The 366470-nt window shown below is 60.2% G+C and carries 325 protein-coding genes, 2 tRNA genes, 2 rRNA genes, 9 pseudogenes and 1 riboswitch; of the genes and pseudogenes, 167 read left to right on the top strand and 171 right to left on the bottom strand.

Features of this window, described 5'->3' with window-relative positions:
• Together rrf (EC919_RS17710) and rrf (EC919_RS17705) are read left to right on the top strand one after the other, a co-directional pair.
• Nucleotides 1-86, top strand: a 5S ribosomal RNA gene (rrf, locus tag EC919_RS17710); the annotation flags it as partial.
• Between the two features lie 107 nt (nt 87-193).
• A 5S ribosomal RNA gene (rrf, locus tag EC919_RS17705) occupies nt 194-309 on the top strand.
• 82 nt (nt 310-391) lie between these two features.
• Here rrf (EC919_RS17705) and EC919_RS17700 read toward each other — a convergent pair.
• From EC919_RS17700 to EC919_RS17650, 11 genes are all read right to left on the bottom strand, one after another.
• Nucleotides 392-895, bottom strand: coding sequence for an SRPBCC family protein (locus tag EC919_RS17700; protein WP_243842279.1), 504 nt, complete (start codon nt 893-895; stop codon nt 392-394).
• Nucleotides 896-936: 41 nt separating this feature from the next.
• Entirely contained in the window at nt 937-4389 is a 3453-nt protein-coding gene (locus tag EC919_RS17695; protein WP_133775703.1) for a non-ribosomal peptide synthetase, read from the bottom strand.
• Nucleotides 4386-5330: a diiron oxygenase gene (locus EC919_RS17690; protein WP_133775702.1), complete on the bottom strand. Its 945-nt coding sequence runs from the start codon at nt 5328-5330 to the stop codon at nt 4386-4388. Before EC919_RS17690 ends, EC919_RS17695 begins: the two co-directional genes overlap by 4 nt.
• Before the next feature lie 49 nt (nt 5331-5379).
• The gene (locus EC919_RS17685) at nt 5380-6159 is read right to left on the bottom strand and encodes a DUF3050 domain-containing protein (protein WP_133775701.1); all 780 of its coding nucleotides are present in this window, start codon (nt 6157-6159) and stop codon (nt 5380-5382) included.
• A 738-nt stretch (nt 6160-6897) separates the two neighbouring features.
• Nucleotides 6898-7653, bottom strand: coding sequence for a thioesterase II family protein (locus EC919_RS17680; RefSeq protein ID WP_133775700.1), 756 nt, complete (start codon nt 7651-7653; stop codon nt 6898-6900).
• A gap of 151 nt (nt 7654-7804) precedes the next feature.
• A complete protein-coding gene (locus EC919_RS17675) occupies nt 7805-8548 on the bottom strand; it encodes a GntR family transcriptional regulator (protein ID WP_133775699.1) in 744 nt (247 codons plus the stop codon).
• Nucleotides 8549-8775: 227 nt separating this feature from the next.
• Nucleotides 8776-9780, bottom strand: coding sequence for an aldo/keto reductase (locus tag EC919_RS17670; protein WP_133775698.1), 1005 nt, complete (start codon nt 9778-9780; stop codon nt 8776-8778).
• A 172-nt stretch (nt 9781-9952) separates the two neighbouring features.
• A complete protein-coding gene (locus tag EC919_RS17665) occupies nt 9953-11137 on the bottom strand; it encodes an MFS transporter (protein ID WP_133775697.1) in 1185 nt (394 codons plus the stop codon).
• Between the two features lie 164 nt (nt 11138-11301).
• A complete protein-coding gene (locus EC919_RS17660; RefSeq protein WP_133775696.1) occupies nt 11302-12123 on the bottom strand; it encodes an ABC transporter substrate-binding protein in 822 nt (273 codons plus the stop codon).
• A 22-nt stretch (nt 12124-12145) separates the two neighbouring features.
• Complete coding sequence (locus tag EC919_RS17655) at nt 12146-12910, bottom strand: amino acid ABC transporter ATP-binding protein (protein WP_133775695.1); 765 nt, start codon at nt 12908-12910, stop codon at nt 12146-12148.
• Between the two features lie 21 nt (nt 12911-12931).
• Nucleotides 12932-13810 (bottom strand): amino acid ABC transporter permease, encoded by an 879-nt coding sequence (locus EC919_RS17650; protein WP_133775694.1) that lies wholly within the window; start codon nt 13808-13810, stop codon nt 12932-12934.
• A gap of 304 nt (nt 13811-14114) precedes the next feature.
• Between EC919_RS17650 and EC919_RS17645 the strand changes: the two genes are divergently transcribed.
• On the top strand, nt 14115-15080 hold the full coding sequence (locus EC919_RS17645) for a LysR family transcriptional regulator (protein ID WP_133775693.1): 966 nt from the start codon (nt 14115-14117) through the stop codon (nt 15078-15080).
• Nucleotides 15081-15088: 8 nt separating this feature from the next.
• Here EC919_RS17645 and EC919_RS17640 read toward each other — a convergent pair whose 3' ends face one another.
• From EC919_RS17640 to EC919_RS17630, 3 genes are all read right to left on the bottom strand, one after another.
• The gene (locus EC919_RS17640) at nt 15089-15391 is read right to left on the bottom strand and encodes a DNA-binding protein (RefSeq protein ID WP_065990926.1); all 303 of its coding nucleotides are present in this window, start codon (nt 15389-15391) and stop codon (nt 15089-15091) included.
• Nucleotides 15388-15711: a type II toxin-antitoxin system RelE/ParE family toxin gene (locus EC919_RS17635; protein ID WP_133775692.1), complete on the bottom strand. Its 324-nt coding sequence runs from the start codon at nt 15709-15711 to the stop codon at nt 15388-15390. The genes EC919_RS17640 and EC919_RS17635 overlap by 4 nt, the downstream gene beginning before the upstream one ends.
• Before the next feature lie 143 nt (nt 15712-15854).
• Nucleotides 15855-16547, bottom strand: coding sequence for an HAD-IA family hydrolase (locus tag EC919_RS17630; RefSeq protein ID WP_133775691.1), 693 nt, complete (start codon nt 16545-16547; stop codon nt 15855-15857).
• 215 nt (nt 16548-16762) lie between these two features.
• Here EC919_RS17630 and EC919_RS17625 point away from each other — a divergent pair, with 215 nt between their 5' ends.
• The gene (locus tag EC919_RS17625; protein WP_133775690.1) at nt 16763-18250 is read left to right on the top strand and encodes a YdgA family protein; all 1488 of its coding nucleotides are present in this window, start codon (nt 16763-16765) and stop codon (nt 18248-18250) included.
• Nucleotides 18251-18300: 50 nt separating this feature from the next.
• Here EC919_RS17625 and EC919_RS17620 read toward each other — a convergent pair whose 3' ends face one another.
• The 4 genes from EC919_RS17620 to EC919_RS17605 form a co-directional block, all read right to left on the bottom strand.
• Nucleotides 18301-19431: a mechanosensitive ion channel family protein gene (locus tag EC919_RS17620; RefSeq protein ID WP_133775689.1), complete on the bottom strand. Its 1131-nt coding sequence runs from the start codon at nt 19429-19431 to the stop codon at nt 18301-18303.
• Nucleotides 19432-19737: 306 nt separating this feature from the next.
• Nucleotides 19738-20157: a DUF2628 domain-containing protein gene (locus tag EC919_RS17615; RefSeq protein ID WP_133775688.1), complete on the bottom strand. Its 420-nt coding sequence runs from the start codon at nt 20155-20157 to the stop codon at nt 19738-19740.
• 253 nt (nt 20158-20410) lie between these two features.
• Nucleotides 20411-21565: an epoxide hydrolase family protein gene (locus tag EC919_RS17610; protein WP_133775687.1), complete on the bottom strand. Its 1155-nt coding sequence runs from the start codon at nt 21563-21565 to the stop codon at nt 20411-20413.
• Nucleotides 21562-22482 carry an NmrA family NAD(P)-binding protein gene (locus EC919_RS17605; RefSeq protein WP_133775686.1) on the bottom strand — a complete coding sequence of 307 codons (921 nt, stop codon included), beginning with the start codon at nt 22480-22482 and terminating at the stop codon, nt 21562-21564. The genes EC919_RS17610 and EC919_RS17605 overlap by 4 nt, the downstream gene beginning before the upstream one ends.
• A 763-nt stretch (nt 22483-23245) precedes the next feature.
• Here EC919_RS17605 and EC919_RS27910 point away from each other — a divergent pair.
• Both EC919_RS27910 and EC919_RS27905 read left to right on the top strand, forming a co-directional pair.
• Nucleotides 23246-24295: pseudogene (locus EC919_RS27910) on the top strand (methyl-accepting chemotaxis protein); the annotation flags it as partial.
• Entirely contained in the window at nt 24278-25150 is an 873-nt protein-coding gene (locus EC919_RS27905; RefSeq protein ID WP_432213831.1) for a methyl-accepting chemotaxis protein, read from the top strand. The pseudogene EC919_RS27910 and the gene EC919_RS27905, both read left to right, overlap by 18 nt.
• A gap of 104 nt (nt 25151-25254) precedes the next feature.
• On the opposite strand, the gene EC919_RS17595 is transcribed toward EC919_RS27905, so the two are convergent.
• From EC919_RS17595 to EC919_RS17565, 7 genes are all read right to left on the bottom strand, one after another.
• Entirely contained in the window at nt 25255-25947 is a 693-nt protein-coding gene (locus tag EC919_RS17595; RefSeq protein ID WP_133775684.1) for a response regulator, read from the bottom strand.
• Nucleotides 25944-28595, bottom strand: a complete 2652-nt coding sequence (locus EC919_RS17590; RefSeq protein ID WP_133775683.1) for a sensor histidine kinase — start codon at nt 28593-28595, stop codon at nt 25944-25946. The genes EC919_RS17595 and EC919_RS17590 overlap by 4 nt, the downstream gene beginning before the upstream one ends.
• 75 nt (nt 28596-28670) lie before the next feature.
• Nucleotides 28671-30743, bottom strand: a complete 2073-nt coding sequence (kdpB, locus tag EC919_RS17585; protein WP_133775682.1) for a potassium-transporting ATPase subunit KdpB — start codon at nt 30741-30743, stop codon at nt 28671-28673.
• A gap of 10 nt (nt 30744-30753) precedes the next feature.
• The gene (kdpC, locus tag EC919_RS17580) at nt 30754-31413 is read right to left on the bottom strand and encodes a potassium-transporting ATPase subunit KdpC (protein WP_133775681.1); all 660 of its coding nucleotides are present in this window, start codon (nt 31411-31413) and stop codon (nt 30754-30756) included.
• A 10-nt stretch (nt 31414-31423) separates the two neighbouring features.
• Nucleotides 31424-33130, bottom strand: a complete 1707-nt coding sequence (gene kdpA, locus EC919_RS17575; RefSeq protein WP_133775680.1) for a potassium-transporting ATPase subunit KdpA — start codon at nt 33128-33130, stop codon at nt 31424-31426.
• A 107-nt stretch (nt 33131-33237) separates the two neighbouring features.
• The gene (kdpF, locus tag EC919_RS27590; RefSeq protein ID WP_076964610.1) at nt 33238-33336 is read right to left on the bottom strand and encodes a K(+)-transporting ATPase subunit F; all 99 of its coding nucleotides are present in this window, start codon (nt 33334-33336) and stop codon (nt 33238-33240) included.
• Nucleotides 33337-34262: 926 nt separating this feature from the next.
• A tRNA-Arg gene (locus EC919_RS17565) sits at nt 34263-34339 on the bottom strand.
• A 366-nt stretch (nt 34340-34705) separates the two neighbouring features.
• Here EC919_RS17565 and gabD point away from each other — a divergent pair.
• The 3 genes from gabD (at nt 34706) to EC919_RS17550 (ending at nt 39012) form a co-directional block, all read left to right on the top strand.
• Nucleotides 34706-36148: an NADP-dependent succinate-semialdehyde dehydrogenase gene (gabD, locus tag EC919_RS17560; protein ID WP_133775679.1), complete on the top strand. Its 1443-nt coding sequence runs from the start codon at nt 34706-34708 to the stop codon at nt 36146-36148.
• A 194-nt stretch (nt 36149-36342) separates the two neighbouring features.
• Entirely contained in the window at nt 36343-37623 is a 1281-nt protein-coding gene (gene gabT, locus EC919_RS17555) for a 4-aminobutyrate--2-oxoglutarate transaminase (protein ID WP_133775678.1), read from the top strand.
• A 165-nt stretch (nt 37624-37788) separates the two neighbouring features.
• Nucleotides 37789-39012, top strand: a complete 1224-nt coding sequence (locus EC919_RS17550; protein WP_133775677.1) for an HDOD domain-containing protein — start codon at nt 37789-37791, stop codon at nt 39010-39012.
• A 28-nt stretch (nt 39013-39040) separates the two neighbouring features.
• Here the strand turns inward: EC919_RS17550 and EC919_RS17545 are convergent, their stop codons facing one another.
• Both EC919_RS17545 and desA read right to left on the bottom strand, forming a co-directional pair.
• Complete coding sequence (locus EC919_RS17545; protein ID WP_133775676.1) at nt 39041-40018, bottom strand: GGDEF domain-containing protein; 978 nt, start codon at nt 40016-40018, stop codon at nt 39041-39043.
• A gap of 139 nt (nt 40019-40157) precedes the next feature.
• Nucleotides 40158-41342, bottom strand: coding sequence for a delta-9 fatty acid desaturase DesA (gene desA, locus EC919_RS17540; protein WP_133775675.1), 1185 nt, complete (start codon nt 41340-41342; stop codon nt 40158-40160).
• A 176-nt stretch (nt 41343-41518) separates the two neighbouring features.
• Between desA and dibA the strand changes: the two genes are divergently transcribed.
• From dibA to EC919_RS17510, 6 genes are all read left to right on the top strand, one after another.
• A complete protein-coding gene (dibA, locus tag EC919_RS17535; RefSeq protein WP_133775674.1) occupies nt 41519-43441 on the top strand; it encodes a phosphodiesterase DibA in 1923 nt (640 codons plus the stop codon).
• Nucleotides 43442-43761: 320 nt separating this feature from the next.
• On the top strand, nt 43762-43944 hold the full coding sequence (gene oscA / locus EC919_RS17530; protein WP_065990977.1) for a sulfur starvation response protein OscA: 183 nt from the start codon (nt 43762-43764) through the stop codon (nt 43942-43944).
• An 82-nt stretch (nt 43945-44026) separates the two neighbouring features.
• Complete coding sequence (locus EC919_RS17525; RefSeq protein ID WP_133775673.1) at nt 44027-45037, top strand: sulfate ABC transporter substrate-binding protein; 1011 nt, start codon at nt 44027-44029, stop codon at nt 45035-45037.
• A 210-nt stretch (nt 45038-45247) separates the two neighbouring features.
• Nucleotides 45248-46069 carry a sulfate ABC transporter permease subunit CysT gene (cysT, locus tag EC919_RS17520; protein WP_133775672.1) on the top strand — a complete coding sequence of 274 codons (822 nt, stop codon included), beginning with the start codon at nt 45248-45250 and terminating at the stop codon, nt 46067-46069.
• Between the two features lie 12 nt (nt 46070-46081).
• The gene (cysW, locus tag EC919_RS17515; protein WP_133775671.1) at nt 46082-46954 is read left to right on the top strand and encodes a sulfate ABC transporter permease subunit CysW; all 873 of its coding nucleotides are present in this window, start codon (nt 46082-46084) and stop codon (nt 46952-46954) included.
• A 3-nt stretch (nt 46955-46957) separates the two neighbouring features.
• The gene (locus tag EC919_RS17510; RefSeq protein WP_133775670.1) at nt 46958-47947 is read left to right on the top strand and encodes a sulfate/molybdate ABC transporter ATP-binding protein; all 990 of its coding nucleotides are present in this window, start codon (nt 46958-46960) and stop codon (nt 47945-47947) included.
• A 307-nt stretch (nt 47948-48254) separates the two neighbouring features.
• On the opposite strand, the gene EC919_RS17505 is transcribed toward EC919_RS17510, so the two are convergent.
• Nucleotides 48255-48791 carry a DUF962 domain-containing protein gene (locus tag EC919_RS17505; protein ID WP_133775669.1) on the bottom strand — a complete coding sequence of 179 codons (537 nt, stop codon included), beginning with the start codon at nt 48789-48791 and terminating at the stop codon, nt 48255-48257.
• Between the two features lie 106 nt (nt 48792-48897).
• Between EC919_RS17505 and EC919_RS17500 the strand changes: the two genes are divergently transcribed.
• Nucleotides 48898-49608 carry a Crp/Fnr family transcriptional regulator gene (locus EC919_RS17500; RefSeq protein ID WP_133775668.1) on the top strand — a complete coding sequence of 237 codons (711 nt, stop codon included), beginning with the start codon at nt 48898-48900 and terminating at the stop codon, nt 49606-49608.
• 12 nt (nt 49609-49620) lie between these two features.
• On the opposite strand, the gene EC919_RS17495 is transcribed toward EC919_RS17500, so the two are convergent.
• Nucleotides 49621-50628 carry an AraC family transcriptional regulator gene (locus EC919_RS17495; RefSeq protein ID WP_133775667.1) on the bottom strand — a complete coding sequence of 336 codons (1008 nt, stop codon included), beginning with the start codon at nt 50626-50628 and terminating at the stop codon, nt 49621-49623.
• Nucleotides 50629-50738: 110 nt separating this feature from the next.
• Here EC919_RS17495 and EC919_RS17490 point away from each other — a divergent pair, with 110 nt between their 5' ends.
• From EC919_RS17490 to EC919_RS17440, 11 genes and pseudogenes are all read left to right on the top strand, one after another.
• Nucleotides 50739-51809: a fatty acid desaturase gene (locus EC919_RS17490; protein WP_133775666.1), complete on the top strand. Its 1071-nt coding sequence runs from the start codon at nt 50739-50741 to the stop codon at nt 51807-51809.
• 292 nt (nt 51810-52101) lie between these two features.
• On the top strand, nt 52102-52683 hold the full coding sequence (locus tag EC919_RS17485) for an alpha/beta hydrolase (RefSeq protein ID WP_133775665.1): 582 nt from the start codon (nt 52102-52104) through the stop codon (nt 52681-52683).
• 132 nt (nt 52684-52815) lie between these two features.
• Nucleotides 52816-53631: pseudogene (locus EC919_RS17480) on the top strand (sigma 54-interacting transcriptional regulator); the annotation flags it as partial.
• A 217-nt stretch (nt 53632-53848) separates the two neighbouring features.
• On the top strand, nt 53849-54637 hold the full coding sequence (locus tag EC919_RS17475; RefSeq protein WP_133775663.1) for a MetQ/NlpA family ABC transporter substrate-binding protein: 789 nt from the start codon (nt 53849-53851) through the stop codon (nt 54635-54637).
• Between the two features lie 307 nt (nt 54638-54944).
• Nucleotides 54945-55838, top strand: coding sequence for a TauD/TfdA dioxygenase family protein (locus EC919_RS17470; protein ID WP_133775662.1), 894 nt, complete (start codon nt 54945-54947; stop codon nt 55836-55838).
• 14 nt (nt 55839-55852) lie between these two features.
• Nucleotides 55853-56734 carry an ABC transporter ATP-binding protein gene (locus EC919_RS17465; RefSeq protein ID WP_133775661.1) on the top strand — a complete coding sequence of 294 codons (882 nt, stop codon included), beginning with the start codon at nt 55853-55855 and terminating at the stop codon, nt 56732-56734.
• A gap of 165 nt (nt 56735-56899) precedes the next feature.
• Nucleotides 56900-57766 carry an ABC transporter permease gene (locus EC919_RS17460; RefSeq protein ID WP_122536747.1) on the top strand — a complete coding sequence of 289 codons (867 nt, stop codon included), beginning with the start codon at nt 56900-56902 and terminating at the stop codon, nt 57764-57766.
• 86 nt (nt 57767-57852) lie between these two features.
• Entirely contained in the window at nt 57853-58887 is a 1035-nt protein-coding gene (locus EC919_RS17455) for an ABC transporter substrate-binding protein (protein WP_133775660.1), read from the top strand.
• A gap of 775 nt (nt 58888-59662) precedes the next feature.
• Nucleotides 59663-60742, top strand: a complete 1080-nt coding sequence (locus tag EC919_RS17450) for an efflux RND transporter periplasmic adaptor subunit (protein WP_133775717.1) — start codon at nt 59663-59665, stop codon at nt 60740-60742.
• The gene (locus tag EC919_RS17445) at nt 60739-61809 is read left to right on the top strand and encodes an efflux RND transporter periplasmic adaptor subunit (RefSeq protein WP_133775659.1); all 1071 of its coding nucleotides are present in this window, start codon (nt 60739-60741) and stop codon (nt 61807-61809) included. The genes EC919_RS17450 and EC919_RS17445 overlap by 4 nt, the downstream gene beginning before the upstream one ends.
• The gene (locus EC919_RS17440) at nt 61806-64946 is read left to right on the top strand and encodes an efflux RND transporter permease subunit (protein ID WP_133775658.1); all 3141 of its coding nucleotides are present in this window, start codon (nt 61806-61808) and stop codon (nt 64944-64946) included. Before EC919_RS17445 ends, EC919_RS17440 begins: the two co-directional genes overlap by 4 nt.
• Nucleotides 64947-65085: 139 nt before the next feature.
• Here EC919_RS17440 and EC919_RS17435 read toward each other — a convergent pair whose 3' ends face one another.
• The 13 genes from EC919_RS17435 to EC919_RS17375 all read right to left on the bottom strand — a co-directional run bounded on the left by EC919_RS17435 (nt 65086) and on the right by EC919_RS17375 (nt 78388).
• Nucleotides 65086-65535 (bottom strand): hypothetical protein, encoded by a 450-nt coding sequence (locus EC919_RS17435; RefSeq protein WP_133775657.1) that lies wholly within the window; start codon nt 65533-65535, stop codon nt 65086-65088.
• Between the two features lie 164 nt (nt 65536-65699).
• Nucleotides 65700-66326 carry a class I SAM-dependent methyltransferase gene (locus EC919_RS17430; RefSeq protein WP_133775656.1) on the bottom strand — a complete coding sequence of 209 codons (627 nt, stop codon included), beginning with the start codon at nt 66324-66326 and terminating at the stop codon, nt 65700-65702.
• Between the two features lie 268 nt (nt 66327-66594).
• Nucleotides 66595-67239 (bottom strand): methionine ABC transporter permease, encoded by a 645-nt coding sequence (locus EC919_RS17425; protein WP_133775655.1) that lies wholly within the window; start codon nt 67237-67239, stop codon nt 66595-66597.
• Nucleotides 67229-68356 carry a methionine ABC transporter ATP-binding protein gene (locus tag EC919_RS17420; RefSeq protein ID WP_133775654.1) on the bottom strand — a complete coding sequence of 376 codons (1128 nt, stop codon included), beginning with the start codon at nt 68354-68356 and terminating at the stop codon, nt 67229-67231. The genes EC919_RS17425 and EC919_RS17420 overlap by 11 nt, the downstream gene beginning before the upstream one ends.
• A 2-nt stretch (nt 68357-68358) precedes the next feature.
• Nucleotides 68359-69153 carry a MetQ/NlpA family ABC transporter substrate-binding protein gene (locus EC919_RS17415; protein WP_133775653.1) on the bottom strand — a complete coding sequence of 265 codons (795 nt, stop codon included), beginning with the start codon at nt 69151-69153 and terminating at the stop codon, nt 68359-68361.
• Nucleotides 69154-69293: 140 nt separating this feature from the next.
• Nucleotides 69294-70658: an LLM class flavin-dependent oxidoreductase gene (locus EC919_RS17410; protein ID WP_133775652.1), complete on the bottom strand. Its 1365-nt coding sequence runs from the start codon at nt 70656-70658 to the stop codon at nt 69294-69296.
• Nucleotides 70658-71863: an SfnB family sulfur acquisition oxidoreductase gene (locus EC919_RS17405; protein WP_432213830.1), complete on the bottom strand. Its 1206-nt coding sequence runs from the start codon at nt 71861-71863 to the stop codon at nt 70658-70660. Before EC919_RS17405 ends, EC919_RS17410 begins: the two co-directional genes overlap by 1 nt.
• 37 nt (nt 71864-71900) lie before the next feature.
• Nucleotides 71901-73142 carry an SfnB family sulfur acquisition oxidoreductase gene (locus EC919_RS17400; protein WP_133775650.1) on the bottom strand — a complete coding sequence of 414 codons (1242 nt, stop codon included), beginning with the start codon at nt 73140-73142 and terminating at the stop codon, nt 71901-71903.
• Between the two features lie 496 nt (nt 73143-73638).
• A complete protein-coding gene (locus EC919_RS17395) occupies nt 73639-74373 on the bottom strand; it encodes a hypothetical protein (RefSeq protein WP_133775649.1) in 735 nt (244 codons plus the stop codon).
• Nucleotides 74374-74946: 573 nt separating this feature from the next.
• Nucleotides 74947-75690: an L-cystine ABC transporter ATP-binding protein TcyN gene (gene tcyN / locus EC919_RS17390; protein ID WP_133775648.1), complete on the bottom strand. Its 744-nt coding sequence runs from the start codon at nt 75688-75690 to the stop codon at nt 74947-74949.
• Nucleotides 75691-75693: 3 nt separating this feature from the next.
• The gene (gene tcyL / locus EC919_RS17385) at nt 75694-76362 is read right to left on the bottom strand and encodes a cystine ABC transporter permease (protein ID WP_133775647.1); all 669 of its coding nucleotides are present in this window, start codon (nt 76360-76362) and stop codon (nt 75694-75696) included.
• The gene (gene tcyJ / locus EC919_RS17380; protein WP_133775646.1) at nt 76359-77156 is read right to left on the bottom strand and encodes a cystine ABC transporter substrate-binding protein; all 798 of its coding nucleotides are present in this window, start codon (nt 77154-77156) and stop codon (nt 76359-76361) included. The genes tcyL and tcyJ overlap by 4 nt, the downstream gene beginning before the upstream one ends.
• A 230-nt stretch (nt 77157-77386) precedes the next feature.
• Complete coding sequence (locus EC919_RS17375) at nt 77387-78388, bottom strand: D-cysteine desulfhydrase (RefSeq protein WP_133775645.1); 1002 nt, start codon at nt 78386-78388, stop codon at nt 77387-77389.
• Nucleotides 78389-78603: 215 nt separating this feature from the next.
• Between EC919_RS17375 and epsC the strand changes: the two genes are divergently transcribed.
• Both epsC and betT read left to right on the top strand, forming a co-directional pair.
• Nucleotides 78604-79548, top strand: a complete 945-nt coding sequence (gene epsC, locus EC919_RS17370) for a serine O-acetyltransferase EpsC (protein ID WP_432213829.1) — start codon at nt 78604-78606, stop codon at nt 79546-79548.
• Between the two features lie 411 nt (nt 79549-79959).
• Entirely contained in the window at nt 79960-81915 is a 1956-nt protein-coding gene (gene betT, locus EC919_RS17365; protein ID WP_208294992.1) for a choline transporter BetT, read from the top strand.
• 109 nt (nt 81916-82024) lie between these two features.
• Here betT and EC919_RS17360 read toward each other — a convergent pair whose 3' ends face one another.
• Complete coding sequence (locus EC919_RS17360) at nt 82025-82774, bottom strand: SDR family oxidoreductase (protein WP_133775715.1); 750 nt, start codon at nt 82772-82774, stop codon at nt 82025-82027.
• A 242-nt stretch (nt 82775-83016) separates the two neighbouring features.
• Here EC919_RS17360 and mgrA point away from each other — a divergent pair, with 242 nt between their 5' ends.
• Entirely contained in the window at nt 83017-84054 is a 1038-nt protein-coding gene (mgrA, locus tag EC919_RS17355) for an L-glyceraldehyde 3-phosphate reductase (RefSeq protein WP_133775643.1), read from the top strand.
• 140 nt (nt 84055-84194) lie between these two features.
• Here the strand turns inward: mgrA and ntrC are convergent, their stop codons facing one another.
• The 7 genes from ntrC to glnA form a co-directional block, all read right to left on the bottom strand.
• The gene (gene ntrC, locus EC919_RS17350) at nt 84195-85631 is read right to left on the bottom strand and encodes a nitrogen regulation protein NR(I) (RefSeq protein WP_133775642.1); all 1437 of its coding nucleotides are present in this window, start codon (nt 85629-85631) and stop codon (nt 84195-84197) included.
• On the bottom strand, nt 85628-86713 hold the full coding sequence (gene glnL / locus EC919_RS17345) for a nitrogen regulation protein NR(II) (protein ID WP_074890143.1): 1086 nt from the start codon (nt 86711-86713) through the stop codon (nt 85628-85630). Before glnL ends, ntrC begins: the two co-directional genes overlap by 4 nt.
• Nucleotides 86714-87015: 302 nt before the next feature.
• Nucleotides 87016-87660, bottom strand: a complete 645-nt coding sequence (locus EC919_RS17340) for a DUF4124 domain-containing protein (protein ID WP_133775641.1) — start codon at nt 87658-87660, stop codon at nt 87016-87018.
• Nucleotides 87644-88180, bottom strand: a complete 537-nt coding sequence (locus EC919_RS17335; RefSeq protein ID WP_133775640.1) for a DUF4124 domain-containing protein — start codon at nt 88178-88180, stop codon at nt 87644-87646. Before EC919_RS17335 ends, EC919_RS17340 begins: the two co-directional genes overlap by 17 nt.
• A gap of 128 nt (nt 88181-88308) precedes the next feature.
• On the bottom strand, nt 88309-88875 hold the full coding sequence (locus tag EC919_RS17330; RefSeq protein WP_133775639.1) for a chorismate mutase: 567 nt from the start codon (nt 88873-88875) through the stop codon (nt 88309-88311).
• A 28-nt stretch (nt 88876-88903) separates the two neighbouring features.
• Nucleotides 88904-89353 carry a cupin domain-containing protein gene (locus EC919_RS17325; RefSeq protein ID WP_133775638.1) on the bottom strand — a complete coding sequence of 150 codons (450 nt, stop codon included), beginning with the start codon at nt 89351-89353 and terminating at the stop codon, nt 88904-88906.
• Nucleotides 89354-89520: 167 nt separating this feature from the next.
• Nucleotides 89521-90927, bottom strand: coding sequence for a glutamate--ammonia ligase (gene glnA, locus EC919_RS17320; RefSeq protein WP_037018763.1), 1407 nt, complete (start codon nt 90925-90927; stop codon nt 89521-89523).
• Between the two features lie 332 nt (nt 90928-91259).
• Between glnA and thiI the strand changes: the two genes are divergently transcribed.
• A complete protein-coding gene (gene thiI / locus EC919_RS17310) occupies nt 91260-92714 on the top strand; it encodes a tRNA uracil 4-sulfurtransferase ThiI (RefSeq protein ID WP_133775637.1) in 1455 nt (484 codons plus the stop codon).
• A 140-nt stretch (nt 92715-92854) separates the two neighbouring features.
• Nucleotides 92855-94675, top strand: a complete 1821-nt coding sequence (gene typA, locus EC919_RS17305) for a translational GTPase TypA (protein WP_133775636.1) — start codon at nt 92855-92857, stop codon at nt 94673-94675.
• A gap of 210 nt (nt 94676-94885) precedes the next feature.
• Here typA and EC919_RS17300 read toward each other — a convergent pair whose 3' ends face one another.
• The 3 genes from EC919_RS17300 to EC919_RS17290 form a co-directional block, all read right to left on the bottom strand.
• Nucleotides 94886-95341 carry a YkgJ family cysteine cluster protein gene (locus EC919_RS17300; protein ID WP_074890161.1) on the bottom strand — a complete coding sequence of 152 codons (456 nt, stop codon included), beginning with the start codon at nt 95339-95341 and terminating at the stop codon, nt 94886-94888.
• A gap of 121 nt (nt 95342-95462) precedes the next feature.
• On the bottom strand, nt 95463-96848 hold the full coding sequence (locus tag EC919_RS17295) for a GTPase/DUF3482 domain-containing protein (RefSeq protein WP_133775635.1): 1386 nt from the start codon (nt 96846-96848) through the stop codon (nt 95463-95465).
• Nucleotides 96841-98220, bottom strand: a complete 1380-nt coding sequence (locus EC919_RS17290) for a DUF2868 domain-containing protein (RefSeq protein ID WP_133775634.1) — start codon at nt 98218-98220, stop codon at nt 96841-96843. The genes EC919_RS17295 and EC919_RS17290 overlap by 8 nt, the downstream gene beginning before the upstream one ends.
• 132 nt (nt 98221-98352) lie before the next feature.
• Between EC919_RS17290 and EC919_RS17285 the strand changes: the two genes are divergently transcribed.
• Nucleotides 98353-98865 carry a dihydrofolate reductase gene (locus EC919_RS17285; protein ID WP_133775633.1) on the top strand — a complete coding sequence of 171 codons (513 nt, stop codon included), beginning with the start codon at nt 98353-98355 and terminating at the stop codon, nt 98863-98865.
• Between the two features lie 300 nt (nt 98866-99165).
• Nucleotides 99166-100221, top strand: coding sequence for a haloacid dehalogenase-like hydrolase (locus EC919_RS17280; protein WP_133775632.1), 1056 nt, complete (start codon nt 99166-99168; stop codon nt 100219-100221).
• A gap of 44 nt (nt 100222-100265) precedes the next feature.
• On the opposite strand, the gene EC919_RS27440 is transcribed toward EC919_RS17280, so the two are convergent.
• Nucleotides 100266-101003 (bottom strand): FAD-binding domain-containing protein, encoded by a 738-nt coding sequence (locus tag EC919_RS27440; protein ID WP_243842278.1) that lies wholly within the window; start codon nt 101001-101003, stop codon nt 100266-100268.
• 103 nt (nt 101004-101106) lie between these two features.
• Nucleotides 101107-101535: pseudogene (locus tag EC919_RS27900) on the bottom strand (deoxyribodipyrimidine photo-lyase); the annotation flags it as partial.
• Nucleotides 101536-101677: 142 nt separating this feature from the next.
• On the opposite strand from EC919_RS27900, the gene EC919_RS17270 reads away from it, so the two are divergent.
• Nucleotides 101678-102142 carry a DUF3429 domain-containing protein gene (locus EC919_RS17270; protein ID WP_133775631.1) on the top strand — a complete coding sequence of 155 codons (465 nt, stop codon included), beginning with the start codon at nt 101678-101680 and terminating at the stop codon, nt 102140-102142.
• A 145-nt stretch (nt 102143-102287) separates the two neighbouring features.
• On the opposite strand, the gene ilvD is transcribed toward EC919_RS17270, so the two are convergent.
• Nucleotides 102288-104135: a dihydroxy-acid dehydratase gene (ilvD, locus tag EC919_RS17265; RefSeq protein ID WP_133775630.1), complete on the bottom strand. Its 1848-nt coding sequence runs from the start codon at nt 104133-104135 to the stop codon at nt 102288-102290.
• 454 nt (nt 104136-104589) lie between these two features.
• Complete coding sequence (locus EC919_RS17260; RefSeq protein ID WP_074890181.1) at nt 104590-105786, bottom strand: class I SAM-dependent rRNA methyltransferase; 1197 nt, start codon at nt 105784-105786, stop codon at nt 104590-104592.
• 167 nt (nt 105787-105953) lie between these two features.
• Between EC919_RS17260 and EC919_RS17255 the strand changes: the two genes are divergently transcribed.
• The 3 genes from EC919_RS17255 to EC919_RS17245 all read left to right on the top strand — a co-directional run bounded on the left by EC919_RS17255 (nt 105954) and on the right by EC919_RS17245 (nt 108184).
• Nucleotides 105954-106820, top strand: coding sequence for an HDOD domain-containing protein (locus EC919_RS17255; RefSeq protein WP_133775629.1), 867 nt, complete (start codon nt 105954-105956; stop codon nt 106818-106820).
• A 38-nt stretch (nt 106821-106858) separates the two neighbouring features.
• The gene (gene mutM, locus EC919_RS17250; RefSeq protein WP_133775628.1) at nt 106859-107671 is read left to right on the top strand and encodes a bifunctional DNA-formamidopyrimidine glycosylase/DNA-(apurinic or apyrimidinic site) lyase; all 813 of its coding nucleotides are present in this window, start codon (nt 106859-106861) and stop codon (nt 107669-107671) included.
• Nucleotides 107672-107848: 177 nt separating this feature from the next.
• Nucleotides 107849-108184, top strand: a complete 336-nt coding sequence (locus tag EC919_RS17245) for a multidrug transporter (protein WP_065991088.1) — start codon at nt 107849-107851, stop codon at nt 108182-108184.
• Here the strand turns inward: EC919_RS17245 and ggt are convergent.
• The 4 genes from ggt to EC919_RS17225 form a co-directional block, all read right to left on the bottom strand.
• The gene (gene ggt, locus EC919_RS17240; protein ID WP_133775627.1) at nt 108166-109908 is read right to left on the bottom strand and encodes a gamma-glutamyltransferase; all 1743 of its coding nucleotides are present in this window, start codon (nt 109906-109908) and stop codon (nt 108166-108168) included. The genes EC919_RS17245 and ggt overlap by 19 nt on opposite strands.
• An 80-nt stretch (nt 109909-109988) precedes the next feature.
• Nucleotides 109989-110240, bottom strand: a complete 252-nt coding sequence (locus EC919_RS17235; RefSeq protein ID WP_133775626.1) for a YfhL family 4Fe-4S dicluster ferredoxin — start codon at nt 110238-110240, stop codon at nt 109989-109991.
• Nucleotides 110241-110339: 99 nt separating this feature from the next.
• Nucleotides 110340-110819, bottom strand: coding sequence for a pantetheine-phosphate adenylyltransferase (gene coaD, locus EC919_RS17230; RefSeq protein ID WP_065991094.1), 480 nt, complete (start codon nt 110817-110819; stop codon nt 110340-110342).
• 306 nt (nt 110820-111125) lie between these two features.
• On the bottom strand, nt 111126-112565 hold the full coding sequence (locus EC919_RS17225; protein WP_133775625.1) for a coniferyl aldehyde dehydrogenase: 1440 nt from the start codon (nt 112563-112565) through the stop codon (nt 111126-111128).
• 146 nt (nt 112566-112711) lie between these two features.
• Here EC919_RS17225 and EC919_RS17220 point away from each other — a divergent pair, with 146 nt between their 5' ends.
• The 3 genes from EC919_RS17220 (at nt 112712) to EC919_RS17210 (ending at nt 115583) form a co-directional block, all read left to right on the top strand.
• Nucleotides 112712-113905, top strand: coding sequence for an MFS transporter (locus EC919_RS17220; RefSeq protein WP_133775624.1), 1194 nt, complete (start codon nt 112712-112714; stop codon nt 113903-113905).
• Between the two features lie 75 nt (nt 113906-113980).
• Nucleotides 113981-114667 carry a TetR/AcrR family transcriptional regulator gene (locus EC919_RS17215; RefSeq protein ID WP_133775623.1) on the top strand — a complete coding sequence of 229 codons (687 nt, stop codon included), beginning with the start codon at nt 113981-113983 and terminating at the stop codon, nt 114665-114667.
• 61 nt (nt 114668-114728) lie between these two features.
• Nucleotides 114729-115583, top strand: a complete 855-nt coding sequence (locus tag EC919_RS17210) for a sulfurtransferase (protein ID WP_133775622.1) — start codon at nt 114729-114731, stop codon at nt 115581-115583.
• 18 nt (nt 115584-115601) lie between these two features.
• Here EC919_RS17210 and EC919_RS17205 read toward each other — a convergent pair whose 3' ends face one another.
• From EC919_RS17205 to EC919_RS17180, 6 genes and pseudogenes are all read right to left on the bottom strand, one after another.
• On the bottom strand, nt 115602-115925 hold the full coding sequence (locus EC919_RS17205; protein ID WP_133775621.1) for an AzlD domain-containing protein: 324 nt from the start codon (nt 115923-115925) through the stop codon (nt 115602-115604).
• Nucleotides 115922-116649: pseudogene (locus EC919_RS17200) on the bottom strand (AzlC family ABC transporter permease). Before EC919_RS17200 ends, EC919_RS17205 begins: the two are co-directional and overlap by 4 nt.
• A 67-nt stretch (nt 116650-116716) precedes the next feature.
• A complete protein-coding gene (locus EC919_RS17195) occupies nt 116717-117733 on the bottom strand; it encodes a hydrolase (protein ID WP_133775620.1) in 1017 nt (338 codons plus the stop codon).
• On the bottom strand, nt 117717-118337 hold the full coding sequence (rsmD, locus tag EC919_RS17190) for a 16S rRNA (guanine(966)-N(2))-methyltransferase RsmD (protein WP_065991110.1): 621 nt from the start codon (nt 118335-118337) through the stop codon (nt 117717-117719). Before rsmD ends, EC919_RS17195 begins: the two co-directional genes overlap by 17 nt.
• Nucleotides 118337-119713 (bottom strand): annotated as a pseudogene (locus EC919_RS17185) (M16 family metallopeptidase); the annotation flags it as partial. The pseudogene EC919_RS17185 and the gene rsmD, both read right to left, overlap by 1 nt.
• Nucleotides 119714-119829: 116 nt before the next feature.
• The gene (locus EC919_RS17180) at nt 119830-121182 is read right to left on the bottom strand and encodes a M16 family metallopeptidase (RefSeq protein WP_133775618.1); all 1353 of its coding nucleotides are present in this window, start codon (nt 121180-121182) and stop codon (nt 119830-119832) included.
• A 271-nt stretch (nt 121183-121453) separates the two neighbouring features.
• Here EC919_RS17180 and ftsY point away from each other — a divergent pair, with 271 nt between their 5' ends.
• From ftsY to rpoH, 4 genes are all read left to right on the top strand, one after another.
• Complete coding sequence (gene ftsY / locus EC919_RS17175) at nt 121454-123007, top strand: signal recognition particle-docking protein FtsY (protein ID WP_133775617.1); 1554 nt, start codon at nt 121454-121456, stop codon at nt 123005-123007.
• The gene (gene ftsE, locus EC919_RS17170; protein WP_037018829.1) at nt 123004-123675 is read left to right on the top strand and encodes a cell division ATP-binding protein FtsE; all 672 of its coding nucleotides are present in this window, start codon (nt 123004-123006) and stop codon (nt 123673-123675) included. Before ftsY ends, ftsE begins: the two co-directional genes overlap by 4 nt.
• Nucleotides 123672-124697 (top strand): permease-like cell division protein FtsX, encoded by a 1026-nt coding sequence (ftsX, locus tag EC919_RS17165; protein ID WP_133775616.1) that lies wholly within the window; start codon nt 123672-123674, stop codon nt 124695-124697. The genes ftsE and ftsX overlap by 4 nt, the downstream gene beginning before the upstream one ends.
• A 131-nt stretch (nt 124698-124828) precedes the next feature.
• The gene (gene rpoH, locus EC919_RS17160; protein WP_037018833.1) at nt 124829-125683 is read left to right on the top strand and encodes an RNA polymerase sigma factor RpoH; all 855 of its coding nucleotides are present in this window, start codon (nt 124829-124831) and stop codon (nt 125681-125683) included.
• 187 nt (nt 125684-125870) lie between these two features.
• On the opposite strand, the gene mtgA is transcribed toward rpoH, so the two are convergent.
• Nucleotides 125871-126581 (bottom strand): monofunctional biosynthetic peptidoglycan transglycosylase, encoded by a 711-nt coding sequence (gene mtgA, locus EC919_RS17155; protein WP_133775615.1) that lies wholly within the window; start codon nt 126579-126581, stop codon nt 125871-125873.
• Between the two features lie 75 nt (nt 126582-126656).
• Between mtgA and EC919_RS17150 the strand changes: the two genes are divergently transcribed.
• The 5 genes from EC919_RS17150 to EC919_RS17130 all read left to right on the top strand — a co-directional run bounded on the left by EC919_RS17150 (nt 126657) and on the right by EC919_RS17130 (nt 129671).
• Nucleotides 126657-127040, top strand: coding sequence for a DUF423 domain-containing protein (locus EC919_RS17150; protein ID WP_065991125.1), 384 nt, complete (start codon nt 126657-126659; stop codon nt 127038-127040).
• Nucleotides 127041-127189: 149 nt separating this feature from the next.
• Complete coding sequence (gene thiS / locus EC919_RS17145) at nt 127190-127390, top strand: sulfur carrier protein ThiS (protein ID WP_133775614.1); 201 nt, start codon at nt 127190-127192, stop codon at nt 127388-127390.
• A 67-nt stretch (nt 127391-127457) separates the two neighbouring features.
• Nucleotides 127458-128252, top strand: a complete 795-nt coding sequence (locus tag EC919_RS17140; RefSeq protein ID WP_074892362.1) for a thiazole synthase — start codon at nt 127458-127460, stop codon at nt 128250-128252.
• 55 nt (nt 128253-128307) lie between these two features.
• Complete coding sequence (gene trmB / locus EC919_RS17135) at nt 128308-129021, top strand: tRNA (guanosine(46)-N7)-methyltransferase TrmB (RefSeq protein WP_133775714.1); 714 nt, start codon at nt 128308-128310, stop codon at nt 129019-129021.
• A 206-nt stretch (nt 129022-129227) separates the two neighbouring features.
• Complete coding sequence (locus EC919_RS17130) at nt 129228-129671, top strand: hypothetical protein (protein ID WP_074892395.1); 444 nt, start codon at nt 129228-129230, stop codon at nt 129669-129671.
• Between the two features lie 93 nt (nt 129672-129764).
• On the opposite strand, the gene EC919_RS17125 is transcribed toward EC919_RS17130, so the two are convergent.
• The 8 genes from EC919_RS17125 to EC919_RS17090 form a co-directional block, all read right to left on the bottom strand.
• A complete protein-coding gene (locus EC919_RS17125) occupies nt 129765-130088 on the bottom strand; it encodes a DUF3392 domain-containing protein (RefSeq protein WP_133775613.1) in 324 nt (107 codons plus the stop codon).
• 22 nt (nt 130089-130110) lie between these two features.
• The gene (hemW, locus tag EC919_RS17120) at nt 130111-131325 is read right to left on the bottom strand and encodes a radical SAM family heme chaperone HemW (RefSeq protein ID WP_133775612.1); all 1215 of its coding nucleotides are present in this window, start codon (nt 131323-131325) and stop codon (nt 130111-130113) included.
• Nucleotides 131322-131930 (bottom strand): RdgB/HAM1 family non-canonical purine NTP pyrophosphatase, encoded by a 609-nt coding sequence (gene rdgB, locus EC919_RS17115; RefSeq protein WP_166650577.1) that lies wholly within the window; start codon nt 131928-131930, stop codon nt 131322-131324. Before rdgB ends, hemW begins: the two co-directional genes overlap by 4 nt.
• A 118-nt stretch (nt 131931-132048) precedes the next feature.
• Nucleotides 132049-132669 carry a methionine biosynthesis protein MetW gene (gene metW / locus EC919_RS17110; protein ID WP_133775610.1) on the bottom strand — a complete coding sequence of 207 codons (621 nt, stop codon included), beginning with the start codon at nt 132667-132669 and terminating at the stop codon, nt 132049-132051.
• Nucleotides 132670-132676: 7 nt separating this feature from the next.
• A complete protein-coding gene (gene metX, locus EC919_RS17105) occupies nt 132677-133816 on the bottom strand; it encodes a homoserine O-succinyltransferase MetX (RefSeq protein WP_133775609.1) in 1140 nt (379 codons plus the stop codon).
• Nucleotides 133817-134066: 250 nt separating this feature from the next.
• Nucleotides 134067-134657, bottom strand: a complete 591-nt coding sequence (locus EC919_RS17100) for a YggT family protein (RefSeq protein ID WP_133775608.1) — start codon at nt 134655-134657, stop codon at nt 134067-134069.
• A 10-nt stretch (nt 134658-134667) separates the two neighbouring features.
• Nucleotides 134668-135486 (bottom strand): pyrroline-5-carboxylate reductase, encoded by an 819-nt coding sequence (gene proC, locus EC919_RS17095; protein WP_133775607.1) that lies wholly within the window; start codon nt 135484-135486, stop codon nt 134668-134670.
• A gap of 24 nt (nt 135487-135510) precedes the next feature.
• Nucleotides 135511-136197, bottom strand: coding sequence for a YggS family pyridoxal phosphate-dependent enzyme (locus EC919_RS17090; protein WP_133775606.1), 687 nt, complete (start codon nt 136195-136197; stop codon nt 135511-135513).
• Between the two features lie 54 nt (nt 136198-136251).
• Between EC919_RS17090 and EC919_RS17085 the strand changes: the two genes are divergently transcribed.
• On the top strand, nt 136252-137286 hold the full coding sequence (locus EC919_RS17085) for a type IV pilus twitching motility protein PilT (RefSeq protein WP_074892369.1): 1035 nt from the start codon (nt 136252-136254) through the stop codon (nt 137284-137286).
• A 147-nt stretch (nt 137287-137433) separates the two neighbouring features.
• On the opposite strand, the gene EC919_RS17080 is transcribed toward EC919_RS17085, so the two are convergent.
• Entirely contained in the window at nt 137434-138165 is a 732-nt protein-coding gene (locus EC919_RS17080; protein WP_133775605.1) for a C40 family peptidase, read from the bottom strand.
• Between the two features lie 250 nt (nt 138166-138415).
• Here EC919_RS17080 and EC919_RS17075 point away from each other — a divergent pair, with 250 nt between their 5' ends.
• Nucleotides 138416-138832, top strand: a complete 417-nt coding sequence (locus EC919_RS17075; RefSeq protein WP_133775604.1) for an NINE protein — start codon at nt 138416-138418, stop codon at nt 138830-138832.
• Nucleotides 138833-139142: 310 nt separating this feature from the next.
• Here EC919_RS17075 and EC919_RS17070 read toward each other — a convergent pair whose 3' ends face one another.
• The 7 genes from EC919_RS17070 to gshB all read right to left on the bottom strand — a co-directional run bounded on the left by EC919_RS17070 (nt 139143) and on the right by gshB (nt 145274).
• Nucleotides 139143-140414 (bottom strand): dihydroorotase, encoded by a 1272-nt coding sequence (locus tag EC919_RS17070; RefSeq protein ID WP_133775603.1) that lies wholly within the window; start codon nt 140412-140414, stop codon nt 139143-139145.
• Complete coding sequence (locus EC919_RS17065; RefSeq protein ID WP_065991159.1) at nt 140411-141415, bottom strand: aspartate carbamoyltransferase catalytic subunit; 1005 nt, start codon at nt 141413-141415, stop codon at nt 140411-140413. Before EC919_RS17065 ends, EC919_RS17070 begins: the two co-directional genes overlap by 4 nt.
• Before the next feature lie 12 nt (nt 141416-141427).
• Nucleotides 141428-141949 carry a bifunctional pyr operon transcriptional regulator/uracil phosphoribosyltransferase PyrR gene (gene pyrR, locus EC919_RS17060; protein WP_133775602.1) on the bottom strand — a complete coding sequence of 174 codons (522 nt, stop codon included), beginning with the start codon at nt 141947-141949 and terminating at the stop codon, nt 141428-141430.
• Nucleotides 141950-142025: 76 nt separating this feature from the next.
• On the bottom strand, nt 142026-142463 hold the full coding sequence (gene ruvX, locus EC919_RS17055) for a Holliday junction resolvase RuvX (protein ID WP_133775601.1): 438 nt from the start codon (nt 142461-142463) through the stop codon (nt 142026-142028).
• Nucleotides 142463-143032 carry a YqgE/AlgH family protein gene (locus tag EC919_RS17050; protein ID WP_133775600.1) on the bottom strand — a complete coding sequence of 190 codons (570 nt, stop codon included), beginning with the start codon at nt 143030-143032 and terminating at the stop codon, nt 142463-142465. The genes ruvX and EC919_RS17050 overlap by 1 nt, the downstream gene beginning before the upstream one ends.
• Nucleotides 143033-143139: 107 nt before the next feature.
• Entirely contained in the window at nt 143140-144042 is a 903-nt protein-coding gene (locus EC919_RS17045; RefSeq protein ID WP_133775599.1) for an energy transducer TonB, read from the bottom strand.
• A 278-nt stretch (nt 144043-144320) separates the two neighbouring features.
• Nucleotides 144321-145274: a glutathione synthase gene (gene gshB, locus EC919_RS17040; protein WP_133775598.1), complete on the bottom strand. Its 954-nt coding sequence runs from the start codon at nt 145272-145274 to the stop codon at nt 144321-144323.
• 241 nt (nt 145275-145515) lie between these two features.
• Here gshB and pilG point away from each other — a divergent pair, with 241 nt between their 5' ends.
• The 16 genes from pilG (at nt 145516) to madM (ending at nt 164616) form a co-directional block, all read left to right on the top strand.
• Nucleotides 145516-145926, top strand: coding sequence for a twitching motility response regulator PilG (gene pilG, locus EC919_RS17035; RefSeq protein WP_065991170.1), 411 nt, complete (start codon nt 145516-145518; stop codon nt 145924-145926).
• A gap of 45 nt (nt 145927-145971) precedes the next feature.
• On the top strand, nt 145972-146337 hold the full coding sequence (gene pilH / locus EC919_RS17030; protein WP_133775597.1) for a twitching motility response regulator PilH: 366 nt from the start codon (nt 145972-145974) through the stop codon (nt 146335-146337).
• Between the two features lie 16 nt (nt 146338-146353).
• Entirely contained in the window at nt 146354-146893 is a 540-nt protein-coding gene (locus EC919_RS17025; protein ID WP_133775596.1) for a chemotaxis protein CheW, read from the top strand.
• A 174-nt stretch (nt 146894-147067) separates the two neighbouring features.
• Nucleotides 147068-149104: a methyl-accepting chemotaxis protein gene (locus EC919_RS17020; RefSeq protein ID WP_133775595.1), complete on the top strand. Its 2037-nt coding sequence runs from the start codon at nt 147068-147070 to the stop codon at nt 149102-149104.
• Nucleotides 149105-149206: 102 nt separating this feature from the next.
• Complete coding sequence (locus EC919_RS17015) at nt 149207-155188, top strand: Hpt domain-containing protein (protein ID WP_133775594.1); 5982 nt, start codon at nt 149207-149209, stop codon at nt 155186-155188.
• The gene (locus EC919_RS17010; RefSeq protein ID WP_133775593.1) at nt 155181-155672 is read left to right on the top strand and encodes a chemotaxis protein CheW; all 492 of its coding nucleotides are present in this window, start codon (nt 155181-155183) and stop codon (nt 155670-155672) included. The genes EC919_RS17015 and EC919_RS17010 overlap by 8 nt, the downstream gene beginning before the upstream one ends.
• Nucleotides 155673-156013: 341 nt before the next feature.
• Nucleotides 156014-157162, top strand: a complete 1149-nt coding sequence (locus tag EC919_RS17005; protein WP_133775592.1) for a Fic family protein — start codon at nt 156014-156016, stop codon at nt 157160-157162.
• A gap of 98 nt (nt 157163-157260) precedes the next feature.
• Complete coding sequence (gene mdcA / locus EC919_RS17000; RefSeq protein WP_133775591.1) at nt 157261-158937, top strand: malonate decarboxylase subunit alpha; 1677 nt, start codon at nt 157261-157263, stop codon at nt 158935-158937.
• A complete protein-coding gene (locus EC919_RS16995) occupies nt 158937-159845 on the top strand; it encodes a triphosphoribosyl-dephospho-CoA synthase (protein ID WP_133775590.1) in 909 nt (302 codons plus the stop codon). Before mdcA ends, EC919_RS16995 begins: the two co-directional genes overlap by 1 nt.
• A gap of 2 nt (nt 159846-159847) precedes the next feature.
• A complete protein-coding gene (locus tag EC919_RS16990; RefSeq protein ID WP_133775589.1) occupies nt 159848-160147 on the top strand; it encodes a malonate decarboxylase subunit delta in 300 nt (99 codons plus the stop codon).
• Nucleotides 160140-160991 (top strand): biotin-independent malonate decarboxylase subunit beta, encoded by an 852-nt coding sequence (locus EC919_RS16985; RefSeq protein ID WP_133775588.1) that lies wholly within the window; start codon nt 160140-160142, stop codon nt 160989-160991. Before EC919_RS16990 ends, EC919_RS16985 begins: the two co-directional genes overlap by 8 nt.
• Nucleotides 160988-161791 carry a biotin-independent malonate decarboxylase subunit gamma gene (mdcE, locus tag EC919_RS16980; protein ID WP_133775587.1) on the top strand — a complete coding sequence of 268 codons (804 nt, stop codon included), beginning with the start codon at nt 160988-160990 and terminating at the stop codon, nt 161789-161791. The genes EC919_RS16985 and mdcE overlap by 4 nt, the downstream gene beginning before the upstream one ends.
• On the top strand, nt 161785-162417 hold the full coding sequence (locus tag EC919_RS16975) for a malonate decarboxylase holo-ACP synthase (protein WP_133775586.1): 633 nt from the start codon (nt 161785-161787) through the stop codon (nt 162415-162417). The genes mdcE and EC919_RS16975 overlap by 7 nt, the downstream gene beginning before the upstream one ends.
• On the top strand, nt 162414-163349 hold the full coding sequence (gene mdcH, locus EC919_RS16970; protein ID WP_133775585.1) for a malonate decarboxylase subunit epsilon: 936 nt from the start codon (nt 162414-162416) through the stop codon (nt 163347-163349). The genes EC919_RS16975 and mdcH overlap by 4 nt, the downstream gene beginning before the upstream one ends.
• 66 nt (nt 163350-163415) lie before the next feature.
• Nucleotides 163416-163850 (top strand): malonate transporter subunit MadL, encoded by a 435-nt coding sequence (gene madL / locus EC919_RS16965; protein WP_133775584.1) that lies wholly within the window; start codon nt 163416-163418, stop codon nt 163848-163850.
• Between the two features lies 1 nt (nt 163851).
• Nucleotides 163852-164616 carry a malonate transporter subunit MadM gene (madM, locus tag EC919_RS16960; RefSeq protein ID WP_133775583.1) on the top strand — a complete coding sequence of 255 codons (765 nt, stop codon included), beginning with the start codon at nt 163852-163854 and terminating at the stop codon, nt 164614-164616.
• A 280-nt stretch (nt 164617-164896) separates the two neighbouring features.
• On the opposite strand, the gene EC919_RS16955 is transcribed toward madM, so the two are convergent.
• Nucleotides 164897-165355 (bottom strand): REP-associated tyrosine transposase, encoded by a 459-nt coding sequence (locus EC919_RS16955; RefSeq protein WP_208294987.1) that lies wholly within the window; start codon nt 165353-165355, stop codon nt 164897-164899.
• A gap of 316 nt (nt 165356-165671) precedes the next feature.
• Nucleotides 165672-166592, bottom strand: coding sequence for a LysR family transcriptional regulator (locus EC919_RS16950; RefSeq protein ID WP_133775713.1), 921 nt, complete (start codon nt 166590-166592; stop codon nt 165672-165674).
• 166 nt (nt 166593-166758) lie between these two features.
• Here EC919_RS16950 and trhA point away from each other — a divergent pair, with 166 nt between their 5' ends.
• From trhA to hydA, 8 genes are all read left to right on the top strand, one after another.
• On the top strand, nt 166759-167376 hold the full coding sequence (gene trhA / locus EC919_RS16945) for a PAQR family membrane homeostasis protein TrhA (RefSeq protein ID WP_133775581.1): 618 nt from the start codon (nt 166759-166761) through the stop codon (nt 167374-167376).
• Nucleotides 167377-167799: 423 nt separating this feature from the next.
• Nucleotides 167800-168576 carry a transporter substrate-binding domain-containing protein gene (locus EC919_RS16940; protein ID WP_133775580.1) on the top strand — a complete coding sequence of 259 codons (777 nt, stop codon included), beginning with the start codon at nt 167800-167802 and terminating at the stop codon, nt 168574-168576.
• Between the two features lie 52 nt (nt 168577-168628).
• Entirely contained in the window at nt 168629-169306 is a 678-nt protein-coding gene (locus EC919_RS16935) for an amino acid ABC transporter permease (protein ID WP_065991207.1), read from the top strand.
• Nucleotides 169303-170037, top strand: coding sequence for an amino acid ABC transporter ATP-binding protein (locus EC919_RS16930; protein WP_133775579.1), 735 nt, complete (start codon nt 169303-169305; stop codon nt 170035-170037). The genes EC919_RS16935 and EC919_RS16930 overlap by 4 nt, the downstream gene beginning before the upstream one ends.
• Before the next feature lie 21 nt (nt 170038-170058).
• Complete coding sequence (locus EC919_RS16925) at nt 170059-171306, top strand: cysteine desulfurase-like protein (RefSeq protein ID WP_133775578.1); 1248 nt, start codon at nt 170059-170061, stop codon at nt 171304-171306.
• Nucleotides 171307-171324: 18 nt separating this feature from the next.
• Nucleotides 171325-172197, top strand: coding sequence for a MurR/RpiR family transcriptional regulator (locus EC919_RS16920; RefSeq protein WP_133775577.1), 873 nt, complete (start codon nt 171325-171327; stop codon nt 172195-172197).
• A 52-nt stretch (nt 172198-172249) separates the two neighbouring features.
• Nucleotides 172250-173146: an allantoinase PuuE gene (locus tag EC919_RS16915; RefSeq protein ID WP_133775576.1), complete on the top strand. Its 897-nt coding sequence runs from the start codon at nt 172250-172252 to the stop codon at nt 173144-173146.
• A gap of 13 nt (nt 173147-173159) precedes the next feature.
• Nucleotides 173160-174596 carry a dihydropyrimidinase gene (hydA, locus tag EC919_RS16910; RefSeq protein ID WP_133775575.1) on the top strand — a complete coding sequence of 479 codons (1437 nt, stop codon included), beginning with the start codon at nt 173160-173162 and terminating at the stop codon, nt 174594-174596.
• Nucleotides 174597-174774: 178 nt separating this feature from the next.
• Here the strand turns inward: hydA and EC919_RS16905 are convergent, their stop codons facing one another.
• Nucleotides 174775-175494, bottom strand: a complete 720-nt coding sequence (locus EC919_RS16905; protein WP_133775574.1) for a 16S rRNA (uracil(1498)-N(3))-methyltransferase — start codon at nt 175492-175494, stop codon at nt 174775-174777.
• A 172-nt stretch (nt 175495-175666) separates the two neighbouring features.
• Nucleotides 175667-177073 (bottom strand): adenosylmethionine--8-amino-7-oxononanoate transaminase, encoded by a 1407-nt coding sequence (locus tag EC919_RS16900; RefSeq protein WP_133775573.1) that lies wholly within the window; start codon nt 177071-177073, stop codon nt 175667-175669.
• A gap of 235 nt (nt 177074-177308) precedes the next feature.
• Between EC919_RS16900 and EC919_RS16895 the strand changes: the two genes are divergently transcribed.
• The 3 genes from EC919_RS16895 to EC919_RS16885 all read left to right on the top strand — a co-directional run bounded on the left by EC919_RS16895 (nt 177309) and on the right by EC919_RS16885 (nt 180499).
• On the top strand, nt 177309-179114 hold the full coding sequence (locus EC919_RS16895) for a flavin monoamine oxidase family protein (RefSeq protein WP_133775572.1): 1806 nt from the start codon (nt 177309-177311) through the stop codon (nt 179112-179114).
• 205 nt (nt 179115-179319) lie between these two features.
• Complete coding sequence (locus EC919_RS16890; RefSeq protein WP_074893498.1) at nt 179320-179871, top strand: cytochrome b; 552 nt, start codon at nt 179320-179322, stop codon at nt 179869-179871.
• 31 nt (nt 179872-179902) lie between these two features.
• Nucleotides 179903-180499: a YceI family protein gene (locus tag EC919_RS16885; protein ID WP_133775571.1), complete on the top strand. Its 597-nt coding sequence runs from the start codon at nt 179903-179905 to the stop codon at nt 180497-180499.
• A gap of 225 nt (nt 180500-180724) precedes the next feature.
• Here EC919_RS16885 and EC919_RS16880 read toward each other — a convergent pair whose 3' ends face one another.
• The 4 genes from EC919_RS16880 to ahcY form a co-directional block, all read right to left on the bottom strand.
• On the bottom strand, nt 180725-182662 hold the full coding sequence (locus EC919_RS16880) for a DEAD/DEAH box helicase (protein ID WP_133775570.1): 1938 nt from the start codon (nt 182660-182662) through the stop codon (nt 180725-180727).
• A gap of 278 nt (nt 182663-182940) precedes the next feature.
• Entirely contained in the window at nt 182941-183750 is an 810-nt protein-coding gene (locus EC919_RS16875; protein WP_133775569.1) for a substrate-binding periplasmic protein, read from the bottom strand.
• 153 nt (nt 183751-183903) lie between these two features.
• Nucleotides 183904-184752 (bottom strand): methylenetetrahydrofolate reductase [NAD(P)H], encoded by an 849-nt coding sequence (metF, locus tag EC919_RS16870; RefSeq protein WP_133775568.1) that lies wholly within the window; start codon nt 184750-184752, stop codon nt 183904-183906.
• A 189-nt stretch (nt 184753-184941) separates the two neighbouring features.
• The gene (ahcY, locus tag EC919_RS16865) at nt 184942-186351 is read right to left on the bottom strand and encodes an adenosylhomocysteinase (RefSeq protein WP_133775567.1); all 1410 of its coding nucleotides are present in this window, start codon (nt 186349-186351) and stop codon (nt 184942-184944) included.
• Between the two features lie 21 nt (nt 186352-186372).
• Nucleotides 186373-186481, bottom strand: a riboswitch (S-adenosyl-L-homocysteine riboswitch).
• Between the two features lie 196 nt (nt 186482-186677).
• Here ahcY and EC919_RS16860 point away from each other — a divergent pair.
• Nucleotides 186678-187082 carry an acyl-CoA thioesterase gene (locus tag EC919_RS16860; RefSeq protein WP_133775566.1) on the top strand — a complete coding sequence of 135 codons (405 nt, stop codon included), beginning with the start codon at nt 186678-186680 and terminating at the stop codon, nt 187080-187082.
• A 78-nt stretch (nt 187083-187160) separates the two neighbouring features.
• Here the strand turns inward: EC919_RS16860 and otnI are convergent, their stop codons facing one another.
• From otnI to EC919_RS16830, 6 genes are all read right to left on the bottom strand, one after another.
• Nucleotides 187161-187952 (bottom strand): 2-oxo-tetronate isomerase, encoded by a 792-nt coding sequence (gene otnI, locus EC919_RS16855; RefSeq protein ID WP_133775565.1) that lies wholly within the window; start codon nt 187950-187952, stop codon nt 187161-187163.
• 21 nt (nt 187953-187973) lie between these two features.
• Nucleotides 187974-189431: an SLC13 family permease gene (locus EC919_RS16850; protein WP_133775564.1), complete on the bottom strand. Its 1458-nt coding sequence runs from the start codon at nt 189429-189431 to the stop codon at nt 187974-187976.
• 84 nt (nt 189432-189515) lie between these two features.
• Complete coding sequence (locus EC919_RS16845; RefSeq protein WP_133775563.1) at nt 189516-190178, bottom strand: aldolase; 663 nt, start codon at nt 190176-190178, stop codon at nt 189516-189518.
• Nucleotides 190175-191467 (bottom strand): 3-oxo-tetronate kinase, encoded by a 1293-nt coding sequence (gene otnK / locus EC919_RS16840; protein WP_133775562.1) that lies wholly within the window; start codon nt 191465-191467, stop codon nt 190175-190177. The genes EC919_RS16845 and otnK overlap by 4 nt, the downstream gene beginning before the upstream one ends.
• A gap of 10 nt (nt 191468-191477) precedes the next feature.
• Nucleotides 191478-192500, bottom strand: coding sequence for an L-threonate dehydrogenase (gene ltnD / locus EC919_RS16835; RefSeq protein ID WP_279587549.1), 1023 nt, complete (start codon nt 192498-192500; stop codon nt 191478-191480).
• Between the two features lie 202 nt (nt 192501-192702).
• The gene (locus tag EC919_RS16830; RefSeq protein ID WP_133775560.1) at nt 192703-193524 is read right to left on the bottom strand and encodes a DeoR/GlpR family DNA-binding transcription regulator; all 822 of its coding nucleotides are present in this window, start codon (nt 193522-193524) and stop codon (nt 192703-192705) included.
• Nucleotides 193525-193778: 254 nt separating this feature from the next.
• On the opposite strand from EC919_RS16830, the gene EC919_RS16825 reads away from it, so the two are divergent.
• On the top strand, nt 193779-194165 hold the full coding sequence (locus tag EC919_RS16825; protein ID WP_074886691.1) for an MAPEG family protein: 387 nt from the start codon (nt 193779-193781) through the stop codon (nt 194163-194165).
• 186 nt (nt 194166-194351) lie between these two features.
• Here the strand turns inward: EC919_RS16825 and EC919_RS16820 are convergent, their stop codons facing one another.
• The 3 genes from EC919_RS16820 to EC919_RS16810 form a co-directional block, all read right to left on the bottom strand.
• A complete protein-coding gene (locus EC919_RS16820; RefSeq protein ID WP_133775559.1) occupies nt 194352-194771 on the bottom strand; it encodes a DUF1090 domain-containing protein in 420 nt (139 codons plus the stop codon).
• A 57-nt stretch (nt 194772-194828) separates the two neighbouring features.
• A complete protein-coding gene (gene ligB / locus EC919_RS16815; protein WP_133775558.1) occupies nt 194829-196511 on the bottom strand; it encodes an NAD-dependent DNA ligase LigB in 1683 nt (560 codons plus the stop codon).
• Between the two features lie 454 nt (nt 196512-196965).
• Nucleotides 196966-199449: a DUF2599 domain-containing protein gene (locus EC919_RS16810; protein WP_166650572.1), complete on the bottom strand. Its 2484-nt coding sequence runs from the start codon at nt 199447-199449 to the stop codon at nt 196966-196968.
• A gap of 389 nt (nt 199450-199838) precedes the next feature.
• Here EC919_RS16810 and EC919_RS16805 point away from each other — a divergent pair, with 389 nt between their 5' ends.
• Nucleotides 199839-200249, top strand: a complete 411-nt coding sequence (locus EC919_RS16805; protein ID WP_133775556.1) for a hypothetical protein — start codon at nt 199839-199841, stop codon at nt 200247-200249.
• Nucleotides 200250-200670: 421 nt separating this feature from the next.
• A complete protein-coding gene (locus EC919_RS16800) occupies nt 200671-201291 on the top strand; it encodes a LysE family translocator (protein ID WP_133775555.1) in 621 nt (206 codons plus the stop codon).
• A 98-nt stretch (nt 201292-201389) separates the two neighbouring features.
• Here the strand turns inward: EC919_RS16800 and metK are convergent, their stop codons facing one another.
• Nucleotides 201390-202580 carry a methionine adenosyltransferase gene (gene metK, locus EC919_RS16795; protein WP_133775554.1) on the bottom strand — a complete coding sequence of 397 codons (1191 nt, stop codon included), beginning with the start codon at nt 202578-202580 and terminating at the stop codon, nt 201390-201392.
• Between the two features lie 17 nt (nt 202581-202597).
• Nucleotides 202598-203596: an ArsR/SmtB family transcription factor gene (locus tag EC919_RS16790; protein ID WP_133775553.1), complete on the bottom strand. Its 999-nt coding sequence runs from the start codon at nt 203594-203596 to the stop codon at nt 202598-202600.
• A gap of 258 nt (nt 203597-203854) precedes the next feature.
• Between EC919_RS16790 and tkt the strand changes: the two genes are divergently transcribed.
• The 6 genes from tkt to fba all read left to right on the top strand — a co-directional run bounded on the left by tkt (nt 203855) and on the right by fba (nt 210088).
• Nucleotides 203855-205852, top strand: coding sequence for a transketolase (tkt, locus tag EC919_RS16785; RefSeq protein ID WP_133775552.1), 1998 nt, complete (start codon nt 203855-203857; stop codon nt 205850-205852).
• Between the two features lie 135 nt (nt 205853-205987).
• Nucleotides 205988-207034 (top strand): erythrose-4-phosphate dehydrogenase, encoded by a 1047-nt coding sequence (gene epd / locus EC919_RS16780; RefSeq protein ID WP_133775551.1) that lies wholly within the window; start codon nt 205988-205990, stop codon nt 207032-207034.
• Between the two features lie 19 nt (nt 207035-207053).
• Nucleotides 207054-208217, top strand: a complete 1164-nt coding sequence (locus EC919_RS16775; protein WP_133775550.1) for a phosphoglycerate kinase — start codon at nt 207054-207056, stop codon at nt 208215-208217.
• Between the two features lie 24 nt (nt 208218-208241).
• The gene (locus tag EC919_RS16770; RefSeq protein ID WP_133775549.1) at nt 208242-208469 is read left to right on the top strand and encodes a hypothetical protein; all 228 of its coding nucleotides are present in this window, start codon (nt 208242-208244) and stop codon (nt 208467-208469) included.
• A gap of 110 nt (nt 208470-208579) precedes the next feature.
• Nucleotides 208580-208903 (top strand): MliC family protein, encoded by a 324-nt coding sequence (locus EC919_RS16765; protein WP_065991241.1) that lies wholly within the window; start codon nt 208580-208582, stop codon nt 208901-208903.
• 120 nt (nt 208904-209023) lie between these two features.
• Nucleotides 209024-210088 (top strand): class II fructose-bisphosphate aldolase, encoded by a 1065-nt coding sequence (fba, locus tag EC919_RS16760; protein ID WP_065991242.1) that lies wholly within the window; start codon nt 209024-209026, stop codon nt 210086-210088.
• A gap of 75 nt (nt 210089-210163) precedes the next feature.
• On the opposite strand, the gene EC919_RS16755 is transcribed toward fba, so the two are convergent.
• The 3 genes from EC919_RS16755 to EC919_RS16745 all read right to left on the bottom strand — a co-directional run bounded on the left by EC919_RS16755 (nt 210164) and on the right by EC919_RS16745 (nt 212789).
• The gene (locus EC919_RS16755) at nt 210164-210652 is read right to left on the bottom strand and encodes a thioesterase family protein (RefSeq protein ID WP_133775548.1); all 489 of its coding nucleotides are present in this window, start codon (nt 210650-210652) and stop codon (nt 210164-210166) included.
• Between the two features lie 135 nt (nt 210653-210787).
• On the bottom strand, nt 210788-211753 hold the full coding sequence (locus EC919_RS16750; RefSeq protein ID WP_133775547.1) for an L-carnitine dehydrogenase: 966 nt from the start codon (nt 211751-211753) through the stop codon (nt 210788-210790).
• 148 nt (nt 211754-211901) lie between these two features.
• A complete protein-coding gene (locus EC919_RS16745; RefSeq protein WP_133775546.1) occupies nt 211902-212789 on the bottom strand; it encodes a 3-keto-5-aminohexanoate cleavage protein in 888 nt (295 codons plus the stop codon).
• A 260-nt stretch (nt 212790-213049) separates the two neighbouring features.
• Between EC919_RS16745 and EC919_RS16740 the strand changes: the two genes are divergently transcribed.
• Entirely contained in the window at nt 213050-214006 is a 957-nt protein-coding gene (locus EC919_RS16740; protein ID WP_133775545.1) for a GlxA family transcriptional regulator, read from the top strand.
• Between the two features lie 67 nt (nt 214007-214073).
• Nucleotides 214074-215249: a hypothetical protein gene (locus EC919_RS16735; RefSeq protein WP_133775544.1), complete on the top strand. Its 1176-nt coding sequence runs from the start codon at nt 214074-214076 to the stop codon at nt 215247-215249.
• A 10-nt stretch (nt 215250-215259) separates the two neighbouring features.
• On the opposite strand, the gene EC919_RS16730 is transcribed toward EC919_RS16735, so the two are convergent.
• Together EC919_RS16730 and EC919_RS16725 are read right to left on the bottom strand one after the other, a co-directional pair.
• Nucleotides 215260-215679: a DUF3010 family protein gene (locus EC919_RS16730; RefSeq protein WP_133775543.1), complete on the bottom strand. Its 420-nt coding sequence runs from the start codon at nt 215677-215679 to the stop codon at nt 215260-215262.
• Nucleotides 215680-215727: 48 nt separating this feature from the next.
• On the bottom strand, nt 215728-216132 hold the full coding sequence (locus EC919_RS16725) for a lysozyme inhibitor LprI family protein (RefSeq protein ID WP_133775712.1): 405 nt from the start codon (nt 216130-216132) through the stop codon (nt 215728-215730).
• Nucleotides 216133-216460: 328 nt separating this feature from the next.
• On the opposite strand from EC919_RS16725, the gene EC919_RS16720 reads away from it, so the two are divergent.
• The 10 genes from EC919_RS16720 to EC919_RS16675 all read left to right on the top strand — a co-directional run bounded on the left by EC919_RS16720 (nt 216461) and on the right by EC919_RS16675 (nt 226901).
• Nucleotides 216461-216949 (top strand): Hcp family type VI secretion system effector, encoded by a 489-nt coding sequence (locus tag EC919_RS16720; protein ID WP_074886727.1) that lies wholly within the window; start codon nt 216461-216463, stop codon nt 216947-216949.
• A gap of 9 nt (nt 216950-216958) precedes the next feature.
• Nucleotides 216959-217918 (top strand): hypothetical protein, encoded by a 960-nt coding sequence (locus EC919_RS16715; RefSeq protein WP_074886729.1) that lies wholly within the window; start codon nt 216959-216961, stop codon nt 217916-217918.
• Nucleotides 217915-218292, top strand: a complete 378-nt coding sequence (locus tag EC919_RS16710) for a hypothetical protein (RefSeq protein ID WP_108121072.1) — start codon at nt 217915-217917, stop codon at nt 218290-218292. Before EC919_RS16715 ends, EC919_RS16710 begins: the two co-directional genes overlap by 4 nt.
• Nucleotides 218293-218471: 179 nt before the next feature.
• Nucleotides 218472-218888: a hypothetical protein gene (locus tag EC919_RS16705; protein ID WP_133775542.1), complete on the top strand. Its 417-nt coding sequence runs from the start codon at nt 218472-218474 to the stop codon at nt 218886-218888.
• A 210-nt stretch (nt 218889-219098) separates the two neighbouring features.
• Nucleotides 219099-220076: a dipeptidase gene (locus EC919_RS16700; protein ID WP_133775541.1), complete on the top strand. Its 978-nt coding sequence runs from the start codon at nt 219099-219101 to the stop codon at nt 220074-220076.
• A gap of 87 nt (nt 220077-220163) precedes the next feature.
• Complete coding sequence (locus tag EC919_RS16695; RefSeq protein ID WP_133775540.1) at nt 220164-220694, top strand: 4-vinyl reductase; 531 nt, start codon at nt 220164-220166, stop codon at nt 220692-220694.
• Nucleotides 220695-220709: 15 nt separating this feature from the next.
• Entirely contained in the window at nt 220710-222770 is a 2061-nt protein-coding gene (gene dgcA / locus EC919_RS16690) for a dimethylglycine demethylation protein DgcA (protein ID WP_133775539.1), read from the top strand.
• 156 nt (nt 222771-222926) lie between these two features.
• Entirely contained in the window at nt 222927-224888 is a 1962-nt protein-coding gene (dgcB, locus tag EC919_RS16685) for a dimethylglycine demethylation protein DgcB (protein WP_133775538.1), read from the top strand.
• Entirely contained in the window at nt 224888-226108 is a 1221-nt protein-coding gene (locus tag EC919_RS16680; RefSeq protein ID WP_133775537.1) for an electron transfer flavoprotein subunit alpha/FixB family protein, read from the top strand. The genes dgcB and EC919_RS16680 overlap by 1 nt, the downstream gene beginning before the upstream one ends.
• Entirely contained in the window at nt 226098-226901 is an 804-nt protein-coding gene (locus EC919_RS16675) for an electron transfer flavoprotein subunit beta (RefSeq protein ID WP_133775536.1), read from the top strand. Before EC919_RS16680 ends, EC919_RS16675 begins: the two co-directional genes overlap by 11 nt.
• Nucleotides 226902-226936: 35 nt before the next feature.
• Here EC919_RS16675 and EC919_RS16670 read toward each other — a convergent pair whose 3' ends face one another.
• Together EC919_RS16670 and gbcA are read right to left on the bottom strand one after the other, a co-directional pair.
• Nucleotides 226937-227455 carry a hypothetical protein gene (locus EC919_RS16670; RefSeq protein WP_133775535.1) on the bottom strand — a complete coding sequence of 173 codons (519 nt, stop codon included), beginning with the start codon at nt 227453-227455 and terminating at the stop codon, nt 226937-226939.
• A gap of 923 nt (nt 227456-228378) precedes the next feature.
• Nucleotides 228379-229677, bottom strand: coding sequence for a glycine-betaine demethylase subunit GbcA (gbcA, locus tag EC919_RS16665; protein WP_133775534.1), 1299 nt, complete (start codon nt 229675-229677; stop codon nt 228379-228381).
• A gap of 329 nt (nt 229678-230006) precedes the next feature.
• On the opposite strand from gbcA, the gene gbcB reads away from it, so the two are divergent.
• Nucleotides 230007-231107: a glycine-betaine demethylase subunit GbcB gene (gene gbcB / locus EC919_RS16655; RefSeq protein ID WP_133775533.1), complete on the top strand. Its 1101-nt coding sequence runs from the start codon at nt 230007-230009 to the stop codon at nt 231105-231107.
• 113 nt (nt 231108-231220) lie between these two features.
• On the opposite strand, the gene EC919_RS27895 is transcribed toward gbcB, so the two are convergent.
• Together EC919_RS27895 and EC919_RS27890 are read right to left on the bottom strand one after the other, a co-directional pair.
• Nucleotides 231221-232084 carry a methyl-accepting chemotaxis protein gene (locus EC919_RS27895; protein ID WP_432213828.1) on the bottom strand — a complete coding sequence of 288 codons (864 nt, stop codon included), beginning with the start codon at nt 232082-232084 and terminating at the stop codon, nt 231221-231223.
• A pseudogene (locus EC919_RS27890) lies at nt 232076-232846 on the bottom strand (MCP four helix bundle domain-containing protein); the annotation flags it as partial. The pseudogene EC919_RS27890 and the gene EC919_RS27895, both read right to left, overlap by 9 nt.
• A gap of 316 nt (nt 232847-233162) precedes the next feature.
• On the opposite strand from EC919_RS27890, the gene EC919_RS16645 reads away from it, so the two are divergent.
• The gene (locus EC919_RS16645; protein ID WP_065991261.1) at nt 233163-233396 is read left to right on the top strand and encodes a hypothetical protein; all 234 of its coding nucleotides are present in this window, start codon (nt 233163-233165) and stop codon (nt 233394-233396) included.
• Nucleotides 233393-233695: a cell division protein ZapA gene (locus tag EC919_RS16640; protein WP_133775531.1), complete on the top strand. Its 303-nt coding sequence runs from the start codon at nt 233393-233395 to the stop codon at nt 233693-233695. The genes EC919_RS16645 and EC919_RS16640 overlap by 4 nt, the downstream gene beginning before the upstream one ends.
• A 104-nt stretch (nt 233696-233799) precedes the next feature.
• Here the strand turns inward: EC919_RS16640 and EC919_RS16635 are convergent, their stop codons facing one another.
• On the bottom strand, nt 233800-234840 hold the full coding sequence (locus tag EC919_RS16635) for a low specificity L-threonine aldolase (protein WP_133775530.1): 1041 nt from the start codon (nt 234838-234840) through the stop codon (nt 233800-233802).
• A gap of 99 nt (nt 234841-234939) precedes the next feature.
• Between EC919_RS16635 and EC919_RS16630 the strand changes: the two genes are divergently transcribed.
• On the top strand, nt 234940-235683 hold the full coding sequence (locus EC919_RS16630) for a TraX family protein (protein WP_133775529.1): 744 nt from the start codon (nt 234940-234942) through the stop codon (nt 235681-235683).
• A 244-nt stretch (nt 235684-235927) separates the two neighbouring features.
• Entirely contained in the window at nt 235928-237142 is a 1215-nt protein-coding gene (alaC, locus tag EC919_RS16625; RefSeq protein ID WP_074886776.1) for an alanine transaminase, read from the top strand.
• Between the two features lie 10 nt (nt 237143-237152).
• On the opposite strand, the gene EC919_RS16620 is transcribed toward alaC, so the two are convergent.
• The gene (locus EC919_RS16620) at nt 237153-237890 is read right to left on the bottom strand and encodes a hypothetical protein (protein ID WP_133775528.1); all 738 of its coding nucleotides are present in this window, start codon (nt 237888-237890) and stop codon (nt 237153-237155) included.
• A gap of 334 nt (nt 237891-238224) precedes the next feature.
• On the opposite strand from EC919_RS16620, the gene glyA reads away from it, so the two are divergent.
• The 9 genes from glyA (at nt 238225) to EC919_RS16575 (ending at nt 248635) form a co-directional block, all read left to right on the top strand.
• Complete coding sequence (gene glyA, locus EC919_RS16615; protein ID WP_133775527.1) at nt 238225-239478, top strand: serine hydroxymethyltransferase; 1254 nt, start codon at nt 238225-238227, stop codon at nt 239476-239478.
• Between the two features lie 15 nt (nt 239479-239493).
• Nucleotides 239494-240744, top strand: a complete 1251-nt coding sequence (locus tag EC919_RS16610; protein WP_065991270.1) for a sarcosine oxidase subunit beta family protein — start codon at nt 239494-239496, stop codon at nt 240742-240744.
• 21 nt (nt 240745-240765) lie between these two features.
• Nucleotides 240766-241080, top strand: coding sequence for a sarcosine oxidase subunit delta (locus EC919_RS16605; protein ID WP_074886785.1), 315 nt, complete (start codon nt 240766-240768; stop codon nt 241078-241080).
• Complete coding sequence (locus EC919_RS16600; RefSeq protein WP_133775526.1) at nt 241077-244097, top strand: sarcosine oxidase subunit alpha; 3021 nt, start codon at nt 241077-241079, stop codon at nt 244095-244097. The genes EC919_RS16605 and EC919_RS16600 overlap by 4 nt, the downstream gene beginning before the upstream one ends.
• A 220-nt stretch (nt 244098-244317) precedes the next feature.
• Entirely contained in the window at nt 244318-244950 is a 633-nt protein-coding gene (locus EC919_RS16595; RefSeq protein WP_133775525.1) for a sarcosine oxidase subunit gamma, read from the top strand.
• Nucleotides 244951-244982: 32 nt separating this feature from the next.
• Nucleotides 244983-245840, top strand: a complete 858-nt coding sequence (purU, locus tag EC919_RS16590; RefSeq protein WP_133775524.1) for a formyltetrahydrofolate deformylase — start codon at nt 244983-244985, stop codon at nt 245838-245840.
• A 167-nt stretch (nt 245841-246007) separates the two neighbouring features.
• On the top strand, nt 246008-247207 hold the full coding sequence (gene fdhA, locus EC919_RS16585) for a formaldehyde dehydrogenase, glutathione-independent (protein ID WP_133775523.1): 1200 nt from the start codon (nt 246008-246010) through the stop codon (nt 247205-247207).
• A gap of 186 nt (nt 247208-247393) precedes the next feature.
• Nucleotides 247394-247984: a DUF1190 domain-containing protein gene (locus EC919_RS16580; RefSeq protein ID WP_133775522.1), complete on the top strand. Its 591-nt coding sequence runs from the start codon at nt 247394-247396 to the stop codon at nt 247982-247984.
• An 87-nt stretch (nt 247985-248071) separates the two neighbouring features.
• Nucleotides 248072-248635: a DUF2780 domain-containing protein gene (locus EC919_RS16575; protein ID WP_133775521.1), complete on the top strand. Its 564-nt coding sequence runs from the start codon at nt 248072-248074 to the stop codon at nt 248633-248635.
• Between the two features lie 104 nt (nt 248636-248739).
• Here the strand turns inward: EC919_RS16575 and EC919_RS16570 are convergent, their stop codons facing one another.
• The gene (locus tag EC919_RS16570) at nt 248740-249627 is read right to left on the bottom strand and encodes an acyltransferase (protein WP_133775520.1); all 888 of its coding nucleotides are present in this window, start codon (nt 249625-249627) and stop codon (nt 248740-248742) included.
• A gap of 219 nt (nt 249628-249846) precedes the next feature.
• Between EC919_RS16570 and EC919_RS16565 the strand changes: the two genes are divergently transcribed.
• Complete coding sequence (locus EC919_RS16565; protein ID WP_133775519.1) at nt 249847-250347, top strand: ATP-dependent zinc protease family protein; 501 nt, start codon at nt 249847-249849, stop codon at nt 250345-250347.
• 228 nt (nt 250348-250575) lie between these two features.
• Here EC919_RS16565 and EC919_RS16560 read toward each other — a convergent pair whose 3' ends face one another.
• The 11 genes from EC919_RS16560 to EC919_RS16510 all read right to left on the bottom strand — a co-directional run bounded on the left by EC919_RS16560 (nt 250576) and on the right by EC919_RS16510 (nt 263038).
• Nucleotides 250576-251205 carry a glutathione S-transferase family protein gene (locus EC919_RS16560; RefSeq protein WP_133775518.1) on the bottom strand — a complete coding sequence of 210 codons (630 nt, stop codon included), beginning with the start codon at nt 251203-251205 and terminating at the stop codon, nt 250576-250578.
• Between the two features lie 106 nt (nt 251206-251311).
• Nucleotides 251312-252625: an MFS transporter gene (locus tag EC919_RS16555; RefSeq protein WP_133775517.1), complete on the bottom strand. Its 1314-nt coding sequence runs from the start codon at nt 252623-252625 to the stop codon at nt 251312-251314.
• Between the two features lie 586 nt (nt 252626-253211).
• Nucleotides 253212-253697 carry a hypothetical protein gene (locus EC919_RS16550; RefSeq protein WP_133775516.1) on the bottom strand — a complete coding sequence of 162 codons (486 nt, stop codon included), beginning with the start codon at nt 253695-253697 and terminating at the stop codon, nt 253212-253214.
• Between the two features lie 14 nt (nt 253698-253711).
• The gene (locus EC919_RS16545; protein ID WP_133775515.1) at nt 253712-254200 is read right to left on the bottom strand and encodes an Hcp family type VI secretion system effector; all 489 of its coding nucleotides are present in this window, start codon (nt 254198-254200) and stop codon (nt 253712-253714) included.
• 281 nt (nt 254201-254481) lie between these two features.
• A complete protein-coding gene (locus EC919_RS16540) occupies nt 254482-254673 on the bottom strand; it encodes a hypothetical protein (RefSeq protein WP_074886829.1) in 192 nt (63 codons plus the stop codon).
• Complete coding sequence (locus EC919_RS16535; RefSeq protein WP_133775514.1) at nt 254670-255809, bottom strand: PepSY-associated TM helix domain-containing protein; 1140 nt, start codon at nt 255807-255809, stop codon at nt 254670-254672. Before EC919_RS16535 ends, EC919_RS16540 begins: the two co-directional genes overlap by 4 nt.
• 81 nt (nt 255810-255890) lie before the next feature.
• Nucleotides 255891-258326 carry a TonB-dependent siderophore receptor gene (locus tag EC919_RS16530; protein WP_133775513.1) on the bottom strand — a complete coding sequence of 812 codons (2436 nt, stop codon included), beginning with the start codon at nt 258324-258326 and terminating at the stop codon, nt 255891-255893.
• A gap of 368 nt (nt 258327-258694) precedes the next feature.
• Entirely contained in the window at nt 258695-259678 is a 984-nt protein-coding gene (locus EC919_RS16525; RefSeq protein WP_208294991.1) for a FecR family protein, read from the bottom strand.
• A gap of 5 nt (nt 259679-259683) precedes the next feature.
• On the bottom strand, nt 259684-260163 hold the full coding sequence (locus tag EC919_RS16520; RefSeq protein WP_243842280.1) for an RNA polymerase sigma factor: 480 nt from the start codon (nt 260161-260163) through the stop codon (nt 259684-259686).
• 210 nt (nt 260164-260373) lie between these two features.
• Nucleotides 260374-261093: a 3'-5' exonuclease gene (locus EC919_RS16515; protein WP_133775510.1), complete on the bottom strand. Its 720-nt coding sequence runs from the start codon at nt 261091-261093 to the stop codon at nt 260374-260376.
• A gap of 10 nt (nt 261094-261103) precedes the next feature.
• A complete protein-coding gene (locus tag EC919_RS16510) occupies nt 261104-263038 on the bottom strand; it encodes a putative nucleotidyltransferase substrate binding domain-containing protein (RefSeq protein WP_133775509.1) in 1935 nt (644 codons plus the stop codon).
• A gap of 233 nt (nt 263039-263271) precedes the next feature.
• Here EC919_RS16510 and EC919_RS16505 point away from each other — a divergent pair, with 233 nt between their 5' ends.
• Nucleotides 263272-263718: a response regulator gene (locus EC919_RS16505; protein WP_163022123.1), complete on the top strand. Its 447-nt coding sequence runs from the start codon at nt 263272-263274 to the stop codon at nt 263716-263718.
• A gap of 225 nt (nt 263719-263943) precedes the next feature.
• On the opposite strand, the gene EC919_RS16500 is transcribed toward EC919_RS16505, so the two are convergent.
• On the bottom strand, nt 263944-266121 hold the full coding sequence (locus EC919_RS16500; protein WP_133775508.1) for a malate synthase G: 2178 nt from the start codon (nt 266119-266121) through the stop codon (nt 263944-263946).
• A gap of 50 nt (nt 266122-266171) precedes the next feature.
• On the opposite strand from EC919_RS16500, the gene EC919_RS16495 reads away from it, so the two are divergent.
• Both EC919_RS16495 and EC919_RS16490 read left to right on the top strand, forming a co-directional pair.
• Nucleotides 266172-266384 (top strand): hypothetical protein, encoded by a 213-nt coding sequence (locus tag EC919_RS16495; protein WP_133775507.1) that lies wholly within the window; start codon nt 266172-266174, stop codon nt 266382-266384.
• Between the two features lie 218 nt (nt 266385-266602).
• Nucleotides 266603-267121: a glycine cleavage system protein R gene (locus EC919_RS16490; protein ID WP_133775506.1), complete on the top strand. Its 519-nt coding sequence runs from the start codon at nt 266603-266605 to the stop codon at nt 267119-267121.
• A 60-nt stretch (nt 267122-267181) separates the two neighbouring features.
• Here EC919_RS16490 and rarD read toward each other — a convergent pair whose 3' ends face one another.
• From rarD to EC919_RS16465, 5 genes are all read right to left on the bottom strand, one after another.
• A complete protein-coding gene (rarD, locus tag EC919_RS16485; RefSeq protein ID WP_133775505.1) occupies nt 267182-268075 on the bottom strand; it encodes an EamA family transporter RarD in 894 nt (297 codons plus the stop codon).
• 152 nt (nt 268076-268227) lie between these two features.
• A complete protein-coding gene (locus EC919_RS16480; RefSeq protein ID WP_133775504.1) occupies nt 268228-269202 on the bottom strand; it encodes a serine/threonine protein kinase in 975 nt (324 codons plus the stop codon).
• A 154-nt stretch (nt 269203-269356) separates the two neighbouring features.
• A complete protein-coding gene (locus tag EC919_RS16475) occupies nt 269357-271270 on the bottom strand; it encodes a PhoX family protein (protein WP_133775503.1) in 1914 nt (637 codons plus the stop codon).
• 103 nt (nt 271271-271373) lie between these two features.
• A complete protein-coding gene (locus EC919_RS16470; RefSeq protein WP_133775502.1) occupies nt 271374-272138 on the bottom strand; it encodes a TOBE domain-containing protein in 765 nt (254 codons plus the stop codon).
• 91 nt (nt 272139-272229) lie between these two features.
• Nucleotides 272230-272964 carry a ComF family protein gene (locus EC919_RS16465; RefSeq protein WP_133775501.1) on the bottom strand — a complete coding sequence of 245 codons (735 nt, stop codon included), beginning with the start codon at nt 272962-272964 and terminating at the stop codon, nt 272230-272232.
• A 110-nt stretch (nt 272965-273074) separates the two neighbouring features.
• On the opposite strand from EC919_RS16465, the gene bioB reads away from it, so the two are divergent.
• From bioB to EC919_RS16410, 11 genes are all read left to right on the top strand, one after another.
• Complete coding sequence (gene bioB, locus EC919_RS16460; RefSeq protein WP_133775500.1) at nt 273075-274130, top strand: biotin synthase BioB; 1056 nt, start codon at nt 273075-273077, stop codon at nt 274128-274130.
• A gap of 31 nt (nt 274131-274161) precedes the next feature.
• Nucleotides 274162-275352: an 8-amino-7-oxononanoate synthase gene (gene bioF / locus EC919_RS16455; RefSeq protein WP_133775499.1), complete on the top strand. Its 1191-nt coding sequence runs from the start codon at nt 274162-274164 to the stop codon at nt 275350-275352.
• On the top strand, nt 275345-276076 hold the full coding sequence (locus EC919_RS16450; RefSeq protein WP_133775498.1) for an alpha/beta fold hydrolase: 732 nt from the start codon (nt 275345-275347) through the stop codon (nt 276074-276076). The genes bioF and EC919_RS16450 overlap by 8 nt, the downstream gene beginning before the upstream one ends.
• On the top strand, nt 276069-276929 hold the full coding sequence (gene bioC, locus EC919_RS16445; RefSeq protein ID WP_208294986.1) for a malonyl-ACP O-methyltransferase BioC: 861 nt from the start codon (nt 276069-276071) through the stop codon (nt 276927-276929). Before EC919_RS16450 ends, bioC begins: the two co-directional genes overlap by 8 nt.
• Nucleotides 276930-277014: 85 nt before the next feature.
• A complete protein-coding gene (gene bioD, locus EC919_RS16440; protein ID WP_133775497.1) occupies nt 277015-277695 on the top strand; it encodes a dethiobiotin synthase in 681 nt (226 codons plus the stop codon).
• A 124-nt stretch (nt 277696-277819) separates the two neighbouring features.
• Nucleotides 277820-278116 (top strand): pyrroloquinoline quinone biosynthesis protein PqqE, encoded by a 297-nt coding sequence (locus EC919_RS16435; RefSeq protein WP_133775496.1) that lies wholly within the window; start codon nt 277820-277822, stop codon nt 278114-278116.
• Nucleotides 278117-278466: 350 nt separating this feature from the next.
• Nucleotides 278467-280272 (top strand): phenylacyl-CoA dehydrogenase, encoded by a 1806-nt coding sequence (locus EC919_RS16430; protein ID WP_133775495.1) that lies wholly within the window; start codon nt 278467-278469, stop codon nt 280270-280272.
• Between the two features lie 178 nt (nt 280273-280450).
• Nucleotides 280451-281746: a GGDEF domain-containing protein gene (locus tag EC919_RS16425; protein WP_133775494.1), complete on the top strand. Its 1296-nt coding sequence runs from the start codon at nt 280451-280453 to the stop codon at nt 281744-281746.
• Between the two features lie 224 nt (nt 281747-281970).
• Nucleotides 281971-283749, top strand: coding sequence for an acyl-CoA dehydrogenase C-terminal domain-containing protein (locus tag EC919_RS16420; protein WP_133775493.1), 1779 nt, complete (start codon nt 281971-281973; stop codon nt 283747-283749).
• Between the two features lie 372 nt (nt 283750-284121).
• Nucleotides 284122-284283, top strand: a complete 162-nt coding sequence (locus EC919_RS16415; RefSeq protein ID WP_037019089.1) for a YqaE/Pmp3 family membrane protein — start codon at nt 284122-284124, stop codon at nt 284281-284283.
• An 85-nt stretch (nt 284284-284368) separates the two neighbouring features.
• Entirely contained in the window at nt 284369-285235 is an 867-nt protein-coding gene (locus EC919_RS16410) for a DMT family transporter (RefSeq protein ID WP_208294985.1), read from the top strand.
• 226 nt (nt 285236-285461) lie between these two features.
• Here the strand turns inward: EC919_RS16410 and EC919_RS16405 are convergent, their stop codons facing one another.
• The 10 genes from EC919_RS16405 to EC919_RS16360 all read right to left on the bottom strand — a co-directional run bounded on the left by EC919_RS16405 (nt 285462) and on the right by EC919_RS16360 (nt 296328).
• The gene (locus tag EC919_RS16405) at nt 285462-287288 is read right to left on the bottom strand and encodes a S9 family peptidase (protein ID WP_133775492.1); all 1827 of its coding nucleotides are present in this window, start codon (nt 287286-287288) and stop codon (nt 285462-285464) included.
• Nucleotides 287254-288441, bottom strand: a complete 1188-nt coding sequence (pqqE, locus tag EC919_RS16400; RefSeq protein WP_166650571.1) for a pyrroloquinoline quinone biosynthesis protein PqqE — start codon at nt 288439-288441, stop codon at nt 287254-287256. The genes EC919_RS16405 and pqqE overlap by 35 nt, the downstream gene beginning before the upstream one ends.
• Nucleotides 288413-288688 carry a pyrroloquinoline quinone biosynthesis peptide chaperone PqqD gene (gene pqqD / locus EC919_RS16395; RefSeq protein ID WP_133775490.1) on the bottom strand — a complete coding sequence of 92 codons (276 nt, stop codon included), beginning with the start codon at nt 288686-288688 and terminating at the stop codon, nt 288413-288415. Before pqqD ends, pqqE begins: the two co-directional genes overlap by 29 nt.
• Nucleotides 288685-289440, bottom strand: a complete 756-nt coding sequence (gene pqqC, locus EC919_RS16390; RefSeq protein WP_133775489.1) for a pyrroloquinoline-quinone synthase PqqC — start codon at nt 289438-289440, stop codon at nt 288685-288687. The genes pqqD and pqqC overlap by 4 nt, the downstream gene beginning before the upstream one ends.
• Nucleotides 289441-289491: 51 nt before the next feature.
• Complete coding sequence (pqqB, locus tag EC919_RS16385) at nt 289492-290403, bottom strand: pyrroloquinoline quinone biosynthesis protein PqqB (RefSeq protein ID WP_133775488.1); 912 nt, start codon at nt 290401-290403, stop codon at nt 289492-289494.
• Between the two features lie 95 nt (nt 290404-290498).
• A complete protein-coding gene (gene pqqA, locus EC919_RS16380; RefSeq protein ID WP_008365141.1) occupies nt 290499-290570 on the bottom strand; it encodes a pyrroloquinoline quinone precursor peptide PqqA in 72 nt (23 codons plus the stop codon).
• A 188-nt stretch (nt 290571-290758) separates the two neighbouring features.
• Complete coding sequence (gene pqqF, locus EC919_RS16375) at nt 290759-293122, bottom strand: pyrroloquinoline quinone biosynthesis protein PqqF (RefSeq protein WP_133775487.1); 2364 nt, start codon at nt 293120-293122, stop codon at nt 290759-290761.
• A 94-nt stretch (nt 293123-293216) separates the two neighbouring features.
• Nucleotides 293217-294017, bottom strand: a complete 801-nt coding sequence (locus EC919_RS16370; protein ID WP_133775486.1) for a carbon-nitrogen hydrolase family protein — start codon at nt 294015-294017, stop codon at nt 293217-293219.
• Between the two features lie 11 nt (nt 294018-294028).
• Nucleotides 294029-295723 (bottom strand): flavin monoamine oxidase family protein, encoded by a 1695-nt coding sequence (locus EC919_RS16365; RefSeq protein ID WP_133775485.1) that lies wholly within the window; start codon nt 295721-295723, stop codon nt 294029-294031.
• A gap of 143 nt (nt 295724-295866) precedes the next feature.
• A complete protein-coding gene (locus EC919_RS16360; RefSeq protein WP_133775484.1) occupies nt 295867-296328 on the bottom strand; it encodes an Lrp/AsnC family transcriptional regulator in 462 nt (153 codons plus the stop codon).
• A 272-nt stretch (nt 296329-296600) separates the two neighbouring features.
• On the opposite strand from EC919_RS16360, the gene EC919_RS16355 reads away from it, so the two are divergent.
• The 5 genes from EC919_RS16355 to ppk2 all read left to right on the top strand — a co-directional run bounded on the left by EC919_RS16355 (nt 296601) and on the right by ppk2 (nt 301826).
• On the top strand, nt 296601-297605 hold the full coding sequence (locus EC919_RS16355) for a 2-keto-3-deoxygluconate permease (protein ID WP_133775483.1): 1005 nt from the start codon (nt 296601-296603) through the stop codon (nt 297603-297605).
• Nucleotides 297602-298894, top strand: a complete 1293-nt coding sequence (locus EC919_RS16350) for a four-carbon acid sugar kinase family protein (protein ID WP_133775482.1) — start codon at nt 297602-297604, stop codon at nt 298892-298894. Before EC919_RS16355 ends, EC919_RS16350 begins: the two co-directional genes overlap by 4 nt.
• Nucleotides 298891-299892, top strand: a complete 1002-nt coding sequence (gene pdxA, locus EC919_RS16345) for a 4-hydroxythreonine-4-phosphate dehydrogenase PdxA (protein ID WP_133775481.1) — start codon at nt 298891-298893, stop codon at nt 299890-299892. The genes EC919_RS16350 and pdxA (EC919_RS16345) overlap by 4 nt, the downstream gene beginning before the upstream one ends.
• Nucleotides 299893-299946: 54 nt before the next feature.
• Nucleotides 299947-300717 carry a DeoR/GlpR family DNA-binding transcription regulator gene (locus EC919_RS16340; protein ID WP_133775480.1) on the top strand — a complete coding sequence of 257 codons (771 nt, stop codon included), beginning with the start codon at nt 299947-299949 and terminating at the stop codon, nt 300715-300717.
• A gap of 197 nt (nt 300718-300914) precedes the next feature.
• The gene (ppk2, locus tag EC919_RS16335; RefSeq protein ID WP_122536527.1) at nt 300915-301826 is read left to right on the top strand and encodes a polyphosphate kinase 2; all 912 of its coding nucleotides are present in this window, start codon (nt 300915-300917) and stop codon (nt 301824-301826) included.
• 35 nt (nt 301827-301861) lie between these two features.
• On the opposite strand, the gene EC919_RS16330 is transcribed toward ppk2, so the two are convergent.
• Nucleotides 301862-302908, bottom strand: a complete 1047-nt coding sequence (locus tag EC919_RS16330) for an FUSC family protein (protein WP_133775479.1) — start codon at nt 302906-302908, stop codon at nt 301862-301864.
• A 168-nt stretch (nt 302909-303076) separates the two neighbouring features.
• Here EC919_RS16330 and EC919_RS16325 point away from each other — a divergent pair, with 168 nt between their 5' ends.
• From EC919_RS16325 to EC919_RS16295, 7 genes are all read left to right on the top strand, one after another.
• A complete protein-coding gene (locus EC919_RS16325; RefSeq protein ID WP_133775478.1) occupies nt 303077-303697 on the top strand; it encodes a YjfI family protein in 621 nt (206 codons plus the stop codon).
• A gap of 15 nt (nt 303698-303712) precedes the next feature.
• Nucleotides 303713-304420, top strand: coding sequence for a PspA/IM30 family protein (locus EC919_RS16320; RefSeq protein ID WP_133775477.1), 708 nt, complete (start codon nt 303713-303715; stop codon nt 304418-304420).
• A 77-nt stretch (nt 304421-304497) separates the two neighbouring features.
• Complete coding sequence (locus EC919_RS16315) at nt 304498-305061, top strand: rhomboid family intramembrane serine protease (protein WP_133775709.1); 564 nt, start codon at nt 304498-304500, stop codon at nt 305059-305061.
• 49 nt (nt 305062-305110) lie between these two features.
• Complete coding sequence (locus EC919_RS16310) at nt 305111-305770, top strand: DUF2491 family protein (protein WP_133775476.1); 660 nt, start codon at nt 305111-305113, stop codon at nt 305768-305770.
• A 13-nt stretch (nt 305771-305783) separates the two neighbouring features.
• Nucleotides 305784-306209, top strand: a complete 426-nt coding sequence (locus EC919_RS16305; RefSeq protein WP_074886933.1) for a DUF350 domain-containing protein — start codon at nt 305784-305786, stop codon at nt 306207-306209.
• Nucleotides 306210-306235: 26 nt separating this feature from the next.
• Nucleotides 306236-306961 carry a DUF1190 domain-containing protein gene (locus EC919_RS16300; protein WP_133775475.1) on the top strand — a complete coding sequence of 242 codons (726 nt, stop codon included), beginning with the start codon at nt 306236-306238 and terminating at the stop codon, nt 306959-306961.
• Between the two features lie 14 nt (nt 306962-306975).
• A complete protein-coding gene (locus EC919_RS16295) occupies nt 306976-308133 on the top strand; it encodes a glutathionylspermidine synthase family protein (RefSeq protein WP_133775474.1) in 1158 nt (385 codons plus the stop codon).
• Nucleotides 308134-308204: 71 nt separating this feature from the next.
• Here the strand turns inward: EC919_RS16295 and EC919_RS16290 are convergent.
• The 5 genes and pseudogenes from EC919_RS16290 to rpsU form a co-directional block, all read right to left on the bottom strand.
• A tRNA-Ile gene (locus tag EC919_RS16290) sits at nt 308205-308281 on the bottom strand.
• Nucleotides 308282-308296: 15 nt separating this feature from the next.
• Nucleotides 308297-311233 (bottom strand): annotated as a pseudogene (locus tag EC919_RS16285) (sensor domain-containing protein); the annotation flags it as partial.
• Between the two features lie 445 nt (nt 311234-311678).
• A complete protein-coding gene (rpoD, locus tag EC919_RS16280; protein WP_133775473.1) occupies nt 311679-313523 on the bottom strand; it encodes an RNA polymerase sigma factor RpoD in 1845 nt (614 codons plus the stop codon).
• A 67-nt stretch (nt 313524-313590) separates the two neighbouring features.
• On the bottom strand, nt 313591-315558 hold the full coding sequence (gene dnaG, locus EC919_RS16275) for a DNA primase (RefSeq protein ID WP_133775472.1): 1968 nt from the start codon (nt 315556-315558) through the stop codon (nt 313591-313593).
• 262 nt (nt 315559-315820) lie between these two features.
• Nucleotides 315821-316036 (bottom strand): 30S ribosomal protein S21, encoded by a 216-nt coding sequence (gene rpsU / locus EC919_RS16270; RefSeq protein WP_002551877.1) that lies wholly within the window; start codon nt 316034-316036, stop codon nt 315821-315823.
• A 196-nt stretch (nt 316037-316232) separates the two neighbouring features.
• Here rpsU and tsaD point away from each other — a divergent pair, with 196 nt between their 5' ends.
• Nucleotides 316233-317258 carry a tRNA (adenosine(37)-N6)-threonylcarbamoyltransferase complex transferase subunit TsaD gene (gene tsaD / locus EC919_RS16265; protein ID WP_108121150.1) on the top strand — a complete coding sequence of 342 codons (1026 nt, stop codon included), beginning with the start codon at nt 316233-316235 and terminating at the stop codon, nt 317256-317258.
• A 48-nt stretch (nt 317259-317306) separates the two neighbouring features.
• Here the strand turns inward: tsaD and plsY are convergent, their stop codons facing one another.
• Complete coding sequence (gene plsY, locus EC919_RS16260) at nt 317307-317876, bottom strand: glycerol-3-phosphate 1-O-acyltransferase PlsY (protein WP_074886952.1); 570 nt, start codon at nt 317874-317876, stop codon at nt 317307-317309.
• A gap of 74 nt (nt 317877-317950) precedes the next feature.
• On the opposite strand from plsY, the gene folB reads away from it, so the two are divergent.
• On the top strand, nt 317951-318304 hold the full coding sequence (gene folB / locus EC919_RS16255; RefSeq protein ID WP_133775471.1) for a dihydroneopterin aldolase: 354 nt from the start codon (nt 317951-317953) through the stop codon (nt 318302-318304).
• Nucleotides 318295-318822 (top strand): 2-amino-4-hydroxy-6-hydroxymethyldihydropteridine diphosphokinase, encoded by a 528-nt coding sequence (gene folK, locus EC919_RS16250; RefSeq protein ID WP_133775470.1) that lies wholly within the window; start codon nt 318295-318297, stop codon nt 318820-318822. The genes folB and folK overlap by 10 nt, the downstream gene beginning before the upstream one ends.
• Before the next feature lie 47 nt (nt 318823-318869).
• Here the strand turns inward: folK and EC919_RS16245 are convergent, their stop codons facing one another.
• The 11 genes from EC919_RS16245 to EC919_RS16195 form a co-directional block, all read right to left on the bottom strand.
• Entirely contained in the window at nt 318870-320099 is a 1230-nt protein-coding gene (locus EC919_RS16245; protein WP_133775469.1) for a multifunctional CCA addition/repair protein, read from the bottom strand.
• 70 nt (nt 320100-320169) lie between these two features.
• Nucleotides 320170-321732 (bottom strand): SpoVR family protein, encoded by a 1563-nt coding sequence (locus tag EC919_RS16240; RefSeq protein ID WP_133775468.1) that lies wholly within the window; start codon nt 321730-321732, stop codon nt 320170-320172.
• Nucleotides 321729-323000 carry a YeaH/YhbH family protein gene (locus EC919_RS16235; RefSeq protein WP_133775467.1) on the bottom strand — a complete coding sequence of 424 codons (1272 nt, stop codon included), beginning with the start codon at nt 322998-323000 and terminating at the stop codon, nt 321729-321731. Before EC919_RS16235 ends, EC919_RS16240 begins: the two co-directional genes overlap by 4 nt.
• 118 nt (nt 323001-323118) lie before the next feature.
• Nucleotides 323119-325041: a PrkA family serine protein kinase gene (locus tag EC919_RS16230; protein WP_133775466.1), complete on the bottom strand. Its 1923-nt coding sequence runs from the start codon at nt 325039-325041 to the stop codon at nt 323119-323121.
• A 287-nt stretch (nt 325042-325328) separates the two neighbouring features.
• Nucleotides 325329-325649 carry a thiosulfate sulfurtransferase GlpE gene (gene glpE, locus EC919_RS16225; RefSeq protein WP_133775465.1) on the bottom strand — a complete coding sequence of 107 codons (321 nt, stop codon included), beginning with the start codon at nt 325647-325649 and terminating at the stop codon, nt 325329-325331.
• Nucleotides 325650-325703: 54 nt separating this feature from the next.
• On the bottom strand, nt 325704-326585 hold the full coding sequence (locus EC919_RS16220) for a symmetrical bis(5'-nucleosyl)-tetraphosphatase (protein ID WP_133775464.1): 882 nt from the start codon (nt 326583-326585) through the stop codon (nt 325704-325706).
• Nucleotides 326585-326965 (bottom strand): Co2+/Mg2+ efflux protein ApaG, encoded by a 381-nt coding sequence (gene apaG / locus EC919_RS16215; protein WP_133775463.1) that lies wholly within the window; start codon nt 326963-326965, stop codon nt 326585-326587. The genes EC919_RS16220 and apaG overlap by 1 nt, the downstream gene beginning before the upstream one ends.
• Nucleotides 326966-327083: 118 nt before the next feature.
• On the bottom strand, nt 327084-327890 hold the full coding sequence (gene rsmA / locus EC919_RS16210; protein ID WP_133775462.1) for a 16S rRNA (adenine(1518)-N(6)/adenine(1519)-N(6))-dimethyltransferase RsmA: 807 nt from the start codon (nt 327888-327890) through the stop codon (nt 327084-327086).
• Nucleotides 327887-328876, bottom strand: coding sequence for a 4-hydroxythreonine-4-phosphate dehydrogenase PdxA (pdxA, locus tag EC919_RS16205; protein ID WP_133775461.1), 990 nt, complete (start codon nt 328874-328876; stop codon nt 327887-327889). Before pdxA (EC919_RS16205) ends, rsmA begins: the two co-directional genes overlap by 4 nt.
• On the bottom strand, nt 328873-330195 hold the full coding sequence (locus tag EC919_RS16200; RefSeq protein WP_166650570.1) for a peptidylprolyl isomerase: 1323 nt from the start codon (nt 330193-330195) through the stop codon (nt 328873-328875). Before EC919_RS16200 ends, pdxA (EC919_RS16205) begins: the two co-directional genes overlap by 4 nt.
• A complete protein-coding gene (locus EC919_RS16195; RefSeq protein ID WP_133775459.1) occupies nt 330176-332983 on the bottom strand; it encodes an LPS-assembly protein LptD in 2808 nt (935 codons plus the stop codon). The genes EC919_RS16200 and EC919_RS16195 overlap by 20 nt, the downstream gene beginning before the upstream one ends.
• Nucleotides 332984-333112: 129 nt before the next feature.
• Here EC919_RS16195 and EC919_RS16190 point away from each other — a divergent pair, with 129 nt between their 5' ends.
• From EC919_RS16190 to EC919_RS16180, 3 genes are read left to right on the top strand one after another with little or no spacing between them, the layout of a single operon-like run.
• Nucleotides 333113-334156 (top strand): aminoglycoside phosphotransferase family protein, encoded by a 1044-nt coding sequence (locus EC919_RS16190; protein ID WP_133775458.1) that lies wholly within the window; start codon nt 333113-333115, stop codon nt 334154-334156.
• 53 nt (nt 334157-334209) lie between these two features.
• Nucleotides 334210-334878: an N-acetylmuramate alpha-1-phosphate uridylyltransferase MurU gene (gene murU, locus EC919_RS16185; RefSeq protein ID WP_133775457.1), complete on the top strand. Its 669-nt coding sequence runs from the start codon at nt 334210-334212 to the stop codon at nt 334876-334878.
• Nucleotides 334879-335652, top strand: a complete 774-nt coding sequence (locus EC919_RS16180) for a DnaJ domain-containing protein (RefSeq protein WP_133775456.1) — start codon at nt 334879-334881, stop codon at nt 335650-335652.
• A 52-nt stretch (nt 335653-335704) separates the two neighbouring features.
• Here EC919_RS16180 and EC919_RS16175 read toward each other — a convergent pair whose 3' ends face one another.
• Nucleotides 335705-336688: an alpha/beta hydrolase family protein gene (locus EC919_RS16175; protein WP_133775455.1), complete on the bottom strand. Its 984-nt coding sequence runs from the start codon at nt 336686-336688 to the stop codon at nt 335705-335707.
• A gap of 222 nt (nt 336689-336910) precedes the next feature.
• Between EC919_RS16175 and EC919_RS16170 the strand changes: the two genes are divergently transcribed.
• From EC919_RS16170 to trpE, 10 genes are all read left to right on the top strand, one after another.
• Complete coding sequence (locus EC919_RS16170) at nt 336911-338899, top strand: PAS domain-containing sensor histidine kinase (protein ID WP_133775708.1); 1989 nt, start codon at nt 336911-336913, stop codon at nt 338897-338899.
• Nucleotides 338896-339525: a response regulator gene (locus EC919_RS16165; protein WP_133775454.1), complete on the top strand. Its 630-nt coding sequence runs from the start codon at nt 338896-338898 to the stop codon at nt 339523-339525. Before EC919_RS16170 ends, EC919_RS16165 begins: the two co-directional genes overlap by 4 nt.
• Nucleotides 339526-339817: 292 nt before the next feature.
• Entirely contained in the window at nt 339818-340942 is a 1125-nt protein-coding gene (locus EC919_RS16160; protein ID WP_133775453.1) for an ABC transporter ATP-binding protein, read from the top strand.
• Between the two features lie 89 nt (nt 340943-341031).
• Complete coding sequence (locus EC919_RS16155; protein WP_133775452.1) at nt 341032-342063, top strand: polyamine ABC transporter substrate-binding protein; 1032 nt, start codon at nt 341032-341034, stop codon at nt 342061-342063.
• A 110-nt stretch (nt 342064-342173) separates the two neighbouring features.
• A complete protein-coding gene (locus EC919_RS16150) occupies nt 342174-343421 on the top strand; it encodes an ABC transporter permease (RefSeq protein ID WP_133775451.1) in 1248 nt (415 codons plus the stop codon).
• An 11-nt stretch (nt 343422-343432) separates the two neighbouring features.
• The gene (locus EC919_RS16145) at nt 343433-344257 is read left to right on the top strand and encodes an ABC transporter permease (protein ID WP_065991348.1); all 825 of its coding nucleotides are present in this window, start codon (nt 343433-343435) and stop codon (nt 344255-344257) included.
• Nucleotides 344258-344566: 309 nt separating this feature from the next.
• On the top strand, nt 344567-345715 hold the full coding sequence (locus EC919_RS16140) for an iron-containing alcohol dehydrogenase (protein WP_133775450.1): 1149 nt from the start codon (nt 344567-344569) through the stop codon (nt 345713-345715).
• Between the two features lie 152 nt (nt 345716-345867).
• Nucleotides 345868-346539 (top strand): ribulose-phosphate 3-epimerase, encoded by a 672-nt coding sequence (rpe, locus tag EC919_RS16135; protein ID WP_133775449.1) that lies wholly within the window; start codon nt 345868-345870, stop codon nt 346537-346539.
• A 47-nt stretch (nt 346540-346586) separates the two neighbouring features.
• On the top strand, nt 346587-347369 hold the full coding sequence (locus EC919_RS16130) for a phosphoglycolate phosphatase (RefSeq protein ID WP_166650575.1): 783 nt from the start codon (nt 346587-346589) through the stop codon (nt 347367-347369).
• A gap of 68 nt (nt 347370-347437) precedes the next feature.
• Nucleotides 347438-348919 (top strand): anthranilate synthase component I, encoded by a 1482-nt coding sequence (trpE, locus tag EC919_RS16125; protein ID WP_133775448.1) that lies wholly within the window; start codon nt 347438-347440, stop codon nt 348917-348919.
• A 183-nt stretch (nt 348920-349102) separates the two neighbouring features.
• On the opposite strand, the gene estP is transcribed toward trpE, so the two are convergent.
• Nucleotides 349103-351043, bottom strand: coding sequence for an esterase EstP (gene estP, locus EC919_RS16120; RefSeq protein WP_133775447.1), 1941 nt, complete (start codon nt 351041-351043; stop codon nt 349103-349105).
• A gap of 471 nt (nt 351044-351514) precedes the next feature.
• Here estP and EC919_RS16115 point away from each other — a divergent pair, with 471 nt between their 5' ends.
• Genes EC919_RS16115 through EC919_RS16100 form a run of 4 tightly spaced genes read left to right on the top strand, consistent with a single transcriptional unit; the run spans nt 351515 to nt 354760 of the window.
• Complete coding sequence (locus tag EC919_RS16115) at nt 351515-352114, top strand: aminodeoxychorismate/anthranilate synthase component II (protein WP_133775446.1); 600 nt, start codon at nt 351515-351517, stop codon at nt 352112-352114.
• 18 nt (nt 352115-352132) lie between these two features.
• Nucleotides 352133-353182: an anthranilate phosphoribosyltransferase gene (gene trpD, locus EC919_RS16110; RefSeq protein WP_133775706.1), complete on the top strand. Its 1050-nt coding sequence runs from the start codon at nt 352133-352135 to the stop codon at nt 353180-353182.
• The gene (gene trpC, locus EC919_RS16105; protein WP_133775445.1) at nt 353179-354015 is read left to right on the top strand and encodes an indole-3-glycerol phosphate synthase TrpC; all 837 of its coding nucleotides are present in this window, start codon (nt 353179-353181) and stop codon (nt 354013-354015) included. Before trpD ends, trpC begins: the two co-directional genes overlap by 4 nt.
• Before the next feature lie 49 nt (nt 354016-354064).
• Entirely contained in the window at nt 354065-354760 is a 696-nt protein-coding gene (locus EC919_RS16100; RefSeq protein ID WP_133775444.1) for a lipoate--protein ligase family protein, read from the top strand.
• Nucleotides 354761-354785: 25 nt separating this feature from the next.
• Here the strand turns inward: EC919_RS16100 and crp are convergent, their stop codons facing one another.
• Nucleotides 354786-355430: a cAMP-activated global transcriptional regulator CRP gene (gene crp / locus EC919_RS16095; RefSeq protein WP_133775443.1), complete on the bottom strand. Its 645-nt coding sequence runs from the start codon at nt 355428-355430 to the stop codon at nt 354786-354788.
• Between the two features lie 207 nt (nt 355431-355637).
• Between crp and EC919_RS16090 the strand changes: the two genes are divergently transcribed.
• Together EC919_RS16090 and speD are read left to right on the top strand one after the other, a co-directional pair.
• On the top strand, nt 355638-356060 hold the full coding sequence (locus tag EC919_RS16090) for an OsmC family protein (RefSeq protein ID WP_037019202.1): 423 nt from the start codon (nt 355638-355640) through the stop codon (nt 356058-356060).
• 235 nt (nt 356061-356295) lie between these two features.
• The gene (gene speD, locus EC919_RS16085) at nt 356296-357090 is read left to right on the top strand and encodes an adenosylmethionine decarboxylase (RefSeq protein WP_037019204.1); all 795 of its coding nucleotides are present in this window, start codon (nt 356296-356298) and stop codon (nt 357088-357090) included.
• Nucleotides 357091-357194: 104 nt separating this feature from the next.
• On the opposite strand, the gene coq7 is transcribed toward speD, so the two are convergent.
• From coq7 to hemJ, 5 genes are all read right to left on the bottom strand, one after another.
• Nucleotides 357195-357842 (bottom strand): 2-polyprenyl-3-methyl-6-methoxy-1,4-benzoquinone monooxygenase, encoded by a 648-nt coding sequence (gene coq7, locus EC919_RS16080; RefSeq protein ID WP_133775442.1) that lies wholly within the window; start codon nt 357840-357842, stop codon nt 357195-357197.
• A 127-nt stretch (nt 357843-357969) separates the two neighbouring features.
• A complete protein-coding gene (locus tag EC919_RS16075) occupies nt 357970-358308 on the bottom strand; it encodes a histidine triad nucleotide-binding protein (RefSeq protein ID WP_133775441.1) in 339 nt (112 codons plus the stop codon).
• 86 nt (nt 358309-358394) lie between these two features.
• Nucleotides 358395-359180 (bottom strand): SDR family NAD(P)-dependent oxidoreductase, encoded by a 786-nt coding sequence (locus EC919_RS16070; RefSeq protein ID WP_133775440.1) that lies wholly within the window; start codon nt 359178-359180, stop codon nt 358395-358397.
• 55 nt (nt 359181-359235) lie between these two features.
• The gene (locus EC919_RS16065; protein WP_133775439.1) at nt 359236-360159 is read right to left on the bottom strand and encodes a DUF805 domain-containing protein; all 924 of its coding nucleotides are present in this window, start codon (nt 360157-360159) and stop codon (nt 359236-359238) included.
• 44 nt (nt 360160-360203) lie between these two features.
• Nucleotides 360204-360629, bottom strand: coding sequence for a protoporphyrinogen oxidase HemJ (gene hemJ, locus EC919_RS16060; RefSeq protein ID WP_133775438.1), 426 nt, complete (start codon nt 360627-360629; stop codon nt 360204-360206).
• A 133-nt stretch (nt 360630-360762) separates the two neighbouring features.
• Between hemJ and argC the strand changes: the two genes are divergently transcribed.
• Nucleotides 360763-361797 (top strand): N-acetyl-gamma-glutamyl-phosphate reductase, encoded by a 1035-nt coding sequence (argC, locus tag EC919_RS16055; protein WP_133775437.1) that lies wholly within the window; start codon nt 360763-360765, stop codon nt 361795-361797.
• 164 nt (nt 361798-361961) lie between these two features.
• On the top strand, nt 361962-362312 hold the full coding sequence (erpA, locus tag EC919_RS16050; RefSeq protein WP_065991366.1) for an iron-sulfur cluster insertion protein ErpA: 351 nt from the start codon (nt 361962-361964) through the stop codon (nt 362310-362312).
• A 64-nt stretch (nt 362313-362376) separates the two neighbouring features.
• Here erpA and EC919_RS16045 read toward each other — a convergent pair whose 3' ends face one another.
• From EC919_RS16045 to EC919_RS27885, 3 genes and pseudogenes are all read right to left on the bottom strand, one after another.
• A complete protein-coding gene (locus EC919_RS16045) occupies nt 362377-363468 on the bottom strand; it encodes an anhydro-N-acetylmuramic acid kinase (protein WP_133775436.1) in 1092 nt (363 codons plus the stop codon).
• A gap of 3 nt (nt 363469-363471) precedes the next feature.
• A pseudogene (locus EC919_RS16040) lies at nt 363472-364584 on the bottom strand (peptidoglycan DD-metalloendopeptidase family protein); the annotation flags it as partial.
• Nucleotides 364585-364658: 74 nt separating this feature from the next.
• Nucleotides 364659-364905: pseudogene (locus EC919_RS27885) on the bottom strand (peptidase M23); the annotation flags it as partial.
• Nucleotides 364906-365117: 212 nt separating this feature from the next.
• Here EC919_RS27885 and tyrS point away from each other — a divergent pair.
• Nucleotides 365118-366317 carry a tyrosine--tRNA ligase gene (tyrS, locus tag EC919_RS16030; protein ID WP_133775434.1) on the top strand — a complete coding sequence of 400 codons (1200 nt, stop codon included), beginning with the start codon at nt 365118-365120 and terminating at the stop codon, nt 366315-366317.
• Nucleotides 366318-366470 lie beyond the last annotated feature (153 nt).

Below are 366470 nucleotides of genomic sequence, written 5' to 3'. Positions count from 1 at the left end.
GATCCCATCCCGAACTCAGCAGTGAAACGATGCATCGCCGATGGTAGTGTGGGGTTTCCCCATGTGAGAGTAGGTCATCGTCAAGATTAAATTCCGAAACCCCATCTGCGAAAGCAGGTGGGGTTTTGTTTTAAGTGAAGGTTATATATTTTAGCTGCGACGTTACGTCAGTAACGGATCGGCAACAGAATTTCTTGACGACCATAGAGTGCTGGAACCACCTGATCCCATCCCGAACTCAGCAGTGAAACGGTGCATCGCCGATGGTAGTGTGGGGTTTCCCCATGTGAGAGTAGGTCATCGTCAAGATTGAATTCCGAAACCCCAGTCTGCTTACGCAGACTGGGGTTTTGTCGTTTAAGCCACCGGCATTGAAGCGGCGAAGGCTTCCCTATGAGCGCATCACAGCTCCGGGCACGTTCTTCATTGCACCATCAGCAAAGCCCTGTAAGAACTCTCTGAAGCCCTCAGCGGTCATCGCGCTGTCATCTGTAGGTTCGGCAACGATGGTCCAGGTAGCGACGCAGCCGGCATTGTCCTTGGGGACAACTGTCATCGATGCCCAAAGCCTCCTCACACCTAGATTGTTGTAGATGGTTGTCCAGGTCATAGCCATAGCGTCGTCGTCATGTGAGTTGAGTTGCTCGACAACCACAAGACCACCCTCCTTGAATTTCTTGTAACGGACTGAGCCAGGACCGTTACCAATCACATCAATGCTCGCAAGCTCCGGAATGAATTGTGTGAAACCACCGAAATCGCCTACGACCTTCCAGACCTCGCGCGCTGGTGCGTTTATCGAGATCGCAGAAACCACAGGTTCTCCGCCAGGATTGGTAATCAGCGTATCCGGCGAAAGGGAGCCAAGGGTGTTGAGCGGCTGAATAGCGTTCATGTTGTTCTCCATAACTTAAGGGGATGTTGCGTTGGGGTGTATCAGATGAAGGCAATCTCTTTCAGGTACTCGCAGCCTTTGCGCAACAGCGCTGGAGTTTTTGAGGGGTAGCATTCGCCCATCCGTTGAACACCCGCATGGGCGTTCTGGTACCCGATCATTGATATGTCTCCGATGTCTTCCTCGAACCCGTCGAGATAAAAGCCGAGCACGCCGAATAAAGCGTTCTCGCTGTCCACGCGATTCAACTGGGTTTGCCACTCACTGACGCTGACCATCTCGAACTCATTGCCAGCCTCGCGGAACGCGCTGACGTAGTTAGTCCAGCTCAACGGCTCCGGATTGTGGAGGTTGAAGACTGCATGGGCTGGCTGGTAACGACTGGCGTGAAAGCCGATGAATCGGGCGAGGAAGTCGACAGGCATCAAGTCGAAGGTCATGGAGAAGTCTGGGACCTGGCCCAATTGCATCGACCCCTTGAGCATCAGCATCAGGCGGTTTTTGTGCGGCTGGCAGACGCCCGTCGTGCTGTTGAATGCGATATTGCCGGGCCGGTAGATGTTCACCCATGCGCCTCGCTCACAGGCTTGCTGAAGGACGCGCTCGGCGACCCACTTGGAGAGGTTGTAGCCGTTCTTGATGTAGATCGGCGGTGTCTCGGCGGCAGGAGCTTCGAGGACGCGACCGTCAAGCCCGACGGCGCTTGAAGCGGAAAGCGTAGAAACAAAATTGAGCACCTTCTTGCTGCGACCTTCACACAGCTTCAGGCATTCAAAGATCGGCTCGACGTTATCCTTGGCCAGCGTCTCGTAATCCTGGACATGGTTGACGTTGGCGGCGTTGTGCACCAGCGCGCCAAACTCGCGATCAAGCCGCTCATACACCTCGTTGCTCAACCCAAGCTGTGGCCGTGTGACGTCGGCGGCGTAAACCTGCACCCGCGCCAGATCTAAATGCTCAAGCCGGTTTTCGCGCAGTGCCAGGACAAAGCGGTCTTGCGCGGTCATCCCTGCGCTTTCGCGTACCAGGCAGGCAACCTCCGTTGCCCCCCACGCCAATAGCGCTTCGACGATGTGAACACCGAGAAAACCATTGGCACCAGTGACGATGACTTTATGCACGTCGCCCATGCGCTCCACAGGCAGTATCGGCAGCTCGAAGGGCGCCGAAGCATCCATGAATGCTTTCGGGCTGACGGTCCATGAGGTTGTGCCGTCGCTGTCGAGCAGTGACGCCAGATTGATCAGCGTTGGCGCCTCAATGAAGCGATTGATCGGGATGCTACGGCCGAACCGTTCGCGAATCCCCAGCAGCATCTGCGACAACAGAATCGAGTGGCCACCCAAATTGAAGAAGCTCTCGTCGGTTGAGATTTCGCCGGACGGAAGTTCCAGCAGATCGGCCCACAGCGTAAGGAGCCGCCTCTCGTTTTCGGTGTCGGGCAAACGACGTGGGGCGTGCTCCAGAAGGTTCACTGGCAGCTGCAGCAGCGCCTTGCGATCAACCTTGCCGTTGCTGGCAAACGGCATGCTCGCCAACTCCGTGTAGGCGGTCGGCCGCATGTAGTCGGGCAACAAAGCCGCGACATGCTCCTTGAGCAAACGCCGAGCGGCGTCCGGTTCTACGCCGTGCGGTTGCGCGAGGAAAGCCAGGATGCGTCGCTGGTCATCAATTACCACCGCGACTTGCCGGTACAGCTGGCTGTCGCGCAGGCAATGCTCGATCTCCTCAGGCTCGACCCTGAATCCCCGGATCTTCACCTGGTTGTCACGTCGCCCGGACAACTCGATGCCATCGTTCGTCCATTTGCCGATGTCCCCGGTTCGGTAGGCCCGAACGCTTTGGCCGTCACCCAGGGCGACATGCACATAATGCTCTTCGGTGAGGACAGGGTTGTTGATGTAGCCCAGGCACACGCCGGGACCGACGATAAAGAGCTCGCCGGGGGTCAGGTCCGCGACAGGCTGCCTATCCTCGTCGAGAATCAGGACTTGGCTATTAGCGATCGGACGACCCAAGTTGCGGTTGCTGCCACCGGGTTGAAACCGGCCGGCTGTGATCAACACCGTGGCCTCAGTCGGGCCGTACAGGTTATGGAAATGACATTGCGCTGCCAGGCGTTCAATCACGTAGGGCTCGCAGACATCGCCGCCGGTGCACAAGTGCTTGAGCTTCAGTGGTCGGTCAGTCGGCAGGATGCTCAATAGGGCTGGTGGCAGAAAGGCGTGGCTGAGATTCTGATCCAGCAGCTCGAACAGTTGCAGCGGATCACGACGCTGATCGTCGTTCGCCACGATCAGTTCAGCGCCGCTGAGCAGCGTGGGAAATATGTCGATGACCGATGAATCGAAACTCAGCGTCGAGAACTGCAGCACACGGCTGTGTTCGGAGAGCTCGACATGGTGTGCGTACCAGGCCGTGAAGTGGCTCAGGTTGCGCTGACTGAGCATTACGCCTTTCGGGTGTCCGGTCGTACCCGAGGTGTACAGCGCCATGCATGGCGCGTCGACCTCCGGGCAATAGCGCATGAACGACCGCCCCGTCGGCACGATCTCGATGTGACTGATGTCCAGCCCCGGCACAGCCACGCCCGCCAGCGGGTGACTCCCATCGTGCAGCAACATGGTCGCGCGCGCGTTTTCGAGGATGTACTGCTGACGCTGTAGAGGCTGGCTGGGGTCCAATGGCAGATACACTGCTCCGTTGCCCAGGATGGCGAGAATCCCGGCGAACAGCGCCGCAGATTTCGGCATACAAATGCCTATCACGACAGGTCCAGTCGATACGTGCGGCAGCATGGACTGTATCTGCGTCTGGATCGCGACGCTGTGCGCGCGCAGTTGGCCATAGCTGATGCGCTCGCCGTCGATACTCAGCGCGGTGCGCCCGGCGAATTTGCTGAAGCTATGATCAAGGCGTGCGACCAGCGTCTGCTCGGCAACGCGCAGCAACTCCGGCACCGCGGTGAAGTTGAAGCGGTGCTCGAAGGCCAGTCGGTCCAGCCGCAATAGGCTTTCCTGGCGTTCACTGTGAGGCGGATCGACGCGCTCGGCGCGCGCGAAATACTCGGTATCGCGCGAGAACCGGCTGATCAGCATCGCAACGTTGTCGACCAGTGTTGCGACCGCCGCGTCCCGCAACACGCATCCGTTGCCGGAAAGCTTGGCAGCCACGGCATGGCGCGCGATCAGGCGCTGCGCCGTCGCCGTCCCGAGCCAGCACATTATTTCCAGCTCAGGCAGTGTCTGCTCGCTCACTGGCGTAAGTCCTACCCGGAGGCCGAGATGAACGGCTGTCTGGAACACGCCCAACTCTGCGCGCGGCAGGTCCAGCGTGCCGTCCTCGATGAGGATCGATGCGGCTTGTGGCGCGCTTAGCTCCAGCGTTGCCTCGTCGCGCAGGTGGTGAATCAGATGCCCATGTGCGTTCAGTTCTGCACTCAGCTCACTCATCGCCTGGCTATGACCGATGAGCACAATCTCCAAGCGCTTCATTGCAAGCCTCCGGCCGGCAGATAGTCGGCAAGGGCGTGCTGAACGCAGGGTGAGTCCAGCATCGAGCTGGAGGTAAAGAAGCGCATGATGTTGCCCACCAGCGGATGGTGGCGATTGATCGGGAAGCACATCGCCTGCGTCTCTTCCCTGAGCGCCTGCTTAATCGGTTCTGCGACGGGCAAACTGTCGATCAGCACGAAGTCAAAAGACTTCTGAATGTCATTGGTTAAATACTGAGCAATGAACACGGGCAGGATCTGCGCGATGAGTTGCTTGTCCTGTTCGGGCGCTGTGTGCCAGTAGATCCTGACCAAACGTGCCCAGAAACCGGAGTGCCGCCCTTCATCGAGCAGGTGATCCGCCATGAGGCCTTTGACAGACTGCTTCACCGTGTCGTCTTTGGCGAACGCGGCCACGTCGTTGGTCACGGTGTTCTCGGCAATCGCCACGCAGATGAGTTCGACCGCGCTGCACAAGTGGTCCGGCGCCAAGGCAAGAGCAGCGGGGATGGCTCGGCTGAGTTCGATTTCCTGAGGCAACGGGATTGGCTGGACGCCGGTGAGTGCGATGGTTTGCTGCATGAAGTCCATCGCCACCAGTGCGTGGTAATCCTCATCGACGACCACCGTCATGGCGTCGTAGCGGCAAGCGAAGGGAAAGTGGATCGCGAAATTGTCTTTGGCGATGCTTCGCGCGGTCTTGTCGACAATCTCGGTCTCGAAAATCACCACGTCGTTGATGAACTTGTACAGGCTCTGCACCAGCGCCAGGTCGCGTAGATGGGCGCATTCACCGGTGAACGTCTCGCTCAATACAAGTGGCTGACGGCTGAGTGGGTAGATCAGCTTTTCATCGTTTTCGACGATGCGGCGCGGGCGTGTCCGAATGGTCGCGCGACCTTCCCAGGCATCGACGAATGACATGTAGTCTTCGGCTTTCATGATGGCGTCCTTGTGTGGAGGGCTTCTGGATTGCGTAGGCGAAGAGGGCTCATGCGCTGACTTCCCGCGCCGTTTCACGCAGGGTCAGTTGCAGGGCGTCCCACAGCGCGATGCGGCTGTCGACGGCAGCGATGGCGGCGGCGTACACCTCGCGCTGTTGCTGTTCATTGCCCGCGACTAGCCTGGCAAGCAACGACTCCGCAGCCGGGCCGTGATCTTCGGAGTCCACCTCGATGTGTCGTTCCAGGTAATAGCGAAAGGTCGGTGCCTTGTCGGCAGTGATGCCCCAGTCGTCGAGAATCCGCTGGAACATCTGCGGGATAACACTCTCGCGACCGTGCAGGAACGCGGCAGCGACGCAGTGCGCCGGCGCATTCAAAGCAATATCGAGGGTGTCGCGGACGAAGTGTGTGGCCGCTCGACCTGCGCCGACGCTGTCGAGCGCGGTTTTGTAGTGAATGCCTTCACGCAACAGTTCGACGAAATGCTCGATGCGTGCCGTGCTTGCGCCTATCTCCTGCATAGCGTCCAGGTACAGTTCGAAGTGGCTGTAATGATCGTGGCGTCCTGGCCGATCATCTGACTCCTCACCCAACACGATTTCGTTGATGAGCCGAGCTGCCTTCGCGTCTCGCGGCGGCAGCCAGGGGAGTCGGGTGCACGTCAGCTCCTGCTGCAGCCGTTTGGTCAGTGACATAAAGTCCCAGACCGCGAACACATGCACCTCCATGAATCGCTGCAGGACGTGCAGTGAATCGATCTCGGAAAAAACAGGGTGCGCGCTGAGTGCTGATTTCTTTGCGATAAGTTGCTGTTTAAGACTATCCATTTTTACGTCCTTGATGAGATCGAGTGCGTCACGAACTCTTTAATTGCCGCGAATAGCAGTCGTCTTAAGTTGTCGTATCAACAGCGCACAACATGACTTCCGTAAATGTCGGGTAATAAGGAGCTGCGAACGTTACTTCGTTAATGGTCAATAATCGTCAAGCTGGAATCAGGCATGCTCACTTGGCTGATGCCTGTGCTGACCAGCGTCCGTAGGCATGTAGCCGGTAAACGATGGTGGCCAGAAAACGTTAGAACAGTTTCAAATGGTTTCGCAAATACTTTTTAATATAATTAACAGCGTATATAAACCGGGCGCGAGAGAAGGCGATAAAACTTCTGCATAAAGTTTTATTGGGGCGAGCACAACCCTTCCGGTTTATTAGAGCCAGAATTGAAATTAATGAACGAATACCTCGTTCAGCGTTGCGCTTTATCGGGCTAATACAGTTTTTTGAGATTTTTTGGTTTGGGCGACATTCGGGGTTTCACTTCAATGTCTCCGCCCAGGGCAATGCTCCTTTTGCCGCTCCATGAGAACTGCCTTCCCTGAACCGGCTGCAGACCGATTCGTCGGACGAGTTTGCCTGAACACGGTGGTACACCGCGTCAACGACGGCCAAGTTTCACCATAGGTGCATTAGCAGCGGCCCGAGCATGGGAGGGCCGGCTTTTAGTCGCAGGAGTCTTCAGAAGGGAGGGCGTGAGGAATGCAGAAGGAGAGGGCGGCGGTGTTTGTTTAGCCGCCCAGCAAGCCGAGGTGCGTGTTGATGATGTGCAGCAGGCGGTCGCGTTGCGAGCTGAGGAAATCATGAGTGCCGTGAACTTCGATCAGTTCGAACTCGCGACGTGTGAATTCCCGCCATTTCATCATGCTACCGGCCGTAGCCACCGGATCATCGCTGCCGTACAGACCGGTCAACGGGATGTCCAGGCCCTCGTCAGCGCAGTGTGACCAGATCTCTGACAGCTTTACGTCGCTGCGCACGACAGGCTCCAGCAGCTTCAGGCGTTTCTTGTCGTGCGCGAACGTGCTCGGGATCACGCCCAACGTGATCAGCGCTTGAATGAAATCCTCCTGCGGCAGCGTATGCAAATACGGCCAGGGCTGTCGGCTGTCAGGGCTGCGGCAGCCGGAAACGAACAGATGACGCGTCAGATTTGGGTAATGACGCTGCGCCAGCTTGGCCATTTCATAAGCGACACGACCGCCAAAGCTGTGGCCGTAAAACGCATGGGGTTCGCTCAGATAGGGCTGCAACGCGAGGAAGGTGTCTTGCAGCAAGGGCGCCCACTGATCGTAGGGCGTTTCCCTGAGCCGGCTGCCGTGGCCGGGCAGGCGTAGCGTTACCAGCTCGATATGATCGGCAAGGCCTTCGGACCAGTTACGAAAGTGCTCCGGATCGCCTCCTACGTGAGGAAAGCAAATCAAGCGTGTCCTGACGGGCTGTCCGGAATTGACGACCATCAGCCATTTGTTCTTTTCGGCTTGCACTCAGCTTCCCCGTGCCTTGATAGAGGCGTCATAACCGTGGAGCCGGGTCCTTCGGCGCTTACGCCGTCATGAACGGCGTTCGTAGATACCTTGTGCTTATCGGCCGATTAGCCCGTGGCGAGCAAGGTCACGATTGAAACAGCAGCGAATGTCACTGGGTGACTGTACGATTTCGTGAGATCGCCGCAGGTTTTGCCTCTTCCGCCTTACGGGCGCTCAAGTAGGCATTGATAGCTTCAACACCACGATTCAAGTGGTGAGTCAGCGCCTCGACGGTGGCGTCCACATCTCCGGCGCCGGCCATTTCCAGCAATTCGTAGTGGTCGTTTTGGGACACCTTGCCCAGGTTCATTTGCTTGAGATTGAAACGCAAGAAGCGCTCTTCCTCGTTCAAGCCGTCCTCGACCAGTTTGAGCAGGCGCTTGTTGTGCGCCCTGGAATACAGCGCCATGTGGAACTGGCGGTTGAGCGTGCCCATGATGCTGTAGTCGGTTTCGGCCTCGAGCTGTTCGATGTACCCACGCGCTGTGCTGATGTCTTCGGCAGTCAGCAGCGGTATCGACTGTCGAAGCGCCTCGGACTCCAGCAGGATGCGCAACGCGTAGGCATCCGTAGCGTCCTCGTTGATCAACGGGGCAACGACCGCACCTTTGTGGGTCTCGACGCGCAGCAAGGATTGAGCTTCCAGCTGACGCAGCGCCTCGCGCACGGGCATGCGGCTGACACCAAAAAGCGTCGCCAGCTCTTGCTGGCGCAAGGCAATGCCTGCCGGCAGGCGTCCTTCAAGGATGGCACTGCGCAGTTTTTCTTCGATAACGGCACGCGCCATATGCGCAGGCGGCTGCTCATCGCCCAGGGTTTCCCGCAGAAATTGCTCTTTCTCAGTCCTGCGCATGCTTGATCTTCTTCGGTTGACCAGTTATTGGATCCAACGAAACACTAGAGACCGCTGCTAGCCTTGTCAAACTTTGATACAAGTTTAGCGGGCTGTCTCGGCGCGGCATTCTACAAGGGATTGAGCGTGGAGGTGTTGCCATCAATCGGGGACTGGGAACGGGATGCCCGGCCTCGGTCACGCAAGTCGTTTGCGGCAACCGAGGCGGGCTTCACAGTCGATCGGAGTCAGCTATAACGGCCCGTCACGAAATGCTGCACATCGTTGAAGCCTGGCGTGGACGCATGCCCGGGTGTCACGAGAGAGTCGATGAACGCTTCGTCCTCGGCAGTGATGTTCACGCTGAGCGCCTTGGTGTAGCTGTTCCATTGGTCCTCGGTGCGTGGCCCGACAATGGCAGAGGTCACGGCCTTGTTGTTCAACACCCAGGCGATGGCGAATTCCACCAGCCCTACGCCTTTGGCCTGGGTATACGCCTGCAGTTTCTGGGCGATGTGCAAGGACTCGCTGCGCCATTCGGTTTCCAGAATGCGCTTGTCCTGACGGCCGGCGCGGGTGCTGCTGTCCGGCGTTACATCAGGGGCGTACTTGCCACTCAACACGCCGCGCGCCAGCGGGCTATAGGGCACGACGCCCAAACCATAGAACTTCGCCGCAGTGATCTGCTCCAGCTCGGCCTGACGGTTGACGATGTTGTACAGCGGCTGGCTGATCACCGGTTTGTCGACGCCCAGACGCTGGGCGACGTTGACGACCTCGGCGATACGCCAGCCTCGGAAGTTCGACACGCCCCAGTACCGGATCTTGCCCTCGCGAATTAGATCGCCGATGGCCGACACGGTCACCTCGAGTGGCGTGTTGTGGTCTTCCTTGTGCAGGTAATGAATGTCGATGTAGTCGGTGTCGAGACGACGCAGGCTGGATTCGATTTCATTGAAGATATGCTTGCGATTCAGGCCGCTGGAGTTCGGTGCGGTGTTGCCCGAGCTGCTGCCGACTTTGGTGGCCAGGATCCACTCGCTGCGCCGGCTGGCGATGGCCTCGCCAACGATTTCTTCAGATCGGCCGGCGTTGTAGACGTTGGCCGTGTCAATGAAGTTGACGCCTTCATCCCAGGCCTTGTCGATGATGCGCAGGGACTCTTCGGTGCCGGTCTGCACGCCGAACATCATGGAGCCCAGTGTCAGCGTTGAAACCTGGAGGCCGGATTGGCCAAGGGTGCGGTATTTCATTGCTCGATATCCTTTTCGTCAGGGAAGTGGAAATCAGGACAGTCTGGGACAGGCTTGCAAGGCGTCTCGTGAAGGCCGATCAGACCGAAAGCTCTAGGCCGGACATACTCACCTGTTTGAGCAGGTTTTGAAAAGTGACAAATGACGGAACCGCGTGTGGCTGAGCGCGGGCTCAGAGCGAGATGTCAGCGTGAGTCAGCTTCGCCCGTCGCCCGGCCAGAAAGCACAATGTGCCGCCCATGGCGGTCAGGCACGCCAGGACATAAAACATGGTCGGCGCCGGGCAATTGATCAATAAGTAGCCGCAGATCACCGGGCTCAACGCTCCGCCGAAAGCTGCCAGATTCTGCGCACCCAAGTAACTGCCACGAAGGTGATCGGGTGCGATGGTGTCGACGAACAGGTATTCGGCGGGGTAGATGATCATCTCGCCCAGCGTAAAGACGAACATCGCGACGCACCAGGCCAGTGTCGTGTGGGCGAAACTGAAGCCTGTGAGCCCTATCGCGAACAATGCAGTGCCGAGGCAAATCCAGTACGGCAACTGCTCGCGCTTGAGAAAACGGCCGATCTGGTACTGCATCAAAATGACCGTTACCGCATTGCAGGCCAGTACGGCTGACAGGATGTTCAACGCCTGTTCCGCCGAGTGCGTGACCAACAGAAACTGCGACAGGTACAACGTATACCGGCCATGCACGATGGTGCTGAGCAAGCTGCCGCCCGTGAACAGAATCAGCGTGCGGTCATTTTTCAGCGTGACCAGGGTGTCGAGAAAGCTGCGCGGTGGGTGTTCGGTATCTGCGACTGTGCGCGGTATGCCGAGCATCAGAAAAACACTGCAGAACGCGATGCCGCTGGCGATTAAAAACGGCGCCAGTGGCAAGTGCCCGGCAATGACCACGCCCAGCATCGGGCCTGTGGCGTAGCCGATATTGGTGAGGGTGTAGCGCAGCGAGAAGACCTTCGCACGCTGCCCGATGGGCAGGTTTTCGCTGATGATTGCTTTGGAGCCGATCAGAAACAGCGCCGAGGCCGTCTCAGTGATCACCAGCGTGAGGGTCGTCAGATAGATGTTGTGGGCGAAGGTCAGCAGCGCGAAGCCGACGGCGCTGGACAGCATCGCCAGGATCAGCAATTTGCGCTTTTCCAGCCGGTCGATGACGTAGCCACCGTAAAGCCCCAGCAATGTGGCGATGAACACCGCAAGGCCCATCAACAGCCCGACGTCTTGCTGGTTGAGCCCCAATCTTGTGCTCAGGAACAGTGACAGTAACGGGCTGGTCATCGCCCTGCTCATGACGATGGTCAGCGAGCAGATCATCAAGCGGCGGATGACGAGTGAGTAGGCGGGCACTCTGGGTCTCCTTTATGTCAGCGCTTCCTTGTGTAGGAGGGCGCTTGCCCGCGAATGCGTCATGCCTGATATCGAGTCAGGGGCTGACACACTTCAATCGCGGGCAAACGCGCTCCTACAGAAATCCATGCTTATTGTTCGTCCGTGGTACGTCGCGTAGCCGTTTACTTCCCCTGATTCATTCCGACCTTGGCCACCGCACCCTGCTCCAGCTCCCACTTTTTGAGGATCTTGCCATAGGTACCGTCGTCGACCATGGCCTGCATCGCTTCAGCAACGGCCGCCGCCAGTTCAGGGTTGGACTTGCTGACGCCCAGGCCGGTGAACTGTTTGGAGATTGCCAGGCCGAGGGGCTTGTAGGTGTCTTTCTCCTGGGACATCAGGTATGGGATGGTTTCGCTGCCCTGCATCGCGGCGTCGAGCCGGCCCTGACGTAGCTGCGCGCGAGCGTCGGCCGAGCCTTCCGAGCCGCTGACGATGATCGCCGGCTTGCCTTTCGCTTCGCAGTTTTCCTTGCTCCAGCCAGCAATTTCCGCCGGCCAGGTGGTGCGCCGGCTGGTGCCGACTTTCTTGCCGCACAGATCGGCAGGCTCATTCAGATCAGCGTTTTTGGTCAGCGTGTACAGCTGCGGTCCGCTGGCGAAGTAGTCGATGAACGTCACCGACTTCTGCCGCTCGACCGTGTCAGTCATGCCCGACAGAATGATATCGAAGCGTTTGGTCACCAGGCCGCTGACCATTTGCTCGAAGGCGGTCTCCTGCCATTTGATCTTGACGCCCAGACGCTCGGCCAAGGCGTTGCCGAGATCCACGTCCAGCCCCGTCAGTGTGTTGGTGCTCGTGTCTTTGAAATCCATCGGCGGGTAATTCGGCACAATGGCGGCGGTGATCTCGCCCTTTTCCTTGAGGCTGGCGGGCAGCGCGGCGAACACCGACGCGGACGCCATCAGGCCGGCGAGCACACTGGGGATGAGGATCTTTTTCATGGTCGTTCTCGTTTGTTCTGGTTTAAGTGCGAACGGCAGAAATGAAGCTTTGGGTTCTTGGGTTTTGTGGGCTTATTAGAATGTCTTCCGGGGTGCCGGCCTCCACAATCTGGCCGCCGTCCATGAACACCATCCGGTTGGAAACTTCGCGGGCAAAGCCCAGCTCGTGTGTCACAACGATCATGGTCATGCCGCTGTGCGCCAGGTCACGCATGACCGACAACACTTCGCCCACCAACTCCGGATCGAGGGCGGAAGTGGGTTCGTCGAACAGCATCAGTTTGGGCCGCATCGCTAGCGCGCGAGCGATCGCGACACGCTGTTGCTGGCCGCCGGAGAGCTCGACGGGGTAGGAGTGGCGCTTGTCCGCCAGCCCGACGCGGGCCAGTAACTCGGTGGCTTCTTCGGTGGCTTCTTTGGGCGAGCGTTTGAGCACCTGAATCGGGCCTTCGATCACGTTTTGCAAGGCGGTCATGTGCGGGAAGAGATTGAAGCGCTGAAACACCATGCCGGTGCTCAAACGCTGCCGGGCGATCTGAGCGTCCGTCAGTTCGTGCAATTTAGTACCGACGATGCGGTAGCCCACCAGTTCGCCGTCGACCCACAAACCGCCCTTGTCGATTTTTTCGAGCTGATTGACACACCGCAGCAGCGTGCTCTTGCCCGAGCCCGAGGGCCCGATGATGCACAGGACTTCGCCTTGTTCGACTTCAATGCTCACGTCTTTGAGGGCGTGGAACTGGTCGTAGTATTTGTTCAGGCCGACGGCTTTGACGATGTTTCTCATGCTGATTCTCCTGGGCCTGACTTACGAACGCTTGCCGGCGCCGCGGGCAAAACGCAGCTCCAGCCGGCTTTGGCCGAACGACAGGACCGTCACCACCGCCAGGTACCAGATCCCCGCGACGATCAGCAGCTCCATGACCCGGGCATTGGCGTAGTAGATGTTCTGCGCGTTGTGCAGCAATTCGGAATACTGGATGACGCTGGCAAGGCTGGTCATCTTCACCATGCCGATGAATTCGTTACCGACCGGCGGGATGATCACGCGCATGGCCTGGGGCAGAATCACCCGACGCAGTGCCTGCAGGCGCGGCATGCCGATGGACTTGGCGGCTTCGTACTGACCGGTGTCCACGGACAACAAACCCGCGCGCACGACCTCAGCGGTGTACGCGCCCTGATTGATGCTCAGACCCAGCAACGCGGCGACGAAAGGCGTCATCAGGCTGACCGTGTCGATCTCGAACACGCCGGGAATACCGATGGCCGGAAAGATAAGCGCCAGGTTAAACCACAGCAGCAACTGCAGAATCAGCGGAGTGCCACGAAACAGCCAGGTGTAGGTGATCGCGACGTACCGCAAAATCGGATTTGCCGACATGCGCATGATGGCCGTGACCACACCGATGACTACCCCGAGAACCATCGCCAGAATCGACATGATGATGGTGTTCAGCAGCCCCCACAGAATGGCTTCGGAGGTCAGGAACTGGCCGATGTAACTCCACTCGATCTGCCCGTTGGCAAACGCGCGAGCCAGGCTGCCCAAGGCGACGATGATGAGGGTCGCGAAGAAAATGCGCCCGTAGTAGCGGCGTGGGACGTGTTCGTACTGGGTGATATCGAACGCGTTTTCCGTCTTCCTTCGCTCGGCTTGCAGCTGCTCCGCCTGATTCTGATTCATGTGTCTCTCCGAAGCTGTGTGCAGACCGCGCCTGCCTGATCTGGTCAACCCTATCCAGTCTCCGGGCCACGACGTAGGCCCGTCGTTACAACATGGAATCGTCCTGGATAGAAGGCAGTTACGAATTGAAAGTCCTGATCAAAGTGTCAGGTTAATTGAAGTTGGATCCGCTTTTGGCCTATGTAGCGGACTAGGGCGTGCGCGGTTGCCAATCAGGTTTATCTGTGTTCATTATTATCAACCGGGCACGTTTTTGTTGTGAGTCAGAGCCTGTTGAATCCAATAGGCGAGGTCAATAAACATTATGGAAACTCCACTTTCCAATTCTGGAAACGTGCCGCCTAAACCGGGAGTTCGCCCCCCTCTTACTCTCAGCGGAATGGACTTCAAGCTGTTGCGGGTGTTTCAGGCCGTGGTGGAGGCGGGTGGCTTCAGCGCCGCCCAGAACGAGCTGAATGTGGGCCTTGCCGCCATCAGCAAGCAGATTTCGGACCTTGAAATTCGTATCGGCATGCGCCTTTGCACGCGAGGCCGGGAAGGGTTTCATCTGACCGAAGAAGGCAAGCTGGTCTATCAGGCGGCTATCGAATTATTCGCGTCGGTGGACAGTTTTCGCGACCGGATTAGTTCTGCGCAGAATGAGTTGATTGGCGATTTGAGTATCGGCGTAATTGATAACACCCTGACCGATAAAAGTTCGCCGCTCATTGCCGCACTCAGACTAATGCACGATGAAGCGCCCAAAGTCAGACTGCGCCTGCAAGCGTCCCAATTGGATGAAGTCGAGCGTGCAATGGTCGAAGGCCGCGTAAGCCTTGGCATCGTGCCGGTGTATCAGCGGCGGGAAGAGTTCGATTATTTCGAGTTGTACGAAGAGACCTCTCACGCCTATTGCGCAGTGGGGCATCCGCTGTTCGAGGCGGATGACAGTGCCCTGAGCATCGACAGCCTGCGGGCATTCGACATCGTGAATCATCGGTATGCGATCCATCGTGACAAGGCAAGCTTCGTCAATTCCGACAGCCAGTGCGCCTCGGCCTCACAGGTCGAAGCGGTCGCCATGATGATCCTGACCGGCCGCTTCATTGGCTTTCTCCCCGAACACTACACGCGCCATCTGATCCGCGACGGCCAACTGCGCGCCCTGCGCCCCGATCTGATCTTTTTACGAACCCCCGTCAACCTCATCCTGAGACACAGCGCCCCACGGAGCCCGCTGGTCAAGGCATTCGCTCGGGCGTTGGGGGTGGATTTGAGGGTGGGGCTGTAGGGTAAATTTCACGCGATTGCCGCGAACGTGAGCCCGGTGGCGTGTACCACTTGGCGCATGGTTTTCAACGTGGGATTTCCTTTGGGGGATAGCGCTCGACGAAGGCTCTCATGGGGTATTCCGGCTTTCTCTGCTATGAATGCTATCCCGCCTCGAGCTTCGACAACATGTCTCAACGCCGCAAGAAAGCCAGCATCGCCGCCTTCTTCGTCCAATTCTTCAAATGCAATTCGCAAATACTCTGCTGCGAATGCGGGGTCGTCCCGAATCATCGCAATGACTGTTTCGTCGTGATCACGTGAGCTCGTCATGGCCTTCTCCGCTGATAGTCGTGCCAGCAATCAATGGCTTTAACAATGTCAGATCGCTGGTGGCGCTTATCGCCTCCCAGAAGCAGCAAGATTAGCTGCTTACCTGCCTGGGCGTAGTAAACCCTATAACCCGGTCCGGGATCGACCCGCAATTCCCACACGCCACTTCCAACAGGCTTGCAGTCGCCCAATGCGCCTGCAGCTACCCGGTTGATGCGCGTGGTGATTCTGGCTTTCGCGGATCGGTCTTTGAGCTCATCAAACCATTGCAGATAAAGATCGTCGCCGTTTGCGCTGAGGTAATGTCTGACTTGATTCATGGGGCGAACAATAGCGTTGATGCAATCGATCAATATGCCCGTCTGAACGGATGTGCCCGGTAGGAATTTTCAGCGCGAACGCATGGCCTCGATCTTTCCCCTCCAAGAATCTAGGCCAAGCGCGCCTCCGCATGCGCAGATAATCAGCTGCTAAAGCCCGGCAAACCCCAATCCTCCAGCGGAAACTCGGTCAGCGAACCCAATATCAGGTCGGCATGCGCGTACTGCTCGATCGGCATGTGCGAGTCCGGCACGGCCACGGCATACATCCCCGCGGTCTTGGCAGCAGTGATGCCGAAAGGCGAGTCTTCAAACACCAGACAGTCCTTCGGGTCCACGCCCAGGTGGCGCGCTGCAGCCAGGAAGATATCCGGCGCAGGCTTGGCCGCCGTGACCTCAGCGTGATCCGCTGTCACCACGTCTTTGAACAGTTCAAACCAGGCGCGGTGATTGCTCGTCTTCGCGTGGAAATAGTGAAGGGAAGAACTGGTGCCCACCGCAATCGGGATGTTGTGCTCGGCGAGGTGACGCACCAGTGCCTCGGCGCCACGCATCGGCACGGCGTGGGGGAAGCGCTCGTCCAGCATCGGCTGGCGAACGGTCAGGAACTCCTCGGGAGACATCGGCAGCTCGAGCGCGCTGATCACGTACTCGGCGAAATCCTGCGAGCCGCGGCCAATGGAATGCTGCTTCACAGCCCAGTCGAACGTCTTGCCGTGCCACTTGGCGATGGTGTCGGTCACTTCGGTGTAGATGCCTTCGGTGTCCAGCAGCAGGCCGTCCATGTCGAAGATCACCGCTTTGACCGGACCCTTGGGCTTTTGCACTTCGCTCATCTCATCGATCCCGTTAGCAAATTGGCGTCCAGCCTAACGCTTCGGCGAACGTCGTGGCTAGGCGCAACGGCTGCAAAACGTTCTCGCCAAGTGCTAATCTCGCCGGGCTCTCGGCAGCGCAAGGTGCTGCACGGCCGCTCTGTGTGGCGCCGAAACCCTCCGGGGTCAAGGAAGGCAAGACCTCTCTTCAAGAACGGACATCTTCGAGTCGACACATGAAAAAATCAGTCAACATCGCCGTAGGCGTCATTGTAGTTGCGGGCGTCCTCGTCACCGCTGGCGCCTGGTACACCGGTAAAAGGCTGGAAGGCGCACTCAGCGACGCCATCCAGCAAGGCAATCAGCAGCTTCAAGCCGCGTTCGTCGGGCATGAAGGCAAGGCGAGTGTTGAGCTCCTGTCCCTGGACCGCCACTTATTCACCAGCACCGCGCACTACAAGCTGAATATCCAGGACCCTCAATTCAATGAGGGCAAGCCGGTCGAGCTGCTGTTTGTCGACAACATCGAGCACGGCCCGTTGCCGTGGAGCCGCGTAAAATCGCTGCAATTGCTGCCGGTAATGGCCGCCAGCAACGTGCAGATCGAGAAGAACGCCTTCTCCGAAAAATGGTTTGCCATGACCAACGGCCAGCCGCCGCTGACCGGCCACTTCAGCATGGGCTACGACCGCGCGGCATTGGGCCGGGTGGATTTGCTGCCGTTTGAATTCACCGATCAGACCGGCGCGTTCAAGTTTTCCGGCTTCACCCTGAATGCCTCGGGCTCGGGTGATGGTCAGAAGCTTGAGGCCAACGGTGTGCTGGGCAGCGTCGACGTCACCGCCACCTCCGAAGAAGGCCCGGTGCACCTGACGCTCAAGGATTTCACCTTCAACACGGGTGGCACTAAGGGCAAATCGGGTTTCTACCTGGGCCATACCGACGCGAAAATCGCCACGGCCACGTTCCAGGCGGCGGGCCAGCCGGCCATTCAGCTCAAGGACTTCGTCAACACCAGCCTGATGCAGGAAGTGGAAGGCAACCTAAACGCGCAGGTGAGCTACGACATCGGCAACATCAGCTTCAACGGCAGCGACATTGGCGCCATGCAGATGCTCTGGAAGTTCGGCAATTTCGATATTGCTTCGACCCAGGCGCTGATGAAGATCTATCAGGAGAAAGTGCAGCCTCAAGCCCAGGCCGCCGCCGCGATGGGTGAATCCTACACGCCACATTTGAGCCCGGCTGATCAGGCGCTGGTCCAGGCCGAAGTCAGCAAGCTGCTGAGCGCCAAGCCGCACATCGAGCTGGAAAAGCTTTCGCTCAAAACAGCCAGCGGCGAGAGCCAGTTCAACCTGTCGATGGACTTGGGCAACCCTTCGGCGCTCGATCAGCCGGGCGCGGAATTGCTTAAACAGTTGCTGACTCAGCTGGACGCCAAGCTGGTGCTCTCCAAGCCGATGATCAAGGATCTGGCCGCACTGCGCGCCAAGTCTGCCGGTCTGACTGACCCCGCCGCCATCGCGCAGCAGGCGCAGGGCGCAGCGGATTCGGTGGGCGGCATGGCGGTCATGTTGCAAATGGGCAAGGTCGATGGCGACAACATCGTGTCCAGCCTGCATTACGCCAATGACGTGGTGGACTTCAACGGCGTGAAAATGTCGGGGCAACAATTTGCCGCAGCGATGATGGGCAAGTTTGTGATGCTGAACGGCGGTCAATAAGTCTTGCCGGCCACCCTTTGGGTGGCCAGGCAACTTACTTTTACCTGTCTTCAGACTGGCGGCTGGCGCGCGATTTCCGTGGGTGCTTCATGGCCTTCGCGCTCCGGCTGCACGGTGCGCGAAGACATCTCCGCTCGCAGCTGAGGCAGGCACTGCGGATACTGCCGGGCAACGAAACTGATCAGCCGCTCGCGCATGTGGCATCGCGCGTCCCAACTGCGCGATGAATCCGCCGAGCTCAACAACACCCGCAACTGCATCGCTTTGTCGGTGGTGTCCGTGACCTGCAACACGCAGACGCGGCCATCCCACAGGTGCGGGATTTCCTGGCAGATACGCTCTGCTTCCTCGCGCAGCTCCTCCAGTGGCAACGCGTAATCCACCCAGAGAAACACTGAGCCAATCAGGCTCGACGTGCTGCGCGTCCAGTTCTGGAAGGGCTTCTCGATGAAGTACTGCAACGGAATCACCATCCGCCGCTCATCCCAGATCTTTAGCACCACGTACGTGCCACTGATCTCCTCAATGCGACCCCACTCGCCCTCAACAATTACCACGTCGTCCAGGCGAATCGGCTGAGATATCGCGATTTGCAGGCCTGCAATCAAGTTGCCCAGCACCGGCTTGGCCGCGAAACCGGCGGCCAGTCCTGCGAGCCCTGCCGATGCCAGCAGGCTCGTGCCGATCTGTCGCACTGGCGGGAAGCTCATCAGAATCAGCCCGGTACCGAACAACAGCACCAGCACATTCAGGCAGCGCACCAGCACCCTCACTTGCGTCTGGATGCGGCGGGCTTGCAGGTTGTCTTCGATGTCCAGCGGGTTGCGGATCGCGACCGCTTCGCCAATGGCCTTCACGCAGCTCAGCGCCAGCCAGGTGAACCCGGCCACCACCAGCATGCCGTTCAGATGCCGCACGCCGTTGATCAACATCAGATCATCGGGGGCAGAGGTCCAGACGGTTTGCAGGGCCAGCAGCGGGATCAGCCACAAGGTCGGCGGTTCGGCGCGATGGAGGAGCTGCTGGGCGAAGACGAAGGATTTCGAGACGCGTCGGAGCAAGACCAGCGCAATCCAGCGTCCCAACAGCGCGATGCCAATCGCGACGGCGGCGGCCACGAGGGTATTGAGCCAGGGCAACGGCAGCGCGTTCAGCCAGGCTTGCGGGAGTACGTGTTCCATAGAGGGGGTCACCAACAGGACGGTTCAAAGGCAAGAGGTGTGAGCTCCCTCGGTGCTCAATGTTCCCTGATCAACCCGCCGCCGCTGAAATCGTGACGGGCTGGAATCAGCGAGCCAGAGCATCCGACACGTTTACTACAAGTCGAATGCGCTGACCAGATCAGGCTAGTGGCCGGGCGACGCCTGACTGTCTGGCTCTTGCTGAAGCGGCCATGGCATCGCGTGCGCGCAACACCATGGTAACGGCTTGTCTTTCACACACGCTGAGGCAGTGAAAGTTACCACGCTCTGTGGTCCGTCTTGGCATTAGCAGCCTTTGAACGGATTCCAGCCTTGTTCGCCTTTAATTTCCTTGAGGTAGTAGGCGTAGTTTGTGGTCCTTGCATAAAAGGCGTTTATAGCGATACCTACAGCAAGATCCAACTGTTTGGCGTAGGCAAAGTCGGTCGCGGAATAGAAGATTTCCGACACGACACTAACGGCCAGCAAAATACCGATCATCGTCAGGTTTTTCTTCCACAAGCCCAGGACGAACAGGTAAATCGGGCCAAAGAAAAACGCGATGATGTTCGCGTTGATCTTGATTCTCTGCCGGAGAGGCAGCTTCAGCCACGCGGGCTTGAACGTCGGTGAATTCGGCGCGCCGTGCTCGTCAAAAAATGCGAAACGTTGCTGCCATTTCTCGCTGTAGCCGTTACGGCTTTGTACTTGATCTGTCGTGTTCATTTTGGCTTTCCTTAAGGTCCTTGAGTGGTGTTTTCTTCCCGGATGTCCTGGGTGTTGCTTGTTGTTATGCGTTGCTGACTCCTCGAAGTTCTTGAAGGGCGGCGAAACGCTCCATCGCGCGTCGCTGCAGCCTCATGAGTAGGAATGTTCCTACAGGTGGGAAATTGTTTCTCATTTTTTTTACAGGTTGCAAGAGCGTCCAGATGCCGTCCAGGCGTGACCCCCGCTGAAGCACGCCAAGCCCGCGAAGCCGTTAACGCAGCAGGCGGAATGTCTCACGCACATGCTCGGTGAGCGTTGCCGGGTTTTCCATCGCAGCGAAGTGCCCCCCGTGCTCGGCCTCAGCGAAGAACCGCACGTCCTCGAAACGCGCCTCTGCCCAGCGCCGTGAGAGGCGAAGCAGCTCGCCTGGGAACATACTCACCCCCGTAGGGATGGGGAGAGCGGGAGCAGGGCCTTGATGTTGCATTTCGCGCATCCCTTCCCAGTAGAAACGGACCGAGCTTGGTCCCGCATTAGGCAGCCAGTACAGCATGATGTCGTCGATCAGCGCATCGAGCTCGATGACCCGCTCCGGCTCTCCGCCGCTGTCGGAGGCATCCTGGAACAGCGCGTAAACCCACGCCGCCAGGCCTACGGGCGAATCGGCCAAGGCGAAGCCTATCGACTGCGGCCGGGTGCTTTGCACCTTCATGTAACCGGACAGCTCTCGCTCATAGCGTTGCGCATCAGCCAGCATGCGTTGCTCTTCAGGGGTGGCCTGCGCGATCTCCGCTTCAGTGGGTTGGTACATCACCATATTCAGGTGAATGCCGATCAGGCCAGGCGGGCGCATGTGCCCAAGTGCGGTGGTTACGGCCGCGCCCCAGTCCCCACCTTGGGCGGCCCAGCGCTGGCCATATCCCAAGCGGTCCATCAATTGCGCCCATGCCGCAGCGGTTTTACCCACGCCCCAGCCCGGCGAACGTGGCTTATCACTGAAACCAAAACCCGGAAGCGCCGGGATCACCAAATGAAACGCATCGCTGGCCTCGCCGCCATGGGCGGTCGGGTCGGTGAGGGGGCCAATCATCGCCCTGAACTCCAGAATGGAGCCTGGCCAGCCGTGGGTCATCAGCAAGGGCAGGGCGTCGGGGTGAGGCGAGCGTATGTGAAGAAAGTGAATGCCAAGGCCATCGATCTCGGTCCGGCTACTGTTCCACTGGTTCAGTTGGGTCTCGGTGGCCCGCCAGTCGTAGCCATTACGCCAGCGCTCGACCAGCGCACGTAGACGCTCAAGCCTGGGCCCCTGGCTGTTGTCGGATACCGTCTCGGGGTCAGGCCAGCGGGTTTGCGCCAGGCGCTGTGCCAGGTCGTCGAGTTGCGTCTGTGGGATATGAAGGGGGAAGGACTCGATAGGTTGGCTCATGGGTTGATCCCTTGCACATGGGTACGGGCCAATGTGTCACGGACGGATGCCCACTCACGTTGGCCATAGCGGTCGTTGTCCAGGTTGAGCAGCTTGCCGCGCCCACTCATCATGTCTCGCAGGTATTGCATCCCTTGCCAGGCGGGGAAGGGCTTTTCACTGGCAGGCGTCAGCGCGCGCACCACGGCGATAAGGGCGGACAGCGTGCCGATATTCCCGGGGCGCAGGGTGCGGTATTGCTGCCCGCTCAGCTCGGTCAGGATGTTGGCAATCTGCGCAGGCGACACACTGTTGCCGGCAATGCGCAGAAAACGCGGCGTGTGGGGATCCAGCGCGGCGTCGGCGGTGAAGGCGGCTACGTCGTCCTTGGCAGTGAAGTCCAGTGGTTGTTGTGCGTCGCCGAAATGCAGCACCCGGCGGCCGGGTAGAACAATAGGCGCGTCGCCTTCGAGCAGCTCCAGAAAGCCGCCGTTCAGGACAGAGGTGACGGCGATGTCGGCTGTATCGAGTCGGGTGGCGAAGCGCCGGCGAAGGTCCAGGTTGCGGTTATCGCCAGGACGGGTACGGGTGTAGTCGAGCGAATAATCCGAGGGGATGAACCGGGGCACACCAGCCGCTACCGCGGCCTCCAACAGTCTCCCTTGCTGCTTGATGATTACCTCTTCCAGGCCGTTGAGCGTGGACACCACGCACCCCGCGCCGGCGATGGCACGGCGCAAGCCCTGAGCGTCATCCAATGAAACGGGCGTGATCGCAATACTGCTATCGCGTAGGCCCGCCAGACGGGTTTGTTCAGTGCCTGGCCGAACCAGCGCAATGACATGGGCGCCGCGCTCAACCAGCGCCCGGACTACGCGGTGGCCCAAGTCTCCCGAGGCGCCAGCAACCACAATGGGTGAAGCAGTCGTGTGATCCACAAAGCGCCTTCCTGGTCAGTTTGAAAAGGGTGAAAAGGGTGAAAACGATAACGGCCTGCGTCGATTTAACTGAACCTTACCGTTTAGTTGACGCGCAGCACCACCTCAGAGCGGCGCCGGTAGGAGACCGAGAGCAATTGATCCAAGCCATTCCCGAGCGAGTGGAATGAGGGTCTGAAGCTGGTTCAGGTCGCCGGTTTGTTGAAGTGAGCATTTTGGATTCCAACGGCTTGCCACGTAATGGGTCTGAAGTTTGGAAGCTTTGCGGGCGTTACGGGGTGATCAACTAAAAGCGACACGTGTGAGGACTGATTTGTTCAATGCTGTGGGCGCTGAATATTCAAATTCGAAGTTGCAATGTGCGAGGGTGTGCCCACACTTACGGGAAAGAGTAAGTGTCTTTCGTGTTTGGCTTAAACGCTACCCTCCAGCGACGGGAAAGTTCCCTGAGTGACCAGCTCTGAAAAGCCCAATTCGTCCCCTCTCGAGTTGCGCCAAGGATCTGTGCAAACCGGCAAAGCCCAGTGGATCCAAAGCCTCCGGGCACAGCCGCCGCCCATCGGGCTCACAAAAAATTGACAGAAAAAACTGAACTTTTCATCTGTGATAGTTACGCCGATAAAAATAGATTATTAAGTCGATAGTGCAGGGAAAAAGTGATTTTTCACTAAAGTTTATTTGCGTCGAGCCGACGTTTAAGTCGTTAGGAATGGCATGGAGTGGCCCTCTCCTATGTGAATACCTATAACCTGCTGAGGGCGCCATGCTAAAGAACATATTAATCAACATGACTGTCAGGTCGAAGCTGGTACTCGGCTTCACCTTGGTGATCATTTTTACCGTACTGATCGCTTTCACGGGTTGGACAGGTATCTCCTCACTGAGCGAGCGAAGTGAGCGCGTGTCTGACATCGCGAAGCTCACAACGCTGACGCGAGACATGCGCATAGCCCGGCTGGTCTACGGCCAGAATTCTGACGACGCCAACGCTGCCACCTGGCTAAAAGCCTATGACAACCTGGACGCTCATCTGGCTTATTTGCGGCAGATACTGGACTCCGAGCTCAACATTCCCCATGTAAAAACCGCAACAGCCGCAATGACGGTCTACAAAGGTTTTTACAACGACATCATCAATGCGACCCATACTCGCGAAGCGAGTCGAGCCGTGTCTGGCAGCGCCGCCGATGAGGCATTGGAGGTGCTGCTACGCTTAGACACGCTCTCCAATTCGCCAGAGGGCACGGCCGCACAGCGAGATGCCATCGGACAAGCGCTGACGCTTTTTCAGAAAATGCGTTTTGATGTGCGTGGGTACACGTTCACGCTAAAGCCTGACGCGCAGCAACTGGCGATCGCTTCAATCGCTGCGGCCGTAAACAACGCCCAATCTCTGCAATCCGCTGGATTTCAACCTGATGCCATCAAAGGCTTTCAGGCTTCACTGAATAAATACCAGGCTGCCATTGCTCAGTTTTCGGAAGCGCAGGTCGCCATTAACCAAGGCCAGGCAGGTATCACGAAAAACATCGAAGTCCTGCTGGCTTCCGCCGATCAGTTGGCGCAGAACCAGGTTTCGCTGCGTATTGAGGACGTTGATCAAGCCAACAAGATGTTGATCATATGGCTCAGTATCGCGCTCATCATCAGCGCATTGGCTGCATGGGTCATCACTCGCCTCATCGTCGGGCCGCTTCGCGAGGCGCTGCAATTGGCTGATCGAGTCGCCAACGGCGATCTCACCTACAGCGAAGTGACGGCAAGGCGAGACGAACTGGGCCTGCTGCAAACCAGCATGCAAAAAATGACCACCAACCTGAGGCAGTTGATGGGTGGCCTGCGCGATAGCGTCACTCAGATCGCGAGCGCTGCCGAACAGCTGTCGGCGGTGACCGAGCAGACCAGCGCGGGTGTTAACAGCCAGCGAACCGAAACCGATCAAGTCGCAACGGCCATGAATGAAATGGCCGCCACTGTTCAGGAAGTGGCGAGAAACGCAGAGCAGGCGTCAGATGCGGCGGTCAGCGCCTCGAAAGAAGCTCGCGATGGCGACGCAGTTGTTGCCAAGGCAGTGCTTCAGATTGAAAAACTCGCCACCGAAGTCGGCCATTCGAAAACCGCGATGGATGAGCTCAAACAAGAAAGCAACAAGATCGGTGGCGTGCTTGATGTGATCAAGGCCGTTGCCGAGCAAACCAACTTGCTGGCTCTCAATGCCGCTATCGAAGCTGCGCGCGCTGGCGAAGCCGGACGAGGTTTTGCGGTTGTTGCAGATGAGGTGAGAAGTCTTGCGCAGCGCACCCAGGCTTCGACCGAAGAAATTGCGACATTGATTGGTGGTCTGCACAGCCGGACCGCACAGGTTGCGACCACGCTGGAAAACAGTCGCGTCCTGACTGACAGCAGCGTGGAGCTGGCGCGGGATGCGGGAGCTTCGATCGGCAACATCAGTCGATCCATTTCAACCATCGAATCGATGAACCAGCAAATCGCCGCCTCTGCCGAAGAGCAAAGTGCAGTGGCTGAAGAGATCAATCGCAGTGTTCTCAGCGTAAGGGACATCTCCGAACAGACCGCTTCCGCCAGTGAACAAACAGCAGCGTCAAGCGTTGAGCTGGCGCGTTTGGGTGTGCATTTGCAGGGGTTGGTGAGCAAGTTCGTGGTGTAAACGGCCGGGAAGATGATCTCTCGGTAGGTGGACGGTCCGATGCTTAATCGCTTTCTGAAGCATCGAGCTGTCCAGCCATCCTGCGTCTGGTAGATACCTACGATTTAGAGCCCCACCAGTCGGTATCCGACCTGCAGCTCGGTTATGAAGTATTGCGGTTGCGCAGGGTCCACCTCCAGTTTCTGCCGCAAGTGCGCCATGTGTACCCGCAAATAGTGGGCACGATCCACGTAATCCAGACCCCATACCTCCAGCAACAGCTGCCGATGGGTGAGGACCCGGCTCTGCCCACGAATCATTGCGCACAGCAGGCGGTACTCGATGGGCGTCAGGTGCAATGGCAACCCCTGGCGCCACACCTCGTGGGTCGCCAGGTCCACCTTAATCTCGCCAAACACAACTGTGCTGGTGGCCGGCACGGTGCCGGCGTGCCCGTGCCGACGCAGTTGAGCGCGAATGCGCGCGAGCAGTTCGGGCACGCCAAAGGGTTTAGTCAGGTAGTCATCGGCGCCGGCGTCGAGGGCTGCGACCTTTTCCTCCTCGCGATCCCGAGCCGACAACACCAGGATCGGCACCGTCAGCCAACTCCGCAGTTCGCTGATCAAGTGTTTGCCGTCTCCATCCGGCAAGCCAAGATCGACGATCACCAGGTCCGGCTGGCGGCTGGCGGCGTGGATCAACGCACGTTTGACGCTGTCGGCGTCAAACACCTGGAAGCCCTCATCCTGCAAGGCGATGCCGACAAAACGGCGGATATTGGCCTCGTCTTCAACAATCAGAATGCGTGCAGTGCTCATACGGCGTCCATTGAGGGCGGGGTGCCCGCCGGTAACGTGATGGTGAAGTGCATGCCGCGCTCGCAGCCGGTCTCGACTTCGATACGCCCGCCGTGGGCTTCGACGATGCGTTTGGCCAGGGCCAGCCCAAGGCCGATCCCGGTGACGGAGGATTCCTGCTGGCCTCGGGCGAAGGGCTCGAACAGGTTGGCAGGTGCTTGTCCGGGACCGTTGTCACTGACTTCCAGCAGGATAGTGTCCGGGGCCTTGCGCGCACCGACGGTGATAACGGTGCCCGGCGGCGTGTACTTGGCGGCGTTGTCCAGCAGATTGACCAGCACCCTTTCGATCAACAATGCATCGATATCCACCAGCGGTAGCTGCGGGTCCAGTGCTGTGTGCACGACATGCGTGCCAAGGGGCTCGCGCAATTGGCGCAGGGCGCTGCCGACGATTTCTTCCAGGGAATGCCATTGCCGGTTGAGCCGCACGCCGCGCTCCTGCATGCGCGCCATATCCAGCAGATTCTCGATCAGGCGCTGCATTGACGTCGCCTGTTCATGAATGCCGTGGAGCAACTCGGTCAGCGGCCCCGGTGGCGCGTGAGGGAGAGCGGTATCGGCAGCGCCGATCAGGGTGGTCAAGGGTGTGCGCAAGTCATGGGAAATGGCCGCGAGCAACGTGTTGCGCATCTTCTCGCCTTCCATCTGCACCATCGTGCTCTGGGCCACTTCGACAAAGTGCACGCGCTCCAGGGCAATCGCCAACTGACTCATACAGGCTTCCAGCAGGCGGCGCTCTTCGGGCTCGTTGAGGCGCTCGCTTTGCGCCAGCTCCAGCACCAGCACCCCGCGCACGCGCATCGGTGCCTTGAGTGGCAGGTAGCAACCCTTGGCCGCCGACAGTGTGTCGGTGCCCTGGCCGGCGGACTGGCCGTGGTCGTAGGTCCATTGGGCGATGCTGTCGTCGATCGGCAGCCCGCCTGTGCCGACGCCGTGCACACCATCGGCGGCGTCTGGCAGGGCCAGACCGACCCGCGCCTCGAACACGCCGCTGAATGTACGCAGCGCCACTTCGCTGATTTGCTCCACGGTCAACGCCGCCGACAAGTCGCGGGCCAGACGTGCCAGCGAGGTGGCACGGCGCTCCCGGGCGGCAGCCGTGCGCGCTTCGTGGCGCAGGCGAGCGGTGAGTTGCCCGGTGATCAGGGCGATGCCGAGCATTAGCGCAAAGGTGAAGAAATATTGGGTGTCGTTGACGGTAAATGAGTAGCGCGGTTGTACGAAGAAAAAATCGAAACACAGCACCGCAAGCATCGCGGCCCACACCCCGGGGCCGCGTCCAAAACGCAGAGCCACCAGCACCACCGTGAGCAGAAACAGCATCACCACGTTGGCCAGCTCAAATACCTGCAGCAGCAGCGAGGCGATGCCGCTGGCGGCAAAACAGGCGAGGGTTGCCCAGAGGTAAGCCAGGCTTTTGTCCGGGGCCGGCGTCGGCTTTTCAATGACCGGCGGTGTCCAGGGTGACAGGCCGTGGGCGATCACGATCTGGTCGATCTGCGGATGGTGGCGGCTGATCCGGTCGCCTACCGATTGATGCCAAAACCGCCACATCCGACGCGGATGATGGCCGAGCACCAGTCGGTTGGCATTGTGTTCCCGGGCGCATGCGGCAAGCGCTTCGGCAACGTCCAGGCCTGGCAGTGTTGCAGTGTCGGCACCGAATTCGCTGGCCAGCGCCAGGCTTTTCATCGCGGTCAGGTAGCGTCTGGCGGCGCGACCCTGAGCGGAGGCGACGTGCACCACGATCCAGTCCGCCTCCAGCTTTTGCGCCAGGCGCGCCGCTTCCCGGACAAGGCGTTCATCCCCGGCGTCACCGGCCACGCCCACCAGCAGTCGTTCCCGCGCGGGCCAGAGGGTCTTGATCGACTGCTCGCGACGGTACACTCGCATTTGTGTGTCGACCCGGTCGGCGGTACGCCGCAGTGCCAGTTCCCGCAGGGCTAGCAGGTTGCCCTTGCGGAAAAAGTGCCGCGACGCACGCTCGGCCTGTGGGCCCAGGTAGACCTTGCCGTCCTTCAAGCGTTGCAGCAGATCATCCGGGGGCAGGTCGACCACCACCACTTCGTGGGCGTTATCGAACACATGATCCGGTACGGTTTCCCGCACGCGTATGCCAATGATCCCACTCACCAGATCGTTAAGGCTTTCCAGGTGTTGCACATTGAGGGTGGTCCACACGTCGATACCGGCGCCGAGCAGTTCCTCTACGTCTTGCCAGCGTTTCGGGTGGCGTGAGCCCGGCACGTTGCTATGGGCCAGCTCGTCCACCAGCAGCACGGCGGGCTGGCGCTGCAGGGCGGCGTCGAGGTCGAATTCGGTGAGGGCGAAGTCACGGTGCAGGCGTTGGGCGCGGGGCAGTTGTTCGAAGCCGTCGAGCCGGTGCGCGGTTTCCTGGCGGCCATGGGTTTCCACCACGCCGGCCAGTATGTCGCGGCCCAGGCTGATTTCACGTTGTGCCGCGTCGAGCATTGCGCAGGTCTTGCCCACGCCTGCGTTTGAGCCGAAGTAGATACGCAGTTTGCCGCGCAAGGCGGCCTGTTCCTCCTGCTGGAGCCGGGCGAGCAGGGCGTCGGGGTCGGGGCGTTCTTCGGCAGTTGCTGGCATATAAATCCTGATGAGTGCCGCTGTTTCAAGTGAGGGAGTGGCGTTACATCGCCGCTCCCTCATGGGTGGACGGTGCTACACGAGACCCAACCCGCTCAGCACCATGTCGATCAGCTTGATCCCGGCAAACGGTACGAGCACCCCGCCCAGACCATAGATCAGCAGGTTGCGATTCAGCAGTGCGGCAGCACCAATGGCACGGTAAGTCACACCGCGCAAAGCCAAAGGAATCAACGCAACAATGATCAATGCGTTGAAAATCACCGCACTGAGAATCGCCGAGTTAGGGCTGGCCAAATGCATCACGTTCAACGCGCCGAGCTGTGGATAGGTCGCGACAAACGCCGCCGGGATAATCGCGAAATACTTCGCCACATCGTTCGCCACGCTGAAGGTCGTGAGCGCGCCACGGGTCATCAGCATTTGTTTACCCACCTCGACCACTTCGATCAACTTGGTCGGGTTGCTGTCCAGGTCCACCATGTTGCCGGCCTCTTTCGCCGCCTGAGTGCCGCTGTTCATTGCCACTGCCACGTCGGCCTGGGCCAGTGCCGGTGCGTCGTTGGTGCCGTCGCCGGTCATGGCCACGAGTTTGCCCTGTGCCTGGTAGTCGCGGATCAGTTGCAGCTTGTCTTCCGGGCGCGCTTCGGCGAGGAAGTCGTCCACCCCGGCTTCCACCGCAATTGCCGCGGCAGTCAGACGGTTGTCGCCGGTGATCATCACGGTCTTGATGCCCATGCGGCGCAGTTCGGCAAAGCGCTCCTTGATACCGCCCTTGACCACGTCCTTCAGCTCCACAACCCCCAGAGCCCTGGCGCCGTCGGACACCACCAGCGGTGTGCTGCCACGTCGCGAAACCTCGTCGATCCTGGCCTGCAAGGCGGCCGGAAACCGCTCGCCCTGGGCTTCGATGTGACTGCGGATGGCGTCCGCCGCGCCCTTGCGAATACACCGACCCCCAGGCAGGTCGACGCCGCTCATGCGGGTCTGCGCGGTGAAATGCACAAAGCTGGCACCCAGTGCGTTGATGTCTCGCGCGCGGATATCGAATTTCTGCTTGGTCAATACCACAATACTGCGGCCTTCCGGGGTCTCGTCGGCCAGGGACGCCAGTTGCGCGGCATCGGCCAGTTCGGCTTCCTTGACGCCAGGTGCCGGCAGGAAACTGCTCGCCTGTCGGTTGCCCAAGGTGATGGTGCCGGTCTTGTCCAGCAGCAATACGTCGATATCACCGGCCGCCTCCACCGCACGGCCAGACGTGGCGATTACATTGGCCGACATCATGCGGCTCATCCCCGCCACGCCGATGGCCGACAGCAGGCCGCCAATGGTGGTGGGAATCAGGCACACCAGCAACGCCACCAGAACCGTGGCGCTGACCACACTGCCGCTGCCACTCATGGCCACGGCAAAGATCGAGTAAGGGCTCAGCGTCGCGATGACCAGCAGGAACAACAAAGTCAGGCCCACCAGTAAAATGGTCAGCGCGACTTCGTTGGGCGTTTTCTGGCGCTTTGCGGATTCGACCATGGAGATCATGCGGTCGAGGAACGACTCACCGGGGTTGACGCTGATGCGCACGACCAGCCAATCCGACAGCACCCGCGTGCCACCGGTGACCGACGAAAAGTCGCCGCCGGCTTCACGAATCACGGGGGCGGATTCGCCGGTGATTGCACTTTCATCCACCGAGGCCACGCCTTCGATGACCACGCCATCCAGCGGCACAAGGTCGCCGGCTTCGATCAGTACCACATTGTCCTTGCACAGCAAACTGGCTTCCAGCGGCAACCAGGTGCTGCCGTGCCGGGGTTCTTGCAGCAGCTTGGCCAGTGTCTTGCGCTTCATGCCCCGCAGGCTGGCCGCCTGGGCGCGGCTGCGGCCTTCGGCCAGGGCTTCGGCAAAGTTGGCGAACAACACGGTGAACCACAGCCACAGGCAGATACTGAGAATAAAGCCACTGGGGGCTTCTCCCTTTCCACCGAGGGACTGCAGCCACAGGAGCGTGGTGAGGATGCTGCCCAGGTACACCACGAACATCACCGGGTTTTTCCACTGGGCCTGGGGCATCAGTTTCTTCAACGCATCCCCGCAGGCAGTGAGAACGATGGTGCGATCAAACAGAGGTAAACGAGCATTCTTGATCATGGGGAATCTCTTACTCACTGGCTGCAACGGAGGGCTGACGCGACGCAAGGAGTGCGTCCAGCGCGAGGTTGAGTTGCAGCACATTGACCCGCGGTTCGCCGAGCAAATCGAGGGTACGGGCGGCGGTGTGTTCGTTCACCAGCTGTAGCAGTTCGGCTTCAGGCATCTGTCGCAAGCGGGCCACCCGGGCCAACTGAATGCGCGCGTTGGCCACCGAAATATGCGGGTCCAGGCCCGAGGCGGATGCGGTGACCGCGTCCACCGGCACCTGGGCGTTGGCGGCGAGGCCGTTGTCCTGGCGATACGCTTTAACCCTGGCAGCGACCTGGTCCATCAGTTTCTGGCTGGTCGGGCCCAGGTTGCTGGCGCCGCTGGAGCCTGAGTTGTAGGGCTGCGACACGCTTTTGCCCGGATCCTGCGGGTCGGCGCCGAGGGTCATGCTCGGGCGACCGTGGAAGTATTCGGGCTTGGTGAAGTGCTGGCCGATCAACGTCGAGCCGATCACCCGTCCTTCGCGTTCAATCAGCGAGCCCTGGGCCTGGAACGGGAACAGCAACTGCGCTGCAAAGGTGGTGAAGATCGGGTACGCGAGGCCGGTCAGTGCCATGAAAAACACCGCCGAAACCAACACCGGGCGCAACAGCCCTTTGAATATCGATTGAGTCGTCATCAACGTGTCCTTAGTTGTACGTCTGGCCGGACAGCAACTGCAGTTGCTCCACCAGCGGGCCGAGCGCGAGCGCCGGCAGGAAGGTCAGACCGCCGACCACCAACACCACAAACACCACCAGCACCATGAACAGCGGCGTCGCCGTGGGAATGGTGCCGGCACCGGCTGGAACGGTCTTTTTCATCGCCAGGGATCCGGCCACGGCCAGCATCGGCAGCATGGTGAAGAAGCGCCCGACCAGCATCGCGAGACCAATGGTGGTATTGAAAAACGGCGTGTTGGCGTTCAGCCCGGCAAACGCCGAGCCGTTGTTGGCGGTGCCCGAGGTGTAGGCGTACAGGACCTCGCTGAACCCATGGGGGCCGAGGTTGTTGAGGCTCGCCATGGTGTCGGGCCACAGCGCGGCGAGAGCGGTGAAGCCGAGGATGCTGATGGGGTGCGCGAGCACTGAGAGCATCACCAGTTTGATTTCCCCGGCCTCGACTTTCTTGCCGAGGAATTCCGGGCTGCGGCCGATCATCATGCCGACCAGGAACACCGTCAGCAGCGCGTACTGGATCAAGTTGATAAAGCCCACGCCGTCGCCGCCAAACACACAGTTGAGCATCATCTGCGCCAGGGGCACGAAGCCGCCCATGGGGGTCAACGAGTCGTGCATCGCGTTGACCGATCCGGTGGTCGCCGCGGTAGTGGTGGCGATAAACAGGCTGCTGTCGGCGATGCCGAAACGCAGCTCCTTGCCTTCCATGTTGCCGCCGCTTTGCTCGATGGACAGCGCCTGGTTGGCGCCTGCCTGGGTCAGCAGGGGATTACCGTTTTGCTCCGCGCCATACACCAGCGCGAGGAAACCGATGAACATCACCAGAAAGGTGCCGAAAAACACCCAGCCCTGACGGCGTTGCAGCAGCATGCTGCCGAAGGTGTAAGTCAGAGCCGAAGGGATCAGCAGCATGCTGAGGATATGCAGCGCGTTGGTCAGCGGTGTGGGGTTTTCGAACGGGTGAGCGGCGTTCATGCTGAAGAATCCGCCGCCGTTCGTGCCGATATGCTTGATCGACTCAAAGCTCGCCACCGCACCGACAATCAACTGTTGTTGCGCGCCTTCAAGCGTTGTCGCCAGTGCCTGGGACGCAAAAGTCTGCGGCATGCCTTGCCACACGTATACCAGGGCCATAGTCACGCACAGTGGCAGCATCACGCGGTACAAAATGCGTGTGAAGTCGACCCAGAAGTTGCCGATATCCGCGGAGCTTGAGCGGCTCAAGCCTCGGATGAAACCGGCAGCGGCGACCACGCCGGAAGTCGCGCCGACAAACATCAGAAACGTGATCACCGCCATCTGGCTAAAGTTCGACAGGCTGGTTTCGCCCGAGTACGCCTGCCAGTTGGTGTTGGTAATGAAAGAAGCGGCGGTGTTGAACGCCAAATCCGGGGTTTGAGCGACCAACCCCAAGGGGTTGATCGGCATGACGGCCTGCATCCGCAGGATGATGTAGCCAAGCAGCATCATCGCCGCGTTCGATAACAGCAGCGCCGAGCCATAGCGCGCCCAGCCCATGGTTTCCAGCGGGTCGATGCCCAGCAGGCGATAGGTACAACGTTCCGGCAACGCATGGCGCGTCCCGGTGAACACCCGGGTCAGCCATTTGCCCATCAATACGGCGAGCCCCGTCATCAACCCCAGGATCAGCGCAAATTCCAGCACAGTGCTTAACATGTCGTGGCTCCGTTCAAATCTTGCCCATGGCGACAATGGCCATGGCAGTCGCAACAAAAAACACCAGGGAGATGCCAATGAACATCACGTCGTACATGGCGAACTCCCTAGAATTTTTCTGCGCGAATAAGGGCATAGCCCAAATAAACGAACAGCCCCACGGCACATAAGCCGCTGGCGATATAGATGAACGTGAGTGTGAGCACGGTGTAGAACCCCTGAATGAGTACGCCGAAATTGCGGACGCAAAGAGGTTAATCTCAGGGGTATCAAGCTCGGGCACTGATTACGGCGGGCGGTATTAAGACGGTATAAAGATGAGGTTGGGCCGGGCGTAAAAAAGGGATAGCCGGCCGCCCGGCTATCCCTTGAAAAACGGGGGTCCAATTGATGCCGCCTATTTGGACTTCTTTCCCTTCTCGTTGCAGGTAGCGAGATGCTCGAAGCAGAAGGCAGCGGTGCCAAAAAGCGCAGTCATTGACAGGACGATCATGCCTAAAGTTGAACTTTCCACGAGAGCTTCCTACGAATTTGAAGGGCATGACGCCACAGTAGTGCGGGACAGTGAGTTGCTAAATAGCAAAGACGTAATCGTTATGCCCAACAGCCAATTCATACGGAGTCTTTACGGAAAAATGCTAACTGGCCCGATCACTCGTTCGAGTGCCGGACGTGCTTTGTCCGCGGGCGCTGCGGGATTGGGTGTAAGACCGCATCGCACACAACCGCTAACGTTTGTTTGGCAAGCACGAGGTTTGTCTGGTGCAAAGCTCACGGCGCGGGAACGCGCGGCATAGGTCGGAGATGTAGCGATCAATGAGCTGATGAAAGGCGGTACGTTCAGCCTCGAAGCTAATAAATGCCCGGTCGATTTCGCTTTCGATCATGCGTGCCCATTCTAGGACGGCGAATTTGGTTTCGAAGGTTTTTCGTTGGGCTGGATAGCCATTACGGCAGATCTGCGCTTTTCACGGCCTTTTGCCAAAAACTGGTCCATGCTTCCTGATTGGTACCGTTTTGACCAGTCTTAGCACACCTCAGTGTGTAAAACCTCGGGGGAACGACATTCAGGACTGAAACAGGTGTGGGGGGAGTAGCGCTGACCCCTTGCGACGCAATGGGTAGAAGAGGGTGGTGCACCTGACGGGATTCGAACCCATGACCCCTGCCTTCGGAGGGCAGTACTCTATCCAGCTGAGCTACAGGTGCAACGCGGGCGCCATAATACTCATCTGGCCTGCACGCGTCCATGCCGATGACCGGCCGTTAACAATTTAGTGAGACCAGGCCAAGCCGCAAAGGCACCCCCACACGACAACCGCATCCGCACACTCCCCGCTACGCTGATCCGAATTCATCCCCACCCCCAGCCCCAGCCGTTCTTTTTTTCGAACGCACTATTGTCCTTTACCCCTGTTGTCCCTAGGATTCGTTTGAGATTTCAAACGCCCCGCCCGGCCTTTCTTCTATTCTCCAATCAGGGCCGGCGACAGTATTATCCGGCGGCGGCCTCGGTCGAGGCGCCCGCACACAACCATTCGCTCCGCCGCGCGCGGTGCTGTTCAGGAGGCCGCAATGCAGCTCAAAGACTCGAAGTTGTTCCGCCAGCAGGCGTACATCAATGGCGCCTGGGCGGATGCCGACAGTGGCCAGACCATCAAGGTCAACAACCCGTCGACCAACGAGATTCTCGGCACCGTGCCGAAGATGGGCGCTGCTGAAACCCGCCGCGCCATCGAGGCCGCTGACAAGGCGCTGCCGGCCTGGCGTGCGCTGACCGCCAAAGAGCGTGGCGCCAAGCTGCGTCGCTGGTTCGAACTGATGATTGAAAACCAGGACGACCTCGGTCGCCTGATGACCCTGGAGCAGGGCAAGCCGCTGGCCGAGGCCAAAGGTGAGATCACTTACGCTGCTTCCTTTATCGAGTGGTTCTCTGAAGAGGCCAAGCGCGTTTATGGCGACGTGATTCCGGGCCATCAACCGGACAAGCGCCTGATTGTCCTCAAGCAGCCAATCGGCGTCACTGCGGCTATCACGCCGTGGAACTTCCCCGCTGCGATGATCACCCGCAAGGCCGGCCCGGCGCTGGCGGCAGGCTGCACCATGGTGCTCAAGCCCGCGTCGCAAACCCCTTACTCCGCACTGGCACTGGCTGAACTGGCCGAGCGCGCTGGCATCCCGGCTGGCGTGTTCAGCGTGGTGACCGGCAGCGCCGGCGATATCGGCAGCGAGCTGACCAGCAACCCGATCGTGCGCAAGCTGTCGTTCACCGGCTCCACCGAAATCGGTCGCCAGTTGATGGCTGAATGCGCCCACGACATCAAGAAGGTCTCGCTGGAGCTGGGTGGCAACGCGCCGTTCATCGTGTTCGACGACGCTGACCTGGATAAGGCCGTTGAAGGCGCGATCATTTCCAAGTACCGCAACAACGGCCAGACGTGCGTTTGCGCCAACCGCATCTACGTGCAGGACGCTGTCTACGACGCCTTCGCCGAGAAGCTGCAGGTTGCCGTCGCCAAGCTGAAAGTGGGTGATGGCTTGGCCGACGGCGTGACCACGGGTCCGTTGATCGACGAAAAAGCCGTGGCCAAGGTAAAAGAACACATCGCTGACGCCTTGAGCAAAGGCGCGAAAGTGCTGAGCGGCGGCAACAGCCTGGAAGGCAACTTCTTCGAACCGACTATCCTCGTCAACGTGCCGAAAAACGCAGCCGTGGCCAAGGAAGAAACCTTCGGTCCGCTGGCACCGCTGTTCCGCTTCAAAGATGAAGCCGAAGTGATCGCCATGGCCAACGACACCGAGTTCGGGCTGGCGTCGTATTTCTATGCGCAGAACCTGAGCCGCGTGTTCCGTGTGGCTGAAGCGCTGGAGTACGGCATGGTGGGCATCAACACCGGCCTGATCTCCAACGAAGTGGCGCCGTTCGGTGGCGTCAAAGCATCCGGTCTTGGCCGTGAAGGCTCCAAGTACGGCATCGAAGATTATCTGGAAATCAAATACCTCTGCCTCAGCATCTAAACCCGTTGAGTGGCAGAGTGAAGTAACTGTTCGACAACCTGCGGGACGCGAGAGCGCCGTTTCGCAGGTTTCAGTGGCACCAACCTATTGGTGGCCGGGAGGCCGCGACAGTCGATCATCGTATGCTGTCGCTGTTGACCCCCGCTGCTTGATCCTTGAACCGCGCCGCCCGATGAGCGGCGAATGAGGAAATGATGAGCAAAACTAACGCATCCCTGATGAAACGCCGCGAAGCTGCTGTCCCACGCGGCGTTGGTCAAATTCACCCGATCTTTGCTGAATCCGCGAAGAACGCCACCGTCACCGACGTCGAAGGCAACGAGTTCATCGACTTCGCGGGCGGCATTGCGGTACTGAACACCGGTCACCTGCACCCGAAAATCATCGCGGCCGTGCAAGAGCAACTGACCAAGCTGACCCACACTTGCTTCCAGGTGCTGGCGTACGAGCCTTACGTCGAGCTGTGCGAGAAGGTCAACGCCAAGGTGCCGGGCGATTTCGCCAAGAAAACCCTGCTGGTCACCACCGGTTCCGAAGCGGTTGAAAACGCCGTCAAGATCGCCCGCGCCGCGACAGGCCGTGCGGGCGTCATCGCCTTCACCGGTGCTTACCACGGCCGCACCATGATGACCCTGGGTCTGACCGGTAAAGTCGTGCCTTACTCGGCCGGCATGGGCCTGATGCCGGGCGGTATCTTCCGCGCCATCTACCCGAACGAGCTGCACGGTGTCAGCGTTGACGATTCGATCGCCAGCATCGAGCGCATCTTCAAGAACGACGCTGAGCCGAAAGACATCGCCGCGATCATCATCGAGCCGGTGCAGGGCGAGGGCGGTTTCTACGTCGCGCCGAAGGCGTTCATGGCGCGTCTGCGTGAGCTGTGTGACAAGCACGGCATTCTGCTGATCGCTGACGAAGTGCAGACCGGCGCTGGCCGTACTGGCACCTTCTTCGCCATGGAACAGATGGGCGTAAGCGCCGACCTGACCACCTTCGCCAAATCCATCGCCGGTGGTTTCCCGCTGGCCGGTGTGTGCGGCAAGGCTGAATACATGGACGCTATCGCGCCGGGCGGCCTGGGCGGCACGTATGCCGGCAGCCCGATCGCGTGTGCGGCGGCGTTGGCGGTCATGGAAGTGTTCGAAGAAGAGCACCTGCTGGATCGTTGCAAAGCCGTTGGCGAGCGTCTGGTCACTGGCCTGCGCGCCATCCAGGCCAAGTACCCGGTCATCGGCGAAGTCCGCGCGCTGGGCGCCATGATCGCCGTCGAGTGCTTCGAGAATGGCGACACCCACAAGCCGAACGCCGCTGCCGTCGCGCAAGTGATCGCAAAGGCCCGGGACAAGGGGCTGATCCTGCTGTCCTGCGGCACCTACGGCAACGTGTTGCGCGTGCTGGTCCCGCTGACCTCGCCGGACGAGCAGTTGGACAAAGGCCTGAAGATCATCGAAGAATGCTTCGCTGAAATCGCCTGACTTCATGCCGATGAGCCGCGGGCACGCTTGATCAACGTGTGACCGCTTCATCAGAAAAAACCTGCTTCGGCAGGTTTTTTCGTTTATTGGCGTCAGAAAACTCTCTTTCGGCCTGTCTCCCTGACCAGTCTTTGACTAAGGTAAAGGCACTGATGCCGGAGAGTCATGATGACCGATGTAGAGGCGCTAGCCGTTCCCCGCGTGTTGATCGCAGAAGCTGACCCTTGGGCTCGCGAGATGCTCAATGAATTGGTCCTGGATGTCCGTTGCGACGCTCAACTGGACATCTGTTCGAACGGCCGGGAGGCCATCGAACTGATGAGCGGGTTCATCCCGGACCTGGTGATCGCGTCACGCGAGTTACCCGGCGTCGATGGCCTGAGCCTGCTGCGCGGGCTACGGCAGTTGCGTCGCCAGCCACCGGTTCGTTTCATTCTGCTGAGCAGTCGCAGCGACAGCGTCAGTGTCCGCGAGGCTGTGCAACTGGCGCCCACCGCCTACCTCACCAAACCCCTGAACATGGAAGGCCTGCGCCATCGGCTGGAAACGCTGCTGTTGCAGGACGGTGCGCAGGTCGCCTGTGCGGTCCCCGCGTTGGCGCCGGGTGTCGGGCTGGATGCGTTTCTGGAAAATCGTCGCGAAGTGGCCGACGGCGGGCCGCTGTTCGTTGACGTAAGGGCGGCGGTGGCCAGCAGTCGCGGGGCGTCGGGTGTGGATCTGACGTTGCTGGAACAGGCGCTGATCCATGACCCCCATGTCACCGCACTGTTGATTGCCGCCGCTAACAGCGCGTCGAATCATCAGGGCAAGCCCGTGCAGACGCTGAGGCAGGCGCTCGCCATATTGGGCGCCACCCAGAGCGTCAATCTGGTGCAAGGTCTGGCCCTCAAGCGCGGGGCGGTGCTGACGGATGCAACGTTGTTGCTGCACGCCACGGAAATCTGGGAGGTCTCGCAACGCACCGCTGAATGTGCGCGGACGCTAGCGCGCAAGCTGGATCTCGATCACGAGCGCTGTTACTGCGCCGGGTTGCTCAGGGGCCTGGGCGAATTGACGGTGTTACGCTGTTTGCAGGACTGGCTGATCGCCGGCGGCGCGCTGGATGAGGCAACCATCCGCCGCGCGTTGGCGCAGTATTCGGCCTCGTTTGGCTCGGCATTGCGCACACGCTGGCGGCTGCCGCTGGAGCTGCGTGAATTGATTGCAGCGGTGTACCAATACAACACTGGCGTTTTCACGCGTGAGGTATTGGCGATGAATGTGGCAGGACAGATGGGCTCGCTCGGACTTGAAGACCCGCTGGAGGCCCTGGCGAAAAGCAAGTCGGCGCGGCTGTTGAAGGTCAGCGAGTCAGATCTGGAAGGGGTGCGCAGCAAGACGGTGGCTTAGCCAGGATGTTGATCTCAGAACAGCAGGCTCACACCAGCACAATCTGATTCTTGCCCTGGCGCTTGGCCTGATACATCGCGGCATCCGAGCGTGCGTAAAGCGCTTCGAGGCTCTGGTCCTGCTCGCCGAGGTTGGTCAGCCCCTGGCTGGCGGTGATGCCGAAGGTTTTGTCATTGCACTGGAAGCTCAGGCGCTGAATCTCACGCTGCAACCGCTCGGCAATCTGCTGGGCCATTTCCGGCGCACAGCCCGGGAACACCGCGGCAAACTCTTCCCCGCCGATTCGCCCGAACAGATCGCCACGACGCAGCGTCTTGCGCCCGCATTCGGCGATGCGTTGCAGCACCAGATCGCCTTCCTGGTGGCCGTAGGTATCGTTGACCAGCTTGAAATCATCCACGTCCAGCAACAGGAACGCCATCGGCGTGCCCTGCAGACGCGCCTGCTCGAATTCGCGTTGAGCGCATTCGAAGAAGTGCCGGCGGTTGCTGCTCTGGGTGAGCACGTCGGTGGTGGCCAGACGCTGCAATTCGTCTTCGAGGTGCTTCTTCTCGGTGATGTCTTCGGCGATGCCGACCACGATCAGGCGCTGGCTGTGCTCGGCCTGATGACTGACAAAGCATTTATCACTCAGCCAGCGGACCTGGCCGTCAGCACGAATGATGCGGTACTCGCGGTCTTCGATGGAGCCTTTTTCGAGCACTTCGCTGAGGCTGCGCTCGGCGTAGTCCAGATCGTCGGGATAAATGCTGTCGCGCCACTCGCTGTAGTCCGCGAGCAACAATCCGGCAGAACGGCCGAAAATGCGCTCGTAGGCGGGGCTGACATAGATCATGCGTTGCGTCTGCCAGTCGAACGCCCACAACACGGCGTTTACGCTGACCAGCAGAGAACTGAACAGCTGCTCACGCTCGCTGAGGCGCGCCACTTCCGCCTGGGCATGCATCAGCGCCAGAAGGGTTTCTGCGGCGGCGGGGGTCTCAACGTGGGGAGTCTGGTTGTCCATGAGCACTGCATCTCGGAATAAGGTGCGGCGCATGCCACAACATGTCACACAGCATAGTGCGAAGGTGTTAATGAGATAGGAGTAATGGCACTAAGTTCCGATCGGTGCCACCCGGACGAATGGTCACCGATCAACGGCATCAAGCGTGGTGAGGTCGCAACGAGTAGGTTTTCAGCTGATCGGCGAAGTCACGCAGCGACTGAATCCCGCTGGCTTCGGCCTCGTGGACCCAGTCCTTGATGGCCGCGAGCATGTCGTGACCATTGCTGCTGGTCTTCGCCCAGATCTGCTGCAGCGCCAGGCGTTTTTCGTAGATCACTTTCAGTGCCTGACTGTGTTCCAGCATGGTCTGGATGCGCGCTTGATGCTTGTCTTCAAGCAGGCTGGGCTCGCGGGAAAGCAGGCGTTTGGCGCGGCGGAACTGATGGCGTACGGAGGCATCGGCTTTCGCCAGCTCCTGTGCCACCAAAGGCGCGATCACCAGCTTGCGGTACTGAGCCATGATCTGAAAACGGTTGTTGAGGATGGCCATCGCCGTGTCCATGTCCAGGTGGCCCTTGCCCTCAACGCGGTGCGCGATTGGCGCGACACGTTGCACCTTCGCCAGGCGCAACCAGCTGAACACTTTGATCCACGCCCAGCCCATGTCGAATTCCCAGCGCTTGACCGACAGCTTGGCCGAGTTCGGATAAGTATGGTGGTTGTTATGCAGCTCTTCGCCGCCGATCAAAATGCCCCAGGGCACCAGATTGGTGGCAGCGTCACGGCATTCGAAGTTGCGATAGCCGACTGCATGGCCCAGGCCATTGACCACGCCTGCCGCCCACACCGGAATCCACATCATCTGGATCGCCCAGACGGTGATGCCGATAACGCCGAACAGCGCCAGATCAATCACACCCATGAGCGCGACGCCCAGCAGGGGATAGCGCGAATACAGGTTGCGCTCGATCCAGTCTTCGGGGCAGTTTTTGCCGTAGATACGTAGTGTTTCAGGATTTTCCGCTTCGGCGCGGTACAGCTCGGCGCCTTTGCGCAATACCGTCGAAAGGCCTTTGATGACCGGGCTGTGCGGATCATCGACGGTTTCGCATTTGGCATGGTGCTTGCGGTGGATAGCGGTCCACTCGCGGGTGTTCTGCGCCGTGGTGAGCCACAGCCAGAAACGGAAAAAGTGCTTGAGCCCGGCGTTGAGTTCCAGGGAGCGATGCGCTGAATAGCGATGGAGATAGACCGTGACGCCGACGATGGTGACATGCGTCATCGCCAGGGTGACTGCGACCAATTGCCAGACGGAAAGGTCGAGCAGACCGTTGTTCCACATAGGCTGATTTGCCCTCGGTTGTAACGCGTGCGATGTACGGATCCGCCTGAGCAGACCCTGAGACAGAAGCGCGCATTATCACTTAGCTCACAGATAAAACCACCCGCTGTTTTAGATAAGCGTCGCAAGATGTTTCTTGCTCTATAATTTCGACTTTCGCAAGGTTGTTTCTATCTATGTCGAGCATTACCCGGGATGCGCTACGCACCGCAACGTTGTACGGGGTTGTATCGATTGGGTGGTCCGCGGCCATGGACTATGTGCTGCCGCGGCTGATCGAAGACCCGACCCAGCTGGGGCGGGCGCAGCAGGCCGGCGGTTATGTCTGGCTGGCCCTCAGCGCGGTGCTGATCTATCTGGCTCGCTCGCGATTGCTCCGATTCATGGGCGTCACCGAGCTGGCGCGCCGGGATGAGGACATGCAGCGTCTGCGATTGGCAGCGGCCGTGTTCGATACCACGCTGGAAGGCGTGCTGGTCACCGATGCCACGGGCGTGATCGTGCACGTGAACCGCGCCTTCAGCGAGATCACCGGCTATCAGCAGGATGAAGTGCTGGGTCTGCGGCCGAGCAAGTTCAAATCAGGGCGCCATGGCCCCGAGTTCTACGAGCGCATGTTCAAGACCATCCACAGCGCAGGGCAGTGGAGTGGCGAGATCTGGAACCGTCGCAAAAGCGGCGAAATCTACCCGCAGTGGCAAAGCATTCGTCCGATCCGGGACGAGCACGGCGAAATCACCCAATTCGTCGCGGTGTTTTCCGACATCTCATCGATCAAGCATTCCGAGCGCGAGCTGGCGCATCTGGCCCATTACGACCCTTTGACCGGTCTGCCCAATCGCCTGCTGTTCACTGACCGCGCTGAACAGGCCCACACCCACGCCCGTCGCAACAAGCGCAGCCTGGCGCTGTTGCTGGTCGACCTGGACCACTTCAAGCACATTAACGAAAGCCTCGGTCACAGCGCCGGGGACGAGGTGTTGAAAGCGGCCGCCGAGCGCCTTGAAACTCATTTGGAAAAGGGCGTCACGCTGGCGCGGCTGGGCGGCGATGAATTCGCGATTCTGCTCGAAAACGCCCAGCAGATCGCGCAGTCCGCCGAACTGGCGCAAAGCATTCTGGAAGGGCTGCGGGAGCCTTTTCTGGTCAGCGGGCAATCGCTGTTTCTCACCGCCAGCGTCGGCATCAGCATCTTCCCCCACGATGCACTGACCGCCGAGCAGCTGCTGCGCAATGCCGACGCCGCACTGTCACAGGCCAAGTATCAGGGCCGTGAAAGCTACGCGATGTACACCGCCGAACTGACCGCCCACGCCCAGCGTCGTGTCGAGTTGGCGGCCGAGTTGCGACAGGCCGTCGAGGGGAACGAGCTGCGGGTGTTTTATCAGCCGATTCACAACCTTCACAGCCGCGGCATCGAGGGCGTCGAAGCGCTGGTGCGCTGGCAGCATCCGGTGCGGGGCATGGTTTCGCCGGGTGAATTCATCCCCATCGCCGAGCAAAGCGGGCTGATCGCTGACATCGACAACTGGGTGCTGACCCAGGCCTGCCGGCAGATGGGCGAGTGGCTGGCAGAGGGTGTGGATATCGCGTTCGTCGCGGTCAACGTGTCCAGCCGGCTGTTCGGTCGCGGCGATCTGGATCGTCGGGTGGCCAAGGTCCTGGCCGAAACCGGACTGGCGCCCCGGTTTCTGGAGTTGGAGGTCACCGAAAGCGCGATCATGGACGACCCCGATCAAGCCATCGAGCAGATGCACCGGCTGCGTGATCTGGGCTTGAAACTGTCCATCGACGATTTCGGCACAGGGTATTCGTCGCTGCTGCGGCTCAAGCGCATGCCGGTGCAGAAGCTGAAAATCGACCAGGGGTTCGTTGCCGGTCTGCCGGACGACGATGACGACATCGCGATCGTCAATGCCATCATCGCCCTGGCACGGGCCATGGGCATGCGCGTGTTGGCAGAAGGCATCGAGCAGGCCAATCAGGCCGGTTTTCTGCTGAAGCACAACTGCGAACTGGGCCAGGGCTACTGGTTCGCGCGGCCCATGCCGGCGGAGCAGATCAACTGGCAGCATGCGCCGGTGTTTGTTTCTGCGTGAGACGCCGGTGGTGCAAGTGATGCTTTTGTAGGCGCGGCGTCACACCTAAAATCCGGGTTGGACACCCATCCGTAGGAGCCGGCTTGCTGGCGAACGCGATGGGTCAGGCACATCATTGGCGGCTGACACACCTGGTTCGCCAGCAAGCCGGCTCCTACAGATGCCTAACTGCATGCGAACCCATTTCCCAAATGCCTTTTGGTTATATCTGCATTCTTAAATAGTATTTTTAAGAATATCTCTGCATCTCTACTATCGCGCTCACGCCACAAGCAGCGGCCGCCCCCCACGCTGCGGCAAATCTTTCAAGGAGCACGAACATGAGCGCATCTCTACGTAGCGTTGACGGTCAGGACGAAGCAAGCATTTTGCGTGAAATTCAAAGCGCGCTGCGGGACCTGCGCTTTGGCGCGGTTGAAATCACGGTGCACAACGCGCAGGTGGTGCAGATCGAGCGCAAGGAAAAATTCCGTCTGCAGAACCCGAGCAACAAGCAGGGCTGAGCCACGCTCCCGCATAACGAACACTGCATGACCTAAAACTAGAAAAAGCCAACAACACAGAATTTGTCCAGGAGCTTGATTCATGTCCATTCGTCGTTATGCGCTGGCCGCGCTCGCCAGTGCGGTGTTTGCCGGCTCTGCTGTCGCCAAGGATTTCACCCTGCTGAACGTGTCGTATGACCCTACGCGCGAGCTGTATCAGGACTACAACGCCGAATTCATCAACTACTGGAAAAAATCCCACCCGGGCGACACCGTGAAGATCAACCAGTCCCATGGTGGCTCGGGCAAGCAGGGCCGCTCGGTGATCGACGGCTCGCCTGCCGACGTGGTGACCCTGGCCCTGGCCGGCGACATCGACGAAATCGCCAAACTGGGCAAGACCATTCCTGCGGATTGGCAGACCAAGCTGCCGGACGCCAGCACCCCGTACACCTCGACCATCGTGTTCCTGGTGCGCAAGGGCAATCCGAAAGGCATCCATGACTGGGCCGACCTGATCAAGGACGGTGTATCGGTGATCACGCCCAACCCGAAAACCTCGGGCGGCGCGCGCTGGAATTTCCTGGCGGCTTACGGCTACGGTCTTAAGTCCAATGGCGGCGATGAGGCCAAGGCCAAGGATTACATCGGCAAGCTGTTCAAGCATGTGCCTGTGCTGGACACCGGTGCCCGGGGTTCGACCATTACTTTCGTCAACAATGGTCAGGGTGATGTGCTGCTGGCGTGGGAAAACGAAGCGTTCCTGGCGCTGAAAGAAGACGGCGGCGCCGACAAGTTCGACATCGTCGTCCCTTCACTGTCGATTCTGGCCGAGCCTCCCGTGGCCGTTGTCGAGAAGAACGCCGAGAAGCACGGCACCACCGAAATCGCCACTGAATACCTCAAGCACCTGTACAGCAAGGAAGGTCAGGAAATCGCGGCGAAAAACTTCTATCGTCCCCGTGACGCTGAAGTGGCCGCTAAGTATGAGAAGCAGTTTCCTAAACTGAATCTGCTGACCATCGACAAAGACTTCGGCGGCTGGAAATCGGCGCAGCCCAAGTTCTTCGATGACGGCGGTGTGTTCGATCAGATCTACATCCCGCAGTAGTCGCTGAACTGTGTAGGAGCGCGCTTGCCCGCGAATGCGTTGTGTCAGTCAATGCATTTGGCACAGGCAGATGGCTATCGCGGGCAAGCGCGCTCCTACAGGTGGATCACTGGTATCGGGTGCGGTTTCTGATAGATATTTCCGCGCAGCGCCAGCGGAATAAATGGACCCGGACTCGTTCCGGGTAACGTGTGTAAACCAAGGACTTTTATGTCTCGACGCATATCCCCCGTCATACCCGGCTTCGGGCTGACGCTGGGTTACACATTGGTGTACCTCAGCCTGATTGTGCTGATACCGCTTGCGGTCATGTTCATCCACGCTTCCCAACTGAGCGCCGTTCAGTTCTGGAACGTCGTCACGGCGCCTCGCGTGCTTGCAGCACTCAAGCTCAGTTTCGGCACAGCGTTCTTCGCGGCGATCATCAACGGCATCATCGGCACGCTGCTGGCCTGGGTGCTGGTGCGTTACACCTTCCCCGGTCGCAAGATCATCGACGCGATGATCGATCTGCCCTTCGCACTGCCCACCGCCGTTGCCGGTATCGCGCTGACCGCGCTGTACACGCCAACGGGCTTCATCGGCCAGTTCGCCGCCGAAATGGGCATCAAGATCGCCTACACCCCGTTCGGCATCACCCTGGCGTTAACCTTCGTCACCATGCCCTTTGTGGTGCGCACGGTTCAGCCGGTGCTGGCGGACATCCCCCGTGAAGTCGAAGAAGCCGCGGCGTGCCTTGGCGCCAAACCGCTGCAAGTGTTCCGTCACATCCTCGTGCCGGCGTTGTTGCCTGCCTGGCTGACCGGCTTCGCGCTGGCATTCGCCCGAGGCGTGGGTGAGTACGGCTCGGTGATTTTCATCGCCGGCAATATGCCGATGAAGACCGAGATTCTGCCGCTGCTGATCATGGTCAAGCTCGACCAGTACGACTACACCGGCGCCACGGCGATTGGCGTGATGATGCTGCTGGTGTCGTTCGTGCTGTTGCTGCTGATCAATCTGTTGCAGCGACGCATCGAGACCCCTAACTGAGGAGGCGCACGTATGTCTGGTTCATCGCTCATTGCTGCGTCCTCCGCCAATGCTGCCCGTCGTGGCAGCGCGGTGTCGCGGCGCATTCTGATCGGCCTTGGCTGGCTGGTCTTCGCGTTCTTCCTGTTGCTGCCGTTGGTGGTGGTGATCGGCCAGGGCCTGAGTAACGGCCTCGGCGGTTTCTTCGCGGCCATCCTGGAGCCCGATGCGCTGTCGGCGCTGAAGCTCACCGTGTTCGCGGTGCTGATTTCGGTGCCGCTCAACGTCGTCTTCGGCGTCGCGGCGGCCTGGTGCGTGAGTAAATACTCCTTCCGTGGCAAGGCGATTCTGGTCACCCTGATCGACCTGCCGTTCTCGGTCTCGCCGGTCATCGCCGGTCTGATTTACGTGCTGATGTTCGGCGCCCGTGGCGTGTTCGGTCCCTGGCTGCAGGACCACGACATCCAGATCGTCTTCGCCCTGCCGGGCATCGTATTGGCGACCATCTTCGTGACGGTGCCCTTCGTGGCCCGCGAGCTGATCCCGCTCATGCAGGAGCAGGGCACGCAGGAAGAAGAAGCCGCGCGCCTGCTCGGTGCCAATGGCTGGCAGATGTTCTGGCACGTGACCGTCCCCAACATCAAATGGGGCCTGATCTACGGCGTGGTGCTGTGTACCGCGCGGGCCATGGGCGAGTTCGGCGCGGTGTCGGTGGTGTCCGGCCACATTCGCGGCGTAACCAACACCCTGCCGCTGCATGTCGAGATTCTCTACAACGAGTACAACCACGTGGCTGCATTTGCCGTGGCGAGCCTGTTATTGATCCTTGCGCTGTTCATCCTGCTGCTCAAGCAGTGGAGCGAAGCGCGCATTAGCCGTCTGCGCAAAAACGCGGCGGAGGAATAATTCATGTCGATCGAAGTCCGTAACGTCAGCAAGAATTTCAACGCCTTCAAGGCCCTCGACGGCATCAGTCTGGATATCCAGAGTGGCGAGCTCGTGGCGCTGTTGGGCCCGTCCGGCTGTGGCAAGACCACGCTGCTGCGCATCATTGCCGGGCTGGAAACGCCGGATAAAGGCAGCATTGTGTTCCACGGCGAGGATGTCTCCGGCCACGATGTACGCGATCGCAACGTAGGGTTCGTGTTCCAGCATTACGCGCTGTTTCGCCACATGACCGTGTTCGACAACGTCGCCTTCGGCCTGCGCATGAAGCCGAAAAACCAGCGCCCCAACGAGAGCCAGATTGCCGTCAAAGTGCATGAGCTGCTGAACATGGTGCAGCTGGACTGGCTGTCGGATCGCTATCCGGAACAACTGTCGGGCGGTCAGCGCCAGCGGATCGCCCTGGCCCGCGCCCTGGCGGTAGAGCCTAAAGTTTTGCTGCTGGACGAGCCGTTCGGCGCGCTGGATGCCAAGGTGCGCAAGGAACTGCGGCGCTGGCTGGCGCGGTTGCACGAAGACATCAACCTGACCTCGGTATTCGTGACCCACGACCAGGAAGAGGCGATGGAAGTCGCTGACCGCATCGTGGTGATGAACAAGGGTGTGATCGAGCAGATCGGCTCGCCGGGCGATGTCTATGAGAACCCGGCCAGCGATTTCGTGTATCACTTTCTGGGTGACTCGAACCGCCTGCACTTGGGCGAAGACAACCACGTGCTGTTCCGCCCGCACGAGGTGTCGTTGTCACGGCACGAAGTGGAAGGGCACCACGCGGCGGAAGTGCGGGACATCCGCCCGTTGGGCGCCACAACACGGGTGACGCTGAAGGTCGAAGGGCAACCCGAGCTGATCGAAGCGGAAGTGGTAAAGGACCATGACAGCCTGACCGGACTGGCGCGGGGCGAGACGTTGTTCTTCAAGCCGAAGGTCTGGCAGAAAGTCGACAACCTCTAAGCGTACCCCTGTAGGAGCGTGGCTTGTCCCGCGATCTGCCGGGGACCGGCAGCAATCCTGATAATGCGGTCTGTCTGATGCACCGCATTATCCGGTTTGCGACGGCTGCGTCGCCGATCGCGGGACAAGCCACGCTCCTACAGATTCGTGCGGTGTCTCACAATCCGGGCCGGACGCAAATCCACTGTAGGAGCCATCGGAGGTTACGACGGTAGCGAAGGCGGTGGGTCAGTGACATCCACGTCGGCTGACCCCATGCATTCGCGGGCAAGCGCGCTCCTACAGTTGTGCGAGAGTGAGGCGAGTTCTAAACGGCAGCCTTTTTCAAATCCCGCCGGTGCGTCTTGCCCACTCGCGCCTCGATGGCGTGCTGTAACTTCTTTCTCATTCCCAGCAAAAAAGCCGCTTCGGCCACGACGAGCAGCGGGCCGATGATCAGGCCTGTGAGGTCGTCGACAAACGCCGGCTTGCGGCCTTCGTAATAATGGCCCACAAACTGAATCGCCCAACCGAGCACGAACAACCCGACGCCGGCGCTGAGCCAGACCATGGTGGTCTGTTGCGCCAGGTTCGCGCCGAGCCACAGGCACAGCGCGAGCAGGACACCCATCAGCACGCCGAAAAAGGCATCCAGTCGCAGGTAGAAAAACGTCGCGGCCAGACTCACCAGCAAGGCCGGCGATACCCAGATCCCGCCGAGGGACCAGCTGGTCCAGCCGGGGCGTGACAACAGCACGGCCACCGCGATCACGATCAGGGGAATGCCGACGAAGTGGGTGACGATATTGCGGGTGTCGCGGTGGTAGGCCGCGTATTGGCTAAGGTGATCGACGAGGTTTTTCATTGTTATTCCTCTCTGGATACGTGGATCATGCCGCTGATTTTTTTTGGCTGAACCCGCTGGACGGCTCAGCCTGCAACAAAACGCCGGCTATCAAAAGGAGATTCACATGACGAATGGAACCCAATGGCGCTCATGGTTTATCAACGACCGATGGTTCCGCGATTTGCCTGCGCTGTTGCAGGATAGCTTGCTGATCGGCATGCGGCAGCGCCGGGTGACGCCCGGCAAATCGATCTTCCAGCGCGACGATCCGGCGCCCGGCCTGTACGCGTTGCTCACGGGCTCGTTACGGATCAATCCCCTGAAGCCGCAGCAAGCGGACATGCCTACCGCCGAGGAGTATCGGCCGTTCTGGTTTGGCGAAGCCTCTTTGTTCGACGACCTGCCCGCGACCCACGATGTCTTCGCACAAGGCGCGGTCATTCTCCTGCACATGCCCCACGCGCCACTCAAGCAACTGCTGGCCGAACACCCGGCGTTGTGGCGGCATTTCCGCGAGTTGCTGGGGCGCAAACTTGGGCTCGCCGTGCCTGCCGTTGAAGACATCACCCTGATGCCCACCGAAGAACGGGTGGCGTTTCGGCTGCTGATGCTGGCCGAAGCCTATGGCGAGATGGATCGCTCCGTGCGCAGCGTGCCCCTTGCCGACATGGCGTCGAATCGCTGCCTTGGGCTGAGCGCTGAGGTGGTCGAGCGGGTGTTGGGGCAGTTCGCCGAACGGCAGATCGTGCGCCGCGATCGCGATCTTATCTACGTGCAGGACACCGAATGGTTGCGCGAGGCCGCCCTTCATCGCCTGACCGGCGCCTGCGCGTGATGGCGTCACCCATCAATGATTCATTCCTTCGCGATACTGGCTGGGCGTCATGCCGGTCCAGCGCTTGAACGCCCGGCTGAAGCTGCTGGTGTCGGCGAAACCGAGCAGGTAGGCGACTTCGCTGAGCGAGCAAGCCGGGTCGCGCATGTGTTGCAGCGCCAGATTCTGTCGGCACTGATTGAGCAGCAAGTCGTAGCGGCAGCCCTCGTCGGCCAGATGGCGCTGAAGGCTGCGCAGACTCAGGTGCAGCGTGTGGGCGATGTGCTCGGCGGACGGCTCGCCTTCCGGCAATTGAGCTTCGATGGCGCCACGCACTTTGCGCTCCCAGGTCAGCGCACTGAGCTGCTCAAGGGTGCGGTTGAGCACAGCCTCGTTGTGCACGGCCAACTCCGGATTGCCATCTTCCAGATGCCTGTCGAAATCCTCGCAGGCAAAACTCAGCAGATTCTCCGCCGCGCCGAAGAACAGCGGCGCGCGGAAGACGTCATGCCACGGCTGCGGGTCTGCCGGTTGCGGGCGCATCAGGTGCACGGCCAGCGGCGCGTAATGACGGCCCAAGCGGTTGCGGCAGGTGCGCACATAGATTGCGGCGAAGGCGTCCATCGCCTCATTGGCCGGCATCGGACTGCCGTCGGGCACGCGGAAACGAAACTCGTAACGCTCGTCCACACGTTCGAAGCTCATGACCAGCGCGTCGCTCACCACCGGGTGATAACGCACGATGCGCTCGAACACCTCACGCAACGAGCCGCTGGCGACCAGCGCATAACCGAGCGCATGAAAGGTCGTCGGGCTGACGAACCGCGACACCCGCAAGCCCAGCGCCGGATCGCCGCTGGCCTGCACGGCCAGCTCCCAGAAACGGGTGGTCACCGCCACCGGATATCGAGCGTTGGGGTCATCCATCAGCTGCGGATCCAGGCCCGCAGCCTGGCTCAGCGCGAGGCTGTCGAGGCCGAGGGCATCGAGTTGCTTGCGCAGGGCGCGGGTCCAGCTGGCGAGGATGCTCGGCTCAGGCATACAGGTTGGCGCTTCCGGTCTACAGATTGGCGTTCACGGTCAGGCAGCATCCCGGCTTAAGCGGCACAGTGGTGCCACGTTTTTTCATCCTGAAACCGGAGAATGGAATCATGCACGACACTTCTGCAAGTGCTGCCGGACTGAATGCACAACAACGATCAGCGCATATTCGTGCGGTGGTTTCCGCCCACGGCGCCGCGCTGCGTGAGCGCTACCCGCTGCTGCGGCATCAGGACGCCATTGGTGCCGGCATCCTGTTCTTCGCACTGGCCGGCATGATCGGCAGCGCGGCGCTCTATATGGGGGGTTACCTGGCGTGGTGGGCGTGCCTGCTGCTGAATGCGTTCTTTGCGTCGCTGACCCACGAGCTTGAGCACGACCTGATCCACAGCATGTATTTCCGCAAGCAGCGCGTGCCCCATAACTTGATGCTGGCATTGGTCTGGCTGGCGCGGCCGAGCACGATCAATCCGTGGATTCGTCGGCACTTGCACCTTAATCATCACAAGGTCTCCGGCACCGAGGCGGATATGGAGGAGCGTGCCATCACCAATGGCGAACCATGGGGCGTGGCGCGGTTACTGATGGTGGGCGATAACGTCATGTCGTCGCTGATCCGCATGCTGCGGGCGAAAACCCGGGCGCATAAATTCAGCATTCTCAAGCGCACCCTTCGCGTTTACGCGCCGCTGGCGCTGCTCAACTGGGGCGCGTGGTACGTGTTCCTCGGTTTCCACGCCGCCAACGGCATTGCCGGTCTGATGGGCAGCCCGATTGACTGGTCGGCGAACACGCTGGCGGTCATGCACGTCATCGACATCGCTGTTGTGGTATTGGTCGGTCCGAACGTGCTGCGTACCTTCTGCCTGCATTTCGTCAGTTCGAACATGCATTACTACGGCGACGTCGAGATGGGCAATGTCATGCAGCAGACCCAAGTGCTCAATCCGTGGTGGATGTGGCCGCTGCAGGCGTTCTGTTTCAACTTCGGCAGTACCCACGGCATACATCACTTCGTGGTGAAGGAGCCGTTTTACATACGCCAGATGACGGCGCCCGTTGCGCACAAGGTGATGGCCGAGATGGGGGTGCGGTTCAATGATTTCGGTACTTTCGGGCGGGCTAACCGGTTTGACCGGGTGACTGAAAACGAAACGGTGCTCAAGCCTGCGCGCGGTTGACACCTACCTGCCTGTTGCGCCAATGACGCCGCCTTTCAGAAATTTCTCTGGATAAAGATTTCTGTAACAACCGCCCCTTAATCTCTGCTCATCCCCGGCGAGCTGGGGGCAGACAGCGTGATTCTCAGGGTCACCCCTTTAAGGCAGGGGGTGGCCCTCTTTTTTTGCGCCATCCCCTGAAGTTGCGGCATATATTTTCGAGCTATTAATAAATAGCTTCTTATTCTTTTTCGAATATATGCCCGATCCCTATACTCGCCCCCATGAACGCACCATGCAGGAGGCGAAGGCCATGCATAACGAATCGATCCGTTATTTGATCGTGCCAGGCTGGCAAGGATCTGCCGACGACCATTGGCAAACTCACTGGCAGAACAGCCTGCCCAACAGCGTGCGTGTTGAGCAGGCCGACTGGCTCAAGCCGCGCCGGGAAGATTGGGTGGGTGAGCTGCAACGCGCCATCGCCTCTGACAGCACACCGGTGATTCTCATCGCCCACAGCCTGGGTTGCGTCACTGTCGCCCATTGGGCGCAGCTGGCGCCACTGGCGAGTCTGCGTCAGGTGCGAGGGGCATTGCTGGTCGCTCCCGCCGACGTCGAGCGTCCCAATTGCCCGCCGGCGATCCGCAATTTCGCGCCCATTCCCGAGCACCTGCTGCCGTTCCCGACCCAAGTGGTCAGCTCGGACAACGATTCCGCCGTCAGCGCGTTGCGCGCGATGGAAATGGCCCGCAATTGGGGCGCCGAGATCGGCATCCTCAGCGGCGCTGGGCATATCAACGTGAAGTCCGGGCATCAGCGTTGGGAACAGGGTTTCGCTTATCTGTACCGGCTGCAAGGGCGCATCGAGCATTTCAACCGCCGTCGCGCATGACCAGAGCATTCGCAACGGTCGTTGCGCTTGAGCCCACTTTTCTCACGACCATTTTCGCCGCAGTGAACCGACAGGTGCTGCGGCTTTTTTTTCAACGCCCGGGTCCATGAATGGCCGGGGCGGGAGCCTGCCATGAGCCTTTCCGACATTTCGAGCCACCCGCTGTTGACCTTCCCTGATGCTGAAAAAAGCCCGCTGAGCATTCGCGCCAAGGCGTTGGTATTCATCGATCCGCGATCGCGGCAGTTGCGCGAAGAAATGGAGCTGCTGGCGCCGCTGGACCTGCCAGTGCTGATCCGCGGCGAGTCCGGTACGGGCAAGGAATTGCTGGCGCGTCATATTCACCGTGGCAGCGACCGGGCCGGGTTGTTCGTATCGGTCAACTGCGGCGCCATCAGCTCGACCTACGCCGACGCCGAGCTGTTCGGTTACGCCGCCGGCGCCCATAGCGGTTCTGTCAGCAGTCGGGCGGGCTGGTTCGGCTCGGCAACGGGCGGCACGTTGTACCTGGATGAGATCGCCGACCTGCCGATGGCGATCCAGATCAAATTGCTGGCGGCGCTGGAAAACCACGAAGTCACCCGCGTCGGTGCCACGCAGCCCAGCCAGGTCGACGTCAGGCTGGTCGCAGCGACCAGCATCGATCTGCGCCTGTCAGTCGCCGCCGGCAAATTCCACGAGCGGCTTTATCGCTACTTGAACGAAGGACGCCTCGACCTGCCGGCGTTGCGCGAGCAGCCCGGCAACATCCTGCCGTTGGCGGAATATTTCCTGGGGATTTACAGCCAGCGCTTCGATTTCGAGATGCCGCTGATCAGCGAGGACGCGCAGCGTGTACTCGAAGCCCATTACTGGCCGGGCAATACGCGGGAGCTGGAGAACGTCATTCACTTCGCTTTGCTGGTCAGCAGTGGCGCGGAGATCCTGCCCGAGCATCTGAACCTGCCGGTTCGCTGACAGCTCTGGGGCTCGTGCATCGAACAGACGGGTGGCGAAATGCCCATTGAGAACCAAAAAGCATAACCATCCGACTAAAAAGTATTGTCTCGGAATAAAAAATCTCGGTACTGTCCGCATCAGCCGCCACCCCGCCAAGGGTCGATCCCGCGGCAGACCGAAGGCAAAGTCGCCCACGAGGCGACCCGATTTCTATTAAGGACATCGCATGAAGAAGACGTTTTTGTTCACCGCACTGGCGGCTGCTCTCTCCCTGGGCATCAGCGCTGCACAAGCTGCCGAGAAGCTCGTCGTGGGCGCCACCGCTGTTCCGCACGCCGAGATCCTTGAGCTGATCAAGCCTGAACTGGCCAAAGAAGGCGTGGACCTGCAGATCAAGGTCTTCACTGACTACGTGCAGCCCAACGTGCAACTGAACGAGAAGCGTCTGGACGCCAACTACTTCCAGACCAAGCCTTACCTGGACGGCTTCAACAAAGGCAAGGGCGCTACCCTGGTGACCGGCGTCGGCGTACACGTCGAACCGTTCGGCGGCTACTCGAAGAAGTGGAAGTCCATCGACCAGTTGCCTGAAGGCGCAACCGTTGCCATTCCGAACGAAGGCAGCAACGCCGGTCGCGCCCTGCTGCTGTTGCAGAAGAACGGCCTGATCACCCTGAAAGACCCGACCAACGCCTTGTCGACGCCGAAAGACATCGCCACCAACCCGAAGAAACTGAAATTCCGCGAGCTGGAATCGGCGCTGTTGCCGCGCGCGCTGGATCAGGTTGACCTGGATCTGATCAACACCAACTACGCGCTGGATGCCAAGCTCAACCCTAAAAAGGATGCGCTGATTCTGGAAGGTGCCGACTCGCCGTACGTGAACTACCTGGTGACCCGTACCGACAACGCTCACACCGACGCGATCGAGAAGCTGTCCAAAGCGCTGACCAGCCAGCAAGTCAAAGACTTCATCAACAAGAAGTACGACGGCGCGGTATTGCCGGCGTTCTGATGAAGGCCTGAATGCGCGATTGCAGCGCATTCATCTGTACAAAACGCGCTTGCCCGCCGTTGCTCCCTGTCCGCTGACGCACTGTCGTCGGGTGCAGGGAAGTGGCGGCGGGCAAGCGCGTTTTGCGTTTTAAGCTCAGCGCCTGTGCATAAGTCTGCTTTCAACCGACCTACACATAACCGTGATTGCCGAAGGCCGTCGCTAGGTCGTTCAGCGCTATGCATATGCTCTTTCGATATTTAAACTTCGCTTCTTATAGCTTTAAAGTCCTCCCTCCTCAGCCACACCTTTTGGAGTCGGAGTTCTCATGCCAGCAGCCTCCCACGCTTCGTCCGCGCAAGCGCCCGGTCAGCAGTTCGATGTGCGTCCATTCGCCGAAAAGGTGGGCGCGGAAATCGTCGGTCTGGATCTGTCCCGTCCGCTCAACGACACCGATTTTGCCCGCGTGCATCAAGCGCATCTCGACTATCACGTTGTCGTTTTCCGCGATCAGCACATTACCCCGCAACAGCAGATCGATTTCAGCCGCCGTTTTGGCGTCCTGCAGATTCACGTGCTCAAGCAGTTCCTGCTCGCCAATCATCCCGAGATTTTGATCGTCTCCAATATCGTCGAGGACGGCCAGCCGGTCGGGCTGGGCGATGCTGGCAAATACTGGCACTCGGACCTTTCCTACAAAGAACTGCCGAGCCTGGGCTCAATGCTCTATGCCCAAGAGCTGCCGAGCGAAGGCGGCGACACCCTGTTCGCTGACATGCACCTGGCCTGGGACACGCTCCCCGAGCATTTGCGCAAGGTCGTTGAAGGGCGCCATGCCGTGCACAGCTACACCTCACGCTACAGCCATGGCCGGAATGCCGATAACTGGCGCCCGACCCTCAGTGCTGAACAGCTGGCGCAGGTCGCGGTGGTCAGCCACCCGATCGTGCGTACCCACCCGGAAAACGGGCGCAAGGCGCTGTTCGTCAGCGAAGGCTTCACCACCCACATCGTCGGCCTGCCGGAAGACGAGAGTCAGGCAATTCTGACCGAGCTGTACGCCCACAGCGTTCGTCCGGAAGGCGTTTACCGCCACAAGTGGCAGGAGAACGACATGGTGTTCTGGGACAACCGCTCGCTGATTCACCTGGCCGGCGGCACGCCCGATCACCTGCGCCGTCGCTTGCACCGCACCACCATTCAGGGCGATGCGCCGTTCTGATTCAGGAGAGCTCCATGAATGCTGTTCTGCAAAGCCACACGGCTAGCGATCGCTTGAACGCGCACCAGGCCAATCAGCCCACCGCTGAGGCGCTGCTGCAAGTACAAGGCGTCAGCCTTGAATACCGCACGCCGGAGCGCGTGGTGCGGGCCACCAATCAAGTCAGTTTTGAAATCGACCCTGCCGACCGTTTTGTCCTGCTCGGCCCGTCGGGCTGCGGCAAGTCCACGCTCCTTAAAGCCGTGGCCGGATTCATCCAGCCCAGCGAAGGGCAGATTCGTCTGGCCGGCCAGGAAGTAAAGGAGCCGGGGCCGGACCGGATTGTGGTGTTTCAGGAATTCGACCAGTTGCCGCCGTGGAAGACGGTGATTCAGAACGTCATGTTTCCGCTGCTGGCCTCGCGCACCCTCAAGCGTCGCGAAGCCGAGGAGCGTGCGCGGTATTACCTGGAGAAAGTCGGCTTGAGCGCCTTCGCCGATGCCTATCCGCACACTTTGTCCGGTGGCATGAAGGCGCGTGTGGCGATTGCCCGGGCGCTGGCGATGCAGCCCAAGATCCTGCTGATGGACGAACCCTTCGCCGCGCTCGACGCGTTGACCCGCCGCAAGATGCAGGAAGAGCTGCTGGAGCTGTGGGAAGAGGTGCGCTTCACGCTGCTGTTCGTCACCCACTCCATCGAGGAAGCGCTGGTGGTGGGCAACCGGATTCTGCTGCTGTCGCCCCATCCGGGCCGCGTGCGTGCCGAGATCAACAGCCATCAGTACACCCTGAAAAGCCTCGGCGGCATTGAGTTTCAGGCGTCTGCGCAGCGCATTCACCGGCTGCTGTTCGACGAGGGCGAAGCGCCTGCGGTCGAGCCGGATCTGCGGTTTCAGGATGTTCGTATTGCCTATTAACAGCGATCCCGGCGGCACCCACCACCGGCGGCCTGAATTGAATGTATCTCTGTAGGAGCCGGCTTGCTGGCGAACGCGTTGGGTCTGACACCGTTTTGGTGAATGACGGATGGGTTCGCCAGCAAGCCGGCTCCTACAGGGTGCGTCGACTTGAGAGATATACTCATGAGCCTTTCACCCCCTCTGCGGGAAGAATACGAAGTCGTGCTGGAGCCTTTCACTCAGGAAGACCTGGCCCGCGACATTCCCCTTGCGCAACGCATCTGGCAGGTCAGCTGGGTGCGTAAAGCCGTCATCCTCGTGGCGCTGGCGATCATCTGGGAAATTGCCGCGCGCATTCAGGGCAACGACCTGCTGCTGCCGAGCTTCCTGCAAACCGCTTCGGCGTTCATTGACGGCATCGCCAGCGGCGAATTGCTGACCAAGGTCTGGATTTCCCTGACGGTCCTGGTCAAGGGCTACCTGATCGGCATCGTCCTGGCGTTCGGCCTGACGACGCTGGCGGTGTCGACCCAACTGGGTCGCGACCTGCTGGGTACGCTGACGGCGATGTTCAACCCGTTGCCGGCCATCGCGCTGTTGCCGCTGTCGCTGCTGTGGTTCGGCCTGGGTGAAAACAGCCTGATCTTCGTGCTGGTGCACTCGGTGCTCTGGGCATTGGCCTTGAACACGTACGCAGGATTTCTCGGCGTCTCTGAAACCCAGCGCATGGCCGGGCGCAATTACGGCCTTAAAGGGCTGCGGTTCGTCTGGTACATCCTGATTCCTGCCGCGCTGCCGTCGATTCTCGCGGGCCTGAAGATCGGCTGGGCATTTGCCTGGCGAACCCTCATCGCCGCTGAACTGGTGTTTGGCGCGTCTTCGGGCAAGGGCGGCCTGGGTTGGTACATCTTCCAGAATCGCAACGAGCTGTACACCGACAAAGTGTTCGCGGGTCTGGCGGCGGTGATCATCATCGGTCTGCTGGTAGAAAACCTGCTGTTCAGCAACGTCGAGCGCCTGACCGTGAAGCGGTGGGGTATGCAGCGCTGATCTGTTTTATCAATGAACGCTCTGCTTCGTGGCCGCTGGATGGGCAACGAGGCTGCAATCCCTTTCGCCTTCATCGTGAGAAATGTATGGATTTTTCAAAGACAGCTGCACCGTTCAAGCGCCCGACACTGACCGCGCTCGCCGCCGCACTGGGCCTGGCTGGGGCGTTGTTGAGCAGCAGCGCCCAAGCGGAAGGCAAGATCAGCATCGCCCAGCAGTTCGGCATCGGTTATCTAATTCTGGACGTCGTTCAGCAGCAGAAGCTGATCGAGAAGCACGGCAAGGAGCAGGGCCTGGACATCAAGGTCGACTGGAACAGCATCTCCGGCGCCACCGCGATGAACGAGGCCCTACTGGCTGGCGCGCTGGATGTGGTGTCGGCGGGCGTACCGCCGATGCTGACCATCTGGGATCGGACCAAGGGCAAGCAGAACGTCAAGGCGATCGCCTCGCTGGGCTCGATGCCCAATTACCTGCTCAGCAACAATCCAAACGTGAAAACACTCAACGACTTCACCGACAAGGACCGCATCGCAGTGCCGGCGGCGGGCGTGGGCTTCCAGTCGCGCACCTTGCAGATCGAAACCGCCAAGCTGTTCGGGAACGACAATTTCAAGAAATTCGACAACATCTCGGTCAGCCTGCCGCACCCGGACGCCACGTCGGCGCTGATTGCCGGCGGATCGGAGATCAGCGCGCACTTCTCCAGTCCGCCATTTCAGTACCAGGAGCTGGAAAATCCCAACGTGCATAAAGTGCTGAGTTCGTACGACGTGCTGGGCGGCCAGGCGACGTTCAACGTCCTCTACACCACTCAGAAATTCCACGATGAAAACCCGAAGACCTACAAGGCGTTCTACGACGCCCTGGCCGAGGCTGAGAAGATCATCAAGGCCGACAAACCTGCGGCGGCCAAGACCTACATCGACGTCGAGAAATCGAAACTGCCGTTGCCGCTGGTGGAGAAGATCGTCTCCGACCCTGAAATCGATTTCACCGTCGTACCTCAACTCACGTTTATCTATGCCGAGAAACTGCACGAGCTGGGTGTGCTGAAAAACAAGGCCGACAGCTGGAAGGACTTCTTTTTCGAAGAAGCCCACGGCGGCGCGGGGAGTTGATCCTCGATGTTTGATCGGGCTGCTGAAAGCGGTGTGTCAGTCACGCCGCCTTCGCGACCGTCGTAACCTCCGATTGCTCCTACAGGAGATTAGCGTCCGTCGAAGATATTCGCCGCGGGCACCAAACCGATCTTCGTCAGACGCAGATGCTGGACCCGGCGCATGACTGTAGGAGCGCGCTTGCCCGCGAACGCGTTGTGTCCGCCAACATCAATGTCACAGACCCACCGCCATCGTCCGGATGCGGCTCAGACCATGCGTGCTCCTACACCGATCTATGTCCGGCGCTGGACGTCCGGCGTATGAAATATCGGTAGGAGCGTGGCTTGTCCCGCGATCTGGCGCGCAGCGGCAGCAGGTCTGCCACCGGTTTCTGCCTGATTCACCGCGTGAACCGATTCACGACCGGTTCCCGGCCGATCGCGGGACAAGCCACGCGCCTACGGGGGGATTTGTGTCAGACGCACACATCGGGCACGGCACGAAACCTGTAGGAGCGCGCTTGCCCGCGAACGCGGTGTGTCCGCCAACATCGATGTCGCAGACCCAACTCCATCGCGAACAGGCGCGCTCTAGCGTAGATTAGCCTGCGCTGTAGATTCCGGCAGAGTTCAGTACCGCCAAGGAACCCTGATCTACGCTCACAGTCGCATTAGCACATCGCAACGGCGTCCGGCAGCGCGGTGTCGCAACGGCATTGGCACAAGGAGCTTGCATGCCCGCCCAACCCCTCTTTTTTCGTGGTCGTCTGACCGTTCTCTCCATCGGTCTGTGCATGGCTGTTCTTGCTGGCTGTGAGAAAGAAGAACCTCAGGAACCGTTGCGCCCGCGCGTACAGGCGCAGCAGGTCAAGACGGCTGATTACGCCGCAGACGTGGCGCTGACCGGGGACGTGCAGGCGCGCGTGCAGACGCAGCTTTCGTTTCGCGTGGGCGGCAAGATCATTCAGCGGACGGTCGATGTCGGCGATCGGGTGTCCGCCAAGCAAGTGCTCGCCAAGCTCGACCCCAAAGACCTGCAGACCAACGTCGATTCTGCCCTCGCTGCCGTTGCCGCCGAGCAGGCGCGGGTGAAACAGACCTCCGCTGCCTTCGTGCGCCAGGAAAAGCTCCTGCCAAAGGGCTACACCAGCCGCAGTGAATATGACTCGGCGCAGGCGCAGTTGCGCGGCAGTCAGAGCGCGCTCAAAGCCGCGCAGGCGCAACTGGCCAACGCCCGTGAGCAACTGAGTTACACCGCATTGATCGCCGATGCGCCCGGCATCATTACCGCTCGGCAGGCTGAAGTAGGCCAGGTCGTGCAGCCAACAGCGCCGATCTTCAGCCTGGCCCGCGATGGCGAGCGCGATGCCGTGTTCAACGTTTACGAGTCGCTGTTCGTTAACCCGCCTACCGACCAGCCGGTCGAAGTCACGCTGCTGGACAACCCGACGGTCAAAGCGACGGGCAAGGTGCGCGAAGTCACGCCAGCCGTGTCCGCGCAGACCGGCACGCTGCAAGTGAAAATCGCACTCACCTCGCTGCCGTCGGGCATGGATCTGGGTTCGGTGGTCAGTGCCGCCCTGAGCGTACCGGCCAGGACCAGCGTCGAAGTGCCATGGTCTGCACTGACGAAAGGCTTGGGCGATCAGCTCGGCAAGCCGGCGGTGTGGGTGGTCGACGGCGACAACAAGGTCAGCCTGCGCGGCGTGACGGTCGGGCGCTACCTGACGGGCAAAGTAATCATTGTCGACGGTCTAAAGAATGGTGAAAAAGTGGTCGTTGCCGGTAACCAGTTATTGCACCCCGATATGCAGGTCGAACTCGCCGACGTGCACCCCGAGACTGCGAAGCAACCGACAGGAGCCCAGCAATGAAGCGCCTGTCGGGAATCGTGTTGGCCGGTCTGCTGTTGAGCGCCTGCAGCAAGGAAGAGCCGCCGCCGGAGCCGGTTCGGCCGGTGCTGTTCATCGAGGTGAAGCCCCAGGCGCAAGAAAGCCTGGGTCGTTTCGCCGGCAACATTGCCGCGCGCTATGAAAGCACCCTGGGCTTTCGCGTCTCGGGCCGCATCGCCCAGCGCAGTGTCGATGTGGGCGCACAGGTGAAGAAGGGCGACATGCTCGCCGTGCTCGACCCGACGGACCAACAGAACCAGGTGCGCTCGACCCAAGGCGATCTGGCCCGGGTCGAAGCGCAGTTGATCAACGCCCAGGCAAACGCCCGTCGGCAGCAAGAGCTGTTTGATCGCGGCGTTGGCGCCCAGGCCGCGCTGGATGTCGCGGTCACCGACCTGAAAACCACCCAGTCTTCCTACGATCAGGCCAAGGCCGCGATGCAACAGGCCAAGGATCAGCTGAGCTACAGCGAGCTGCGTGCCGATCACGATGCCGTCGTCACAGAATGGAAAGTCGAAGCCGGCCAGGTGGTCAGCGCAGGTGAGCAGGTGGTGACGCTGGCGCGCCCGGACATCAAAGAGGCGGTCATCGATTTGCCGGCGCAACTGAGTGATCAACTGCCCAGCGACGTGGTGTTCAAAGTTGCCAGCCAGCTGGAGCCGGAGATCAACACCACCGCGACCGTGCGAGAGCTCGAGCCCCAGGCTGAAAGCTCCACGCGCACCCGTCGCGCACGGTTGACCCTGGCGGATACGCCGGCGGCCTTCCGTTTGGGCACGGCGATCAGCGTGACCCTCAGCTCGGCGATCAAACCGCGCATCGAGCTGCCCGCCACCTCCCTGCAAGACGTCGATGGCAAGACCCAGATCTGGGTCATCGACATGCAGAACCAGACGGTTTCCCCACGCGTCGTCACGGTCGTCAGCCGCAGTGATGATTCAGTGGTACTGGCCGGTGGCGTCAGCAACGGCGATCGTGTTGTGACAGCCGGGGTCAACAGCCTCAAACCGGGGCAGAAAATCAAAGTCGATAAGGAAAGCCCGCGATGAAAGGGACGTTCAACCTCTCCGATTGGGCGATCAAGCATCAGTCTTTCGTTTGGTACCTGATGTTCGTCGGCCTGCTGATGGGCGTGTTTTCCTACATGAACCTGGGCCGCGAAGAAGACCCTTCGTTCACCATCAAGACCATGGTCATACAAACCCGCTGGCCGGGCGCGACCGTGGATGAAACCCTGGAGCAGGTCACCGACCGCATCGAGAAAAAGCTCGAAGAACTCGACTCCCTCGACTATGTGAAGAGCTACACCCGGCCGGGCGAGTCCACTGTTATGGTTTACCTGCGGGATACCACTAGCGCTGAGGCCATTCCTGAGATCTGGTACCAGGTGCGCAAGAAGATCGACGACATTCGCGGGCAGTTCCCCCAAGGTATTCAAGGCCCGGCATTCAATGACGAGTTCGGCGACGTTTACGGTTCGATCTACGCGTTCACCTCCGACGGCCTGACCCTGCGTCAGTTGCGCGACTACGTGGAGCAAGTGCGCGTCCAGATCCGCGACGTGCCAGGTCTGGGCAAAGTCGAAATGATCGGCGAGCAGGACGAAGTGCTGTACCTGAACTTCTCCACCCGCAAGCTGGCGGCCCTGGGGCTGGATCAGCGTCAAGTCGTGCAGAGTCTTCAATCGCAAAATACCGTCACGCCCGCCGGGGTCATCGAGGCCGGTCCGGAGCGCATTTCCGTGCGCACTTCCGGCCAGTTCGCGTCGGAGAAAGACCTCGAAAACGTCAACCTGCGCCTCAACGATCGCTTCTATCGCTTGAGCGACATCGCCGAAATCACCCGCGGCTACGTCGATCCGCCCAAACCTCTGTTCCGCTTCGACGGCAAGCCTGCCATCGGCCTGGCCATCGCCATGAAGAAAGGCGGTAACGTTCAGGCGTTCGGCAAGCAGTTGCACGAGCGTATGACCGCCGCGACCGCCGAGCTACCGATCGGCGTCGGCGTGAATGTGGTTTCCGATCAGGCGCAGGTGGTCGAGAAAGCCGTCGGTGGCTTCACCAGCGCGCTGTTCGAGGCGGTGGTGATCGTGTTGATCGTCAGCTTTATCAGCCTCGGCATGCGTGCAGGTCTTGTGGTCGCCTGCTCGATCCCGCTGGTGCTGGCGATGGTCTTTGTGTTCATGGAATACAGCGGCATCACCATGCAGCGTATTTCCCTGGGCGCCCTGATCATCGCCCTCGGCTTACTGGTGGACGACGCAATGATTACGGTGGAGATGATGGTGTCTCGCCTCGAAAAAGGCGATACCAAAGCCCAGGCCGCGACCTACGCCTACACCTCGACGGCCTTCCCGATGCTCACCGGTACGCTGGTGACCGTCGCGGGTTTCGTGCCGATCGGCCTTAACGCCAGCTCGGCAGGGGAATACACTTTTACGCTGTTTGCGGTGATTGCCGTCGCCATGCTGGTGTCGTGGGTTGTTGCCGTGCTGTTCGCGCCGGTGATCGGCGTGCACATCCTCAGCGAAAACGTGAAAAAGCACGACGAGAACGCCAAGCCCGGACGCATCGCGCGGGCTTTCAACGGCTCGATGTTCTGGGCCATGCGTCATCGCTGGCTGACCATCATCATCACGATCCTGCTGTTCGCCACTTCGCTGTTCTGCATGCGTTTCGTGCAGAACCAGTTCTTCCCGTCATCGGACCGTCCCGAGATTCTGGTCGACCTCAACCTGCCGCAGAACGCGTCGATCAACGAGACCCGCCGCGCGGTGGACAAGCTCGAGGCGACCCTCAAGGACGATCCGGATATCGTCAGCTGGAGCACCTACATCGGCGAAGGTGCGGTGCGGTTCTATCTGCCGCTGGATCAGCAGCTGGAGAACCCGTACTACGCGCAGTTGGTGATCGTCAGCAAAGGGCTGGAAGAGCGCGGCGCGTTGACCGAGCGCTTGCAAAAACGCCTGCGTGATGACTTCGTCGGCATCGGCACCTACGTTCAGGCGCTGGAAATGGGGCCACCGGTGGGGCGTCCGATTCAGTACAGGGTCAGTGGCGAGAACATTGACGAAGTACGCCAGCACGCCATCGAGCTCGCCACGCTGCTCGACAAGAATCAGCACATTGGCGAGATGATTTACGACTGGAACGAGCCCGGCAAAGTCCTGCGCATCGACATCAATCAGGACAAGGCGCGGCAATTAGGGCTGTCGTCCGAGGACGTTGCACAGCTGATGAACAGCATCGTCACGGGCTCTGCGGTGACCCAGGTGCGTGATGACATCTACCTGATCAACGTCGTCGGTCGCGCAGTGGATTCCGAACGCGGATCGCCGGAAACCCTGCAGAACCTGCAGATCGTCACGCCGCAAGGTACGTCGATTCCGCTGCTGGCATTCGCCAACGTGCGCTATGAACTGGAACAGCCGCTGGTGTGGCGTCGCGATCGTAAACCGACGATCACGCTCAAGGCCGCCGTCAGCGATGACATGCAGCCGACTGACCTGGTCAAGGAGCTCAAGCCCGAAATCGACAAGTTCGCCGCCGGTTTGCCGGTGGGTTACAAGGTCGCCACGGGCGGTACGGTGGAAGAGAGCGGCAAGGCCCAAGGGCCTATCGCCAAGGTCGTGCCGTTGATGATCTTCCTCATGGCGACCTTCCTGATGATCCAGCTGCACAGCGTGCAGAAGATGTTCATCGTCGCCAGTGTCGCGCCGTTGGGATTGATCGGCGTGGTCCTGGCGCTGGTGCCGACCGGAACGCCGATGGGCTTTGTGGCGATCCTCGGCATTCTGGCGCTGATCGGCATTATCATCCGCAACTCGGTGATTCTGGTGACGCAGATTCATGAGTATGAAGTGGCCGGCTATCTGCCGTGGGACGCAGTGGCGGAAGCGACCGAGCACCGTCGTCGTCCTATCCTGCTGACGGCTGCGGCGGCGAGCCTGGGCATGATTCCCATTGCGCGCGAAGTGTTCTGGGGGCCGATGGCTTACGCGATGATCGGCGGGATTATTATCGCGACCTTGCTGACGTTGCTGTTTCTGCCGGCGCTGTACGTGGCTTGGTACAAGATCAAGGAGCCAAGCGACGAGGAGCGGCGCAACCATCAGGAACGCCAACAGCAAGAGCAACATCGCCGTGATGACGAGACGGATGACGGAGCGCCCTCTTCCGCGCATTGATGCATTGACTTAAAGCGCAAGCGACCTGGTCCCATTGAGGCAATGCACGCACCAGATGGGACCGCCTTTAGCCGGGAGGGCGTTAAACGTCACACCTCAACACTTCGGGCTTTTATGGATGTTGATGCCAGCACGCGTGCTACTCGATGAGTTGGAAATTCCTGAAATGCACTGTCCCTGCCTGAACTTTTAATCTTTCCGGGTCGGAGGCGGTAAAGAACTGAACGGTCACCATAGTGGCAGGGGTCGGTTTGCGGTTGATCGGGAACGTGACTGTCCGCCACTCATTGGTCGCTCCCCAAATGTCGCCGAACCCTTGGGCTTCTCCGGCCGCATAGACCACTATTCCAAAACCGAATACCACGAGATCGTCGGGTTTTACGACTTCGCCAGCCCGGACCTCGAACGTCAGCGTTGTGGGTTTATAAGTGCCTTGCGGGGTGGTCTGGGACAGGTCTGCTGCCTTGATCAGCTGGATGTAGGGTCCCTCGTCGTCTGTCTTGATCGTCCAGCTTGCCTCGCCGGTCGTACTGGTCCAGGGCGCAAGTTCGCCGGTCTGGAAGTCGCCATTTTCCAAAATGTTTTTCATCGTCATTCCCTTGCTTGCTTGAGGTTAGCGGCAGGTGCTGACGCAGCACTTGAACCGTCATTCACGCCGATGGCGCGGGCTCAGTGTGGGCTTGAGGAATGGGGCGGGCTACTGTCAGAAGTGACAGTCCAGTCAGCCATTCGAACGTGGACGATGGCGAGTCGTCAGATTTTGCGCCAGACACTCGCCAGCCAGGGTTGCTGGTCCCTCGGCAATCCCGGCGGCCGGTAGTAATGCTCGACTTCGCTGAACCCGGCTTCGGTCAGCAGTACGGCCCATGACGCCAGGTCATGAAAGGCGCCGTAGCGCTCGCCCTTCCAACCTTCCTGATTGTCGCCTCGGGGATTGGAACTGAACAACACGCCGCCGAGCTTCAACGCGGCGTGCAGTTCACGCAGCACCCTCGGCAATTCCTGACGCGGCACGTGAAACAGCGAGGCATTGGCGAAGATGCCGTCGAAACGTTCTGCGGGCAGATCAAGTTCAAGGAAATTCTGATGAAGCACGACGCAGCCGCTGTCGGCACGGGCCATCTCGGCGAAGCGTTCGGAGCCATCCAGGCCGGTGGCAATGTGACCCATGGCGGTGAACGTCTGCAGGTCACGGCCTGGCCCGCAGCCGAAATCGAGAATCTGAAACGGCGCCGGGCCAGCGATATTGCGCAGCAGCGCATCAATGTTCTGGCTCACATCATGGTCGCGGGTCCCTTCGCGAAAGCCCTCGGCGACCTCGTTGTAATTGCCGAGGGTAGTGGCCGTGATCTGGGCGAGGTCTTCTGAGTCGAGTTTCATGGGGCGAGTGTCTGGTCGAATAAGGCCGCCAATATACCCCGCTCACGAGTTGGGATCTCCTGGCGGGACTGCATGCGGTTGGTAGGACCGGCTTCAGCCGGGAAGAGGCCTGTGTAGATACCCTCAATTCGGCGGCATGATGCCTGACGCGATCGGTCAGTAGGACCGGCTTCAGCCGGGAAAAGGCCCGTGTCAGCACCATCAATTTTGCAGTGTGACACCTGACGCCTTCCCGGCTAAAGCCAGTCCTATGGGTGGCTTCCTCTGATCACCGCTTGTTCAGCCGCAACGCCAATCGGTCACCGCCCAGCTGAATCGCCGCCACCAATATCACCAGCAACACGATCACGGTGAGCATCACTTGCGTGTCAAACCGCTGATAGCCATACCGGTAAGCAATGTCTCCCAACCCGCCAGCACCAATCGCGCCGGCCATGGCCGATGAATTGATCATCGTCACGATGGTGATGGTAAATCCGCCGACGATGCCCGGCAGCGCTTCGGGCAACAGCACGTGCCAGACGATGTGCCAGCGTCGGCAACCCATCGCTTGTGCTGCTTCAATCAAGCCATGGTCGACTTCACGCAGGCTCACTTCCGCAATGCGCGCGAAGAATGGCGTCGACGCAATGGTCAGCGGCACCACCGCCGCCCACACGCCATAGGTCGTGCCGACGATCAGCCGCGTGAACGGGATCAGCGCGACCATCAGAATCAGGAACGGCACCGAACGGAAAATATTCACGAACGCGCCCAGCACCCGGTTCACGTTGGGTGCTTCAAAGATGCCGCCCTTTCCGCTGGTGACCAGAATCACCGCCAGCGGGATGCCCAGTATCAATGCGATCAGCGACGACACGCCCACCATCAGAAAGGTGTCGATGACGCCCTGCCAGAGACGATCAAGCCACATAACCCAGTACCTCCGCTTGCTGCGCGTGTTTGCGGGCGCGATTGAGCAGTTCTTCCGCCGACAACGGCGAATGACTCACCGCCAGCAGCAGGTGTCCGAGCGCATGCCCTTGAATGCGTTCGACGCCGCCATGCAGCAGGCTCACTCGCCCGCCAAAGGCATTGAACAACGCTGAAAGGTCAGGCTCTTTGCCGTCGCTACCGGTGAATTGCAGATCCAGCACCACGCTGGCGTGAAGCTCGGAAGCGTGCGGCTGTAGACGCGCCTGCACATCCTCCGGCAGGGCATGTTGCAGCGGCGCCAGCAGCGTCTTGCTCACCTCATGCTGTGGGTTGCCGAACACCTGCCAGACCGGGCCTTGCTCGACGACTTCACCTTTTTCCAACACCACCACGCGGTCACAGATTTCCCGGATCACGGCCATCTCGTGGGTGATCAAAATGATCGTCAGGCCCAGACGCTGGTTGATCTCGCGCAGCAGGCCGAGAATCGATTGCGTGGTCTCCGGATCGAGGGCGGAAGTCGCCTCATCGCACAGCAGAATCGCCGGATCATGCACCAACGCCCGGGCAATGCCGACACGCTGCTTCTGCCCGCCCGATAACTGCGCCGGATACGCCTCGTGCTTGCCTTCCAGCCCCACCAACGCCAGCAACTCGGCGACTTTGCGCTGACGCTGCGCCTTCGGCACGCCCGCGACCTTGAGCGGCAACTCGACGTTCTGCCACACGGTTTTGGCCGACATCAGATTGAAGTGCTGGAAGATCATGCCGATGCGTCGACGCAGCGCCACCAGCGTGTCTTCGTTGAAGTCGCCGATGTCCACCTGATCGATCAGCACGCGCCCGCTGCTGGGTTTTTCCAGACGATTGATGGTGCGGATCAGCGACGACTTGCCGGCGCCGCTGCGGCCGATGATGCCGAACACCTCACCGCGCTGGATATCCAGATCGATGCCCTGAAGTGCCGGCACCGGCCCTTGCGGACCTTCATAGACCTTACCCAGGTTGAGGAAGCGCACATGGGCGCGCTGCTTTTCCGGGTGCAGTTCTGCTTGTTCGGCGGCATCTGGGGCAGCAGCCTCAAGTCCTAAAGCGCGTTGCGCGGATGCAGTCATGATCAGTTCTTCCAGCCGACCTGATACAGCGAGCCGTTGACCTTATCCAGCGAGGCGCGCACGACCGGCGAGTGTTGGTAGATGTCGATGAACCTGGCCAGACGCGGGTCATCCTTGTGATCCGGTTTGATGACGAACTGAATGACGTATTCCGGATGGTCGAGCCCGTCGAACAGGATCGCCGAGCTGGCATCGAAGGTCTTCGACAAACGAATGTAGGCCGGGTAGCCCTGCACCAGATCGGCATCGTCATAGGCGCGCACCAGTTGCACGGCTTCGACCTGGATCAATTTGATCTTCTTCGGGTTGGCGGTGATGTCGTCTTCGGTAGCCTTGTAACCCACGCCCGGTTTCAACGTAATCAGGCCGGCCTTGGCCAACAGTTGCAGGCCGCGACCGCTGTTGATCGGGTCGTTGGCGATTGCGACGGTGGCGCCGGTTGGCAGCTCATCGAAGCTTTTGTACTTCTTCGAATACAACCCGACGTTGTTGATGATGCCCGGCGCGTAGGGCTCCAGATCAAAGCCCGACGCGGCTTTGGCGTTTTCCAGAAACGGGATGTGCTGGAAATAATTCACGTCGATATCGCCAGCGTTGAGGCTGACGTTGGGCGCGATCCAGTCGGTGAATTCCACCAGCTCGACCTTCAGGCCTTGTTTCTCGGCTTCGGCGACGGCGGCTTCCAGCGGGATGGCGAAGGCGGCGGTGGTGCCGACTTTGAGCGGTTGATCAGCGGCGTGGGTGACGCCGGCAAACAGACCCAGGGACAGCGCGAGGGTGAGGAGGGTTTTGGTCATGGCGGGTAATCCGGGTCAGTGGTCTGGTTTGAATGGGTGAGCGATGGGGAAATCTTTGTAGGAGCGCGCTTGCCCGCGATTGCAGTGTGTCAGTGGCTGCATTCGGTTCTGGCCCACCGCGTTCGCGGGCAAGCGCGCTCCTACAGGTTGGTCTGTGTTCTATAGCTCGCCCCCGCGTGCCGTTCCGGCAATCGCGCGTCACCTTCAAACAGCTTCTCGCGCAAGGTGCCGTGCTCGTAGGCGGTTTTGTATGAGCCGCGCCGTTGCAGTTCCGGGATGACCAGATCGATGAAATCCTCGTAGCTTTCCGGAGTCACGATGCGAGTGAGGTTGAAGCCGTCCAGACCGGTTTCGGCGATCCACGATTCCAGCGCGTCGGCGACCTGCTCGGGCGAGCCGATCAGCGTGATGTAACGGCCACCCAGGGCGTGTTGATCGAGCAGCCTTTGGCGGGTCCAGTCGTTGTTCTTGAGGATCTTCGTCGCTGACTGAATGGCGTTGCCTTTCACATGCTGGATGGGCTCGTCGAGCGCGTAGTCGGCGAAGTCAATGCCGGTGGACGCGGCAAAATGTGCAAGCCCTGCCTCGGCGCTGGCATAGTTGAGGTACTCCGCATGCTTGGCCCGCGCCGCTTCTTCGGTGGCGCCGACGATGACGTTGAGGCCCATGAACACCTTGATGTCATCGAGGTTGCGCCCGGCGGCCACGGCACTGGCGCGAACCTTGTCGACCTGCTCGCGGGTCGCGGGCTTGTTCTGCGCGCTGATGAACACGCACTCGGCGTTGCTGCCGGCAAACTGCAAACCGCGCTCGGAACTGCCCGCCTGAAACAACACCGGCGTGCGCTGCGGCGACGGCTCGCACAGGTGATAACCCTCCACCTGATAGAACTCGCCGCTGTGTCGTACGTAGTGGACTTTTTCCGGCTGGGCATAGATGCGCGCCTGACGGTCCTCGATCACTGCGTCGTCCTCCCAGCTGCCTTCCCACAGCTTGTACAAAACCTCCAGGTACTCATCGGCCTGGTCGTAGCGGCGGTCGTGTTCGATCTGCTCGGTCAGGCCCATCGCCCGCGCGGCGCTGTCCAGATACCCGGTGACGATGTTCCAGCCCACGCGTCCGCGGGTCAGGTGATCCAGCGTCGACATGCGCCGGGCGAACAGATAAGGCGCCTCGTACGTGAGGTTGGCAGTCAGGCCGAAGCCGAGGTTTTTGGTGACGGCGGCCATGGCCGATACCAGCAGCAACGGATCATTCACCGGCAACTGGATCGATTCCTTCAACGTGACGTCCACCGACTTCTGATAGACGTCATAGACCCCGACGATGTCCGCGATGAACAAGCCGTCGAACAGCCCGCGCTCCAGCAACTGCGCCAGATCGGTCCAGTATTCGAGGGTCTTGTACTGGGTGGACGTGTCCCGGGGGTGCGTCCAGAAACCGTGATTGATGTGGCCGATGCAGTTCATGTTGAACGCATTGAGCAGGATCTTTTTCTTGCTCATCAGATCGTCCCCCGGCGTGGCGGGTTGACGTCATTGAGGTAGTAATTGCCGATGGCGTGGTATTTCCAGCGCACCGGGTCGTGCAGCGTGTGCACCCGTGCGTTGCGCCAGTGGCGGTCAAGGCCGTGCTCCGCCAGCGTGGCTTGGGAACCGGCGAGCTCGAACAAGGTGCTGCCGGCTTCCAATGAAATTTCTGTGCTGATCGCCCGCGCTTCCGCGACCGCAATCGATGCCTGGGCCAGACTTTCGGGCGTGATCTCGGCCTGCGCCCGATCAAGGAACTCGCCCGAACGTTCGAGCAATGCTTCGGCGGCGTGCAGACGAATGCCGAGTTTGCCAAAGCTGTGCAGTGTCAGCGGGTCATCGACAGCTTTTTCGATGCCGGAGTCGATCCACGGCCGCGTCCGGGTGCGCACGAAATGCAGCGCGTCTTCAAAGGCCGCGCGGGCGATCCCGGTGTCGATGGCCGCATGGAGGATCTGCGCCAGCGGGCCGACGGTGGTCGGCCGCTCGAACGCCGTCTGGAACGGCACCACGTCATCGGCCTCGACATACACGTTATCGAACACCACCGAGCCGCTGCCGGTGGTGCGCTGACCGAAGCCGCTCCAGTCGTCGATTACGCTCAGCCCCGCTGCGTTGGCTGGTACAAACGCCAGCTGCTGCACGCCGTTGTCATCAACCACCGAGGTCGGTATGCGTTGGGCGTAAAGGGCGCCGGTGGCGTAGAACTTGCGGCCGTTGATGCGCCAGCCTTTGCCGTCGCGGCTCAGGCGGCTGGTGCGGTCGTGGGCGGTTTTGGTGCCCAGTTCGGCCAGCGCGTTACCGAAGCGCTGGCCGGCGAGGACCTCGGCGTACAGTCGTGCCTGCTGCGCCGGGCTGCCGTTTACCCGCAGGACCTCCAGGGCGTAAAAGTGGTTTTGCGGAATCTGCCCCAACGAGGCGTCGGCGGCAGAGATGATCCGAATGACGTCGGCCAGGGTGACGTTGGACACGCCAGCGCCGCCAAAGGCCTTGGGTATGCTGATGCCCCACAGTCCCGAGCGGGAAAACGTTTCCAGTTCCTGATGCGGCAGGCGCCGTTCGCGATCACGTGTGGCGCTCTGTTGTTTGAAATCTTCCGCCAGCGTGCGGGCGATGCGCAGCGCTTCGGCGTCGTCACGAATGATCGCGGTCACGGCGGTCGCCTGCGTGCCACGCGGCAAGGTTTGAAGGCTCATAGGTGTGCTTCCAGTGGTCTGGTTATATCCAGGAATGACGGGCAGGCAGGGCGCCGTTCAGGTGCCAGGCGCCGACGGCGTGGACCTTCCAGCGCACCGGATCGTGGAGGGTGTGAACCCGCGCGTTGCGCCAGTGACGATCCAGATTGAATTCGGCCAGCGTCGCGCGACTGCCCGAGAGCTCGAACAGTTTTTCACTGGCGAGGAGGGCGATCTGTGTGGTCAGCACCTTGGCTTCGGCGACCACGATGGACGCCCGCGCCGCTGATTGTTCGTCGACGGGCACGGCGGCAATTTCATCCAGCACGCGCCCGGCCTTTCGCAACAGCGCTTCGGCGGCGTGCAGCTCGAGTTTCAGCTTGCCGATGTCGGCTATCACATACGGATCGTCACCTGCACGCTCGACATTGGCGTCGATCCACGGCCGTGAACGTTCGCGCACGAAGCGAATGCTTTCGTCGATGGCTTCCCGTGCAATGCCCGCATCGATGGCCGCCTGAATCAGCTGCGACACCGCGCCCTGAATGTTTGGCGCCAGGCCCAGCTTCCAGTTATCGACGACGAGTTCGCCACTCATACGCACGTTTTCCAGCAGCACGCTGCCGCTGGCGGTGGTGCGCTGACCGAAGCCGGACCAATCGTCGATGATGTGCAGCCCCGGCGTCCCGCGTGGCACGAACACCAGCACCTGTTTGCCGTCGTCATTGATGGCCTTGACCGCCACCCAGTGGGCAAACAACGCGCCTGTCGAGTAGAACTTGCGGCCGTTGAGCAAAAACTGATCACCGTCTGCGGTTATCCGCGTTCTCACGTCGAGGGTGTTTTTGGTCCCGCGCTCGGGGCCGCCGTTGCCGATGCGTGCGCCGCCGAGAACGCTGGCGAACAGGGTTTCTTTCTGCGCCTCGGTGGCGCTGCCGATCAGCGAATTGAGAATCCCGAAGTGGTTTTGCGGAATCTGGCCCACGGCAGGATCAGCTGCCGACAGGATGGCGAAAACCTCTGCCACGGTGACGAATGACACCTGCGGTCCGCCGTATGCGCGCGGTACCGAGATGCTGCCCAGGCCGCTGCGGCTAAACAGCTCGATTTCCGACCAGGGCAGTTGCCGCTCGCGGTCTCGCGTGGCGGCATGGGTGCGTACGACGGCGGCCAGCTCATGGGCCGCTGCAATGGCTTCGGCGTCATTGCGCAATATGGCTGCACGGAGCAGGGGAGGAGCCACGTCCAGGGTGTGCTGGACAGAAGGGGCGCTCAGATCAGTCATGGTGGTGACCTTCACGAGCGCGAGCACTGGGATCATTGTGCTGAACCATTCGAACCTCGAATCAATACCGCGGTGGCGGCGAGCAAATTGACGGTGGTCCGGTGGTCCGGTGCATATACCCTAAGCGTGTATAAAAATTAAATAAACTCACATTTAGGAATAAGCATAGAAGGCGAAATGGCGGCTGCTGTCGCCAGCGCCGTGGCTTGCGTGTAGGTCAGGCATGAACCGAAGGCCAGCGCCAGAATCATGTACTTGACGATATGTCTGCAGGGCATGGCGAACACCTCGTGAAGGCTTTCACCGCAGGCTAGCAGCCTGTTTCCGCGCGGGTAGGGGGAAAGCTGTAGGACGCAGTTGCAGATGATGTGGGAGGTTTCTTCTCCGTTGCCGATCTGTGGAATTGTTCACGTTTGCAGGATGCCAGATGGCGAGGCGTAGACGTGTCGCAGCGCGAAGGGGGTACGCCGCGACAGCATCCTGGACAGGTCCGATATCAAGCTTCGGTTCCATCGGTCATGTCGGCCGATACCTTGATCAGCCGCGCCGGAGCCCAGCGGGAGTTGTTGCCGACCCGGTCAATGATGCAGTAGCTCACCTCCAGATGGGGATCATCGCCGGCCTCGCGCACCAACTCCGCCGGTACGTCGACAACGATGGGCTGGCCGACGTCGTCCTGGGTCAGCGCTGGCAAATCCAGACGCATGTCGCCCCAGCGCAAGGTGATTTCATCGTAGGCATCCATGTTGGGATAAGCGTCGAGGGTGAGTTGAACGCCCTCTTCGAAGTGGCGCTCGGTCAAACCGTCCTGCATGACCGACTCGGCGAACGTCACCGGCGCCAGTCCCTGATTCTCATCACCGTCGCCGCTGACCAATTGACCGCCTGGAGTCTCCAGTTTGACCCACAGCTTGGCGCCAGGAGACTTGACGGGTTCGCTGCCAATTTTCGTGACGCGATAGTAGGTTTTAACTTTTCCGCTACGAAGAAAACTTTCGGGTACGTGTAGGACGGATGTATGCCCGATGTCGGACTCCGATAAAAGTTTTGACGCGGCATAACAGCCTCCCCAAAACAATTCGATCAAGTCACCGCAATCCATCTCTGGCCAGGGATCAATGTGGACCTGCAGATCAGCCGCCGCCAGGGCGCCAATCCCGTGCTTGTTGGACTGCGGAATATACGGGGCCATCAACTTGAAAGACTGAGTCATTACAGGGGTATGGATCATCTTTTAATACTCTTCGAATGTGTGCCTGGGTCAAGGCAAGTCAGGTGGTTGATTCATCGCGACTGCAACGTGGAAACGACTGGCACTAGTACACGTCGAGATGCGCAGGCATGGCAAACATTACAAATGGTGGCAATTAGTGAATTGCTGTTTTGGAAAGGAAGTAAACAGCTGAGCGATTTCAGCTAATTGTGTTGCGGTGTTTGTGTCAACGGCATTTAAGTGTTTAAAGTCTGTGTGAAGCAAATGCAGAACATTCCTACACTCGGGCGTTGCTTATGAGGAGGGGGTTGCGACTGTGGTCCTACTTGGGCCGGCGGGCGCACCACCTTCCACGGTCAGCACGCGGATGAAAAGTGTCAACGGCAGTTATTTACGGGCGCAGAAATGGTCAATCAACGTTGCGGGGAAGCGGGGAGAGTGAGCGTTGTTCGTATAGAAAAAATAGATAGATGGATGACGGTTAGCCGGCGTCGAAACAGTGGGACTTTTAGTGGATCAACACTTATCTAAATATGAACGACAAAGAAAACGGCGCCTGTTGGCGCCGTTTTGAACACATATCGTGTCGGACTAATTTCTGCTGCGCTCAAGAAACTGTCTTGTGCGCTCTTCTTTGGGGTGGGCAAACAGCTCTTTCGCTTCACCCTGCTCAACGATGACGCCCTTGTCGATGAAGATCACCCGGTTGGCGACGTCCCGCGCGAAGCTCATCTCGTGGGTCACGATCACCATCGTGCGTTTCTCCAGCGCCAGAGCGTGGATCGTATTGAGCACCTCGCCCACCAGCTCGGGATCGAGCGCCGACGTCGGTTCATCGAACAGAATGACTTCAGGTTCCATGGCCAGGGCACGGGCAATCGCCACGCGCTGTTGTTGGCCGCCGGACAGACGACGCGGATAAGCGTCCTCTTTACCCGCAAGGCCGACTTTCGCCAACAGCGCACGGCCCAGCTCGATGGCCTGCTCGCGGGGCATCTTCTTGACCACGGTCGGGCCTTCGATGACGTTTTCCAGCGCGGTGCGATGGGGGAACAGATTGAAGTTCTGGAAGACAAACCCGACATGCTGGCGCAGCTGCCGGATCAGACCCTGCTGCTGGCTCAGCGGACGGCTCAAATCGACTTTGATGTCGCCCACGACAATGCTGCCGCTCGTAGGCACTTCCAGCAGGTTCAGGCAGCGCAACAGCGTGGTTTTACCCGATCCGCTGGGGCCAATGATTGCCACCACTTCGCCAGGCTCGACCTTAAGGTCAATGCCTTTGAGTACTTCGTTGCCTTTGAATTGCTTGGTCAGTTTTTCAACCGTGATCATGCCTCAGGACTCCACATCGTGGCGGTTGGCCCGTGCTTCCAGGCGATTCTGAAAATGCGCCAGAATGCTGCACAGCACCCAGTAGATCACCGCAACGGTGAAATACATGGTGAAAATCTCCAGCGTCCGCGAGGAGATCAGCTGCGCCTGGCGGAACACTTCCGGTACCTGAATGGTGGCCGCCATCGCCGTGTCCTTGACCAGCGAAATAAAGCTGTTGCCCAAGGGCGGCAACGCGGTGCGTGCAGCTTGCGGGAGAATGGCGCGGCGCATGGTCTGAGCGCGCGTCATGCCAATGCTCGCAGCGGCTTCCCATTGCCCTCGGTCCACCGAACCGATCGCGGCCCGAAGGATTTCGCAGGCATATGCGGCCATGTTCAGCGACAGGCCGATCAGTGCTGCGGTGATCGCATCCAGTTCAATCCCCAGGTCCGGCAGCCCGTAATAGATCATGAACAGCTGGACGAGAAGCGGCGTGCCACGGAAAAACGACACGTAAACCCTGGCGACGGCACTGATGACCCAGATCTTCGACAGACGCATCAGTGCCAGGCCGAAGCCCAGCACCAACCCGAAAAACATCGACCCCAGGCTCAAGCCCACCGTGTAATACGCGCCCTTGAGCAGAAAGGGCGCGGAGTCCAGCGCGAGCTGAAGGCTCTCCGGGATCATTTGGTCACGTCAGCCTTGAAGTACTTGTCCGACAGCTTGGCGAGGGTGCCGTCGGCGCGCAGCTTGTCGATGGCCTTGTTGATCGCGTCCAGCAACTCAGGCTCGCCCTTGCGCAGTGCGACACCGGATTCCTGACGGGAGAACGGTTCGCCGGAAACGGCCAGTTTGTCCTTGGTCTTGGCAACCAGCTCCAGTGCAGCAAGGCGGTCGACGAGGATGGCGTCGATACGGCCGACACGCAGGTCCTGATATTTGGTCGGATCATCGTCGTAGGTTTTGACGATCGCATCAGGCACGTTGGCTTTCAGCCACTCTTCGTAGTTGGTGCCCAGGCCGACACCGACTTTCTTGCCTTTCAGATCGGCAGCCGTTTTGATCACGCCCACGTCTTTGGTCTGCACCAGCGCTTGAATGCCCGACACGGTGTAGGGTTCGGAGAAGTCGTACTTTTTCTTGCGCTCGTCAGAGATGGTCACCTGGTTGATCACGACATCCAGACGCTTGGACTCCAGCGCTGCAAGAATGCCAGCCCACGGCGTGGCTTGCAGTTTGACCTTGACGCCCAGTTCCTTGGCCAGCGCCTCGGAGAATTCCACTTCAAAGCCAGTCAATTTGCCGTCTTCACCCACGAAGCTGAACGGGGGATAAGTGCCTTCCAGGCCGACATTAAGGGTTCCGTTCTTTTTGATCGTTGCCAGTTGTTCGCCAGCGACAGCCTGGCTGACCAGACCGGTGCCCAGCACCAGGCTGAAGGCCGACAACAGAAAGGTGCGGCGGATTGCAGACATGTTCATGAAAGTCCCCTGTTTTAATTGGAATGTCAGGCAAGTATCAGACCCGACGAAGCTACGTTGGCATCACGCGTTTATCCAGCTTTTTCAGTTGCCTGCGAAGCGCTGCGCGCCGGCTGGCGGCGATCATAGAACCCGAATCGCGAGATGAAAAATAATAAAAAGCGGATTGCTTATCAGTTTTTAGAATATGGCGTCCGCGCATACCTGTGAGCGGGAGCGTGACGAAGGTCCTACCCCGCCGAAAAGACGCCCTGATACGCAAACAAGGCAGGCGCGCCGCCGGTGTGGAGAAAGACGATCGGGCCGTCTTCGAAGCGCTGCCGGCCAATACCGTCGAGCAGTCCGGCCATGGCTTTGCCTGTGTACACCGGGTCCAGCAACAGCCCTTCGTGACTGGCCACCAGCCGAATCGCCGCCAACGTGCCGGCATTCGGCTCGCCGTAGCGTGGGCCGAAGTATTCATCCCACAGCTGCACCTTGAACGCGGCGGGCAGTGATTCGCCCAGCAGCTCGACAGTTTGCTCGGCCAGGCGCTGAACCTTGGGCGCCTGGGTTTCTTCCGGTCGCGACACGGTTACGCCAATCACCGGCAACTCGGGCAGTTCTTCAGCGAGCGCAACTGCGAGGCCACTGTGAGTGCCGGCACTGCCCGACGCGAGCACGACGGCTGCGAATGACAGGCCGCTTTGCTTGATCTGCTCGGCCAATTCAAAACCGGCCTGCACATAACCCAGTGCGCCGAGGGCGTTCGATCCGCCGATCGGGACCAGGTAGGGCTTCTTGCCGCTGAGGCGCAGTCGGCTGGCCAGGGCTTGCAGTTGCTCATCGGCATTGTCGAGGTTCTCGACCAGCTCGACCTTGGCATCGAACAAGTCCAGCAGCAGGCGATTGCCGTTGCCCAGGTAATTGCTGTCGTCAGTGGCAATCGGGTTTTCCAGCAGGGCGACACAGCCCAGGCCGAGGCGGGCGGCGAGGGCAGCGGTTTGGCGCACATGGTTGGACTGAATGGCGCCCGCGGTGATCAGCGTGTCGCACCCTTGAGCCAGGGCGTCAGCCGCGAGGTATTCCAGCTTGCGCAGCTTGTTGCCGCCCATCGCCAGCGGCGTGATGTCGTCGCGCTTCACGTAAATGTCCCGGCCGGCCCAGGCTGATAGGCGTTCGAGCTTTTCAAAGGGCGTTGGACCGCCGAGCAATTCCAGACGATTAAAACGGGCGAGCTGTTGTTTGATCATGGTGGCGTCGACAGGTCTGCAATTGAGTCGCAGGACTATAGGCAGACGTTTCCCACAGGGCAACCGCCCGCTATCCTTCATCCCCTGCGCAGAAGCCCCACAAAAATAGTTATTTTTTTGCCGCGAATGGATGTCGTAGAGTGATTCCACTTCGGCCTTCATAGCCTGACTCGCCGTCGAATTGAGGAGAAATCTGCGTGAGCACTATTCCCGACCTGTCCCCGGAATCCTGCGCCGAAGGCGTGACCGGCCATTGGCAATTGCAGAGGATTGTGGGCGAACTACGCGCCGCGCGTGATGACTGGCGTACCAGCAACGGCCGAATCAGCGGCGAGAAGGGCGGCCGCGAGCTGCCTTCCCGCGAGGCCATGCGCGACATTCTCGATGCGCTCTGCGGCGCGCTGTTTCCGATGCGGCTGGGGCCGGTGGACCTGCGCGAAGAGAGCGAGGACTTCTACGTCGGCTACACCCTCGACGTGGCGCTGAACTCGCTGCTCGATCAGGCGCGGCTTGAACTGCGCTACGCCGCCCGGCAGAAAGGCCAGGATGCCAGCTGCGCGGATGTGCATGCGGAACGGCTGATTCAGGATTTCGTCAGCGCGCTGCCGACGATTCGCCGCATGCTCGACACCGACGTGCTGGCTGCGTATCACGGCGACCCCGCCGCGCGCAGTGTTGATGAGGTGTTGCTGTGCTACCCGGGCATTCTAGCGGTGATTCACCACCGTCTGGCTCATCACCTGTATCACAACGGTTTGCCCTTGCTGGCGCGCATCAGCGCCGAACTTGCCCATTCCGCGACCGGCATCGATATCCACCCCGGTGCGCAGATCGGCCCGAGCTTCTTCATCGATCACGGGACAGGTGTGGTGATTGGCGAGACGGCGATCATCGGCGAGCGCGTGCGCATTTATCAGGCCGTCACGCTGGGCGCCAAACGCTTCCCTTCCGATGAAGATGGTCAGTTGCTGAAAGGCCATGCGCGCCACCCGATCGTCGAAGACGACGTGGTGATCTATGCCGGTGCAACGATTCTGGGGCGCATCACCATCGGCAAGGGCTCGACCATCGGCGGCAACGTGTGGCTGACGCGCGGCGTCCCGGCGGGCAGCAACGTCAATCAGGCGAGTCTGCAGCACGAGGATGGTTGTCCGAAGTAGACAGTGAGTCGCTAGCACTGACTCTTACGGGTTTTCAATCCGTAGGAGCCGGCTTGCTGGCGAATGTGGTGCGTCATTTATGAAGAATTTGCCTGGCCCGATGGGTTCGCCAGCAAGCCGGCTCCTACAATTTGTTCCAGTGCTTTGAAAACCCTCCCGAGCCCACGGAACGAAAGGCTTTCCTCGTCCGTCCTACCCTCGCCTGAGAGAGCGTCACGCCACTGTGCATTAGTCTCTGGCGGTCTTTTCGTGCTTTAATTGAACGTTCAATCAAGTTAAACCGGTGGTTCGCTGCCCGCTGATCTCAGGAGGCCTACCTTTGCCGCATACACGTTGCATGATCGATCCCCTCGCCCGCGCGGCGGTATTCATATGAATAATTCAAGCGCTCCAGGCAGCTCGCCCGTTCGCATGAACGGCCCTGTTTTCTACTTTGCCGCCAGCTTCATTCTGATCTTCGGACTGGTGGTCGTCGCCTTCCCGGAAGCATCGGGCGCCTGGTTGCTCGCCGCGCAGAACTGGGCCGCCAACACCGTTGGCTGGTACTACATGCTGGCCATGACCCTGTATCTGCTGTTCGTGGTGGTCACTGCGATTTCAGGCTACGGCAAGATCAAGCTTGGCGCTGACCACGACGAACCCGAGTTCAGCTACCTGTCCTGGGCCGGCATGCTGTTCGCAGCCGGGATCAGCATCACGCTGTTCTTCTTCTGTGTGTCCGAACCGTTGACCCACATGTTGGCGCCGCCGCAAGGCGAAGGCGGGACCACCCAATCGGCGCGTCAGGCCATGCAGCTGCTGTTTCTGCACTGGGGCCTGCACGGCTGGGGCGTGTTCGCCTTCGTCGGCATGGCACTGGCCTACTTCGCGTATCGCCATAACTTGCCGCTGGCATTGCGTTCAGCGCTGTATCCGCTGATTGGCAAGCGCATCAACGGCCCGATCGGCTATGCGGTCGACGGCTTCGGCATCATCGCCACCATCTTCGGCCTCGGCGCTGACATGGGCTTTGGCGTACTGCACCTGAACTCCGGGCTGGACTACCTGTTCAACGTGCCGCACACCCAATGGATTCAGGTGGGTTTGATCACCCTGATGATGGGCGCGGCAATCCTTGTAGCGATTGCGGGTGTCGACAAAGGCGTGCGCGTCATGTCCGACATCAACATGCTGCTGGCCTGCGCGCTGCTGCTGTTCGTGTTATTTGCCGGACCCACGCAGCACCTGCTCAATACGCTGGTGCAGAACATCGGCGATTACCTCGGCGCGTTGCCGGTCAAGAGCTTCGACGTCTATGCGTACGACGGCCCAAGTGACTGGCTGGGCGGCTGGACCGTGTTCTATTGGGCGTGGTGGATTGCCTGGTCGCCGTTCGTGGGCCTGTTCATTGCGCGTATCTCCCGTGGCCGCACCATTCGCGAATTCGTCTGTGGCGTGCTGCTGATCCCGCTGGGTTTCACCCTGGCCTGGATGTCGATCTTCGGTAACAGCGCAATCGACCTGGTGCTGAACCACGGCATGGCGGCGTTGGGCCAGTCGGCTATCGAAGATCCTTCGATGACCCTGTACCTGATGCTGCAGACATACCCGTGGAGCCGGACGGTCATTGCCGTGACGGTGTTCATCAGCTTCGTGTTTTTCGTGACCTCGGCCGACTCCGGTACCGTGGTGCTGTCGACGCTGTCCGCCAAAGGCGGCAGCCCGGACGAAGACGGCCCGAAATGGCTGCGCGTGTTCTGGGGCGTGATGACCGCGCTCATCACCAGCGGCCTGTTGTTCTCGGGCAGCATCGATGCGCTGAAGTCTGCGGTGGTACTGACCTCGTTGCCGTTCTCACTGATTCTGCTGCTGATGATGTGGGGGCTGCATAAGGCCTTCTACATGGAATCCCAGCGCAAGATCGCGCAGCTGTATTCGCTGGCACCGGTCTCCGGCGCCAGGCGCGGCGGGTGGCGTCAGCGTCTGACCCAGGCTGTGGCATTCCCGTCCCGTGATGAGGTTTACCGCTTCCTTGATCAGACCGTGCGCCCGGCCATTGAAGAAGTGACGGCCGTGTTCGTCGAGAAGGGCCTGACCGTCGTGACTCAGCCGGATCCGGCCAATGACACGGTGGGCCTGGAGATCGGCCACGGTGAAGAGCGTCCGTTCGTGTACCAGGTGACCATGCGTGGCTACTTCACGCCTTCATTCGCACGGGGCGGCATGGGCTCCAAACAGCTGAACAACCGCCGCTATTACCGCGCTGAAGTGCACTTGAGCGAGGGCAGTCAGGACTACGACCTGGTGGGCTACACCAAGGAGCAGGTCATCAACGACATCCTCGACCAGTACGAGCGCCACATGCAGTTCCTGCACCTGGTGCGTTGAGGCTGATTGTTTTGCAGGAACACGCGTGCCCGCGACGGCGTCGTGTCGGTCCCCTAACCGGGGCTCACACGAAATCTTCGCGGGCACGCGCGCTTTTAGAGCCTGGTTTTTAGGCCAAGCCACCATTGGCCCGCAGCACCTGACCGTTCACCCAGCCTGAATCCGGGCCGGCAAGGAAGGACACGACGCTGGCGATATCTTGCGGCTGCCCAAGGCGTTGCAGCGGCGGCATGTTGGCGAAGTGCTGGATTTGCTCCTCGCTCTTGCCATGCAGGAACAGCTCGGTGGCCACCGGTCCCGGCGCAACCGCATTCACGGTAATATTCCGCCCGCGCAGCTCCTTGGCGAATACATGGGTGAAGGCCTCGACCGCCGCCTTGGTCGCGTTATAAATCGCGTAGCCCGGCAGGTTCAACGCCAGCGCAGTGGTGGAGAAGTTGATGATGCGGCCGCCGTCGTTCATCCGCGCGCCGGCTTCGCGCAACGTGTTGAAGGTGCCTCGGGTATTGATGTTGAACGCCTGATCGAACTGCTCATCGCTGGTGTCTGCCAACGGCAACGCCTTCATGACGCCGGCGTTGTTAACCAACACGTTGATCCTGCCCAACTGCGTTTCCGTTTGCTCGAACAGCGCACGGACTTCATCGGCCTTGGCAATGTCGGCTTTGATCGCGATGGCCTGGCCGCCATCGGCATTGAGCTGCGCAACCAGGGCGTCCGCCTCTGCCGCGCTGCTGGCGTAGTTCACGACCACTGCGAAACCGTCACGGCTCAGTCGCCTGGCGATTTCCGCGCCGATACCACGGGAGGCGCCGGTGACGATGGCGACAGGGCGGGAGATGTGTGGAGTTGACTGCATCATGGTGAGTCTCCGATTCATGTGAAAGTGAATGCAGCTTCACACGCCTGCGCACGCTGATAAACGCTCCAAAAATGCCTTCGTTGTTCGATCGAAGCGAACAATAGGATGCGTATTGCTGCGTATCAGCGCTGAAGGTCGGTATCCGTCAACTCGTTTGAACCCCCTCGTCACAGGGAAATCCGAGTAATCTCGCAGGTTCGTTTTGTGACCTGACTTCCAAACAAGAAAGAGAGGATCGGATGACTTACATCGCTGCCGAAAACCGTTATGAACGCGTTCCCTATCGTCGCGTAGGTCGCAGCGGCCTCGTGTTGCCAGCGCTCTCCATGGGGCTGTGGCACAACTTCGGCGACAGCACGCCGATCGACACTCAGCGCGCCATGCTGCGCACGGCCTTCGATCTGGGTATCAACCACTTCGACCTTGCCAACAACTATGGCCCGCCCTACGGCAGTGCCGAGATCAACTTCGGCCGCCTGCTCAAAGAAGACTTCAAGCAGTACCGCGACGAGCTGATCATTTCCAGCAAGGCCGGCTGGGACATGTGGCCGGGGCCTTACGGTCAGGGCGGCGGATCACGCAAGTACGTGCTCGCCAGCCTCGATCAGAGCCTGCAGCGCATGGGTCTGGATTACGTCGATATTTTCTATTCGCACCGCTTCGATCCGGACACCCCGCTGGAAGAAACCGCGAGCGCACTGGCCACCGCTGTGCAGCAGGGCAAAGCGCTGTATATCGGGATCTCGTCGTATTCGGGTGCCAAAACCCGGGAAATCGCAGGTCTGCTGAAAGAGTGGAAAGTGCCGCTGCTGATTCATCAACCGGCCTATAACCTGCTCAATCGCTGGGTGGAAAAAGACCTGCTGGACACCACCGAGGAACTCGGCTCGGGCGTCATCGCGTTCACCGCACTGGCCCAGGGGCTGCTCTCGGACAAATACCTGAACGGCATTCCTAAAGACGCACGGGTCAACCGTCCCGGTGGCGGCTCGTTACAGGCGGCGCATTTGTCGGAGCAGAACATCGAGCACGTGCGTGCGCTGAACGAGATCGCCAAGCGACGCGGTCAGAGCCTGGCGCAGATGGCACTGGCCTGGACGCTGCGCGATCCACGCGTCACCTCTGCGCTGATCGGTGCAAGCCGTCCGGAGCAGATCATCGAGAACGTTGGCGCCCTCGACAATCTTGAGTTCAGTCAGGAAGAGCTGGCCGAGATCGACCGCTTTGCGGTGGAAGGCGGGATCAATCTGTGGGAGAAGCCGTCGTCGGCTGAGTGACGCTGGGGCTGTGGGAGCCGGCTTGCTGGCGAACTCAACGTGTCAGGCGACGTTTCTATCGTTGACACCGTTCCGTTCGCCAGCAAGCCGGCGCCTACGATTTTTGGTCTAGCCCATCAACACACGAGGGCTGAATCCGTTCACCCCTCATCACCCTCGTCATCATCCCCGCCATCGATCTTCATGCCCAATTCCTTGATCTTGCGAGTCAAGGTGTTGCGGCCCCAGCCCAGCAGCACGGCGGCGTCGCGACGACGGCCGGCGGTATGCTTGAGCGCGGTCTCGATCATGATGCGTTCGAACGTCGGCACGGCGCTGTCCAGCAGGCTGGATTGGCCGCGTGCCAGCGCCTGATCGGCCCATTGGCGCAGCGCTTGTTCCCAGTTGGTCACCGGGGCAGCGTCCTGCGGCAGGCTCAAAAGCTCTGGCGGGAGATCGCTGACATGCACTTCGCGACCTGAAGCCATCACCGTGATCCAGCGGCAGGTATTTTCCAGCTGACGGACGTTGCCCGGCCACGGCAGGTGCTTGAGGTATTCCTCGGTTTCCGCCTTCAGCAGCTTCGGCTCAACCGCCAGTTCCTGGGCGGCGCGGCTGAGGAAGTGGCGCGCCAGCGTCGGGATGTCTTCGCGACGGTCAGACATGCGCGGGATGTGGATGCGGATCACGTTCAGGCGGTGAAACAAGTCTTCGCGGAACTTGCCGGCCTGGACCAGCGTTTCCAGATTCTGGTGGGTCGCCGCAATGATGCGCACGTCGACTTTGACCGGCACGTGACCGCCCACCCGGTAGAACTCACCGTCGGCCAGTACGCGCAGCAGTCGGGTCTGGGTGTCGGCCGGCATGTCGCCGATTTCATCGAGAAACAGCGTGCCCCCGTCCGCCTGCTCGAAACGCCCGCGCCGCAGGTTTGCCGCGCCGGTGAACGCGCCTTTTTCATGGCCGAACAGCTCGGATTCCATCAAGTCTTTCGGAATCGCCGCCATGTTCAGCGCAATGAACGGCGACGCCGAACGCGGGCTGTGGCGGTGCAGGGCGTGGGCAACCAGCTCTTTACCGGTCCCGGATTCGCCATTGATCAGCACGGTGATATTGGAGTGACTCAAGCGGCCGATGGCGCGAAACACCTCCTGCATCGCCGGCGCTTCGCCGATGATTTCCGGGGTGCGGGTCAGGGCTGGCGGAACGGCCAGGCCTTGTTGTTCCTGAGCGTGCTGATTGGCGCGTTTGACCAGCGAAACGGCTTCGTCAACGTCGAACGGCTTGGGCAGGTACTCGAAGGCACCGCCCTGATAGGAGGCCACGGCGCTGTCGAGGTCCGAATGGGCAGTCATGATGATGACCGGCAGGCGCGGGTGCTGTTCGCGAATGCGCGCCAGCAGGTCCAGGCCGCTCGCGCCGGGCATGCGGATATCGGAAATGATCACGTCCGGTTGCTGGCGGGCCAGTCTGCTCATCACGCCATCGGCGCTGTCGAAACTTTGCGTGGTCATGCCCTCTTGCTGCAGGGCTTTCTCCAGTACCCAGCGGATGGAACGGTCGTCATCGACGATCCAGACAGTTTCACTACGGCTCATGTCGACGCTGCTCCTTGTTCCAGCGGCAGGAAGATCGAGAATGTTGTATGGCCAGGATGGCTATCACACTCGATCAGCCCCTGGTGCTGACTGATGATGTTCTGGGTGATGGCAAGGCCCAGCCCGGTGCCATCCGGGCGGCCGCTGACCATGGGATAAAAAATGGTTTCTTGCAGCTCCGGCGGAATGCCGGGGCCGTTGTCGATGATTTCAATCTTGCTGACCAGACGATGGCGCACGTGGCCGATGGTGAACTGGCGCATGGCGCGAGTGCGCAGGCTGATACGGCCCAGACGCAGCTCGTTCTGGCTGCTGATGGCCTGCATGGCATTGCGCACGATATTGAGCACCGCCTGAATCATCTGCTCGCGGTCGATCAGCACATCGGGAATGCTCGGATCGTAGTCGCGCACGATGGTGATGCATCCCTGGCTTTCGGCTTCGACCAGGCTGCACACACGCTCGAGCACTTCATGCACGTTGGTCATCGCCAGCATCGGCAGCTTGTTCGAGCCCAGCATGCGGTCGACCAGATTACGCAGACGGTCGGCCTCTTCGATGATGACGTTGGTGTAGTCCTTGAGGCTCTCCTCCGGCAGCTCGCGTGCCAGCAACTGTGCGGCGCCGCGAATCCCGCCGAGGGGGTTCTTGATTTCATGGGCCAGGCCACGCACCAGCATCTTGGTGGTTTCCTGCTTGGACAGCTGAGCCTCTTCCTTGGTGATCCGCAGCAAGCGATCACGGGGATGGACCTCCAGCAGCAGCATGGTCTCGGCCTGGGAAAGAATCGGCGTCACCGCGTAATCGACCGTTAGGGTCTGGCCGGTGAGGGCGGTCAACATGGCCTCACGTTTGGTAAACGGATGCGCCTGTTCGACGGCCTGACGAAGCGAGCTGAGCGCTTCGGCAGATTCGGTGAACAGCTCGCTGATGAATTGTCCGTGGCTGCGCTGACCGCTGATAGCCAGCAGCATTTCGGCGGCAGGATTCATGTACTCGAGGCGCAGATCCGAGTTGAGCAGAATCGTGGCAGTGGTCAGGTTGTCGAGTAACAACCGATGCAACGCATCGCTGATAGTCATGAATCCCGGTGACCTCTTTTGGCTCTATGCACAGGGCTGGGCCGTAAGTGCAGGCTCTGATTGGTCTTTGCCAGCGTATGGAACCCGCTGAAACGTGTGATGTGCTCGCGCATTCATTACAAAATGCAAAAACCAAACCAAGGCTCCGAAAAGAAGCGCGGATTGATGAATTGCGAGCGTTTTTTGGACGGCAGGCCCGGCGACAGTGCATGCAATCCTGAATGCCGAACCAAAATGGGCTTTTGGGGCGAAACTTTGTTCAGGTTACGCACCATAATGAAGCATAGCCTTTCAGGCGCGGTTTAGCGGAAAAAGGGAAAGAAGCTGGATTCTTCTTCCGGCTTGTCCTTGATGGGGCATTCGGGGCGCACGCCGTAATCATCGGTTTTGCAGGGCTGAGCGAGCCGCTTCTGGGCCAGAGAGATGCGTATCAGGTGAAAGGGCTGATTGGGGGTTCGCTCCAGCACTCGACCGTATTGATCGATGATCTCCACGGACAGTTGGTGAGTGCCGCGGTCGATGTTCGTCAGCGGAAAAACCGGGCTGCGGGTCGGCTCGCCATAGGGTTTGCTGTCGAGCAGCAACCGGTACAGGTGGTCTGGCTGCAACTCGGGCTCATTGCTGACAGTGACGTTCAGGTTGCCTTCAATGTCGCGGATCGTGCTGTCAGGCTCCGGCGCCAGAATGCGCAGCAACTGATAATGAAAGATGGGGCTGGCCGCTGGCTTTGGTTTGGATGCCCTTGTGGGTGCTTGGGTCGGCTGGTCGACCCGGTTGGTCGGCGCAATGTCGACCTTCTTCGCATTGCGGTGAGGTTGATCGGTAAAGACCCGATTCCCGTTCGCGTCGATGTAGGTATACACCTCGGCCAAAACGGTCTGGCTCACGCTGAGCAGCAGGCACAGAGCAACGGCCAACTGGCAGAAGTATTTAAGGCCGGCCGACATGGACTCGCTGCACTGTCAGGTTGACCGTCTCGCTTTGCTGGATTGAACGCTGGTTTTCCAGCACTTGGACCGAAAAGCTGTGCTCGCCCCGTTCAAGCTCCATGACCTGCAGACGCGGAATGTTGGTGGGCTGCCCGTAGGGCGCGCCGTCCACAATCAACTGCAGCAAATGCGCGGGCTGTAAACGGGGTTCGATGGCAACGCCAACGGTGAACGAGCCGTTATTGGCACGAAGGGCTTCGTCTTGGGGCAGGTCTTTCAGCGAGAGCACCTGATAGGCAGCGGCGCTTTGCTGGTTCTGGTTCTGGTTCTGGTTCTGCGTCGCGGGGAGTGGCGGCGGTGCGGCAGGCACAACGGTCTCGACACTGTTGAGTGGCGGCAGCTCGACGGTTTCGGCTTTGGTGCCGTTCGGCGGCTGGTTGCTGTATGCCGTGTTCCCGGAGGCATCGGTGTATTTGTAGATCTGCGCGGCAGCGGGCAGTGCAAACACCAGCAACAGAAGGGCGAGACATTGACGCATGAACACTCCAGTGCAGCGATCAGGACAACCAGCAATGGTGCCGCGCTCAATGCATGGCGCGGCACAGGGTCAGCATAGAGGAATACTGATCGACGGTGTCAGTTGAGAAACGGATCTGCGGCGCCTGCTCACTGGCCTGCCGTGAGCAGGCAAAGGTCGCCTGCCGCCCGTTGCAGCGCGGTCACGATGACAGGATCACTTGCCTGTCGCTGGATTTCCGATTGCACCCACCCTGGGCATTTGGCATCGCTGCGGTAGGGCTGAAACGCCGAGTAACTTTGCATCAACACCGGCAGCAGCGTATCCAGCCGACTCCGAATGCCGTCAGTGAGGCTGGATTCCGGCTTCTCCGGGGAGTGGCCGGTTTCACGCCACTGCTCGATGCGCGCGTATTGCACCATCTTGTTGGCTTCCATCTGGGCAGTCGTGAACTCGCGAACGTCGTCGGCGGCCAGCTTGAATTCGCCCGCCCGTGATTCGGCGTTCTGGATCACCTGGCGCTCGCGCTCACTGTCCTGCACCGGCTTGCCGCTGTGCCATTTGCTACGGGCCACGTCATTGGCAATTTCCAGCCTTTGCTCCATGGCCGCGATGAGCGGTTGAAGCTGCACAGGAGGCTGCTGAGCAGGAGCCGCCTGAAGGCCGGACGACACCAGTCCGCAGGCCAAGGCAGCGAGTTGGAGCTGTTTGAGCATTGTTATGTCCTCACGTATGACCGAGCGATCACTGTTTAACACTTTGGCTGGTAGAGAGTGGCATTCCCGGGGTCCCCGCGTAAAAAACGACAAGTTCCACTGCGGTGTCCCCCGTCAGGCCTCGATGCTCCCTGTTGACCATTTCAGGCAGTACATCACCTGGCATGAGAAGAATCGATTTGCCGCCTTCGCGGGTTTCCACCGTGAGATTGCCGGACACGACATAGGCCGCATTGGGCATCGGGTGCTCGTGCCATTTGAGAGCGGTGTTGGCGGGGATCTTGATGTTGAGCACAGTCAGCTCAGGCTTGCCGACGGGGTAGGCGTCATAGGCTGTTCCGTCCCAGGAACTTGAGCTTTTAAGCAGAACGGTGGATTCGACCGTTGATACCGGAAGGGAGCTGGGCAGCTGGGCGGTGGCGCATCCGCCAAGGGCAATCGTTGCCAGCAGCAGGCAAGCGGGGGTGATATTGAACATGAACGAAATCCTTGTGCTTTTTGAACAGCAGAAAACACAAGGTTGCCGGAAGCATCATTCCGATCTGCGGTACATATTTATAGCGACCGAGCAATGCTCGCTCAGTAACAAAAAAGGCCTCCCGAAGGAGGCCTCTCGCTCACGCGGCTTTCGCCGGCGCGACTGGATCAGCAGCTGTAGTACAGCTCGTATTCCAGTGGGTGTACGAAGGTGCGCACTTTGATTTCTTCTTCAGATTTCAAAGCGATGTAAGCGTCGATGAAGTCGTCGCTGAACACGCCGCCTTTGGTCAGGAACGCGCGACCCTTATCCAGCTCTTCCAGGGCTTCTTTCAGGCTGCCGCAAACTTGTGGAATCTCTTTCGCCTCTTCAGGCGGCAGGTCATACAGGTTCTTGTCAGCAGCATCGCCAGGGTGGATCTTGTTCTGGATGCCGTCCAGGCCAGCCATCAACAATGCAGCGAACGCCAGGTATGGGTTGGCTGCCGGGTCCGGGAAACGTGCTTCGATACGACGGCCTTTAGGGCTGTTGACGTAAGGAATACGGATCGAAGCCGAACGGTTACGGGCCGAGTAGGCCAGCATGACCGGTGCTTCGAAGCCTGGAACCAGACGCTTGTACGAGTTGGTTGCCGGGTTGGTGAAGCCGTTCAGTGCCTTGCCGTGCTTGATGATGCCGCCGATGAAGTACAGAGCGGTGTCGGACAGGCCGGCATAACCTTCGCCTGCGAAGGTGTTCTTGCCATCTTTGGAGATGGACATGTGAACGTGCATACCCGAACCGTTATCGCCGTACAGAGGCTTGGGCATGAAGGTAGCGGTGCGGCCATAAGCGTCGGCAACGTTGTGCACGACGTATTTCAGGGTCTGAACTTCGTCAGCCTTTTTAACCAGCGTGTTGAATTTCACGCCGATTTCGTTCTGGCCAGCGGTTGCCACTTCGTGGTGGTGAACTTCGACGACCTGGCCCATTTCTTCCAGGGCGTTGCACATTGCGGTGCGGATTTCGTGGTCGTGGTCGAACGGTGGAACCGGGAAGTAGCCGCCTTTAATGCCTGGACGGTGGCCCTTGTTGCCGCCCTCGATGTCAGCGTCGGACATCCACGAACCTTGTTCGGAGTAGATCTTGAACATGGAACCGGAGATGTCGGACTTGAATTTCACTTCGTCGAAGATGAAGAATTCTGGCTCAGGGCCGGCGAATACTGTGTCACCGATGCCGGTCGACTTCAGGTATTCCTCGGCGCGGTGAGCGATGGCACGTGGGTCGCGATCGTAACCTTGCATGGTCGAAGGTTCGATGATGTCGCACACCAGGATCAGGGTAGGCTCCTCGGTGAACGGATCCAGGACGGCGGTTTCGTCGTCCGGCAGCAGGATCATGTCGGAGGCTTCGATGCCTTTCCAGCCCGAGATGGAGGAACCGTCGAACATTTTGCCGACTTCGAAGAAGTCGTCTTCCAGCGCATCGCGGGCCGGCATGGTCACGTGGTGCTGAGTGCCTTTGGTGTCCGTGAAGCGCAGATCAATCCACTTAACGTCATGATCTTTGATGAGTTGAACCGACTTCGACATGTTGTCCTCCGGGGTGGATTAGGGCCTGAGTAGTGGTTGGCCCTTCAATTTGGGTGATGCCGGGCGCGATACTCGACCAAGGCAACCTGCCTCACAAGGGAGCAATTTGCATGCCAGTGCCCTGTGTTGGGTTTCCCAAGGGAATACTTGCCTTTAAGCGCGTTAAACGTCGCATATTTGAAAAACGACGCACACTTATGGTGCTAAGTAATTGTATACAGGGCCGTTTTGGTGCGCAGGCGATTGACCGTACGATAACTGGTTAAACCTTGAGCAATTTCCGCTATAATCCGCGCCCCCCTTTTTCGACCGGGACCTAGCGCGCTGTTTTCATGAAATTAATCGTCAAAGTCTTCCCAGAAATCACTATCAAAAGCCGGCCTGTGCGCAAGCGCTTCATCAAACAGCTGGCCAAGAACATCCGCACGGTGCTCCGCGATCTGGACCCGGCGTTGGTGGTGGATGGCGTGTGGGACAACCTTGAGGTCGAAACCAGGGTCGAGGATGTCAAAGTCTTGCGCGAGATGACCGAGCGTCTGAGCTGCATGCCCGGCATCACGCACTTTCTGCAGGTTGACCAGTACCCGCTGGGCGACATGGAAGATATCTACGAGAAGTGCAAGTTGCACTTCGGCGATGCAATTCCCGGCAAGATATTCGGCGTGCGCTGCAAGCGGGCCGGTCATCATGACTTTAGCTCCATGGACGTCGAGAAGTACGTCGGCAGCAGGTTGCGCCGTGAATGCAACGCCGCCGGCATCTCGCTGAAGGCGCCGGAGGTCGAAGTCAGAATCGAAATTCGGGACCAGCGTCTGTTCGTGATCCACAGCCAGCACGACGGCATGGGCGGTTATCCGCTGGGTTCGCTTGAACAGACCCTGATCCTGATGTCCGGTGGCTTTGACTCCACCGTGGCGGCGTACCAGATCATGCGTCGTGGCCTGATGAGCCACTTCTGCTTCTTCAATCTGGGCGGACGTGCTCACGAGCTGGGCGTGATGGAAGTCGCGCACTTCATCTGGAAGAAGTACGGCAGCTCCCAGCGGGTGCTGTTCGTCAGCGTACCGTTCGAGGAAGTTCTGGGAGAAATTCTCGGAAAAGTCGATAACAGTCATATGGGCGTAGTATTGAAGCGTATGATGTTGCGCGCCGCGACAAACATTGCCGACCGGCTGGAAATCGACGCGCTGGTCACCGGCGAGGCGATTTCCCAGGTGTCCAGTCAGACGCTGCCCAACCTGTCGGTCATCGACTGCGTGACAGAGAAGCTCGTCCTGCGACCGCTGATCGCCAGTCACAAGCAGGACATCATCGACCTGGCCGATCAGATCGGCACCGGCGATTTTGCCCGGCACATGCCCGAATACTGCGGTGTGATTTCGGTAAATCCGAAGACCGCCGCCAAGCGCAACCGGGTCGAGCATGAAGAAAAGTCGTTCGACATGGCCGTGCTCGAGCGTGCGCTTGAAAACGCTCGTCTGGTTCCGATCGATCGCGTGATCGAAGAGTTGGGGCAGGACGTTCAGATTGAAGAAGTCAGTCAGGCACTGGCCGGGCAAGTCGTCATCGACATCCGTCACCCGGATGACGCTGAAGATCGCCCGCTGGACCTTGCTGGCATTGAAGTACAAACGCTGCCGTTCTTTGCATTGAACAGCCGTTTCAAGGAACTGGATGACACGCGCCAGTACCTGCTCTATTGCGACAAAGGCGTCATGAGTCGCCTGCATGCTCATCATTTGCTCAGTGAGGGGCATGCCAATGTGCGCGTTTATCGACCGAGCTAAGTGCCCGGGGCTGTTTGCCTGTGGCTTGCGTCACCGGCCCCCCGACACCAGTCGTCAGCCGTAACGGCTTTCGCCGGCTCTACCGTTCATAGCTGCCTACAATCAGGCAGCTGACCGAATCCTCTGATCGAGATACACAAGTGATCGAAAATCTACGCAACATCGCCATCATTGCTCACGTTGACCACGGTAAAACTACCCTCGTTGACAAGCTCCTGCGTCAATCCGGCACCCTGGAACGCGGCGAGCTCAACGATGAGCGCGTGATGGACTCCAACGACCAGGAAAAAGAGCGTGGTATTACCATTCTCGCGAAGAACACCGCGATCAACTGGAATGGCTACCACATCAACATCGTTGACACCCCGGGCCACGCCGACTTCGGTGGTGAAGTAGAGCGCGTGATGTCGATGGTTGATTCCGTTCTGCTGCTGGTCGACGCTCAAGACGGCCCTATGCCGCAAACCCGTTTCGTGACCAAGAAGGCGTTCGAAGCCGGCCTGCGTCCAATCGTGGTCATCAACAAGGTCGACCGTCCAGGCGCGCGTCCGGACTGGGTTCTGGACCAGATCTTCGATCTGTTCGACAACCTGGGTGCCACCGAAGAACAGCTGGACTTCAAAGTCGTTTACGCCTCTGCGCTGAACGGTATTGCCGGTCTGGAACACACCGCCATGGCCGAAGACATGACCCCGCTGTACCAGTCGATCGTCGACAACGTACCTGCGCCGAAAGTCGATCGTGATGGTCCGTTCCAGATGCAAATCTCGGCACTGGACTACAACAGCTTCCTGGGCATCATCGGCGTTGGCCGTATTGCCCGTGGCAAGGTCAAGCCGAACACTCAGGTTGTGGCAATCGACGCCAACGGCAAGCGCCGTAACGGCCGTATCCTCAAGCTGATGGGTCACCACGGTCTGCACCGTGTAGACGTAGAAGAAGCTGCTGCCGGCGACATCGTCTGCATCAGCGGCTTCGAAGAGCTGTTCATCTCCGACACCCTGTGCGACCCACAGAATGTTGAAGCGATGAAGCCGCTGACCGTCGACGAACCTACCGTATCCATGACCTTCCAGGTCAACGATTCGCCTTTCTGCGGTCGAGAAGGCAAGTTCGTCACCAGCCGTAACATCAAAGAGCGTCTGGACAAAGAGCTGCTGTACAACGTTGCTCTGCGCGTTGAAGAAGGCGACACCGCTGACAAGTTCAAGGTTTCGGGCCGTGGTGAGCTGCACCTTTCGGTACTGATCGAAACCATGCGTCGCGAAGGCTTCGAAATGGGTGTTGGTCGTCCTGAAGTGATCATCCGCATGGTTGATGGCGTCAAGCACGAACCGTTTGAAAACGTCACCATCGACCTGCCGGAAGAATCGCAGGGCTCAATCATGGAACAGATCGGTATCCGTAAGGGCGATCTGACCAACATGGTTCCGGATGGCAAGGGCCGTGTTCGCCTTGAGTACAACATCCCGGCACGTGGCCTGATCGGCTTCCGTAACGAGTTCCTGACCCTCACTTCCGGTGCAGGCATCCTGACCTCGATCTTCGACCGTTACGACGTGATGAAGTCGGGCGACATGTCCGGCCGTCAGAACGGCGTGCTGGTTTCGGTTGCGACCGGTAAGGCTCTGACTTACTCGCTGGAAACCCTGCAAGCTCGCGGCAAACTGTTCCTGGGCCACGGCGAAGACGTGTACGAAGGTCAGATCGTCGGTATCAACAGCCGCGACAACGACCTGGGCGTCAACCCAACCAAAGGTAAGAAGCTCGACAACATGCGTGCTTCCGGTAAAGACGAAACCATCGCTCTGGTTCCGCCTATCCGCTTCACGCTGGAACAAGCGCTTGAGTTCGTTCAAGAAGACGAACTGTGCGAAGTGACGCCGAAGTCGATCCGCCTGCGTAAGAAAATTCTTGGCGAAAGCGAGCGTACCCGCGCTGCCAAGAAAAGCGGCAACTGATTAGCTTTTAGTCAGCCGTAAAAAAACGCCCCCGACCGCAAGGTCGGGGGCGTTTTTGTTTGTGTGGGTTTGGTTTAGCCGATGTCGGTGCCGCAAGCCTAAGGCGCTCAAAACGGCCTCTTCCCGGCTAAAGCCGGTCCCACTGAAGCCCGCGCGCCTTTGGTAGGACCGGCTTTAGCCGGCAAGGCGTACGCGAACCCTATAGAGGCTTTAGAACTTCAACGGCACCCGGCCGGAGTTCGAATTCAGCGTACCGGTGCTTTCGCGCACAACTTCCTTTGGCTTGTAAGCGCAATAACCCGGGCGCGGGCCGATCTTCGGATGGTTGCGGCAGGTGTCGGGGCGCTTGTCGTAGATCGTGCACAGACGGCTCTTGCGATCCAGGTACAGGCAATCGTTGTTGCTCATGCGCTGTAGCGTGAAGATCCCGGACTTTTGATTGAAGCGCTCGACGATCCCGTCCTTCTGCAGCCGCTTGGCGATGTTCTTCGGGTTATCGCCCTGTTCGAACTCGTCAACGATGCCGATACGGATCAGGTCCTTGATCTTCACTTCCACAGGCAGCGTGCAGCAGCTGGAAACGCAGCCTCCGCACATATAGCTGGAGTATTTCTGCCAGGTCTCGATGCGGTCGAGTTCTGCAGCGGCGATCAAGGTGGGTTTCATGCGCGTGTGCTTCCGGGTGTATCGGGCGCGCGATCATACCGGTCCGCGCGCAATTCCCCTACCGCAAAATCATTGAAGCGACTGTCGGCTGCCGCCCGGCAGATCATTCCTGCGGCCCAATTCAGACCAGCACGGTCTTCGCCAGCGCCTCGACTTGCTCCTGGCGCTCGCTCTGATTCAGCTTTGCCCCCGGATTCAGCGACGACCATTGCGGATGCGCTCGCGCCTTATTCAGCGCTTCCGGCAGCTTGCCTTCGCGCCAGGTCTTGTCGAGGGGCGCGGTGAGTTTGATGCTCTCCATTGCGGCATGGCCGCGCACCTCCAGCGCTTGCAGCAGTTGCCTTTGGCGCAGCGCCAGCAGTCGCAGCACGGCATCGTCGACAGTCAGTTCGCGCTGACCCTTGAACTTGTCCATCAGCCGGCCGCCGTAACTGCGCGCGGTTTGCAGAGCGCCGCCGGCAATCGCGCCGACCAGTGCCGCCGCACCCAGTGTGATGCCGCCGACCAGCAAGTCCACCCCGGCACCTGCCGCCGCACCCGCAGCGATACCGCCGCCCACGCGCACGCCAAGCAACTTCAGGGTTTCGGGATTGAACAGATCATCCCCCCAGCGGCCATCCATCAGCGGCAAATCGCTGGCCGAGGCGTCTTCACGACGAAACGCGTAGAGCTTGAGCAGCGACTCGACGCAACGCTGTTCGCGCTGGCGCACGGCTTTGCGCAGATCATCGATGGCGACCTGCACCTGACCGGAATCCGTCGCAACACTTCGGCGGCAGGCCGCGCAGTCCAGCAACAGTTCGGAGATCAGCCTGGCTGCGCTTTGCTTGCGGGCGTCACGCTGGGCCTGTTGATCTGCGATGAGACGCTCAAGTCTTCCCCGTGAGGTTTCCAGCAACAGGGCCAGGCTTTCATAGAGACGGCGTTCGCCATCTTCGGGCGGGGCGACGCTGTCAAAACGCACCAGCGCATGCAGGCCAAGACGCGCCAGCGCTTCACGCCAGTCGGGTTCACGCTGCTGCGCACTGCTGACAAAATTGAGCACGGGCAGCAACGGTTTGCCGCAACTGGCGAGCACGGCAAGCTCGTCGCGGTACTTGGCAAGCACCGGCTCTCGCGCGTCGATTACGTAAAGACCGGCGTCGGAGGCGAGTAGCTGGCGCAGCACTTTGGCCTCCTGCTCGAAACGCTGGCGCGCCTCGCTGCCTTCAAGAAAGCGTCCGAGCCGCGCCGGCCCATCAAGGCGTTCGCCGGGTCGGTCCAGTCGCTCGAGATAATCAAGCAGGGCGATGGCGTCTTCCAGGCCGGGCGTGTCGTACAGCTCCAGGAGTGCCTCGCCGTCCACCGACAATCGCGCGCCTTCGACGTGTCGGGTGGTGCTCGGTCGGTGGGAGACTTCGCCGAAGCCGACATCGCGGGTGAGCGTGCGCAACAGCGACGTTTTACCGACGTTGGTGTGCCCAACCACGGCCAGTTTCAGTGGTCGAATCGCGTCCTTGTCAGTCATGTCCGCTCTCCAGCCAGGTCATTGGCGCACTGTCGGTCCAGTGCAGTTCAAGCTGCTGCAACGCCGTGTGCCAATCTTCCAGTCGGTCGGCGTCCAGCGCCTGTCCGGCGGGGGCAGGCAATAGCCAGATGCGCGTCGCGGTGGCGCACCGCGCGAGTTCGGCAATCAACGCCAGGCTGCCGCGGTCCGGCGAGCGACGTGGGTCACAGGCGATGGCAAGTCGCGCAGGCGGATAGCGGGTCAATTGGTCGAGCAGCGTACGCCGTGATTCCCGGGAGTCGAGAATGCCGGCGTTCACCACGCTGTCGGGAAGCTCGGGCGGCCACGGCTGCTGATTGTCCAACTCGATGGCGACCAGCAGCGCGCCCTGACTTTCGTTCGCCGACGGACCGGAGGTGACCGCGTGAAGCTCAGGGGGCGCTCCATCGTTGATGCCCAGCCGTTCACTGCTGGGCATCAAGCGCTCGCGCAGCTCGACGAAACCGGGATGGCTCAGATCCAGTGCCAACCTTTGTCGACCCACGCGCCATCGCAGGTAACACAGCGCCGTTAGCAACAGGCGCGGGAGAATGCCGAACACCACCAGCACGCCGACCAGCCATCCGGCCCAGGCCTGACGGGCGTTTTCGATGGCGAGCGCAGTGTCTCCGCTGGCGCGGATCATCGATTCGGTCGGCACGCTGAAACCGAGAAGCGAGGGTATCGCTCCCAGGCCTCGGGTCAGGCTGACAAAAGTGTCGCTGCCTAGAATGGTGGTTTCCCAGACGAAGCCGTAGCGCCGCGTCGCCATCAGCAACAGCAGCAGCGTCAAGGCGCTGAGCAGGGTGAGCAGCCACAGGCCATTGACGCAGATTCCCAGCACCCAGCGATTCAGACGTCTGCGTTGCAGGAGCAAAATCAGCGCGGGGGCCAGTTGCGCGGCTTGGGCGTCGCGCGCCAGTTTCTCGCTCAGCCACATCCAGAGGCGACCGAGGCCGGCGGTGCTTTCTCCGGCAAAGAGCAGGCCCATGGCCCAGCTTGCCAGCAGAATCAGGTTAAGCCCGAGCAGGCTGCCCAGCGCCCAGAACACATTTACGGGCGTCTGTCCGTCGCCTAGCGCAGCGAACGCCAGTCCGGCGCCGCTGACCACCGCGAACACCGCCAGCACGATCAGCGCAAGGCGTGCGCCTTGTTTCCAGTGGTGCAGGGCCTTGAGCATGCCGTCACGTTCGGCAAGCCACAGGGCGCGGTGTTTGATCCGGGTTTGCAGGTCGCCCCCGCTGGCGCGTGCGCGGCGGGTGGCTTCCTCATCTTCAAGCGCGCCCGCGTGTTCTTCACGCAGCCGCACGGCTTCGGTCAGCCAGAGTTCATCAAGGGGAGTCAGTGCAGTCACGCGGCGTCTCGTCGGTAAAGTCGTGGGTGAGCATAACCGGTGTGGCTGCGATCGCGCAGCGAACGGGTATCGGTGCTTGGACCGCGTGGCGAGCGAATGTGCTGGGGCAGGGCGCTCTGATATCCTCGCGCCATGAAAAAACATCTCCCCCTGAGCTTGATCGCCGCACTCGCTGAAAACCGGGTCATCGGCGTCGACAATTCCATGCCCTGGCACCTGCCGGGGGATTTCAAATATTTCAAGGCGACCACGCTGGGCAAGCCGATCATCATGGGTCGCAAGACCTGGGATTCGCTGGGCCGTCCGCTGCCAGGCCGGTTGAATCTGGTGGTCACGCGCCAGCAGGATTTGCAGCTTGAGGGCGCCGAGGTTTTCACTTCTCTGGAAGCGGCGGTGGATCGCGCTGAAGAGTGGGCCGCCGAGCAGGGTGTCAGCGAAGTGATGCTGATCGGCGGCGCCCAGCTTTACGGCCAGGCCCTTGAGCACGCTGACCGCCTGTACCTCACTCGCGTGGCGTTGAGTCCTGAAGGTGATGCGTTGTTTCCGGAGTTTGACGAGGGCCAGTGGACGCTGGTTTCGAATACAGAAAACCCGGCGCTGGATGACAAGCCTGCGTACAGTTTCGAGGTTTGGGAGCGGGCCTGATATCGCTATCGCGAGCAAGCTCACTCCTACAGGGCAAACGCGGTCAACTGTAGGAGCGCGCTTGCCCGCGAATGCGTTGTGTCTGCCATCCATCAATCGCCTGACACGGCGCGCTCACCAGCAAGCCGGCTCAGGTTTGAGAAGGGTCAGCCCTGTCACAAATCCGTCGTTTTCATGTCATCTGTCGCGAATGATGACCAAGGTGACGCCATCAGAACAGACGCTGTCGCTGACGCATCCAAACAGTCATGGCTTTTTGTTACGGTCCTCCTCGAACCAAAAAAGGGGGAGGAGATCACCATGAAATTCGTACCAACATTATTGGCCACCGCACTGTGTGTCGGGCTTGCCGGACAGGCATTGGCCACCGAGCTGACCCACTGGCCCGCGCCCGCCGCCAAACAGCTCAACGCCATGATTGCGGCCAATGCCAACAAAGGTAATTTTGCCGTTTTCGACATGGACAACACCAGCTACCGCTACGACCTGGAAGAGTCGTTGCTGCCGTTCATGGAAAACAAGGGGCTGATCACCCGCGACACGCTCGATCCTTCCCTCAAGCTCATCCCGTTCAAGGACACCGCCGACCACAAGGAAAGCCTGTTCAGCTATTACTACCGGCTTTGCGAAATCGACGACATGGTCTGCTACCCGTGGGTCGCGCAGGTGTTTTCCGGCTTCACCCTCAAAGAACTCAAAGGCTATGTCGACGAACTGATGGCCTCGGGCAAACCGGTGCCGAGTACGTATTACGAAGGCGACGTGGTCAAGACCATCGAAGTGCAGCCGCCCAAGGTCTTCACCGGGCAGGCCGAGCTGTACAACAAGCTGATGGAAAACGGCATCGAGGTCTATGTCATGACCGCGGCCTCCGAAGAGCTGGTGCGCATGGTCGCCGCAGATCCCAAGTACGGCTACAACGTAAAGCCGCAGAACGTCATCGGTGTGACCACGCTGCTGAAGAACCGCGAGACAGGCGAACTGACCACTGCGCGCAAGCAGATCACCGCCGGCAAATATGACGAGAAAGCCAACCTCGGCCTGGAGCTGACGCCTTACCTGTGGACCCCGGCGACGTGGATGGCCGGCAAGCAGGCGGCAATTCTGACCTACATCGATCAGTGGAAAAAACCGGTACTGGTGGGCGGCGACACCCCTACCAGCGACGGTTACATGCTGTTCCACAGCGTCGACGTCAGCAAAGGCGGCGTTCATCTGTGGATCAATCGCAAGGACAAATACATGACTCAGCTCAACGGCATGATGAAGACCAACGCCGAGGCTCAGGCCAAAGAGGGCTTGCCCGTCACGGCGGACAAGAACTGGGTGATCGTCAAGCCGGAAGACATTCAGTAAGCCGTCTCATCGCGTGGCACGGTGATTTGCCGTGCCGCGCTCTGTCAGGCCCATAACCTGCGGTACGCGCCGTCGGCATCGTGTTCGTCAGCCTGCTTCGTGGTGTTGAAGCGCCGACCGCCCCTCGGGTCCGTTCCGTAGCCGGCGATATAAAGCCAATTGCCCTGATTGCTGTAGACGTCGTAATCCACCAGCTGCGCCTCGAACCACGCAGCCCCGGCGCGCCAGTCGCCCTTGAGATCGAAGATCAGGTAACTGGCGACGATCTGGCGCATTCGGTTGGACAAATACCCCGTCGCCGCCAATTCCCGCATACCCGCGTCAATCAATGCCTCTCCGGTTTCACCCCGACACCAGCGCGCAAACCCCTGCGGGTTGTGGCCCGGTTCGCTGCCACCTTTCAGGCCGCTGGCGCGGTACAGCAGACGACCATATTTCAGGTGCAGCAAGCGGAAGTAATCGCGCCACAGCAACTCGAAATAAATCCAGTACGTGCTGTCGTTGGCACCGTATTCGGCCTCGAAAGCCTTCAGTGCCTGGTCAATCTGCGGTGCTGACAGCGAACCCCGCGCAAGCCAGGGCGAAAACTTGGTCGAGTCGTCTACTGCGCTCAGGTTGTTGCGCGTGGCTTTGTAGCTGTTCGCCAGACCCCGGCGGAAATACTGCTGCAGATGTTCGATAGCCGTCTGCTCGCCGCCGTGGTAAGCCTGATTTTGATACGGAAATGCCGAGCGGGAATCCAGAAGTGCAGGCGCGTGCAGCGTGACCGGTTCGAGGCTCAAGCCTTGGGGCAGCGCAGGGAATTGTCATTGGCGTCGGTACGACGACACGTGGTGCAGAGTGGGCTTTTTCCACAAGACGCCGAAAGCTGCTGAACACATCAGGCAGTTCCTCGACCGCCATCGGCAACTCATCCGGCGAAAACAGCGTCGACTGCCAGTGATCTTCCACGGTCAATCCTGCGGCTCGAAGGGCGTGAACTTCAGCCTCCTCTTCCGGCGCCGCGATGCGTTCGCAGACGATCGTATCGATACCCAGATCGTGGGCCAAGGCGACAAGTCGCTCAACCGGATCACCTCCAATCTGCATCAACCCACTGCCGCGAACGCGCAACTGCTCGGCCAGTGCGCTGACCGCTGATTGCTCGAAATACTGGTGATGGGCGCCAATGCGCTCGAATCCCCACTGCGTTGGACCCGCTGTCGGCGCGCAATACACCGGCAGCAACAGGCGAGCCTGCTCGCAGGCCTGAGTGAACGCGGGGTTGTCGGCAAGTCGAAGGTCCTGACGAAACCAATAGATCAACGTATTCATGTGAAAGTCTCAGCGTCTATGGATCAAGGCCTTGATCAGTGGGTACAGGACGCGGTCCTTTTTCCGGTCGAGCGAAGAGAAGCTAAACAGGATTGCACTTTTGAGCCATAGTCTTGCAAGTAAAAGACTGGAAGGGACTTAAATGAAAGCGTTGTCGCTGTCTTCGTCGCCAAGGTACGTCGCCCTGCTGGGCTATGGTGGTCTGCTGCCGTTCGTTGGGCTGCTGTTGCTGATCCTGTTTTCAGTCCAGTACCGCCCTTTCCTGACGCAAGCGCTGGTCGCTTACGGAGCCGTGATCCTGAGCTTTGTGGGCGCGCTGCATTGGGGGTTTGCCATGACCCTGCAAGGCTTGGATGCCGATCAGTGTCGCGGGCGGTTCATCTGGAGTGTCATCCCGGCGCTGATCGCCTGGCCTGCTCTGTTATTGCCGGCACCACTGGGGCTTTTGCTGTTGATTTTCGGTTTCGTCGCGCACTACTGGCAGGACCGACGTCTGGTGAAAGCCGCAACACTGCCCGACTGGTATTTGCCGATGCGTCTGCGTTTAACGTTGGTCGCCAGTCTTTGCCTGCTGCTGGGGGCGATCACTGTGGCCATTGGCGCATGAAACCGCCCGTGTCCGGTTCTGTTGGCGGCGAAACTGAAGGCCCGGGTTGGAGGTTGAACGCATGTTCGAGCCTTACCTCCTCTAAGCGGCTGGCAGACAAAAAAACACCCCGACATGCGGGGTGTTTTTCAGTGCGGGGTGATGCTTACGGCACCAGCTTGTCCAGCATCGCCTTGTCACGCACGGCACCTTTGTCGGCGCTGGTTGCCAGCAGGGCGTAGGCCTTGAGGGCGGTGGTCACTTTGCGCGGGCGCGACTCAACAGGTTTCCAGCCTTTCTTGTCCTGCTCGGCGCGACGTTCTGCCATTTCTGCGTCGTCGATCATCAGATTGATCGAGCGATTCGGAATGTCGATCAGTACCTTGTCGCCGTCACGCACCAGACCAATTGCGCCGCCGGCTGCGGCTTCAGGAGAAGCGTGGCCGATGGACAGGCCGGAGGTCCCGCCCGAGAAACGCCCGTCGGTCAGCAGCGCACAGTCTTTGCCCAGGCCTTTGGATTTCAGGTACGACGTCGGGTACAGCATTTCCTGCATGCCCGGGCCGCCTTTCGGGCCTTCGTAACGGATGATCACGATGTCGCCGGCCTTCACCTCGTCGGCCAGAATGCCGCGCACGGCGCTGTCCTGGCTTTCGAAAATCTTGGCGTTGCCTTCGAACACATGAATCGACTCGTCCACACCGGCGGTTTTCACCACGCAGCCGTCCACTGCGATGTTGCCGTACAGCACGGCCAGGCCGCCTTCCTGGGAGTAGGCGTGCTCGACGCTGCGGATGCAGCCGTTCTCGCGGTCGTCGTCCAGGGTTTCCCAACGGGTCGACTGGCTGAAGGCCGTCTGGGTCGGGATACCGGCAGGGCCCGCTTTGAAGAAGTGATGCACCGCTTCGTCGTCAGTCTGGGTGATGTCCCACTTGGCGATGGCTGCTTCCATGGATTTGCTGTGCACGGTCGGCAAGTCGGTGTGCAGCAGGCCGCCACGGGCCAGCGAGCCCAGAATGCTGAAGATGCCGCCGGCGCGGTGGACGTCTTCCATGTGGTACTTCTGGATGTTCGGTGCCACTTTGCACAGCTGAGGCACGCGGCGCGACAGGCGATCGATGTCACGCAGGTCGAATGCAATCTCGGCTTCCTGAGCAGCGGCCAGCAAATGCAGGATGGTGTTGGTCGAACCGCCCATGGCGATGTCCAGAGTCATCGCGTTTTCAAAAGCCTTGAAGTTGGCGATGTTGCGCGGAAGCACCGAGTCGTCGTTATCTTTGTAGTAGGTTTTGCACAGGTCGACGATGGTGCGGCCGGCCTGCAGGAACAGCTCTTCGCGATCGGAGTGAGTCGCCAGCGTCGAGCCGTTGCCCGGCAGCGCAAGGCCAAGGGCTTCAACCAGGCAGTTCATCGAGTTGGCGGTGAACATCCCGGAGCACGAACCACACGTCGGGCAAGCGCTGCGCTCGTACTCGGCGACTTTCTCGTCGGAGGCGGTAGGGTCGGCGGCAATGACCATGGCGTCGACCAAATCCAGGCCGTGGCTCGCGAGCTTGGTCTTGCCGGCTTCCATCGGACCGCCGGATACGAAGATCACCGGAATGTTCAGGCGCAATGCAGCCATGAGCATGCCGGGGGTGATCTTGTCGCAGTTTGAGATGCAGACGATGGCATCGGCGCAGTGGGCGTTGACCATGTACTCGACCGAGTCGGCGATGATCTCGCGGCTTGGCAGCGAATACAGCATGCCGTCATGGCCCATGGCGATGCCGTCATCCACCGCGATGGTGTTGAATTCCTTGGCGACGCCGCCTGCTCTTTCGATCTCGCGCGCCACCAGCTGACCCAGATCCTTCAAGTGGACGTGGCCCGGCACGAACTGGGTGAACGAGTTGGCGATGGCGATGATCGGCTTTTTGAAATCGTCGTCCTTCATGCCCGTGGCACGCCACAAAGCGCGCGCGCCGGCCATATTGCGGCCGTGGGTGGACGTTTTCGAACGGTAATCAGGCATTGGAACACTCCGGCTAATCGGCTGAATGAGGAAGGGAGTGAGCTTCTAGTGACGTCGTGTGCAAAAGGCAGTGACCGGATGCAGCGAAGAAACCGAACGATACGGGATCACCGTACGCCCAGCCTGAGCTCATAAACCCGCCGGGGATGACTGGCGATGAATAGCGGTGATTCTACACCTGTGGGGGCGGGAGGGAATGGTGGGAAGTGGCGGCTGTCAGGTCTCAGGGCTGATTCGGGTGCTCTGGTGACTTTCAGGGCTTTTCGCGGGCAAGCGCGCTCCTACAGTTGACCGCGTCTTCTGCTGGCCACATCGTCTAGCGGACAACGCGGACAACGCGGACAACGCGGACAACGCGGACAACGCGGACAACGCGGACAACGGAAACGTCGCGGGCCTGCGCGGTCGGTGTAGGAGCGCGCTTGCCCGCGAAGGCGTCAGTCCAGGCGCCACATCAGCTGTTGGGTAACAACCGGCAGGTGATGCTTTTGATGTAGCGTGTTTCGGGGATTGCGGGGTGGACCGGGTGGTCCGGGCCCTGGCCGCCGCGCTCGAGCAACTGGATGTTGCGGTCCAGGTGGCGGGCGCTGGTGAGGAGGATGTTTTGCAGGTCGTCCTCCGGCAGGTGCATCGAGCAGGAAGCGCTGACCAGAATGCCGTCCTTGCTGAGCAGACGCATGGCTTGCTCGTTCAGGCGGCGGTAGGCGCCTTCGCCGTTTTTCATATCTTTCTTGCGTTTGATGAACGCGGGCGGATCGGCGATGATCACGTCGAAACGCTCCTCAGCCGCTTTCAGCTCCTTCAGCGCCTCAAACACGTCGCCTTCGATGCAGGTGACCTTCTCTGCGAAACCGTTCAGTGCCGCATTGCGCTCCACACCGTCCAGCGCAAAGGCAGAAGCATCGACGCAGAACACTTCGCTGGCGCCGAACGCACCGGCCTGGATGCCCCAGCCGCCGATGTAGCTGAACAGATCCAGCACGCGCTTGCCCTTGGCGTACGGCGCCAGGCGCGCGCGGTTCATGCGGTGATCGTAGAACCAGCCGGTCTTCTGGCCTTCCATCACCGGCGCTTCGAACTTCACGCCGTTTTCTTCCAGCGCGACCCACTCCGGCACCAGACCGAACGCGGTTTCAACGTAGCGGTTCAGCCCTTCGGCGTCGCGAGCAGCGGAGTCGTTCTTGAGCAGAATGCCACTTGGCTTGATCACTTGAATCAGCGCTGCGAGCACGTCGTCCTTGAGCTGCTCCATGGCCGCTGACGCCAGCTGCACCACCAGAATGTCGCCAAATCGATCCACCACCAGACCCGGCAGCAGGTCCGAGTCGCCGTAGACCAGGCGGTAGAACGGCTTGTCGAACAGACGCTCGCGCAGCGACAGGCAGACATTCAAACGATGAACGAGCAGCGATTTATCGAGGGGCAGCTTGACGTCGCGGGACAGCAAACGTGCGCAGATCAGGTTTTGCGGGCTCATTGCCACGATGCCCAGCGGCTTGCCGCCCGCAGCTTCCAGAATGGCTTGAGCGCCCGGAGCAAAGCCGTTGAGCGGGGTGGCAGCGACGTCGATTTCGTTGCTGTAGACCCACAAATGACCGTTGCGCAAACGGCGATCGGCGTTGGGCTTGAGGCGCAAGCTAGGCAGGGACATGACGTCGCTCCGGAAAAAAGAGCGGGAGTATAGCGCGTCAACCGGCTGGCGGGCGCGCCGTGCTCGATTACCGTCTGGCTGTCCGTCGGATCCGTTGAATCGTCATCCAGTTGTCGACGCATGGCCGCGAGGGGTTAGAATCGTGGCCTGACCCCGAGTGTGAAGTTATGTCCCAAGAGCTTACGTCCGAGCAGATCCAGCAGGCGTTACAAGGCATCAGCGTTCCGCCCCAGCCGCAAATCATGGTTGATTTGCAGATGGAGCAGTACATGCCCGACCCTGACCTGGGTGCCATCGCCCGGTTGATCGCCCAGGATCCGGGGCTCTCCGGCGCGCTGCTGAAAATCGTCAATTCCAGCCATTACGGCCTGAGCAATAAAATCGCCTCGATTCAGCGGGCGGTGAATCTGCTCGGCAGTCGCTCGGTCATCAACCTGATCAACGCGCAGTCGATCAAGGGCGAGATGAGCGACGAAACCATCGTCGTGCTCAACCGTTTCTGGGACACCGCCCAGGACGTGGCGATGACCAGTCTGACGATCGCCAAGCGCATCGGCTCGCAAACAGTCGACGAATCCTACGCGCTGGGTCTGTTTCATGACTGCGGCGTGCCGCTGATGATCAAGCGGTTCCCTGATTACATGAGCGTGCTCGAAGAAGCCTATTCCAACGCCACCGCTGAGTGCCGTGTGGTCGACACCGAGAACAGGCTGCTGAATACCAACCACGCCGTTGTCGGTTATTTCACCGCCAAGTCCTGGCGTTTGCCTGAACATGTCAGCAACGCCATTGCCAATCACCACAATGCGCTGGCGATTTTTCAGGACGACTCGGGTCGCAATGCGCCGCTGAAAAACATGCTGGCCATCTTGAAAATGGCCGAGCATGTCTGCGAATCCCACCGCGTTCTGGGCAACGAGCCTGTCGACCACGAGTGGAACAGCATTGGTCATCTGGTCCTCGACTACGTCGGTTTGTCCGGCTACGACTTCGAAAACCTCAAAGAAAGTATTCGTGAGCTGAGTGCGCACTGACCCTGCGCGCCTGACCTCACCCTTCATCGAGCGGCCCCATGCCTGAATTACCTGAAGTCGAAACCACCCGTCGGGGCATCGCACCGCATTTGGTGGGCCAGCGCGTGAGCCGCGTGATCGTTCGTGATCGGCGCCTGCGCTGGCCGATCCCCGAAGACCTTGACGTGCGCCTGTCGGGGCAGAAAATCGTGGCCGTCGAGCGACGTGCCAAGTATTTGCTGATCCAGGCGGAGGTTGGCACCTTGATCAGCCATCTTGGCATGTCGGGCAATCTGCGCCTGGTGGATGCCGGTCTGCCGCCGCTCAAGCACGAGCACGTCGACATCGAGCTCGAGTCAGGCCTGGCCTTGCGCTACACCGACCCTCGGCGTTTCGGCGCCATGCTCTGGAGCCTCGATCCGCTCAACCACGAATTGCTCGCGCGCCTCGGGCCGGAACCGCTGACGGACGTGTTCGACGGACTGCGGCTGTTCGAGCTGTCCCGCAGCCGGGCGATGGCGGTCAAGCCGTTCATCATGGACAACGCGATCGTCGTGGGCGTCGGCAATATCTATGCGACCGAAGCACTGTTCGCCGCCGGCATTGATCCGCGCCGCGCCGCCGGGAGTGTTTCCAAGGCGCGCTATATAAAGCTGGCGATTGAAATCAAACGCATCCTGGCTGCAGCCATCGAGCGGGGCGGCACGACGCTGCGTGATTTCATCGGCGGGGACGGCCAGCCCGGCTACTTCCAGCAGGAATTGTTTGCATACGGCCGCGGCGAGCAGCCGTGCAAGGTGTGCGGGACCACGTTGCGAGATGTGAAGTTGGGTCAGCGAGCCAGCGCTTACTGCCCCAAGTGCCAGAAGTAGTTGCCGATAGAAGCAGCTTTGTCCGCCGCAATTACACACCGCCCTGCGATCCCCATGGTTTATCCGAACCCTCCTACAGGGCGTGTGTCGTCAGTGAGACACGCCGCCCCTTGCGTAAGCCCTCGCCCTGTTTATAGTGAACAGCTTCATATCTGCCTTAGCCTGAAGGACCATGCCATGAGCCCGTTTCGCATGCTTGCTGCCACCCTGGCCGTGTTCTTCGGCTTGCAATTCACGCCTGCGCTGGCTCAGGACGCGACCGGCAGCGGTGATCCCGTCTACGAAATCGAAAGCCCTCCCGCCTACGCGATGATCGGCGACCTGCTGATTGCGCGGCCGATTCTCATCGCTGCCACCATCATTGGCGCCGGGTTGTTTGTGGTTGCACTGCCGTTCACCGCTGCAGGCGGCGGCATTGGCCGCACCGGCAAGGCGCTGGTGGTAGATCCGGGCAAGGCGGCATTCGTTCGCTGCCTGGGCTGCACCGGCGACGGTTACGGCAAACAGGACTGATCCGCGCAGGTACGCATCAGCTTCAGCGCGCCATCGGGTTTGAAGGTCGTTGAAACACCAATGCCACGCGGGTCACTGGCCGCTTCGACCCGGGCACTGTTCTTGTGCCACAACAGCACCTGCTGATTGCCGAAATCCTTCGCTGTCTCCTTCAGCGCGTAACCGCGCTCGCGCAGGTCGGCCAGTTCCTGCTCCGTGAATGTCCCCGGCTCGTACTCGACCACATCCGGCGTGTACTGGTGGTGATAGCGCGGCGTCGCTGCCCAGCTGGCAACGGGCTGATCGTCCAGGTACTGCAGCATCGACAGCAGCACCATGCTCGGGATGCGGCTGCCGCCCGGCGTGCCGAACGCGGCGAGCGATTGCGGGCCTTCGATGAAACTCGGGCTCATGCTCGACAGGGGCCTCTTGCCCGGCTCGATGGTTTTGGCGTGACCGCCGGCTGAGGCCGAATTGCCCTGACCTTTGGGGTCGATAGCAAAGTCGTCCATCTCATCGTTGAGGAGGATCCCGGTGCCGGGCACGGTAAACGCTGAGCCGAACGGCAGGTTTAGCGACAGTGTCGCCGTCACGGCGTTGCCTTGGTTATCCAGTACGGCGAAATGGCTGGTGTTGTCGCCCTCACGCCAACGCGGCGCGGGGGGCAGGGTGTTATTGGGCGTGGCGCGGTGGGGATCGATGCTGGTGGTCAGCTGCAGCAAGTAGTCAGTGGAAAGCAGTTGAGCCACCGGGTTGGGCACGAAATCCGGATCGCCCAGCAACACGCGATCACGGTAAGCGCGGCGCAGCACCTCGATCACAAAGTGCGCCCGCTGGATTTTCTCTGACTCCCGCCACGGCAGCTGTTGCAACATGAACAGGCTCTGCGCCAGAGCGATGCCGCCTGCCGAGGGCGGCGGTGCGCTGATCAGCTCCCGTTGATCGGCCATCTGGACGCGCAGAGGCGTGCGCGTGATGACCTCATATTCTTCAAAGTCGTGGTAATTCCAGACGCCCCCGGCGCGACGCACGCCACTGACCATCGCCTGCGCCACCAGGCCGCTGTAGAACCCTGAGCGGCCATTGTCGGCAAGGCGTTCGAGCGTCTGCGCCAGCTCCGGCTGGGTAATGACGTCACCCAGGTTCGGCACGTCGTTGTTGCGCAGGAACAGGCGCGCGCTCTCCTTGTTGTTGCGCAACGCGAACAGCCGCCAACTGGCGCGCTCGCGATAAACGCTGTCCACCTTGAAGCCGCGGTAGGCGACCCGGATCGCCGGCGCCAGCGAGATCGAAAGCGGCAATCGGCCATAGCGTTCGGCCAGTTCGACCAACGCAGCAGGAAGCCCCGGAATGGCGGCCGCGAGAGGTCCGTTCAGGGACAGGTCCGGCTGGAGGATGCCGTTGCGGTGGAACATCTTGGGTTTGGATTTGAGTGGCGCTTTTTCGCGTGCGTCCAGAAACTGATACTGAACGGGGTCGCCGGATTGGCGCAGCAGGAAGAACCCGCCGCCGCCGAGGCCCGACCCGTAAGGTTCAACGACGGCGAGGGTTGCGCTGATGGCAATAGCGGCATCGAATGCGTTGCCGCCGTCGACCAGGATTTCCCGGCCGGCGGCGGTGGCAATGGGGTGCGGGCTGGCAATGGCGGCCTGATCAGGGTGATCGGGGCTGGCCTTGGCCGAAAAAGCGCACAGCAGAAATACTGCGCCTGAAAAAACAGGTATCCGTTCCAGCATAGAGATCATGCGTATCTCGCTCAATTCAACAGGCGTTATAAGCCAGTGTCTTCGGCGAAAGCACGTATGCCGACAGGATAGTCGTTTGGTTATGCCCTGCTGGTGATCAAGTTGTACTTTGTCATGAGCTCGTCCTTGCTCTCCACGTGGTTTTCATCCAGCGGGATGCAATCCACGGGGCAGACTTGCTGGCACTGCGGCTCGTCATAGTGGCCGACGCATTCAGTGCACAGGTTGGGATTGATCACGTAGATCTCTTCACCCTGGGAAATGGCTTCGTTCGGGCACTCGGGTTCGCAGACGTCGCAGTTGATGCAATCGTCGGTGATGATCAGGGACATGGATACTCCTGCCACGGTCGACACCGGGGCATATCAAAACGAATGCGGCGAATTGTGCCGCATTAGCGCTCGGTATGCACCTTACCTCGACGCAAGGGCTCAGGCTTTGAAGCGTTCGCTCAGCGCCTGGGCCACGGCGGGGTGTACGAACTTGGTGATATCGCCGCCCAGCGCTGCGATTTCCCTGACCAGCGTAGATGAAATGAACGAATAGCGTTCGGACGGCGTAAGAAAAAGACTTTCTATGTCGGGAGCCAGTTGCTTGTTCATATTGGCGAGTTGAAATTCGTACTCGAAATCCGACACCGCGCGCAGGCCTCGCAGCAGGATGTTGGCGTTCTGCTCTTGGGCGAAGTGCGCCAGCAGCGTCGAAAATCCTACGACTTCCACGTTGTGCAGGTGTTTGGTCGCTTCACGGGCAAGGGCGACACGTTGTTCCAGCGGGAACAGCGGGTTCTTCTTCGGGCTGGCGGCGACAGCGATGACCACTTGATCGAACAGGCGCGAGGCGCGCTCGACCAGATCGCCATGACCCTTGGTGATTGGGTCAAAGGTGCCGGGGTACAACACTCGGTTCATCGCGTCGTCCTGGTCGGAGTTCGTTGGGGACTGGATGTTAGCGCAGCACGCTGACCCGGCCAAGCTGCCGAAGCGTGCAGTGGTGCTTTGCGGTGTGCCGCTCGACGCCTTCCCGGCTAAAGCCAGTCCTACAGGATGACCGCGTTCAGATAGTGGGACCGGCTTCAGCCGGGAAGAGGCCGGTGTGGCCACCCTCAATTCTGCGGTATGACGCTTGACGCCTTCCCGGCTAAAGCCGGTCCCACAACGGTCCACAGACAGCCCCGCAGGCCAAGCGCGTTGTGTCAGTGAGCATTCGCATACGTGTCAGCGCACGAACAGTCTCTGAATCAGCTTTTGGATTACCTTTCCATAGGGCGGGTAGATCAGGCGTGCGGCGTTGAAACGTTGCTTGATCAATACGCCTTTGGCGTGGCTGAACGTCAGAAAACCCTCGTGCCCGTGGTAATGGCCCATGCCCGATGCGCCGATGCCGCCGAAAGGCAAGTCGTCCTGGGCGACATGCATCAGGGTGTCATTCAGGCAGACGCCGCCCGAATGCGTCTGCTCCAGCACGCGGTTCTGTTCATGCCGGTCGTAGCCGAAGTAGTACAGCGCCAGTGGTCTGGGGCGCTGATTGATGTAGGCGAACGCCTGCTCGATCTGTCCGTAAGGCACGACCGGCAGCAGCGGTCCGAAGATCTCGTCCTGCATGATCACCATGTCGTCGCTGACATCAAGGATCAGGCTGAACGGCATCCTGCGGCCGTGCCCCTCGGCGAACAGCTGAATTACCCGGGCACCTTTGGCTTGCGCATCGGCGAGGTATGAATTCAGCCGCGCGACATGCCGCTGATTGATGATCGCGGTGTAATCCGGGTTATCCGTCAGTGTCGGATAAAAGCGTGTAACCGCTTCCTTGTAGGATTCGACGAAATCGTCAACGCGATCCTTGGGCACCAGCACGTAGTCGGGCGCCACGCAGGTTTGTCCGGCGTTGAGGGTTTTGCCGAAAGCGATGCGTTCGGCGGCGTCCTTGATCGGCACGTCGCGGGACACAATGGCGGGGGATTTGCCACCCAGTTCCAGCGTCACCGGCGTCAGGTTTTCCGCCGCCGCGCGCATGACATGCCGCCCGACGCTGGTGGCGCCCGTGAACAATAAATGATCAAACGGCAGCCTGGAGAAGGCCACGCCGACGTCCGCATCACCCAGCACAACGGCGACGTGATCATCCGTGAACACCCGCGCCAGCAGGGTTTTCAACAGAGCACCGGTGGAGGGAGTGGATTCGCTGAGCTTGAGCATCACACGGTTACCCGCCGCCAACGCGCCCACCAGCGGCCCGATGGCCAGGAACAGCGGGTAATTCCACGGCACCACCACGCCAATCACGCCCAGTGGCTGGTAAATGACTTTCGCGCTGGCGGGCTGGAACGCCATGCCTACACTTCGGCGTGAAGGCCGCATCCACTTCCTCAGATGACGCTGGGCGTGGCGGATATTGTGCAGGCAAGGCATCAGTTCGGCGAGGAGGGTTTCATCGGCGCTGCGGTGGCTGAAATCAGCGCTGATCGCGTCGATGATCGCCTGGCGCTCCGTGCTGAGCAGCGCGTGTAAACGGTCAAGCCATTGCTTGCGCTCTAGCAACGCCGGCATCGGATTGGCGGCGAACGCGCGGCGTTGTTCGTCGAATACCCGCTCCAGATGGATGTACAGGGAGGGAGCGTCGTCTGCACAGGGCAGAAGATTGGATTCGACGGGCATCGCAGCGGTCCTTATTGAAGTTATGCAGTGCTTTTAGAGTCATTGCTCTACGAAGTCAACGGGCCTTGCATTTGCTCGCAGGCGCACGCCAGACTGTCCTGGCAAAAACTGAACTGCCGCCCCGCACCACCTGACACGGAGTCTCAATGCGCACGGACTATCTGGCGTTTTTTCTATCCCTTTTTCTCTCGCGGCTCGCCGATCAGGTTCTGCTGTTTCTGGTACCGCTGATTGTTTTCCAGACCACCCATAGTGCGTCCCTCGCGGGGCTGGCGTTCTTTGCCGAAACGTTGCCTCGCTTTCTGGCATTCCCGATTTGCGGCGCGCTCTGCGACAAGTACTCGCCCATCCGGCTGCTGCACATCAGTCAGGTTTACCGCGCTTTGATCTGTCTGGTCGCGATGGGGCTTTACGGGCTGTTTGGCGGCATCGGCTGGCTGATCGGGCTGTCGGCGATCTGCGGCGTCCTGACCACCCAAGGGATCATGGCCCGGGAAGTGGTGATGCCGCATATTTTCCCGGATTACCGCTACGGCAAGACGCTGTCCTACTCTCAGATTGCCGACCAGACCGGCCTGGTGCTCGGCCCTTTGCTGGCCGCGCTGGCGCTGGAAATCTGCCCGTGGTGGGGCGTCGTCGTCGGTGTGGCACTGGTTTTCGTTGCGGCGGATCTCGCCATGGGGGTCTGGCAACGCAGGAGCGATGTCACGCTGGAGCGCTTCGATCAGCACGCAGGCCGCTGGACGCAGCCGTTGAAAATCGCCTTCGGACACATTTTCCGATTGGCCGAGCTGAAAAAGATCATTTTGCTGGCGGTCGGCGTCAACCTGATCGTCGGTGTCACCCTGGCCAGCTCCGCCGCCATGGTGATCGGCTCGTTTGGCGAGAGCAAAGACTTCTACGCCGGGCTGCAGGCCGTGGGTGCCTTGCTGACCATCGCGATTCTGTTTGTTTTGGCCCGGGTCAGCCTGCCGCTGAAACTGCTCGGTGCGATGTCATATACCGCCTTGCTGCTGGGGGCATTCATTACCGCCACGAGTGCGTCATCCGAGGTCTACCTTGTCGGCTTTCTGCTGATCGTCGGCTTCGACAAAATGTTCAACGTCTACATGCGCAGTATTCGTCAGCGGGTCATTCCGGCCCGAGACTTTGGTAAAACCGTGGGCGTTATTACGCTGCTGAACAACCTGTCGCAACCGCTGGCCGGTCTGCTGGTCGGGGTGCTGACGGCGCCGATCGGGCTGCGCGGCGTCATTTTAATCAACGCGCTGGCGGCAGCCGTGCTCGGCGTTGGCGTTGCGGCCGTGGCTCGGCTCCGGGTGGCGACCGCCCTGGAGTGATGAAGTCTGCAACGGGGCCGACGCTTGCGTTAAGATCCGGCACATCCCTGTTACGTTTCGACGTTCGAGTTGAACATGGCGCCGCGCATCAAAACCGTACGCATCAACACCCGTGAACGCATCGTGCACAGCAGCCTGGAGCTGTTCAATCAGCAGGGCGAGCGCAGCGTCAGCACCAACCACATCGCAGCGCACATGGAAATGTCGCCCGGCAATCTGTACTACCACTTCCCCAACAAGCAGGCGATCATCGCCGAGTTGTTCACTGAATACGAAACGCTGGTGGACAGCTTTCTGCACCCGCCCAAGGGCCGTCTGCCGGGGGTTGAAGACAAGCGCCATTACTTGATGGCAATTATCGACGGCATGTGGCGCTACCGTTTTCTGCACCGGGACCTGGAGCATCTGCTTGAAACCGATCCGGAGCTGGCAGTGCGTTACCGACGCTTTTCCCAACACTGCCTGATCAAGGCGATGTCCATTTACAGCGGCTTCGTCGACGCGCAGATTCTGAGCATGGACGACGTCCAGATCGAATCGCTGACGCTCAATGCGTGGATCATCCTCACGTCATGGGTACGTTTTCTGTGCACCACGCGTGAAAACGCCGCCCACCTGAATGAAGACGCGATTCGTCGCGGGGTCTATCAGGTGCTGATGCTGGAACTGGCCTACGTCACGCCACAGGCGCGGGAAGCGGTGAACGCGCTGTGCGCGGAGTTTTATGTGCCATTGGCCAAGGCGCTGGAAGACGCTGGGTGAATCGGCCCGGTTGTCTCAATCGATTGTCTTATCGCCCTTTTACTGCCTGCAGGAGCCTGTCATGTCCATCGCGCAATTGATCAGCCCGCAACAATTGTCAGAACGCCTGACCCGGCCCGGGCTTGTGATACTGGATTGTCGTTCGTCGCTGGACGATTTGGACTACGGCCAGCGCAGCTACGCAGAGGGCCATATCGAAGGCGCTTCCTACGCTGACTTGCTCAATGATCTCAGTGGGGCGATCACCAAAGGTGTCACCGGTCGCCACCCGCTGCCGGACCCGCAGACGCTGATCGAGCGCTTGCGGTTCTGGGGTGTGAATAATCAGAGCGATATCGTGCTGTATGACGATGGCCCGGGTGCTTATGCCGCTCGAGCCTGGTGGTTGCTGGCGTGGCTGGGCAAGCGCGACGGCGTGTATGTCCTCGATGGCGGGCTCAAGGCCTGGCATGCGGCGGGTCTGCCACTGAGCCTTGATCCGTCGCACCGACCTGAGGGTTCGTTCGATGGCGTGCCGGATGACTCAATGGTGATAACGGCCGAGCAACTGCAGGCCCGCATCGGCGATGCCGGCATGACGCTGATCGACGCGCGCGCGCCCGCGCGGTTCCGGGGTGAGGTCGAGCCCATCGACCCTATTGCGGGGCACATCCCCGGCGCGCAGTGCGCGGCGTTCACTGACAACCTCGGGCCGGATGGCCGCTTTCTCCCGGCGGAGCAACTGAAGCAGCGGTTTGCGGAGGCCTTGCAAGGCCGTCCTGCCCATGAGCTCGTCGCCTATTGCGGTTCCGGGGTGACGGCCTGTCACAACCTGTTCGCCTTAGCCCTCGCCGGGTATCCGTTGGGCGCGCTGTACGCGGGGTCGTGGAGCGAGTGGATCAATGATCCGCAGCGGGGCCTCGCGACCGGCGACTGAGGTGGCGGCGTGTGTGCCTCACATCTGGCCCATCGCCCAGCGCAGCAAGAAGAACACCAGCAATCCGCCGCCGATGGTCGCCAGAAGACTTCGGCTGATGGCCGCAATGCCAATTGACATGACCCCGGCCAGCAAATAGACGTTGTCCAGCGACAGCCGCCAGTGCGCGCCGTCGGGCAGCAACATGCCAGGGACGACGATCGCCGTCAGCACGGCGGTGGGTACGTAATGCAGGCCTTGGCGCACCACTGGCGGGAAACGCAGGTTTGGCCAGGCGAACAGGCTGTAGCGCATCAGAAAAGTGATCGCGGCCATGCCCAGAATCAGCCACCAGTAGGTCATGGGCGTACCTCGTTCGGATTCATGTCGTCCTGCTTTTCTGGATGCCGTCTTTCCAGAAACACGCCGGCGGCGATACCACTGAAGGCTGCGGCCATGAGCCCCAGTTTGTAGGGCCACGACCACGTCAGCAGGGCAACCGCGCCCGCGACCAACGCGGCGGCGATCTGCGGCTGGTTGCGCAGCAGGGGCACGACGATACCGATGAAAGTTGCCAGCATCGCGAACTCAAGTCCCCAACTCGCCATGTCGGGAAACGCCTGACCAAACAGCACGCCACCAGTGAGCTGCTCACCCAGCAGGCATACAGGGAACTCGCCACGCCCAGCCAATACCAGTGCGCCAGCGGCGTCCGGCCGTGAACCAGGTAGTGGCGTTGAACGATGGCGAAGGTTTCGTCCGTCAGCCAGAACGCAAGCAACAAACGCCAGCGCTGTGGCATACCCTGAACCTGCGGTTGCAAGGTGGCGCTGTACAGCACGTGGCGCAGATTGACGATGAACGTCGTCAACAGAATCACCAACGCCCCGGCCCCGGCGCTCATCAGGCTGATGACGATAAATTGTGCCGATCCTGCGTAAACAAACATCGACATGCCCACCGCCTGCCAGAGCGTGAGGCCGCCCACACCGGCGAGGGTGCCGAAGATAATGCCGAACGGTGCAATGCCGACCAGCATCGGCACGCTGTCGCGAAGGCCGCGGACGAAGAACTGATTACGGGACATGGTTTTTCTCCTTATGTCCCGATGGTAAGCGGGTGACGCATACGTGTCTTGAACGATCGTGCAGGCGCTAGCGGTTTATCTGCGCACCATGGACGTCCGTCAGCCACGCCGGAATCCGTTGCTCCAGATAATACGTCGGCGTTCTGATGGTCCCGCCGACAAAACCCACATGCCCGCCTTTTTTCTGCAGGTCGAACTCAGTGCTGGACGATAGCTCGGAGGCTTCGGGGAGACTGTGCTTGAACACGAACGGGTCATCAAGGGATTGAATCAACAGGGCTGGCGTGCGAATGGCGCCGAGGAAGTACCGACTGGAGGCGCGCCGGTAGTAATCATGGGCGTCCACGAATCCATTGAGCGGCGCTGTCACGCGCCCGTCGAAATCCCAGAAAGTGCGCATGTCTTTCAGCGAACCCAGCGCCGCCAGTTCTGCCAGTCCATCGCTAAGGCCCTCATGCTGAAAGCGTCTCTGCTTGTCTTTGATATAGCCGACCATCTCGCGCATGAAGTGGCGTTGGTAAAGCTTCGAAAACCCCAGCCCGATCCGGTCGGCGCATTCGTCCAGACGAAACGGCACCGACACCGCCACAGCGCCTTGCAGGTAGCTGTCCAGCCCGGTTTCGCCGAGGTGCTTGAGCAAGATGTTGCCGCCGAGGGAATACCCGACAGCGTAAAGCGGCGCCAACGGTCGGGCCTTGCGCAGGTGATCGATCACCGCGGCAAGGTCTTCGCTGGCGCCGGAGTGATAGCTGCGGGGCAACAGGTTTGGCTCTCCTGAACAACCTCGCCAGTTGAGGGCGACACTCGCCCAGCCGCGTTTTTCCATGGCGTGCTGCAGCCCGGCGACGTAGGGGGAGTTGGACGAGCCGGTCAGACCGTGCAGCACGAGCACGACCGGCACAGTGGCGTCGTGGGGGCCGTGCCAGTCCATGTCGAGGAAATCGCCGTCTTCCAGCCAGATGCGCTCGCGCCGGCGCTCGAGGTGAGTGGTCGGACGCCAGAGCGGTCCCCACAGCGTCTGCAAGTGCGGGTTGCCCAGGCCGAACGCCGGGACGAACCCGGGACGGTCAGCTCGCGACGGCACTGCGTTCCCACACCGCGTAGTGAACCTGACCGGCTTTCTTTTCACGGTGCAGGCGCCAGTTGGCGGGCATGCCCAGCGTCGACGGCGCGGTTTCGCTTTCGGTGTAGATCCACGCGCTATCCGCCAGCCAGTTGCGCTCTTCCAGCAGCGTGCAGGCAGGCATCAGTAAGTCCTGGTGAAACGGCGGGTCGAGGAACACCACGTCGAATTGTTCGGCCGGCTGGGTTTCCAGATGGCGGAGCGCGTCGCCGGTGGCGGTTTTGCCGACGGTGCAGCGCAGTGTGCCGAGGTGTTCGCGCAGGCTGGAGATCGCCATCGAGTTGGTGTCCAGCGCCAGGCCCATACTGGCGCCGCGGGACAGCGCTTCGAGGTACAGCGCGCCACTGCCGGCGAACGGATCGAGGACGCGCGCGCCCTCGATGTACGGGGCCAACCAGTTGAACAGGGTTTCACGCACACGATCCGGCGTTGGGCGCAGACCGGGGGCGTCAGGGAAACTCAGACGCCGACTGCGCCATTCGCCGCCGATGATCCGCAGTTGGCCGAGGCCCGTGTGGATTTTGTGCCCTTTGTGGATACGCGGCGGCTTGGAAGTCGAGGTCATCAGTGCTCCGGAACGCCGAGCGGTTGCTCGGCGGGTTTGTCAGTAGGGGGCGGCAGTGGCTTCTGCGGGACGGTCGGACCTGCAGTCACGATCACCAGCTTGTCAGCGTCCAGATGTTTGTTCATTACGGCCTTGATCTGCTCGACCGTGACGCTCTGGGACTGCGTCATGAAATCTTCAAGGTAGGTCAGCGGCAGATTATAAAAGCCGACCGCGCCCAGTTGGCCAACGATGGCCGCATTGCTGGCAGTCGCCAGAGGAAAGCTGCCGGCCAGTTCGCGCTTGGCATCGTCGAGTTCCTTCTGGGTCGGGCCGTTGGCCAGGAAGTCACGGGTGATGTCCTTGACCAGCTTGAGGGTGTTTTCGCTCAGTTCGGCCCGGGTCTGCAGGCTGATCATGAACGGACCCTGAGCCTGCATCGGCGTGAAGCCTGAAGACACACCGTAGGTCAGGCCGCGCTTTTCCCGCACTTCGGTCATCAGGCGGCTGCCAAATCCGCCGCCACCGAGGATCGAGTTGCCCAGTGACAGGGCTGCATAGTCAGGATCGCCTCGAGTGATGCCCAGTTCAGCCAGCATCAGGTGCGTCTGCTTGGACGGAAACTCGATGTGGGTTTCACTCGGCTTTGGTTCGGTCGGTGCGACGGTTTGTGCCAGCGCCGGGCCTTTAGGCAGCGCGGCTGAAACCTGGGACGCAACCGCTTCGGCTTCAGCGCGTGTCAGGTCGCCAACCAGCGCAATCACCGCGTTGCCGGCGGCGTAGGCCTTGGCATGAAAGGCCTTCAGTTGAGCCAAGGTCAGAGGCGCGATGCTTTTGGCCGTGCCCATGCTCGGGTGCGCGTAGGGATGATCGCCGTACAACCGCTTGAACAGCTCGTCGCCTGCCAGCTTGCCCGGGTTCTGCTTTTGATATTCAAAGCCCGCCAGCAGCTGGTTTTTGATTCGTGCCAGTGAGTCTGTCGGGAACGTCGGTTTGCCCACCACTTCGGCAAACAGTTTCAAGGCCGGCTCACGTTTGTCGGCGGCGCTCAGACTACGCAACGAAGCGATTGCCATGTCGCGATAGGAGCCGTTGCCGAAATCAGCGCCAAGCCCTTCGAAACCTTCGGCGATGGCGCTGACGTTCTTGCCTTTGACGCCCTCGTTGAGCATCGCGTTGGTGACCAGCGCGATGCCGGGGGTGGCGCCATCCTGACTGCTGCCGGCCGCGAACAGCAGGCGCATGTCGAACATCGGCAGCTCATGGGCTTCGACAAACAGCACGCGAGCGCCTTTTGCGGTATTCCACGACTGGATGTTCAGCGAGCGGCGAGCCGGCGCTTTACCGTCCAGCTCCTTCAGGGATTCCAGTGTACTCGCGGCCTTGTCGATGGCTTTCGGGGCATCGGCGGCGGTGTCCGCCATTGCCGATGCTGCACCCAACAGACCAAACGTCACGGCGAGTGCGAAGGAGCAGGCCCGCGTTCGCGCAAAGCGGGATTCGTTGCGCTGGCTCATTGGGCTTTCTCCTCAGGCAAAACATGCGCAACGGCAAGGCGCTCGCGGGTGAAGTACGTGCGTGCAGCTTTCTGGATGTCTTCCGGCGTCACGCTTTGCAGTGCGGCGAGTTCCTGATCAATGAGCTTCCAGGACAGCCCTACCGTTTCCAGTTCGCCAATGGTGCTGGCCTGGCTGGTAATGGAATCGCGCTCGTAGACCAATCCGGCGATCACCTGGGCCCGGACCCGTTCCAGCTCTTCCTTGGCGGGCGGCTTGGTTTTCAGCTCGTCAAGCAGGCGCCAGATGCCGGCTTCCGCGTCGGCGAGGGTTTTCTTCCTTTGCTGATTGGGCGTGGCGCTGATGGTGAACAGGCTGTCGCCGCGGGTATAGGCGTCGTAGTCGGATGAAGCGCCGGTGACCAGCTCTTCGCCGCGCTCAAGACGGGTCGGGATGCGCGCGCTGTAGCCGCCGTCGAGCAAGGCCGAGATCAGGCGCAGTGCGTTGACGGCCTGCGGATCGGTGGCGGTGGCCAGGCTGGGCACGTTGAAGCCATACATCAGGCTCGGCATCTGCGTGGCGACATGCACGGTGATCTGGCGCAGGCCAGGTTCGGCGAGCTCCAGCGGTTTTTTCGACGGCGGTACATCGCGGCGTGGTACCGGGCCGAAGAAGCGCTCAGCCAGGGCTTTCACCTCATCGGGCTTCACGTCACCGACCACCACCAGCGTGGCGTTGTTGGGCACGTACCAGGATTCATACCAGTGGCGCAGCTCCTCAACCGTCATGCGGTCAAGGTCAGCCATCCAGCCAATGGTCGGCGTGTGGTAGCCGCTGGCGGGGTAGGCGATGGCCTTGAAGCGCTCATAGGCCTTGGCGTTCGGCTTGTCATCGGTGCGCAGGCGGCGCTCTTCCTTGATGACTTCGATTTCCCGCGCGAACTCTTCTGGAGGCAGGCGCAGAGTGGCCATGCGGTCGGCTTCCAGTTCGAAGGCAACGGCCAGTCGATCACGGGCCAGCACCTGGTAATAAGCGGTGTAGTCGTCGCTGGTGAAAGCGTTCTCCTCCGCGCCCAGGTCGCGCAGGATCAGCGACGCTTCGCCGGGACCCGCCTTGGAGCTACCCTTGAACATCATGTGTTCCAGGGCATGGGACAGGCCCGTCTGGCCAGGCGTCTCGTAACTGGAACCCACCTTGTACCAGACCTGCGAGACCACGACCGGTGCGCGGTGATCTTCACGCACGACGACCTTCAGGCCGTTGTCCAGCGTGAATTCGGTGGTGGGTTGTGGGTCGGCAGCCGATGCGGCGAAGGGCAAACAGATTGTGCTGAGCAGCAGGCCTGCGGCACAGCGGGCTAGAGCATTCATTCGTGATTTGAACCTTGGAGACGGCCTGCTTAGCGTCAGCGGGCGCGGGGGTGTTAGGATAGCGGCCAGTTTGTTCGGCGACTATGTCTAAGATGTCTGAGTTGTAAACACGCTTCGTAAGAAATGGCCTGAGCGATGTAGTCATTATGGCTGCGCTGCCACTGTGGCGGGCAACCTATGAACAAGCAGACATAAAAGCAGTCTGTTTCCCATACAGAATTTTTCAGAGGCGCCGCTCTGGCGCGTCGTTACCGTGAGATAGCCGTCCTCCATGTTTGGTTCCAACGACGACAAGAAGACCCCAGCCCCGGCTGGCGAGAAGAAAGGCCTGTTCGGATGGCTGCGCAAAAAGCCGCAGGAAGCCACTCCCGAGCCGCCTCAGAATACCCCCGCACCCGCGCCAGAATCCGTGCCCGATCAGGCCCCGGCTGTTGCTGAGCAGCACAACGCCCCTGTTATCCCTGCCCAGCATGCGTCGCAACCCGCGCTGCAGCCCCTGCCACAAACCGCTACGACTGAAGCGCTTTCGGCCCCGGTTGAAGATCCCTGGCTTCACCTGCCCGTCGCTGAAGAGCCCGTCGCTTTCACCGATGAGCGCGAGCCTCACGTCACCCCGTCCATACCGGTTCACACCGAGTCCAACGTGGAGTCCGCAGCCGCTCTATTGGCTGAAGTGCCCGCTCAACCGGCGGTCATCGACACGACGTCGTTCGAAGTGGCTCCGTCCGTCGAGCCGACCCCGGTCGCGCTGCCTGATCCGGTTTCCGGCAATGACCTCCCGTCGCTGACGCCGCCGTTGACGACAGCGCCGATGGTTCCAGCCGCAGCTGCCGTACCCGTTCTTGAAACCAGCGTGCCGCCTGTCCCGTCCGAAGGATCGGCCGCACCCAAGCAGCCTGGTTTCTTCGCCCGCCTGAAGCAGGGCCTGTCGAAAACCAGCGCCAGCCTGGGCGAAGGGATGGCCAGCCTTTTCCTGGGCAAGAAAGCCATCGACGACGAGATGCTCGACGAGCTGGAGACTCGGCTGTTGACCGCAGACGTCGGCGTAGAAGCAACGTCGGCGATTGTGCGCAACTTGACCCAGAAAGTGGCGCGCAAGCAGCTCACCGACAGCGATGCGCTGTACAAGTCGCTCCAGAACGAGCTGACCGAAATGCTCAAACCAGTGGAAGCCCCGCTGGTCATCACTGCACAGCACAAGCCATTCGTGATTCTGGTCGTGGGCGTCAACGGCGCGGGTAAAACCACCACCATCGGCAAGCTTGCCAAGAAGCTTCAGCTGGAAGGCAAAAAGGTCATGCTGGCGGCAGGCGACACTTTCCGCGCTGCAGCGGTTGAGCAGTTGCAGGTATGGGGCGAGCGCAACAAGATCCCGGTGATCGCCCAGCACACTGGGGCTGATTCGGCTTCGGTGATTTTTGATGCCGTTCAGGCTGCAAAAGCGCGCGGCGTCGATGTGCTGATCGCCGACACGGCGGGGCGTCTGCACACCAAAGATAACCTGATGGAAGAGCTGAAGAAGGTTCGCCGCGTAATCGGCAAGCTGGACGCCGACGCTCCCCATGAGGTTCTGCTGGTGCTGGATGCCGGCACGGGCCAGAACGCCATCAATCAGGCCAAGCAGTTCAACCAGACCGTCCAGCTCACCGGCCTTGCGCTGACCAAGCTCGACGGCACGGCCAAGGGCGGCGTGATCTTCGCCCTGGCCAAGCAGTTCGGCTTGCCGATTCGCTACATCGGTGTCGGTGAAGGCATCGACGATCTGCGAACCTTCGAAGCCGAGCCGTTCGTCCAAGCCCTATTCGCCGAGCGGGAGCGCCCATGATTCGTTTCGAACAGGTCGGTAAACGCTATCCGAACGGACACGTCGGCTTGCATGAGCTGAGCTTTCGAGTACGTCGTGGCGAATTTCTGTTTGTGACCGGCCACTCCGGCGCGGGCAAGAGCACCTTGCTGCGCCTGCTGCTGGCGATGGAGCGTCCGACCACCGGCAAGCTTTTGCTGGCAGGTCAGGACCTGGGTCAGATCAGCACCGCGCAGATTCCGTTTTTGCGTCGGCAGATCGGCGTCGTGTTCCAGAACCACCAGCTGCTGTTCGATCGCACGGTGTTCAACAACGTCGCGCTGCCGCTGCAGATCCTCGGCTTGTCCAAGACCGAAGTGGTCAAGCGCGTCGACTCGGCCCTTGAGCGCGTGGCATTGTCGGATAAAGCCGAGCTGTATCCGGGCGACTTGTCCACCGGTCAGCAACAGCGCGTCGGCATTGCCCGCGCCATCGTTCACCGCCCGGCCTTGCTGCTGGCGGACGAACCCACCGGTAACCTCGACCCGCGACTGGCGGCCGAAATCATGGGCGTGTTCGAAGACATCAATCGGCTGGGCACCAGCGTGCTGATTGCCAGCCACGACCTGGCACTGATCGCGCGCATGCGTCATCGCATGCTGACGTTGCAGCGCGGCCGATTGATCGGCGACGGGGAGGCTGGCGTATGAGTGCCACCCGCAGCCCCAAGGTTTCCGAACGCGTAGCTCCCAAGGCTTCAGACCCGGCGCCGCACAAGCAAAAGAAGCGCGATGACGATGACGGCCCGAGTTTCGGCGAGCTGTTCAACGCCTGGATCGAAGCCCACCGTTCAAGCCTGCTGGACAGCCTGCGCCGTCTCGGCAAGCAGCCCATCGGCAGCTTTTTTACCTGTCTGGTGATGGCGATTGCCTTGAGCTTGCCGATGGGCTTGTCGTTGTTGTTAAGCAACGTCGAGCGCTTGGGCGGGTCGTGGCAGCGTGCGGCGCAGATATCCCTGTATCTGCAACTGGAAGCGTCGCCGAGCGAAGGCGAAGGTCTGGTCCGCCAGATCAAGGAAATGCCGGGCGTCGCTGATGCCGAGTACATCAGTCGCGATGAGGCGCTGAACGAATTCCAGAAACAGTCCGGCTTGGGCGAGGCGCTCAAGGAGCTGCCTGAAAACCCACTGCCCGGCGTTGTGCTGGTAACGCCACTGGAAGTTGACAAAGCCGCGCTGGAGGCGTTACGTACGCGTCTGGCCGAGCTGCCTAAAGTGCAGCAGGCCCAACTTGACCTGGTCTGGGTCGAGCGCCTGGCAGCTATCCTCAAGCTGGGAGACCGGTTCGTTTTCGGCCTCACCGTATTGCTGGTTGCGGCGCTGCTGTTGGTCATCGGCAACACCATTCGTCTGCACATCGAGAACCGTCGTACGGAAATCGAGGTCATCAAGTTGGTAGGCGGTACGGACAGCTACGTGCGCCGGCCCTTCCTTTATATGGGGGCGTTGTACGGGTTGGGCGCCGGCGTTCTTTCCTGGGGTGTTCTGGCTTTCGGGCTAGACTGGTTGAACGAAGCGGTGGTCCGGCTGGCCGGGCTCTACGGCAGCAATTTCGCCCTTGCCGGCGTGCCAGTGTCAGACGGCTTGTCGCTCTTGCTTGGAGCGGTGCTGTTGGGGTATATCGGTGCGTGGATTGCGGTAGCGCGCCATTTAAGAGAGTTGGCACCTCGTTAGTGTTGAGTAGCAACGTCGTTAGTAAATTTTGTTTCACCTATTGACTTTTCAGCTCAGGGAACTTGTCTAGCGGTTCCCGGTCAATTTCGCAGTGCTGAACTGCACGAGTTATGTGTCGGAGGTTTTTTCGTATGACCACTTCTTTGCAACCTGCTTATGCCTTGGTTCCGGGTGCAAACCTGGAAGCCTATGTGCATACGGTAAACAGCATTCCACTGCTGACGCCTGAGCAGGAGCGTGAACTGGCCGAGAGTCTCTATTACGAGCAGGATCTAGGGGCGGCTCGGCAGATGGTGCTCGCCCACCTGCGATTTGTCGTGCATATCGCACGCAGTTATTCCGGTTATGGACTGGCTCAGGCTGACCTGATTCAGGAAGGTAACGTTGGCCTGATGAAGGCCGTGAAGCGCTTCAACCCCGAGATGGGCGTGCGTCTGGTGTCCTTTGCAGTGCACTGGATCAAGGCTGAAATTCACGAGTTCATCCTGCGCAACTGGCGCATCGTGAAGGTCGCGACCACCAAGGCTCAGCGCAAACTGTTCTTCAACCTGCGCAGCCAGAAGAAGCGTCTGGCCTGGCTGAACAACGAAGAAGTGCATCGTGTGGCGGAAAGCCTGGGTGTCGAGCCCCGCGAAGTGCGCGAAATGGAAAGCCGTCTGACTGGACATGACATGGCGTTCGACCCGGCGGCAGAAGCCGACGATGACAGCGCGTTCCAGTCGCCGGCCAATTACCTGGAAGACCATCGCTACGATCCGGCGCGTCAGCTGGAAGATTCCGACTGGACTGACAGCTCGACGGCCAATCTGCATGAAGCGCTGAACGTGCTCGATGACCGCAGCCGCGACATTCTGTATCAGCGCTGGCTGGCGGAAGAAAAGGCGACGCTGCACGATCTGGCCGAGAAGTACAACGTCTCTGCCGAGCGGATTCGTCAGCTTGAGAAGAGCGCGATGAACAAGCTGAAGCTGTCGATCGCTGCCTGATCGCCGCGCCGAAACGCAAAACGCCCCGAGATAATCGGGGCGTTTTTGTTTGTGGGGCCGACGCTAGTCGGGTTACACCGAGCGATACTCCGTCGGAGCCGGCTGGCGAACCCGATCTGGCATTCACCAGCGAGGTGTATGAACGGACGTGTTCGCCAGCAAGCCGGCTCCTACAAGGATTGTGGGCTTACCACTTCCGACTGTGATTCAGCCCCATCAGATACTCATCCCCACCCAACTGCCTCATCTGCTGGCGGATCCAGCCTGCGCGGCGTGAAACGTAGCTGCTCGGGTGACTGGCGCTCCATTCCCGCGGGTTGGGGAGGACTGCGGCCAGATAACTCGCCTGTTGCGTGGAAAGCTGGCTCGCATTCACATGAAAGTGATGCTGCGCAGCGGCCTGGGCGCCGAAGACACCGTCGTCCCATTCCACGCTGTTCAGGTAGACCTCGAGAATGCGCTGCTTGGACCAGAACACCTCGATCAGCGCGGTGAACCAGGCTTCAAGGCCTTTGCGAAAGTAACTGCGGCCCGACCAGAGGAACAGGTTCTTCGACACCTGCTGGCTCAGCGTACTGGCCCCGCGCAGGGAGCCGCCGCGTTCGTTGTGAACCAGTGCCGCCTGAATGGCGTCGATATCGAAACCCCAGTGCTCGGCAAACTTCTGGTCCTCGCCAGCGATGACGGCGATTTTCAGGTCATCGGAGATGTTGTCCCATGATTCCCAGTCGCGCTGCAGGTCAATGGGCTGCCCGTCGAACCAGGATTCGATCTTGCGTTCGACCATCAATGCAGTGAAGGGAGGAGGGACCCAGCGAAAAATCAGTACCAGCACGACACTTGTCGCTGCGAACCAGAGCAGGCCTTTTGCGACACGACGGAGAAGTAATTGCAGCATAGAGATGGCTTGGCCGAACCGGTTGAGCGGGCCATTATACAGACCACGCGTCATTGAACTTGCCTGGAGTTGTACATGTTACGAACCTTTCTAATGCTGGCCTCCTTCTTCGGATTCACCGGCGTTGCCCTCGGCGCGTTCGCGGCCCATGGGTTGAAAAACCGCCTGACGCCCGAGTACCTGGCGGTCTTCCACACCGGCGTGCTCTATCAGTTGATTCATGCGCTGGCGATTTTCGGCGTCGCGCTGCTGGCGATGCAGATCCAGGGCCGGCTCGTCACCTATGCAGGGATCTCTTTCACACTGGGCATCATCCTGTTTTCCGGCAGCCTCTACCTGATGACGCTGACCGGCGCGACCAAGCTGGGCATCATCACTCCCTTCGGCGGCCTGTTTTTCCTGATCGGTTGGGCGATTCTTGGCTGGACGGCCTGGCGCCTGGGCCTCGACACACTCTAACCACGCCTGCCAACCCCGACTGCGCGCGCTTATGTCGAGCGCGCAGCAACCCTCGGCCACGCCTGAGACGAATGGCGTGGCTTTGCCTTGGTCATACTGGCCGATCGGGCTAGAATGCTCGCCCCCTAGAATGATGGCTGCCCCCTCGCATGCGCATTCAGTTGAACGGTGAATCCTTTGAGCTGCCCGACGGCGAGACCGTCGCGGGATTGCTGACACGTCTGGATCTGACCGGGCGCCGAGTCGCCGTCGAGCTCAATCTGGACATCGTCCCGCGCAGCCAGCATGCCGCTACGATGCTGACCGAGGGCGATCAGGTCGAAGTGGTGCACGCCATCGGTGGCGGCTAGCACTTCAACGTGCCGCCGGCTTGATCCGCAAGCACTGCAAGAACCTCAACCGTAAAGAGGATTTCAGATGAGCAACGTTCGCAGCGACAAGCCGTTTACCGTGGCCGGTCGTACTTTTCAGTCGCGCCTGCTGGTCGGCACTGGCAAGTACACGGACATGGAACAGACCCGACTGGCCATCGAAGCGTCGGGCGCCGAGATCGTTACCGTTGCGGTGCGCCGGACCAACCTGGGGCAGAACCCGGGCGAACCGAACCTGCTCGACGTGCTGCCGCCGGACCGCTACACCATCCTGCCGAACACCGCCGGTTGCTACGACGCCATCGAAGCAGTGCGCACCTGCCGCCTGGCCCGTGAGCTGCTCGATGGCCACAATCTGGTCAAGCTGGAAGTCCTCGCTGACCAGAAGACCCTGTTCCCTAATGTCATCGAGACCCTCAAGGCGGCCGAAACGCTGGTCCGGGACGGCTTCGACGTCATGGTCTACACCAGCGACGACCCGATCATTGCCCGCCAGCTCGCCGAAATCGGTTGCTGCGCAGTGATGCCCCTCGCGGGCCTGATCGGCACTGGCCTGGGGATCTGCAACCCATACAACCTGCAGATCATCCTCGAAGAATCGAAAGTCCCGGTGCTGGTGGATGCCGGTGTCGGCACTGCGTCCGATGCCACCATCGCCATGGAACTGGGTTGCGAAGCGGTGCTGATGAACTCGGCCATCGCTCACGCGCAGCACCCGGTGCTGATGGCCGAAGCCATGAAACACGCCATTCTGGCGGGCCGCATGGCTTACCTTGCCGGTCGTATGCCCAAGAAACTCTATGCCAGCGCGTCCTCGCCGCTGGATGGTCTGATCAAGTAAGAGCCTGTTGATGATTGATTCGCAAACGCCCGACCCACTTCCGGACGATGAAGTGATGAATGACGAAAATGCCAAAGCGCCAGGCGATGACAGTCATCACCGTCGCATCAAGAGCTTCGTGATGCGCGCCGGTCGCATGACCGAAGGCCAGCAACGCGGTCTGGATCAGGGCAAGGAGCTGTTCGTGCTGCCGCTGGCCGACGCCCCGGTGGATTTCGATCAGGTGTTTGGCCGCTCGGCCCCGCGCACCCTTGAGATCGGTTTTGGCATGGGCCACTCGCTGCTGGAAATGGCCGCCGCCGCACCAGAGCAGGATTTCATCGGCGTGGAAGTCCACCGTCCGGGCGTCGGCGCCTTGCTCAACGGCGTGCTGACCCAGGGGCTTACCAACCTGCGGGTTTACGATTGCGATGCGATCGAAGTGCTGAACCGCTGCGTGGCCGACAACAGCCTGGATCGGCTGATGCTGTTCTTCCCCGATCCTTGGCACAAGTCGCGTCATCACAAGCGCCGTATCGTCCAGGCCGAGTTTGCCGAGTTGGTACGCACCAAGTTGAAGCCGGGCGGCGTGCTGCACATGGCGACCGACTGGGAACCGTATGCCGAATACATGCTGGAAGTGATGAACGTGGCCCCGGGTTACCGCAACCTGGCCGAAGACGGTAAATGCGTTCCGCGCCCTGCGGAACGTCCGATCACCAAGTTCGAGCGCCGTGGCGAACGCCTCGGTCACGGGGTCTGGGATCTGAAGTTCGAGAAGCTGGCCTGATCACTTCTTGACCAGGAGCGGCCCAATAGCGGCCGCTTTTGAGTTTTTACAGACCATTTCAGCCGCTAATTGCCTCGTATGAGGAACCCTTCGATTTCTTCCTAAGAAGGCTACAAGGTCTTCGGAAACGTCCGACATCCATTTTCAGTTCTTATCTTCATAGTCCCCGCCGTTGCATATATCACTATCGATGACGAGGAATGAAGATGAACAAATTTTGGCAAATGGCTGCGATCGCCACGCTGATCGCGACCACCAGCGGCTGTGTCAGCTACAACGTCAGCCAGCCAAGCGCTTCGCTGTCCGGCGATGTGAAGACTGATCTGAAGGCTGACGTCAAAGTCGGTGAAGCCATCAGCGGCGAATCCTCCACCAATGTACTGTTTGGCTGGTTGAACATCGGCGGCGACACTCAGTTCGCTGACGGCGTGACCTACGGCGGCGCGAGCGGTGGCGGCGGTATCGGCCTGCCTCTGCCGGACCCGATTTCCTCCACCAAGGCAGCCGCTGCGTTCAAGGCCGTCAAATCGTCCGGTTCCGACCTGATCGTCGCGCCGCGCTACGAAGTGACCGTCAACGATTACTTCATCTTCAAGCAAGTGAACGTGAAAGTGACCGGCAACAAAGGCAGCATCCAGAGCATTCGCTGATGGGCTGATCGCACTCGGCAGCAGCGGAGTGTGATGTCTTGAGAGCGCCCTTGCCGCATCGCGGGCAAGGGCGTTTTTGCGTTTCTGGAGGGCTTATTTCCGATCGGCCACAACCCCGATCAACACCAGGACCACCACCAACACCGGCGCAAGGCTGTAGTTGTTGAACTGGCTCAGGCCGCGCACGACCCATGGAGTGGCATAAATCAGCGCAGCGCCACTGCCCACGGTGCAGAGCAGCGCCATGATCGGAATGCGCAGGGCGCCGGCAAAGCTGCCGATGCGGCCTTCGATCCAGCCCTTGATGTCAGTCCCGAACAGAATCAGCAGACAGCCCACCAATGCCAGGGCGATTTCCGACAAATTGCTGCGACTCCAGCGCGAGACAGTGGCCAGCAAGTCGAGTACGAATTCCATTCAGTGTCCTTAGTGTTGAGCCTTACAGAAGAAAGTGCTGCAGCAGGTCGTTGAGGAATAACTGGCCGCGAGGGGTCGCCACCAGCCGTGACGGATCGGTCTCCAGCAAGCCGCGTTGTTCCGCCTCAAGACGGGCGCTGGCAAGCGAATCGACGCTTAGACCGGTGCGGCGCTGAAATAATGCAGCGTCCACGCCTTTTGTCAGGCGCAGAGCGTTCATCAGAAATTCAAAGGGCATCTCATCCAGTGGCAGCAGCTTTTCGCCAGCCTGATAGGCCTTGGCCGGGTTAAGGTAATCCTTGGGCAGCCGGGTCTTCCAAGTGCGGATGATGCGCCCGTCCGGATGGCTGAGCTTGCCATGGGCGCCGGCGCCGATCCCGATGAAATCCCCGAAGCTCCAGTAATTCAGGTTATGTCGCGCTTCGCGTCCCGGCTGGGCGTAGGCCGACACTTCGTATTGTGCGTAGCCGTTTTCCCGAAGCAGCGTCTGACCGGCCTCCTGAATGTCCCAGAGGATGTCGTCTTCCGGCAGCGTGGGCGGCTGATTCCAGAAGACTGTGTTCGGCTCAAGGGTCAGCTGATACCACGACAGGTGCGTTGGCGCGAGAGCGATCGCCTGACGCAGATCGCCGAGAGCGTCTTCTTGGGACTGGTCCGGCAGGCCGTGCATCAGGTCCAGATTGAAGTTATCAAAACCCGCCTGTCGGGCCATGTCCGTCGCGCGCACGGCCTCATCGCCGCTGTGGATACGTCCGAGCGCCTTGAGCTTGGCTTCCTGAAAACTCTGGATGCCGATGGACAGCCGATTGATACCCAAGCCCCGATACGCGCTGAATTTTACCTGCTCGAAGGTGCCTGGGTTGGCTTCCAGCGTGATTTCGATGTCGGGCGCGAAGCGGATGCGTTGTTCAACACCGCGCAGTAAACGGCCCAGCGCATCGGCGCTGAACAGGCTGGGTGTGCCGCCGCCGAAGAAGATGGTGCTCAACTCGCGGCCGTAGACGTGGGGCAAGTCCTGATCGAGATCGGTCAGCAGCGCGTCGACGTATTCCTGCTCCGGCAATACCGGGCTCGCGGTGTGTGAGTTGAAATCGCAGTACGGGCATTTGCGCACGCACCACGGGATATGAATGTACAACGACAGCGGCGGCAGCTCGGCAAGGGGCGTCCGTGGCTGCTCAGAGGAGAAGCCGGCCGCGCCCAGTATCAACGGCCGGGTCGTAGAATCCTGAGTCATTGCTGATCAGGGCTCAGCCCCAGACGCTGACGCAGGATGACCATGGCGCGGGCGCGGTGGCTGATCTGGTTCTTGTCGGCCGGGGTGAGTTCGGCGCTTGAACAGTTGCGCTCCGGCACCCAGAACAACGGGTCATAACCGAAGCCGTGCTCGCCGCTGGCAGCCGTGAGGATGCGCCCGTGCCACAGACCTTCGCAGAGGATCGGCAGCGGGTCGTCGGCGTGGCGCACCAGTGCCAGAACGCAGACGAACTGGGCGCCGCGTTGTTCGGCGGAGACGTCCTTGAGGGCGTCCAGCAATTTGGCGTTGTTCGCCGCATCGCCATGGCCGTCGGCGTAACGCGCGGAGTAGATGCCCGGCGCACCGCCCAGGTAATCCACCGCCAGCCCCGAATCATCGGCCAGGGCTGGCAGACCGGAAATACGCGCGGCATTGCGCGCCTTGAGGATCGCGTTCTCGACGAATGACAACCCGGTTTCTTCGGGCTCCACGGTGCTGAACTCGCCGATCGAACGCAGCTGAACGCTGGCGCCGAGCATGGCCTGAAGTTCTTTGAGTTTGCCGGCGTTGTGGCTGGCCAGTACAAGCTGGGAGAGGTTCATGATGAGTCCGTGAAAATCGGCTGACTGAAGCTGAGCGTGAGTGCGTCGCTCTCGCCCCTCAGGTCTGGACCCGAGGCGCTGACGCTGGGCGAGCGATGATCATTCACCTCGCGGCATGGGGTTAGACGGCAATCTGGTGGTCTTGCAAGCCAGGGCTACTGACGCGATAAATGCCGATTTCCCCCAATAGATTAGGCCAACGCTTGCTGGCCCAGCCGTGCCGATGCTGTTGATCGACCGCCAGCCGATCAATGACCTTCGCCGAGCGGCCCCGGCACAGTTCTTCGAAATCCTCGAAGGTGCAGAAGTGGATGTTCGGCGTGTTGTACCACGTGTACGGCAGGAACTCGGAAACCGGCATCCGCCCCTTGCTCGCCAGGTACCAGCGACAACGCCAGTGCCCGAAGTTAGGGAAGGTGATGATGCACTGGCGGCCGACGCGCAGCATTTCGTCGAGAATGCGGTCCGGGTAGTGCACGGCCTGAAGTGCCTGGGTCATGACCACGACATCGAAACTGTTGCTGGCAAAGTTGCCCAGCCCCTTGTCCAGATCCTGCTCGATGACGTTAACCCCACGCGCCACGCAGCGGGCGATGTTATCGGCGTCGTTTTCCAGGCCATAGCCCGTCACTTGCTTGTGCTCCTGCAGCCAGGCCAGCAATTCGCCGTCGCCGCAGCCGAGGTCGAGCACACGGCTGCCAGCCGGTATCCAGTCTTGGATGATGTCCAGGTCGGCTCTCATGGTGTCCTCAGAGTGCAATTCGGTTCATGTAGCTGGAGAAGGCCTGCAAGTAGCGCGGGATCGGGATCAGGAAGGCGTCGTGGCCTTGAGGCGCATCGATCTCCAGATAACAGACGTCCTTTTTCGCCGCCATCAGCGCGTCGACCAGCTCCCGCGAGCGGGCCGGGGAGAAGCGCCAGTCAGTGGTAAACGACATCACACAGAACTTGGCACTGGCGTTGGCGAAGGTGGCGGCGAGGTTGTCGTTGAAGTTGGCCGCAGGATCGAAGTAGTCCAGCGCTTTGGTCATCAGCAGGTAGGTGTTGGCGTCGAAACGCCCGGAAAACTCCTCGCCCTGATACCGCAGGTAGCTTTCGACCTGGAATTCCACGCTGTGGAAGTCGTAGTTGAGGTTTTCGTTCTTCAGGCCGCGGCCGAATTTCTCACCCATCGAGTCATCGGACAGGTACGTGATGTGCCCGACCATACGCGCCAGCATCAGGCCGCGCTTGGGAATCACGCCGTGTTCCTGAAACGAGCCGCCGTGGAATTCCGGGTCGGTCAGGATTGCCTGCCGCGCGACTTCGTTGAACGCGATGTTCTGCGCCGACAGCTTGGGCGCGGAAGCAATCGCCAGACAGTGCCGCACGCGCTCGGGGTAGGTGATCGTCCATTGCAGCGCCTGCATACCGCCCAGGCTGCCGCCGACGATGGCCGCCCATTGATCGACGCCCAGCCGGTCGGCCAGACGCGCCTGGCTATGCACCCAGTCTTCGACCGTCAACACCGGGAAGTCGGCGCCAAAAGGCCTGCCGGTTTCCGGGTTGATGCTGCTGGGGCCGGTGGAGCCGTTGCAGCCGCCGAGGTTGTTCAGGCTGACCACGAAGAACGTGTCGGTATCGATAGGCTTGCCGGGGCCGATGCAGCTGTCCCACCAGCCCGGCTTGCGGTCTTCGGCGCTGTGATAACCCGCTGCGTGATGATGCCCCGACAGCGCGTGGCAAATCAGCACCGCGTTGCTTTTGGCGGCGTTGAGCTGGCCGTAGGTTTCGTAGATGAGGTCGTAGGCAGGCAACGAACGTCCGCAGGCCAATGCCAGCGGCTCATTGAAATGCGCCGTTTGCGGCGTGACTAGACCGACAGAATCTTTGGGAAAGACCGTGGGCATCGACCTGCTCTCGCTGAAATGAGGCGTAAGTCTAAAGATCGCGCCGGGGTGCGGCAACAAAGTCCCGCAACAACCGGCAATCTGACTTCTGCCCAAGGCCCTGTAGGAGCGCGCTTGCCCGCGATTACGGCAGACCGGACACGATCAGGTTGGATGTTCCGACGCCTTCGCGGGCAAGCGCGCTCCTACACCTGGTTCGCGCCAGGCTATTAACCTGGCGGTAACATCAACGAGGGCTAGGGTGCAGCGTTTAAATCAACCGCCACAGCTCTTGGGGCATGCCGGCGTAGGCCGCCAGCGCGGGCATCACGTAGGACTGCAGCACCTGAATCGCCAGGAAGGCGAAGATCGGCGAGATGTCCATGCCGCCCAGGTTAGGGATGATGCGACGGAACGGCGCCAGGATCGGTTCACTGATCTGGTAGGCCAGCTCGGCGGCCGGGTTGTGGCTGCCCGGAGCAATCCACGAAACGATGACCATGATGATCATCGCGACCCAGAAGATTTTCAGCAGCAGCGACGTAATGCCGATGATCGACCACATCAACAAGTGGGGGATATCGCCAATGGTGCCGTAGGTCATCATCAGTACGAAGGCCATCAACAGCGCCTGGATGACAATTGCCAGCAGCAGTGAAGACGTGTCGAGCCCGAAAACGCTCGGCACGATGCGCCGGATAGGCTTCAACAACGGCTGGGTCGCACGGACGGCGAACTGGCAGAGCGGGTTATAGAAATTGGCTTTGACCAGTTGCAGCACGAAGCGCAGCAGAACGATGGTCAGGTACAGGCTGATGAGCGTCTGGATGACGAAAATCGTGGCGCCGGTGAGTGCATTCATGAGTAGTTCCTTATTTGCCCAGCTGTTCGGCGAGTTCGGCGGAGCGATGTGCGGCGGCGCCCAGCGCCTTCTCCACCATTGCTTCGAAGCCATCGGCCTGGAACGATTTGATGGCGGCTTCGGTGGTGCCCGCAGGCGATGTCACACGGCGACGCAGTTCGGCCGCATCGACGTCGCTGCCGGTGGCCATCAATGCGGCACCCAGCGCGGTTTGCAGGGTGAGCTTGCTGGCAACATCAGCCGGCAGGCCGAGCTTGACGCCTGCGGCCGTCATCGCCTCGATCAGCAGGAAGAAATACGCCGGGCCGCTGCCCGACACCGCTGTCACGGCATCGATGTGCGCTTCTTCATCTACCCACAGTGCGATTCCGACCGCCGACAGCAGAGTCTCCGCCTGCTCGCGCTGGGCCGGGGTGACATCCGCAGTAGCGTACAAGCCGCTGACACCCTGGCGCAGCAGAGCAGGCGTATTCGGCATGCAGCGCACGACAGGCTGTTCGCCCAGCCAGGCGCGCATGCTGGCGCAGGTTATCCCGGCGGCAATGGACACGATCAGTTGATGAGGCTTGAGTGCCGGTTTCAGCGCTTCGCACACGGTTTTCATCATTTGCGGCTTGACTGCCAACAGCACCACATCGGCGCCTTCAATCGCTTCGGCGTTGTCGGCGACGACTTTGATGCCGTGTTCTTTTGCCACGCGCTCGCGGGTTTCTGCGCCCGGGTCACTGGCACGAATCAGCTCAGCGTCGACGCCTTGGGCGCGCATGCCGCCAATCAGGCTGGCAGCCATGTTGCCGGCGCCGATGAACGCGATACGGGTTTTGCTCATGAACGGTTTCCTGTGGGGCAAAGGTTAAGGCTGCCCATAATTGCGGGCGCCAAAGAGGGCAGTGCCAATCCGCACCCAGGTCGCACCTTGTGCGATGGCGGCTTCGAGGTCGTGGCTCATGCCCATGGAAAGCGTGTCCAGCGGCAGGCCCAGTTGCGCCTGCAACGTGCTGACGGCGGCGAACGAAGCGTTCTGTTCGTCGGGGTTATCGGTGGGTTCGGGAATGGCCATCAGACCGCGCAGTTTCAGGTGGGGCAGCGCGCAGATGGCCTGGGCCAGTGCGGGCAGGTCTTCAGGGCTGCAGCCTGACTTGCTGGCCTCGCCGCTGACGTTGACCTGAATGCAGATGTTCAGCGGCGGCAGTGCTGGCGGACGCTGTTCGGACAGCCGTTGCGCGATTTTCAGACGATCCACGGAATGCACCCAGGCAAAGTTCTCGGCGATGGCGCGAGTCTTGTTGGACTGGATGGGGCCGATGAAATGCCAGATCAAGGGCAGGTCGCTCAATTCGGCCTGTTTGCCGAGGGCTTCCTGAAGGTAGTTCTCGCCGAAATCGCGAAGACCGGCGTCGTAGGCTTCCCGCAGGTCGCTCGCCGGCTTGGTCTTGCTGACGGCCAGCAGGCCGACAGAGGCCGGGTCGCGCTGCACCGCTTGCGCCGCGCTACGAATTCGCTCGGCGAGCGTTGAAATGTTCTCTGCTATCGTGGACATTGATTTGCGCCAGCAGGGCTAAAGTCTGCGGCATTCTATGTGATGAGGAGCTGTATGGATATTACCGAGCTGCTGGCCTTCAGTGCCAAGCAAGGCGCGTCGGACTTGCATCTCTCTGCCGGCCTGCCACCGATGATTCGCGTCGATGGCGATGTGCGGCGGATCAACCTGCCCGCACTGGACCAGAAAGAGGTTCAGGCGCTGATCTACGACATCATGAACGACAAGCAGCGCAAGGACTTCGAGGAGGATCTGGAGACAGACTTCTCCTTCGAGGTGCCGGGCGTGGCGCGCTTCCGGGTCAACGCTTTCAACCAGAATCGCGGCGCCGGCGCGGTGTTCCGGACCATTCCCTCCAAGGTCCTGAGCATGGAAGAGCTGGGCATGGGCGAAGTGTTTCGCAAGATTACCGACGTGCCGCGCGGCCTGGTTCTGGTCACCGGTCCGACCGGCTCGGGCAAGTCGACCACGCTGGCGGCCATGGTCGATTACCTGAACAGCAACAAACACCACCACATCCTCACCATCGAAGACCCGATCGAATTCGTTCACGAGTCCAAGAAAAGCCTGATCAACCAGCGCGAAGTCCACCGCGACACCCACGGCTTCGCCGAAGCGCTGCGTTCGGCGCTGCGTGAAGACCCTGACGTCATTCTGGTGGGCGAGCTGCGCGACCTGGAGACCATCCGCCTGGCGCTGACGGCAGCCGAAACCGGCCACCTGGTGTTCGGCACGCTGCACACCACGTCCGCGGCCAAGAGCATCGACCGTATCGTCGACGTGTTCCCGGCGCAGGAGAAGTCGATGATCCGCTCGATGCTCTCCGAGTCGCTCCACGCCATCGTGTCTCAGGCGCTGCTGAAGAAAGTCGGCGGAGGCCGTGTCGCGGCCCACGAGATCATGATCGGCACGTCAGCGATTCGTAACCTGATCCGCGAGGACAAGGTGGCGCAGATGTACTCATCGATTCAGACGGGGGGATCGCTGGGGATGCAGACGCTGGATATGTGCCTGAAGGATCTGATCAGCAAGGGGCTGATCACGCGCGAGAGTGCGCGGGAGAAGGCGAAGACGCCGGACAATTTTTAACTGGCGATGAAGTAACGCGCATTACGGCATCCGCAATCCATTGTAGGAGCGCGCGTGCCTGCGATTGCGGTGTATCAGCCAAAGATGTTCAGCTGACAGATTGCAATCGCGGGCAAGCGCGCTCCTACATTGAGTTGCGTGGAGATTTTAACGCTGGGCGATGCGCACGGTGCCCTTCTGGCTCGGCGGCTGCTTTGGCAGCACACGCTTGGCGACGACGTAATGGCTGTCCCAGTACGGCTTCTTCAGCGTGTCTATCGTCACGGACTTGCCACGGCGTGGCGCGTGAACGAATCGGTCGTTGCCGAGGTAGATCGCAACGTGGTTGACCGTGCGGCTCTTGATGTTGAAGAACAGCAAGTCGCCAGGCTTCAAATCCTTGCGGTCTACCTTTTGCCCGTGACCTTCGGCCATGGCGTTGGACGTGCGCGGCAAATCGACTTCGCTCACGTCGTTGAAGGCATATTTAACCAGTCCGCTGCAGTCGAACCCTTTTGTTGGGCTGGTGCCGCCCCAACGATAAGGTGTACCGATGGCGTTAACGGCACGGTTGACCACGGTGCTGCTCTGTTTGGTACCCATCTGCGCCGTGTTGGCCAGGGCGACAGTGTTCTGCGAAATCTTGCGAGTGCTGCGGGACGGTTTGCCTTTAACAGCTTTGGCTCGCTTGCCAGAGGTCTCGAGTGGAGTAGCCGTCTGTTCCAGTGCAGCCATTGCAGCCCGTTGAGCGGCGATGTTGCGTGAAACGGATTCCGGCGACTCGGACCTGGCGGTGAAACCGGTGAAGCTCGGTGGAAGCGTTTGCTCACGATTGGTGGCGTGGGCGGCCAGTGGCATAAATAGACAAATAGTCAGCCATGTCTTGAAAAATGGACGCATTAGGCAGGGCTCTTGTTGGTCAGCGCGCAACTTTATAACAGCTTTTTGCGAAATTCTGAGCCCCCTTGTCGAACAATTTACTGCCCTTAAAGTCAGTTTTGGCTGCAGAATCGTCATCTCAGTGTGCTGATCACGTTGCAGAACAAGGGTTTGCACGATTGAAAAGAGGTTCAAGCCATACGTCGGACGGCGTCACGAAAGTCACAAAACTTACGCATATTTTTTTCTATTGCAGCAGGCGAGGTCAACAATGAACACCTATCAACCCGACGTTCAGCGTCCGGACACCCACAGCAAGGTCATGGGCTATCTGCTCTGGATTGTGGGGTTTACCGGCGCCCACCGGTTTTATTACGGCAAGCCGGTCACCGGTACGATCTGGTTTTTCACGCTGGGTCTGTTCGGCATTGGCTGGCTGATCGACCTGTTCCTGATCCCGGCGATGGACCGGGAAGCGGACCTGCGATTCAACGCAGGCTCGACCGATTACAGTCTCGCCTGGATTCTGCTGACCTTTTTGGGCGTGTTCGGCGTGCACCGGATGTATCAGGGCAAATGGATCACCGGGATCATTTACCTGTTCACGGGAGGTTTGGCGCTGCTGGGCGTGCTGTACGACTTCTGGACGCTGAATGATCAGATCTCGGTGAAGAACGCCCGCCGATAACTGACCGTGCCGACCGCGTAACCCGCGTTGCAGGCAGCACCCTGTGAATCCGTCTGCAGGTGTCAGTTTCGTCTTCGTGGGGGGCGTGAATCCATTCGCGGGCAAGCGCGCTCCTACACGAGAGGTGCGTAGCCTGCGTCGATCGCAACACCCTGTAGGAGCCGGCTTGCTGGCGAACAAGATGGATCAGTCACAGATGATGTGCATGACCGATCGCGTTCGCCAGCAAGCCGGCTCCTACGTATTTGGGTGTGTCAGTTGCAGTTCCGTGAGGCAGGAATCCACTGCGATGTGGATCAGTTGTAATGAATCACCCGTTATAGCTAATCCGCCCATCCACAAACGTGTACCTCACCGCGCTCGGCAGGCAATGGCCGAGGAACGGGCAGTTCTCGCCTTTCGACAGCCACTTCTCGCCTGCCACCGTCGAGGCAGCAGGATCGAACAGCACAAGATCCGCAGGCGAGCCGGCGGTCAGGGTTCCGGCGGGCAGGCGCAGCGCAGCGGCGGGTCCTGAGCTGAGGCGTGCCAGCAGCGTCGGCAGGTCCAGCAGGCCGTCTTCGACCAGCGTCATTGCCAGTGGCAGCAACAACTCCACGCTGCTGATGCCCGGCTCGGTCGCGCCGAACGGGGCCAGCTTCGCATCACGCTCATGGGGCTGGTGATGACTGGAGATCGCCTGCACCACACCTGACTTCACCGCTTCACGCAGCGCGTCGCGGTCGGCACGTGTGCGCAACGGCGGCTGCACGTGATAGAGGCTGGAGAAGCCCGTCAGCGCCTCGTCGGTCAGGATCAACTGATACAGCGCCGCATCCGCCGTCACCGGCAGGCCGCGTGCCTGCGCCTGGGCAATCAACGCCACACCGCGCGCACTGGTCAGCTGCGTGAAGTGCGCGCGCACACCGCTTTGCTCGACCAGCAACAAGTCCCGCGCCAGCGCCACCGTTTCAGCCGTTTCCGGAATGCCCGGCAAGCCAAGGAACGCAGCCGTCGGGCCGTCGTGGGCCAGACCGCCTTCAGCAAGGTCGTGATCCTGGGAGTTGAAAATCACGGTCAGGTCAAACGTCGCCGCGTATTCGAGGGCACGGCACAGCGTGCGATTGCTTCGGAAATTGACCATACCGTTGGTGAACCCAACGCAACCAGCGTCGCGCAGGGCAATCAGCTCCGCCAATTGCTCGCCTTCCAGACCCTTGCTCAGCGCGCCGATCGGGAACACCTTGCTGTGGCCGGCTTCGCGTGCGCGGTCGAGGATAAGCTCGGCGACGGCGGAGGTGTCGAGCACCGGTTTGGTACGCGGCGGACAACACAGGCTGGTGACGCCGCCGGCTGCTGCGGCGCGGGTTTCGCTGGCAATGTTGCCCTTGCGGCTGTAACCCGGCTCGCGCAACGACACGTTCAGGTCGACCAGGCCGGGTGCGGCGATCAGGCCAGCAGCGTCGATGGTTTCCGTCGGGCTGAAGCCGGCAGGGGCCGCGCCGAGGGCGAGAACCTTGCCCGCTTCAAGATGGATGTCGGTGACTTGATCCAGACCGCTGACAGGGTCGATGACGCGAGCGCCGAGGATGCTGAACTTCACTGGGCGATCTCCTGCTCGAACTGACGTTGTGCGGTTTGGCCACTCATGGCCATGGACAACACGGCCATGCGCACCGCAATGCCGTAGGTCACTTGGTTGAGAATCACCGAATGAGGGCCGTCGGCCACCGCCGATTCGATCTCCACGCCCCGATTAATCGGGCCCGGGTGCATCACGATGGCGTCGGGCTTGGCGCCGGCCAGGCGCGCAGTGGTCAGGCCGAACAATCGGTAGAACTCACCCTCGCTCGGCAGCAGGCCGCCCGACATGCGCTCGCGTTGCAGACGCAACATGATCACCACATCGACATCCTTCAGGCCTTCGGTCAGGTCGGTGTACACCTTCACCCCGTACTGCTCGACGCCCACCGGCAGCAGGGTTTTCGGCGCGACCACGCGGATGTCCGGGCAGCCCAGCGCTTTGAGCGCGATCATGTTCGAGCGCGCCACGCGGGAATGCAGGATATCGCCGACGATCGCCACCGAGAGGTTTTCGAAATTGCCCTTGTGACGACGGATGGTCAGCATGTCGAGCATGCCCTGGGTCGGGTGCGCATGACGGCCGTCGCCGCCGTTGATGATTGCCACCTGCGGGCTGACATGTTCAGCGATGAAGTGGGCTGCACCGGAGTCGCCGTGGCGCACGACGAACATATCGGCGGCCATGGCCTCAAGGTTGCGCAGCGTATCGAACAGCGTCTCGCCCTTGCTGGTCGAGGATGTCGATACGTTCAGGGTGATGACGTCCGCCGACAACCTTTGCGCCGCCAGCTCGAACGTGGTGCGGGTGCGGGTCGAGTTTTCGAAGAACACGTTGCACACGGTCTTGCCGCGCAGCAACGGGACCTTCTTCACCGCCCGCGCGCCGACTTCCAGGAAAGAATCGGCGGTGTCGAGGATTTCGGTGAGCAGTTCGCGGGGCAAACCGTCGAGGGAGAGAAAATGTTGCAGCTGGCCCTGATGGTTCAGTTGCAGCGGGCGCTTGGCGTCGAGAGGCGTCATCGCAAAGGACTCTTAGAGGGCGGCGGAATCGGTTGAAAGGTCTTGCAGTTCGAGCGTCAGCGGCGTGGGTCCGGACAGCTTGACCCGCTCGTTCGGCCCCAGTGACAGCGTCGCACCCGTCACATTCGGCCGGATCGGCAGGTCGGCGGCGTCCAGATCCAGCAGCGACACCAGGGTCACGCTGGCCGGGCGACCGTAATCGAACAGTTCGTTGAGCGCCGCACGAATGGTGCGCCCGCTCATGAGCACGTCATCGATCAGCACCAGGTGCTGGCCTTCGATTTCGAACGGAAGCTCCGAAGGGCGCACTTGCGGGTGCAGGCCGTTCTGGCTGAAGTCGTCGCGATAAAAGGAGACGTCCAGCGTGCCGAGCGGCGACTGAATGTTGAGGGCCTCAAGCAGCGCCTGCGCGACCCACACGCCACCGGTGCGAATGCCGATGAAACGAGGCTCCTGGATGCCGCGTTTGTTCAGATGCGCGTCGAGATCAATCGCCATCTGGCTGATCAGTTCGGCGGGATTTGGCAGGCTCATGGTTGCTCCTTCAGGTGCCCCGGCGTGCGCTGCACGAACGTCCGGGGTAAATCGAATTCGGTTCAGCGTAGATGGATCAGGTTTCAAACAGCGCGGTGTTGGCTTCCAGCCAGCTTTGCAGCAGAAGCGCTGCGGCGATGGCGTCCACGGGATTGTCCCGGTAGCTGCCGTGCTGGCCGCGAGAGGCGCGTTCGCCCTTGGCTTCAAAGGTGGTCAGGCGTTCGTCGTGGGTGTAGACCGGCAGGTTGAAGCGGCCATTGAGCTTGCGCGAGAACTTCTCGGCCCGTGCGCTCATCTCGCTCGCCGTGCCGTCCATGTTCAGCGGCAGGCCGACCACAATGGCGTCCGGTTTCCACTCGGTGATCAGCGCCTGCACCTTGTCCCAGTCCGGCACGCCATTCTGCGCTTTCAATGTGCAGAGCTCGCGGGCGTGGCCGGTGATCACTTGGCCGACCGCCACACCGATCTGTTTGGTGCCATAGTCGAACCCCAGCAACAGGCGCAGTCCGGCCATCAGGCGTGGCCCGCCTGGCTGGTCAACAGACTCAGGTTAACGCCCAGTTTGGCGGCAGCGGCGTCGAGGCGGTCTTCGCTTTCCACCTCGAACAGGATCGCCGGGTCAAACGCGCAGTTGAGCCACGCGTTGGCTGCAAACTCGGCGTCAAGCTGGCCGGCGTCCCAACCGGCATAGCCGAGGGTGATCAGATTTTGATCAGGGCCGTAACCGTCTGCGATGGAGAAGAGGACGTCTTGTGAGGTCGAGAGCGAAATGCCGCCCAGGTCCACGGTCGCCTGAAACACCTGGCCGGAAGGGTGCAGGACAAAGCCGCGATCGGTCTGCACCGGGCCGCCGAGATGAATGGGCATGTGCTTGCACCGCTCGGGTGGTGGCAACTCGGGGCGCAGTTGTTCAAGAATGTCTGCCAGCGACAGGCTTTGCGGTCGGTTGATGATCAGGCCCATGGCGCCATTGGCATTGTGCTCGACGATGTAGGTCAAGGTCTGAGCGAAGTTCTCATCGTGCATGTGGGGCATGGCGATCAGAAACTGGTGTTTGAGGTACGACGGAGAGACGTTTTTCATGAGCCCTAGTGTGGCGTCGCGGGGCTGTTGTGACAACTGGCAGAATCAACTCGCGGGCGGATAAATCGCGACGCAGGTCAGGTTTCATATTGCGCGGGATCGGCTGATCAATTACTCGACAGCTTGTCCCCGCGCGCGAATTTCCAGGTGCGGATGATCTCCAGCCGGTCGATATCGGCCAGATCGCCACTGAACGGCGCAAATGGTGCGGCCAGCCGGACAATCTTCTGCGCCGCCTGATCCAGCAGTGGCTGGCCTGATGATTCAAGAATCAGCACTTCGTACAGGGAGCCGTCGCGATTGATCGACACCATCATCCGCAGGCTGCCGTAGATCTGCTTGCGCCGCGCTTCGTCCGGATAGTTCAGGTTGCCGATGCGCTCGATTTTCTTGCGCCAGTCTTCCTTGTACCAGGCGCCCTTGTCGCGCATGGTCGACGCCGCACTGAGGCGGTGGATCTTCGGACGCTTGGCGTAGGCCTGCTGTTCGTCCGCCAGCTCGGCTTCGAGGCTGGCGATTTCGCTGTTCAGCTGTGTGCTGTCGATGGTCGGCGCGACTTTCTTCTGTTCTTCCGGCTTGACCTCGTCGCGCTTGGCGACGGTCTTTTGCGGGGACTGGGCCTTTGTGGCGACGGCAGTCTTCGGCGCGTCCTGCTTGATCACCGGTTTGGCGGCAGGCGGTGGCGTCACCTTGTTGATCTGGTTGTCTTGATACGGAGCGATTTCGGTGGTCTTGGGCACCGCTTTCTTGTCGAGGGTGCCGCTGCCCTGCTGGTTTTCCTGGGCGAGGAAGTCAGCGTCCTTGGGCTTGGTGTCGCTTCTGAAGGGGGCGAGGGTGATCTCGAGGGTCTGGCTGATCTTTTCCGGTTTGACGTAGGTGAAACCGACGCCAAGGATGACCGCCAGATGCACCAGTGCGGCGATCATCAGGGTAAACCCGAGGCGATCGGCAGGGCGCACGCCAGTGCGGGTCAGGGACAGGGGAAGATCATCGTCGACCGCAGCGTTCATCCACGCTCCGGCAGCACATGTGCCAGCATTACTACTCACCTAGCGCAAAAATTCAGGCCGCGCATGATAACGCAATGTCAGGACTTGCCTGGCGTTTGATACAGCTGGGCCGATTAGCGGGAGGTGCCGTCCCCTGTAGGAGCGTGGCTTGTCCCGCGAACGGCGGGGAACCCGTCGCAAAACCGGCAACTGCGGTACACCCGATATGCCGTATTCGCCAGATTTGCTGCCGGTTTCCGGCAGATCGCGGGACAAGCCACGCTCCTACAACGTCGCGGCTAGACCTTCTGCAGCTTCTTCTCGATCACATCCATCAACATGCCACCGATGTCCGTCCCGAACGCGTTGTCGATCTCGCGGATGCAGGTCGGGCTGGTAACGTTGATCTCGGTCAGGTACTCGCCAATCACGTCCAGGCCTACGAACAGCAGGCCTTTTTCCCGCAGTGTCGGGCCGATCTCTGCAGCGATCCAGCGGTCGCGGTCCGTCAGGGGACGGGCTTCGCCACGCCCGCCCGCGGCCAGATTGCCTCGGGTTTCGCCGGCGGCCGGGATGCGCGCCAGGCAATACGGCACAGGTTCGCCGTCAACCATCAGGATGCGCTTGTCACCGTCTTTGATCGCGGGAAGATACGCCTGCGCCATGATCTGCTCATGGCCGTGCTTGGTCAGGGTTTCCAGAATCACCGACAGGTTCGGATCACCGACGCGGTGGCGGAAGATCGACGCGCCGCCCATGCCGTCCAGCGGCTTGAGAATGACGTCACCGTGCTTGGCTGCGAATCCGCGAATGATGTCCGCGCGGCGGCTGACCAGCGTCGGCGGCGTGCACTGCGGAAACAGCGTGGCGAACAACTTCTCGTTGCAGTCACGCAGGCTTTGCGGCTTGTTGACCACCAGTACGCCAGCCCGCTCGGCTTGTTCGAGCAGATAGGTGGAGTAAACGAACTCCATGTCGAACGGCGGATCCTTGCGCATCAGGATCACGTCGAGGTCGTCCAGACCGCTGTCGACTTCGGCGTCCAGCTCGAACCAGTGGGCCGGGTCGGCGAAGACTTTCAGCGGTTTCATGCGGGCGCGGGCCTGACCGGCGTCCTGGTACAGGTCGTGCTGCTCCATGTAGAACAACGACCAGCCGCGGGCTTGCGCTGCCAGGAGCATGGCCAGCGAGCTGTCCTTTTTATAGGAGATGCGCTCGATGGGGTCCATGACGATTCCCAGGCGAATGCTCATGGGTAATATCCTCTGATCGGTAATGGCCAAGACAGGCCGAAAATAGGCGTCAGGGTGGCGCCGCGCCGGCTTTGGGTCAAGGGGCAAGGCTTTATGGATTGACCGTGGAGAGTGTGCTAAAAAGGCTCGGCATCCGGTGTCGCGCCAGCTGTCTCTGGCGCCTCCCGATGACCCCGACCCACAACCAGATGCCCGGCAGAAGGCACCCCATCTGATTCGCCGCGGCGATGGTAGAGCAGATATGGAACAGCATTCAGCCCCATTGAAAGTGATGGTCATCGACGACTCCCGGACGATTCGTCGCACCGCCGAGACGCTGCTGAAAAACGTCGGCTGTGAAGTGATCACCGCCATCGACGGCTTCGACGCACTGGCCAAGATTGCCGACAATCATCCCAGAATCATCTTCGTCGACATCATGATGCCCAGGCTCGACGGGTACCAGACGTGCGCGCTGATCAAGAACAACCGGGCGTTCAAGTCCACGCCGGTGATCATGCTGTCCTCAAGGGACGGGCTGTTCGACAAGGCCAAGGGGCGCATCGTCGGTTCCGATCAGTTTTTGACCAAACCGTTCAGCAAGGAAGAACTGCTCAGTGCGATCAAGGCCCATGTGCCGGGGTTCGTTGCAGTCGAACAACAACTATCTTGATGCCGGCCCCCTCGTGCGGGACGGCTGTTTCTATGGGGAAGCACCATGGCTCGAATTCTGATCGTCGATGACTCGCCGACCGAAATGTACAAGCTGACCGGCATGCTGGAGAAGCACGGCCATCAGGTCCTCAAGGCCGAGAACGGTGCCGACGGCGTGGCCCTGGCCCGTCAGGAAAAGCCCGATGCCGTGTTGATGGATATCGTCATGCCGGGCCTCAACGGTTTTCAGGCGACCCGTCAGCTGACCAAAGACGCTGACACCAGCATGATCCCCGTGATCATGATCACCACCAAGGATCAGGAAACCGACAAGGTCTGGGGCAAACGCCAGGGTGCGCGGGATTACCTGACCAAGCCGGTGGACGAAGAAACCCTCATAAAAACCCTGAACGCGGTGCTCGCGGGCTGACCCCCGGCTGACGCTCATGGCTCAGTCACAAACCGCCTTCCAGCTGCTGCTCGATATCGACCAGCGCTGCCGCTCCCTTGCTGCCGGCCTGCCGCTGCAGGAAACCCGCCAGCAGGGTTGGGGTGGCATTGGCTTTCGCATGGGCGAGCGCCATTACGTGGCACCCATGGGCGAGATCGACGAAATCCTCCACGAGCCGCGCTGCGCGGTGTTGCCGGGCGCCAAGGCGTGGGTCCGGGGCATCGCCAATCTGCGCGGGCGCTTGTTGCCGATCATTGACCTGTGCGCATTCCTCGGCCACGAGCTCTCGCCCTTGCGCAAACAGCGTCGCGTGCTGGTGATCGATTTTCAGGGTGTGTTTGTCGGCTTGCTCATCGACGAGGTGCTCGGCATGCAGCATTTCAGCGAGCGCAGCCTTATGCCGGAACCGGGGCACGACAGCGAACCCCGCGTCGCGCCTTACATACAGGGGCGTTTCGTGCGCGAGCAGGCCTGGCAGGTGTTCAGCCCGCGCGCGCTGGTGCAGTCGCCGGATTTCATGGACATAGCGCTTTGATGCCCACTTCTGTAAGAGCCGGCTTGCTGGCGAATGCGGTGGCTCAATTGCAGATGCGTTGCCTGACACGGCGGGTTCGCCAGCAAGCCGGCTCCCACAGTGGAGGGTGCGTGTTCCAATCATCATGTTCCCGGCGACCCTCCCTCAATCGAACATCAGGCGGAGCCCTGAGCAATGAGTAATACCGGCAAGTCACTGGAAGGCGCACGCAGTCGATCGCAGATCGTCGTGCTGTTCATCTGCCTCATCGTTTTCATCATGCTGCTGTTCGTCAACTTCGCGTACCTCAGCACGCAGTCCAACTACGACAAACAATACATCGGCCACGCCGGCGAGCTGCGCGTGCTGTCCCAGCGCATCGCCAAGAACGCCACGGAAGCAGCGGCGGGCAAGGCGGCGGCGTTCAAGTTGCTGGCCGACGCGCGCAACGACTTCGACACGCGCTGGCAGTATTTGAAGAAAGGCGACAAGAACACCGGCCTGCCTGCTGCGCCCGCCGCAGTGAGCGATGAGCTGAAAGCGGTGCAGAACGACTGGGAAAACCTGCGCAAAAGTACCGACGTGATTCTTGCCCGTGAGCAGACCGTGCTCTCGCTGCACCAGGTCGCGGCGACGCTGGCCGAGACCATTCCGCAATTGCAGATCGAATCGGAGAAGGTCGTCGACATTCTGCTGCAAACCCGGGCGCCGGCGGCTCAGGTGGCGCTCGCGCAACGGCAGTCGCTGCTGGCCGAGCGGATATTGGGCGCAGTCAACACGGTGTTATCGGGTGACGAAACGGCGGTTCAGGCAGCGGATGCTTTCGGTCGCGATGCAAGCCAGTTCGGGCGCGTGCTCAACGGCATGCTGGAAGGCAACGCCACCCTGAAGATCGCCCAGGTCGAAGACCGCGATGCGCGGGCGCGGCTGGCCGAGATTGCCGAGCTGTTCCAGTTCGTCTCCGGGTCGGTCGACGAAATTCTCGAAACCTCGCCGGAACTGCTGGAAGTTCGTGAAGCGGCAGGCAGCATCTTCAACCTGTCGCAGACGCTTCTCGACGAAGCCTCAGTGCTGGCCAACAGTTTCGAGCACATGGCCGGTGGCCGCGCGGTGTACAGCTATGCCGGCTACATGCTGGGCCTGCTGGCCCTGGCGTCGATTATCCTGATTGGCCTGGTGATGGTGCGCGAAACCAATCGGCAACTGCGTGAAACCGCCGAGAAGAACGAGCGTAACCAGAACGCGATCATGCGCCTGCTCGACGAAATCGAAGACCTGGCGGACGGTAATCTGACCGTGGCCGCTTCGGTCACCGAGGATTTCACCGGCGCGATTGCCGATTCGATCAACTACTCCATCGATCAGCTGCGCGAATTGGTGTCGACCATCAACCTCACCGCCGAGCAGGTGTTCGGCGCCGTGAAAGACACGCAGACAACCGCCACGCAACTGGCCGCCGCGTCCGAGCATCAGGCGTTGCAGATCGCCGCGGCGTCCAACGCCATCAATGACATGGCGACCTCCATCGATCAGGTGTCGGCCAATGCGTCCGAGTCTGTCACGGTGGCCGAGCGGTCCGTGACCATTGCCAACAAGGGCAACGAGGTGGTGCACAACACCATCACCGGCATGGACAACATTCGCGAGCAGATTCAGGACACGTCAAAACGCATCAAACGTCTGGGCGAGTCTTCCCAAGAGATTGGCGACATCGTCAGCCTGATTGATGACATCGCCGACCAGACCAACATTCTTGCGCTCAATGCCGCGATCCAGGCCTCTATGGCCGGCGATGCCGGGCGCGGCTTTGCGGTGGTGGCCGATGAAGTTCAGCGGCTTGCGGAGCGCTCCTCGTCGGCGACCAAGCAGATCGAAACTTTGGTGCGTGCCATTCAGAACGACACTAACGAAGCGGTGATCTCCATGGAGCAAACCACAGCCGAAGTGGTGCGCGGTGCACGGCTGGCGCAGGATGCCGGTGTTGCGCTGGAAGAAATCGAAGGCGTATCGAAGATCCTCGCCGCGCTGGTTGAAAGCATCACCAATGCAGCGCAGCAGCAGGCTGCATTGGGTCAGCAGATTTCCTCGACCATGCTGGTCATTCAACAGACCACCACACAGACCACCTCCGGCACGGCGGCCACCGCCCGGAGCATGGGCAATCTGGCGAAGATGGCCAGCGAGATGCGCCGCTCGGTGTCCGGCTTCACGCTGCCGGCCTCGCGGCACTGATGGCCGGTTTGATGGCTGTTTCGAAAGCCCGTTTGATAGCGCCGTTAATGCACCCGTTAATGCAAATAAAGCAGGGTCAAAGCATAGGCAACCGGAGTCACCATGGCTGACCGTCACGATTACGTGGCCCTGGAGTGGGTCAAAGGCGAAATAGCCGAAACCCTTACACACGCCCGCCAGGCACTGGACACCTTTGTCGCCCAGCCCCACGACGCTGCGGCAATGGACGAGTGCCTCGAGCTCATTCATCAGGTTCATGGCAGCCTGCAGATGATCGAGTTCTACGGCGCCGCGCTGTTCGCCGAGGAAATCGAACAGCTCGCTTTGGCGCTCAAAGAGGGCCATGTCGCCCAGGAAAGCGAAGCCATTCAGCTGCTGAATCTGGCGATGACGCAACTGCCGGTCTATCTGGAGCGTGTGCATTCCGCCCGCCGTGATCTGCCGCTGGTGGTGCTGCCGCTGCTCAACGATTTACGCAGCGCCCGGGGCGAAAGTCTGCTGTCCGAGACCAGTCTTTTCTCGCCGCAATTGCTGTCCATCCCCGCCCTTGATCCCGACGCATTGGCCGAGCGGGACAGCTCCGAACTGCCCGCGAAGCTGCGCAAGCTGCGGCAGACGCTGCAAACCGCGCTGGTCGGGCTGCTTCGCGATCAGGACGTGCAGACCCAACTCGGTTACATGGGCAAAGTGTTCGCGCGGCTTGAAGTGTTGTGCGAGGACGCGCCGCTTGAACCGCTTTGGCGCATCGCGTCCGCGCTGGTCGAAACCATGCTCAGCGGCAACTTCACCAACAGCCCGGCGCTGCGCAGCCTGTTCAAGGACGCCGACAAAGAACTCAAACGTCTGCTGGATCAAGGCATCGAAGGCATCAACCAGCCTGCGCCCGACGAACTCCTGAAAAGCCTGTTGTTTTACATCGCCAAGTCCGACAGCGAGGCGCAGAAGATGACGGACTTGAAGGACCAGTACGCGCTGGCTGATGCCCTGCCGCACAGCGCGTTGGTCGCCGAAGAACGCGCGCGCATGGCCGGACCGGATCGCGATGCCATGCGCTCGGTGATCATCGCCCTGTGCGATGAGCTGGTACGGACCAAGGAGCGGCTGGACGTCTTTGTGCGCGGAGACCGTCAGCACGTCAGTGAGCTGAGTGCGCTGCTGCCGCCACTGCGCCAGATTGCCGATACCCTGGCGGTGCTGGGTTTCGGGCAGCCGCGCAAAGTCATCATTGACCAGATGACCGTGGTGCAGGGCATGGCCCAGGGCCAACGCGCGCCCGACGATGCCACGTTGATGGACGTCGCTGGAGCGCTGCTCTACGTCGAATCGACCTTGGCGGGCATGGCCGGAACCGTCAATCAGAGCAGTCCGGAAGAGAGCCGTCTGCCTACAACGGACCTCAGCCAGATCCACCAATTGGTCATCAAGGAAGCGCGCATCGTCCTGCAGCAGGCCAAGGACGTGATCGACGACTACGTCGACGGCGAGCTGGATCGGGCCCGTCTGCTGCCGCTGTCGGAGCAATTGGTTCAGGTGCGCGGCGCACTGGCGATGATTCCGCTGGCGCGGGCATCCGGCCTGCTGGCGGCCTGTAACGACTACATCACCGAGCACTTGCTGGTCGACACCGAAAGCCCGGCGGTTTCGCAACTCGATCATTTGGCCGACGTGATCATCGGCGTCGAGTATTACCTCGAACGCATGGCCGAAGACCCGGAAGCGCCGGGTGAGCATGTGCTGGATCTGGCTCAGGAAAGCCTCGCCCGGCTCGGTTACTCGCCGGTGCCCGACGCGCTGGACGTGCCGGTGCTCGAAGAAGTCATCAGCGAAGAAGAGCTGCAAGACCTGCACGACCGTCAGGCGCTGGTCAGCCCAACTCAGACCATCGCCGAGGTGTTGGCGAGCCCGCTGTCGGCGGTCAACCCGCCGGCGCGCAATATGCCGGCCAGTCTGTTGCCGCCGCCGAAGGGCGAGCAGGGGATAGATGACGAGCTGCGTGAAGTCTTCCTTGAAGAAACCGACGAGATGCTCGAAGCACTGCGCGAGTACGTGCCGCGCTGGCGTGCCGATCCCGGCAATCTCTCAGCGCTGGGCGAGATTCGTCGTGCGTTTCACACGCTCAAGGGCAGCGGCCGGATGGTACGCGCGCTGATTCTGGGCGAGCTGGCGTGGTCGGTGGAAAACCTGCTGAATCGCGTGCTGGAACACAGCGTCGAGCCAGACACGCGGGTGCAACAGTTGCTCTCGGACGTGCAAGCCTTGCTGCCGGAGGTGATTCGCGATTTCGCCGAGGACGTTCAGCGCCAGCGTGACGATGTCGATCAACTGGCGGCCCAGGCCCACGCACTTGCCCAGGGTGAGGCGGGTGACGTCGAGCCAACGCAGCGTCTGGAGGACGAAGAGGGTTTCGATCCGCAGTTGCTGGAGATTTTTCGTCAGGAAGCCCACACCCACTTGAACACGATGGGCCGTTACCTCGATGCTGCTCAGGGTGCCGATGCGCCGGTCTTCAGCAACGATTTGCTGCGCGCGCTGCACACCCTCAAAGGCAGCGCATACATGGCCGGCGTCTTGCCGATCGCCGAGCTGGCGAGCCCGCTGGATCAACTGGTCCGCGAACTCAAGACCAACCTGATCGCGGTCGGCCAGAATGAAATCGACCTGCTGCGTGCGGCCGAGCCCTTGTTTCATCAGGGCCTGGCCCAGCTGAATGCCGACCCGCTGATGCCCATCGAAGGCGCCGCCGCACTGATTCAACAGGCTCAGGAACTGCTCGACGCCCGGCTGGCCGATGCCTTGAGCGACGATAGCAATGGCCTGCGCACGCGGCGCAATCCGCAACTGATCGCCAGCTTTCTGGCTGAAGGCATGGACATCCTGCTCGACGCCGACAACTTGCTCAAAGACTGGCGCCAGCACCCCGGCCACCGCCAGGAATTGAATGCGCTGCTCGACGAACTGACCCAACTCGGCCACGGCGCGCACGTCGCCGACCTGCCTCAGGTCGATGAGCTTTGCGAAGCGCTGCTCGACCTGTACGGCGCGGTGGAGGAAAGCAGCCTCGCCGTCAGCGAACGGTTTTTCGATGAAGCCGAAAAGGCCCACGAAGCGCTGATCAACATGCTCGATCAGGTCGCCGCCGGACAGGAAGTTCAGCCGTGCCCCGAGCGCGTAAGCGCCTTGCGCGATCTGCTGGCCGAAGCGCTGGACCCCGGCGCGATGGGCGTTATCAAACGTGATGGCGATGGGGCGACCAGCATCACGAACATGGAGGAGATTACCGAGCATCTCGCTCAACCCGCCCAGCCTTCGCGCGATGATTTCGATCAGGAAATCGTCGAGATTTTCCTCGAAGAGGCGGTGGATATTCTCGACATCGCCGGCCCTGCATTGCAGCGCTGGCTCGACAACCCTGAAAACCCGCTGCCGCTGTCATCGTTGCAACGTGACCTGCACACCCTCAAAGGGGGCGCGCGCATGGCCGAAATCGGCCCGGTGGGCGACCTGGGTCACGAGCTGGAATCGCTCTACGAAGGCCTGCTCGACCGACGTTGCGGTTACTCGCCACAACTGGCGGAGCTGCTCGTGCACAGCCACGATCACCTCTCGCTGATGCTTGAACAGCTGCAGCACCGTTCGGCGTTGACCAGTCCCGCGCCGCTGATCGAGAAAATTCGCGCGTTTCGCCAACGCAATTGCTACCTGCTGCCCCATGACGGTCAGACGCGCAACGTCAGTTCGATGATTCACTCGCTGGACGAGCGCGACCCGGAACTGCTGGAAATCTTCCTCGAAGAAGCCGACGACATCATCGAGAGCAGCAGCGCGGCATTGGTGCGCTGGCAGGCCGATCCCCACACTATGCTGGAGGTGGAAAACCTCTTGCGCGATCTGCACACGCTCAAGGGCGGCGCGCGCATGGTGGAGATCGCGCCGATTGGCGATCTGGCCCATGAGCTGGAGTCGCTGTACGAAGGGGTGTCGACGGGTGCGCTGAAAAACAGCGCGCTGCTCAACGGCCTGCTGCAGAGCGGTCACGACATGCTCGCTGACATGGTTGATGCTGTTCGGGGTTACGAGCCGTTACCCAACCCGGCGCTGTTGATCGAGAGCATCGGTCACTACACCGCGTCCGGGGCCGCCCGCGAACCTGTCGAAACACCTGAGGAAGTGCCGGCTCCTCTGCCCGCTCCTGTTGTTGATTCGGCCGCCGCTCAGACCGAGGCCGACGGCGAGCGTACCGGCCCGGAGATGATCAAGGTCCCGGCCGAGCAGCTGGAAGACCTGGCGAATCTGGCGGGGGAGACCTCGATATTCCGGGGCCGGGTCGAGCAGCAGGTCAGCGACGCTCAGGTCACCCTGATCGAAATGGAAACCACCATCGAGCGGATGCGCGATCAACTGCGCCGACTCGACATCGAAACCCAGGGCCGCATTCTCAGCCGCGACCATCACGTCGATCGGCGCGGTTATGAAGCATTCGACCCGCTGGAAATGGACCGTCATTCGCAGCTGCAGCAGTTGTCCCGTGCGCTGTTCGAGTCCGCGTCCGACCTGATGGACCTAAAGGAAACCCTCGACACCCGCGCCCACGAGGCCGAAACCCTGCTGCTGCAACAGGCGCGGGTGAACACCGAGCTTCAGGAAAGCCTGATGCGCACGCGTATGGTGCCGTTCGAGCGCATGGTGCCGCGCCTGCGCCGGATCGTCCGTCAGGTGTCGGGCGAGCTGAACAAGAAGGTCAAGTTTGACGTCATCAACGCCGAAGGCGAGATGGACCGCAACGTGCTTGAACGCATGGTTGCGCCGCTGGAGCACATGCTGCGCAATGCCGTCGATCATGGCCTGGAGAGCGTCGAGGAACGTCTGGCCGCCGGCAAATCCGAGTGGGGGCATATCACGCTGAGTCTGGCACACGAAGGCGGCGACATCGTCATCGAGATGCGCGACGACGGCGCCGGTGTCGACTTCGAGGCCGTACGGCGCAAGGCGATCAAGCGCGGGATGATCAGCCCCGACGCCGAGTTGAGCGAACACGACATTCTGCAGTTCATTCTGCGCGCAGGCTTTTCCACCGCCGAGACCATCACTCAGATTTCCGGGCGCGGCGTCGGCATGGACGTGGTGTACGCCGAGGTCAAGGACCTGGGCGGCTCGATGGTCATTGATTCCAAGGCGGGTGAGGGCGCGCGTTTCCGTGTCCGCTTGCCGTTCTCGGTGTCGGTCAACCGCGCGCTGATGGTGCAGTGTGGCGAAGAGCAATACGCCGTGCCGCTGAACAGCATCGAGGGCATCGTGCGCGTGATGCCGAGCGAGCTGGAAACCTGTTATCAGTCCGTGCCGCCGCGCTATGAGTACAGCGGGCGGACGTACGAATTGCGATATCTGGGCGAGCTGCTCAATAACGCTCATCCGCCGAAACTGAGCGGCCAGACACAAACCCAGCCGCTACCCGTGCTTCTCGTGCACGTACACGATCAATGGGTTGCGGTGCAGGTGGATGCGTTGGCCGGCTCGCGGGAGATCGTGGTGAAAAACCTGGGTCCGCAGTTTTCGTCGATACCCGGCATTGCCGGCGCCACCATTCTGGGGGACGGCCGCGTGGTGCTGATTCTCGACCTGTTTGCGCACATCCGGCGCTTTCACGCCAAGTTGCTCGCGTTGCAGGTCGCCGGTCACGCGCCGGTGCGCCATGTCGAACCCGAACAGGCGCGGCCGTTGCTGGTGATGGTGGTGGATGACTCGGTGACCGTGCGCAAGGTCACCGGACGTTTGCTGGAGCGCAACGGTATGAACGTGCTGACGGCCAAAGATGGCGTCGATGCCATGGCGTTGCTGCAGGAGCACACTCCGGACATCATGCTGCTCGACATCGAAATGCCGCGCATGGACGGATTTGAAGTCGTCAGCAAGATTCGCGGAGACGACGCCTTGAAGCACCTGCCGATCATCATGATCACGTCGCGATCAGGGCAGAAGCACCGCGACCACGCCATGGCGCTGGGGGTGAACGAATACATGAGCAAGCCGTATCAGGAAGCCGCATTACTGGAAAGCATCGCCCACTGGAGTCACGTCCATGTCTGACACCACGACCCAAACGGCGCGACTGACCAGCCTGACCGGATTGCTCATCCCCCTGAGTGACCGGCACCTGTTGTTGCCCAACGTCGCCGTCGCCGAGCTGATCGACTATCAGGACAGCGTCGCCGACCCCGCCGCACCGCAGTGGTACCTCGGCCCGATCAACTGGCGCAACCGCAGCCTGCCGCTGCTCAGCTTCGAAGCCGCCTGCGGCAGCCGCGCCCGTGTCGGAGGCCGTGCCCGCATCGTCGTGCTCAACGCCCTCGGCGGCCGGCCTGACCTGAAATTCATCGCCCTGCTGACCCAAGGCATTCCGCGCTCCTGCAAACTCGACAGCCAACTCAGCTACGTCGACGTGCCGCTGGCCGAGCTTGAACTGGCCGCGGTGCAAGTGGGCGAGACCGTGGCGAAGATCCCGGACCTTGTGGCGCTGGAAGAGTGGTTGGTGGAGGCGGGGTTGGTGCAGATAAGCGGCGCGGGGATTTAAAGCTATACCAGAGCATCTTCAGTCATTGTTTAGGTTCACCGCGCAATTACCGCCTACTGGACGATCTGTAGGAGCCGGCTTGCTGGCGAACGCGGAGGATCAGCGCCATCAATATCGACTGATCTGCTGCCTTCGTCCGGATGCGGCCCAGACCAAGCGCGCTCCTACAATTTGATCTACGGCACATGCTCAACTGTGGCAGGCCAAAGAGATGCCGGAGTTGCCGGAATCGCTCTTCTCGCAAATCCCTCCTAGACGATGAGCCGAATAAACCGCATATTCGGCTCACCCCGTGAGCCGAATAATGTTGCTAATCGGCTCACACTCCTCCGAGGCGTCCGGTGAAACAGTCAGCAAAGTGGATTTGGCAACACCCCAAATGGCCTTCCTTTTCCTGGGATGTGGAAACACTAGCGCCGCTGCTGCGCGCGTGCACCCAGGCGCAGGGGCAGTTATTGGGGATGATTGGCGCGTCAGGCACTGGCGCGAATGTCGAGCGCGAACTGGACGCCTTGCTGCAGAACGTCATCACCTCATCGGCCATTGAAGGCGAGCAACTGAATGTGGAGTCGGTGCGTTCTTCTCTGGCAAAGCGGCTCGGGCTCGCCAGCGATGAACGCGTGACGGCACGTAGTGAGGGGCTGGCGGAACTGATGCTGGATGCTACTCAACAACACGCCGCGCCGCTGACTTCTGAACGGCTGATGCACTGGCATCGGTTGTTGTTTCCCGAGCCGAGCGCGCTGACGGCATACCCCATTCAGGTCGGGACGCTCAGAGGGCCTGAGCCCATGCAGGTCGTGTCCGGTCGTATCGACCAACCCGTGGTGCATTTCGAGGCGCCTGGACGCGAAGGCCTGGAGCAAAAGCTCGATGACTTCTTCTACTGGTTCAACAGCAGCTGCGCCGATCCAACCCTCGACCCGCTGATCCGCGCGGGCATCGCGCATTTCTGGTTCGTGACGCTGCACCCGTTCGACGATGGCAACGGACGTTTGACCCGCGCGATCGCTGACCTGGCCATGGCCCAGGGCGAACATCAGGCCATACGCTTTTACGCGATGTCCGCGAGCATCCTCGCCCGCCGTCAGGACTACTGCCGGATTCTGGAAGCGACCCAACGTGGTGGCCTGAACATTACCGAGTGGCTCCTCTGGTTTTTACAGACCTTGCTCCACACGCTTGAGCAGGCCATGCAGCGTATCGAGCGAGTGTTGGCGAAGGCGAGATTCTGGCAAGTCCATCGGGATGACGGCCTCTCTGTGGAGCAGACCAAGGTGCTCAATCGGTTGTTGAATGGCAATCTGCTGTCCGAGAAGCCGGACGCGGGTTTCGCCGCCGGCATCAGCGCGGCTCAATACCAGGCGGTCGCCAAAGTCAGTAAAGCCACCGCAACCCGGCATCTTCAGGACCTGTTGGAAAAAGGCTGCCTGGTAAAGCTGCCTGGCGGCGGGCGCAGTACCCGCTATCAGATCAACTGGGCGGACTGATCATTACTCTCAGCGTAACGATCCCGCCAGTTACTTGATTGATGCCGCACCTGAACCCCTCCTAATCTGCCCCACGACAGCGAACTCGTGGAGTCAGCATGACCACAACAACGAAACTTGACCCGCGCTGGTCGCGTCGCCGCACTGAAAAGCTGCGGCGACTCGACCTGGTGCGTTCCTTCGCCGATGGCGTTGTACTGCCGACCGACAAGATTGTTGCGGCGCTTGAGGCGCTGATTGCGCCGGGCGATCGCGTGGTGCTGGAAGGCAATAACCAGAAGCAGGCGGATTTTCTTTCCCGCTCACTGGTGAAGGCCGATCCCGGAAAGCTTCACGATCTGCACATGATCATGCCCAGCGTTGGGCGGGCCGAGCATCTGGACCTGTTCGAACGCGGCATCGCCCGCAAGCTGGACTTCTCTTTCGCCGGCACCCAGAGCCTGCGCATCAGCCAGTTGCTGGAAGATGGCCTGCTGGAAATCGGCGCCATTCATACGTACATCGAGCTGTATTCCCGCCTGTTGGTCGACCTGATTCCCAACGTCGTGCTCTCGGCCGGTTTCATGGCTGACCGCGCTGGCAACATCTACACCGGCGCCAGCACCGAAGACACCCCCGCCCTGATCGAACCGGCCGCCTTCAGCGATGGCATCGTCATCGTGCAGGTCAACCAGTTGGTGGATGACGTCAGCGACCTGCCGCGCGTGGACATCCCGGCGTCATGGGTCGACTTCGTGGTCGTCGCCGACAAGCCGTTCTACATCGAGCCGCTGTTCACCCGCGACCCGCGCCATATCAAGCCGGTCCATGTGCTGATGGCGATGATGGCGATTCGCGGGATCTACGAGAAACACAACGTCCAGTCTCTTAACCATGGCATCGGTTTCAACACCGCCGCGATCGAACTGATCCTGCCAACCTACGGCGAATCCCTGGGCCTGAAGGGCAAGATCTGCCGCAACTGGACGCTCAATCCGCACCCAACGCTGATCCCCGCCATCGAAAGCGGCTGGGTCGAAAGCGTGCATTGCTTCGGCACCGAGCTGGGCATGGAAAACTACATTGCGGCGCGGCCCGACGTGTTCTTCACCGGCCACGATGGTTCCATGCGCTCCAACCGAATGATGTGCCAACTGGCCGGGCAGTACGCGGTGGATCTGTTCATCGGCGCCACGCTGCAAGTGGACGGCGACGGCCATTCCTCCACCGTCACCCGCGGACGCCTCGCCGGTTTTGGCGGCGCTCCCAACATGGGCCATGACCCGCGCGGCCGGCGTCACGCCACGCCAGCCTGGCTGGACATGCGCCAGCACAGTGGCGACGGCCCCGATGCCTATCTTGAACGCGGCAAAAAGCTCGTCGTGCAAATGGTCGAGACCTTCCAGGAAGGTGGCAAACCGACCTTCGTCGAGACGCTGGACGCCGTGGAAGTCGCGAAGAAAAGCGGTATGCCCCTTGCGCCGATCATGATCTACGGCGACGACGTGACCCATTTGCTGACCGAAGAAGGCATCGCCTATCTGTACAAGGCGCGAACGCTGGAAGAGCGTCAGGCCATGATTGCCGCTGTGGCGGGTGTGACTTCCATCGGCCTGCGTCACAACCCGAAAGATACCGCCCGCATGCGCCGCGAAGGGCTGATCGCGCTGCCTGAAGATTTGGGCATTCGTCGTACCGACGCCAGCCGTGAACTGCTTGCCGCCAAGAGCGTCGCCGAGCTGGTGGAATGGTCCGGCGGTTTGTACAACCCGCCTGCGAAATTCAGGAGCTGGTGATGCGCGCATTCAACGTAGCTTTCGATGCCATCAATGCAACGCCAAACCCTGCATCGCTGGCAGAGCGTCTGGCTGATCTGGCGGTGGATGCGCTGATCGACGAAGCCGACCTGTCGCCAAAGCCGGCGCTGGTCGATCGTCGCAGCAGTGGCGCCCATACGGACCTGCACTTGGGTCTGATGCACGCGTCCGCGCTGTCGCTGTGGCCCGCGTTCAAGCAGATGGCCGACGCCGCCATTGCCATCGGTGAGATCAACCCGGCGCTGCGAGAATCCATAGGCCGCCTCGGTCGTGAGGGCGAAGCCGCGATGATGCGCACCACCAATGGGGTCAACACCCACCGTGGCGCGATTTGGGTACTGGGCTTATTGGTGACCGCTGCAGCGCTGAATCCAATGGATCTTTCCTCAGAAAGGCTGTGCCAACGCGCGGGCCATCTGGCCTCAATCGAGGATCGTCATCAGCCCGCAAACCAGAGCCAGAGCCAGAGCCATGGCCAAGCCGTTGCGCAGAAGTACGGCGCAACGGGCGCCCGGGAACAAGCGCAAGCGGGTTTCCCTGCCGTGACTCAAACCGGCTTGCCGCAACTCATCCGCAGCCGCGCCGCCGGGCATGGCGAGCAGAACGCGCGGCTCGATGCGCTGCTGGCGATCATGACCACGCTGTCCGATACCTGCGTTCTGTATCGCGCGGGTGAAGACGGCTTGCACGCCATGCAACACGGTGCGCAGCGGGTGCTGGACGCCGGTGGCAGCGCGACCCTCAGCGGCCGTCGCGCGCTGAATCAGCTGGATCAACAACTGCTGAGCCTGAACGCCTCTCCCGGCGGCGCTGCCGATCTGCTCGCCGCTTGCTTGTTTATTGATCGCCTGGAGCCTGCGCTCGGCGATGAAATGAGGAACGTCTGATCATGGAAACCCTGTCTTTTGAATTCCCCGCCGGGCAGCCGCCACGGGGTCGCGCGCTGGTGGGATGCGTTGGTTCGGGTGATCTGGAAGTGCTGCTTGAACCGGGCCAGCCGGGCAAGCTGACGATTCAGGTGCTGACGTCGGTCAACGGCAGCTCGGCGCGCTGGGAAAACCTCTTTCAGCGCATGTTCGACGGCCAGACGCCGCCGGCCATGAGCATCGACATTCACGATTTCGGCGCGACACCGGGCGTGGTTCGGCTGCGCCTGGAACAAGGTTTCGAGGAGGTCGGTCATGACTGACAGCACGCGGCTTCTGCGACAGCACAGCTTCGTCGAACTCGGCGCCCGGCAACGCGCCCGCGCACTGCTGGATGACGGCAGTTTTCGTGAGCTGATCGATCCTTTCGAGCGTCTTGTTTCCCCTTGGTTGGCTAAGCAAGGCGTCGTGCCACAAGCCGATGACGGCGTGGTGATCGCCAAGGGCACGATCGAGGGCAAACCGGTGGTGATCTGCGCCATCGAAGGCGGTTTTCAAGGCGGCAGCATGGGCGAAGTCGGCGGCGCCAAAATGGCCGGCGCGCTGGAGCTGGCCGCCGAGGACAATCGCAAGGGCATTCCCACGGCAGCCGTTCTGTTGCTGGAAACCGGGGGCGTGCGCTTGCAGGAAGCCAATCTCGGGCTGGCCGCCATCGCCGACATCCACGCGGCCATCGTTGATCTGCGTCGTTATCAGCCAGTGATTGGTGTGGTGGCGGGCAGCGTCGGCTGCTTCGGCGGCATGTCCATCGCAGCGGCGCTGTGCAGTTATCTGGTCGTCACCCAGGAAGCGCGTCTGGGCCTGAACGGCCCGCAAGTCATCGAGCAGGAGGCCGGCATCGAAGAATACGATTCCCGCGACCGGCCCTTCATCTGGAGCCTGACCGGGGGCGAGCAACGTTTTGCCAGCGGTCTGGTAGACGCCTTTGTCGCCGACGACATCAACGCCATTCAGCAGCAGGTGCACGCGTTGTTGCACAAGGGCAAGCCCGCGCAGGAGCGCAGCAGCCGGTACGCCTGGTTCCTCGAGCGTTTGTCGCAAGTGGACACGGCCCGGCAGATAGAGCCCGCTGCCGTGCGCAGCGCGTATGAAGGAGACCGGACATGAGTGCCTATTCGCTTCGTGGTTTGAACTGGTTCAACGCGCTGGCCGCGAACGCCGCTGAAGTGTCGGGGCTGCCGGCGTCAGTGAAAGCAGCGGACGGCACGCTGGGTGATCGTCCGGCGCGATTCCTGGCGGTGGTTGCCGATCCAGATAACCGCTTTCCCCGCGCACAGAATGGCGAGGTCGGTTTGCTCGAAGGATGGGGACTGGCCCAGGCGGTGGACGGCGCCATCGAGCTGGATCAGGACAGCGACCACAAGCGCGCGCTGATTGCGATCATCGACGTGCCGAGTCAGGCCTATGGCCGCCGGGAAGAAGCGCTGGGCATTCACCAAGCGCTGGCCGGTGCGGTTGACGCTTACGCCCGGGCGCGTCTGGCCGGGCATCCCGTGATCGGGCTGCTGGTGGGCAAGGCAATGTCTGGCGCGTTTCTCGCCCACGGCTATCAGGCCAATCGGCTGATTGCCCTGCGCGACCCGGGTGTGATGGTTCACGCCATGGGCAAGGCCTCTGCGGCGCGGGTCACACTGCGCAGCGTCGAAGAGCTGGAAAAGCTCGCCGCCAGCGTGCCGCCGATGGCCTACGACATCGATAGCTATGCCAGCCTCGGCCTGCTCTGGGAAACCCTGTCGGTCAGTCAGATCGAGCAGCCCACCGCCTCGGATCTCACCTTGGTTCAGGACTGCCTGATTGCCGCGATCAAAGACACCCTCGCCGGCGGCAATGACCTGAGTTCTCGCCTGGGCGCGCCGAACCGTGCGGCGTCGTCGAAAGTTCGCGAGCTGTTGCGGGCGCAGTGGTGATGAGCACTTTTCAGCCGGTGCTGCCCCATGATCTGTTGTGGGGTTTGCCGGCGGCTGCGTTGCCGATCGACGCACCGGCATGGGCGTTTGAAGCCGTCGGCCTCGGTCATCCGGTGGTTGTGCGCCGCGCCGGTGTCCCGGCTGGCCTGGTGGCGGTGGGCGTGAGGGGCCGCTCGCGGGATCAGCGCTACGCCACCCACATGAAGCTCGACGATGTGCAACGGCGCGTGCGGCCCGAAGAGTTGATTGCCATGACGCCTGACGCTGATTGGCCGGCGTTGCGCGCCTTGCAGCAGATCCGTCCCGTGATGAATGCGCTCGGCCTGCCATGGGGCGTGGCGGGTGGCGCCGGTTTCGAGCTGGCCAGTGGCGTGCCGGTGCTGCACGCGGACAGCGACCTCGATCTCATTCTGCGCACCCCGGATTTCTTTGATCGCGAGCACGCCGCTCGTTTGGTCGAGCAGCTTGCCAGCGCCGTGTGCCGCATCGATCTTCAGTTGCAAACACCTTTTGGCGCCGTGGCCCTGCGCGAATGGGCCGGATCGTCACGACAGGTGCTGCTCAAAGCCGAAGACGGCGCGCGGCTTGTGGATAACCCTTGGCTGGCGCAGGCGGTCGCGGCATGAGCAGTTTCTGGGCATTTCCCGGCCAGGGCGCGCAACAGCCGGGCATGCTCCACGGGCTGCCGGAGCATCCCTTGGTTGAACAGACCCTGGCGGAAGCGAGCGCTGCGCTGAACGAGGACGTCCTGACGCTGGACACCGCCGCCGCCCTGCAATCGACGCGAGCCGTTCAGCTGTGTTTGTTGATCGCCGGCGTTGCCTGTGCGCGTGTGTTGATGGCGGATGAAAACATGCCCGACATGGTCGCGGGTTTGTCCATCGGTGCTTATCCCGCAGCGGTCATCGCCAGGGCTCTGGATTTCGCCGATGCCGTGCGGCTGGTGGCGCTGCGGGGCGAGTTGATGCAAAGCGCTTATCCACAGGGCTATGGCATGACTGCGCTGATCGGCCTCGACCAACCCACGGTAGAAAGCCTGATCGCACGCATTCACAGCGTTGAGACGCCGGTCTATCTGGCCAACATCAACGCCGATAACCAGTTCGTCATCGCCGGGCGAGACGAAGCCATGGCGTCCGTCGCGACGCTTGCAAAAGAACAGGGCGCTGCGGCGGCCAAGCGGCTGGCGGTCAGCGTGCCGTCCCATTGTGAATTGCTGGCTGAACCTGCGCGGGCGCTCGCCGACGCGTTTGCCAACGTTTCCTTGAAGGTGCCGACACTGAAATACCTCAGTGGCAGCACCGCGCGGCCGATGCTCAGCGCCGACAAGGTGCGCGACGATCTGGCGCTCAACATGTGCCGGGTCATCGACTGGCGCAGCACGGTGCAAACGGCCTACGAGCGCGGCGCGCGGCTGCACATCGAACTGCCGCCGGGCACGGTGTTGACGGGCCTGGCGCGACGCGTCTTCGATCAAGGATCGGCCGTCGCTTTCCAGGGCGCCCGGCTGGACACGCTCAGCGCGCTGTCGCGAGAGGAGGAACGCCGCCACTCATAAACCGACTGCTGCTTTCGAAGGAACACAAAAACAACAACTTCGACGATGCAATTTGAGGAAAGAACAATGGTGATTTATGGCGTGGCGTTACTCGCAATCTGCACCCTCGCGGGGGTGATTCTCGGTGATCTGCTTGGCGTGCTGCTGGGCGTCAAATCTAACGTGGGCGGCGTCGGGATCGCGATGATCCTGCTGATCTGCGCGCGGCTGTTCATGCAAAAACGCGGCGGCATGAGCGAAGGCTGCGAACTGGGCGTCGGCTTCTGGGGTGCCATGTACATCCCGGTCGTCGTGGCCATGGCCGCTCAGCAAAACGTCGTTACGGCGCTCAAGGGCGGGCCGATCGCGGTCATCGCGGCGGTGGTGTCAGTGGTGGTCTGCGGCTGCACGATTGCGGTGATCAGCCGCATCAACAAGGGCGAGCCACTGCCCAAAGAGGACGAACTCGCGAACCCGCTTCCGGTAATCGCGCCGACTGTTTCCCCAGCAGGAGGCCGCTGAGATGTGGGAGCTCATTCAGAAAGACCTGATCAGTCAGGGCCTGGTCACCGCGTTCGCCGTGGTGGGCGTGGTGATGTGGATTTCGGTGGTGCTGTCCAAGCGCCTCACGTTAGGGCGCATTCATGGCTCGGCCATTGCGATCGTCATCGGCCTGGTGCTGGCGTGGGTGGGCGGCACGATGACCGGCGGGCAGAAAGGCCTGGCGGATCTGGCGTTGTTTTCCGGGATCGGCTTGATGGGCGGGTCGATGCTGCGTGATTTCGCCATCGTCGCCACGGCTTTCGAAGTGCAGGCCACCGAAGCGAAAAAGGCCGGCTGGATTGGCGCGTTCTCGCTGCTGCTGGGCACATTGCTGCCATTCATCGTTGGTTGCTGCGTGGCGTACGCATTCGGTTATCGCGACGCCGTCAGCATCACCACCATTGGCGCGGGCGCAGTGACCTACATCGTCGGGCCGGTGACCGGTGCTGCGTTGGGCGCGACTTCGGATGTGATGGCGCTGTCGATCGCGACCGGTCTGATTAAAGCCATTCTGGTGATGGTCGGCACCCCGATGGCCGCGCGCTGGATGGGTCTGGATAACCCGCGTTCGGCGATGGTGTTCGGCGGTCTGGCCGGCACCGTGAGCGGCGTGACGGCCGGGCTGGCGGCAACGGATCGGCGGCTGGTGCCTTACGGCGCGCTGACGGCAACCTTCCACACCGGCCTCGGCTGTTTGCTGGGCCCGTCGCTGCTGTACTTCATCGTGCGCGGGATTTTGGGCTGAGGGTTCGAGGTGCGCGGTGTGTTTTCGCCGCAATTCCTAAGGCCGAGCCCGGACGATTGTCCGCCGCAAAACCTGTAGGAGCGCGCTTGCCCGCGAAGGCTTAATTTCGAACGATAGAGATGTGTCGGCTGGACCGGCCTCTTCGCGGGCAAGCGCGCTCCTACGCCTTCGGCAGAAGCACGTTCGGCGAGCAGATCTCGTTGCGACGTTATTCTCGCGGGCAGATGTGGATTTGGCGTTTGCCGCGAACCTGTAGGAGCGCGCTTGCCCGCGAAAAATCTCACAGCCACACAGCATCCCACAGCGGATAATCCCCCACGCGTTTCACCAGCCCGGCCCGCAATGGATTGGCAACGATGTAACGCGCGACGGCCTGCAAATCTTCCTCCCGCCGGACCGCCCGGTCGTGATAACCCTTCTGCCATACCCGAAGCGGTGTGTGACCCGCCCGCATGATGGCCAGCGCACTACCGGATTTAACCCGACGCACCAGCATCCCCAAAGTCCCCTCTCTCAACACCACGAGCCAGTGAAAATGGTCCGGCATCACGACCCACGCCAGGGACTCTGCAATCCCGGCCTGCTGGGCTCGTCTAAATTCCTCGACTACCAGCCGACCTGTGCGCCAGTTGGAGAAAAGAGGTTGTCGGCCATTCACCACGGAGGTCAGAAGATAAATCTGTCCTGCTCCCGAATAACGACCCAACCGCAGATCAGCGCTTCTTTGTGACATTCGCATCCCTTTGCGCGATGAAGTGTGCGGAATCAGGCTAGTGCACGGACGATCATCCCTGCGGCAAACAGGTATTCCGGATGTGTCCGTGATGACGCATTCGCGGGCAAGCGCGCTCCTACGCCTTCGGCAGAAGCGGGTTTGGCGCAGCCTTGGCGAGCAAGTCTCGGCGCGGGGTTATTCTCGCGGGCAGATGTGGATTTGGCGTCCGCCGCGAACCTGTAGGAGCGCGCTTGCCCGCGAAGACTCAAGTTCGGACGATAGAGATATTTGGGCTGTACCGGCCTCTTCGCGGGCAAGCGTGCTCCCACAGGGCGTCGGCTCAGGCCTGGGCCAGCCGGTTCGAGTACATCCGGCATTCCGCAAGCAACGCCAGCAGGTTCGGGTCGCGTTCGCGGGATTTGAGGAAGACCAGTCCGATGTGCTGCTGCATGCGATAGCGCTGTTGCAATGGGATCAGCCGCACACGGTTTTCATACACTGCCGCAATCCTCCCCGGCAGCAGCGCGTAACCCACACCCGAGCTGACCATGCTCAGCAGCGTGAAGATGTCGTTCACTTGCATGGCGATCTTCGGTTCAAACCCGGCCTGTTGAAACACCCGCGCGCCGTCGCGGTGGGTGGCAAAGCCCTGGGTTAGCGTAATAAACGTCGCTTCGCGCAGATCGCCCAGGTTCACTTCGCTTTGCTGGGCGAAGGGGGAATCCACCGGGGCCGCGAGGAAGATGTCGTCTGAGAACAGCGGCAAATGCTCGCAATCCGGATCACTCACGGATTCGTTCAGCGACACCAGAATCGCATCCACTTCCATGTTCTTCAGTTTGTAGAAAAGGTCGATGTTCGAGCCCAGAATCAGGTCGATGTTGAGTTCGCTGCGGCGGATCTTCAGGCCCATGATCAGCTGCGGCACGGTTTTGACCGTCAGTGAATACAGCGCCCCCAGCTTGAACCGCGCCGCCGAAAACCCCGCCGCCTGCCGCGTCTGCTCGATAGTGCTGAGCACGTCCTGCACCAGCTTCTGCGCGCGCTCCTCCAGCACATAAGCGCCTTCGAGGGGCGTGAGGTTGCGACCTTCATGCTTGAACAGCGGGCAACGCAAAGCGCTTTCCAGAGAGTGGATCGCCCGGTGCACACTGACCGTGCTGGTCTGCAACTCCGCGGCGGCGCGGGCCAGATTGCCGGTGCGCATGAATGCCAGAAAGATTTCCAGCTTCTTGAGGGTGAGCTCTTCGTCGATCTGCATCGTGTGGGCCCGCGCCGGGTTCTTGTTTTGAGAGCGCCCGATTGTGCCGAAGAGATCGGCGCGTGACTGCATTAAATTCTCGATAACACGACACAATGCGTTGTCATTGCGGTTCAGAAGCAGGACGCTTGGCGCGTGTCATGCAATTCAGAGAGGTAGTGTGCGGATGTATTACGGAGAAAAATTCAACGCCTGGACCCATTTGGTGGGCGCGATTCTGGCGACGATCGGCGCGGTGTGGATGCTGGTTGTCGCGACGATGACCGGTGATATCTGGAAAATCATCAGCGTCGCGGTCTACGGTGTAGCGCTGGTGATGCTGTACAGCGCGTCGACGGTGTATCACAGCGTTCGCGGCCGGGCGAAGGTGATCATGCAAAAGGTCGATCACTTTTCGATCTATCTGCTCATCGCCGGCAGCTACACGCCGTTTTGTCTGGTGACGCTGCACGGGGCGTGGGGCTGGACATTATTCGGCATTGTCTGGGCGCTGGCGATCATCGGCATCCTGCAGGAAATCAAGCCACGCTCCGAGGCGAGGGTGATGTCCATCGTCATCTACGCGGTCATGGGCTGGATTGTGCTGGTAGCGGTCAATCCGCTGATCGCTGCGCTGGGCATGACTGGATTCGTCTGGCTGGCGCTGGGTGGCGTGTTCTACACCGTGGGGATCATTTTCTTCGCGTTCGACACCAAGGTCCGACACTTTCATGGAGTCTGGCACCTGTTCGTCATCGCCGGCAGCCTGCTGCACTTTGTTGCGATTTCGCGTTATGTGCTTTGAATACCGGCACGATCTGACACATACGCACCGTCCGTAGGAGCCGGCTTGCTGGCGAACGCGTTAGGCCAGCCACCCTAATGTTGAATGCCAAAGCCGGTTCGCCAGCAAGCCGGCTCCTACGGATTCAGGTCCGACCCGCATAGCGCATTTGAAGCAAGCCGACTCCTGCAAGCCCAACTTGTCCATGCGCTGCTTCGGTGCATGGCACCTTTCGAATCACTGATCATTTTCTGTACACCCCAGAGCCTTGCGCGCTTTCCCATCTGCACCATTGCGGATAACTTTCGCACCCGATTGAAGCATTTAATTCATTTATTTTATTTGTTGAATTATTTGATTCGTCATCCTAGTCTGATCCTCGAAACGCCCCCTCTTGTGGTAAGGCGGCCTTCTTGAACTGACTGATCAATCGGGGAGCAAGACATGAATGTGAAAGTACTCTTGAGCATGGCCGTGGCGACCGCCTTTTCCGCATCCACCTGGGCCGCTGACTGGACCGTCGGCGCCAACGTGGGCAACGTGCCGTGGGAGTTTCAGGACGCCAAAGGCGAGATCGTCGGCTTCGAGGTCGACGTGGTGAAAGAAGTCGCCAAGCGCGCCGGCAAGACCGTGGAATTCGTCAACGTCCCCTTCAACGGCCTGTTCAGCGCCGTGCAGTCCAAGCGCGCTGACATCGCCATCTCCTCGATCACCATCACGCCCAAACGCCTTGAATCGGTCGGCTTCGCCCAGCCGTATTACGACAGCGACCAATCCCTGTCCGTGCTCGCCAAATCCGGCATCAACGGCCTGAAAGACATGGACGGCAAGGTGGTCGGCGTCGACACCGGCTCCACCGGCGACATGTGGGTCAATGCCCATCAGGCCGAATATAAATTCAAGGAAGTCTCACGCTACGAAGGGCTGTCGCCTGCGATGCTCGATCTCGCGTCCGGCCGTATGGACGGCTACATCAGCGATATCCCGGCGGTCCTGTACTACATCAAGGACAAGCCGCAGTACAAAGTCGTCGCGAAAATTCCCACCGGTGAGAAGTACTCGTTGATGCACGCCAAGGGCTGGGCATCGGCCGGCCAGGTCAACGACATCATCAGCACGATGAAGAAAGAAGGCGTGATTGCCGAGCTGCACAAGAAGTGGTTCGGTGCCGACGCTGATCCGGAGTCCAGCACCGTCAAAGTAGTCGACGTACTCAAGTAATCCCTGACCGCTCACGCTCGCGCCCGTTACTGCTCGCCACCAAGGAATCGCAATGGAGTTGTTAGAAACGTTCTTCAACTGGAGCGTGTTCGTCGATGCGCTGCCACTGATGCTCCGCGGCCTGGGCGTGACGGTTATGCTTGGCGTGGTCAGCATCATTCTCGGCCTGGTGGGCGGGCTGGTGCTGGCGATGCTGCGGTTGTACGGGTACGCGCCGGTGCGGTTTCTGGCGCGGGTGTACATCGACGTGCTGCGCTCGATTCCATTGCTGGTGCTGTTGGTGCTGATCTATTACGCGCTGCCGTTCGTGGGCATTCGCCTGTCGTCGTTCGCGGCGGCCACTGCGGCGCTGTCGCTGGTGTCCTGCGCGTACTCGGCGGAGATTTTCCGCTCCGGCATCGAAGCCATTCCCCGCGGGCAATTCGAAGCCTCTGCGTCCCAGGGCATGAGCTTTTTCAACACCATGCGCGACATCATCCTGCCCCAGGCCATGCGCATCGTCATGCCACCGATGACCAGCAACTGCATCAACGTCATGAAAGACACCGCGCTGGCGTCGGTCGTGGCGATGCCCGATTTGCTCAAGCAAGCCACTCAGGCGCAGGCGCTGTCAGCCAACCCGACACCGTTGGTGGGCGCGGCAGTCATGTACCTGTTGCTGCTTCTGCCGCTGGTACAGCTGGTGAGCTGGATCGAGCGACGTAACGGCGCAGGGAGGAAAAGCGCATGAGCACCGTCATCGAAATGGAAGGCGTGGCCAAATTCTACGGGCCATTCCAGGCCCTGACCGACATCAACCTGACCGTCGATCAAGGCGAAGTGGTGGTCATTCTCGGGCCGTCGGGCTCCGGGAAATCAACGCTGATCCGCTGCATCAATCTGCTGGAGGAATATCAGCAGGGCGACATCCGCGTCGGCAGCCAACGCGTTGAAACGGGCCCGAAACTGGCCGGCATTCGTTGTGAAGTCGGCATGGTCTTTCAGAATTTCAATCTGTACCCGCACCTCACCGTACTTGCCAATGTGGCGCTGGCGCCGGTCCGGGTGCGCGGCATGTCTCGCCGTGACGCCAACGAACGCGCAAGCCTGCTGCTGGAGAAAGTCGGCATGGGCGCCCACGCGGCGAAATACCCCAGCCAGTTGTCCGGCGGCCAGCAGCAGCGCGTAGCCATTGCCCGGACCATGGCGATGGAGCCGCGGGTGATTCTGTTTGACGAGCCCACATCGGCACTCGACCCGGAGATGGTCGGCGAAGTGCTGGACGTCATGCAGAACCTCGCACGCTCCGGCGTGACCATGGTCGTGGTGACCCATGAGATGGGCTTTGCGCGCAAGGTCGCCGACCGGGTGATCTTCATGGAAAACGGCCGAATCATCGAACAGAACAACCCGCACGATTTCTTCACGGCCCCGCAAGAGCCGAGAACCCGTGCGTTTTTGCAGGCCATCCTGCATCACTGATCAGACGCTGGAGCTCATCCCTTGAATGCCTTGGACATCGATTACGTACGCAGCCAGTTTCCCGCGCTCAAAAGCGGCTACGCCTACCTGGACAACGCCGGCGGCTCGGCCGTGCTCAAACCGGTCGCCGAGCGCATCACCGATTACTTGCTCAACAGCGCCGTGCAACTGGGCGCGTCCTACAGCGAGTCGGTGGATGCAGGCGCGCGGGTGATGCAGGCGCGGGAATCGGTCGCGCAACTGATCAACGCGCGCTTCCCGGAAGAGTGCGTGATGGGCGGCTCGACCACCCATTTGCTGCAAATCCTCTGCCGCGCCATCGCGCCGTCGATCAATCCCGGCGACGAAATCATCGTCACCAACTGCGACCACGAAGCCAACATCGGGCCGTGGGTGCGGCTGTGCGAAGACCGCGGCGCGACGTTGCGCGTCTGGGCCGTCAACGCGCAGAGCATGGACCTGGAACTGGCTGATCTGGATGCGCTGCTCAGCGACAAGACCCGCTACGTGGCCATGACCCACGCGTCGAACATCCTCGGCAGCGTCAACCCGGTCGCCGAAGTGGCGCGCCGGGTGCACGCGGTGGGCGGCAAGGTGTGCGTCGATGCCGTGGCCTACGCGCCCCATCGGCTGGTCGATGTGCAGGCCAGCGGCGCCGATTATTACGTGTTCAGTTTCTACAAGACCTTCGGCCCGCACTTCGCCGTGATGTGGGGCAAGCGGGAGGCCTTGCTGGAGCTGCCGAGCCTGAACCACTTTTTCATCGGTCAGGAAGTCATTCCCTACAAGCTGCAGCCTGGCAACTTGAACTACGAACTGTCCTACGGTTGCATCGGTATCAGCGATTACCTGATCGACATGGGGCAGCGCCTCGGTGCCAACGGCAGCGAACGCCAGTTGATGCAGGCTGCGTTCGATGCCTTTGAAGTGCAGGAAGACCTGCTGGCCGAAACGCTGCTGGCGTTTCTGCGGGAGACGCCGGGCGTACGAATCATCGGAAAATCCCGTGTGACTGACGGTGATCGCGTGCCGACCATCAGTTTTGTGGTGGAGGGTATTCACTCGGAAGCCATCGTGCGCCGCGTGGACAATCACCGCATGGGCATCCGTTTTGGTGACTTCTATGCGCGCCGCCTGATCGAACAGTTGGGCCTGACCCCTTACGGCGGCGTGGTCCGTGTGTCGATCGCGCACTACAACAGCGTCGATGAGTTGAATCGTCTGGTGGAGCATCTGGCCCAGGCGATCACAGAACTGCGTCCATCCTGACTTCTATCGAGCCTTTTTATGCCTGTACCCCAAACCCTGGCCGAGCTGCGTGCCGCCATCGTCGAACATCAGGAACGCCTGACCGCGCGGCAGCGTGATGCCGCGCATTACCTGAACGAGCACCCCCACGACGTGGCGCTGAACACGGTCGCGGCGCTGGCGAAGATCTCCGGCATCCCGTCGTCTGCGTTCATTCGACTGGCCCAGGCGCTGGGCTTCGGCGGCTTCAGCGATCTGCAGCGCTTGTTCAAGCAACCGTTGCAGCAGGCCGGACAGGGCAGTTTCAAAGAACGCATTCGGCACTATCGCGGCGAGCAATTGCTCGATGATCCCACCGACGTGGGCGCCATGCTTTCGGCGTTCAGCCGCGCGAATATCGTTTCGCTGGAGCACCTGGCCGAAGGCGAGCAAGTCGAGGCCATCGAACGCGCCATCGAGCTGTTGGAGCAGGCGCGCACCACCTTCGTGGTCGGCATGCGGCGCTCTTTTCCTATGGCGTCCTACCTGAGTTACGCGCTTAGCCGCGTAGGACGTCGTGCGGTACACATCAGCGGTCTGGGCGGAAGCCTGAGGGAACAAGTCGGCGCACTGCACGGCGATGACGTGCTGGTGGCGGTGAGTTTTCCGCCCTACGCGCAGGAAACCATCGACGCCTGTGAGCAAGCCGTCGCGGCTGGGACGCCCATCGTGGCGATCACTGACAGCATTCTCAGCCCCATCGGACAAACCGCGTCGGTGATGATCGAGGTCAACGACGCCGAACTGCTGGGCTTTCGCTCGTTGACCGCTGCGTTCTGCATTGCGCAGACCCTGGCCATGGGCCTGGCGTTTCGCACCGGGCAGAACCTCGATGGTCCTGACTACGATGCACTGAAAACCATCGACTGCTGAGCCCCGGCTTGGCGGTCTGACGACTGTTCGAACGTTGCAGGAGTAGGCATCTATGGCATCACCCATTCGAGATCTGGTCGGCTACGGCCGGCAGCGTCCCCAAGGCACCTGGCCTAACGGCGCGCGTCTGGCCGTCAACTTTGTCATCAATTACGAAGAAGGCTCCGAGCGTTCCCTGGCCATGGGCGATCCCGACCAGGAGAGCATGACCGAGTGGGGCAGCTATCAGTTTCCCGACGGTGTGCGAAATCTGGCGATGGAATCGATGTACGAATACGGCGCCCGCGTCGGCATCTGGCGGATCCTCGACATCCTGCAACAGGCCAACGTCCCGGCGACCTTTCATGCCTGCGCAGTGGCCTTCGAGCAGAACCCGGATGTCGCTAAGGCAGCGGTCGAGCTGGGCCATGAAATCTGCAGCCACGGTTATCGTTGGGAGGAAGTGTTCCGCCTGACCGAGGCCGAGGAGCGCGAGCACATTCGCCTGGCGATCGAGTCGTTCGAGCGCACCTGCGGAAAGCGTCCAGTGGGCTGGTATTGCCGCTACGGCGCCAGCGTCCATACGCGACGGCTGGTGGCGGAAGAGGGCGGGTTTCTCTACGACTCAGATGCCTACAACGACGACGTGCCGTATTTCGTCGACGTCGAGGGCAAGCAGCATCTGGTGGTGCCGTACACCAGCGACGTCAACGACTTCCGCTACTGGAACTCCCCGGGCCTTTCGCAAGCGTCCGATTTCCTCGAGTACATGAAGGAAAGCTTCGATGTGCTGTACGAAGAGTCCGCCGAAGGCCTGCGAATGATGTCCATCGGGCTGCACCCGCGCATGGTCGGGCGTCCTGGGCGGGTCCGCGCGATCAGGCACTTCATCGAGTACGCCCAGGCCCGCGAAGGCGTCTGGTTCACCACCCGCGAAGAGATCGCCAAGGCCTGGCTGACCCGCGCCTGAGGGAGTGAACGACATGCAGGCTTTTGATCTGATCATCCGCAACGCCAATGTGGTGACGGCGGCGGACGGCTTCCTGTGCGACATCGGCGTGCGCGACGGCCGAATTGTCGCGCTGGGGCTTGGTCTGCAAGGTGCCGCGCAGGAAGTCGATGCGCGGGGGCGAACCGTGACGCCCGGCGGGATCGACAGCCATGTGCACCTGGATCAGCCGACCGGCGACGGTTCGGTCATGGCCGATGACTTCGAAAGCGGCACCCGCTCGGCGGCGTGTGGCGGGACGACAACGGTGATTCCCTTTGCCTGCCAGCAGAAGGGCCAGACCCTGCGGGCGGCGGTGGAGGATTACCACCGCCGCGCGGACGGTCGGGCGCTGATCGATTACGCGTTTCACCTCATCGTCACCGACCCCACCGAAGACGTGCTGCGCCGCGAGCTGCCCGAGCTGATTGCCGAGGGCTACACCTCTTTCAAGATCTACATGACCTACGACGCCCTGAAGCTCAACGACCGCGAGATCCTGGAAACCCTGTCGGTGGCCCGGGCAGATGGCGCAATGGTGATGCTCCACGCCGAAAACAGCGACTGCATCGCTTGGTTGACCGAGCGCCTGCTCGCCGCCGGCCACAGCGCGCCGCGTTATCACGCCACGTCCCGGCCGATGCTGGTCGAGCGCGAGGCCACGCACCGGGCCATTGCGCTGGCCGAGCTGGTGGATGTGCCGATTCTCATCGTCCATGTGTCGGGGCGCGAGGCCATCGAGCAGATCCGCTGGGCGCAGAGCCACGGCTTGAAGGTCTACGGTGAAACCTGCCCGCAGTATCTGTTTCTGACCGCGGATTCGCTGGGCTGCGATGACAGCTTCGAAGGCGCCAAATGCATCTGCAGCCCGCCGCCCAGAGACGCCGGCAATCAGCAGGTGGTCTGGGACGGCCTGCAGAATGGCTCGTTTGAAGTGTTCTCATCGGATCACGCGCCGTTTCGCTACGGCGGCCCGGACGGCAAACGTGCCCACGGCGAAACGGCGCCGTTTTCCGAAGTGGCCAATGGCATTCCGGGCGTCGAGACGCGCATGGCGCTGCTCTGGTCGGAAGGCGTGCGCAAGGGGCGAATCACGCCGCAGGCCTTTGTCGCGCTGACCGCCACCAATGCGGCGCGGCTGTACGGTTTGTATCCGCGCAAGGGCAGCATCGCGATTGGGTCGGACGCGGACCTGGTGATCTGGGATGAAGATCTGAACATCGAGCTGACCAACGAAATGCTGCACCACAACGTCGATTACACCCCGTACGAGGGGATGCGTTTGACGGCATGGCCGGCGATCACCTTCGCCAGAGGGGAACGGGTGTGGGATGGCGGCCCGTTGGGTGAACCGGGGCGTGGAGAGTTTTTGCCTTGCGCCCGGCCAGAACCCGCCAAGGCACGGCGACGGGCGTCGGAATTGCCGGAGTGATTTCCCAGTGCGCGTCAATAACACAGACTTGATTGGGCTCCCCGTGGATTACGGGCGAGACAAAAACCGTAGGAGCCGGCTTGCTGGCGAACCCGGCAGGTGGGCGGATCATTTATTGGATGACACCCCGCATTCGCCAGCAAGCCGGCTCCTACAGTGTGATCTGCGCTTTCCCGTACTAAAAATCCCCCCACAACTGTTGCGCGATGCTCAGCGCCACCACTGGCGCGGTTTCGGTGCGCAGCACGCGGGGGCCGAGGCGGGCGGCGTGGAAACCGGCGTCCTGCGCCTGAGCCACTTCGGCGTCATTCAACCCGCCTTCAGGACCGATCAGAAACGCCAGACTGCCGGGCTTTTCATGACTGGTCAGCGGCGCCGCGACCGGGTGCAGCACCAGCTTCAGGTCCGCTTCGGTCTGCTTGAGCCACTCGGCCAGGGTCACCGGCCCATGGATCACCGGCACCACCGATCGCCCGCACTGTTCGCACGCGCTGATCGCGATCTGCTGCCAGTGCGCCTGACGCTTTTCTGCTCGCTCGTCTTTCAAGCGCACTTCGCAGCGCTCGCTGATGATCGGGGTAATCTGCGTCACGCCCAGCTCGGTGGCTTTCTGGATCGCCCAGTCCATCCGTTCGCCCCTTGAGAGGCCCTGGCCGAGATGGATGTGCAGCGGAGACCCCGGCTGGCCGGCGAAGCTTTCGGTCACCTGCACCCGCAGATGCTTTTTGCCGACTTCCGCCAGCGTGGCGCGGAACTCGTTGCCCGAACCATCGAACAGCTGCACCGCGTCGCCTTCGGACATGCGCAACACGCGGCTGATGTAGTGGGCCTGGGCCTCTGGCAGTTCGTGCTCACCGAGGCTCAGGGTGGCATCGACGAAAAAGCGGGACAGTCTCATGGTTGTTTCTCTTTGAAGAGGTATCGCGAACGCACTTTGTAGGAGCCGGCTTGCTGGCGAACGCGTTGGGTCATGTTCATTTGTGTTGAATGACACACCGCATTCGCCAGCAAGCCGGCTCCCACAGTGCGATCGCCATCATCGGGCGGAAGTCACGGCAGCCCGTACAGGGCTACCCCGGATCACGAAAATCCGGATGGAAGTTCTCTCTCACCGCCACACTCACGCTGCTGCGCGTCGCGATGTCGATTCCTTCGGTCGCCACCTCGGCCAGAAAGTCGATCTGCTCTGGCGTGATCACGTAAGGCGGCAGGAAGTACACCACGCTGCCCAGCGGACGCAGCAATGCACCTCGGGTCAGCGCGTGCTCGAACACCTTCAGCCCGCGCCGTTCCTGCCACGGATACGGCGTTTTAGTGGCCTTGTCCTGCACCATCTCGATAGCGATCGCCATCCCGGTCTGCCGAACTTCAGCGACGTTCGGGTGATCGACCAGATGGGCCGTCGCGGTCTTCATGCGCTGGGCCAGCGCCTTGTTGTTTTCGATAACATTGTCTTGCTCGAAAATATCCAGCGTCGCCAACGCCGCCGCGCACGCCAGCGGGTTGCCGGTGTAACTGTGGGAGTGCAGAAAGGCGCGCAGGGTCGGGTAGTCGTCGTAAAAGGCGTCGTACACATCGTCGGTGGTGATGCACGCCGCCAACGGCAGATAGCCGCCGGTCAGCGCCTTGGACAGGCACAGGAAATCCGGACGGATGCCGGCTTGCTCGCAGGCAAACATGGTCCCGGTCCGACCGAAGCCCACGGCGATTTCGTCATGAATCAGGTGCACGCCATACCGGTCGCAGGCCTCGCGCAGCAGCTTGAGGTAGATCGGGTCGTACATGCGCATGCCGCCCGCGCCTTGAATCAGCGGCTCGATGATCACCGCCGCGACGCTGTCGTGATGCTCGGCCAGGGTCTGCTCCATTACCGCGAACATCGTGCGGGTATGATCCTCCCAGCTCACGCCTTCAGGCCGGTGGTAGCAGTCCGGGCTCGGCACCTTGATGGTGTCCATCAGCAGCGCTTTGTAGGTTTCGGTGAACAGCGGCACGTCGCCGACCGCCATCGCCGCCATGGTCTCGCCGTGGTAGCTGTTGGTCAGGGTCACGAAGCGTTTCTTGTCCGGCTTGCCGCGATTGAGCCAGTAATGAAAGCTCATCTTCAGCGCGACTTCGATGCAGGACGAACCGTTGTCGGCGTAGAAGCAGCGCGTCAGGCCTTCGGGCGTCATCGCCACCAGACGCTCGGACAGCTCGATGACCGGCTGATGGCTGAAACCCGCCAGGATCACGTGCTCCAGCTGATCGACCTGATCCTTGATGCGTTGATTGATGCGCGGGTTGGCGTGGCCGAATACGTTGACCCACCACGAGCTGACCGCGTCGAGGTAGCGCTTGCCTTCGAAGTCCTCCAGCCAGACCCCTTCACCGCGCTTGATCGGAATCAGCGGCAATTTTTCGTGGTCTTTCATCTGGGTGCAGGGGTGCCAAAGGACCTTCAGGTCCCGCTGCATCCACTGGTCGTTAAGGCCCATTACTCTTCTCCACATAGCGGCTCGCATGGCGCGAGGGCAAACAATCGCGCAAGCCTATGCAATGCATGCCAGCGGGACAACCTTTAGCGCGTTCTTTCAATCGCCGCGAACGCGGTTTTCAAGCCTGACGGACATTGCTGGCGGGCGTTTCGCGGCTCGCGTATCCTTCGCGCTCTTCGAAAAATCGGACAACAAAATCCGACAATTCCCCCCGTTTTTCTCCGGAGTTCGCTGAATGCTTTCTGGTTGGCTGCGCGCCTGTGCGCTGGTGATGGTTGGGCTGGTCAGCGCTTCAGCGCTTGCCGTGGATAAACCGCATACGGTGATTGTCGTCGGCGGCGGTCTGGCGGGACTCACGACGGCCTACGAGCTGCAGAGCAAAGGCTGGCAAGTGACCTTGCTGGAAGCCAAACCCACCGTCGGCGGCCGCTCCGGTCTGGCCGGCAGCGAGTGGATCGGCAACGCCAAGGCCCAGCCGGTGCTGAATCAATACCTCGATCGCTTCAAGATCAAAGCGGTGCCCGCGCCGGAATTCGTGCGGACCCCGGGCTACCTGATCGAAGGCGAGTACTTCACTGGCGCCGACCTGGCGACTAAACAACCGGCGACCGCCGAAGCCATCAAGCGCTACGAAGCGGCGGTTGATGATCTGGCCCGCTCGATCACCGACCCGGACAACCCGGCTGCCAACAGCACGCTGTTTGCCCTGGACCAGATCACGGTTGCCAACTGGCTAGACCGTCTGAGCCTGCCACCGACTGCGCGCCAACTGATCAATCAGGAGATTCGTACGCGCTACGACGAGCCTTCGCGTCTGTCGCTGCTGTACCTCGCGCAGCAAACGCGGGTTAACCGTAACGTTGACGACCGCGACCGTCGCGCCGCTCGCCTGCCGGGTGGCAGCGCCGTGTTGGCCGAGGAATTCGTCAAACAGCTGAAAGTCATCAAGACCAATTCGCCGGTGTCGGCCATCAATCAGGACAAGGACGGCGTGACCGTCAAGGTCGGTTCGCTGGGCTACGAAGCCGAATATGTCGTGTTGGCCGTGCCGTTGCGCGCGCTGAGCAAGATTCAGATGACCCCGGCCCTGGACGCCCAGCGTCTGGGCGCGATCAAGAGCACCAACTACGGCTGGCACGACCAGATCATGCTCAAGTTCAAGACCCCGGTCTGGGACAGCAAGGCGCGCATGTCTGGCGAGATTTACAGCAACACTGGCCTGGGCATGTTGTGGGTCGAGCCTGCGTTGAAGGGCGGCGCCAACGTCGTGATCAACCTCTCGGGCGACAACGCCCGCATCATGCAAGCGTTCGGCGACAAGCAACTGGTGGATCAAGTGCTGATCCGCATGCAGGCGTTCTATCCACAGGCGCGCGGCGCGTTCACCGGTTATGAACTGCGTCGCTCCAGCATCGACCCGTCCAGCGGCGGCGCCTACCTGGCGTTCGGCCCGGGCCAGATCAGCAAATACTGGCGCTTGTGGGAACGACCGCTGCAGCGCGTAGCGTTTGCCGGCGAACACACCGACACCTTGTACCCGGGCACCCTGGAGGGCGCATTGCGTTCCGGCCAGCGCGCGGCGATCCAGGTGCAGGGTCTGTCTGAAGGCAAATCGTACGAACCGGTCAAAGCGCCGCCACCGAAGGCCCCTGAACCGGCCAAAGAAAGCAGCGGCGGCATTGGCGGTTTCTTCTCGAACATGTTCGGCGGTTCCAAGCCTGAACCGAAACCGGCCGAGAAAGCGCCAGCTCCAGCTCCGGCCCCGGCTCCAGTGCCTGCACCGGTAACGCCGCCGCCAGCACCGGCGGTCGAGCCGGCCAAGCCTGCGGTCGTGGAGCCTGCGAAAAAGGCACCGGCCAAGAAAGAACCGGCGAAAAAGGAGCCCGTCAAAAAGGCACCGGTTAAACCGGCAACCACCCACAAAGCCCCTGCCAAGACCGACGCTGCGAAAAAAGCGCCGGCCAAGGCTAAGGATGACAAGGGGGCACCGGCTACTCCGGCCGCGACTCCGGCAGCCCCCGCGACCGACAGTAAAAACTGATCGGTAACGGCTGAAAACGAAGGCGCGGCTTGATACCGCGCCTTTTTTTCGTCTGGATGAACCGTAACGCTGGCTTAATCTCATCCGGACGAAAATATGTCAGGAGATTTCAATCGGATTTCCTGATTCCTCAGAGCAACATTTTGCGCTTTCTTTCGATAGATAAACCGCTAGTCTCTCCCTCGGCCCTTACAGGATATTCAGCATGCAGCTACGCAACTCTTCTTCTCGCTATGGCTGGGTCAGCATCGTTTTGCATTGGGGTGTCGCGCTGACGGTGTTTGGCATGTTTGCGCTAGGGTTGTGGATGGTAGGCCTGGGCTATTACGACACGTGGCGCAAGGCCGGCCCGGACCTGCACAAGAGCATCGGCATCACGCTGTTCCTGTTCATGCTGATCCGGGTGATCTGGCGCTTCGTCAGTCCGCCGCCACCAGCGCCTGCCACGCACAGCCGGTTTGTGAAAACGGCTGCGAAACTGGGGCACGCGTTTCTGTACCTGGACCTGTTTTTGGTGATGTTCGCCGGCTACCTGATTTCCACCGCAGACGGTGTCGGGATTCCGGTGTTTGGATTGTTCGAAGTGCCTGCACTGATCAGCGGACTGCCAGACCAGGCAGACGTGGCGGGCACCGTGCACTTGTACCTGGCCTGGACCCTGGTGATATTCGCAGGACTCCACGGGCTGGCCGCTTTGAAGCATCACTTCGTTGATCGTGATGCCACGCTTGTACGTATGCTTGGCCGCAAGGCCTGATACTCAATTCAACTGGAAAGGAAGATGACGTATGTTGAAAAAAACACTTGCTGCACTGGCCCTCGGTACCGCTTTGCTGACTGCCGGTCAGGCGATGGCTGCTGACTACACGATCGACAAGGAAGGCCAGCACGCCTTCATCAACTTCAAGATCAGCCACCTGGGCTACAGCTTCATCTACGGCACGTTCAAGGACTGGACCGGCACATTCAGCTTCGACGCCGCCAAGCCTGAAGACAGCAAGATCAGCATCGACCTGAAGACCGCCAGCGTCTTCACCAACCACGCTGAACGTGACAAGCACATCAGCAGCAAGGACTTCCTGGACGTCGCGACCTATCCTGACGCCAAGTTCGTTTCCACCAAGGTCACTAACGTCGGCAAGAATGCTGACGGCAAGACCACGGCTGACGTGATCGGCGACCTGACCCTGCACGGCGTGACCAAGCCGGTCACCGTCAAGACCACCTTCCTGGGTGAAGGCAAGGATCCATGGGGCGGCTACCGCGCTGGCTTCGAGGGCACCACCTCGATCAAGCGTTCTGATTTCGGCAAGATGATGGACCTGGGTCCACAGTCCGACACCATGGACCTGATCATCTCGTTCGAAGGCGTCAAAGCCAAGTAAGACGAGTTGTTGTGGTGATAAAGCGCCGACCTTTGGGTCGGCGTTTTTGTGTCAGTGGGACCGGCTTCAGCCGGGAAGAGGCCGGTGCATCCGGCATGACTTTTACAGTGAGACGATTGACGTCTTCCCGGCTAAAGCCAGTCCTACTGGTGCAGGCGATCCAGGCAAAAAAAAACGCCCCGAACCAGTCGGGGCGTTTTATTGGCTGCGAACAACCGGCGCTGCTTAACCTTCGCGGTTGCGGGTCAGCAGGGCGGGTTTTTCACCGCGTGGGCGGCTTGGCAGTTGATCAAGTTGTTCAGCCGAAGGAAAACGATCGCCCTTGGACTCTTTGTGCATGATCTTCGGCGCGGGCTGACCGTCGCGAGGCCCGCGAACCGCTGGCTCCTGACGCGCTGGCTGGTCTTCGCGTGCCGGACGACGAGCACGAGGCTGGTCATCGCGACGAGCCTGACCGTCACGGCCGGAACCGTTGCGGGGGCCGCTGCGTTTGGCCGGGGCACCGGCGCTGTCGGTGCTGGCGGGAGCGCCAGTGGCCGAGCCGCTGCCTGAACCACCGCGTGGACCGCTACGGCCTGGCGCCTGACCACGCGGTGCCGGTGCGGCACCTGTGGCAGGAGTGCCTGGACGACGGCCGCGGCTCTGGGTCTTGTTCGGATAAGGGCTGACGTAGTCGGCGCGGTTGCCGAAATTGTCCACTTCATCATCCAGGAACTCGTCGGGTGCGCGATTCGCGCCCGCGCCCGCGCCCGCGGCCGCTGGCTGCGACTGGCGTGACTCGCTCGACGCGGTGCCCTGACGCGGCTTTTGCGGGCGTGCCGGACGGGCCGGGCGCTCGCCCGAGGGTGCGGCCGCTGCCGATGCCGGCTTTTCCTTGCCCTTGTCTTTGCCTTTGTCCTTGCGACCGCCACCACCACCGCCGCCATTCGGACCGTCGCCACGCGGGCCACGGGCATTGCGCGGGTTACGCACGTCCGGACGCTCGCGGACTTCCGGCTTCTCGGCTTCAACGGCCGTGATGTCAAAGCCCATCAGATCGCCGTCGGCAATCTTCTGCTTGGTCATGCGCTCGATGCTTTTCAGCAGCTTCTCTTCGTCCGGTGCAACCAGCGAGATCGCCTCGCCGCTACGGCCAGCGCGACCGGTACGACCGATGCGGTGCACGTAGTCTTCGTCGACGTTAGGCAGCTCGAAGTTGACCACGTGGGGCAACTGGTCGATGTCCAGGCCGCGGGCAGCGATGTCGGTGGCGACCATGATGCGAACGGTCCCGGCCTTGAAGTCAGCCAGCGCTTTGGTGCGCGCGTTCTGGCTCTTGTTGCCGTGGATCGCCACAGCGCTCAGGCCGTGCTTATCCAGATACTCGGCCAGGCGGTTGGCGCCATGCTTGGTGCGGGTAAACACCAGCACCTGTTCCCACGCACCTTGAGTGATCAAGTGCGCCAGGAGCGAACGTTTATGGTTGGCCGGCAGGCGGAACACGCGTTGTTCGATGCGCTCGACCGTGGTGTTCGGCGGCGTGACTTCGATGCGTTCCGGGTTGTGCAGCAGTTTGCCAGCCAGCGCGGTGATGTCCTGCGAGAACGTTGCCGAGAACAGCAGGTTCTGACGCTTGGACGGCAGGCGCGCGAGGACTTTCTTCACGTCGTGAACAAAGCCCATGTCGAGCATGCGGTCGGCTTCGTCCAGCACGAGGATTTCAACGTGGGACAGATCGACGCTGCCCTGACCGGCCAGATCGAGCAAACGACCCGGACAGGCGACCAGTACGTCAACGCCGCGCGCCATGGCCTGAACCTGCGGGTTCATGCCGACACCGCCGAAGATGCAGGTACTGACGAACTTGAGGTTCTTGGCGTAGATCTTGAAGCTGTCGTGGACTTGAGCGGCCAGTTCACGAGTCGGAGTCAGGACCAGAACGCGCGGTTGGCGCGGGCCGTGACGCTGGGATTTGTCCGGATGACCGTTGGGAAACAACCGCTCCAGAATAGGGAGGGCGAAACCACCGGTTTTACCAGTACCTGTCTGGGCGGCGACCATCAGATCGCGGCCTTGCAACACGGCGGGAATGGCCCGCTGTTGCACTGGGGTAGGCTGGGTGTAGCCAGCAGCCTCGATGGCGCTGACTAAAGCCTCGGAGAGACCGAGGGAAGCAAAGGACATGAGTAATCCTGTCTTGAGTTGGGGCCATAGAGGCCCAAATAGGGATGATCTTCCAGGCGCAGACTAAAGGTTCTGCACGTAACGTGAATGCGCTCGACCCTGCTGCGGTCATCGCACAGTCCTTGGAAGGTGCAATGGCGTCCGGTCCTGTGGAGGTCTGTAAGTTCAACTCGGGGCAGGGGCGCAAAAAGTGCGCTGCTGACGTGTTCGAGAAGTCTTCTGTGAGACCGTGCACCCGGGCGCAAGCCTGGCGGGGACGCCGGAGTATAACAGAGCAATCACAACGCGCCGCTTTCCTGCTGCTCAACGGTTTTATCGACACTTTCCGCCGATTCTCCAGGAAGTGTCGTCGGCATTTCCCCGGTGTACCGCTCCACCAGTTTCGCGTACGCGGGTTCGCGCTTGAAACGCTTCAGTTCTGCGCTGAACCGCCGGGCCAGCAGGTCCATGCCGGCGTTGCGGCGCAGCGCCAGGTACTGCCCCCGATGATTGAGCACGTTTGGCAACTGACTGACCTGGTCTTCCAGCTTGAGCCGCTCGATCATCTGCCGCCCCAGCAGGCGATCGGTGATCATCAGATCGATGCGGCCGCGAATCAGTTTGCCGAAGTTCGCTTCATGGCTCGGCGCAGGCTCATGGATGAACGCCGTTGAGCTGTCGAACTCCGGGCTGTATCGATAACCCGGAGAGACGCCGACGGTCAGCCCGTGTAGATCTTCCATGCCATTAAAAGCATGGGGCCTGGCATTGGCTTGAAACAGCACCCAGTCGATGCTCGACAACGGTTCGTCCGGATACAACAGCTCCGCGCGCGCCTCGTCCTTGTTTATATCGAGAACGCCGTCTGCCTCGCCTTCACTGAGCATCATCAGGCAGCGTTTCCAGGGGAGAAACTGCCACTCGACGTCGATGCCCAGGCGTTCGAAGACAATCGCCGTGGCGTCGTAATCCAGCCCTGAGGCGTGGTTGTCGTCCACGATGACGTAGGGGGACCAGGGTTCGGTGACGATCCGCAGTTTTTCGCCCAGCGCGCTGAAGCTCAGGCAGGTGAGAAGGGCAGCAGCGGATATGGAGAGGATGGGCGGCATGCGCGCGAGATTACGACGCGAGCTAACTAAATAGAAGCAGTGATTCTCAACAAAAACAGAAGGCAGGGCTCAACGGCGGGCCTGGCAGGCCTCGTTGTGACGAAGCCTGCCGTTGACGCCGTTGCGCGGTTCAATCCGTTCGAATTGAAACCGTTATGACGCAGAGAGATTCAGATTGTTCCAGACCGCCAGGCTCGGTTCAGCCTGATTCAGCGTGTAGAAATGCAGACCGGGGGCGCCGCCGTGCAGCAGTCGCTCGCACATTTCGGTGATGACCTGCTCGCCAAACGCCTGAATGCTTGCCGTGTCATCGCCATACGCTTCCAGCTGCTTGCGAACCCAGCGCGGGATCTCCGCACCGCACGCGTCGGAAAAGCGCGCCAGTTTGCTGTAGTTGGTGATCGGCATGATGCCTGGCACGATCGGGATATCAACGCCCATCCTCTGTACGCGCTCGACGAAGTGGAAGTAGCTGTCGGCGTTGAAGAAGTACTGGGTGATCGCACTGTTGGCGCCGGCGTTGGCCTTGCGCACGAAGTTTTTCAGATCGTCTTCGAAGTTGCGCGCCTGCGGGTGCATCTCGGGGTAGGCGGCGACTTCGATGTGGAAATGATCGCCGGTTTCTTCACGGATGAAGCTCACCAGGTCGTTGGCATAACGCAGCTCACCGCTGGCCATGCCCATGCCGGAGGGCAGGTCACCGCGCAGGGCAACGATACGTTTGATACCGGCTTGCCGGTACTGCGTCAGCAAGCTGCGCAGGTCGGCCTTGCTGTCACCGACACACGACAGGTGCGGTGCAGCGGGGACGTGCACTTCTTTTTCCAGCTGCAGCACGGTATTGATCGTGCGGTCGCGCGTGGAACCTCCGGCACCGTAAGTGCAGGAGAAAAAACCGGGGTTGTAGCTGGCCAGCGTACGCGCCGTGGCAAGCAGTTTTTCATGACCAGCGTCGGTCTTCGTCGGGAAGAATTCGAAACTGTAGCTACGGTCTTGGGACATGGTCATAACCTTGGAAGCTCAAAAGCCTGACGCGAACCCTGTAGGAGCCGGCTTGCTGGCGAAAACGACAGTTGGGTCGACATCGAGGTGTCTGACCTGACGCTTTCGCCAGCAAGCCGGCTCCTACAAGTTGCGGCCGTTCATGCGGGGTCAGCGTGCCCGAAATGACGAGCACGCCCCGCAGACGTATCAGTAGCGGTAAGCGTGCGGCTTGAACGGACCTTCGACGGTCACGCCGATGTAGTCGGCCTGGGTCTTGGTCAGCTTGGTCACGACGCCGCCGAAGCCACGTACCATTTCCAGGGCCACTTCTTCGTCCAGCTTCTTCGGCAATACTTCAACGGTCAGACGCTCGGCTTTCTGGGCAGGGCTCAGGTCAGCGTACTTCTGGTTGAACAGGAAAATCTGCGCCAGCACCTGGTTGGCAAACGAGCCGTCCATGATGCGGCTCGGGTGACCGGTGGCGTTGCCCAGGTTCACCAGACGGCCTTCGGCCAACAGGATCAGGTAGTCGTCGTTCTGAGGATCGAACGCGCCAGCGCCGGTGCGGTGGATCTTGTGCACCTGCGGCTTCACTTCTTCCCATGCCCAGTTCTTGCGCATGAAAGCGGTGTCGATTTCGTTGTCGAAGTGACCGATGTTGCAGACCACTGCGCGCTTTTTCAGCGCTTTGAGCATGTTGGCGTCGCAGACGTTGACGTTACCGGTGGTGGTGACGATCAGGTCGATCTTGCCCAGCAGTGCTTTGTCGATGCTCGCTTCGGTGCCGTCGTTCTCGCCGTCGATGAAAGGCGAAACCAGTTCGAAACCGTCCATGCACGCTTGCATGGCGCAGATCGGGTCGACTTCGGTAACCTTGACGATCATGCCTTCCTGACGCAGCGACTGAGCCGAACCCTTGCCCACGTCACCGTAGCCGATGACCAGCGCTTGCTTGCCGGATAACAGGTGGTCGGTGCCGCGCTTGATGGCGTCGTTCAGGCTGTGACGGCAACCGTACTTGTTGTCGTTCTTGCTCTTGGTGACCGAGTCGTTGACGTTGATCGCAGGGATCTTCAGTTCGCCCTTGGCCAGCATGTCCAGCAGGCGGTGAACGCCCGTGGTGGTCTCTTCGGTCACGCCGTGAACGCGGTCGAGGATGGCCGGGTATTTCTTGTGCAGCAGCTCGGTCAGGTCGCCGCCGTCGTCGAGGATCATGTTGGCGTCCCATGGCTGACCGTCCTTGAGGATGGTCTGCTCCAGGCACCACTCGTACTCGGCTTCTGTTTCGCCTTTCCAGGCGAAAACAGGAATGCCAGCAGCAGCAATGGCAGCAGCGGCCTGATCTTGAGTCGAGAAGATGTTGCAGGAGGACCAGCGTACTTCGGCACCCAGGGCAACCAGGGTTTCGATCAGCACGGCAGTCTGAATGGTCATGTGGATGCAGCCGAGAATCTTCGCGCCCTTGAGCGGTTGTTCGCCAGCGTACTTGCGACGCAGGCCCATCAGGGCTGGCATTTCGGATTCGGCGATGATGGTTTCGCGACGGCCCCAGGCAGCCAGGGACATGTCGGCGACTTTGTAGTCGTTGAAATCGTTGGGCGTCAGTACAGCACTCATAAAGAGTCTCCATTCGTAGGGTGCGAATGGGCGCCGTTGTGCGTTTAAAGCTTGACCGGCGCAAAGCCTGATCAAACAACGCCCTCTCCGAGCCTGACAGGTCTGACCTGCTGCAGCGCCCCTCGGACAGGTGGCGGGAAAACGGTAACAAGGTGTGATGACCGTTTTTTGAAGCGGTGGCGATTATCTTTCTTTGAGCTGCAAGTGGCAAGCTGCAAGCGGCAAGCGGTAAACAACAGCGGACCTGCTTTTAACTTGCAGCTTCAGGCTTGAAGCTTGAAGCTGGGGCACATCCACCACCGCCTCCCAAACACCCCGGAGCCCCCATGAACTTCCACACACGCAAATGGGTAAAACCCGAAGACCTCAACCCCAACGGCACGTTGTTCGGCGGCAGCCTGTTGCGCTGGATCGACGAAGAGGCGGCGATCTACGCCATTGTTCAGTTAGGCAATCAGCGCGTCGTGACCAAGTACATTTCCGAAATCAACTTTGTCAGCGCCTCGCGTCAGGGCGACATCATCGAACTGGGGATTACCGCCACCGAGTTTGGCCGCACGTCCATCACCCTGACCTGCCAGGTGCGCAACAAGATCACCCGCAAAAGCATCCTGACCGTCGAGAAAATGGTCTTCGTGAATCTCGGCGAAGACGGCCTGCCGGCGCCACATGGCAAAACCGAAATCACCTACGTGAAGGATCAATTCAAGGAAGACGTGATCAACGAGTGATGGGGCAGAGGGAAACGCAGCCCGCTCCTACAATGATCTGCGCATGCCGGCCCCCAGGAGACCAGACCCTGCAACACGTTACACGGGATTAAGTACCTGCCAATCCCGCAGCCATTGCAGTCCTTCGCTGGTATCACCTTTCGGGCGGTATTCGCAGCCGACCCAGCCGGTGTAGCCCAGGCGGTCGATCTCTTCGAATAGCCACGGGTAATTCACTTCCCCCACGCTCGGCTCATGCCGGTCCGGCACGCCAGCGATCTGGATGTGGCCGATGCCGGCGAAGTCGCGGCGCAGTTTGCTGGTGACGTCGCCCTCGACGATCTGACAGTGATAGCAGTCGAACTGCACCCGCAGATTGTCGGCGCCGACTTCTTTGAGCACAGCCTGGCCCTGATCCTGACGATTGAGGAAAAAGCCCGGAATGTCGCGGGTGTTGATCGGCTCTATCAACACGGTCAGGCCAACCTTGGCCGCCTGTTGCGCCGCGAAGCTCAGGTTTTCCAGGTACACCGCGTGATGCTTCTGGCGCAGGTCTTCACTGGGCAGCAAACCGGCCATGACGTGAATGCGGTCGTTGCCCAGCACCGCTGCGTAGTCCAGCGCCTTCTGGAAGCCGTCGCGGAATTCACTCTCCCGGCCCGGCAATGAAGCAATGCCGCGCTCGCCCTTGGTGAAGTCGCCGGGCGGTGCGTTGAACAGCGCCTGGGTCAGACCGAAGTCGTCCAGACGCGACTTGATCTCCTCGGCCTTGAAGTCGTACGGAAACAGGTATTCAACGCCCTTGAAGCCGTCACTCGCCGCAGCCGAGAAACGCGCCAGAAAGTCGTGTTGCGGATACATCATGCTGAGGTTGGCAGCGAAGCGAGGCATGGTTATCTCCTATTGAAGCCGTTAGACGAAAGGCCAGAGCAGCAGCGTCATCAAGAACCCGAGCGTGCCCAGAATGGTCACCAGAAAGGTCCAGGTGCGCAGGCCGTCGGCAACATTCAGGCCCGCCAGTTTGGTGAACATCCAGTAACCGGCGTCGTTGATGTGCGACATGGCCAAACCGCCACCACCCATGGCCAGACAGAGCAGGGCCATGTGGTTGGCACTCAGGTTCAGCGTCGCGATCAGCGGGCTGAGAATGCCGGCCGTGGTTACCAGCGCCACTGTGGTCGAGCCCTGCACGGCGCGCAACAACAGCGTCAGCAGAAAGCCCAGGGCGAGAACCGGCAGCCCGGTGTTGCGCAGCGCTTCGGACACGACCGCGCCGATACCGGTATCCACCAGCACCTTGCCGAACACGCCGCCAGCGCCTGCAATCAGGATCACCATCGCCACGCCGGGCAATGCCGAGCCGACGACATCGGACACCTGACTGCGACTCCAGCCACGGCGGGAACCCAGCAGCCAGGCGCACAACAGCGTGTCGATCAGCAGGGCCACCAGCGGTGCGCCGAGAACGGTCAGTACGCTGCGCACCGTTGAGTCGGCAGGCAGCATGGTGGTCGCCAGCGTGCCCAGCAGAATCAGAATGATCGGCAGCAGAATCAGCGCGATGATGATCCCTGCACCCGGCGCCGGAGCCTTCGGCAAACGTGCCGCGAGACTGCTGGTGTTTTCTTCCAGGCCAAGCTCTTTGGTATGGGTCGCTTCAGACACCCGCGAGTAATCGTTGTTGGCCCAGGCCACCAGGTCCTCGTTGGTGACGTGGGAGCCGTACACTTCGCTGCGGATATCGTCGGTCATCGGGTAGGTCTTGCGGGTCATGCGCCCGGCAATCAGGTAACCGATCAGGCACAGAATGCCCACCATCGGCAGCCCGAACATCAACACGCGACCCAGGTCCGCACCCAGTTGACCGGCGGCTGCAACAGCGCCCGGATGCGGCGGCAGGAAGGCGTGCACCGACAGCAGCGCGGCGCACATCGGCAGCGCGAAAATCAGCAGCGGTTTACGTGCGGCACGAGCGACGCCGTAGGCCAGTGGCATAAGAATGATCACGCCCACTTCGAAGAACACCGGAATGCCAACCATGAAACCTGCGACGGTCAGGGCCAGCGGTGTGCGCCGGTTGCCGAAGCGGTTGATCAGCGTCTTGGCCAGCGCCTCGGCGCCACCGGACAGTTCGATGATGCGGCCGATCATGGCGCCAAGGGCAATGATGATCGCGATGTGGCCAAGGGTTTTGCCCATGCCGCCTTCGATGGTCGCCACCAGATCGCTTGGCTTAACCCCGGCCACCAACGCCACGATAATACTGACGAGCATCAGCGCCACGAACGGTTGGAATTTGTATTTCAGGACCAGAAGCAGCAACAGCGCAATGCCGGCTCCGGCGATGATCATGAGCAATAGAGGAGTCATGTTGTGTCCCGTTGTTATTGTTTTCCGGCGAAGCCGGTCCGCCGAAAACCGGAAGGCCGGTTTTCGATCTAAACGCCGTTGGGGTTACCAGTTCACGCCGAACGTCTGGCGCAGTTCTTCCAGCGCCGCTGCGTCCAGCGGTTCAGGTTTGGGGTTGCTCATCAACCAGAGGCGAGCCGTCTCCTCCAGCTCTTCCAGCGCATAAGAAGCCTTGGCGACCGAGCTTTCCCAGATCACCGGGCCGAGACGCTCAAGCATCACGCCGCGCACGCTGTTCGCCAGTTTCGCCACTTGTTCAGCGACGTTCGGCGAGCCGGGGCGCTCGTAGGCAATCAAGGGAATGTGCCCGACCTTCATCACCTGATACGGCGTGATGGGCGGGAGGATGTCGTCCGGTGTCCAGACGCCGGCCAGGGTCAGCGCAACCAGATGCGTCGAGTGGGTGTGCACTACGCCGCCGACGCCGGCATTGCGGTCGTAGACCTGACGATGCAGGGCCAACGTTTTCGAAGGCTTGTCCCCGGAAACCCATTCGCCGGCCAGATTGACCTTGGCGATGGCATCAGGATCGAGACGCCCCAGGCATGCGTCGGTGGGCGTGATCAGCCAGCCATCGTCGAGGCGCGCGCTAATGTTGCCCGCGCTGCCGACGGTATAGCCGCGTCCGAACAGCAGACGGCCGATGGCGCAGATTTCTTCACGCTGCTTGTTTTCAGCGCTCACTGAACTGCTGGTTACGTTGCTCATTGGGCACTCCCTGCCAGCTGCTTGAGGGCTTTATCGAAAAAGTCACGGCCGCCGAAATTCCCCGACTTCAGCGCCAGAGCCAGAGGCATCGCGCCGCTGCTGATGGTCGCCGGAACCCCCGGGTCGATCTGCGCGCCGATCTTCAGCAGGCTTACGCCCAGCGCCTGAACCACGGCGCCGGAGGTTTCGCCGCCAGCGACGACAAAGCGTTTCACGCCCGAGTCCAGCAGGCCTCGGGCGATCTGCCCCAAGGCGCCCTCGACCAGCGCGCCGGCACGTTCAACACCCAGTTTTTGCTGCACGGCTTTGACTTCTTCCGGGCTGCTGGTCGCGTAGATCAACACGGTTTGCCCGGCATCGCGAGCGAACGCCAAGGCGTCTGCCACGACAGGTTTGCCGTCAGCCAACGCCAATGGATCGATGCGCAGGGCCGGTCGGTTAGCCTCAAGCCAGGCGGCAACCTGGCCATTGGTGGCGACCGACGCGCTGCCCGCCAGCACCACTTCGCCGCCGTCGACGTGTTCAAGCTTCGCCGCGTCGATGTCACGCAACTTGCCCGCTTTGCGGAAATTACCCGGCAGACCGACCGCCAGACCCGAGCCACCGGTGAGCAGCGGCAGGTCGGCGCAGGCTTCGCCCAGCGTGTACAAATCAGCGTCCGACAGGGCGTCGGCAATCGCCATTACCACTCCGTCCGCGCGTAGCTCTTCAATGCGCGAACGCACGCCGTCGACGCCCTTGGCGATGCTGTCGTAACGCAGCAAGCCGACTTTCTGCGTGGTCTGTGATTGCAGCACGCGCACCAGATTGGCATCGGTCATCGGCGTCAGCGGGTGGTTTTGCATGCCGCATTCGCTGAGCAGTTGGTCCTGAACGAACAAGTGACCGCGGAAAATCGTGCGACCGTTTTCCGGGAACGCCGGGCAGGCCAGGGTGAAGTCGCTGTTCAGCGCCTTGAGCAGCGCTTCGCTGACTTGGCCGATGTTGCCTTTGGCGGTGGAATCGAACGTCGAGCAGTATTTGAAAAAGATCTGCTCACAGCCGCGATCACGCAGCCATTGCAGCGCGGCGAGGGATTCCTCAACGGCTTCTGCAGCCGGTGTGGTGCGGGATTTCAGCGCGATGACGATGGCGTCGGCGTCCAGTTCAGCCAGGCTGTCGGCGCTCGGGATGCCAATGCTCTGCACGGTGCGCATGCCGCCCCGCACCAGCATGTTGGCCAAATCAGTGGCGCCGGTGAAGTCATCGGCGATGCAGCCCAACAGAGGGCGCGGAGTCGTGGTGCTCATCTGCGTCATCTCAGTTGTTTTCAGGCTTGGCGGTCGGCAGTTCGATGCCCGGGAAAATCTTGATCACGGCAGAGTCATCCTCGCGGCCAAAGCCTGCGGTGGAGGCCTGCATGAACATCTGGTGGGCGGTGGACGACAGCGGCAGCGGGAATTTGCTGGCGCGGGCGGTATCGAGTACCAGGCCCAGGTCTTTGACAAAGATGTCCACGGCCGACAGCGGGGTGTAGTCCGCTTTGAGGATGTGAGGCACGCGGTTCTCGAACATCCACGAGTTGCCGGCGCTGTTGGTGATCACTTCGTACAGCGCATCGGCATCGACGCCTTCGCGCAGGCCCAGCGCCATGGCTTCGGCGCTCGCAGCGATGTGTACGCCGGCCAGCAGCTGATTGATGATTTTGACTTTCGAGCCCAGGCCGTGGACGTCGCCGAGGCGGTACACCTTGCCCGCCATGCCGTTGAGGATCGCGTCGGCCTTGGCGTAGGAATCAGCCGGGCCGGAGGTCATCATCGTCATCTCGCCAGCGGCCGCTTTAGCCGCGCCACCGGAGATCGGCGCATCGAGGTAAAGCAGGCCTTTTTCGGTAAGGCGCTGACCCAGTTCGATGGCGAAGGTCGGTGCGACCGTGGCGCAACCGATGATCAGGCTGCCCGGGCGCAGGGCGGCAACTGCGCCGTTGTCACCGAACAATACGGTTTCGGTCTGCTCGGCGTTGACCACGACGGTGATGATCACGTCACAGGCCGCGGCCATGCTCGCAGGAGATTCACAGGCAACACCGCCTTCGCTGGCGAATTGCTCGGTGACCGCCGCGCGCACGTCACAGGCATGAACGTTGAAGCCGCTGCGCAGCAAGGAGCGCGCAATGCCCAGTCCCATCGCACCCAGACCAATGACGCCGACATTCTTGTTATTCATGAATCTCTCCTCGGGTGAGCGCCGAAGTTCATCAGCACTCGAACGGTGTTTGTTCTGATCTGTTAAAGATAGTGAACCTGTGATCGGATAATGTGAAGTGCTTTTTTGGATTAACAAAAATTAACATTGCCGCGAGCAGGCGAAAAAAAAGCCCCGGTGGGCTGCCGGGGCTTTAATAGGCCTGCTTATCTAGGATGGGTACGATTTGAATCTGTAGGAGCCGGCTTGCTGGCGAACCCAGTTGATCCGTCACCAGTGCATCGCCTGATTCAACACCTTCGCCAGCAAGCCGGCTCCTACGGACTCAGGGCAATTCCAGTCAGCGAGGCATGTCCACTGACGCCAACATCAATTCCACCCCCAGCCCGCGGATGCTGTCCGCAGCCCCATGGGCGAGGCGGTCGTCGCTGATGATCGTGTCGAACTGCTCAAGACCGGCGACCTTGTACATCCCGAACGTGCCGTATTTCGTGCTGGTCGTCAGCAACACCGTGCGCGACGCCGACTGCATCGCCGCTTGCTTGACTTCAACCTTCAGCGCGGAAGGCGTGGTCGTGCCTCGCTGCAGATCCCATGAGCTGGTCGACATGAACGCCACGTCGGTTGCCAGCTGCCGCAACGTCGCCGCTGCCAGACCGCCGACACAGGACCGGTTCGGGTGGTCCAGCAGTCCGCCGGTGTGAATCACATCCACATGGGTCGCATCGGCGAGGGCATTGACCACGCCGAAATCGTTGGTGACCACGGTCATGCCCGCCAGCGCGACGATGTGCGGGACGATTTCCAGTGTGCTGGTGCCGGCGTCCAGGTACACGGTCATCTCGGGGTGCAGCAGGCTGGCGGCCAGTTTCGCCATCGCCTGTTTGTGCGGCAACTCGACCACCGCCTTGGACTGATGGCTCGGCTCGCTGTGAACCTGGCTGGCGATGCGCACCCCGCCAGTCACCGAATAGGCACGGCCACTTTGCTCAAGCAGCGCGATGTCGCGGCGAACGGTCATGTGCGAGCAGTCGAACATTTCCATGAGCTGATGCACGCTGAGCACCTGATGCTTGCGCAACTGACGCAGCATCAACTCCCGACGCTGATCGGGAATCATCGGCGCTGCGCCACTGAGGGTGGCGTCTTCTTCGCTGGACATGCAGGCTCCTGGGCTACGAAATACAGCCGAGGTCGGCCGCGTGGCTGGCATCTTAGCCAATCGAGATGGCGGTGGCAGTAACGACGAGCAATCAGCGCACGGGTTGCCTCCGTGTGATGACGACGCCTTACCGGTCCTACGATTGCATGCGTTACCTGTAAGAACCTTTCAGCGGGCCGTGGCTCTTAGCCTTTAGTTAAGTATTACTCGGGATGCTTCTGATGAAGCTCAAATTCTAAAAAAAGGATGTGGTTATGACCGTTGCTTTTTGGTGCGTGTTGATCGTGATTTTGTTGCCGATAGGGTGCGCTGGCATTGCCAAGTTCAGCAGCGGCAAATTCAGTGCACGGCACAATCATGATCCCCGGGACTTTCTCGACCGCCTCGAAGGTCTCCCGCGGCGCGCCCACAACGCGCAGCTCAATAGTTTTGAAGCGATTCCCGGGTTTGCCGCTGGCGTAATCATCGCCCACGTCGCCGGTGTCGCGCAGTTGGTCACGATCGACGTACTCGCCGTGCTGTTCGTGACCAGTCGCCTGCTCTACATCATCTTTTATCTGGCGGATCTCGCGGCGTTGCGTTCGCTGGCCTGGATCGTCGGGATGGGGCTGGTGATTGCGCTGTTTGGCGTTTCAGTCTGATCGCTCAACGGTCGGTCTGACACCCTGAGATCTTGCCAAGAAAAAGACCGTGTGGGAGTGAGCTTGCTGACGAAGAGGTCGTGACAATCTGCTAAACATTCAGCGGTTGAAACGCCGTCTTCGCGGGCAAGGTCGAGCGCCACCCCGGTCGCTCCTACAGAAAAAAACAGAGGCCCGCAGACGACCTTACTCGTCATCCTCGTCAGGCTGAACCTTCTCCAGCTTTTCCTGCTCGTCCTGCAGCTCTTTGCGGGACTCGGCCAGCTTGTCTTTACGCTTGTCGATTTTCTCCGGATCGCCCTTGCTCATCGCCTTGTTCAGATCTGCCTGGCGACGGCTGACTTCGCGCTTGGCATCCAGCACCTTCTGCTCCTGCTGCTTGACCAGATCGACGTCGTTGCAGTTGGCGTTCAACTCGCTCAAGGCTTTTTGCAACCCGGCCTGTTGATTGGTATTGCCTGCGGCCTTGGCGTTTTCGATCTGAGTGGCGATGTCCTGGCGCTTGGCGGCGCAGCCGGAAGGGTCCGGTGCCTGTTCAGCGGCGAATACCGGCGCGGCCAGAAACCCGCACGCGGTGAATGCAAAAAGGGAAGACAGGAATTTCATGAATACTCCTTGAACACAAATAGCCGCACGCTCGACACAATCATGCGGCCCTAAAAACTAAAAACCGTTGATACCTTCCTCCCGCAACTGCCTGCTCAATGCCTGCACCTGCGGGTCTTTAAAAAATGCCTGTAACTGCTTCGCTCGTCCCGAGCCAATGCCGGGTTCTGCCTGCCATTCCTCAACGCTTCGGGAGGCCAGGGCGGCCCAGGACTCACCCAGATCAATCCCCGTCGCCGGGGGCAAACCGATGGCCTTGAGCCAGGCAACAAACGGCTTTTCGCGTGAGGCGTGGAAACTTGCCAGCAGTTTAGCGCTGCTGCGCTCGCCCAGGCCGGCAATGTTAGCAAGCTGTGCACCATCGAGGGTCATCCAGTCCAGCAAACCGTTCAATTGTCCTGCCTGAATCAACTTGTCCCACGTGCCCGGTCCTACGCCGCTTAGCGCCAATCCCTTCTTCCCGCTCAGCCATTTCAGTCGTTCGCGGAACTGGCTTTCGCAGCCCTCGACCGGCTGCCAGCAACTCAGGGAATGAAAATCCTCCGCTCGCGGCACAGCTAACGGTGCGCGCTCTACGCTGCGAGATACCACCTCATCCAGACGCGGAATCGTCAGCCCGGCCAAGCTGATTGCCACCTGATCCCCAGGCCGAATGTCCATTTCCTGCCAGCGCTTCAACGAGCCCACGCTGATGCGGGCGATCATCCGGTCATCCAGTCGCACCGGTTCTATGTCAAGCACGGGCGTGATCTTGCCGCTGCGCCCGACATTGAAATGAACCTTGCGCACCTCTGCCAACGCCTGCGCAAACGGGTACTTCCAGGCCGCAATCCAGTAAGGCGCTTTCGCCTGCCAGCGCTCGGCCGACGGGCGCTCGCCCTGCCGAATAACCACGCCATCGGTGGCAAATGGCAGCGCTGAGCGATACCAATGCTCTCGCCAGTTCTTTGCCTGGGTGAAGCCCTTCAGCGGCTCACTGAAGCGTGCACTGTCCTCGAAACCCATGGCTCTAAGTCCGGCCAGTCGCTCGGTCATGTCCGATGGACCTTCCGGCCAGTCCCAGACGAACACGCCAACCTGCGCACCTTCCTCTTCACTGATGGCGTGACGCGCCAGCAAGCCCGCCACTTTGCTTCGAGCGTTCAGACTGCCGGCGTCGGCCTGAACATGATCTGTCAGCTTCCAATACAGCTCGCCTTGAAGGATCACCGTCTTTTCCCACGAGAGATGCCGAGGAACCGCCTCGATCTGGTGAGCATGCCCGGTCCAGTCCTGGCCGAAGATCCCGTCGCCCCGGCTGATGACGCTCACCAGTTTGCCGTCGACATACACCAGCGTGACCGCCACGCCATCTACTTTCGGTTGAATCCACAGATCACTTCGACCTTCAAGCCACGCCTGCACGGCGGCCTCGCCCGGCAATTTCGTCAGGCCCGTGTGGGGGATGGGATGCGCGACAGGACCGCGCGCGGTTTTCAGCGGATTGGAGGGCGACGCCGGAGTGGCGGCGAAACAGCTGCGCAGATCGGCAAGTCGCTGAACGGATTGGTCGTAGAGCTCATCGGCGACCAGAGAGACGCCTTGGCGGTGATAACTGCCGTCCCACTCCTCGATTTGCGCTTGTTGGCGGTTGAGTTCGATATGAGCCTTGGCAGGGGGCCAATCAGGGCAGCTCTGGGCAAAAGTAGAACCGGCCACCGCAAGCGCAGCAAAAAAAGTCATTATGAAAGAGGAGGGCATGGGGACGTCCTTGTCTGCGGTATAGCCCCCAAGGCTAGGCGCTGGAAGATTAAGTTTCTTGCCCGCCGTCGTTACCGAATTTTTCGATCATTTGCTAGCTTAGGTGCTCTCTTCGCAATATCCCAGCGTCGCCTAGCGTAAAGCAGGGTAACCGGCACGATCTGCAAAGCCAGTGAATGAGCTTGGCGTTGTTGATGACGTCAAGGGAAGGCCAAACAAGTCCACTGGTGCTACGCGCGAGTAGGACGGGCGTAGAGTTCGAGGATAGTTAATACCGGTTTCGCATCTTCGTGGTCTCGGCTCCTCCAAGGGCTGGGTGTTATAGGGTGCACGAAAAAACCCTTGACGACTTACATCGCCAAGGGCTGAGGCATTTCATATGCCATGGGCTGAGACGCTTGAACAAGCTGCCCCAGCGCATGCACAGCTAAACTAAGTAATGAATACCGAGGTGTCAAAAATCGCAGTTGGCTGAATCCCACCAATTCTTCCCTTTCGCCGGTCTGAGGGGCTCGAGAAGCCAGATAGGTGCTTTGCGCATCATCCACATATTACATTTTGCTTGCACCACCATCCCCTCGTCACTGCCCTGCTTCCACTGTGGATCGCCCTTGCTTAGCCGCAGCAATTCAGCCGGAATCATGTCTAAAAGCTTATTTCCCACAATAGTGTTCATGCTCAAAACCAGCTTCCGCGCGCATACCGTTGGGGTTACATACAGTGCATCCTTCTGCAAGTCATCTGCGTCTGTATACGTGTTCCATTCTGTCTTCTCAATGTATTGGTGGCAGATGTTGGGCGACTGATCGCTTGCGACGTAGCTGAAGCGCTCTGCTGCTGACGCTTTGAAATCCAGCCTTAATATGGGCAGTGTTTTTCCCGACGCGACTTTCATGCGAATTTGCAGCTCGCGGGCAGTGTACAGGCCTGATTCATTAGCGGGCCGGCGGATATCATAGAAAAAAGCGTCAATATGCGGGATAAGTTTACTGCCGTCTCCGGTGCTCGAGAGGTTCTTGAGAAGAAGTTCGTTCCAACTAAAGTATGGCCACGAAGCCCGATTAAATTTGCGTAGTTCAATCATACTGTCCCAGTATTTAGGGTATTCGGGGTCCCACGAACACTGTGCCCCATAGTGCTTGCGGGCCATAAAACCGTTCCAGTCGGCTTCTGTGCGCACATTGATTTCGGCGCAAGATCCATAAACATCCGCACGATTTCGATTGTTGAGGGTGAGCTGCTTCGAAGGGTCTTTTACGTTATCGTATTGAAAGTCGCAACCATGCCCTCCGTGTAAAACGGTGCCAGCGTCGTAAGCGTACAAACACCGCCACCCTACATCCAGAGGCTCTTTGCCGGCTGCAACAGCATCTGATGGGGCGCGGAGAATATACCCAGCAGGACCAGGAAGGCGAGGGTTTTTAACATCATCATTGTCTTGTCTTAGCCAACTGGATGAAGTTGAATCTAACGTTTGGGCGCTTGGGCTAATACTCCAGGGATCATATCGATAATCAACGGTCCTTACTAATACGCCGCTACAGTAGTAATGTCCCCGCGGGTTACCTGTCTTGTCTTCCAGGCACGGGCTGTCGGCGGTACGGATGTTTTCATAATTCGCAATGATCCTGTGCAAGATGTCTTCGGGATTTTCGCTAGCGGCCAATGCAGCGGCACTATCCGGCGCCTGTACGGCCTGCTCAGGTTCCTCATCTGGTACTCCGTAGGGATTGCACCGGACTTTGCTCATTTGTTGCGCATTTACATAGGGGCGGAAGGGTTCAATGTTCCATGAGGAATTATTTGGGTAATTGGCTCTTAGGCATTGGAGCTGAGCTTGCACGCTCTTGTCACGTGAGAGGGGCCAGTCGTCGGTCCTGTAAGCAGTGAGTTCCGCCATAGCTTTGGTTATTTCAGTGTCGCTCATCTGTTTTGCACATTCGGTCTGGGTAATAGAGAGCTGGGGCCTGTTGGCACCTATCTCCTTAACGTAAACATTCTTCACTTCGACTTTTTCAAAGTACTTGTTACAGGCTGACGAGCGTGATGGATCGATCATCTGATCCTGAGGTAGGTATTCGAATTTAGCGTCCGCGGAGCTTTTAGACGGAAGCGTCACCTTGATTACCGGTATCCATCTGTAATTGGTGCTCTTGGTATACATGTCGTTTTGGTCAAGACGAGCGCTGGCTAAGCCAACTGGCTTTGTGTATATGAACGCGAAGATAGGCAGTTTGTCCTGCTGGTTTTGGTCCCATGTGGACACTCTAATCTCGCTTTGTCTGTGAAAACTTATATCGCCGAGGAGTCCCATGGCTTCAAGCGATGTGTTGAAATTCTTGATAGCGACGCTGCCTAGTGTCGTTTTTACATCGTAGCCGCAAGAACGCTCTCGCGCCTTCTTATAGTCTTTACTCAAGGGGAATGCTTTGAATTGATTCACCCACTTCTGAGCAGTATCGACACCCGATAAGTTGCAGAGCTGTTCGGTTTCTGCAGTGTCCTTGTTATCGCCGCAACCGCTCGAATCCCGGTTGTCAGTCCAAGCATCCAGAGGGAACATGCACAGGACTTGAAGTTTTATATCGTTTGCAGCACTGGGCGCATCGCTGGGTTTAACAGCGTAGCCGTTGTACTTCAAGAGCCCTAGCCGGTCATACTTAGCGTCTTTTCGAATGTATGAAAACGACACCCCCTTATTTTTGATTGACGTTGGGCTCGGGTTCCATACATAAAAGTTTGACGAGTGTTCCGTACCTCGGAGCATTAAGCCGCTACATAAATAAGCTGGACGGTTAGGGCCGCAGTCTTGAACGGTAGAAGAATAATACTCAGCCATCTGTCGCGCAGTGTCTTCGCCAATTCCTGCGTGAGCGGTTAATATTGCTCCTACAGAGGAATACGTTACAACTGAAAGAATAGTTAGATATTTAGACATGATCATCCCTATTGCATGAATGGAGCGTCCCTGTTTTGCCTTTTCTGGTCGGCGACGGTAGTTGCAGCTTTAGGCTAGGTGTTGAGTTAGAAGAAATCCAGTGGCTTGTTTTCGATTTCTAGCTAACTTCCTGGATTTCGCGGAGTGTTTAGATTTTTTCGAGATAATTTTTGGCTTCTTACCTCCGTTTGGAATAGCTTACGAGCAATCAAGGCGTTGTAGTTGGGTAGCCGTTGAGTGCCTGACGTTGTTTTCTATGCTTATTTCTATTGGTGATAGCATTTATTTCGAAACGCGCTAATAAAAGCAATATTTTTAGGTTTGCAATAGCGTCTGCCCACCTCTAGTGTCATTGGACTGTACGAAAATTCATTCTAGGGAGAGGACAAATGAAGTTATTTTTAGGAGTGCTGGCGATGTTCCTAACAGGAGCAGGAGTGTGTAGCGCGCAGCAAGGTTTCCCCAATGCCTTGCAAAATAACGGGGCGACAACTGCCCCTGTGCTCAGCCCCGATCCGGGCGGAGCTGACGTTCAGTCAGATCTCAGTGGGGGCACCCCCCCGGAACCAATGGATGTCTGCATGCTCCAGAAAGATGAGTTTTTCAAATACGCTTTTGAAGACCTTGTCGATTTAGAGTCTCCGGGGGCTGGTTTTGATGGCAGTGAAACCATTTATTGCGACGTCGATGACGGGGAATATGACCCCAGCCTAATGTCGGCTTTTCAGGCCGCTGACACCAACGAAGACGGAGACTTGGAATTGGTCGAGTTTGATAGCTGGAAAGAGAATAACGGCTGACCGTTTTTGATGAGTGTTGCAGCGGCGCCATTGATAGAGGTGGTGCAGAAACTAAAAAGCCCCAGCGGTGTAAACCGCCAAGGGCTTTTTAAGGCGCCTGAAACTTAGGGTGGATTAGAAACCGTCAGCAGAATGCAAGCCATCGCTGCGGTCGCTTCGTACTCAGGTGAACCTGTTGAAGGTGTCGTCGCCCACAGTCTTTGTTTGCGGCGTGCGGCCGAAATGCTCGTGGACCAATTGGACGGTCGGGGGAGGGACGGCAAGACTAGGTTTTCCCGATGCGCGTTTCATCGCGCCTTGGTTACCGCGTTTGTCTCGCACCGGTACAGCCGGGCCTTTTTTCCACGCCCGGCTGTGTCTTGAGCTGGCTCATCACGAGTGCAAAATGATATTTCATCCCAGCACCAGGAGAATCGCCGCCATGGACCTGTCGACACTCGCCGTTTTCATCCCCGCCTGTTTCGCTCTGAACATGGCGCCCGGCCCGAACAATCTGCTGTCGATCAGCAATGCCTCGCGTTACGGATTTATCAGTGCCTGCTCGGGCGGCATTGGTCGTTTGCTGGCATTCGCAATCATGATTGCGTTGGCGGCGGTGGGGCTGACAGCGGTGTTGCACACGTCGGAGCTGCTGTTTCATGGGATCAAGCTCGTTGGCGCGGCGTACCTGTTTTATCTGGCGGTGCAGTTGTGGCGGGCAGCAGCTGAGGCTGAAGGCGAGACGGTGGTTGCTTCGAAGGGATTGGGGGCTTTGGCACGACAGGAGTTTCTGGTGGCTATCGGTAATCCCAAGGCGATTTTGCTGTTCACCGCATTTCTGCCGCAGTTCGTTGATCAATCTGGCGTAGTCAGCACCCAATTCGCACAACTGGGCGCGATGTTTCTGGCGCTGGAATGTATCGCCATCGCGCTCTATTGCTGGATGGGCGTGCATGCGCGTCGTCTGTTTGCCAAGCCCAGTGGCAAGCGTCTGTTCAACCGACTGTGTGCGGGGCTATTAGCCAGTGCGGCGTCGTTTTTGCTGGTGGCGCGCCGGGGCTGATCATTCCGTCAGCCGAATGCAAAAAAGCCCCTGACGACTTACATCGCCAGGGGCTTTCTTTTACCGGGAGCTGCTAAGTGCGATGCGCCCAGCGCTTTTTACAAACCTGCCGCGGCGCGCAAGGCGTCGGCGCGGTCGGTTTTTTCCCAGGTGAACGTGGTGAACGTGTCTTCGCCCACGGTCTTGGTTTGCGGCGTGCGGCCGAAGTGGCCGTAGGCTGCGGTTTCCTGGTACATCGGGTGCAGCAGGTCGAGCATGGTGGTGATCGCGTACGGGCGCAGGTCGAAGTGCTCGCGAACCAGCTGGACGATCTTGTCGTCGCTGATCTTGCCGGTGCCGAAGGTGTTCAGCGAGATCGACGTCGGCTGTGCAACGCCGATGGCGTAGGAAACCTGAATCTCGCAGCGCTCGGCCAGGCCGGCGGCGACGATGTTCTTGGCAACGTAACGACCAGCGTACGCAGCCGAGCGGTCAACCTTGGATGGATCTTTACCGGAGAACGCGCCGCCGCCGTGACGGGCCATGCCGCCGTAGCTGTCGACGATGATCTTGCGCCCGGTCAGACCGCAGTCGCCCACCGGGCCGCCGATGATGAACTGGCCCGTCGGGTTGATGTGGAACTGAGTGTCCTTGTGCAGCAGTTCGGCCGGCAACACGTGCTTGACGATCAGCTCCATCACGCCTTCGCGCAGATCTTTGTAGGACACTTCCGGGTTGTGCTGAGTCGATAGAACAACCGCGTCGATGCCGACCACGATGCCGTTTTCATAGCGGCAAGTAACCTGGGATTTCGCGTCCGGGCGCAACCACGGCAGCAGGCCGGATTTACGGGCTTCGGCCTGGCGGTGCACCAACTGGTGCGAGAACGCGATCGGCGCGGGCATCAGTTCGGCGGTTTCGTTGCTGGCGTAGCCGAACATCAGGCCTTGGTCGCCAGCGCCCTGATCTTCAGGTTTTGCGCGGTCGACACCCTGGTTGATGTCAGGGGACTGCTTGCCGATGATGTTCATCACGCTGCAGGTCGCACCGTCGAAACCGACGTCGGAGCTGGTGTAGCCGATCTCGCAGATCACGTCACGAACGATCTGCTCCAGGTCGACCCAAGCGCTGGTGGTGACTTCGCCGGCAACAATGGCCACACCGGTCTTGACCAGGGTTTCCACGGCGACTCGCGCCTGCTTGTCCTGGGCAATGATGGCGTCCAGCACCGCATCGGAGATCTGGTCGGCGATTTTGTCCGGATGTCCTTCAGACACGGACTCGGAGGTGAAAAGGGAGTATTCGCTCATCTCGACGGTTTTCCTGATTAGTACCGATGGTGAGTGTTGCCAGCCGGTCGCTGAAAGTGGCGGACCTGGATCTGGAAACCATTACGTAAGCCTATGTACAGGCTTTCCCCGGGGACCAGCCCCGCAGCGATGGCCCAACGGGCCAGATCTTCCTGTTCGAAGCCTAACCAGAGATCGCCACAGGCCTCCTTGGCCCAGCTCTGGTCATGGTTGCACAACTCTGTCACCAGCAGGCTACCGCCCGGTTGCAACAGGTTGGCCAATTGTTTGAGCGCTTCGGCGGGCGCGGCGAAATGGTGCAACACCATATTCAAGACCACGCAGTTGCCGGAGATATTAGCGTTGGTCAGTGCATCGGCCAGTTTCAGCTCGACGTTAACCAGCGCCTTTTGCGTGCAGATCTTGCGCGCCAGATCGAGCATCTCCGGGCTGTTGTCCAGCCCTGTAACGTGGCGAAAACGCCGCGCCAGATCCGGCAGAAAACCGCCATCCCCGGGCCCGACTTCTATCGCCGTGGCGTTGGCGGGAAAGCTCAGTTTGTCCAGCAACGACAGCAGGCTGTCGCGGTATTGCGGCAGTCCTGCGATCAGGTCCTGCTGGGCCCGAAACTTTTCAGCAGTGCGTGCGAAGAAATCCTGACTGGCGTTGGCCCGCTGGCGATGCACCATCCCGATCCGGGTCTGTACATCATCGGGCAGGCGCAGATTATCGGCTTCTTCCAGCATCGCCGCGTGCAGCTTGCCGCCGGTGTGTTCGGGGTGGGGCAGGGCGCGTCGATAAAAGATCGCGTTGCCTTCACGCCGCGTCGCCACCAGATCGGCCTGGGCCAGGACCTTGAGGTGATGGCTCATGCCGGACTGGCCCATGGCGAAAATCTGCGCCAGCTCCAGCACGCCGAAGGAATCATTCGAAAGCGCGCGCAAGACATTCAGCCGCAGGGGATCGCCGCCGGCTTTGCACAGGGCAGCCAGCTCGTCGCATTCATCATGGCTAATGGCAGGCACGCGAAGATTCATAAGGCAGGCAGTCTAGTTATCGACCGGACGTGTCGCAAGGGCAATATCAAAAAGTTTTGATATTGGTCGATCGGTGGCGGCACCCCGGCGCCGTGATTCTGCCGTTTGCCGTCGCCCGTTGGGTGTGGCGTACGAAAACACGTCAGCGGCAGAGGAAAACAACGATGGTGTGTGATCTGTCATTGCCCCCGGAGGGTGCCTGAGGGAAAATGGCCGCCTTTTTCCGGTCCCACTTTTATCTGCCCCAGGAGATCAGCGATGCCAAGCCGTCGTGAGCGAGCCAATGCCATTCGTGCCCTCAGCATGGATGCCGTGCAAAAGGCCAATAGCGGCCATCCGGGTGCCCCGATGGGCATGGCGGATATCGCTGAAGTCCTTTGGCGCGATTATCTGAAGCACAACCCGGCCAATCCCATGTTTGCTGACCGCGACCGGTTCATCCTGTCCAACGGCCACGGCTCGATGCTGATCTACTCGCTGCTGCACCTGACCGGTTACGACCTGTCCATCGAAGACCTGAAAAACTTCCGTCAGCTGCACAGCCGCACGCCGGGCCACCCGGAATACGGCTACACCCCGGGCGTTGAAACCACCACCGGCCCACTGGGTCAGGGTTTCGCCAATGCCGTCGGTTTCGCGGTTGCCGAGAAGACACTCGCTGCCCAGTTCAACCGCCCAGGCCACAACATCGTCGACCACCACACCTACGTGTTCATGGGTGATGGCTGCATGATGGAAGGCATCTCCCACGAAGTGGCTTCTCTGGCCGGTACCCTGCGCCTGAACAAGCTGGTCGCGTTCTACGATGACAACGGGATTTCCATCGACGGCGAAGTCGAAGGCTGGTTCACCGACGACACCCCGAAACGTTTTGAATCCTACGGCTGGCTGGTCATCCGCAACGTCGACGGCCATGACGCCGACGAGATCAAAACCGCCATCGACACCGCTCACAAGAGCGACATGCCGACGCTGATCTGCTGCAAGACCACCATCGGTTTCGGTTCGCCGAACAAGCAGGGCAAGGAAGACTGCCACGGCGCTCCGCTGGGCACTGATGAAATCGCCCTGACACGCGCCGCGCTGAAGTGGACCCACGGCCCGTTCGAAATCCCGGCCGACATCTACAGCGAGTGGGATGGCAAGGAAAAAGGCCTGGCTGTCGAAGCCGAATGGGATCAGCGTTTTGCTGCCTACTCCGCTGCTTTCCCGACTGAAGCCAACGAGCTGATCCGCCGCATGAGTGGTGAACTGCCTGCTGACTTCGCCGAGAAATCCGCCGCATACGTGGCTGAAGTCAACGCCAAGGGCGAAACCATCGCCAGCCGCAAGGCCAGCCAGAACGCCTTGAGCGCTTTCGGTCCGCTGCTGCCTGAATTCCTCGGCGGTTCCGCTGACCTGGCAGGTTCCAACCTGACCATCTGGAAAGGCTGCCGCAGCATCACCGGCGAAGACGCCACCGGCAATTACCTGCACTACGGTGTTCGTGAGTTCGGTATGGGCGCGATCATGAACGGTATCGCTCTGCACGGCGGTTTCGTGCCCTACGGTGCGACCTTCCTGATCTTCATGGAATACGCCCGCAACGCCGTGCGCATGTCCTCGCTGATGAAGAAACGCATCATCTATGTGTTCACCCACGATTCCATCGGTCTGGGTGAAGACGGACCGACTCACCAGCCGATCGAGCAACTGACCAGTCTGCGCACCACGCCGAACCTGGACTGCTGGCGCCCGGCGGATGCCGTTGAATCCGCCATCGCCTGGAAACACGCCATCGAACGTGATGACGGCCCGTCAGCGCTGATCTTCTCCCGTCAGAACCTGCAACATCAGGCCCGTGATGCCGAGCAGCTGGAGAACATCAACCGCGGCGGTTACGTGCTGCGCGACTGCAGCGGTGAGCCGGACCTGATCCTGATCGCCACCGGGTCCGAAGTCGGCCTGGCGGTTCAGGCATACGACAAGCTGACCGCAGACGGCAAGAATGTGCGTGTGGTTTCCATGCCGTGCACCAGCGTTTTCGAAACTCAGAGCGCCGAGTACAAGCAGTCGGTTCTGCCGCTGGAAGTCAGCGCGCGCATTGCCATCGAAGCGGCTCACGCCGACTACTGGTACAAATACGTGGGCCTGGAAGGTCGCGTGATCGGCATGACCACCTTCGGCGAGTCGGCACCTGCCAACCTGCTGTTCGAAGAGTTCGGCTTCACGCTGGAGAACGTTCTTTCCACGGCTGAAGAGCTGCTGGAAGACTAAGCACCACCGCGTTGCCGTGTAGGAGCGCGCTTGCCCGCGAATGCATTCTGTCAGTTGCCTGAAGTAGGGGCTGACAGGTCGCAATCGCGGGCGAGCGCGCTCCTACAGGTTCTGATGAATGCCTGCGAGAACCCCATGCCTCAGCCACGCCCTTATAAAGTCGCCCTCAATGGTTACGGTCGCATCGGCCGCTGCGTGCTGCGCGCGCTGTGCGAGCGAGGGTCGAAGGCTGGCTTTGACGTAGTGGCAATCAACGATCTGGCCGACATGGCCAGTCTCGAATACCTCACGCGCTTTGACTCCACCCATGGCCGGTTTCCCGGCGACGTGCGGGTCGAAGGCGATTTTCTGCACATCAACGATCACGTCATCAAAGTGTTTCGCAGCGCGACGCCGGAGGGCATCGACTGGGGCTCCCTCGACGTGGATCTGGTGCTCGAATGCTCCGGCGTCTACAACACGCGTGGAGATGGCGAGCGCTTTCTTGCGGCCCGCGCGCCGCGGGTGCTGTTCTCCCAGCCCATGGCCAGCGAAGCCGATGTGGACGCCACCATCGTCTACGGCATCAATCAGGGAACCCTGACGGGCGACGAGCGGCTGCTATCTGCCGCGTCGTGCACCACCAATTGCAGCGTACCGTTGCTCGACCTGCTGAACCGCGAGTTGGGTCTCGAGTACGTGACCATCACCACGATTCACTCGGCGATGAACGATCAACCGGTGATCGACGCCTATCACCATGAAGACCTGCGCCGTACCCGCTCGGCCTTTCAGTCGATCATCCCGGTGTCCACTGGTCTGGCGCGGGGCATCGAACGGCTGCTTCCGGAACTTGCCGGCCGAATTCAGGCCAAAGCAGTTCGTGTGCCGACGGTGAACGTCTCGTGCCTGGACATCACGCTGCAGGTCGCTCGTGATACCGATGCCGTCGAGGTCAACCGTCTCCTGCGCGAGGCCGCTACCTGCGGCCCCCTGAAGGGACTGCTGGCGTATACCGAATTGCCGCATGCCAGTTGCGATTTCAACCACGATCCGCACTCGGCCATCATTGATGCCAGCCAGACGCGGGTCTCGGGCCCTCGGCTGGTGAACATCCTGGCCTGGTTCGACAACGAGTGGGGTTTTGCCAATCGCATGCTGGACGTCGCCGATCACTACCTGCACACCATCCATAAACAATAGTAAAAACAGGGAATGCCTCATGACCGTGTTGAAGATGACCGACCTCGATCTGCAAGGTAAGCGCGTACTGATCCGCGAAGACCTCAACGTTCCGGTCAAAGACGGCGTGGTGACCAGCGATGCACGCATTCTCGCGTCGCTGCCAACCATCAAACTGGCGCTGGAGAAAGGCGCAGCGGTCATGGTCTGCTCGCACCTGGGGCGTCCCACCGAGGGTGAGTTTTCCGCCGAAAACAGCCTCAAGCCAGTCGCTGACTACCTGAGCAAGGCGCTCGGGCGTGAAGTGCCGCTGGTTGCGGAATACCTGGACGGTGTCGACGTGAAAGCCGGCGACATCGTGTTGTTCGAGAACGTGCGCTTCAACAAGGGCGAAAAGAAGAACGCTGACGAGCTGGCGCAAAAGTACGCCGCTTTGTGTGATGTGTTCGTGATGGACGCTTTCGGCACGGCCCACCGTGCCGAAGGCTCGACCCACGGCGTGGCCAAGTTCGCCAAAGTCGCTGCCGCTGGTCCTTTGCTGGCGGCAGAGCTGGACGCGTTGGGCAAGGCCCTCGGCAATCCGGCCCAGCCAATGGCGGCCATTGTTGCCGGCTCCAAGGTTTCCACCAAGCTGGACGTGCTTAACAGCCTCAGCGAGAAGTGCAATCAGCTGATTGTTGGCGGTGGTATTGCCAATACCTTCCTCGCTGCGGCAGGTCATCCGGTAGGCAAATCCTTGTACGAGCCGGACCTGCTTGAGACCGCCAAAGCCATCGCCGCCAAGGTCAGCGTGCCGTTGCCGGTGGACGTGGTGGTTGCCAAGCAATTCGCCGCCGATGCCGAAGCCACCGTCAAGCTGATCGCCGATGTGGCCGAGGACGACATGATCCTCGACATCGGTCCGCAGACCGCTGCGCACTTCGCCGAACTGCTGAAATCTTCCAAGACTATTCTCTGGAACGGCCCGGTCGGCGTATTTGAGTTCGATCAGTTCGGCGAAGGCACCAAGACGCTGGCTCACGCAATCGCGGAGAGTTCTGCGTTTTCCATCGCTGGCGGGGGCGACACCTTGGCCGCCATCGACAAATATGGTGTAGGCGACAAGATCTCCTACATCTCTACAGGCGGTGGTGCGTTCCTCGAGTTTGTCGAGGGCAAGGTTCTGCCTGCCGTGGAAGTTCTGGAACAACGCGCCAAGGCCTGACCGGCCAAGGTGAAGGGGAGTGAAATGGTCAAGCCATTACCGCTGTTGATCATGGCGGGTTTGCTGGTCGGCTGCGCGAGCAAGCCTGAAGCGGAAACGGCGTCCAGCGCGGCGCCGGGATTGCTTCAGGTCAGCTGCTATCAGGCGGGCTGGCAGGCGGAAACCTTACCGATCGTTTACAAGCGTGGCGGGCCTGAAGTCTGGGAAAAATACGAATTCATGCCTGCCGTGGGACCAGTCCCCTGTCACTGATTTTCAGTTGACCACTGAGTTTCAGTTGACGGTGCGCCGGAATACAGGAACAGCATTGCCCCTGCCATGATCGACATCCGTCACGCGATGCAGGGGATTCAGGAGTAGTAATGAAAGGCTTGTTAGCCCTTGCGACACTGATGCTGCTGAGCGGTTGCGCCAGCATGAAGGCTTCGGAACCGGCAGCCCCGTGGACCCACTGGGTCTGTGACAGCAAAGCCGAGATTTTCTGGAAGTACGCCGACGCCGCAAAGAAGGAGGTTGATGTACGCCTCAATCAGAGCGAGCAAGTATTCCGTCTGCAAGCATCGCCCGGAGCTTCCGGCGCGCTCTACAGTAACGGCGTGCTGGCGTTCGACAACAAAGGCAGCGAAGGCCTGGTCTACTGGGACGCTACCAACGATTTGATCGGTCGTGGCTGCAAGGCGCCGTAAAGGGCCGAGCAGTTCGAGCGAGGCAGCACCGGGCGGCGTTCGAGCAATCCGCCCCTATAATTTGAATAGCCGCCAATACGGCACGCACGATTAACGACCCCACCGGGAGAGAGACAGACAATGGCACTTATCAGCATGCGCCAGATGTTGGACCACGCAGCCGAATTCGGTTACGGCGTCCCTGCATTCAACGTGAACAACCTGGAACAAATGCGCGCCATTATGGAAGCGGCCGACAAGACCGATTCTCCGGTGATCGTTCAGGCTTCGGCCGGTGCGCGCAAATACGCGGGCGCCCCGTTCCTGCGCCACCTGATCCTGGCGGCAATCGAAGAATTCCCGCACATCCCGGTGGTCATGCACCAGGACCACGGCACCAGCCCGGCGATCTGCCAACGTTCCATCCAGCTGGGCTTCAGCTCGGTGATGATGGACGGTTCGCTGCGCGAAGACGGCAAAAGCCCTGCGGACTACGACTACAACGTGCGTGTCACTCAGGAAACCGTTGCCATGGCTCACGCCTGCGGCGTTTCGGTTGAAGGTGAGCTGGGTGTTCTGGGCTCGCTGGAAACCGGCATGGCCGGCGAAGAAGACGGCGTCGGCGCAGAAGGCATGCTGGATCACAGTCAGATGCTGACTGATCCGGAAGAAGCCGCCGATTTCGTTAAAAGAACCCAGGTCGACGCACTGGCCATCGCCATCGGCACCAGCCACGGCGCGTACAAGTTCACCAAGCCGCCTACTGGCGACATTCTGGCGATCGAGCGGATCAAAGAGATCCACAAGCGCATCCCGAACACCCACCTGGTGATGCACGGTTCTTCTTCCGTTCCGCAGGAATGGCTGAAAATCATCAACCAGTACGGCGGCGACATCAAAGAAACGTACGGCGTGCCGGTCGAAGAAATCGTTGAAGGCATCAAGCACGGCGTGCGCAAGGTCAACATCGACACCGACCTGCGTCTGGCCTCGACGGGTGCTATCCGCGAGTTCATGGCGAAAAACCCGAGCGAGTTCGACCCGCGTAAATACCTGGCGAAAACCGTATCGGCCATGCGCGACGTGTGTATCGCTCGTTACGAAGCATTCGGCACCGCTGGCAACGCCTCCAAGATCAAGCCGATCTCCCTGGAGAAGATGTTCGAGCGTTATGCCAAAGGCGAGCTGAACGCCAAAGTGAACTGATCGTTTTCTGATCAATTTGCTGAAATGAAGAAGCCCGCAGCGATGCGGGCTTTTTTGTGGCTGTGATTCTCGGTTCTACAGGGGGTTGTGCCGGCGGGGTATGGCGATGATCCGCCCGACATACCCCGGAACAGGCTGGTCATGTTGGGCGTCGCTCAGCAATCGCAACGCCTGCAGTGACGCTTCGCTGAACGGCGCCGACTTCGGCCCGGCGGCCAGATCCACATGCAGCAGCATCTGCTCGCTCGCTGCCAACTCGATATCCCCGTCTGCCTTATACAGCCCGTGATAAAGCTGCACCCGCTTGCCATCGTGTCCGATGATTTGCGTACGCACTTCCACAGGCTCACCGAGCTTTACCTCGTGCAGGAAGTTGATGTGCGCTTCGAGGGTGAACAGTGAATGGCCGCTGGCATCCCGATCGTCACTGGCGAGGCCGATGTGGTTCATGAAGGTGTCTGTGGCGAAGCTGAAAATCAGTAAATAAAAGGCATCGCGCAGGTGGCCGTTGTAATCGACCCAGTCGGCGAGGACCGGGGTTTTGTAAGTAATGAGTGCGGGCATAGGATTCTCAAGGCTGAAATCTTCATGAACTGAACGGCCTCATCGCGGGCGAGCGCGCTCCTACAGGCGATCGCATGCTCCTGTAGGAGCGAGCTTGCCCACGAATAGGCCGGTTTGGGCGATGAAAATTCTGGCTCAATCCTCAAACGCCATTCCATGTTTGGCCTTGGTGGTTTTCACCGCTTCAAGCACCGCCAGCAGGCAGTCGTCACGATATCGCTCCAGCGCCGCAATGCTATGGGTACCCAACTGATCCGACGTGCCATCGACCACATCGTCGATCAGCTTGTCGGTCAGCTCCGGCGCGGGTAGATAAGTCCACGGCAACTGCAGCGCCGGGCCGAATTGCGCCATGAAGTGACGCATGCCCGCATCGCCGCCGGCCAGGGTGTAGGTCAGAAAGGTGCCCATGAACGACCAGCGCAAGCCGGCGCCGAAACGTATGGCATCGTCGATTTCGCCGGTGGTCGCCACCCCGTCGTTCACCAGATGCAGCGCCTCACGCCATAGTGCTTCGAGCAAGCGATCGGCAATAAAACCGGGGACCTCTTTGCGCACATGCAGCGGGCGCATGCCCAGTGATTCGTAGACCTGAATCGCTGCCTGCACCGCTTCCGGCGCGGTGTTTTTGCCGCCGACCACTTCAACCAGCGGCAGCAGATAAACCGGATTGAATGGATGGCCCACCACGCAGCGTTCCGGGTGCGTGGCGCTCTCGTAAAACTCCGACGGCAGCAGGCCGGAGGTGCTGGAACCAATGATCGCGTCAGGCTTGGCCGCCGCGCTGATCTTGCTGTGCAGATCCAGTTTGAGGTCAAGGCGCTCCGGGGCGCTTTCCTGGATGAAGTCGGCGTCGCAAACACACTCTTCAATGGTGTCGACGAAGCGCAGACGTTCCTGAGAGGCGCCCGCCGTCAGCCCTTTTTGCTCAAGCGCTGGCCAGGCGTTGGCGACGCGTTTGCGCAGCGCTGCCTCTGCCGCCGGCGCCGGGTCCCAGGCCACAACATCCAGGCCATGAGCCAGCGCGCGCGCCACCCAGCCGCTGCCGATAACACCGCTGCCCAGGGCTGCGAAGGTTTTGATCTGTGTGATGAAGGTCATGAGAGGTCCTGAAAAACGTGAGTGCCTGTAGGCGCGAGAGGGGTAGCGATTCACCTTGCCCGCGATAGCGTTGTGTCATTGATGAAAAGGTTGACTGAATTGACGTATTCGCGGGCAAGCGCGCTCCTACAAAGGAGATCGGATTGGATCAAAAGCGCTTTTTCAGCCCCATCTTCACGCGGCCCTCGGCCGGGGTCAGAACCCGGGCGCCCAGGCGGCTGAGGATCTCGGTGGCGCGCTCGACCAGCGCGCCGTTGCTGGCGAGCACGCCTTTGTCGAGCCAGATGTTGTCCTCCAGACCGACCCGCACGTTGCCGCCGAGCAATACCGCCTGCGCGGCCATCGGCATCTGCATGCGTCCGATGCCGAAGGCCGCCCAGACCGCGTCGGCGGGCAAGTTGTCGACCATGGCTTTCATCGTGGTGGTGTCCGCCGGCGCTCCCCACGGAATGCCCATGCACAGCTGAAACAGCGGGTTGTCGAGCAGGCCTTCTTTCATCATCTGCTTGGCAAACCACAGGTGGCCGGTGTCAAAAATCTCCAGCTCGGCCTTCACCCCCAGCTCTTGAATTCGCTTGGCCCCGGCCCGCAGTTGCGCGGGCGTGGACACATAAATAGTGTTACCGTCGCCGAAATTGAGGGTGCCGCAATCCAGCGTGCAGATTTCCGGCAGCAGCGCTTCGACGTGTGCGAGCCGGGTCAGCGGACCGACCAGATCGGTACCCGGGCCGAAATCGGTCGGACGCTCGCCCGGACCGATTTCCAGATCGCCGCCCATGCCTGCCGTGAGGTTGACGATGATGTCGATGTCGGCTTCACGGATACGGTCCATGGTTTCGCGGTACAACTCGACGTCACGGCTGAACTTGCCGGTCTCGGGATCGCGCACATGGCAGTGCACGACTGTCGCCCCGGCCCTGGCGGCCTCGACCGCGGCAGCGGCAATCTGCGTGGGCGTGATCGGGACCAAGTGGCTTTTCCCGGTCGTGTCGCCAGCACCGGTCAGTGCGCAGGTGATGATGACGTCGTGATTCATGGGTGAGGTTCCTTGCAGGGCAGACGGAAAAAGCGGACGTTTGCAGCCCGCGTTTGAGGTGCAACGCTACGCAGCGGCGAGCCCGTCAAAACGCACAGCGGCGACAAGGTCTTGCACAGCAGCGACCTGTGCTGTTGCTGCCAATCGGCAAGAGGTGTATTGGATGATCGGGCCCGGGAAGCAGGTTCGTTTCCGATCGCTTCCGATCACGTCCAGCCCAAATCGCCCAAGCCGCTCAAATCCCAAGGAACGCGCCAACGATGTCCCAGGATTTCTACTTTCTGCTCATGCCCGGCTTTTCGATGATGGGCTTCGTGTCGGCGCTGGAGCCGTTGCGCGTCGCCAATCGTTTTGGCGGCGAGTTGTTTCGCTGGCACATCCTGAGCGTCGACGGTGGTCCCGTGATTGCCAGCAACGGGATGTCGGTAAACGCCGACGCCGCGCTGGAGCCGCTTAAAAAAGGCGCGACGTTATGGGTGATGGGAAGCGTCGATCCACTGAAATTTTATACGGGGACGCTGGAGCACTGGCTGCGCCGCCTGGACCTGGAAGGTGTGGTTCTTGGGGCGATCGACACCGGCAGTTTCGTCCTCGCCCAGGCCGGTCTGTTGGAGGGTTATCGCCTGACCCTGCACTGGGAAGCCCTGGCCGCCTTCAAGGAAACCTACCCCAGGCTGCAAGCGACGCAGGAATTGTTCGAGATCGACCGGCGCCGCATCACTTCAGCCGGCGGCACCGCCTCCATTGACATGATGCTCGACCTGATCGGGCAGGCCCACGGAGCTGACATGGCGATCAAGGTCTCCGAGCAGTTCGTCCTCGGGCGCATACGTCAGCGCAAAGACCACCAGCGCATGCAGATCGCCACGCGCTACGGCATCAATAACAAGAAACTGGTGCAGGTCATCGGCGTGATGGAGCAGCACACCGAGCCGCCGCTGAGCACGCTGGAATTGGCGGAAGGGATTCAAGTGACGCGGCGTCAGCTGGAGCGACTCTTTCGTCTGCACCTGAACGACACACCGAGCAACTTCTACCTCGGTCTGCGTTTGGAAAAAGCCAGGCAGTTGCTGCGTCAGAGTGACATGAGCGTGCTGGAGGTCAGTATTGCGTGCGGGTTTGAATCGCCTTCGTATTTCACCCGCAGTTACAGAGCGAGATTTGTGGTGTGTCCGAGGGAGGATCGAGGGCGGGCGCGCGAGGTGAAGGCCGTTTGACTCCTGATTATTGTCAATTATACTCACGACTATAAATTATGGTCCGAGCAATAATTGGGTATAAATCATGACCAAACGCACTGGTTTTGTGTTCAAGCGCACTGGCCTCGCGTCTACCGTCGCCGAAGGTTTGACCGGCGAAGGACTGCACGATTATTCATCAGGTCTGTTCCTCGCGGCGCCACGTCGCACTGGCAAGAGCACCTTCCTGCGCGAGGATCTGGTTCCGCAGTGTCTCGGCCAGGGTTGGCTGCCGGTTTACGTTGACCTGTGGGCTGATCGGGAACAGGACCCCGCCGACCTGATCAGCTCGGCGATCGCGGTCGCCCTTGTGCCGTACGAAAAAGGGATTCGCAAGCTCGCCAAATCAGCCGGGATAGACAAGCTCAATTTCCTGCGCACGCTGTCGTGGGACTTCACCACACCGCAATTGCCAGTGGGCTCGACGTTAACCCAGGCCTTGCAGCTGTTGCACAGTGCGTCGCAAAAGATGATCGTGTTGATCATCGATGAAGCTCAGCACGCCTTGACCAGTGAAGCTGGGGTCAACGCGATGTTTGCGTTGAAGGCCGCACGGGACGAGCTCAATCAAGGTCATGAGCAAGGCAACGGCGCCTTGCGGCTAGTGTTGACGGGCTCGAACCGAGACAAGCTGGCCCATCTGGTATTGAACAAAAATCAACCATTTTATGGCTCAAGCATTACGCCGTTTCCGCTATTAGGCAAAGACTTCACCAAAGCCTACACGGCCCACCTCAACAGCCATCTGGCCCTCACCAACCAGTTTTCCGCAGCCGATATCGATTCAGCGTTCGAGCTCGTGGGGCGCCGTCCCGAAATGCTGCGTGCAATCATCGGCGATGTCGCACTTGAACTGGGAGACGCCGAGAATCTTGGCCAATTGCTGCATGACAGCGCCCGGTTGCTGCGGGCGGGCGTGTGGGAAGAGTTTGAAAGCGCCTACAACGCCCTGACGTTGCCGCAGCGCGCGGTGCTGGAAGTGATGGCTGATCGCGCCCGCGATAACGAGCCGTTCGCACCCTTCGCCGATGCGACCTTACTTGCCGTGAGCAAGGCGTTAGAGGCGCTGAATAGCGAAGTGGTGCCTGGCACTCAGACCATTCAGGCGGCGATCGATGCGCTCCGCGACAAAGAGTTGGTGTGGAAATCCAGTCGCGGCGCGTACGCCCTGGAAGACAAGGCGCTCGGCGAATGGCTGCTGCAACGAAGAGAACCCAAGTAAGCGTAATTGCTTACTTAGTCTTCATCAACGCCGAGCACGCCGCCTTGTAAGCCTCGTGCTGATATTTGTTCAGCGCCGTCGGCAGTTCAAAGCTGTGCTTTTTCATCTGTGCATTGATCGTTTGAGGCGACAGCAGGATGACGTCACAGTCTTCCAGCAGCTGGAAGACTGTTTCGATCTTGAACGTCGTCGGGCCGCCGGCGAACTCGCCTTTCTTGCTGCGTTTTTTGATCGCGATATGGCCGATGCCGTTGTCACGCACGAACGCTTCGATCTGGCGGGCGAACGCCTTCACGTTGACGGCTTCATCGTCGTCTTCGAGTGCGATTTTCTTGATCGGTAACGGAATGTGTTCGAGCGCGCCAGATGCGCGAGTGGCGACAGCGAAGATGGCCTCGCTGCCTTTGATTTCTACGCCGCAGATGTTCATGTGCCTACCTTGAGCTCGGGAAGGGCGTCAGGGTAGCGCATTCAGCTGTCATTCTGGCTGTAGGAGGCTTTCCAGATACTCTGACCGCTCATCGCTGGCACGAGCAAGGCAGTCGTTCTGATCGATATCGAATTGCTGGGAGCCTTTCTTGGCCGGGAAAACCTCAACCTCGCAATCGGCGTCGCGCAGCTTTTTCCAGGCTTCTTCCGCAGTTTTAAGTCTGACGATGAATTCGTTGGCTTCCGACTTGTTGGCCCCATACTGAGCGTTTACGCGCTCCACCAGGTTCTGGAAGTTCTCGCTCATCAGCTTCACCGCTGTATCGCGGCCATATTCCGAGCATTTGAGGGTCTGTTTGTCCTCATCGACACCGTCGCATGGGGTGGCATCGGGATTGGCTGCTGCGTGTGCGCCCGTCGCGAATAAAGCCAAAGCCAGAAACATGGTTTTCATTGGGACTTCCCGAGTCAGAGATGGAATGGATTCTCGCCCAAGCGCGAGGCAAAGAACAGGTATCAAATGCGGGCATCGACGGTACGCCGTGAGCCAGCGTCGCTTGTTGACGGTTTCGACCATTTTGCAGTCGTTTTTGCTCGCGACGCTTGCACTTCTGATGCGTCAGATAGGGAGTTTTCTCGAATATTCGCGAAGTGAAAGAACCGTCCTACGGAAAAGTCTGAAATTTTCCATCAGGGTTTTGTAGCGAGTTTCTTTGGGTAGGATCCAATCCGCGCCGTTAACCGGCACTCGCAAATAACCAAGCAACTCAGGGAGAGAACTCATGGCGCTCGACGCATTTATCCAATTCGACGGCATCCCGGGTGAGAGCCTCGACGACCAGCACAAGAACTGGATCGAAATCCTCGGCTATAACTTCGGTACCCATCAGAGCGCATCGGCGACCGCAACCTCGGCGGGTGGCGCCTCGTCGGGCCGGACCACTGTCACCACATTTAACTTTTCCAAGTTCCTTGATTCGGCAAGCGCCAAACTGATGCAAGCGAGCTGCGCAGGCCAGCATTTCAAAAAAGTAACCATCGCGGTGCACCGCGCTGGCGGCGAAAAGCTCAAGTACTTTGAGATCGTGCTCGAGGAAGTGATCATTTCTGACTACAGCCACAGTGCCACCGACGGCGTGCCCCGCGAAGTGGTGCAGCTCGATTACGGACGTATCAAAACCAACTACGTTCAGCAGCGTCGCAGCGATGGTGGTGGGGGCGGCAACGTGACGGGTGGCTGGGACCGTATCAAAAACACGATTTACGCGTGAGGGTCGTCTATGTCGCGGCCTTACAGCTTCATCAATGATCAGATGCAGACCTATTTTTCTATCAAGGCAAAACTGCCCTTGGGGCGCCGCGCGGCCGATAAATTCGATGTGCTTAATGCCCACATCCGCAATTCCACCGTAGCGGCGGGAGAAATCGTCATCGTCCCCGATGATTCAACCTCCGCGTGCACGTCTGAAGAAGCCGAACTCATGAGGCTTGCTACGATGACCCATCAGGGCCTCATCGATAACGACGCAGGAGGCGACGACTTCATCGTGGCCAACCACGAACTCATCACGCGGCTACTTGGCAATACCTCAATCGGTATCGGAATGGCTGCTGACGCTTGGGAAAAGCATCTGGAGCAGATCAAGACCACGCTCGACAGCATCGATGCCCTGCATAAGCAACACATGGCCTCGGGAACCCTGATCGAACGAAATCTGTTCTATACCAAACGCCGCCAGCTTTTCGACAAACTCGAAAAGCTGCTGAAAGGCTTTCTTAGTCTGGGAGCAGGACTGCGGAACACAGGCTCAATCCGGCGAATGCTGGGGATCTCAACTAAAAGCTACCTGCACACTGGCGAGATCAGACACTACGCCGAAAAAACGAGCGGCGTTGCCAAAGCGGCGAAGCTAATAAAAAGAGGAGCTTATGTGGGGATAGTTCTCGATACAGCTTCGACGGCGGTTGATATCAAGACGGCTTGCTCGACGGGCCGGGAGGATGAGTGTACGAAGGCGAAGTATGTTGAGGGGAGTAAGCTGGTTGGTAATTTGGGGGGCGCTGCGGCCGGCGCGGGAGTGGCTACTGTGATTTGCGTTACCGGGTTGGGGCTTACAACAGGTCCGGGTGCACTCGCCTGCGGTGTCATCACTGCTGGGATATTGGGTTGGTTGGGGGGCGAGATAGGAGGTAAGGGAGGCGAGATGACGGGCGAGTTACTCTATGAGGTCTCTCAATGAAAGATATCGTACCTGGCCTAGTTGCAACTTCGATAATGATCCCTGGAATCCTGAACTTATTGGTGCTGCTATTCATCACCTGGTGGGTAAGGGACGAGGTGGACAGCCGTCTTTCTCGATGTTCCATAATTGTAGATATCAAGGCCACTTTTGGTGGCTTGGGATTTATCGGAGATGTCTATAGGGTAGGCACTGTGGCGTGTATCTTAATTTTCCCTAAGCTGTTCCTCAAGCGAGGAGTCATTGATGTTCGGCAGGTGGTGGACTTTCCAAAAAAATGGAAACTATTGATCGTGGTGCCGTTTTTTCTAAATATCATTTTTTTTACGGCCATGTTGGTGTTTCGTGCCTGGCTCTACTTTTATGATTTCTAATGACTTCATATGCTTTGAAGAATATCTCCATTGGTACCGGGATAGCAGCCGACGCTGATGAGAGCTATTTTCAAAGGGTGGCATCATCAATGTAAGCATGTAAGTATTTTGGTTGTATTTGCAGGGTGCGTGAAGCTATTAGTAGCTGACAGCTTTTTGTGATCGCCCCGGGGTTTATTATGGCAATCAGAAGCGGCCACTATCGTCATGGTGGCGCCATTCATTCTGCGGATCATGGCTTTATCGTTTTGACGATGTGTATCCTTTTCGTAGTCACTCTGTTGTATACGGTGTTGATAACGTTGTATCTGCGAAACAAGATCAATAAATCACTGGATAACTGTTTAGCGGTCACGGACTCTAGTTTGTTCCAGATCGGGACCGGGTTTCTAGGAGATATCAGAAAATTAGCCATCGTAAGCGCGATGTTCCGTCGGCCCCAAATGTTCCTGAAACTGGGCGCCATCGACTTGGAGCAGGTCGATACATTCCCAAAAAAATTCAAATACATGATGTTGGCTCAGGTGGCTCTAGTCACATTGACGACGTTAGTCACCCTCGTTTTTTTTGTTTGGGCGTATCTTCCCGACTTCTGAAGTCCGCCCCAGAGCGCCCCCCCCTGCCTGCATGGCTGCATCATCGTGAGGACCTGCTGCGTCGTCATGCCTATGCCCTTTGTCGTTTCTTGACGCTTTCGGCAATTCCCCTGTCGTTTTTGCACCCGGCTCCTCCGACCCTCAGGCATATGCTGACCCCAAAGCGCCGGCAGACCTTCCGGCCATTAAAGAACCCGAGGGGACCGCCTGATGAGCCCAGCCGAATTACACGCCGACAGCATCGTCATTGACGGGTTGATCATTGCCAAATGGAACCGTGAGCTGTTCGAAGACATGCGCAAGGGCGGTCTGACCATGGCCAATTGCACAGTTTCGGTGTGGGAAGGTTTTCAGCAGACCGTTAACAGCATTGCTTCCAGCCAGAAACTGATCCGTGAAAACAGCGACCTGGTCATCCAGGTGCGCAACACGGCCGACATCCGCAAAGCCAAGGAGCTGGGCAAGACCGGCATCCTGTTCGGCTTCCAGAATGCCCATGCTTACGAGGACCAGATCGGCTACGTCGAGATCTTCAAACAGCTGGGCGTGGGCATCGTGCAGATGTGCTACAACACCCAGAATCTGGTGGGCACCGGCTGCTACGAGCGCGACGGCGGCCTGTCGGGCTTCGGTCGTGAAATCGTCGCGGAAATGAACCGCGTCGGTGTCATGTGCGACCTCTCCCATGTCGGCTCGAAGACCTCCGAGGAAGTGATCCTCGAATCGACGAAGCCAGTGACCTACTCCCACTGCCTGCCGTCGGGCCTCAAAGAACATCCCCGCAACAAATCCGACGCCGAGCTCAAGTTCATTGCCGATCACGGCGGCTTTGTCGGCGTGACCATGTTCGCGCCGTTCTTGGCCAAGGGCATCGACTCGACCATCGACGATTACGCCGAAGCCATCGAGTACGTGATGAACATCGTCGGCGAGGACGCCATCGGCATCGGCACTGACTTCACCCAGGGTCACGGCCAGGAATTTTTCGAATACCTGACCCACGACAAAGGCTACGCCCGCCGCCTGACCAACTTCGGCAAGATCATCAACCCGCTGGGCATCCGCACCGTCGGCGAATTCCCGAACCTCACCGAAACCCTGCTTAAACGCGGCCACTCCGAGCGTGTCGTGCGCAAGATCATGGGCGAAAACTGGGTTCGCATCCTGGGCGACGTCTGGGGCGAATAAGCCTCCGGATTCACTCGCCGAGCACAGAATTTTCCCTCTCCCGTCGCGGAGAGGGCATCCACTCGAATTTTCCGGAGTTAAGTTTCCATGGCCAAGATCGCCCCGCAATTGCCAATCGAAGTCGACAGCGAGACCGGTGTCTGGACCTCCGACGCCCTGCCGATGCTGTACGTGCCGCGCCATTTCTTCGTTAACAACCACATGGGCATCGAAGAAGTGCTGGGCGCCGACGCCTACGCCGAGATCCTCTACAAGGCCGGCTACAAGTCCGCCTGGCACTGGTGCGAGAAAGAAGCCGAATGCCACGGCATCGAAGGCGTCGCGGTGTTCGAACACTACATGAATCGTTTGTCCCAGCGCGGTTGGGGGCTGTTCAAGATTCAGGACATCGATCTGGAAAAAGGCACCGCCAGCGTCAAGCTCGAGCACTCGGCCTTCGTTTACGTCTACGGCAAAGTGGGCCGCAAGGTCGATTACATGTTCACCGGCTGGTTTGCCGGCGCCATGGACCAAGTCCTGGAAGCCAGCGGCAGCAAAATCCGCACCGTGGCCGAGCAGGTTTACGGCGGATCGGAAGAAGGCCACGACGACGGCCTGTTTGTCGTCAAGCCGTTGTAAGTCGAGGTTTCCGTCATGGCTTTCGAAGCGATGTTTCAACCGGTCCAGATCGGTAAATTGACCATACGCAACCGCGTATTGAGTACCGCGCACGCCGAGGTCTACGCCACCGACGGCGGCATGACCACCGACCGTTACGTGAAGTACTACGAGGAGAAAGCCAAGGGCGGCATCGGTCTGGCCATTTGCGGCGGCTCGTCCAGCGTGGCGATCGACAGCCCGCAAGGCTGGTGGAAGTCGGTCAACCTGGCGACTGACAAGATCATTCCGCACTTCCAGAACCTCGCCGACGCCATGCACAAGCACGGCGCCAAGATCATGATCCAGATTACTCACATGGGCCGTCGCTCCCGGTGGGACGGTGACCACTGGCCGACACTGCTGTCGCCTTCGGGCATCCGCGAGCCGGTACACCGCGCGACCTGCAAAACCATCGAGCCGGAAGAAATCTGGCGGGTGATCGGCAACTACGCCAGCGCAGCGGCGCGTGCCAAGGCCGGTGGCCTGGACGGCGTGGAGCTGTCGGCGGTGCACCAGCACATGATCGATCAGTTCTGGAGCCCGCGGGTCAACAAGCGCACCGATGAATGGGGTGGCAGCTTCGAAAACCGCATGCGCTTCGGCCTGGAAGTGATCAAGGCCGTGCGCAAGGAGGTCGGCCCTGACTTCTGTGTCGGCCTTCGTATCTGCGGTGACGAATTTCATCCGGACGGCCTCAGCCACGAGGACATGAAGGAGATCGCCAAGTACTACGACCAGACCGGCATGATCGACTTCCTCGGCGTTGTCGGATCAGGGTGCGACACCCACAACACCCTCGCCAACGTCATCCCGAACATGAGTTATCCACCGGAGCCTTTTCTGCACCTGGCGGCCGGGATCAAGGAAGTGGTCAAGGCGCCTGTGCTGCACGCGCAGAACATCAAAGACCCGAATCAGGCGACGCGCATTCTCGAAGGCGGTTATGTCGACATGGTCGGCATGACCCGCGCGCACATCGCCGACCCCCACCTGATCACCAAGATTAAAATGGGCCAGGTCGATCAGATCCGTCAGTGCGTCGGTGCCAACTACTGCATCGACCGCCAGTACCAGGGCCTGGACGTGCTCTGCATCCAGAACGCCGCGACGTCCCGGGAATACATGGGCGTGCCGCACATCATTGAAAAGACCACCGGCGTGAAACGCAAAGTGGTGATCGTGGGTGCAGGGCCTGCGGGGATGGAAGCCGCGCGCGTCTCGGCTGAGCGTGGTCACGACGTCACGTTGTTCGAGAAAAAAGACGCCATCGGTGGGCAGATCACCACGGCCTCGAAAGCACCGCAGCGCGATCAGATCGCCGGTATCACGCGTTGGTTTCAGCTGGAGCTGGCGCGCTTGAAAGTCGATCTGCGTCTGGGCACGGCGGCAGACATCGCGACCATCATGGACCTGCGCCCTGACGTGGTGGTGCTGGCGGTGGGCGGTCATCCGTTCATTGAGCAGAACGAGCATTGGGGCGCCGCTGAAGGCTTGGTTGTCAGCAGCTGGGACATCCTCGACGGCAAAGTCGCGCCGGGCAAGAACGTGCTGGTCTACGACACCATTTGCGAGTTCACCGGCATGTCCACGGCCGACTTCCTGGCGGACAAAGGCTGCCAGGTCGAGATCGTTACCGACGACATCAAGCCCGGCGTTGCCATCGGTGGTACGTCGTTCCCGACCTACTACCGCAGCATGTACCCCAAAGAAGTGATCATGACCGGCGACATGATGCTGGAGAAGGTCTACCGCGAGGGCGACAAGCTGGTCGCGGTGCTGGAGAACGAATACACCGGCGCCAAAGAGGAGCGGGTGGTCGATCAAGTGGTGGTCGAGAACGGCGTTCGTCCTGACGAAGCGCTTTATTACGGCATGAAGGAAGGTTCGCGCAACAAAGGCCAGATCGACATCGACGCCCTGTTCGCGATTCAGCCGCAGCCGTCGTTGAGTCAGCCGGGTGACGGGTATCTGCTGTTCCGCATCGGTGACTGCGTGGCACAGCGCAATACCCATGCGGCGATCTATGACGCACTCAGGCTCTGCAAGGATTTTTGATGGTGCGCCCCGCAGAGGACGGCGAGCTTCTGTAGGAGCCGGCTTGCTGGCGAAGAACGATGACGCGGAACTTCAGAGACACCGCATCGCCCGGTTCGCCAGCAAGCCGGCTCCTGCAAGGCCCTTGTGACACCCGAGGTTTTTTGGGAGCTCCACATGTTAAACACCCTTCTTCCCATCCTGCTCTTCGCTGCCCTGGGCCTGGCGGTCCTTGGTGCGCTGCGGCGGGTGAGCCTGTGGCGCAACGGGCGTGCCGCCAAGGTCGATCTGCTCGGCGGGTTGCTGGCGATGCCCAAGCGCTACATGGTGGATCTGCACCACGTCGTCGCGCGGGACAAATACATCGCCAACACCCACGTGGCCACGGCGGGCGGTGCGGTCGCGTCGATCATCCTGGCGATTCTGGTGCACGGCTTCGGCTTGCATAACCGGGTCCTCGGCTACGCCCTGCTGCTGATGTCGGCAGTAATGTTCGTCGGTGCAATCTTCATGTACCTGCGTCGTCGTCATCCGCCGAGCCGGTTGTCGAAAGGCCCGTGGATGCGCCTGCCGAAAAGCCTGCTGGCGTTCTCTGGCTCGTTCTTTATCGTCACATTGCCCGTTGCGGGCGTGCTGCCGGCCAACTTCGGTGGCTGGTTGCTGGCGATCATTCTGGGGATTGGCGTGCTGTGGGGCGTCTGTGAATTGTTCCTCGGGATGACCTGGGGCGGCCCGATGAAACACGCCTTCGCCGGCGCGTTGCACCTGGCGTGGCACCGTCGCCCCGAGCGCTTCGGCGGTGGCCGCTCTACAGGGCTGAAACCGCTCGATCTGACAGACAGGACCGCGCCACTGGGTGTAGAGAAGCCCAAGGATTTCACTTGGAATCAACTGCTCGGTTTCGATGCGTGCGTGCAGTGCGGCAAGTGCGAAGCCGCGTGCCCCGCCTTCGCTGCGGGGCAGCCGCTGAACCCGAAGAAGCTGATTCAAGACATGGTCGTCGGGCTGGCGGGCGGCACCGATGCCCACTTTGCCGGCAGCCCCTATCCGTCCCTCGACGGCCAGGGCAAGCCCGTCGGCGAGCATGGCGGCAACCCCCATCAACCCATCGTCAACGGGCTGGTCGATGCCGACACCCTGTGGTCCTGCACGACCTGCCGAGCGTGCGTGGAAGAGTGCCCGATGATGATCGAGCACGTGGACGCAATCGTCGACATGCGCCGGCATCTGACGCTTGAAAAAGGCGCAACACCCAACAAGGGCGCCGAGGTACTGGAAAACCTTATCGCCACGGACAACCCGGGCGGCTTCGCTCCGGGCGGACGCATGAACTGGGCGGCGGACCTGAACCTCGACATCATGAGCCATAAGAAGACTGTGGACGTGCTGTTCTGGGTGGGCGATGGCGCGTTCGACATGCGCAATCAACGCACCTTGCGCGCCTTCGTCAAAGTGCTGAAAGCTGCCAAGGTCGACTTCGCCGTGCTGGGCCTTGAGGAGCGCGACAGCGGGGATGTCGCGAGACGTCTGGGCGATGAAGCGACGTTCCAGATGCTTGCCAGACGCAACATTCAGACGCTGGCGCAGTACGACTTCAAACGCATCGTCACCTGCGACCCGCACAGCTTTCATGTGCTGAAAAACGAATACGGTGCGTTCGAGGGTCGCTATGTCGTACAGCACCACAGCACTTATCTGGCAGAGCTGATAGTCAACGGCGCATTGAACCTGGGCCAGCACAAAGGTGCCAGCGTCACCTATCACGATCCTTGCTACTTGGGGCGTTACAACGGCGAGTACCAGGCGCCGCGGGATGTGCTGCGAGCACTGGGGATCGAGGTCAAGGAAATGGAGCGGTCCGGATTTCGCTCACGTTGCTGCGGTGGCGGTGGCGGCGCGCCGATCACCGACATTCCCGGCAGGCAACGGATTCCGGACATGCGCATGGATGACATCCGTGAGACCGGCGCCGAATTGGTGGCTGTAGGTTGTCCACAGTGCACCGCGATGCTTGAAGGCGTGGTCGAGCCCCGGCCCATGATCAAGGACATCGCCGAACTGGTGGCTGACGCACTGCTTGAAGACACCGCGCCTGCAAAACCGGCAGCGGCCCGACGTGAACCTGCGGAGGCGCATTGATGAGCGACATTATCCGCCGTGACCCACGCACTGAGTGGATCGCCCGAAACCGCCTGCACCCCTTGCACGCCGCGATGCAACCGGCTCAAACCAGCTGGATGGGCCCCAACGGTGTGCTGCGTAAAAACGTGCATGGCATCGGTTTTATCGGACCGAACGGCATCAAACGCATCGATCGAAGCGGGGCGCAGCAGGGCGGCGCGATCAAACGCTCCGTAGCTGTGGACGTGCAATTGCCGTTGCATCGGATTGCAACGCCGGCTTTTTATATCGCTGTGGTTCCCGACATGGTCGGCGGCCGTCTGAGCCGCCATGACCGCGACCTGCTGGGCTTGGCCCATGGGCTGGCTGGCAACGAGGGCGCTGTACTGGCGGTGATTTTTGGCGAGCACAAAGAGACGGCGTTCGATACCGCTGGCGTCGATCGCCTGTTGATACTGGAAGGCAGTGGGTTCAGCGGTTATTCGCCCGAGCAACGTGTGCAGGGTTTGCGGGCTGTGGATAACCAGTTCGACCCCCATCACTGGCTGTTGCCTGACAGCCGAAACGGCGGGGGAGAATTGGGGCGCCGTTTTGCGGCCAGCCTGGGTGAGCGGCCGTCAACACGCGTCTGGCAAGTGGCTGGCGAACAGTGCATCGGTCGTGCAGGTGCTGGCGCGGAGGATCTGTCGCGTCCCGTGTCACGCCTGATTCTCGCTCAAGCGGAATGCGCCGAACCCGTCAGTGAGACGCGCCACGAGGCGCAGGCCGTTGAGTTATCCACAGCTGTCCCGCGCAGCTTGTCGCGCATCGAGGACCTTGGCGCCGTGGCCGTCGATCCTGCACTTATCCCAATGTCCGAAGCGGAATTCATATTTTCAGGCGGCAACGGGGTCAAGGACTGGTCGCTGTTTCACCGTACCGCCGTTGCGCTGGGCGCTACTGAAGGCGCATCCCGTGTGGCCGTCGATGATGGCTTCATGACCCGTGATCGCCAGGTGGGCGCGTCCGGCACCTGGGTCACTGCCCGGGTATACGTCGCGGTCGGAATTTCCGGTGCGATCCAGCATTTACAGGGCATTGGCGCCTGCGACAAGGTGGTGGCCATCAACCTTGACCCGACCTGCGACATGATCAAACGCGCGGACTTGTCGGTGATCGGCGAGAGCTCTGCCATTCTCGAAGCGCTGGTCGAAGCGGTCGAGACTTACCGGAATGGGGCAAAACGCGATGCGGCCTGAACTGGGTGTCTCTGTGGATAAGGGTGCGCTGCACGTGATCAGCCTCGTCTCCGTCGGCGCGCACCCGACGTCAGGACGTCCCCGTCGTGCCGAACAGGATGCCCGGGCGGTGGAACTGGGTTTGCACTTGGCTGGGGATAACTTGCACGTATTGCATGCCGGTGATGCCGAAGAGCCGGCATTACGTGGCTACCTGGGTATGGGCGTGGACGAACTTCACGTGCTGGCTCAACCGCCAGGCGCGGACGCTTTGCCTGGGTTGGCGGACTACATTCGCGAGTCGGGGGTGCAGCTGGTGTTGACCGGCAGTCAGGCCGAGACGGGCGAAGGGTCCGGCATGCTCCCGTATTTACTGGCTGAGAAGCTCGGCTGGCCGCTGGTGGTCGGGCTGGCCGAGGTTGAGTCCATGAGCAATGGCAGCGTTCAGGTGCTGCAGGCGTTGCCCCGAGGGCAGCGCCGCCGACTCAAGGTCCGGTTGCCGTTCCTGGCGACTGTGGATAACGCTGCGCCAAAACCCCGGCAAAGCGCTTACGGTCCGGCGCAACGGGGTCTGCTGGATGTGGAAGAGATCGAGGTGGTCATCGACGACGTGTTCATCGGCGCAGCGCTGACGCCCGCGAAGCCAAGGCCGAAGCGCTTGAAGGTCATCAAAGCCAAGAGCGGCGCTGATCGTATGAAGGCCGCAACGGCGAAAGCGAGCGGAGGCGGTGGGCAGGTGCTCAAGGGCGTAACCCCTGAAGAAGGGGCTGCGGCGATTTTGAAGTTGCTGGTGGAGGAGGGGGTGGTTCGTTGAACACCGAAGGCGCCGCGATGGCGCCTTTTCTCTGTTCACGACTGGGGCGTATCTGGCTGCATTTTTCGACTCCTGGAATCTGCATCAACAATTACAACGTCGAAAACCTGCTCAATGACCTGACGCGGCCCCTGTTTCAAACTCCATGCGAAGAAAACGAGACACCCAACCAGTAAAGTGAACAAGCCCGAACCAACGAGGCTCTGCGCAGCCCCCTTCCAAAACCCTGGCCGCGCCATTCGGATGTCGTTGGCGGCTCTTGAAGAGTAAAACGCTGCCAACTCGTCCGTTTCGGTACTCAGTGAGGACTCCAGAAAGCTTGTCGCCAGCCGCGTCGCCTGGGTTCGATAGGCTTCAAGTTGCGAACTGCTGTTGCTGATGTCGTGAAACGCCACGAGATCGCAATCTAGCGGATCAGTACCGTTTCTCTCTTTGAACGCGTGGATATACTCGATTTTTTGCCGCTTATACACCGAGTAAGCCAGTTGGCCGAGTATGTCGTCCTCATCGTTCACTAACTCGCTGAAGATGTAGTTGTAGCGCACTTCGGTCATGTGCAATCACTCCTGCCGGAGCCTGCGGGAGGCCGATCGGAATGCTTCCCTGATTTCTTCCGTGGTCTTGGGTTTAAAGCTGATAATGCCCAATAATTCGTTGGGCAGAGCAAACGAGGCCCCTTGCTTACGTTTGGATAGCCTGCTGTTAGCCTCAATTACGACTTTGCGTGAGAACGGTGTCCAATGATGCATGAGCGTGCTCCTTGCCGCCGGTTGATTTGCGGTGAGTGTACCGAGCCGTCCGGGGCTTGGATGTCAGACGCTTCCTAAACGTACCGCCCCAACCGTCCGTATGCACATACCCACAATCGCTGTTGATCCGCCTGTGGATAAACTGTTCGGTCATTGCTACAGGCCTTGGCTAGTAAGGCGCTCAGGTGAGTGATCAATTTTTGATCAGTCTATCTCGCGGATTCTTATAGGTTTTTTCCACAGGCGGCATTTTGCAGCGCGCATTCTTACCCACATTCTCTGTGAGCGGGCGTGTGGATAAGATGTTCGTGATCCTCTGTAGCCCTTGTTATCCGTGACTTGTAGGGTGCTGGTCAAAGTTTAACCAATAACAGCTTTCGTGCGCCCATTTGCGTCTCTGCCATCCTGATTGAGCGCATTCCGCTCTTTTCCACGGCGCCGGTCAGACTTACACACATATGCTGTTGGCGGTTCTGTGGATAACATGTTCGCCATCAAGCTTGAGTCCCTGAATCCGGCCGGTTGAGCGAGGTGTTCAAAAAATGATCAGTTATCTTCATTGGTAGTGATCAAAGCGGGACCAGATAGCGTGCAGATTCTGAGAGCCCCACACAGATTTCCCCTCACTCCCCAAAACGCATCGCGGGCAAGCGCGCTCCTACAGCTCCAATGTCTGTAGAAGCGCGGTTGCCCGCGAAGGTGTCAGTTCAAATCCGACAGGTAAAACCCTACTCGTGGTTAACCGCCACCCCTTTCAAATACGAAGCAGGCTCAGCGCCCATGTTTTCCAGCAGTTTGGCGCTGTACCAGTCGATGAAATTCACCACGCCAAACTCGTACGTCTTCGAATACGGTCCCGGCTGGTAAGCGATGGAGTTGATGCCGCGCTGGTTTTCTTCGGCCAGACGACGGTCCTGGTCGTTGGTGGCGTCCCACACTTCACGCAGGCGCGCGACGTCGTAGTCCACGCCCTCGACAGCGTCCTTGTGGACCAGCCATTTGGTAGTCACGAGGGTTTCCTGCGCGCTTACGGGCCACACGGTGAACACGATCACGTGGTCGCCCATGCAGTGGTTCCACGAATGGGGCAGGTGCAGGATGCGCATCGAGCCCAGGTCGGGGTTCTGGATGCGCCCCATCAGTTTCTTGCTGCCTTGCTTGCCATCCATCGTCATCGAGACGGTGCCTTTGAGCAGCGGCATGCGCACGATGCGGTTGCGCAGGCCAAAGCTGGCGTGGGCGAACGGGATTTTTTCGGCTTCCCAGGCGGCAGCGGATGCCGCGACGTGGTCCTTGAAAGCCTGGTCGGCACGCGGGTCGGTGACGTCGTCCCATTCCAGCAAAGTGTTCAGCAGTTCGGGGTGCGACGCGTTGCAGTGGTAGCACTCGCGGTTGTTTTCCAGCACCAGCTTCCAGTTGGCTTTTTCGATCAAGGTGGTTTGCACTGCCACCTTGGTGTTCTCCATGTCGTACGGTTCCATGTAGTGGTTCAGCGTCTGCAGGAACGCGTCGATGGCGGGCGGATTGCTGGCCATGCTGATGAAAATGTACCCACCCGCGACCTTGCAATGCACCGGCTTGAGGCCGAACTGCTTCATGTCGAAGTCCGCACCCATCTCGGTGCCCGCGTACAGCAGGCGACCGTCGAGTTCGTACGTCCACTGGTGGTAAGGGCAGACCAGCTTGGCGACCTTGCCTTTTTCCTTGGTGCACAGGCGAGAACCGCGGTGCCGGCAGACGTTGTGGAACGCATTGATCGAGCCGTCCGGCGCGCGCACCACCAGAATCGGGTTCTTGCCGATCTGAAGGGTGAGGAAATTGCCCTTGGCCGGCACTTCGCAGCTCATGCCCGCGATCAGCCACTCTTTCTGAAAGATTTCCTGCATGTCGATTTCAAACAGCCGCTCATCGCTGTAGAAAGGCTGCGGCAGCGAGTAAGTGCGCTCGCGGGTGTGCAGCATCTCGGCAGTCGCCTTGCGCGCAGGTTCCAGCGGATCGCCCAAGCTCAGAGTTGCGGTGACGTCCATCTTTCAAGTCCTCAGGCCGCGCTTTGCGCAGTCTACGAATGTGGCTGATACGGTGGGTGTGGAGCGAAGCGCGCGAGGCGGCAGTGATTTCTGACGCTCAAGCCAATGGATAAAGAATCTGTAACGAATTGATGGCGAGTGTGGAGCCGGACGCGACCTGAACCTTATCCATGGGCGACATGGCCGAATCCGTTTCCGACGGCCCGGCCCCTATAGACCGGGGCTGGTCGCCATAAGTATGTGAATGTCGCTGATAGGTAAATAGGCGGCTCGCGCGTTACGCAGAATCGCCACCATAAGAGGCCGACCGTCGGCCGTGGAGAGTGAGTATGTCCCAGAGTTTCCTCAGCCCGGTCAACACCCAGACGTGGGCCAACGGCCGTCACCTGGTACGGGTCGTCAAAGTGATCCAGGAAACCTGGGACGTGCGTACGTTCTGCTTCATGGCCGACCAGCCGATTCTGTTCTTCTTCAAGCCCGGGCAGTTTGTCACCCTGGAGCTGGAAATCGACGGTGTATCGATCATGCGCTCGTACACCATCTCCAGCTCGCCTTCGGTCCCTTACAGCTTCTCGATCACCATCAAGCGTGTGCCCGGCGGCAAGGTGTCGAACTGGCTGCACGATACGTTGCACGAAGGTCAGGAGCTGGCGGTGCACGGGCCAGTGGGGCTGTTCAACGCCATCGACTTCCCGAACCCGAAAATTCTCTACCTGAGTGGCGGCGTCGGCATCACCCCGGTCATGTCCATGGCGCGCTGGTATTACGACACCAACGCCAACGTCGACATGGTTTTCGTGCACAGTTCGCGCTCACCCAAAGACATCATCTACCACCGCGAGCTGGAACAGATGGCGTCGCGAATCAACAACTTCGCCTTGCACATCGTGTGTGAAAAGCATGGGTTGGGTGAGCCGTGGGCGGGCTATCGCGGTTATCTGAACCAAAAGATGCTCGAACTGATGGCGCCGGATTTCATGGAGCGGGAAGTGTTCTGCTGCGGACCGACGCCGTACATGAGTGCGGTCAAACGGTTGCTTGAAGCCAACGGTTTCAACATGGCCCAGTACCACGAAGAGTCGTTTGGTGCGACGCCGCCGGAAGCCCGCGCCGACGCAGTGGAGCATGCCGAACAGGCTGCCGATGCGCCGGACCTGGATGTCGCTGAATTGAATCAGGTGGAATTCACCGACACCGGCAAGAGCATCCGCGTCGCGCCTGGGGAAACCGTCCACGCCGCCGCTGCCAAGCTCGGCCTGATGATCCCCAAAGCGTGTGGCATGGGCATCTGCGGCACGTGCAAAGTGATGAAGCTGAGCGGGGAGGTCGAGATGGAGCACAACGGCGGCATCACCGATGACGACGTAGACGAAGGCTACATCCTGGCGTGCTGCAGCGTGCCGAAGGGTGACGTGCGGATCGAATATTGATCGACCTGTGTAGGAGCGCGCTTGCCCGCGATGGGCGATGACGCGGTCTACCTGAGAGACCGCGTTGTCTTTTTCGCGGGCAAGCGCGCTCCTACACTGTGATCGACGGGCGCTTACACCTTGAAGCGTGCAACCATGCCGTTCAGATCCACGGCCAGACGCGACAGCTCGTTGCTCGCGGCGCTGGTCTGATTGGCGCCGGTCGCCGACTGAGTCGACAGGTCGCGGATATTGACCAGATTGCGGTCCACTTCCCGAGCGACTTGGGCCTGCTCTTCCGCTGCGCTGGCGATGACCAGATTGCGTTCGTTGATCTCCACGACTGCGCTGTTAATGGTGTCCAGCGCAAGGCCGGCGCCCTTGGCGATGTTCAGGGTGGATTCGGCGCGTTCGGTGCTGCTGCGCATGGAATTCACCGCCTGCTCGGTGCCGCCCTGGATACTGCCGATCATGCGTTCGATTTCGCTGGTCGACTGCTGGGTGCGGTGGGCGAGGGCGCGTACTTCGTCGGCCACTACAGCAAACCCGCGACCGGCTTCACCCGCACGGGCTGCTTCGATGGCAGCGTTGAGCGCCAGCAGGTTGGTCTGGTCCGCCAGACCGCGGATCACATCCAGCACCTTGCCGATATCACGGGACTCGTCCGCCAGATTGCCGATCAAGGTGGACGTGCTCTGCACATCAGTGCTCATGCGTTCGATGGCGCTGACGGTCTCCTGCACCAGATCACGGCCATCGCTGGCGGACGTGGTGGCGTTCTTCGACGCTTCCGAGGTGCTCACAGCGTTGCGTGCGACTTCTTCCACGGCGCTGGTCATCTGGTTGACCGCGGTGGCGGCCTGTTCGATTTCGTTGTTCTGCTGGGACAGGCCGCGCGCGCTTTCGTCGGTAACAGCGTTCAGCTCTTCGGCTGCCGAAGCGAGCTGGGTCGCCGAACCGGAAATGCGCTGCAAGGTGTCGCGCAGCTTGGCCTGCATCTTCAGCATTGCGGCCAGCAAGCGGCCCGCTTCGTCAGTACCGTCCACCGTGATGGTGCGCGTCAGGTCGCCTTCGGCAATGTCTTCAGCGGCGTTCAGCGCCGAAGCGATAGGCCGGGTGATGCTATTGGTGAGCAACCAGGCGAACAGCAAGGTCAGCACAGTGGCAATGATCAGCAGCGTGACGACCATCGTGAAAGCGCTTGAATACTGTTGAGTGGCCGTCGCGTTGGCTTCATTGAGCTGTTGGGTGTTCATCTCAATCAGCTTGGCGAGCACCACGTTCATCTGGTCCGAGTTGGTCTGCAGATCGGCGCTCAGCAGGCGAGTCAGCTCGTTCATGTCGTTGGCCTGACTCAGCGACTTCATACGGCTTTCCAGCTGGCGATAGTCGTTGAGCAACTTGACGTACTGGTCGTAGGCTGACTGCTCCGCCGGGTCGGAAATCAGCTTGACGTAGATGGCTCGGGCATCGTCGATCTGCTTGTTGCGCATGGCAAACAATTCAGTGGTTTTCTGCAGTGTGTCCGGGTCGCGGTTGAGCATCAGGCGATAGGACAGAACACGCAGACGAATGCTGCCTTCGGTTAATTTATCCAGCGCCTTGATGCTCGGCATGCTGTTGGTGGCCATGGCCACGTTGGCGGTGTTGATCTTTTTCATTTGCGACAGGGCAAAGACGCCCAGAATCAGCATCAGCAAGCCGATGACCGAAAAGCCAAGAAAGGCGCGGGGCGCGATATTCAAATTACGTAGGGACATTACGGTTCCAGGGCGGCCGCGATCCATGCGAGGCGAAAGATAGAAGGGTCAGAGATGCACGGGTTATCGGTCGGCCTCATGGGGACTTGATGCCGCTGGTCCGCGCTGCGCGTTTATGTCGCAGCCGTCTGATCTGACGAACAGCAGGAACAAGATCGCAAAAACGTAGTCAATCAGGGCCGTTATGCGTTTGCGGAATAGAGTGGTAGAGATGCTTGTTGGTCGGTGTAGTGGCGTGAATGCCCTGATTTCACTGGTAGCTAAAGTGACTTTTCTTTATCGTACGCGCCCTTTGAAATTTGCCTGAGATATCAAAATGTTGGAAGCATCCCTAAGCCAGTTGGAAAAGCTCGTCAGTGACCTGGTACAGCACAATCAGGAGCTGCAGAACACGAACGCACAACTCGCCGAAGAGTTGAAACAAGCCAGGGATGACAACGACAGTCTGCAGTTGAGCCTGATGGAGCAGGAAGAAAAACAGGGTGCGACGGCTGCGCGTATTCAGGCGTTGGTCGATCGCGCCACCAGCGTCAGCGCGGTTGACGCATGATCACCGATCAGGACGGCGCCAAGGTTATTTCCATCCTTGGCAACGACTACACGATCAAGGCACCTGCCGGGCAAGAGCAGACCTTGATGGACGCTGTGTCGATGCTGAAATCGGCGCTGTTTGAAACCAAGCGCAGCTACCCGACGCTGATCGGCGACCGCTTGCTGGTGCTGGCGGCACTGAATCTGTGCTCAAAGCAGATCGAACTCAAGCAGCAACACGCCCAAGCGCTGAGCCGTTATGAAGATAAGGTCAGCGCGACGGTCGAGGTGATTGAGAAGGTGATTGCTCAGGGGTGAAGGACTCCTGAGACTGGCGTTAGGTTGCGCGGCTGCCGCCGCATCCGATCGGCGTCATCGGTGATCGCGGGCAAGCGCGCTCCTACACGCCATGCACTGCCTGATCAGGCGCTCATCACCAACCGAATGTCCGCTGCCAGTTCCCGCACGCGGGCTTCTTCGGTGTCCCACGAGCACATGAAGCGCGCGCCGCCGACGCCGATGAAGGTGTAGAAGCGCCAGCCTCGCGCAGTCAGCGCGGCAATGGCCGCTTCCGATAATTGCAGGAAAACGCCGTTGGCCTGCACCGGGAACATCAATTCAACGCCGGGAATATCCTTCACCAGATCCGCCAGCAACTGCGCGCAGCTATTCGCGTGGCGTGCGTGCTTGAGCCAGGCATCGTTTTCCAGCAAACCCACCCACGGCGCTGACAGGAAACGCATCTTCGAGGCAAGTTGACCCGCCTGTTTGCAGCGGTAGTCGAAGTCTTCGGCGAGCTTGTGGTTGAAGAACAGGATCGCCTCGCCCACGGCCATGCCGTTTTTGGTGCCGCCGAAGCACAGCACATCGACGCCTGCTTTCCAGGTCAGCTCGGCAGGCGAGCAACCGAGGAAGGCGCAGGCATTGGCGAAGCGGGCGCCGTCCATGTGCAGGTTGAGCCCTAGTTCTTTGCAGGTTTCGCTGATGGCTTTGAGCTCTTGCGGCTGATAGACACTGCCCACTTCCGTGGCCTGGGTCAGCGTGACGACGCGGGGTTTTGGATAGTGGATATCGGCGCGTTTGAGCGCGACTTCACGGATGGAATCAGGTGTCAGCTTGCCGTTCTCGCTGCGTGCGGTGAGCAGTTTGGAGCCGTTGGAGAAGAATTCCGGCGCGCCGCATTCGTCCGTTTCAACGTGGGCGGTTTCCGAGCAGATGACGCTGTGGTAGCTCTGGCAGAGCGATGACAGCGCCAGAGAGTTGGCCGCGGTGCCGTTGAAGGCGAAGAACACCTCGCAGTCTGTTTCGAACAGCTGACGGAATTGATCGGCCGCGCGCGCTGTCCACTGGTCGTCGCCGTAGGCACGCTGATGCCCGTGGTTGGCTTGCTCCATGGCCGCCCAGGCTTCGGGGCAGATTCCCGAATAGTTGTCGCTGGCAAACTGCTGGCTTTGGTCTGACATGGCCGGTTCCCTGTAATCGAAGGCTGCGACTGTAACCAAAGTTGATCGGTTTGGTCATGCATTCTTGCGTCAGAAAATTCAGCCAGACAGCGAAGCAATATGACCGAAACGAAATCAACGACCACCCCCGTGCGGGATCGCGCGCTGGACCTGCTCAAGTGGCTGGCGATGCTGAGCATGGTGATGGATCACCTGCGCTATGTCGGCTGGCACGCCAATTGGCTGTACGTACCGGGGCGTCTGGCGTTCCCTTGGTTCTGCCTGGCAATCGCGGTGAATCTCGTGCGCAATGGCCGGCGAGATGTTGATTCGTCGATCAAGTGGAAATATCTGGCCTGGCTGGCGGTGTTTTCTGTGATCGCTGAGCTGCCCTACCGGATTTACATGGCCGGGGAGGTCACTACGCTCAACGTGCTACCGACCCTGGCGCTGGGTTTGCTGGTTGCGCAGGGCGGATTGAGTCGCTCATGGCCGGCGAGGCTTCTGGGTATCACCGCCTTGGCTATCGGTGTTCTGTTTGGAACGCAGTTGATGTTCGGGATGTATGGGGTTTTGCTGCCTCTGGCGTTCGTGCTCGTGCTGCGCACCTCGTTATGGCTGGCGATTGTGCCGGGGATCGTCTGTTTATTGAGCAACGAGTGGCCGAAAATCGTCGACGGCATGTTGTGGGGTGATCCTATTTCCATCGGCGCGCTCGTGGCTTGTCTGCTGGCGCCGTTGTTGGGGTTGACGATTCTGCGCGGGCGCCCGGCATTTGCTGTGTGGCCGATGCGGCGGTGGGCGTACCTGATTTATCCGGTGCATTTTTTGGTGCTGTTGGGGCTGCGGCAGGTCTTGACCTGACGCAGTCCACTGTAGGAGCGTGCTTGCCCGCGAAGGCGTCTCGTCAGAAACATCGATGGCGACTGACACACCGCAATCGCGGGCAAGCGCGCTCCTACAGCACTGGTGGGGTATCCGGATTCTTAGCGCACCGCTTGATCCATGTAGACAAACCGCCATCCCCGCCCGTATCTTCCGCCTCAGGCCACCGCAGTGGCCAGCGTCGCTCGGACGGTTCCGGGCGCTTACGTCTTCAGAGGTTTCCATGGCAGACCAAGGTTCGCCGCGCCGTTTTGCGCGCATCGATCGACTCCCCCCTTACGTGTTCAACATCACCGCCGAGCTGAAAATGGCTGCTCGTCGTCGTGGTGAGGACATCATCGACCTGAGCATGGGCAACCCCGACGGGGCAACGCCGCCGCACATCGTCGAGAAACTGGTCACCGTCGCCCAACGTGAAGACACTCACGGCTACTCGACTTCGCGTGGCATCCCGCGTCTGCGTCGGGCGATTTCCAGCTGGTACAAAAAACGCTACGACGTCGACATCGATCCCGAAGACGAAGCCATTGTCACCATCGGCTCCAAGGAAGGCCTGGCGCACCTGATGCTTGCCACGCTGGATCAGGGTGACACCGTGCTGGTGCCGAACCCCAGTTACCCGATTCACATCTACGGCGCGGTGATCGCCGGCGCCCAGGTGCGCTCCGTGCCGCTGGTGCCCGGCGTGGACTTCTTCGCCGAGCTGGAGAAAGCCATTCGTGGCTCGATCCCCAAGCCGAAGATGATGATCCTCGGCTTCCCGTCCAACCCGACCGCCCAGTGTGTGGAACTGGACTTCTTCGAGCGCGTCGTCGCCCTCGCCAAACAGTACGACGTGCTGGTGGTTCACGATCTGGCCTACGCCGACATCGTTTACGACGGCTGGAAAGCCCCGTCGATCATGCAGGTCCCCGGCGCCAAGGACATTGCGGTGGAGTTTTTCACCCTGTCCAAGAGCTACAACATGGCGGGCTGGCGAATCGGCTTCATGGTCGGCAACCCCGAGCTGGTCAACGCCTTGGCGCGGATCAAGAGCTACCACGACTACGGCACGTTCACGCCGCTGCAAGTAGCGGCCATCGCGGCGCTGGAAGGTGATCAACAGTGTGTGCTCGACATCGCCGAGCAGTATCGCCAGCGCCGTAATGTCCTGGTCAAAGGTCTGCATGAACTGGGCTGGATGGTCGAAAACCCGAAAGCCTCGATGTACGTCTGGGCCAAGATTCCCGAGGCTTACGCGCACCTGGGGTCGCTGGAGTTCGCGAAAAAACTGCTGGCCGAAGCCAAGGTCTGCGTCTCCCCTGGTGTCGGTTTTGGCGAGTACGGCGACGACCACGTTCGCTTTGCGCTGATCGAGAATCAGGACCGGATTCGTCAGGCCGTTCGGGGTATCCGCAGCATGTTCCGGGCTGACGGGTTGATTACGCAAAAAACCTGAATGTCGTTACTCATTTGCCGAGGTCATGACGGGACCTCGGCACATCCGGCAGGGGCATATGCTTGAGGATCGGTGATGACGGCAATTCGGGATGAGTGGTGATGCCATATACGACCGACAGCTCGTTGGAACCGCTCGCCACATAGTAATCACCGGGCGCGGCACATCGAATGGCCTCGGCTTCCGTGACCGTTTTTGAGTAGCTGCGCCCTTCAACCGTGCGGATGTTGACCGAGACTTGGCTGTCTTCAGACACTCTGAAAGTCCTGTCCATCACGATGTCTTCCTCAGACGGGCTTACGTAAAAAGTCGAGCCTTTGGGGAGATACAGCGCAAGGTCGGATTCGACGGCCTGCGGTGCCGCGATGGGTGGTATTTCCCACAGATAGATATCGGCCACCACCTCTGCGTCCGGATAGGAAATGATCTTGAGAATGACCGAATAGAAACTGCCGTCCTGGTGAACAATGTCTTGGGGAGTGGCATAAAGCCTTGCATCGCTCACTGCAACGGTGGTCGAAAGAACGGCGTCCGAATCCTCGACGTATACCGCAACCAGCGCCTCAAGCGTGTTCAGCTCTCGAATAATCCTCAGCTTGACCGAGCCTTCAATATCCACCGTGTGAAACACGCCCTGAGTCAGAAAGAGCAGCGGTTCAGTCGCGGGTCCCTGCCGACTGACTGACTTCGCCCTTAGCGATTTCCATAACTGGGGAGTTAGCGTATGCGACCTTGCGATGGTGCCCATGATCATTCCCTTGAGTGAGTGGCTGCCCGCCGTTCCGTTGCCTCAAAAGTAGCCCCGCCATCGCTATTTGAATACTGTCATTGTTGACAGTATTCATGCCCGCTGGTCTGAGGTGTTGTGGAGTGCCGATGATTCGCGGCAGGCTCAGGGCCGACGTTCTGCTGCCCGCAGAATCGCGCAAATCCCGCTCCCCATCACCCCATGTCGTAAACGCGCCTTTGTGTGGCGTGCGTAGGCATCTGGGCTGTCAGCGTCAGCCATACCATCGTGGCCAAAGGGCAGCTCTAGGCCCTGTCGATCATTCAGGCGCCGCGCCGCCGCTGGGAGAACCGCGATGTTCAGCAAGCAAGACCAGATCCAGGGTTATGACGATGCACTGTTGGCGGCGATCGGTGCCGAGGAGCAGCGTCAGGAAGACCACATCGAGCTGATCGCCTCTGAGAACTACACCAGCAAGCGCGTGATGCAGGCCCAGGGCAGCGGCCTGACCAACAAATACGCCGAGGGTTATCCCGGCAAGCGTTATTACGGTGGTTGTGAGCACGTCGACAAGGTTGAACAACTGGCGATCGATCGCGCCAAGCTGCTGTTTGGTGCCGACTACGCCAACGTCCAGCCGCACTCCGGCTCTTCAGCCAACAGCGCGGTTTATCTGGCGCTGCTGCAAGCGGGCGATACGCTTTTGGGCATGAGCCTGGCCCATGGCGGTCACCTGACCCACGGCGCCAAAGTGTCGTCCTCGGGCAAGCTGTACAACGCCGTTCAATACGGCATCGATGTCGCCACCGGCCTGATCGATTACGACGAAGTCGAGCGACTGGCCGTCGAGCACAAACCGAAGATGATCGTGGCCGGTTTCTCGGCCTACTCCAAAACCCTGGATTTCCCGCGCTTTCGCGAAATCGCCGACAAGGTGGGCGCGCTGCTGTTCGTCGACATGGCCCACGTCGCCGGTCTGGTTGCTGCCGGTCTGTACCCGAACCCGCTGCCGTACGCCGATGTGGTCACCACCACTACCCACAAAACCCTGCGCGGCCCCCGAGGCGGCTTGATCCTGGCCAAGGCCAACGAAGAGATCGAGAAAAAGCTCAATTCTGCCGTGTTCCCGGGTGCCCAGGGCGGCCCGTTGATGCACGTGATTGCCGGCAAGGCGGTGTGCTTCAAAGAAGCCATGGAGCCCGGTTTCAAAGCCTATCAACAGCAAGTGATCGATAACGCTCAGGCCATGGCGCAAGTGTTCATCGACCGCGGCTACGACGTAGTGTCGGGCGGCACCGATAACCATCTGTTCCTCGTCAGCCTGATTCGTCAGGGCCTGACCGGGAAGGACGCCGATGCTGCTCTCGGGCGAGCGCACATCACCGTCAACAAGAACGCCGTGCCGAACGATCCGCAGTCGCCGTTCGTGACGTCGGGCCTGCGCATCGGCACCCCCGCCGTGACCACGCGCGGTTTCAAAGTTACCCAGTGCATCACGCTGGCAGGCTGGATCTGCGACATCCTCGACAATCTCGGCGACGCCGACGTCGAAGCCAATGTTGCCGAGCAGGTCTCCGCGCTGTGCGCCGATTTCCCGGTTTACCGCTGAGTCAGGAGTCGCACCATGCAGCATTACTCGGGCTTCGGCCTCTTCAAACACTCCCTCAGCCACCACGAAAACTGGCAGCGCATGTGGCGCACGCCGACCCCGAAAAAGGTCTACGACGTAGTCATCGTCGGCGGCGGCGGCCACGGTCTGGCGACGGCCTATTACCTGGCCAAAGAGCACGGCATCACCAACGTGGCCGTGGTCGAAAAAGGCTGGCTGGGCGGCGGCAATACCGCGCGCAATACCACCATCGTGCGTTCCAACTACCTATGGGACGAATCCGCGCACTTGTACGAACACGCGATGAAGCTGTGGGAAGGTCTGTCTCAGGACATCAACTACAACGTCATGTTTTCCCAGCGTGGCGTTTACAACCTGTGCCACACCCTTCAGGACATGCGTGATTCCGAACGCCGCGTCAGCGCCAACCGCTTGAACGGCGTCGACGGCGAGCTGCTCAACGGCAAGCAAGTGGCTGAAGAAATTCCGTACCTGGACTGCTCGAAAAACACCCGTTACCCGATCATCGGCGCAACGGTACAACGTCGCGGCGGTGTCGCGCGTCACGACGCCGTGGCCTGGGGCTACGCCCGCGCCGCCGATGCGTTGGGCGTGGACCTGATTCAACAGACCGAAGTGACCGGCTTTCGCAAGGAAAACGGCGTGTGCATCGGCGTTGAAACCAACAAGGGCTTCATCGGCGCCAAACGCGTCGGCGTGGTGACGGCCGGCAACTCCGGCCACATGGCCAAGCTCGCCGGGTTCCGTCTGCCGGTCGAGTCCCATCCGCTGCAAGCGCTCGTATCGGAGCCGATCAAGCCCATCATCGACAGCGTGATCATGTCCAACGCGGTGCACGGTTACATCAGCCAGTCCGACAAGGGCGACCTGGTGATTGGTGCCGGTATCGACAGCTGGATCGGCTATGGCCAGCGCGGCTCGTACCCGGTAATCGAGCACACCATTCAGGCCATCGTCGAGATGTTCCCGGTGCTTTCGCGGGTGCGCATGAACCGCCAGTGGGGCGGCATCGTCGACACCACACCGGACGCTTGCCCGATCATCTCCAAAACGCCTGTGCCGAACATGTTCTTCAACTGCGGTTGGGGCACCGGTGGCTTCAAGGCCACGCCGGGCTCGGGCAACGTGTTTGCCGCCAGTTTGGCGAAAGGCGAAATGCACCCGCTGGCCAAGCCCTTCTCAATTGACCGGTTCCACAACGGCGCGCTCATCGACGAGCACGGCGCCGCTGCGGTTGCGCACTGACCCACTCACAGGAGAAATCCCATGCTGCACATCTTCTGTCCTCACTGTGGCGAACTGCGCTCCGAAGAGGAATTCCACGTCTCCGGTCAGGCCCACATCCCGCGTCCGCTGGATCCGGCTGCCTGCACCGACGAGGAGTGGGGCGACTACATGTTCTTCCGCGACAACCCGCGCGGTCTGCATCACGAGTTGTGGATTCACGCAGCGGGTTGCCGTCAGTACTTCAACACCACGCGTGACACCGTGACCTACGAAATTCTCGAAACCTATCCGATCGGCACGCAGCCTCAGTTCGTCAATCCTGCGCCTGCGATCAGAAAGGGAGATCAGGTATGAGCCAGTCCAATCGCCTGCCCAACGGCGGCCGCATCGATCGCAGCAAGGTCCTGAATTTCAACTTCAATGGCCAGACCTATCAGGGTTTTGAAGGCGACACCCTGGCCGCCGCCTTGCTCGCCAATGGCGTCGACATTATTGGCCGCAGCTTCAAGTATTCCCGACCTCGCGGCATCTTTGCGGCAGGTTCCGAAGAGCCGAACGCGGTACTGCAGATCGGCGCGACCGAAGCCACGCAGATCCCCAACGTGCGTGCCACGCAACAGGCGCTCTATTCGGGCCTCGTCGCCACCAGCACCAACGGCTGGCCGAGCGTGAACACCGACATGATGGGCATTCTCGGCAAGGTCGGCGGCAAGCTGATGCCGCCGGGCTTCTACTACAAAACCTTCATGTACCCGCAATCGTTCTGGATGACCTACGAGAAGTACATCCGCAAAGCGGCGGGGCTCGGGCGTTCGCCGACCGAGCTCGATCCGGACACCTACGACAACATGAACCAGCACTGCGACGTGCTGGTCGTCGGCGCCGGGCCTGCAGGTCTGGCCGCTGCACTGGCTGCTGCGCGCAGCGGTGCTCGGGTCATACTCGCGGACGAGCAGGAAGAATTCGGCGGCAGCCTGCTGGACAGCCGCGAAAGTCTGGACGGCAAACCGGCAGCGGACTGGGTGGCGACGGTGGTGGCCGAACTCAAAGGCTTGCCTAACGTCACCCTGCTGCCGCGCGCCACGGTGAACGGCTACCACGACCACAATTTCCTGACCATTCACGAGCGGCTGACCGATCATCTCGGCGACCGCGCACCGATTGGTCAGGTGCGTCAGCGCATGCACCGGGTTCGCGCCAAGCGCGTGGTGTTGGCGAGCGGCACCCATGAGCGTCCGCTGGTTTACGGCAACAATGATGTGCCAGGCAACATGCTGGCGGGCGCCGTTTCCACTTACGTGCGCCGTTATGGCGTGGCGCCGGGCAAGAAACTGGTGCTGTCGACCAATAACGATTACGCCTATCGCGTGGCGCTGGACTGGCTTGATGCTGGCCTGCACGTGGTGGCTGTCGCCGATGCGCGTCACAACCCGCGCGGTGCGTTGGTGGAAGAAGCCCGCGCCAAAGGCATTCGTATCCTGACCGGCAGCGCCGTAGTTGAAGCCCGTGGCAGCAAGCGCGTCAGTGCCGCCCGCGTGGCGGCCATCGACGTCAAGGCCCACAAAGTCGCCAGCCCCGGCGAATGGCTCGACTGCGATCTGGTCGCCAGCTCCGGCGGTTACAGCCCGATCGTTCACCTGGCTTCGCACCTCGGTGGCAAGCCGGTCTGGCGCGAAGACATCCTCGGCTTCGTGCCGGGCGAAGCGCCGCAGAAACGCGTCTGCGTCGGCGGCGTGAACGGCGTTTACGCCCTCGGCGACTCGTTGGCCGACGGTTTTGAAGGTGGTGTTCGTGCTGCCAGCGAAGCCGGGTTTAAACCAGTCGAAGGTGTGCTGCCCAAAGCCCTGAGCCGCGTGGAAGAACCGACCCTGGCGCTGTTTCAGGTGCCGCACGAGAAGGGCACCGCCCGTGCGCCGAAGCAATTCGTTGACCTTCAGAATGACGTCACCGCAGCGGCCATCGAGCTGGCGACCCGTGAGGGTTTCGAGTCCGTCGAGCACGTCAAACGCTACACGGCGCTGGGTTTCGGTACCGACCAGGGCAAGCTCGGCAACGTCAACGGCCTGGCCATTGCGGCCCGCTCGCTGAACGTGTCGATCCCGGAAATGGGCACCACCATGTTCCGCCCGAACTACACGCCGGTGACCTTCGGCGCCATTGCCGGGCGTCACTGCGGTCACGTCTTCGAGCCTGTGCGCTTCACCGCGCTGCACGCCTGGCACGTGAAGAACGGCGCCGAGTTCGAGGACGTAGGGCAGTGGAAACGTCCGTGGTATTTCCCGAAAGCTGGTGAAGACATCCATGCCGCCGTGCGCCGCGAATGCAAGGCCGTGCGCGACAGCGTCGGTCTGCTGGACGCATCGACATTGGGCAAGATCGACATTCAAGGCCCGGATGCCCGTGAGTTTCTGAACCGCATCTACACCAACGCCTGGACCAAGCTCGATGTGGGCAAGGCCCGTTACGGCCTGATGTGCAAGGAAGACGGCATGGTCTTCGACGACGGTGTCACCGCCTGCATCGCCGACAACCACTTCATCATGACCACCACGACCGGTGGCGCTGCCCGCGTGCTGCAGTGGCTGGAAATCTATCAACAGACCGAATGGCCGGACCTGAAGGTGTACTTCACGTCCGTCACCGATCACTACGCGACCCTGACGCTGTCGGGCCCGAACAGCCGCAAGCTGCTCAGCGAAGTGACTGACATCGACCTGGGCCGTGAAGCGTTTCCGTTCATGACCTGGAAAGAAGGTCTGGTCGGCGGTGTGCCGGCGCGGGTGTTCCGGATTTCGTTCACAGGTGAGCTTTCCTACGAAGTGAACATCCAGGCCGACTACGCCATGGGCGTTCTGGAAAAAATCGCCGAAGCCGGCAAGCAGTACAACCTGACCCCGTACGGCACTGAAACCATGCACGTTTTGCGGGCCGAGAAGGGCTTCATCATCGTCGGCCAGGACACCGACGGCTCGATGACCCCGGACGATTTGAACATGGGCTGGTGTGTCGGTCGCACCAAGCCGTTCTCGTGGATCGGCCAGCGCGGCATGAACCGTGAGGATTGCGTGCGGGAAGATCGCAAGCAACTCGTCGGCCTGAAACCGATTGATCCGAACCAGTGGCTGCCGGAGGGCGCGCAACTGGTGTTCGATCCGAAGCAGTCGATCCCGATGAAGATGGTGGGCCACGTGACGTCGAGTTACGCAGCGAACTCGCTGGGCTATTCGTTCGCCATGGGTGTGGTGAAGGGCGGGCTGAAGCGCATGGGTGAGCGGGTGTTTGCGCCATTGGCGGATGGGTCGGTGATCGAGGCGGAAATCGTGTCCTCGGTGTTCTTCGATCCGAAGGGTGATCAGCAGAACGTGGAGTGATCGGGTGGGCGAGCGCGGTGTGTCTTACACGTCGCGTTGCCGGATCGGTTCGCCAGCAAGCCGGCTCCTACAGAGGAACGCGATCAATTGTAGGAGCGCGCTTGCCCGCGAAAATAGGTACATCCGATAAAGCTCTGTCGCCAGCAATACCCTTCGCGGGCAAGCGCGCTCCTACAAGGTCTGCGCTCACTGAAACAATAGAATTCAACACAGGTGCTCTATGACCACAGCCAACGTTTACCAACAGCGGCCAGCGACCGACGCCAAAGCCGAGTCGCCGCTGTTTCATGCTGACCTTCAAAGCCTGATCGGCAAGGGCCGCAGCAATCCGGGCGTCGTGCTGCGGGAGAAAAAACTGCTTGGTCACCTGACCATCCGTGGCAATGGTCACGATCCGGCGTTCACCGCCGGCGTGCACAAGGCGCTGGGTATGGAACTGCCGGGTGCGCTGGCGCTGGTGTCCAGCGGTGACAGTTCGATCCAGTGGCTTGGCCCGGATGAGTGGCTGCTGATCGTGCCGACCGGTGAAGAATTCGCCGTCGAGCAGAAGCTGCGAGAGGCGCTCTCGGGTCTGCACATCGCGATCGTCAACGTCAGCGGCGGGCAATCGCTGCTGGAGCTGACCGGCCCGAAGGTCCGCGAAGTGCTGATGAAATCAACCAGCTACGACGTGCACCCGAGCAGTTTTCCGGTGGGTAAAGCCATCGGTACGGTGTTCGCCAAATCGCAGCTGGTGATCCGCCGTACCGGCGAAGAGACTTGGGAACTGGTCATCCGCCGCAGCTTCGCCGATTACTGGTGGATGTGGCTGCAGGACGCAAGCGCGGAGTATGGCTTGGGCGTTGCTGCCTGATAACGGATTGACCACACGATCAAGGAATACCTATGAGCCGCGCCCCCGATACCTGGATTCTGACCGCCGACTGCCCCAGCGTGCTGGGCACGGTGGATGCGGTGACGCGTTACCTCTTCGAGCAGGGCTGTTACGTCACCGAGCACCATTCGTTCGATGACCGGCTGTCCAGCCGTTTTTTCATTCGTGTCGAGTTTCGCCAGCCGGAGGGGTTTGACGAGTCGTCGTTCCGTGCAGGTCTCGCCCAGCGCGGCGAATCCTTCGGCATGATTTTCGAGCTCACCTCCCCGAACTACCGCCCGAAAGTGGTGATCATGGTGTCCAAGGCCGACCACTGCCTCAACGATCTGCTTTACCGCCAGCGCATCAATCAGCTGTCCATGGACGTGGTCGCCGTCGTCTCCAATCACCCGGACCTCGAACCGCTGGCGCGCTGGCACGATATTCCGTACTACCATTTCCCCCTCGACCCCCACGACAAACCGGCGCAGGAAGCCAGGGTAATGAAGGTGATTGAAGACACCGGCGCCGAGCTGGTGGTGCTTGCCCGCTACATGCAAGTGCTGTCGCCGGAGCTGTGCCGCAAGCTCGATGGCAAGGCGATCAACATTCATCACTCGCTGCTGCCGGGTTTCAAGGGCGCCAAGCCCTATCACCAGGCTTACAACAAAGGCGTGAAACTGGTCGGCGCGACAGCCCATTACATCAACAACGACCTCGACGAAGGGCCGATCATCGCCCAAGGCGTGGAAGTGGTAGACCACAGTCACTACCCTGAAGACCTGATCGCCAAGGGCCGCGACATCGAAGGCCTGACCCTGGCGCGTGCAGTGGGTTATCACATCGAGCGACGGGTTTTTCTCAATGCCAACAGGACGGTGGTGCTGTAGGGGGTAGTTGCAAGCTTCAAGCTTCAAGCCGCAAGAGGAAAAGCGGCGTCACTCGCAACACGTTTCGGGCCCATGTAGTGGCAGCAGCGCTTTTGCTTGCTGCGTGAAGCGTGCGGCTTGAAGCTCACTGACTCACCCAATCAATAACAAATAGAGAGGTGACATGTATGTCCGGTAATCGTGGTGTGGTGTATCTCGGCGCAGGCAAGGTCGACGTACGGAAAATCGACTATCCCAAAATGCAGGACCCGCGCGGCAAGAAGATCGAGCACGGGGTGATCTTGCGCGTGGTTTCCACCAACATTTGTGGTTCCGATCAACACATGGTGCGTGGCCGAACGACGGCTCAGGTCGGCCTCGTACTGGGGCACGAAATCACCGGTGAAGTGATCGAGAAGGGCAGCGACGTCGAAAACCTCAAGATCGGTGATCTGGTGTCCGTGCCGTTCAACGTCGCCTGCGGCCGTTGCCGCTCCTGCAAAGAGCAACACACCGGCGTTTGCCTGACCGTTAACCCGGCCCGCGCCGGCGGTGCCTACGGTTATGTCGACATGGGCGACTGGACCGGCGGCCAGGCCGAATACGTGCTCGTGCCCTACGCCGACTTCAACCTGCTCAAACTTCCTGATCGCGACAAAGCCATGTCGAAGATCCGCGACCTGACCTGCCTTTCCGACATCCTGCCAACCGGTTATCACGGAGCGGTCACTGCCGGTGTCGGCCCGGGCAGCTCGGTGTACATCGCCGGTGCCGGTCCCGTGGGGCTTGCCGCTGCCGCATCAGCGCGCCTGCTCGGCGCGGCAGTCGTCATTGTCGGCGACGTCAACCCGGTTCGTTTGGCGCACGCCAAGGCCCAGGGTTTCGAGATCGCCGACCTGTCCAAGGACACCCCGCTCCACGAGCAAATCGCCGACCTGCTGGGCGAGCCTGAGGTGGACTGCGCCGTCGATGCCGTGGGCTTCGAAGCGCGCGGCCATGGACATGCGGGCGCCAAGGCCGAAGCCCCGGCCACCGTACTCAACTCGCTGATGGGGGTGGTGCGCGTCGCCGGCAAGATCGGCATTCCCGGCCTTTACGTGACGGAAGACCCGGGCGCCGTGGACGCTGCGGCCAAGGTCGGCGCGCTGAGCATTCGTTTCGGCCTGGGCTGGGCGAAATCCCACAGCTTCCACACCGGCCAGACGCCGGTCATGAAGTACAACCGTCAACTGATGCAGGCCATCATGTGGGACCGCATCAACATTGCCGACGTGGTGGGTGTGGAAGTGATCAGCCTCGACGACGCCCCGCGCGGTTACGGCGAATTCGATGCCGGTGTGCCGAAGAAATTCGTCATCGACCCACACAAACTGTTCAGCGCCGCATGATCTTCTGACCCTCACAAAAGGCGACCTTCGGGTCGCTTTTTTTATGCCTGACGTAGGCCTCTAGCCCCGCATTTGTAGGGCGTTTCTGAAAATAGTCGAGGAGCGTTTGAATTCCATTCCCGCTTGTTTCAGCGGCGTTTTCTCCGTGCTATTTGTCCTGCCCGTTTTTCAGCTGGTGAGTCATGCATGTTTGTCTGGTGGGTCAGAACCTCGATTCACTTCCTCGTCGCAACGCCGCTCATTGTCTTGCCTGCCACGCTGACCAGCGCTCACCTGGTGCCTGTTACATCGGGCTGGGTATCGTCGGAAATGTTCTTTGAAAATCCGAACGCGTGTATCTGGGGCGGGGTTGCGCCGCCGCTGTGCGAGGCCGGATACCGCGCGGCTTACCGTCAACATGTGCGCGTCGCACCGACCTACCGCGAGCTGGCGGACTGCGAGGCTGACTTTACCCCCGATGAGTGTTTCGCTGCCGACGTCTCCCGGCTGTGGTCGCCCTGGCTGTCCGGTTTCGCGATCATCACCCAGGTCCAGGTGAAATCCATCGGAGGTAGCGCCGACCCTCAGGTGCGCCTCTTCAGTGAGCCGCTCTATCGCGGTGCCGATCACCAGGGCGGCACGCGCTTGATCAGCCTGCGCGAGAAGCTTCACAACGGTGAGCATTTCGATAAGGCGTTCATTCGCCACCGGCTCCTGCAGGCAGGCTCGACGGCGGCGGATCAACGGCTGGCGCGGACCTTCGAGCCGCAGCGCTTGTTTTATGTCAGCAAACCCTGAGGCCCTGCGTGGAACTTCCCTCCGAGGGGCGGTCCAACGCGTGTTTACCCGGCCACGGCCGGTCTCCCGGAAAACGAGGTTGGTGCGATGAAAGTTCCACTGAAAAACGTACGCGGTGCTGCGCTGGCGAGCCTGATGGCGCTGGCAGCCACGCCGGTCTTCGCTTTCAATCTGAATGACGCGGCCAATGCCGTTTCCAACGCCACCGGCGGTCAGCAGAAGGCAACTGCCGCGCCTGAGGCCGCCGGGCTGTTGAACACGCTGGGTACGCAATTGAACGTCACGCCGGAGCAAGCGGTGGGCGGGACGGGCGCCTTGTTGGGGCTGGCCAAAAACAAGCTCGCCGGCAACGACTATTCGCAACTGAGCAAATCAGTGCCAGGCCTCGATCAACTGGCCGGCAATTCGGCCCTTGGCAGCCTGAGTGGTCTGGGTGGACTGTTGGGTAATTCCGGGAGCAGCAACTCTGCCCTGGATAGCGCGCTGGGTAACGTGCAGAGCATGGGCGACGTGAACAAGGCGTTCAGCGCGCTGGGCATGAACAGCAGCATGGTCAGCCAGTTCGTGCCGGTGATTCTGCAATACCTCGGTCAGCAAGGCGCCGGTAGTTCTGCGTTGCAGGCGTTGAGTGGCGTCTGGGGCGCCAAGTAAGCCTCAGGTATTTGTAGGAGCGCGCTTGCCCGCGAATGCATTCTGCCTATGACGGATCGGCTGCCTGAGACGCCGCCTTCGCGGGCAAGCGCGCTCCTACAGCGCTAATGAATCGCGCCCCGCAACTCGGCAATCCGCGCATCCTTCTCTTCCCACAGCCGGTTGACCCAGTCCTGCACATACACGCGAAACGCCGGGTCATTCTCGTAATCGCCTCGCCACAGCGCGGGGTCGAGTTCGCGGGTCCTGATGTCGACGATCACCCGTGGCACTCGTCCTGATAGCAAGTCCCAGAACCCCGGGATGCGCTCGCTCGGATACACGACCGTCACATCGAGCACTGCGTCCAGTTGCTCACCCATCGCCGCCAGCACGAAGGCGACGCCGCCCGCCTTGGGCTTGAGCAAGTAACGGTAGGGCGAAGTCTGCTCGGCTTTTTTGGCCGGGGTGAACCGTGTGCCTTCCAGATAATTCACCACCGTCACCGGCTGACGTTTGAACAGCTCGCATGCCTCGCGGGTGATCTCCAGATCCTTGCCCTTGAGCTCGGGATGTCTGGCCAGAAATGCCTTGGTGTAGCGCTTCATGAACGGGTAATCGAGAGCCCACCACGCCAGCCCAAGGAACGGCACCCAGATCAGCTCTTTCTTGAGGAAGAATTTGAAGAAGGGCGTACGTCGATTCAGCGCCTGCACCAGCGCCGGGATGTCTACCCACGACTGATGGTTACCGATGACCAGATAGGAAGTGTCACCACGCAGGCCTTCGTCGCCGCGGATTTCCCACTGGGTCGGCAGGCAGATTTTGAAAATCAGCTTGTTGATTTCACACCAGGTTTCGGCGATCCACATCACGGCTGCCGAGCAGTTGTCGCGCATTTCGCTCTGGAACACCAACTTGAGCAGTGCAAAGACCATCAGCGGGCCGATCAGCACCAGGGTATTGAGCAGAAGCAGCAGCGTGACAGCAATTCCGGTGAGCAGGTGACGCATAAGGCACTCGCGATCGACAGGGTGGCGCGCAATGATAAGCAGGCCGGGCGCCGGGCGCAAAATCCTGGTGATACCGACGAATGTTTCACGCCTTTGTCGGTACGCTCCGTATGCTTGGCTCGCTTGCCGCTGAGCGCGAAGCCTGGCGCGAACCATCGGCAAAGTGACGGTCTAAACCGGGCACACGCCCCCGCCCATTCATCACGAGGAATCAGATCCGTGAAATCCCTTCTGGCGCTTATGTCTTTGCTGGCGTTGCCTGTCATGGCTGCCGAACCGACGTTGTACGGCCGTTACGAATACATTCAGGTCTCGGAGATCGGCGAGACGTTCAAGGCCAAGATGGACACCGGCGCGTTGACCGCATCGTTGTCGGCCAAGGACATCGAACTGTTCAAGCGCGATGGCGATGACTGGGTGCGCTTCCGTCTGGCGACCAAGGACGCTGACAGCAAAGTGTACGAACACAAGGTTTCGCGCATCAGCCGGATCAAGGGCCGCTCCGAAGGCGACGATGAAGAAGAACCGGCTGACCCGACCAAGCGCCCGGTTGTGGACCTCGAGCTATGCCTGGGCAACGTGAAACGCACCGTGGAGGTCAACCTCGTCGACCGCAGCCACTTCAACTACCCGTTGCTGATCGGCGCCAAGGCCCTGCGTGAATTCGGCGCAGCGGTTAACCCGGCCCGTCGTTATACGGCGGACAAGCCTGAGTGCTGATGAGTGTTGTGATGATTTCGATGAGCCGGCGAAGGCGATCAGCCTGCGCCCTCAACATCGCTTGACCCACCGCCTTCGCGGGCAAGCGCGCTCCTACAATGGATCTGCGCAGCTCCCGAAATCTCAGGCGTAGGCGAAATCCGTAGGAGCCGGCTTGCTGGCGAACGCGGTGGGTCAGCGCTGAGAATATCGACTGACTCAACGCCTTCGCATACTTGCCAGCGTTCGCTACGCAGGCGGCTGGGTTTCCAGCATCGACGGCCGCTGGCTGACTTCGCAATACCAACTCGCCAATCGCGGGTAGCTGCTACGCCATCCCAGATTGGGCTGGCGGAAATCCAGATAGCCCACTGCACATGCCACGCTGATCGATGCGACGTCGAAGTGCGTACTCAATTCGGTGACGGCTTCGGCTTCGAAGTAGGCCAGCGTGCGAGCGATTTTTTCCTGCTGGGCATCGAGCCATTCCGACCAGTGTTTCTCCTCGGGACGCAAAAAGGTCTCGTAACGGATGAGCAGCGCAGCGTCCATAAGGGCATCGGCCAGTGACGCAAGCGTCAACCGTCGCCAGCGCGCCGAGCCTTCCTTGGGAATTAGGGGGTTGCCGACGTGCTGTTGATCCAGGTATTCGAGAATCACCCGACTGTCATGGATCACGTTGTCGTCGGCCAGACACAACGCCGGAATTTTCCCGCACGGGTTATCGCGACAGACTTCAACGTCGGGGCTGACGGGGGTGAGGGCAACCGCCTTGAGACTGACCCGGTTTGCCTGTCCGGTTTCATGAAGCAAGATCATCACCTTGCGCGCGAATGGCGAAGCGGCGTTGTAGTACAGCGTCATGCTGGGCGCAGACATGGACATTCCTCTGATCGGCCTGGTCCTCCAGACTAGTGAGGGCCAGGACGCTGTGCAATATCCGGATGGTATGCCGGGCCGGTTTACGACGGCCCGGACAGAGATGTCAGACCGTCGGGACCCCATCTGCCGGTTCAGCCGATGCACTGCCGGATTGCGCCGAAGGTGTGCCGGTCAACAGCGGCTTGGCGACAAACCAGATGATCGTGGCAGCGATGAGATCGAAAGCGGCCAGCGCCACGAACAGCGGGCTATAGCCGACTTTGGTGACCATGATCCCGAGCACCAGCGTGAACAACGCCGCGCCGAGAAACCCGAACATACCGCCCAGGCCAGTCGCGGTGCCCACTTCGTTCTTGCCGAAGGAGTCCGAGGTGATCGCATACAACGCGCCCGACAGCGTCTGGTGCGCAAAGCCGCCGGCGCACAACAGCGCGATTGCGACATAAGGGCTGTCCACCAGACCGATGCAGCCAGGGCCGATCATGCACAGCGAGCCGAACACCATTACCATCTTGCGCGACGTCAGCAGCGACACGTTGAAGTGCTTGTAGAAAAAAGGGCTCAGGTAGCCGCCCAACACGCAGCCGATGTCGGCAGCGAGAAAAGGCAGCCAGGCAAACATCGCGATTTCCTTGATGTTCATGTGGCGTTCGGTCATCAGGTACAGCGGAATCCAGGCGTTGAACGTCTGCCAGGCCGGCTCCGAGAGCATGCGTGCCGAAGCGATTGCGTAGAAATTGCGGGTGCCGACGATCTTCTTCCAGCTGGCGTGCTTGGTCGGCGCGTCCTTCAGGTGGGATTCCTGACCCGCAAGAATGTAATCGCGCTCTTCATCGCCCAGCAGACGCTGATTACGGGGGTGCTTGTAGAAAAATAGCCAGCCCGCGCTCCACAGCAGGCCCAGCCCGCCGACGATGACGAACGCGATCTGCCAGCCGCTGTGCAGGATCGCCCAGACCACGAGGGGAGGGGCCAGCAACGCGCCGATCGATGAGCCGATGTTGAACCAGCCGATGGCGACCGAGCGCTCTTTGGCCGGAAACCACTCCGTGGTTGCTTTGATCGCCGCAGGAAAACCCGCCGCTTCAGTGATGCCCAGCAAGCTGCGCAGGAACGCCAGACTCTGCCAGCCCGTGGCCATGGCCGCTGATGCGCAGGCGACTGACCAGGCGATGGCAAACACTGCAAAGCCGATCTTCGTGCCGATGGCGTCGATCACATAGCCGGCAACCGGCTGCATGAATGCATAGCCCATCTGCCACGCGATGACGACGTGCGAGTACTGTTCGGTGGAAATGTTCAGCTCGCTCATCATGGTGGGAGCGGCGACGGAGAGGGTGTTACGCGCGAGATAGTTGACGATCAGACCGCCGGTTATCAGCGCGACCATCCACCAACGGATGCCTTTGATTTTCATCGAATCCACTCTGGGTATTGTTTTTATTTGGCGGCGATCGTTATACGTCGTCGTATGACTGGATTTAGTCAAACGCACGATTTCTTGTCAATTGAAATACCGCAAAGCGCTCATTATATTTCTTAATGTAACGGGCTTGTCACTGGCGCTGCGGGGTTTTGGATGATCGCGTGCCTATGGAGTCGGGAATTTCGGGGGCAGAACGCAGGCCTGCCGGATTTGTAAATTGCGTGAGGTCATGTGATGACTGGAATGGCGGGAGGTGCTTGCCCCGCGCCAAGAGGAGCGTGGGACAAGCCTGTTGATGGGTGAAGCAATGCGATTCGCTACTTTGGCTCGTCGTCACGCCACCAGCTGTATATCACCAGGTCTACTCCGAGATAGAAAATGCCAAATAACAGTGTTTCGTAATCCAGGAAGTAAGCATCTTGCACTTCTTCGATTGCAACAATCCATGAGATGACGTACTTGAAGTAGAAGACTATCAGCGCCAAGCCAGTCAAGCATTGATAGAGTCTTGGTACGGGAATTCGCCGTATACCCCAGATTACAAAACACATAATTGCCACGGACAGGCCAGTTCCCATCAGCGGCCGCCGTTCACTTTCAGGATTAAGGATGCTGACGAGCGTTGAGGACCGATGCCACCTGACACTTGGGCATCAATACTGACGATGACGTCTCCTGAATGAAAGATCGGCAATCTGTTTTTGGTCGCCGAGGCGGATGTTGTTCCAGCGACCTTTTGCGCGATGCTCCCTAACGGTGACGCAAGTTTTCCTCCGATGGAGCCAACTAGGGTTCCTATCGTAGCCCTCTGATCATTAAGCAGGTCTGCTGAGTTTCGGCTCACTGGTTGTGACACCGCAAGCACCATCCGGCAAGGCCGCCCCTGTGCAAGCATTCGCTCGTAGGTTTCCTCAATCAACCGGGAGACCTCAAAATGATTCTTGGTTATTTCCGGCAGGTTGATCGTTCTCAACGATGGGGCATCGTCCGGCTGCACGGTGAAGTGGATAAGCGTAAACACGACACCGTAATGGCCGACATGTTGGGTACGTTCGAAGTCCATGACCTGTCCCTCGCTCAGCAATATTGCTTATTGCCGATCCTGTCCCATCCGCCCGTTACGCTGCCGGCCGCGCTCCCGTCGTTTCTTTTTTGCAGGGTGTAGGTCGAGCGGATACGGCCGTAGTTGAGCTGGATGAGTTCGGTGGGAATGCCGTCGTTGGCCAGTTGGTTGTATTCGGCAATGATCACTTCTTCGAGAATGATTTCGTAGAACTTCATTTTGTCGCCCCCTGCACGGTGGACGGAAAGCTTCACTTCCTTGAAGTGCGCTCCGGCGCAGTTGGCTGCCATCAGTTTGCAGCTCGACTTGTCGAGCATCTTGGTCAGCGTCAGGTTGCTGAGTGTGGTACGCCCGGAAGTTGCGCCGCCTGCCGTGCTGGCTGTAACGGACGCGGACTGGTAGGTGCCGAACGAATACCCGGTGATTTCAATCCAGTCTTTGCACTGCTCATCCAGTGCTTCGCCAGGTATGCCGTCAATCTTCAAAAATGCGTCGAGCGCCATGGTGGGTCTTCCCGATGGATAGTGTGGATGCCCTGCCAGGGCGGAATATCGATTATCGGGAGGGTGACTCGCAGGGGAGGCCAGTTTGGGTGTCGGAGCGTGCAGGACGCTTACTGTTGTTTTGAGGGAGTCTTCTTACAGACTTGTTCGACTTATAACCAAGGGATGCCAGGCAGGATGTGATGCTTTACTGCGGATGCGCGCGCCCCTGCCATCGTCAAGGCAAACCGGGTCATTGGGTACGGTTCGATGTAAATCATGTAGAAGCAGGGTTCGGTGAATCAAACCCGCTTGCGTGCCATCAATCCTTTGCAGCTGTACCAGGTCGGAATGGCCATGCCCACCCAGGCGAGTACATCCCACGCACCGTCGCCGAGCAGCGCGGCGAACAGGCCGACTGCGGTCAGCAGGGCGATCCAGCCGGGCGTGCCGAAGGTCTTCCAGAACGCCGAATGCTTTTTGTGTCGGGTCATGCCACTTCTGCCTCGACTGCGACGGTCTTAGCCGCGGCGACTGTGGCGCGACGGCGGACCCACCACAGGTACAAACCACTGCCGAGGACGATGATCGTCAGCACATCCAGCGCAGCCCAGAGGATTTTCATCGGCATGCCGCCGTAGTCGCCGAAGTGCAGCGGTTGCGACAGCAGCAGCGCGTCCATGTACCACGGGCGTCCCAGTGTTGCCGTGACGTGCAGGTCCTGGGCGTCGATCAGGACAGGGGTCAGTAGGTGGGACGTCAGGTGTGTGTCGCCCTTCATGAATACGGCGTAATGATGCTCGCTGGAAAAGCGTGAGCCGGGAAAGGCAATGAAGCTTGGCTCGGCGCCGGGGACAGTGGCTTTGGAAATGTCGATCAATCGGGTCGCCGGCGCGCGTTCGGTCAGGGGCGGGGCGTCCTTGTACGGCGCGATCATGGTCATCAGCGCGTCGGTGCGCCATTGCGCGATCACCAGATCGGCGCAGGCATTGAGGACTCCGGTCAGGCCGACGACCATGGCCCAGGTCAGCGTCACGACGCCGATCAGGTTGTGCAGGTCGAGCCAACGCACCCGCGTGGATTTATTCGGCCGCACTGTGGCGAAATCCAGTCGGCGCATGAAGGGCGCGTACAACACGACGCCGGACACGATCGCCATGACAAACAGCAGTCCCATGAACGCCAGCAACAGCTTGCCCGGCAGCCCCGCGTACATGTCCACGTGCAGGCGCAGCATGATCATCATGAAACCGCCGTTGGCGTTCGGCGTTTCCATCGCCTCGCCGGTGCGCGCGTCGAGCATGAAACTGTGGGATTCGTTGGGGTCGCCGCCGGCGGTCTTGCCCATGATGGCGTAGACGCCGTTAGGGTCATCGTCGTCCCAGCCAAAATACTGCATCACGTCGCCGGGGCGATGGGCTTCGGCTGAGCGGACCAGCTGCTCAAGGTCCAGATGCGGGGTGCCGGCCGGCATCTCCTTGAATTCCGGCGCATCGCCCGTCAAGTGAGCGATCTCGTGACTGAAGATCAACGGCAAGCCAGTGATCGCCAGCATCAGCAGGAATGCCGTGCAGATCAGGCTGGTCCACGTGTGGATGAAAGACCAGCGGCGGATGGTTTGGCTTTTCATGTGGAAATCCGGAGTCAGCGAAAGCGACAAAGGCCGCTGTATGGGAGCGGCCCTTGTTTCAGGTAATGAGAGTTTAAAGCATTACCATTTGTAGTCTACGCTCGCGAGCACCGTGCGACGGTCGCCGTAGTAGCAATAGAAGCCGTCGCAGGTGGATACGTATTCCTTGTCGAATACGTTGTTGGCGTTGACCGACACGCTCACGCCCTTCAACGATTTGTTCATGCGCCCGAGGTCGTAATGCACGGCGGCGTCGTAGACGGTGTAGGCATTGCTGTGACCGTAGTTGGAATCGGCGACAAAACCGTAACTGCCGATTGCAATGTTGTCGGTCTCGCCAATGTACCGTGCGCCAAAGCCCAGGCCGAAACCGTCGAGTACGCCGGTGTGCCAGGTGTAATCGCCCCAGATCGCCGCCTGGTTTTCAGGCGTCAGTGGCAGCGGACGATTCTTGTCCAGTGGGTCGGTGACTTTGGTCATCTTGCTGTTGGCGTAGGTGTAGGACGCCGTCACTTTCAGGTTGTCGGTGACATCGCCCACCGCTTCCAGCTCGAAGCCGCGCACCTTCGCCTCACCCAGAGGACGCTGCACGCCAAGGATGTCGCTGAGCACGATATCGCGACGGGTCAGGTCGTAAGCGGCCGCAGTGAAGATGATGTTGGTGCCCGGAGGCTGGTATTTGAGGCCTACTTCGTACTGCTTGCCCGTCCCCGGCTGGAACGCCACGCCATTGGCGCCGCCTTGCTCGGCCTGGAAGGACTCGGCGTAGGAAATGTAGGGCGTGAAACCGGAATCGAAGACGTAGCTGAGCGCGGCATTGCCGGTGAACGCGCTGTCGGTGCGGTCGTCGGACTGATCGCTGTTGTAGAACTTCGATTCGGTCTTGAGCAGATCCTGCCGCCCGCCCAGGGTCAGACGCCAGTTATCCAGGGCCAGTTGGTCCTGAAGGTAGATGCCGACGTCCTGGGTTTTCTGGTTGTAGTCCTGAAACGCGGTATAGGCGACGTTGCTGAAGTCCTGCCCGTAAATCGGTTTGGCGATGTTGCTGGTCGGCGCGTTGCCGTACTGCCACTTGTAGTTGTGGTTCACGCGCTGATAGTCGAGCCCCAGCAACACGGTGTGCTTGAGCGCGCCGGTGTCGAAGTCGGCTTGCAGATTGTTGTCCAGCGCAAACTGGGAAATGTCCTCGTTCACGACATTGGCGCCGCGAGCAACGGTGCCATCGTCGGACACCGAGCCGAAATAACCGCCTGCCGTGATCCCCTGAAAGGAAAGGTCGCTTTTGGTGTAGCGGACGTTCTGCTTGAACTGCCAGACGTCGTTGAGACGATGCTCAAAGGCATAGCCCAACGCGTAATAGGTTTTGTCGTAGAACTCCCAGTCCGGATCACCCAGGTTTTCGTGGTACTTCACGCGGCCCACGGCTGACGGGTATTTGGTGCCCTGAATCGGCAGGAACTGGCTGGTGATGCCGGTATCGTCCCGATTGAACTGGCTGAGGAAGGTCAGCTTGGTGTCCGGGTCGATGTTCCAGGTCAGGCTCGGCGCGATGTTGTAACGCTTGTCATCGATGTGATCCACCGAGGTGCCGCTGTCACGCACGACGCCACTGACGCGGTACTCGAAATTATCGGCGTCGTCGATCTTGCCGGTGCTGTCGAAGCTGATCTGCTTGCGGTTGTAAGTGCCGACCTGAACCTGCACTTCGTGGCTGGCTTCGGCTTCGGGGCGACGACTGACCATGTCGAGCATGCCGCCCGGCGGGGTCTGGCCGTACACCGAGGATGCCGGGCCACGCAGGAGGGCGATGCGCTCCAGGTCCCAGGTTTCCATCTTCGGCATCACGTAGGCGCCTTTTGGCAGCGGCAGGCCGTCGAGGAACTGAGTGGGTTCGAAGCCTCGGACCTTCAGCCATTCGGCCCGGCTGTCACTGCCGTAACTGCTGGCAACCACGCCTGGCATGTAACGAACGGCGTCGTCGATGTTCTGTACCGCGCGATCCTGCATCTGCTGCCGGGTCGCGACCGAGATCGAGCGAGGTGCTTCGACCAGTGCGGTGTCGGTCTTGGTGCCGGCTGCGGTGCGACTCGCGGCGTATCCCTGCGCCGGGCCCCACGCGCTTTCGAAACTTTCCTGACTGCCTTGAATGCTGGTGGCCGGCAATGCCATCGCACCTTCAGGCGCAGCCACCAGTGTGTAGGTGCCCGCTGTCGTCAGATTCAGTTGCAAGCCTGTGCCGCGCAGCGCTTGGCCCATCGCGCCTGGCGCGTCGAACTGGCCCTGAACCGGTGCCGACGTGCGGCCTGCCGCCAGTGCCGGATCCAGCGATAAGGCCAGGCCTGCCTGACTGGCAATCTGCGTCAGCGTCGCGGACAACGGCGCGGCGGGCAGATTGTAGGCGCCTACGCTGGACGCCTGGGCAGCGGCCATCAGCGGCGCACTGAGCATCGGCGCGGCAATGGCGACGGCAATAGCCAGCAGGCTCGGTCGAAGAAGGGTGTGAATCGTGCGGGACATGAACGGCACCTCGATGGAAATGGTTCTCAATGCCTATGTGCCGAACGAGATCTGAAAAGTGATAGGGCGTGGCGAAAATTAATCTGGATTAGCGAGCCCAACGATCATATTGGCCAATCACAGCCCTGCACTGACTTGGCTGAGCGAGCCGACGCATTCACCAGCAAGCTGGCTACAGCTTGAGATCTCCGGCGCCAGGCGCAAAACACTGTAGGAGCGCGCTTGCCCGCGATTGCGGTGGGCCAGCCAACTTATCCAGTGGCTGATAATCCCCGTTCGCGGGCAAGCGCGCTCCTGCAAGTGAGCTGCGTTGAATCCGTAGGCTACGACAGTCCATTACCTGAGCCGGCTTGCTGGCGAACCCCGATTCACAGCGCCGTGGCAGGCCTCTTCTCGCTGCCCACCACCGTCACCCACCATTGCGTACGCGCTTCGATCTGCACGGGGAGTGTGGGCGTCAGTGCCTTGAGCGCCAGGTCGGTGTTGGTCAACGGAAAGCTGCCGGTGATGCGAAGGTCCGCCACGTCTTTCGCGACGCCGAGATGGCCCTGACGATAACGGGCAAGCTCAGCGACCATGTCTGCCAGACGGGCGTTATCGACCACCAGCATGCCGCGCATCCAGGCGCCGGTGCCGGGCGCAAGGGCGAGCATGGGGCCGAGGCTGTTGCGATGAATCAACATCTGCTGCCCTTCGTTCAGCACCTTTTCATGATTCGACGCTTGCGGGTGCACGGCGACGGCTGATTGCAGCACGCTCAGCAGCGTGCCGTCGGCCTGCCGCTTGACCAGAAACTGCGTGCCCAGGGCGCGCATTTGCCCTTCGGGGGTTTCAACGATGAACGGACGCGCGTCGTTGTGGCTACCGGTTTCCACGAAGATCTCGCCTTCCTGAAGCACGATCCGTCGCTGTGTGGCGTCGAATCGCACGTCCAGCGCGCTGTGGGTGTTGAGCCGAATCAGGGTGTTATCCGACAGGCGAATGATGCGTTGCTCCCCGGTGGCGGTGCGCAGGTCTGCGAGCCAGTAATCCACCGGCAGCAGGCGATCACCCAGAAACAGCGTCAATCCCAGCGCCAGCGCGACCCCTGCAACCCCGCGGCCGAGCTTGCGCAGACGCAAGCCCATGCCATCTCGGGAACGCAAAAGCGCCGAGCGTGCCGGCCCGGTGGTACCGGCGAAGCGCTGATCGACCATGCCCAACTGCATCCAGGCGCGCGCATGCTCGTCGCTGGCGGCGTACCACTTGGCGAATTCTTCACGCTCGGCTTCGCTGCCCCGGCCGCAGTCCAGGCACAGTTGCCAGGCGATGGCGGCGTCCAACACGTGGGATGAAACAGGTCGGGTGGAAATACGGCTCATGTCGGCTCGCCATACAGCGCGATGTAGCACTGGCGCAAACCCTGCGCCAGGTACTGACGCACGCGGGGCACCGAGACGCCGAGGGTTGTGGCGATCTCTGCGTGGGGCATGCCGTCCAGGCGGTTGTACAAAAAGGCGGCGCGCGCCTTGCTGGAGAGCTTGCCCAGCAGACGGTCGATGGCCTTGAGGTCTTCGAGAATCAGTTGCTGCTCTTCCAGGGAAGGTTGTTCGCCCTCGGGAACCAGCATCAGTTCGTCCAGATACGCCTGTTCCAGCGCGGCCCGGCGGAAGTGGTCGAACAACAAGCCCTTCGCGATCGAGACCAGAAAGGCCCGGGGTTCGCGGGGTTCAAGCAATTGCTCGCGGCCCAGCAGACGAATGAACGTGTCCTGGCTCAGGTCTTCGGCGCGGTCCGGGCAAGCGACGTTGCGTCTGAGCCAGCCCAGCAGCCAGCCGCGATGGTCGCGGTAGAGCATGCCGACGAGCTGCTGCTGGGGACTTTGAAGTGACGACACAAGCGCACCGAGGAGAACAAAGGGGCTAACGAGAATTGTTCGCGATTGTGTCAGAGCTGCCCAATGCTGGCAATTGGTCCTTGTAGGAACAAGCCGAACGGTTGATGTACGAATCGACCATTCATTCTGTAAGGCGAAAAGGGATCCAGGGGCAGGTGTAGAGGATGAACGCTAAAACGAAGGCGACTGCTGCTGCCGTCGCCATTTCGCCACGCCTTGCTCAAGCTGTGCAGGGGTTTCGATCCCCTGTCGCCTGGCGTGGCTGAACAGGATCATCGCGAGCTCGGCGGTCACCAACGCATCGGCGCTGGCGTGATGGCGCTCCTCGGCGTGAAGCCCGAAGAATCGCGTCCAGTCGTCCAGGCCTGCCTGACGCAGATTCGCGTTCGGGCAAAGGAAGGGTGCGATGTGAGCGACATCGATGAAAGGGTGCAGCAGGCGATAGCCCAAGCTCTCCTTTAATGCACGCCCCAGCATGTGCTCGTCGAATGCCGCGTGGAACGCCAGCAGTGGGCTGTCACCCACGAATGCCATGAAATCCAGCAGCGCTTCCACCGGCTCGCTGCCTGCCGCAATCGCGGTGGGGCCCAGCCCGTGAATCAATACGCTCGGGCTGAGTTTGTGATCGGCGCGCATCAGCGTGCGCTCAAACTGCTGACCCAGATCGATTGCGCCATCTTCGATGACCACTGCGCCGATCGACAGCACTTCGTCCCGCTGCAGATTCAGCCCGCTGGTTTCAAGATCAACCACGACCCACCGTTGCTGGCGCAACGTCTTCTGATCCAGCGCACCGGGGCCGGGCAAGGCGCGCAGACGCTGTTGCTGTTCAGGCGTGAGCTCAGGGGCGGCGGCGCGTTTGGGTGGCTTGAGCCAGCGGAACAAATTCATGAGCAGTCGCTTACAGTTGGTAGCGCACAGTGAGGCTGGTCTGCAGCCGCTGCGCCTGACGGAACGACTCACGCAGAATGCGCCGGTCCAGATGATTGAGCACATCCGGGTCGATGCGATTGGAGTACGGCAGGTTTTGCCGGTTCTGCTGCTGATGCTGTTGCATACGGGTTTGCTGGATGAAGTGATAAGCCTCTTCGTACGCCGCACCGTCCAGCGGGTCGATAACCTCTTTGGCCACCAGCTGACGCAGCCTGTCCAGCGTGTTGCTCGCCTCGACGCCGTTGGCCAGCGCCAGTAACCGCGCCCCATCGACAAATGGCGTCAGGCCTTGGGTCTTCAGATCCAGCGTGTCCTTTTCACTGCCTTTGCGCGCGACCACGAAATCCTTGAAACGGCCCACCGGTGGGCGTTGACGCAGGGCGTTGTCGGCCATCATGCGCTGGAACAAGGCGTTGTCTGCGACCTGCGCAAGAATGCTCTGACGCAATTGATCGCCGCCGCTTTCATCGCCCCACACCACGCGCAGATCGAAATAGATGGAAGATGACAGCAGGTTCTCCGGCGTGGCTTCGCGAATGAACGAGCCGAATCGCCGCGCCCACTCGATGCGCGACAGGCACAGCTGCGGATTGCTCGCCATGATCCCGCCCTTGCACAGCGCGAATCCGCACACCGCCAGGCTTTGATTGATCCGCTCGGCGATGGGCAACAGCCGGCCGCGAATTTCAGCGGCCTCGGCGGCGTCGCTGGCTTCGAAGAGAATGCCGTTGTCCTGATCGGTGTACAGCGTCTGCTCGCGCCGACCCTCGCTGCCGAAACACAGCCAACTGAAAGCGATGCCGGGATCACCTTTCTCTTCCAGCGTGAGTTCGATGACGCGACAGACCATGTGGTCGTTGAGCAGCGTGATGATCTGGGTGATCTGCGTGGACGAGGCGCCGTGGGCGAGCATTCGGTCCACCAGCTGGACAATGTCACCGCGCAGGTTGGCCAGCGAATCGATGCGCGGCGCGCTGCGGATGGTGCGCGCCAGATGCACCAGATCCACGCGCTGCAGCGAGAACAGGTCGCGCTCGGAGACCACGCCACACAGACGCTGATCCTTGACCAGGCAGACGTGGGCGATATGGCGCTGGGTCATGGCAATGGCGGCATCGAAGGCGCTGGCGTCCGGACTCAGGTAGAACGGCGCTTGAATCATGCTGCGTTCGATGGGTTCGCCGAAGTCGGCGTCGATGTTGGCGACGACCTGACGCAGATCGCGCAGCGTGAAAATACCCAGCGGCGCTTTGGCCTCGTCCACGATCACGATACTGCCGACTTGCTGCTCGTCCATCTGGCGCACGGCTTCACGCAGCGGCGTGTCGGGGGAGCACGTCACCGGGTGACGCATCGCCAGTTCACCCAGTCGCGTGTTCAGGGAATATTGCGTGCCGAGTGTTTCCACCGCCTTCTGCTTTACTTGCTGATTCACCTGATCAAGCAGGCTGCTGACGCCGCGCAGGGCGAAGTCGCGGAACTCATTGGAGAGTGCGAACAACTTGATGAAGGCTTGCTTGTTCAACTGCAGGCAGAAGGTGTCTTCGGCCGCCAGATGTTCGGTTCGCGTGGCGCGTTCGCCGAGCAGCGCGGCGAGGGGAAAACACTCGCCCGTGGTGATTTCGAACGTGGTCTCGGTGCCGCCTTTTGCCGAATGAGGACGCTCACCCACCACGCGGCCTTGTTTGACGATGTAAAAATGTTCTACTGGCCCATCGCTAGGCTTGATGATGCTCTCGTCTGTAGCGTAGAAACGCAGGTGACACTGTTCGACAAGGTACGCCAGATGGGCGTTTTCCATCTGGTTGAACGGCGGGAATTTTTGCAGGAATTGCATCGTGCCGTGGATGTTCTGCAGAACGGCTGTTTTGCCTGCCTGGGTAAAAGCGTCCGCTTTGCTCATGACCGTTACCGCTTGTTTTTATTGACCCCATGGTCGACCGCTTATCGGGCAGTGCCCATTGGACGTAAGTCTTAGGTGACTGCGAAGGCGTTGAATCGCATCGAACCAAGGTGTAATACCGCAGCGATGCAGTTAGCGCGAGGCCTCAGGGCCCGGCATGAAGCCGACAGGATGTGCAGCGTATCTATCGCTTGCGCTGTCAGAATTGGAGTCGACAGGAAGATGAGACGGGTATGTTCGATCACAGTATTTTGAGTGATGAAGAGCGCGAAGCCCTCAATGAGGTGATGCTCGCGCCTGCGTCCCAATCGCCACAACGGGTACTGATCGTCGATGACGACAAGGATGCTCGGGAAGTTCTGGCCGAAATTCTCAGTCTCAATGACATCAGCTGCATCACAGCCGCCGGCGGCACCAGCGCCATGCATCTGCTGCAGACCCGACCGTCCATTGCGCTGCTGATCACCGATCTGCGCATGGCGCCGTGCGACGGGCTGGATCTGATCCGCAGAGTGCGCGAATCGGACCGTGCAGAGTTGCCGATCATTATCGTGTCCGGCGACGCCAACGTCCGCGACGCCATCGATGCGATGCATTTGAGCGTGGTGGATTTTCTGCTCAAGCCGATCAACACCAAGCAGCTGTTGCGGCTGGTGAAGCGGGAACTGGAAATGGCATAAGAGCGTCGCCTGTGGATAGGGGCGCCGACGGGTTGAGAACGTTTTACCTGTATGACCGCATCAAGTGTAGGAGCGCGCTTGCCCGCGAAAGCAGTCTGGCAGGCAATATCTCCACAACAGCTATACCGCAATCGCGGGCAAGCGCGCTCCTACAATGAACAGAGTGGTGAAACAGAAAAGGCGGTGTCCATTTGCGTGGACACCGCCTTTTTGTTTGGGCGCTGGTTACGCCCCGTGTTTCGCCTTGAACTCCCGACGGCGGCGGTGCAGCACCGGCTCGGTATAGCCATTGGGCTGCCGCGTGCCCTCGATCACCAGTTCAACCGCTGCCTGAAACGCGATGTTGCTGTCGAAATCCGGTGCCAGCGGGCGATACAGCGAATCACCTGCGTTCTGACGGTCCACCACCGGTGCCATCCGCTTGAGGCTTTCCATCACCTGCTGCTCGCTGACTACGCCATGGCGTAGCCAGTTGGCAATGTGCTGGCTGGAGATCCTCAGCGTGGCACGGTCCTCCATCAGGCCGACGTCGTTGATGTCCGGCACCTTCGAGCAGCCAACGCCCTGATCAATCCAGCGCACCACATAGCCGAGGATGCCTTGGGAGTTGTTGTCCAGCTCGTTCTGAATCTCTTCCGCCGTCCAGTCGGTGTTCGGCGCCAGCGGGATGGTCAGGATATCGTCGACGGAGGCCGGCGCGCGCTGGGCAAGCTCGGCCTGACGCGCGAACACATCGACCTTGTGGTAATGCAGCGCGTGCAGCGCAGCAGCGGTCGGTGAAGGAACCCAGGCGGTATTGGCGCCGGCCAGCGGATGGGCGATTTTCTGTTCAAGCATCGCGGCCATCAGATCAGGCATCGCCCACATGCCTTTGCCGATCTGCGCGCGCCCTTGCAGGCCGCATTTCAAACCGATATCGACGTTGGAATTTTCATACGCGGCAATCCACTTTTCCGCCTTCATCTGCGCCTTGCGTACGACAGGCCCCGCTTCCATTGACGTGTGGATCTCGTCGCCGGTGCGGTCCAGGAAGCCCGTGTTGATGAACACCACACGCTCGCTCGCCGCCTGAATGCAGGCCTTGAGGTTGATCGTGGTGCGGCGCTCCTCGTCCATGATCCCGACTTTCAGCGTGTTGCGCTGCAGGTTCAGCACCCCTTCGATACGCCCGAACAACTCATTGGTGAACGCCACCTCCTCCGGGCCGTGCATCTTCGGTTTGACGATGTATACCGAGCCGGTGCGGCTGTTGGCGCGGGAGGTATTGCCCTTGAGGTTGTGGATCGCCGCAAGGCTGGTCAGCAGGCCGTCGAGAATGCCTTCCGGCACTTCGTTGCCCTGATTGTCGAGAATCGCATCGATGGTCATCAGGTGGCCGACGTTGCGCACGAACAACAGCGAGCGGCCATGCAGCGTGACGGGTTCGCCGGTGGGCGAGGTGTAGACGCGGTCGGCATTCATCGTACGGGTAAAGCTAGTGCCACCTTTGGAGACTTCTTCGGACAGATCGCCCTTCATCAGTCCCAGCCAGTTGCGGTACACGACGACCTTGTCGTCGGCGTCGACGGCAGCGATGGAGTCTTCGCAATCCATGATGGTGGTCAGCGCCGCTTCCATCAGCACGTCTTTGACGCCAGCCGGATCGGTCTGGCCGACCGGGCTCGTGGCGTCGATCTGGAGTTCGAAGTGCAGGCCGTTGTGCTTGAACAGCAACGCAGTCGGCGCCGATGCGTCGCCCTGGAAGCCGATCAATTGGGCATCGTCGCGCAGGCCGGTGTTGCTGCCGCCCTTGAGGCTGACAATCAACATGCCATCGACCAGCTTGTAGCCTGTGGAGTCAACGTGGGAGCCCGCCGCAAGAGGGGCGGCTTCGTCCAGAAAGGCGCGAGCGAAGGCGATGACTTTGTCGCCGCGGACCCGGTTGTAACCTTTGCCTTTTTCTGCGCCGCCGGCTTCGCTGATGGCGTCAGTGCCGTACAGCGCGTCATACAACGAGCCCCAGCGGGCATTCGATGCATTGAGCGCGAAACGTGCGTTCATTACCGGCACCACCAATTGCGGGCCGGCCATGCGCGCGATTTCTTCGTCGACGTTTTGTGTGGTGATCTGGAAGTCTGCCGCTTCTGGCAGCAGATAGCCGATTTCCAGCAGAAACGCCTTGTAGGCGACTGCATCGTGGGCGTTGCCGGCATTGGACTGATGCCAGGCGTCGATACGCGCCTGGAATTCGTCTCGTTTGGCGAGCAGGGCTTTGTTCTTCGGTGCGAGCTCGTGGATGAGCGCATCGGCACCGGCCCAGAATGCAGCGGCGTCGAGGCCGGTTCCGGGAATGGCTTCGTTGTTCACAAAATCCAGCAGGACGTTGGCGACCCGCAGGCCACCGACTTGAACGTGTTCAGTCATTGCTTGCCTCACTCTGCTCAGCTATCTGCGCTTCAATCACGAGCGCTTTCTTGTTAAAGCCATCGACGTCGCTGCGTGCCCTTCCAGAACATGCCGTTGCGGGCGGCTGGGCGGGGCGGCGGGCACCTGAGGTGAAGCGCTTGAAACAGGTTCTGGCCTTGCAGGAACATCGGATCAGGCCTGGATTCGACATCTATGTAGTGAACGCGAAGCGATACTATATGATGAGTTGCGGCATGAAAATCGGGCTGAATGTGCACTGAGCGACCGGAAATGGGTGTTCGGTCACACGGCGGCATCGGATGTTCTCAAAGAACGTGCAGATTGTTCCAGATAATTATCAGGATCGTACACAAAAATACGAGCGTGCCGACGCCGCTGCGACCGGGGCAGACGTGCCTATACTCCCCACAACCACCCCGCGACCCATGAGGCGTGGTATTAAACAGGCCTCAGTCGCTGCACATAAAAGGAGTCGTTTGTGGATCATCTTATCGTCACGGTGTCTGCGCTGGACAAGCCAGGCGTGGTCGAGCAGCTCGCGGGATGCATTGCCGATCACGGCGGCAATTGGCTGGAAAGCCGTATGTCACATATGGCCGGGCAGTTCGCCGGGATCCTGCGGGTCAGCGCGCCGGTCGACGCCCATCAGCCCCTGCGCAGTGCGTTGGAAGGGCTCTCGGCAAAAGGCATCCGCGTCCTGTTCGCCGAAGTCCTTCCGGAAGCCTTGCCGGAGTGGAGACCCATCACCATGGATCTGGTGGGCAATGATCGATCCGGGATCGTGCGTGACGTCACTCGCGTGCTGACCGAGCAAGGCGTCAACCTGGAGCACCTGGTGACCAGCGTCGAACCTGCGCCCATGAGCAGCGAAACGCTGTTTCGCGCCCATGCCGAGTTGGGATTGCCGATGGATCTTTCACTGGATGTGCTGCAGCAGCGGCTGGAAACCCTGGCAGATGACCTGATGGTGGAGCTGCATCTGCCGACCGACGAGTGATCGATGTAACCGCTGCAGGCCTGATTGTTTAAAAGGCCTACAGCGGCGTACCCGATTCGGTCAGGCCTGGGCGCGTTTGCGCAGCGAGCGCCAAGCGTCGAAGCTGTAGATGATCAACCCGGACCAGATAAAGGCAAAGGTCACCAAAGTGGCCGAGGGCATGTGTTCGTCGTACAGCACAACCGCCAGGGCCAGCACGAGCGTCGGCGCGATGTACTGCAGGAAGCCCAGGGTCGCGTAGGGCAGATGCCTCGCTGCGGCGTTGAAACACACCAGCGGCACGAGGGTCACCGGACCCGCCGCCGCCAGCCAGAGCGCCTCGGATGTTGTCCAGAATTCCGGCTGCGCGCTGTGGGCAAGCGGGTTGAAAATCAACCAGCCCACGGCCAGCGGCACCAGAATCCAGGTCTCCACCACCAGCCCGGGCAGTGCGGCCACCGGCGCTTTTTTACGAATCAGGCCGTAGAAGCCGAAGGTGAACGCCAGCGCGAGCGACACCCACGGCAGGCTGCCCACTTGCCAGACCTGCTGAAGCACGCCGATCAACGCCAGCATCACTGCGACCCATTGCAACGGCCGCAGCCTTTCACGCAGCAGCACCATGCCGAGCATCACGTTGATCAGCGGGTTGATGAAGTAACCCAGGCTGGCTTCGACCATGTGGTTGTTGTTCACGGCCCAGACGTAAAATAGCCAGTTAGCGGCGATCAGCGTGCCGCTGCAGGCGAGAATGGCGAGGCGTTTGGGGTTATCCCGCAGTTCTTGCCACCAGCCGGGATGCTTCCAGACCAGCAGAAGAAGCGAGCCGAAGATGGCCGACCAGATCGCCCGATTGACGATGATCTCCAGCGAAGGGACGCTGGCAAGCACCTTGAAGTAGATCGGAAACAGTCCCCAGATGATGTAGGCGCTCAGGCCCAGAATGTACCCGCGACGCGGGTTGGCAGCTTGCATGAATGGTCCTTCGGCAAGTTTTTTGTTGTGGTGTCAGGCTAATGGGCAGGTGTAGGAGCGCGCTTGCCCGCGATCGCGGTGGATCAGTGGCACGGCGGGTGCTGGAGAAATCCATTCGCGGGCAAGCGCGCTCCTACAGGGGATCATGGTTGTTAAAACAGCTTCAGCGGTTCTTCGTTCAGCGCGGACAGCTGCTCACGCAGCGCCAGCACCTGGTCGCCCCAATAGCGTTCGGTACCAAACCAGGAAAAGCTGTGGGGGAACGCCGGATCGTCCCAGCGACGCGCCAGCCAGGCGCTGTAATGCAACAGGCGCAACGCACGCAGAGGTTCGATAAGCGCCAGTTCACGCGGGTCGAAGTCGTGAAACTCGTTGTAGCCGTCCATCAATTCTGACAACTGACTCAGACAATCCTGACGATCGCCTGCGAGCATCATCCAGACATCCTGCACCGCCGGGCCCATGCGGCAGTCGTCGAGGTCGACGATGTGGAAGATGTCGTCGCGGGTCATCATGTTGCCTGGGTGGCAATCGCCGTGCATGCGGATGTTCTGATGAGGCGTGGCGGCGTAGACGTCCTCCACGCGCTTGAGCAGGTCTTTGGCAACGGACTCATACGCCGGCAGCAGGCTGCGCGGAATGACGTTGTTGTCCAGCAGGTAGTTCAGCGAGTCGTGGCCGAAATTCTGCACGCCGAGGGCCTCGCGGTGCTGGAACGGGCGCGTGGCGCCGACCGCATGGATGCGACCCAGCAACTGGCCGAGACGGTAGAGCTGTTCGAGATTGCCGGGCTCTGGCGCGCGGCCGCCACGACGGGGAAAGAGGGTGAAACGAAAGCCGGCATGCTCGAACAGAGTCTGGCCGTTGTGCACGAGAGGCGCGACGACCGGGATTTCGACGTCGGCCAGTTCTGCCGTAAAACTGTGTTCTTCGAGAATGGCTTCGTTGGTCCAGCGATCAGGCCGGTAGAACTTGGCAATCAGCGGCTGCTGTTCATCGATGCCGACCTGATAGACGCGGTTCTCGTAGCTGTTGAGCGCGAGAATACGGGCGTCGGTGACAAAGCCGATGCTCTCGACGGCGTCCAGCACCAGGTCAGGTGTAAGTGTTGCGAACGGGTGGGCCATGCTAACTCCTGCGCGCAGCAGGCTGCCGCGTCGGGCCAGTCATGGTAACTCAGGCGTGTTACACCTGACACAGCGCGTTACACCCGTTGCCTTTGATTCAGTGGAATGCCCATCCCGCCGATGGCGTCCTTTACGGGACAGGCATGCCCTCTCGTTATGCGCCGATCACCCCGCCATCCTCCCGCGTAATCACCATCACCGAGGACCGCGGCTTGCCATTCGGCAAGTGCTCGGGGAAGGTCGAACCGCCGTTTTCGCCGGGGTGTTGAATGCCGACGAACAGCGCTTTCTGATCGGGCGCGAAGCTGATGCCGGTGACTTCACAGCCCACCGGCCCGACCATGAACCGGCGGATCTCGCCGCTGGCCGGGTCGGCGCACAGCATCTGGTTATTGCCCATGCCAGCGAAGTCGCCCGCATTGGTGGCGTCGCCATCCGTCAGAATCCACAGCCGCCCGGCCGTGTCGAAACCCAGACCGTCCGGGCTGTTGAACATGTTCTGCGGAGTGATGTTGCTTGATCCACCCTGGGGCGTTCCTGCATGCACACCCGGATTGCCCGCGACCACAAACAAGTCCCACGCAAAATCCATGGCGGCTGCATCCGAGCCGGTTTCCTGCCAGCGCAGAATCTGCCCAAACTGGTTTTTCGCACGGGGATTCGGCCCGCCCACTGGCTGCCCTTCATCGCCACGCTTGATGTTGTTGGTCAGTGTGCAATAGACCTGACCGTCCTTTGGGCTGACGACGATCCATTCAGGCCGGTCCATGCGCGTGGCCTTGACCTGACTGGCCGCCAGCCGCGCATGGATCAGCACTTCAGCCTGACTGGCAAAACCGCTGGCCGCGTCGATGCCGTTCTTGCCGTGGCTCAGCTCAATCCACTTGCCCTGGCCTTTCGGGTGATCGGGGTTGCTGTCGCCAGCGTCGAACTGCGCCACGTACAGCGTGCCGTGGTCGAGGATGTCGCGGTTGGCCTTGGGGTTCTTATGATCGACCTTGTCGCGGCTGATGAATTTGTAAATGAACTCCCCGCGCTCGTCGTCGCCCATGTACACCACGACGCGGCCGTCTTTGGTCTCGGTCAGCGCGGCGTTTTCATGCTTGAAGCGGCCCAGGGCGGTGCGTTTGACCGGTGTGGACTTCGGGTCGAACGGGTCGATCTCCACCACCCAGCCATGGCGATTGGGTTCGTTGGGGTTTTTGGCGACGTCGAAGCGCGGGTCGTGCAGGTGCCAGTTCACTTCCTTGCTGGCGGCTGTCACGCCATAGCGCTTGGTCGCGGCGTCGAAGGTCTGTGCCGGATCGCTGCTGCCGAAGCAGTCAGTGAAGTTCTCTTCGCAGGTCAGGTACGTGCCCCAAGGTGTCTTGCCGTTGGCGCAGTTCTGGAACGTCCCGAGCACGTTCTTGCCGGTCTTGTCGGCGGCGGTTTTCAACCACTCATGCCCGGCGGCAGGGCCACTGAGTTGAATCGGCGTGTTGCCGTGGATGCGCCGGTTGTATTGGGAGCCTTGGACGAACACCCACTGCTGACCTTCGCGTTTTACCTCAATCACCGAAACGCCTTCGCTGGCCTGAGCCTTGTGTACGTCTTCGGCGGACTGCGGGTCTTTGCCGTGATCGAAGAGGTAGCGGTAATTGGTGTATTCGTTGTTGATCGCCATCAGCGCGCGGCTGGCGGTCTCCGGCTTGTCGTCGGGGAAGGTGAACAGGCTCATGCCGTCATTGTTGTCGCCGAATTGCAGCTCCTGCATCTTCGCCGTGCCTTTGCCGCTGGGGTCAAACGCCGGGCCGTTGGTGTGCAGCGGCTGGCCCCAACTGATCAGGACCGAGGAACGATAACCGGGCGGCAGACTGATGCTGTCAGCGGTGGAGGAGGGAATACTGTCGAAGCCGAGTAGCGTGCCCTTGGCGGCGCTGACACTGGCGGCCATTACGCTGCGGCTGAGCAGGTTGCCGCCCAGAAACATCGCCGCGCCGCACAGAGCGCTCGCGCTGATGAACCCGCGTCGGGTCAGGCCAACCATGTTTTCGAGGTCGGTGGATTGGTTATCTTTTAATAGCGTCATCACGGGCTCCCTGCGGTTTAGGGCAAAACCCTATGCAGTTCGGATGACGTTATTGTGTCGGTCAGATGACGAGTCGGGCTTCGGTGTCTCGTGCAAGCGACGCTTAAAGCGGTGTGCCGAGCAAAATATTGGAGGGCGCAAACTGAACCTTCACAGCGCTGCCGGCCTTGAGTTGCAAGGCGTGCAGCCGGTCTGCTTCGACCACTGCACAAAGGATCTGGTGACTGGGCAGGACGATTCTGACCTCGCTCGGGCCATCCTCGGCGTCGAGGATGTCCTCGACTTCGCCGGCGAGGCAATTGTGTCCGGTTGTTTCGGATTGCTCGGGCGCCAGTAACTCCAGCCAGCCGGCCTTGATCAAGGCGAACACATCCGTGCCGATCTCAAGCCCCAGTCGCAAGGTGCTGTCGTGGGTGATCTGCGCCTCGATCGACAAACCGCCCGCGAGCTGCAACATGATCATGTCGTTGCGGCCTTGGGAGCGGACGCCGCTGACCTGACCATGCAGCTGATTGCGCGCGCTGGTGCGCAGCATCAGCCGGCTGAGAAGGGCGAGGTCATCGGATTCCTCCGAGGTTTCCAGCAGTTGGGTCTGCAACGCTTGCAAGCGCTGATAAAGCCGCAGCACCCGCTCGCCTTCGGCTGACAATTTGGCGCCGCCGCCCCCTCGACCGCCGACACTGCGCTCGACCAGCGGTTGTTGCGCCAGATTGTTCAGCTCATCAATGGCGTCCCATGTCGCCTTGTAACTCAGCCCGGCGCTCTTCGCCGCACGGGTGATCGAACCCTGTTCGGCAATGTGCTGCAACAGCGCGATGCGATGCGGGCGACGAACCATGTGCTGGGTGAGGGAAGGCGGTAGTGACATAAGGGTCGGGTGCGCTGGAAGTGATGAGGCCGGAGTGTAAGGCAAAACGCCTTGCTCCCCCATGCTGCGGTTTTCTTAAACTGTCGGTCGCTTAGTCCCCAGGCTTCGGCGTTCTTGCCAGGCAATACACATCCACCGATTGGGCGCCGGCCTTGAGCAACAGGGCTGCCAGCGCATTCGCCGTGGAGCCTGTGGTCAGTACGTCATCAATCAGGGCGAGGTGCTTGCCGATGATCGGCGTGGCGTCCCTCAGTGCAAAGGCGGACGCCAGATTGCGATTTCTGGCTTTTGCATCCAGGCCCTGCTGCGAAGGTGTTTCTTTCACGCGGCGGATCACGCGCTCATCGACAGGCAGTCCCAGTCGAGCGCCGAGCCAGTTCGCCAACATCGCGGCCTGATTGAAGCCGCGCTGGCGCAACCGCTTTTTGGCAAGCGGCACCGGAATGAGAAAGTCGGGTCGGCGCAAGCCTTCATCTAGGCGATGCCGCAAGGTCTCGCCCAGCAGCTCTGCCAGCAGCCGGCCGAGCGGCCATTTGCCCTGATGTTTGAAGCGTGTGACCAGCGCGTCGATCGGGAAGTCGTAAAGCCACGGAGCGACGACGTCATTGAAAGCGGGAGGGTGGCGATTGCAGGCCCCGCAGGTGAGGCCGGACATCGGCATGGGCAATGCACAACGGTCGCACTGATCAATGAGCCATGGGAGTTCGCGTTCGCAGGGCACACAGATAGGGGGGCTTGAATCCGTTGATTCATCGCACAACAAACACGTCTGTACGTTTTTTAACCAGATGTAAACCTCATGCCCGTTATATGGTTGACAGCGCATGTCGCTTCCTTAAATATGCCGAACATCCGTGTTGCGCCTGTGGGCTTTCCGGTTTTGCCGCTGGGCGAAGCCGCCCGGGTCATCGTCCAGAAAACATCAAGGAGCCGCCCATGAGCGCCAGCATCAATGCCAACCTGCGTCACGACTGGAATCTAGCCGAGGTCAAGGCGCTGTTCACACAGCCATTCAATGACCTGCTGTTTCAGGCGCAAACCGTGCACCGCGCTCACTTCGACGCCAACCGCGTGCAGGTCTCGACCCTGCTGTCGATCAAAACCGGCGCCTGCCCGGAAGACTGCAAGTACTGCCCGCAATCGGGTCACTACAACACCGGCCTGGAAAAAGAAAAGCTGATGCAGGTCCAGCAAGTGCTGGAAGAAGCCGCACGCGCCAAGGCCATTGGTTCGACCCGTTTCTGCATGGGCGCGGCGTGGAAACACCCGTCGGCCAAAGATATGCCCTACGTGCTGGAGATGGTCAAAGGCGTTAAGGCCATGGGCCTGGAAACCTGCATGACCCTGGGCAAGCTGGATCAGGACCAGACCCAGGCGCTGGCCGACGCGGGCCTCGATTACTACAACCACAACCTCGACACGTCGCCGGATTTCTACACCAGCATCATCACCACCCGCACCTACAGCGATCGCCTGCAAACCCTGGCGTACGTGCGTGATTCGGGGATGAAGATCTGCTCCGGTGGCATCCTGGGCATGGGTGAATCCCTGGACGACCGCGCCAATCTGCTGATTCAGCTGGCCAACCTGCCAGAGCATCCGGAATCCGTGCCGATCAACATGCTGGTCAAAGTCGCCGGCACGCCGCTGGAAAACGCCGAGGATATCGACCCGTTCGATTTCATCCGCATGCTGGCGGTCGCGCGCATCCTGATGCCGCAATCCCACGTGCGCCTGTCCGCCGGCCGGGAAGCCATGAATGACCAGATGCAGGCCCTGGCGTTCTTCGCCGGCGCCAACTCGATCTTCTACGGCGACAAACTGCTGACTACCGCCAACCCGCAGTCCGACAAGGATATGCTGCTGTTCTCCCGTCTGGGCATTCAGCCTGAAGCGCGCGAAGAGCACTCGGACGAGGTGCATCAGGCAGCCATCGAACAAGCGCTGATCGAGCAGAAAAGCAGCGAGCTGTTTTACGACGCGGCTGTTTGATTCTTCATCAGTGGCTTGACCCGAGGCCTGCATGTCTTTTGATCTGAACGCACGTCTCGCTGCCCGGCGTGCCGAGCACCTTTACCGTCATCGGCCCTTGCTGCAAAGCCCGCAGGGCCCTGAAGTCATTGTCGACGGCAAGTCGCTGCTGGCGTTCTGCAACAACGATTACATGGGCCTGGCGAATCACCCCGAGGTCATCGCTGCGTGGCAAACCGGCGCCGAGCGTTGGGGTGTCGGCGGTGGTGCCTCGCATTTGGTGATCGGCCACAGCACGCCCCATCATGCCCTCGAAGAAGCCCTCGCCGAGTTAACCGGGCGGCCCCGAGCGCTGTTGTTTTCCAACGGCTACATGGCCAACCTCGGCACGGTTACCGCGTTGGTGGGGCAGGGCGACACCGTGCTGGAAGACCGCCTCAATCACGCCTCGCTGCTCGACGCCGGTTTGCTCAGCGGCGCGCGTTTTTCCCGGTACTTGCACAACGACTGCAACAGCCTCGCCAGCCGGTTGGACAAAGCGGTCGGTGACACCCTGGTGGTGACCGACGGTGTGTTCAGCATGGACGGCGACGTCGCTGATCTCCCCGCGCTGGCCAAGGCTGCGAAAGCCAAAAACGCGTGGCTGATGGTCGACGACGCCCATGGCTTCGGCCCGCTGGGTGCAAACGGTGCAGGCATCGTCGAACACTTCGGCCTGGGCATCGATGATGTCCCTGTGCTGATCGGCACGCTGGGTAAGTCCTTCGGCACGGCCGGCGCGTTCGTTGCGGGCAGCGAAGAGTTGATCGAAACCCTGATCCAGTTCGCCCGCCCCTACATCTACACCACCAGTCAGCCGCCGGCGCTGGCGTGTGCGACCCTGAAAAGCCTCGAACTGCTGCGCAGCGAACACTGGCGGCGTGAGCACCTGGCGGCACTCATCAAGCAGTTTCGCGCTGGCGCTCAAGCCCTCGGCCTTAAGCTGATGGACAGTTTCACGCCCATCCAGCCGATCCTGATCGGCGATAGCGGGCGCGCGTTGCGACTGTCGCAGTTGCTGCGAGCGCGCGGCGTGATGGTCACCGCTATCAGGCCGCCGACAGTGCCTGCGGGCAGCGCGCGTTTACGCGTGACATTGTCTGCCGCCCACAGCGAGGCGCAGGTGCAGCTATTGTTGCAGGCACTGGAGCAGTGTTATCCGCTGCTGGGCGTAGACGACTCATCGGAGCTGGACCATGCGTGATCAGTTGATTCTGTTGCCGGGCTGGGGCCTTGGCGTCTCGCCACTTGAACCGCTGGCTGCAGCGCTGCGAGGGCTCGACGAACATTTGCGGGTCGTAATCGAGCCGTTGCCTGACATGGACACCGACAACCTCGACGAATGGCTCGATGAGCTGGATTCGACGTTGCCAGACAACGTCTGGCTGGGCGGTTGGTCGCTGGGCGGCATGCTGGCCGCCGAACTGGCCGCGCGCAGGGGCGAGCGCTGCTGCGGACTGGCAACGTTCGCCAGCAACGTCTGCTTCGTGGCCCGCAGCGAATGGCCCAACGCGATGCCGCAAACGGATTTCGACGCGTTCATTGCCGGTTGCAAAGCCGATCTGGACGCAACGGTCAAGCGCTTCACTCTGTTATGCGTGCAAGGCGCCGAAGAACCACGGGCGCTGTCGAGACAACTCAAAGCCTGCGCGCCACACGTCACCAGTGCCGGTCTGATCGAAGGCCTGAAGCTGCTCGAGCAAATGGACACGCGCAAAGCGCTGCAGGGGTTTCGCGGCCCTCAATTGCACTTGTTCGGCGGTCTCGACGCGCTGGTGCCGGCAGAAGCATCGGCGGATCTTCTGACCCTCCAGCCTGACATCGAAGTGGGCGTGATCGAGCAGGCCAGTCACGCCTTCATTCTGGAAAACCCGCACGGCGTCGCCGCTGCAGTTCATGCGTTTTTACACGAGTCCGGTGATGACTGATCTTTCCCACTGCGCGGTGCTGAAGGCCGTGAAACAGCAACAGGCATCAGGGCAACACATGCTGCCGGACAAGCGTCAGGTGGCGGCGTCCTTTTCCAGGGCGGCGGTCAGCTACGACAGCGTGGCCGACTTGCAGCGCGCCGTCGGCACCGAATTGATGGCGCGACTGCCAGCTCAGATGCCGAAGACGGCGCCATCCCGCTGGCTGGACCTGGGCAGCGGCACCGGTTGCTTCAGTCGCGCGTTGGCGCAGACGTTTCCGCAAAGCGAAGGCGTCGCGCTTGACCTTGCCGAAGGCATGCTGCGTTATGCACGGCCACTGGGCGGTGCCACTCATTACGTGGCAGGGGACGCCGAGAACCTGCCGCTGCGCGACGCGAGCGTTGATCTGATGTTCTCCAGCCTGGCCGTGCAATGGTGCCCGGATTTTTCTGCGGTGCTGAGCGAGGCGGGTCGTGTGCTGAAACCGGGCGGCGTGTTCGCCTTCGCCAGCCTGTGCGTCGGGACCCTGTTCGAACTGCGCGACAGCTGGCAGGCAGTGGACGGCATGGTCCACGTCAACCGCTTCCGCGAGCGCGAGGCCTACCAACGCCTCTGCGCCAGCAGCGGTTTGGACGTGTGCAGCCTCGAAGTCCTGCCCCACGTATTGCACTATCCCGACGTACGCAGTCTGACCCACGAACTCAAGGCGCTGGGCGCGCACAACATCAACCCGGGTCGCCCGGGCGGCCTGACTGGTCGCGCCAGGATTCAGGCCTTGATGGATGCATACGAAAGGTTTCGTCAGGAAAAAGGCCTGCCCGCCACCTATCAGGTGGTGTACGCCGTTCTGTCGAAACCCGGCATTGATTAAAGAATGATCTATTGAGTCAGTCCGTTCCACGGGCGCTATAGTAAGCAGGCAATAGTTTGAAATATCTGAACGGATGGTCGCCACGATGAGCGCTGCGTATTTCATCACGGGAACCGACACCGACGTTGGCAAGACCACCATCGCCACGGGGCTTCTGTATGCGGCGCGGCAGTCGGGGTTAAGCACGGCGGCGGGCAAGCCGGTAGCCTCCGGCTGCGACGTCAAACCCAAGGGGCTGCGCAACTCGGACGCCGTCGCCTTGCGCGCCGAATGTTCGATCCAGCTGACCTACAACGAGGTCAATCCGGTGGCCTTCGAGCCGGCGATCGCGCCCCATCTGGCTGCGCGGGAAGCCGGCGTCGCCCTGACCGTGCAGTCCTTGCTCGGCCCGATGCTGCATATCCTCGACAAGCAGGCTGACTTCACGCTGATTGAAGGCGCCGGCGGCTGGCGCGTTCCGCTGGCCGATCAGGCCAATCTTTCCGATCTGGCCATCGCGCTGAAGTTGCCGGTGATCCTTGTGGTGGGGGTGCGCCTGGGCTGCATCAGCCATGCGTTGCTGTCCGCCGAAGCCATTGCCAATGACGGTCTGCAGCTGGCGGGCTGGGTGGCGAATATCATCGATCCCAAAACGTCACGGCTTGAAGAAAACCTCGCCACGCTGGCGGAGCGTCTGCCGGCGCCGTGCCTGGGTCGAGTGCCGTTCGTGAAGAAGGCGACGGCGGAAATGATTGCCGAGCATCTGCATCTGGAGTTGCTGGATTAACCCTTAACCTTGCGCCGAGTGTGAGGCGCGTCACAAGGCGCAATGCCACTAGTCGCATCGCAGAGTAATCCGCGGGCTTTGCTGCTTTAATCACGCTGTTCGCTATGAACAGAGGATCGTGCTCATGCAAATCTCACTGAACAACACACTTTATCCAGGCCTTGGCGCAATGCAGGTCGGGCAGAACCGTGTCGATCAGGCTGCGACGCAACTGGCCAGCCCCTCGACTGAAGTGTCCGGACGCAGTCAGTCTTCGGATTTCCAGCTCGAGCGCCTTCGTTCCGTCGATCGCCCGCAACGTTCTGACATGGCCACCAATGTGGTTGAACTGACCCAAGGCCGGATTCAAGTCCAGGCGGGCGTCAAAGTTGAAAAGGCCAGCGATGAAATGCTCGGCACGCTGATCGACACCTTCGCCTGATCCTCCTCCTCCCTTCGTGCGCAGCGGCGCACGTCGCCGGATGCTACACCTCTCCTGAATAACCCCTCATTCACGTGCCCGTTCTTCGGGCCCGCGACGTGCTTCGTCCCGACACTTTCTAGACTCAACGCACCGGTCTGAGCCGCCTGGCGCCGGACAAGCACGCCCGCGCGCTGCCCGCATCAGGTGATGAAAGGTGCAGGGCGTCGCTTGACAAGGTATAGGCGTAAACGTATGTTTCAAACACCTGTTTGATCGCCGCGTGATCCCAAACGTCGGCGCCGGGGCAACGCCCCACAGTGACCACACGGTCATCCAATTCCAGGATTCACCAGCAGAGGTTTATCGCTATGCCTGACTACAAGGCCCCCTTGCGTGATATTCGCTTCGTCCGTGACGAGCTGCTCGGCTACGAAGCGCACTATCAGAGTCTGCCAGCATGCCAGGACGCCACGCCTGACATGGTTGACGCCATTCTCGAGGAAGGCGCCAAGTTTTGTGAGCAGGTCCTGGCCCCGCTGAACCGTGTGGGTGACATCGAAGGCTGCACCTGGAGCGAGTCGGGCGTCAAAACGCCGACCGGTTTCAAGGAAGCCTACAAGCAGTTCGTCGAAGGCGGCTGGCCGAGCCTGGCCCATGACGTCGCCCATGGCGGTCAGGGTCTGCCCGAGTCGCTGGGTCTGGCGGTCAGTGAAATGGTCGGCGAAGCCAACTGGTCGTGGGGCATGTACCCTGGCCTGTCCCATGGCGCGATGAACACCATCTCCGAGCACGGCACCCCAGAACAGCAGGACGCTTACCTGACCAAGCTGGTCTCGGGTGAGTGGACCGGCACCATGTGCCTGACCGAACCGCACTGCGGCACCGACCTGGGCATGCTGCGCACCAAGGCCGAGCCTCAGGCTGACGGTTCGTACAAAGTGTCCGGCACCAAGATATTCATTTCCGCTGGCGAACACGACATGGCCGATAACATCGTCCACATCGTGCTGGCCCGCCTGCCTGACGCACCTGCCGGCACCAAAGGCATTTCCCTGTTCATCGTGCCGAAGTTCGTGCCGGCCGCTGATGGCAGCGTTGGCGAGCGCAATGCGGTGAATTGCGGCTCGCTGGAACACAAAATGGGCATCCACGGCAACGCCACCTGCGTGATGAACTTCGACGGCGCCACCGGTTTCCTGATCGGCCCGCCGAACAAGGGCCTGAACTGCATGTTCACATTCATGAACACCGCACGTCTGGGCACGGCGCTGCAAGGTCTGGCCCACGCCGAGATCGGTTTCCAGGGCGGTCTGAAATACGCCCGTGAACGTCTGCAGATGCGTTCGCTGACGGGGCCGAAGGCGCCTGAAAAAGCCGCTGACCCGATCATCGTTCACCCGGACGTACGTCGGATGCTGCTGACCATGAAGGCTTTCGCCGAGGGTACTCGCGCGATGGTCTACTTCACCGCCAAGCAGGTCGACATCGCCAAGTACAGCGACGACGCCGAAGCCAAGAAGCAAGCCGACGGCCTGCTGGCGTTCATGACGCCGATCGCCAAGGCGTTCATGACCGAAGTCGGTTTCGAAGCCGCTAACCACGGCGTGCAGGTCTACGGCGGTCACGGCTTCATCGCCGAGTGGGGCATGGAGCAGAACGTTCGCGACGCCCGTATTGCCATGCTGTACGAAGGCACCACGGGTATTCAGGCGCTCGACCTGCTGGGTCGTAAAGTGCTGATGACTCAGGGCGAAGCGCTCAAGGGCTTCACCAAGATCGTCCACAAGTTCTGCCAGTCCCAGGAAGGCAACGAAGCGATCAACGAATTCGTGGCGCCGCTCGCTGCGCTGAACAAAGAGTGGGGCGAACTGACCATGAAGGTCGGCATGGCCGCCATGAAAGACCGTGAAGAAGTCGGTGCCGCTTCGGTGGATTACCTGATGTATTCCGGTTATGCCTGCCTGGCGTACTTCTGGGCTGACATGGCCCGTGTCGCAGCCGAGAAACTGGCGGCTGGCACCAGCGAAGAAGCCTTCTATACCGCCAAGCTGCAGACAGCGCGCTTTTACTTCCAGCGCATCCTGCCGCGCACCCGCACTCACGTGGCAACCATGCTCTCGGGCGCCAGCAACCTGATGGACATGCACGAAGAACACTTCGGCCTGGCTTACTGAGTCACCGGAAGGGTTTAACGCCAAGCCGCTTGTCCTTCAGGACAAGCGGCTTTTTCGTGTCTGGCCTATTGTCGCCTCAAGGCGCGCACATTCTTCCTCATCCTATGCATGACGCGGCCGATACAGGCACAATGCCATTTCATCAGCGCTCGCATCATTCGGTCAGGAGATAGTTCTTTTGTTGCGCCCCTCCGCCGCACGCATCAGTCATTTCTTACCCTCTCTGGCTTTGCTGATTGCCGGACTGGCGGCCGCGTACGTGAAAGACCTCAACGTCTTCTTCACCTCACTCTTCAACGTACTGCCCACGCTGGTGCTTTTGCTGGGTGGCGCGTATTGCGGCGTGTACAAGCGACAGCGTGAGCTGTTCCTGATGATCACCGTGTACATCGCCTATTTCCTGCTCGATACACAGACCGACTACTACCGCGATAACGGAAAAGTCCGAGAGGACGCCGCCGTGGTGTTTCATCTGTGTTGCCTCTTGCTCCCGGTCATGTTTGGCCTGTTTGCCGCCTGGGAAGAGCGGACCCATCTGTTTCAGGACCTTGTCGCCCGGTTGGCCGTCCTGGTCGCGGTAGGCAGCGTCGCCCTGGGTCTCGAACAGAGTTTCCCCGCCGGGCTGCTGGCCTGGCTCGCCGACATCCGCTGGCCGGCGCTGCATGGCGAGTGGATGAGCCTGATCCAGCTGTCCTACGTAACGTTTTTCATCGCGTTTGCCGTATTGATCACCCAGTACCTCTATAAGCCTCGGCCCCTGCATGCGGCCCAGCTGGTGGGGTTGCTCGGGATGTTCTGGGCGTTACCGAAAACCTTTATCCTGCCGTTCACCCTCAACATCATGTGCAGTCAGGTGATGTTGATGATTGCGGCGGCGGTCGCGCACGAGGCCTATCAAATGGCCTTCCGCGACGAACTGACCGGGCTGCCAGGCCGACGCGCGCTCAATGAGCGGATGCAGCGACTGGGCCGCAATTACGTGCTGGCAATGAGCGATGTGGATCATTTCAAGAAATTCAACGACACCCACGGCCACGATGTTGGCGACCAGGTGCTGCGTCTGGTGGCGAGCAAACTGTCGAAGATCACCAATGGCGGCGGGCGCGCCTATCGCTACGGCGGTGAAGAGTTCGCCATCGTGTTTGCTGGCAAGACCCTGGAAGAGTGCATGCCGCATCTTGAGGTCATTCGCGAAACCATCGCCAGCTATCAGATTCACCTGCGCAATCAGGACAATCGTCCAAACGATGACCTGCAAGGGCGTCAGCGTCGGGCGGGGTCTCAGGCATCAACGGTTTCGGTCACGGTAAGCATCGGCGTGGCCGAGCGTCTGCCGGAGCACCGCAATCCGGAAGAGGTCCTGAAATCCGCCGATCAGGCGCTGTATGCTGCTAAAGGCGCTGGCCGTAACTGCGTCATCAGTCATGCGCAGACCAGCAAGCGCGGCGCCGTCCGAATGGCCGCTGCCGGCTAAAACTCTACTCATTTCACTCTGTAGGCAAGCGCACTCGCGGTCGTGGGAGGGCATTGGTCTGACTGTCGCTCGGTCGTGACCAATTAACTGTTGATAGTCACGTGTTGACCCTATGTGTCGCAAATGGTGTTGCTGTACACTCGTTTCACTGACACCCCAGCGCCGCATCGTCACTGCAGCGTTGCTCTCCCCTTGAGTTCTCTGCCGCTGAAACGAGGTTTGCCATGGCTGACTACAAAGCGCCCCTGCGCGATATGCGCTTCGTCCTCAATGAAGTGTTCGAAGTCTCCCGACTGTGGGCCACGCTGCCCGAATTGTCCGAAACCGTGGACGCCGAGACCGTCGAGGCGATTCTCGAAGAGGCGGGCAAAGTCACTGGCAGATCCGTCGCACCGCTGAGCCGTGCGGCCGATGAAGAAGGGTGTCACTGGAAAGACACCGTCGTCACCACACCGGCGGGTTTCGTTCAGGCTTACAAAACGTACGCTGAAGGTGGCTGGGTCGGCGTCGGCGGCAACCCCGAGTTCGGCGGCATGGGCATGCCCAAGGCGGTTTCGGCTCAAGTCGAGGAGATGGTCAATTCCGCAAGTCTGGCATTCGGGCTGTACCCGATGCTGACGTCCGGCGCCTGCGTTTCGATCAACAATCACGCCAGCGAGGCGTTGAAGGCCAAGTACCTGCCGAACATGTACGCCGGGGTATGGGCTGGCTCGATGTGCCTGACCGAAGCCCACGCCGGCACCGATCTCGGGATTATCCGCACGAAAGCGGAGCCCCAGGCCGACGGGTCCTACAAGGTCAGCGGCACGAAAATCTTCATCACCGGCGGCGAGCATGACCTCACCGAGAACATCATCCACCTGGTGCTGGCCAAGCTGCCTGACGCACCGGCAGGGCCGAAGGGCATTTCGCTGTTCCTCGTGCCGAAGATCATGGTCAATGACGACGGCAGCCTGGGTGAGCGCAACACGGTCTTCTGCGGGTCCATCGAACACAAGATGGGCATTCAGGCGTCGGCGACCTGCGTGATGAATTTCGATCAGGCCAAGGGCTATTTGATCGGCGAGCCCAACAAGGGCCTCGCGGCGATGTTCACCATGATGAACTACGAGCGTCTGGGCGTTGGCATTCAGGGCCTGGCGTCCGGGGAGCGCTCGTATCAGAACGCAATCGAGTACGCCCGCGACCGTTTGCAGAGCCGGGCGCCGACGGGCGCGCAGTCCAAAGACACCATTGCTGACCCGATCATCGTGCACCCCGATGTGCGCCGCATGCTGCTGACCATGAAGGCGCTGAATGAAGGCGGTCGCGCGTTCTCCACGTATGTCGCCCTGCAACTGGATACCGCCAAGTACAGCGAAGACGCCGACGTGCGTCAGCGCGCCGATGCGTTGGTTGCGCTGCTGACGCCTGTTGCCAAGGCCTTCCTCACTGACATGGGTCTGGACACCACCGTGCACGGCCAGCAGGTGTTCGGCGGTCACGGCTATATTCGCGAATGGGGTCAGGAGCAACTGGTGCGTGACGTGCGCATCACCCAGATCTACGAAGGCACTAACGGCATTCAGGCACTGGACCTGATGGGTCGTAAGGTCGTCGCCAGTGGCGGTGCGTATTACAAGCTGTTCTCTGACGAAGTTCGTCAATTCATCGCTTCTTCCGACAGCGCGCAAGCCGAGTTCACCAAGCCCTTGGCCGCCGCCCTGACCACACTGGACGAGATGACCGACTGGGTATTGGACCGGGCCCGTAGCAACCCGAATGAGATCGGTGCCGCGTCTGTCGAGTATCTGCATGCATTCGGATACACGGCCTACGCCTACATGTGGGCGATGATGGCGAAAGCCGCATGGGGCAAAGAAGCTCAGGAAGATTTCTACGCAGGAAAGCTCGGTACTGCGCGCTTCTATTTCGCGCGTCTGTTGCCGCGGATTCAGTCCCTTTCGGTTTCCGTAAAGGCGGGCAGTGAGTCGCTGTACCTATTGGAGGCGTCACAGTTCTGACACTCAAGAAGCCGTGTAAGCATTTGCTTACATGACGTGGTGGCATTCGGCTCTATCGCTCCAGTGGATCCAAGTTTAATCTACTCACATGGACGTAGCGCAGGACGCGCAACAGATAACAGGGACACGTAAGGGATTGCCTGCCAGGATGGCGGGAAGAAATGGAAGTCATGGGAAACAGTCTGGAAAACCTCGCTTAGGCGGGGTTTTCTTTTTTCTGCATTCCGCAAAAGTGCAATGCCGCCGGCCACTTCGCTTTATGCGGCTGCGGAAGGTAATAGCTTGATGACATGAGCTGTGGGAACCCCTGTAACGGCCCAAGGTCGATTAGCAGTGAGGCCCCCGTTGGGCCATTAATCAGGAGCTCCACCCATGGACATCATTCGCATCATCATCGCCATCCTGCTGCCACCCCTGGGCGTGTTCCTGCAAGTCGGCTTCGCCGGCGCCTTCTGGCTGAACATCCTGCTGACCCTGCTGGGCTACATCCCGGGGATCATCCACGCGATCTACATCATTGTCAGTCGCAAGTAACCTGATCCGTTAAACACTGCGCTTCCTGTCTCAGGTCAGCTGACATAGAGTCCGACGTCGGACTTTATGATCGGGAAGGTCAGGGATGGACGTTGTTTTGGGATTACTCGCCGCTCTGTTCTGGGGCGGCACAGATTTTCTGGTTGGGCTCAATGCCCGTGCGGTAGGGGTCAAGCGAGCGGTTTATTTTGGTCAGGCGCTTGGCTTTCTGATCATGTGCACGCTCTTGCTGTGCTATCCGGTTTTCATTTCCAAAGCATTCTCTGCCCCTTGGCCTGTATGGCTCCTAGGTGTGCTGGCCTCAATTTTCACGGTCAGCGGCGCGCTCGCGTTATCCAAAGCGTTCTCCCTCGGCAAAGCTTCAATTGTGGCTCCACTGGTGACGTCGTATGGCGTATTCACCACGCTGCTTTCGTGGGTGAGCGGCGAGCAGATCTCGATGACTCAGGTGCTGTTGATCGCGTTGTGCGTGCTGGGAGTCGTGCTGTCGAGCAGCACGAAAGGCGAAGATTCCACGGCGAAAAAGCACAACCGGGAAGCGATTGTCTACGCACTGGTCGCCGCCTTGCTGTATGGATCGAGCTTCTGGATGCAGGGCCGTTACACGTTGCCAGCACTGGGCCCCGTCACGATGCTCTGGCTCGGGTATCTTGTGGGCCTCGCCGTATTGTCGCCAATGATCTCGCGGATGAAAGACGCCTTGAAGCTGCCGCCTGCGCGCGCCGGGGTAACCCTTGTGGCGGCAAGCCTGCTCAACCTGGGTGGGTTTTCTGCGTTCTCCTATGGCGCGATGGTGGGGTCGATTTCCGTGGTCACCGTCATCAGCACCCTGTCAGGCGGGATAGCCGCCGTGCTTGGCTTCCTGTTTTTCAAAGAGCGGCTCGGCGCCGTTCAGGTCTGCGGGGTGGGGCTGGTATTGATCGGCGCCGTGGCGCTGCACGTGCATGGCTGAGTGAGTGTTTTCGTTGTTTCAGTGGGCTCGCAGGTTCAAATCAAACAGGGCAGCATATTTGGTCGCTGGTAATTCCAGGGCCAGATGCAATATGTAGGAGCCGGCTTGCTGGCGAAGGCGTCATGTAAGACGCCGCAGTGTCACCTGGACACGCGGTTCGCCAGCAAGCCGGCTCCTACGGATTTCGGGCCGCCATCAACACTTGGGACAGCAAATGCCTGACACATCACCCATCAATCACCTTCCGGTAAAACGCCCACTCGGTTTCCAGTGCATGGGCCAGGTTGGCGGCTTTGCGGAAGCCGTGGCGTTCGTCGGGGTAGAAATGCCCTTCAGCCGGGATGCCGTTCTCCAGTAACGCATTGAGCATGTCGCGGGTCTGGGCGGGGACGACCACGGCATCGAGTTCGCCCTGGAAGAAGATCACCGGCACTTTGATCTGGTCGGCATGCAGCAACGGCGTGCGCTCCCGGTAGCGCGCCATGTCGACGTCGGGGTCGCCGATCAGCCAGTCCAGATAATCCGCTTCGAACTTGTGCGTGGCTTGCGCCAGCGCGAGCGGGTCGCTCACCCCATACAGGCTTGCCCCTGCGCGGAACACATCCTTGAACGCCAGTGCGCACAGCGTCGTATAACCGCCTGCACTGCCGCCTCGGATGAACGCATTTGCCGGGTCGATCAGGTCCTGATTGCCCAGGTATTCAACCACTGCGCAGGCGTCCTCGACATCGACAACGCCCCATTCCAGAAACAGTGCCTGGCGATAGGCGCGGCCATAACCGGTGCTGCCGCGATAGTTGAGGTCAGCGACGGCGAAGCCCCGTTGGGTCCAGAACTGAATGCGCGGGTCCAGCGCGGGGTAACAGGCGGACGTTGGGCCGCCGTGGATAAACACCACCAGCGGGGGCTTTTCGTCGCCATTCATGGCCGGATAAAAATAGCCGTGTGCCTCGCCGGCCTCACTTGGATAACGCAAGGTCTGCGGCTGGCTGATGCGCTCGACGGGGAGCGGGCTCACGCCGCCGACCAGCACCTGAGCGCGCTTGTCAGCACGACCGATGGCAATGACAGCAGAAGGGCTGACCGGCGACGCCGCGATGCAATAGAGGTAGTCCGCGTCCACTGCGAGGCTTCTGAAACGGCTGTAGCCGCCGCTGAAATCTTCAACTGAACCCTGCGCCGAGCGCACGCCGAGCAGGCCTTTACCGTCTTCGAACCAGGCGGCGAGGTACGCGCCGTCGCCGAGCGGCGCCCAAGTCGACGCGCCCAGTTGCCACGGCGCGGACGCATGATCAGCAGGGGCGGCGGGTAGCGCTTCAAAGCCATCCAGCGTCTCAACCCACGGCTGCCAGAATCCGGCGCGATCGGTCAGGCAATACAAGCGGCCCGCTTCATCAAAACGGGGTTGCTGCAGCGACTCCAGACCCAATCCGCCCGCGAGGCAGTGCGGCCGGCCCCATGCGAGGTCCGCCTGGCGTTCGACGCTCATCAGTCGCGTGGACGTCCATGGCTGGTGGGGCCGCCACCACTCTATCCACACCAGGCGATTGCCATCCGGACTCACCGTGGGCGAAGCATAAAAATCAGCACCTTCGGCCAGCACATGGCGGCGGCCGTCGGCGACGTCGATCGCGATCAGCCGATGAGTATCTTTATCCTCCTCAACCGCCAGAATCTGCCCACGCGCATAGCGGACATCTCCGAAGAGTTTGTCGCCCTGGGTCAGGGGGTGAGGGGTTTGAGCGTCGAAGGGCTGGAGGTAAATCTGCTGGTCCGCTTCGTTGACGAACACCACGGCATCGTCGGTCAGGCAGAACGACCCGCCGCCATACTCATACACCCGGCTGCGCACGCTGAAACCTTCGGGGGTCAGGCAAGCAGTTGCGCCGTCGTGCCAGCGCCAGATGCGTGTGGCGGCATCTTGCGGACGGAATTCACTCCAGAAAAGCCCCGCAGGGCTGACGGCGAGTTCGGCGAAATCGGTGCCTGCCGCCACAGCCTGGGCGGCAGAAAGGAGGTCAGGACTTGGCGATGAGGCGTGAGTTTCGTTCATTGCGGAAGGCCAGTTGCTCGATGGTCTGGCTAGCATACTCGGCTTCATCACGGGCCTGGGTGATCAAGTGATGCTGCGGCGACTTGCTGCACACCGGGTCAGTGTTGCTCGCATCGCCGGTGAGCATGAACGCCTGACAGCGGCAGCCGCCGAAGTCCTTTTCCTTCTCATCGCAGGAGCGGCAAGGCTCTGGCATCCAGTCGTAACCGCGAAAGCGATTGAAACCGAATGACTCATACCAGATGTGCTGCATCGTGTGATCGCGCACGTTGGGAAACTGGATCGGCATCTGCCGCGCGCCATGGCACGGCAGCGCAGTGCCATCCGGCGTCACGGTCAGGAACAGATTGCCCCAGCCATTCATGCACGCTTTTGGGCGCTCTTCGTAGTAATCGGGGGTGACGAAGATCAGCTTCACCGGGTGGTTTTCAGCGGCGAGCTTGGCCCGGTACTCGTTGGTGATCCGCTCGGCGCGCACGAGTTGGTCTTTGGTTGGAAGCAGGCCCACTCGATTCAGATGCGCCCAGCCGTAGAACTGACAGGTTGCCAGCTCCACGAAGTCCGCTTCCAGCGCTACACAGAGCTCGATGATCTTGTCGATCTTGTCGATGTTGTGCCGGTGGGTCACGAAGTTGAGGACCATCGGATAGCCATGCTTTTTCACGGCGCGGGCCATTTCCAGCTTCTGCGCAAAGGCCTTTTTCGAGCCGGCGAGCATGTTGTTCACTTGCTCGTCGCTGGCCTGGAAACTGATCTGGATATGGTCCAGCCCGGCTTCCTGGAAGTCGATGATCTTCTGCTCCGTCAGGCCGATGCCGGAGGTGATCAGGTTGGTGTAGAAACCCAGCCGCCGCGCTTCGGCAATCAGCTCGGCCAGGTCCTGACGCACCAGTGGCTCGCCACCCGAAAAGCCGATCTGCGCCGCGCCCATTTGCCGGGCTTCGGCCATGACTTTGAACCACTGCTCGGTGGTCAACTCCTGGCCCTGCTTGGCAAAATCCAGCGGGTTGGAGCAATACGGGCACTGCAGCGGGCAGCGATAAGTCAGCTCGGCGAGCAGCCACAACGGCAGCCCGACCGGGGGCGTGGGCGGAATGTAGACATCGGACTGGGTGTTCACTGAGTCAGGCAAATTCGATCCAGAGTTCTGCACGGGCGACCTCCATGAATTGCTCGACGTCAGTGCCGAGCTCGGGAACGCCGGGGAATTTCTCGTCAAGCAGCGCAATGATGGCGCCGACGCTGCGCTGACCATCGATCAGGCCGCCGATTGCGCTCGCGCTGTCATTGAGCTTGATCATGCCCTCGGGGTAGAGCAGCACGTGACCGTTTTGTGCGGGCTCGAACTGAAAACGATAACCGCGGCGCCAGTTGGGCACCTGTTCGCGATCGAAGCTCATAGGGCGATTCCTTTGTGCCAGACGCGTTGGTCGGTCACGCTGTGATAGGGCGGGCGATTCAGCTCGTACGCCATGCTCATGGCATCGAGCATGCTCCACAAAATGTCGAGTTTGAACTGCAGAATTTCCAGCATGCGCTGCTGGCCTTCCCGCGTGGTGTAGTGCTGCAGCGTGATCGCCAGACCATGCTCGACGTCGCGGCGGGCCTGACCCAGGCGGGTGCGGAAGTATTCGTAGCCGGTCGGATCGATCCACGGATAGTGCTGTGGCCAGCTGTCGAGCCGCGACTGATGGATCTGCGGCGCAAACAGCTCGGTCAGCGAACTGCTCGCTGCTTCCTGCCAGTTGGCGCGGCGGGCGAAGTTGACGTAGGCGTCGACGGCAAATCGTACACCGGGCAGGACGAGTTCCTGGGAGCGCAGCTGGTCAGGATCCAGGCCCACGGCCTGACCCAGACGCAGCCAGGCTTCGATGCCGCCGTCTTCACCGGGTGCGCCGTCATGGTCGAGCAAACGCTGAATCCACTCGCGACGGATCTCCCGGTCCGGGCAGTTGGCCAGAATCGCGGCGTCTTTCAGCGGGATATTCACCTGATAGTAGAACCGGTTGGCGACCCAGCCCTGAATCTGCTCGCGGGTCGCGCGCCCTTCGTACATTGCCACATGGAACGGGTGATAGATGTGGTAATACGCGCCCTTGGCGCGCAGGGCCTGTTCGAATTCAGCGGGGGACAGCGGCGTTGCATCGCTCATGTCGGCACTCTTCCTAACGAATGTGGGGCGCGGTTTACTGAAAGCGCTTTCCTACAGCTCGATGCTCATCCCATCGAACGCCACTTCGACGTTACGCCGCGCCAGTTCAGCGCGCTCGGGCGAGTCTTCGTCGAGTATCGGATTGGTGTTGTTGATGTGGATAAGCACCTTGCGCTGTTGCGGCAGCTTTTCCAGCACTTCGAGCATGCCGCCGGGCCCGTTTTGCGCCAGATGACCCATTTCAGTCCCGGTGCGGGTGCCGACGCCACGGCGCTGCATTTCATCGTCGTCCCACATTGTGCCGTCGACCAGCAGGCAGTCGGCGCCGCTCATTTTCTCCATGAGGGCATCGTCGACTTTGCCCAGGCCCGGCGCGTAGAACAGTTTGCCGCCCGTGCTCATGTCCTCGACCATCAAGCCGATGTTGTCGCCCGGGTGCGGGTCGAATCGGTGTGGCGAGTAGGGCGGTGCCGCGCTGCGCAGTGGAAACGGCGTAAAGCGCAGATTCGGGCAGGCCGGAATGATAAAGCTGCCTTCCAGCTCGATGCGATTCCAGGCCAGGCCACCATTCCAGTGTTTGAGCATGTTGAACAGCGGGAAACCCGTGCTCAGGTCCTCGTGAACCATGTCCGTGCACCACACCTGATGCGGGCAGCCTTCACGCAGGCTCAGTAGCCCGGTGGTGTGGTCGATCTGGCTGTCCATCAGAATGATCGCGCTGATTCCGGTATCGCGCAGGCCACGATTGGGCTGCATCGGGGCGAAACCCTGAAGCTGTGCGCGGATGTCGGGAGAGGCGTTGCACAAGATCCAGTTCACACCGTCGTCCGACAGCGCGATGGACGACTGGGTGCGCGCGTGCGCCCGCAAGCTGCCGTCGCGAAAGCCTGCGCAATTGGCGCAGTTGCAGTTCCACTGAGGGAAACCACCGCCGGCGGCGGAACCGAGAATCTGGATGTGCATGTAAACCCCGTGGCGACAGGCCAGTCCGGCCCTTGAATCAGAATCGCGTCAATAAAAAAAGCCCCGGCGAACCGAGGCTTCTCACCGCGCAACAATCAACGGCTTGCGAAGTACATGGTGACTTCAAAGCCGATACGCAGATCAGTGTAAGCAGGTTTAGTCCACATAGTTGACTCCTTCTGGGTTAGTGCAGCGGTGGGTGACTACATTCGTTAGTGCTCCTGCGAGCGGAGACGTTCAAATGCTTAGGTGGCTATGTTACTAAAATTATCGGAAGGCCAATGATGAAATATCCGATAAAGATCCTTGCACAGCGGGCAATGATCACCTGTATGCGGGCCGCGACCGAAGCGGGTTAGAGCGGGCTGGAACGGTTCGACAGGCAGAGTCTGGGGCTGTCGGCCCGGACCAGCCGATGAGCGGCTTCCAGCAAAGGGGCTTGCTGAAGATATGCAAGGGAATGTTGCAGGCGGGCGCTGTAGTCGCTGCCATGGCCAGCCATATGCGCGTGCCAGAGCAGCTCAGAGGCTTGCGGATGTTCCATGTCAGCCGTATCGAGTTGGTCCTGCAGGATTTTTACCCGCGCGGGTAGGTCTGCGGCGGTGATCAATGTAGGCAGACCTTTGATGAACGCCTCGATGTGCGCGACGAGTTGTTCCGCGCTCGCATGGGGCGATTGCACGCCAAACAACAGGCCGCCATGGCCTGCGATCTGTCGGAAACCGCTGAAAACGGCGTAACCCAACTGCAACTCGCCCCGTAGGCGCTGGTAGAACGGCGCTTGCATCAGCTGTGCGAAGAGTCGCCACGTGGCTTCATCGTGGAGAGAATCGGAGGGTGTCGGGTAGAACATCAGCAGCGCAACTTCTGCAGATTCTGACGGTTCGATTTCCCAATGCGTTCCGGAGGCCCGGAGTGTCGCGTGTGTTGGATGCTCAGGGAAACCGGGGATAAGCCGAGCGGCGTGACTCAACACGTTTCGCGCTGAGGGTGTGAAGCCCGTGGCAAACCCGGTCCAGAACGCTTCGGCCCAGACGCGCTGCAGATTGTCAGTCTGATGGGTGACTGGGCTGTTCAAGTAATGATCAGGCAAGGTCTTCAATAGCTGACGTATCGGGATGAGTGCCGGTTCATTATTCGGCGCACTGTAGCGCGCCAGGGTTTGCGCAGCCGGCTGGCCGAGCAATAGCAGCGCCTGTTCCAGTACGGCGGGCAACGGTTCGGCCAAGCCTGAGACTTTCAGTTGCCAGAATTTGCCGTAAGAACTGAATGCCAGCGTGATCCCCGCTTGGTTGGCTTGAGCCGTCAGTGGTTTCAAGCTTTCTTCCAGTACTCGTGCAAGCTTTGGTTGCGCCGTGGAAAGGGCCCATCGCAGGTAAAGCGCGGCCTCACCGTTTGCTGGCAGCGCATCGCTGAATGTCAGCTTGGGCAGCGGCAAGGTCGGCGCAGTGACTGGCGTTGCCTGCTTGAGAAATGGATTGGGTGCGGGCACACGCCAATCGACGCTTGAAGCCTCGTAAGCCGGACACTCGCCTTCGGCCTGCAACAGCGTCTGTGGTGTGAGCTGGCTGAGCAGTGCGTCGACCGCGTCTACCGACAGCCCCGCCGTATCAGGTTCCGCGCTGAAATACCGCGCCAGCGACAGCGCACCACTGAAGGCGAGACGCCGCTGTTCCAGCCGCGCGTATTCATCGAACAACCGGCGGTAATGGGATTTGAAGAAGGCGAGCCAGCTGAACACCAACGCTGATACCTGCGATGACGCATCGGGTGTCTTCGCGGCCAATGCGACCTCAATGTCGATGACTGCCTGGCCGGCAAACTCATACATGGCCTCGGCCTTCAGCGATTCAATCAACCCTCGTTCACGCAGCTCCGTCACCAGCCCGCCCCCTTGCGCGTCATTCATCCAGGTGCAGAGAAACGCCGCGGCCTGTTCCTGCCCTGCCGGTAAGCCTTCGCACGCGAAAGTCAGATGCATCCGACGCTGGTCAGGTTTGGGGATTGGCTTCGTCGCATCAGTGAGCAGCGCAGGCGGTCGCCGCTGCTCCGCGCGAATGCCCTGAACGAAATACCCGCCAAACTGCGCTGCCAGCTCCTCGAGTTCATTCAGCGACTGAGGCCCCGCCAGACTCAACGTCATCTGCCCGGCCTGATAAAACCGTCGATAGAAATCCTGCAGCGCATGCTGAAACGCCTGACGCGGCACTGGAAGGCTGAAGCGATTCCCTGCATGAAACCCGCGTAGCGGATGCAGGGCTGACAAAGGCTGCAGGCGTTTGAGCAGGTCACGGGAGGCATCGTCCCGCGACCAGGCGATGAATTCCGCGTGCAGCACCTCCCGTTCTCGCAGCTGATCCGGAATCTTCATGCGCGGATGGGCGAGCATTTCGCACAGCCGCTCAAGGCCGTCAGCAAACACGGCGCGCGGCAGTTCGAAGAAAAAGTCGGTCGTGCGCTCACGTGTGCTGGCGTTCACCTGCCCGCCATGACGCTGCACGAACGCCATCAGCTTTTCGTCGCCCGCAAAGCGCTCGGTACCGAGAAAAAACAGATGCTCAAGGAAATGCGCCAGCCCCGGCCAGCGGGCAGAAACATCATGACTGCCTGCCGCCACCCGCAATGCCGCCGCGCAACGCTTCAAACGTGGGGCGGAAACAAGCACCACGTTCAAGCCATTGGGCAGGGTGAGTGATCGTCGGCTGATGTCGTTGGGCATGGCGCTTGTGATGTTTGATGACTGAGCGGCCATGCTAGCGGATAACAGACGTGCAAGTGTGGGACGTGCGCAGTGGCGACGCAGGATGATGACCCTACGGTTTGCCCAGGCCGGAATAAAACACCGGCCGGCGATCCTTGAAATACGTATTGATCGCCTGAGATTCACTCATTGATTCACGATCCAGATCCGCAATCACCAGTGCCTCATCCAGACCGGCAAGCCCGATTTGCCGACCGTCTGGCGCACAGATGCTGCTCAAGCCGCAATAATGGATCTCGCCCTCACTGCCGCAGTAATTGGCATAAACCAGGTAGCACTGGTTCTCGAAGGCGCGGGCTCGCACGGTAACTTCCGCGACGAAATCGTAGGGCGCCATGTTGGCAGTCGGTACGAGAATCAGGTCTGCGCCCGCCAGGGCCAGACGCCGCGTATTCTCAGGAAACTCGACGTCGTAGCAGATCAAAAAGCCGAGCTTCCAGTCTCCGAACTCCACCACCGGAAAGTGCTCATCGCCCGCGCTGAACATCGCGTTGTCCAGGTCGCCATACAGATGGGTCTTACGGTAATTGCAGAGCCGCACACCTTGCGCGTCGATCAACTGCACGGCGTTGTAAACCTGATCGTCGCTGCTCAACTCCGGGTAGCCGTACAGAATCGCGATACCCGCAGCTTGCGCAATCTCGGCGATCTTCAGCGCAGCCGGGCCATCGCATGCTTGCGCCAACTCCCGCGCCGCCTGAGCACCGATGTTGTAGCCGCTGAGAAACATCTCCGGGAAGACCAGCAGCTTCGCCCCTTGCGCCGATGCCTCGATCGCCTGAGCTTCCAGGCGCATAAGATTGGCGCTGACATCGAGCGGCAGCGGTGGGCATTGGTAGAGGGCGACGCGCATAAGAGGCTTCCTTATTCCGGCAAAACGATCGGGCCGATCTCGTGAAACACGTCGCCAGGCCCCGGATTCTCGGCGTGAGTCTTGCCGCCGAAGTGGGTCATGATGCCCCATACCGCGTTCAGCGAGGTCTGTACTGCGCCTTCAACCCAAGCGGGTGTCCAGGAGACATCGTCACCGGCGATGAAAATGCCGCGTTGCTCGTCAGGCATTTCCTTCTGCATGAAGTGCGCGTACATGCGCTGGTTGTAGCGGTAGTGGCCCGGCAGCGCGCCTTTGAAGGCGCCGAGGAAGTGTGGGTCGGATTCCCACGACACGGTGATCGGATCTCCGATGACGCGTGCGGCGATATCGACCTTCGGGTAGATCTTCTTCAGCGCCCCGAGCGCCAGGCTGACGCGTTTTTCCACCGGGTGAGGCAGCATTTTCAGCGCGTCGCTCATCCACGAGTACGACAGGCAAATCACCCCCGGCTTCTCGACGCCGTTGGAATAGGTGCCGTTGTCGAACAGGTAAGTGCCACGGGTCAGGCGGTCGGTCAGGGTCATGCTCATCAGGTCGCGACCGGTCTCCGGGTCTTTGTCCTTCCAGAACGGCCGGTCGACCATGACGAAGGTCTTCGATGACTGCATGTAGCGGGTGCGGTCCAGCGCCATCCACATCTTCTGCGAGAACAGCGACTCTTCGCACTCGATCTGCGTGGTCAGCAACCAGCTCTGGCATGTCGCCAGAACCGCATCGTAATGGCGAACATCGCCCAGGTTGTCGGTGACCGCGAACTGACCGTTGGCGGCGCGGCTGATGCCTTTGACGCCCGTGCGCGGTGCGCCTCGGTGCAGCGTAGAAAGACTGGTGCCCTCTGGCCAGTGCGCGCAGCGCTCGGGTGCGTGGCGCCAGATGCCGATCGGGACTTGCGCGACGCCACCGACGATCAGGTGCTGGTGATCGTCGCAGTTGGTCATGACCACGCGGAAGATCTCCAGCATCGAGTTCGGGAAGTCCGAGTCCCAGCCACCGGTGCCGAAACCGACCTGACCAAACACTTCGCGGTGATAGAAGGACAGTTTGGCGAAGGCTTTGGACGTGGCGACAAAGTCATAGAACGTGCGGTCGTCCCACAGCGGCACCAGCTTGTTCCACAGCTCCTTGAGCCGAGGCACATCGCGGTCGCGGATGGCTTGCTGGATGTCGGCGAACCGCGAGCCGTCCTCCAGCGCGTCGGCCCAGGCGTCAGCGACTTCCTGAAACAGCGCAGGCAAATCCGACAGTTTCTGTGCGTAGTGAGTGCTGCCTTCCAGGTCAATCACGGTGCTGCCCGACGCTGCCGTCAGCGGGTTGGGGAAAGGTTTGGATTCCAGGCCGAGCTTGTCGACGTAGTGATAAAAGGCGGTGGAGGACACCGGAAAGCGCATGCCGCCCAGCTCGGCGATGATGCCTTCAGCGCCTTCAAACTGCTGCGAGCGCAGGCGGCCGCCCATTTTGGAGGCTTCATAAACGACCGGTTTGAGGCCCAGCTTCATCAGCTCGTAAGCCGCCACCAGCCCGGCGATGCCTGCGCCGACAATGGCCACCTCTTTGCCGAGGTTTTCTGTAGGAATGCTGCCGAGGCCCGCCGGGTGTTCAATCCAGTCATCGAAGGCAAACGGGAAGTCCGGGCCGAAAATGGTGATCGGTTTCTTTCCATTGGCGGGGTGGCGATTGTTCTTCATGACTGACCTTGTTCGAGTGGGGCGCGAAAGTGGACAAGTCTAGATAACAGTTGGAACGTTAATAAGACGCAGAGTGTCGTCGTTGTGTAGAGAATGCCGGCAAAGTGACGAAATATTTCGTCATATTGTCAGAATGAGGCTGATCAGGACGGCTGGCCGCGATCAATCTTGCTGCTCAGGATGATCGACGTGGTGGTCTTCTCGACGCCGTCGACACTGCCGATCAGATCGAGCATCTGATCCAACTGCTCCGGCGAATCGGTGCGCAGCCAGGCGACGTAATCGAACTCGCCACTCACGGCGCACAGTTGTTGCACCTGCGCCAGCGCACTCAGCCGCCGCAACACTTCCTTGCCCGAGCGAGGCTGCACGGTGATCCCGACATAAGCCTGCAGCCCGCCATCCACCAACCGCTGACCCAGTCGCACGCCATAGCCGGTAATGACTTTGGCTTTTTCCAGGCGCGCCAGCCGCGAGGTCACAGTTGTGCGGGCGATACCCAATTGTCGAGCCAGATTGGCAACCGGTTCCCGGGCATTGATTTGCAGCGCGGCGATCAGTTTGCGGTCGATGTCGTCGAGCGCTGGGGGATGAGTGTCAGGCAAGGGCGGATCTCCTTCGGCAAGCGGGGCATGTTAGGAGATTCTGCTGACAGGCGGGCGATATTCAAAACACCCGGCGCGACTTCATTGAATACGGCGTTGCCAGTAGCTGACTGGAAATCCCGCCGGATGATCATATCGAAAGCTGAAATGATTGGTTTGCGCATTATTTGATGTTTGGGTAAGCTGAATTGAGCGAATCAGTCAAAATAATGATCATTTCGCGCAATCAGGCTTGTTGCAGCCTCACCCTATAAAAATAAGGAGTGCTCCCTGTGGCCCAATTTCCGATTAAACGTACTATCGAGCGGGTGCCGGGCGGGATGATGATCGTGCCACTGCTCATCGGCTCGCTTGTAGCGACGTTTTTGCCCGACATGCCCAAGTTTTTCGGGTCGTTCACCAATGCGCTGTTCACCGGCTCGTTGCCCATACTGGCGGTGTTTTACGTCTGCATGGGCGCGAGCATTGACATCAAGGCAACGCCCTATCTGCTGAAAAAGGGTGGAGTGCTGTTCGCCACCAAGGTCGGCACCGCCATTGTCATCGGCGTGATCATGGGCCACTTCCTGGGGGAGCAGCCCATCACCTCTGGCGTCTTCGCCGGATTATCGACGTTGGCCGTGGTTGCCGCGATGAACGACACCAACGGTGGGTTGTACATGGCGTTGATGGGCCAATACGGGCGCTCCGAAGACGTAGGCGCGTATTCGGTCATGTCGCTGGAGTCCGGTCCCTTTCTGACCATGGTGACGTTGGGCGTTGCGGGCCTGGCAGCCTTCCCTTGGCCCACGCTGGTCGGGGCCATTCTTCCGCTCCTGCTGGGAATGCTGTTGGGAAATCTGGACCGCGAGATGCGTGACTTTCTGGCCAAGGCTGTGCCGGTGATGATTCCGTTCTTCGCCTTGGCATTGGGCGCCAGTCTCGATTTACACAAGGTCTGGCAGGCCGGGTTGTTGGGTATCGGTCTTGGGCTGGCAGTCGTCGTAATCACCGGTATTCCGCTGTACTTCGCCGACAGGTTATCGGGCGGTACCGGCGTAGCGGGGGTGGCGGCTGCCAACACAGCCGGTAACGCGGCGGCGGTTCCAGCGCTCGTGGCCGCCGCGAATCCGATTTACACCGAAGCGGCGAACTCCGCGACGCTCCTGGTTGCAGCCTGTGTGGTAGTGACGGCTGTCTTGTCGCCCGTTCTCACGGCGGCCATTGCCAAGCGCTACTGCACTCGTCATCCCCAGTCCCAGACAGAAGCAACAGCGCAGCGGGAGGTTGTTCGATGACGTTGCTGATCATCGCCGATGACCTTTCAGGGGCGGCGGATTGCGCCATCGCTTTCGCCAGTGCCGGGCATGACACTGTGGTCACGCTCGATGCGGCCCATGACACCGGCGACGCCAGTGTGGTTGCGATTGATACCGACACGCGGCGCCTGACGGGTGCTCAGGCAGGTCAACGGACATTGGCGGCTTACCGGTCGCTGCTTGCGCCTGGACAAAAACTGTACAAAAAGATCGACTCGACGCTGCGGGGTAACTGGGCTGCCGAGGTCGCTGCGCTCCAGGCAGAGGCGGGATTGGCGATTGTTGCTCCGGCATTTCCAACCACAGGCCGTACCACCGTTGACGGCCAGGTTCTGGTCAACGGCCACCCGCTGGAAACCACCGAAACGTGGAAGCTTGAGCACGCAGACCGCTCTGCGGACATCTCCTCGATGCTGGAAGCTGCCGGGCTGCAGGTAGCGCGGCTGGCCCTGCCATTGTTGCGGGGTGATGCGGCTGCGCTCGCCCGACACATTGGAGAGGTTGCGAAGAGTGGCACGCAGGCGCTGATCGTTGATGCGGTGACCACTGAGGACCTGAAAACACTGTCCGTCGTGACCTCGCAGTTGGAGGAGGCGATGTTCTGGGTGGGCTCGGGTGGCCTGGCTCGGGAAATCGCCTTGCTGCCAGGCTTCATCTCAGGCGCAAGCCTGCATGCTCCCGACCAACACGAAAAATATGCACCCACACTGGTGCTGGTCGGCAGCCTGTCCGGGGTTTCCGAGCGCCAGTGCGCAATGCTCAAGGAGCGCACTGGAATAAAGGACCTTGTTGTCCCGCCTCCGGTGCTGCGCCAAGGCAAGAAACATGTCGATTGGGACAGTTGGGAGGCACGTATAGGCCAATGCTTAAACCAGGGCGATGACTTATTGCTGCGTATCGGGCGTGATGAAGCGTTCGATCCGGCGGAAGGTGCGCATCTGTCGACCGGACTTGCAGCACTGGTTCGGTCGAATTTCGCACAGGTGGGTGGCGTCATTGCCACTGGCGGCGAAACGGCCCGCGCCATGCTCAGCGCCGTGGGCATCGTCAGTCTGCAGCTTATTTGTGAGGTCGAAGCGGGCGTTGCGTTCGGGCTCCCCATCACTCCGCTGGCGGGGCGCCGTCCCGGCGTGGTAACAAAAGCCGGCGCATTTGGGACGGAGCACGCCCTGTACGCGGCCTGGCTGCATTTGAATAACGCAATCGAGCCTGCGCAGTACGGCGCAGGCACTGCCAAGAATCCTGCGCTATTAGGTAAAACATCATGAGTCACTATCTGCCGATCATCGGCATCACCATGGGCGACGCCAGCGGCGTAGGCCCGGAAGTCATCGTCAAAAGCCTGAACCACGACGTGGTTTATCAGCAATGCAGGCCGCTGGTCATCGGCGATGCCCGGCGTTTGGAGCTGGCCAACACCATTGTCAATGGCACCGCGAAGGTTCGCCGCATCAGCGAGGCTTCAGAGGCTCAATACGAGCCGGGCACGATTGATTGCATCGATTTGAACCTGATCCCGGCCGATCTGCCGTTCGGTCAGCTGTCGCCCATTGCCGGTGACGGCGCCTACCGTTTCATTGCACGTGCGGTCGAGCTGGCCGAAGCCCGGCAGATCGACGCCATTTGCACGGCGCCGCTCAACAAAGAGGCGCTGCACGCAGGTGGTCACAAATACCCGGGCCATACCGAAATGCTGGCGCACCTCACCCATGTCGACGAAGTGTCAATGATGCTGGTGGCGCCGCAGCTGCGCGTTATCCATGTCACGACGCACATGGGCATCATCGATGCCATTCGCAAAATCGAACCGGGCCTGGTACAGCGAACGATTGAGCGGGGCAACGCGACTCTGGTCAAGGCGGGTATCGAACGGCCCCGCATAGGGGTCTGCGGCATCAACCCCCATGCAGGGGAAAATGGCCTGTTCGGTTATGGCGAAGAAGAGGAAAAGATCATTCCCGCCGTCAAGGTGCTGCAGGACAAAGGCTTGGACGTTACCGGTCCTCTGCCTGCGGACACACTGTTTTTCCGGGCGGGGCGCGGCGATTTTGATCTGGTGGTTGCGATGTACCACGATCAAGGCCATGGCCCGGTCAAAGTGCTTGGCCTTGAAGCAGGCGTTAACGTCACCGTCGGCCTTGAAGTCATCCGCACCTCGGTCGACCACGGCACGGCGTTCGATATTGCCGGCAAGGGCATCGCGGATGAGCGCAGCATGCTCGAGGCGCTGCGCCAGGGCGCGGAGCTGGCCACCCGGCGAGGGTGAGGCGACCCGGTCGGGTCGTGTAAGATCAGCGGCCTTTATGCAACGAGGCCGCCCATGAAAGCCAACGACCGTCACCGCGCCATTCTCGAACTGGTTCGCGCCCGTGACACCAATGTCGAGCAATTGAGCGCCGCCCTCGGTGTGTCGGAAGCGACTGTCCGTCGCGATCTGACCATGCTGGCCAAGCAGCGACATTTGGTGCGGACCCATGGCGGAGCCACTGCGCTGATCGGGGTGCATGAACCCGAGGCCTCTCTTGAGGAGCGCAAAGCGACTCAGCGCGACCAGAAAAACGCTATTGCGCAGGCGGCCGCGTTACACATTGAGGACGGCGACACGGTACTCCTTGATGGCGGAACGACGTGTGCTGCGCTGGCGCTCCATCTTTCGTCTCGACAGAACGTGCATGTTGTGACCAACAATTTGATGGCCGTCATGACGCTGGCGAACGCGCCGGGAATCCGCCTGACGCTGATCGGTGGCGATCTCAGGGGTTCGAGCATGAGCACGCTGGGCCCGCTGGCGGAATTGACGCTCAGTCGTTTGAGCGTCGACAAGGCGTTTCTGGGCGCTGACGGTGTGGTCGCCGAATTCGGCCTGTGCGAGGCCAGCGACCAACAGGCTTATCTGAAGGAGTGCATCATCAAGCGCGCGGCGCAGGTGTTTGTCCTTGCAGATGCCGACAAGCTTGGCCGCGCACGACAACAGCACTGGACGCCGATCGAGCGCGAGTGGACGTTGATTACTGCCGCGCAAGCCGATGAAGCGCTGGTAGCGCCATTCCAGGCTCACCGGCAAATCACCGTCGAAACGGTCAGCGTCTGATCCCTGCCCGAACGTCCTGCCCGGCTGATGTTACCCACGCCGCTTTGTCCCTGCCTGCCATTCAAAATCAGCCATCGATGAGGACGATGCAGCAGCAGGACTTTTCCGCGCTGTAAGGCTTTTGTCATTCTTCTGTCACCGCCGGCGTGCCTAAATTCTCTCCCCACCCCCTCTGAATCCACGCCGGGAGCCTCGTCATGACTCTGGATTTCTCCGAAACCGCCCGCTACATCCAGGCCGACATCCTCGACAGCTTCGACGAAGAACTGGAAATGGAGTACGACGACGCGCGCCTGGATGGCTTGTTGGCTGACTTGGGTGAGGAGGTGCCCAAGGGGATTGATCGCCGCCTGTATTTCCGTGAGCTGCTGCGCCTGCAAGGCGAACTGGTGAAACTGCAGGACTGGGTGGTGAGCCAGAAGCTCAAGGTGGTCGTGCTGTTCGAAGGCCGGGACGCGGCAGGCAAGGGCGGTGCGATCAAGCGCATCACTCAGCGTCTCAACCCGCGGGTTTGCCGGGTAGCTGCACTGACCGCGCCGAGTGAACGCGAGCGCACGCAGTGGTACTTCCAGCGCTACGTCGCGCACCTGCCTGCAGCCGGCGAAATGGTGCTGTTCGACCGCAGTTGGTACAACCGGGCCGGGGTCGAGCGGGTCATGGGCTTCTGCAATGACGAGGAGTACGAAGAGTTCTTTCGCACCGTCCCCGAGTTCGAAAAAATGCTGGTGCGCTCGGGCATCATCCTGATCAAGTACTGGTTCTCCATCACCGATGATGAGCAATACCGGCGCTTTCTGATGCGCATTCATGACCCGCTGAAACAGTGGAAGCTTTCGCCGATGGACCTGGAGTCACGTCGTCGCTGGGAGGATTACACCAACGCGAAAGAGGAAATGCTTACCCGTTCCCACACCGACGTCGCGCCGTGGTGGATCGTCGAGGCCGACGACAAGAAGCGGGCGCGCCTGAACTGCATTCATCACCTGCTGGAGCAGATCCCGCGTGGCGATACCGAGACGCCGCAAGTGGTGCTGCCGGAGCGCGAGTACAACGCCAATTACCTGCGCGCGCCGGTACCGCGTGAAATGGTTGTTCCGTCGGTGTATTGACCCCCGCCCGTTTATTGATCACACGCTGGCGTGGTTCAGATCTTCCACGCCGGCGCTGTTTTCGCCAGACGCTGTTGCAGGCTTTCGAGATTCTGCGTGAACTGGCGGGTCATCAGCTGATAACCGAGCACCTCGGTCGAGGCGGTCGGAACGTCAGGCCCGACGGTCAAGCTCTCCGTCGGCCGCTGCAAACGCTCAGTCGCGCCGGTCTGCAGTGCGCGGGCCATGCCGATCAACATGCGTCGAATGCGGCGTTGCTCCGCCGTCACCCCTGTACTGCCAGTGTCCGCCGGGCGCAGGTTCGAAAGAATCTCAAGGATGCTCAGGCACATGCGGTAGTGGCTCTGGATGGCGTCCAGCTCAACGATCGAAATCTTCACTTCCTTGGACACCGACGGCATCAGTGAGCGCAGCTGCAGCAGCGTTGCGCCCATTCGCGCGGTCAGCTTCACGTGCTCATCCGCAGTCATGGATTGCCCGCTGGCGATACGGTCGTAAGCCAGGGCACAGTCACGCAAGCCACTCGCCAGGTTGTACCGCCACGAATACACGGCGTACAGCGGCAGCGCGAACGAAAACGCCAAAGCGAGGGCGATACCGATCAGGATGTCGACCGTCCGCCACAACCCGTCCGTGATCGGGTTGTCACCATGACCCGCCACGATAAACAGCGTGATCGCCGACAATAGCGCGGTGTAACCCCCTTTGCCGATGGCGTGATACGCAAAGAAGCCGCAGATCAGCGACATGATTACGTACGTCAGCAGCGGCATGCCCAGATAGCTTTCCTGCGCCACGATCGCCAGGCCCAGCGCCGCGCCTATCAGTGTCCCGTACGCCCGCTCCACCGACTTTTTGCCGATATTGCCGTGGTGCTGCAACCCTCCAATCACGATCAGCATCGTCACCGACGCCCACTCACCGTGAGGCAAATTAATCCCTGTCGTCAGGAGAATCGACACCAGCAACCCGACCACGATGCGGCCGGCATGGATGTAGCGGGCATGGCGATAGCGGCGGTATGGGTCCAGAAGAGGACGCAGGGCGCGGCGAAGCCAGGAGGGGAGAGAGGCTGAGTTCATGGGGTTACTGACCATGGGGAAGACGAATATATCCGAAGCCCGGCAAATGCGGCGCGTCACCACCGTCGTGGTTCTATTCACAAAATCATCACATGTGAGACGTTGCGCATCGGCTTACATGCGCGTAGGGTGCATCGCTATCACATGTGATGTTCGGGAAAAACTTCAATGGCTCGGAAAACTTCAACCGATTACATGCGCGAGATGCGCGCTCGGCTGACGGCTGCCGGGTACGTGAAACGAGAGCTGTACGTACTTCCAGAAAACGCGGAAGTGTTGAGAGACATCGAAAAAGTGCTACGCCAGCCCTACTTGGGTAACCGGATCAAACTGGAGGGATTCATGACTGAGAATACCAATTGGACGATCGACACACTTCACTCGGCGTTCGCCGAACTGGATGTGGTGAAGAACAACGACATCAAGCTGACCCTCATTCAAGGCGCCGAGCCAAGTCTGAGCCTGGTGATGAACCAGTTCGGCGGCTTGCCCATCATCATTGCCATCGCGGGCGACCAGATCCTGGTTGATTCCGTCCTGGTCTACGCCTCTCAGGTCAAAGACCCAAAGTCTTTCAACGAGACGGTGCTGCGCAGTCGGGACCTCTTCCCGCTGTCGTCGATCGGCATCGAGACCATGCCAAACGGCGAAACCGTCTACAGCATGTTCGGCGCCCTGAGCGCTGCCTCTTCGCTGACGGTCATCGTCCACGAAGTGCTCACGCTGGCAGACAACGTGATTCGTGCGGCTGATGCCTACGAAGATCTTCTAAACATTGATTCACAGTAATCGGGAGACACATCAATGAGCCTTTGGAAAAAAATGGTCACAGCGCTGCGTGGTGGGGCTTCCGAGGTGGGTGAAGCCATCGTCGATGCTCAGGCACTGCGAATCCTCGATCAGGAAATCCGTGACGCCGATGCTTCCATGCTGGCGGCGCGCAACCAGCTGATTCAAATCAAAGCCAAGCACAAGCTCTCGCTCCAGCGCGTCGAAGAGCACGACAAGAACATCGCCAACTGGGAGCAGAAAGCGCTCGCCGCGATGAACAAAGGCGAAGAAGCCCTTGCCCTCGAGTGTGCCGAGAAAGTAGCCGAGCTGACGGCCCTGCGCGATCAAGAGAAACTTGCTGCAGATCAGTTTGGTGTTCACGTGGCCAAATTGACCGCACAGGTCATCAAGGCTGAGAGCCAGATCAAAGGCCTGCGTCAGCAGACCGATATGGCCAAGGCCCGCGACAGCGTGCAAAAGGCGCAGATCAACGCCGCAGCTGCAACGGGCGGTGCCAATGGCCGACTCGAAACCGCAGTGGGTTCGCTGGCACGTATCAAGCAGCGTCAGGATGAGCAGGACGCCAGGCTTGAAGCGGCCGATGAGCTGACCGAGGTTGCCAATGGCGGCGATCTGGAGCGTCGTCTCCAAGACGCCGGGATCGGCGCAAAATCAGGCGGCGCGGCCGATGTGCTGGCCCGATTGAAAGCGCAAAACCAGAGCGGTAACGCTGGGCAATAAGCACCGTTAAACAGAGGCAGCCGGATTTCCGTCTGCCTTTTTTCGGTTTCAGTTTTTTGGGCTTCAGCGGTGTACAGATGAATATCGGAAATGGACTACGAACGATACTCTGCCTTGCCGCTGTGATGATCGTTGTGCAGATGGTTAACTCCCTGACCGCCAACAGCCTGCTGTTCCACGGCCTGGTACCCAGAACGTTATCCGGACTTCAAGGCATCGTTTTCTCCCCGTTTCTGCATGGCTCTGTCCGTCACCTGCTGAGCAATCTGCTCCCTTTTGTGGTGCTGAGCTGGCTGGTCGCGACCGAGGGGCTTCAACGTTACGTCCGTGTGGTTCTGCTCATCATTTTGCTGGGCGGGCTGATGGTCTGGGTGGTTGGCCGGCCGGTCATCCATGTGGGCGCCAGCGGTCTGGTCTTTGGCTTGTGGGCGTATCTGCTGGCGCGCGCGTGGTATCAACGCAGCCTGGCGAGTTTCGCGATTGCGCTGGTGACCCTGCTGGGCTACAGCGGACTGATTTTTGGCTTCATTCCGGTGCCCGGCGTATCGATTGAGTCACACCTGTGTGGCGCGCTTGCCGGTATTGTGACGGCCTGGCTGATGCACTCATGGCGGCTTGTCGAACGAGGTCCGGCGCAGTGATTGGCAGAATTTTTTACATCGCCTCGGCGCGAATTCAAGGAGATGAAACATGAGCTGGATCAAACGCGCGTTAGGCCTGGAGTCGCCCAATCCACCGGCCGGTCTCGGCAATCCGGGCCTGGCTAATCCATTCGGGCTGGCTACCGGTCGTATGCTCGACCTCGACGACTCACTCAAACTGATGCTCGACGGCCATTCGGAACTGGTGGTCCCCAACGAAGAAGTGGTCTGGTCAGTGGGTCAGGTCGACCTCGGCCAATCGGTACGTCTGGTGCGCTTCTACTTCGAGGACGAGGACTACTGGCTGCAGGTCATGATGAACGGGCCTGCCGCTGAAGACGTTCAGGACGTCATCCTGTTCGGCTACAGCAGCGTCGTAACAATCAACAGCGAGGCGGAGCTCAAGCGTCTGGTGGGGCCTTCGTCGAAAGTCGGTCTGCCGGTGTTCGAACATGACGGCTGGGAGTACGGCCGTCAGTGGGGCACTGAACAAGGCCAGACCGAACTCACGCCCATGGACGAGCACGTCGTCAGTCCCGACGGTGCCTACCGCATCAAGCACCTGAGCATGTTGTACGCGCGGGACACCGGGCTGGTCGACCGCCGCGAGTTTCTGTTGCTGTCGGTCGAGGAAGACGAGGAGGGCGTTGTCTCCTTCACCACCTCGGTCGGCGTGACCCTGCAGTCCACTGATTTCACCGTCATTTAAAAGGAAGTAAAAAATGCTTGAAGCGCTTCGTATGTCCGTTAGCTTCCAGTCGTTGCTGAGTTTTGTGGTCTACATCATTGTGGCCGGCGGATTGTTCTCGTTGTTTCAGATGGCCTACACGCGTCTGACGCCGCACAAGGAATTCGCCCAGATTCGTGAGGGCAATGTGGCCGCCGCCGTCGCCCTCGGCGGTGCGCTGATCGGTTTTGCCCTGCCTGCCAGCAACGTGATCACCTACAGCATCAGCGTACTGGATGTGGTGATCTGGGCAGTCATCGCAGCAGTCGTACAGCTGCTGGCCTTCACCGCCACCAGCATGGTGCTCAAGGATCTGTCCGCACGCATCACCCGAGGCGAGCTTGCGGCGGCCATCTACGCCGCCAGCGTCTCGATCAGTGTCGGTTTCCTCAACTCGGCCTGCATGACGCCGTCGACCTGATCGCCCGTTATCGAAAGGAGTTATCGATGAGACGTAGTTCCCTCAAGCTGGTCCTGGCCAGCACCCTGCCGCTGGCGATCAGTGCGTGCAGCAAGTCCGATACCGTCGAGGTTTCCGCGCAGCAGACCTACCCGTCGGTTCAGTCCTGTGTGGATCAGAAAGTCCCGGTCGACATCTGCTCGGACGCCTACATGAGCGCGCTGGCGGAACACCGCCGCATTGCCCCGACCTACGACGACAAGACCGCTTGCGAAGCAGATTTCGTCCCTGATTACTGCCAGCAGAATGCCGATGGCAAGTTCACGCCCAAGCTCGGCGGTTTCCAGCTGGAGGTTTCCGGCGAGCTTCCCAAGTCCCAGGTCGACGCAGCGAAGGCACAGGCTAACCAGTCCGGTGGCGGGGGTGGTGGCTTCGGTTCCGGGGTGAACGGGTTCCTGATGGGCATGCTCGTCAGCAACATGGTCAACGGATTCACCGGCGGTGGCGGTCGTTACTACGCCCAACCCATTTATCAGGAGCGTGACTCGCGGGGTGGATACGGGTATTCCACACTGTCGCGCCAGATCGAGCAGGGCAAAACCTTCGGCAACTCCACCCAGGCGCGAAGCAGTTCGACCGGGACTTACAGCAAAAGCACCCTTGGTCGTAACTCCTCCGTCTCGTCGTCTGTCTCCCGTGGCGGTTTTGGTAGCCAGGCTACCGCTCGCAGCGGTTGGGGCGGCAAAAGCAGCGGCTCAAGCTTCGGCGGATAACAGGGACGTTACCCATGAAAAGGATCAGCATCCAGGAACGTCCTGATTGGCGGCAGACGGCCGAGCGTGAAGGGTTCAACTTTCACACCATCGACGGCGAGCGCTACTGGGATGAGCGGGCTTACTACCAGTTCACCGAAGCGCAGATCACGCGCGACATCGAAGCGCCGACCCAGGAGCTTCATGCCATGTGCCTGGACGTCGTGGAAAAGGTTGTCGAGAGTGAAGAACTGCTGACCCGGCTGGCCATTCCGCCGGCGTTCTTCGATCTGGTCCGCACCTCGTGGAAGGAAGGCCACCCGCATCTATATGGCCGCTTTGACTTCAGCTATGACGGCATCAACCCGGCCAAGCTGTTGGAAGCCAACATGGACACGCCTACGTCGGCGTATGAAGCGGGCGCGTTTCAGCTCATCTGGCTTGAAGAGCAGATCCAGCGCGGCGTATTGCCGGCCCGCGCTTCGCAGTTCAACTCGATGGCGGAGGATCTGGTGCGGGCGTTTGCGGCGATCAGGGAAGGCGGGCCTTTCTACTTCTCGTGCATGTCAGGCTCGATCGAAGACCGAGGAACGACCGAATTCCTGCGCAAAATGGCTGAACATGTCGGCATCGAAACCCGCCACATCGACATTGAGGACATCGGCCTGAACGGCCAAGGCAGATTCGTCGACCTCGAAGGCCGCTGGATAGAACGCATCTTCAAGCTGCACGCCTGGGAGCATGTCTTCCATGAGCCCCACGGCCAGGCCATCCCGCAGTGCGACACTCAGTTCATCGAACCGGCCTGGAAGGCGATCATTTCGAACAAAGGCATCCTGCCGTTGCTTTGGGAATTCAACGAAGGCCATCCCAATCTGCTGCCGTCCTTTGTCGATAAGCACCCTCAATCTGCGGTGCCGAAGGGCTGGGTGCGCAAGCCGTACTTTTCCCGCGAAGGCGCCAACATCGAAATCCGCACCCCGACCGACCAGGTCATTTTCGAAGACGGCTCCTACAACGATGCGCCCTACATCCTGCAGGCGTTCGCGCCGTTGCCTCGTTTTGGCGACAGCTACACGCTGATCGGATCGTGGGTGGTGGGGGATACGGCTTCGGGGATTGGGATTCGTGAAGACGATAGCTTGATCACCAAGGACAGCAGCCGGTTTTTGCCGCATGTGGTGATTGATTGAGGGTGTGATGAGGCCGGCGGTGGGTACAGCGCCAGAACGAAAAAAGCCGCGCAATGCGCGGCTTTATTATTTGGTGGGCCCACACGGACTCGAACCGTGGACCAAGGGATTATGAGTCCCCTGCTCTAACCAACTGAGCTATAGGCCCTCAGTAGGCCGCGGATTATAACGACGGTTTACGCGCTGTGCTATCCGAAACGTCTGAAACGGTTGTACGAAGGAATGTCGCACAGAATTCCTCCGCGCGCAGGGGCAGGCTGACGAGGTAGCCCTGGATCTGTTCACAGCCTTCGTCGGCCAGGAATTGCTGTTGCTCAAGCGTCTCGACGCCTTCTGCGATGACCGTCAGTTGCATGCTGCGTCCAAGCGCAATGATCGCGCGGACAATGGCAGCATCATGGGGATCGTCAGGCAAACCGCGCACAAATGATTGGTCGATCTTGAGGATGTCCAGCGGCAGGCGCTTGAGGTAACTGAGCGAGGAGTAGCCGGTGCCGAAGTCGTCGATCGCCAGTTGCACGCCGAGTTTCTTAAGGCGGTGCAGCACTGAAAGCGCTTCCTCGGTCTGCGACATGATGAAGTTCTCGGTGATCTCCAGTTGCAGGCACCCGGGCTGTAACTGGTGCTGGAGCAGCAGGCGCTCGATCCTGTTGAGCAGGTTGGGCTGACGCAGCTGCGCACCGGCAAGGTTTACCGACAAAGGGCCGAACACCTCGTAGCGCTGGTTCCACTCGTGCAACTGCTGGCAGGCCGTGCCGAGCACCCATTCGCCGATTTGCAGGATCATGCCGTTTTCTTCTGCCAGCGGGATGAATCGCTCGGGTGGGACATCGCCAAACGTGGGATGGAACCAGCGTATCAGTGCTTCGGCGCCGACCAGCCTGTGTGTCAGCAAGCTGATCTTGGGCTGGTAAGACAGGGTGAACTCATTACGCTCAATGGCGCGCCGCAGCGCGTGCTCCAGGGCAATCCGCTCGCTGGCCTGAGCGGTCAGATCGCGCGTGTAGTGCTCGACGCGGTTGCGCCCCTTGGCCTTGGAGCGATACATCGCCGCGTCAGCATTTTTGATCAGCGTGGCGACGTCCGCGCCGTCTGTGGGAAACAGCGCGCTGCCGATGCTGGTGCTCATGAAGAACTCGTGTTCGCCCGCCTGAAACGGCGCTGAAAAACTGTTGAGTAGCTTGGTCGCAACGGCTTCGGCGTCGCTGGGGTTTTGCAGGCCAGGCAACAGGATGATGAATTCGTCCCCGCCGAGCCGTGCGACGGTGTCGATGTCGCGCAGATTCTCCTTCAGGCGCACCGCAATGCTTTTCAGCAGCAGATCGCCAACCGGGTGGCCGAGGCTGTCGTTAATGTGCTTGAAGCGGTCCAAATCCAGAAACAACACCGCGCCGAGGCTGCAAGCCGCTCTTGAGTGAATCAGCGCGGCGTGCAGTCGGCTTTCGAACAGCGTCCTGTTTGGCAGGCCGGTCAGCGGGTCGTGATGCGCTTGATAATCCAGCCGAGCCTGGGCCTGCTTCAGGCTGGAAATATCAGCGAACACCGCGACGAAATGGGTGATGGATTTATCGCGATTGCGCACGGCACTGATGGTCAGCCAGCTTGGGTAGATCTCGCCATTTTTGCGCCGGTTGCTGATCTCGCCCTGCCAGTGACCCTCGGCCGTCAGTTGGTACCACATGGCGGCGTAGAACGCGCTGTCGTGGAGTCCGGACGCCAACAAGCTCGGCGTGTTACCGAGCGCTTCCAGTTCGCTGTAGCCAGTGATCTCGCTGAAGGCGCGGTTGACTGCATTGATCCGCTGTCGGGTGTCGGTGATTAATACGCCTTCCGCAGTGCTCTCAAATACTGTCGCCGCCAGTTGCAGCTTTTCCTGCATCTGGTGGCGGTCGGTGATGTCGCGCGCGATGGTGAGCATGCAGTCCTCACCGGCAATCGGGAGCGGTCGCGCAGAAATCTCGCACAGGCGGATCTGACCATCCCTGCGACGAATGTGGCTGGTGAAGTCTTTCACGAAGCCGTCGCGGCTCAATTGCTCAAGCAACTGCTGTCGCTCGTTCAGGTCTACCCAGATGCCCAGGTCAAGGGTGGTGCGATCCAGCGACAGCGAACTGTGATAGCCGGTGATACGACTGAAACCGTCATTCACCTCCACCAGCAGCCCGTCGTTTTGTCGTGTGATCAACAGGCCGTCGGGGGAGGAGTGGAACGCTTTGGCAAATTTCTCTTCGGACATTTGCAGTTGTTGCTGGGCCTCCTTGAGCGGCGTGATATCCCTCACCACCAGAACCACCGCAGCAGTAGAGTCCAGATCAAAGGGCTCGGCTGACAGAAGCCCGGTGAACAGGCGGCCATCACTGCGTCGAAACGGCATTTCCAGATTGCGGATGCTGCCCTTCTGAAGGCGTTGCAGCAGGCTGTGGCCAATGTCGGGAATACCCCAGATGTTCAGCTCGGAAGGCACGCGTCCGACAACGTCGGCCGGGCTGATGCCGATCTGCTCCGCGAATGCCGGATTGGCCTCCAGGAAACAGCCGTCGGAAAGACGCGCGATGACCAGCATGTCAGGGCATTGCGCGAACACCGACGCGAACTTCCCTTCCGAGAGGCGCAAGGCCTCTTCGGTTTGCTTGGCTTCGCTGATGTCGATCATCAGCCCGCGCATCACCCGCTCTCGGCCATAGCCGATCATGCTCACGATGTCTCGGATCCAGACCACCCTCCCGTCGGCGGTCAGGACTCGATAATCGACGCTGTGATCATTGCCTTCCGCCATCTCACGGTCGCAGTAGGCCTGTGTGTAGTCGATGTCTTCCGGATGAACGATGCTCTGCCAGAACCCGGGCCTTCGCCACTGGTGCAGCGGATACCCCAACAAATCTTGCGCGTGGGGCGAGACGTAGTTGTAGGAGTAATCGTGGGTGTTGGCTTCCCACGCGATGGCCGAAAGGCTCTCTATCATCCCGCGATAGTGATACTCGCTGCTGCGCAGCTCCTGTTCCAGGGCGATTCGGCGGGAGATTTCCGAACTGAGACGACGGTTGATCCTCACCACGATGGCCAACACCGTCGTCAGGAACAGCAATCCGGGAACACCGATGAGCAGAAACTCGTGCCAGAGCTTGCTGCGTTCACTGGAGTGAGTGGCGGCCTGCAATGAGGAGGGCGGATCGTCCAGTCCATCGAATTGTTCGGATTGGCGACTTTGATCGACGCCAGCGAATCGGTCGCTGATCAAGTCAGTGGGAAGATGGCGGCTTATCCCGGCTGCATTCCCGGATTCGGTCTCCTCGCCGAGCAGCCACTCCTGATGCATCACTTGCCCATTACCACCCTCGCCAGGCAATGTTTGTGCGGTGAGGGCAGCGGGGGCGAGCACGCACAGGAGAGCAATGGCCGGCATCCACATCATGGCAGCCTCGGTGATTCATTGATGAGAATCAGTCGAGTGTAGTAGGGATGGACAACAGTGGCACTCTGCCGGAAATTTATTCCTTAAACGCAAAACCCCCAGCAATGCCGGGGGTTTTGTTATAACGCGTTGCTTACTCGTCGAGGAACGAACGCAGGTGTTCGCTTCGCGTCGGGTGACGCAGCTTGCGCAGCGCCTTGGCTTCGATCTGGCGGATACGTTCACGTGTGACATCGAACTGCTTACCGACTTCCTCAAGGGTGTGGTCGGTGTTCATGTCGATACCGAAACGCATACGCAGGACCTTGGCTTCACGGGCAGTAAGGCCCGACAGCACTTCGCGCGTCGCTTCTTTCAAGCTCTCTACCGTGGCGACATCGATTGGCGACTGCATGGTCGAGTCTTCGATGAAGTCACCCAGGTGCGAGTCTTCGTCATCACCGATCGGGGTTTCCATGGAGATCGGCTCTTTAGCGATCTTCAATACCTTGCGGATCTTGTCCTCAGGCATTTCCATGCGTTCGCCCAGCTCTTCCGGCGTCGGTTCGCGACCCATTTCCTGCAACATCTGCCTGGAAATGCGGTTGAGCTTGTTGATCGTCTCGATCATGTGCACCGGAATACGGATGGTGCGTGCCTGGTCAGCGATCGAGCGAGTGATCGCCTGACGAATCCACCAGGTGGCATACGTCGAGAACTTGTAACCACGACGGTATTCGAACTTGTCCACCGCCTTCATCAGACCGATGTTGCCTTCCTGGATCAGATCGAGGAATTGCAGGCCACGGTTGGTGTACTTCTTGGCGATCGAAATCACCAGACGCAGGTTGGCTTCAACCATTTCTTTCTTCGCGCGGCGGGCCTTGGCCTCACCGATCGACATCCGACGGTTGATGTCCTTGATTTCCAGGATGGTCAAACCGGTTTCTTCTTCCAGCGCGGTCAGCTTCTGCTGGCAACGTTGAATGTCGGCTTGAAGACGACCAATGGCTTCAGCGTATTTGCTTTTGCCTTTTGCCAGGCCATCGGTCCAGCTCTGGTCAACTTCATTGCCCGGGAACTGGCGCAGGAAATCGGCACGAGGCATGCGTGCATCACGAACGCACAGCTGCATGATGGCGCGCTCTTGTGCACGCAGACGCTCAAGAGCACCGCGAACACGCTCGACCAGACCTTCAAACTGCTTCGGAACCAGCTTGATCGGCATGAACAGCTCGGCCAGGGCCAGCAGTTCAGCGTTGGCCTGCTTGCTGCCGCGGCCGTGCTTTTTCAGCGCCTTGAGGGCAATTGCCATCTGGTCTGAAACGGCACCGAAGCGCTGGGCGGCGATGACTGGGTCCGGGCCACTTTCGACCTCGTCCTCTTCGTCATCGGAAGCGTCGTCTTCCTCGTCGTCAGCCCCTTCGACCTTCTCGGCCTTGGGGTCAACGGGCGGCGGGACTTCGGCGGGCGGCGCAATGCCGTCGTCCGGATCGATATATCCGCTCAACACGTCGGACAGGCGACCGCCTTCGGTAGTAACGCGGGTGTACTCGGAGAGAATGTGCTCAACCGTGCCAGGGAAGTGCGCGATGGCGCCCATCACTTCACGGATGCCTTCTTCGATACGCTTGGCGATTTCGATTTCGCCTTCGCGTGTCAGAAGCTCGACGGTACCCATTTCACGCATGTACATGCGCACGGGGTCAGTCGTGCGACCGATGTCGGTCTCAACCGCAGCCAACGCAGCAGCGGCTTCTTCAGCGGCTGCCTCGTCGGTATCGGCGTCGGCCAACATAAGGGCGTCCGCATCCGGAGCACTCTCGTGTACGGGGATCCCCATGTCGTTGATCATGCGGATGATGTCTTCCACCTGCTCTGGATCTGAAATATCCTCAGGCAGGTGGTCGTTGACCTCTGCGTAAGTCAGATACTTCTGCTCACGACCCAGGGTGATCAACTCTTTGATACGAGACTGCTGTTGCGCTTTTCCGGACATAACACCCTATCCACTGAAGGTCTTGGCGGGCAAAAAACAAGCCGGGGATTATACCCGAGCTATGACCTCACACGCCAGTTGAGGTCGGGGTTTGTGCAGGAACTTTGCGATTTAACAGGTTGAGCAGCTGAACTTTTTCTTCTGCGCTCAGACCTGACTGCCGTTCCTTCCTGATCAATTGCTCCAGATGTCGCTCGCGTTGGCGGGCAGACAAGCTAGTTATAGTGTCGAAAAACTGTTGTTCAAGGTTATCGGCCGAGATCAGCCATTCCTTTTCCGCCAGTTGACGCAGCAATCGTCCTTGATCGGTGCCATGCCAGCGGGCAATCAACTGCATCGTGCGCAGCTTCGGGTTTTTCTGTGTGGCGTCGATCAGGGCCACCAGAAGCTGTGAATAAACATTCTCTTCATCGGCGAACGTACTGGCATTGGCGACCTGTGCTGACAGTTCAGGGTGATGCAACAACGTTCTGAGTGCTGTCAGTGCCGGTGGCTCGACCGTCGCCGGTGTGCGTGGCCCGCGAGGTTCGAAATCGGGACGCTTGCCGTTCTTGTCCCATTTCTTGCCCTTGTCCCACGGCTTCTTGTCCCATTTCTTCTGCTGACCGCCCGGCGCGCTCGGTGTCCATTCCTGCTGCGCCTGGTAATCGTGCTGCTGGTAATCGCCGTAATCCGGCACGGCCTCGTAATCAAAGCCCGGATCGTAGCTGGGCTGAGCCTCCGTCGGAGCGGACTGCATCAGTTGGTTGACCGCCGCTGTGTCCAGCCCGGTGATCTCTTTCAGGCGTCGACGCATCAGCTCACGCAAATTTGCGCCCGGCACTTTTTCGATCAGTGGCGCGGCCAGCGTCACCATGTGTGCCTTGCCTTCCAGGGAGCGCGGATCGGCCTCCTTGGTCAGTTGCTCGAAAAAGTAGTCAGCCAACGGTTGTGCGTGCTGGTTGATTCTCGCCTTGAACGCGTCTGTGCCTTCTGCCCGCACCAGGGTGTCGGGATCTTCCCCTTCGGGCAGAAACAGAAACCTCGCGCGCCGGCCGTCCTGCAAGCCGGGAATCGTGGCTTCCAGTGCGCGCCAGGCGGCGTTTCGGCCAGCCTGGTCACCGTCGAAGCAGAACAACACGTTCGGTACCACACGAAACAGACGCTTCAAATGCTCTTCACTGGTCGCCGTACCCAGCGTCGCAACGGCATTGCGCAAGCCTTGCTGGGCCAGCGCAATAACGTCCATGTAGCCTTCGACGACGATAATCTCGTCCAGGTTACGGTTAAATTTGCGAGCTTCGAATAAACCGTACAACTCCTGACCCTTATGAAACACCGGGGTTTCAGGAGAGTTCAGGTATTTGGGCTTGTCGTCGCCCAATACGCGCCCGCCAAATGCGATCACACGGCCGCGACTGTCGCGAATGGGGAACATCACCCGATCGCGAAAGCGGTCGTAGCGTTTGCCCGTTTCGGCGTTTTCGATCAGCAGGCCAGCATCGATCATCGCCTTCTGTTGAAGGGTGTCGCTGCTTAAGTGCCTGTAGAGGTTGTCCCAGCCAGGAGGGGCGAAGCCCAGTCCGAAGTCGCGGGCAATCTCGCCTGACAGGCCTCGGCCTTTCAGGTATTCCACCGCAGATTTTCGCGTTGGATGGCTCTTCAGCGCAGCCCGGTAAAAATCGGCGGCGGCTGATAATAGGGGGTAGAGCGGCGAATCGGTAGGCTGCCGGGGCTTTTGCCCTTTTACACCTTGTTCGCGGGGGACTTCCATCCCGGCCGCTTTGGCCAGGTCTTCGACGGCCTGGGGGAAATCCAGGTTGTCGTGGTCCATGATGAAGCCGAGGGCATTGCCACCCGCGCCACAGCCGAAGCAGTAATAGAACTGTTTGTCCGGGCTGACGCTGAACGACGGTGTCTTCTCTTTATGGAAAGGACAGCAGGCGCTGAAGTTCTTGCCGGTCTTTTTTAATTGAACGCGTGAGCTGACAACATCGACGATGTCGGTGCGGTTCAGAAGGTCGTCAATAAAACCTTGGGGAATCAGTCCGGCCATGGCGTTCTCATCATCAGGCGCCCCGCCAGAAAGATTGTGGCGAATCCAAACCGTAACGACGGTTGCTTGGTCAGTGTAGACGGGTCAACGCGGCCTGAATCAGGCTGGAAGAAATCGACGGGGTTTGTCTCGGTCGCATCTGCGGCGTCAACAGCCTCTGTCTTGTGTTGCTTGATCGGTGTTGCTTGAGGCTATAACTGCAACTGCCGACAGCCCGGCTTTGAAGGCCGGGCAAGGCAGAAGCTTGCGTCAGACGTCTGTATTAATACAGACGAACGGCGCGGCGCTGTTCGCGCTGTACTTTCTTGGCGTGACGCTTAACAGCAGCAGCTGCTTTACGCTTACGCTCAGAAGTCGGCTTCTCGTAAAATTCGCGGCTACGAACTTCAGCCAGAACACCGGCTTTTTCGCAGGAGCGCTTGAAACGACGCAGAGCTACGTCGAAGGGTTCGTTCTCTTTAACTTTGACGGCTGGCATCCAGAGCTACCTTCATTCATTACCGGGGTCAACGCTTACTGCAACGCTTGCACTAAGTACGTCGGTTTTTAAGGGTTGCGGATGTTAACCCCTTGCTTCGCGGAATGCAAAGCCTCTGATCGAAAAGCACTGGTCGCAGGCATGAGCGGCGACTATTATGCGCGCCTTCGAATTCAGCCTCCACAAGGCGTACCCCATGCTAGTACTGGGAATGGAAACTTCCTGCGATGAGACCGGTGTCGCGCTGTACGACAGCGAACGCGGGCTGCTTGCCGATGCATTATTCAGCCAGATCGACCTGCACCGGGTCTATGGTGGTGTGGTCCCGGAGCTTGCCTCGCGCGACCACGTAAAACGCATGCTGCCCTTGATTCGTCAGGTGTTGGCCGAGGCCGACTGCGCCGTGACCGAGATCGATGCTATCGCTTATACCGCTGGCCCGGGACTTGTCGGGGCCCTGCTGGTGGGGGCTTCGTGCGCACAGGCTCTGGCGTTTGCGTGGGACATCCCGGCACTGGGTGTTCACCATATGGAAGGGCATTTGCTGGCACCGATGCTGGAGGAAAATCCGCCTGAGTTTCCGTTCGTCGCTTTGTTGGTTTCCGGCGGCCATACGCAGTTGGTTCGCGTCGATGGCATTGGTCTCTACGAGCTGCTGGGCGAGACCCTGGACGACGCTGCGGGCGAAGCATTCGACAAAACCGCGAAGATGATGGGCCTGAATTACCCTGGCGGTCCGGAGATTTCCCGTCTGGCGCAATCCGGTGTGGCCGGGCGTTTCGTCTTTCCGCGTCCGATGACGGACCGCCCCGGGCTGGATTTCAGCTTCAGCGGCTTGAAAACCTTCTCGCTGAACACGTGGCAGCAGTGCCAAAGCGCCGGGGACGACAGCGAGCAAACCCGTTGCGACATCTCGCTGGCCTTCCAGCAGGCGGTGGTGGACACTTTGACCATCAAGTGCAAACGCGCGCTGAAGCAGACCGGGCTCAAACGGCTGGTCATCGCCGGCGGCGTGAGCGCGAACAAGGCGCTGCGCCTGTCGCTGGAGCAGATGCTCGATGGCCTGGGTGGGAATGTTTACTACGCGCGGCCTGAGTTCTGCACCGACAACGGCGCGATGATTGCGTTTGCCGGCTGTCAGCGTTTGCAGGCAGGGCAGAGGGAAAGTCTGAGCATTACAGTCCAGGCGCGGTGGCCGATGGAGCAGTTGCCCGGTCTTTGATGGCAAAGCGGTGCAAGCGCTCGGTTGCGGATTTGAAAGGGTGTCGCGTTAGAAATGCCGTTCACGTCCGGCAAACAGGTCGCGTAGATTGCCCCGATGGCGCCAGACGATGAGCAGCGTCAACACGCTCATCGGCAGTAACGCGTGGGGCTCCTGCCATGCGAGCAGCGGCAGCGTCAGCGGCGTGGCGATCAACGACGCCAATGAGCTGGTGCGAGTGAGGTAGAACGTCAGCAGCCACGCGCCGATCGCGAGCAAGGCGGCTGGCGGATACAAGGCCAGCAACATACCGGCGGCGGTGGCCACGCCTTTGCCGCCACGAAAACGGAAGTACAGCGGGAACAGATGCCCCAGCACTGCGCACAGGCCGATCCAGGCTTGCAGGCGTGGGTCGAGGTCCAGACCTCTGGCGATCAGCACCGGGATCATGCCTTTACAGACGTCGCCAATCAGGGTCAGCACGGCGAGTTTCTTGCCGGCGAGACGCAGCATGTTGGTGGCGCCGGCGTTGCCCGATCCACTGGCGCGCGGGTCCGGGCGACCCGTTATGCGGCTGATCAGGATGGCGAAGGACAGTGAGCCGAGCAGGTAGGCGAGGACCGCCAGTAACCAAAACATGCTAACCATTCCGGGCGAGGATGCCTTGATTCTAACGGCGCATCGCGCCCTTGTCGTGCAGCGGAGAGATAGGCTTGGACAGAGTTTTCATTGAAGGTCTGGAGGTCGATACCGTCATCGGCGCCTACGACTGGGAGCGTGGCATTCGCCAGTGCCTGCGTCTGGACCTGAGTTTTGCCTGGGACAATCGGCCTGCAGCCGCAGGGGACGACCTGAGCAAGGCGCTCGATTACGCCAGTGTGTCCGCGCGGGTTCAGGCATTCGCCGAAGCCTCTCAATTTCAGCTGGTCGAAACCTTCGCCGAGCGCCTGGCCGAAGTGCTCATGGGCGAGTTCCATATTCCCTGGCTGCACCTCAAATTGACCAAGCCGGGAGCCGTGCCAGCGGCGAAGGGCGTTGGGGTGGAGATCGAGCGCGGATGTCGCTGACACGGATTTTTCTGGGACTGGGCAGCAATATCGAGCGGGAGCGCCACCTGTGCGCCGGCCTCGACGCCCTTGCCGGCTTTCTCACTGACATGACCTGCTCGCCGGTGTTCGAAAGTCATCCAGTGGGGATCAAGAGCGGGCCGTTTTTCAATCTGGTGGTTTCCGCGCTGACGGATCTGGCGCTGACTGAGCTGGACCGTCGGCTCAAATTCATCGAGGCTGATAACGGACGTTATGCGCCGGATCGCAAGGGTCTCCCGCTGGACATCGACGTCCTGCTGTATGACGAGCAGGTCGGCAATTTCGACGGTCTGATTCTGCCCCGGGCCGAAATCCTCAAAAACGCGTTCGTGCTATGGCCGTTGTCGCTGATCGCGCCGCAGCGCCTGCATCCCGAGGCTGGCCTGTCGTTTGCCCAACTGTGGGCTGAAGCGGACATCGATCAGAAGCTCTGGCCGGTTGCCTTCGAATGGCGCGGCGAGCCACTCACCCCGGCCATCCTGCTGGCTGCGGTGTAACAGGCGTCCGACTGGCAGCCCTGCCTCAGCCGCAGCTACCCGGCGGCTTAAAGCTGATACGACGCCTTGTATACCTTCAGCGTATCCAGTCGCTCTCGCTTGAGTGCTTCGCCTAATTGCTGGCCCTGAAAACCTTTCTCCAGCAGCGGCTGTACCGCCACTTGCCGCGCCGCTTCGGCAGCGCCGCGCAGATATTCGGCTTGCGGATACGTGCGCTCCTCAAACCCCTTGCGGCCTCGGGCGTCCATTTCGCAGGCGGCAATGAATTCCTCGAAGCGTTGCGGTCGGCGATACACGTCAAAGCTCTGCAGCAGGTCCAGCAATGTCGACGGCTTCAATTCCAGCGCGCGATGACCGTGGGTGTGATATTCGCCCACCAGCAGTGCCAGTTCCTGGCAATCCCTTGGCACCTTGAAGCGCTGGTTCACCGCCTTGATCGCTTTGAGTCCTTTGTGCTCATGGGCGATATGGCGCGGCCATTCCTCTTGCGGCGTGAGTCCCTTGCCCAGGTCATGCAGCAGGCACGCCCAACGCACGCTTAGCGGCTGGCGGTGCATGGCAGCCTGATGCAACACGCTGAGGACGTGCACACCGGTGTCGATTTCCGGGTGATGGGCTTCCGGTTGAGGCACGCCAAACAGCGCGTCGACCTCTGGCATCAGCACTTTCAGGGCGCCACATTCGCGCAGGACCTCAATGAACACCTGAGGCTCTTTTTCCATCAGTGCACGGGAAATTTCCTTCCAGCTGCGTTCCGCTGTCAGCGCTTCCAGTTCACCCAAATCGCTCAGTTGGCGCATCAGTTCGAGGGTTTCCGGGGCGATGGTGAAACCGTCGGGGGCATAGCGCGCGGCGAAGCGTGCCACGCGCAGGACACGCAGGGGATCTTCGGCGAACGCGGGGGAAACGTGACGCAATACTCGGGCTTCGAGGTCTTGCTGGCCATGATAGGGATCAGTCAGCTGGCCGTTCTTGTCTTCGGCAATAGCATTGATGGTCAGGTCACGGCGGATCAGATCTTGCTCCAGCGTGACGTCCGGGTGCGCGTGAAAAACAAAGCCGCCGTAGCCTTTGCCGGTCTTGCGCTCGGTGCGGGCCAACGCGTATTCCTCACCGGTCAGCGGATGCAAGAAGACCGGAAAATCCGTTCCCACCGGGCGGTAGCCCTTGACCAGCATCTCCTCTGTCGACGCACCCACTACTACCCAGTCGATGTCAGTGACCGGTTTGCCAAGCAGGCGATCGCGTACTGCGCCGCCGACTTTATAAATCTGCATAAAAAAGCCTCCGTGAGGGCGACAGGATAAACCTTAAGTCGCGATCGCGGAGGCTGGAAACGCTCATGGTTTATAAGTGGACGACCGCCAGGTCCAGCCGGGGATATTCACTGTCAGCGTGTTCGCTTCTCGGCGGCACGTGGTGGACTTTCATAACTTGGTCGCCCTGCAGCGTTTCCAGATGGATGTCAAAACCCCACAGCCGATGCAGGTGTTTCAGCACTTCGTCCGTGGAGTCGCCGAGAGGTTTGCGGTCGTGCTGTTGATGGCGCAGGGTCAGAGAGCGGTCGCCGCGCCGGTCAATGCTGTAGATCTGCACGTTGGGTTCGCGGTTGCCGAGGTTGTATTGCGCGGCGAGGGTTTCACGAATCACCTTGTAGCCGGTTTCATCGTGGATGGCGGGCACGAGGAGATCGTCCTTCTGATCATCGTCGAGGATGCTGAACAGCTTCAGGTCACGGATCACCTTGGGCGACAGGTACTGCAGGATGAAGCTCTCGTCCTTGAAGCTGCTCATCGCAAACTTCACCGCCGTGAGCCAGTCGGTGCCCGCCAGATCAGGAAACCAGTGGCGGTCCTCTTCAGTCGGGTGCTCGCACATCCGCCGGATGTCCTGGTACATGGCAAACCCCAGCGTGTAGGGATTGATACCGCTGTAGTACGGACTGTCGAAGCCTGGCTGGTAGACAACGCTGGTGTGGGAGGTCAGGAATTCCAGCATGAAGCCGTCGGTCACCAGCCCCTCGTCGTACAGATCATTCATCAGCGTGTAGTGCCAGAACGTGGCCCAGCCCTCGTTCATCACCTGGGTCTGACGCTGCGGGTAGAAATACTGAGCGATCTTGCGCACGATGCGCACCACCTCACGCTGCCAGGGCTCCAGCAACGGCGCGTGTTTCTCGATGAAGTAGAGGATGTTTTCCTGAGGTTCAGCGGGGAAGCGTGAGAAATCCTCCTTGTCGTTCTTGCTCGCACTTTTTGGAATCGTGCGCCACAGGTCGTTGATCTGCTTCTGCAGGTGCTCCTCCCTATCCTTCATGCGGCGGCGTTCTTCTTCCGCCGAAATCGGGTACGGCCGTTTGTAGCGATCAACGCCGTAGTTCATCAGCGCATGGCAGGAATCGAGCAGGTCCTCGACCGCATCGATTCCGTGGCGCTCTTCGCACTGCATGATGTACTGCTTGGCGAACACGAGGTAATCGATGATCGAGCTGGCGTCGGTCCAGGTCCGGAACAGGTAGTTGCCTTTGAAAAAACTGTTATGCCCGTAGCAGGCGTGGGCTACGACCAGCGCCTGCATGCAGATGGTGTTCTCTTCCATCAGATAGGCGATGCACGGGTCGGAGTTGATGACGATTTCGTACGCCAGACCCATTTGTCCGCGCGAGTAGGATTTCTCCGTGCTGAGGAAGTGCTTGCCGTAGGACCAATGGTGATAACCCAGCGGCATGCCAACAGACGCGTAGGCGTCCATCATTTGCTCAGCGGTGATCACCTCGATCTGGTTGGGGTAAGTGTCCAGCGCATAACGTTCGGCAATACGGCTGATTTCCCGGTCGTAGGCCTGGATCAGTTCGAACGTCCACTCTGAACCCGTGGAGAGGGGTTGGCGCTTCTGCTCTCTAGCGGTCATGTCAATAACCTGCGCTGGAAGAGTTCACGGAACACCGGATAGATATCACCGGCAGAGACCAGCTGCTGCTGGGCGAACGTATCGGCGAAGGCTTCGCCGATACGCTCGTATTCGAACCACAGCGCCTGATGTTCGCGCGGGGTGATTTCGACGTAGGTGTAGTACTGCACGAACGGCATGATCTGTTTGATCAGGATGTCGCGGCAGATAGGCGAGTCATCGTTCCAGTTGTCGCCGTCCGAGGCTTGTGCTGCGTAGATATTCCATTCGTTGGTGGGGTAGCGCTCGGCCATGATTTCCTGCATCAGCTTCAATGCGCTGGAAACGATGGTGCCGCCGGTTTCCCGTGAATAGAAAAACTCCTCTTCGTCGACTTCCCGCGCGCTGGTGTGGTGGCGGATGAAGACGACTTCGATCTTGTCGTAGTTACGCTTGAGGAACAGGTACAGCAGGATGAAGAAGCGCTTGGCGATGTCCTTGGTCGCTTGGGTCATAGACCCGGAAACGTCCATCAGACAGAACATCACGGCTTTGGAGCTGGGGTTTGGCTGTTTGACCAGCAGGTTGTATTTGAGGTCGAAGGTGTCCAGGTACGGGACGCGACGAATCCTCGCCTGAAGTTTCGCGGCCTCGATTTCCAGCTCCTGAATATCACCGAAGTTATCCGGCTCCTCGATCCTCAGGCGTTCGAGTTCAGCCTGCACCTGCCGCAGCTTGGCCCGGCTGCTTCCGGACAGGGCGATACGCCGCGCATGTGCCGAGCGCAAGGTACGGATGATGTTGAGGCGTGACGGATTGCCTTCGTTGCTGATGCCCGCGCGGACGGTCTTGAACGTGTCAGTGCCGCTCAGGTTGCGCTTGACCAGGTTGGGTAGCTCCAGGTCCTCGAACATGAATTCGAGAAACTCTTCCTGGGTGATCTGGAACACGAACTCATCCATGCCTTCGCCGGAATTGCCCGCTTTGCCAGGCCCTTTGCCACCGCCGCCTCCCTGGGGCCGTGCGATGTGCTCACCGGTGGTGAACTCTTTGTTACCCGGATGAACCACCGTTTGTTTGCCGCCGCGACCATGGTGCAGGACCGGTTCGTCGATATCCCGCCCCGGAATACTGATCTGTTCGCCGTGCTCCATGTCAGTAATGGAGCGCCGGCTTACGGCTTCTTCAACTGCCTTCTTGATATGGTCACGGTAACGGCGAAGAAAGCGCTGCCGATTTACCGTGCTCTTGTTCTTGCCATTGAGACGTCGGTCGATCACATAGCTCATAGGCTCCTCCGGGGAGCTTCAAGTGGTGAGCCGCAAGCTGCAAGTAGAAGCGGTTATCCGGGTAGCAGATTTGACGCGCTTTCTTCCTGCAGCTCGTAGCTTGACGCTTGCAGCTGCCTTACTGCGATTTCCGGACCCGTAGGTACCATTCGGAAAGAAGCCTTACCTGTTTATCGGTGTAGCCCCGCTCGACCATTCGTGTGACAAAGTCGTTGTGCTTCTGCTGATCCTCTTTGCTGGCCTTCGCGTTGAAGCTGATGACCGGCAGCAGGTCTTCGGTGTTCGAGAACATTTTCTTCTCGATCACCACCCGCAGCTTCTCGTAGCTCAGCCAGGTCGGGTTCTTGCCGTTGTTGTTGGCGCGGGCGCGCAGCACGAAGTTGACGATCTCGTTGCGGAAGTCTTTCGGATTGCTGATACCCGCCGGTTTTTCGATCTTCTCCAGTTCTTCATTCAACGCCACGCGATTGAGGATCTCGCCGGTCTCCGGGTCGCGATATTCCTGATCCTGAATCCAGAAGTCCGCATACAGCACGTAGCGGTCAAAAATGTTCTGGCCGTATTCGCTGTAAGACTCGAGGTACGCAGTCTGGATTTCCTTGCCAATGAATTCGATGTAGCGCGGTGCCAGGTACTCCTTGATGAAGCGCAGATACCGCTCGCGGGTTTCGGCCTGGAACTGCTCCTGCTCGATCTGCTGTTCCAGCACGTAGAGCAAGTGAACCGGGTTGGCGGCGATTTCGTGAGGATCGAAGTTGAAGACCTTCGACAGGATCTTGAACGCAAACCGCGTAGAAAGGCCGTTCATACCTTCGTCAACACCCGCGCTGTCGCGGTATTCCTGAATCGACTTGGCTTTCGGGTCGGTGTCCTTGAGGTTCTCGCCGTCGTAGACCCTCATCTTCGAATAGATGTTGGAGTTGTCCGGCTCTTTGAGCCGCGACAACACGGTGAACTGCGCGAGCATTTTCAGGGTGTCCGGCGCGCAATGGGCTTTGGCCAGCGAGCTGTTGAACAGCAATTTGTCGTAAATCTTGATCTCGTCACTGACCCGCAGGCAGTACGGCACCTTCACGATGTAAATCCGGTCGATGAAGGCTTCGTTGTTCTTGTTGTTGCGGAAGCTGTGCCATTCCGATTCGTTGGAGTGGGCCAGCAAAATACCGGTGAACGGAATCGCGCCGAGGCCTTCGGTACTGTTGTAGTTACCTTCCTGTGTGGCGGTCAGCAGCGGGTGGAGCACCTTGATCGGCGCCTTGAACATCTCCACAAATTCCATCAGGCCCTGGTTGGCCCGGCACAGCGCGCCCGAATAGCTGTAAGCGTCGGCATCGTTCTGTGGGTATTCCTCGAGCTTGCGGATATCGACCTTACCCACCAGCGCCGAAATGTCCTGGTTGTTCTCGTCACCGGGCTCGGTTTTGGCAACGGCAATCTGGTTGAGGATGGAAGGGTAGAGCTTCACCACTTTGAACTGACTGATGTCGCCGCCAAACTCGGCCAGTCGTTTGGTCGCCCATGGCGACATGATGGTGTTCAGGTACCGCCGCGGGATGCCGTAGTCCTCTTCGAGGATCGTCCCGTCTTCGGTGGGTTTGAAAAGGCCCAAAGGGGATTCGAAAACCGGCGACCCTTTGATGGCGTAGAACGGTACTTTTTCAACCAGCGATTTGAGTTTTTCAGCCAGGGACGACTTGCCGCCGCCAACCGGGCCGAGCAGGTAGAGGATCTGTTTCTTCTCTTCGAGGCCCTGGGCGGCGTGGCGGAAGTACGAGACGATTTGCTCGATGCAGTCTTCCATGCCGTGGAATTCTTCGAACGCGGGATAGCGCCGAATGACCTTGTTGGAGAAGATTCTGGACAGCCTGGAGTTGGTCGACGTGTCGAACAACTCAGGCTCACCGATGGCCATCAGCAGACGTTCTGCGGCGGAAGCGTATGCGCTGCGGTCGGTTTTGCAGAGCTCGAGATACTCCTGTAGCGAGAGCTCTTCCTGCCGTGTCGATTCAAAGCGTTGTTGGAAGTGGCTAAAAATACTCATGACGTCACCTCGCTCGATACGTGGAGCCGGCGGCGGATCGTCAGTCGATGCTGGATGGAAGCCGATCACGCGGCTGCCATTACCCCCCAAACACCATAAAAGTAGCTACCGATGACCCACGCGCCGGTGTACCGGCTCTCCCCTGATTCGGATGGCCTGAGGCTAAGAGTAGTTCGGATTCGGGCACAGAAAGAAGCAATGGGGATGAAGAGGGCATACCCGTTCGTCAGATGAGGGCGCGAGCCCGCGTAGGACGCGGGATAGCGGCCAGCAAAAATATTTTTTGATCAGCCTTGTGCGGTTTCTTCAGGGAATTTGGTTTTCCACAATTCGAAACCGCCATCCATGCTGTAGACCTCGGAGAAGCCCTGACCTACAAGATAGGCTGCTGCGCTCTGGCTGGAGTTGCCGTGATAGCAGAGGACGACCAGCGGTTTGTCCAGATCGGCCTGACGGATGAAGTCGGCAATGGAGTGGTTGTCGAGATGATGGGAATCCGGGATGTGGTGGGTCGCGTAGGTCTGCGCGTCACGCACGTCCACCAGCACGGCGCCTTGTTCGCGCAGGGCATGGACTTGTTCGGGTGAAATGCGTTTGAAGTCAGTCATGGCTCGGGCTCCTGGGCCGTCGGGTCCTCGAACGGTCGAGAACGTAGTGAGATCTTACTGCTGCAGCGGAATTGGCTCGCTGACGGGGAATGCCGCAGGGGCGGGTGCCTTCGCGTTGCCACGCTCGTCGCATTCGCAGCGAATCAGCGCACGAGTGTCGACATTAAGCAGCGTCATCGCGCCGCCCCAGACACAGCCTGTGTCCAGCGCATACACGCCCGGTTCGTCACAGCGGCCCTCAAGCGCGGCCCAGTGGCCGAAAATGATACCCACGCCTTTGGTTTTGCGCTCTTTGTGCTTGAACCACGGCGCGTATCCCGCCGGCGCGCTGTCGAGGCCTTCCTTGCTCTTGAGATCGAGCTTGCCGTCGCTGGTGCAGAAGCGCATGCGCGTGAAGTAGTTAGTGATGACCCGCAGCCGAGTGACGCCGTGCAGATCCTTGTCCCATTTGGCAGGCTCGTTGCCGTACATGCCGTCGAGAAAGGGTTCGAACCGATTGTCGTCGCGCAACGCTTCTTGCACTTCCTCTGCGCAGCGCAGGGCCTTTTTCAGCGTCCATTGCGGCGGGATTCCGGCATGCACCAGTGCGAGGTCGCGTTCGGCGTCGTAATGCATCAGCTTTTGTTGGCGCAGCCAGTCGAGCAGCACGACGGCGTCCGGCGCTTCGAGAATTTCCCGCAGCGTATCGCCTTTCTTCAGGCGCTCGATATTGCGGCCGGCCGCCAGCAGGTGCAGGTCATGATTGCCCAGCACGCAGACGACAGAGTCGCGCATGGCGTAGAGATAGCGCAGGGTTTCCAGTGACTGCGGTCCTCGGTTGACGAGGTCGCCGACCAGCCACAGCGTGTCTTTGCCGGGCTCGAATGCAACGCGTTCGAGCAGGCACTTCAGCGGTTCAAGGCAGCCTTGCAGGTCACCGACTGCGTAGACCGCCATCAGTGAAGCGCCCCCGGGACCGCCAGACGGAACGGTGCGATGACAGCGTCGAAGCGCTTGCCGTCTTCTGCGAGCATTTGATAAGTGCCCTGCATGTTGCCCACCTTGGTGGTCATCACGGTGCCGCTGGTGTAGGTGTGACTTTGCCCCGGCTGGATCAGCGGTTGCTGGCCTACGACACCGTCGCCGCGAACCTCTTCAACCTGACCGTCGCCGTCGGTGATCACCCAATGGCGTGACAGCAACTTGGCTGGCAATTGGCCGTTGTTCTGCACGGTGATGGTGTAGGCGAAGGCGAAACGGTTGTGCTCAGGCTGAGACTGTTCGGCTAGGAATCGGGTCTCGACGCTGACGTCGACCTGGTAACGAGAATCAGACATGCAAGAGGCCTTAGAAGCGAGAGCGGAAATAGCCGGAAGTCGTCCGGTTGGAAATCAGTCTAGGACATGTCACGGATAAGCAAGTACAGAGGCTTTGACCGGACATGTCCCGAGAAGGTCAGGCGGCGACAGGCTTTTCGCTGAGCGTGTCGGCCAGACGCACAAACGCCGCCAGGTCCAGCTGCTCCGGACGCAGGCTGCCATCGACACCGGCTTCGGTGATCTCTTCGCTGGTCAGCAGGGCTTTCAATGTATTGCGCAGAGTCTTGCGGCGCTGGTTGAACGCCTCGCGGACGACGCGCTCAAGTACGCGGTGATCCTTGGCCGGGTGCGGCAGGGTTTCGTGAGGCACCAGACGAACGATGGCCGAATCCACTTTCGGCGGCGGATTGAACGCTCCCGGACCAACGTTGAACAGATGCTCCACGCGGCAGTGGTACTGAACCATGATCGACAGGCGGCCCCAATCCCCGCCACCCGGACCTGCTGCTAGACGCTCGACCACTTCTTTCTGCAGCATGAAGTGCATGTCGCGGATCAGGTAAGCGTTCTGCAGCAAGTGGAAGATCAGCGGCGTGGAGATGTTGTACGGCAGGTTGCCGACGACACGCAGGCTGTTGGGTGCGGCATTCAGGCTGGTGAAGTCGAACTTCAGCGCGTCACCCTGATGCAGACTGAAATTCGGCTTGCTGCCGAACTGATGCATGAGGATCGGCACAAGGTCTTTGTCGAGCTCGACGACGTCCAATTGCGCGCCGCTGCTCAGCAGGCCTGCGGTCAGAGCACCTTGCCCCGGGCCGATTTCCAGCATGCGGTCTTCGGCCTTGGCACGAATGGAGCGCAGGATCTTGTCGATCACGCCCGCGTCATGCAGGAAGTTCTGGCCAAAGCGCTTGCGCGCCTTGTGGTGGTATTGCTCGTTCATGAATGGGTCTCGGCCATCTGATAGGCGGTTTCCAGAGCGACCCTGAGGCTGCCGGTGTCGATCTTGCCGGTGCCCGCGAGATCCAGCGCCGTGCCGTGATCCACGGAGGTGCGAATGATCGGCAGGCCCAGCGTGATGTTGACGGCGGCGCCGAAGCCTTTGTACTTCAGCACGGGCAGGCCCTGGTCGTGGTACATCGCCAGCACTGCGTCGCAGTGCTCCAGATATTTGGGGGTAAAGAGCGTGTCGGCAGGCAGCGGGCCATGTAAGTCCAGGCCCTCGCTGCGCAGACGCGCCAGAGTAGGTTCGATAATGTCGATTTCTTCGCGGCCCAGGTGGCCGCTCTCGCCGGCATGCGGATTCAGGCCACAGACCAGAATCCGCGGGCGGGCGATGCCGAATTTGTTGACCAGATCAGCGTGCAGGATGCGCGTCACGCGCTCCAGCCGATCAGCAGTGATTGCGTCGGCAACGTCCCGCAGGGGCAGGTGAGTGGTCACCAGCGCTACGCGCAAATCACCGGTCGCCAGCATCATCACCACCTGCTCGGTGTGAGTCAGCTCGGCAAGGAATTCGGTGTGGCCAGAGAACGCGATGCCACTGTCGTTGATCACGCCTTTGTGCACCGGGGCTGTGATCATGCCGGCGAAGTGGCCGTCCATGCAGCCCTGGCCCGCTCGGGTCAGGGTTTCGAGCACGAAACCGCCGTTGGCTTTGTCGAGTTGGCCGGCAATCACTGGCGCCTGAACCGGCGTGTCCCATACATAGAGACTGCCAGCGGGTGCGGGGACATCGGGCCAAGCGGCGGGCGTGACCGGAATCAGGCTGACAGCCACGCCCAACTGGGCGGCCCGCTCGGTGAGCAGGTCGCAGCTGGTAATGGCAATCAGAGGATGGGGCTGGGACTGCGCGGCAAGCAGCAGGCAAAGGTCAGGACCGATGCCGGCCGGCTCGCCGGGTGTCAGGGCGAAACGCTGGGGTTTCACTTGGCCGCCTGGTCAGCTCCGGGGAGCTTGATCTCGACGTAGGCTTCATCACGGATCTGACGCAGCCAGGTTTGCAGCTCTTCGTCGTACTTGCGGTTACGCAGTACGGTCATCGCCTGTTGCTCACGGGCCTGACTGGTGCTGTCAGTCGAGCGACGGCCCATGACTTCCAGAACGTGCCAGCCGAATTGAGTCTCGAACGGCTTGGACACGACACCCTGAGGTGTCTCGTTCATGACGTCGCGGAACTCCGGGACCAGCGAGCGCGGGTCAACCCAGTTCATGTCGCCGCCGTTGAGCGCCGAACCCGGGTCTTCGGAAAAGCTCTTCGCCAGCTCGCCGAAGTCTTCGCCATTCTGGATGCGATCATAAATACGTTGCGCCAACAGCTTGGTCTCGGCTGGGCTGCGGATTTCGCTTGGCTTGATCAGGATGTGACGAACGTGAACCTCGTCGCGCATCTGGGTCTGAGTCTCGCCGCCGCGTTTCTCGACCAGCTTAAGAATGATGAAACCGCCCGGTGTGCGCGCAGGAGGGGTGACCTCGCCCGGACGCATTGACGACAGCATGTCGCCGAATGGAGGCGGCAGCTGAGCGGCTTTACGCCAGCCCATGTCACCACCGTCCAATGCGCTTTCGCTGGCCGACGACGCGATCGCCATCTGCTCGAAGTTCGCACCCTGTTGCAGCTTGCCGTAGAGGTCCTTGGCTTTGGCTGCGGCGGCCTGAATCTGATCCGACGTCGCACTGTCCGGCGTCGGGATCAAAATATTGGCCAAGTGAAACTCTTCGGAGAACTGAGCTTTGCCCATGTCAGAAGCGAGGAAGTTTTTTACTTCCTGCTCCGAAACCTGAATGCGTTCGGCAACGCGGCGCTGGCGCACACGGCTGATGATCATTTCCCGGCGGATCTGCTCACGTGCGCTGGTGTAGGACAGCCCGTCGTGGGTCAGTGCAGCCTTGAACTGGTCGACACTCATGTTGTTGCGTTGAGCAATGGTGGCAACCGCCTGGTTCAGCTCTTCATCGCTGATGCGAATGCCGGAACGTTCGCCGATCTGGATCTGCAGGTTTTCCAGGATCAGACGGTCCAGGACCTGAGACTCCAGTGCGCTGGCGGGCGGAACACCCTGCCCGCGCTTGGCGATGGTTTGCTGAACCTCACGGGTGCGCTGGTCGAGCTGGCTTTGCATGACCACGTCGTTGTCGACGATGGCAACTACCTTGTCGATGGTGCGCACTTCAGCGTGCGCAACAGTACCGATAAGCAGCGCGCCCAGCATCAGCGGGCGCAGACAATCAGAAAGCTTGGTCTTCACGTTCACGATAACCTTGGATGCCTTTGTCGAGGAAGCTTTCAACTTTTTGGCCAACGACGCCGCCAAGTCCCTTCAACACGATTTGTAGGAAGACGCCGCGGTCGCCTTTTTCGTTCTGCGGTATCTCTTGGGTGGACTCGTCATAGTCGACCCAGTACCGGTTGATCAGACGCAGCTTCCAGCAGCAGTTGTCATATTCAAAACCACCAAAGGCTTCGAGGGTGCGGTCACGGTTGTAGTCGTACTGCCAGCGGGCGATTGCGCTCCACTGCGGAACCACAGGCCAGATGACCGAGAAGTCATGTTGCTGAATCTTGTAGTAATCCTTGATGACGGTGCCATCAGGGTAGGTGTAATCACCCCCGCCTACGCTCCAGCGACCTGTTGTCTGGTCGTAACGGACCTGGTCGTTGCGATAGCGATAGCCGGCGTTGATGACCTTGCCCGGCTCGTCTTCAGGCTGGTAGTGAAACATTGCGCTGCCGGAACGAGTGCTGCGGCTGTCCGGGTCCCAGTTAAAGTCCGAATTTACACGCCAGTCGCGGTTGAAGCGGTATTCGTACTCAAGCGCATAGGGAGACACGTCGGACTGAGCGTCCTTGCGGTCTTCGAAAGCGATGCCTGGCAGTTGCACCTTGCGATCGGCGAAGTACACGGCCTGGCCGACGCTGACGCGCTGCCGTTCGAAGCCGTTGTCTTCAATCCAGCGGTTGGTCACGCCCAGGGACAGTTTGTTTTCGTCGCCGATGCGGTCGGAGCCGACGAAACGGTTGTCGCGGAACAGCGAGCTGTAGTTGAACGTGGTTTCGCCGCTGTCAAAGATCGGGATGTCAGACTGGTCTTTATACGGAACGTAGAGGTAGTACGCACGAGGCTCCAGGGTCTGGCGGTAGTCCTTGCCGAACCAGTTGGTGTTGCGATCGAAGTACAGACCGCTGTCGACGCTGAATATTGGAATGGAGCGATCCACGCCACTGTCGAAGTTCTCTCGCGTAGTGGAGTTCAGATTGGCATCCGAGGCCAGGAAAGCCTTGCCTTGGCCGTCCAGATCCAGGTCGTACTTGGTGTAAACGTACTTCAGCTTAGGCGTAACAAAGCCATAACTGGCTGTGAGCGGGAGGCTGATCGAAGGTGCAAGGTTGAGGCGATCACCATTGGCGCGTGCCAGGCCGGATACGTTCTGATCCAGTCGGCGGCTCAGGATTCCGTCTTCATCGCTGTAATTGCCGGTACGCAAATCACGATCAAACCGAACCAGCTCAGTTTCGTAATCGAACTTGAAGCCTTCAGGGTGATACGGCAGCGTCCCGTTCAGCGTGAGCTGAGGCAAGCGACCGTAGGGCGTGATCTGAGTGACAGTGGTCAACTGATACTGCTGAGCGTTCAGCGTGGCGGTGTAGTTGTCACCACGGTAGTAAACAGCGCCCTGCTGATTCAGGTAGTCGTGAGTGCTGACGCCTTCCTGACCGCTTTTCAGGTCTTTGAAGTAATAAGGGTCACTGACTTTTGTGTAGTCGATCTTGCTGGTCAGACGCGAATCCAGGCCACTGCGGTCCTGCCAGTTGATCAACCAGCGGGTGTCTTTGTAATCCGACTGCAGCTTGCGATCGTCGTTGTCGTCGTTCAGGTAAGCCGCACCGAACTGACCTTCGCTGGTCTTGGTCAGGTAGCGGAACTCGCCTTCCAGCAACATGCCGCGCTTGGCCATGTAGGTCGGGTACAACGTGGCGTCGTAGTTCGGCGCCAGGTTGAAGTAGTACGGGGTGAGCAACGAGAAGCCGGTATCGCTGCCAGTACCGATGGTCGGTGGCAGGAAGCCGGACTGGCGACGGTCGTCGATCGGGAAGTAGATGTATGGCGTGTACAGGATCGGAATGTCGTGAACGCGCAGTGTGGCGTTGGTGGCAGTACCGAAACCTGTGGCCGGGTTCAGGGTGATGTTGTTGCCCTTAACGGTCCACGCGTTGCTGTTCGGCTCGCACGTGGTGTACGTGCCGTCCTTCAAGCGGATGATCGCGTTCTCGGCACGGCGAGCGTACAGGGCGTTACCGCGAACGTTGTTTTTGTGCAGCACGTACTCGGCGTTGTCGACTTTGGCTTCGCCGGTGTCGAGCTGGACTTCAGCATGGTCGCCGACGATCAGGGCGCCGTTGTCGCGCAGACGGACATCGCCGTTCAGCTCGCCACGGTTCTCGGCCTGATGCAGGCTGGCTTCGTCAGCCTCGACCTGCATGCTGCCCTGACGCAGGACGACGTCGCCCGCCAGGGTCGCAACCTGCTCTTCCTGCTGATAACGCGAAGCCTTGGCGCCGATGAAAGTCGGTGCGTCGCTCTTCGGCGTCTTGTCGTCCATGCCCGGACGGATCGGTTCGATGTAGGCGCCCGAGCAGTACGGACCGGTTTCAGCCAGTTGGGCTGCGGTCAGCTTCTCGCGCGGAACCCAGTCAAGGTGACTGTAATCGGCGCTGCGCGATTTCAGGCCACGGCCCTTGGCCTCGGTGACCAGCATCGTTTTGGGCACGACTTCGCCATCGGAGGTGGTGGTCGTCTGAGCGCCATCTGCCGTGCTGCTGTTGGACGAAACACTGTTGGCGTCGTGCACGGGGCGCGGAGGCAACTGGGCTGCGTTGGTTTTCGGAGAGCAATCCCATGCACCTGTTGCAGACACCGAGCAGTCATACTGTTCGGCGGCTACCACGTACGGGACGGCCAGGGGTTGCATCGCCAGCAAACTGCCAGTTACGAGCAACGGAAATTTTTTACGAAACGCGGGGGATTTCAATGCCATCTTATTAGTCCGGGCTTCCTGCGCGCCATCTGCCCGCGGGGGGGCCGCACGCCTCTCGATGGGCTGAAAAAGATGTCGGATAATAAAGCATGACCCGCTTGACGGCTAGCGCCGTCGGAGACCCTTGCAATGCCAGATCAAGATGTACGCCTGCAACACCTGAAAGTTTGGCTCGATGAGCAGCTCCCGCGTTTATTTGAGGCTCAAGGCTGGGGCCCAATACCCCCGGCCACGTTGACTGCCGCCAGTAGCGATGCCAGTTTCCGGCGCTACTTTCGCTGGGAGGGGGAGGACCGCACTTTTATTGTCATGGACGCGCCACCCCCACAGGAAAACTGCAAACCCTTCGTGGATATCGCTCATTTATTGAGCGGCTCGGGCATTAATGTTCCGAAAATTTATGCCGAAGACCTGAATCAGGGCTTCCTTTTGTTGAATGACCTGGGTCGTCAGACTTACCTGGATGTCATCGACGAGCAAAACGCCGATCAGCTGTTCATGGACGCAATCGACGCACTGCTCGCCTACCAGCAACTGCCGATGGACGCGCTGTTGCCCAGTTATGACGTGGCACTCCTGCGCCGCGAACTGGAGCTGTTTCCCGAGTGGTACGTGAAGCGTCATCTGGGCGTCGAGTTCGACCAGGCGCAGCAGGCCAGTTGGCAGTCAGTCAGCGATTTGCTGATCGAAAGCGCGCTGGCCCAACCGAAGGTGCTGGTGCACCGCGATTACATGCCGCGCAACCTGATGCTCAGCGAACCGAACCCTGGCGTCCTGGATTTTCAGGACGCGGTGTATGGCCCGGTCACCTACGACATCACATGCCTGTTCAAGGATGCCTTCCTGAGTTGGCCGGAGGCGCGCGTAGCGGACTGGCTCAAGCTGTATTGGAACAAGGCCGCTGCGGCGGGCATTCCGGTGCAGGACGAATTCGATGAATTCCGTCGTGCCAGTGATTTGATGGGCGTGCAGCGGCATTTGAAGGTGATCGGTATTTTCGCCCGCATCTGCCACCGTGACGGCAAGCCACGCTACGTCGCCGACGTGCCGCGCTTCTTCTCTTATATAGAAGCGGTGTTGGCGCGACGCCCGGAGCTCGTTGAGTTGAGTAATCTGTTGACCAGCCTTGGCCATACAACACCGACACAGGCAAAACCAGCCTCTTTTGTGTAATGGACTGCAATTGAAGAGGGAAAGCACTTGAAGATTGTCTTGATGAGGGCCGCATGAAAGCGATGATTCTGGCGGCGGGTAAAGGCGAGCGCCTGCGCCCGTTGACCCTGCACACGCCCAAACCGCTGGTGCGTGCCGGCGGTGTTCCACTGATTGAATATCACCTGCGCGCGATCAGATCGGCTGGCGTTGAAGACGTTGTGATCAACCATGCGTGGCTGGGTCAGCAGATCGAAGATCATCTGGGCGACGGTCGCCCGTGGGGCCTGAATATCCGCTATTCGCCTGAGGGCGAGCCGCTGGAGACGGGCGGCGGGATCTTCCGTGCGCTGCCGCTGCTGGGCGACGAGCCCTTTCTGGTGGTCAACGGTGACATCTGGGTCGACTTCGATTTCAGCTCGTTGATGAAACCTCTCAAGGGGCTTGCCCATTTGGTGCTGGTGGATAACCCGCCACATCACCCCGGCGGCGATTTCGCGCTGGTCGACGGGCTCGTGCACGACGATGCCGTTCAGCCGCGCCTGACCTACAGCGGCATCGCGGTACTGCATCCGCAACTCTTCGCGGGCTGCACCGAAGGCGCGTTCAAGCTGGCGCCCCTGTTGCGTGAAGCCATGGCGAAAGGCCTGGTAACCGGTGAACGTTTTGCTGGCCGCTGGGTGGATGTCGGTACCCATGAGCGCCTTGCAGAAGTCGAGCAGCTGCTTGTGGTGAAACCCTAGATGCTGTGGCCATTCACAGTGGTCGGCGGTGGCGTCGGGTATCTGATTGCCAGCATTCCCGGCGCCATGCTCGGCGCGCTTCTGGGGCAGGCGCTTGATCGGCGGCTGAATTTCCGCAGCTGGGCGGAGATGCGCGAGCGTGCCAATGGCCGCACCGTGCCGCGCGACGACGAGCTTATTTTCATGCTGCTGGGGCGTCTGGCGAAGAGCGATGGCCGGGTGGTGGACGGGCATATTCAGCAGGCGCGTGTGGAAATGCGCCGATTGGACCTCAGCGAGGCGGCGCAACGGCGGGCAATCCAGGCGTTCAATCGGGGCAAGGACGGGCGCGACAATTTCCGCGTTCACCTCACGCGCCTGAAAAACCAACCCCATGCGGCAGAAGGTTTGCTGCGTGCCTGTTGGCGCATGGCGTGGGCGGATGGCAGGGCGTCGCGTACCGAGCGCGAATTGATTGTGCTGTGGGGCAAATGGCTGGGCTGGCCTGCGGGCAAAGTCGAAGGGTTGTCATCGACCGAAGACGAGCAGCGTTCCCGGGGTGCTCCGGCCAGCAGTGGCGGCGAGTTTCAGGACGCACTGCGTTTGCTGGGTGTGAAAGCGGATGCGGAACCTGCGCAGATCAAGCGCGCCTACCGTCGATTGCTGAGTCGTCACCACCCGGACAAAATCGCCGGCAGTGGCGCCAATCAGCTACAGGTTCGTGATGCCACCGAGAAAACCCGCGAGCTGCACCACGCCTACGCGGTGATTCGCGAACGGCGGGGTTTTCGCTGACGTCTGCTTTGGATGCTGCCCGAAGCACGGGCAGCCTTGCAGGCGATCAGGGTTACTTCGCGGCGTCCCCCTCCAACCAACCCCGAACGCGGCGAAACAGTTGATCCTGTTCCATCGTCGGATTGCCCGGAATTGCACTCAGTGCCACTTGGGTAAACCGAGCGTTTTTGTTTCGTTTGCTGGCGTCCAGACGGTCTTGTGCCTGCTGGCGCGGCACCGGCCGGTCCTTGTTGACGAAGTCTGCCGTCGGGACCTTCAGCGTCGGCAGCAAATCCATCAGAGGCGGCGTTTCCTTGCCGGTATCCACCGCCGTGACCATCACCAGGCGTTGGACGGCCGGCGAGGGCCGCTCGCTCATGTAACGCGCCGCCCAATAAGCCCCGCTGCCGTGGCCGAGGAGGACGATGCTGCGGGCCTTGTTCTGCTGGGCGAACGCCACAGCACTGTCGATCCGGGCGAAGATTTTCTCGGCGTTGGCCTTGGCCAGCGCGGCCTGGGCAGCGGCCTGTTCGGCGGCGGCCGCAGCCTCCGCCTCAGCAGTGGCTGCAGGATCCGGCGCCTTCACCGGCGCGTCCTTGGGTTTATCACCAGTACTCGCCGCAGCCGGGGCCTCCGCCGCGCGGGCGAAAACACCATCGTTGTGAGCGTCCGGCATGCTCAGACTGAGGCTGGACCATCCGACGTCCGGCAACTTGCGGCGCAACGGTGCTACCACAGTCGGCCAGTCCGCTGACTCATCGGCGCCCGGGACGATGATCACCGCGCCTTTGGGCGCGTCGACGTTCGCCGGTTTCCACAACGCTAGAAATGTCTCGTCGCCGGCCTGCAACTGCTGTTGCTCGGCTTGCGGCACCTGACGCTCGAGCGCCAGGGTGTCTTCTTCAGTGCGCGACGGCAGTGCTGCACGCTCGACCGGCGCTTCAGCAGGCTTGGCGTCTTTATCGGACGCCGGGTCCGCGGCCATGACGGGCTGCGAGCAAGGTAGTATCAGCGTCAGGCACAGCGCAGGAAATAGTGCGCGAAGGGTGTAGGACATCGAATATTCCAAAGGCCGGAAACAATTCCGGCAGACTAATGGGTTGACGGCGGTTTGTCAGGCCAGGCAATCGCCGCGCCTCAGCGAACGAGAGACACAGAGCATGATCGGCATGGGATTCAGGAAAATGGAAACGACAGTTTGAGAAACCGTGCGCTGTGCCTACGGGTTATCGGCGATACCCGCGCGCTCTTGATCAGCCTGCTGCTGATCGCGTTGCCGATGTCGCTGTATGCAGCTGTCTCGCCCACCCAGGCCGACCCGTTGAGCCGCGAGCAGCGGGACTGGCTGACCCAGCGCGGGCAATTGCGCGTCGGGCTCGTCCTTCAAACGCCTTACGCCCAGCTCGATCGACGCGCTCAGCAGTTGTCCGGCGCGAACGTCGACCTCATCAATCTCATGGCAAAGACCCTTCAGGTGGAGCTGCTGTGGCGCAGTTATGCCGATCAGAGCGAGCTCGAAAAAGCCCTCGCCGATGGCCAGATCGACTTCGCGCCCGGCCTGACCCAGACCCCCGCCGGCTTGCGCCTGTGGCTGTATTCCGATCCATACATGCGCGTTCCGCAATTGATCATCGGCGAACGTGACGGCGCCGGCGCGGTGGATCTGGAAAAACTCGACAGCCAGGTGCGTGTCGCCGTGCGCATGCCCAGTGCCACGGCTGACTACCTGCGCAGCAACTACACCCACCTCAATCTGCAAGGCGTGCCGCTCGAGCGTCAGGCTTTGCAGCTGCTGCTCAGTCAGCAGGCACGTTACGCCGTCATCGATGAGGCGCAGCTCAGCCGTCTGTCCCGTGAGGCGGAGTTTGCCGGGCTCGCCGTGGTGGGCGACATCGGCTTTCCGCAATTGCTGCGCGTGGCTTCCCGACGTGACACGCCGCAGCTCGCCGAGATTATCAGCCAGGCATTAAACGTCATTCCGGCCCGGGATCTCGAACAGTTGCATACGCAGTGGCTGCAGCCCAAATACCCGCAGATCAGTGAATCGCCAGGGCTGTGGAAGAACATTGCGCTGCTGCTATTGGTCCTGCTCCTCGCCAGCGCGGCGATTGTTTACTGGCAGCGCAAACAACAGCAGCAACTGGAGAAACAGCTGCTTGGCGCGCGGGATGACATCGCCAGGCGCCTGGCGGGAGAAGAGGCATTGAGGCTGGCGCAATTCTCCATTGATCAGAGCACCGTCGGCATTCTCTGGGTCAATTGGGACAGCCATGTGCGCTACGCCAATCAGGCGGCCGAGACCATGCTGGGTTATGCGCCCGGTGGAGTGGTGGACCGGCCGCTGATTGATTTCGAGCCGGGGCTGAACATGGATCGCTGGCTCAATCTGTGGAAAACCGCGCGCTCCAGCGAGGAAGGGCCGCAAAACTACGAAAGCAACTGCGTGCGCGCCGATGGCAGCATCCTCCCGGCCGATGTGTCGCTGAGCTTCCTGCGCTTTCGCGACGCCGAGTATCTGGTGGTGTTCATCACCGATGTGACCGAACGGCGTCGATCCCTCGCCGCGCTGCAAGAAAGTGAAGCGCGCTTGCAGGTGCTGGCCGAGCAGTTGCGCGAGCTTTCGGCGCACCTGGAAACCGTGCGCGAAGAAGAAAAGGCCCGAATCGCCCGGGAAGTCCACGACGAGCTGGGTCAGATGCTGACCGTGCTCAAGCTGGAAACGTCCATGTGTGAACTGGCCTACGCCGATCTCGACCCTGGCCTGCGTGATCGGTTGAACAGCATGAAGCGCCTGATTGCGCAGTTGTTCCAGTTGGTGCGGGACGTGGCGACCGCGCTGCGGCCACCGATTCTCGATGCAGGCATCGCCTCGGCCATTGAGTGGCAGGCCCGGCGCTTCGAAGCACGCACCCAGATTCCGTGCCTGGTGCAGGTGCCGGACAACCTGCCCAGCCTGCCGGACGCCACGGCCATCGGGCTGTTTCGCATCCTTCAGGAGTCGCTGACCAACGTCATGCGCCATGCCGAAGCGCACACGGTCGAGCTGAGCCTGACGCTGAGCGATGACGTGCTGTGCATGCGCATCGCCGATGACGGCAAGGGCTTCGATCTGCGCGCCGAGCGTCCGGCGTCGTTCGGGCTGGTGGGCATGCGTGAGCGGGTTCTGATCATGGGCGGGCAATTGCATCTGGACACCTTGCCCGGAGAAGGCACAACCTTGCGCATCCACATTCCGCTGGACCCGGTCGCTGAGGAGCACGTGCATTGATTCGCGTATTGGTTGCCGAAGATCACACGATTGTCCGCGAGGGCATCAAACAGCTGATCGGCCTGGCGAAGGATCTGCAGGTGGTCGGGGAGGCCAGCAATGGCGAGCAGTTGCTGGAGGCGTTGCGCCACATCCCGTGCGAGGTCGTGCTGCTGGATATTTCCATGCCGGGGGTCAACGGTCTGGAGGCGATCCCGCGGATTCGCGCGCTGAACAATCCGCCTGCCATTCTGGTGCTGTCGATGCACGACGAAGCGCAAATGGCCGCGCGGGCCTTGAAGGTCGGCGCCGCTGGTTACGCCACCAAAGACAGCGACCCCGCCTTGTTGCTGACAGCGATTCGGCGCGTGGCCGCGGGCGGACGTTACATCGACCCGGACCTGGCCGATCGCATGGTGTTCGAAGTCGGACTGACGGATCACCGGCCCTTGCACTCGCTGTTGTCCGAGCGCGAGTTTTCCGTGTTCGAGCGCCTCGCTCAGGGCGCGAACGTCAACGACATCGCCCAGCAACTGGCGCTGAGCAGCAAGACCATCAGCACCCACAAGGCGCGGCTGATGCAGAAGCTGAAAATCAATTCGCTCGCCGAGCTGGTGAAGTATGCGATGGAGCATAAGTTGGTCTGAGGCGCCGGGTCTAAAAACGACCTTCCCTGCGCCTATGCTGACGTGTTCGCGGGCAAGCGCGCTCCTGCAGAATGACCGCAATCCCTTGTAGGAGTGAGCTTGCTCGCGAAAGCGTCGATGAAAGCAACAAATCCCTCGGATAAGTCATGCCTATCCCCGCCATCCCTGTAGGGCAATCCCTACACCAAACCTTCCACCCCGCCTAGGCCATTCTCTCTCACGCCCCGATTTGCGCGGCCTTCAGGCTCATCTAGGCTTGATCCCTACGGTGGATCAAACAAAGGTGTGGGCAATGAGCAACGTCGATTCAAGCGCTGGGGCGAATGATGTTCTGGTCAGCTTTCGCGGTGTGCAAAAGAGCTACGACGGCGAAGCCCTGATCGTCAAAGACCTCAACCTGGATATTTGCAAAGGCGAATTCCTCACCCTGCTCGGGCCGTCCGGCTCCGGCAAAACCACCAGCCTGATGATGCTCGCCGGTTTCGAGACACCCACCGCCGGGGAGATCCTGCTGGCGGGCCGTTCGATCAACAACGTGCCGCCGCACAAACGCGACATCGGCATGGTGTTCCAGAACTACGCGCTGTTCCCGCACATGACCGTCGCTGAAAACCTCGCGTTTCCGCTGTCGGTGCGCGGCATGAGCAAGACCGACGTCGCCGAAAAGGTCAAACGCGCCCTCGACATGGTGCAGCTCGGCACCTTCGCCCACCGTTATCCCGCGCAGTTGTCGGGTGGTCAGCAACAACGTGTCGCGCTGGCCCGGGCGTTGGTGTTCGAGCCGCAGCTGGTGCTGATGGACGAGCCCCTCGGTGCGCTCGACAAACAACTGCGCGAACACATGCAGATGGAAATCAAGCATCTGCACCAGCGACTGGGCGTGACCGTTGTTTACGTCACCCACGATCAGGGCGAAGCGCTGACCATGTCCGACCGCGTCGCGGTATTTCATCAGGGCGAAATCCAGCAGATCGCCCCACCGCGCACCCTTTATGAAGAGCCGAAAAACACCTTCGTCGCCAACTTCATCGGCGAGAACAACCGCATCAACGGCACCTTGCTCAGCCAGAGCGGCGACCGCTGCGTGGTGGGCCTGGCGCGCGGCGAAAAGGTCGAAGCGCTGGCGATCAACGTCGGTGCCACCGGCAGCCCGGTCACGCTTTCTATTCGTCCCGAGCGCGTGAACCTCAACGGCCGCAGCGAGAGTTGTGTCAACCGCTTCTCCGGCCGCGTCGCCGAATTCATCTATTTGGGCGACCACGTGCGCGTGCGTCTGGAAGTGGCCGGTAAAACCGATTTTTTCGTCAAACAGCCCATCGCCGAGCTTGATCCGGCGCTGAGCGTTGGCGATGTCGTGCCCATTGGATGGCAGGTCGAGCACGCGCGCGCGCTGGACCCGTTGCTGGATGCACATTGATACACCCGCGTGACGCGTCAACCGAAGAACCCAGAGGCGAGCCAATCGCCCCATCGCTTAACCAACATTGTTCGTGGAGAGAAAAACTGATGCTCAAGACATTGAAGCTCACCGCCTTATCGGTCGGCATGATGTGCGCGGCGCAAGCCATGGCAGCGGACCTGACGGTCATTTCCTTCGGTGGCGCGAACAAGGCGGCCCAGGAAAAGGCCTTCTACGCACCGTGGGAAAAAGCCGGCAACGGCAAGATCATCGCCGGCGAATACAACGGTGAGATGGCCAAGGTTAAAGCCATGGTCGACACCAAGAGCGTGACCTGGGACCTGGTGGAAGTGGAATCGCCAGAGCTGTCCCGCGGCTGTGACGAGGACATGTTCGAGTCGCTGGCGTCGGTGGATCTCGGCAACAAAGACAGCTACGTCAAGGGCGCAATCTCTGAATGCGGCGTGGGCTTTTTCGTCTGGTCCACCGTGCTGGCCTACAACGCCGACAAGCTGAAATCCGCACCGACCGGTTGGGCTGATTTCTGGGACACCGAGAAATTCCCAGGCAAGCGTGGCCTGCGCAAGGGCGCCAAATACACCTTGGAATTCGCGTTGATGGCCGACGGCGTTGCGCCGAAAGACGTCTACAAAGTGCTGGCGACCAAGGAAGGCCAGGACCGGGCTTTCAAGATGCTCGACAAGCTCAAGCCAAGCATTCAGTGGTGGGAAGCGGGCGCTCAGCCGCCGCAGTATCTGCAGTCGGGCGACGTTGTGATGAGCTCGGCCTACAACGGTCGCATCGCTGCTGTGCAGAAGGAGAGCAACCTGAAAGTGGTCTGGACCGGCGGCGTGTATGACTTCGACGCGTGGGCCATTCCGAAGGGCGCGAAAAACGCCGAAGAAGCGAAGAAGTTCATCGCGTACTCCCTCAAGCCAGAGCAGCAGAAGACCTATTCCGAAAACATCGCTTACGGCCCGGCCAACACAGGCGCGGTCCCGTTGCTCAGCGCTGAAACCCTGAAAAACATGCCGACCACCCCTGAGAACATCAAGGATCAGGTGCAGATCGACGTGAAATTCTGGGCCGACTTCGGTGAGTCGCTGGAACAGCGCTTCAACTCGTGGGCCGCCAAATAAGCGCGCTGCCCAGTAAGCGCCTGGTTGTGAGTTAGATCCGGGTGCGTCGTCTGAACTGTCCGAAAGCAGGGCAGGCGACGCGCTCTTTGTTAAAGATTTCGGAGTTCACTATGGCCATCGCCGTGCCCCTGACTGAAGGCGCCAGCCCGACCCTGAAGCAACGCCTGGCCCGTGCCGAGCGCGTCAATCGCTGGAAGGCTCAGGCGTTGATCGCGCCATTGGTGATCTTCCTGCTGCTGGTGTTTCTCGTGCCGATTGCGGCGCTGCTCTACAAAAGCGTCAGTAACCCGGAAGTGGTGGGTGGCATGCCGCTTACTGTGGTTGAAGTGGCGAAATGGGACGGCAAGGGGCTGCCGCCTGACGCGGTGTACAAGGCCGCGAGCCAGGATCTGGCCGAAGCGCGCAAGAATCAGACGCTGGGCGATCTGTCCAAACGCTTGAACCAAGAGTTGGCGGGCTACCGCAGCCTGTTGGCGAAGACGGCCCGCGCCATGCCATTCAAGGATGAGCCGGCTTCTTACAAGGAAGCGCTGGAAGCCATTGATGAGCGCTGGGGCGATCCCGCGTATTGGCAGGCGATCCGCCGCAACACCTCAAGCTTCACCCCTTATTACCTGCTGGCCGCTGTCGACCACCGCATCGACGACCTCGGTGAACTGGCGCCGGCCACACCCGATCAGGCGATTTACATCGACATCTTCGCCCGCACCTTCTGGATGGGCCTGGTGATCACCGTGATCTGCCTGCTGCTGGCCTATCCGCTGGCGTACCTGTTGGCGAATCTGCCCGCCCGGCAGAGCAACTTGCTGATGATCTTGGTCTTGCTGCCGTTCTGGACGTCGATCCTGGTGCGCGTCGCCGCCTGGATCGTGTTGCTGCAATCGAGCGGCCTGATCAATGGCGCGCTGATGGCCATGGGCATCATCGATAAACCGCTGGAGCTGGTGTTCAACCGGGTCGGCGTCTACATCTCGATGGTGCACATCATGTTGCCGTTCATGATTCTGCCCATCTACAGCGTGATGAAAGGCATCTCCCCGACCTACCTGCGCGCGGCGATTTCCCTGGGCTGCAACCCGTTCGCCAGTTTCTGGCGCGTGTACTTCCCGCAGACCTACGCCGGTGTGGGCGCGGGCTGTCTGTTGGTGTTCATCCTTGCCATCGGCTACTACATCACCCCGGCGCTGCTGGGCAGCCCGAACGATCAGATGGTCAGTTATTTCGTGGCGTTCTACACCAACACCAGCATCAACTGGGGCATGGCGACGGCGCTGGGCGGTCTGTTGCTGCTGGCGACCGTCGTGCTGTACCTGATCTATAACTGGCTGGTCGGCGCCAGCCGCCTGCGTCTGAGCTGAGGAGAACAACGATGTTGAGCCCTTATTCCTCGCCCATCGAGCGGGTCTGGCATTACACCCTGCGCACGCTGTGCGGGTTGATTCTGTTGTTTCTGGTGCTGCCGGTGCTGGTGATCGTGCCGCTTTCGTTCAACTCCGGCAGCTTTCTGGTCTACCCGCTGCAGGGCTTTTCGCTGCACTGGTATCAGGACTTTTTCGGTTCGGCCGAGTGGATGCGCGCGCTGAAGAACAGCCTGATCGTCGCGCCTGCTGCCACGGTGCTGGCGATGGGGTTCGGGACGTTGGCGGCGATCGGGCTGACCCGCAGCAACTTCCCCGGCAAAGCACTGGTGATGGCGCTGGTGATTTCGCCCATGGTGGTGCCGGTGGTGATCGTCGGTGTGGCGAGCTATCTGTTTTTCGCGCCACTGGGTCTGGGCAACAGCTACATCTCGCTGATCCTGGTGCACGCCGTGTTGGGTGTGCCGTTCGTGATCATCACCGTGTCGGCCACGCTGCAGGGTTTCAATTACAACCTAGTGCGTGCAGCGGCCAGCCTGGGTGCTTCGCCGACGACCGCGTTTCGGCGTGTGACCTTGCCGCTGATTGCGCCGGGGGTGATCTCCGGGGCACTTTTTGCCTTCGCGACCTCGTTCGATGAAGTAGTGGTTACGCTGTTCCTCGCAGGCCCAGGCCAGGCGACCTTGCCCCGGCAGATGTTCAGCGGCATCCGCGAAAACCTCAGCCCGACCATCGCCGCCGCCGCGACCTTGCTCATCGGTTTCTCGGTGGTACTGTTGCTGGTGCTGGAGTGGCTGCGCGGCCGCAGCGAGAAACTGCGCACGGCGGTGGAGTGATCAACACCCACAATGGATATGGGTAAAGCGGGTAAAGATCGGCGAATGCAAAATCCGTAGGAGCCGGCTTGCTGGCGAACACACCGGGTCAGGCGACTTCTTCGTCACGGGTGCACCGCGTTCGCCAGCAAGCCGGCTCCTACAAGGGGCTCTCGATACGGTCCGTAATCGTCGGTGAACCCCACATTCTTCTTCCGCTACACCCCAAAACTGACGCATCCCACGATCCGGTCTATGTTTGACTCAGCGCATGCCAACCTGCCTTGTAAAAGAGCCACGTCTCCAAAAACAACGTAAAGGACGAGCCCGATGAGTGTTTCCGCTTTCAAGATCGCCAACAAACTGATCACCGGCCCCGCCGCGATCGAGCAGTTGTCCGCCGAACTGACCCGGCTCAACGTTCAAAACCCGCTGATTGTCACCGACGCGATACTGGTCAAATCCGGAACGGTTGATCTTGCGCTGGCGCAACTGGGCGGCCGTCGTTATGGCGTGTTTGATCAGGTCAAGCCCGAGCCAGAAATCGCTATCGTCGAGGACTGTACCCGGGCCTACCGGGAGGGCGGTCACGATGGTCTGATCGGTGTTGGCGGCGGCAGCGCCATCGACATCGCAAAAGGCGTCGCTGCGTTCGCGAACCATGAAGGGCCGCTGGTCGAGTTGTTCGGCGTAGATCTGGTCAAGCGCAAAGGCCCTCCGCTGATTGCCATCCCGACCACTGCAGGCACGGGGTCGGAAGTCACCAACGTGGCGATCTTTTCGGACAAACAGGCTCAGCTGAAAAAAGGCATCGTCAGCGATTACCTGTTGCCCGACGTCGCGCTGGTCAGCCCCTTGATGACCCTGACCTGTCCGCGCAGTGTCACGGCGGCCAGCGGCGTCGATGCGCTGGTGCATGCCATTGAGGCCTACCTTTCAGTCAATGCCTCGCCGATCACCGACGCCATCGCGTTGGGCGCCATCAAGCTGATCGTCAAGGCGCTGCCCAAGGCGTACGCCAATCCGTCCAGCCTGCAAGCGCGAGAAGACATGGCCACCGCCAGCCTCATGGCCGGCATGGCGTTCGGCAATGCCGGCGTCGGCGCGGTGCATGCACTGGCGTATCCGCTGGGAGGGCGTTTCAACATTGCCCACGGCGTCAGCAACGCGCTGCTGCTGCCCTACGTGATGGAATGGAACAAGCTGGCCTGTGTTGAGCGGATGTGCGACATCGCCGACGCGATGGGCGTCCGCGTCGCCCATTTGAGCGACAAGGACGCCGCCGATTTGGCGGTGAAAGCCATGGCCGACTTGTGCGCAGCAGTGGAAATCCCGTCCGGCCTGCGCAGCTTCAATGTGCCCGAAGACGCCATTCCCGCGATGGCCGAGGAGGCCAGCAAGATCGAGCGCCTGATGCGCAACAACCCACGGAAACTGACCGCTGCCGACATCGAGAAAATCTACCGCGCGGCGTATTGATGAGACTGACGCAATGACGTGCCGCCTGGGCGGCGCGTATGTTTATGGCCACAGCTCACGTCCCTTGACTGACTCGCGTACGACCCAACGCACGTTTCAAACTCTTGGAGTACAATGCGCGCCACCGTGATTTCGCTCATAAAAGGTGCGTCATGCAGCCCTTCGCTATTGCTCCTTCGATTCTGTCCGCCGATTTCGCCCGTCTGGGAGAGGAAGTCGACAACGTCCTGGCCGCTGGCGCCGACATCGTCCACTTCGACGTCATGGACAACCACTACGTCCCCAACCTGACGATCGGACCGATGGTCTGCGCGGCATTGCGCAAATACGGCATCACTGCGCCCATTGACGTTCATTTGATGGTCAGCCCGGTGGATCGCATCATTGGCGACTTCATCGAAGCCGGTGCCACCTTCATCACCTTCCACCCGGAGGCGACCCAGCACATCGACCGCTCCCTGCAACTGATCCGCGAAGGCGGCTGCAAGGCAGGTCTGGTGTTCAACCCGGCAACCCCGCTGAATCTGCTCGAATACGTCATGGACAAGGTCGACATGATCCTGCTCATGAGCGTCAACCCGGGCTTCGGCGGTCAGAAATTCATCCCCGGTACGATCAACAAGCTGCGCGAGGCTCGTGCGCTCATTGACGCGTCCGGTCGCGACATCCGTCTGGAGATCGACGGCGGCGTCAACGTCAATAACATCCGCGAGATCGCCGCCGCCGGTGCCGATACCTTCGTTGCAGGTTCGGCCATTTTCAATGCGCCTGATTACCGCGAAGTCATTGCGAAGATGCACGAAGAACTGGCGTTGGCCCGTTGACCAGCGGCTTCGAGCAGCTGTTTCCGGGCCGCCTGCCCAAGCTGATCATGTTCGACCTCGACGGCACGCTGGTCGACTCGGTGCCGGATCTGGCAGCAGCGGTGGACAAGACCCTGATCCAGCTCGGCCGGCCACCTGCAGGCATCGAACGGGTACGTGACTGGATCGGCAACGGCGTGCGCGTGTTGGTGCGCCGCGCCTTGGCGAACGGCATGGATCACACCGCCGTGGATGAAGAGTCTACGGAGGCCGCGCTGGCGATTTTCATGGAGGCCTACAGCGGTAGCCACGCGCTGACCAAGGTCTACCCCGGCGTGCGCGAAACCCTGAAATGGCTGCAGAAGATGGGCGTCGAAATGGCGCTGATCACCAACAAGCCGGAGCGCTTTGTTGCGCCCTTGCTGGATGACCTCAAGCTTGGCCGGTTCTTTCGCTGGATCGTGGGTGGCGACACGCTGCCGCAGCAGAAGCCCGACCCGGCCGCGCTGTTCTTTGTCATGAAGATGGCTGGCATACCAGGGTCGCAGTCGCTGTTCGTGGGTGACTCGCGCAACGACGTGCTGGCGGCGAAAGCGGCGGGTGTCGCCTGTGTGGCATTGAGTTACGGCTACAACCATGGCCGCCCGATCGCGGAAGAGTCACCGGCACTGGTCATCGACGATTTGCGCATGCTGATCCCGGGCAGTTCTGCCGGTTGCTTAGCGCAGGGCGCTGAGATAACGTTGCCCGACATCAAGTCCCCCTCCTTTAGAGAATCCATCGTGGTGGTCACTCGCAAACTCTGGATGAAAGTCATCAAGGCCCTGGCCCGCTGGCGTTGGCGCGCCTGACTTGAATCTGGCCGGAGCCCCGGCGCGTTTGCATCCCTGACCGTTTTCCCTCACACCACGAGGCTGATATGACCCGCGAAGAATTTCTGCGTTTGGCCGCTGAAGGCTACAACCGCATTCCCCTGGCCTACGAAACCCTGGCCGACTTCGACACCCCGCTGTCGATCTATCTGAAGCTCGCTGACAAGCCCAACTCTTACCTGCTCGAGTCGGTACAGGGCGGGGAGAAGTGGGGGCGGTATTCGATCATCGGGCTGCCGTGCCGCACGGTCATGCGCGTGCATGACCACACTGTCAGCGTGACCCACGACGGCGTCGAGATCGAGCGCCTGGAAGTCGAAGACCCGCTGGACTTCGTCGAAACCTTCAAGGCTCGCTACAACGTCCCGACCATCGCCGGTCTGCCACGCTTCAACGGCGGTCTGGTGGGCTATTTCGGTTATGACTGCGTGCGTTATGTCGAGCCGCGTCTGGGCGCATGCCCGAATCCTGACCCGCTGGGCGTGCCGGACATTCTGCTGATGGTGTCCGATGCCGTTGTGGTGTTCGATAACCTGGCTGGCAAGATGCACGCGATCGTGCTGGTCGATCCGGCTGAGCCTGATGCCTATGAAGGTGGCCTGGCGCGACTCGAAGCGTTGATGGAGAAACTGCGTCAGCCGATCACGCCCCGTCGTGGTCTGGACCTGACCCGTCCGCAGGCGGCCGACCCGGTGTTTCGTTCCAGCTTCACCCAGTCGGATTATGAAAAAGCCGTCGACACGATCAAGGAATACATCCTGGCGGGCGACTGCATGCAGGTCGTGCCGTCCCAGCGCATGTCCATCGACTTCAAGGCCGCGCCAATCGACCTGTATCGCGCGCTGCGGTGTTTCAATCCGACGCCTTATATGTACTTCTTCAACTTCGGCGACTTCCACGTTGTCGGCAGTTCCCCGGAAGTGCTGGTGCGGGTCGAGGACAATCTGATTACCGTGCGCCCGATTGCCGGTACACGTCCCCGTGGCGCTACCGAGGAAGAGGATCACGCGCTGGAAGTCGACTTGCTGTCCGACGACAAAGAGATTGCAGAGCACCTGATGCTTATCGATCTGGGGCGCAACGATACCGGGCGCGTTTCGGAAGTCGGTTCGGTGAAACTCACCGAGAAGATGGTCATCGAGCGTTATTCGAACGTCATGCACATCGTGTCCAACGTCACCGGTCAACTGAAAAGCGGTCTGACGGCGATGGATGCGCTGCGGGCCATCTTGCCAGCGGGCACGCTGTCGGGCGCGCCGAAGATTCGTGCGATGGAAATCATCGACGAGCTGGAGCCGGTCAAGCGGGGTGTGTACGGCGGCGCAGTGGGCTACTTTGCCTGGAACGGCAACATGGACACCGCGATTGCCATCCGCACTGCTGTGATCAAAAACGGCGAGCTGCACGTGCAGGCCGGTGGCGGGATTGTTGCGGATTCTGTGCCGGCGCTGGAGTGGGAAGAAACCCTCAACAAGCGCCGCGCGATGTTCCGCGCCGTGGCACTGGCGCAGCAGACGCCCGAGGCCTGAAGCTTGGTCTGCACATGGAAACGGCGCCAGGGGCGCCGTTTTTTTGTGGCCGACACAGATCCTTTGTAGGAGCGCGCTTGCCCGCGATGAGGTCGGTACAACCGGTACATTTTCTTTGGCTGTACATCCGCTTTTCGCGGGAAAGGTGGAGCGCCACTCCGGCGCTCTTACAGGACCATGGCGTCAGAAATCCAGACTCACCGCCAGATTCACCCCTTGCTGCGTCACGTCATCATTCTTGCGCCAGTTATAGCCGGCACGCAGCGTCAGGTCGGGCGCCAGCTTCTGGCTCAGGCCCACACTGGCGCGATTCAAACTGCGCTGGGGGTCATAGCCTTTCAGATCAAAGTCCACGCCCGGCACGCTGTTCAGCGCGATGGTCACGTCCTGCTGATCGGTATCGAACTCACGCTCATGGGCCACTTCGCCAAACACCTGGGTCTGCGGGGTGACGTCGAACTTGCCTTGAAGCCCTGCGCCTAGCCGCTTCGACTTGCGCGTCTGGTCGTCGTAATTGAGTGCAGTCGGGCGTGCACTGTTCTCCGAATAGCCATCGACGTTGACGTGGGAATAGTCGGCGCTGATGAACGGCGAGAAATGCCAGCGACTGCTTGGCTCGGCCAGATCGAAGCCCACGCGACCACTGATCGCCCACAGATCGCCGTCGGTGTCGCCTTTCTCTGCGCCTTCGCTGATGCCCAGCGCAAACTTGCGCTTGAGGTTGTCGTAGTCGAGTTTTCCGCCCGAGGCCGCCAGGTCTGCCCACCAGTGTTGCGCCTGATACTGCACGAATGCGGTCGCGATATAGCTGTTGAGTTTGTAGTCCGAATCTTTGGCCCCGGCTTCGAGGGTTTGCCGGTAGGCGCCCGCAACCAGACCGGCTCTCCAGTCTTCAGCAAATCGATAGCTGCCGCCCACCGTGAGGTTGTAGCCATGACCGTCGCCGCTGGCTGAATTGCTTTGCGCGTCGAAATCCATTTTCTGACCGCCGCCGGCGACGATGGCGCGCCATTCGCCGACGTTCTGCCAGTTGCCCCAGTCCGCCAGCCATTGACTGCGCAGTTCATCCTGCTGCGCGCGCAACGTACCGTTGGCCATTTCCGGCAGCAGCGTAATTTCCCACGGGGCGGACAGAATCGAATACCCGTAGTCGGCGATCAGGCGCTGACCCGCGACGGTCGGGTGCACGCCGTCATTGAACAGCAGTTTGGTCGGATCAGGGGTCAGGCCGCCAATCCCGTAAACGCTATTGGCGGTGCAGTTGTTGCCGTTGAAACAGGTGCCGACCAGGTTTTGATCGGCCGCCAACCCGTAGCGCGCCGGATCGGTCAGGACATCGCGTATAAGCCCCGGCACATTGAGCGGGATGACCTCGGCATCGATTTGCCCCAGGCGATTGACCAGTTGCTGGTTAAACACCCCGCTCAGCAATGTCGACGGCCCCTGCAATGGCGTGCCGAATACGACGGGTGTGCGGCCGATGTCAGGCAGCAGCCAGACCATGATGTAACGCGCCCCGGCCTGGGACAGGATTTGTGCGCCGTTGGCCAGGTTGTTCGCCGCGTTGACGGCCTGTCCCGCGCTCAGCACCCGGCCCTGAAGGAAGTCATTGCCGCCCCCGGTCAGGTAGTAAAGAGCGTTCGGGTCAGCCCGCGAGCTGTTTTCAACCAGATAACCGGGTCGCGTCCGGAACACCGTCGTCACGCCGGTGGCGGCGTCGGTGTTGGCAATCCGGGATTGGGTGGTGATCGCCGCGAGGATCTGATCCGTCCGGTCGCCGCCCACGGCCCAGTTGTTGCCATCCGCCAACCCTTGCGCGGCGCGAACGGGGGAGGTCGATGCCTGCAAATCCCCGGGCGCTACGCCAAGCATTCCGCCCAGCAACGTCGATGAGTTCAGACCGAATGCCTCCCCGCTGCCGTTCAGGTAAGTCGGGCCGGTGCGGTTGGTGAAGCGCAAAGTGGCCCCCGGTGGTCCGCCCGCATCGGGGAACTGCCCGGCGTCGGCGAGGCTGTCGCCAAACACGATCATCGTTGAATAGGGGGAAGAGGCGGCCAGGGCCGAGGAACAGGCGAGCGAGAGCAGGCAAGCCGCGAACGGCCAGCGCAGTGTGGCTTTGAGCATGGGGGCATCCCTTATTGTTTTCAGTGCTGTACGAGAAGGTAGCAGCCGCGACACAAATCACCCACGATGCCGTGGCATTCACGGCAAATATTCTGTACCGGTCTTCACTGTGGGATCTGCCTCTTGCCGAAGCGCGAATCCTGCTGATCGGCCGCTGGCGCGCGCCGTCCGGGCACTGCGATATTGCACGCCCTGCGGCGGTACGCTACTGTGCGGCAACGTATGAACGAGACCTTTCCTGTGTCGATTGTCAGCAGCTTCTTGATGCGCGTTATCAAGGGCCACGCCCGTTGGCGTTGGCGCGCCTGACTATTTCCCCCGCCGGCCCCGCCGGATCTGTATTGATATGCCTTCTGATGCCTCGGTTTTGCAGTGCCTCGCCGGAAATCCTCCTGCGACCCCTCTGCGTGCCACTGAGGTCAGAAAACAGAAGGCCACGTTAAAAGTCAGTCATTCAAAAGGTTAAGCACCATGCTGCTGATGATCGATAACTACGACTCCTTCACCTACAACGTCGTGCAGTACCTGGGCGAGCTGGGCGCCGACGTCAAAGTGATTCGCAACGACGAAATGACCGTCGCCGAGATCGAAGCCCTGAACCCCGAGCGCATCGTCGTTTCCCCCGGGCCGTGCACGCCGAACGAAGCGGGCGTGTCCATTGACGTAATCAAGCACTTCGCCGGCAAGCTGCCCGTGCTCGGCGTCTGCCTGGGCCATCAGTCGATTGGCCAGGCGTTTGGCGGCGACGTGGTGCGTGCACGCCAGGTCATGCACGGCAAGACCAGCGACCTGATTCATGAAGATAAAGGCGTGTTCGAAGGCCTGAAGCATCCGTTGACCGTGACCCGCTACCACTCGCTGGTGGTCAAGCGCGAGACACTTCCGGACTGCCTGGAATTGACCGCCTGGACCCAACGCGAAGACGGCTCCGTTGATGAAATCATGGGCCTGCGCCACAAGACTCTGAACGTCGAGGGCGTGCAGTTTCACCCTGAATCGATTCTTTCCGAGCAGGGCCACGAGCTGTTCGCCAACTTCCTCAAGCAGACCGGCGGCACCCGTCAGGGTTAAGGGCACTTCGACATGGCAATGGATATCAAAACGGCGCTGGGCCGGGTTGTGAATCAACTGGACCTGAGCACCGACGAAATGCGCGACGTCATGCGCGAGATCATGACCGGCCAGTGCACCCAGGCGCAGATCGGCGCGTTTTTGATGGGCATGCGCATGAAGAGCGAGAGCATCGACGAGATTGTCGGTGCGGTGTCGGTCATGCGCGAGCTGGCGGACCAGGTCCATCTCAAAACCCTCGACGGGGTGGTCGACATCGTCGGCACCGGTGGCGATGGCGCCAACATCTTCAACGTCTCGACCGCCGCCTCGTTCGTGATCGCGGCGGCCGGTTGTACGGTCGCCAAGCACGGCAATCGCGCGGTCTCCGGCAAGAGTGGCAGTGCCGATTTGCTGGAAGCCGCAGGCGTTTACCTGAGCCTGACCCCGGTGCAAGTGGCGCGCTGCATCGACAGCGTCGGCATCGGTTTCATGTTCGCGCAAACCCATCATGGCGCTATGAAACACGCCGCCGGGCCGCGCAAGGAACTGGGCCTGCGGACCCTGTTCAACATGCTTGGCCCATTGACCAACCCGGCCGGCGTCAAGCATCAGGTGGTCGGCGTGTTCAGCCAAGCACTTTGTCGCCCTCTGGCTGAAGTGCTGCTGCGCATGGGCAGTAAACATGTGCTGGTGGTGCACTCCCAGGATGGCCTGGACGAATTCAGCATTGCCGCGCCGACCTTTGTCGCGGAACTGAAGAACGGCGAAGTGACCGAATACTGGGTGCAGCCCGAAGATCTGGGCATGAAAAGCCAGAGCCTGTTCGGTCTGGTGGTCGACAGTCCTGCGCAGTCGCTGGAGTTGATTCGCGACGCGCTGGGTCGACGCAAATCCGAGCACGGCCAGAAGGCCGCTGAAATGATCGTGCTCAATGCCGGTGCAGCGCTTTACGCGGCTGACCATGCTTCGTCACTGAAAGAAGGTGTGGCCTTGGCTCACGACGCATTGCACACCGGCCTTGCCCGCGAAAAGCTGGAAGAACTGGGTGCCTTTACCGCGGTATTCAAGCAGGAGAATGAAGAATGAGCGTGCCGACGGTATTGGAAAAGATTCTGGCCCGAAAGGTCGAGGAAGTCGCTGCGCGCCGTGCCAGTATCAGCCTCGCCGAATTGGAGACTCTGGCGGCGGCAGCCGATGTTCCGCGTGGGTTCGCTCAAGCGATGATTGCCCAGGCCAAGCGCAAGCAGCCGGCCGTGATTGCAGAAATCAAGAAGGCTTCGCCGAGCAAAGGCGTGATCCGCGAAAACTTTCAGCCGGCGGAAATCGCCAAAAGTTACGAAGCGGGCGGGGCCACGTGTCTTTCCGTGCTGACCGACATCGATTTCTTCCAGGGCGCTGACGAGTATCTGAAGCAAGCCCGGGCGGCGTGCTCGCTGCCAGTGATCCGCAAGGACTTCATGATCGATCCGTACCAGATTGTCGAAGCGCGGGCATTGGGTGCTGATTGCATTCTGTTGATCGTTTCGGCGCTCGACGATGTGAAGATGGCCGAGCTGGCCTCGGTCGCTAAAGGTGTCGGCCTCGACGTGCTGGTTGAAGTCCACGATGGCGACGAGCTGGAGCGGGCACTTAAAACCCTCGATACACCGCTGGTGGGCGTCAACAACCGCAACCTGCACACATTTGACGTCAGCCTGGAAACCACCCTCGACCTGCTGCCACGTATTCCCCGTGATCGTCTGGTCATCACCGAAAGCGGCATTTTCCACCGCGCCGACGTTGAGCTCATGGAAATCAGCGACGTCTATTCCTTCCTGGTGGGCGAGGCATTCATGCGCGCCGAGAAGCCGGGCGTGGAATTGCAGCGACTGTTCTTCCCGGAGAAGGGGACTGCGATCAAATCCGGCGGTTTGGACTGATCCAACGTCGTAGGTCACAAAGCCATTGCCAGTCGCGTCAGGAGGCAGCATGACCCTTCAGCTCTTGGAAACCTGCGTTGAAGCCGGCCTCAAGGCCGAACAAGACCTGTTGGCGTCGGTGTGTGATGGCCACGCTGACAGTGGCTTGCTGTTCTGGCGGCCTACCGACCGCGCGCTGGTCATGCCACGGCGGTTGAGCCGCCTTCCCGGCTTTACTGAAGCCAGCGAAACCCTTGCAGACAGTGGCTGGCCTGTGCTGTTGCGTGAAAGTGGCGGCGAGCCCGTGCCGCAATCGCACTCGACGGTGAACGTGGCGCTTGTGTATGTGCAGCCGGACACCGATCTGGATCGCGACCGTATCGAAAGCGCCTACATGCGCCTGTGTCAGCCGATCCTCGATACGCTGGGTGAACTGGGCGGCGCTGCATCGTTGGGCGAAGTCGAAGGTGCTTTCTGCGATGGCCGCTTCAACGTCAACCTCAATGCTCGCAAAATGGTCGGTACTGCGCAGCGCTGGCGTCAGAGTCAGGGTGGCAAGCGGCCGGTGGTATTGGCCCATGCAGCGATGCTGCTGGATGACGAGCGCATTGAGATGGTCAACGCAGTCAATCGCTTCAATGAGACGTGCGAACTCGATCCACGGTGCAAAGCAGAAAGCCATATCGCCTTGCATGAGCTGTTCGAAGCGCCGGATTTTCTCAACCGCTTGAGCGAACGCTACATACGTCTGCTGGCCGGGATCTGACTCCCTGCAGATAGCGGTCCGCCCGTCAGCGGGTGCCGAAAACCACCATGGTTTTGCCCCGGACATGCACCAGGTTCTGCTCTTCCAGTGCCTTTAGCACGCGCCCGACCATCTCCCGAGAACACCCCACGATTCGGCCAATCTCCTGGCGGGTGATCTTGATCTGCATGCCATCGGGGTGGGTCATCGCATCAGGCTGCTTGCACAGATCGAGCAGGCTGCGAGCCACGCGCCCGGTGACGTCCAGAAACGCCAGGTCGCCGACCTTGCGCGTGGTGTCGCGCAGCCGCTCGGCAATCTGCGCCCCGATGGCGTACATCAATTCAGGATCGTGCTGACTGAGCTCGCGAAATTTGGCGTAGCTGATTTCGGCCACTTCGCATTCGGTCTTGGCGCGTACCCAGGCGCTGCGCTGGGCACCGGCGGCCGTCTGCTGAAAAAGCCCCAGCTCGCCAAAGAAGTCACCGGCGTTGAGGTAGGCCACGATCATCTCGCGGCCTTCGTTGTCTTCGATCAGGATCGTCACCGAACCCTTGATGATCAGGTACAGCGAGTCCGACTCTTCACCTGCGCAGAGGATGTTGCTCTTCGCCGGGCATCTTCGTCGCTGGGCGTGGGGCAGCAGTTTGTCGGCGATTTTCATCTTGTTCGGAGGCGGCACGGCGAGCATGGTTATATCCCGTAAAAAACTGCGCCCTGAGGCATTCCTAGAGGTATCGGCAGTATTTCCGATTTGACGCAGTTCAACAGCGACAATTAGCCATTTTTTCAGACGCTTCCTACATTTCGGTCGGTTTCGGGCATGTCCAGTCCACTGAGCGACGATTGGGCCCTGTGCTAAGCTGGCCGCCATTTTTCAAGCATTGGGAGTCCGGTGATGAAGGCGCGTATTCAATGGGCGGGTGAGGCGATGTTCCTCGGTGAGTCCGGCAGCGGCCATGTGGTTGTGATGGATGGCCCGCCAGAAAGCGGCGGTCGCAACCTGGGTGTTCGCCCGATGGAAATGGTGCTGATCGGCCTGGGTGGCTGCAGCAACTACGACGTGGTCAGTATCCTGAAGAAGGCCCGTCAGCCCATCGAAAGCTGCGAGGCATTTCTGGAAGCCGAGCGCGCAAACGAAGATCCCAAAGTGTTCACCAAGATCCATTTGCACTTCGTGGTTAAGGGGCGCGGCCTGAAAGAGACGCAGGTCAAGCGTGCGATCGAGCTGTCCGCCGAGAAATACTGCTCGGCGTCGATCATGCTGGGTAATGCGGGTGTCGAAATCACCCACGATTACGAGATCATCGAACTGGGCTGAGCAACGCTCAATTTTCACAAAAGCGGTGCAGGCTATGGCATGCGACTTCTGACGTCTGCATAATGCGCCCCTTTTTCAGGGCGCGACCGCCGGATAGCCGGCTCGCCTCCGACCAGACAACCAAAATCGCCAACGCGAAGAGGTGTTAACCGTCCTACGCAGCTGAGCCGGGCTCAGTTGACGGGCATGCTTGATCACGCGGCCAGCGCCGCACCCATATAGAGAGTTTTTAACGGTGAAAAGCAAACTCAAGCTCCACGGGTTCAATAACCTGACCAAGACCTTGAGCTTCAACATCTATGACATCTGCTATGCGGAAACCCCGCAGGACCAGCAGGCCTACGTCGAGTACATCAACAGTGTGTACGACGCCGAACGCCTGACGCGGATTCTCACCGATGTCGTCGATATCATTGGCGCGAACATCCTGAACATCGCGCGTCAGGACTACGATCCACAAGGCGCCAGTGTGACTATTCTGATCTCCGAGCAGCCGGTCACGCCGACCGACAGCCAGATCGAAGAATCGCCGGGTCCGCTGCCGGAAACCATCCTCGCGCACTTGGACAAGAGCCACATCACGGTTCACACCTATCCTGAAATTCACCCCGTTGACGGCATCGCTACCTTCCGTGTGGACATCGACGTGTCGACCTGCGGCGTGATCTCCCCGTTGAAAGCGCTGAATTACCTGATCCACAAGTTTGAGTCCGACATCGTGACCGTCGACTACCGCGTGCGCGGTTTCACCCGTGACGTCGAAGGCAAAAAGCACTTCATAGACCACGAGATCAACTCGATCCAGAATTACCTTTCCGATGACACACGCGACAGCTATCAGATGACTGACGTGAACGTGTACCAGGAAAACCTGTTCCACACCAAAATGCTGCTCAAGCAGTTCGAGCTGGACAACTACCTGTTCGGTGACGCCACCAGCAATCTCTCGGCTGAACAGCGCGAGCAGGTCACTGGCCGCGTGAAGCACGAGATGCTCGAAATCTTCTACGGCCGCAACATGCCGGTCTAAGGTTTCGGCGGTACAAAAAAGGCGCCTCTTCAGGCGCCTTCTTTGTTTGCAGTGTTTAGTGCCGGCCTTGCTTCTGGGTAGAAGCCGGCCGCCCGCAGATCCGATTAGATCCTGTAAGTGGTCTTGGTCATGATTTTGGCCATCAGACTCATGCCGAATTTCACCGGCGCCGGGAAACGGAAACCGCCTGCCTCGAGCGCGCTTTCTGCGTGATGCTCCTCGTCGGCGCGCATCTGCTCAAGAATCGCCCGGGACTTCTCGTCCTCGACCGGCAATTGCTCCAGATGCTCATTCAAGTGTTTGCACACCTGATCTTCCGTCGCGGCAACAAAGCCCAGGCTGATTCGATCGCTGATCAAACCAGCCACTGCGCCGATGCCGAACGAAGCGCCGTAGAACAGCGGGTTGAGCACGCTGGTGTGACTGCCCAGTTGATGAATGCGTTGCTCGCACCACACCAGATGGTCAATTTCTTCCTCGGCGGCGTGCTCCATGGCCTTGCGCACTTGAGGCAGCTTCGCGGTGAGCGCCTGCCCCTGGTACAACGCCTGAGCGCAGACTTCGCCGGTGTGGTTGATGCGCATAAGCCCGGCGACATGCCGAGTGTCGGACTCATTCATCTTGATGTCGGGTTGAACGATGGCAGGCGAGGGACGGTGTGCGTGCGCGCTGACGGGCAGCAGCGTCTTCATCGCAGCGTCGGCCTGAAGCAGAAAACGGTCGATAGGGGAGTAGTGACGTTCGGTAGCCATGGGCGCCTCCGGGTAAATCCACGGCGGCCAGTCTACCTCAAACGGTGCAACCGGGCTTGTCCGGCGTCAGCCCGCCGAGGCACGCGCAGGCACTCGGCAGGCCGACAAAAAAGCCTGGGACTATGACTCAGCCCGGCGGCCAGTTCATCTGGCGCTGACCCAGTACGTGCATGTGGATGTGATAGACGGTCTGTCCGCCTTTCTCGTTGGTGTTCATCACCACGCGGAAGCCGTCCTCGCAACCCAGTTCTTTCGCCAGGCGCTGGGCCGTAAACAGGATATGGCCCAGCAGGCCCTTATCGTCTTCAGTCACGTCATTGAGGGTGGCGATCGACTTCTTCGGGATAACCAGAAAATGCACAGGCGCCTGGGGGGCGATGTCGTGAAAGGCCAGCACTTGATCATCTTCGTAGATGATCTTCGCCGGGATTTCCCGATTGATGATCTTGGTGAACAAAGTATCCACAGCCTTCTTGCTCCGTTTCGAGGGGGATGAAGGCAGTGTACTGAGCGTGCCAAGTCACGCCCAGCCGTTTGTTGCGATGGGCCGCGTCAGACTGACGTACGAGATTTGAGAATCGAGCCCCAGAGCTTTCGCGTTATCCAGCGACCCGCAAACCGCGGAACCCGCGTCAGCAGCCTGTTGCGCCAACCGGGAATGATCACCGCACGATTTTTGTCCAGCGCGCGAACCGTGTACAGCGCGACCTCTTCGGCGGTCATGTGGTTGTCGTGGGTGAACTTGCCGGCGTCCAGCTGTGCGGTGCGGAAGAACGCTGTGCGCGTCGGCCCCGGGCACAGCACCGAAATCTTCACGCCGGTTTTGTGCAGCTCCTCACGCAGCCCTTCGGAAAAATGCAGCACGTACGCTTTGCTTGCGGCGTAAGTGCTCATCCACGGCCCGGGTTGAAAGCCCATGACCGACGCGACGTTGAGGATCTGGCCCCCACCTTGCACCGCCATCAGATTGCCAACCGTATGACACAGTCGCGTTAGCGCGAGCACGTTAAGGTCGAGCAGGTCCTGCTCCTGGGCCCATTCTTGAGCGAGAAACGGTCCGCTGTTGCCGATGCCGGCGCAGTTGACCAGTAAATCGATGCTTCGCGAGCCCTCTTCGAGTTCAAGCAGAAAGCCCGAGAGTCGCAGCGGTTCACCCAGGTCGCAGGCGCGGAACAGCACCTCGACACCAAAGCGTTGGGTGAACTCGATGGCGATGCTTTCGAGCATCTCCCGGTGCCTGGCCACCAGAATAAGGTTGCGACCCCGGCGGGCGAGGGCTTCGGCCATCGCCAGGCCAATACCGCTGGATGCACCTGTGACCATGGCGTAACGGGTCATGCAATTCTCCGGTGTTTGCAGCTCGTATTGAGACAGCGTCCTTGCTGCCAGATAGTTATTGGTCGTCGTTGCTGTCGGACGAGTCACCAATATCTACAGGATCAACGGGGACGGTAGGTTGTTCCGTGTCACTGGAGTCATCGTCGTAAGGCAGCGCTTGTTCGTACGCGCTGGTGGTGGATTCAACTTCTTCCTGAATGGTCTTCAGTCCGCCCATCACCCCAGCCACGATTGCCAGCGCCAGTACCACAAGCCAGAGCACTGCGAGGGCTTTGACGCGTGGCGTATCGGCGGGCGGCGGCGGACCATACTGATTAGGGCCCGTGCTGCCAGGTACGGCCATCAACACGATCGGAAAGAAGCTGCCCACCACCGGCACCAGATTCAGCAGCAGCAACCAGGCAGACATACCGGCGTCATGCAGGCGCTGGGCGCCGATCTGGACACTGATAACGACAAACGCGACGAACGCGACGGTGCCCAACAGTCCTCCCGCCACGAGCGAAACGCTGAGAACGCCGAGACACAGCACGGCGACCAGCATCGCTACTCCCACCAGCGCCAAGCTCCACGCCAGATAGCGCAGACGGCCAATTCGGCCGTGGATGGAAAACACCTTCAATTCGCCAACGGCGGGCCATTCTTGTGCAACCGGTGTGCGCGGCGGAGCGTAGGGCGATGCCGCGGGTTCGAAGTACGGACGCTGGGGCGCGTGTTCAACGACTTCCTCAAGGCTCAGTGACACCGGCTCCTCCGGCTCGATACGGCCTTCGACACCCGCATCGTTCAGCGCCGCGAGATAACGCTGCGCGTCGTCCCGCGTCAGGCTGCGCCTGATAGTCACTGGGTTGCCGGTGAATAGGCTATCAACGCCGGAAACGTCCGTCTTGAACAGCTGCGCCAGGTTCAGGCGCGCTGTTTCCAGCTCAACGCCTGTTCGCAACTGTCCCTCGAAAACGATCTTGAAATGCTCCGCCATGCTGGCTTCCTTGTCTTGAGTTCATACGATGTGAGCAATGTGCGTCAGAACGGTTTGACGACTACCAGTATGACCACGGCCAGCAAGATCAACACGGGTATCTCATTGAACCAGCGATAGAACACATGGCTACGGCCCGGTTCTCCGCGCGCGAAGCGTTTGACCTGAGCGCCGCACACGTGGTGATAGCCAATCAGCAGGACGACGAGGGTGAGCTTGGCATGCAACCAGCCTTGCTGCAGAAAACCCGGGGCCAGGACGATCAGCCAGATACCGAACACCAGAGTGGCGATCATCGCGGGCATCATGATGCCCCGGTACAACTTGCGCTCCATGGTGCAGAAGCGCTCGCGGCTTACGGAGTCTTCACTCATGGCGTGATAGACGAACAATCGCGGCAGATAGAACAGGGCGGCGAACCAGCACACCATCGCAACGATATGCAGCGCTTTAATCCAGAGATAGAGCATTTTGGTTTTTTTCCAGGAACACGGTGCCAAATAGTAGTGGCTTCGGCGCCCGTACGTCACGTTCGCGGTTGTCCCATTGGCAATCGACCCATATGATCAGCGGCTTTCCACTGGTTTGGTTGAGGGGCAGGTTATGGTCAAGGTCGGTATCGTCGGCGGTACGGGTTACACCGGCGTCGAGTTGCTGCGTCTTCTGGCGCAACACCCGGAGGCTGAAGTGGTTGCAATCACCTCGCGCTCCGAGGCAGGTCTGCCTGTCGCTGACATGTATCCAAACCTTCGTGGTCACTACGACGGCCTGGCGTTCAGCGTGCCGGACGTCAAAGTGCTCGGCGCGTGCGACGTGGTGTTCTTCGCCACGCCTCACGGTGTCGCACATGCGCTGGCGGGCGAATTGCTCGCTGCTGGCACCAAGGTCATCGACCTCTCCGCCGACTTCCGTCTGCAAGATCCGGTCGAGTGGGCCAAGTGGTACAACCAGCCCCACGGCGCGCCTGAATTGCTCGACGAAGCGGTGTACGGCCTGCCGGAAGTCAATCGCGAGCATATCAAGGGCGCACGCCTGATTGCGGTGCCGGGTTGCTATCCGACAGCAACTCAGCTGGGTTTCCTGCCACTGCTAGAAGCGGGTCTTGCGGATCCATCGCGCCTGATCGCCGACTGCAAATCAGGTGTTAGTGGTGCAGGTCGCGGGGCCAGTGTGGGCTCGCTGTATTCCGAAACCAGCGAGAGCTTCAAGGCCTATGCCGTTAAAGGGCATCGCCATCTTCCCGAAATTACCCAGGGGCTGCGTCGTGCTGCCGGCGGCGATATCGGGCTGACGTTTGTGCCGCACCTGACGCCGATGATCCGTGGCATTCACGCCACCTTGTACGCAACCGTTGTCGACAAGTCGGTCGATCTGCAGGCGTTGTTCGAAAAGCGCTACGCCAATGAGCCGTTCGTCGACGTGATGCCCGCTGGAAGCCATCCTGAAACCCGAAGCGTACGCGGCGCAAACGTGTGTCGCATGGCCGTGCATCGTCCGCAGGATGGTGATCTGGTGGTGGTGCTGTCGGTCATCGACAACCTGGTCAAAGGCGCTTCGGGGCAGGCCGTGCAGAACATGAACATCATGTTTGGCCTTGATGAACGGCTGGGCCTGTCCCACGCAGGGATGTTGCCGTAACAGCAGCTCCAAGCTTGAACTCGATTGTTGATAGCGGGCTGTTTCTTGCAGCTTGTCGCTTGCGACTTGTGCCTGCCGTCACAATAGTTGACCGATTTTCTAGGAGAAGCGGATAATGCGCGTCATTACGCATTATGACGGCTTAGCGCCGGGAGATTTTGAGCATGAGCGTTGAATCCTTCACCCCTGTGGCTTTGGAATTCACCCACGGTGCCGCGCACAAGGTGAAAACCCTGGTCGACGAAGAGGGCAATGACCGCCTGAAGCTCCGCGTCTTCGTGACCGGTGGCGGTTGTTCCGGTTTCCAGTACGGCTTTACCTTTGATGAAGACGTCGCCGACGATGACACCATCGTCGAGCGCGAGGGCGTCAGTCTGGTGGTCGACCCCATGAGCTTTCAGTACCTGGCAGGTGCGGAGGTGGATTATCAGGAGGGTCTGGAAGGCTCTCGCTTCGTGATCAAGAACCCTAACGCCGCGACTACTTGTGGCTGTGGCTCTTCGTTCTCGATCTGATCCAACCGTGACACACAAAAACGCCGCGCATTTGCGCGGCGTTTTTGCATGGCGGGCGTAGCGCTCAGGCCGGGTAGATTGCGCCCAGAACACGCAAGCCTTTGGCTCCGGTCACGCTCGGACGGTTGGCAGGTACGCTTTCCAGTGCGCAGTGCGCAAGCCAGGCGAACGCCATTGCTTCGACCCAATCAGGATCAACTCCGAATTCTGCAGTGCTCGTGACCTTTGTTGCCGGCAGCAGCGCCGCCAGTCGATCCATCAACGCTTTGTTGTGAGCGCCGCCGCCGCAGACCAGCAGTTCTTTGGTCTGCGCCTGTGCCGATTGCAGCGACTCGGTAATGCTCAATGCGGTGACCTCCAGGAGTGTCGCCTGCACGTCTTCGGGTCTCAGCGTTGGCATCTGGAACAGATGGTGATGAACCCAGCCAAGGTTGAACACTTCACGGCCAGTGCTCTTCGGCCCCTTCGTTTGAAAGAACTGATCACTGAGCATGGACTTGAGCAGCGCATCATTGACTGTCCCGCTTGCGCCCCAAGCGCCATCGCGGTCATAGCTCACGCCACGCTGTGCTTGAATCCAGGCGTCGAGCAACACATTGCCCGGGCCCGAATCGAAGCCGGAAACCGGTTTGTCGATCTCTATCAGGCTGAGGTTGCTGAAACCACCGACGTTGAGTACTGCGCGGTAGTCCTTGTTGTCGTCGAACAACGCTTCGTGAAATGCCGGAACCAGCGGCGCGCCCTGGCCACCCGCGGCAATATCGCGCTTGCGGAAGTCGCTGACCACGGTAATGCCTGTCAGCTCGGCGAGCAGGGCAGGGTTGCCAATCTGAATGGTGAAGCCGCGGGCCGGCTCGTGACGAATCGTTTGGCCGTGACTGCCGATCGCGCGGATTTCACCGGCTGACACCTTCTGCTGGTCCAGTAGCGCCAGTACGCCTTGAGCCGCTAGATGAACCCACTTTTGCTCGGCGATGCCAGCACGGGCCAACTCGTCCGGGCCGCTGGCGCAGAGTCCCAACAGTTCTGCGCGAAGATCGTCGGGCATGGGTATGTAATAGGTGCCGAGCAAACGTGGTCGGTCATCCTGTTCTACCAGCGCGAAGTCGAGTCCATCCAGACTGCTTCCGGACATTACACCTACATATAAAGTCATGGGTCAGCGCTTACTCGAGGCCAGCATGGTGGCCTTTTCCTGGTCCATGCGAGCCATCAAAGGTTGGCTCTCCTGCATGAACCGCTGTTTTTCGGACTTGGCGATCGGATCAGCCATCGGCAGCTTCTGCCCCAATGGGTCGACATGAACGCCATTTACCTGGAACTCGTAATGAACATGAGGACCCGTGGACAGGCCGGTGGTTCCAATATAGCCAATGACTTGACCCTGCTTGACGCTGGATCCGGACTGAATGCCCTTGGCAAAACCTTGCATGTGGCCGTACAGCGTCCGGTAGGTTTCGCCGTGCTGAATAATCACAGTGTTGCCGTAACCGCCGCGACGACCGGCAAGAATGACTTTGCCATCGCCTGTCGCTTTAATTGGTGTGCCACGAGGTGCAGCGTAGTCGATGCCTTGGTGGGCGCGAATCTTGTTCAGGATCGGATGTTTGCGACCGGATGAGAACAGCGAGCTGATGCGGGCGAATTCGACCGGCGTACGGATGAATGCCTTACGCATGCTGTTGCCGTCTGCGGTGTAATAGTTGGTATTGCCCTGCTTGTTCGTATAACGCACAGCCGTGTAGGTCTTGCCGCGGTTTACAAAGCGCGCCGAAAGAATATTGCCTGTACTGACCGTCTTGCCGTTGACGACCTTCTGCTCGTAAATGACATCGAATTCGTCGCCCTTGCGGATATCCTGGGTGAAGTCGACGTCATAGCCGAAGATGTTTGCCATCTCCATGGTCATGGTATGGCTGAGGCCTGCACGCTGGGCGGATTGCGATAGCGAGTTGTTGATCATGCCGTGTACATAGGCAGTGCGAACATTGGGTTTACTCACGTCTCGGGTAAACGTGTAGCCCTTGTCTGTTCTGGACAAGCTGATGCTTTCCGTCTCGCTCAGCTTGCTGTGCAACTGCTTGAGATTGCCTTCAGGCGAGAGCTCGAACTGCAGTATCTGGCCGTTTTTCAGCTGGCTGAACTGCTTGGCTTGTTTGTCGCTGGCAATAACGTCGTGCACTGCCGTCGCAGGCAGGCCGACTTTGCCGAACAACGTCGACAGCGTATCCCCCTTCGATACCACAACTTCCCGGTGCGTGGTGCCTTTGGCAGTAGCAAGCTCTTTCTGCACGACCTTGGTGTCGTTGGAGGTTTTAGCCGTTTCGGCCGGCTCAATCGCATCACCTTCGATCTGGGCGAAAGGTGAATCTACAGGCGCCTCTGTGGCCTGAGGCTGTTCTTGAGCGTCTTGTTCTTGCTCGATCTGATCAGCAGGTGTGTCTAGTTCGAGAGCAAGATTTGTTCGTTTGGCTTCGACGTCGCTGGATGGGAAGACGAGGAGAGCCAGGCTAAGCAGTGCGGCGATGCCGCTGGCTGCGAGCAGGTGGCTCTTCGGATAAAGCGGTGGCGCTTTAGGCGGAGTGTCGGTCATAGGTAATTTTGACTTTGAAAAAAGATGAAATGGAAAAGATGAATGACATGATGAAGATGAAATAACTGTATAAAATATAACCAAATCTCCCCTGAGGCAAGCTTGCGATCGGCTCGCTCCGCGATTCGTCGCGCACTCATTGTGAGAACTTGTATTTAGGCGCTGATCTTGTATGGTTGTTTCCCTTTGAAATAAGGCATTACGGGGCGGTTATGAAGTCGGTTGAAGAGCAGCTAGCGCTGATCAAGCGTGGTGCAGATGAACTCCTGGTCGAGGCCGAGCTGATCACAAAGCTCAAGCGTGGGCAGCCACTTCGCATCAAGGCCGGTTTCGATCCAACTGCGCCGGACCTGCACCTCGGGCACACGGTCCTTATTAATAAGCTGCGTCAATTCCAGGATCTCGGGCATCAGGTGATTTTCCTGATTGGCGATTTTACCGGGATGATTGGCGATCCGAGCGGCAAGAGTGCCACCCGTCCCCCGCTTACGCGCGAGCAGGTGCTCGACTACGCCGAGACCTATAAGGCTCAGGTGTTCAAAATTCTGGATCCTGCCAAGACCGAGGTGGCATTCAATTCCACCTGGATGGATCAACTGAGTCCTGCGGACTTCATCCGACTCTCTTCCCAGTACACCGTGGCCCGCATGCTGGAGCGTGATGACTTCGACAAACGTTACAAGTCGAATCAGTCGATCGCCATCCACGAATTCCTTTATCCGCTGGTACAGGGTTACGACTCGGTTGCTTTGCGCGCCGACGTCGAGCTGGGCGGTACCGATCAGAAATTCAACTTGCTGATGGGGCGTGAGCTGCAGCGTGCGTATGGTCAGGAAGCTCAGTGTGTTCTGACGATGCCGTTGCTTGAAGGATTGGACGGCGTCAAGAAGATGTCCAAATCGCTGGGTAACTATGTAGGTATCCAGGAAGCGCCCGGCATTATGTACGGCAAGCTCGTCTCCATCCCCGATGCGCTGATGTGGCGTTACTTTGAGTTGCTGAGCTTCCGCACCATGGAAGAGATCGCTGCCTTTAAAGCGGATTGCGAAGCTGGGGCGAATCCGCGCGACATCAAGATCAAGCTGGCCGAAGAGATTGTCGCTCGCTTCCATGGTGAAGAGGCTGCGGCTTCTGCCCATCGTTCTGCTGGTAATCGTATGAAGGATGGCGAGCTTCCGGAAGATCTTCCAGAGATCGAACTGGCCGCAGCCGAAGACATGCCGATTGCCGCCGTCCTTAATAAAGCAGGGCTGGTAAAGAACTCTGCGGTCGCTCGCGACCTGCTGGCATCCGGCGGCGTGCGTATAGATGGTGAAGTTGTGGATCGCGGGTTTGTATTCAAGCTGGGTGCGACCCATGTATGCCAAGCCGGCAAGAAGGCGTTTGGGCGGATTACACTGCGTATGGAATAAAGTTCAAATAAGTGCTTGACGCCTCTCCGGATCTGTCTATAATTCGCCCCACTTCCGGCGCAGACGAAACGGAAAACTCCTTGATAATCAAAGAGTTGGACGAAGTAGCAGCGAGGAATGCTTCGGTTCAGATGCTTGAATCGACAGCGGTGA

The sequence above is a fragment of the Pseudomonas graminis genome (assembly GCF_004364335.1).
Lineage (GTDB): Bacteria > Pseudomonadota > Gammaproteobacteria > Pseudomonadales > Pseudomonadaceae > Aquipseudomonas > Aquipseudomonas graminis_D.
This window is presented reverse-complemented; position numbering and strand designations above follow the sequence as displayed.

What these genes read in the sequence shown, in the direction of transcription:
- EC919_RS17700 (WP_243842279.1), bottom strand. Translation starts at nt 895, where the DNA reads ATGAACGCTATTCAGCCGCTCAACACCCTTGGCTCCCTTTCGCCGGAT.
- EC919_RS17695 (WP_133775703.1), bottom strand. Translation starts at nt 4,389, where the DNA reads ATGAAGCGCTTGGAGATTGTGCTCATCGGTCATAGCCAGGCGATGAGT.
- EC919_RS17690 (WP_133775702.1), bottom strand. Translation starts at nt 5,330, where the DNA reads ATGAAAGCCGAAGACTACATGTCATTCGTCGATGCCTGGGAAGGTCGC.
- EC919_RS17685 (WP_133775701.1), bottom strand. Translation starts at nt 6,159, where the DNA reads ATGGATAGTCTTAAACAGCAACTTATCGCAAAGAAATCAGCACTCAGC.
- EC919_RS17675 (WP_133775699.1), bottom strand. Translation starts at nt 8,548, where the DNA reads ATGCGCAGGACTGAGAAAGAGCAATTTCTGCGGGAAACCCTGGGCGAT.
- EC919_RS17670 (WP_133775698.1), bottom strand. Translation starts at nt 9,780, where the DNA reads ATGAAATACCGCACCCTTGGCCAATCCGGCCTCCAGGTTTCAACGCTG.
- EC919_RS17660 (WP_133775696.1), bottom strand. Translation starts at nt 12,123, where the DNA reads ATGAAAAAGATCCTCATCCCCAGTGTGCTCGCCGGCCTGATGGCGTCC.
- EC919_RS17655 (WP_133775695.1), bottom strand. Translation starts at nt 12,910, where the DNA reads ATGAGAAACATCGTCAAAGCCGTCGGCCTGAACAAATACTACGACCAG.
- EC919_RS17650 (WP_133775694.1), bottom strand. Translation starts at nt 13,810, where the DNA reads ATGAATCAGAATCAGGCGGAGCAGCTGCAAGCCGAGCGAAGGAAGACG.
- EC919_RS17645 (WP_133775693.1), top strand. Translation starts at nt 14,115, where the DNA reads ATGGAAACTCCACTTTCCAATTCTGGAAACGTGCCGCCTAAACCGGGA.
- EC919_RS17640 (WP_065990926.1), bottom strand. Translation starts at nt 15,391, where the DNA reads ATGACGAGCTCACGTGATCACGACGAAACAGTCATTGCGATGATTCGG.
- EC919_RS17635 (WP_133775692.1), bottom strand. Translation starts at nt 15,711, where the DNA reads ATGAATCAAGTCAGACATTACCTCAGCGCAAACGGCGACGATCTTTAT.
- EC919_RS17630 (WP_133775691.1), bottom strand. Translation starts at nt 16,547, where the DNA reads ATGAGCGAAGTGCAAAAGCCCAAGGGTCCGGTCAAAGCGGTGATCTTC.
- EC919_RS17625 (WP_133775690.1), top strand. Translation starts at nt 16,763, where the DNA reads ATGAAAAAATCAGTCAACATCGCCGTAGGCGTCATTGTAGTTGCGGGC.
- EC919_RS17620 (WP_133775689.1), bottom strand. Translation starts at nt 19,431, where the DNA reads ATGGAACACGTACTCCCGCAAGCCTGGCTGAACGCGCTGCCGTTGCCC.
- EC919_RS17615 (WP_133775688.1), bottom strand. Translation starts at nt 20,157, where the DNA reads ATGAACACGACAGATCAAGTACAAAGCCGTAACGGCTACAGCGAGAAA.
- EC919_RS17610 (WP_133775687.1), bottom strand. Translation starts at nt 21,565, where the DNA reads ATGAGCCAACCTATCGAGTCCTTCCCCCTTCATATCCCACAGACGCAA.
- EC919_RS27905 (WP_432213831.1), top strand. Translation starts at nt 24,278, where the DNA reads ATGCAAAAAATGACCACCAACCTGAGGCAGTTGATGGGTGGCCTGCGC.
- EC919_RS17595 (WP_133775684.1), bottom strand. Translation starts at nt 25,947, where the DNA reads ATGAGCACTGCACGCATTCTGATTGTTGAAGACGAGGCCAATATCCGC.
- EC919_RS17590 (WP_133775683.1), bottom strand. Translation starts at nt 28,595, where the DNA reads ATGCCAGCAACTGCCGAAGAACGCCCCGACCCCGACGCCCTGCTCGCC.
- kdpB (WP_133775682.1), bottom strand. Translation starts at nt 30,743, where the DNA reads ATGATCAAGAATGCTCGTTTACCTCTGTTTGATCGCACCATCGTTCTC.
- kdpC (WP_133775681.1), bottom strand. Translation starts at nt 31,413, where the DNA reads ATGACGACTCAATCGATATTCAAAGGGCTGTTGCGCCCGGTGTTGGTT.
- kdpA (WP_133775680.1), bottom strand. Translation starts at nt 33,130, where the DNA reads ATGTTAAGCACTGTGCTGGAATTTGCGCTGATCCTGGGGTTGATGACG.
- gabD (WP_133775679.1), top strand. Translation starts at nt 34,706, where the DNA reads ATGCAGCTCAAAGACTCGAAGTTGTTCCGCCAGCAGGCGTACATCAAT.
- gabT (WP_133775678.1), top strand. Translation starts at nt 36,343, where the DNA reads ATGAGCAAAACTAACGCATCCCTGATGAAACGCCGCGAAGCTGCTGTC.
- EC919_RS17550 (WP_133775677.1), top strand. Translation starts at nt 37,789, where the DNA reads ATGATGACCGATGTAGAGGCGCTAGCCGTTCCCCGCGTGTTGATCGCA.
- EC919_RS17545 (WP_133775676.1), bottom strand. Translation starts at nt 40,018, where the DNA reads ATGGACAACCAGACTCCCCACGTTGAGACCCCCGCCGCCGCAGAAACC.
- desA (WP_133775675.1), bottom strand. Translation starts at nt 41,342, where the DNA reads ATGTGGAACAACGGTCTGCTCGACCTTTCCGTCTGGCAATTGGTCGCA.
- dibA (WP_133775674.1), top strand. Translation starts at nt 41,519, where the DNA reads ATGTCGAGCATTACCCGGGATGCGCTACGCACCGCAACGTTGTACGGG.
- oscA (WP_065990977.1), top strand. Translation starts at nt 43,762, where the DNA reads ATGAGCGCATCTCTACGTAGCGTTGACGGTCAGGACGAAGCAAGCATT.
- EC919_RS17525 (WP_133775673.1), top strand. Translation starts at nt 44,027, where the DNA reads ATGTCCATTCGTCGTTATGCGCTGGCCGCGCTCGCCAGTGCGGTGTTT.
- cysT (WP_133775672.1), top strand. Translation starts at nt 45,248, where the DNA reads ATGTCTCGACGCATATCCCCCGTCATACCCGGCTTCGGGCTGACGCTG.
- cysW (WP_133775671.1), top strand. Translation starts at nt 46,082, where the DNA reads ATGTCTGGTTCATCGCTCATTGCTGCGTCCTCCGCCAATGCTGCCCGT.
- EC919_RS17510 (WP_133775670.1), top strand. Translation starts at nt 46,958, where the DNA reads ATGTCGATCGAAGTCCGTAACGTCAGCAAGAATTTCAACGCCTTCAAG.
- EC919_RS17505 (WP_133775669.1), bottom strand. Translation starts at nt 48,791, where the DNA reads ATGAAAAACCTCGTCGATCACCTTAGCCAATACGCGGCCTACCACCGC.
- EC919_RS17500 (WP_133775668.1), top strand. Translation starts at nt 48,898, where the DNA reads ATGACGAATGGAACCCAATGGCGCTCATGGTTTATCAACGACCGATGG.
- EC919_RS17495 (WP_133775667.1), bottom strand. Translation starts at nt 50,628, where the DNA reads ATGCCTGAGCCGAGCATCCTCGCCAGCTGGACCCGCGCCCTGCGCAAG.
- EC919_RS17490 (WP_133775666.1), top strand. Translation starts at nt 50,739, where the DNA reads ATGCACGACACTTCTGCAAGTGCTGCCGGACTGAATGCACAACAACGA.
- EC919_RS17485 (WP_133775665.1), top strand. Translation starts at nt 52,102, where the DNA reads ATGCATAACGAATCGATCCGTTATTTGATCGTGCCAGGCTGGCAAGGA.
- EC919_RS17475 (WP_133775663.1), top strand. Translation starts at nt 53,849, where the DNA reads ATGAAGAAGACGTTTTTGTTCACCGCACTGGCGGCTGCTCTCTCCCTG.
- EC919_RS17470 (WP_133775662.1), top strand. Translation starts at nt 54,945, where the DNA reads ATGCCAGCAGCCTCCCACGCTTCGTCCGCGCAAGCGCCCGGTCAGCAG.
- EC919_RS17465 (WP_133775661.1), top strand. Translation starts at nt 55,853, where the DNA reads ATGAATGCTGTTCTGCAAAGCCACACGGCTAGCGATCGCTTGAACGCG.
- EC919_RS17460 (WP_122536747.1), top strand. Translation starts at nt 56,900, where the DNA reads ATGAGCCTTTCACCCCCTCTGCGGGAAGAATACGAAGTCGTGCTGGAG.
- EC919_RS17455 (WP_133775660.1), top strand. Translation starts at nt 57,853, where the DNA reads ATGGATTTTTCAAAGACAGCTGCACCGTTCAAGCGCCCGACACTGACC.
- EC919_RS17450 (WP_133775717.1), top strand. Translation starts at nt 59,663, where the DNA reads ATGGCTGTTCTTGCTGGCTGTGAGAAAGAAGAACCTCAGGAACCGTTG.
- EC919_RS17445 (WP_133775659.1), top strand. Translation starts at nt 60,739, where the DNA reads ATGAAGCGCCTGTCGGGAATCGTGTTGGCCGGTCTGCTGTTGAGCGCC.
- EC919_RS17440 (WP_133775658.1), top strand. Translation starts at nt 61,806, where the DNA reads ATGAAAGGGACGTTCAACCTCTCCGATTGGGCGATCAAGCATCAGTCT.
- EC919_RS17435 (WP_133775657.1), bottom strand. Translation starts at nt 65,535, where the DNA reads ATGAAAAACATTTTGGAAAATGGCGACTTCCAGACCGGCGAACTTGCG.
- EC919_RS17430 (WP_133775656.1), bottom strand. Translation starts at nt 66,326, where the DNA reads ATGAAACTCGACTCAGAAGACCTCGCCCAGATCACGGCCACTACCCTC.
- EC919_RS17425 (WP_133775655.1), bottom strand. Translation starts at nt 67,239, where the DNA reads ATGTGGCTTGATCGTCTCTGGCAGGGCGTCATCGACACCTTTCTGATG.
- EC919_RS17420 (WP_133775654.1), bottom strand. Translation starts at nt 68,356, where the DNA reads ATGACTGCATCCGCGCAACGCGCTTTAGGACTTGAGGCTGCTGCCCCA.
- EC919_RS17415 (WP_133775653.1), bottom strand. Translation starts at nt 69,153, where the DNA reads ATGACCAAAACCCTCCTCACCCTCGCGCTGTCCCTGGGTCTGTTTGCC.
- EC919_RS17410 (WP_133775652.1), bottom strand. Translation starts at nt 70,658, where the DNA reads ATGAGCAAGAAAAAGATCCTGCTCAATGCGTTCAACATGAACTGCATC.
- EC919_RS17400 (WP_133775650.1), bottom strand. Translation starts at nt 73,142, where the DNA reads ATGACTGATCTGAGCGCCCCTTCTGTCCAGCACACCCTGGACGTGGCT.
- EC919_RS17395 (WP_133775649.1), bottom strand. Translation starts at nt 74,373, where the DNA reads ATGATCCATACCCCTGTAATGACTCAGTCTTTCAAGTTGATGGCCCCG.
- tcyN (WP_133775648.1), bottom strand. Translation starts at nt 75,690, where the DNA reads ATGATCACGGTTGAAAAACTGACCAAGCAATTCAAAGGCAACGAAGTA.
- tcyL (WP_133775647.1), bottom strand. Translation starts at nt 76,362, where the DNA reads ATGATCCCGGAGAGCCTTCAGCTCGCGCTGGACTCCGCGCCCTTTCTG.
- tcyJ (WP_133775646.1), bottom strand. Translation starts at nt 77,156, where the DNA reads ATGAACATGTCTGCAATCCGCCGCACCTTTCTGTTGTCGGCCTTCAGC.
- EC919_RS17375 (WP_133775645.1), bottom strand. Translation starts at nt 78,388, where the DNA reads ATGATCAAACAACAGCTCGCCCGTTTTAATCGTCTGGAATTGCTCGGC.
- betT (WP_208294992.1), top strand. Translation starts at nt 79,960, where the DNA reads ATGAACGGCCCTGTTTTCTACTTTGCCGCCAGCTTCATTCTGATCTTC.
- EC919_RS17360 (WP_133775715.1), bottom strand. Translation starts at nt 82,774, where the DNA reads ATGCAGTCAACTCCACACATCTCCCGCCCTGTCGCCATCGTCACCGGC.
- mgrA (WP_133775643.1), top strand. Translation starts at nt 83,017, where the DNA reads ATGACTTACATCGCTGCCGAAAACCGTTATGAACGCGTTCCCTATCGT.
- ntrC (WP_133775642.1), bottom strand. Translation starts at nt 85,631, where the DNA reads ATGAGCCGTAGTGAAACTGTCTGGATCGTCGATGACGACCGTTCCATC.
- glnL (WP_074890143.1), bottom strand. Translation starts at nt 86,713, where the DNA reads ATGACTATCAGCGATGCGTTGCATCGGTTGTTACTCGACAACCTGACC.
- EC919_RS17340 (WP_133775641.1), bottom strand. Translation starts at nt 87,660, where the DNA reads ATGTCGGCCGGCCTTAAATACTTCTGCCAGTTGGCCGTTGCTCTGTGC.
- EC919_RS17335 (WP_133775640.1), bottom strand. Translation starts at nt 88,180, where the DNA reads ATGCGTCAATGTCTCGCCCTTCTGTTGCTGGTGTTTGCACTGCCCGCT.
- EC919_RS17330 (WP_133775639.1), bottom strand. Translation starts at nt 88,875, where the DNA reads ATGCTCAAACAGCTCCAACTCGCTGCCTTGGCCTGCGGACTGGTGTCG.
- EC919_RS17325 (WP_133775638.1), bottom strand. Translation starts at nt 89,353, where the DNA reads ATGTTCAATATCACCCCCGCTTGCCTGCTGCTGGCAACGATTGCCCTT.
- glnA (WP_037018763.1), bottom strand. Translation starts at nt 90,927, where the DNA reads ATGTCGAAGTCGGTTCAACTCATCAAAGATCATGACGTTAAGTGGATT.
- thiI (WP_133775637.1), top strand. Translation starts at nt 91,260, where the DNA reads ATGAAATTAATCGTCAAAGTCTTCCCAGAAATCACTATCAAAAGCCGG.
- EC919_RS17300 (WP_074890161.1), bottom strand. Translation starts at nt 95,341, where the DNA reads ATGAAACCCACCTTGATCGCCGCTGCAGAACTCGACCGCATCGAGACC.
- EC919_RS17295 (WP_133775635.1), bottom strand. Translation starts at nt 96,848, where the DNA reads ATGACTGACAAGGACGCGATTCGACCACTGAAACTGGCCGTGGTTGGG.
- EC919_RS17285 (WP_133775633.1), top strand. Translation starts at nt 98,353, where the DNA reads ATGAAAAAACATCTCCCCCTGAGCTTGATCGCCGCACTCGCTGAAAAC.
- EC919_RS17280 (WP_133775632.1), top strand. Translation starts at nt 99,166, where the DNA reads ATGAAATTCGTACCAACATTATTGGCCACCGCACTGTGTGTCGGGCTT.
- EC919_RS17270 (WP_133775631.1), top strand. Translation starts at nt 101,678, where the DNA reads ATGAAAGCGTTGTCGCTGTCTTCGTCGCCAAGGTACGTCGCCCTGCTG.
- ilvD (WP_133775630.1), bottom strand. Translation starts at nt 104,135, where the DNA reads ATGCCTGATTACCGTTCGAAAACGTCCACCCACGGCCGCAATATGGCC.
- EC919_RS17260 (WP_074890181.1), bottom strand. Translation starts at nt 105,786, where the DNA reads ATGTCCCTGCCTAGCTTGCGCCTCAAGCCCAACGCCGATCGCCGTTTG.
- EC919_RS17255 (WP_133775629.1), top strand. Translation starts at nt 105,954, where the DNA reads ATGTCCCAAGAGCTTACGTCCGAGCAGATCCAGCAGGCGTTACAAGGC.
- mutM (WP_133775628.1), top strand. Translation starts at nt 106,859, where the DNA reads ATGCCTGAATTACCTGAAGTCGAAACCACCCGTCGGGGCATCGCACCG.
- EC919_RS17245 (WP_065991088.1), top strand. Translation starts at nt 107,849, where the DNA reads ATGAGCCCGTTTCGCATGCTTGCTGCCACCCTGGCCGTGTTCTTCGGC.
- ggt (WP_133775627.1), bottom strand. Translation starts at nt 109,908, where the DNA reads ATGATCTCTATGCTGGAACGGATACCTGTTTTTTCAGGCGCAGTATTT.
- EC919_RS17235 (WP_133775626.1), bottom strand. Translation starts at nt 110,240, where the DNA reads ATGTCCCTGATCATCACCGACGATTGCATCAACTGCGACGTCTGCGAA.
- coaD (WP_065991094.1), bottom strand. Translation starts at nt 110,819, where the DNA reads ATGAACCGAGTGTTGTACCCCGGCACCTTTGACCCAATCACCAAGGGT.
- EC919_RS17225 (WP_133775625.1), bottom strand. Translation starts at nt 112,565, where the DNA reads ATGCCCGTCGAATCCAATCTTCTGCCCTGTGCAGACGACGCTCCCTCC.
- EC919_RS17220 (WP_133775624.1), top strand. Translation starts at nt 112,712, where the DNA reads ATGCGCACGGACTATCTGGCGTTTTTTCTATCCCTTTTTCTCTCGCGG.
- EC919_RS17215 (WP_133775623.1), top strand. Translation starts at nt 113,981, where the DNA reads ATGGCGCCGCGCATCAAAACCGTACGCATCAACACCCGTGAACGCATC.
- EC919_RS17210 (WP_133775622.1), top strand. Translation starts at nt 114,729, where the DNA reads ATGTCCATCGCGCAATTGATCAGCCCGCAACAATTGTCAGAACGCCTG.
- EC919_RS17205 (WP_133775621.1), bottom strand. Translation starts at nt 115,925, where the DNA reads ATGACCTACTGGTGGCTGATTCTGGGCATGGCCGCGATCACTTTTCTG.
- rsmD (WP_065991110.1), bottom strand. Translation starts at nt 118,337, where the DNA reads ATGACCTCGACTTCCAAGCCGCCGCGTATCCACAAAGGGCACAAAATC.
- EC919_RS17180 (WP_133775618.1), bottom strand. Translation starts at nt 121,182, where the DNA reads ATGAATGCTCTAGCCCGCTGTGCCGCAGGCCTGCTGCTCAGCACAATC.
- ftsY (WP_133775617.1), top strand. Translation starts at nt 121,454, where the DNA reads ATGTTTGGTTCCAACGACGACAAGAAGACCCCAGCCCCGGCTGGCGAG.
- ftsE (WP_037018829.1), top strand. Translation starts at nt 123,004, where the DNA reads ATGATTCGTTTCGAACAGGTCGGTAAACGCTATCCGAACGGACACGTC.
- ftsX (WP_133775616.1), top strand. Translation starts at nt 123,672, where the DNA reads ATGAGTGCCACCCGCAGCCCCAAGGTTTCCGAACGCGTAGCTCCCAAG.
- rpoH (WP_037018833.1), top strand. Translation starts at nt 124,829, where the DNA reads ATGACCACTTCTTTGCAACCTGCTTATGCCTTGGTTCCGGGTGCAAAC.
- mtgA (WP_133775615.1), bottom strand. Translation starts at nt 126,581, where the DNA reads ATGCTGCAATTACTTCTCCGTCGTGTCGCAAAAGGCCTGCTCTGGTTC.
- EC919_RS17150 (WP_065991125.1), top strand. Translation starts at nt 126,657, where the DNA reads ATGTTACGAACCTTTCTAATGCTGGCCTCCTTCTTCGGATTCACCGGC.
- thiS (WP_133775614.1), top strand. Translation starts at nt 127,190, where the DNA reads ATGCGCATTCAGTTGAACGGTGAATCCTTTGAGCTGCCCGACGGCGAG.
- EC919_RS17140 (WP_074892362.1), top strand. Translation starts at nt 127,458, where the DNA reads ATGAGCAACGTTCGCAGCGACAAGCCGTTTACCGTGGCCGGTCGTACT.
- trmB (WP_133775714.1), top strand. Translation starts at nt 128,308, where the DNA reads ATGAATGACGAAAATGCCAAAGCGCCAGGCGATGACAGTCATCACCGT.
- EC919_RS17130 (WP_074892395.1), top strand. Translation starts at nt 129,228, where the DNA reads ATGAACAAATTTTGGCAAATGGCTGCGATCGCCACGCTGATCGCGACC.
- EC919_RS17125 (WP_133775613.1), bottom strand. Translation starts at nt 130,088, where the DNA reads ATGGAATTCGTACTCGACTTGCTGGCCACTGTCTCGCGCTGGAGTCGC.
- hemW (WP_133775612.1), bottom strand. Translation starts at nt 131,325, where the DNA reads ATGACTCAGGATTCTACGACCCGGCCGTTGATACTGGGCGCGGCCGGC.
- metW (WP_133775610.1), bottom strand. Translation starts at nt 132,669, where the DNA reads ATGAGAGCCGACCTGGACATCATCCAAGACTGGATACCGGCTGGCAGC.
- metX (WP_133775609.1), bottom strand. Translation starts at nt 133,816, where the DNA reads ATGCCCACGGTCTTTCCCAAAGATTCTGTCGGTCTAGTCACGCCGCAA.
- EC919_RS17100 (WP_133775608.1), bottom strand. Translation starts at nt 134,657, where the DNA reads ATGAATGCACTCACCGGCGCCACGATTTTCGTCATCCAGACGCTCATC.
- proC (WP_133775607.1), bottom strand. Translation starts at nt 135,486, where the DNA reads ATGAGCAAAACCCGTATCGCGTTCATCGGCGCCGGCAACATGGCTGCC.
- EC919_RS17090 (WP_133775606.1), bottom strand. Translation starts at nt 136,197, where the DNA reads ATGTCCACGATAGCAGAGAACATTTCAACGCTCGCCGAGCGAATTCGT.
- EC919_RS17085 (WP_074892369.1), top strand. Translation starts at nt 136,252, where the DNA reads ATGGATATTACCGAGCTGCTGGCCTTCAGTGCCAAGCAAGGCGCGTCG.
- EC919_RS17080 (WP_133775605.1), bottom strand. Translation starts at nt 138,165, where the DNA reads ATGCGTCCATTTTTCAAGACATGGCTGACTATTTGTCTATTTATGCCA.
- EC919_RS17075 (WP_133775604.1), top strand. Translation starts at nt 138,416, where the DNA reads ATGAACACCTATCAACCCGACGTTCAGCGTCCGGACACCCACAGCAAG.
- EC919_RS17065 (WP_065991159.1), bottom strand. Translation starts at nt 141,415, where the DNA reads ATGACGCCTCTCGACGCCAAGCGCCCGCTGCAACTGAACCATCAGGGC.
- pyrR (WP_133775602.1), bottom strand. Translation starts at nt 141,949, where the DNA reads ATGAGCCTGCCAAATCCCGCCGAACTGATCAGCCAGATGGCGATTGAT.
- ruvX (WP_133775601.1), bottom strand. Translation starts at nt 142,463, where the DNA reads ATGGCCGGACTGCGCCTGTTGCTGGGGTTCGACTATGGCACCAAACAG.
- EC919_RS17050 (WP_133775600.1), bottom strand. Translation starts at nt 143,032, where the DNA reads ATGAAAAACGTCTCTCCGTCGTACCTCAAACACCAGTTTCTGATCGCC.
- EC919_RS17045 (WP_133775599.1), bottom strand. Translation starts at nt 144,042, where the DNA reads ATGAACGCTGCGGTCGACGATGATCTTCCCCTGTCCCTGACCCGCACT.
- gshB (WP_133775598.1), bottom strand. Translation starts at nt 145,274, where the DNA reads ATGAGCATTCGCCTGGGAATCGTCATGGACCCCATCGAGCGCATCTCC.
- pilG (WP_065991170.1), top strand. Translation starts at nt 145,516, where the DNA reads ATGGAACAGCATTCAGCCCCATTGAAAGTGATGGTCATCGACGACTCC.
- pilH (WP_133775597.1), top strand. Translation starts at nt 145,972, where the DNA reads ATGGCTCGAATTCTGATCGTCGATGACTCGCCGACCGAAATGTACAAG.
- EC919_RS17025 (WP_133775596.1), top strand. Translation starts at nt 146,354, where the DNA reads ATGGCTCAGTCACAAACCGCCTTCCAGCTGCTGCTCGATATCGACCAG.
- EC919_RS17020 (WP_133775595.1), top strand. Translation starts at nt 147,068, where the DNA reads ATGAGTAATACCGGCAAGTCACTGGAAGGCGCACGCAGTCGATCGCAG.
- EC919_RS17015 (WP_133775594.1), top strand. Translation starts at nt 149,207, where the DNA reads ATGGCTGACCGTCACGATTACGTGGCCCTGGAGTGGGTCAAAGGCGAA.
- EC919_RS17010 (WP_133775593.1), top strand. Translation starts at nt 155,181, where the DNA reads ATGTCTGACACCACGACCCAAACGGCGCGACTGACCAGCCTGACCGGA.
- mdcA (WP_133775591.1), top strand. Translation starts at nt 157,261, where the DNA reads ATGACCACAACAACGAAACTTGACCCGCGCTGGTCGCGTCGCCGCACT.
- EC919_RS16995 (WP_133775590.1), top strand. Translation starts at nt 158,937, where the DNA reads ATGCGCGCATTCAACGTAGCTTTCGATGCCATCAATGCAACGCCAAAC.
- EC919_RS16990 (WP_133775589.1), top strand. Translation starts at nt 159,848, where the DNA reads ATGGAAACCCTGTCTTTTGAATTCCCCGCCGGGCAGCCGCCACGGGGT.
- EC919_RS16985 (WP_133775588.1), top strand. Translation starts at nt 160,140, where the DNA reads ATGACTGACAGCACGCGGCTTCTGCGACAGCACAGCTTCGTCGAACTC.
- mdcE (WP_133775587.1), top strand. Translation starts at nt 160,988, where the DNA reads ATGAGTGCCTATTCGCTTCGTGGTTTGAACTGGTTCAACGCGCTGGCC.
- mdcH (WP_133775585.1), top strand. Translation starts at nt 162,414, where the DNA reads ATGAGCAGTTTCTGGGCATTTCCCGGCCAGGGCGCGCAACAGCCGGGC.
- madL (WP_133775584.1), top strand. Translation starts at nt 163,416, where the DNA reads ATGGTGATTTATGGCGTGGCGTTACTCGCAATCTGCACCCTCGCGGGG.
- madM (WP_133775583.1), top strand. Translation starts at nt 163,852, where the DNA reads ATGTGGGAGCTCATTCAGAAAGACCTGATCAGTCAGGGCCTGGTCACC.
- EC919_RS16955 (WP_208294987.1), bottom strand. Translation starts at nt 165,355, where the DNA reads ATGCGAATGTCACAAAGAAGCGCTGATCTGCGGTTGGGTCGTTATTCG.
- EC919_RS16950 (WP_133775713.1), bottom strand. Translation starts at nt 166,592, where the DNA reads ATGCAGATCGACGAAGAGCTCACCCTCAAGAAGCTGGAAATCTTTCTG.
- trhA (WP_133775581.1), top strand. Translation starts at nt 166,759, where the DNA reads ATGTATTACGGAGAAAAATTCAACGCCTGGACCCATTTGGTGGGCGCG.
- EC919_RS16940 (WP_133775580.1), top strand. Translation starts at nt 167,800, where the DNA reads ATGAATGTGAAAGTACTCTTGAGCATGGCCGTGGCGACCGCCTTTTCC.
- EC919_RS16935 (WP_065991207.1), top strand. Translation starts at nt 168,629, where the DNA reads ATGGAGTTGTTAGAAACGTTCTTCAACTGGAGCGTGTTCGTCGATGCG.
- EC919_RS16930 (WP_133775579.1), top strand. Translation starts at nt 169,303, where the DNA reads ATGAGCACCGTCATCGAAATGGAAGGCGTGGCCAAATTCTACGGGCCA.
- EC919_RS16920 (WP_133775577.1), top strand. Translation starts at nt 171,325, where the DNA reads ATGCCTGTACCCCAAACCCTGGCCGAGCTGCGTGCCGCCATCGTCGAA.
- EC919_RS16915 (WP_133775576.1), top strand. Translation starts at nt 172,250, where the DNA reads ATGGCATCACCCATTCGAGATCTGGTCGGCTACGGCCGGCAGCGTCCC.
- hydA (WP_133775575.1), top strand. Translation starts at nt 173,160, where the DNA reads ATGCAGGCTTTTGATCTGATCATCCGCAACGCCAATGTGGTGACGGCG.
- EC919_RS16905 (WP_133775574.1), bottom strand. Translation starts at nt 175,494, where the DNA reads ATGAGACTGTCCCGCTTTTTCGTCGATGCCACCCTGAGCCTCGGTGAG.
- EC919_RS16900 (WP_133775573.1), bottom strand. Translation starts at nt 177,073, where the DNA reads ATGGGCCTTAACGACCAGTGGATGCAGCGGGACCTGAAGGTCCTTTGG.
- EC919_RS16895 (WP_133775572.1), top strand. Translation starts at nt 177,309, where the DNA reads ATGCTTTCTGGTTGGCTGCGCGCCTGTGCGCTGGTGATGGTTGGGCTG.
- EC919_RS16890 (WP_074893498.1), top strand. Translation starts at nt 179,320, where the DNA reads ATGCAGCTACGCAACTCTTCTTCTCGCTATGGCTGGGTCAGCATCGTT.
- EC919_RS16885 (WP_133775571.1), top strand. Translation starts at nt 179,903, where the DNA reads ATGTTGAAAAAAACACTTGCTGCACTGGCCCTCGGTACCGCTTTGCTG.
- EC919_RS16880 (WP_133775570.1), bottom strand. Translation starts at nt 182,662, where the DNA reads ATGTCCTTTGCTTCCCTCGGTCTCTCCGAGGCTTTAGTCAGCGCCATC.
- EC919_RS16875 (WP_133775569.1), bottom strand. Translation starts at nt 183,750, where the DNA reads ATGCCGCCCATCCTCTCCATATCCGCTGCTGCCCTTCTCACCTGCCTG.
- metF (WP_133775568.1), bottom strand. Translation starts at nt 184,752, where the DNA reads ATGTCCCAAGACCGTAGCTACAGTTTCGAATTCTTCCCGACGAAGACC.
- ahcY (WP_133775567.1), bottom strand. Translation starts at nt 186,351, where the DNA reads ATGAGTGCTGTACTGACGCCCAACGATTTCAACGACTACAAAGTCGCC.
- EC919_RS16860 (WP_133775566.1), top strand. Translation starts at nt 186,678, where the DNA reads ATGAACTTCCACACACGCAAATGGGTAAAACCCGAAGACCTCAACCCC.
- otnI (WP_133775565.1), bottom strand. Translation starts at nt 187,952, where the DNA reads ATGCCTCGCTTCGCTGCCAACCTCAGCATGATGTATCCGCAACACGAC.
- EC919_RS16850 (WP_133775564.1), bottom strand. Translation starts at nt 189,431, where the DNA reads ATGACTCCTCTATTGCTCATGATCATCGCCGGAGCCGGCATTGCGCTG.
- EC919_RS16845 (WP_133775563.1), bottom strand. Translation starts at nt 190,178, where the DNA reads ATGAGCAACGTAACCAGCAGTTCAGTGAGCGCTGAAAACAAGCAGCGT.
- otnK (WP_133775562.1), bottom strand. Translation starts at nt 191,467, where the DNA reads ATGAGCACCACGACTCCGCGCCCTCTGTTGGGCTGCATCGCCGATGAC.
- EC919_RS16830 (WP_133775560.1), bottom strand. Translation starts at nt 193,524, where the DNA reads ATGTCCAGCGAAGAAGACGCCACCCTCAGTGGCGCAGCGCCGATGATT.
- EC919_RS16825 (WP_074886691.1), top strand. Translation starts at nt 193,779, where the DNA reads ATGACCGTTGCTTTTTGGTGCGTGTTGATCGTGATTTTGTTGCCGATA.
- EC919_RS16820 (WP_133775559.1), bottom strand. Translation starts at nt 194,771, where the DNA reads ATGAAATTCCTGTCTTCCCTTTTTGCATTCACCGCGTGCGGGTTTCTG.
- ligB (WP_133775558.1), bottom strand. Translation starts at nt 196,511, where the DNA reads ATGCCCTCCTCTTTCATAATGACTTTTTTTGCTGCGCTTGCGGTGGCC.
- EC919_RS16810 (WP_166650572.1), bottom strand. Translation starts at nt 199,449, where the DNA reads ATGTCTAAATATCTAACTATTCTTTCAGTTGTAACGTATTCCTCTGTA.
- EC919_RS16805 (WP_133775556.1), top strand. Translation starts at nt 199,839, where the DNA reads ATGAAGTTATTTTTAGGAGTGCTGGCGATGTTCCTAACAGGAGCAGGA.
- EC919_RS16800 (WP_133775555.1), top strand. Translation starts at nt 200,671, where the DNA reads ATGGACCTGTCGACACTCGCCGTTTTCATCCCCGCCTGTTTCGCTCTG.
- metK (WP_133775554.1), bottom strand. Translation starts at nt 202,580, where the DNA reads ATGAGCGAATACTCCCTTTTCACCTCCGAGTCCGTGTCTGAAGGACAT.
- EC919_RS16790 (WP_133775553.1), bottom strand. Translation starts at nt 203,596, where the DNA reads ATGAATCTTCGCGTGCCTGCCATTAGCCATGATGAATGCGACGAGCTG.
- tkt (WP_133775552.1), top strand. Translation starts at nt 203,855, where the DNA reads ATGCCAAGCCGTCGTGAGCGAGCCAATGCCATTCGTGCCCTCAGCATG.
- epd (WP_133775551.1), top strand. Translation starts at nt 205,988, where the DNA reads ATGCCTCAGCCACGCCCTTATAAAGTCGCCCTCAATGGTTACGGTCGC.
- EC919_RS16775 (WP_133775550.1), top strand. Translation starts at nt 207,054, where the DNA reads ATGACCGTGTTGAAGATGACCGACCTCGATCTGCAAGGTAAGCGCGTA.
- EC919_RS16770 (WP_133775549.1), top strand. Translation starts at nt 208,242, where the DNA reads ATGGTCAAGCCATTACCGCTGTTGATCATGGCGGGTTTGCTGGTCGGC.
- EC919_RS16765 (WP_065991241.1), top strand. Translation starts at nt 208,580, where the DNA reads ATGAAAGGCTTGTTAGCCCTTGCGACACTGATGCTGCTGAGCGGTTGC.
- fba (WP_065991242.1), top strand. Translation starts at nt 209,024, where the DNA reads ATGGCACTTATCAGCATGCGCCAGATGTTGGACCACGCAGCCGAATTC.
- EC919_RS16755 (WP_133775548.1), bottom strand. Translation starts at nt 210,652, where the DNA reads ATGCCCGCACTCATTACTTACAAAACCCCGGTCCTCGCCGACTGGGTC.
- EC919_RS16750 (WP_133775547.1), bottom strand. Translation starts at nt 211,753, where the DNA reads ATGACCTTCATCACACAGATCAAAACCTTCGCAGCCCTGGGCAGCGGT.
- EC919_RS16745 (WP_133775546.1), bottom strand. Translation starts at nt 212,789, where the DNA reads ATGAATCACGACGTCATCATCACCTGCGCACTGACCGGTGCTGGCGAC.
- EC919_RS16740 (WP_133775545.1), top strand. Translation starts at nt 213,050, where the DNA reads ATGTCCCAGGATTTCTACTTTCTGCTCATGCCCGGCTTTTCGATGATG.
- EC919_RS16735 (WP_133775544.1), top strand. Translation starts at nt 214,074, where the DNA reads ATGACCAAACGCACTGGTTTTGTGTTCAAGCGCACTGGCCTCGCGTCT.
- EC919_RS16730 (WP_133775543.1), bottom strand. Translation starts at nt 215,679, where the DNA reads ATGAACATCTGCGGCGTAGAAATCAAAGGCAGCGAGGCCATCTTCGCT.
- EC919_RS16725 (WP_133775712.1), bottom strand. Translation starts at nt 216,132, where the DNA reads ATGAAAACCATGTTTCTGGCTTTGGCTTTATTCGCGACGGGCGCACAC.
- EC919_RS16720 (WP_074886727.1), top strand. Translation starts at nt 216,461, where the DNA reads ATGGCGCTCGACGCATTTATCCAATTCGACGGCATCCCGGGTGAGAGC.
- EC919_RS16715 (WP_074886729.1), top strand. Translation starts at nt 216,959, where the DNA reads ATGTCGCGGCCTTACAGCTTCATCAATGATCAGATGCAGACCTATTTT.
- EC919_RS16710 (WP_108121072.1), top strand. Translation starts at nt 217,915, where the DNA reads ATGAAAGATATCGTACCTGGCCTAGTTGCAACTTCGATAATGATCCCT.
- EC919_RS16705 (WP_133775542.1), top strand. Translation starts at nt 218,472, where the DNA reads ATGGCAATCAGAAGCGGCCACTATCGTCATGGTGGCGCCATTCATTCT.
- EC919_RS16700 (WP_133775541.1), top strand. Translation starts at nt 219,099, where the DNA reads ATGAGCCCAGCCGAATTACACGCCGACAGCATCGTCATTGACGGGTTG.
- EC919_RS16695 (WP_133775540.1), top strand. Translation starts at nt 220,164, where the DNA reads ATGGCCAAGATCGCCCCGCAATTGCCAATCGAAGTCGACAGCGAGACC.
- dgcA (WP_133775539.1), top strand. Translation starts at nt 220,710, where the DNA reads ATGGCTTTCGAAGCGATGTTTCAACCGGTCCAGATCGGTAAATTGACC.
- dgcB (WP_133775538.1), top strand. Translation starts at nt 222,927, where the DNA reads ATGTTAAACACCCTTCTTCCCATCCTGCTCTTCGCTGCCCTGGGCCTG.
- EC919_RS16680 (WP_133775537.1), top strand. Translation starts at nt 224,888, where the DNA reads ATGAGCGACATTATCCGCCGTGACCCACGCACTGAGTGGATCGCCCGA.
- EC919_RS16675 (WP_133775536.1), top strand. Translation starts at nt 226,098, where the DNA reads ATGCGGCCTGAACTGGGTGTCTCTGTGGATAAGGGTGCGCTGCACGTG.
- EC919_RS16670 (WP_133775535.1), bottom strand. Translation starts at nt 227,455, where the DNA reads ATGACCGAAGTGCGCTACAACTACATCTTCAGCGAGTTAGTGAACGAT.
- gbcA (WP_133775534.1), bottom strand. Translation starts at nt 229,677, where the DNA reads ATGGACGTCACCGCAACTCTGAGCTTGGGCGATCCGCTGGAACCTGCG.
- gbcB (WP_133775533.1), top strand. Translation starts at nt 230,007, where the DNA reads ATGTCCCAGAGTTTCCTCAGCCCGGTCAACACCCAGACGTGGGCCAAC.
- EC919_RS27895 (WP_432213828.1), bottom strand. Translation starts at nt 232,084, where the DNA reads ATGCAGGCCAAGCTGCGCGACACCTTGCAGCGCATTTCCGGTTCGGCG.
- EC919_RS16645 (WP_065991261.1), top strand. Translation starts at nt 233,163, where the DNA reads ATGTTGGAAGCATCCCTAAGCCAGTTGGAAAAGCTCGTCAGTGACCTG.
- EC919_RS16640 (WP_133775531.1), top strand. Translation starts at nt 233,393, where the DNA reads ATGATCACCGATCAGGACGGCGCCAAGGTTATTTCCATCCTTGGCAAC.
- EC919_RS16635 (WP_133775530.1), bottom strand. Translation starts at nt 234,840, where the DNA reads ATGTCAGACCAAAGCCAGCAGTTTGCCAGCGACAACTATTCGGGAATC.
- EC919_RS16630 (WP_133775529.1), top strand. Translation starts at nt 234,940, where the DNA reads ATGACCGAAACGAAATCAACGACCACCCCCGTGCGGGATCGCGCGCTG.
- alaC (WP_074886776.1), top strand. Translation starts at nt 235,928, where the DNA reads ATGGCAGACCAAGGTTCGCCGCGCCGTTTTGCGCGCATCGATCGACTC.
- EC919_RS16620 (WP_133775528.1), bottom strand. Translation starts at nt 237,890, where the DNA reads ATGGGCACCATCGCAAGGTCGCATACGCTAACTCCCCAGTTATGGAAA.
- glyA (WP_133775527.1), top strand. Translation starts at nt 238,225, where the DNA reads ATGTTCAGCAAGCAAGACCAGATCCAGGGTTATGACGATGCACTGTTG.
- EC919_RS16610 (WP_065991270.1), top strand. Translation starts at nt 239,494, where the DNA reads ATGCAGCATTACTCGGGCTTCGGCCTCTTCAAACACTCCCTCAGCCAC.
- EC919_RS16605 (WP_074886785.1), top strand. Translation starts at nt 240,766, where the DNA reads ATGCTGCACATCTTCTGTCCTCACTGTGGCGAACTGCGCTCCGAAGAG.
- EC919_RS16600 (WP_133775526.1), top strand. Translation starts at nt 241,077, where the DNA reads ATGAGCCAGTCCAATCGCCTGCCCAACGGCGGCCGCATCGATCGCAGC.
- EC919_RS16595 (WP_133775525.1), top strand. Translation starts at nt 244,318, where the DNA reads ATGACCACAGCCAACGTTTACCAACAGCGGCCAGCGACCGACGCCAAA.
- purU (WP_133775524.1), top strand. Translation starts at nt 244,983, where the DNA reads ATGAGCCGCGCCCCCGATACCTGGATTCTGACCGCCGACTGCCCCAGC.
- fdhA (WP_133775523.1), top strand. Translation starts at nt 246,008, where the DNA reads ATGTCCGGTAATCGTGGTGTGGTGTATCTCGGCGCAGGCAAGGTCGAC.
- EC919_RS16580 (WP_133775522.1), top strand. Translation starts at nt 247,394, where the DNA reads ATGTTTGTCTGGTGGGTCAGAACCTCGATTCACTTCCTCGTCGCAACG.
- EC919_RS16575 (WP_133775521.1), top strand. Translation starts at nt 248,072, where the DNA reads ATGAAAGTTCCACTGAAAAACGTACGCGGTGCTGCGCTGGCGAGCCTG.
- EC919_RS16570 (WP_133775520.1), bottom strand. Translation starts at nt 249,627, where the DNA reads ATGCGTCACCTGCTCACCGGAATTGCTGTCACGCTGCTGCTTCTGCTC.
- EC919_RS16560 (WP_133775518.1), bottom strand. Translation starts at nt 251,205, where the DNA reads ATGTCTGCGCCCAGCATGACGCTGTACTACAACGCCGCTTCGCCATTC.
- EC919_RS16555 (WP_133775517.1), bottom strand. Translation starts at nt 252,625, where the DNA reads ATGAAAATCAAAGGCATCCGTTGGTGGATGGTCGCGCTGATAACCGGC.
- EC919_RS16550 (WP_133775516.1), bottom strand. Translation starts at nt 253,697, where the DNA reads ATGGACTTCGAACGTACCCAACATGTCGGCCATTACGGTGTCGTGTTT.
- EC919_RS16545 (WP_133775515.1), bottom strand. Translation starts at nt 254,200, where the DNA reads ATGGCGCTCGACGCATTTTTGAAGATTGACGGCATACCTGGCGAAGCA.
- EC919_RS16540 (WP_074886829.1), bottom strand. Translation starts at nt 254,673, where the DNA reads ATGACCCGACACAAAAAGCATTCGGCGTTCTGGAAGACCTTCGGCACG.
- EC919_RS16535 (WP_133775514.1), bottom strand. Translation starts at nt 255,809, where the DNA reads ATGAAAAGCCAAACCATCCGCCGCTGGTCTTTCATCCACACGTGGACC.
- EC919_RS16530 (WP_133775513.1), bottom strand. Translation starts at nt 258,326, where the DNA reads ATGTCCCGCACGATTCACACCCTTCTTCGACCGAGCCTGCTGGCTATT.
- EC919_RS16520 (WP_243842280.1), bottom strand. Translation starts at nt 260,163, where the DNA reads ATGCTCTACCGCGACCATCGCGGCTGGCTGCTGGGCTGGCTCAGACGC.
- EC919_RS16515 (WP_133775510.1), bottom strand. Translation starts at nt 261,093, where the DNA reads ATGAATTTGTTCCGCTGGCTCAAGCCACCCAAACGCGCCGCCGCCCCT.
- EC919_RS16510 (WP_133775509.1), bottom strand. Translation starts at nt 263,038, where the DNA reads ATGAGCAAAGCGGACGCTTTTACCCAGGCAGGCAAAACAGCCGTTCTG.
- EC919_RS16505 (WP_163022123.1), top strand. Translation starts at nt 263,272, where the DNA reads ATGTTCGATCACAGTATTTTGAGTGATGAAGAGCGCGAAGCCCTCAAT.
- EC919_RS16500 (WP_133775508.1), bottom strand. Translation starts at nt 266,121, where the DNA reads ATGACTGAACACGTTCAAGTCGGTGGCCTGCGGGTCGCCAACGTCCTG.
- rarD (WP_133775505.1), bottom strand. Translation starts at nt 268,075, where the DNA reads ATGCAAGCTGCCAACCCGCGTCGCGGGTACATTCTGGGCCTGAGCGCC.
- EC919_RS16480 (WP_133775504.1), bottom strand. Translation starts at nt 269,202, where the DNA reads ATGGCCCACCCGTTCGCAACACTTACACCTGACCTGGTGCTGGACGCC.
- EC919_RS16475 (WP_133775503.1), bottom strand. Translation starts at nt 271,270, where the DNA reads ATGACGCTATTAAAAGATAACCAATCCACCGACCTCGAAAACATGGTT.
- EC919_RS16470 (WP_133775502.1), bottom strand. Translation starts at nt 272,138, where the DNA reads ATGTCACTACCGCCTTCCCTCACCCAGCACATGGTTCGTCGCCCGCAT.
- EC919_RS16465 (WP_133775501.1), bottom strand. Translation starts at nt 272,964, where the DNA reads ATGCGCTGTCAACCATATAACGGGCATGAGGTTTACATCTGGTTAAAA.
- bioB (WP_133775500.1), top strand. Translation starts at nt 273,075, where the DNA reads ATGAGCGCCAGCATCAATGCCAACCTGCGTCACGACTGGAATCTAGCC.
- bioF (WP_133775499.1), top strand. Translation starts at nt 274,162, where the DNA reads ATGTCTTTTGATCTGAACGCACGTCTCGCTGCCCGGCGTGCCGAGCAC.
- EC919_RS16450 (WP_133775498.1), top strand. Translation starts at nt 275,345, where the DNA reads ATGCGTGATCAGTTGATTCTGTTGCCGGGCTGGGGCCTTGGCGTCTCG.
- bioC (WP_208294986.1), top strand. Translation starts at nt 276,069, where the DNA reads ATGACTGATCTTTCCCACTGCGCGGTGCTGAAGGCCGTGAAACAGCAA.
- bioD (WP_133775497.1), top strand. Translation starts at nt 277,015, where the DNA reads ATGAGCGCTGCGTATTTCATCACGGGAACCGACACCGACGTTGGCAAG.
- EC919_RS16435 (WP_133775496.1), top strand. Translation starts at nt 277,820, where the DNA reads ATGCAAATCTCACTGAACAACACACTTTATCCAGGCCTTGGCGCAATG.
- EC919_RS16430 (WP_133775495.1), top strand. Translation starts at nt 278,467, where the DNA reads ATGCCTGACTACAAGGCCCCCTTGCGTGATATTCGCTTCGTCCGTGAC.
- EC919_RS16420 (WP_133775493.1), top strand. Translation starts at nt 281,971, where the DNA reads ATGGCTGACTACAAAGCGCCCCTGCGCGATATGCGCTTCGTCCTCAAT.
- EC919_RS16415 (WP_037019089.1), top strand. Translation starts at nt 284,122, where the DNA reads ATGGACATCATTCGCATCATCATCGCCATCCTGCTGCCACCCCTGGGC.
- EC919_RS16410 (WP_208294985.1), top strand. Translation starts at nt 284,369, where the DNA reads ATGGACGTTGTTTTGGGATTACTCGCCGCTCTGTTCTGGGGCGGCACA.
- EC919_RS16405 (WP_133775492.1), bottom strand. Translation starts at nt 287,288, where the DNA reads ATGAACGAAACTCACGCCTCATCGCCAAGTCCTGACCTCCTTTCTGCC.
- pqqD (WP_133775490.1), bottom strand. Translation starts at nt 288,688, where the DNA reads ATGAGCTTCGATCGCGAACAGGTGCCCAACTGGCGCCGCGGTTATCGT.
- pqqC (WP_133775489.1), bottom strand. Translation starts at nt 289,440, where the DNA reads ATGAGCGATGCAACGCCGCTGTCCCCCGCTGAATTCGAACAGGCCCTG.
- pqqB (WP_133775488.1), bottom strand. Translation starts at nt 290,403, where the DNA reads ATGCACATCCAGATTCTCGGTTCCGCCGCCGGCGGTGGTTTCCCTCAG.
- pqqF (WP_133775487.1), bottom strand. Translation starts at nt 293,122, where the DNA reads ATGCCCAACGACATCAGCCGACGATCACTCACCCTGCCCAATGGCTTG.
- EC919_RS16370 (WP_133775486.1), bottom strand. Translation starts at nt 294,017, where the DNA reads ATGCGCGTCGCCCTCTACCAATGCCCACCGCTGCCGCTCGATGTCAGC.
- EC919_RS16365 (WP_133775485.1), bottom strand. Translation starts at nt 295,723, where the DNA reads ATGAAGAACAATCGCCACCCCGCCAATGGAAAGAAACCGATCACCATT.
- EC919_RS16350 (WP_133775482.1), top strand. Translation starts at nt 297,602, where the DNA reads ATGACGTTGCTGATCATCGCCGATGACCTTTCAGGGGCGGCGGATTGC.
- pdxA (WP_133775481.1), top strand. Translation starts at nt 298,891, where the DNA reads ATGAGTCACTATCTGCCGATCATCGGCATCACCATGGGCGACGCCAGC.
- EC919_RS16340 (WP_133775480.1), top strand. Translation starts at nt 299,947, where the DNA reads ATGAAAGCCAACGACCGTCACCGCGCCATTCTCGAACTGGTTCGCGCC.
- ppk2 (WP_122536527.1), top strand. Translation starts at nt 300,915, where the DNA reads ATGACTCTGGATTTCTCCGAAACCGCCCGCTACATCCAGGCCGACATC.
- EC919_RS16330 (WP_133775479.1), bottom strand. Translation starts at nt 302,908, where the DNA reads ATGAACTCAGCCTCTCTCCCCTCCTGGCTTCGCCGCGCCCTGCGTCCT.
- EC919_RS16325 (WP_133775478.1), top strand. Translation starts at nt 303,077, where the DNA reads ATGGCTCGGAAAACTTCAACCGATTACATGCGCGAGATGCGCGCTCGG.
- EC919_RS16320 (WP_133775477.1), top strand. Translation starts at nt 303,713, where the DNA reads ATGAGCCTTTGGAAAAAAATGGTCACAGCGCTGCGTGGTGGGGCTTCC.
- EC919_RS16315 (WP_133775709.1), top strand. Translation starts at nt 304,498, where the DNA reads ATGAATATCGGAAATGGACTACGAACGATACTCTGCCTTGCCGCTGTG.
- EC919_RS16310 (WP_133775476.1), top strand. Translation starts at nt 305,111, where the DNA reads ATGAGCTGGATCAAACGCGCGTTAGGCCTGGAGTCGCCCAATCCACCG.
- EC919_RS16305 (WP_074886933.1), top strand. Translation starts at nt 305,784, where the DNA reads ATGCTTGAAGCGCTTCGTATGTCCGTTAGCTTCCAGTCGTTGCTGAGT.
- EC919_RS16300 (WP_133775475.1), top strand. Translation starts at nt 306,236, where the DNA reads ATGAGACGTAGTTCCCTCAAGCTGGTCCTGGCCAGCACCCTGCCGCTG.
- EC919_RS16295 (WP_133775474.1), top strand. Translation starts at nt 306,976, where the DNA reads ATGAAAAGGATCAGCATCCAGGAACGTCCTGATTGGCGGCAGACGGCC.
- rpoD (WP_133775473.1), bottom strand. Translation starts at nt 313,523, where the DNA reads ATGTCCGGAAAAGCGCAACAGCAGTCTCGTATCAAAGAGTTGATCACC.
- dnaG (WP_133775472.1), bottom strand. Translation starts at nt 315,558, where the DNA reads ATGGCCGGACTGATTCCCCAAGGTTTTATTGACGACCTTCTGAACCGC.
- rpsU (WP_002551877.1), bottom strand. Translation starts at nt 316,036, where the DNA reads ATGCCAGCCGTCAAAGTTAAAGAGAACGAACCCTTCGACGTAGCTCTG.
- tsaD (WP_108121150.1), top strand. Translation starts at nt 316,233, where the DNA reads ATGCTAGTACTGGGAATGGAAACTTCCTGCGATGAGACCGGTGTCGCG.
- plsY (WP_074886952.1), bottom strand. Translation starts at nt 317,876, where the DNA reads ATGTTTTGGTTACTGGCGGTCCTCGCCTACCTGCTCGGCTCACTGTCC.
- folK (WP_133775470.1), top strand. Translation starts at nt 318,295, where the DNA reads ATGTCGCTGACACGGATTTTTCTGGGACTGGGCAGCAATATCGAGCGG.
- EC919_RS16245 (WP_133775469.1), bottom strand. Translation starts at nt 320,099, where the DNA reads ATGCAGATTTATAAAGTCGGCGGCGCAGTACGCGATCGCCTGCTTGGC.
- EC919_RS16240 (WP_133775468.1), bottom strand. Translation starts at nt 321,732, where the DNA reads ATGACCGCTAGAGAGCAGAAGCGCCAACCCCTCTCCACGGGTTCAGAG.
- EC919_RS16235 (WP_133775467.1), bottom strand. Translation starts at nt 323,000, where the DNA reads ATGAGCTATGTGATCGACCGACGTCTCAATGGCAAGAACAAGAGCACG.
- EC919_RS16230 (WP_133775466.1), bottom strand. Translation starts at nt 325,041, where the DNA reads ATGAGTATTTTTAGCCACTTCCAACAACGCTTTGAATCGACACGGCAG.
- glpE (WP_133775465.1), bottom strand. Translation starts at nt 325,649, where the DNA reads ATGACTGACTTCAAACGCATTTCACCCGAACAAGTCCATGCCCTGCGC.
- EC919_RS16220 (WP_133775464.1), bottom strand. Translation starts at nt 326,585, where the DNA reads ATGGCGGTCTACGCAGTCGGTGACCTGCAAGGCTGCCTTGAACCGCTG.
- apaG (WP_133775463.1), bottom strand. Translation starts at nt 326,965, where the DNA reads ATGTCTGATTCTCGTTACCAGGTCGACGTCAGCGTCGAGACCCGATTC.
- rsmA (WP_133775462.1), bottom strand. Translation starts at nt 327,890, where the DNA reads ATGAACGAGCAATACCACCACAAGGCGCGCAAGCGCTTTGGCCAGAAC.
- EC919_RS16195 (WP_133775459.1), bottom strand. Translation starts at nt 332,983, where the DNA reads ATGGCATTGAAATCCCCCGCGTTTCGTAAAAAATTTCCGTTGCTCGTA.
- EC919_RS16190 (WP_133775458.1), top strand. Translation starts at nt 333,113, where the DNA reads ATGCCAGATCAAGATGTACGCCTGCAACACCTGAAAGTTTGGCTCGAT.
- murU (WP_133775457.1), top strand. Translation starts at nt 334,210, where the DNA reads ATGAAAGCGATGATTCTGGCGGCGGGTAAAGGCGAGCGCCTGCGCCCG.
- EC919_RS16180 (WP_133775456.1), top strand. Translation starts at nt 334,879, where the DNA reads ATGCTGTGGCCATTCACAGTGGTCGGCGGTGGCGTCGGGTATCTGATT.
- EC919_RS16175 (WP_133775455.1), bottom strand. Translation starts at nt 336,688, where the DNA reads ATGTCCTACACCCTTCGCGCACTATTTCCTGCGCTGTGCCTGACGCTG.
- EC919_RS16170 (WP_133775708.1), top strand. Translation starts at nt 336,911, where the DNA reads ATGTCGCTGTATGCAGCTGTCTCGCCCACCCAGGCCGACCCGTTGAGC.
- EC919_RS16160 (WP_133775453.1), top strand. Translation starts at nt 339,818, where the DNA reads ATGAGCAACGTCGATTCAAGCGCTGGGGCGAATGATGTTCTGGTCAGC.
- EC919_RS16155 (WP_133775452.1), top strand. Translation starts at nt 341,032, where the DNA reads ATGCTCAAGACATTGAAGCTCACCGCCTTATCGGTCGGCATGATGTGC.
- EC919_RS16150 (WP_133775451.1), top strand. Translation starts at nt 342,174, where the DNA reads ATGGCCATCGCCGTGCCCCTGACTGAAGGCGCCAGCCCGACCCTGAAG.
- EC919_RS16145 (WP_065991348.1), top strand. Translation starts at nt 343,433, where the DNA reads ATGTTGAGCCCTTATTCCTCGCCCATCGAGCGGGTCTGGCATTACACC.
- EC919_RS16140 (WP_133775450.1), top strand. Translation starts at nt 344,567, where the DNA reads ATGAGTGTTTCCGCTTTCAAGATCGCCAACAAACTGATCACCGGCCCC.
- rpe (WP_133775449.1), top strand. Translation starts at nt 345,868, where the DNA reads ATGCAGCCCTTCGCTATTGCTCCTTCGATTCTGTCCGCCGATTTCGCC.
- EC919_RS16130 (WP_166650575.1), top strand. Translation starts at nt 346,587, where the DNA reads ATGTTCGACCTCGACGGCACGCTGGTCGACTCGGTGCCGGATCTGGCA.
- trpE (WP_133775448.1), top strand. Translation starts at nt 347,438, where the DNA reads ATGACCCGCGAAGAATTTCTGCGTTTGGCCGCTGAAGGCTACAACCGC.
- estP (WP_133775447.1), bottom strand. Translation starts at nt 351,043, where the DNA reads ATGCTCAAAGCCACACTGCGCTGGCCGTTCGCGGCTTGCCTGCTCTCG.
- EC919_RS16115 (WP_133775446.1), top strand. Translation starts at nt 351,515, where the DNA reads ATGCTGCTGATGATCGATAACTACGACTCCTTCACCTACAACGTCGTG.
- trpD (WP_133775706.1), top strand. Translation starts at nt 352,133, where the DNA reads ATGGATATCAAAACGGCGCTGGGCCGGGTTGTGAATCAACTGGACCTG.
- trpC (WP_133775445.1), top strand. Translation starts at nt 353,179, where the DNA reads ATGAGCGTGCCGACGGTATTGGAAAAGATTCTGGCCCGAAAGGTCGAG.
- EC919_RS16100 (WP_133775444.1), top strand. Translation starts at nt 354,065, where the DNA reads ATGACCCTTCAGCTCTTGGAAACCTGCGTTGAAGCCGGCCTCAAGGCC.
- crp (WP_133775443.1), bottom strand. Translation starts at nt 355,430, where the DNA reads ATGCTCGCCGTGCCGCCTCCGAACAAGATGAAAATCGCCGACAAACTG.
- EC919_RS16090 (WP_037019202.1), top strand. Translation starts at nt 355,638, where the DNA reads ATGAAGGCGCGTATTCAATGGGCGGGTGAGGCGATGTTCCTCGGTGAG.
- coq7 (WP_133775442.1), bottom strand. Translation starts at nt 357,842, where the DNA reads ATGGCTACCGAACGTCACTACTCCCCTATCGACCGTTTTCTGCTTCAG.
- EC919_RS16070 (WP_133775440.1), bottom strand. Translation starts at nt 359,180, where the DNA reads ATGACCCGTTACGCCATGGTCACAGGTGCATCCAGCGGTATTGGCCTG.
- EC919_RS16065 (WP_133775439.1), bottom strand. Translation starts at nt 360,159, where the DNA reads ATGGCGGAGCATTTCAAGATCGTTTTCGAGGGACAGTTGCGAACAGGC.
- hemJ (WP_133775438.1), bottom strand. Translation starts at nt 360,629, where the DNA reads ATGCTCTATCTCTGGATTAAAGCGCTGCATATCGTTGCGATGGTGTGC.
- argC (WP_133775437.1), top strand. Translation starts at nt 360,763, where the DNA reads ATGGTCAAGGTCGGTATCGTCGGCGGTACGGGTTACACCGGCGTCGAG.
- erpA (WP_065991366.1), top strand. Translation starts at nt 361,962, where the DNA reads ATGAGCGTTGAATCCTTCACCCCTGTGGCTTTGGAATTCACCCACGGT.
- EC919_RS16045 (WP_133775436.1), bottom strand. Translation starts at nt 363,468, where the DNA reads ATGACTTTATATGTAGGTGTAATGTCCGGAAGCAGTCTGGATGGACTC.
- tyrS (WP_133775434.1), top strand. Translation starts at nt 365,118, where the DNA reads ATGAAGTCGGTTGAAGAGCAGCTAGCGCTGATCAAGCGTGGTGCAGAT.